Raw genomic sequence first — 459,820 nt, forward strand, 5'->3', positions numbered from 1 at the left:
ACTCGTCGGGCAGGTAAAATGCGGCGGTGGTTTGGTTTTGGGCGGCGTTTTCTTTGCTGGCGAGGATGGCTTGGTCGTCAATGTCCACGCCGGTTGCGCTGCCTGCGCCGAGCTTGAGGGCGGCAATGGCCAAAATGCCGGAGCCGCAGCCGTAATCCAAAACGGATTCACCACCTTGCAGATTGGTGTCCAGCCATTGCAGGCAAAGGCGGGTGGTGGGGTGGCTGCCGGTGCCGAATGCGAGACCGGGGTCGAGCTGGAGGTTGACGGCGCCGGCATCCGGTGCTGCGTGCCATGAGGGGGTAATCCACAGGCGGTCGGAAATTTTGATAGGGTCGAACTGGGATTGTGTGAGGCGCACCCAGTCTTGCTCGGGCAGCAGTTCGGATTCGTATGCGGGCGGCTCGATTTTTACGTCTTGTGCGGCGGCGGCGAGTATTTCCGATACCTTGTCTTGCTCTTGAAACAGGGCGATGATTTTGCTGCGTTGCCAGATTTGGCCGGTGGGCATGCCGGGTTCGCCGAAAATGGCTTCTTCCTGTTCGGTGTCTGCGTAGGCGTCTTCAATCGCGGTGGAAAGCGCGCCGTGTTCCATCAGGGCGTCGGAAAGGGTTTCGGCTATGCGCTCGTGTACGAAAATGGTGATTTGTCGGTATGCCATGAGATGTGTCCGGGGGTGTTTATGTTGCCTGTATTTTAACCTATATGGTTGTGAAACTTAATATCCCGAAGCGCCGGTCGTTAAACAATCTGATTCATAACTGTTTGCTGTGGTTTTGAGCCTGTGGTGTTTGCAGGCACCGGCTCCGGGTGGTTTTCAGACAGGCATTGGGTTATTTGCAGCGGTACCAGATGCGTTTTCTCCAAGTGGGCTTGGGGGTGTGGTCGAGAAATAGTTCGACCAGCTTGCCGTTTTTCAGCTCTAAGCTGATATTGCGGCGGAACACGCGTTCCGTATTGAGCAGGTCGCCGTTTTCGTCGGTGTCGAAACCGGATTGGGTGTAGCGCGCCGTGCCTTTGATGAGGGTGGGGGTGCGGCGGGTGTAGCTCAGGCGGTCGACTTCTTCGCCGGCTTCCCAATAGCCGTATGTCATGGTGTTTTTGCGGACGGTTAAGGTAACGGCGGTGTCGATGTCGGGCATCTTGCAATATTCGCGGGCTTTTTTGGCGGTGGGTTTGCCTTCCCAGTTGGTCACCCATTGGCCGCGGAGTGCGGCGGGAATATCTTGGGCATGGGCGGCGGCACCGGCCAGTGATAAGAATGTGCAGAAAAGTAATGTAAGTGAGCGGTTCATAGTGTGTTTCCGTGGTTTCAGACAGGCATATATTGTGATGGTTTTGGGTGCGGATGCCTGTCTGAAAAATATGAAGCCCGCCTAAGCGGGCTTAGGCGGGTTGGGTTTTTAGGATTTTTTGCCTTTGTGTTCGGCCATCCATTGCTCGAGGTAATGGATGCTGACGCCGCCTTTTTGGAAGCCTGCGTCCATAAACAGGTCTCGGTGCAGGGCGGTGTTGGTTTTGATGCCGGTGATGGCCAGTTCGTCCAATGCAACCAGCATTTTGGCGATGGCTTGCTCGCGGGTTTTACCCAACACGCAAACTTTACCGATCAGGCTGTCATAATTGGGCGGAATGCGGTAGCCCTGATAAATGTGGCTGTCGATGCGCACGCCCAAACCGCCGGGCAGGTGGCAGCTTTCAATCAGGCCGGGGCTGGGGATGAATGTGTACGGATCTTCCGCATTGATACGGCATTCAAAGGCATGGCCTTTGATTTGAACGTCTTTCTGCGTGTACTGCAAAGGCATGCCGGCGGCGATGCGCAGCTGCTCCTGCACGATGTCGATGCCGGTTACCAGCTCGGTTACAGGGTGCTCAACCTGCACGCGGGTATTCATTTCGATAAAGAAAAATTCGCCGTCTTCATATAGGAATTCAAACGTACCTGCGCCGCGGTAGCCGATGCGTTTACATGCGGCCACGCATGCCTCGCCGATTTTCTTGCGTTCTTTTTCGGTAATGCCGGGAGCAGGTGCTTCTTCAATCACTTTTTGGTGGCGGCGCTGCATGGAGCAGTCGCGCTCGCCCAAGTAAATGGCATTGCCGTGTTCGTCGGCCAAAACCTGAATTTCAACGTGGCGCGGTTTTTGCAGATAGCGCTCCATGTAAACCATGGGGTTGCCGAATGCTGCGCCGGCTTCGGTACGGGTCATTTCCACGGATTTGAGCAGGTCTTCTTTTTTCTCGACCACGCGCATACCGCGCCCGCCGCCGCCGCCAGAGGCTTTGATGATAACGGGGAAGCCCACTTTGTCGGCGATTTTCAGGATTTCCTGATCGTTATCCGGCAAGGCGCCGTCGGAGCCGGGCACGCAAGGCACGCCTGCTTCGATCATGGCGTGTTTGGCAGACACTTTGTCGCCCATCAAACGGATGGTTTCGGGGCGCGGGCCGATAAAGGTGAAGCCCGAGCGTTCCACTTGTTCGGCGAAACGGTCGTTTTCGGCCAAAAAGCCGTAACCCGGGTGGATGCCGTCGGCACCGGTTACTTCGGCCGCAGAAATCAGGGCGGGGATATTCAGATAGCTTTGAGGGGAAGGTGCGGGGCCGATGCAGACGGATTCGTCGGCCAGTTTGACATGCAGGCTGTCTTTATCGGCTTCGGAATGCACGGCTACGGTGGAGATGCCCAGTTCGCGGCAGGCGCGCAATACACGCAATGCGATTTCACCGCGGTTGGCAATCAATACTTTTTTCAGCATGAATAGTTCCTTCGGAAGATAGGTATTTGCACGGGCAAATAGATATGCTGTGAGAATGTTTCAGACAGGCATGATGCCTGTCTGAAAAGAATCTTATTCGATAATAAATAATGGTTCGCCATATTCTACGGGCTGGCCGTTTTCAACCAGAATGGCTTTGATTACGCCGGATTTTTCGGCTTCGATTTCGTTCATCAGCTTCATGGCTTCAATGATACAGAGTGTGTCGCCTTCTTTCACGCTTTGGCCCACTTCTACGAAAGCCGGGGAAGAAGGGCTGGGGGCGCGGTAGAACGTGCCGACCATAGGCGATTTTTGTGCGTTTGCGGCATTGGCGGCAGGAGCGGGTGCGGCGGCTGCCGGAGCTGCAGCGGGCGCAGGAGCGGCAGGCGCTGCGGCGGGAATATGGTGGACAGGCGCTGCGTAAACAGGTTGTGCAGCGGTAGAGCGGGTAATGCGAACTTTTTCTTCGCCTTCGGTTACTTCAATTTCGGCGATACCTGACTCTTCAACTAAATCAATTAGTTTTTTCAGTTTGCGTAAGTCCATTTTTTATCCTTAGATCGTAATAGATAGGGTTTGCTGTTGCTTGGAGAAAGCAGCAGTGAGAAATTTTGAACGGTAGGTTTTTGATATAACCGGTTGTTTGATTAAAAATCTATTTTCTATATTTTGCTGTTAAATGTCCAGCAAAATATAGAAAAAGCCATATATTTTCTGTGAAAAAGCATTTTCGTTGCAATTTTATTCATTTTTTGAAAGAGTGCGGAAAGCTGCTCAGATTGTTGTTAAACGGTATAGGCGCGTGGTTTCCAGGCTTCTGGCAAAAGCGAGCGGATCATGCTGGTTTTTCGCTTTATTGTGGCCGGGTTGGGTGCAGATTGTGCCGGCAATCTGCAAACCGGCATTGCCGATGATTTGAGCCAATTCATCCTGGCCGCGCAAACCCAAATGCTCGGCCAGGTCGGACATAATCAGCCAAGCTTCGCCCGATTCGTTTAGATGCTCTGCAACGCCGTTTAAAAAACCTTTCAGCATGGCGCTTTCGGAGTCGTAGAGGGCGGTTTCTACGGCGGATGTGGGTTTGGCCGGCAGCCAGGGCGGGTTGCATACGATTAAATCGGCTTTGCCGGGCGGGAATAAATCGGTTTGCTGTAAAACCACTTTTTCAGACAGGCCTAATCGTTTGAAGTTGGCATGTGCGCAAGCGATGGCGCGCGGGTTGGTGTCGGTGGCGGTAACGGCCGGAATGCCGCGTCGGGCGAGCAAAGCGGCAATCACGCCGCTGCCGGTGCCGATGTCGAAAGCGGTTCGGCAGTTTGGCGGCAGAGGGGCTTGGGCGATTAAGTCGAGATATTCGCCGCGGAGAGGGGAAAATACACCGAACGGAACGTGAATGTGCGCACCCAATGCGGCAATGTCCACACCTTTTTTATGCCATTCATGGGCGCCGATAAAGCCGAGCAATTGATTGAGCGGAAGCAGGAAAGGGCGGGTGTTTTCTTCGCCGTACACTTCCAAAAGTGCGGCGTGTATGTCGGGTGCGCGTGGCAGTTTGAGCGTGAAGCCGGGCTGGACCTCGACCGCCAGCATATTGATCAAGCGCGCCTGCTGCGCCTGCTGCATGCGGTGTGTGTGGAAGATTTCCGCCGGGTGCTTGGATTGGTTTGCGGCTTTGGCGGCGGGTTTGCGCAGGCGTTTTTTGATGGCGGCCAGCACTTGTTTGGCATTGTGGAAATCGCCCTGCCAAAGCGTGGCGGTGTTGGCATAAGCACGCTTTAATACGGCATCTGCGCTGCATTCTTGAACGCTGACAATGGCTTGCGGCGCTTTTTGCGTGCTTTCCGTGCGCCATTCGATAGCAGACGCTTGTGGATTGGGTGGGGTTGCGGGGTGTGGCATGGGGCGGCTCTGAAAAGAGATGGAAAGAGTATATCTCAATGAAGGCAGCATGCGAAAGAAAGTTGGCAGGTTTGTTGTTGTTTCATTGCGGTATGCCTGTTTGAAAAATATTGGACAATATGTATAAAAATTTTATCTGAAAACATGGAATTTTATAAAAATCAAACAAAGTGATTGCTGTTTTGTCTAATTTGCGTATAATCGGCAACAACAAACCAAGATGATATTAGACAGGTATAACCATGCAGCTGGACATCGACCGACTAATCGCCTATTTCGGCGGCGTGAACGCGCTGGCTGAGGCCTTAAAAAAACACGATCCCGACAATGCGGCCAGCACCGCCGCAATCTATAAATGGCGCACACGCGGTTCGATGCCGCTCAATCAGCTGCAAAAGCTGAGCGCGCTGGCCGAAGCACAAGGCCGACCGCTTGATTTGAATGCATTTATGAACCAACAAACCACACTGGAGAAACCCGCTATGCCAACCAATAACCGCATCATTATTTTCGATACCACACTGCGCGACGGCGAGCAGTCGCCCGGCGCTGCCATGACCAAAGAGGAAAAACTGCGTGTCGCGCGCCAACTTGAAAAATTGGGTGTGGACGTGATTGAGGCGGGTTTTGCGGCAGCCAGCCCTGGCGATTTTGAAGCCGTTAACGAAATCGCCAAAACGCTCACACGCGCGACCGTGTGTACGCTGGCGCGTGCGGTGGAGAACGATATCCGCAAAGCGGGCGAAGCCATCGCACCGGCGCAAAACCGCCGTATCCACACATTTATCGCCACCAGCCCGATCCATATGGAATACAAGCTGAAGATGAAGCCGCAAAAAGTGATTGAAGCTGCGGTAAAAGCCGTGAAAATCGCCAGAGAATACACGGATGACGTTGAATTTTCGTGCGAAGACGCATTGCGCTCAGAAATTGATTTTCTGGCAGAAATCTGCGGCGCGGTAATTGAGGCGGGTGCCACCACCATCAATATCCCCGACACCGTCGGCTATTCCGTGCCGCACAAAACCGAAGCCTTTTTCCGCGAATTGATTGCGAAAACACCGGGCGGCGACAAAGTGGTGTGGTCGGCACATTGTCATAATGATTTGGGCTTGGCCGTTGCCAACTCACTGGCAGCCGTATTGGGCGGTGCACGCCAAGTGGAATGTACCGTAAACGGTTTGGGCGAGCGCGCAGGCAATGCTTCGATTGAAGAAATCGTGATGGCACTGAAAACCCGCCATGATGTGTTCGGCTTTGAAACCGGTATCGACACCACTCAAATTGTGCCTGCATCGAAACTGGTTTCCACCATTACCGGTTACCCCGTGCAGCCGAATAAAGCGATTGTGGGCGCCAATGCTTTTGCTCATGAATCGGGCATCCACCAAGACGGCGTGTTGAAGCACCGCGAAACCTACGAAATTATGTCGGCCGAGTCCGTAGGCTGGGCAGCCAACCGTTTGAGCTTGGGCAAACTTTCCGGCCGCAATGCGTTTAAAACCAAGTTGGCCGATTTGGGTATCCAACTTGAAAGCGAAGAAGCTTTGAATGCTGCGTTTGCCCGCTTTAAAGAGCTGGCCGACAAAAAACGCGAAATTTTCGATGAAGATTTACACGCACTGGTGTCGGACGAATTGGCGGGCATGGCGGAAAGCTACAAATTCATTTCGCAACGCATCTCAACCGAAACCGGCGAAGAGCCGCGTGCCGAAATCACGTTTAGCGTAAAAGGCGAGGAAAAACATGCTTCCGCTACCGGTTCCGGCCCGGTTGACGCAATTTTCAAAGCGATTGAAAGCATCGTTCAAAGTGGCGCGAGTTTACAGCTTTATTCTGTGAATGCGGTAACGCAAGGCACGGAAAGCCAAGGCGAAACCGCCGTGCGCCTCGCACGCGGCACCCGCGTTGCCAACGGACAAGGCTCCGATACCGATGTGTTGGTGGCAACCGCCAAAGCGTATCTTTCCGCTTTGAGTAAACTGGAAAGTGCCGAACGGATTAAAGCGCAAGGTGTGATTTAAATTTTAAGTGTGTTGAGTAACAATGCCTGTCTGAAAAGTGTTCAGACAGGCATTGTTTATGTGGAGCGGGACTTTGTGTCGGTGGTTGTTTTTTACATTGAGAGTGTAAGTTAAAAAAATTTATTTTTGGGAAGAAGAAGGTTGCCTGGAATAATTTCAGGCAACCTTTCGTACGTTTAAAAATGCGTTTATCTTTATGATTTTTATATTAAATATTAGAAGAAGAATTATTAATACATTGATTTAAAAAATAACTGTTTTGTTAATTACTATTAAATTTATATCAATTGATTGTTTATTTTTGTAAAAAATGGTTTTAGAAAATAGCGTGTCAATCATCTGTGTTCTTGATAGTTTAAGCATTTGGAATTTTTTCTGTCTGAGGAATATTTGTTAATAAAAGTTACCTGTCTGAAAAAGGGAAACTTCCCTACTTGGAAACTGACTAATTAGTACAGAGCATAAAACATTAAGTAAAAATAAAATATGATAAAAATATAGCGTAATTTTTTCATACGTTAGATTATTAGAATTGTTTTGTTTTAATATTAATAAATGGTTCCAATGCAGATTAACAGCTGGGAGGCAGAAGTGAAAAGAGTTTATCTGTTGCTGTGTATGCTGGCGATACCGCTTACCGCTTCAGCTTTCGGTGTTGGCGGATTGAGTGATATTTTGACTGGGAAATCCAGAGCCAATATTGCAGTCGGTGTATTAGACAACAGTTCCATAGATGCAGAGGCGGAAGCTTCAAATGGTGGTAGTGCTTCGGCTGGTGGAGTAATCGCTGATCAGAATACTAAGAACAAAGCTGTCCGTACTAATGTGTCGGCAGGAATATTGAGAAATACTGATATTAAAGCCCGGGCAAAAGCCAATGGACGTAACAGTAAAGCTTTAGCCGGCGGCATTATAGCGGGAACCGAATAAAAGTTGTTTGTATTGTGGTTTTTGTTTTTTAAGAATTAAATGGTTCGGGACGAGCCCGGCTGTTTATAGCAGGCAATAGTAAACCCCCTTTAAGTTACTGTTGCATGTTCGTTAAAGCGGAAAACAACATGTTCCGTTAATCCTTGAATCTATATTAGGAGTTTAGTCATGAAAAAAGTTTCTGCATTGTTTTTGGCACTGATGGTTTCTGTAGGTGCTCAGGCTGATGGTCTTGGTGATGCAGTTAATGCGGTAAGCAAAGCTTTGGATAAAAATGTTTCTGTCAATGCCGGTGTGGGTGTTGTAAATGATAAAGCTGAAATTGATGCTGAAGCAGAAGCTAAAAGCGGAGGTTTGGCTAATGCCGGTGGTGTAGTAGCGAGCCAAAAAGTAGGTCAAGGCTTCGTTGCTGTGAACGCAGGTGTAGGCGTATTTAACGGCGGAAAAGTTAAAGCTAAAGCTACTTCAACAGGTAAGGGTAGTGTAGCCAATGCTGGTGGCGTGGTAGCTTCACAACACTAAATATTTAGGCTTTGCCTGAATTTTGATGATGGTAGGTTATGCCCTATACCATTGAAATGACAAGCGTGGGCATGAGCCCACGCTTCAGATATTTTCGGCTTATTTAATAAATCCATACAGGAGTGTGGCTGATGAATAATAGAGTAATGCTATTTGCATTTTGCTTGGCTGCCATGCATGCCGGTGCCAATCCTATAACTGACTTTATCGAAAATGAGTCGCTTAAATGGGTTAACAAGGTGGACGGTAATGTCGCTACAGGGAAATTGGATAACAGCAGTATTAATGCTACGGCTATTGCCGATGGAGACAATTCTTATGCAGTGGCAGGTGGTGTAATCAGCCATAACAGTAATAAAGGCATTAAAAACGGCAAAAAAAGAGCGGAAGTCAAGCTTGAAGGTGCTCGGATAAATGCTCATGCAGAGGCTTCAAACGGAAACAAGGCATTTGCCGGTGCTTATGTGAATAAATAAATATTCCAATAATGCTGAAAGGCAAAATTGTGTGCTTGAGTAAAGCGGAACAGTTTTCAACTTTAAAACAGGAGTTTTAAGACATGTCTAAACGTCAATTAGCGCTTGCTTTAAGCGGCGTATTTTTGGCAGCGTCTGTTTCCCATGCAGCGCCGAATTCCATTACTGATAAAGGTTCGGTTTCTGAAAGAAAGTCGGTTTCCGAAAATAAAGGAGCGTTGAAACAAGAGAAAATCGAGGTACGCAATTTGCAGGGTGGTAAGCTGATTCAAAGTGGTAATAAAGTGATTTTGCAGGGCGGCACCATTGTCGGTAAAGCTGGTGACAAAGAACCTTTGATTCAGATTGAAAACCCACTCAACAAGCAAGTTATCATCCGCGATACCCGTATTATTACTGATGGTATAACCCAATCGGCCAAAGGGGATAGTGCTGGAATTGTAGTGATTGAAAACGGAAATAAAAAAGGCAATTCGAAAGTAAAAATGCAGAATGTGCGTGTTACTTCGCGTAACAGCAATATTCAAGCTACTGCAATTGCCTCCAACGGTGGCAAAGCGTGTGCAGGTGTGGTATGTACCGGCTTTGACGATGACGACGAAAGCAACATTATTGTTGATGTTAAAGGACGCAATACATTCAAGGCGATTGCAAAATGATAACTTCAATAAAAACAAAAATGAAAATGGCTGCTTTGCTGTCAGCCACATTATTTGCAGGGGCGTGTTCGACACTTGATTTGAAATATACGCGTAATTACTACAATAGCGAAAGTAAACGTGCCAAAGTACAGGCTATTGCTGAACAGCGCTCCCAGCAGATTAGTGATCATCAAACTTTTTACGGTAAAAAGTTGGAATGTTTACGTGATATACATGCCAACTTTTTCGACACTGTCCGCCAAACTGCGCTTCAGTCCGGCGTAACGACTGGTAACGGCTATTTCCGCATGGCGGTGGCGCCGTTCAGGGATAAGACAGGTAAGGTTTTTGATGCCAATTCCACGGCCATTTCGGATATGGTTATGGATGCGGTATCACATTTCCGCCATTTTGATTTGGTGGAAACGCCATTGTTTCCCGATACCTTGGTAGAATCGCGTAATAATTTTCTGCACCCGAATTACATACTGCCTGATGGTATTGTGCAAAATTTTTCCTCTACCATGACTTCGTTGCAGCATGTACCGACGGGGGTAAACTTTCCTTCCAATTATTATATTGCCGGCGCATTAACTCAGTATGACGAAGAGGGGGTGTTACCTAACAATCATAATATCGGTATCGATATTCACCAATACCAGTATTCGCGCGATGTTCAGGCGATTACGGTAACGGTAAATATGCGCCTGATCGATTCTTGGACTGGTACGGTAATGCGTGTGAACGGTACCAACGAGTTGGCTACGGTAAGTTTGACCAACACGTTTTATGCTATGAAAAACACGCAAAACTTCTTCCGTTTGATAGGCCCAAAAGATTACGGTATAGATTATACGGCTAAGGTAGCCGATCCGAAAATGGCGGCCGTGAAAGAGATGGTTGATAAGGGTGTGTACCAATTGCTGGATAAATTCCTCAAACCCTATAAAACAAGTGACCAAAGTTGTTAGGGAGTCGGCTTATGTTTAACAAAATAAAAACAACCTCGTTGTTAATCGGCGTGCTATCTGTTGCTGCACCGGTATCCGCAGAAATTTTCATCGTTAATACCCCCAATCCCAATATCGGTGGGGCGGCAGCTCAGGGCAGCCAACAGCAGCAGGCAGGGCAGCTTCAAATGCCACAGGTGTCGCTGTCTAATGTTGATCCGAACAGAATCAAGCTGTTACAGAGCTATAAGTATGCCGAGCGCGCGCCTGTGGTAAACGGACATCAGCGGAACTTGCAAATGATGTCCATGCAAATTGCCGGATGGATGCAGCACGGCGCGGCAGAGCAAAGTGTAGCGAAGGCGCGTGAGCTTTTGAAGCAGACGGATTCTGAAATACAGCAATCTATGGCCGCTTTGGAACCCGGGCTTGAGCTGCCCGAATTGCAGCAGCTTTATAATGCCGAGCAACAAAATGCCCGTACTGTTCGGGACTTGAGTAAAAAATTGGAAAAAGTGCGCATTACTGCACGAATGGGCAGTTCTGTGCCCGGCAACTCTGCGCAGCCGGCGGTTTCTGTTCAGCAGGATATAGCAACCGAACCTGCCTCTGCACCCCAATCACAATAGAATTTTGCTTTGCTAAAATGCCTGTCTGAACAGTTTTCAGACAGGCATTGTCTGTTTTCAGTGCTTGGGAGGTTAGGTATGTTAAAATACCCGCCTCAAAATTTTTCGAAGTAAAAGGATTTTTATATGGCAGGCCACAGTAAATGGGCGAATATCCAGCATAAAAAAGCGCGCCAGGATGCGAAGCGCGGCAAGATTTTCACGCGATTGATTAAAGAAATTACCGTTGCCGCGCGCTTGGGCGGCGGCGATCCTGCTTCCAACCCGCGCCTGCGTTTGGCGATGGACAAGGCTTGGGATGCGAATATGCCGAAAGATAATGTGCAGCGTGCGATTGACAAGGGCACGGGCAATGTGGAAGGCGCGGATTATGTGGAACTGCGCTATGAAGGCTACGGCATCGGCGGTGCGGCTTTGATGGTGGATTGTCTGACCGATAATAAAACACGCACGGTGGCCGATGTGCGCCATGCGTTCAATAAAAACGGCGGCAATTTGGGCACTGACGGCTGCGTGGCGTTTCAATTCGAGCATCAGGGCTATTTGGTGTTTACCGATGCGGATGAAGATGCGCTGATGGAAGCGGCTTTGGAAGCGGGCGCGGAAGATGTGATTGTGGATGACGAAGGCGTGATCGAAGTGATTACGGCGCCGGCAGACTGGGCGCAAGTGAAAGCCACGTTGGAAGAAGCCGGTTTTAAATCGGAAGACGGCGATGTGACCATGCGCGCGCAAAACGATACAGTGCTCATGGGCGAAGATGCCGAGAAAATGCAGAAGCTGATTGATGCGCTGGAAGATTTGGACGACGTGCAAAACGTGTACACCTCCGCCGTGTTGCAGTTTGATGCGTAAAGATAATATCGGATAGTGTGAACGGCTGCGCTGTGAAGGCTTACTTAACCGGCGCGGCTGTTTCTTTTTCAGACAGGCATAATATGTCGGAACTCATTGATTTAATGAAGCATGAGGCGCCGGGCGTGGTGGGCGAAACGCTGGATTTTTTGCTGTATGAATGCAGCGTGGAAGATGCGCCCGCAGCGCAAGAGGTGGCGCAATGGCGCGATATTTTGCATGCGCGCGGCGGTAAATTTGTGCGGCTGGCGGGTATCTGCCAAACTTGGTTGGACGAAGAATGCTGAAAAACATACCTTTCAATAAATATACGGTGTTTGCGCTGGTGTGGTTTGCCGTGTGCTGGTTCGGCATTTTGAAGGAAAGCTCGGGCTCGGCGCCGCCGTTTCCCCATTTTGATAAAGCCGCCCACTGCGGCATGTTTTTTGCGCTCATTTGGCTGATGGCACGCAGCTTTTTGGAAGCGCGCCGCCGCCCGCCTTACGCGACGCTGTTGGTGTTTGCGCTGGTGTTTGCGCTAAGCAGCGAGCTGGCGCAGTTTTGGTTTACCCAAACCCGTTCGGCGGAATGGGCGGACGGTTTGGCCGATATGTTGGGTACGGGTTTGGCTTTGTCGCTGGCGCGCAATGTGGCGGCGATAAAAGGTGTCGGTTAAGGTTTTATTTATCCAAGTGAACATTATGCCTGTCTGAAAATGATTTTTCAGACAGGCATTCTTTATGGCGGCTGCTCTTGCCAGATTGGATTTGGGTGTGGGGAACATACTGTTTTAAGTGGTTTGGTTATATGCTGAAGATGTTTTCAGACAGGCATATGCCTGTCTGAAAACATCCGTGCGTATGCAGCCGCCCGCCATATGGGGCGGGCAAATGGGTTATAATCTGAATTGATTAAGGAAGTTATCTGAAATAGATACAGGTGTTGGATGCCTGTTTGAATAAACAGTCGAGGATTATTATGGAATACCCTCAGCAAGATCAAGCAGTAAGCGGCCGCGGCCGTTTGCGTCAGAACAGTATTTATCTGCTGCCCAATTCTTTTACCATTGCGGCTTTGTTTTCTGCTTTTTTTGCGATTACGCAGGCGATGCACGAGCATTATGAAACGGCGGCGATTGCGGTGTTTGTGTCTATGCTGCTCGACGGTATGGACGGTCGTGTGGCGCGGTGGACCAACAGCCAAAGCGCGTTTGGGGAGCAGCTCGACAGTTTGGCCGATATGGTGAGCTTCGGTGTGGCGCCGGCGCTGATTGCTTATAAGTGGCAGCTGTTTAATTTCGGCAAAGTCGGTTATTCGGTGGCGTTTATTTATTGTGCATGTGCTGCGCTGCGTTTGGCTTTGTTCAACACGATGATCGGTAAAGTGGATAAGCGCTGGTTTATCGGCATCCCCAGCCCGACGGCTGCTGCGCTGGTTATCGGCTTGGTTTGGGTTAATCATAATTATGGCGAAATCGGCGGTGTGGAATGGTTTGCGCTGCTGCTCACTTTGTTTGCCGGCTTGTCGATGGTGGTGCAGATTCCGTTTTGGAGCTTTAAAGAGCTGAATGTGCGCCGCAAGGTGCCGTTTGTGGCGATTATTGCGGCAATGCTGGTGCTGCCTTTGGTGGCGCTCGGGCCTTCGCTGGTGATTTTTCTGTTTTTCTTGGGATACAGTTTGTCGGGCTATGTGATGTATTTCTGGCGCAGAATCAAGAAAAAAAGAAAGCTGGTTTGATCATCGGATGGTTTTGAGGTTTGTGGCAAGATAAGGTTTCAGACAGGCATATGCCTGTCTGAAAAGCAAGAGAGGATGGCTGTGGAAATTATTGTGATGCTGGCTTTGGTCGGCTCGTTTGCGGGGTTTGTCGCCGGTTTGCTGGGCATCGGCGGCGGTATGATTATCGTGCCGGTGGTGCTTTGGGCGATGCAGATGCAGGGGGCGGGCGACACGGCGTACACGCAGCATATCGCTATCGGCACGTCGTTTGCCGTGATGGTGTTCACCTCGTTTTCCAGCATGATGTCGCAGCATAAAAAAGGCGGCGTGAATTGGGCGATATTCAGAAGCATGGCGCCGGGCATGATTGCCGGTGTGGTGGCGGGTTCGCTGTTGGCCAAATACTTGCCGAAAGAAGGTTTGCAGATTTTCTTTGTGGTGTTTGCCACGGTTCTTGCCGTGCGTGCTTTGATGAATGTGAAACCCAAGCCGAGCCGCCAGCTGCCGGGCAGGGGCAGTTTGTTTGGTATGGGCGGTGTGTTCGGCGTGTTTTCCAGCTGGATCGGTATCGGCGGCGGATCGCTTTCCGTGCCGTATATGGTGTTTTGCAATGTACCGATGCATCAGGCGGTCGGCACTTCGGCTGCGCTCGGCTGGCCGATTGCGCTGACCGGTGCGCTTACTTATCTGGCTGCCGGTTGGAATGTGGCCGGCCTGCCTTCCGGCGCAGTCGGTTTTGTGTATTGGCCTGCCGCGGTGGTGTTGGCGGCGGCTACCTTGATTTTTGCGCCTATCGGTGTGAAAGCCTCCCACAAACTGCCTGCCGAAAAGTTGAAAATGGCGTTCGGCGTATTACTTTTGGTGATTGCTGCGCGTATGCTGTGGCAAGTGATTAACTAGACAACGGAGAAAAATCGTGACTGCAACCCAACTCATTCAAAGGCTTACGGAAATTGTAGGCCAGCCGCACATCATTACCGACCCCGCCAAAACCGAGCCTTACCGGCAAGGTTACCGCTTTGGCGAAGGCAAAGCGTTGGCGGTGGTGCGTCCGGGCACATTGTTGGAGCAATGGCAAGTGCTGAAAGCTTGTGTGGAGGCAGACGTGATTGTGCTCACCCAAGCGGCAAACACCGGCTTGACCGGCGGCTCTACGCCCGACGGCAACGATTACGACCGCGATATTGTGATTGTAAACACCATGCGCATGAACATAATCCGGCCCATTAACCAAAACGAACAGGTTGTCTGCCTGCCCGGCGCCACTTTGAACCAGCTCGAATTGCTGCTGAAGCCTTTGGGCAGGGAGCCGCATTCGGTGATTGGTTCTTCATGTATCGGCGCATCTGTGTTGGGCGGGGTGTGCAACAATTCGGGCGGCGCACTGGTGCAGCGCGGCCCCGCTTATACCGAAATGGCATTGTTTGCCCAGTTGAACGAAGCGGGCGAGTTGCAATTAATCAACCATTTAGGCATTGATTTGGGCGAAACGCCCGAAGAAATACTCACCAATCTGCAAGGCCATCATTACCAGCAAAAAGACATCATCCGCGATGCCGGAAAAGGGCACGACCATGCTTATTGCAACCATGTCCGCCAAGTGGACGAACCGACTGCCGCCCGCTTCAACGCCGATCCTGCGCGGCATTACGAAGCTTCGGGCTGCGCAGGTAAGCTGATGGTGTTTGCCGTGAGGCTGGATACGTTCCCGTTGGAAAAACATACGGCTGTTTTCTATATAGGCACCAACGACATCAACGAATTAACCGATATCCGCCGCACCATTTTGGGCGGATTCAAAAGCCTGCCGGTGTCAGGCGAATACATTCACCGGGATGCTTTCGACATCGCAGCCGTGTACGGCAAAGACACGTTTTGGGTAATTAAAAAATTCGGCACCCATAATCTGCCCAAACTTTTTGATTACAAAGCAAAAGTTGACCGGTTCGGCAAAAAGCTGAGTTTTCTGCCCAAGCATTTTTCCGATAAGGCTTTGCAAGAAATCAGCAAATTTTTGCCGGAGCATCTGCCGCAATCTTTGCGCGACTACCGAAACCGCTTCGAACACCATTTGATTTTGAAAATGGGCGGCGAAGGCGTGGAAGAAGCACGCGTGTTTTTGAAAAACTATTTTGCCGAAAAATCGGGCGATTATTTCGAATGCAGCCCGGAAGAAACCCAAGCCGCCATGCTGCACCGATTTGCCGTTGCATCCGCTGCGGTGCGCTACCGTGCCGTGCATGATAAAGAAGTGGAAGATATTGTGGCGCTGGATATTGCTCTGCGGCGCGACGACCGCGATTGGTTCGAACGCCTGCCTGAAGAAATCAACAGTAAAATCAGCCACAAGCTTTATTACGGCCATTTTATGTGTCATGTGTTCCATCAAGACTATATCGTGAAAAAAGGCCACGATTGCATGGAGCTTGAGCATGAAATGCTGCACCTTTTGGATGAGCGTGGCGCGCAATATCCGGCCGAGCATAACGTCGGCCACCTTTATGAAGCCAAGCCGGCCTTAAAACAGTTTTACCGCAAACTTGACCCGACCAACAGTTTTAATCCGGGAATAGGCAAAACATCGAAAAAGAAACATTGGGCTTGATGCGCGTAGAAAAACGCAATGCCTGTCTGAAAAGTATTAAACAACCTAAGCTTTTCAGACAGGCATTCTTTTGGATAAAAAAAGCGTACTCATTTTGAGTACGCTTAAAATTGGGAGAGAGTGTACAAAAATTAAGAAATAAACCAACTGCTGTTGCAGTTTGTTTCATAAGCTCTCTGTTTAAGAGGTCTTATGAAACGCATCGAGAGGAATTGATGCGCAGGCAAATAAATTGCTTACTTTTTCAGGCCAAGCTGGATTTCGCCGCCTTTGCTGAATTTGATTTCTTTAACAACGCTGAATTCTTGCGCTTCGCCGTTTACGAAAGCAGGGCGGAGGGTTTGGCTGCCCATCCATGCGATTGCTTGGTTGTCGATGCTTGAGTTGCCGCTGGTGCGGGTAACGCGGACATCTTTTACGGAACCGTCTGTATTGATGGTGAGGCGCACAGCCAATTTGCCGTCAACTTTTGCTTGGGCAGCGTTCACTTCTTGGGCTTTTTGGAAGAATTGCAGGCTTTGTGCAGAAGCTGCTTGGGCAGTCAACAGAGCAGCAGAAATAGCAATAGAAGAAACGATGGTGCGGATAGACATGATAAAACTCCTAGCGTAATGTGTTAAATATATTTGTTGGCATAAAATGCCAAAATAAAGTTTAAAAAATTTTTGACCACTTGTTTGTTTGAGGTCTGTTTTGTTTTTCGATGAGTGAATTTTGCCAAATATAATTCTTTTTTTCAACAGAATTAAAATGTCAAAACAAATTTCCCTATTGAATAAATAAGCGGATAAAAGGTTATTTTAATCTTGAAGGGATATCAAAGTTGTCTTGATTGTGCCATGATGATTAAATATTAAGCTGATTTATTATTTTTTATCTATACAAATCAAATAGATATTTTATTAATTTGTTCTTATTTATTTGGTCTTTCATGTGAAAAATTATGATTTTTTCATAATTAAAATACCAAATATCTTTTTTATGTGCCGACTGTTTGAAAAAATTTTGTTGCGTTTATACAAATCTTAAGAAAGTAAGTCTGTTGTTTTACGTTAATATTGATTATTTTTTAAGCATTTCTTCTTATGAAAGCCGCAGGGTTGATCGGATTGTTTATCTTTCTTATGGTTACTGACTTTAAAATATTCATATAGAGTTAGTTTGGAATATAATTTCATTTTTGATTTGTTTGGGCAAAGTTGATAAAAGAAAGACAATGGTTTCTGTAATAAAACTAGATTTTGTTTGAGGATGTGTAATTAAATATTTTCAGACAGGCTATTTATTCTTAAGCTAATCAATGCTATTTTCTTTACGGTATGCATGTTTTCTTCGTGCACTTTACTTTAAATGAGAAAAACAATTCAGGAGAACAAAATGACCTATCAATACACTCAAGCAGCTGACTTGAAAGTTGACAATCATCTCTACCGTTTCATTGTTGAAGAAATCCTTCCCAAGCAAACCAAACACACGCCGGAAACGTTTTGGCAAGCGCTTTCCGGTTTGGTGCACAAATATGCGCCGAGAAACCGCGAGTTGTTGGCCAAGCGGGATGAAATACAGTTGAAGCTGGACGAATGGCACAAAGCCAACCCTGGCCCGGCTCGCGATGAGGCGGCCTATCAGGCGTTTTTGCGTGAAATCGGTTATCTGGTTGATGCGTCGGCTTCTTTTAAAATTGCCACTCAAAATGTTGACCGTGAAATTGCCGAGCAGGCCGGCCCGCAATTGGTGGTGCCGATTAATAATGCGCGCTATGCATTGAATGCTGCCAATGCACGCTGGGGCAGCCTGTATGATGCGCTTTACGGTACCAATGCGATTGATCAAACCGGCGATTTGGCGCCGGGCAAAGGCTACAATCCGAAGCGCGGTGATGCGGTTATTGCATTTGCGCGCAAGGTATTGGATGAAAGCCTGCCTTTGGCCAAAGGCAGCCATAAAGATGTGCTGGCTTACAGCGTAGACGGCGGACAACTGAAAGCGAAATTGAAAGACGGCAGCGAAAGCGGCTTGAAGCAGCCTGAATGGTTTAAAGGTTATAACGGCAATCCGCAAGCGCCTTCTTCTTTACTGTTTCTGCACAACGGCCTGCATATCGATATTCTGATTGATAAAGACAGCCCTATCGGCAGCCAAGATCCCGCCGGTATTAAAGATATTGTGATGGAAGCGGCTTTATCCACCATTATGGACTGCGAAGACTCGGTGGCAGCGGTTGACGGCGAAGATAAAACTTTGGTTTACCGCAACTGGCTGGGTTTGATGAACGGTACTTTGGTGGAAGAAGTTGAGAAAAACGGTAAAACCTTTACCCGCAAGCTCAACCCCGACCGCGAATATACTGCGCCCGACGGTTCTTCTTTTAAGCTGCCCGGCCGTTCTATGCTGTTTATCCGCAATGTGGGCCATTTGATGACGACACCTGCGGTGTTGGATAAAGACGGCAACGAGATTCCCGAAGGCATCCTTGACGGTGTGATGACGGCAATGATTGCGCCTTTCGATTTGAACCGCAGCGAAAACACCAACAGCCGCTCTGGCTCGGTGTATATCGTTAAACCGAAAATGCACGGGTCGGAAGAAGTGGCGTTTGCCAACGAATTGTTCGGCGCATTTGAAGATTTGGCCGGTTTGCCGCGCAATACTCTGAAAATGGGTGTGATGGACGAAGAGCGCCGCACTTCTGCCAATCTGGCAGCCTGTATCGAAGCGGCAAAAGAGCGCTTGGTGTTCATTAACACAGGCTTCCTCGACCGCACCGGTGATGAAATGCATACTTCCATGCATGCCGGCGCGATGGTTCGCAAAGGCGATATGAAGTCTACCGATTGGATTAAGGCTTACGAGCATAACAATGTTCAGCAAGGTTTGGCCTGCGGCCTGCCGGGCAAAGCGCAAATCGGTAAAGGCATGTGGGCGATGCCCGATTTGATGGCGGAAATGCTGGAACAGAAAATCGGCCATCCGAAATCTGGCGCAACGACTGCTTGGGTTCCGTCGCCGACAGCGGCCACGCTGCACGCGTTACACTATCATCAAGTGAACGTGTTTGATGTGCAGCGGGCTTTCCAAGCGCAAGACGATAAAAAAGTCCTGTCTGAAATCCTCACGATTCCGGTGGCTGAAAATACCGGCTGGTCGGCTGAAGAGAAACAGCAAGAGCTGGATAACAACTGCCAAGGTATCTTGGGCTATGTGGTTCGTTGGGTAGAGCAGGGCGTAGGTTGCTCGAAAGTACCCGATATCCATAACGTAGGCCTGATGGAAGACCGTGCGACTTTGCGCATTTCCAGCCAGCATATTGCCAACTGGTTGCTGCACGGCGTGGTAAGCAAAGAGCAAGTGCGCGAAACTTTGGAGCGCATGGCTGCCGTAGTGGATAAGCAAAACGAAGGCGATGCGGCATACACGCCGATGGTCGGCCGTTTCGACAGCTCGCCCGCTTTCTTGGCGGCCTGCGATCTGGTGTTTAAAGGCACGGAGCAGCCCAACGGTTATACCGAGCCGCTGCTGCACCACTGGCGCCGCGTGGCCAAAGGCAACTAGCCTTTAAGCCGCGAGCATGAGCCATGCCTGTCTGAAAAAGTTTTAACCCGGTTAAACCTGCTTTCAGACAGGCATTTCAGTTATAATCTACCGTAAACGGGGCATGTGCCCCGTATTTCCATTATAGATTGAGAAGATATGGCCACTTATTCCCTATTCATTACCTGCCCGCGGGGCTTGGAACCTGTATTGCAAACCGAGCTGGAAACACAAGGCTGCTCCGACATTCGGGCAACGGACGGGGGCGTGGCATGCAAAGGCGGCTTGGAACAAGTTTACCGCGTGAACCTGCACTCGCGCACCGCCAGCCGTGTGCTGCTGAGGCTGACCAAAGGCAGCTTCCGCAGCGAGCAGGATATTTACACTTTGGCGCGCAACATCCAATGGGATAACTGGTTTGATGTGCACAATACGTTTAAAGTCAAAGTGGAAGGCAAACGCGCACGGGTAAAAAGCCTGGATTTTACGGGGCTGAAAATCAAAGATGCTTTGTGCGACAGCTTCCGCGGGCAAACAGGCAGCAGACCCAGCGTGGATAAACACCGCCCGGATGTGCGCGTTCACGCATTCATTGATGAAAACAATATTCAGATTTTTATCGATACCAGCGGCGAAGCGCTGTTTAAACGCGGATACAGGCAAGATGCAGGCGATGCGCCGCTGCGGGAAAATCTGGCGGCCGGATTGCTGATGCTGGCGGGGTACGACGGTACGCAGCCTTTCCAAGACCCGTTTTGCGGCAGCGGAACGATTGCCGTGGAGGCTGCTTGGATTGCGATACACCGTGCGCCCGGTTTGATGCGCCGCTTTGGTTTTGAGCAATTTAAAAATTTCGACCGTGCTTTGTGGGTTCAAACCAAACAGGCGGCGCACGATGCAGAAATAGCGCACGCACCGGCACCTATCGGCGGCAGCGATAATGACCGCCACATGATACGCACGGCTCAAGCCAATGCGCGCGCGGCAGAAGTGGATGCTTTCATACAGTTTTCAGTGAGCGATGCGCAGGATGTGCGCCCCAACGGCGCTGCCGGCATGATGCTTTCCAACCCGCCTTACGGCGTGCGCCTGGCCGAAGTGGAAGCCTTGCATGCGCTTTATCCGCAGCTCGGCGCATGGTTGAAGCTGCATTATGCCGGCTGGCTTGTCGGCATGTTTACCGGCGACCGAGATATGCCCAAGCTGATGCGTTTGCAGCCCAAGCGTAAAATTCCGCTTTATAACGGCAACCTCGACTGCCGCCTGTTTCTTCTCGATATGGTTAAAGGCAGCAACCGCTGATGCCTGTCTGAAACGGATAATTTATGAATCAGAATCATCAGGAAATGATGCGCTTATCCAAGCGCATGGCAGAGCTGGGCTTGTGTTCGCGCCGCGAAGCGGACGGCTATATCGAGCAGGGTTGGGTGAAAGTGAACGGCCAAACCGCGGTGCTTGGGCAGAAAGTGAGTTTGTCCGACCGTATCGACCTGGATAAAAAAGCGCATGAAAGCCAGGCGGGCCGCGTAACGATTTTGTTGAACAAGCCGGTAGGTTATGTGAGCGCCCAAGCTGAAAAAGGCTATGCGTCTGCCGCTTCGTTGATTACGGAAGAAAACCGCTGGGAAGGCGATTCGAGCCGGATTGTGTTTAAAAAGAACCATTGCCGCAATTTGGCGCCGGCCGGCCGGTTGGATATTGATTCGGTGGGGCTGCTGGTGTTGACGCAAGACGGGCGGATTGCCAAACAGCTGATTGGCGGGCAGAGCGGCATAGAAAAAGAATATCTGGTGCGGGTTAAAGGCACGCTTTCCGACGAAGGGTTGCGCTTGCTCAACCACGGCTTGAGCCTTGACGGCGAAAAATTGCGCCCCGCACAGGTTTCCTGGCAAAACCAAGACCAACTGCGTTTTATTTTGAAACAAGGTAAAAAGCGCCAAATCCGCCGCATGTGCGAATTGGTCGGCCTGCGGGTTGTGGGTTTGAAACGCATCCGCATGGGTAAAGTCAAACTGGGTGCGCTGCCGCCGGGTAAGTGGCGCTATTTGGGTAAAAAAGAAAAATTTTGATGGTAATAGCCAAGCCATTGATGCGCTAACGGTTGGTTATGCTTGGTTTTGCCCGAGCACCTTGAGTTTCAAGAGATTTTGGGAATATTCGGGTTAAGCCGGAATATGCGGGCGTGCTGTTTTTAAATGTATTTGCGCTATCGCGTCAAATGCCTGTCTGAAAGCCAAGCTTTTTGCTTTCAGACAGGCATTTGTTCTATTAGAATCAGACGGTTAGTAACAATCGCGCCTAATCATGAGCAAATCAACTTAATTTGCTACGGCCTTGTACCTAACATATTGATTAAACCGGTTCTTTATAAAGCGCGGTCAAAATACAAGGGCACTTTTGCTGCTTTCGACATGTTGTTTACATAAGCCAGCAATTTTTCCGGTAACGCCAAACCGCGAACCATAGTCAGATTGCGCAAAACAGGGAAGATAATTATGTCTTCCATACTTAATTCTCCTGCCAACGCCTCGGTTGATACGACCAGCTTTTCCAGCTCCGCCAAATCTGTATGCAATTCAGCCAAATATTGCGGCGTATTGTTTAAATGCTCTTCAAATTTTCCGATAGTTGCTTCTTTTTTCTTCACAAAATAATCAATTGCCGATTGAGTGGGATAGTCGGGCAGTCCCAATTTGATATTACGCGGCCAAACCAGCTTGTTTTGATAAGCGTTTACCTTATCAAACCATGCTTGGATTTCAGGACGGATGGTTTGCGTTAACGTTTGGCCGGCATATTCGCTGACCCAGCGCACAATATCCAAACTCTCTCCCATAAACGAACCGTCGGGTTTTTGCAGAATGGGCACCTGTTTTGCACCGATCATGCCGATAGGCGTGTCTTCGTCGTCATTGGCTAAAATAATCTGTTCCGCATCAACATCAAACAGCCCGAAAGCCATGCGCGCGCGTACGCAAAAAGGGCAATGGTCATAAATATACAATTTCATCATGCGTCTCCTAAAAAATAATGGATTTTACAAAAATAATATAACTTAATTAAAAATTAATTTTGAAATATTTTAATTTGTAATTAAATGTATTGAAAATAAACTCAAAATAAATAAAATAAACATTTTTTTACAAACAGGATTTGCTGTTGCTTGTCTATATTGTTACCGTTTGTTTTTTCAACAGATTTTAAAGGGTTTAAATAAACGGCATTTTTATTGGATAAGCGGAAATATGCCAATCGGTTGCCATTGGGCGGAATTTGCTTAAATTTTAAGCAATTAAAATTTTACAACTTTCGTGTGCCGCCCTATACTTACAACATAGTATCAGAGCTACAAGCTTAATGCGTATAGATTTTTTCAGAGTAAAGCTTGCTCACGCCGGTTTAAAGCAGGAATGAAGCAATGCGGTTGATTCGATAAAAGGTTGTTTCAGGCTTGCAGCATCATTAAATGTGTTTTTTATAATATTTGAGTGGAGAATCCTATGAATTATGATAAAGCCGTATCAGAAATGTTGAACGTTGATGGTTCTATTGCTGCTGCTGTGGTTGATTATGCCAGCGGAATGCTTTTGGCAGGTGGCGGTTCGCCTTCCGTAGATTTGGAAATTGCGGCTGCCGGTAATACCGAGGTGGTTTCTTCTAAAATGAAAACCATGAAAATGTTGGGCATGGATGATGTTATCGAAGATATTCTGATCACTTTGGGCAAGCAATACCATTTGCTCCGCCCGTTGAAAAACCACGACGGTTTGTTCCTTTATTCCGTATTGGATAAATCCAAGTCCAATCTGGCGCTGGCCCGCCGCTCTTTGGTTGAAGTAGAGCGCAACTTAGGCTAACCAACCGGTATTTCCAATGACAAATCCGACCCTGTGCATCATGGTCGGATTTTTCCGTTTGTTGAAAGATGGTTTGTATGTAGTGCTGCCGGCTTGCCTGCGGCTGGATTTAGCGAATGCTTAACGCTACAATAATCTTCCTCAGAAACACTATCGGGAAAAAACCATGACAAGCATATCCAACGTAAGCAGTCTCGCTATGGATTTGGATAAATATCGCGAATGGTTTGATATTTATCTCAAAGGCCTGTCTGAAAACCATCAAAAGCTGTTGAAATCGGCGTTGGTTTTGGCCGAAGAATGCTATCCCGAAAATGCTGTAACGCATACCGGAGAATTACTGATCAGCAATTTATTGGGTGCGGCTCAAATGGTTTCTGAGATGGACTTGCTGCCGGATGCCGTGGCAGCCACCATCCTCACGGATATTTCCTCTTTTTGCGAAAACTGGCAGGAGAAAGTTACCGAAACGTGCGGTAAGCAAATATGTGATTTGGTGAAAGGTATCGATGAAATCCAAAAGCTGACGCATTTTGCCAAAGTCGATAACTTGGCTACACCTGAGGAGCGGGCGGAGCAGGCCGAAACAATGCGGAAAATGCTGTTGGCTATGGTGTCGGATATCCGGGTGGTGTTGATTAAGCTGGCGCTGCGCACCCGCACAATGCAATATTTATGCCGTTTGCCTGATAGTGAAAAAAAACGGGCGATAGCCAAAGAAACCTTGGATATTTTTGCCCCGCTGGCCAACCGTTTGGGCGTATGGCAGCTCAAATGGCAGCTGGAAGATTTGGGTTTCAGACATCAAAATCCTGAAAAATATAAAGAAATTGCCAATCTGTTGGATGAAAAGCGTACCGAGCGCTTGGAATATATTGAAAATTTTCTCAATATTTTGCGCGCCGAGCTGGACAAATACAATATCCATTACGATGTGGCCGGCCGCCCCAAGCATATCTATTCCATTTATAAAAAAATGGTTAAAAAGAAGATCGGTTTTGACGGTTTGTATGATATCCGGGCCGTGCGGATTTTGGTCGATACCGTGCCGGAGTGTTACACCACGCTCGGCATTGTGCACAGTTTGTGGCAGCCGATACCGGGTGAGTTCGACGACTACATTGCTTATCCGAAAGGCAACGGCTATAAAAGCCTGCATACCGTGATTGTGGGGCCGGAAGACAAAGGCGTGGAAGTGCAGATACGCACCTTTGAAATGCACCAGTTCAACGAATTCGGTGTGGCGGCGCACTGGCGTTATAAAGAGGGAGGGAAGGGCGATAACGCTTACGAGCAGAAAATCGCATGGTTGCGTCAGCTTTTGGATTGGCGTGAAAATATGGCCGAAAGCGATCAGGAAGATCTTGCCTCCGCTTTCCAGACCGAATTGTTCAACGACACGATTTATGTGCTGACGCCCCACGGAAAAGTGTTTTCGTTGCCGACAGGCGCAACGCCGATAGATTTTGCTTACGCATTGCACTCTGATTTGGGTAACCGCTGCCGGGGAGCGAAGGTAGACGGGCAGATTGTGCCGCTTTCCACACCGCTGGAAAACGGCCAGCGCGTGGAAATCATTGCCGCGAAAGAAGGCGCGCCGTCGGTAAACTGGCTTTATGAAGGCTGGGTAAAAAGCCCGCGGGCCATCAGCAAGATCCGTGCCTATATCCGCCAGCAGAATGCAGAGGCCGTGCGCGAGAACGGCAAAGCGCAGTTTGAAAAAGTATTGGCCAAAACTTCGCCCAAGCCTAATCAGCAAGAGTTGAGCGAGAAGCTCGGGTTCAAAAAAATCGACGATCTGTATACCGCCATCGGTCAGGGCGAAATCACGCCGCGCGCGATACAGAAAGCCTGCGGCATGTTGAACGAACCGCCGCCTGTGCAAGTGAGCGAAACCAGCATTGTCAAGCGTTCGAAAATTAAGTCGGACAATAAAAACGGTATTCTCATTGACGGTGAAGACGGCTTGTTTACCACCTTGGCCAAATGCTGCAAACCGGCACCGCCCGATGACATTATCGGCTTTGTTACGCGCGAACGCGGTATTTCGGTTCACCGCCCGAATTGCCCGTCTTTCCAGCATTTGGCCAAGCAATCTCCCGATAAAGTGCTGCCGGCTTCCTGGGCGCAGATACAAGACGGACAAGTGTTTGCGGTGGATATCGAGGTGCGTGCGCAAGACAGAAGCGGTTTATTGCGCGATGTGTCCGAAACGTTGATGCGTCATAAAATCAATGTTACCGCCGTTCAAACCCAATCCCGTGATTTGGAAGCCAGCATGCGGTTTACGCTGGAAGTGAAGCAGGTTAACGAATTGCCGCGTGTGTTGGCCAGCTTGAGTGAAGTTAAAGGTGTGCTGAGCGTAACGCGTTTGTGAGAAAATAAGTCGGTACGAGCTGTAACCGCTTAATGGAATATGCCTGTCTGAAAGCTTGTGATAAGCCAAGCTTTCAGACAGGCATTGTTATAGTCAAACCAATGATTAAGTTTTCGGGCTGCTTAAAATACATTCAGGTTTATACGGCAACCGGAGCCTTGATATGCGGATGCGGGTCATAGCCGCTCAATTCAAAATCTTCAAACTTAAATTCAAACAAATCTTTGACATTCGGGTTCAACATCATTTGAGGTAGGGAGCGGGGCTCTCGGCTTAATTGAAGTTCTGCCTGCTCGAAATGGTTGCTGTAAAGATGGGCATCGCCGAATGTATGGATAAATTCACCCGGTTGCAAACCGCAAACCTGCGCTACCATCATGGTCAACAAAGCATAGCTGGCAATGTTGAACGGCACACCCAAGAAAATATCGGCACTTCGTTGGTAAAGCTGACATGAAAGTTTGCCGTCGGCCACATAAAATTGAAACATGGTGTGGCAGGGCGGCAGAGCCATTTCATCCACCAGCGCGGGATTCCAAGCAGAAACAATCAGCCTGCGGCTGTCGGGATTGCTCTTGATTTGTTGGATCAGGTTGGAAATTTGATCGATATGTTTGCCGTTGGGCGCAGGCCAGCTTCGCCACTGGTAGCCGTAAACCGGTCCGAGGTCGCCGTTTTCATCCGCCCACTCATCCCAAATGGAAACATTATTGTCTTTCAGATATTTGATATTGGTATCGCCTTTTAAAAACCATAAAAGTTCGTGAATAATGGAGCGTAAGTGCAGCTTTTTGGTGGTCAACAGCGGAAAGCCTTCACTTAAATTAAAACGCATCTGATAGCCGAACACCGAGCGCGTGCCTGTGCCTGTGCGGTCGGCTTTGTCTGTGCCGTGGTCGAGTACATGGCGCATCAGATCTTGGTAGGCTTTCATAATATTCCTTTGGTGGTTTGAGGGAAGGGGTGGCAGATAAAGTGGTATTGTAACATTGCTATTAATTCGGTCAGTAAAATATAGATGTTTTATTACTTGGTTGGGGCCGGAGAAATTGTTTGATTGACCGGTTGCGTGGATTTTCCGAGTGCTTTTCTATGAGAATAATGGGCATTTAATTTATCTGTTTTAAGTCAAATTTATGTTGGTTTTTTTGAAAAAAAATTTCCGGATGTTTATTTGGATGAGTTTTTAAATTTAATTTTGAATAAATTTTAAAATAATCTATCAAATAGAAATTTTTTGGATTGTTAACTGCCAAAACCGGAAATGATGCAAATTTAAAATGTTGACAATTTTTCGTATTTTTTTCTTGGCAAAGCCATGTAACAGGTTTATATTTATAGGTACTGTAAATTTATTTCACAGCTTTGTTAACCTCTCTTTCATCTTAAGGAAAATACCATGTCGGTAAATCTAAATAATCTATTCGAACAAATCAAAAAACGCGACCCCAACCAATCTGTATTTCACCAAGCAGTTGAAGAAGTGTTTGGCAGTTTGGCTCCTTTCTTGGCGAAAAATCCTAAATATACCGCCCAGGGTTTATTGGAGCGTCTTGTAGAGCCTGAGCGGGTGATTATGTTCCGTGTTTCTTGGGTGGATGACCAAGGCAAAGTGCAGGTTAACCGCGGCTACCGCGTTCAAATGAACTCGGCTATCGGTCCTTATAAAGGCGGCTTGCGCTTCCACCCGACTGTAGACTTGGGTGTGTTGAAATTTTTGGCTTTCGAGCAAGTATTTAAAAATGCTTTGACCACTCTGCCTATGGGCGGCGGTAAAGGCGGCTCTGACTTTGACCCGAAAGGTAAGAGCGACGGAGAAGTGATGCGCTTCTGCCAAGCGTTTATGACTGAGCTTTACCGTCACGTCGGCGCCAATACTGATGTGCCTGCGGGCGATATCGGTGTAGGCGGGCGTGAAATCGGTTACTTATTCGGCCAATACAAGCGCATTGCCAACGAGTTCACTTCTGTGTTGACCGGTAAAGGCTTGGGCTACGGCGGCAGCTTGATCCGCCCTGAAGCAACAGGCTACGGCACGGTTTATTTTGCAGACAGCATGCTGAAAACCAAAGGCGACAGCATGGCCGGCAAGAAAGTGGTGGTTTCCGGTTCGGGTAATGTGGCGCAATATGCTGCCGAAAAAGCCATCCAATTGGGCGCAAAAGTGCTGACTGTTTCTGACTCCAACGGCTTTGTACTTTTTGGCGACCAGGGTATGACCGAAGCACAATTGGCCGCTTTGATCGAACTGAAAGAAGTCCGCCGCGAACGTTTGTCTGTTTATGCAAAAGAGCAAGGTTTGCAATATTTTGCCGACCAAAAACCGTGGGGAGTGGTGTGCGATGTTGCCCTGCCTTGCGCAACGCAAAACGAATTGGATGAAAGCAATGCTAAAACCTTGTTGTCTAACGGCTGCTTCTGCGTGGCGGAGGGTGCCAATATGCCTTCCACTTTAGGGGCGGTTGAAGCATTTGTGAATGCGAAAATCCTTTATGCGCCGGGTAAAGCCTCTAATGCAGGCGGTGTGGCCACTTCGGGTTTGGAGATGAGCCAAAACAATATCCGCTTGTCTTGGGAGCGAGGCAAAGTGGATCAACGCCTGTTCAACATTATGGAAAACATCCATGAAAATTGCCTGGCCAACGGCTCTGAAGGCGGCTATGTCAACTATGTGAATGGTGCGAACATCGCCGGCTTTAAGAAAGTAGCAGATGCTATGTTGGCACAAGGTATCGTGTAACAGCTAAACATCAATAGCGCCGGAAAGCGCGATTGCACTGTAAATGCCTGTCTGAATTGTTCAGACAGGCATTTTAAATTTACCTTTATATTGATCGGATTTATCACGTTAAAAATTTCTGAGTATCTTAAATTTCAGAAAAGTTTGGAGATATACGGGTCAAACATGAGCATGACGGGAAGGCGCCGGCTTTTTGATTTATGAGCATTGGTGCCGAATATCGAAATAATAGAAATGCCTGTCTGAAAATCGTTTTCAGACAGGCATCATGCTGCGTCGGTTGCGGGGCTGTGCCCTTTATACCACCGCTTCTTCTTTGGCCTTTTGAGGTTTTGCCAAGTTCTCACGGCTCAGGCCGAACATGATCAATAAGGGGCTGGCTACTAATACGGATGAGTAGATGCCGAATATGATGCCGATGGTCAGCGCCAAAGAAAAACCATGTAGCGCGCTGCCGCCAAAAATCAGCATGGCCAGCACCATGGCTTCGGTAGAGCCGTGTGTAATGGCCGTGCGGCCCATGGTGGCGGTGATGGCGTTGTCGATGATTTGGGGCACGCTTTTATTGCGCATACTGCCTTTTCGGAAGTTTTCACGGATGCGGTCGAATACCACAACCGATTCGTTAACCGAATAGCCTAAAACAGCGAGGATACCGGCCAATACGGTCAAAGAGAATTCCCATTGGAAGAATGCAAAAAAGCCTAAAATAATAATCACGTCGTGCATGTTGGCAATGATGGCAGATACGGCAAACCGCCATTCAAACCGTACCGAGAGGTACATGATGATGCCGATAATCACAATGGATAAGGCGATCAAACCGTTTTGTACCAATTCATCACCCACTTGCGGGCCGATAAATTCAACTTGGCGCAAGCTCACTTGAGGATCGTCTTTTTTCAGGATGTTCATTACCTGGTTGGAGAGGGTTGCGGAAGTTGCCCCTTCTTTATTCGGCAACCGTATCATCACATGGCGGTTGCTGCCCAAAGCTTGCACTTGCACTTCGCCAAGCTTGAGTACGTTTAAATCTTGCCGCACTTTGTTGATTTCCGCCGGCTTGCTGTACTGCACTTCCATTACCGTGCCGCCGGTAAATTCTACGGAAAAGTTCAGGCCTTTGGTAAACAGGAAAAAGACCGCAAGTACAAAGGTAAGCAAGGAAATAAATGTGGTGAGCTTACCGTATTTCATAAACGGAATGTCGCGTTTAAAGTGAAACAGTTCCATGAATTACTCCTTATTCTGTATCGGCAGCATCTACGTTTGCAGCTTTAACGGCAACCGGATTTTTAATACCGATAGCAATGGTCTTCAAGTTTCTGCGGTTTCCGTACCAAAGATTACACAGGGCGCGTGAAACCACTACCGAAGAATACATTGAGGTAAGAATACCGATACAGTGCACAACGGCAAAACCGCGAACCGGGCCCGAGCCGAAAATCAGTAAGGCGAGGCCGGCGATTAACGAGGTGATGTTTGAGTCGACAATGGTTGCCCAAGCGTGTTTGTAGCCTTCATTAATGGCAGTTTGCGCTTTTTTGCCTGCCCTTAATTCTTCGCGGATACGCTCGTTAATCAACACGTTAGAGTCGATGGCCATACCCAGCGTCAAGGCGATGGCCGCAATGCCGGGCAAGGTCAAAGTTGCTTGTAGGGCTGATAAAATAGCTATCAGAAACAATAGGTTTGCGCTGAGTGCAACCACTGAAAAAATACCGAATACGCGGTAATAAACCACCATAAACACGGCTACTACCAAAAAGCCCCATAAAGTTGAATTGAAGCCTTTTTCAATATTCTCTTTACCCATAGAAGGGCCGATGGTGCGTTCTTCCACGATTTCCATCGGAGCGGCCAGAGAGCCCGCGCGCAATAACAGAGAAATATCATGGGCTTCTGCGCTGGTCATGCTGCCGGAAATGATGGTGCGCCCACCGGTGATCGGTTCGTTAATGGTAGGCGCGGTAACCACTTCCGCTTTGCCCTGGTCAATCAATACCATGGCCATGCGTTTTTGCACATTTTGACGGGTCAGGTCTGCAAAAATCGCAGCGCCGGTGCTGTCGAAATTAATGCTCACGGCAGGTTGGTCGTTTTCATTGAAGCTGGGTTGGGCATCATTGATGTTGTCGCCGGTCAGCTCGACCTGGCGGTTGACCAATACGGGATGGGGTTGTTCGCCGCCGGTATACAGCAAATCATAACCGGCAGGCACATTGCCGGAAACCGCCTGCTGGAATAAAACAGGATCATCATTGACCATACGCACTTCCAGTGTGGCGGTGCGGCCGATAATGTCTTTGGCTTTCGCAGTATCTTGCACACCGGGCAGCTGCACCACAATACGGTCGGCACCTGCCTGCTGGATAACGGGTTCCGCCACGCCCAGCTCGTTGACGCGGTTGTGCAGGGTAGCAATGTTTTGTTTGACCGCATCGGAGCGGATTTGGTTAACCACTTCTTCAGACAGGGTGAGAATCAGCCGGTTGCCGTCGCTGGTCAGTGTGGTTTGGGGTAAGATTTTTTGCAGCTCTTTTTGAGCTTTGTTTAGATCGGCTTCGTTTTGGAAAGGAACGGCGATGTTGTTGTCGCTTTGAACGATATTGCCAGCACGGATTTTCTGACGGCGCAGTTCGCGTCGGATGTCGCCTGCGTAGCGTTCAAAGGTTTTCTGCATCGCGGCTTTCATATCCACTTGCATGGTGAAATGCACGCCGCCGCGCAAGTCCAAGCCCAAAAACATCGGATTGGCTTTGATTTTGGCCATCCAGTCGGGGCTGTTGGGAATCAGGTTTAGAGCTGTGATATAGCCGTCGCCCAATGTTTTTTCGATAACGTCGCGGGCCTTGATTTGCGTGTCGGTATCTTTAAACTTTACACGCAGCGAATTGTCTGCAATCAATATGCCGTCGGAAGGTATGTTGGCTTGTTGCAATGCCGCTTTGATGCGGTTTTCTGTTTGGCTGCTGATAACGATCGATTGCCGGTTGGTGGAAACTTGAACGGCCGGCGTTTCACCGAAAAAATTGGGTATAGTGTAGAGCAACCCCAAAATAATGGTGGTCAGAATCAGCAGGTATTTCCAAAGCGGATAACGGTTCATAAGTCAATCTTCATGGTTTATAAAGACAAACAGCCGCAAGGCCGGTATGCACCGGCTGCGGCCTGATAATAAAGATTAGGCTTCGAGCTTGCTGGCAACAGCGTTGCGCTCTACCTGAACCTCAACATTTCTGGCGATTTCAACGGTAAAAAATTTATCATCGGAGCGAACGATGCGGCCTACGAAACCGGAAGCCAACAATACGCGGTCGCCGCTTTTCAGTTCGGCCAACATGGCTTGATGGGCTTTAAATTTTTTCTGTTGGGGGCGCATAATCAGAAAATAGAAAACCACAAGAATCAGAATCAGCGGAGCAAACTGCATCAGCATGTTGGGTTGGGCGGCAGCATCTGCGGCGTAGGCAAATTCAATCATTTGTTATCCATATATTCAATTATCAATAAACAAGCTATCTATTGTCAGATAGCCGCACTTTGGTTCTTATTTTAAAGGGCAAGGCGCTTTTTTCCAAGAAATTTCCACATTTATTATCGTTCATTTACCAATGCCTGCCTGAAAAAGGCTTTCAGACAGGCATGATGCGGCGTGATAGAAAAAGCGCCTCTTGAAACCCGGGAAGGGAGCCTTATATAAGGTGCATCGTTTTATAGAGAACGCTATGAAATTTTCCTCTTTATTCCGTAAGGGACGAAACATGACAGAACAAACCCAATACCCAGAAGAAAATTCAGCCGAAAATGTGGAAAACGGCGTGGATAACGTTGAATCGGCAGAGCAGCAACCCGAACCGGCAGAAAACCAAGAACCGCCCACTTATGAAGAGCTGCAAGCCAAAGTAGCAGCGCTTGAAGAGCAGCTAAAAGAAGAGCAGCTGCGCGGCTTGGCAAGTGAGCAAAACCTGCGCCGCCGCCATCAAGAAGAAATTTTGGCTACCCATAAATTCGCAGGGCAAAAATTTGCGGCTGAAATGTTGCCGGTAAAAGATTATCTGGAAATGGCGCTGCTGGATCAGAGCGGCAACTTTGAAGCATTGAAAATGGGTGTGCAGATGACGCTAAATGAATTAAACAAAGCGTTTGATGCAACCCAAATTAAAGAAATCACCCCCCAACCGGGCGACAAGCTTGATCCGCACCACCACCAAGCCATGCAGATGGTAGAGAGCGATCAAGAGCCGAACACCGTCGTTAATGTTATGAAAAAAGGTTATACATTGGCCGACCGTGTATTGCGGCCTGCGATGGTAACCGTAGCCAAAGGTGGGGAAGCCTGATTAACTTCTGATTAAAGAGGTCATCAGGTAAAGCAGTAAATGTGTATAACTGCTTGGATTGATTAGTTATTAAATTTCATTAAAAAGTAGTTATCCACACTTGAAAAACAATCGGCAAGCCTTATTTAACACACCGAACAAGGCTGTAAGAGCCAAACAGTATTCTAAATTTTAAGGAGCTATAAATAATGGCAAAAGTAATCGGTATCGACTTAGGTACAACCAACTCATGTGTCGCTATCTCAGAAGGCGGCCAAACACGCGTAATTGAAAATGCCGAAGGTGCGCGTACCACACCTTCTGTTATTGCTTATTTAGACGGCAACGAAGTATTGGTGGGTGCGCCTGCCAAGCGCCAAGCCGTAACCAACCCGAAAAACACAATTTATGCCGCCAAACGCTTAATCGGCCATAAATTCGAAGACAAAGAAGTGCAAAAAGACATCGATTTGATGCCTTTCGAAATTATCAAAGCGCAAAACGGCGATGCTTGGGTGAAAGCGCAAGGCAAAGAATTGTCTCCGCCGCAGGTTTCTGCCGAAGTGTTGCGTAAAATGAAAGAGGCAGCCGAAGCTTATTTGGGCGAGAAAGTTACCGAAGCTGTGATTACCGTGCCTGCTTACTTTAACGACAGCCAGCGCCAAGCCACCAAAGATGCCGGCCGCATCGCAGGTTTGGACGTAAAACGCATCATCAACGAGCCGACCGCCGCCGCATTGGCTTTCGGTATGGACAAAGGCAATAAAGGCGACCGTAAAATTGCCGTTTACGACTTGGGCGGCGGCACATTCGATATTTCCATCATCGAAATCGCCGATGTGGACGGTGAAAAACAATTTGAAGTGCTGGCCACCAACGGCGACACCTTCTTGGGCGGTGAAGACTTCGACCAACGCTTGATCGACTACATCATTTCCGAATTCAAAAAAGAACAAGGCATTGATCTGAAACAAGACGTGATGGCACTGCAACGCCTGAAAGAAGCGGCCGAAAAAGCCAAAATCGAATTGTCCAGCGGCCAACAAACCGAAGTTAACCTGCCGTACATCACCATGGATGCCACCGGCCCGAAACACTTGGCAATGAAAATCACCCGCGCCAAATTCGAGAGCTTGGTTGAAGACCTGATCGAACGCTCTATCGAGCCTTGCCGCGTAGCCGTAAAAGATGCCGGCTTGAGCGTGGGCGACATTGATGACGTAATTCTGGTGGGCGGTCAAAGCCGTATGCCGAAAGTACAAGAAGCCGTTAAAGCTTTCTTCGGCAAAGAGCCACGCAAAGACGTGAACCCCGACGAAGCCGTGGCTTTGGGCGCAGCGATCCAAGGCGAAGTATTGGGCGGTGGCCGCAGCGACGTATTGCTGCTCGACGTAACCCCGCTGTCGCTCGGTATCGAAACCATGGGCGGTGTGATGACCAAACTCATCAACAAAAACACCACCATTCCGACCAAAGCGTCGCAAGTGTTCTCAACCGCCGAAGACAACCAAAGCGCGGTAACCATCCATGTGCTGCAAGGCGAACGCGAGCGCGCTTCTGCCAACAAATCGCTGGGTAACTTCAACTTGGGCGACATCGCACCTGCACCGCGCGGCATGCCGCAAATCGAAGTAACCTTCGATATTGATGCCAACGGTATTCTGCATGTGTCTGCCAAAGACAAAGGCACCGGCAAAGAAGCGAAAATTACCATCCAAGGTTCTTCAGGTTTGAGCGAGGAAGAAATCGAACGCATGGTAAAAGATGCCGAAGCCAATGCCGAAGAGGATAAAAAACTGACCGAACTCGTATCTTCACGCAACCAAGCCGAAGCTCTGATTCACTCAGTGAAAAAGTCATTGGACGAGCACGGCGATAAGTTGGACGCAGATGAAAAAGCCAAAATCGAAGATGCCGTGAAAGCCGCTGAAGAAGCAGTTAAAGGCGAAGACAAGGCTGAAATCGACGCTAAAGCTGAAGCTTTGGGTACTGCCAGTCAAAAACTGGGTGAGATTGTGTATGCTCAAGCGCAATCGGAAGCCCAAGGTGCTGCCGGTGCAGGTCAGGCGGATGACGCATCCGCTTCAGCTAAGAAAGCCGATGACGATGTGGTAGATGCCGACTTCACTGAAGTAAAAGACGACAAATAATTGTTGAATGCAAAAAGCGCTGCTTAAAAAGCAGCGCTTTTTTGTATCGGTTGATAGGGGTAGCCGGTTTTATCATGCCTGTCTGAAAAACTTTTTCAGACAGGCATGGATATTGTGCCGGTTCGTTTTCACTATAGTTAATCAACACATTTTTAATACAAGGCAGCAAGCCGCAGACAGTACAGTACGGCAAGGCGCGGCAACGGCGTAGCAAAAGTTAAGTTGATTCACTATAATCCTTAATCCTTTTTTATTTGCTGTTCGGTTATTATGACAACCACGGAAATCATCCATATTATCGGCACTGCTGCGTTTGCTTTATCCGGCTATCTGGTCGGCGTACGCAAACGTTTGGATATGCTGGGTGTGCTGATTCTTGCTTTGCTTACGGCGGTGGGCGGAGGGATTATGCGTGATGCCATTATCGGGCGCATTCCGCTGGTGTTTACCCAGAACACGGCATGGGTGGTTATCGGCATCACTTTGCTGCTGGCTTGGCTGTTTAAGTTGCAGAAAAGCAGGAAGCGGGAGCTGGCGGCCGTGTTTGTGTGGGCGGATTCTTTAGGCTTGGTGGCGTTTACGATTACCGGGGCGCAATTGGGTTTGTCGCTGGACTTGAATATTTTCGGCGTGGTAATGCTCGGATTTATCACGGCGGTGGGCGGCGGAATTGTACGCGATATGTTGGTGAACGATATTCCTATGATTTTGCGTAAGGATTTTTACGGTACGGTGGCGGTGATCATCAGCCTGGCAATGTATTTTCTGAATATGCTGGGCTGGATTAATCCGCTGGTGTTGAATGTGCTGCTGGTTGCCGGCTACGCTTTGCGTTTGTGGGCGCACAGGGTGGCTTGGACGCTGCCGCGTTTCTAAACAAACGGTTGCAACAACAATGCCTGTCTGAAAACAAGCAACGTAGGTTTTGCGCGGCGCAAGCTTTCAGACAGGCATTGTTTATGGATGCCTTATATCAGCACCACATCATATTGCTCTTGCGTGTAGCTGTTTTCCACCGCCAGCGAAATCGGTTTGCCGATAAAGTCGATCAGCAGCGCGAGCGATTGGGATTCTTCGTCTAAAAACAAATCAATCACTTCGGGCGAGGCGAGAATGCGGAACTGCTTCACATCGAAGCGGCGGCTTTCGCGCACGATTTCGCGCTGGATTTCGTAGCACACGGTTTGCGGCGTTTTCAGGCGGCCGCGCCCTTGGCAGGTGGGGCAGGGTTCGCACAGCACATGGTTCAGGCTTTCGCGCGTGCGTTTGCGGGTAAGCTCGACCAGGCCGAGGCTGGTGAAGCCGTTGAGCGTTACCCGTGTACGGTCAAAGCTCAAGGCTTTGGCCAACTCCTGTAACACGGCCTCGCGGTGGCTTTCCGACACCATATCGATAAAATCGATAATCACAATGCCGCCGATATTGCGCAAACGAAGCTCGCGTGCGATGGCATGGCAGGCTTCGAGGTTGGTTTTGAAAATGGTTTCGTCAAAATTACGCGCGCCGACAAAGCCGCCGGTGTTCACGTCGATGGTGGTCATCGCTTCGGTGGATTCGATAATCAGGTAGCTGCCGAAATTGAGCGAAACGCGCGGTTGCAGGGCGCGGTTGATTTCCTGCTCCACATTATGGGTTTCAAACAAAGGCCGTTCACCCGTGAACCATTCGATTTTCTCGGCCGCACCTTGCACATATTGGGCGGCGAATTCACACATTTTCTGGTGGTTTTCTTTGGAATCAACTAGGATTTTGACCGTATTGTCGCTGAACATGTCGCGCAACACGCGCAGCGACAAAGGCAGGTCTTGGTAAATCATCGTTTCCGCGGGCAGCGTTTTGGCTTGGTACTGGATATTCGCCCACACTTTGGTCAGATATTCGATATCGGCCTGCAGTTCGGCATCGGTGGCCGTTTCGGCGCTGGTACGGATGATGTAGCCGCCGTGGTTTTCTTTGGGCAGCAGGTTTTCCAAGCGCTGGCGGAGCTGGTTGCGCTCGTCTTCGTCTTCAATACGCTGGGAAATGCCGATGTGGTTGTCTTGCGGCAGATGCACGAGAAAACGGCCGGCCAGCGAAATTTGGGTGGAAAGCCGCGCGCCCTTGCTGTTGAGCGGGTCTTTAATTACTTGAACCAAAACGGTTTGCCCTTCAAACAGCATATGCTCGATGCGCTGGTCGGCATCCGGGTTCTGCCGCTGCTCCAATACATCGACAATATGCAGAAACGCAGCGCGCTCCAAACCAATGTCGATAAACGCGCTCTGCATGCCCGGTAATACGCGGCGCACAATGCCCAAATAAATATTGCCTACCAAGCTGTGGCCGCTGTTGCGCTCGATATGCAGCTCGCAAATATTGTTTTCCTCAACAATCGCCACACGGCTCTCTTGCGGGGTGATGTTGACCAAAATGGTTTCCGGAGGGCGCACAATATCCTTGTGCAAAGGGATGCTGGGTAACATAAATCACTTTCTGAATTCAAAAATTTTCTGCCGCAGATTCTTCGCACTAAAAAGCTGTGGCAGAACATTCTTGGTTTGGCGAAACGGCCACCCGTATTTTCAGACAGGCATGCCTATTATAAAAAAGAGCGGCGCGCTGGCAAAGCGGCATTTTTGTTTAATCTAAAGAGCATATGAAATTTGCTTTTACGCAACTGTTTTTACGGCGGCGCGGCAACCCAGCAGGCAAACTATTGCGAATAAGCAAAAAGCAGGCAGGCGCACGATGAAATGTTAAGTTTCGCCGCGCTACCGCTTTTCAGACAGGCATTCGGTATAATGCCTGTCTGAAAACCACACACATAAATTAAAAGGATATATTCATGGCAGCCCCACCCCAGGCCAAATACACAGAAGAAACCGTTCTGTCGGTTAAGCACCACACACCCAAGCTCATCACATTCGCCATCTCCCGCCCCGAAAGCTACCGCTTTTCCGCCGGCCAGTTTTCCCGCCTCGGATTCCGCGACGGCGAAGGCTTTATCTGGCGCGCCTACTCCGTTGTTTCCGCCGAATACGCCGACACACTCGAATATTTCGCCGTATTGATACAAGGCGGCCCCATGTCGGCCAAATTGGCGGGAATGAAAGAGGGCGACACCATTCTGCTCGACAAAAACGCCACAGGCTTCCTGCTGCCCGAACGTTTCCCCGACGGCAAAGACTTGGTGATGCTCTGCACTGGCTCGGGCATCGCACCGTTTTTATCCATTTTGGAGCAGCCCGAAATCTGGCAACGCTTCGACCGCCTGGCGCTTGCCCATTCGGTATCTTATGCCGATGAACTGATTTTCAACGACCGAATTGCCGCCCTTGCCGAGCATCCGCTGATTGAAGAACATTTCCACAAACTGCATTTCGTCCCCGTTGTTACCCGCGAAACCACCGAAGGCACACTCGGCAAACGCCTGCCCGAACTCTTGAAAAACGGCGAACTCGCCGCCGCATTCGGTATGCAGTTCACCCCTGCCGACACCCGTTTCATGATCTGCGGCAACCCCGCCATGGTGAAAGACACCTTCCAAGCCCTGCTCGACATGGGCTTCGCCATGCACCGCAACCGCGTGCCGGGGCAGATAATGATGGAAAACGGGTTTTAAACGCAAGGCTGCAAATATGGTTTTGTTTTTGGATTTTGATGGGGTGCTGCATCCGTGGCCGTTTAAGAAGAAGGCGGATTGTTTCAGCCAAGTGCCTGTGTTGGAAGCATTTTTGAGCAGGCCGGAGTATGCGGATATTGATGTTGTGGTGTCTTCGTCTTGGCGGGAAGGGCGCGGGTTGGCGGAATTGCAGGTGCTGTTTTCGCCCGGGTTCGGGCGGCGGATTGTCGGGGCGACGCCGGTGTTCCGTAAGCCGGTGTTCCGCAAAAAGACGGAAAAGGGTGTGCGGGAGCGTGAGATTCTGGCTTGGTTGGAACAGAACGGCAGGGAAGGGGAAAGCTGGCTGGCTTTGGATGATTTGGAAGGTTTTTTTGATCAGCATAAAGACAGGGTTTTTTTCTGCGACAACAGCACGGGGCTGACGGAAGATGATTTGCCTGCTTTGGCGTTGATGTTGAAGCGTGTTTGGGAATGCTGATGTTTCAGACAGGCATCGGGAATGCCTGTCTGAAAGCATGGATGGATTTGAAAGTATCTGTTTTTAATGTGTTAATGCCGTAAACCGATGACGCCTGAAACGAAAAAACTGCTGAAAATCACGGACACTGCTGCGCAGAAGCTGGAAAAGCTCGGCTTGCACAGCGCGTGGGACGTGGTGCTGCATTTGCCGCTGCGTTATGAAGATGAAACGCATATTACGCCGATTGCGGATGCGCCTTTGGGCGTGTCTTGCCAAGTTGAAGGCGTGGTAGTGCGGCAGGATGTTCAGTTTAAGCCGCGCAAGCAGCTGATTGTGCAGATTCGGGATGATGCGGGCAAAGTGTTGTTTTTGCGGTTTATTCATTTTTATGCCAGCACCCAGAAGCAGCTGGCGCAGGGGCGGCGGGTGCGTGCGGTGGGGGAAATCAAGCACGGTTTTTTCGGCAATGAGATGATTCACCCGAAAATCAGGGATGCGGAAAACACAGGCCTGTCTGAAAGCCTCACGCCGGTTTATCCCACGGTAAACGGCCTGAACCAGCCCACTTTGCGCCGCATCATTCAAACGGCGCTTGATGCGGTGTCGCTGCATGATACTTTGCCGGACGCTTTATTATCCGAATTGAAGCTGCCCGGCCTGGCCGAAAGCCTGCGCCTGTTGCATGCGCCGCCGCCGGAATACAGCATCACGCGCTTGGCCGACGGTGCTTTGCCCGCGTGGCAGCGGTTGAAGTTTGATGAATTGCTGGCGCAGCAGCTGTCCATGCGGTTTGCCCGTCAAAAGCGTATCAACGGGCAGGCGAAACCTTTGCACGGCGATGGCAGTCTGAGCGGTAAACTGTTGGCAAATCTGCCGTTTGGGTTGACCGGCGCGCAAAAGCGGATGCTGGACGAAATCCGCTCGGATATGCGGCAGCCGCACCCGATGCACCGCCTGCTGCAAGGCGATGTGGGCAGCGGGAAAACCATTGTGGCGGCTTTATCTGCGCTGACCGCGGTTGAAGCCGGCTTCCAAGTGGCGGTGATGGCGCCCACCGAAATTCTGGCCGAGCAGCATTATATGAAGTTCAAACAATGGTTTGGCGCTTTGGGTTTGGACGTGGCTTGGCTCACGGGCAGCGGGCGCAAGAAAATGAAAGAGCAAACCAAGGCTCTGCTGGAAAGCGGTGAAGTCAAGATAGCGGTCGGTACGCATGCTTTGTTTCAAGACGATGTGCAGTTTCAGAATTTGGGCTTGGTGATTGTAGACGAGCAACACCGTTTCGGCGTGGCGCAGCGCTTGGCCTTGAAAAACAAAGGGCAGGATGTGCACCAGCTGATGATGTCCGCCACGCCGATTCCGCGTACACTGGCCATGAGTTTTTTTGCCGACTTGGATGTGTCGGTGATTGACGAGCTGCCGCCGGGGCGCACGCCGGTAAAAACCCGTTTGGTCAACAGCTTGCGGCGCGCGGAAGTGGAGCAGTTTGTGCTCGGCACCTGTGAAAAAGGGCAACAGGCATATTGGGTGTGCCCCCTGATTGAGGAAAGCGAAACCCTGCAGCTGCAAACAGCGGTGGATACGCAGCTCGAGCTGCAACAGGCCTTGCCCATGCTGAATATAGGTTTGCTGCACGGAAAAATGAAAGCGGCGGAAAAAGCGGCCGTGATGGAAGATTTTTCCGCAGGCAAAATCCATGTGTTGGTGGCGACTACGGTTATCGAAGTGGGTGTGGACGTGCCGAATGCCAGCCTGATGGTAATTGAACATGCCGAACGCATGGGTTTGTCGCAGTTGCACCAGTTGCGCGGCAGAGTGGGGCGCGGCGCCGCGGCGAGCAGCTGCGTGCTCTTGTTTGCCGAGCCTTTGAGCGAGCTGGCCAAAGCGCGCCTGAAAGTGATTTACGAGCATACCGACGGCTTTGAAATCGCCCGTCAGGATTTGAATATCCGCGGGCCGGGCGAGTTTCTCGGCGCGCGGCAGAGCGGGGTGCCGATGCTGCGTTTTGCTGATTTGGAAGAAGACATGCGCCTGCTGGAATTGGCGCGCGATATTGCACCAAAACTGATTGCCGGGCAGCCGGACATTGTGGATGCGCATCTGGCTAGATGGCTGGGCAGCCGCGAAGGTTATTTGGGCGTGTAGTTTTGTTTTCAGACAGGCATTCATATGCCTGCCTGAAAACTTTTGCAGGCAAACGGCTTTTGCCGAATCTTTCGGCAACTCATTGTTTGACCTTAAGATTTAATCCGAACCTCAACACAATCTAATCTCTTTTCAGACAGGCATAATGAATGCCTGTCTGAAAACGCATTCAATCTTAACGGAGTTTCCCCATGAAACCGAAGCAGCTCACGCCGCAGCAGCAAAAAATCCAGCAACAGCTCAATAAAATTTCCGCCCGTTTTAAGGAATATTCGGCGGCGGGCGAGTTTCAACAGGCGATGAAAGAAGCTTTGAAAGCGCATAAATTAGCGCCGAACGCTACCGCGCCGTTGAGCGATGCGGCAACGATGGCGGTGAAAAGCGGTTTGTGGGATGAAGCGGTTAAGTATGCCAAGCAGGTGCTGAAGCGCGACCCGAAACACATCAATGCCCACGATGCTTTGTCACATGCTTATGATGGCAAGAAAGATTGGGCGGGTTGCGGCAAATACGGTTTGCGCGCGTTGGAGTTGAGAGACGAAATTTACGGCCGAACCTGCCCCGAGCTGCCGAAAATCGAACCGAAGACAGCGGGCAAAAAAATCATTTCGTTCTCGCTTTTCGGCACAAGTTCTGCGTATGGCGAACCGGCCGTGATGAATGCCGAACTGTGCCCGCTGGTTTATCCGGGTTGGGTATGCCGCTTTTATATTGACGGGAGCGTGCCGGAGCATGTTGCCCGCCGTTTGAAAGAGGCGGGTGCGGAAGTGGTGCGGGTGGATGAAACGCTGCAAAGCTGGCCGGGTACGCTTTGGCGTTTTCTGGCGGCGGACGATGCGGATGCGGCTTATGTGCTGTTTCGCGATGCGGATTCGGTGATTTCCCAGAGGGAAGCGAAAGCCGTGGCGGCATGGCTGGAAAGCGGCAAGCTGTTTCACACCATGCGCGACGCGGGTACGCACACCGAGCTGATTTTGGCGGGCTTGTGGGGCATGGTGGCAGGTGCGGTGCCGGATATGAGGGGCAAGATTGAGGCCTATCTGAAAAAGCCTTTGGAATCGCGCCATTTTGCCGATCAGTTTTTCCTGCGTGAAAACATTTGGCCTTATGTGCGCCAAAGCGTGTGCGCCCATGACCGCTTGTTTGGTTTTATGAATGCGGCGGACTTTCCCGAAACATGGGAAAACTTTGATCCCGACCGCCATCATGTCGGCTGCGATGAAGGCAACTCGCATATTTCCGCCACGCTTAACCTGCCTGAAGGCAGCCGTATCCTGTGGCGGCTGTTTACCCGCATTTCGCCTCAGTTTGGTGAAAATTATGAAGAAATCGTGAATGAGCGGGAGCGCTTGGTGTGTGCTTATGAAACAACGGTGCAAAACGGCGGATTGAGCGCTTATATCCCGCGCCGTTATTCCAAAGGAGTGGAAAGAGGGTTGACCAAAATTACTGTGGCGCCGCTATAATCAATCTACTTATGTAATAACTGTTTCATGAAAAATGCCTGTCTGAAAACTTTCAGACAGGCATTTGTTATTACAGGCGCTTATTATTTTTTGCCTTTTTTAGCAGGTTTTTTGCCTTTGGCAGGCGCTTCTGCTTTGTTTAATTTGGCAGTTGCCGCTTTATCCAATACACAGTATTTGGTTACGATCTGGGAAACGGGGGTTTGTTGGCCGTTTACCACTTCAACGCCTTCTTGGGTCAGCATGTTGCCGTCTACTTGGTCAACGGTTGCTGCATCGGCTTTACCGGCGCTCCAGCGGATGCCGTTGCCGAAGAAGCTGTTTTGGTCGTTGTCGTCAACGATGCGCAGCAGGTTGGGCGACAGTTTGTCTTGGTATTTTACTTGGGCAACAACAACGTCGTTACCTTTGAAACCGTACATTACGTTCAGCTTGTTTTGGCCTTTGTCGCCGCATTTGTAAGCCACTTCTTTTTTGCCGTCGATAGAGTCAACGGTAAGAGTTTTCGGCTGCTCGGGTGCGGCAGGTTGGGGTGCGGCGGCTTGGGTGGCAGGTGCGGGTTCTGCTTTCGGCTCATCTTTTTTGCCGAATGTAGAACATGCGCCCAAAGCGGTTACCATCAATACGGCAGGAACTAAGGTTTTCAGTTGTTTCATTGTGTACTCCGATAATTGTTATTTAAAAAAGAGTTTGCAAATTTAGTTAAGATAATAACGGAAAAGTTCCTTTTTGTATTCTGTTTGGCATGCTGTATGGTTAAAAAAATTATGAGATGTAAAAGGTAATAATATAGTAAGATGATTTTATTAGCGAATTTGATTGAAATGGAATCATTGGCCTACAGAGTAAAGTTTTGGTAACAGCCCGGTGTTGAGATTATATTAGCGGCTTGGCTGTAATGATTACAATATGATGATGCTTTCCGCTTTGCTGCCTGTGCCCGTATAATCAAAACCGTAAAACTTCCAATATTAAGGAGAAATGATGTTTCAACACGTTGAATTTTATCCCGGTGATCCGATTCTGAGCTTGGTGGAAACGTTTAATAACGATCCGCGCAGCGGGAAGGTGAATCTGAGTATCGGTATTTATTTTGATGAACACGGCAAGTTGCCGGTATTGGAATGTGTGAAGCAGGCGGAAGCCAAGCGGGCGGCTGTGCCGCAGCCGCGCCCCTATCTCCCGATGGAAGGCTTGGCCGCTTACCGCAGCGGAGTGCAGAAGCTGCTGTTTGGTGCGGATTGTGCGGCTTTGGGGGAAAACCGGGTTGCGACGATTCAGACTTTGGGCGGCTCGGGGGCTTTGAAAGTGGGTGCGGATTTTTTGCGCCGTTGGTTTCCTGATGCCAAAGTTTATGTGAGCGATCCGACTTGGGATAACCACCGCGGCATTTTTGAGGGTGCGGGTTTTGAGGTGGGTGTTTATCCTTATTATGATGCGGCCGACGGCGGTGTGAAATTTGAAGAATTGCTGACGTTTTTGTTAGGCCTGTCTGAAAACAGCATTGTGCTGCTGCATCCTTGCTGCCATAACCCGACCGGCGTGGATTTAACCCATGCACAATGGGATGCGCTGTTGGAAGTGGTGCAGATGCGCAAGCTGATTCCGTTTATGGATATTGCGTATCAGGGCTTCGGTGAAAATCTGGCGGACGATGCGTATGCCATCCGCCAAGCGGTGTCGATGGGCCTGCCTTTGTTTGTCAGCAATTCTTTTTCAAAAAATTTGTCGCTCTACGGCGAGCGCGTGGGCGGCTTGAGCGTGGTTTGCCCGAGTGAAGAAGAGGCGCAGCTGGTGTTCGGCCAGTTGAAATTTACCGTGCGCCGCATTTATTCCAGCCCGCCCGCGCATGGCGGCTATGTAACGGCGGATGTGATGAATTCGCCGGAGCTGTTTGCGCAATGGGAGGGCGAGGTTTATGCGATGCGCGACCGTATCCGCGCGATGCGGCAAAAGCTTTATGATGTGTTGGTGAGCAAGGTGCCGGACAAAAACTTTGATTATTTTATCAAGCAGCGCGGCATGTTCAGCTATACCGGTTTGTCGCCGGAGCAGGTGCAGCGTTTGCGCGATGAGTTTGCGGTGTACTTAGTGGCTTCGGGCCGTATGTGCGTGGCGGGCTTGAACGAATCGAATGTGGATTATGTGGCCAATGCGTTTGCAGAGGTGTTGAAATAAGCCTGCGGCATAAAGAAACATGCCTGTCTGAAAGCGTTCAGACAGGCATGTTTGCGGTTACTTGCTTTCTGCTTCTCCGTTATCTTCGCAGAAAAACGAGTAGAGCAGTTTGATGGTGTCGGTAACGCGCTTATCGGTAATGTAGTATAAGCGCTCGCGGTGGTTCACTTCGCAATCGACCAGCCCCGCTTCGCGCAACAGCGCCAATTGGTTCGACATGGCTGCCTGCGGCAGGCCGGTGAGGGCGGCCAGCTCGGTAACATTCAGCCGCTGTTCCTGCAGGTTGCACAATACCGCCAAGCGGTTGGTGTTGGCCATCAGCTTGAGAAAAGCGGTGGCTTCGGTGTATTTGGAGAACTTGTCTTCCATTTTGATTCTCTTGGTTCAACAGCAAAAAAGCGGATTGTATAGCGGAATGTGCGGCGGCTGGGAATATTTCTGCTCAACGGCGGTTCCACGGTATCAGCATCAGCAGCCTCGCCATGCCGCAAAAGCCGGTAAGGCCGGCGGTTAGCAAGCCCGCGCCGACAAATGCGCACAGCAGGTAAAACGCGGGCGATGCAAGCCAACCCAACACGGCGCCTGCCAATGCCAATGAGCCGGCGGCAATCTGAACCTGACGCATCAGTTCCAATGGTTGGGAGGCGTTGAACAGGGTTGGGAAACCGGCCGCTTTCCAGCCCTCCAGCCCGTTTTCTAAAATAAATGCTTCTTTGGCGCCGGCGGATTGCGCTAACGCATTTGCCGCATTTCGGGTGCGCATGCCTGATTTGCAGTGGAAAATCACGCAGGCTGCCTGTTGCGCTCCGGCGGGCAAGCCCTGCTGCTGCAATTGGGGGAATGGTTGCAGCAGGGCGTTTACGATGCGTTCGCGGCGGTATTCGTCTTCTCCGCGGATGTCGATTAATACGGCGCCGTTTTGCAGCTTATTTTGTGCGTCGGCGGCGGTGATGGTGGTAATAGGCATAATGTTTCCTTGTACTGCTTTTGTTGGACATAAATATCGCCATGAAGTTTGCTGTTCATGACGATTAAATGGATGGCGGGGTTATTGCTTATCGGTAGGGCAGGTGTTGATACCGAGCAGGGTGTAGAGCAGGCAGTTGGACATTAAACCGGTTGCCAGCGGGATAATGCCCAGCCAGCCCCACCAGCCGATGACATTGGTTGCCGCTAAAATGATTAAAGCTGTGCCTAAGATGATGCGGATGATTTTGTCGATGCCGCCTACGTTGCGTTTCATAACAATGCTCCGGGTTGTCGGGTTAAATATTTTTTAAAATTTATATAATAAAAATTATATATTAAATGACGGTTTTGTCAAGCTGCCGTGCATAGTGAATGCCTGTCTGAAAGTAGGTTTCAGACAGGCATTCGGTTATTTTCACAACTGATGCAGGCGATGAGCTTAAAAAGCTTCGCCCACTTTCACGCCGCCGGCGGTGTCTTTGGGGGAAGCCAGTTGTGCGGTGGCAGCTTGTGCGGCTTGAAAATCGGGGTTTGTCATCACAGCCTCGGCTTCGGCGGGCGTTAAGGTATTCGCCATGTATTGCCAGCGGTCGGCCAATGCGGGGTTGGACGGAATCTCGAAACCTTTGCGCAATTCGTCGACCAAATCGGGGCGGTTGCACACCAGCACGATGTCGCAGCCGGCATCAAACGATAATTTTGCCCGCTCTTTGATGCTGCCCGCTCCACATGCGCCTTCCATGGTGAGGTCGTCTGAAAAAATTACGCCGTTGAAACCGATGTCTTCACGCAGAATATCTTTCAGCCATTTGGCCGAAAAGCCAGCGGGTTGGCTATCGACTTGCGGGTAAACCACATGCGCGGGCATCACGGCCGCCATGCCTGCTGCGCTCATGCGGCGGAAAGGCACGATGTCGGCGGCTTCCAATTCGCTCAAACTGCGGTCGTCTTGCGGCAAAACGTGGTGGCTGTCGCCTTCGACGAAACCGTGGCCGGGAAAGTGTTTGCCGCACGATTTCATGCCGCCTTTGTTTAAGCCTTTCTGTAAAGCCAGTGCCAGCTCGGTAACGATTTCGGCGTTGCCGTGGAAACTGCGGTTGCCGATCACGGCGCATTGCCCCCAGTTCAAATCCAGCACGGGCGTAAACGACAAATCCACGCCGCACGCGCTCAATTCGGTTGCCAATACCCAACCCACTTGCTCGGCCTGCGCTTTGGCCGCTTCGGGGCTTTGCGTATCCCAAATTTCGCCGAGCACATTCATGGCGGGCAGGCGGGTAAAGCCGTCGATAAACCGCTGTACGCGGCCGCCTTCGTGGTCGACGGCGATAATCAGTTCGGGCGACCGCAAGGCTTTGATTTCTTTTACCAGCTCTTTAAGCTGCGCCACGTTTTCAAAATTGCGGCGGAACAAAATCACGCCGCCGACCGAAGGGTCGCACAGGCGTTGTTTTTCTTGCTCGGTAAGTTGGAAAGTGTTGACATCGGCCATCACGGGGCCGCGGGGGAGGAGGACGGGATACATGGGTATTCTTTAAAAATCAAGGTTGGATAATGCGTTTTCAGACAGGCATCGGTCAGCCAAATGCCTGTCTGAAAGAGATGGTCGGGCTTATTGCAGATTCAAAGCCAAAAACAGCGTGCTGCCTTTGCGTTCGACCAGCAGCGGGATATTTTTGCCCGAGCCGGAAACGGCGGTGCGGAAGCCGGCTTCGTCTTCCACTTTGCTTTGCGCGATAGACAGGATTTTGTCGCCGCGGCGGATGCCTGCGCGCTGCGCTACGCCGGTGGCATTTGTCACAACCAAATGTTTCTTGCCGTTATTGGAAATTTCGCGCAGGTTCATGCCCAATTCTTCAACGGCAAAGTCTTTGGCTTCGATATTTTGGGGCAATACGCTGCCGGCTTCTAGCTCGGCTTCGTCTTTATCGTCGGTGGCGGCGCCAAGCATCACTTTGAGTTCGCTTTCTTTGCCGTTGCGCCAGATACCCAGCGTGATTTCTTTACCGGGAACGAGGTTGCCGACCATTACAGGCAATTCGCTGGACGTGCGCACGGTTTCACTGTTTACGCTGCGTACAATGTCGCCGACCTGCAAACCTGCCTGTGCAGCCGGGCTGTTGGGCAGCACTTTGGCAATTAGGGCGCCGGTGGGTTTGTCGAGCTTGAATGATTTAGCCAAGTCGTAAGACACTTCCTGAATAATCACGCCCAATTGGCCGCGCTGCACTTTGCCGGTAGATTTGAGCTGCTCAACCACGTTCATGGCGATGTCGATCGGGATGGCGAACGAAATGCCCATAAAGCCGCCGCTCCGGCTGTATATCTGCGAGTTGACGCCGATAACCTGACCGTCGAGATTGAAGAGCGGGCCGCCAGAGTTTCCGGGGTTGATGGCTACGTCGGTTTGGATAAACGGCGTGTAGTTTTCATTCGGCAGGCTGCGGCCTTTGGCAGACACGATTCCGGAAGTGATGCTGTTGTCAAAGCCGAAAGGTGCGCCGATGGCGGCCACCCATTCGCCCGGCTTCAAATCGCGCGGATTACCGATTTTGACTACAGGCAAATCTTTGGTGTCGATTTTTAAAAGTGCCACATCGGTTTGAGGGTCGGAGCCGATCAGCTTGGCAATGAATTCGCGCTTGTCGTTGAGGGTTACTTTGATTCTGTCCAATCCGCTCACAACGTGGGTATTGGTCAGGATGTAGCCGTCGGGGCTGATAATGAAGCCTGAGCCGAAATATTGATCGCTGCTGCCGTCATCCTGCGGTACGTCGGGCGTGTTGGGTACCAAACGTTTGAAAAATTCGTAGAACGGGTCGTTGTCGGGGAAATGGTTTAAATCCATTTCATCGTCTTTGCGCGGCCTGGCCGCGGCAGCCGGGTCTTTGTAGGCCTGGATGTTGACCACGGTTGCACCTTCCTGCTCGACCAGTTTGGCAAAGTCCGGCAGCGAGGCCGGAGCCTTTCTTTCAACTTTGGTTTCCACGGGCTTAACCGTGCTGGCGGCGGGCGGCTCTTGATTTAAACCCAGCTTGTCGCAGCCGGTAAGTGCAAGGCCGGCAGACAAGAGCAGAGTGAGGTATTGGGGTGTTGTTTTCACGATATTTCTTTCTTGTGATTGTTATCAGTATTTTATATTGTGTAATGCGGGATTGTAACGAAAACAAGCAAAGCTGAAAACTTGATTTAACAAGGTTTTTCAGACAGGCATATGCAGTTTTCAGGATACGGGCAGGGTTTTTGCCGGATATTCGCACAAATCGTTGATCAGGCACCGTTCGCACAGCGGTTTTTGCGCTTTGCAGGTGTAGCGGCCGTGCAGAATCAGCCAGTGGTGCGCGTCGAGAATAAATTCTTTCGGCACGAATTTCATCAGCTTGTCTTCCACTTCGCGCACGTTTTTGCCGGGCGCGATTTTGGTTCGGTTCGAGACGCGGAAAATATGCGTGTCCACCGCCATCGCGGGCTGGCCGAATGCGGTGTTGAGCACCACGTTGGCGGTTTTCCTGCCTACGCCGGGCAGGGCTTCCAAGGCTTCGCGGGTTTGCGGCACTTCTCCGCCGTATTGCGCCAGCAGGATGCGGCAGGTTTCGATAATGTGTTTGGATTTGGTTTTATACAGGCCGATGGTTTTGGTGTATTCCATCACGCCTTCCAAACCCAAATCCAGCATGGCTTGCGGTGTGTTTGCAACAGGGAAAAGCTTGGCCGTGGCTTTGTTGACGCCCACATCCGTGGCCTGCGCGGAAAGCAGCACGGCAATCAGAAGCTCAAACGGGCTGTTGTAGTTCAATTCGGTGGTCGGGTGCGGGTTTGCCGCACGCAGCCGCTCGAAAATTTCTTGGCGGATTTGTTTGTTCATGTTCGGTTTGTGTGTTCAAACAGGCATGGGTGTGGCGGAAATGCTGCGGTATTTTTATTTTTGGTTTGCGGTTATTGCGCGTTTTGGCGCTGCTCGTGGCGGAATTCCCAAGGCGCTTGCGGTTTTTTTGCATGCCATAAGCCGCGGCGTTCGCTCCGTGCGCTGGATTCGGCGCTCCCGTAGGCTTGGTAGTCGGCCTTACGCTGCTTTTTGCGGGCTATGGAAACATAGTGCCATGCGTGGCCGTTTTCAAGCTGGATAAGGTTTACATCGCGCCCGTTGAGCTTCACTTGCGCCACTTCGCGCCGGTAGCGGTCGCGTTCGAATACCGCCACTTCCACGCTTTGCCCCTCCAGCAGGGCGGCGAGCGCTTTGCGGCTGGCTTCGCCGTGGGTTTGCTGCAATTCGGGTGCATCGATATAAGCCATTCGGATTTTGTGTTTTTGGCCGTGAAGGTCGGTTACGCGTATGGTGTCGCCGTCGCTCACGCCGACAACCGCCGCTTGATAAACGCTGTGTGCGACGGGGCGGCTTTGCTGCGTTTCCCAACCGGCTTGGGGTGTATGGTTTGCCGGGTCGATGCAGGCGGTGAGGGCGAGTAGGGCGGTAAGTGCGGCTGAACGGGTAAGCATGGCGGTATTAGGTTTGCGATAAAAGTATGATTGTACGCAGGATGCGGGCGGATACCAATGCCTGTCTGAAACCTTTTTTCAGACAGGCATTTGGTATAGTCAACCGACTTGATTTTTACTACGGCGTTGTTGCACCTTAGCTCAAAGAGATCGATTTTGTAAGCTGCTGAAGCAGTAACAAAATCAGTCCCGTACTATGCTGTACTGTCTTCGGCTTGCTGCCTTGTATTAAAAATCATGGGGCTGTTCTAGATAACTAGGGATATTCACTTGAATTAGAATTATCCTTATGAGAAAAAGCCGTTTAAGCTAGTATAAACAGAAGAACTTTCATTTTCCCTACTACGGTAGTTGTAAAATAAAAGTCATGCCTATTATTACAACTCATTGCTATTTCCTTTTTTGCAATGAAAGGGAGCCTAATATCATAATTGAGTAGTAAAACAAAACTATATAGATAAAAAAATTAATGTATGCTGATCTTTTGTATTCCATTATGAAACGCGTAGAATTTGAAGAATCCATATTCATGGATAAACAATATAAAAAAAATATTAAGTAAAATATAAATTTAATATGAGTGGGGTTTCCATTAAATTTGAAAAATTTATTTATATTGTTCAAAGTACTAGTTGTGTTTTTTTTGAAAAACATGAAGATATGAAAATTTATGAAGAGTAATATTGATGAAATATAAATAACGTCAAACAGCCATTTGTTTCTATATTCTGCCTCCATCATTGTTTGTGAACTTTTAGTTAACCCGACAAAGTTTTCAGGAACAAAGAACAAACTAATAAATATTAAAAAAGGCATTCCCATAGTCATAATTTTTGGGAAATACATAATATTTTCTAGATCTAACAATAGCTTAGGTAAAAAAGAATCTCGTGTTCTTTCCATGTCTAAAATCCTAGGGGTCTTAAATAAAGTTTTTGTATTCCTGTCCTACAGATAATATTACATGTATGGTTTTGGATAGATAAAAACTTGATAATCTTTAGGGCTGTTAACGGTAAAATAAAGTATCAAATTTCCATTTTAAAACAATTGGTTTTGATTCAATATATCGGAGAATCGGGATGACTGCGCAGTGCGGTTGTGCGGCTGCTGTTTGATTTGGGGACATGATTACAAATGCCTGTCTGAAAAAAGGTTTCAGACAGGCATTGGTTGAATAACGGGTTGCAGCTTTAAATAGCATTTAATTTATCAGCAGTGTTTGGTGCTTTTGCGCGAACGGGCCGTGTGTTGGCGGATGGCGCTTTGTTTGGCGAGGAAAGCGCGTTTGGCTGCTTGGAATATTATTTGTCTTCTACGGTGTTGCATAATCAATCCTTTCTTTATTATTGATATTTTGCTTTTTAGTATTCGTAATATGACAGGCTTTGCAAAATAAAGAAAGGTGTTTTACACCAAGCGGCATTATGTAAGGTTCTGCGGTTTCGGGTTAAGGCCACAGCCAAGCCCATACGCGGCGGCCTTCGCTTTGCAGGATCATAAAGGTGCGGCAGGCTGCCGGTGTGGTCATGGTTTCCAAACCTATGCCTTTTGCGGCGAGTTTGGCGGTGATTTTGGGGTGGAGGAAACTGTGTTTGCTGCCTGTGCCTACTAAAATAACTTCCGGCGGGGCGGTATGCTCAAGCCCAGACAGGAAAAATTGTTCGTCAACGGCTTGCAGTGGGGTTTCGCCTATGGGGATGATTTCTTTGTCGGTAACGCAAAGCGGCAGGCGGTGGCCGGTGCCGTTGATTTCTATTTCCTCTGCATTGCAGGCGGTGATGGACAGTGTGTCTTGCGGGCGGTTTTCTTCAATATGCATGGTGTTTCTTTCTTGGTTTTTCGGCCAAAATCGGTTAGGATTACTGGTTTATTTTGTAACAGTTTATACCAGCGCATCAGGGCTTAACAAGGAGATAGGATGAAGCCAGTCAATATCGGTATCTTGAGTTTGGGAACCGTGGGGAAAGGAACGGTTGAGGTGTTGAACCATAATGCCGAAGAAATCAGCCGCCGTTTGGGGCGTGATGTTAATGTGTTTATGGTTTCTACGCGCAATCTGGAAAACGCGCGCCGTATCTGCCCTGAGCAGACTTTAATCACAACCGACCCTTTCGAGGTGGTAAGGCATCCTGAAGTTGATGTGGTGGTTGAATTGTTCGGCGGTACGGAAATCGCCAAAGATTTGGTGCTGGAAGCGATTAATCAGGGCAAACATGTGGTTACCGCCAATAAAAAGCTTTTGGCCGAATACGGCAACGAGATTTTTGCCAAAGCCGAAGAAAAAAACGTGATGGTTCAGTTTGAAGCGGCGGTGGCCGGCGGCATTCCGATTATCAAGGCTTTGAGGGAAGGCTTGGCCGCCAACAATATCCGCAGCATTGCCGGAATTATCAACGGAACCAGCAATTTTATTTTGAGCGAGATGCGTGAAAAAGGCAGCACGTTTGCCGATGTGTTGAAGCAGGCTCAGGAGTTGGGCTATGCGGAAGCCGATCCTACTTTTGATATTGAAGGCCATGATGCCGGTCATAAAATTACCATTATGTCGGCTTTGGCTTTCGGAACGCCCGTGAATTTCAATGCATGTTATCTCGAAGGCATCAGCAAGCTAGACAGCCGCGACATCAAATATGCCGAAGAATTGGGTTACCGCATCAAATTATTGGGGATTACGCGCAAAACCGATAAAGGCATCGAATTGCGGGTGCATCCCACTCTGATTCCCGAGGTGCGGCTGATTGCAAATGTAAACGGCGTGATGAATGCTGTGCGTGTGGATGCGGATATGGTGGGGGAAACCCTGTATTACGGTGCGGGCGCAGGCTCGCTGCCTACTGCCAGCGCGGTGGTGGCTGATATTGTGGACATCAGCCGCTTGATTACTGCGGATACCGGCAACCGCGTGCCGCCTTTGGCGTTTCAGTCGAAAGAGGTTAAAGAGCAGCTCATCCTGCCGATGGATGAGATTGTCAGCAGCTATTATCTGCGGGTTCAGGTGGATGATGAGCCCGGCGTGATGGCGCAGATTACTAAATTGCTTGCAGATGAAAAAGTATCGATTGAAGCGTTGATTCAGAAAGGTGTGATTGACCAATCAACGGCGGAGATTGTGATTTTGACACACAGCACCATCGAAAAACGTGTGAAAGCGGTGATTGCCGGTATCGAGCAATTGCCTTGTGTGCGCGGCGGTGTAACGATGATCCGTATGGAGAGCTTGCATGGCAGAAACGGATAAGCAACCGGAATCGGCGCAAAGCGAAGAGCAGCTGTGTGCGGCGGAGTTGAAAAAGAGCAAAGCAAAAATCCGCACCATCCGCATTTGGCTGTGGGTGATTGCCGGTTTGTTTGCCGGGTTTTTCTTTCTCTCACAATGTGCGATGTCCAAGCCGAAAGCGAAATCGGCCATTATTGAATCGTGCATCAAGAATGTGCCGTTTACCGATAAATGGCAGGCGGATTTGAAGGCGCGGGGTTTGGAAGGCCAGTCTGAAAAACTGATTCGGGATTACTGCGTTTGTATGTGGGATGAGCCGCTGGAGAAGCTGACCGACAAGCAAATCCGTTCGATGAGTAAGATAGACGCAAAAGCACAGCTTGATTTGTTGGGTGGTGCCGATGCGTTTGAAAAACGCGATGAGCAATGCGTTGCACGGTTGAAATAAACGAAACCGCCTGATGATTCATCAGGCGGTTTCGTTATTAAGGAGCGGCAGAGATGCGTGAGTGGCAGATTTATTGTGCAGGTGGCGATGTGTTTTTACCGGAGCCGAAGCGCGGGCAGGTGTTTGATAATATGAAAAAGTTGGCTGAAGATTTTTCAGACAGGCATAGCAGCTTCCGGCTGTTGATTCCTTTGGATAACGAAATTGTTTTGCAGCAGGGCGGTTCGGCGGAGGTAAAACGCGCCAACGCGCTTACAATCCGTTTGGCTAACGAAGAGATGATACGCCGCTGCGATGCGGTGATTGCCAACCTGTCGCCGTTTCGCGGCGAAGAGCCCGATTGCGGAACGGCGTACGAATGCGGTTTTGCACGGGCTTTGGGTAAACCCGTATTGGTGTACACCGATAATCCGGCAGAGCAAACGGCCAAATATGCGGGGTTTGATTTTAACCGTGAAGCAGCGGACGGCAGGTTTGCTTATTCGGAAGTAGAGGACTTTGCGTTGCCGTTCAACCTGATGCTTTATGATGCAGACATGTCTGTGTTTGCAGGTTTTGAGGATGCTTTGCGGTTTTATGCGGATTGGAACGGTAAGGCATGATGAGTGAATATCGGATTTTGTCTGCCAAACCATTTAGAATCAAATGTTTAATAGGGAGGGGCAATGCCTGAAAACAAGCAGAAGGCAGAGCATTTTCGGCGGGTAAAAAAACAAAGCCAACCGTTTTGGCAGGCCGACAAGCCTTATCTGCACGAGCATCATATCAGCGATGCGCGCTTCCGTTTGCTGGGCTATGTGATGGCTTTTTTGGCGGGTGCGATTAATGCGGGCGGCTTTTTTGCAGTTGCCCGCTATACCTCGCATGTGACGGGGGAAATGTCTTTTGCTGCGGATATGATGTACACGCGCGAATGGCAGGCGGTGGCGGTGGCTATGCTGGGCGTTGTGAGTTTCATTATGGGTGCGGCGCATTCAAGCTGGGTGATTTTATGGACACAACGGCAGCGTTTCCGCGGCAGTTTCGGTTTGTCGATGTGGCTGGAAGGACTGTATTTGTTGTTTTTCGGCTTTCTGGGCTTAACCGAAGTGGAGTGGAGCGGCGGTGCCTGGCCTTCGATTGCGATGCTTTTGCTGTGTTTTATTATGGGCATGCACAATACGGTGATGACGATTTTGTCGGGCGGCGTTATCCGCTCTACGCATATGACGGGTACGGCTACGGATTTGGGCATTGAAATTTCCAAAGTGCTGTATTACAGCCGGGGAGACAATCCGAAGATACCCAATGTGAATGTGAATAAGCCGAAAATGAAACTGCTCTGCGGGCTGATGGCGGCGTTTGTTACGGGGGGATTTGTGGGTGCTTGGGGCTATCACACGGCAGGGCATCATTTTGCTTTGCCTGTGTCTCTGGTGTTGTTTATATTGGGCTTCGGTTCGGTGGGCTACGATGTGAGGCTGCGGATCAAGTGGTGGGTGATTGCCAGGTTGAAAAGCGGTAAGGATTGACGCAAGTGTCGGCAGATATGCAATGCCTGTCTGAAAAGGGGCTTTCAGACAGGCATTGTTGTATTCGGCATCAATTTATTGCGGTTACGGGGTACAACTAAAGTTAAAAAAAGATACGTTAGTCATAAGCAGGAATGCAGGCTTGCAACAAACATGTTTGTTTAATGAAGGCTGTCGTAAATTTTCTGGGCCAAAGCCAAGCTGATGCCTTCGGTTTGGGCAAGTTCTTCCACGCCTGCGGCCTGTACTCCGCGCAGGCCGCCAAAGCGGGTGAGCAATGCTTGGCGCCTTTTGCTGCCGATGCCGGGAATGTCGCTCAAAGATGAAGTAACCCTTGCCTTATCGCGTTTTTTGCGGTGGCCTGTGATGGCAAAGCGGTGAGATTCATCACGTACGGTTTGTAACAGATGCAAGGCAGGGCTGTTGTGCGGCAGCCTAAACACCTCTCCGGTAAAGGGTAGAATCAGCTCTTCCAAGCCGGCTTTGCGTTCGGGGCCTTTGGCAATGCCGATAATCGGAATGTTCAGCCCCAATTCCGCCCACACTTCCACGGCCATACCCACTTGCCCTTTGCCTCCGTCGATCAACACGGCATCAGGCCATTTTACCGGCTCGCCATTGGCTTCGGCCTCCGCCAGTTTGCCGTAGCGGCGCAGCAGCACTTCCCGCATTGCGGCATAATCATCGCCCGCTTTTGTCTGTTTGATGTTGTAACGCCGGTATTGTGAGGGCTGGATATTTTGTTCATCGTAAACCACGCAAGAGGCGATTGTCGCTTCACCCTGGGTGTGGCTGATGTCAAAGCATTCCAAACGGTTGAGTTCCTCAGGGTTGATATTTAGTAGCCGGGCCAGCTCGTCTAAACGGTGCTGCTGGTTGGTGTTTTGGGAAACGTGTTGGGTAATGGCTAAAGCGGCGTTGCGTTCGGCCATTTTCAGCCAAACTTTCCGCTCGCCTATGGTTTTGCTCACGAATTGGATTTGTTTGCCATGTTCGCTGTTTAAGGCATCTTGCAGGCCGGAGGGGAGGATAAAGTTGCTGATAATGATGTCCGGTTTGGATTTGCCTAAATAATGTTGTGAAACAAAGGCTTCTGCGTAATCCTGGATATCTGGGTTCGGGTCGTTGCGGGTGTCGGGGAAAAAGCTTTTGTCGCCTACATGCCGTCCGCCGCGGATGCTGACCCAATTCACGCACACTGCGCTATGTTCCGAAACCGCTGCCAAAATGTCTATGTCATTGGGATTGTTTGGATTTTTACTGTCGATAAATTGCTGGCTCTGCACCGTACCCAATGCTTGAATTTGGTCGCGATAGCGTGCCGCTTCTTCAAAGCGCAGCTGTTCTGCAGCCCGCTGCATTTTGTGGTGCAGCGTTTGGGTAAGTTCGTCCGTTTTGCCGCTTAAGAAGGTTACCGCTTCGCGTACGCTGTCTTGATAATCGGCATGGGAAATATGGCCGACGCAAGGCCCTGAGCAGCGTTTGATTTGAAAAAGCAGGCAGGCGCGGTTGCGGTGTTCGAACACACTGTCTTCACAGGTGCGGAGGCGGAATACTTTTTGCAGAATCTGTATGCTGTTTTGTACCGCATAGCCGTTGGGGTAAGGACCGAAATACTGGTTGGGCTTTTTAAGTGTGCCGCGGTAATAGGCCATTTGAGGAAAGTTATGCCCGCTGAGCATCAGATAAGGGTAGCTTTTGTCGTCACGGAAAAGGATATTGTATTTGGGCGATAAAGCTTTGATGAGATTGTTTTCTAAAATTAAAGCTTCTGCTTCGGAGCGGGTTACCGTGGTTTCTACCGAAGCGATTTGTTTGATCATCAAGCTGATGCGCGGGGAGTGGTCGCTTTTTTGGAAGTAGCTGGATACCCTGCGTTTTAAATTAACCGCTTTACCCACATACAAAACCTGCCCGTTTTTATCGAGCATACGATAAACACCGGGCAGATTGGGCAGGTTTTTTAAAAAAACGGAAAGATTAAAACCGTGCGGCACAATATCTCAAACAAAAACGATTAACTGGGTGATTTGGCGGCAGGTGCCGAAGGAGCAGGGCTGCCGGAACAGAATTTTTCAATATCCGCATCATAACGCGCCATTAAGGTATCACGGTTCGCGGTACGGGCAGATTCGGCGAATGCGCGGTTCATACGCGCGGTTTTACAGTTGGCTTCCTGGGTTTTGCGGTTTTCTTCTTCGATTTGTTTGTTTTTTTCTTCAACCTGCTTGTTATTGGCAGCCATTTTATCGTTGACCTGCTTTTGCTGTTCGGCCAAAGAAGCGGTTTCTGAACCGGATTTGGCTGCAGGCGGAGCGCTTACGGTTTGTGTACGTACATTAACGGTGTTGACGCCGTTGCTTTTCAAATTGCGGGGAACATCAGAATAAGTGTTGGTTCCGTTGGCATTTTTCCAGCTATACACCTCTTTAGCATGAAGGCTTGTGGAGGCGAGAATCAAACCGAGGGCGGTGAGTTTGGCAAATGAAGTAATGTGCATATTTATTCTTTCGGAATTTCGGTATTTATGTCTCGGTAAATAAAAGCTTATTGGTTGATTCTACCTCGTTCCTCAGATGCTGTCATGGAAACTTGTAAAAAAATGGGGTTTTTTGTTTGGCGCGGCTTACTAAAGCGCGGCGGATTTGCTACAATATCGTGCATCTTGCACAAACTGAAAGTTTCAAAGCATCATGCGTATCGTAGAAAAAGCCTATACTTTTGACGACGTTTTGCTGGTTCCCGCACATTCAACCGTGCTTCCGCGCGACGTTTCCCTCAAAACCCCCCTTACCCGTGAAATTTCTCTGAATCTTCCCCTTCTTTCTGCTGCAATGGATACGGTTACCGAAGCCAAGCTGGCCATTTCTATGGCGCAGGAAGGCGGTATCGGCATTATCCACAAAAACATGAGCGCCGAGCAGCAGGCGGCCGCCGTGGCTAAAGTCAAACGCCATGAGAGCGGCGTGGTCAAAGACCCTGTTACCATTGCGCCGGGTATGTTGATCCGCGATTTGATTGAGATGTTGTCGCAACGCAAACGCAAAATGTCCGGCCTGCCGGTTGTGGAAAACGGTAAAGTGGTGGGGCTGGTAACCAACCGTGATTTGCGTTTTGAAAAAAGGCTGGACCAGCCCGTTTCCGCCATCATGACGCCGCGTGAAAAATTGGTTACCGTGCCTGAGGGCATATCCATTGAGGATGCGCGCGATGTGATGCACGACCATAAAGTGGAGCGTGTTTTGGTGGTGAATGGGGATTGGGAACTTAAAGGCCTGATTACGGTTAAAGACATTTTAAAAACGACCGAATTTCCGAATGCCAACAAAGATGCCGACGGCCGTTTGCGCGTGGGCGCGGCCGTAGGCGTGGGTGCTGATACGGATGAGCGTGTGAAAGCGCTTGTAGAAGCCGGGGTGGATGTGATTGTGGTGGATACGGCCCACGGGCACAGTCAAGGCGTGCTTGACCGTGTAAAATGGGTAAAACAAAATTTTCCGCAAGTGCAGGTGATCGGCGGCAATATTGCCACTGCGCAGGCGGCGCGTGATTTGGTGGCAGCCGGTGCGGATGCGGTGAAAGTGGGTATCGGCCCGGGTTCGATTTGCACCACCCGTATTGTGGCCGGTGTGGGTGTGCCGCAATTAACGGCGATTCATAATGTGGCGGAAGCTTTGAAAGGCACGGGCGTGCCGCTGATTGCCGACGGCGGTATCCGTTTTTCGGGCGATTTGGCAAAAGCGCTCGCTGCCGGAGCGTCTTGCGTGATGTTGGGCGGTATGTTTGCCGGTACAGATGAGGCACCGGGCGAAATCGAACTTTATCAAGGACGTTCGTATAAATCTTACCGTGGCATGGGCTCTTTGGGTGCGATGAGCCAAGGTTCCAGCGACCGGTATTTCCAAGACAAACAGGAAAGTACGGATAAATATGTGCCGGAAGGTATTGAAGGCCGTGTGCCTTACAAAGGGCCGATTGTGCAGATTATCCACCAATTGGTCGGCGGGCTGCGCTCCAGCATGGGTTATTTGGGCTGCTCAAGCATTGCGCAAATGCACGAAAAAGCGGAATTTGTGGAAATTACTTCTGCCGGTATGAGCGAATCGCACGTTCACGACGTTCAAATTACCAAAGAAGCGCCGAATTACCACGTGCGCTGATATTTGTGATAAAACTGCCGGTTTGACGACTGGCAGTTTTTCTGAGCCGGCAATCTCTGTTACGGGCTTTTGACCGGGTAATGGATGCCGGTATAAACACGATATTTTCAGACAGGCATCCTCCTGTTTCAATGCCTGTCTGAAACTATTTTAAACCCCGATCTAACAAATGGAGAGTTCTGTAATGAGCGCTATTATTGATATTTTTGCTCGTGAAATTTTGGATTCGCGCGGCAATCCCACCGTTGAGTGTGATGTGCTGTTGGAATCCGGCGTGATGGGCCGTGCGGCCGTACCTTCCGGCGCGTCAACCGGTCAGAAAGAAGCTTTGGAATTGCGCGACGGCGACAAAGGCCGCTATTTGGGCAAAGGTGTGCTGCAAGCTGTAGAAAATGTGAATAACGAAATCGCTCAGGCACTTATCGGCGTGGATGCTTCCGAGCAAACTTATATCGATAAAATCATGCTTGATTTGGACGGTACCGACAACAAAGGCCGTTTGGGCGCCAATGCTACTTTGGCCGTTTCTTTGGCAGTTGCCCGAGCTGCTGCCGAAGATGCCGGCCTGCCGCTTTATCGCTATTTGGGCGGCGCAGGCCCGTTGGCTTTGCCGGTTCCGATGATGAACGTTATCAACGGTGGCGAACATGCCAACAACAGCTTGAACATTCAAGAGTTTATGATTATGCCTGTGGGCGCCGATACTTTCCGCGACGCGTTGCGTTGCGGCGCGGAAATTTTCCATGCTTTGAAAAAATTGTGCGACAGCAAAGGCTTCCCGACTACTGTCGGTGACGAAGGCGGTTTTGCGCCAAACCTAAACAGCCATGAAGAAGCTTTGCAGTTAATCGTTGAAGCCATTACCGCTGCCGGCTACAAATCGGGCGAAGATGTGTTGTTGGCATTAGACTGCGCGTCCAGCGAATTCTACAAAGACGGTAAATACCACTTGGAAGCCGAAGGCAAATCTTTGACCAGTGCCGAATTTGCCGAATATCTGGCAGGTTTGGTTGCCAAATACCCGATTGTTTCCATCGAAGACGGCATGGATGAAAACGACTGGGAAGGCTGGAAACTGTTGACCGAAAAATTGGGCGGTAAAGTCCAATTGGTGGGCGACGACTTGTTTGTGACCAACCCGAAAATTTTGGCAGAAGGCATTGAGGCCGGTGTGGCCAATGCTTTGTTGGTGAAAGTGAACCAAATCGGCACCTTGAGCGAAACCCTGAAAGCGGTAGAATTGGCTAAACGCAACTGCTACACCAGCGTGATGAGCCACCGCTCGGGCGAAACCGAAGACAGCACCATTGCCGACTTGGCCGTTGCCACCAACTGTATGCAAATCAAAACAGGCTCTCTCAGCCGCTCAGACCGCATGGCCAAATACAACCAGCTTCTGCGCATTGAAGAAGAGTTGGGCGAAGCCGCATACTACCCGGGCAAAGCCGCATTTTACCAATTGAAAAAATAAGGCGTTATCAGCATGAGATGGGTAACTGTTTTTCTGAGTATCTGCATCATCGGTTCGCAATACGACCTTTGGTTATCGAAAGGCGGCTGGCGCGACATGTGGCGCCTGCAAAACGAAGTAACCGTACAGGAAACGGAAAACAGTATGCTCACCTTGCGCAATAATGCCTTGGCGGCAGAGGTGGACGACTTGGCAAACGGTAAAGAAGCCATTGCGGAAATCGCCCGGGTGGATTTGGGCTACATCAGAGACGGCGAGATTTATTACCGTATGGTTGATCAAAGAAGCCGCTGAATGCGTGTGCTTTATCATCAATAAAGAATGCCTGTCTGAAAACTGTTCAGACAGGCATTTGGTTTGCGGCTCGGTTTTATGGTCGATTAACTTGAAAATAGTACATTCCTCATACTCGGGCTTGACCCGAGTATGACGGTATCGTTATTAAACTTAAGTGAATTGACTATAGCGAGAGGATGTCCCCGTGTGCTTAAGCACTTTTCAGACAGGCATTGCCTGTCTGAAAATATTTACGTCGGCTGATGATATAATAAACAGCAAACCATTCAATTGATTCAGTTTGAATCTCCATTCGGATGAATTCGGGCTGGCACAAGTAATAAAAATCACAGGAACATAAATAATGGACATGCAAGGCATTGAACGCGACAGCATGCAATATGATGTAGTAATTGTCGGCGCCGGCCCTGCCGGTTTGAGCGCGGCCATCCGCTTGAAACAGCTGGCGGAAAAAGCGGGCAGGGAAGTGAGCGTTTGCGTGGTGGAAAAAGGCTCGGAAGTCGGCGCCAATATTTTATCGGGCGCGGTGATTGACCCCGTGGCGCTGACCGAGCTGCTGCCCGACTGGCAGCAAAGCGGCGCACCGCTTACCCGCAGCGTTACCGAAGACAGGGTGCTGTTCCTTACAAAAGAAAAGGCCTATAAGCTGCCCACCGCGCCGAGCTTTAAAAATCACGGCAACTATATCATCAGCCTCGGGCAGCTTACCCGTTGGCTGGCCGAGCAAGCCGAAAACCTCGGTGTGGAAATCTACCCCGGCTTCGCCGCTACCGAAGTGCTCTACCATGTCGACGGTTCGGTTAAAGGTATTGCCACCGGCAATATGGGCGTAGGCAAAGACGGCGAAGCAACCGATATGTTCCAACCGGGCATGGAGCTTTGGGCGCAGCAAACCCTGTTTGCCGAGGGCTGTCGCGGCTCGTTGTCGAAACATTTGATTGAACGCTTCCGGCTTGACAAACACAGCCAGCCGCAAACTTACGGTATCGGCATTAAGGAAATTTGGGAAGTGGCCGAAGGCAAGTGCCAACCCGGTTTGGTGGTGCACAGCACAGGCTGGCCGCTGGACACCAAAACCTACGGCGGCTCGTTTATTTATCATTTCGATAATAACCAGGTTGCGGTGGGTTTCGTGGTGGGGCTGGATTATGAAAACCCTTATTTGTCGCCGTTTGAAGAGTTTCAGCGTTTCAAAACCCATCCTGAAATCCGCAAAACATTTGAAGGCGGCCGCCGCATTGCTTATGGCGCGCGCGCTTTGGTGGAAGGCGGTTGGCAGAGCCTGCCGCGCTTGAGCTTTCCGGGCGGCCTGTTGATCGGTGATGCGGCGGGTTTCTTAAACGTGCCGCGTATCAAAGGCATACACACGGCGATGAAATCGGCCATGCTGGCCGCAGAAGCCGTGTTTCCCCGTTTGGAAGAAAGCGGATTTGAGCCGGAGAGCGGCAAGGAAATCACAACTTTGCAGGGTCTGCTGGAAAGCAGCTGGCTGGGCAAGGAGCTGTATGCAGTGCGCAATATCCGGCCTTCGTTCAAATGGGGCATGTGGGCGGCATTTGCCTATACCGGCTTGGAGCAGTATGTGCTGAAAGGGCGCGGCCCGTGGACGCTCAAGCATCATGCGCCGGACTGCACAACATTGAAAAAAGCCGCCGACTGCCGCCCGATTGATTACCCGAAGCCGGATAATGTGCTTACATTCGACCGGCTCAGCAGCGTTTTTCTTGCCAACATCAGCCACGAGGAAAACCAGCCCGTCCATTTGGTTTTGCGTAATCCGGCAACCATGATTGATGTGAACCATAAAGAATACGCATCGCCGGAAACCCGCTATTGCCCGGCTGCGGTTTACGAAATTGTGGAAGAGGGCGGCCAGCCGCAGCTGCGGATTAACGCATCCAACTGTGTGCATTGCAAAACCTGCGATATAAAAGACCCTACCCAAAACATTAACTGGGTTTGCCCTGAGGGTGGCAGCGGCCCGAATTACGGGGCGATGTAGGTTGGTTATGTGCAATGCCTGTCTGAAAAATATTTTCAGACAGGCATTGCGTGTTTTTCAGAAAGAATAATCATGCGTCTGCACCATGTAGCATTGATTTGCTCCGATTACCAGCGTTCCAAACAGTTTTACACCGAAATCTTGGGGCTGACCGTATTGGCCGAACATTATCGAGAAGCGCGCCAATCATGGAAGCTGGATTTGGGCATCGGCGGGCATTATGTGCTCGAGCTTTTTTCTTTTCCCAATCCGCCCGAACGGCTTACCCGGCCGGAAGCTTGCGGTTTGAGGCATTTGGCTTTTTCCGTGGAAAACTTGGCGGAGAAACATATAGAGCTGAGTGAGAAAGGCGTAGTCTGCGAGGCGGTACGCATCGACGAATACACGGGTAAAGCCTTTTTCTTCATTTTCGATCCGGATAACCTGCCGGTTGAGTTTTATCAGGAATAACTTTTCAGACAGGCATTTCGCTTCCGGCTGTGTAAACCGTGTCTTGTCGATACATCAGGCAAATGGCAGCCATCAGATTTGCTGATGGCTGCCATTTAAATAAAAGATTGTACAAAGAGCCGGATTTTTGAGTACATTTCGGCGGCAACATGAGAATAATTCATGAGAATAATTAAGGAGAAACCATATGGCCAACGATCTGATTTTGGTATTAAACTGCGGCAGCTCTTCCCTCAAGGGCGCACTAATCGATAATAAAACCGGCGGGCTGATTCTCAGTTGTCTCGCCGAAAAACTGACCACGCCCGATGCCTATATCACGTTCAAATATTTTGATAATGCCGATATCAGACCGGCCGCACGCCGCTCATGGTTTGTAGAGCGCAAAGACGGCGACAAACACGAAGTCAGCCTGTCTGACCGCCATGACCACACCGGCGCAGTAGAAGCCCTGCTCGAAGAATTGCGTGCGCACGATTTGCAGGATATGGTGCGCGCTATCGGCCACCGAGTTGTGCACGGCGGCGAAAAATACAGCGGTTCGGTGGTGATTGACGACAAGGTAATGGCCGTGCTCGAAGAATGCATCCCGCTCGCGCCTCTGCACAATCCCGCCAACCTCACCGGCATCCGTGCCGCGCAAAGCATTTTCCCCGGCCTGATTAATGTGGGCGTTTTCGATACCGCGTTCCACCAAACCATGCCGGAGCACGCCTACACTTATGCCGTGCCGCAAGAGCTTTATCGGAAATACGGCTTCCGCCGCTATGGCTTCCACGGAACCAGCTTCCGCTATGTCGCGCCGGTGGCTGCGGAAATCATCGGTAAAGACATCAACGACTGCTCATTGGTTATCGCTCACTTGGGCAACGGCGCATCGGTATGCGCGGTGAAAAACGGTGAATCGCAAGACACCAGCATGGGCGTGACGCCGCTGGAAGGTTTGGTAATGGGTACGCGAAGCGGCGACCTCGACCCGAGCACCTGTTCGTTTTTGGCAGACAATGCCGGTATGGATGTAAAAGCCGTAACCGATATGCTCAACAAAAAATCCGGCCTGCTCGGCATTTCAGGTTTGTCGAATGACTGCCGTACCATTCAAGAAGCTGCCGCAGAAGGTCATGCGGGCGCGAAACTTGCTTTGGAAGTGATGACTTACCGCTTGGCCAAATACATCGCTGCTATGGCTGTGGCAACCAACGGCATCGACGCGCTGGTGTTTACCGGCGGTATCGGTGAAAACTCAGATGTGGTGCGCAGCAAAACGGTTAATTATCTCGGCTTCTTAGGATTGACCATTGATGAAGAAGCCAATAAGGCAACCCGCTTCGGTGCATCCGGCATCATCAGCCAAAAAGGCCGCGAGCCGGCTGTGGTTGTGGTGCCGACCAATGAAGAGCGCATGATTGCTATGGATACAGGCCGGTTGGCAGGTCTGTAAGTATTTAGGCTGATAACAAGAATGCCTGTCTGAAAATTTTCAGACAGGCATTCTTTCATTGTTCAGGTTTCCTAATATCGGCAATGCTTAAGACGGATCGGTTTTTTCGTATGTCCGCATATGCCGTTGAAATTCCGCCAAGCTGATATTCATGCTTTCCATGCACGGCTGCATGATATCGTCAACGGTTTTGGAAATAGGGTCGTTGCCGGAGATATGTTCAGGGCGGCGGTAAATAAAATGCTTGAACAGATCGTTGATAATGATGTGCTCCGCATTGGTTTTCAACACCCAACCGTGGTTGCCGTGAAAGGTGTAACCGTGGCGGGCAAGCTGATCCAAAAGGTCGCCCAGTTCATCGTAGCCCATATTGATATGTTGGCGGAATTGCTGAACTTTCATAGTCCGCCCGCGGTGTTGGGCATCATCCAACAGCAGCAACACTTTCAACACATCATCAAAGCGCCCACGGGTATCGAACTGTCGGCGGAATGCTTCGCCGCGCCAATACGAAAAAGAAGAAGTAAGCACGGCACCGCTGATAACGACCATCCACAAAGCATGCAGCCAAACCAAGAACACGGGAATGGCCGCAAATGCGCCGTAAATCAATTGATAGCTGTTAAACTGGCTGACATAAATACGGAAGCCCCAGCGCAAAATTTCAAGCAGGATTGCCGTAATGGCCGCACCGGCAAACGCATGTTTGTTGGGTACGAAACGGTTGGGAACCAAACGGTACAGCAGCCACAAAGCAATCGTGGTAAACAGGAATGATGTGAAAACGGCTAAAGCACGAGATAAAACCGGAAAAGTGGATTCCAGCCCGCTTTTACTCAGAAGCAGACCCCATACGGTCAAGCTTACACCGGCCACCAACGGGCCAAAAGTGAGCAGCGCCCAATAAACCAAAAACTGCATCCAAATAGAGCGCTGGTTTTTTACCTGCCAAATCCGGTTGAACGTTTGGTCGATGGTTTGAATCAAAAGCAGGGAGGTGACACCCAGCATGATGATACCGATAGCTGTCAGATTGCTGGCTTTCTGTTTGAATTCATTTAGATAATCAAACACCACATCAGCGCCTTCGGGCACAATGGTCATATTGATAAAACCGATGAATGCTTCAGATACATCACTGAACATCGGAAAAGCAGACACAATCACCAAAGCCACGGTCAGCACGGGCACCAGCGCCAAAAGCGAAGTAAATGTTAAGCTGGCCGCAATTTGGGGCACGCGCACTTCATTAAAGCGGTGGATAAGAAAGCGGGCGAAACCGAACCAACGCGATTTGCCCCAGCCTTGCAAAAGGGAGGATTTCAGCATAATCTGCATACTGCCGCCGAAGCGGCTCGGGTTGTTAAGGAACGCTATTTTAACGGAAATGAATACAATGAGCCAAAAAACCTTGAAAATACTCGTTTTATACTATTCTTTGCATGGAAGTACATTAAACCTGGCCCGCCAGATTGCGCGGGGCATAGAAAGTGTTGAAGGATGCGAAGCCGTGTTGCGCACGGTGCCGAAAGTATCGGCGGTATGTGAAGCCGTGGAATCTGACATTCCGCAAGAAGGCGCCCCTTATTGCACGGCGGAAGACCTGAAAAGCTGCGCCGCTTTGGCATTGGGCAGCCCCACACGTTTCGGTAACATGTCTGCGCCGATGAAGTATTTTCTGGACGGCACGATTGCACAATGGTTGTCGGGTGAATTGATCGGCAAGCCGGCAACCGTGTTTGCCAGCACTTCGAGTCAACACGGAGGGCAGGAAACAACTTTGTTAACCATGATGCTGCCCTTGCTGCATCACGGCATGATAATCAGCGGCATTCCTTATAGCGAAAGTGCGCTGTCCAGCACGCAAACAGGCGGAACGCCCTACGGCTCGACACATGTGGCTGGTGCCGAGGGCAAGCCGCAATTGAGCCAAGATGAGCAGCAGCTTGCTTTTGCCCAAGGTAAAAGATTGGCAGAGCTGGCCAAAAAATTGTCGGTTTGATATTTGGCAGCATGTGTTTTCAGACAGGCATTTGCCTGTCTTTGTTGTTTGGTTACGGAAAATTTTATATGGATATTAAGATGTAAGATTGTTAGCTGATTTTTAACAGGTTCTGAACGAGTGATTATGCAGGGGGTGGTATTGATAGAAGATATTATCTTATTTTTAAATGACTATTTTATATGAATTTCGAGCTGTGCTTTGTAATTTAAATTCTTTGTTTGGTTATAAATAGGTAAATTTGTAGTAATATAACACTAGCGCCATGCCGGAAATAGCAGTATGATTTCCTGTTGCTTAAAATTTGGCAAAATTTTACACTTAATGCTTTTTGAGTAAGTCTAAACCATATAATTATTTAAATTCAGAGATAGGATAAACATAATGTCTTCACAAGCCCCAAGCAATAATACGCCGGCTCTTGGCGTGTTAACGTCTCTCTTTTTTATGATGGGTGCAATCACTTCTCTAAATGATGTGTTGATTCCCCATTTGAAAAATGCGTTCAGCTTAAACTATACGCAAGCCATGTTGATTAACATGGTGTTTTTCGGTGCATATGCGCTGATGTCTATTCCGATGGGTAAAGTGGTAGAAAAACTGGGTTATAAAAACGGCGTTATCGGCGGCTTTCTGATTGCTGCTTTGGGCTGTTTGTTGTTTTATCCCGCTTCTACCAGCTTGTCTTACCCTGTTTTTCTGAGTGCTTTATTTATTTTGGCTTCCGGTATCACTTTATTGCAGGTTGCCGGTAATCCTTATGTGACTTTGCTGTCTAAACCGGGCAAGGAATCTGCAACTTTAACATTGGTGCAGGCTTTTAACTCGGTAGGCACCACGGTAGCGCCCCCATTGGGCGGTTTGCTCATCTTGGCAGAAGCCAGCCAGCATATGAATCCGCTGCAAGAAGCTCAGTCGGTGCAAATTCCTTACTTGGGTTTGGCAGGAGTGCTGATTCTGCTTGCTGTTTTTGTGAAGTTGATTCGATTGCCGGATGCGAAGGCGATTGCGGAAGCGGAAACCGAGCATAACCATGACGGCAAAACCAGCGTATGGCAGTATAAACATATGATTTTAGGTGCCGTCGCTATTTTCTGCTATGTAGGGGCTGAGGTTGCGATCGGTAGCTTGTTGATTAATGTGATGGAAGCGGCTGCCGGTGTAACGCATTTGCAAGGTTCTAAATTGATTGCCTTTTATTGGGGCGGCGCAATGGTTGGCCGCTTCTTGGGATCTGCTGTTATGAGCCGTTTCCAGCCCAGCAAATATTTGATGTTTAACTCAGTAATGGCGATGATTTTAATCGCCGTTGCCATTCTCTCCGGCGGCAAAGTGGCAATGTTTGCTTTGTTGGGTGTGGGTTTCTTTAATTCGATTATGTTCCCGACTATTTTCTCACTGGCTACCCGTGGTTTGGGTAAATTTACCGGTGCGGCTTCCGGTATTATTTGTACGGCTATTGTGGGCGGCGCGATTATCCCTTTTACACAAGGCATGCTGATTGACGGTTTAACGCCCAATATGGGCGCTACCGGTGCACTGATGGCTTCTTTTGTATTGCCTATTTTGTGCTATTTGTATATCGCATTCTTTGCGGCTAAAGGCCACAAAGTGGATTAAATAATTGAAGTAACCATGCCTGTCTGAAAGTTTCAGACAGGCATGGTTAATAAAAAACGGCTTTGACAATAATGTGTCAAAGCCGTTTTGATTGTTTGGTCGGAATGAGAGGATTCGAACCTCCGACCCCTTCGTCCCGAACGAAGTGCGCTACCAGACTGCGCTACATTCCGAAAGACGGATATTTTAGAGAGCAGCCTTTTTCTTGTCAAGGAAAAGCTCTGCAATGATTCAGGCTGCGTGCATCACAAAAATCGTCGGCCGCTTCTTGAGATCGGGCAGTTCGGTTAGCTTGTGCCAATCTGCGATGGTTTTGCTGATAATGGTTTGTGAGGGTAGTGTTAAATCACAGGCTGCGCAAAGGCGGGTATCCGGCCGGAGTGTGTTTAAAGCGTCGGCAAGCAAGGTATGGTTGCGGTAAGGGGTTTCAATAAAAATTTGGGTTTCTTGGTGTTGGTGCGAATGTTGCTCCAATGTTTTTAAAGCATGGATGCGTTCGCTTTTGTCGGTCGGCAGATAGCCCTTAAATGCAAAGTTCTGCCCGTTGGCGCCGGATGCCATCAGAGCCAGCAAAATGCTTGAGGGGCCAACCAGCGGGCGCACTTCGAAGCCTTGTGCATGAGCCAGCGCCACCAGATTTGCGCCGGGGTCTGCTATTGCGGGGCAGCCTGCTTCGCTCAAGATACCCATACTCCGGCCTTCTTTTAATGGATTAAGCAGTTCCGGCAGGGCTTCGGGCGGGGTATGCTCGTTCAGCGTTTGCAGATTGAGTTCGCGTATGGGGGTGTTGATACCTAAGTGCTTTAGATGGGCACGTGCGGTTTTTTCTGCTTCCACAACAAAATCAGTCAGATGGATAATAGATTGTTGCTCATGTGGCAGCAGGCAGGGGGTATCGGCGGTACCGAGCGGAGTAGGGATAAGATATAAAGCGGGTTGCATGGTTTTTCCTGATTTTAAGAATGCCTGTCTGAAAAATTTAAAACACATCAATACCTTCTTCGGCCAAAAAATCAAGCAGTTTGAAAATGGGCAGGCCGATCAGGGCATTCGGGTCGCTGCTGTCGATGCGCTGTAAAAGTGCAGCGCCCAAACCTTCGCTCTTGGCCGCTCCGGCACAATAAACCGCATCAGGTTCGCGCTCCAGATAACGAGTGATTTGCCGGGTAGTCAATTTGCGCATGGTTACTGTGGTTTTATCAACATGTGTGTGGAGTTTTCCGCTACCGGTGTTAAGCAGGCATACGGCGCTGAAAAATTCGATGCGTTTGCCGCTTAAGGCTGCAAGCATTTGTTGTGCTTTTGCCACGTTCATAGGCTTTCCCAATTGTTCATTATTGCACCAAGCAACTTGGTCTGCGCCGATGATCAGAGCTTGCGGAAATACAGAGGCAAGTGAACGGGCCTTGCCTACTGCTAAGCGCAGGGCGGTGGCTTCGGCGCTTTCACCTGTTTGCGGGGTTTCATCAAAATCAGGCTTTGCTGTTTGAAAAGAAAGACCTAGGCGCTTTAACTGCTCTTGGCGGAAAACCGAGCTTGAGCCTAAAATAAGCGGAAAATTTGAATTCATATGCGTAAAAACATTGACGTTAAACCGCTAAAATTATATCATGCCCCGTTTATGTTAGACCTTAATTTGATTGACCCTGAAGTTTTCGCCACCGAGAAGCAGGTACTGGAAGGTACTGTTAAGCTGGGTGAGTTGGATGAGCGTGTTTGGTCGCACGAATATTTGGCAGACAAAGATGCCGATGTGTCTTTTGTATTGAAAGGCGGGTCGGATAAATGGCAGCGTTTGTTTTTGGATCTCAGCCTGAAAGCGGAAATACCGCTGATTTGTCAGAGGTGTGTAAAACCGTTGTCGGTTGAGCTGGATGAAACAAGCCGGATTGTGTTGTTTGCCGATGAACAGAGCTTGGATGAAGCCATGCTTTCCGATGATGAATTGGAAGGAATGCTTTTGGAAAAAGAGCTGGATATTCTGGCTTTGATCGAAGACCAAATTTTAATGGCTATGCCTTATTCGCCCCGCCATGAAAACTGCCATAACATTGAGTTGGAAACAGTCAATCACGACAAACCGAATCCTTTTGCCGCTTTGGCAGGGCTGAAAAGCAGCCGCTAACCGGTTTACAGTTTTATTTTAATTATTAGGAGCTTGAAATGGCCGTTCAACAAAATAAAAAATCTCCCTCTAAACGCGGTATGCACCGTTCGCACGATGCTTTGACTGCGCCTGCTCTGTCTGTTGACAGCACTACCGGCGAAGTGCACCGCCCGCACCATATTTCTCCCAACGGTATGTACCGTGGCCGTAAAGTGGTAAAAGCCAAAGGCGAATAATTTTATTCTCTGCGGATTGTTTATGAAGTAAGCCAGAAGATTGTCCACCCGACAAATCGCTGGCTTCTTTGCGTTTTAAACGATGGGTATTCGGATGTGATTTTGGAAGCCGGGCCGGTTTGCGGGTGTCGGCAAATCGGGCGCATTCCATTTGATTTTCAAGTTCAGGCGTTAAGAATATGGCAAAAAAAGTTTGGTACACCTATGATGATATTCACCGCGTTTTAAAAAGTTTGGCAGAGAAAGTGCAGGCCGGCGGTATAAAATATGACGCAATGATTGCAATTGGCGGAGGTGGGTTTATTCCCGCCCGTATTTTGCGCTGTTTCCTGAATATTCCCATCTATGCTGTAACCACCGCTTATTACGATAGTGAGTATCAGGGAAAACATGCCGAGAGCGTGAAAAAAATCCAATGGCTGGATCCGCTGCCGGAGAGCTTGGTCGGCAAGAACGTGTTGGTGGTGGACGAAGTGGATGACAGCCGCGTTACCATGGAGTTTGTATTAAACGATTTATCCAAGCTTGATTTGGGCACCATCGGCATCGCCGTTTTACATGAAAAGCGGAAAGAGAAAAAAGGCAAGCTGCCGGAAGGCATTCCCTATTACAGCGGCATTGTTGTGGAAGATTGGTGGATCAATTATCCATGGGATGCCGAAGATATTGAAGTGCACAACAAGCTGGCCGAGCAATCAATCTGAGCCGGATTTGCCGCATATCGTATGATGTTCTGGCAAGCGGGAAATACGCCTGTCTGAAAAACATTCAAGCGCCTTGTTTTAAAAACAGATTTTTAGATTAAACCTTAAGCTTTTCAGACAGGCATCAGCATATGCCTGTCTGAAAAGGCAGGTATGGAGAAACCTTATGATTACCTTGGCCGTAGATGCTATGGGAGGAGATGCGGGGCTGGACGTAACCGTTCCCGGTGCAGTAGCCTTTTTGAAGCAGCGAGCGGATGTACGCCTGATTATGGTGGGAGACGGAGAACGCTTGTCTGCATTGCTTAAAGCTGCCGGCGCGCCAATGGATAAAGTGGAAATCAAGCATGCTTCGCAAATCGTAGGGATGGACGAGCAGCCGCAGCTGGCTTTAAAAAACAAAAAAGATTCATCCATGCGCGTGGCGATTAACCAAGTTAAAGAAGGTGCGGCACAAGCAGCCGTTTCGGCCGGTAACACAGGCGCATTAATGGCTACCGCACGTTTCGTGTTGAAAACCATTCCGGGCATCGAGAGGCCTGCCATCGCCAAGTTTCTCCCCTCGAAAGGAACGCACACAACCTTGATGCTCGATTTGGGTGCCAATGTGGACTGTACCGCCGAAAATCTGGTTCAGTTTGCCGTGGTCGGCAGCGAGCTTGTACAGGCGCTTTATCCGGAAAACGGGCGCCCGCGGGTGGGCTTGTTGAACGTCGGTTCGGAAGAAATCAAAGGTACAGCCACAGTCAAACAGGCGTTTAAACTTCTGAAATCGGCGGATTTGAATTTTATCGGCAATATAGAAGGCAATGAAATTTTTAGCGAGGAAGTAGATGTGGTTGTGGCAGACGGATTTGTCGGCAACATTATGCTGAAAACCATTGAAGGTATGGTGAAATTTATGGGCGGCGCAATCAAGCAGGAGTTTCAAGCCAATATTTTCACCAAAATGGGCGCTTTGGCCGCATTGCCCGCGCTGAAAGGTTTTAAAAGCAAATTCGATCCCCGGAAATTCAACGGTGCCATATTTTTGGGGTTGCGCGGTGTGGTAGTTAAAAGTCACGGCGGTACCGATGCGGAAGGCTTCCGATATGCTTTGGAAGAAGCATATCATGAAGCGAAGGCCGACAGTTTGCTCAGAATAGAGCAGGGCGTGGCTGCGCAGCTGGCGGTATTGGCTGAGAAGAAACAGGAAGCCGAAAGTGCGGCGATGGCGAACAACATCGAATAAGCCGGCTTGAATCGGCAAAATGGGTAAAAATTTTAAAATGCCTGTCTGAAAACTTTTTCAGACAGGCATTTTAAGACATTAAACAAGAAAATAAACAGGGCATAAAAATGCCTTATAAACCTTTAAATATCGGAATAACAGCCGGCAAATATATGAGCTTTATGCACTACAGCATCTCCGTTTAACGGGCTTACGATATTTTAACGCATCGAATTCAGCCATATTCAAGCGCTTTAAATTTTAAATAAGCAGCATTATATAAAGCGCTTAAACAAGGATAATGAACGCATTATGAACCAATCCGGCAACAAAACCTGGAGGCAGAAATTGCCCAAGCGGGAAGAAATATTTGCTTCCCGTTGGACAAAACCGTTTGCCCCCATGTTTGACAAACCCTATTTTTGGACCTTAAACCGCAGGCAGGCTGCCGTTTCCGTGGCCGTAGGCATGTTTTGCGGGTTGATGCCCGGCCCCACTCAAATGGTTAGCGCTTTGATAGTGGCTTACTTTTTACGCACCAATTTGCCTGTGGCCATGTTTTCGACGCTCTACACCAACCCGCTGACTTATATGCCGCTTTATTATCTGGCCTACCGCATCGGCAGCTTCCTGATGGGCATACAGCCTGAAGCGGCGTTAAACCTACCGGGTTTTGGCGAGCATTTTTTGAGTGAGCTGGGGCAGTGGCTTTTGGGGGCGGGCAAACCTTTATTACTTGGCGTTCCGGTTTTGGGTAGCGTTTTGGCGGTTATCGGATATTTTGCCGTATTGCTGTTTTGGCGCGGCCGAACGGCTTATCAATGGAAAAAACGTCAAGAAACAAGAAAATAAATCATGAAAACAGTGTTCCCGTTGAGGCCATGCCTGTCTGAAAATCTTTGGGAGGCACAGGGGGACTTGGATTCGAATTTCAAGTGCAACGCTCGGGTAGTAGAGGTTGAACCGGTTTAAGAATAAAACACGCAGAAATTGCCCTTTCAGGCTTTTACAGATTATCGACAGACAAATTAAGGAATATCCTCATGACCAAAATCGCCCTCGTTATCGGCAGTTTGAGCCAAAACTCCATCAACCGCGCCGTGGCTGAGCACATAGCCGCACAAGCCCCTGCCGGCGTCGGCACAGAAGAAGTGCACATTGGCGACCTGCCGCTCTACACCCAAGACCGCGACGGACAAAGCATTGCCGAATATGAGCGGGTGCGCGTCCAACTGCGCGAAGCCGATGCCGTGTTGATCGTCAGCCCCGAACACAACCGCAGTATGCCCGCCGCCGTGAAAAACCTGATCGATATCGGCTCGCGCCCCTTTGGGCAAAATGTTTGGCAGGGTAAAAAAACAGCCGTAGCCACCGCTTCCCCGGGCAGCTACGGCGGCATCAACGGCGGCCTGCACATCCGCCAAAGCCTGCAAGCTTTGGGCGCAGATGTGTTGATTGCGCCGGAAGTGTTTTTGAGCCGCGCCAACGCAGCTTTGGAAAACGGCAAAGTGACCGACGAACGCACTGCCGCGTTTTTAAACAAATTCGCCGCTGCGTTTTATGCTTGGGCTGCGGAGTAAACTGCCCGTCTGAAAAGCTGTTCGGAAGAGGGCATTCGTTACCGTATCGTGAAAACCTTTGTCCGTGCGTTTTCAGACAGGCATCGTAGAAGGGGGCAGGGATGAACCATTTTAAAGATCATTTTTCCGCGCTGGCCGAACGCTATGCTGCTTACCGCCCCGTTTATCCGAACGAGCTGGCCGCAACATTGGCGCAAGCCTCGCCGCAACAGCATCATGCATGGGATTGCGCCTGCGGCACCGGCCAGATGTCGGTTTTGTTGGCGGAGCATTTTTCCACCGTCAGCGCTACCGATGCCAGCGAAGCGCAAATCAAGCAGGTGCGGCAGCGGCACAATATCCGATACTCGGTTGCGGCCGCCGAACAATCCGGTCTGCCCGACAACAGCGCCGATCTGATTACCGTTGCCCAAGCCGCGCATTGGTTTGATTTGTCTGCGTTTTATCGTGAAGCAACCCGTGTTGCCCGTCCGAATGCGCTGATTGCGCTGATCAGCTATGCCACTTTAACACTGGATAACCACCCGGAAGCCGATGCGCTGGTGCAGCGTTTTTATCATCAAGACCTTGCCGCCCATTGGCCGCCCGAACGCCGCCATGTAGAAAACGCCTATGGCGATTTGCCGTTTCCATTCGAGCCTGTGATGCTGTCGCCGCCCGCCATGCGGGCGGATTGGCGGCTGCCTGAATTATTGGGCTATCTTTCCACTTGGTCGGCGGTGCGCCAAACCGTTCGGGCCACAGGGCAGAACCCGCTTGCCCGCCTTGCCGGAGAGCTGACGCAAATATGCAGCCCGGATACTGTGCTGAAAGTGTCGTGGCCGCTGAATATACGGGCGGGAAAGATTCAAAAATAAGATACATATAATGGAAGGACGGTTTGAAAACACAAGTTTTTCAGACAGGCATTTGGCTGCTTGCAGTCATTCAGTCATCCAAACGATAAGGACGACACAATGATCCAAAAACTGACCGCCCAAATCAAAGATGCAGGCGGCATTCCCGTTGCCCGCTTGATACCGCAGGCAGGCCGCCGCACTATAGGCGCGGTGTTTTCTCGACCATGCCGGCCCTGCCGAATTTAGCGGCTTTTCAAACGGCCTCCAAGTTGGTTTCGCACCCGCATACCAACCTGCAAACCTTCACTTGGATGCTTGAAGGCGAAGTCTGGTACCAAGACAGCTTAAGGCCACCGCCAGCTTATCCGCACCAGGCAAGTTAATTTGATGACGACTAGGATGGGGGACACGCGCAGCATCGCCCATACCGGTCGCGGTTGGTTGCAATTGTGTCGGCCAAATTGCGGATTTTGCGTGCTGTCTGTTGCCTGCTTTGTAATTCAGGCGGTTTGGGAAATTGTATCAATGAATATTGGGTCTATATGTGTTGTTCAATGAATGAAGCCAGCAGAGATTTTGAAAAGGGGTTTTAGATTGAATTAAAAGTTTTGTAAAACAGAATATATTTGACATGCTGTTTAAAACAAAACAGGCCGCAATTGCTTGCGGCCTATCTTGTTGATTTATTTGGCTCCCCGACCTGGGCTCGAACCAGGGACCTGCGGATTAACAGTCCGTCGCTCTACCGACTGAGCTATCGGGGAATTAAGCTGCGTATTATAATCTCCTCGGAAAACTTGTCAAGCAAATATCGGTGCAGGGTGATTATTTGTTTGAATTTAAAAACCAATTTTTTTAGCTGAATTGAGAGAATGTTTAGACTGCCTTGGTTGATGTATAAATGTTGGAAGAGCAAGCAGAAAAAGCTTGTCATCCGCGGGCTTACTGATAATGAAACCGCGCTTGCCCAAAGTGTGTATGGGAAGATGATTGATTACGACAAAGTTACCATCATCAATTGCCCTTACCTTCCTTGGCAGCCGCCGGGTACATTTATGGCGCCGAACGGTTGTATTTTTGTGAATCCGGAGCATTATAAAAGCGATTATGCGGCAGAGAATCTGGGCTATCAGGGAATTTTTATTCATGAGATGGCGCATGTGCTGCAACATCAGAGAGGGGTTAATGTGCTGGGTTTGGGGGCGGTTTTACAAACGGCTTATTATTTGAGTTTCAAGCGCTATAATCCTTATCGGTATGTGCTGCAAGAAGGTAAGTCTTTTTTTCAATACAATATCGAACAGCAGGGGGATATTGCGCGGGATATTTTTTTGAAGCGGATTCCGAATATTTTGTTGGAAGAATAGGAGCGTTTCAAAGCGCTTTAAATATTGATATGGCGCGCTCCGCATTTATTCGAATTCTGTCGTCGGAAACAATCATGCCTGTCTGAAAGTTTTCAGACAGGCATGATTGTTTTTGCTTAAAGAAAAATAAGCTTTCGAATTATTCGGAAGCTTATTTAATCAATTTGGTGCCGGCGGCAGGATTCGAACTCGCGACCCCCTGATTACAAGTCAGGTGCTCTACCAACTGAGCTACACCGGCATTTGAAAAATCAGGATTATACAGGCTCTTTGTTTTTTAGCAATAGTTTCGGCTGTGTTTTTTTATGGCTTGATCGGCATCATTTTGTTTTTTAATAAATAAAAATACAGTAAAGATGTGAGCCGAGTGTCTGCCGATTTGGCTGTCTGCTGAGAATTTTGTCGTACGCCGTTCGTGCTTGTTATAAAATGCTCTCTTTTTGATTGAAATTAGGTGGTTTTATGGCTCGCCATCCTTATCGCCGTGTTCGTGCACAGAGTTTGGAGCTGCCCGAAGTGGGTATCTCGGAAGAGGCAAATATCCGTTCGATGCACTTGGGCAGTGAAACGATTCAAAGCTCAATGAATTTGGATAATCCTTCGGAGCTGGTGCTTTCTTACAGCCGCGCGATGATGGCTTGGCTTTTGTTTGTGGATACGCCGGGGCACATTACACAAATCGGTTTGGGCGGAGGATCGTTTGCGCGCTGGATTGATGCGTTTCTGCCGGAAACGAAGCAGACTGTGGTGGAGATTAATCCGCAGGTGGTTAACGTGGCGCGCGGTTTGTTTGAGCTGCCGTTTGAAGATGAGGATTTTGAAATCTTAGTGGCGGATGGTGCGGAATATGTGAAAACTTTGCTGTGCGGCACGGATGTGCTTATGGTGGACGGTTTTGACGGCGAACAGATTGTTGATGCTTTGGTGAGCGAGGTGTTTTTTCAGGATTGCCGCCGTGCGCTGAGTAAAAATGGGGTATTTGTTACCAATTGGTGGAGCGGCGATAAGCGTTACGGGCGGTTTGTGGAGAGTTTGTTGGGGGTTTTTGAAGGGAGGGTGTTGGAGGTGCCGGCGGAAAGCCATGGGAATGTGGCGGTGATGGCGTTTCAAAGTCCGCCGAAAGAGCAGCGTTTGGATGGTTTGAAAAAGCGGGCGGAAAAGCTGAGCGAGGTTTACGGATTGGATTTCCGGCGTATGCTGAGTGATTTGAAAAGGGTTAATCAAAATAATGGTAAAACTTTTTATCTGTAATGCGCTATGTTTGTCTGAATGTGGTTTCAGGCAGGCATAGGGGGTGTTTATGGCTAACTTGGATGTAAGTTATGAATAGATTGAGGAAGATGTTGTGGTTTTGAAATACGATATGGTTTGGGTGGACGGCCCGGCGGGAAAACTGGAAACGATTTATCTGGAAGCGCAAGGTGAAGAGCGCGGTGTGGCGGTGATCAATCATCCGAATCCTTTGCAGGGCGGAACGAATACCAACAAAGTGATTCAAACGGCGGCTAAGGCGCTGTCGGCATTGGGTTTTCATTGTTATTTGCCGAATTTGCGCGGAGTGGGAAACAGTGAAGGCCAGCATGATTATGGTGCCGGCGAGGTGGATGATTGTACGGCTGTGGTGGATTTTGCGCGTGCGCGGCATCCGGATGCGGCCAAGCTGGTGATTTCAGGATTTTCTTTCGGCGGTTATGTGGCTGTGTTTACGGCGCATTTGCGCGAGCCGGATTTGCTTTTGCTGATGGGGCCTGCGTTGAACCATTACGAGCGGCGCGAACCGGCTGCGCCGGATGCTGCTAAAACTTTGGTGCTGCACGGTGCGGAAGATGAAGTTGTGGCTTTGCAAAAGTCGTTGGATTGGGCGGCGCCGCAAGATATTCCGGTGATTGTTTTTCCGAAAACATCCCATTTTTTCCACGGCAAACTGATTCCTCTGCGTGAAACCATATTGCGCTTTGCGCCGGTTGTTTTGGGTGTGTGATAAGAGCGTTTGAATGATTGTTAAGATGCCTGTCTGAAAAAAGGTTTCAGACAGGCATTGGCAACGGTTAATAGGATGCGAATGTGTTGCACTGGGCCGGGTCGCCGCTTTGCAGGCCGCGTTTAAACCAAGCGAGGCGCTGCTCGGATGTGCCGTGAGTAAAGCTGTCGGGCACAACGTAACCCTGGCTTTGTTTTTGCAGGCGGTCGTCGCCAACGGCTTCGGCTGCGTTAAAGGCTTCTTGTAAATCGTTTTCGTCGAACATGCCTTGCGCGGCAACGTAATTGCCCCAAATGCCGGCATAGCAGTCGGCCTGCAGTTCGAGTTTTACGGATAATTCGTTGGCTTTCGCCTTGCCGGCGCTTTGCTGCGCTTGGCTGACCTGCGGCAGAATGCCGGTAAGGTTTTGTATATGGTGGCCGACCTCGTGGGCAATCACATAGGCAAAAGCGGTGTCGCCTTCCGCACCGAGTTTGCGGCGCATGTCTTCATAAAAAGACAAATCCAGATAAACTTTTTTATCCGCAGGGCAGTAGAACGGGCCGGCAGCGGCCTGACCGTAGCCGCATGCCGTTTGCGTGCCGCCTGTGTACAGCCTCATCACGGTAGGTTCATAGCGGGCATTGTGTTTTTGAAAATAAGCGGCCCACACTTTTTCGGTGTCGCGCAATACAACGCCGGAAAGCTCTCTAAGCTGACTTTCGAGTTTACTGTCGATTTGGGTTTGCGGGCCGCTTTGCAATGCAGGGCCGCTGCCTACGCCGCCGACGATGCCCGACAAGTCTATGCCGTAATAGGCGCCGACCAATAAAACGATGATTCCGATAATGCCCGGCCCTTTGCCGCCGCCCATGCGTGGGCGCTGACCGCGTCTGTCTTCTATATTGGTGCTCTGTTCACGACCTTCCCAGCGCATAATCTTCCTTTATGTGTATGTTTAACAATGATGAGTGGCACATTATAAATTATTCTGCCTGCGGGAAAAGGCGCTTATCGGATAAATGGTCGGATGCCTGTCTGAAAAAATCTGGCAATCCGTTGATCGGATGCGGATAGGGTAAAAAAACGCTGTCTTTGTGGAGCAAAGACAGCGGTCAAGGATTGCATTATGAAAGGATTACAAAAATAGGAAAATACAGATACTGTTGGCATCCAGTACCAGATTTTATGCCGAAAGTGGTTTCATTCAATCGACATAAATGGAATGTACATGAATTTGTGATAGATGACAAGCTTTTTGTTTCTTTTGTAACTACCACTGCCTTTTTATTTTATCAAGTTGGCGCCTGTCGCGTTTGGTTGGCCGGCCGTCGGGATATGCGGCGGTAATCCGGCTGGTTTGGTCGAGCAGCTTTTGTTCTTCGCGCTGTTTGGCGGTTGCCGCATCTTCTTCGTAAAGCAGGCGTGCTTCGGGTGCGGGGCGGCGTTGGTGGTTGAGTGCCTGCACGGTAATCAGGTAGGGCAGGGAATTGAGGGTAAGGTGGATTTTGTCGCCAACACAGATGTTTTTACTGTTTTTCACTTTGTTGCCGTTCACGAGAATCCGCCCCAGCTCGATGTGTTTTTGCGCCAGGGCGCGGGTTTTGAAAAAGCGAGCCGCCCACAGCCATTTGTCGAGCCGCATGGTGTATTTGTCTTGGGATTCGGTCATTGTCGGTTGGCGTTGTTGATATTTTCAGACAGGCATTAGTGTAGCATATTTGTTTTGCGTCAAAGGCGGTGGATGCTGCATTTTTTACTTGCCCAACTGCCGTTTATCGCGTAAATTCGCTTTTTATTTATTATTGCATATTGCCATTTAAACACCTGATTCCGGCCGAGCAAAATAGGGCAATCGGGTTAAGGGAAAAGGCATCATTTTATGAAACCCGTTTTTCTAGATTTCGAGCAATCGATTGCCGAATTAAACAATAAAGTTGAAGAACTGCGCTTTGTGCAAGACGGTTCTGCCGTCGATATCAGCGAGGAAATAGACCGTTTGCAAAAGAAAAGCAGCGATTTGATTAAGTCTATTTACAGCAAGCTTACGCCTGCGCAAGTGTCCCAAGTTTCAAGACATCCCCAGCGTCCTTATACTTTAGATTATATCGCTGCTTTGTGTACCGATTTTCAAGAGCTTCATGGTGACCGGCACTATGCGGACGACCATGCTATCGTAGGCGGATTGGCGCGTTTTAACGACCAAAGCGTGGTGGTTATCGGCCACCAAAAAGGCCGCGATACGAAAGAGAAAATCCGTCGGAATTTCGGCATGCCGCGCCCGGAAGGTTATAGAAAAGCATTGCGCTTGATGCATTTGGCAGAAAAATTTCATCTGCCGGTGTTAACTTTCATCGATACGCCCGGTGCTTATCCGGGTATCGGTGCCGAAGAGCGCAACCAATCGGAAGCCATCGGTAAGAATCTCTATGAATTGACCAAGCTGCGTGTTCCGGTGATTTGTACGATTATCGGAGAAGGCGGCTCAGGCGGGGCTTTGGCCATTGCAGTGGGCGATTATGTGAATATGCTGCAATACTCAACTTATTCCGTTATTTCTCCTGAAGGCTGTGCATCTATTCTATGGAAAACGGCAGAAAAGGCCGCCGATGCCGCGCAGGCTTTAGGCATCACGGCAGACCGTCTGCTTAAATTGAATTTGATTGACAGAGTGGTGGAGGAGCCTTTGGGCGGTGCACATAGAGATCATAATGAAATTATGAGCCGTTTAAAGAATATTTTGACCGAGCAGCTGCGCGAAGCCCAGTCTCTGCCTATGTCGGATTTGTTGACCCGCCGCTTTGACCGGATTATGGCTTACGGCCAATATCTGGAAAAATAAATCTTTGGTAACTTATTGAATTGCAGATGATGGAAGGTAAGCTGTTGCTTGCCTTCTTTGTTTTTGGTGGGGCGGGTATGATAATGCCTGTCTGAAAAATGGATTGTGAAGCTATGCCGTCTGACTTGAGTAAACATTTGCTGGCCAAATTATCTGCATCGTTTGATCGTTGTGTTGCCGAAAGGGCCTCAATAGAGGTGGGATTGAGCGGCGGTTTGGATTCTGTCGTTCTGCTGCATTTGTTAAAGCGTTTGAGCAATGAGAAGCAATTTGAACTCAGTGCTGTGCATGTTCATCATGGCCTTCAGCAGGCGGCTGACGGTTGGCCGGAGTTTTGTAGTGAGGTTTGCCAAGATTTAAAGGTTCCTTTCCGTGTGGAATACGTTCAGGCCGACATTGGGAAGATAGGGGTGGAAGCCGGCGCCAGGAAGGCGCGCTATCAAGTGTTTATGGGGGGTACTGCGGATTTTGTGGCTTTGGCTCACCATCAGGATGACCAAGTGGAAACGTTTATGCTGTCTGCTTTGCGTGGCAGCGGTATCAGAGGGCTGTCGGCAATGCCCGAATTGCGCGCATTAGATGAGGTGCATTGGTTGTGGCGTCCTTTGTTGGGTGTAACCCGACGGGAATTAATGGCTTATGCGCAATTGCATGATTTAAAGTATGTTGATGACCCCAGCAATTCCGATGAATCTTTGTTGCGGAATTGGTTGAGGAACACAGGTTTGCCTGCGTGGCGCGAGCGGTTGCCTTTTTTAGACCACCATATTATGGCGAGCATTAAAACGCTGCAGGAAGAATTGGCTGTATTGGACGAAGTATCGGAGCAAGATAAGCGGGCAATTTATCATGCGGGTTTTTTTGATTGTTCTGTTTGGCGTAAATTAGCTGCGGCGCGTCAAAGCAGGCAGCTTTTATTTATGGTAAAAGAAAATAATATAGGTATTCCTACGCAAGCTTCTCTCAATGATTTCCGCAGGGTTTTAAATGAATGTGGAAGCGGATCCGCGGAATGGTGTTTGCCCGAAGGCAAAATCTATGCTTATCAAAACCGCTTGTTTTGTGTTGGAGATGACTGGTTGGATGATTGCTTCTGGTTAAACAAACAATGCCTGTCTGAAAATAAGGCGGGCAATTTGAGGGCGGTGTTGGAAGCGGCTAATTTTAAGCTGTGTAGACATTTGTATGGGCTTCGTGAAGATGTTTTAGGGCAGGTTGGCGGTGTTAGGGCCGTAAATACCGATGACGTAGTTGAATTGACCGTTGGGCATAAAAAAGTACGGAAATTATTGCAGGAATGCAAGATTCCCCCCTTTGTTAGACCATATTGGCCTGTCATTACCAATAAAGAAGACCGCTGTATCGCAGTGGCAAATTTGTGGATTAATCCCAGCTATGCCTGTCTGAACGGTGTTTTTCCGTATTTTGAAAAATTTAGTTGCTTTGTTTTGGAACCAAAGTAAAAGTAGAGTGTCTTAGCCTATAAGAATTAAAGACACTCGGCTTTCGCTTTGCCTGATGCATTTAAGGGTAAGTATGAAAGATCGTGAAGTCGATCAAGCTCTTGTCGAGCGTGCACAAAAAGGTGAACAGAAGGCTTTCGAGATGTTGGTATCAAAATACCAGCGTCGCCTTACGCGTTTGCTGTCACGTTTTATAAAAGACGAACACACAGTAAACGATGTTGCGCAAGAAGCGCTGATAAAAGCATACTGTGCGTTGCCTAATTTTCGTGGTGAAAGTGCTTTTTATACATGGCTGTACCGTATAGGCATCAATACTGCGAAAAACTACTTGGCAACCAACGGTAAGTTGAATGTCATCAGTGCGGATGTTGCAAACGAGGAGGGGGATGTTCTTGATTTGGTAGAACAAATCGCAGACGAGCATACCCCGGAAGCTGAATTAATGAATAGGGAAATTTTGCAGACTGTTGAAGCTGCAGTATCTAGACTGCCGGATGATTTGCGCCGTGCAATCACATTGCGTGAAATGGAAGGTTTGTCTTACGATGAAATTGCTCAGATAATGGATTGTCCAATCGGAACAGTACGCTCTCGGATTTTTAGGGCACGGGAAGTGATTGCAAGCGATTTAAGGCCGCTATTGGATACATCCGAAGACCAACGATGGTGATGAAATGGCTCAGGAAAAAAAATTTGAATTAGTGTCTGCAGCAATGGACGGTGAATTATCCGATGAGGAATTAGACCGCCTATTGCAAGATGGGGGTGTTCGGGAAAAATGGTATCAATACCATCTTATCCGGGACTGTATGCAATATAGTCAACAAGTTGTAGGTAAAGATATCGAATTTACCTCGCAAGAAAGCTTTTTGGCTAAACTCAATGCGATTACAGAAGAGCGGAAAGCTGCTTTGGCATCGGAAAAAAATACGCACAGTGAGCAGCCTGTTGTGAGGGAGGCTTCTAATCATAGCTTCCGCTGGTTCTCTATTGCTGCAAGCGTGTTGGCTGTTGCGGTAATCACATGGCAAATGCTGCCTGCTAACAATGAAAGCTCTGCTGGCGTTGTGGCGACGACGCAAAGTGTTGAGAAAGTACAGCCTGCAGATGTCGCAGTAGTACCTGTTGCGAATAAACCTTCTACTGTTTCAGGAAATAAAACTGATGATGTAGTTGTTCCGCAAGCGGCGCTTGAAAATCAAAACGGTGCGGAAATTAAATCGGCTGTTCAAACAGAGAAACAAGAAGCTGCTCAGAAGAGTCAGTCGGTAGAGGTGAAACCAATAGTGCAATAATATTTTGATAATTTTTAAAAACACGGACTCCGTTATCAAACGAAGCCCGTGTTTTTAATTTGCTACTCAAGATTTTTTAGTTGTCGTGCTGCTGTGAGCGCATAATAGGTCAGAATCCCATCGGCACCTGCTCGCTTAAAAGCCAATAAACTTTCCAAAATTACCTTGTCTTGGTCTAGCCATCCGTTTTGAATTGCTGCTGCCAGCATGGCGTATTCGCCTGATACTTGGTAAGCATATGTTGGTACGCCAAATTCATCTTTAACCCGTCGGATTACGTCCAAATAAGGCAGGCCGGGTTTGACCATCACCATATCCGCACCTTCTTGTATGTCTAAAGCAACTTCTTGCAATGCTTCATTGCTGTTGGCGGGATCCATTTGATAACTTTTTTTATCTGCTTTGCCGAGATTGGAAGAGCTTCCTACGGCGTCGCGAAATGGGCCGTAAAATGCAGAAGCATATTTGGCTGAATAAGCCATAATCCGAGTATAGATGTGGCCGGTAGTTTCCAAAGCTTTCCGAATGGCGCCAATCCTTCCGTCCATCATATCTGAAGGAGCTATGACTTGTGCGCCCGCATCTGCATGGCATAAGGCTTGGCGTACCAATACTTCAATTGTTTCGTCATTTAAAACATACCCTTCTTTATCAATAAGGCCATCTTGTCCGTGTATGGTATAAGGATCTAAAGCAATATCCGTCATAATCCCTAATTCGGGAAAGCGGGTGCGCAATTCTCTAACCGCGGTTGGTATAAGTCCTTCTGGATTGTATGCTTCTTCAGCATGCTCTGTTTTATTATGTTTTATCACAGGGAATAAAGCCATCATTGGTATGGAGAGCTTTAGCATTTCTTCTGCGGTAAAAAACAATTTATCAAGGCTTTGACGCTTGACTCCCGGCATGGATGCGATATTTTCTTCTTGATTTTGTCCTTCCAATAAAAATACAGGGTAAATTAGATCATCAGCAGTCAGCTTGTTTTCCTGCATTAAGCGTCGTGAGAAATCATCTTTGCGCATACGGCGCATACGGGAGTAGGGTATTGAACGTTGAATAAAAGCCATTGTGATTTAAGCCTTTCTGAACATGAAATTTTAAGTGTATAGAATAAGTTGAGAAATTTCCAAACTAAATATTGAGTTAAAACAGGGTATTGTTGTATTTGTCCGTATTTTGTTGTTTTGGGGTATTGACGTTGTGATTGTGTGGGCGTATAGTTCGGTTTCTTCGCTGCTTCGGCAGTGACTGACAGGCCGGTTATTATAGCATAGTGCTGTTTTGATTGGTTTAGCTCTTTAACAATACAGATTACCGATAAGTGTGGGTGCGGCGAGCCCCACACTGTTTGAAAGACAGACAAGAAATCTTGTCGGTTTCTTTGAAGCAGACCAGAAGTTAAAAAGTTAGAGATTGAACATAAGAGTTTGATCCTGGCTCAGATTGAACGCTGGCGGCATGCTTTACACATGCAAGTCGAACGGCAGCACGGAAGAGCTTGCTCTTTTGGTGGCGAGTGGCGAACGGGTGAGTAATGCATCGGAACGTACCGAGTAGTGGGGGATAACTGTCCGAAAGGATGGCTAATACCGCATACGCTTTGAGAAGGAAAGCAGGGGATCTTCGGACCTTGCGCTATTCGAGCGGCCGATGTCTGATTAGCTGGTTGGTGGGGTAAAGGCCTACCAAGGCGACGATCAGTAGCGGGTCTGAGAGGATGATCCGCCACACTGGGACTGAGACACGGCCCAGACTCCTACGGGAGGCAGCAGTGGGGAATTTTGGACAATGGGCGCAAGCCTGATCCAGCCATGCCGCGTGTCTGAAGAAGGCCTTCGGGTTGTAAAGGACTTTTGTCAGGGAAGAAAAGCTTTGGGTTAATACCCTGGAGTGATGACGGTACCTGAAGAATAAGCACCGGCTAACTACGTGCCAGCAGCCGCGGTAATACGTAGGGTGCGAGCGTTAATCGGAATTACTGGGCGTAAAGCGAGCGCAGACGGTTACTTAAGCAGGATGTGAAATCCCCGGGCTCAACCTGGGAACTGCGTTCTGAACTGGGTGGCTAGAGTATGTCAGAGGGGGGTAGAATTCCACGTGTAGCAGTGAAATGCGTAGAGATGTGGAGGAATACCGATGGCGAAGGCAGCCCCCTGGGATAATACTGACGTTCATGCTCGAAAGCGTGGGTAGCAAACAGGATTAGATACCCTGGTAGTCCACGCCCTAAACGATGTCAATTAGCTGTTGGGGCACTTGATGCCTTAGTAGCGTAGCTAACGCGTGAAATTGACCGCCTGGGGAGTACGGTCGCAAGATTAAAACTCAAAGGAATTGACGGGGACCCGCACAAGCGGTGGATGATGTGGATTAATTCGATGCAACGCGAAGAACCTTACCTGGTCTTGACATGTACGGAATCCTCCAGAGACGGAGGAGTGCCTTCGGGAGCCGTAACACAGGTGCTGCATGGCTGTCGTCAGCTCGTGTCGTGAGATGTTGGGTTAAGTCCCGCAACGAGCGCAACCCTTGTCATTAGTTGCCATCATTTGGTTGGGCACTCTAATGAGACTGCCGGTGACAAACCGGAGGAAGGTGGGGATGACGTCAAGTCCTCATGGCCCTTATGACCAGGGCTTCACACGTCATACAATGGTCGGTACAGAGGGTAGCCAAGCCGCGAGGTGGAGCCAATCCCACAAAACCGATCGTAGTCCGGATTGCACTCTGCAACTCGAGTGCATGAAGTCGGAATCGCTAGTAATCGCAGGTCAGCATACTGCGGTGAATACGTTCCCGGGTCTTGTACACACCGCCCGTCACACCATGGGAGTGGGGGATACCAGAAGTAGGTAGGGTAACCGCAAGGAGCCCGCTTACCACGGTATGCTTCATGACTGGGGTGAAGTCGTAACAAGGTAGCCGTAGGGGAACCTGCGGCTGGATCACCTCCTTTCTAGAGAAGAGCAGGTTTGTCGCATTCACACTTATCGGTAAACTGTATATTGAAGAAGCGGTATTATTGAAGAAGCGATTGTAAAGATTGCTTGATGAGACCTGGGTTTGTAGCTCAGCTGGTTAGAGCACACGCTTGATAAGCGTGGGGTCGGAGGTTCAAGTCCTCCCAGACCCACCAGACATTCTCAAAGCAAGAGTAAGCAGTATCGATACTTGAGTAAGAGTATGGGGGCATAGCTCAGTTGGTAGAGCACCTGCTTTGCAAGCAGGGGGTCATCGGTTCGATCCCGTTTGCCTCCACCAAAAACTTCAATAAAAGGACTTTACAAATTAAAGTTAGCTGCTACAATGCGCAGCTCATTTTAATTTGCGAAGTTTGAGACAAAAGTTTGTTTCATATAAACGCATTGATCTTTAACAAATTGGAAAGCCGAAATCAACAAACAAAGACAATGTCGGCTTACTGTAACAGGTAAGCCGCAGTATTTGGGTGATGATTGTATCGACTGAGCTGTGAAACACAAAAGGCACAGTTCAGTACACAACAAGCAGTAAGCTTTGTCAAAGTAAAGTCTTCAAGTTACGTAGGTAGTCAACGCCGAAACAACGAAGTCAGAGAGGTTCTTGAAATGATAGAGTCAAGTGAATAAGTGCATCAGGTGGATGCCTTGGCGATGATAGGCGACGAAGGACGTGTAAGCCTGCGAAAAGCATCGGGGAGCTGGCAATAAAGCTATGATCCGGTGATGTCCGAATGGGGAAACCCACCGTATTTTGTACGGTATCCTTATCTGAATACATAGGATAAGCGAAGCGAACCCGGAGAACTGAACCATCTAAGTACCCGGAGGAAAAGAAATCAACCGAGATTCCGTAAGTAGCGGCGAGCGAACGCGGAGGAGCCTGTATATGATAGCTGTTGAGATAGAAGAACAAGCTGGGAAGCTTGGCCATAGTGGGTGACAGCCCCGTATTCGAAATTTCATCAGTGGTACTAGGTATACGACAAGTAGGGCGGGACACGTGGAATCCTGTCTGAATATGGGGGGACCATCCTCCAAGGCTAAATACTCATCATCGACCGATAGTGAACCAGTACCGTGAGGGAAAGGCGAAAAGAACCCCGGGAGGGGAGTGAAATAGAACCTGAAACCTGATGCATACAAACAGTGGGAGCCTATTTATTGGGTGACTGCGTACCTTTTGTATAATGGGTCAACGACTTACATTCAGTAGCGAGCTTAACCGGATAGGGGAGGCGTAGGGAAACCGAGTCTTAATAGGGCGATGAGTTGCTGGGTGTAGACCCGAAACCGAGTGATCTATCCATGGCCAGGATGAAGGTGCCGTAACAGGTACTGGAGGTCCGAACCCACGCATGTTGCAAAATGCGGGGATGAGCTGTGGATAGGGGTGAAAGGCTAAACAAACTCGGAGATAGCTGGTTCTCCCCGAAAACTATTTAGGTAGTGCCTCATGTATCACTTCCGGGGGTAAAGCACTGTTATGGCTAGGGGGTCATTGCGACTTACCAACCCATGGCAAACTAAGAATACCGGAAAGTGCAATCATGGGAGACAGACAGCGGGTGCTAACGTCCGTTGTCGAGAGGGAAACAACCCAGACCGCCAGCTAAGGTCCCAAATGATAGATTAAGTGGTAAACGAAGTGGGAAGGCCCAGACAGCCAGGATGTTGGCTTAGAAGCAGCCATCATTTAAAGAAAGCGTAATAGCTCACTGGTCGAGTCGTCCTGCGCGGAAGATGTAACGGGGCTCAAATCTGTAACCGAAGCTGCGGATGCACTAAGTGCATGGTAGGGGAGCGTTCTGTAGGCCGAAGAAGGTGACTTGAGAAGGTTGCTGGAGGTATCAGAAGTGCGAATGTTGACATGAGTAGCGATAAAGCGGGTGAAAAGCCCGCTCGCCGAAAGCCCAAGGTTTCCTACGCAACGTTCATCGGCGTAGGGTGAGTCGGCCCCTAAGGCGAGGCAGAAATGCGTAGTCGATGGGAAACGGGTTAATATTCCCGTACTTGATTCAAATGCGATGTGGGGACGGAGAAGGTTAGGTTAGCAAGCTGTTGGAATAGCTTGTTTAAGCCGGTAGGTGGAAGACTTAGGCAAATCCGGGTCTTCTTAACACCGAGAAGTGAAGACGATTGTCTACGGACAAGAAGTAACCGATACCACGCTTCCAGGAAAAGCCACTAAGCTTCAGTTTGAATCGAACCGTACCGCAAACCGACACAGGTGGGCAGGATGAGAATTCTAAGGCGCTTGAGAGAACTCGGGAGAAGGAACTCGGCAAATTGATACCGTAACTTCGGGAGAAGGTATGCCCTTCGATGTGAAAGACTTGCTCTGTAAGCATTGGAGGGTCGCAGAGAATCGGTGGCTGCGACTGTTTATTAAAAACACAGCACTCTGCTAACACGAAAGTGGACGTATAGGGTGTGACGCCTGCCCGGTGCTGGAAGGTTAATTGAAGATGTGCAAGCATCGGATCGAAGCCCCAGTAAACGGCGGCCGTAACTATAACGGTCCTAAGGTAGCGAAATTCCTTGTCGGGTAAGTTCCGACCCGCACGAATGGCGTAACGATGGCCACACTGTCTCCTCCCGAGACTCAGCGAAGTTGAAATGGTTGTGAAGATGCAATCTCCCCGCTGCTAGACGGAAAGACCCCGTGAACCTTTACTGTAGCTTTGCATTGGACTTTGAAGTCACTTGTGTAGGATAGGTGGGAGGCTTAGAAGCAGAGACGCCAGTTTCTGTGGAGCCGTCCTTGAAATACCACCCTGGTGTCTTTGAGGTTCTAACCCAGGTCCGTGATCCGGATCGGGGACCGTGCATGGTAGGCAGTTTGACTGGGGCGGTCTCCTCCCAAAGAGTAACGGAGGAGTTCGAAGGTTACCTAGGTCCGGTCGGAAATCGGACTGATAGTGCAATGGCAAAAGGTAGCTTAACTGCGAGACCGACAAGTCGAGCAGGTGCGAAAGCAGGACATAGTGATCCGGTGGTTCTGAATGGAAGGGCCATCGCTCAACGGATAAAAGGTACTCCGGGGATAACAGGCTGATTCCGCCCAAGAGTTCATATCGACGGCGGAGTTTGGCACCTCGATGTCGGCTCATCACATCCTGGGGCTGTAGTCGGTCCCAAGGGTATGGCTGTTCGCCATTTAAAGTGGTACGTGAGCTGGGTTTAAAACGTCGTGAGACAGTTTGGTCCCTATCTGCAGTGGGCGTTGGAAGTTTGACGGGGGCTGCTCCTAGTACGAGAGGACCGGAGTGGACGAACCTCTGGTGTACCGGTTGTGACGCCAGTCGCATCGCCGGGTAGCTAAGTTCGGAAGAGATAAGCGCTGAAAGCATCTAAGCGCGAAACTCGCCTGAAGATGAGACTTCCCTGAGGGCTTGACCCTCCTAAAGAGTCGTTCGAGACCAGGACGTTGATAGGTCGGGTGTGGAAGCGCAGTAATGCGTGCAGCTAACCGATACTAATTGCTCGTGAGGCTTGACTCTATCATTTGAAGAACTTTGCATTCTGAAGGATGCGGTACTTTGAATATGAAAGCTTATATCAGTCTTGAAGACGATACACATCACAGTTGATTAAAGAATAAATAAGTGGAAGGACTCTTCCATAACGGCTTTCCCGATTTGTACAGTTTACGTCTGGCGGCCATAGCGAGTTGGTCCCACGCCTTCCCATCCCGAACAGGACCGTGAAACGACTCAGCGCCGATGATAGTGTGGATACCCATGTGAAAGTAGGTCACTGCCAGACACCCATTCAGAATCCCCGATATTGTATGATATCGGGGATTCGCTTTTGCTTTTGGCGGTATTGGGTGTATGGCGGTGCAGAGGGGTAAAAATTTAATAGTTGAACTGTTGTAAAACTGATAATAACGGGAAAAACGGCTTGTAAGGCCGGGAGGGTTTGGTTATGATGGCTGTTCATAAAGGGCGGAGGCTCGTTATGTACGGTATATTGACCAAACACATTCGGGAAACCGGCTGTATCATATTAAGGATGGAACATACATGAAAAAACTGATGTTGGGTGTGTTGGCGGCGTTGTCGTGTGCGTGGTCGCTGGCGGCGGTGAATATCAATACGGCGACGGCGGAGGAGTTGAAGGCGTTGCCGGGTATCGGCCCGGCGAAGGCGGCGGCGATAGTGGAATACCGTCAGGCCAACGGTGCCTTTAAAAGTGTGGAGGAGTTGAAGAAGGTGAAGGGTATCGGGGACGGTATCTTCAATAAGCTGAAGGAAGAGGCGACGGTGTCGGGTGCGGCGAAGGCCAAACCGGCCAAACCGGTGCAGCCCAAGGCCAAGTAGCCTTTAACTGGAAACGAAGCTGTTAACACCGATAGTGCAAAAGGCCCGTCAACGGGCCTTTGTTGCGGGCTGGCTGGAGGTGAACGCGTCAATAAGACGGAAGATGCAGACGCTGTTCGGACAGGCAGGGTTCGGGTTCATAAGTTGATAAGAAATTCGGCGTTGCCATTTCAATCATCCCGCTTTGAAAAGCCTCATACCCTAAAACCATCCCAAACAGTAAATAAACATATAAATCAGTGTATAAGTCTTACTTAAATATGCTCGTATAATATACCTATGTTTACTATTAGGGTCTGAAGTAGATTAGCCCCTAAACTTAAAAAAGCTGAGCCCTGTGGCCTACAGAACTTAGCTTGAAGAGGCTGTTTGAGAAACATTTTTAACTTGTCCAAGGATTGGGGGACAGTTCATACCCCGCATACCGGCCTTTTTCTGTTATGGAAAGTTGCGCTTCAAATCCGAATCAGTCCTTTTATAAATTCAGTCAATATAGATGTGAAGTACAAGCGGGGGTACTTCTATGAACTTTTTTATCTTGGATAGCCTCAAAATTCTTTATATGAATCTAACAAAATAGTAACAGGACCATCATTGCATAAAGTTACTTTCATATGGGTTTGGAATTGGCCGGTTTGTACCTCAATACCTTGTGAACGTAAGATATCTGCTACTTGCTCATAAAGTTTACATGCATGGTCGGGTTTTGCTGCGTTTGAGAAAGAAGGGCGTCTTCCTGTGCGTGCATCTGCGTATAAGGTGAATTGAGAAATCAGTAAAACGGAGCTGCCAGTATCTTTAAGAGAGAGATTGAGTTTGCCGTTAACATCTTCAAAAATACGTAGATGTGTTATTTTTTCCGCAATATAGTATGCATCAGCTTCCGTATCTTTATGTGTTATGCCAAGTAACACAACGAATCCTGATTGAATTTTTCCTGTGGTTATATCAGTGTCGTTTTCGATGACATCAACGTGTGCATGGCTGACCTTTTGAATAACGGCACGCATGTTAGCTACTCCTGTCTGAAACATTGCTGCATATGCGGCAAGTAGGATTTTGGCCGAAAGTGAAACGTTGCCATTCACTATTTAGCGCATTGTAAATCATTAGACTGCCATGTGATGGTGTACCTATATTAGTAAGAACTTTTAAAGCTTCTGCTGCTTGAGTGGTGCCGATTATGCCTACTAAGGGTCCGAATACGCCAAATACTGCACAAGCGCCATCGGATGCATTGTCTCCGTCAAAAAGACAAGCATAGCAAGGCGAATCAGGCAGATCCGGACGATAAACGGCAAGTTGCCCTTCAAATCGTACCGCTGCTCCGGATATTAAAGGTTTTTTTGCTGCTACACTGGCCCGGTTGACAGCCAAACGGGTGGCAAAATTATCGCAGCAATCTAAAATAATATCGACTTCATTTGCTAATTCCAGCAAACGTTTTTCAGACAGGCGCTCATGGAGTGCCCGTATATTTACGCGGCTGTTTATTGCTTCTAAACGTTTTTTTATGGTTTCAGCTTTGGAGAGGTTAATATCGGCTTCTGTGAAGCAAACCTGCCTTTGTAGATTGGTATCTGAAACCAGATCGTCATCAGCAATGATAAGTTGTCCTAAACCTGCTGCCGCCAGATAAGGCAAAGCGGCGGAACCAAGTCCGCCGCAGCCAATGACCAGTGCGGTTGCCGCTAAAAGCTTTTCCTGTCCTTCTATACCGATTTCGTCAAGTAGAAGATGGCGGCTGTAACGCAGTAAATCGCGGTCGTCCATTAAAAAGTTATGCCCTCGTAGCTCTGCTCGAAAGAAAAGTCGCCGCTTTTTCCACCTGTTTTGCTTTCGAGACGGATATGAGTCATGCTCATGCTTTTATCTACAGCTTTGAGCATGTCATAAATTGTTAATAATGCAACATTGACACCGGTAAGCGCTTCCATCTCTACGCCTGTGCTGCCGGTTGTGCTGGCGGTAACCGTTGCCTTAACACGGCTTACATCCAAATCGATTTCAAAATCAACGCGTACATGGGTAAGCGAAATCTGGTGACAAAGCGGTATCAGAAAGCTGGTTTGCTTTGCACCTTGAATGGCGGCTACCCTGGCAACGCCCAATACATCCCCTTTTTTGGCAGAGCCTTCTGCCAAAATACGAACTGCTTTCGGACTCATATTGATGTAGCCGCTGGCCACTGCAACTCGTTCGGTAGGCTCTTTATCGCCGATATTTACCATATGTGCTTCATCGTTTTCATTGAAATGGGTCAATTCGTCAAACATCGTAGTTTTCCTAAATTTTGAATGTCTTATAGATTTAAGTGAGTTGTAAACGTTTGGTGTGGATTTCCACCATGATATTTTAATAGATTTTTGAAATGGCGCCTATGCTGCTGCAACTAAAATAAAATGTTTATACCGCGATTTACGCAGCGCTTCCATATTGTTGGGATAATTGTTGCATTTTTAAAACTCAAATTCCCGTTAAGCCCTCGGGCTGACCGTTAATACAGGCTGTCTTTCCTTGGTTTTATCATTCTTGTAGCATGTTTTAGACAGTTTCTGAGGAGAAATTGTTTCTTATTACCCACAATAATTCAATAAATATCCCTGCTTACCAAGAAATAGTCTTAACTCAGTCCCAGCAAACCTAAAAGGCTGCTTTATAATAACGATTTTTTTAGTCATTGTGTCTTTAAATTTAAAGAATTAACTGAAATAACACTATGAAATCTATCAGAAAAACCACTATTTGCTTAGCTGTGGCTTTGGCCTGTGCCCCTTTGGGAGCCGTAGCTCGAGATATCAATGCCGAACGTGAACATTGGGCGCTGCATGCGCGCAAAGGTCAGGCGGAGTTGGCTGAGTCAATTGGCGCTTTGCGTAAACTTTATGCGCAAAGTAAAGACACAAAAGTTAGAGCCGATTTAATCGCGCTGCTTGTGCGTCAAGGCAAACCTGCGGAAGCGTTGGTCGTTTGCTCGGAATGCAAGCCTAACAACTATACTTCCGACGAATTGGAAAACTTAGCCAAAGCGGCGCGTGACAATAAACAATTTCAAGAATCTTCAGTGCTGTATGCGCAACTTCAGCGTGTCGATGCATACAAAAAAATAGGTTTTCTTGGAGGCGCTTTGGCCTCTTCGGAAGCAGGCAAACATGCTGCTGCACGCAACCAGATTATCGAATACCGTAAACGATTTGGCAATGATGCAGATATTACTGCGGCGGAAGAATATATTAACCAGCGTTCGCAGTCGCTTTCTGAGCGTTTGGAGACCCTGCAAAAAAAGTTGGCTCAAGACCCTCAAAATAAAGATTTAGTGTTGCAAACCTATCGTACTGCCGCACAACTTCAAGCATACCCTGTGCAGGATGAGTTGATTCAGCGTCATCCAAAATTGTTCAGTCAAACTGATTTATTGTGGTTGAAATTGAGTAAGGCGGTAACTCAATTAAGGTTGAGCCGTGAAACCAATGATGTCGTGCAATTGGAGGCTGCCTACAATAGTTTGAATGAAGTAGCCAACCAAGCCCCAGCTGGCAGTGATTTGCAAATCAATGCCATACGTGACCGCATGGCAGCGTCAATCGCTTTGGGTAAAGACAAACAGGCATTGGAAGACTACAACATGTTGCGCCGTATAGGTGAGCAGCCGCAATATGTGAAAGAGCAGTATGCGCAAGCTCTGTCAATGAATGGCAGCCCGATTACGGCTCGGAGTATTTATCAAGAAATCATGCAGCAGCAAAAAGCAGAATCTGGTGCGGTTTCTCCAAATCTGACAGGTAAACTGGTAGAGGCCGATGCGGATATGGGTTTCTATACCGATGCACAGGAGCGTGTCAAAAGCTGGAACCCAAAAAAAAACGTTCCAGACTTCACACACACCCGGGAAATAGATAATCCTTACTATGACCAGCAGTTTTTTTGGAACGCCCGGCTCGAAGCATGGAACGGAAACCATAAGAAAGCCGCCGCATTGATGGATGCGTGGCTTGCCGAGCATCCGGGCGACCCATGGGCTATGATTTTGCGTGGTGACTTGGCTTATTGGAATGGTAAAGGTGACGAGGCCATCAAATGGTATGAGCAGGCCAAAGATCATATTTCTCCTGAAAGCCAAATTTGGGTAAACAATCAAATTGCCAATGTTTGGATGAGCACCGGTAATTGGGGGGCAGTAAAAGAAATGGCATCAAAGCTGGATAGAAAAGATCCTGCCTACAAAGCTTTTTGGGAACAATATGACAAAGCCCGTGCAGCGCAGTTGAATATATCCGGCAGCGCCATGAAAACTACCTCGCCTAAGGACGGCACTGAATGGGGTCAGAATGTAACTTTGCATACCCCGCGTAGTGCGGGTGGACATCGGGCTTACATTACCGAGCAAACGGCTTATGTTCCGAATAATGGCGATCCTTTGCGCGCCGGCCGGGTTGGTATTGGTGCGGATATCAGCTTGCATCCTGTAACGGTAAACGTTGAGGCCGGTCATGGTACCGATCTGAATAAAAAAGTTTATGCAAACATAGGTGCAGATTACCGCATCAATGAACGCATTAGCGTGAATGCCAAAGCCGCACATAATAGCGCCAACACACCAACTAAAGCGCTTCAACAGGGGGTTTATGCCGATGAATATAATCTGGGCGCCTCTTATACTCATTCCGCCAATACCCGTGCGGGAGCTGGATTAGGAGTGATGACATTTGATGATGATAATGTCCGTAAGAGCGTTTACGGCTGGGTTTCCCAAATGTTGTACCAACGTAACCGCTGGAAGTTGGATGGTTCTTTATGGGCAGATTATAGCAACAATAAAGACACACCTTCTGCCTATTATTACAACCCGAAAAACAGCAAAACGGTAAGTGGCAGCCTCAGCCTTTCATATGCCATGCCGTTGAATAATGGTATCCGTTTGAACCAGAAATTAACGGGTGGTGTGGGTCGTTATTGGCAGGCAAACCATAGTCCTGAAAATACTTGGTTGTTGAAATACGGCCATGATTGGTCGCTTGGCAAGAAAACCAGCTTGGGCTATGAGTTGGGTCGTAAACAGGCTATTTATGACGGCGAACCGGAGTTTCAAAACTTTGGTAATGTTAATTTAAATGTGAAGTTCAAATAATTAAAAACATGGTTTTCAGACAGGCATATGCCTGTCTGAACAGAGCTTGTTACTATAATTTTGCAGCCACAACCATGTACTAGGATCAAGGGTTTGCCTTATGAAAAGTATCCGTTTTTTATCTGCGTTTGCATTGTTATTGGGTATGGTAGGTACAGCCTACCCAGCCAACCTGCAATATGGTGTAATGTGCTATCACGATGTGGTTGACGAAAGTGCGCCGCCAGAGGCAGACGGGCGTGATGAGTTTGATGACGAATTCCGACGCCAATATTATCCGCAAACCATCACGGTAAATAAGCTTATCAATCATTTTAACTGGTTGAAAAACAACGGCTACACACCGGTAAGCTGGCAACAGATTAAAGATGCGCGTGCCGGAAAAGGAAAACTGCCCGACAAGCCGGTTTTGCTTACCTTTGACGATGGCTACCTCAGTTTTTACAAAACAATTTTTCCTGTGTTGAAAGCCTATAATTACCCGGCAATGTATGCTTTGGTAACCAGTTGGATGGAAACGCCGGCTAATGGTTATATTGCCTACGGTAAGAAAAAATTGCCCCGAAAAGCCTTTATCACATGGGAGCAAGTACGTGAAATGCAGAAAAGTGGTTTGATAGAAATTGCTTCGCATACCCACGATTTGCACCGGAGTAATTTCGGTAACCCTTTCGGCTCTGAATTTGCCGCCGCATTGCCCGGAAAATATGAAAACGGCCGTTATGAAACGCCGGAAGAATACCGTAAACGGATTGCGCAGGATTTAAGGCTCTCTGCCGATATTATTGAAAAACACACCGGAAAAAGACCTAATGCTTTGGTATGGCCTTATGGGCAATACAACCAAGAAGCCACTGAAATTGCTCGAAAGGAAGGTTTCGATAGTGATTTCACTTTATTTGACCAAAAGTTAAACAAAGAAAATGATAGACATATAGGTAGGCTTCTTGTCGATCATGAAACCGGCTACGGCGTTATCAAATCTTATCTTGAAGGTAAGATGTTTGAGAAGAAAATCAAACGGGCTGTGTATGTGAATTTAGATGACTTATATAGCCCGGATAAAGCGCAATTCAATCGTAATTTCGATAAATTGGTCAGCAGAGTTTCCCAGCTTGGCGTTAGCGTTGTTTATCTTCAGGCATTTTCTGATGAAGACGGCAATGGCGTGGCAGAGTCGGTATATTTCCCCAACCGCCATTTGAAGGTTAAAGCAGACTTGTTCAGCCGCGTGGCATGGCAGTTAATGACCCGCTCAAATGTAAAAGTGTATGCCTGGATGCCGATGACCGCATTCAATTTGGGTTCAGGCTATGATTATGTCGCCAATAATGGCACGCGCCGTTTATCGTTTAGCAGCGGTAAGAATCAGCGTGCCGTAACAGAAGTTTATGAAGACTTATCATTCAGCAGCCGTTTTAATGGTTTGTTATTTCAAGATGATACGGTATTTGCAGATTTCAAAGGTAATTTAGCCGCCGGTGCGGGTAATAATCCGCAATATTGGCAGCAGGCGGAGCGTAATACTGACGGATTAATCAGTTATTCGAACCAGCTGAAAGCCGGTGCTATGAAATATAGCTTTAACGGGGCGGTCGAATTGAAAACGGTTCGCAATTTATATGCAGGTCCTACCTCAAATAGTGAAGCGCATCAGTGGTTTACAAGAAGCCTTGCTAAGTATGTCAATCATTACGACTATACTGCTGTAACCATTATGGTTTATGAAAAAGGAAAAAACGCCACGGCCAAAGAAGCAGATAAGTGGGTAAAAAATGTAGCACATAGTGTGAAAAAAACAGGCCTTCCTTTAGACAAAACCATTCTTGAGCTGCAAGCGAGAAATTGGCAAAGCGGGCAACCTGTTCCGGCGGAAGAGCTCGTTCAATGGATGGATGACCTGAAAAAAGAAGGCATTAAAAATATAGCCTACGCGCCTGACGATTTTGTGAACAACAGGCCGGAAATTAATATTGTGAAGCCGGCTTTTTCAATTGGAAAGTAAATATTATCTTAGCTCCAATTAAACTTGTCAGATGAAGCATTTCAGACAGGCATTAGATTGATGCCTGTCTGAAACTAGATGAATTTGCCAAATACAACCAACACCAAGATATATAAGAGCAAATAACAAATGAAATGGTACGATTATTTAGCGGTTTTTGTCATGATGTATCCCGGCGTGATGGCCGTGTACTGGACAATTTCCGGCGTGATTTACTACATATTCTGGGAACGTGAAATGACTGAACCTGATTTTCATAATCAGGAAGAAATCCCTATGGTCAGCGTGTTGATACCCTGCTACAACGAGGCAGACAATCTCAACAACTCCATCCCTCATCTTTTAAACCTTTCCTACCCGAACTATGAACTTGTTTTCATTAATGACGGCAGTAGCGACGATACCCTGAAAATCATCCGCAGCTGGGAAAAAATTTCCGATAAAGTAGTGGGGATTGATCAGGAAAACGGCGGTAAAGCTTCGGCAATGAATAATGGTATGCGGCATGCACGCGGCAAATATATTGTAGGTATTGATGGCGATGCCGTTCTGGATTACAACGCCATCGAATATATGGTGCAAAGCCTTGAAGAGGATCCGAGTTTAGGTGCAGTAACCGGCAATCCGCGAGTGAGAAACCGCAGCACGGTACTGGGCAAGCTGCAAGTGGCGGAGTTCAGCTCCATTATCGGCTTAATCAAACGTTCGCAAAGTATTTTAGGTACGCTGTTTACCGTATCCGGTGTCATTATGTGTATCCGCAAAGATGTAATCGAACGCATTGGCGGATGGAGTGACAATATGATTACCGATGACATTGATGTCAGCTGGAAAACCCAAGTTGCAGGCTATAATATTGCCTATGAACCGCGGGCGCTGTGTTGGGTATTGATGCCGGAAACGCTTAGAGGATTATATAAGCAACGTTTGCGCTGGGCGCAGGGCGGGGCGGAAGTGATTCTGAAATATTTCCCTCAGATTTGGCATGTTAAAAATTTCCGGCTGTGGCCATTGTATTTTGAATACTTTGTAACACTTGTTTGGGCGTATTGCTTGTTTGCTTTCATGATTTACGGATTTTTCCGTGTTTTGACCGGTCAAGCTGATTTTACATTAGTAGAAGTAAGCGGGTTAATTACCTTCTTAATGTTTATGTTGCAATTTTCTGTCAGTATGTTTATCGACAGTCGCTATGAAGGCAACCTTTTTCGCTATTTTGTAAGCTGTATCTGGTATCCTTACGTTTTTTGGCTTCTTAACAGCCTTACTTTGGTACACGGCTTCCCTAAAGCTATTCTGCGTGATAAACAGCGCAAGGCCACATGGGTAAGCCCTGATCGGGGTGTACAGTAATAAACGGGAGAAAACATTATGCCGCCGGAAAATAGAAAGAACCTGCGTGATCAAATGATCATTAAAAAAGCACGTAGTAAAAACCGCTCTATTAGCGCTAAAAGCCTTTTGATCTTCACAATCACATGGGCTTTGTGGCTTGCTGCCGTATATTTTGTTTTCAATGATCACAAAACATTGATTTTTGAACCTATTATCGGTACATGGAATCTGGTAGACTTGATCAAAGCCGTAGCCGTTGTTACGTTAACTCAATTGAATATCTTATTTTGCTGGTCAATTCTGGCCACTTCACGCGTTAGTGCGCTGCGTAATAAGCGCCGTACTGCCGCAAGGATTAAAACAGCAGTAGAAACCACAAGAGAATATAGAAAACTTGATGAGTTGCCGCCGAATCGGAATTTAAAGAAATAATAATAGCGTTTCAAATAAACAATGCCTGTCTGAAAAATAGTTTTCAGACAGGCATTGTTTATTTGAAATACCTGGTAAAAGCGTTTTCACAACTATGTTTATTTAGAAAGTTTCAGTGCAAACCATACCCAAACCAATACTGAGCCAAAAAACATAATACTCCATACCGGCAAAGGAATTCCCATCACATATTCCTGTATACCACAATCACCAAACCCGCGGACGACAGGTTCCCACACATCAAACAAAGGCCAGTTTTTCAAGCGGAAAGTCCAAGGTGCCCCGCACGAAGGGCGCTCCATAGCAGGCAGACTTTGCAGCCAAATTTGGTAGGCAGCCGTTCCGAATCCCCATAAAGCAGGAACACTAACCAAACCAGCCGCAACAATCCGTCCTTCTTTTCTATGTACAGGCAAAATAAGCACAATCAAAGACACTAATGTTACAGCAATCACAGCCACCCGTTGTAGGATGCATAAGGGGCAAGGATTCAGCTTCATTATATATTGTGCAAAAAAAGAAGTGCCGGAGCAGAGCAAACCGGCAATAAAAACAGCGGATAAGGCTTTACGATAATTCATCATCTACTTCCATAAAATTTCAGACAGGCAGACCCGTTCAATGGCGTTAAAGAAGTCTGTTCAACCATACTTGCAGTAAACTGGAGTATGACATAGTTTTGTCGTATAGAGAGGCATAATTGACTCTTTTATTCAGCAACAGTGTCGCATGCTTAACTTATCTTGGGCATTTATAAATCATACCGTTTTTTAGATGATTTGCTATGTGATATACCTGCTAATCCGGCAAAAAAATTACCAACAAGCCCTAAAGCTCAAGTAAATATAGATAGGGGGTGCCAAAAAACCACAAAAAAAAATAAATCTGTTGTAAACATACAAATCTGATTTTTCATTTTTTTATCTAATTGAAAAATATATAGAAAATCTATTTATGTGTAGTTAAACATACACAGACGGCAGAAAAAAGCGGCGGAAAAAGGCGATAAAGTTTGTTTTTTTCAAACGAAGCATTTATATTAGCAGTCATGGAATCGCCGTTCATGGCGGTGAATTCAAAACTTAGACAAAATGTTTTACTGTTTGAGTTTGTTTTTCTTAAACGATAGAAAAGGAATACAGCAATGAAAAAAACTCTGATTGCTCTGTCTTTGGTAGCTTTGTCTGGCGCCGCTTCTGCTGAAGTGATCCTGTATGGTCAAATTAAAGCAGGTGTAGAAGTTGCTCAAGTTAAACATCGTGTAAATGGTGTAAGCGAAAAAGATTACACTGAAACTAAGATTACTGATTTCGGTTCGCGCATTGGTTTTAAAGGTACCGAACACTTAGGCTCTGGCTTGAACGCTATTTGGCAACTTGAGCAAAATGCTTCTGTTGCGGGTACTGATAGTGGCTGGGGTACCCGTGATTCATTCATCGGTTTGGAAGGTGAAACTTGGGGTAAATTCCGCGCTGGTAAACTGAGCACCCAATTAAAAGATATGGATGCTTTGGATCCGTGGGAATATAAAAATCCTGCATTAGGTTTGGGTGTGTTTGAACGTACCGGTAAACGCGTAATCTCTGCACGTTATGACTCTCCAGTGTGGGCCGGTTTCTCTTTCAATGCTCAATTTACTCCTCGTGATAATCAAACTAATACTGGTCGTGATGATGATGTAGTAGGTAGACAATTAAGTGATACTTCAGCTTACTATGCTGGCTTGAACTATGAAAATGCCGGTTTCTTTGCTCAATATGGTGTTGGTTACAAGAAAGCTGCATATGTAGCGAATAATGATAGCAAATCTGCACAAGCTCATAAAGTGGAAGCGGGTTATGATGCTAATAATCTGTTTGTAGGTTTAGGCTACCAATACACCAATGGTTGGGATAGCGAAAATAGCTACAGAAATACCATTGCTGGTATTGAAACTGATGCAAATGTAACTGATACAAGTGGTCGCTTGAAAACTCATGAAGCTGCGCTTACCACTTCGTACACTTTCGGTAACGTAACTCCTCGTTTGAGCTACGCTCATGGCTTCAAAGCTAAATCAGGCGGTAACAAAGTAGATGGTACTAACTACAAACAAGTTGTATTGGGTGCTGACTACGACTTCTCTAAACGCACTACTGCTATGGTTTCTGCCGGTTGGTTGAAAGCTGGTAGCGGTGACAACAAAACCGAAAATACTGCTGGTTTAGTTGGTCTGCGTCACAAATTCTAATCTTGATGTAAAGATTAGCTAATAAAGAGCCTGCAAATGCAGGCTCTTTTGTTATCAGATTGTTATTCAAATGCAATGCTTGTCTGAAAAAGAGTTCAGGCAGGCATTTCATTTTAAATCTTATATAACAGTAAACTAAAAAACTACATGCTCACACATCCGGGCTTGCTCTGAGCATTTTGATTTTCAATAATGCAGGAGATGAGCCACATCTAAATATGATGGTAAATGTGATTTGGTAATTGTCTTTTAACCATATTCAATACTAAACGGCGGGGTAATATATCCACACTCTTCCAATAGCAAAGTAGTTTCATAAACAGGCAAACCCATCACACCGGTAAAGCTGCCTTGCAGATGCGTTATAAAAACGCCGCCCAAGCCTTGAATACCGTATGCGCCGGCCTTGTCGAGTGGTTCTTTAGAAGCGATATAGGCTGAGATTTCGGATGGATTTAAAGTTTTGAAAGTAACATGGCTGGTTTGTGTAGTGCATTGACGGGTGTCATTGAAATATACGCAAACTGAAGTAAGTACCTGATGTGTAGAGCCCGAAAGAGCTGAAAGCATTTCAGCAGCATGTTGTGCATTATCGGGTTTGCCGAGAATCTGATTATTGAGGGCAACAGTGGTGTCGGCTGTGAGCAATGGATATTCAGGCGTATGTATGTGTCGGGTGTGCCAAAGTGCTAGGGCTGCTGCATTTTTTTCGGCAGCCATTCGTGCAACGTATGCGGATGCGGTTTCACCCGGATACGGTGTTTCATTGATATCGGCAGGCAGGCGCAAAACTTGATAGCCTAAGTTTTCCAGAATTTCCTTGCGGCGCGGGCTGCCGGATGCAAGGTAAAGCGCCGGCTTCATTTGCCTTGGTCTTTCACGGCAGCGCGCTGCAGATTATCAAGTAGGGTGGTAGGCAGCAGGCGCTTCAGATACCAAAACACAACGGTAGGCACGGTAACCAGATAGCGCTCTTTTGGTTTTTTAGCCGTTAGTGCGCGCACGCACACTACGGCGCAGCTTGGGGAGCTTAGGGTAAATGGTGCTACCGACCCTTCGGCTTCCAGTCGGTTAAGTTGCCGGCGGTAGCTTTCGGCATGAAAGCTGCTTTCATAATCAATATGTTCGGCAAATTTTTTTAGGGCATTGGCTCTGAAACGGGTGGCAATCGGGCCGGGCTCTACTAGGCTTACATAAATATTGTTTCCGTGAAGCTCGTGCCGCAAGGTGTCGCACATGCCTTCCAAAGCGAATTTGCTGCTGTTATAGGCTCCGCGCCAAGGCATGGCGGCAAAGCCCAGAATGCTGCTGTTAACCAGAATACGCCCGTGATTTTGGCGTCGGAAAACTTTCATGGCCAATGTGATGCACTCCCATGCGCCGAACACATTGGTTTCAAACTGCTCGCGCAGAGCGTCGCGGGGAATATCTTCCACAGCGCCGACCTGCCCGTAGCCTGCGTTGCAAAACAAAGCATCCAGCTTGCCGCCCGTAGTTTGTAACACGGTATCGAAAGCAGAGCGTATGCTTTCGCTGTCAGCGGTATCCAGCTGCAGCGCATGTGTAAAGCCTTCTTGATGTAACCGTTCGACATCTTCTTGTTTGCGGCAGGTGGCGAAAACCTGCCAGCCCATTTGTTTTAAAAATTTGGCAGTGTCGTAGCCGATGCCGCTGGAGCAGCCGGTAATCAAAACGGATTGAGGCATGAATATTCCTTTGGTGTTAAATAGTAATAGAACTGAATCATAGCAGCTTTGTACGGCGGTTTGAGCTAAAATCGGCAAAATAGAGCAAGCGTGGGATGGTTTGATTAGGCAATGCCTGTCTGAAAATTCAAGCATTGCATTGAAGGCTTTCAATGGATTTATTTTGGCAATATGCTGCTTTGTTTTTCTCTGCATTTACTTCCGCCACAATTCTGCCCGGCACTTCGGAAGCTGCGTTGGCGGTGATGGTGCGTAATTATCCGCAAAGTGTGTGGCAGGCATTTGGGCTGGCGGCATGCGGTAACACTTTGGGCAGTATTGCTTCTTATGGCATGGGAAGATTGTTGCCCCGTAAATACACGCCGAACCGCAAAACGGAGGCCTGTCTGAAAAAATACGGCGTATGGGGGCTTTTGCTGGCGTGGGTGCCGTTTGTAGGTGATGCTTTGCCGATTGCGGCCGGTTGGCTGCGCCTGCCTTTCGGAATGAGCTGTTTGATGCTGGCAATTGGCAAATGTGCACGCTATGGCGTGTTGGTTGCCGGCCTTTCTGCTTTTTGATTTTATGTTGTGCATCAATGCCGTGCCGTGGATGGTAAAAATCCGTTACAATACGCGTTTGCATTTTTCTTAAAAGAAACCGTATGAAAGAGCATAAGGCCCGCAAGCGTTTCGGGCAGAATTTTTTGCAAGACACGCGCATTATTAATGATATTGTGAGTGCCGTGCGTCCGAAGCCTGGGGATACGGTTATCGAAATCGGCCCCGGTTTGGCTGCGATTACCGAGCCGTTGGCCAAAAAGCTGAATAAGCTGCACGTTATCGAAATCGACAGGGATATTATCAAGCGCCTGAAAATGCAGCCTTTTGCGGATAAATTGGTTATTCATGAAGGCGATGTGTTGCAGTTTGACTTTAACAGCGTGCCGGGCAGGAAAAAAATTGTAGGCAACCTGCCTTATAATATTTCTACGCCTTTGCTGTTTCGTTTGAGAGAAGTGGCGGACGATGTGGAAGATATGCATTTTATGCTGCAAAAAGAAGTGGTTGAGCGCATGGTGGCAGCGCCGAAAACCAACGATTACGGCCGCTTGGGCGTGATGCTGCAATATTTTTTTGATATGGAAATGCTGATAGAAGTGCCGCCCGAATCATTTGATCCGGCGCCGAAAGTTGATTCTGCCGTGGTGCGCATGATTCCGCAAAAAGGGCGCATCGGTGAAGCGGATGATTTTGAACATTTCAGCATGTTGGTTAAAGCCGCTTTTGCACAGCGCCGCAAAACCATACGCAACAACCTGAAAGAAATCGCCTCTGACGAGGATTTGTCCGCAGTAGGCATCAACCCACAGGACCGCGCGGAGCATATTGCGCCGGAGCTTTATGTGAAACTCAGTAATTATTTGGCAGAAAAAAGACTGTCTGAAGAAAGAAATCAATGATTAAATTTAAAAACGTACATAAACATTTCAAAGACCTGCATGTGATTAACGGCGTGAATCTGGAAATCAAACAAGGCGAGGTTGTGGTGGTGTGCGGGCCTTCAGGCAGCGGTAAATCCACGCTTATCCGTACCGTTAACCAGCTCGAACCGATTCAGCAGGGTGAAATTTGGGTGGACGGTGTGAATGTAGCCGATCCGAAAACCGATTTGAACAAAATCCGTGCCGAAGTGGGTTTCGTGTTTCAGCATTTTAATTTGTACCCGCATCTGACCGTGTTGGAAAACATTACTTTGTCGCCGATGAAGGTGAAAAAAGTAAGCCGCGCAGATGCTGAGAAAAAGGCGGTAGAGCTGCTGGAGCGTGTAGGGCTTGAACATAAAAAAGATGCCTTGCCAAGCGAACTGTCCGGCGGCCAACAGCAGCGTGTGGCGATTGCGCGGGGCTTGGCGATGGAGCCGCGGGTGATGTTGTTTGACGAACCGACTTCTGCGCTTGACCCTGAAATGGTGGGCGAAGTGCTGAAAGTGATGAAAGATTTGGCAAAAACCGGTATAACGATGATGTGTGTTACTCATGAAATGGGGTTTGCGCGCGAAGTGGCCGACCGTATTATTTTTGTCGACCACGGTCAAATTTTGGAAGAGTCGGATCCTGAAAGCTTTTTCTTGAATCCGAAAACAGAGCGTGCAAAGCAGTTTTTAGCACAAATAAAGCATTAATTTAAAAAAGGCAGTTTAAAAAACGCTTGAATTTTTTAGGCGTTTTTTCATTTTTCAGACAGGCATGCCAGCGGATATTGGAAGAAATGATGCAAAGCCTGATATGGATGTATCTTATGGAAAACGGATTGGTTATAATACGCAAGCCCGTACCGATAAGGAATTCGGATACGGGCTTAGTGTAAAGTCCTCTATTTGGTTGCCTTTTTCAACTTGGCGTTTGTTGAGAATGATTGTGCTTTTTTTAGCTGGGATTGTCAACAATTTTATTTAAGATTGTGAACGATTTTTTAAATATTTTGGATTTGGGCTGTGTTTATGGCAGACATGGAAAATATCGCGGAAGTTCAATCGACTGTAGCGTCTCCCGTAGCGGTAATCGAACGTCATGATACCGAGCTTACCCGCGTTTACCATGCGGTTTTGAATGCGATTATGGACGGCGTGTTACTGCCGGGTAAGAAGCTGACTGAATCGGATTTGTGCCGGCAGATGGTGTGCTCGCGCAATACGGTGCGGGGCGCGCTTTCTTTACTGGCTCACGACAAGATTGTGGATTTGCTGCCTAACCGCGGCGCGTTTGTGCATGTGCCGGATTTGCAGGAAATACGCGATGTGTTTGTGATGCGGATTGCTTTGGAAGAAATGACTTTGGGCAAGTTGGCAGAGTTGCCCAATGTGCGGGAAAAGCTGGAGCCGCTTTTCCGTTTGGTGGCGCAGCAGGCTGAGGCGCATGAGGCGGGCGACAGGGTGGGGCGCGACCGCTTGTCGAATGCGTTCCACATTGAGCTGGCGCGTGTTTTAAATAATCAAGTGTTGGTTGATATGATGGCTTCGTTGTGCGCACGTTCTTCTTTAATGGTGGCGCTGACAGGCAAGGCTGTGAAGCATGATAGCCACAATAATCACGAGCATACGGAGATGTTGGCGTTGCTGGAGGCTGGAAAATACAAAAGGGCGGCCAAGAAGATGCGCAAGCATTTGGAGGCGGTGTTGGTGCGCTTGGAGGAGCAGTTTGAGGAGGAAGCTGACGAAGCTTATCGGATGCCTGTCTGAAAGCTTGTTGCTGATGCTTTACAGGATTGCGATTCGGGTTATAGGAAAATGCTTGCTGACTGTTTGACTTAACTATCAATCGAAAATATTAATGCCTGTCTGAAAACTTTCAGACAGGCATTGTGTTTTTAATAGAAATTAACGGCGGCCTTGGATATTGTATTTTTTCTCAAGCGAGGCAAACAGCCAGCTTAGGCACATGGTCATCGCGAGATAAATCAGGGCAATGGTATAGAGAGGTTCTTCATAGATAGAATAGCGGCCGGAAATGGTTTTTTGAACATAGGCCAGCTCGGCAACGGCGATAACCGAAGTCAGCGAGCTGTCTTTCAGCAACGTAATAAACTCACTGGCAAGAGGCGGCAGCATGCGGCGGGTTGCCTGCGGCAGGATGACATAACGCATGGCTTGCGGATAACTCAAGCCCAAAGAGCGGGCTGCTTCCATTTGGCCTTTGTCGATGGATTGGATGCCGGCGCGGAAAATTTCGGTGATATACGCACCTGCGTTTACGGTAAGCGCCAACACACCGGCAATCAGCGCGCCGTAGTTTCGGCGGATTTCATTGGCTTCCGCACCGCTAATCAAAATGCCGCCGTCGTAGCTTACCAAAATGGGGAACCAGACAAAGTGCCAAATAATGATTTGTACAAACAAAGGTGTGCCGCGAAACAGGGTTACATATACGGTTGTAATGCTGCGCAGCAGGCTTACCAAAAGTTTCAGCGGCCAACCGCCTTTTTCTACGCGCACAATCCGCGCCAAAGCTCCGAACAGGCCGAGTATGGTGCCGCCGAAAGTGGCCGCTACGGTTAATCCCAGGGTGGTGAGCGCTCCGTAAAGAAACATCCAACGGTATTCGTAGATGATGTCGAATCTGAAATCCATAATTTTTTCTTTAGAAAAACTGCAGTTAGAAAGCGCGTTCAGGCGCTGAAACAAAAGTAAACCCAGTATTTTACAAGAAAATACAAATTAAAGGTTTTTTAATTTTATGTTTTACATAAATTCTTTCAGACAGGCATATGGGCCAGCCCGGATGGCGGAACCGGATTGTCGTAAAGCGGGCATACCGTTTAAAATAACTGGTTTTGATTAATACTGCTTAGAAAAATCACATGGAAATTTGGTTCGGTTTAAACCGAAAACCTGTTTTTGCGCAAGGGGTTGCCGCAACCATCGGTAATTTCGACGGGGTTCACTCGGGGCATCTGCACATTTTGCGCCGCTTGAAAGAAGAGGCGCAAAAGCGCGGCTTGCCGGCTGTGGCGATTGTGTTCGAGCCGCAACCTCCTGAATTTTTTGCGCGCAAGTTCGATAAACCGCTGCCTTACCGGCTCAGCCCGCTGCGCGACAAATTGATGCTGTTGGAAGCAACCGGCTGCTTGGATGCCGTTTGGGTGCTGCGTTTTAACCAAAGCTTTGCCGATATTCCGGCACAAACTTTTATCGACCGCCTGTTGCGCCAAAATCTGGATACGCGCTATCTTTTGGTGGGCGACGATTTCCGTTTCGGAGCGGGGCGGGATGGGGATTTTACCTTGCTGCAGAGCCAGGAAGGAATGTTTACCGAGCGCACGCCTTCGGTATTGATTGAGAATATGAGGGTCAGCAGCACGGCTGTGCGTCAGGCTTTGGCGGGCGGCTTGCTGGATTGCGCGCGCAGCCTGCTTGGTCATGAGTATGTGCTCAGCGGGCGGGTTAAACACGGCGCCAAGTTGGGCAGGACGATTGGTTGCCCTACGGCCAATGTTCATTTGCCCAGCCATCATTATGCTTTGAGCGGTGTATTTGTAGTTGAGGCGGAAGGCAGCTTTGGCAGAAAGCGCGGCGTGGCCAGCTTCGGAGTCAACCCCACGGTTTCCCGAACCAGTAGTCAGAAACTGGAAGTTCATATATTTGATTTTGAAGGAAATATTTACGGAGAACGTTTGAATGTCCACTTCCTGCACAAGTTAAGGGATGAAGAAAAGTTTCCCGATATAGAAAGCATGATGGCGCAGATTCGGGCGGATATGGCCGAAGCGAAACGCTGGCAGCCTATGCCTGTCTGAAAGCCCTTATAAAATCAAGGCAATTCCGTTACAATAGTTTTATTTTCTTTACTTTAAAATATCGGGTCGGCAGTTTAATCTGAGCCGGGCCGAACAACACAGCGACAGAGAACCAAAATGACCGACTACAGCAAAACCGTGAACCTGCTAGAAAGCCCGTTTCCTATGCGCGGCAATTTGGCCAAGCGTGAACCTGCATGGCTGAAAAGCTGGTATGAGCAGAAACGTTATCAAAAATTGCGTGAAAAAGCGCAAGGCCGCCCGAAGTTTGTGCTGCACGACGGCCCGCCTTATGCCAACGGTGATATCCATATCGGTCATGCCGCCAATAAAATTCTGAAAGACATCATCGTGCGCAGCAAAACGCTGGCAGGATTCGATGCGCCCTATGTGCCGGGTTGGGACTGCCACGGTCTGCCCATCGAGCTGATGGTGGAAAAACTGCACGGTAAATCTATTCCCGCATCCAAGTTCCGCGAATTGTGCCGCGAATACGCTGCCGAGCAAATCGCCCGCCAGAAGAAAGACTTTATCCGTTTGGGTGTGATGGGTGATTGGGACAATCCTTACCTTACCATGAACTATCAAACCGAAGCCGATACGGTGCGTGCGCTGGGGGAGATTTATAAAGCGGGTTATCTCTATCGAGGCGAGAAGCCGGTTCAGTTCTGCTTGGATTGTGGCTCGTCGCTGGCGGAAGCGGAAGTGGAATATAAGGATAAAGTTTCCCATGCCATTGATGTGGCCTATCTGTTTCAAGACAATACCGCTTTAGCCAAGGCTTTCGGCCTGTCTGAAATCAGCGGGGAAGCTTATGCCGTTATCTGGACGACCACGCCGTGGACGCTGCCGGCCAGCCAAGCGATAGCGGCAGGTGCGGATGTGGTTTACCAACTGATTGGCACACCCAAAGGTAAACTGGTGCTGGCAAAAGACTTGGCCGAAGATGCGCTCAAACGTTATGGATTTGAAGGCCAGACGCAAGTTTTGGCGGAAGCCGGCGGCAGCAAGCTCGAGCATTTGCATTTGAATCATCCGTTTTTAGAACGCGACATTATGGTGCTCAACGGTGAGCATGTTACCACCGATGCGGGTACCGGCTTGGTACACAGTGCACCGGCGCACGGTTTGGAAGATTATTTCGTCTGCTTGAAATACGGCATCCAGCTTTACAATCCGGTAAACAGCGAAGGCCGTTACATTGACGAAATGCCGCGCGTGGCGGGAATGACCGTGTGGGAGGCCAATCCGGTTATTATCGAATGGCTGGAAGAAGAAAATAAGCTGTTGGCCAATAATAAAATCGAACACAGCTATGCACATTGTTGGCGGCATAAAACCCCTCTGATTTACCGCGCCACCGGCCAATGGTTTATCGGTATGGACAAAACCGGTGCCGACGGTAAAACTTTGCGCGACAAAGCTATGAAAGCGGTGGACAACACTGAATTTTTCCCTGCCTGGGGCCGCGCCCGCTTGGAAGCCATGATTGAAGGGCGCCCGGATTGGGTGGTTTCCCGTCAACGGAACTGGGGCACGCCCATGACTTTCTTCATTCACAAGGAGACAGGAGAGCTTCATCCGCGTTCTGCCGAATTGTTGGAAGAAGTGGCCAAGCGTATCGAACAAAAAGGCATTGAAGCATGGTTTGTTTTGGATAAACGCGAGTTGCTTGGCGACGAAGCCGAGCAATACGACAAACTTTCCGATACGATGGACGTGTGGTTTGATTCCGGCAGCACACATTTTTCCGTGCTGAAACAGCGGGAAGAGCTGGTGTGGCCGGCGGATTTATATCTTGAAGGAAGCGACCAACACCGCGGGTGGTTTCAGTCTTCCATGCTAACGGGCTGTTCCGCAGTGGGCCGTGCGCCTTATAAACAATTGTTAACCCACGGCTTTGTGGTGGATCAAAACGGCCGTAAGATGTCCAAATCGTTGGGTAACGTAGTGGCGCCTCAAGAGGTGTACAACGAATTCGGTGCCGATATTCTCCGCCTTTGGACGGCTTCTACCGATTATTCCGGTGAGCTGGCGATTTCCAAGGAAATTCTCAAGCGTGTAACGGAAAGTTACCGCCGCATCCGTAATACGCTGAGCTTCCTGTTTGCCAATCTGAGCGACTTCCGCCCGATTGATAATGCGGTTCCGCAAGACCAAATGGTTGAAATCGACCGTTATGCCATGGTGTTGGCGCGTCGTTTGCAGGAGCGTTTGGCCGGTGATTATTATCCGCGTTACGCCTTTCACTTTGCCGTGAAAGACATCGTGGCATTCTGTTCTGAAGATTTGGGTGCATTCTATCTTGATATTTTGAAAGACCGTTTGTACACCACCAAAGCCGACAGCCATGCGCGCCGCAGTGCGCAAACCGCGCTTTACCACATCACGCGCAGCTTGGTATTGCTGATTTCGCCGATTCTCTGTTTTACAGCCGAAGAAGCTTGGGACATTATCGGCGGAGGAGAGGAAGACAGCGTATTGTTCCACACTCTGCACGAATTCCCTGCTATGAACGAGAAAAGCGAAGCCGAGCTGGTGCGGAAATGGGAAGCGGTGCGTCAAGTAAGGGAGGCTGTAACCGCAGCCATCGAGCCTTTGCGTGTCGATAAAACCGTTGGTTCTTCTTTGCAGGCGGAAGTGGAGATTACCGCGCCTGAAGATTTGGCCGGATATTTGAAAGCATTGGGCGACGAGCTGCGTTTTGTGTTGCTGGTGTCTAAAGCAACGGTAAACAAAGGAAGCGAGCTTGCCGTAACCGCCAAAGTCAGCGGAGGTGAAAAATGCGAACGCTGCTGGCATTACACCGATGATATCGGCAGTGTGGACGGGCATCCGACCATCTGCAAGCGCTGTGCCGATAATATCGACGGAGCAGGCGAACATCGCGATTATGCGTAAAGCCATGATTGCATGATTTGCTGCAATGCCTGTCTGAAAAGCTTTCAGACAGGCATTTTTATTAATGAGCTTACTGCTGGCATAAGGCTGCGATATCGTTCAGAAATAAAGTTTGCTCGCTGAATATGATTGATGAATGGTTTGAAAGCCCGCGTATGGTGCCGTATGAACCGTTCGGTTTGTTCAAGCATAATTGTTTGTAGCAATGTGTTATAAACTGTACACAAAGATGAATATGCTTATATCTTAATTTGATATATAGCATTCTGAATCGTTGAAATGTTTTCGGTTTGCTAAAGAAAAACATGATGAGGTTAATTACACTTGACTACATTTTTGCTATAATGCGCGCGGTCGCTGCATGAGGCAGATAGTTAAGCCACTTTGAGCAGTAACAGCGTTGGCGTATCTGATGATCACTTTGCTCTGTTTTTAGTAGACTGATTAAATTTGTACAAACCAACAAAATCAAAAAGGAAATACACGATGGGCATTAAAGTTGCCATTAATGGATACGGCCGTATCGGCCGCCAAGTATTGCGCGCTATCTATGATTACAAATTGGAAGATCAATTGGAAGTGGTGGCTGTAAATGCCAGCGGTTCTTTGGAAACCAACGCCCACTTAACCATGTTTGATACTGTGCACGGCCGCTTTAATGCGGATGTGAAGCATGATGGTAACAACCTGATTATCAATGGTAAAACCATTGCATTCTTTTCTACCCGCAATCCTTTGGAGTTGCCTTGGAAAGATTTGGGTGTGGATTTGGTGATGGAATGTACCGGTGCATTTACCAGCAAAGCCAAAGCACAGGCGCATTTGGAAGCGGGTGCCAAAAAAGTATTGATTTCTGCTCCCGGCGAATCCGACGTGGACGCAACCGTAGTATATGGTGTGAATCACGATGTGATTACACCTGAAATGACTGTGGTATCCAATGCTTCTTGTACCACCAACTGCCTGTCTCCGGTGGCTAAAGCTTTGAACGACGGTTTGGGTATCGAAAAAGGTGTGGTAACCACGATTCACTCTGTCACCAATGACCAAAATGTTACCGACGTGCGCCATAAAGACTTGCGCCGTGCGCGCAGCGGCGTGGTAAACCTGATTCCTACCAAAACCGGTGCGGCTAAAGCCGTGGGCTTGGTATTGCCTTCGTTGAAAGGCAAGTTGGATGGTTTGGCCATCCGCGTGCCGACTATCAACGTGTCTTTGGTAGACCTTTCATTCACCGCAGCACGCGATACTTCTGTCGAAGAAGTTAACCAAATCGTGAAAGAGGCTTCGGAAGGCTACCTGAAAGGCGTTTTAGGCTACAACACCTTGCCTTTGGTGTCTATGGATTTCAACCACACTACTGAAGCCAGCATTTTTGACGCTACCTTGACCAAAGTGGTTGCCGGCAATTCTGTTAAAGTATTCGCATGGTATGACAACGAGTGGGGCTTTAGCTGCCAGATGTTGAACACCGCACGCGCGATGTTTGGCTTGGAAGTGCGCCCTTTTAATGGATAACACGGAATAAAAACCGTTACGGCAAATAACTTATTTTTGATAGAAGGCAGCACGTCTCTGAGCAAATGGTATAAGGTTGGTGGTTGCTGCTTTGTCGTCTTACATACAAGTGTTCTTTTTAAGCTGGAGCACAGCAAGACTGTAACAAGTTAAGTTTATTTGCTTTGGCAACAACAATGCCTGTCTGAAAATTTTCAGACAGGCATTGTTTGTTTATTGCGGCATGGGGGTTATTTTCTCAAAGCTTTCGGCAACACAAACACAATACTTTCTTCCACACCGGCTCCTTCTTCCACCGTTTGATGCCCCCAATCTTGGATGGTGCGGATCACTTCCTGAACCAATACTTCCGGCGCGGATGCACCGGCGGTAATGCCGACTTTGTTTTTGTCTTTAAACCACTCTTGTTTCAGGTAAGAAGCGTTGTCCACCATATAAGCATCCACGCCGCGCAATTTGGCTACTTCGCGCAAACGGTTGCTGTTGGAAGAGTTGGGCGAACCGACAACGATAATAATGTCACATTCATCCGCCAAATTTTTCACAGCTTCTTGGCGGTTGGTTGTGGCATAGCAAATGTCTTCTTTATGAGGGCTGCGTATGTTGGGAAAACGTGCCTTCAGCGCTGCGATAATATCTTTGGTTTCGTCTACCGAAAGCGTGGTCTGGCTAACATGCGAAAGCTTTTCCGGATCGGCTACTTGCAGCTTGGCGACATCGTCTACGGTCTCAACCAGCAGCATGGCTCCTTCGGGGAGTTGCCCCATCGTTCCTTCCACCTCAGGATGACCTGCGTGGCCTATCATAATAATCTGATAGCCTTGGGCATCTAAACGGGCTACTTCTTTATGCACTTTGGTAACCAAAGGGCAGGTCGCATCAAAAACCTGAAAACCGCGCGCTTCCGCTTCCTCTTGTACCGCTTTTGATACACCGTGAGCCGAATAAATGAGTGTGGCTCCTTCCGGAACATCGGCTAAGTCTTCGATAAAAACTGCGCCTTTTTCACGAAGGTTGTCGACCACAAATTTATTGTGCACCACTTCGTGCCGCACATAAATCGGGGCACCGAATTCTTCAAGGGCGCGCTCTACAATGCTGATTGCACGGTCAACGCCTGCGCAAAAGCCGCGCGGGTTGGCCAACATAATGGTTTTGTCTGCCATGATTAAATATTTTGAAGGTGTGTTAATGGGTAACGTGTTGCTCTTGAGCAGTTTTTTTGTTGCTGTTTTTAAAACCGTCCACAACCAATAATGCGGCACCGACCACAATAAAGCTATCGGCTACATTAAAAGCGGGGTAATGCCAGCTTTGCCAATAAAATAGAAAATAATCAATTACATGGCCATGCTGAAAGCGGTCGATAACATTGCCTATCGCCCCGCCGATAATCATAGATGCACCGATTTTCCCAAGTTTGCCGAACTGGTTTCTGGTAATTTCCCATGCCAGATAGCCGCAGATGGCGATGGCCAAGCCGATAAAGAAGAATTTCTGCCATCCTCCTGCATCGGCCAGAAAGCTGAAAGCGGCGCCGGTATTGTGAGCCCTTGTCAGATCAAAAAAGTTTGGAATAATATTGACCCGTTCGTATTCTTGAAAGTTTTTGATAATTACTTGTTTGCTGATTTGATCAAGCACAATGGCAAAGATAGCAAGCATCCAGTAGCCGATATAGGATTGTTTTGTGTTATTCATATGTTTCAGTGGTGATTCGATTAGGGCTGCCATTTTACCTGATTCGTTTTGATGCTGGGGTTAATTTATGAAATCAAAAACTTATTTTAAGGCGGTTGGAAAAGAGGGAATGCCTGTCTGAAACAAGCGTGGGGAAAACAGACAAAAAAAACGCCATCTAAATCAAGGGATATGAAATAGATGGCCAAACACATTACGGGGAAAACGTCTTACTCACTTACTTGCGGTTAGCAAGTAACGTCTATCAGACAGGGCGAATAATAAATTAGTTCCCGGCTAATCGGGAAAAAAAAGCTTAAAGGTATAAATAATTGACAAGCGGTTATTTAGTTTGGTTTAAATGACACAGATCAAAGTTTAAAGCGGTTTAATTTGCTTGCATAGACTAATATGGTTTTTCGGATAAAAAAAACCATCTATACCAAGGGGAAAGTATAGATGGCCAAACACATTACGGGGAAAACGTCTTACTCACTTACTTACTCTATGAAAAGTAAGTGCTTGTATGACTGGCAGTTGCATGAATAGTTCCAAAAATAATATGTTAAACAATGTAAATAGAATATTTTGAATTATAACGCTATGAAATATAAGCGATTAAATTAATAAATTATTTAAGTTTTTCATCCGGTTTGATAAAACACCATTCTCCGGGTGCCAGCTTGTCTGCTTCCCAGCTGCCGAAACGCAAGCGATGTAGTTTCTCCACGCGGTTGCCTGCTGCCGCAACCATGCGCTTTACTTGATGGTATTTGCCTTGGGTAATGGAGAGCAGCAGTGTGGTCGGGGTACTTAGTTCCGCAGCGGCCGCGGCTACGGTTTCATTTTCGTCATGCAGCAGAACACCTTCTTGCAATAATGCGCATAAAGTTTGGTCTGCGGGGTGCTTGAGGGTCACTTGGTAGAGCTTGGTCACTTTTTGTCTGGGGGATGTCATGTTGTGATTGAATTTGCCGTCATTGGTAATCAGCAACACGCCGGTGGTGTCGGCATCCAAACGGCCGACTGCCTGCATGCCGATTTGTCTCATGTGTTCGGGGAACAGGCTGAATACGCTGGGGTAGTCCCGCGGTTTGTGTGAGGTTTCGTAGTGCTCCGGTTTGTTGAGCAGGATATAAAAATAAGGTTGGGGGATAACAGTAAAAGGTTTCCCGTTGACCGAAAGGCTTGTAACATCATCCGGATTGATGATGCTTTTGGGTTGGTTGGCGGTTATTCCATTGATTTCGATACAGTCGTTTTCAATCAGCCATTGGCAGGTTTTCCGGCTGCCGAGGCCTTGGGCTTGGATGTATTTTAAAAGCTGCATAGTTAGGTGTAGGTGATGTTTGAAACAGTGTTTATTGTAAAAATGCCTGTCTGAAAAGGAAAGTGTGAATTTCAGACAGGCATTGTGATAAACGCTCTTCAGTGATGTTGATGCCGGATTATAGATTGATCATGCCGTTTTCATCAGGCACTTGGGCTGATGCTTGGTAGATGTCGATGAGCGATTTGAAAAACATTACCGGCAGGCCGATAAGGGTTAGGGAAAGGATCAGATGCACGGTTGCGGAGGCGCGGTCGCCTACCAATAAATGGTGTAAACCGAATATGCCGCCGAAAAAGCCGCTGATGATGTAGGTAGATTTATGGACGGTGCGCATCCGTTTGCGTTGTTTCTCTGAAGGTGAGAGCGGATGCTCGTCAACAAAGATTAAGTAGTCGTTATGGTTATCGTTGGAAACGGTTTCTTCTTCAGCAGGCTCGGTGTCAACGGGAGGGTGCGCCAATGTTTCTCTAAGATCGGGATGAGTTTGGAATAGCTTTACGTCATACTCGGCTTTCGCAATCGGGGTGGATAATGTATCCCGGATTTCGCGCAATTGCTGCAACGATAACAGCTCTTGCTCTGCTGCGCGTAAAACGGCTTTGCTGACTTGTTGTGAGTCGGCGCCGGCGGGAAGGTTGAGTAAGCTGTAAAGATTTTTCATGAGTGATACATTTCTGAATATTGAATATTTATTTTTTATGTATAACTTAGGTTATTTTAATTTAAGTAAAAAATCAAATAGAAAATTATTTATAAAAGTTATAAATATGGGATAAGCGGGTGTTGGTGCTTTATTTTTATGCGGATGGTGTAAAATATCGGGCTATTTTGTTGTATTGTTAGCACAAGGAATAAGGAATATGTTGACCCTATATTATTTGCCCGGAGCATGTTCGTTGGTGCCTCAGGTTGCTTTGGAATGGGCCGGTGCCGATTATCAGGCGGTAGAAGTGCCGCGCGATAAAATCAAATCACCGGAATTTTTGGCTTTGAATCCGATGGGAAGTGTGCCTGTTTTGCAAGAAGGTGACCGGGCCTTGTCGCAAAATATTGCGATTTTGGAATATGTCCACGAACTTTACCCGAAAGCTTTGATATTGGGCGGTGGTGATGCGAAGCATAGGGCTGAAGCGCGGAAGTGGCTGGCATTTGCGAATGCCGACCTGCATCCGGCATTTTCGCTTTTGTTTGCGCCACAGCGTTTTGTGGATGGGGAGGAAGAGCAGGCGAAGTTGCGTGCGGTGGCGGCGGGTCGGGTGACTATGCTGTATAACTATCCGCACGAGGTGCTGAGTAAGCAGCCTTATTTGGCCGGGGAGAAAACCATTGCGGATGTGTATCTTTATGTAACCTTGCGCTGGGCTAAGGGGCTTGGCTTGGATTTGAGCATTTATCCTGCGTTTACGGATTTTTATCTGCGCATGGAGTCTGACGAAGGGGTGCAGCAGGCTTTAAGCAAGCAAGGGTTGCTGTAGTTTTAAAAGGTTTGATATGTAACAATGCCTGTCTGAAAACTGTTTTTCAGACAGGCATTGTTACGTGTTGATTCAAACTAGGCAAACCAGCCGCGTATAGCTTCCAAACCATGGTGGTTGATGCAGGCGTCTGCATGGGCTTGGGCTTTGGGTTTTGCGCGATAGGCTATGCCGATGCCCGCTGCTTCAAGCATGGGGATATCGTTGGCGCCGTCACCTACGGCCACTACCTGCCAAGCTTCCAATCCTAATGCATTGCGGTGCTCGGTAAGTAAATCTGCTTTGGCTTTGGCATCGATGATTCGTCCGTTGAGTTGGCCGTTTAAGATGCTGTTTTCGCTGCTGAGTTGATTGGCATAAGCATAGTCCAAACCAAGCCGTTTTTTGAGGCGGTCGGTAAAAAAGGTAAAGCCGCCGGAGACGAGCATAAACTTTACATCGTGTTTTTTGCATTCGGCCAGTAGGTATTCGGCTCCGGGAGAGAGCTGTAACACTTGGTCGTAAACTTCTTGCAAGACATGTTCTTGCAAGCCTTTGAGTAAGCCTACACGCTCGCGCAGGGATTGTTCGAAATCCAGCTCGCCGCGCATGGAGCGCTCCGTGATGGCGGCAACTTGGTTTTTCAAACCCACGCCCGCCGCTATTTCGTCGATGCACTCAATCGTAATCAGCGTAGAGTCCATATCGCTCACAATCAGCCCGAGTTCTTCGAATTTCATATCGGGCAATACGGCATAATCGATTTTTTGCTCATTTAAATGCTGTGCAATGTCATCGGGCAAGGAAAAGCCGGCGGTAACGGGGATACGTATGCTGGTTGGGAGATGTGCCGTCGGTATGGAAATGTGGCGTGCAAGCCGGCTTAAATCGCAGGATGCGATAGTGGGATGTTGAAGAACGAGAACGTGGGGCTTCATAATCAATGAGTTCGGAAAAATAAGGCCGATTATAGCCTAATGCCTGTCTGAAAAGTATGAGGAAACAAACGTTGGCGGGACGGACATTGATTTTTCTAGGTAAAACAAAATCCCTGAACATTTGTTCAGGGATTTCAATATTTGGCACGCCCACGGGGAATCGAACCCCGGTTACCGCCGTGAAAGGGCGATGTCCTAACCGCTAGACGATGGGCGCGGATAGATTTTTGGCGCACCCGGAGCGATTCGAACGCCCGACCCTCTGGTTCGTAGCCAGATACTCTATCCAACTGAGCTACGGGTGCGAGAAAGATTGCTATTTTATGGATTGGGGGAAATCTTGTCAACTATTTTATCGCGGAAAGTGTGCAGAAAAGGTAGAATATAAAATTATTGTTTGAATTTCATGGAAATTTAGTTATGTCGGATGTGAAGTGCAGATGGCCTTTGCTGGCTGCTGCATTTGCCCGTTTGGGGCGGCCGGTGGTGATTGTGGATTTGGAAACCACCGGCGGTAATATGTTGGCAGACCGCATCACGGAAGTGGCTATGCTTCGTTTTGAGCAGGGCAGGGTGATGCAGCGTGAATGGCTCGTCAATCCGCAAATGCCGATTCCGCCGTTTATTACCGGTTTAACGGGTATTGACGACGGGATGGTAAAAAATGCGCCTGTTTTTGCTGAATTGGCAAAAGAACTGTTGCCGTTTTTGCAGGGCGCCGTGGTGGTGGCGCACAACAGCAGGTTCGACTATACGTTTCTGCGGCATGAGTTTCAGCGTGCCGGTATGGATTTTGCGGCTCCGGCTTTGTGTACGGTGCAGCTTTCACGCAAACTTTATCCGCAGTTCCACAAACATAATTTAGACAGCATCATCGAGCGCTGCGGTATCGAAATGCAGCAGCGCCACCGTGCGATGGCTGATGTGCTGGCCTTAGCCGAATTTTTGGAGAAAGCCCTGTCTGAACGTGGGGTGCAAGAGTTTGAAGCGCGCAGCAGGGCATTGATGAATCCGAAAATGTTGCCTGCTTGGCTGTCTCCTGATTTGACCGACCAGCTCTACGCACTGCCGGATCGGCACGGTGTGTTGGTTTGGTTGGATAAGGGCGGGCAGGCGCTGCATATGGGTGAGCATGAACACGTTTTCTCTGCGGTGGCATCTCATTTGCATGTAAAGAGGCCGGATTATGCGGAGCGGGCTGCAAGAGTGCGTTTTATTCCCGCAGTAGGCGGTTTGCATGCGCTTTGGCTGAAAGCGCAATTGGCCAATGAATACGGTTTGAAGCACGAACAGGGGATGAAAACTTATTTGACGGTGCGTTTCCGCCCGGATGAAGCCGGCGCGTTGCAGGCAAAAATCGAGCCTTTGTATTTCGGCAAACATCATCAGAAGCCTTTTGGTTTGTTTTTGCATAAAAAGTCTGCCAAAAGAGCGTTAACGGTGTGGGCGGCGGAAATGGGTTTGTGCCCTTCCGCTTTGGATATTTTGCCGCAAACTTATATATGCGGCGTGCCGTGTCCGATGGAAGTTGCGGGAAAATGCAGGGGTGGTTGCGCTTCGGAGGGCGGCAACCCGCTGCATAACGAACGGGTGTTGGCAAGCGCCGGATTGCTGCCCGTGGCGGACTGGGGGAAGATGCATGAGGTTGAAATCACGGAAACGGACGGCTTAAGCGGGCAGTGCTTTACATTTCATTGCGCAGGCGGTGCATTGTCGCTGCCGGACGGCAGTTGGTATTTTGACGAAAGCTTGCCGGCCGTGTTGAAAACGAAGTTTAAGATGGGCAGCCGTGTCGTGAAGATGTTGGGTTAATGCCGGTTTGCGATATTGAAAATGCCTGTCTGAAAATGTTCAGACAGGCATTGGTGATTTAGAGCGGTTTACATATTTTGCAATCGTGCGATGCGGTTATCCAAGCTCGGGTGGGTGCTCAAGAGCGAATCTTTGGCTTCGCTGGCAATGCCCATAGCCGTCATGTCCTGCGGCAAGTCGCTCGGGTTGCCTTTAAGGCGCTGCAATGCGGCAATCATTTTGGGCGTGCCGACCAGTTTGGCTGCGCCGGCATCCGCGCGGTATTCGCGCTGGCGGCTGAACCACATGACGATGATGCTGGCCAAAAAGCCGAATAAAACCTGCAAAATCATGCTGACGACAAAGTAAATGCCACCATTGGTTTCACCGCGGTCATTGGTGGCGACCATATTGGAAATGATGCGTGAAAGGAAAATCACAAAAGTATTCACCACGCCTTGAATCAGGGTAAGCGTAACCATATCGCCGTTGCCGACGTGTGCCATTTCGTGTGCCAAAACCGCTTCAACCTCATCGCGGGTCATGTTGTTCAGCAAGCCGGTGCTTACAGCAACCAGAGAATTGTTTTTGCTCGGGCCTGTGGCAAAAGCATTGGGTTCGGGGGAATCGTAAATGGCAACTTCGGGTGTTTGCAGGTTCCATTGGCGCGCTTGGGCTTCTACGGTATTCAGCAACCATGCTTCCAATTCGTTTTGCGGTTGGGTAATCACCTCGGCACCTACGGCGCGTTTCGCTGCCATTTTGGAAGTAAGCAGCGAAATAATCGAGCCGGTAAAACCGATGACGGCGGAAAAGCCAAGTAAGCCGGCCATGTTGTTGGGATCGCCGTTTAACCCTAATATGCTTAAAATGATGCTGATAACCACCAAAACGGCGATATTGGTCAGCAGAAATAAGAAAATGCGTTTCACAAGTTTCCCTTCTTGAATGTATGTGTGTTGCTTTATCTCAAAACAGTGGGGGTATTTTCGCAAAAACAGTGGATAAGAAACAGCACGCTTTGGGAAAAGGTATGCAAATTTGCACGGGTTTTGTTGTTTGTTGTGTATAACTTTGAAACGGAATCTTTATCTGAGCAGATAAAATTTATTTGTGCCGCGTTTATAGAATCAATGCCTGTCTGAACAGTTTCAGACAGGCATTGTTGACGGCTTTAATCATATTGCGGGCGGATGTTCATTCCACCGCATGCGAGCAACCGGAAACCATCTGCTTTAATGCTTCGGGATTCAGCAGCTTGATATGTTTGTGCTCAACTTGCACCAGGCCTTCCTGATGGAATTTGGATAATGTCCGGCTTACCGTTTCCAGTTTTAAGCCGAGATAGCTGCCTATTTCTTCGCGCGACATGCGCAGGATAAAATCATTGGCTGCAAAACCGCGTATTTGCAGGCGCTGGGAAAGGTTCAATAAAAATGCCGCAATCCGTTCTTCCGCGCGCATATTGCCTAAAAGCAGCATAACGCCTTGGTCTTTCACGATTTCCCGGCTCATCAGGCGGAGGAAATGGGTTTGGAGGGTAGGAATTTTTTTGCCCAATTCCTCCATGTGTGAAAAAGGCAGCTCGCACACTTCGCTGTCTTCCAATGCGACCGCATCGCAACTGTGCACATGCGAGCAAATACCGTCCATTCCGATTAATTCGCCCGACATGGAAAAACCGGTTACTTGGTCGCGCCCGTCTTGGCTGGCCACCATTGTTTTGAAAAAGCCTGTGCGGATGGCATAAAGCGAAGTGAAGGCCTCGCCGGTACGAAACAGATATTCGCCTTTTTTCAAGCGGCGGCTTTGTTTGATGACTGAGTCCAGCTGCTCGAATTCGGAAGGAACCAAACCTATCGGCATGCACAGTTCGCGCAGCGAGCAAGAAGAACATAACGTCTTAATTGCAGGAGTGTGTGTAGTCATAAATGCATATCCGGTTTACGGTTTAAATCATCCTTATTTCTTATTGTTTTGTTTATGCGTTTTTGACGCATATCAAGGCTTTTTGTTCATAATGTACGCATTCTATCAAACGGGTTTCCGTTTGACTATGGAAAACGCCCGTCAACCGTCAAAAACATTCAAAGCCTATAAAATTAAAGCAGTTTCTTATGAAAACCATCGCAATACACAATCAAGCCCTGCCTGAATTCGACCGCCGTTTGATAGCCAGCCTTCCGGCCAGCGGCCCGCGCTATACGTCTTATCCCACTGCAGACCGTTTTGATTCCAGCTGCGGCGAAGCAGAATATCTCTCGGCGCTGGCCGGAAGGCAGAATAAGGCTGCCGACCCAGCCTTATCGCTTTATATCCACATTCCTTTCTGTAATACCATTTGTTATTACTGCGGCTGCAATAAAATCATCACTAAAGACACAAGCAGAGCCGATGCTTATATAGGCTATCTGGAGCGTGAAATGGCGCTTTTGTCGCCGCATTTGAAAGGCAGCCGCAAGCTCGCCCAACTCCACTTTGGCGGCGGCACGCCCACTTTTCTGAGCGACGGCCAAATTGAGCGCGTATTTTCTATGATACGTAAATATTTTACCCTGATGCCTGCCGGCGAGTATTCAATCGAAATCGATCCGAGAAAGGTCAGCCGGGATACGGTGCGCCACTTAGGCAGGCTCGGTTTTAACCGCATGAGTGTGGGCATTCAGGATTTCGACCCTAAAGTGCAGCAAGCGGTTAACCGCGTTCAAACGGAAGCAGAAACCCGGGAGGTTATTGAGGCTGCGCGTGAAGCCGGGTTTAAATCCGTGAGCGTTGATTTGATTTACGGTCTTCCCTATCAGTCGCCCGACAGCATAAAGTCTACTTTGGAAACCGTGTTGTCGCTTGATCCCGACCGCTTGGCGCTGTATCACTATGCCCATCTGCCGCATATTTTCAAGCCCCAGCGCCGCATCGATACCGCCAGTGTGCCGAGCAGCGAAGAGAAGCTCGATATTCTCCAATACGCCGTGCAAACCCTCACTTCGCGCGGCTACGAGTTTATTGGCATGGATCACTTTGCCAAGCCCTCCGACGAATTGACCATTGCCTTGCACGAAGGCCGCCTGCAACGCAATTTCCAAGGCTATTCAACCCATGCCGATTGTGATCTGGTTGCCATCGGTGTGTCCAGTATCGGCAAAATCGGCAATATGTATGCGCAAAACGAAAAAGACATCGAAGCTTATTATGCCGCTCTTGATGCAGGCCGCCTGCCTGTTATGCGCGGCTACCGGCTCAATCAGGACGATATATTGCGACGCCGGATTATCCAAGATTTAATGTGCCGCTTTTCACTTGAGTTTTCCGATTATGAAGGCCAGTTTGGTATCCGTTTTGGCGAGTATTTCCAACAAGAGCTTCAGGATTTAGAGCAAATGGCGCAACTGGGGCTGCTTGATTTTGATGCACACAGCCTTACCGTCAGCCCCAAAGGCCGCTTCCTTATCCGCAATATCGCCATGATATTCGATTACCATTTGCGGCATAGGGAAACCAAAGTGAAATACTCGCAAACCGTATAAACCGCCTTAAAACGAAAATGCCTGTCTGAAAACTTTTTCAGACAGGCATTGTTTGCCAGCATACATTCCCGGCTTGCAAATCAGACAGATTTCTATAATATTGATGCAAAACCAATCACAGAAAACAGAAAATAGAGGCATCCATGCAAAATATACAAGAATATGTCCGCGCCAAAGCACAGGCTGCCAAAGAAGCTTATTACCGGCTTGCCGCAGCGACTACCGCGCAAAAAAATGCAGCGTTGCTACATATGGCGGAGCTGATTAAACAACACGAAGCCGAAATCATTGCCGCCAATGCGGAAGACTTGAAAGCCGCCGAAGCAAAAGGGTTGGATGCCGCATTGCTCGATCGGCTGAAGCTCACAGGCAGCACCATCGACAGTATGTGTGAAGGCTTGCGCCAGATTGCCGCGCTGCCCGACCCCGTTGGCGAGATGGACGAATTCCGCACCCGTCCCAACGGGTTGCAAATCGGCAAAATGCGCGTTCCGCTCGGTGTGATCGGCATTATTTACGAATCACGCCCGAATGTTACTGTTGATGCGGCTGCTTTGTGTTTGAAGTCAGGCAACGCCTGTATCTTGCGCGGCGGCAGCGAAGCGTTTCACAGCAACTCGGCCATCGCCAAGTTCATTACCCAAGCATTGAAAGCCAACAGTCTGCCGCCGGATGCGGTGGGATTTATTGAGCATACCGACAGGGCTGGCGTGGGCGCCATGCTGCAAAGCCCCGATTTAATAGATGTCATCATCCCGCGCGGCGGTAAAAATCTGGTTGCCCGCATATCTGCGGAAGCGCGCGTACCTGTGATTAAGCATCTTGACGGCATATGCCACGTTTATATCGATAAAGCCGCGGATCAAGCTAAAGCGGTTGACATCGCATTTAACGCGAAAACTTCCCGCTACGGCACATGCAACACTATGGAAACCCTGTTGGTTCATCAGGAGCGAGCGGAAGAAATATTGCCTGTTTTGGCAGAAAAGTATGCAGAAAAAAACGTGGAGCTGCGGGGGTGTACGCGCACATTGTCGATATTGAAAAATATCAAAGCGGCAACCGCCGAAGATTGGGATACCGAATATCTCGCCCCGGTATTGGCAGTTAAAATCGTGAGCGATATGGCTGAAGCCATTTCCCATATCAACAGACACGGCAGCCATCATACTGACAGCATCGTTACCGAGTCTTATACCGATGCCCAAACATTTCTGCGTCTGGTGGACAGCGCCAGCGTAATGATTAATGCTTCCACCCGTTTTGCAGACGGTTTTGAGTACGGTTTGGGCGCGGAAATCGGCATTTCCACCGATAAAATCCACGTTCGCGGCCCTGTGGGTCTGCAAGGTTTAACCAGCCAAAAGTGGGTTGTGTTAGGTAACGGACAGATTCGCCGGTAGCAATTGTTTTCCAAGCTGACAATGCCTGTCTGAAAAGGTTTTCAGACAGGCATTTGTGTGTGGCAGATAACGAACGTTGGGTTAGATAGAAAAATCTTCTTCAATCGGTTCATAAAGCAATTTATCAATTTTTTCTCTGGTCAGCCCGGGAGAGAACATATTGATAAATTCGTATGTATAACCGCGCAGATAAGAATCAGGCCGAAGCGTAACAGCCGTGTAGGAAGGTTCGAAAAGATGGGAAGCATCTATCAGCTGCAAGCCGTGATCCGTATCCGGCTCAAAAGCCATCTGGGCCATGATGCCTATGCCCAAGCCGAGTTTGACGTAAGTTTTGAGTACGTCGGTATCCGATGCAGCCAAAACAACATTGGGATGCTCAATCTTTGCTTTTCTGAAGGCGTGTGAAATGCTTGAGTTGCTGTTGAATGCAAATTCATAAGTAATCAGCGGATACGCCGCCACATCTTGAAGCAGCATCGTTTCAACTGCACTAAGCAGCGGATGCCCGTCGGGAACCACAATGCCGTGAGACCATTTAGAGCAAGCTATGCTGCGTAATTCTTCAAAATTATCAATGGGTTCTGTAGTGATTGCAAAATCAGCTTCACCGGATAAAACCATTTGAGCCAGTGCCGCGGGGCTGCCTTGTTTGATTGAAATCTGCACTTTGGGATACTTTTCCACAAATTCGGCAATCACGGAAGGCAGCACATAGCGGGCTTGCGTATGCGTGGTGGCAATCGTCAATACGCCGCTGTTATGGTCGGTAAATTCCTTACCGATATTTTTAATGTTGTGTACATCATGCAAAACACGCTCCGCCATTGCCAATACTGCTTTGCCGGGAGGGGAAACGGACATAATGCGTTTACCGTTGCGGATAAAAATTTGAACGCCGAGTTCTTCCTCCAATAACCGTATCTGTTTGGAAACGCCCGGCTGTGAAGTAAAAAGCGCATCGGCAGCAGCAGAAACATTTAAATTATGGCGGTAAACTTCCAGCACATAACGCAATTGTTGTAATTTCATGACTTTGAGGGTCTAAGCTTTATTAAGTAAAGAGGGAAAGGAATGTATCACAGTTGCCGTAAGATTGCTGGGCATGCTCAAAGACAGGCTGATAAAGAGTTTGTTTTTACTCAAATTATCGAATCATCTAAAACACAATAGAAAGAAAAAACAGCGATACCGATGTTGCTTTTGTACAACTGCAATAAAGAATGTAGGTTGTTTTGCTTCCAAATAAATGACACGAAGTTGATTTTTCGGCATAGTTCATAACTAGGAAGCGGGCTTTTAGGCAGCCGTATAAAACATTTCGCTATTGACAGTTTGTGCTCGGCTTCTTTATAGTGCAAACTTGAAATATCCGAATTGCTGCGGCTGAGTGCTGTAGCCTGTATATTGTGATGTATAGCAGAAGCCGATTAGGGGTTACTGTTGTACGGCAATCTTTAGATGAGGGAATAATAATGACCAAACAGCTTAAATTAGGTGCTTTGATCGTTGCCGCTATCGCTTCTGGCAACGCTATGGCAAGCGAACCGCACGGTAAAGACGGCTATGTAATCAGCCGCGAGTCTCACGAAGTTGTACGCAACAACTACGGCGAGTGCTGGCGTGACGGTTATTTCGATAAAGACGCCCAAGGCCGTGTAGAATGTGGTGACGCTGTTGCCGCAGCGCCTGTTGCGCCTCAGTATGAAGAAGAAACTGTAGCTTTGTCTGCTAAGTTCTTGTTTGACTTCGATAAATACAAACTGCGTGCAGAAGCTACCGAAACTCTGAACAACTTGGCAACCCGCTTGTCTGACGCCCGCGTTGAAGGTGTGCGCGTTGAAGGTCATACCGACTTCATGGGTTCTGACGAATACAACCAAAATCTGTCTCAAGAGCGTGCTAACGTAGTGGCTAACTACCTGGTTAACCGCGGTGTAGCTGCTTCTAAAGTAAGCGCTGTTGGTTTGGGTGAGTCTCAAGCGCGTATGACTGCTACTTGTGAAGCTGAAGTAGCTAAACTGGGCAAAAAAGTATCTAAAGCTAAACGTCGCGCTGCTTTGATCGCATGTATCGAACCTGACCGTCGCGTAGATGTTAAGATCCGCACTTTGGTAACCAAACAAGTTTCTGAAGGTCAAGCTGCTCAAGGTGAGCGCTCTGATGTAGACAGCGGCTGGCATCCGACTCCTCCGGAAAATAAATATCACGGCTTTACCCGTCCGTAATATTTAATAGATAGTTTTAGAGCCCTGCATATTTTGCAGGGCTTTTTGATGCCTGTCTGAAAAGTATTTGCAAGAAGGTGAGCTGTGTTGGCTTTAAGAGTTAACTATGCGAACCATTTAAATGAGAAAGAGTGTAATACTGTAACAATGTGATAATATTGTTGTATAACTAAAAAATAAATATAACGGCTATCAATTGAAAATAGTGAAATTGGCGTTTTAAAGTAAGAATAGCTGAGCTTTTTACCCGGTAGGGTTTGGATTGTTATCTTGTTAATGTTTTTGATGCTTGATTATAATCATCAACTGTTTTCAGACAGGCATTGAAGCGGTAAGGGATTAAAAGTGATACAAAATAAGAAGTGTTAATTTGAAAATGGCCAATCATGACGGAATTCGAGTTTATTTATAATTTTTTAGCCAAGCAGCAAGATAGTGATGTGTTGCTGGGAATCGGAGATGATGCGGCCATAGTGCGTCCTCATGCCGGATATGATTTGTGTTTCAGCAGCGATATGCTGATTTCAGACAGGCATTTTTTTGCAGATGCTGCGCCTGCGGATATTGCGCATAAGGTTTTGGCTGTTAATGTGTCGGATATGGCTGCGATGGGCGCTATGCCGCGTTGGGTTTTATTGAGTGCTGCTTTTCCTGAGCTGAATGAGGTTTGGTTGAGTGAGTTTTGCGGCACTTTATTTGAGCAATTGAGTCAATATGGTATCACCTTAATCGGTGGAGACACGACTAGAGGTAATTTAACTTTCAATATCACGATTGTTGGTGAAGTGGCTAAAGGGCAAGGTTTGAGGCGTTCTTCGGCGAGGGTGGGTGATGATATTTGGGTGTCCGGTTGGTTGGGTATGGCGGCGGCGGCTTTAGATGGTTTTTGGGGTAAGGCGGTTTTTCCGGAGAATGTGTGGCGCTCTTGCAGGGAGAAGTTGTTAAGGCCTGTTCCGCGGGTGGCTTTGGGGTGTGAATTGTTAATGTTGGCACATGCTGCTCAAGATGTTTCTGATGGACTGGTGCAGGATTTGGGGCATATTTTGAAGGCTTCAAAAGTGGGTGCGGAACTTTGGGCGGATTGTGTACCCGTGCTTCCTGCATTGCGCGAATGTTCAACGGTTGAGCAGCTCCGTGTTTGGCCATTAAGCGGTGGGGATGATTATGAATTATTGTTTACCGCTCCCAAAGCTGCGCGTGAGCAGATTTTGGCGGCCGGAGAGGCTTCGAATACCCCGGTTGCCCGTATCGGCAAGATTGTTGAAGGAACACACTTGCAGATTTTAGACCATGCCGGTAACGAAATTCATTTGAATAAAACGGGATTTGATCATTTTGGCTGAGTTTAAACCAAGCTTGCGTTGGCTTTTGCAACGACCGGTATGCTTTGTAGGATTCGGTTTCGGCACGGGTTTGGCGCCGTTTATGCCGGGCACATTCGGCACATTGCCTGCGTTACCTATGGCCTATCTGCTGATGGCGTTGGGCTGGTCTGCCATTGGATTGTCGTTGCTGTGTTTGCTATTGTTTGTGCTGGGGATTTGGATTTGTAATGTAACCGAACGGGCGTTGGGCATACAGGATTACGGCGGTATCGTGTGGGATGAGATAGTGGCGATGATGCTGGTGTTGGCATGGGTGCCGAGCAGTTGGGGCTGGTGGTTGGCTGCGTTTGTGGTGTTCAGATTGTTTGATATGTTGAAGCCGTGGCCGATTAAATGGTTTGACCGTAGGGTGCACGGCGGTTTCGGCATTATGTTGGATGATGTGATTGCGGCAATGTTTGCAATATTGGTGTTGCAGATAGCCCGAATGATGATGCCTGTCTGAAAAATAGGGAGAATGACTGATGGAAAATTCTATAGAGGTGATTGTGGAGCCGCGCTATTTGGCAGACCAGAGTAATTTAGTTAAAGACCGTTATATATTTGCTTATCACATCAAAATACGCAATCACGGCGGTGATATCGTAACTTTGAAAAACCGTTTTTGGGAAATTACCGATGCGCACGGTGATGTGGAGAAAGTATCCGGTAAAGGTGTTGTGGGCGAGCAGCCTACGCTTTATCCGGGAGATGATTTTGAATACAGCAGCGGTGCTCATCTCTCCACTCCGTGGGGCAGTATGAAAGGGTATTATGAATTTGAAGACGATATGGGCGGCCGGTTTTTGGTGCAGATTCCGGAATTTGATTTGAAAGCCAATATTATGCTTCAGTAAGGTATTGTTTTATCACTTATATATGGCATATTGGTTGGTTGAAAGGGCTGTCTGAAAATGTTCGGGCAGCCTTTTGCTATCCATGCTCTGTAACTAAAAGTAAATTTAAGCTTGCATTAGTTAATTCCTTGTGCTGAAATGATGCGCATCTGTGTTTGAAGCGCAGGAATATGATGAACCTTGATAAAGTTGTTTGTTGAAAGGTTAGTGCGTTTTGAATGGTTGGGGGTAGTCCGGCGCCATTGTTAGATTACTGTAAAGCAGCGTGGGTTTGCCGCTTAATGCTGTTTTAAATTGATTTGGCAATTACATCCGGATGCCGGAAGTAGTAACACATAACCAAGAACTTAGAATTTCAGGAGGAAAGATGGAAGGCCTGAAGAATTTTTTTGATATGGTAGGCGGCTGGGTTTGGGGGCCGGTAATGTTGGCCTTGCTGGTCGGCACAGGTGTTTTGCTGACCATCCGCCTTGTCGGCTTGCAGTTTTCTATGCTGCCTTATGCTTTGAAACTGGCTTTTTTTCCGCATCCGAAAAAAGAAGACGGCTCGGACCATGAAGGCGATATTTCGCATTTCGGTGCTTTGATGACTGCGCTTTCGGCAACCATCGGTACCGGTAATATCGCCGGTGTGGCTACTGCGGTTATTTTAGGCGGGCCGGGTGCGGTGTTTTGGATGTGGGTTACCGCTATTTTCGGTATGGCCACCAAATACGGCGAAGGTGTGTTGGCGGTAAAATACCGCATTACCAATGTCAAAGGCGAAATGTCGGGCGGGCCGATGTATTACATTGAATACGGCCTTAAGCAAAAATGGTTGGCCATGCTGTTTGCTTTGTTTGGTACGATTGCTTCGTTCGGTATCGGCAGCTCGGTTCAGTCGAATTCCGTTGCACAGGCAGTGCATTCGAGCTTCGGCGTGGATCAGGTTTATACCGGCGTGGTGCTGACTGTGTTAACCGCGATTGTGGTGCTCGGCGGTATCCGCAGTATTGCAACGGCTTCATCGTTCATCGTGCCAGTGATGGCCGTGCTTTATGTGGCAGGCGGTTTGGTAATTATCGCTTTGAATTTGGATAAAGTGGGCTCTGCCATCAGCATGATTATGAGCGATGCGTTTTCGGGTACGGCGATTGCCGGCGGTGCAATCGGTACGGTTATCCGCTACGGCGTGGCGCGCGGTGTGTTTTCGAATGAGGCAGGTATGGGTTCTGCGCCGATTGCGGCCGCTGCCGCCAAAACAGACCATTCTGTGCGTCAGGCTTTGGTATCAATGACGGGTACGTTTTTAGATACTATTGTGGTGTGTTCGATTACCGGTATTGTGTTGGTGATGGGTTTGACCCACGGCACTGAGTTTACCCCTCTGTTGGGCGAAGACGGCAAGGCCGTTACCGGAGCGGTATTGACAGGTAAGGTGTTTGACCAGCTTTTACCCGGCCCGGGCGGTTGGATTGTAACCATCGGTTTGATTTTCTTTGCATATTCAACTATTTTGGGCTGGTGTTATTATGGCGAGAAATGTGCGGCCTATGTGTTCGGCGACCGTTCTGCCAATCTTTACCGCGTGATCTATGTGGCCAGCGTGATGGTGGGTACAATAGCCAGCTTGGATTTGGTATGGGCGGCTGCGGATACCTTCAACGGCTTGATGGCGGTGCCGAATCTGATTGCGCTGGTGTTGCTCTCCGGCGTGATTGTTAAGGAAACCAAAGATTTCAAAGCCAAACGTGCAAGTGGTGAATTGCCTTAATTTGCATGGAGCCGGATCAATGCCTGTCTGAAACTTTTCAGACAGGCTTAGATTCGAATTTCAAGTGCAACACTCAGGCAGTAGAGGTTGGAACAGATTCAAGAATAAAACACTTGGCGTTTCATAGCCAAGTGTTTTTCTTGGCCTATGGTTCAGCTCATCTTGAACCCTGCGTATTTCCCGCTCACTAATGTTGCGGAAATCGGTTTGTTTGGGGAAATATTGGCGGATGAGTCCGTTGGTATTTTCATTCAGTCCTTTTTCCCAAGAACGGTAGGGGCGGCAAAAATAGGTTTCCGCCTCCAATGCTTGGGCTATTCGGATGTGTCGGTAGAATTCTTTGCCGTTATCCATGGTAATGGTATGTACCCTGTTTTTATGCGCCTTCAATACCTTGATGACGGCGTTGGCAGTGTCTTTGGCTTTGAAGTTCTTTAACTTGCAGATGATGGTGTAGCGGGTAACCCGCTCGACCAAGGTCAGTAATGCGCTTTTCTGATCTTTGCCGACGACGGTGTCGGCTTCCCAATCGCCGATGCGGGATTTTTGGTCGACGATGGCGGGTCGGTTTTCAATGCCGACGCGGTCGGGTACTTTGCCTCTGCTCCATGTACTGCCGTAGCGTTTACGGTAGGATTTGCCGGCTATTCTGAGATGCTGCCGCAAAGTGCCGCCGTTGCTTTTGTCTTGACGCAGATAGCGGTAAATGGTGCTGTGGTGGAGTGTGATTTGGTGGTGTTTGTGCAAATAGGCGCACACTTGTTCGGGACTGAGTTTGAGTCGGATGAGGGTGTCGATGTGTTGAATCAGCCGGGAATGGAGCTTATAGGGTTTTCGCTTACGCTGTTTGGTAAGCCGGCTTTGCTGTTGGGCTTTTTCGGCACTGTATTGCTGCCCTTGTGGGCAGTGCCGTTTGATTTCGCGGCTGATGGTGCTTTTGTGGCGGTTAAGCAGTTTGGCGATTTCGCTGATGCTGTGGTGGCGGGACAGGTATTGGATGTGGTATCGTTCGTCTTGGGTCAGTTGTGTGTAGCTCATGGCAATCTTTCTTGCAGGAAAGGCCGTATGCTACCGCATACCGGCCTTTTTCTGTTATGGAAGTTGCACTTCAAATCCGAATCCGCCATGCAGATCGTCGATTTCAAGCGCTTTTGTTGCGCGGCGGAATGTGACGTCTAGTGATTTTACGTTTAAGCCGAACGTGTGATCGAAATTTAGGGGTATCAGCTTTTGCAGTATTTCCAGCGCCCGGCGGTTTTGGGGGACGTCGCGGCTGCTGCCGTTTTTTGTGATGCTTAGGTGGACGTATCTTTCATGTAGGTGGATGTTGTGGGGCTGAATGCTGCATATTTCGCCCGCGCGCATGCCGGTTTCCATTGCGTATAGGAATGCCAGTGCTACGCGCTGCTTGGCTAGCTTCGGCGGGGTGTTTTCGTCGTATTCAAGGTAGGCGCATATTCTGCGGGTTTCTTCTTCCGTTGGTCTGCGAGTGCGGGGTTGGTTTTTTTTGGGGCGTGATATTTGTAGAATAGGATTGTCTTTGGCATATTGCCATTCTTTTACGGCGTAGGTGAGCGCGGCGGAGATTGTTGATAGCTCGCGGTTTACGCTGTTGCCTTGTATTTGTGTTAGCCTTTCGTCGCGCCATTCTGCGAAGTGGTGGGGCTGAAGGTCTGTTGCGGGAATATTGCAGATTTTGTGCTTTAGAAATCTTTCTAGCCTGATTATTTCGCTGCGGGCGCTGCGGTTGCTTGGGGTTACTTCATCCTTGTAGCGGGTAATGATGTCTCCTAGTGTGATGTGTTTGGGTACGATACCTAGTGCGCGGTTGTTCGCGTCGGTTTCGGTTGCGCCGCCCACGCCTTTGCTTCGGCTGATGTGCGAAAGGTTTTGGAGGTGTCTATATTTTTTGTGCGCACGCGGGCAAGGTATTTGCCGTTACGTTTAACGATTGTTGCCATGATTTTTTAGGGGATGTTGTGGTGATGGGAGTTGTAAGGTACAACACAATAAAGATAAAGACACTTGTTTGTCACAAGTGTCTTTTAAGCTTTTGATTTATAAGTGAATGTTGGTGCGGACGGAGAGACTCGAACTCTCACACCTCTCGGCGCCAGAACCTAAATCTGGTGCGTCTACCAATTTCGCCACGTCCGCTAAAAGTGAAATGCAGATTATACGCATAAGTTGGTTAAATGGAAATGCCTGTTTGAAAAATATTTCAGACAGGCATTGAAAAAGTTATAATCAGGGCTAATTTATTGAAGAAGTATTGCCGTCTGTACTGATGCGGGCGGCTTTTTTGATGGCAAGTGGCGTGTGTCTTGGGATTTATATTACTGAAATGCTGGATTGGTTAATAGATCCAACTGGTCGGCTTGCTTTGGAAGGAATGTTATGTCTGATTTATCGGTTCGGGATTATTTGCAAACACAGGGCTTAAAGCTTGTTGAAGATGAAGTGCGGGTTGCACAAGTAGCGGCGCAGGCGGTTATGGCTTCGGGCAATGCAGCAGTTGAGCGAGATATTTTGTGGTATGCAAATGATGATGTAATACTTGCGGAGCATATTTCAGAAAACGAGCCGAATGAAATGGCTTTGAAACAGGTTTTTATGGCTTTGGATTCTGCCTTTGAACGCACGCCAGTAAAAAGTGTATCGGTTTATGCTTTGATAGCAGAAGAAGCGGCTTATCTCGTACGTTTAGCGCAGCAGGGTGAGGTAATTGAGCAGAAAATGCGGGTAGATGAGGCAAACGGCAGATTTTATCTGGCCGCACGTTCAGCGCAGACAGGATGGTTGAATCTTGTGGATGATGTCGAGCGTTGGCTGGCGCAGGAGGAATTGGACGGTGTACATAATATACGTGCAGCAGGCCAGATGTCTCTGCCGGTCTGTCTGCCGAGCGGGCGTGTGTTAGGTGTGCTGCATGTGGAAGCCGAACGGAAATCTGCGTTTGATGATGAGGCTCAGGCCGGATGGGTGGGGCTTGCTTTGGCTTTGGTTGAACCTTTGAGCGTTTTGCTGCATGTGGATGATGATAAACAAGATGATGGAAACGTGTTATGACGAGCTTGAAATTTGTAGCTTCCTGCCGCCTGCCTACTGAGTGGGGTGTATTTATGATGTACGGCTTTGAAGAGGCTAGTGGGCAAGAGCATGTGGCTTTGGTCATGGGGGACTTGGACGATGGAGAGGCGGTGTTGTCAAGAGTACATTCTGAATGTTTGACCGGAGATGCGCTGTTTTCCCAAAAATGTGATTGCGGGCCGCAGCTTCAGGCGGCTATGCAGGCCGTGCAGCGGGAAGGCCGGGGTGTAATTGTGTATTTGAGGCAAGAGGGACGGGGAATTGGCCTGATTAACAAAATCCGTGCCTACCAGCTGCAAGATAAAGGAATGGATACGGTTGAGGCAAATGTGGCTTTGGGCTTGCCTGTGGATGCGAGAGATTTTACTTTGGCTAAAGATATATTCCGGCATTTGGGTGTGAAAAGTATCCGTTTATTGACGAATAATCCGCAGAAAGTTGCCGTGTTGGAGGATGCGGGTATTAGAGTTGTTGAACGTGTACCGCTACGTGTGGGTGAAAATGCGGAAAATGAACTTTATTTAAGTACAAAAGCAGATAAACTGGGGCATTTTTTATAACGGCAAAGTCAATCAACTTAAATATGCCCTCTGTGCTCGAGAATGGTAAAACATGATTAAGAATAAGTTTATTCACTATGTGGCTGAGATATAAGAATGCCTGTCTGAAAAAACCGTTTTCAGACAGGCATTGTTTTTGAGTGACTTTTATTGCTGCTGGTCAAGCCAGCGTTCTGCATCCAATGCGGCCTGGCAGCCGGAGGCGGCGCTGGTAATGGCTTGGCGGTAGGTGTGGTCTTTCACGTCACCGGCAGCCCAAACGCCTTCGATGTTGGTTAGGCCTACGTTATCGGCCGAGCCGCCTTTGGTTTTCAGGTAGCCTGTTGCATCCATATCGAGCTGGCCTTTGAAAATGGCGGTGTTGGGTTGGTGGCCGATGGCGATGAACACGCCTTTTATGGTGATGTCTTCGGTGTTGCCGTCGGTATATTTCAGGCGGGCGCCGGTTACGCCGCTGTCGTCGCCCAATACTTCGTCAAGGTTGGCGTTGAGCTTGAGGATTACTTTGCCTTCTTCGACGCGTTTCATCAATTTATCAACCATGATTTTTTCTGCACGGAAGGTGTCGCGGCGGTGGATGAGGGTAACGGTTTTGGCAATATTGGCCAGATACAGCGCTTCTTCTACGGCGGTGTTGCCGCCGCCGACCACGGCCACGTCTTCACCTTTATAGAAGAAGCCGTCGCAGGTGGCGCAAGCGGAAACGCCGCGGCCTGCAAAGGCTTCTTCGCTGGGCAGGCCGAGGTATTTGGCTGAAGCGCCGGTAGCGATAATCAGAGCGTCGCATGTGTAGCTGCCCATATCGCCTTGTAGGGTAAACGGGCGGTTTTGCAGATCGGCTGTGTGGATTTGGTCGAAAATCATTTCTGTGCCGAAGCGTTCGGCATGGGCTTGGAAACGGGCCATCAGTTCGGGGCCTTGCACGCCTTGTGCGTCTGCCGGCCAGTTGTCGACATCGGTGGTGGTCATCAATTGGCCGCCTTGTTCGATGCCGGTGATGATAACGGGCTGCAGGTTGGCGCGGGCGGCATAGATGGCGGCGGTGTAGCCGGCGGGGCCTGAGCCTAAGATGATGAGTTTGTGGTGTTTGGTTTCGCTCATGATAAATCCTGTGGGGTTTGGGAAGATGTTTTCAGACAGGCATGGCACTATGCCTGTCTGAAAATATGTTGCGGGTTAACGGCGGCGGCCGAAACCGCGTTTGCCGCCCATGCTGCGCTGTTGGCGCGGTTGTTGGTAATTGTTTTGCACGTTATTGCTTTGACGGTAGGCGGATTGGTTGGCCTGTTGTGCGGCTTTTTGGCGCGGAGTCAGTTTGTTGGGTGCTTGGGCGGTTTTGCCGCGGTATTGTTGGGCGTATTGGGTACGCACTTGTTGGGCGGCCGGGCTGTTGGCGGGGGCTTTGGTGAATTTGTTTGCCAAAGCGCTGCCGATAAAGGCACCCGCCGCGGCACCGATCAGGCTTTGCAGCAGCCAGCTGCCGGTTGAAGGGTCATACATATATTGCTGGCCGTCGGTACCGGTAACCACTTCGCCGTTTTTGCCTTTTTCCTGCTCGGCGGGAGGAATGGTTTCGTTAACTGCGCTTGCAGCCAGCTGGTAAACAGTGGTGTCTTGTTGCGCCTGCAATTGGGCGATTTGCTCCTGCTGGGCTTTTACTTGGGCTTCCAGCTCGGCTTGTTTGTTGTCGCCGCAGGCGGTAAGCGCAAGGGCGGAAAGGCTGATAAGGGCAAGGTATTTCTTCATAGGTATTCCGATTGTATCTTGTGGGTTGCAAACAGTTTTTAATATATAGCCAGATAATCGAATATTCAATAAACGGATTTGGCGGCGGCTGTTTAATGGTTACAAGGGGAGATGATAAAAACAGCAATGCCTGTCTGAAAGCTTTTCAGACAGGCATTGTTTGCTTTACTCGGGTTTTTTGAAGTGTTTGCGGCGTTCGTGCTCTTGCAGGTAACGCTTGCGCAAGCGGATGGATTGCGGCGTGATTTCTACCAGTTCGTCGTCGTCGATAAACTCGACCGCGCTTTCCAAAGTCAGCTTGACCGGCGTGGTCAGGCGCACGGCTTCGTCGGTGCCGCTGGCGCGTACGTTGGTGAGTTTTTTACCTTTTAAGGGGTTAACCACCAAATCGTTGTCGCGGCTGTGGATACCGATAATCATGCCTTCGTAGAGTTTTTCGCCGGGCGATACGAACATACGGCCGCGGTCTTCCAAGTTCCACAATGCGTAAGCCACCGCTTCGCCTTGCTCTTGGGAAATCAACACGCCGTTGTGGCGGCCGGGCATATCGGGTTTCACCGGTGCGTAATCGTCGAAAACGTGGCTCATCAAGCCGACACCGCGGGTTAAGGTCATAAACTCGCCTTGGAAACCGATCAGGCCGCGGGCGGGGATGTGGTATTCCAAGCGGGTGCGGCCGTTGCCGTCGCTTTCCATATTGGTAAGCTCGCCGCGGCGGCGGCCAAGCTCTTCCATTACCGCGCCTTGGTTGTCGTCGGGTACGTCAACTGTGAGGTTTTCATACGGCTCGCATTTTTGGCCGTCGATTTCACGGTAAACCACGCGCGGTTTGCCGACGGCCAATTCGTAACCTTCGCGGCGCATGTTTTCCAACAGAATGGTTAAGTGCAGTTCGCCTCGGCCGGATACGCGGAAGATGTCGGCATCTTCGGTATCTTCCACGCGCAGGGCGACGTTGGTCAGCAATTCTTTTTGCAGACGGTCGCGGATTTGGCGCGAGGTAACGAATTTGCCTTCGGTGCCGGCCAGCGGAGAGGTGTTCACCATAAAGTCCATGGTTAAGGTCGGTTCGTCCACGCTCAACATGGGCAGGCCTTTAGGATTATCTTTGTCGGTGATGGTTACGCCGATGCCGATGTCTTCAATACCGGAAATAATCACGATATCGCCGGATTCCGCTTCTTCCAGCGGCACGCGCTCCAAGCCTTTGAAGCCTAAAAGTTGGTTGATGCGGCCTTGTGCGACCTGTTTTTCGTGATTCATTACGGCAACCACTTGGCCGGGTTTGATGCGGCCGTTCAAGATGCGGCCGATGCCTAAGCGGCCGGTGTAGTTGTCGTAGTCGAGTTGGGAAATTTGCAGTTGCAGGGTTTCGTCTGCGCTGCCGCTGGGGGGCGGGGTGTGTTTGAGGATGGTGTCGAACAACGGGCGCATGTCTTGGCTTTCGTCGTCTTCTTCCAGCTTGGCAAAACCGCTCAAGCCCGAAGCGTAAACGATGGGGAAGTCCAATTGTTCGTCGGTGGCACCGAGGCTGTCGAACAGCTCGAAGGTTTGGTCAATCACCCAGCTCGGGCGCGCGCTCGGTTTGTCGATTTTGTTGATCACCACAATCGGGCGCAGGCCTAATGCCAAGGCTTTTTTGGTAACGAAACGGGTTTGCGGCATCGGGCCTTCTTGAGCGTCCACCAGCAAAACCACGCAATCGACCATGCCCAATACGCGTTCCACTTCGCCGCCGAAGTCGGCGTGTCCGGGCGTATCGACGATATTGATGTGGTAGCCTTCGTATTCGATGGCGGTATTTTTGGCAAGAATGGTAATGCCGCGTTCTTTTTCGATGTCGTTGCTGTCCATTACGCGTTCGTCAACCTGCTGATTGGCGCGGAAGGTGCCGGATTGGCGCAAGAGCTGGTCTACCAGCGTGGTTTTGCCGTGGTCGACGTGGGCGATAATCGCAATATTGCGGATTTGTTTCATGTTTGTGCTTTAGCTAGAATTTGAAAAACTGTGAATTATAACATGCTTTTACCGGCTGAATGTTGGCAATAAAAAACAGGCGGTAAAGTTAATTAATGTAAAATGTAAATCTAATTGATAGAGCTTATCAAAATCGTATCCAATAAAACATCATTAAAAACAATATGCTGATATTTTCTTTGGGTAAAAAAAGCGCTATTTATTGTTGATAATTGTTTGTATTTTAAATAGAAAATTTGAAATATCCGGAATAGTTGATAAAATTTGAATCATAGAGAGCTGTGCAAAAGAAACACATACCGCATCAAGACAATAAACAATCATGGAATCATGAAAGGAATAACCATGCAAGGCAATCAGGCTGTAATTGATTATATGAACGAATTGTTGGCAGGCGAATTGGCTGCCCGTGATCAATATTTTATCCACTCGCGTATGTATGCCGAATGGGGCTACAACAAATTGTTTGAGCGCATTGGTCATGAAATGGAAGATGAAACCGCTCATGCGGAAGCTTTTATCCGCCGTATCCTGATGCTGGGCGGTACGCCGAAAATGGTGCCTGCGGCGATTAATGTGGGTACTGATGTGGTTTCCATGCTTAAGGCTGATTTGAATACCGAATTGGAAGTGCGTGCAACCTTGAAAAAAGGCATCAAGCTTTGCGAAGAGCAGCAGGATTATGTTACACGCGAATTGCTGGTTGAACAGCTGAAAGATACTGAAGAAGACCATGCACATTGGCTTGAGCAGCAGCTGCGCCTGATTGATATGGTCGGCATGCAAAACTACCTGCAAAGCCAAGTTTAACATTCCGAACTTTGAAAGGAGTCGACGATGCAAGGCGAACGTTCGGTAATCCGCGAGTTGAATAAAAATCTGGGTTTGCTTTTGGTAACCATTAACCAATATTTCTTACATGCCCGCATTTTGAAAAACTGGGGTTTTGAAGAATTGGGCGAGCATTTCTACAAACAATCCATTGTGGAAATGAAAGCAGCCGATGACCTTATTGAGCGTATTTTGCTGCTGGAAGGGCTGCCTAATCTGCAAGACTTGGGCAAGCTGCTAATTGGTGAAAATCCGGAAGAAATCATCCGCTGTGATTTGACCAAAGAGCAGGAGAAACATGAGGCTTTGGTGGCTGCGATTGCCGAGTGCGAGGCTCAGCAGGATTATGTAAGCCGCGCTCTGTTAACCGGTTTGAAAGACACCAACGAAGAGCACATTGATTGGTTGGAAACCCGGCAAGAGTTGATCGGCAATATGGGTTTGCACAACTTTTTACAATCTGCTGCGCAAGAGGACTAAGCCTGGCTGCCCGCTTAGTAACAAACACTACCAAATCACAACAGCTTTTGCGCAAGCTGTGGCAACAGCCCGTCATACTTGATGGGCTGTTTTATTATGTATGCCTGTCTGAAAAGTGTACGGCCGGTTTCAGACAGGCATTGTTTCAAACAGATGGCTTATGCTATAAATAAAACATTTTTAAAAATATCCAAATACAGAAAGCGAACCATAATGATGGATGCATTGGCGCTATTAACCACACGCCGTTCAAGCAAGAAGCTTAACGCGCCCGGACCGAGCAGGGCTCAAATTGAAACGATGTTGCAAGCGGCAACCCAAGTGCCTGACCACGGCAATATGCGGCCGGTTAAGTTTACCGTTATCGAAAGCGAAGAAGGTTTGAACCGTTTTCGCGAGCTGCTTAAGCAAACCGTGATTGAGTTAAATTTTGGTGAAGAGAGCCTGCAAAAAGCCGAGAGAGTAGGGCGTATGGCACCTTTGGTGGTGGGAGTAACGTTCAGCCCAAATCGTGAGGTGCCGAAACCCAAGCCCGAATGGGAACAAATGTTGAGCGCTGCTTGTTCTGCTTACGCTTTTCAGCTGGCTGCCAAAGCACAAGGTTTTGATAATGTGTGGATTACCGGGCTATGGACGAACAGCCCTTTACTGCGTGAAGCTTTCGGCTGCGCCGAGAAAGATAAAATTATCGCCTTGCTGATGGTAGGCACGGGCGAGGAAAACAGCGACGGTGCGAAAAACACCGATTTATCAGAATCCGTAACTTATTGGTAAACGTTAGAGCCGGTTGTCGGATATGATACCCGGCTTTTCAGACAGGCATTCGGTTAAGTGTGATTTTGCTATTGATAAATAATCTCAAGTAGCGCTATAATGTTATGTTATAACACTAGGAGGAAGTTATGAAACCCGATATCCATCCGCAAAACTACCGTACAGTTTTGTTTTACGACAGCGGCGCCGACGAAGGCTGGTTGATCCGCTCTTGCGCGCCCACTTCTAAAACCATGCAGTGGCGCGACGGTCAGGAGTATCCCGTATTTATGCTGGATACATCATCCGCAAGCCATCCTGTGTACACAGGCAAACAGCGCGAACATAACCGCGAAGGCCGCGCGAGCCAGTTTAACCAACGCTATGCGGGCATGATGAACGCACTTAAGAAAGGATAAGCTCATGCAGGTTTTATCATCTTTAAAAGCCGCCAAGCAACGCCACAGAGATTGCCAAGTGGTGCGCCGCCACGGAAAAGTTTATGTGATTTGCAAAAGCAACCCGCGTTTTAAAGCGCGCCAGCGTTAAAAGCAGATATTCCCTTTATCTATCGAAACTAAGCTGCCTTTGGGCAGCTTTTTTATATTTTTGACCCTGGATTTTCAGACAGGCATTGAGATAAATCAAAATCATACTAATCATCTGCTGTCAAATTAAATTAATAAAATTTAACTATTGAAATACATCTTCATAACCCAATATCGCATTTATCCAACAAATTAAGCTATCAAACAAGGAGCTCTAGAAATATGAGATTCGATAAATTAACCGCAAAATTCCAACAAGCTCTGGCCGATGCCCAGAGCTTGGCTTTGGCTGCCGACAACAGCTATCTCGAAGCAGGCCATGTATTGAAAGCCTTGCTCGACGATGCCGAAGGCGGCACCGCGGCTCTGCTTTCACACGCCGGTGTAAACGTACCGCAAGTAAAACAACAACTTACCCAAACCTTAAACAGCTTACCCAAAGTATCCGGCACAGGCGGCGAAATCCTGCCCAGCCGCGAATTGCAGGCCGTTTTAAACCTGATGGACAAAGCCGCCGTCAAGCGCGGCGATGCCTATATCGCCAGCGAACTGTTCCCGCTTGCTTTGGTACAGCAAAACGACAACACCGGCCGTATCCTGAAAAATGCCGGAGCCACCGAACAAAACATCAACGCCGCCATTGACGCGGTACGAGGAGGAGCCTCTGTGGATAACCCCAACGCGGAAGACCAACGCGAGGCCCTGAAAAAATACACCACCGACTTAACCCAGCGTGCCCGCGAAGGCAAACTCGACCCCGTGATCGGACGTGATGACGAAATCCGCCGCGCCATCCAAGTCTTGCAACGCCGCACCAAAAACAACCCCGTGTTAATCGGCGAACCCGGCGTGGGTAAAACCGCCATTGTGGAAGGCTTGGCGCAACGTATCGTGGACGGCGAAGTGCCCGATTCCCTACGCAACAAACGCCTGCTGGTGCTTGATTTGGCCGCATTGATTGCCGGTGCCAAATACCGCGGCGAGTTTGAAGAACGCCTGAAGGCCGTCTTAAACGATTTGGCTAAAGACGACGGCAACACTTTGATTTTCATTGATGAAATCCACACGCTTGTCGGCGCGGGCAAGGCAGATGGCGCAATGGATGCAGGCAATATGCTCAAACCCGCTTTGGCACGCGGCGAGTTGCACTGTATCGGTGCCACCACTTTGGACGAATACCGCCAATACATCGAAAAAGATGCCGCGCTGGAGCGCCGCTTCCAAAAAGTATTGGTGGGCGAGCCGAGCGTGGAAGACACCATCGCCATTCTGCGCGGCTTGCAGGAGCGTTACGAAATCCACCACGGCATCGACATCACCGACCCGGCCATCGTTGCCGCCGCAGAGTTGAGCAACCGCTACATTACCGACCGTTTCCTGCCCGATAAAGCCATTGACTTGATTGACGAAGCCGCCAGCCGCATCAAAATGGAATTGGATTCCAAACCCGAGCAGATGGACAAACTCGACCGCCGCATCATCCAACTCAAAATGGAAAAAATGCACGTTGAGAAAGAAAGCGACGATGCCAGCAAAAAACGCTTGGAACTGATCGACGAAGAAATTACCGGCCTGCAAAAAGAATACGCCGATTTGGACGAAATCTGGAAAGCCGAAAAAGCCGCTTCCGCCGGCACTGCCGACATCAAAAAACAAATCGACGACATCAAAGTCAAAATCGAGCAGGCCAAACGCCAAGGCGATTTTGCCCGCGCCTCGGAACTCGAATACGGCGAACTGCCCAAACTTGCGCGCCAACTGGAATCGCTGGAAAGCAATCCCGAAGAAAAACAGGCCAACAAACTTTTCCGCACCAAAGTGGGCGCGGACGAAGTGGCCGAAATCGTATCGCGCATGACCGGCATTCCCGTGAGCAAAATGATGGAAGGCGAACGCGAAAAACTGCTGAAAATGGAAGACGTGCTGCATAACCGCGTTGTCGGCCAAAACGAAGCCGTGCGCGCCGTGTCCGATGCCATCCGCCGCTCGCGCTCCGGCTTGGCCGACCCCAACAAACCTTACGGCAGCTTCCTCTTCTTAGGCCCGACCGGTGTCGGCAAAACCGAATTGTGCAAAGCATTGGCGAGCTTCCTGTTTGACAGCGAAGACCATCTAATCCGCATCGATATGTCGGAATACATGGAAAAACACGCCGTTGCCCGCTTAATCGGCGCGCCTCCCGGCTACGTCGGCTACGAAGAAGGCGGCTACCTAACCGAACAAGTCCGCCGCAAACCTTACAGCGTGATCCTGCTCGACGAAGTGGAGAAAGCCCACCCCGACGTGTTCAACATCCTGCTGCAAGTGCTGGACGACGGCCGCTTGACTGACGGCCAAGGCCGCACGGTAGACTTTAAAAACACCGTGATCGTGATGACTTCCAACATCGGCAGCCAGCACATCCAACAAATGGGCGTAGCCGACTACGATGCGGTGAAAGAAGTGGTGATGGAAGACGTGAAAGAACACTTCCGCCCCGAAATGATCAACCGTATCGACGAAGTGGTCGTGTTCCACGGCTTGGATCAGGCCAATATCCGCAGCATCGCCAAAATCCAGCTCAAAGGCTTGGAAAAACGCCTTGCCGCGCAAAACCTGCATCTCGAAGTCGACGATGCCGCGCTGGACATCATCGCCAAAGCAGGCTTCGACCCCGTGTACGGCGCACGCCCGCTCAAACGCGCCATCCAAGCGGAAATCGAAAACCCGCTGGCACTGGCTCTGCTCGAAGGCAAATATAAGCCTGAAAGCGCGATTCATGTGAAAGTGGATGGAGAGCAATTGGTGTTCTCGTGATGCTGTTGGAAATGCCTGCCTGAAATTTTTCAGACAGGCATTTTATTTGGGTATTTTCTTTATACTCGGGTTTGTGTGAGTGTCTTATTGTCATTAATTAAGTGTTGTAACCAGAGAATCAACCGCTATTCAGTTCGTCTAACTTTTCCACCTCACGATATTCCAGATCCTGCACGCCAGCGAAATATTTTTCAGCATACTCGATTTTCAAACGTTCAGAGTAACGCAGTTGGTCTTTATCCACGCCCGCTTGTATACCTTTAGCTGTGCCTTTGGTTTCTGCAACGAAAAACGCTTGTTTCCCGGTTTCGGCAACTACCGCCCAGTCGGGATTGTAGTTGCCTAAAGGCGTGGGAATCTTGAACCATTTGGGCAGTTTGAAATAGAAAGGGATTTTGCCTAAGGTATCGTCGTCGTAGTTTTCGCAATCGCGGGCGAAATTTTGTTCGACGGCGGAATCGAGCGGGATATAGTTTTCGCTGATGGTTTTCTCTTGCCTGCCGACTTCAAACGTGTATCCGTTTTCATAAAACTCGGTACCGTTGGCTTCCATATCGCGCCATTTTTCCATAAGGCTTTGGCGGTAGCGTTCGTCTTCGCTGATGTCGTAGCGTATGCCTTTTACCATCAGGTTTTGCAGAGCAACGTTGATTTTGTCGGCGGCAAGGTCGATAAAACGTTGCGGATTGCCCGGTAGGTCGGGCAGGCGGTCGGAGTGCACGAGGATTTCATACACGGTGCGCCGCGTCAGCCCCGTTTTTTTCTGAATGGCACCCAATACGTCGGGAATTGCCCATTCCGCTTCCACAGTCAAGCTGCGGCCGGCGGTTTCTTCTGCCCAAACACCGTCGGTTTGCGATTGCCTGATTCGGGCTTTGTGCATTTGGATTTTCGGTTTTTGGATTTCAGGCATACGGCGCACGGTTTCGGCGGCGGATTCAATCAGTGCGGCCGTGTCGAAATTCACGCGGTAGCGCGGTTTGCGGCTGAGTTTCTGCCAAACGGCCTGAAACGCGGGGTCGAGCGTAAAATCTTTACGGTAGCGCACGGTTTTTTTACGGGCGGCGTTTTTGATATTGTCCGATGCAAACGTGATGCCGCATTCGTCTTGGTATTCCTGTTGCAGTGTGGCGGCAAAATGCTCGTAGCTTTCATTGGGAATAACCGTGAGTACGTTCACTTTTTCATCGCGCACCCGCACGCCGCTTTGGTTGACAGCCAAACGCAGGCCGCGCCCGATTTCTTGGCGCTTTTTAATCGGCGAGTTGCTTTCGTTGAGTGTGCAGATTTGGAACACGTTCGGGTTATCCCAGCCTTCTTTCAGGGCGGAATGCGAAAAGATAAAGCGCAAGGGGCTGTCGAACGAAAGCAGCGTTTCTTTGTCGCGCATAATCAGATGGTAAGTGTCGTTGTCGGCCTGCGTTGTGCCGTTGGTGTTTTTCAGACGGCCTTGTTTGTCTTGTGAAAAATAGCCGTTGTGTACGCCTTCCGGGTTCTCTCCGCCCGAAAGTTTGGTGTAAATCTCTTCAAACCACAAAGCAAACTTGCCTGCTTCACCCGCCGCCGTGCGGTAGTTTTCCACCTTGTCGATAAAAAACAGCGACAGCACCTTGATGCCGTAGGCTTTCAGGCGTTTTTCCTTTTTCAGGTGTTCGGCAACGGTATGGTGAATCTGCATTTTAATGATTTCGTCGCGCATCACCCCGCCGCTGCCGCGCTCGATTGTGCGGCCGTCTGAAAGATCGATTTCCTGAAGGTCGAATTTTATCTCGTTAATCCTAAATCCATCTCGGTAGGCTTCGTTACCGCCCGATATTTCAAACAAATCATCGCCGCTTTTTACGCTCACGGTTTTCTTTTTCGTTTGTTTTTTATCTTGGTAGTGAATTTCTAATTTTGCTTTTGGCTTCTTAGTATTCGGCGGGTAAAAAACTTCCAGTAACTTTATGTATGCACCGTTCACATCGTTTTGCGCCGTAACCGAAAACACTTCGATCTGCTTAACCAGCTTCAGGTTATAAGCCTGCACCGGGTTCAGGCTGTAAATCTTGTGGCGGCTTGCTTTGTGGGTGGCCGAATAACGCAATGTAAACAGCGGGTTGAGCGATTCAATCGCTTTCAGACGGCCTTCCGTTTCCATATTCTGCGGTTCGTCGATAATCACAATCGGACGCGTTTGGCTGATTTGCGTAATGGGCGCATCGCCGCTTTCGTTGACCTGATTGATCACATTCAAGTCTTTTTCAAACGACTGGATATTGATGACCAAAATTTCAATATTGTCGTTAACGGCAAAAGAGCGCAACGCCGACAAACGGCTGCTGCTGTATTCTGCATAATTCATCACGGGCTTGTCGAACAGGTCGGCAAAGTGCGTGCGCGTGCTGCGCAGGGTTTGCAATACCCCCTCGCGGATGGCCACGCTCGGCACCACAATCACGAATTTTGTCCAGCCGTATTGCCGGTTAAGCTCGAAAATCGTGCGCAGGTAAACATAGGTTTTGCCTGTGCCGGTTTCCATTTCCACCGAAAAGTTTAAGCCGTGTTCGCCGATGTCGGTTTCAGACAGGCCTTTTTCTGCCTGTATCGTATTCAGGTTGCGTCCTATACTTTCCCAATCCAAAGCCAACTCATTTGCCACAAAGCGGCCGGCCGAACCGCTTTGCAATTCAAAATCCTGTTTGCGGTTCGGCTCACCTTCAAACAGGCGCAAAACCGCATTGACCGCATCAAGCTGGTAATCCAGTTGTTCAAATTTCAGTTCCATATCGTTTTCTTTTCAAATCATCTGTTGCGCTGTACGGAGCCGGTAGGTCGGATACTTGTATCCGACGATCTGATAGGCAGGTATTGTCGGATTCGAGAATCCGACCTACACACATTCAAAAATAATGCCCGCGTCGCGCATCTGCAAAACAGTATTGCTTTTTAGCGAGTCATTGCCGTCAAACAAACGGTCGAGTGCCACGACTTTGGCGGGATTTTCGGCAATCACAGCATCTATCAAATGCTCGTCGGCACAGGTAAGCAGCAGGGCGGTGCGTTTGCCCGTGTCTTCGTCTTCCACCCAATACACGCCGTCCGAAATATGCAACGGGCAGGTGAGTTTCAAACCCAAGCGCAGCATCAGTTCGTAAGCCATATTCAGTGGTTCGGCATGTTCGGCAACAGGATCGATAAACATGGCCAGTTGCGCCTCGAGGCCGTCTGAACCGTTTTCAGACGGCCTCCACGGTTTGAAATGGCTTTCGGCCAGTTTGAATACCTTAAAGCCGGTATCAACGGTTTTTTCGGGATGTTGTTCGCGGATTTGCCTGCCCGCACGGCGGATGCGTTCTTTGGCGATGTCGGCGATGGTGTCGAAACCGGCTTTGCGCGCTTCGGATTTTTCGTCGGTTTCTTCGGGCAGTTGCACGCAGATATAGCGGCGGTTGCCGCCGTCTTCGGCGTTAAGCTGCATTACGGCATGGGCGGTGGTGCCGGAGCCGGAGAAGAAGTCTAGGATTAGGTCGTTAGGGTTTGAGCCGATTTGGAACATTTGTTTTAATAACGTCGTCGGCTTCGGTGTGTCGAATGGTGCTTTTGAATTAAAAAGATTTTGTAATTCTTTGTTTGCTGCATCATTGTGCCCAACTTCTTCAAATGGCCACCATGTTGTAGGAACTCGGCCTTGTTGTACTTCGTTTAAATATCGCTTTAATTGGGGTGCGCCCTGACCGTCTTTGCCAAAGAAAATACGATTTTCCTGTAGCCATATTTGCATAGTTGCTTTACTTGCCCGCCAAGAACTTCCTTGTGGAGGAAAATATTCAATACCAGTATTGGGATTTCTTATGGGATAGACAGCGGACTCTGAAAATGATTTAACCAGCAAATTATCACTCCTCCACAAGCCCCTTCCGTCATTGTCATCATTTTTATAAGGCTTGTTTTGTGTTTCTGTTCTGGGTAACAAATTCCTTTCAAAACGGAGACTTTTTTGGTAAACCAAAATATAGTCATGAAGAGTTGAAAACCCTTTTGCATCATTTGTTGCAGCATATTTTTTCTGCCAAATTACATTCCCCAAAAAATTCTCCGCCCCAAACACTTCATCGCACAGCAGCTTCAATTGCGCTTGTTCGTTATCGTCAATCGAGATAAAAATCACACCGTCGTCGCGCAGCAGGGTTTTGGCCAGATGCAGGCGCGGCAGTATCATGGAGAGCCAGTTGCTGTGGTAATGGCCGCTTTCTTTGCTGTTTTTGCGCCAAGCGCCTTGGAATACGCCGTCGCGTTTCAGGTAGCCTTTGTCGTCTTTGTCGCCGACGCGGCGGGCGTATTCTTCTCGGGTTTCGCTGAATTTGTCTGGATAGATAAAGGAATCGCTGCCGGTGTTGTAAGGCGGGTCGATATAGATCATCTTCACGCTGCCGGCATAGGCTTTTTGCAGGATTTTTAGTGCTTCGAGGTTTTCGGCTTCGATAAATAGATTATTCGTGCCGTCGAAATCCACCGATTCGGCTTGGCAGGGAATCAGTGTGTTGGATGTGGGTGCTTGCAGCGTGCGGTAGGCTTCGCTTTTGCCTGCCCAGTTGAGCTGGTAGCGTTCGTTGTGATGGGCGAGGTTCTCTTCGCCGAGAATAAGTTTGAGTTTTTCCCAGTCGATTTGGTCTTCGCAAAAGGCTTCGGGAAAGAGGGATTTTAGTTTTAATATGTTGATTTTATTGTAATTTTCGTTTATAATTTGGTTGCTGGTTGCTGGTTGCTGGTTGCTGGTTGCTGGTTGCTGGTTGCTGGTTGCTGGTTGCCATAATATCGCTCTTTGAATCAATAATGGGCGTAATCATATCAGTTTGTTGGTTTTTTTATAATGCCTGTCTGAAACTTGTTTTTCAGACAGGCATTATTTGTTTAGAATGGTTTTGCTTTTCGGACAAGTGAAATGTGATTAAAAGAGAGGAAACGATATGCAACAACGACCATTAGGCCGCAGTGGTATCCGGGTGAGTAAAATCTGTTTGGGTACGATGACTTGGGGCGAGCAGAATACTGAGGCCGAGGCGCATGAGCAGCTGGATTATGCGCTGGCAAACGGTGTGAATTTTATCGATACGGCGGAGATGTATCCCGTGCCGCCGCGTAAGGAAACGTATACGCGCACGGAGCAGTTTATCGGTAATTGGATTAAGGCGCGCGGCCGGCGTGATGATTTTGTGTTGGCGAGTAAGATTGCGGGGCCGACGAGGGCGAACGGTTTGGAGCGCTATATCCGCGGCGGCAATGATTTTTCGCGCGCACAGATTTTTGAGGCGTGTGATGCCAGTTTGAAAAGGTTGAACACGGATTATCTGGATGTGTATCAGCTGCATTGGCCGGAGCGGAAGACGAATTTTTTCGGCCGTTTGGGTGTGCAGGCAATCGGGGAGGAGGAGCGGTTTACGCCGTTTGACGAGATTGTGGATGTGCTGGGCGAGCTGGTGAAGCAGGGCAAAATCCGGGCTTATGGTGTGTCGAATGAAACGCCGTGGGGCACGATGCGGTTTTTAAACGAACATGAGCGTAATCCGGCTTTGCCGCGTGTGGCTTCGGTGCAGAATCCTTATAATCTGCTGAACCGCAGTTATGAAGTGGGCATGAGCGAGGTTTCGTTGCGCGAGGATGTGCCGCTTTTGGCTTATTCGCCGATGGCGTTTGGCGTGTTAAGCGGCAAATACCGCCACGGTGCGATGCCGGAAAACAGCCGGCTGGCTTTGTTTCAGCGTTTTCAGCGTTATACGAAGCCGCAGGGTTTTGCGGCGGTGGAGCGTTATGCCAAGATTGCGGACGATGCGGGTATGAGCCTGGCGGTGATGTCGCTGGCGTTTGTGACGCAGCAGGCTTTTGTGGCGAGCAATATTATCGGTGCGACGACGATGGCGCAGTTGCGCGAGAATATCGGCAGCGCGGATGTGGTGCTTTCTGGCGATGTGTTGGATGCGATTAATGCGGTGCACGCGGAAATCAGTAATCCTTGCCCTTAGCGGGATGCCTGTCTGAAACGCTTATAGTTAATCAACTTAACTTTTACTACGGCGTTGCTGCGCCTTGCCGTACTATTTGTACTGTCTGCGGCTTGCTGCCTTGTATTAAAAATGTGTTGATTAACTATATTTGCCATAAGCGTTTCAGACAGGCATATTTATTTTGCTTTTTCAATCAGGTAATCCACCAGCGGCGGCACGCCTTCGGCAGCTTTTTTCGGTACGATTTCGATATGCGCGCCGGATGCTTGGGGATTCGGGTCAATCAGATAAATATCGGCATGCGGAGGGGCGTAGTGCAGCAGCGAGGCGGCGGGGTAAACTTGCAGCGAAGTGCCGATAATCAACACGACGTCTGCTTCGTGCATCATGGCCACGGCTTTGGGAAACAGCGGCACGTCTTCGCCGAACCAAACGATATGCGGGCGCAGCGGGTGGCCTTTGCTGTTGGTGTCGGAAAGGGTTTGGTCGCCTGTCCATTCGATGATGTCGGTTTCGTCTAAGGTGCTGTGCAGTTTGCTGAGTTCGCCGTGCAGATGCAGCACATGGCTGCTGCCTGCGCGCTCGTGCAGGTTGTCGACATTTTGCGTGATGATCTGTACTTGATAATGCTGCTCCAGCTCGGCCAGTGCAAAATGGGCAGCGTTGGGCGCGGCTTGTTCGGCCTGTTTGCGCCGCTGGTTGTAAAAATCGAGTACCAGCTGCGGGTTGCGTGCGAATGCTTCGGGGGTGCACACTTCTTCCACGCGGTAGCCTTCCCACAAGCCGCCTGCGTCGCGGAATGTTTTCAGGCCGCTGTCGGCGCTGATGCCGGCGCCGGTTAGGATAATGCATTTTTTCATGATGGTTTGCCGTTTGGAATAAACAGGGTTCACTATATCAAACAATGCCTGTCTGAAAAACCTTCCGGCAGGCGGGAAAAAAGAGCGCGGAGTGCGGATTCTGCTATATTTGCTGCGGGTAAACTGATTGCTTTAGCAACAAGGGGTTAAGTAATGAGTGTGAACAAAGTTTGGTTTTATATCGCGCTGCTCAGCATCATTGTGGCCGGTGTGTGGCTCTCGGCGCCCGATGAGGCGGCGCAGCAGCGGATGAAGGAAGCAGTGGCGCAAAAGAAAGCGGCGCAAAAGCAGAAACGGCAAGCGGTATCGGCGGTGCAGGAAGAGGGCGGCAAATGAAGTGGCTGAAACGGATTGCGGCGATTTTGGCGGCAGCGGCTCTGGCATTGGCCGCCCTATGGTTTTGGCTGCCGCAGGATGCGGGTTTGAAACCGCGCCAGAAAATGCTGCTTGGGCAGAAGCCTTTGCCTGAACACGCGGTGGTGGCGCGTTTGGTGGTGCGCAAAGGCGCGCGTGAAATGGACGCTTATGATGAGGCGGGAAGGCTTTTGAAAACCTATCCCGTATCGCTCGGTTTTAACCCGAAAGGGCACAAGCAGTTTGAAGGCGACGGCAAAACGCCTGAAGGCAGCTATATCATTAATGATAGAAACCCAAACAGCGGCTACCACAAAAATCTCGGGGTGTCTTATCCGAACGGGCGGGACAAAGCGTTTGCCGAATCGCAAGGCAAAAGCCCGGGCGGCGACATCAAAATCCACGGCCTGCCCAACGGCTCGGGCGGCATCGGCGCTCGGCATTTGCTGCGCGACTGGACAAACGGCTGCATCGCCGTTACCGATGACGAAGTGGATGAGCTTTACCAGCATGTAAAATACAGGGCCGCAATAGACATCCTGCCTTAACCGGCCGAGTGTCGGAACAAGCTTGATGCCTGTCTGAAAAAGCGTTCAGACAGGCATCGTGTTACAATCACAGCCCCGCAATCCAGAGAAAATCATGCGCAAACCCAACCCGAAAATCATTTTTTTCGACATAGACGACACGCTCTATATCACACATGAGCACCGCGTTGCCGAGAGCACGCGCTCAGCTTTAAAAGCACTTAACCGCAAAGGCATCATCACCGCCATCGCCACCGGCCGCGCGCCCTGCCTGCTGCCCGAAGTGATTCGGGAACTGATTGAAGAAACCGGCATCGACATGTTGGTGAGCATCAACGGGCAATATGTGCGGCACCGGGGCAAAACTTTGGCCGAATTCCCTTTGCAACAGGCCAGCGTGCGTGAAATCACCGCTTTTCTAAACCGCGCCGACATTGCCTACGGGCTGGTGTCTGCCGAGCAATTCAGCGTATCACGCGAAACAGAAGCCCTGCTCGCAGCCGCCGGTTCGCTCAAGCTGCCCTACCGGATTGCTCCGGATGCCTATCTGCATGATCCGGTTTACCAGATTATCGGTTTTTACGACGAAGCCGCCGGAGAGTCGCTTAACGGCAATCTGCCGGCAGGCATCAAAACCGTGCGCTGGCATCCTTACGGTGTGGATTTGCTTGACGAGGGCGGTTCCAAGGCGCGCGGTATCCAAGCCGCGTTGGACAAACTCGGCCTGACGATGGCGGATGCGATGGCTTTCGGCGACGGGCCGAACGATATTGAAATGGTGAAAGCCGTAGGCTTCGGTGTGGTTATGGGCAACGGCCACCCTGATACAAAAGCCGTGGCCGATTTTGTGTGCCCGCCCGTAACGGAAGACGGCGTATACCGCGGTTTGCTCAGTTTGGGTTTGATTGAAGAAATGCCTGTCTGAAATATTTCAGACAGGCATTTCTTCATTGCCCGGGTTGGTAAACGATTTGATCTTAAGTTAATCAATTTAAAAAAATAATACGCTCGCTATCCTCGGGCTTGAACCGAGTATCTCCTAAAGTTAGCGGAGCTCAGATACTCGGGTTGAGCCCGAGTATGACGGAAATGCTACTAAAATTAAGTGTTTTAACTATACCTGTACTGTCTTCGGCTTGCCGCCTTGTATTAAAAATATGTTGGTTAACTATAGGAGATATTCGGTTCAAGCCAGGATATGACGCGCACTCTTTTTCAGTTCGCCAATTATTCCATTAACTGGTTTTGCTTTAAAGGAGCGTTTACCAAGCTACCGGCCGGAGTTGAAATTGATTTGATAAAGCTTGCGAAACAATGCCTGTCTGAAAAAGGCTTCACAGTCTTTTCAGACAGGCATTTCGGTTTATCGCGTGTTAACCGTAACGGCGCTGGAACTCGGTCATAAAGTCGATCAAAGCCGCCACGCCTTCGAGCGGCATGGCATTGTAGATGCTGGCGCGCATCCCCCCCACGCTTTTGTAGCCGCTCAGAAATTCCAAGCCCCGGAAAGATGCTTCGAGGGCAAAGCGTTTATCCAAATCGGCATTGCCGGTCGAAAACACCACATTCATTTTCGAGCGCGCATCCGGGTGAATATTATTGGTGTAGAAACCGCCGCTGTTATCGATGGCGGAGTAAAGGGTTTCGGCTTTCAAATCATTTAAAGCCTCCATCTTTTTCAGGCCGCCTTGTGTTTGCAGCCAGCGGAATGTCAAACCGGCAATGTAGATCGGATAAGTGGCGGGCGTGTTATACATGCCCTGTTTGTTGATATGGGTTTTGTAGTTCCACACATTGGGCACACGGTCGGAGCAACGTTCCAATAAATCTTCGCGGATGATCACCACTGTTACGCCCGCCGGGCCGATGTTTTTTTGCGCACCCGCGTAAATCACGCCGAAATCGGCCACATTGATTTTGCGCGAAAGAATCTCGCTCGACATGTCGCACACCAAAGGCGGCATTCCTTCGGGCAGCGTGGGCATGGTGCGGTATTGCAGGCCGTTGGCGGTTTCATTGCTCACAAAGTGCACAAAAGCCGAGCCGGCATCAATATCCCATTCTCCAACGCCCGGTAAAGCCGTGTAGCCGGACGGCTTGCCGTCTGCCGCCAGATGAATGTCTACATCAGAAAGTTTGCCCATTTGGGAATGGGCGGTAGCCGACCAATTACCCGTTACCACCGAATCCACGCGCTTGAAGCCATTGGCAAAGTTCATGACTACCATATTGAATTGCGCATTGGCGCCGCCTTGCAGAAACAGTACTTTATAGTTGTCGGGAATCGCAAGCAGCCCGCGCAAATCCTGTTCCGCATGATGCAGGATGCTCATAAACATGTCGGAACGGTGGCTCATCGTCATCACCGACATGCCTGTGCCGTTATAATCCAGCATCTCGTGCTGGGCAGTGCGCAAAACGGCTTCGGGCAGCGTGCCGGGGCCGGAAGAGAAATTGTAGACTGGGTGGTTGGTCATAATGAAAACCTTATCTTGTTGGTATTTATAATAAAATTTAAAAATCGAGCTGCTAATTCTAGCCCCGGCCCATGCTTTTCGCAAGGGTAACGGCAGGCCTGTCTGAAAGTCGGAAAAGCGATTGAAACAAACACTTTTCTTTTATGAATAAAAGGTTTATAATTCGCAAAATTTTTCAGTTATATGAAGAATGGCCACAGGGCCATTTTTTGTTTTTTACGGAGCGGAATTTGGATATTCAAAGCATTCTTGAAAAAACCCTGCCGGGTTTAGGCTATGAAGTGGTGGACTTCGAGCTGACCGCCCAAGGCACTTTGCGCGTATTTATCGATAAAGAAGGCGGTATCACCGTGGAAGACTGCGCAACCGTGAGCAATCATTTGAGCCGCGTGTTTATGGTGGAAGATATCGACTATAAAAATCTGGAAATTTCCAGTCCGGGCCTTGACCGCCCGCTGAAAAAAGCGGCCGATTTCGAACGCTTTGCCGGAGAGCAGGCGAAAATCAAAACCCGCCTGCCGGTTGACGGCCAGAAAAACTTTATCGGGCGCATCGAAGGCTGCAAGGATGATACCGTACGCATTTCTTTCGACGGCAAAACCGTCGAACTGGCTCTATCCAATATCGACAATGCCCGTCTGAAACCCGAATTCAAATTTTAAAATCAAATCAATCAGGAGTTTGACCATGAGTCGCGAAATGTTGCAATTGGCCGAAGCACTTGCCAGCGAGAAAAACGTAGATCCGGATGTGGTGTTTGACGCATTGGAGTTTGCGCTGGGTACTGCTGCCAAGAAAAAATCCGAGCGCGAACATATGGATGTGCGCGTAGAAATCAACCGCGATACCGGAGAATATTCAACTTACCGCCGCTGGCTGATCGTGGCGGATGAAGATTACACTTATCCCGATACCGAAAAAACCATTGAAGAAATCCAGGAAGAAATTCCGGGCACAACCATTCAGATCGGCGAATATTACGAAGAAAAACTGCCGAACGAAGCTTTCGGCCGCCAAGCCGCGCAAACAGCCAAACAAATTATTCTGCAACGCATCCGTGATGCGGAACGCGAGAAAATTCTAAATGAATTTTTGGAGCGGAAAGAGGACATCGTGATGGGCACGGTGAAGCGTGTCGAGCGCCACGGTATTATTGTGGAAATCGGCAAACTTGATGCCCTGATTCCGCGCGACCAAATGATTCCGCGCGAAAACTACCGCAACGGCGACCGCATCCGCGCGCTTTTTTTGCGGGTGGACGAACAAGGTTCGCGCAAACAAGTGATTTTGAGCCGAACCTCGCGCGAGTTTCTGGTTAAGCTGTTTGAGCAGGAAGTGCCCGAAATTGCCGACGGTTTGTTGGAAATCAAAGAAGCCGCCCGCGATCCGGGTCAGCGTGCGAAAATCGCAGTGAAATCCAACGACCAACGTATCGACCCGCAAGGCACCTGTATCGGTGTGCGCGGCTCGCGCATCAATGCGGTCAGCAATGAAATCAGCGGCGAGCGCATCGATGTGGTGTTGTGGTCGCCTGAAACTGCGCAATTTGTAATCAACGCGCTTTCTCCGGCTGAAGTAACCCGCATCCTGATTGATGAAGACAAACATGCGGTTGATGTGGTGGTGGCGGAAGACCAATTGGCGCTTGCCATCGGCCGCGGCGGTCAAAACGTGCGTCTTGCCGCCGATTTGACCAACTGGCAGCTGAACATCATGACGGTTCAAGAAGCGGAAGAGCGCCATGCAGCCGAAGATGCCGCCATCCGCAGCCTGTTTGTACAACATCTGAATGTAGATGAAGAAACTGCCGACGCGTTGGTTCAAGAAGGCTTTTCAACTTTGGAAGAAGTGGCCTATGTGCCGGGGGAAGAGTTAGTGGAAATCGGCTTTGATGAAGCCACGGTTGACACTTTGCGCAATCGTGCCCGCGATGCCATCCTCACGCTGGCCATTGCTTCCGAGGAAAAATTGGAAGAAATCGCAGAAGATCTGAAAACGCTGGAAGGTGTGGATCAAGATATGCTGCGTGATTTGGCTCAAGCCGGCATTATCGACCGCGACGGTTTGGCAGAATTGGCTATTGACGAATTAATCGAAATTACCGGCGTCAGCAAAGAAGAAGCTGAAAAAGTGATTATGGCTGCCCGCGCCCACTGGTTCGAAGAAGAAAATAAATGAGAGGTAAGGCATGAGTAACAGTACTGTAGAACAATTTGCAGCAGATCTGAAAAAACCGGTGGAAGAGCTGCTGAAACAACTGAAAAGTGCCGGTGTTGCCAAATCATCAGGCAGCGATGAAATTACTGCCGATGATAAAGCTTTATTGCTTGCTTATCTGAAGCAAAGCCATGATACGCAAAGCAGCACAATCAGTATTGCCCGCAAAAAAACCGAACGCAGCACTATTGACGGTGTACAGGTAGAAACGCGCCGCCGCAGCCGCAAAGTTGTTGTGCCTTCGCCTGAAGAGTTGGTGGTTCAGGCCAAAGCCCAGCAGCAAAAAGCCGCGGAAGAGGCGGCAGCAGCCGAGCAGCAAGCCCGAGCGGAAGCGGAGGCCGAAGCAGAGGCGGAAGCAGAAGAAAAAGCCAAAGCAGAAGCAGAGGCTAAAAAACTTGCAGAAGAAGCCAAACAAAAGGCTGAAGAGCAGGTAAAAGCCGAAGCAGCAAAAGAGCAACAGGCCGCTCCGGTTGAGGAAGCGGCACAGAAATCCGAAAAACCGGCGAAAAAAGGAAAAGACAAAAAAAACGCCCCTCTGCCTAAGCCTGTAGAAGTAGTTAGTGCTGCGGAGCAGGCTGCGCGGGATGAAGAAGCCCGCCGTGCGGCTGCCCTGCGCGCGCATCAAGAGGCGCTTTTGCGTGAAAAACAAGAGCGTCAAGAGCGTCAGCAGCGCCGTGAAGAAGCGAAAAAGCAGGCTCAGGAAGAGGCGCGTGCCGCACAAAAAGCGCGTGCCGACGAGCAACGTTCTGCCAAACCGTCGGAGAAAAAGCCGTTGGCCGTTTCAGGCAGCACTTCGGCTAAGGCCAAAGACCGCGGAGCGGAAGATGTGAATCCGAGCAGCGGCAGCCGCAAGAAAGAAGACCGCCGCAACCGTGATGATGGTGACATGCAGTCACGCGGCGCGAAAGGCAAAGGCAAGGGCAAAGACCGCAATGCGGCGCACAGCAATGAAGAGCGCGTGCGCGGCGGCGGTAAAAAAGGCAAGAAACTCAAGCTTGAGCCGAACCAACACGCCTTTACCGCGCCTACCGAGCCGGTGGTGCATGAGGTTTTGGTGCCTGAAACCATTACCGTAGCCGATTTGGCGCACAAAATGGCTGTAAAAGGCGTGGAAGTGGTTAAAGCCCTGATGAAAATGGGTATGATGGTAACCATCAACCAATCGCTTGACCAAGAAACCGCGCTGATTGTGGTAGAAGAAATGGGCCACATCGGCAAACCTGCCGCTGCGGATGATCCGGAAGCTTTCTTGGAAGAAGGTGCGGAGCTTGTTGAAGCCGAAAAATTACCGCGTCCGCCCGTGGTTACCGTGATGGGTCACGTCGACCACGGTAAAACCTCGCTGCTTGACTATATCCGCCGCGCCAAAGTGGTGCAGGGTGAGGCCGGCGGGATTACCCAACATATCGGTGCCTACCATGTGGAAACACCGCGCGGTGTGATTACTTTCTTGGATACTCCGGGTCACGAAGCGTTTACCGCAATGCGCGCGCGCGGTGCACAGGCAACCGACATTGTGATTCTGGTTGTGGCTGCCGACGACGGTGTGATGCCGCAAACCATTGAGGCGATTGCCCATGCAAAAGCAGCGGGTGTGCCGATTGTGGTGGCCGTGAACAAAATCGATAAAGACACTGCGAACCCGGAGCGTATCCGTCAGGAATTGACCAACTATGAAGTTATTCCCGATTCTTGGGGCGGCACGACCCAATTTGTGGACGTATCTGCCAAACAAGGCATCAATATTGATGCGCTGTTGGAAGCGGTGTTGCTGGAAGCGGAAGTATTGGAGCTGCAAGCTCCGGTTGACGCTCCTGCCAAAGGTATTATTGTGGAGGCACGTTTGGACAAAGGCCGCGGTGCGGTAGCCACCTTGCTGGTACAAAGCGGTACTTTGAGAAAAGGCGATATGCTGTTGGCCGGTACGGCTTTCGGTAAAGTGCGCGCCATGATTGACGAGAACGGAAAGCCGATCGAAGAAGCAGGGCCTTCCATTCCGGTGGAAATTCTCGGTTTGTCGGACGTGCCGAATGCAGGCGAAGACGCGATGGTGCTTGCCGACGAGAAAAAAGCCCGCGAAATCGCACTGTTCCGCCAAGGCAAATACCGCGACGTGCGTTTGGCCAAACAGCAAGCCGCCAAGTTGGAAAATATGTTCAACAACATGGGCGAAGGCCAGGCACAAAACCTTTCTGTGATTATCAAGGCCGACGTGCAAGGTTCTTACGAGGCGCTTACGGGCAGCTTGCAGAAACTTTCCACCGACGAGGTGAAAGTGAACGTATTGCACAGCGGTGTGGGCGGCATTACCGAAAGCGATGTGAACTTGGCGATTGCTTCCGGCGCATTTGTTATCGGATTTAACGTGCGTGCCGATGCCTCTGCCCGCAAGTTGGCTGAAACCGAAGATGTGGAAATCCGTTACTACAACATCATTTATGATGCCATTGATGATGTCAAAGCGGCCATGAGCGGCATGTTGGCTCCGGAAGAGAAAGAACAGGTAACGGGCACGGTGGAAATCCGCCAGGTGATTTCGGTATCGAAAGTGGGCAATATTGCCGGCTGTATGGTAACCGACGGCGTGGTAAAACGCGATTCGCATGTCCGCCTGATCCGCAACAATGTGGTTATCCATACCGGCGAGTTGGCATCTTTGAAACGCTTCAAAGACGATGTGAAAGAAGTGCGCATGGGCTTTGAATGCGGCTTGATGCTGAAAAACTATAATGACATCATGGAAGGCGACCAGCTGGAAGTGTTTGACATTGTAGAAGTGGCGCGCACTCTGTAACGCCTCGAGTATCTTGGAATGCCTGTCTGAAAAAGTTTCAGACAGGCATTTTTATTGTTTTGAACGGGTGTTTCCAATTGTTTGCTGTAGAAGAGCCGCGGGTAATTTTGCTGTAAAATGTGCACACGGTATTGCGGCAAGCGGAGGGTAAAACGGGTTGAGTGGTATCTAAACGTAATATCTTGTTAAAGAAACTTTGAGAAAAGTATTTTGTCGGATAATAAAAACAGTAATGTATGTAAATTTGTTCACATCCCTTCTGAAAGGAAATCGTAAAATGAACATGATGAAAACTTTAACTGTGTTAGCGGCAGCTTCCGCTATGGCTTTGACCGGTTGTGTTACGGATCCTACCACCGGCCAGCAAAAGGTAAGCAAAACCGCCATGTATGGTTTGGGCGGCGCGGCTGCGTGCGGTGCGATCGGTGCGATTACCCACGGCGGCAAAGGCGCGCGCAATGCGGCTTTGGCGTGTGGTGCAGTGGGTGCCGGTGTGGGCGGCTATATGGACTACCAGGAAGCCAAATTGCGCGAGAGCCTGAAAAACAGCGAGGTACAGGTTTCCCGCGAAGGCAACCAAATCAAGCTGACTATGCCGAGCGCAGTAACGTTTGATACCAACAGCGCGACTTTGAGCGGTGCGGCTATGGATTCTTTGAACAAAGCGTCCGAAACCTTGGTGCAATATCCCGAAACCACGATTACCGTGGCAGGCCATACAGACAGTAGCGGTAATGATGCGATTAACCAACCTCTGTCTGAACGCCGTGCGCGTTCTGTGGCAGACTATTTGGTGCAGCGCGGTGTTGCAGGTTCCCGCTTGAGCACGGTCGGCTACGGTTCGCGCCAGCCTGTTGCCGGCAACGACACGGCTGCGGGTAAAGCGCAAAACCGCCGTGTGGAGATTCTGATTAATCCTACTGCCAATGCCGGTAAATAATGTTGTTTAAATAAGCAAAATGCCTGTCTGAATATTCAGACAGGCATTGTTTTATCTTTCTTCTTTTTTACTGATGGTTAAGCCGCTGAAGCCGAACAACAGGGTTAACAGCAGGCAGAGGTAGCAAAAGAAAGAATAGGGCAGATAGTCGATTACGGGCACGCCGAGCGCGTGGCTGATGAATACGCCGCACACGCTCCAGGGAACCAGCGGGTTGATAACGGTACCCGCGTCTTCCAACGTGCGCGACAGATTGCGCGGATGCAGTTGCAGCTTGTCGTAAACCGGTTTGAATGTTTCACCGGCCAGCATCAGGCTGAGATATTGCTCGCCAATCAATACGTTCACACCTAAAGCGGTGGAGGCCACGGATAAAGTGGCGCGGCCGGTGGTGGTGAGCAGGTGGCGGATGCCTTCGAGCAGTGCAGGTAAAATGCCGAGAGCATGCAGTAGGCCGCCCAAACTTAGAGCGAGAATCACAATGGTTTGGGTGAAAAACATGCTTTGGAGGCCGCCACGCGAAAGCAGGCTGCCGGTTTGCCCCAAATCTGCGGCAGGCTTGTAACCGGCGAAGAACCAGCCGCCTATGTCTTTAATCGAGGGCGAGCTGTGGATATAGGTAATCACGAGGGCGGTGGCAACGGTGGCGATAATCGTGTAAATGGCGTTGATTTTGCGCAGAGCCAGTATCAGCAATACGGCAAACGGAATAAGCGTGTAACCGTGTATCAGCCCGCTGGACAACAGTTGCGTTTTCATGGCGGCAATGCTGTCGAGATTGGCAGTGGAGGCATCGGCAAACAACACGAACAAGGCCGCGGTTAAGACGAATGCGGGCACGGTGGTGTACATCATATTGCGGATATGTTCAAACAGATCAATGCCCACAATGGAAGCCGCAATGCCCGTGGTATCGGAAAGCGGCGACATTTTATCGCCGAAAAATGCACCGGACACAATGGCGCCGGCGGTAATTGCGGGGTTGGCGTGAAACGCTTGGGTCATGCCGATAAAAGCCACGCCTATGGTGGCGCAGGTGGTGAGGCTGCTGCCGATGGCAATGCCGGTAACGGCGGTAAGCAGGAAAGCGGAAAGGTAGAAATAATCCGCCGAAATCAGCCCGAAGCCGTAATACATCAGCGTGGGAATCGCACCCGACATCATCAGCGCTGACACCAAAAGGCCGATAAAAAAGAACAGATAAATCGCGCCTATGCCCGACATCACGCCCTCGGCCATCTGTTTCTGCATGGCTTTGAAACACACGCGGCGGGCCAAGCCGAACATCATCAGGCCGCATAAAACTAGGATAATGGCCAAATGCGGTACCCATTCAAAGCCGATGATGGTTACGCCCATGGTGGCAATTATGATGGCGGCAATCAGCAACGCTTCTTTCGGGCGGGTATGGATTAATGTTTTTTTCATGATGATTTGATTCGATAATGATTAAGGGTAGAACCGGCGCAATGCCTGTCTGAATGTTTCAGACAGGCATTTGTATGATGCGTTTAGGAAAGCAGCAGTTCCAAATCATCCGCTATTTCGGAAGGCTTGACGCTTGGTGCAAAACGCCCGACCACTTCGCCGTTACGGTTGACGAGGAATTTGGTGAAATTCCATTTAATGTCGCTGCCTTCGCGCTTCTCGCCGATTGAAGCGAGCTTGAGCAGCAGCTCTTTAAAGCTGCCGCCGCCCTTATCATTTGGCTGTTGCGCTTTCAGATAGGCATACAGCGGGCTTTCATTCGGGCCGTTTACATCGACTTTGTCGAAAATCGTGAATTGCGTGCCGAATTTGGTTTGGCAGATTTGCGCGATTTCGCTGCCCGATTCCGGCGCTTGGGCGCGAAACTGGTTGCAGGGGAAATCCAAAATTTCCAGCCCCATAGGGTGGAACCGGGCGTAAAGCTGTTGCAGCTCTTCATATTGCGGCGTTAATCCGCAGCGGGTGGCGGTGTTCACAATCAGCAGCACTTTGCCTGCATATTCAGACAGGCTTACTGCTTCGCCCGCCGCATTGCGCACGGTGAAATCATAAATTGAAGCCATTGGGTTTCCTTTGTTCCGATTTAAAGGCTGCCGACGGTGGCAGGGCGCTTTTCCAAAGCTGCGGGGTCGGTTTTGCGCACAAAATCAAGCTCTTCGAATCGGGCAACTGCCTGCGCGGTATCGCTGCGCACATGTTGGTTGAACAGGTCGGGGCAGCGCAGCTTCACGGTAAGCAAAACAATGCCGAGCATCACTTGCGGCCATTCCCGGCTTTGTGGATCGAGTTCGGGCGCTTGGGGCAGGGCGCGCCGAACGGCATCCAAGCAGCGTGCCACCAGGGGATGATCGGTACTGTTTTCGGCTTTGAAACGCACGAGCTTGAGTGCCTGAATGCTTATTTCCAGCAGGCTGGCGGCATAAGCGGTAACGGCCAAATCTTGCGGTGAAAAGGCATCATGGTGCAGGTATTGGCAGATGAGGTGTGTATTGTAAATGGTTACACCGTCGTCGGTTTCCAGCACGGGAATTTGGCCGAACGGATTTTTCCCGGCCAAGTCGGCAGGGTTGTCCCACGGGTTGGTGAAATGCAGGCGTAAATCGTTTTGCTGCAACAAGAGCGCGCGCACCAAGCATAATCGGGCAAACGGGGAAGTGTGGCTGAGATAAAGCTGCATGGCTTGTTCCTTTCAGACAGGCATCAAAGATTTTATCGGCTGCTATAGTCAATCAACTTAACTTTTACTACGGCGTTGCTGCGCGCCTTTGTGTTGATTGACTATATTCACATGGCGGCTGCAAAAGCGCAGGGCGGCTTCGTAGCCGTAGGTGCCCAACCCCACAATCACGCCGACGGCTTTATCGGAAAGATAAGAATGGTGGCGGAAGGCTTCGCGGCTGTGTACGTTGGAAATGTGGACTTCGATAAAGGGAATGCCTACGCCGCCGAGTGCGTCGCGGATGGCAATGCTGGTATGGGTGTAGGCGCCGGCGTTGATAATAATCATATCCGTGTTGCCGCGCGCTTCTTGGATGCGGCTGACGATGCCGCCTTCGCTGTTGCTTTGGAAATGGACAATGCCGAGGCCGAGTTCGGCGGCAACGCAGTCGAGATGTTTGCTGATGTCGGCTAAGGTTTCCGAGCCGTAAATGTGCGGCTCGCGGGTGCCGAGCAGATTGAGGTTGGGGCCGTTGATAACCAGAATGCGCGCCATAATGCTGCCTTTGTATGTTTAAAATATATGCGGGTATTGTAACTGATGGCTCGGGGCTTGGGAAAGGGCGGGTGCGGGCGGCCGAGTGCGTGATATGTTAGGCCGATTTGCAGCGCAAGCTTTCAGACAGGCATTGTTTAGGTTTCAGCTTGCCGGTTTGGGGCAGGCAATAAAAATGCCGCTTGTAAAACAGGCGGCATTTTCATGAATCAGATTTCGATTATTTACGCAGACCCAAACGGCCGATCAGCTCGCGGTAAGTGTCGGGCTTGGTGCGGCGCAGGTAAGACAACAGGCGGCGGCGTGCGCTCACCATTTTCAACAGGCCGCGGCGGCTGTGGTGGTCTTTAGGATTGGCTTTGAAGTGGGGTGTCAAGTCGTTGATGCGGAAAGTCAGCAATGCAACTTGCACTTCAGAAGAACCGGTATCGCCTTCTTTGCGTTGGAAATCTTTAACGATTTGTGCTTTTTGTTCGATGGACAGTGCCATGATAAAACTCCAAAAATGAATATGAACCTTGCGGTTCGGACAAGTTTGCCAAGCCGAAACCTGTGCAAACTCCTGAATCTGCCTGCGCCGATTATTGGGCGGACAGAGCGGTAATTATGTCATAAGTAACGGATTTTGCCAAGTTCGGCTATGCCTGTCTGAAAAGAAAACGGGCTTTCAGACAGGCATTCGGTCAGGCGTTGAGAAATTCGAGCAAATGCTGCCCGCCGACTTTCAGGGCTTCCAGAAATACGCCGACTTCCTGCTGTTGGTTTTCGGTGTGGCTCACGGTAAACAGCCAGCCTTCGGGCGTGATGGTGTAGTTGACGCCCAAGCCGCCCGGCGAGGTGGGGGCAAAGGCAAAGTTAACCACCGTGCTGTCGTCGCCTACGGTTGAGGTGGAGAGGAAATCGGTGGTGAAGGTTTGGTAGCCTTCGTCTTTAAAAAATACGGGGCTGCGGCTGCTTGCTTTGGGCGCCATCAGTTGCAGGCCGAGCAGGTGGCGGTTGGGGCCTTGGCCGAGTTTGCTTGCTTTGATGCGGGCTTTGTGCTCGGCCAGTGCGGCATCCAGCGCTTCGCGGGAGGGTTTCTCCTGCAATAGGGTGCCGACAAATGCCAGTGATTCTTCGGAAACGGGGCGCACGCATTCGGTGCGGCCGTTTCGGAAGTGGCTCACATCAACGGCTTCGTAAGTGTTGCGGATGCTGCCGTAGGTGGTGAGCTGGGCGTATTGCAGGAGAAACTGCATCAGCGCGTCTTGGCTCACGCCTTTGGGAACGGTTAGGCCGTTGAACGGCACGCAGGCGCTGGTTACGCGCATCGGTTCGGCCTGCTTGGCATAGTTTTGCTGCCATTTTTGCCAGTTTTTCTGCAAGGCGGCATCCAGCTGCCATTCGTAGCGGTGGACGGCGGGGCGGTTTTTTTTGCCGCCGGGTGCGGCCAGTTTGGCGGTGGCGAGGGTAACGATGCCTTTAAGCGCGCCGCCGTCGGACCAAGTGTGTTCGCAATGCAGAAACAGGCGGTTGGTGCTTGTGTTGTAGCAATAGGTGGTGGGTTTGTAGCACCAAACGTTTTGCCCGGGTTGGAAGGTGGTTTGGGCGAGATCGCTGTCGGCATCGAGGTTTTCGCTGCTGATGCTGATATGGAACAGGTCTTGTTCGATGTGTTCCAGCAGGCGGGTGTTGTCTTCCTGCTGTTGCAGGGTTTGGTATACGCGGGCGGTTTCGTTGCCGCCCAGATAGCAGGGCACGGCTACCGGATAGCGGTTTTGAGGGGTATCGGAAAGGATTTGTTCGAATGCCTGTCTGAACGTATCGGGGTGGTAGGCTTCGAATTGTTCGTCGAGCGCGGCAAAGCGGTAGTAGAAACCGTTGTGCAACACGCCGATATGGCGGTTGCCTTTGGGTGAAAAGTGAAAACTGTCGACTTCTTTTTGCGGCACACGCGAAGCGCCCTGCAAAATCGCCCATTGCGTCATGCACACGGGGGTGCCTTGCGGGGTGTGCGGCACGGGAATGCGCTGATGGTAATAATCGGCGCACACCGCTGCCAATGCGGATGCCCATTCCGCCAAATCCCTGCCTTGGGTTTGGATGCTGAAGCCTACGTTGCTGGTTAAAGGCAGCGGCGTGCGGACGCTCAGATAGCTTTCGAGCCAGGCGTCAATCAGCCAGCTGGTTTCGGCTTTTGCTGCAAATTGCTGCAGGGCGGCCTGCAATTCTTTGCCTTTGCGCGATTTGAAATAGCGGGTGGTTGCTGCGGTTTTCTCAAAAGCTTCGTCGCTCAGCAGCGGGCGCACCTGTTTCAAATAGCGTTCGCAGGTTTCGGCCAAATCGGGCACGGGGAGGCGGGGTGTTTGGGACATCGTGTTCTCCTGGTAATAATTGGGCGCAGGCGGCAATGCCTGTCTGAAAATGTTTAATCGTCTTTTTCAAAGAAGGCCAATTTGACGACATAGTATAAAAAGGCGATAACCAAAACCATCATCACGGTTTCGAGGATGTTGTCGTGAACGCTTTGGTTCCAATACAGAATTTCTTTTTTCACGGTTTACTCCTTGTCTTTTACCGGAGCGGGCGGTAAGCGGGGCGCATCGCGGTTGAGCTGGCGCCACAGCGCGGCAAACCACAAATACATAATGAACACAAACGGAAAGCCGGAAAAAGAGCCTACTGCTTTAATGCCTTCCATTTTGCCGGTGAAAATAACCGCGTAGCTGATCAGCGTCATCAATACGGCCCATACCACGGCGCGGAATTTGTTTTCGCGGCGGCCGTCACTGCTGGTCATAATGCCCAGCGAAATGGCCGCGCTGGTTACGGTGGTTACCACAAAGCCGAGGAACAGCACCACAGTCAGCGGCTTGGTCGCGAAAGACAAAGGCAGCATGTTGAGCAGGTAATAAAACGTGCCTTCATAGTCGCCCTTATTGGCAATTTCCGCCAAGCGCCCCGTGCCTTCCACCGTGTCGAGCAGGCTGAAACCGGAAAACACCGAAAACCAGATAACAATAAAGCCTGCCGGCACCATCACCGAGGCAAACACAAATTCGCGCAAAGTGCGGCCTTTGGAAATTTTAGCCAGGAACACGCCCACAAACGGCGCCCAAGTAACCCACCACACCCAATAAGCCATCGGATACCACACCACCCAATCGCGGTTGTGGAACACATAAAGCTCGAAGGAATGATGGATGGTTTTGGTGAGGATGTTGCCGATGGCAACAATCAGAGTGCTGATAAAATAGTGCGTCGGGCCGGTAAGGAACACAAACACAAGCAGCAATATCGACAACACAACCGTAATATCGCCCAGCCATTTCATGCCTTTGTCAATCGGCAGCACCGCACCTGCGGTATAGAGTGCGGCAATGGTAACAAGCACCACGGTTTTCCAACCTATGGTGTCGAATGCCATGCCCGTGATGATTTTCAGGCCGGAAGAAATCTGCACCGAAGCCATGGCAATCGAAGAGGAAACCGACATGGCAATCGACAAAATCGCCAAGCCCGTTACGATAATGCCCAAAGGCTTGGCCCATTTTTTATGTTTGAACGCATATTGCAGCGGCGCGGCAGGGGTACACTCGGTTTTATGCTGATACATAAAATAAGCCATCACCAGTCCGGCAATCGTATAAAGCGACCATGCCGGAATGCCCCACACATGCAGCGCAAGGCTCATTGCATTTTCAACCTTCTGATACTCCGGCAGATTCTCGGCCTTGATGCCGATGGGCGAATGATAATAGTGCCACAGCGCCTCAATCGGGCCGAAAAACACAATGCCCACACCGATGCCGGCGGTAAACAGCATATTCATCCATGAAAAAAACGAATACTCAGGCTGGGCATCCCGGCCGCCGAGCCGGATTTTGCCGAAACGCGGCGACAAAGCAACGGAAAGCCCCACGGCACAAGCCAGAAGGGGCAGCCACATAATCAGCCAGTCGAATTTAAGATAGAAAAATTTGCTCACGCCGGCAATGCTGTCGGTAAGCAGAGTGGGGTTTATCACGGCGGTTGCCGCCATAAAGCCCACCAGAAGGGCAGTCCATAAAAAATAATAGGGACGTTTGGACGGGGTTTCTTCTTGTGTAGACATACGCAGCCTTTTTGTTATTCGTGTATCGTTTTGTGGAAACGGGTAAGACGCTGGCGTAATCGGATGTATTTTTTATCGGATTGTACAATGCCTGTCTGAAAGCACAAAGGTTTTCAGACAGGCATTGTTTTTTAAAGAACAGCGGTCAATCTTCGACCGGTTTTTCCGAAGCCGCTTGGTCAATCAGATGCGAAATGCTCATGCCCCGCTCAATCGACTCGTCATATTCAAAATGCAGCTCGGGAATGCGGAAAAGCTTGATGCGCTTGGAAAGCTCGCTGCGCAGAAACCCCTTGGCATGCTCCAAAGCCTCGGCGGTGATTTCACGGGTGGAATCATCCAGCACCGTATAGTAAATGGTGGCGTGGCTGTAATCGCGGGTTACTTCAACCTCATTGATGGTGATAAACCCCGCGCGCGGGTCTTTCAGCCCGGTACGCACCAGCTCGGCCATCTCGCGCATGATTTGCTCTTTCACGCGGTCGACACGCGCATAACCTCTGTTTGATTTTTTCATGATCGTTATTCCTGTGTTGATGCCTGTCTGAAAATATGGTTCAGACAGGCATTGGATGATGTGCTTATTATACTGTATTTGGAGCGGGCTTGCGGCAGCAAGCTGCGGTAGTGCGCAATGCCTGTCTGAAAGTCTGGTTCAGACAGGCATATCGGTTTTGGAAAGGTTTTAATTTTTCAGGTAAACGATTTTGCCTGTTTCAGTGATATTGAATTTGTTTTGGCTGATTAAAACTTGAATCAGTTTTTCTATTTGGGCATCTTTCAATTTCAATGTTGATTTAAATGAATTTCCCAAAGCTTTTTTACTGGCCGGTTTGTTTTTGGTGCATTTTGTAAAAAACTGATTAACTTTTTGCATAATGCTTACATCTTCTTCCGCATTGATAATAATGGGTTGTGCCAATTGCTTTGGTTTAGGCATTGCAGTAGAGGCGGGAAAAGGAGCATATTCGATTTTTTGGTCGGTTTGCTTTAAGATATTCTGTTTTTTCAAATAGCAAACCAATTGGCTGATATCGTTATCGCCCAAGTCATGATAACAGGCGGCAGCTTTGGAGCGGATCACATTTTCCAATCCGGTTAATGTCTTGGCTTTTGAGGATTTAACTTGAGTTATTAATATCTCTAATAGCTCTTCAGAACTTATAAAATGATAGGAGAGCAAACCGTTAAGAGGATCAGCTTTCAACATCCCTTTGGTTGATAGCTTGTTCACAATAGATTCGGCAATATTTTTTCTGATTTCGATATCGAATTCTTCCAACTCGTCTTTTAAAACCAATTTATGAATGATGGAAATAAGATTGTTGCGGCCTTTAAGTTGGAAACGGTCATTTTCCATTAATGCCTGCGCTACTTTGCGTGAGCATGTATTGATAAATTGCGTGTCTTCGTATTTGTTCGGAATGCTTTCCGGTGCACATTGTGTCGGTAAAGATTCAATTGGTATTGTGGCCGACAATAATTGGGCAGATAAGGAATGGTTGACTTTGTTGACTTCATCTAAATTTTCCAGCCTAACGATACCACTGCAAAGCTGATTGTCTTTCAAATGTTCAACTAAAACATCAAAGCCACCATCGCGGGACAGTATGCAAATGACGGCGTTTTTGTCGGTTTCAGTAATCTTGCCTAAATAATAAGCAAGATAAAAATCCAATGCGTTTTTTCCGGTTTTGGCTACTTTGACGAAATGCACATTTTTACCAAATCGGCATAATGCTTCGCATAATTCAACAGATAATGTTTTTTGTTGTAATTTACCTAAAAAGAGCCAGATATGGCAGTTTTCGTTTTCGAGTGAATAAAGCTGGCCCGGTTCAGGTTGTACATTTTCAAAATCGATTAAAACATGCTTCATTTTTCTTTTCCCCCAAAGTTATTATTGAAGCTGAATGATAATAACAAAACATAGTAATAGTAATTTTTGTTATTTGTTTTCTCAAGCCCTATGTTATAGCTGAGGGGAAAAGTTGCCTGTTATGTGTCTTTATAAAAACAGTTAAGAATAATCAAACAAATCCGGCTGCTTATGCTCGCTGGTAACGCGCACGTCGGTTTCGCCGTCGGCAAACATAATGTGCAGTTTTTGACCCTGCTTCAAAGCATGGGCGCTGCGGATAACCTGCCCGCGGCTGTTTTTAACCACGCTGAAGCCGCGTTCCAAAATGTGCTGCGGCGACACGGCTTCGAGCAGGGCGGCCTGTTTTTCAAGACGCTGGCGGTACAGCGCAAACAAAGACAAACGGCTTTGCTGTAAGGCCGTCTGAAAACGTGCCACGTCGCGTTGTGCCGCAGATATATCGGGGCGCAGATGAATCATGCTTTGTTGCCGGCGGGCAAGCTGCTGGACGTTGAAACGGTGGTTGTTGTGCATGGAAAAGCGCAGCGACTGTTGCAAGGCGGCAAGTTGGTTGCGTTGTTCGTTCAGCTTTTGCTGCGGATGGCGGATTTGGCGGGCGAACCAATCGACGCGCTGGCTGGCATCGTAATAACGCTGTTCCAATGCCGTTTTCAGACGGCCTTGTGCCTGCGCGAGCTTGTGCAGCGATTCCAAGCGGTTGGGGCTGACCAGTTCCGCTGCACCCGTGGGTGTAGGCGCGCGTACGTCGGCGACAAAATCCGCCAGCGTGAAATCGGTTTCATGCCCCACGCCGCTGACTACGGGGATTTCGCACGCTTCAATCGCCCGCACCACAGGCTCTTCGTTAAACGCCCACAAATCTTCGATGCTGCCCCCACCGCGGCACACAATTAACACATCGGCTTCGGCACGCGCAGAGGCCGCTTGAATCGCTTGGGCGATCTGCAAGTCGCTGCCCGCGCCTTGTACGGCGGTCGGATACACAATCACGGGTATTTCCGGTGCGCGGCGTTTTAGTGTGCTGACCACGTCGCGCAAGGCTGCTGCGGCAAGGCTGGTAACGATGCCGATGGTGCGCGGGTGGGCGGGCAGCGGTTTTTTGCGTTCGGCAGCAAACACGCCCTCGGCCTGCAATTGGGCTTTCAGCTTTTCGTAGGCTTCGTAAAGCTGCCCCAAACCTTTCAGGCGCACTTCGTTCACGGTGATTTGAAATTCGCCGCGCGCTTCGTAAATGCTGATTTTGCCGGTCAGCTCGATGTGGTCGCCTTCTTTCAGCGGTGCAGCCAGTTTGGCCGCCGTGCCTTTAAACATGGCGCAGCGCACTTGGGCGCGGCTGTCTTTGAGCGAAAAATAGTAATGCCCGCTGGCGGCGCGGGTAAGGTTGGACACTTCGCCCGCCACCCACAGCCCGAACAGGTTGTCTTCCAGCAGGCTTCTGGCTAAGGCGTTGAGTTCGGAAACGGAAATGGCGGCGGGGGCGAAGAGTTCGGACATGGTAGGAAAACCGGTTAAAAAAGCGGATTATAAAGGGATGTCGGCGAATAAAGAATGAAGTGTATTAGGGCTGTGTCGTTTGAATGATTTTGAAACAGCCTTGAATGCCTGTCTGAATCTTTTTCAGACAGGCATTCAAGATTTCAGCATATCAACGGCGGCGCTTGCTGCCGGGCAGGCGCATATCTGCCCATTTCATCACGCCGGCCACTTCGGCCGGATTCAGCTCGTAAAACTGGCCGCGTTTCAAGCGGTTCGGCAAACCGATGGGGCCGAAGCCTACGCGCACGAGACGGCTCACGGTTAAGCCGAAATGCTCGAAAATGCGGCGCACTTCGCGGTTGCGGCCTTCTTTAATAATCACGTTGTACCACTTGTTTGCCCCTTCGCCGCCTTGCTCGTAGATGCGTTCAACTTTGGCCAAGCCGTCTTCCAGCATCACGCCTTCTTCGGTAAGCGTTTTCATTTGTTCGGTGTCCAGCCCGCCCAACACGCGCACGGCGTATTCGCGCTCGACTTCAAAGCTGGGGTGGGCGAAGCGGTTGACCAGTTCGCCCGATGTGGTAAGGATCAACAGGCCGCTGGTGTTGATGTCCAAACGGCCGATGGCCACCCAACGGCTGCTGGCGGCTTGGGGCAGGCGGTCGAAAATGCTCACGCGGCCTTGCGGGTCGTCGCGCGAGACGATTTCGCCTTCTTGCTTGTAATAGAGAATAATGCGCGGCAGGCGGTCGGGCCATTTGAGCTTGATTACGTTGCCTTTCACGGTAACTTGGTCGTCGGGCGAAACTTTGTCGCCAAGCTGGGCGGTTTTGCCGTTAACGGTAACCAAGCCCTGCGTAATCCAGTCTTCCATTTCACGGCGCGAACCCACGCCCGATGCGGCAAGGGCTTTTTGCAGGCGCACCGGCTCGAAGCTGTCTAAATCGACCCGTTTTTCTTTCAAATCGCGGGCGCGTTCCATGATTTTTTGATTGGGATTGCGCACCACCAGTTTTTTGGCGCGGGAAGCCTGCGTTTTCGGCGCAGAGGGTTTGCCTGCGGCTTCTTTTACGCCTGTTTTATTCTTAAGGCCGTCTGAAAACTTGCCTGTGTTTTTGCGGGCAGCCTTTTTCTTGGCCGGTGCGCCGTCGCGCAATTCACGTTTGCTTGAGATTTTTTTGGTGTTCACTAAAAGCTCCTAACGCATTTTCCTGAAAGGAAAACGGTTCTTCTGCGGCTTGTGCGGCAGGATGGGTTGTTAAAAAATAGATAAGATGGGTTTTCAGACGGCCTTTTGTAGGGTGGGGGCCGTCTGAAATTAATTCAACCGTAGGTCGGATACTTGTATCCGACAAACGATGGTATTCGGCGATTTTGTCGGATTCGAGAATCCGACCTACTGCTTCTTCTGCAAAAGTATCGTCATACTCGGGCTTGACCCGAGTATCTTTTAGCTTACGAAGATGCGGGATACTCGGGTCAAGCCCGAGTATGACGGGCATATCGTTTTCTTCGAATAAGGCCGTCTGAAATTAATTCAGCCGTAGGTCGGATACTTGTATCCGACAAGCAATGGTATTTGGTGATTTTGTCGGATTCGAGAATCCGACCTACCCGTTAATTTAATACGGGCGGCTCGGAATGCGGCTCGGTTTGCCCGGCTTCTGTTTCTTCCTCTCCGCTTTCGGCAGGCTCGATTAAATCGGGCAATACCAGCTCGCCCAATTCGGTAAGCGGCGGCAGTTCTTCCAAACTTTCCAACTGCAAATCGCTTAAAAACACATTTGTTGTCGCCCATAAAGCAGGGCGGCCGATGGAATCGCGGTGGCCGATCACTTCAATCCAACCGCGGTCTTGCAGCGTCTGCATCACGTTTTGCGATACCGCCACGCCGCGTATGCCTTCGATATCGCCGCGCGTAACCGGCTGCTGGTAGGCGATAATCGCCAGCGTTTCCATCACCGCACGCGAATAGCGCGGCGCACGCTGCTCCTGCAAGCTGCCCAACCGCTCGAATGCGGCTTGGGCAATCTGAAAACGCCAGCCCTCATGGGTATGCACCAACTGCAAAGCGCGGTTTTGCCAGCGGGTTTTCAAGTTCGCCAGCACATCGATCAGCTTGTCGGGCGACAGCGGCGGCACACACAGCTCGCGCATGGTCTTTTCGCTGAGCGGTTCGGTTTGGGTAAGCAGCGCGGCTTCGATCAGCGCGTCGGGGGGGAGTTTGTCGGTCATGGTGCGGTGTATGGTAGTTTTCAGACGGCCTGATATAGCGTTAAAAGTATGGTTTAGTGTGGTTGGTTTAGGCTTATTTTTTACGATAGGTTTCATCTAAAGTTAAACCACGTTCCGTACGCCAATATTGCCAACCGTTACGATTGTTGCCCAGCACCAATGCTGCGGCCATACTCGGGCTGGCGCATAATTGTGCCGACTGCAAAACATAATAATCGGGATCTTTACTGTCTGCCAAAAAGTTACTTGCGAGCCATTGTTGGTAAACTTCTTTCCAGCCGGGAGGAAATGTTTCAGAAATCTTTCGATAAATCATCGTGCCTTCAAGCAACAAAATTTGCTTTGTTTCTACATTAAACAGACCCTTCCCGCGTAAGATTTTATCTCTACTTCGGCAGAATACCGTAACAGTCCTGTCTGTCCATGTATTAGGGATTGAATATTCGTTTATATTGTCTTTAGACGGTTTCTCTTGCACAGGCGAAATTTCAAGTTGGGCTGTTGCTTTAAGTAGTGCCTCTACTTCACTGCTATACTCTTGTTTTTCAGTAAAAAAATCCTGATTCAATACCGCCAGTAATGTGTCGATTTCATCAAAAATATTTTCGCAGTCTGAACGAATGGAATCATGTAAATGACGGTGGGTGTTACCGACCGTACCATTTTCTAACGAAAATCTGCCTGCGGCTTGAGCATGTTCGATAGCCGTTTTTTCCAAGCAATATAAATGATCGAGGGTTCGAAAATCATTGTTTAATATGACAATAAAAGCACGCTGCCAAAACTCTTTAGTTTTGTCATGTTGTTTAATACGGGTACTTAAATCCATCGTTTGACCGACATAAAGCTGATTACCTCCAACTAGAAAATAAATACCCATATCCCCCGCTTCTTTCATCTCGTAAAAAAGATGTAAGTCGGTACGAGGGATTTCAATCAGGCGAATATTACTGTTACTGGTGCGTTCAACTTTACGGATTCCGCACGGGTTTCCTGAAGGCAGAAAAATCCTAATGGTTTGGGAACGTGGTTTAGACATGATAGGCAGTTTAATATTTTCGTCAAATAAACAGATTATTTTTCAGACAGGCCGTCTGAAAGCTGAAATAAAATAATTAGTCTTTCTCCTGCAATACCTTAAACCCGCGTTTTTCAGCTTTACTTCTGTCTTTTGCATCAATCGTGTAAACATTGACGCTGCCGGTTACGCCGACGCATACGGCGGGAAACATCACGCCTGTCAATACGTGTTTGCCTGCGGCATATATGCGGATGCCTTGCAGTTCGTCTGCCATTTTTTCAGGGCTTATGCCTCTGACTGCGTAGCATTGTTGCGATCCGTCGTGTTTATAGACTTGGATATATCGGCTGTTTGCTCCGTCGGCATGGTTGGGGTGGGCGCAGGCGGTCAGCGATAAAATGCCGGTCAATAAGGCGGTGAGGGAAATGGTTTTCATAAGGCACTCCTTCGGTAAGTCGGATTGCGGTCGGGCTGTGTAGGGCGGGTATCCTTGCCCGCCGTCGGTTTCCATTTTAATGCAAGGCAAACATTGATCGGAAGCGGCGGGCAGGGATGCCCGCCCTACTGTTTCAATCTTTTTCAGACGGCCTTTGTCCTTTACGCTCCGCTTTTCTGGCTTCGCGGGCGGCTTTCAATTCGGCTTCTTTCTGTTTGGCTGTTTTGAGCCATGCTTCCCATTGGTTCGGCGTTTCGAGTGTGATTCTGCCTATGTGGCCGTCGCGGAAATCGGTAAGGATGTTTTCGGCGGCTTTTTGGTAGTTGATGCGTCCGCCGCTTAATACGGCTCCGCGTTTTTTGGCGATCCATTCGAGCCATTCGGTGTCGTTCCAATGGCTGCTGGGGTCTTTGTCGGCTTGGTAACGTGCCTGCAACAGGGGCAGGTAGTGGCGGCGCAGGTAGTCGAGCAGTTCGAGGGCGACTTCTTCTTCGTCGAGTGCGTTGCGGCCTACGGCTCCGCTGGCGGCGAGGTTGTAGCCGCTTTCTTCTACGATGATTTTCGGCCACAACATGCCGGGGGTGTCGTAGAGCCAGAAGTCGTCGGCGAGAAACAGGCGCTGTTCGGCTTTGGTGATGCCGGGTTCGTTGCCGGTTTTGGCGGATTTTTTGCCGATCATGCCGTTTATCAGGGTGGATTTGCCGACGTTGGGGATGCCGCAGATGAGTACGCGCAGGGGTTTGTCGATGCCGCCGCGGTTGGGCATCATGTTGCGGCAGGCGCGGGTGATTTTGGCGGTGGCACCTTGCTCGGAAGAGTCGAGGGCGATGGCTTGGGTGTCGGGCTTGTTGTTGTAGTAATCGAGCCAAACGGCGGTGCGCTCGGGGTCGGCAAGGTCTTGTTTGTTGAGGATTTTGAGTTTGGGTTTGCCTTTGGAAAGCTGTGCTAGCAGGGGGTTTTCGCTGGAGGCAGGCAGGCGGGCATCGAGCATTTCGATCACCATATCAATGCTTTTGATGCGCTCGGCGATGGCTTTTTTCGCCTTGTTCATGTGTCCGGGAAACCATTGGATTGCCATTGTCTGAGTCTTTCTGCGGTGGGTTTCAGACAGGCATAGGGAAGGGATGCCTGTCTGAAAAATAGGGGAGATGGTTGTGAAATCGGTATGTGGTGTTTTGCTTGTTTGTTTGCGGTTAATCGGTTTAAAAGTATGGGGCTGTGGAAATGGTTTCTACCGCTCCGGTTTATGCAGTTCAGGCAGCCTGTTTGGGGGCTGCCTGATTGTGGATGCGGATTATAGCATATTGTTTTATTGTGGTCTTTCAGACAGGCATTGCGGGTATGCCTGTCTGAAATATACCTGTCAGCGGTCAGCCAAATTCTGAGCCTGGCGGTGGCGGATTAAGACTTCGTATTGCTCTTTCAGGAGTTTGGAAAGTTGTTCCACTACATATACGGAGCGGTGCTGGCCGCCGGTGCAGCCTATGCCGATGGTAACGTAACTGCGGCTTTCTATCTGCATGCGCGGCAGCCAGCGCGTGAGGAATTGGTGGATGTCGCCGATCATTTCTTGGGCAAGCGGCTGCTTGCCGAGGTAATCTTGGATGGGCTTGTCCATGCCGGTAAAGGGTCTGAGCTCGGGGTCGTAATAAGGGTTGGGCAGGCTGCGCATGTCGAACAGAAAGTCGGCATTGTTGGGCACGCCGTATTTGAAACCGAATGATTCAAGGATAACCAACAGGCCTTCGCGTTCGATTTTCAGCCATTGTTGCACGGAATAGCGCAATTGTTGCGCATTCATTTTGGATGTGTCGATGCAGTAGGCCATTTCGCGCAAGGGGTAGAGGATTTCGCGTTCCTGGCGGATGCTTTCCAATACTGTGAATTTCTGCCGTGCCAAAGGGTGGCTTCTGCGGGTTTCGGAAAAGCGGCGGATAAGGATTTCATCCGATGCTTCGAGAAAGAGGATTTCCACCTGATGGCCTTCCTTGCGAAGCCGTGCGATTTGGCGTGAGGCTTCAGGGGTGTTTAGGTGGGAACGGATGTCTACGCTGATGCCGAGGTTTTCGGTGATGCCGCGTTTGAGGTGGTGGGCCATCAGTTGCGGCAGCATTTCCAAAGGCATGTTATCGACGCAGTTGTAGCCGACATCTTCCAGCACTTTGAGTGCAACGGATTTGCCGGAGCCGGACAAGCCGCTAATCAGAACTATCTTCATGATGGAGTGCATCTTCCTTCAGCATGGTTTGGTGCCGCTCCAAAAATTCTTTGGTGCTGTTTTTGCCGCGCAGGTTGAGGATATAGTTGCGCACGGCCGCTTCTACCAATACGGCCAGGTTGCGGCCGACCGCAACGGGCAGGGTAACGGAGCGGATGGTTACGTTCAAAATGGATTCGGTTTCCGTGCGGATGCTCAGGCGGTCGAGTTGTTTCATGTAGTCATCATCGGCGGCAACCAGGTTGATGATGAGCTTGAGGTTTTTATTCGGGCGGATGGATGTTTCGCCAAAGATGTGGCGGATATTGAGCACGCCCAAACCGCGCACTTCTAAAAAGTCGCGCAGCATCGGCGGGCAGCGGCCTTCCAGCGTTTCGGGGCCGGTGCGGTGCAGCTCGACCGCATCGTCGGCAATCAGGCTGTGGCCGCGGGAAATCAATTCAAGCGCCAACTCGCTTTTACCTAAACCGGAATGCCCCGTAATCAATACGCCGATTTCAAACACATCTAGAAATACGCCGTGTTTGATGGTGGATACGGCCAGCGCACGTTGCAGATAGATGCGCAAAACGTCCATCAGATAAGGGCTTTCCAGCTTGGTGGTGAGGAGGGGGACGTTATTGGTGTGGCAGTAATCGCGCAGCATGGCCGGCACGCTCAGGCCGTTGGCAACAATAAAGAGTGAAACGTTTAAATCGAAAATCTGCTGGAAGCCGGCAGGCGGAGGATTGGTTTCGCCGCTGCCGAGTTTTTCCAGATATTCGACTTCGGCCACGCCCAATACCTGAACCTGATTGGGATGGATAAAATTCAAGTGGCCGACAAGCGCCAATATAGGTTTGTCGGCATCTATGCTGATACGGTTGTCGGCACCGGCCGTGCCCGCCGACCAAACCAGTTGCAGCTTGTGTTGGTTGTCTTGATAGAGCCTGCGTACGGAGATGCTGGGCATATTGATTTATTCTGCGGTAAAGATGGCCAAAACTTCTTCGGGCGTTTGCGCCGACATTAAGGCTTCGCGTACGGATTTGGAGGAAAATTTTCCTGCCAGTTTGGACAATACTTCGAGATGTTCGCTGGTGGCGTTTTCAGGAACCAAGAGGGAAAATACCAGAGAAACGGGTTTGCCGTCTGCCGCATCGAAGGCTACCGGCTCTTTGCAGCGGATAAAGGCGCCGACTGCTTTTTCTACGGAGGCATGGCGGCCGTGGGGGATGGCCACGCCTTGACCTAAGCCGGTGCTGCCTAATTTTTCCCGTTGGAACAGGCATTCGAATACATGTGCGCCGGACAAGCCTGATTCTTTTTCGAGCAAAGCCCCGATTTCTTCAAAAAGACGCTTCTTGCTGCTGATTTCTACGTCTAATTCGATATGCTGCAGGGGCAGGATTTCGGCAATTAAGCTCATAAATTTCTCTTCGTTGAACAAAGCAAAACAGTGGCGATTGTACCGAGTGTTAATCGGAATCTCAATCTCTGAAAGTGTTTTTACACTCAATATTTGGCTAGGATTTGTAAAATTATTTTTTAAAACATTATGTTGACTTAGGTCGTTTGCCCGAAAATCAATCCGTTTGTCAGATGGGCCGGAAGAGGTGTTTTCAGACAGGCATTGCTGCTTTTGCACGGAAGGAAACGAATGTTTTGTAAAGCGAAAACACAAGATCAAACGATTTCTGAAAGGTTTTAACCAAACTGTCGAAAACTGGTGTCAATTTTGCTTTTCCGTTACAATCGGGGCTTAATCAAAGTTCTGTTTGTAAATTTTCAATTAAATCATTTGGTTGTGCTGCAATCTAAATGGCTTGGCGGATATTTGCATATTTGGGGCTGTTGATGCGGGCTTAAAAATCCGAATCGGGTTCGGCGGCAGGTTGCTTGCCGGGCAATTTTAAAAATAAATCTCAGGAAGCACAATGAACCTTAAAAGAACTGCTTTTCTTCCTTTTTTGCTTTTGCCGATGATGGCTCAGGCGGCTGATTTGAACGGAGCCGACTTGAGCCTGATGTGGGGTATTCCGTTTGCTCTGATTTTATTATCTATTGCGACAGGCCCGCTGCTCGCTCCTAATTTCTGGCACCATCATTTCGGCAAAGTAACGGCGCTGTGGACGGTTGCGTTTTTGGTGCCTTTTATCGCCATTTTCGGATTCAGTGCAGGTCTGCACACCGTGGTGCACGCTTTGGTGGGGGAATATATCCCTTTTATTTTGCTGCTGCTGGCGCTTTATACGATTTCCGGCGGGATTTTGGTGTGGGGCAACCTGCACGGCAGCCCGAAATTGAACACCACTATTTTGGCTATCGGCACGGTTTTGGCGTCGATTATGGGTACGACAGGCGCGGCCATGCTGCTTATCCGCCCGCTGTTGAAGGCCAACGATAACCGCAAGCACCGCGTGCATGTGGTGGTATTCTTTATTTTCCTGGTAGCCAATATCGGCGGCGGTTTGACACCTTTGGGTGATCCGCCTCTGTTCTTGGGCTTCTTGAAAGGTGTGGACTTTATGTGGACGGTAAAACACATGGCCATGCCGGTAATCATCAGCTCGGTTGTTTTGCTGGTTTTATTCTATTTCTTAGACAGCTATTTCTTCTCCAAGGAAGATGAAACCGCTATGGCCGACCCTTCGCCCGACAGCCCTTTGCAGATTTACGGCAAGTTTAATTTCCTGCTGCTCGGCGGTGTGGTGGCTGCGGTATTGATGTCGGGCATTTGGAAGCCGGGTGTGGAAATTGATGTGTATGGCACGCCTTATGCGCTGCAAAACTTGGTGCGCGACATTATTCTGCTGGTTTTGGCCGGAGTGTCTTTGAAAATGACGCCTAAGCAGGTTCGTGCCGGTAATGAGTTTAACTGGGATCCGATTTTGGAAGTGGGCAAACTCTTTTTGGGCATCTTTATCACTATTTCCCCTGTGATTGCGATTCTTCAAGCCGGTGAGGCGGGCGCTTTTGCCGGGCTGATTAAGATGGTGCACAACCAGGCGGGCGAGCCGATTAATACCATGTATTTCTGGATGACCGGTATTCTGTCTGCATTCTTGGATAATGCGCCGACTTATTTGGTGTTTTTCAATATGGCTGGCGGTGAAGCCCAGCCTTTGATGAGCGGCCCGCTTTTCCATACTTTGCTGGCTATTTCTATGGGTTCTGTGTTTATGGGTGCGTTGAGCTATATCGGTAATGCGCCGAACTTTATGGTAAAAGCGATTGCCGAGCAGCGTAAAGTGAAGATGCCGAGCTTCTTTGGCTATATGGTGTGGTCATTCGGTATTTTGGTACCGCTGTTTATCCTGCATACCTTTATTTTCTTCGTTTGGGAATTGTTTTAAGGTATCGGGCTTGATTTGAAGCAATGCCTGTCTGAAATCTTTTTCAGACAGGCATTTTGTTTGTGCTTATTCCGCAATGACGCATTTGCAACCGGCATCTGCCAGCTTTTCGGTGAACTGCGGGCTGAGCGTTTTGTCGGTGAAAACGGTGTCGAATTCCGTGATGTCGGCCATGCGCACCAGAGCGCTTTTGCCGAATTTGCTGTGGTCTGCGGCGAGGTAACGGATGCGTGCGTTTTCCATCATGGCCTGCATCACGCTCACTTCTTTGTAGTCCGAATCAAAAAGCGCACCGTCTTCTTCAATGGCCGAGGCGCTTAAAACGGCGTAATCCACCTTAAACTGTTTGATAAAGTCCATAGTCGCTACGCCGGTAACACCGCCGTCGAGCGGGCGTACAACGCCGGAAGTGATGAGCACGGAGTAGTCGCTGCGGCCGGATGCCGTTGCCGCAACGTGGATATTGTTGGTGATGATGCAGAGGTTTTTGCGTGTTTTAACCAGAGCATCGGTAACGGCTTCTATGGTGGTGCCTATGCTTAAAAACAGGGTGGCGCCGTCGGGAATGTGGGCGGCAAGGGTTTCGCTGATGCGCATTTTTTCGGCTTTCATCCTGTTTTTCTTGGAGAGAAAATCGGGATGCTCTTCTTCGCTGCCGACGGCTGCTCCGCCGTGATAACGCCGCAAAACTTTTTCTTCGCTCAGAATATTGATGTCGCGGCGGATGGTTTGCGGGGTAACTTCCAGCTTTTTCGCCAATTCTTCAATCGGCATAAAGCCGTGTTCTTTCACGAGGCGGATGATTTTTTCGTGTCGTTGGTGCTTCGCCATATGAGGCATTCCATTATAAGTTTGAGAAAACCAGCATTAAAAAAGGAGCGGCAAGATTGGCGATGAAGCCGAAGCTCACAGCCAAAGGAATCACGGCCATGCCGCCGGAGCTTTGGATAACCGGCAGGGTAAAGTCGAGGCTGGTCGCGCCGCCTATGCCAACGGCGGCGCCGGGGTGGCGGCGCATGATGACGGGGATAAACAAGAGCGCAAAAAATTCCCGGGTTAAATCGTTTAGCAGGGCAATGCTGCCCCAAATCGGGCCGTAGGCCTCTGTAATCACGATGCCTGAGAGCGAATACCAGCCGAAGCCCGAGGCAAGTGCCAAAGCCTGCGTGAAAGCGATTTCAGGGGCGAAAAGAAAGAATAGGGCGCCGCCGAGCAAAGAGGAAAACATCATTAAAACACTGATTTCTACACCGCGCTTGTTGATGAACACTTGGCGCAACGTGATGCTGCTGCCGCCGAGCTGGATACCGACCAGCAAAATCAGGAGCATCAGTGCATAGGTTCCGGTTGGTTCGGGCGGCAGCCAAATGTTTTCCATTATATTGCCGAAAAGCAGGCCGAGCAGCATGCAGATAATTTGTTTGATGCTGCCAGCAATGCTGATACGCGGTTTTTTTCCGCTTTCTTGGATGCGGTTTTGCCACGGATGTTTGCGGTCAAACCACATTAAAACAAGAAGGTTCATGCCCAGCGTGCATACGGCCAATACGGCGGCCATGCCGGCGATAAAATCAAGCCGGCTGCCGAGATTGCTCACTTGCGAGAGCGAAATGCCGATCAGTGCCAATATAATGTATACCAAGATATTCAACAGCTTATCTACAATCACCATATAAGGCTTGGGCACGCAGATAAAATAGCCGATAAAAAGCGGCGCTAAAATCATCGCCAGAGTAATCAGGTTTTGCATGGGCTTTTTACTTTGCGGAACGAAAAACAGGCAGCGGGACGCCACCTGTTGGATACATGATTTAACCGGGGTAATTCAACCGCTTATTGGTTTATTGGTCGACGAAAGCGCGTTCGATCAGATAGTCGCCGCGCTGCCCCATTTTGGGCGATACGGTCAGGCCGAACTCGTTTAAAACGGTGCTGGTGTCTTTCAGCATGGCGGGGCTGCCGCAAATCATGGCGCGGTCGTCTTGCGGGTTGATGGGCGGCAGGCCGATGTCTTCAAACATTTTGCCCGAACGCATCAGATCGGTAATATGGCCGCGGTGCGGATATTCTTCGCGGGAAACCACCGGATAGTAAATCAGTTTTTCTTTTACCATTTCGCCCAGATATTCGTGCTCCGGCAGTTCTTTGGTAAAGCGGTCGTAATAGGCCAAGTCGTTTTTGTAGCGCACGCCGTGAACCAAAATCACTTTTTCAAATTGTTCGTACACGTCGGGGTCTTTGGTTACGCTCAAAAACGGTGCGATGCCGGTACCGGTGGATAAGAGATAAAGGTGTTTGCCCGGATTTAAGTCGCCTAAAATCAGTGTGCCGGTGGGCTTTTTGCTGATTAACACTTCATCGCCCACTTTCAAATGCTGCAAACGGCTGGTCAAAGGGCCGTCTTGCACCTTGATGCTGAAAAATTCCAAATGCTCTTCCCAGTTGGCACTTGCCACGCTGTATGCGCGCATCAGCGGTTTGCCGTCTACCATCAGGCCGACCATCACAAACTGGCCGTTTTCAAAGCGCAGGCTTTCGTCGCGGGTGCAGGTGAAGGTGAAGTAGGCATCGGTCCAGTGGTGGACGGATAAAACGGTTTGGGTGTTGAATGCTGCCATTGTTTTCTATCCTGAGATGTAAAGAATGTCTTAATCGTTTGTAGGGATGCCTGTCTGAAAATTTGCCCAAAGGTTTTTCAGACAGGCATTGTATTCTGTTTATCCGCTATGAAACTGAAGGTCGTGCAAACCGGCATACCGCCCGTTGACGGCGGGAAGCGGTGCGGATTGCAATGTTGGCGGCGCCTTGCATCGTTTTTTATATTGCTATGCCGCCGGTGTTTCACTAAAACAGACGCATCGGGATTGGCGGGCATTTGTCAGCGGACGGGTTGGACAAATGGTCGGAAAAAACCATCCGCAAGGGTCAAATCAAGCGGAATTGTAAGGGAAAATCCGCCAAACAACAATGTTTCGGGCCGTCGGCGCGCTTTCAGACAGGCATGGGCGGGTTAGACTGTTTTCAGCCAATCCAAGCCTTTGAGCGAAGCCACTTGCGTGATGCTGCGGTTGGCCAAGTTAACCGCGGTCAGATGGCCGCCCCATAAGGCGCCGGTGTCCAGCGCAATCACATGTTTGGTGTCGATATAGCCCAGTGTAGACCAATGGCCGAACAAAATGGTGCGGTCGGTGTTGAGGCGGCCGGGTGCCTCAAACCAGGCGCGCAGGCCGTTGGGCATATCTGCCGGGCCGCCCTTGAAATCGTAGTCCAGTTCGTTATTGAAAGTGAGGGCGCGCATGCGGGTGAATACGTTGGTGATGAAGCGCAGCCGCTCGTAGCCGGACAGCTCGGCAGACCAGGCTTTCGGCGCGTTGCCGTACATATTGGCAAAATAATCCCGGGCATGGTTTCCGGCCAGCTCTTGCGCCACTTCGTCCGCCAGCTGTTGCGCGGTTGGGATGGTCCATTGGGGCAGCAGGCCGGCGTGTGTCAGAACGTAATGTTCGGATTGCCGCATCAAGGGCTGGGCGCGCAGCCAGTCGCGCATTGTTTGGCTGTCGGCGTGATTCAAAATTTCCGCTAGGGTGTCGCTGCGTTTGAGCTTGCCGTAGCCGTACATCAGTGCCAGCAAGTGCAGGTCGTGGTTGCCGAGTACCATCTGGACGCTGCTTTCGTGCCGCATGCAGAATTGCAGCACTTTGAGCGATTGGGGGCCGCGGTTGACAATGTCGCCCACCAGCCAGAGTGTGTCGGTGCCGTGGTTAAAGTTGATTTTTTGGAGCAGAAGCTGCAATTCTTGATAACAGCCTTGAATGTCGCCGATTGCGTAGTGTGCCATGGTATGAATAAGTGGGTCGGATGAATGTGATGCCTGTCTGAAAGACGGTTTCAGACAGGCGTTGATTATATAACGGATTGATTGTTTTCTGACAGGGCGGTATGTTTTCAGACAGGCATGGTGTGATGCAGGCTGTATTGTAAGCGCTATGCCGTTTGCGTTTCGGAGGCAGACGGTTCGGCGGCCATTTCCAACAGTTCGGCCGCATGGCTGCGGGTGGTGTCGGTGATGGTTTCGCCGCCGAGCATACGGGCGATTTCTTCAACGCGGTTTTTATAGTCCAACACATGGATTTCGCTTACGGTTTGTACGCCGTCACTGTGTTTGGCCACTTTCCAGTGGTTTTCTCCGCAGGCGGCAACTTGGGGCAGGTGGGTTACGGCCAGAACTTGGTGTTTGCTTCCGAGTTTGCGCAAGGCGCGGCCTACGGTTTCGGCCACGCCGCCGCCTATGCCGGTATCGACTTCGTCGAAAATCAAAGTGGGCAATTGGGTGTATTGGCTGGTAACGACTTGCAGCGCAAGGCTGATGCGGGCAAGTTCGCCACCGGATGCCACTTTGTTGAGCGGGCGCAGCGGGCTGCCTTTGTTGGTGGCGACTTGATATTGCACTTGCTCCAGGCCGTGGGCGGATGGTGCGCTTTCCAGCAATTCGATATGGAAGTCGGCGCCTTTCATTGCCAAATGCTGCATATGCTGCGTGGTTTCGTTGCCGAGCCTGGCGGCGGCTTCGGCGCGTGCGGCAGACAGTTTTTCCGCCAGCGTCATATAGGCTGCTTGGTTGGCGGCCACGTTTTGCTCAAGGCTTTCCAAATCGGCGGCGGCATTCAGGGCGGATAGGGCGGTTTCGATTTCCGCCTGTTTGGCGGGCATTTCTTCAGGCTCGACCCGGTATTTCCGCGCCATGCTCATCAATTCGCTCATGCGGGCTTCCTGTTCGGCCAATTCGTTGGGGTTGATTTCGACTTTGGACGCTACGCTGCGCATATTGGCGGAAATTTCGCTTAATTCTGCTTCCACGCTGGCGAGCATATCGAGGCTTTCGGCAAATAAAGGTTCGATATTGCTCAGTTGCTCCAATGTTTTGCGGCATTGGTAGAGGCGGCGCAGGATGCCGTTATCTCCGTCAACGGCGGTTTCGGTTTCTTCTGCGGCCTGTATCAGTTCGGCTGCGTGGGCGAGGCTGTCGTGGCTTTGGCTCAGGGTTTCCCATTCGCCGCTTTGCAGATTGAGTTTGGCCAATTCGCCGGCCTGCCATTCAAGCCTTTCGCGTTCGATGGCGATGTTTTCGGCTTGGGTTTGCGCTTCGTGCAGGGCTTTTTGGGCAGACTGCCATTGGTGATAGGCGGTTTTCACTTCTGCGGCCAAGCCGGTGCTGCCGGCGAATGCGTCGAGCAGGCTGCGTTGGGCAGATTCTTGGTTGAGGGAGTGGTGGGCGTTTTGGCCGTGGATGTCGATCAGGCGGCTGCCTATATGTTTGAGTTGGGCGAGTGTGGCGGCCTGGTTGTTGATGAAGCTGCGGCTTTTGCCTTTGGCGTCGATGATGCGGCGGATGGAAAGCTCGGCGGTGTCTTCGTCCGACAACCCTTGTTCGTGCAATTCGGCTTGCAGGGTTTCCAGCCCGGAAATGTCGAAGAGGGCGGAGAGGCGGGCTTCTTCGGTGCCGGTGCGGACTTGGCCGTAGTCTGCCTTGTCGCCGAGCAGCAGGCCGAGTGCGTCCAGCGTGATGGATTTGCCCGCGCCGGTTTCGCCGGTAAGCACGGTGAAGCCTGTTTGAAAGTTGAGGTTGAGCTGTTCGACGGTTACGAAGTTGCTGAGGGAAAGCGCCAAAAGCATGTTGTGTCCTTGCTTGAATAGAGTGCTAAGTTTTTTCTTATTATAACTAATTTTTTGTGTAGTTGAATAAGATTTTGTTGATTTTGTGTGGGTAAACGATGCCTGTCTGAAAACAGGGCGTTCAGACAGGCATCGTTGTCGGGTGTTAGATTAACTGTTCGCCCCAGTGCAGTTTCTGGCGCAGCGTGCGGTAATATTGGTAGTCGTTGGGGTGCAGCACGCGCAGGCTGTGTTTGTAGCGGCGGATGACAATTTTATCCATGCTTTGGATATCGACATAGGATTGGCCGTCGAAATGCACGCGGGCATCGCCGGCTTTGGTGATTAAAATATTGATTTCACAAGTATCTGCGATGGCAATCGGGCGGTTGGTCATGGATTGGGGGCAGATGGGCACAAGGGTAAACGCGCGAAGGCTGGCTTGGAGGATGGGGCCGCCGGCGGCGAGGGCATAGGCGGTGGAGCCGGTGGGTGAGGAGACAATCAGGCCGTCGCTGCGCTGGGTGTAAACAAATTCTTTGTTGATAAACACTTCAAATTCAATCATTTGCCCTGCACCGCCGCGGGAGAGAACCACGTCGTTCAGCGCCAGCGAGCGGTTGATGGTTTCGCCGTTGCGCACCACTGTGGCTTCGAGCAGGATGCGTTCTTCAGCATGGTATTTGCCGGTAAGCATGCTTTCGACTTCCTGAACCATGTTTTCGCGCGACACTTGCGTGAGAAAGCCCAAATGGCCTTGATTGACGCCCAACAGTGGGATTCTGTGGGCGGCCACTTTGCGGGCGGCGGAGAGGAATGTGCCGTCGCCGCCGAGCACGATAACCAAATCGCATTTTCTGCCCATTTCGTCTTTGCTGATCAGGCTGCATTTGGGCAGGTTGGCTTCGCAGAGCAGGTTTTCGCTGATGCTGTCTTCATCAAGATAGATATTCAGCTTTTTTGCGTATAGAAGCTCGACGAGGCGGTTGAGGCATTCTTCTATTTTGGGCGTGTTCGGGCGGGTTACGATGCCGATTTGCTTGAATTGGCTGCTCATGGGAATGTGTGTTGTTTGTGGGACGGTCAAATTATATAGCAATCCGCAACACTCGGGCTACACGGGGTTACAAGCGGTAGGGCGGGGCGGTTTGTTCAGACAGGCATTGTGGTCAGCCGCGTTTGTTTTGAAAGAAGCGCTGCAAAATGCCGCTGCATTCATCGGCCAAAATGCCGCCTTTGACTGCGGTGTGTTTGTTTAAAGCGGTGAGGTTGAAAAGGTTGGTTATGCTGCCTGCGGCACCGGTTTTCGGCTCGGCTGCGCCGTAAACCACGCGGCGGACGCGGGCTTGGATGAGGGCGCTGGCGCACATGCTGCACGGTTCGAGCGTGATGTAAACGTCGCAGCCGTCGAGGCGGTAGTTTTGCAGGGCGGCGCCGGCTTTTGCCAATGCGCGGATTTCGGCGTGTTGGCTGATGTTGCAGCTGCTGATGCAGGTATTGTGTGCGGCGGCTATCAGGTTTCCGTTGAGGGCGACTACGGCGCCGACGGGGATTTCGCCGAGCGCGGCGGATTGTTCGGCCTGTTGCAGCGCCAGCCGCATGAAATGCTCCATTTCGTTTTGCGGCGGGAATACGTCGACCGGCGGATGGTTGCGCACGGCTTCCAGCAGCTGGGTTTTTTCAGACAGGCATAATGCTTGCGGTGTGGTGTTGTGCAGCAGCGCGGCAAGCTGCCATAAAGTGCTGCGGGTTATGGTGAGGCCTGCGGCTTTCAGCAACAAAAAGGCTGATGGTGCGCCGGTTTGGCGCAAATCTTCCAGGGTGTGGATGCCGAGCGAGTTGAGGGTATGTAGGGTTTTGGGTGCTATCGGCGGGGTGGTGAGCTGCATGGTGATGCCTGTCTGAAAAGGTGTGGAGATGATATATAGTGGATCAACTTAAAAATAGTACGTTCGTCATACTCGGGCTTGATCCGAGTATCTCCTGAAGTTAGCGGAATTCAAGAGACTCGGGTCAAGCCCGAGTATGACGGTATCGTTATTAAACTTAAGTAAACTGACTATAGTAAAAATCCGATGGGGCGCCGAGTTGCCTGTTTCAGACAGGCATGGTGTAGGTTGCCGCTCTTGCTTGGAAATGCCGCTAGATATCCGGGTTTGGCAACAGTGTAATGGCGGATAACCCAAATTTAATCGGTTTGACTATCCTTACCGTCTGCCTCATTCGTCTCCTGAATAAAGGTATCGAGAGGATAAATGATCAATGCCTGTCTGAAAACGGCAACGCGGGTTTCTGCGAAGCGAATGGTTTTCAGACAGGCATTGTCAGATTCGGCTTAAACCGGCGTTACGACAATTTGCCGTGGCATTGCTTGTATTTCAAACCGCTGCCGCAGGGGCAGGGTTCGTTGCGGTGGACAATCACGCCGCGCGCTGCCAATGCTTCGGGGCTGTAATCGGTTGAGTCGTTGGGGTTGAACGCATCATTAACCAGATCGGATTTGGATTCGCTCAAAATGCTTTGCATTTCCGGCGCATCGGCATGGATTTGGCGCATGTCTGCCATTTCCGGCGCATGCAGCCCGGTTTCGGCTACGATGTCTTCATTTTGCTCGACTTGTACCGAAATCAGCAGGGTAGCGACGCTTTGTTTGATCGAACCCCACAAGCTTTGGAACATATGGAATGCTTCGCGCTTGTATTCCTGCTTGGGGTTTTTCTGGGCGTAGCCCCGCAAATGGATGCCTTGGCGCAGGTAATCCATGGCGGCAAGATGGTCGCGCCATTGGTTGTCGATCACTTGCAGCAACACGTTGCGCTCGAAGCCGTGCATATTCTGTTCGCCCACCATCTCGGCTTTTTCGGCGTATTCTTTTTCAATCTGCTTAATCAAGCGTTCTTTAACGTCTTCATTTTCCAGCGTATTATCCGCTTTCAGCCAGCCTGTGATGTCGGCATGTACGCGGAACTCGGTGGCAAGCTGGTTTTCCAGCGCGGGAATGTCCCACTGCTCTTCCATGCTGTTGGGCGGCATGTGCATGTCAACCAAGCCTTCGATAACTTCTTGGCGGATATCTTTAGCCATTTCGCCCAATTCGGAGCTGGTCAGGATTTCATTGCGCTGCTTGTAGATGACTTTGCGCTGTTCGTTGGCAACGTCGTCGTATTCGAGAATCTGCTTACGCATGTCGAAGTTGCGTCCTTCGACTTTGCGCTGCGCACCTTCGATTTGACGGGTAAGCAGGCCGTGCTCGATGGCAACGCCGCGCTCGGGCGCGAGACGGTTGAGGATGGCTGCGGCGCGGTCTAAGGCAAACAGGCGCAGCAGCGGGTCTTCAAACGAAAGGTAAAAACGGCTGGAACCCGGGTCGCCCTGACGGCCGGAGCGGCCGCGTAATTGGTTGTCGATGCGGCGGCTCTCGTGGCGTTCCGTGCCGATGATGTGCAGGCCGCCGGCATCCAATACCCGTTGGTTGTCGGCTTCCCAGCCTTCTTCAAGCGCGCGGATTTGTGCATCTTTTTCTTCTTCAGAAAGCGTTTCGTCGGTACGGATGGCGTTGCTCTGATGCTTGACGTTGCCGCCCAACACAATATCCGTACCGCGGCCGGCCATATTGGTGGCTACGGTAATCATGCCCGGTTTGCCCGCTTGGGCAACAATCAGGGCTTCGCGTTGGTGTTCTTTGGCATTCAATACGTTGTGCGGCAAGCCCACTTGGGTGAGCAGGTGCGAAACCAATTCGGAGTTCTCGATGGTAGTGGTGCCCACCAATACGGGCTGGCCTCTTTCGTGGCATGCTTGGATGTCTTTGATAACGGCTTCGTATTTTTCTTCTGCGCTGTGGAAAATCTGGTCGTTATAATCTTTGCGCTGGATGGGGCGGTTGGTCGGAATGATGACGGTTTCCAAGCCGTAGATGCTTTGGAATTCGTAGGCTTCGGTATCGGCCGTGCCGGTCATGCCCGAAAGCTTTTCGTATAGGCGGAAGTAGTTTTGGAACGTGATTGAGGCGAGTGTTTGGTTTTCGCGCTTGATTTCCACGCCTTCTTTGGCTTCAACGGCCTGATGCAGGCCGTCGGACCAGCGGCGGCCGTCCATCAGGCGGCCGGTGTGTTCGTCGACAATCACGATTTCGCCGTCTTTAATGACATAGTGCTGGTCAAGGTGAAACAGGCTGTGCGCGCGCAAAGCGGCCATCAGGTGGTGCATCAAGGCGATGCTGGAAGGCGAATAGAGTGAAGTGCCTTCTTTGAGTAAGCCCATTTCGCCGAGAATATGCTCGGCTTTTTCGTGGCCGCTTTCGCTTAACAGAACAGTATGGGCTTTTTCATCCACCCAGTAATCGCCCGCGCCTTCTTCCGTTTCCTGGCGGTCGAGCAGGGGCGGCACTTGGTTCATGATTTGGTAAAGCTGTACGTTGTCGTCGGCTTGGCCGGAGATAATCAGCGGCGTACGGGCTTCGTCGATCAAAATGGAATCCACTTCATCGACCACGGCGAAGTTCAGCTCGCGCTGCACTTTATCGTATTGGTCGACAACCATATTGTCGCGCAGGTAGTCGAAGCCGAATTCGTTGTTGGTGCCGTAAGTGATGTCGGCACCATAAGCGCTTTGGCGGTAAAACTGCTCCAGATTGCTGACAATCACGCCGACGGTAAGGCCTAAGAAGTTATACAGCGGCTCCATCGTTGCCGCATCACGGCTGGCAAGGTAATCGTTTACTGTAACCACATGCACGCCCTTGCCGGAGAGTGCATTGAGATATACAGGCAGCGTGCCCACCAGAGTTTTGCCTTCGCCGGTACGCATTTCGGCGATTTTGCCGTAGTGCAGAACCATGCCGCCGATAAGCTGTACGTCGAAATGGCGCATGCCCAAAATGCGGCGGCTGGCCTCGCGGCACACGGCAAACGCTTCTACAAGAATGTCGTCGAGCGTGGCGCCTTCAGACAGGCGTTTTTTGAATTCAGGGGTTTTGGCTTGAAGCTCGGCATCGGAAAGGGCTTGCATTTCCGGCTCGAGCGCATTGATTTTGGCAACGGTTTTGCGGTATTGTTTCAACAGGCGGTCGTTGCGGCTGCCAAATACTTTTTTTGCTAAGTTAGTGAGCATAATGGTTAATTCCTGAGCCTTTCTAAAAGAAGAAAGCCGTGTTAAAGGGCGGCTGCGTTGCGTTTGTTGGACTTTTGGCAAGGGCAGGCGCCGTGTGCGGCTTCTTCGGCAATAACGGAGTATTTTAACACACGCTATATCGTTAAAGTTACAATGCTTGGCGAAATGGCGTTAGATTTAGACAATTTCAAGTATTTTAACCAACATGGATCTCTACCAACTCGGCAAAGGCGATAAACGGCTGGCCGGCCTGCTTGCCCAAGCGCAGCAATGGCGGCGGCTCGACCGTGAAATCAAAAAGCTTCTGCCGCCCAATTTGCACGGATATGCCCAGGTGGCCTGCATTGATGCGGAAGGCTGCCTGATTATTCTGGCGGCGAACAATATGGCTTTGAGCCGTTTGCGGATGATTGCGCCGGGTTTGTTGGCAAAGATGCAGCAAGCAGACAGCCGAATTGCCGGCGTGCGCGTTAAGGCGGCGCCAAAGCCCGGGCGTGCGGCTAAAGAAAACAGGCTTAAATTGAGCCGGAACGCGCTGGATGCGCTTGACGATTCTGCCGAACGCTTGGCGCATCATCCCGAGTTGGCCGCGGCTTTGCGCAAGTTGACCGATAAACACCGGTAAGCGTGTTTGCTGCTGGAAAGTTTGATTTAACGCAAAGTAAAAAGCAGGTTAAATCTGCATACTCGTTTTTGATTAAACATTCATTTTTTATTCTACTAATAACTGAGTGAGGAAAGTTATATGAAAGCTTATTTAGCATTGATTTCTGCCGTTGCATTGGCTTTGAGCGCCTGTTCGCAAGAAGCTGCCAAGCCTGCCGAACAGGCTTCCGCACCGGCGGCTTCCGCTCCTGCCGCCGAAGGCGCTTCCGCAGCGGTTGCCGCGGAAAAAGTCGATCCGGCAAGCGTGCCTGCCGAGTGTAGTGTTGTGGTGGAAACCGGCGATCAGATGAAATACAGCACCAACGAGATTTCCGTGAAGAAATCATGCGAAACATTCAAAGTAACGCTGAAGCATACCGGCTCTATGCCGGTAACCAGTATGGGCCACAACATTGTGATTACCAAAGCGGATGATGCTTCTGCCGTGGCCAGCGAAGGTTCCGGTGCAGGGCCTGATTCGGGTTATTTGAAAGCCGACAATCCGGCTATTGTAGCCCACACCGATATGATCGGCGGCGGTCAGGAAGCCAGTGTGGCATTTAAAACCAGCCGGCTTGATCCTAACGCCGGTTATAAATTTTTCTGCACTTTCCCGGCGCATTTCTCTGTGATGCAGGGTGATGTGAAGCTGGTTGATTAAGCTTTAATCACAGTAGCAATGCCTGTCTGAAACTTTTTCAGATAGGCATTTTTTATGTTTTCCGTATGCAGCGCTTATTTAGCCGATGCGGCAGATGCGGCCGGCGTTTCGCCCGGGGTTAGGGCTTCGGTGAAGTTGGTACTGGAGCCGCCTTGGGTGAGTTTGGCGGAGGAGCCGTCTGTTTCCCAAGTGGTGCTGCCGTTGCTGTAAACCGCGCCTTGAGGCAGGGCATCGGTTTGTTTTAACACGGTTTCGGGCTGGCTGCCGACGGTCAGGCGGACAACGGGCATCTCGCCAGAGTTGTCGTATACTGCGGTGGCGGCGCCTTTGTCGGAGCGGTAGCTTACCGTGCGGTTGCCGTCGGCGGGAATCAGGTTGTCGTAGTCTTGCGGTGCTTCGCCTGAAGCGTAATCATCGGGCAGCATATCGGGCGGCGGTGCTTCGGAGGCATCTGCATAGGCACCGCTGGCACTCTCGATGTGTGCCTGCTCTTCGGAGGAGGAAAGCTCGTTATCGGGCTGGCCTGAGCCGCATGCGGATAAGGCGAATGCGAGTAGTAGAGGCGTTACAAAATGTTTGTATTTCATTACGGTCAATCTCCTTTGGGCGTTTGACTGTTTGAACGGTGTTAGGTTCAATCGCGTATGCTTTGGATAAACGGTAAAATTCGGCGATATAAGTTGGTGGTGGCTTATGGTTTTGAATTTAATCGGTATTCGGAATAATGTAAAAATGCCTGTCTGAAAGATGTTTCAGACAGGCATTGGTTTAGAGGTTGTCTTTTTGTGCCAGTATTTTTCGTGCGCCGCTTGAATCGGCTTCGGAAAGCACGCCGGCTTCTTCCAGCGCTTGAACCAGATTGGCGGCGCGGTTGTAGCCGATTCGCAGATGGCGTTGCAGCGAGGAAATCGAGGTTTTGCGCGATTCCAGCACAAACGCCACAGCCTGATCAAACAATTCGTCGCTGTTGGCATTGGGGTTGACCACATTGGTGGTTTCCAGCGCGGCCTCGCCGGTAAGCAGGCCTTCGATATAGTTGGCCGGTGCTTGGCGTTTGATATGCGACACCACTTCATGCACTTCGTGGTCGGACACAAACGCGCCCTGCAAACGGGTCGGTTCGGCGTTGCCCGGTTGGAGGACCAGCAAGTCGCCGTATTTGAGCAAATCTTCCGCGCCCATTTGGTCGAGAATGGTGCGGCTGTCGATTTTGCTTTGTACGGTAAAGGCCATGCGGGTTGGGATATTGGCTTTAATGAGGCCGGTAATCACGTCCACACTCGGGCGTTGGGTGGCGACAATCATGTGGATGCCGGCTGCGCGCGCTTTTTGCGCCAGGCGGGCGATTTGCTGCTCAACGGCTTTGCGTTCGGTCATCATCAAATCGGCCAATTCGTCAATCACCACCACAATCAGCGGCAGTTTTTCCAGCGGCTCGGGATCGTCGGGGTTGAGGCTGAAGGGGTTGGGAATCGGTTTGCCTGCCGCTTTGGCTTCTTCGATTTTCTTATTGAAACCTTCTAAATTGCGCACGCCCGCATGGGAAAGCAGACGGTAGCGTTTTTCCATTTCGGTAACGCACCAGTTGAGCGCCTGACCGGCTTCGCGCATGTCGGTTACCACGGGGCAGAGCAGGTGCGGAATACCGTCGTACACGCTCAATTCGAGCATTTTCGGGTCGATCATGATGAAGCGTACTTCGTCGGGTGTGGCCTTGAACAGCATGGACATAATCATGGCGTTCACACCCACCGACTTGCCCGAACCGGTCATGCCGCCGACCAGCAGGTGCGGCATTTTGGCCAAGTCGCCCACTACCGGCACGCCGGCAATGTCTTTACCCAAAGCAACGGTAAGCTTGGATTTGGCATCGTTAAATACGGAAGAAGAAAAGATTTCCTGCAGCAACACTTCTTGGCGGCGCTCGTTGGGAATTTCGATGCCCATAGTGTTTTTGCCGGGGATGGTTTCCACCACGCGCACCGACTGCATGGAAAGCGAACGCGCCAAGTCTTTGGAAAGGTTCACAATCTGGCTGCCTTTCACACCTTGCGCCGGCTCGATTTCAAAACGGGTAATCACGGGGCCGGCGGTAGCGCTGACCACCTGCACTTCAATACCGAATTCCAATAGTTTGGCTTCGATGCGTTCGGCGGTTTGCTGTAACACTTCGGGATTCGGCGGAGGCACATCGTTTTTCGGGGTGCTGAGCAAATGCAGGCTGGGTTTGGCATATTCGCCGGGCGGCAGCGGCTCGGCGGCTTTGCCTTTATCGTCGAAGAGCGTGGTTTGTATGGGAACCGGCGGTGCTACGGAAACGGGCACGGCTTTGCGGTTGCTGCTGCTGTTTTCCAACATAGGCGCAGGTTCTGCGGTAATTTGTTTGGCTTCGCGCACCATGCGGCGGGTGGTTTTTGAGTCGGGCATTTCGGCGATATAGCCGCTTTTCCTACGCTGGAATTTCGTCCATGCCCATTCCATTTTCTGGCCGGTTTTTTCCATCATGTCTAACCAGGAAACCTGAATCAGTAAAGACAGCGCCAACAGCAGAATCACCAGCATAATCAACAGGCTGCCGGTGTTGCCGAGCAGCCAGCTCATGCCTGATGCGATATACGAACCGAACAGCCCGCCCGCGCCCACGGGCAATTCGCCTGCCAACTCGTCCTTTAAAATAAACACTTCCAAAACAGGGCTGCACAGCAGCAACACTATCAGGGCGGCCAGCGCAATGCCGGTGTTGTAAGGTTTTTGCTCGGGCTTTTGCAGCGGGCGGAAATTTTTTATCAGAAAAACCAGTCCGGCAATCAGAAACCACCAAAATGAAAGGCCGAACAGATAATAGCTGATGTCGGAAAAATAAGCGCCGAAAAGCCCGCCCATGTTGCGCACGTCATCTGCGGCCGGCACGCTGCGCGACCAGGCCGGGTCGGTCATGGAAAAGCTCAAAAGCGATACGGCAATATAAATCACGGCCACCAAACCGAGCAGCCAAAGTGTGTCGCCCACAAGGTTGGCAATGTGTTCGTTGCGTTTGTTTTTTTCTTGATTGCTCACAACGCCTTTGGGCCGTTTGGGCGGCTTGATGTCGACTTTGGTTTTCGGCAAGGGTTTTTCGGCTTGCGGTTTGGGCGTGACAAGTGATTTGCGTGTTGTTCTGCCGTGGGGTGATTTGGGTTTTTGAGGTGATGTGTTTGCCATAAGGTTAAGCTGATGCCTGTCTGAATGATGTGAAGCGGAACATTCTGTTTGTTTGAATAGCGTTATGCGGGGACGAATAGTGCGGATTATACAGTATCCGTTGGAAAGTAAGAAAGCCGATGCCTGTCTGAAAACAGGGTTTCAGACAGGCATCAAAGAGACCGGCGCCCCGTCAAGCATAGTATCCGGCACCCAAAATACAGGGCTTGCGGGCGCCTGTGGCGTGGTGCGGATTGCTGGGTATGCGGTTAATCCAACAGGCGGCAAGCCAGCCGAATGCGGCCGCTTCCAACCATTGCGGATCAAGGTTTAATTCGGCAGTGCTGTGTAGTGTGATGTTGTGCGGCTGTAAACGGGTTTGAAGCGTATCAACCAGCAAGCTGTTGCGTATGCCGCCTCCGCCGATATACACCTGCCGTGCGTCGGGAGCGGATTGCGCAATGGCTTTTGCGGCGCTGCGGGCCGTATATTCAAGCAGGGTGCGCAAAACGTCGTGGGGATTTTCCCGGCCGCTTAAGAATGTGCGCAACCAATTTAATGAAAACAGCTCGCGTCCCGTGCTTTTGGGCGGCGGGAGCCGGAAATAAGGATGGGCGAGCAGCTCGGCCAGCAGATCGGGCAAGATGGTACCTTGCGCTGCTTTTTCACCGTTTGCGTCGTATGCCTGTTGCCAAATTGAGTTAACCCACGCATCCATCAACATATTGCCGGGGCCGGTATCGAAACCAAATGCGTGTGAATCGGCCGGTAACACGCTGATGTTGGCAATGCCGCCCAGATTAAGCACGACACGGGTTTCCTTGTCGGACTTGAACACCGCTTCGTGAAACGCAGGCACTAAGGGCGCTCCCTGGCCGCCTGCCGCTAAATCGCGGCTGCGGAAATCGCCCACGGTGAAAATGCCGGTTTGTTCTGCAAGCTGTGAAAGGTTGACCAGCTGTATGCTGTATGAGGATTCGGGTGCATGGCGTATGGTCTGGCCGTGGCAGCCGATGGCGGTAATTTCCTGCGGGCCTATGCCGGTTTTCTCAAGAAGGGTATGAACCGTTTCGGCATAGAGCGAACTGAGCTCTTGGGCGAGTGTCATGCTTTTATGCAGCTCGTTTTCGCCGATGTCTTGCAAGTCGAGCAAAGACTGTTTTAATTGGTTGGAATAGGGTATGAACGCATGAGCTTCGGCCGCCTGCCATTGCGTGCCGTTCATGCGGATGAACACTGCGTCGGCACCATCCATGCTGGTGCCGGACATAATGCCGATGTAAAGTTGTTGGGAGTTGTTCATACTGCCTCGGTTTCTCTTAAGCAATGCCTGTCTGAAACCTTTTTTCAGACAGGCATTGTGCTGCTGATTTTAAACGGTATTGTGGAATGATCCGATTGAATAATCGGGTATCGGGAATTGCCCCGGCTTTATATACTGCAATACCCTTCATAATAAAAAGCGGTTTAACAGGTTGATTTGCCATCGTATATTCCGACATATAAATTTAAGCAAAAAGGCGTACCCGACTGGGTACGCTTTTTATTAAAAACAGCTAAATTATTTTTTCGCGCTGGCTTGTGCAGGAGAAGCAGATGATGCGGCAGCTGCCGGAGCCGCTCCTGAAGCAGCAGCATCAGAAGCTGCCGAAGCAGGCACTGCAGGCGCTTCGAATTTACCACCTGATTGGTTTGTCATGTATGCGATGGCGCGTTTCAATTCATCATCAGTCAAATCGCTTGCGCCGCCTTTGGCAGGCATATTGTTAAAACCGTTTAAAGCGTGGCTGAACAAAGTATCGAAACCTTTGGCAATACGCGGAGCCCAGTCGGCATTATTGGTAATGCGCGGTGCGCCGGCTACAGTGCTGTCGGTAGCGTGGCATTGGACACATACTTTTTGGAAAATTCTGTCGCCTTGGCGCAAGCCGACGGGCACGCCGTCACCCATAGTTACATTGCCGATGGGCATAATGCGAGTCTCAACGGCATCGGCAGTCATTTCATCAACATTGCTGAAATAGCCGCTGGTTGCCAAGCGCACTAAGAAAAACAAAGTTGCCAGAAGAATAACAATGCCGCTGACCAAGGTAAACGCAGTAGATCCGCGAACATTTTGTTTGGTTGTATGGTTCATGTGTTTTGGCCTCGCCGATAGATATCGTTTGGGACTGAATTTTATTGATTTGTTAAATTGCATTAACAATAATTTGCTGGATTATACTGAATTCGGGCGTGTTTTCCAATCATTTAAGTTTGGCTTATCTCAAAAAAAGGCTAAAAACTGATTTTATCACGATCAAACGCATAATTGTGACGGCGTATAAGCCGGAGCCGCACTGTGTAAAAAACACGAAACAACACAATAAAATTTTGCCAAAGCGCCATTTTTCGGGTATCTTATCGCTCGCCTGTACCCGTAGCTCAGTTGGAAGAGCGTCAGTTTCCGAAGCTGAAGGTCGCTGGTTCGATCCCAGTCGGGTGCGCCAAATATTCTGAAAGTTTTTAAAGCAGTCCAAGTTAATGTGAAATGCGGCTGCTTTTTAGATTCCTAAAATTTAAACCGTGTTTGGTTGCGGTTAATGTGTTTAACCGTTATCCCTAATCCTTATCCTTACCTCAAGCCTGCCGGTTTATTTTGAAATAGGCTGTAATTTCGCTTGATTTCACCGATAATTTGCGCTACCTTACGCAAACTTTATTCTTTTTTAACTTTTAATAAACCTCAAGCAGCTATCTCAATTGATTGGAGCGCTTGGTTGTCGCCGGATGGTTCCGTATCGCGTACCCTAAATCGTTGTTCGGAAAACAAGCATTACAGATGCTGTGGCGAAGCTGATGCTTCCTATTGGTTTACCTGCAGAATATAAAGAGGCAATCATGCAATTATCAGGTGCACAAATACTCGTGCAGAGTCTTAAAGCCGAAGGCGTGGATTACGTTTTTGGTTATCCCGGCGGCGCAGTTCTCGAAATTTATGATGCGCTTTTTCAATTAAACAAATTCAAGCATATTTTGGTTCGCCATGAGCAGGCAGCGGTGCATGCGGCAGATGCTTATGCCCGCACCAGCGGCAAGGTGGGTGTGGCTTTGGTCACTTCCGGCCCGGGTGTAACCAATGCGGTAACAGGTATTGCTACGGCATATTCTGATTCCGTTCCAATCGTGGTGATTTCGGGGCAGGTAGGTACGCCCGCAATCGGCAGCGATGCGTTTCAGGAAGTGGATACTGTGGGTATTACCCGCCCATGCGTAAAACACAATTTTCTGGTTACCGACATCAATGATTTGGCAACCACGATTAAAAAAGCGTTTCAAATTGCCGCCAGCGGCCGCCCCGGCCCCGTGGTTGTGGATATTCCTAAAGATGTTACCCAGGCGATGGCGAAATTCAGCTATCCGCAAGAAGATATCTTTATCCGTTCATACCAGCCGGTTACGCAAGGCCATACAGGGCAAATTAAAAAAGCGGTGCAAATGTTTGCTTCTGCCAAACGGCCTATCGTTTATTTTGGCGGCGGTATTGTTTTAGGCAACGCCCATCAGGAATTGATTGACTTTGTCAAACTTACTGGCGCGCCGTGTACCGGAACGCTGATGGGGCTTGGCGCCTACCCTTCAAGCGACCGCCAATTTGTGGGTATGCTGGGTATGCACGGTACTTATGAAGCGAATCTGGCCATGCAAAATGCCGATGTGGTATTGGCCGTCGGTGCGCGTTTTGACGACCGTGTGGTTTCCGTGCCTTCAAAATTCTTTGAAAAGGCCAAGAAAATCATTCATGTCGATATCGACCCTTCAAGCATTGCCAAACGTGTCAAAGTGGATGTGCCGATTGTAGGCGATGTGAAAAACGTTTTGGCCGAAATGATCGGTTTGTGGAAAAAACAAGAGCTTCATCTTAATGAAACCGCACTTGAAAAATGGTGGCAGACAGTTGAAAACTGGCGCAGCCGCGATTGCTTGTGGTTTGAAGACGATGGAGAGCTTATCAAGCCCCAATATGTGGTTCAGAAGCTGGCAGAGGTAACCAATAATTCCGCGATTATTACGTCGGATGTGGGGCAGCACCAAATGTTTGCCGCGCAATATTATCCGTTTGAACGCCCGCGCCAATGGCTGAATTCCGGCGGTTTGGGTACGATGGGTGTGGGCATACCTTATGCAATGGGTGCCAAACTGGCGGCGCCTGATCAGGATGTGTTCTGTATTACGGGCGAAGGTTCTGTTCAGATGAACATCCAAGAGCTCTCAACCTGCTTCCAATACAAACTGCCGATTAATATCGTTACGCTGAATAACGGTTATTTGGGCATGGTCCGCCAATGGCAGGAGCTTTATTACAGTAACCGTGAATCGGAAACTTATTTTGATTCCCTGCCGGATTTCGTCAAATTGGCCGAAGCTTATGGCCATGTAGGTATCCGTGTACACAATAAATCCGATGTCGAGGGCGCGCTGCTTGAAGCGTTGAAACAGAAAGACCGTTTGGTGTTTTTGGATTTCATCACGGACAAGAAGCAGAATGTGTTCCCAATGGTGGGCAACGGTAAAGGCTTGGATGAAATGGTGTTGCCGCTCCATATGCGCCAAACCCCCCAAGATTCCGATGTGAATGATGTAACAGACCGCGATTACGATACAAGGAGCGTGCCATAATGCGACATATATTATCTATCCTGATGGAAAACGAATCAGGCGCGATGAGCCGCGTGGTAGGTTTGTTTTCGGCCCGCGATTACAACATTGACTCGCTTTCGGTTGCCGCTACCGAGGATAAAACGCTTTCCCGTATGACTATCGTAACCAATGGCGACGAAACCGTTATCGAGCAGATTACCAAGCAGCTGAACAAGCTGGTTGAAGTGATTAAAGTGGTGGATCTTAATGAAAGCCGCTTTGTGGAACGGGAGCTGATGTTGGTGAAACTGCGCGCCGTCGGCAAAGACCGCGATGAGTTTTTACGGCTCACCGAGATCTACCGCGGCAGCGTTGTGGATGTTACAGACAAAACCTACACTGTTGAAATCACAGGCTCTTCCGATAAACTCGATTCATTTTTGGAAACCGTTGGAAAAGCGCAGATTCTTGAAACCGTGCGTACCGGCGCAGCCGGTATCGGTCGCGGCGAGCGGATTTTGAGAATTTAGATTTATCCTGTGTTCATTTAGCCGTTTGGTTTCAGACAGGCATGTAAATATTGGATGCCTGTCTGAAAAATAAAAATTCAGAAATTAAAGCATTTGTGCCGACACCATTTCAGTATCGTAAGTTGTAGAGGAAGAAAAGGGATGAGCAAGGTTAAGATTACCGCTGTTATCACGACGAAGCCCGAGCACCGCAGCGAGCTTTTGGAAGTATTGAGGAATTTGGTTGCCGCCAGCCGAAAGGAAGCGGGCAATATCCGGTATGACTCGCATCAAGATACTGAAAATGAGAACAGATTTGTATTTTTTGAAAACTGGCAAAACGCCGAAGCGGTTGACCGGCACAACGCTTCGGAACATTTTCAAAGCTTTTTGCAGGCGATAGAAAATAAAGTTGAAGACGTGGAAGTGATGCTGCTGAAGGATGTTTCTGAAAATATTGATTAACCCCCGATTTGCTACCTGCTTATTGTTTACTTAAGGAAATTTCACATGCAAGTTTTTTATGATAAAGATGCTGATTTGTCATTGATCAAAGGTAAAACCGTTGCCATTATCGGCTATGGTTCTCAAGGACATGCCCATGCTGCAAACCTGAAAGACTCAGGTGTAAACGTGGTAATCGGTCTGCGCCGAGGCGGTTCGTGGAAAAAAGCCGAGGCTGCCGGCCATGATGTACGCAGCGTTGCGGATGCAACCAAAGCGGCCGATGTGGTAATGATTCTGCTGCCTGATGAAAACCAGCCTGTCGTATATAAAAACGAAATTGAGCCCAACCTGAAAGAAGGTGCCGTATTGGCATTTGCCCACGGTTTCAACGTTCACTACAACCAAATCGTTCCGCGCAAAGATTTGGACGTAATCATGGTTGCGCCCAAAGGCCCGGGTCACACCGTGCGCAGCGAATACTTGAAAGGCGGCGGTGTGCCGACCCTGATTGCGATTTACCAAGACCAATCCGGTAAAGCCCGTGATATTGCGATGTCTTACGCAGCGGCCAACGGCGGTACCAAAGGCGGTGTGATTGAAACCAACTTCCGTGAAGAAACCGAAACCGATTTGTTCGGCGAACAAGCCGTATTGTGCGGCGGCGCCGTAGAGTTGGTGAAATGCGGTTTCGAAACATTGGTGGAAGCCGGTTATGCGCCGGAAATGGCTTACTTCGAATGCTTGCATGAGTTGAAACTGATTGTAGATTTGATGTATGAAGGCGGCATTGCCAATATGAACTACTCGATTTCCAATAATGCGGAATTCGGTGAATATGTAACCGGTCCCGAAGTGATTACGCCGGCAACCAAAGAAGCGATGAAAAAAGCGCTTTACCGCATCCAATCAGGCGAATATGCCAAAATGTTCATTCAAGAAGGCGCAACCAACTACGCCAGCATGACCGCACGCCGCCGCTTGAATGCGGATCATGAGATTGAAAAAGTAGGCGCACAGTTACGCGGCATGATGCCGTGGATTGCCAAAAACAAATTGGTTGATTTGGATAAAAACTAATCAGCGGATTATTTGGAAGTATGTGAAAATGCCTGTCTGAAAAAAGCTTCAGACAGGCATTGTTTTGTGTTGATTGGATGAAAGAGGTAGCCTTATTGGCCAAGCCCTGCGTCACCGCTGTCTATTGACCAGGGCGTGCCGAAGCGGTCGGTAACGATACCGAAGCCTCGGGAAAAGAAAGTTGCTTCAAACGGCATTTCGATTGTACCGCCTTCTGCCAGGGCATCGAAAATGCGCCGGCCCTCTGAAGGGGTATCAACGCTGATGTTGATTTGCATACCTTGAGGTTTCTGATAGCCGCTGCCTGTGGCGCATAGCTCGGAGACAATGTCGGATGCCATTAAGGTTTGCGAACCGATTGTTAACTGGGCATACATGATTTTTTGTTTATCGGATTCGGATAAGGGCGGCATATCGGGTTCAGGCGGCATATCGTTGTATGTATAACGATCGGTTATTTTACCGCTGAAAAGTTGCGCGTAGAATTCAATGGCTTCGGCGCAATCGCCGTTGAAGTAAAGATATGGAATGAATTTCATGGTGTTCTCCTTGTGTGGTTTGATTGGGAGAAGCCCGTTTGTTTTCAGACAGGCCTTGCGGCAATAGTAAGGTATTTAAAGAACAGCTATTTATCACGGATTGCGCTGGGCTTTGATAAATTCAAACAGCAGCTTGGGCAGATTGACGGTAATCGGCGGATCGCTGGATTGGAAGGGACGCATGTTTAAGCTTACTTTAAGCGGAGCGGCCAAAGGAAAGCAAATGGGTTCGGGGTGGATGCCGCGCAGGCAGTGGTCGAGGCGGAAATAGTGCAAAGGGTTGAGGCTGGGTTCGATTTCGCAACCGAGCAGGTAATAAATACCGTTGGGCACATTGCGGATTGAGAAACTTCTGGTATGGAATAAGGCATTGCCGACTATGGGTACTCCGCGGGGGATAGGCTCGGGAAACAGGCCGGCAAATACTACGCTGTGCGGATTTGCGCCTGAAATGGAGATGCTGAGAGGATGCGGTTGCAGGTGTTTTTCAGGCTCGAAGCTGTAATGGGGAAGGGCGCGGGAGGTGTGATCGGAAACCTGTTCGTTAAAAATGCGGCTTACGGCTGCTGCCTGGTTGCGGTAGTCGCGCGGGGTTTGGCCTGTGTGCAAATGGAAGCGCCGGCTGTATGTGCCTGCACTGGCATGGCCGGCTTCCAGTTGCGATTCGATAATGCTTTTGCCTTCAACTAAGGGCTCGATGCCTTGTTCGATTTTGAGGGCGGCAATGTAGTCGCGCATGGAAATGCCTGTCTGAAAATGAAACCAGCGGCTGAGATAGAAGCGGCTGTAGCCGAAGTGTGCGGCAATATCGGCAGGTGTGGGATTGTCTTTCAGACAGGCTCTGATATGGGCGGTTACCTCTTCTAGCGAAAGCATAAAATTAGCCCTCATCAGGCTCTGTAAAGCCGACAGTGGTGGTTAAGGTAAAAGGTGTGTCAACATAATCTTCCAAACCTTCGCATTCAAAACGATAAACGCCCTTGATGGTAACGGAAACGCTGCCGTCAGCATTGGCTTGGAAAGTTAAGGATTCGATATCAATCGGATGGTGCACATTATCCAGATAAATGGATCCGTCGATATAGGGCGTGGTTCGGGTGGCTGCTGCATCATTAAGGGGAAATCGGAAGGTTCGGCCGATTAAATCCTCCGGTTGGAGCGAAGGCAGCCTGATGCTGTCGAGACGGATTTCGGTTTCTTCTTCGTCATAGTCTTCGTGCCATTTGAATGGGTGCAGCGGTATGGTTAAGGAAGCATTATCAGGTAAGCCAAGCAAAACGGCGTAGTGTGGGCGTAAAAGATGTGTAGGAAATTTCATAGCAGGCATCCTGTGAATTATCGGCGGGCAAAAAAGCCGTTTGAAAGGTTTCAAACGGCTTGGATATATTGCGGCTTTATTGTGGAATACGCAGTTTTTGACCCGGGTAGATTTTGTTCGGGTCGCTCAACATGGGTTTGTTGGCTTCAAAAATCTTCATGTATTGGTTGGCATCACCATAGTATTTTTTAGCAATCGCGGATAAGGTGTCGCCGCTGACTACGTCATGATACTGGGCTTCGGCAGCAGCAGGATATGAAAGCTTGTTTTCAACATCGGATACACCGGTTACGTTGCCCGCAGCCAAAACCGCTTTTTCTGCCGCTTCCTGAGAAGGTGCAGACCCGCTTAGAGTTACCTTGCCGCTGGCTCCATCGAAAGCAACGCTTAATCCGCTCAGGCCGAGATTCTGTTTTTCGATATAGGTTTGGATGGCAGTCGCAGCTTTTTGGTTTAATTCTGCCATATTGGCAGCGGCAGCGGCGGCCACTTCTTTTTCGTCTTTACCAAACAGTTTTTCACCTGCGTTTTTGATGAAGCTAAACAAGCCCATTTTTGACTCCTTAAATATATTGTTTGAAAAATCCGGCGCACCGGGTTTGTGCATGATTATATGCTCAATTAAGTTTGGCAAGCATTACAACGGGGTATTACTTTGTTTTACATAAAATAAACTATTCGAAAGCGCGGGCAAAAATGCCTGTCTGAAAAAATTCAGACAGGCATTTTTTAAAGTAAAAAAGGGAAGTATCTGCTTTGACCAGAAAGCTATACAGATAAACCGATATTTTTCAGCATTTATCCATTGTTTGTTACCAGGCTGTGACAATGGCTTGTGTTTGCTTTACAAAGGTTTGGGAAATTGTATGTTTATTGGTAACAATTGTTAATATTTTGTTAAGTTATTATATTTTGAATTTTTAGATAAAATATTTAGTGTGATCTTAATGTTTCTTGATTAAATATGATATTTGTATACTAAATATCATATTTATTATAGATTGGTTGGTTGATATTATTAAAAATAATAACAAAAGTTATTATTTTTAATCTTTTTAAAGGTTTTATTTTGTTAAAAATTTATTTTTAATGTTTGTTTTTTTTAACAATTGCAAAAAAATGTTGATTTTTAGGTTGACAATACAAATTCCGATATTGGATAATTCATTCATCTAAGAACAGTTATCTTGGATTCTACCAATTGTATATATGATGTTTGATTTTTAATATATATAATTCATTCTTTAAATATGATATTTAATAATCTAAGGGAGATGTCGTATGAATAAAACATTAAAAACTCTATGTTTGGCTTCTATTTTTGCTGTTTCTATGCCGGTTTTTGCTGATAATACTGAGCATAGTGTTGAAATTCATGGTGATAAAGAGGCAGTTGCTCCAAGTGTTAGTGCTCCTGTTTCAAAAATTGAAAGTAGTGGAAAAACTCAAGGCATGATTAATTTTAGCGGTCTTGTTTACGCTAGTTCATGCTATATTGAAACAAATTCAGTAAAGCGTAACGTTGAGCTTCCAAGAGTAGAAAGCAATCTTTTGAAGAAAGAAGGCCAAGTTGCCGGTCAAACAAAATTTACTTTGCAGTTAACAAACTGCCCTGTTGTGGCTGATAAAGAAGGTGATCGTAAGACAGGCGTAAAAATCTACTTTTTGAATGACCATCATGCCATTAATCAGAATACTGGTAATTTGGTTGATAACTCCTCAGCTGCCAATAAAGCTAAAAATGTGGAAGTTCAGCTTTTGAATGCAAGCGGTAATAAGATTGACCTCCGTAAATCGGCAAATGAACAGGAAGTTGAAATTAAACAATTGGCTGCTTCTTCAGATCCGGTTTTTGATTTTACTGCGCAATATTATGCTAACGGTACAGTAGAGCCTGGTGTTGTATTTACAACTGTTCCGTTTGGTTTCGATTACCAATAAACATAAACAATAGTAAAATATTCGCTACTCTCCCTACCAAAGCGAAGTAGGGAGAGTATTTTTTAAAACACACGGTGAAAAATGATTATGAGAAAAATATTAATAGGCTTTGTTATGGGATTGGCTGCATTGTCTGCGCAGGCAAATGTGGTAATCGGCACAACCAGAGTTGTTTTTAATGCAGATAAACCGATAACAACGGTTCAGTTGCAAAACACTGGAACAGCGCCGTCTTTAATCCAATCGTGGCTGGATTTTTCGGAATTCAATGCTGTTGAAACGGGCAAAAAAGCACCATTCATCATTACGCCTCCTGTGACAAGGATTGAGGCAGATACGCGACAAACATTACGCATCCGTTATACCGGTGAACCTCTCGCACAGGATAGGGAAACTTTGTTTTATTTGAATATTTTGGATGTTCCGCCCAAACCGAAAAAAGAACAGTTAGCCGAAAGCGGCAATTATATACAGTTTGCTGTAAGAAGCCGTTTGAAGTTTTTCTTTAGGCCTGCCAATCTGCCATATAGCGTTAATAATGCATATGAAAAAGTAACTTGGCATATTATTGATAAAAAGCTGGTTGCTAAAAATCCTACACCTTATTTCATTACTTATTCGGGGTTGAGTTTATTAGCTAAAAATGCCGCACAGCAGGATTTGGAGGAAGGAGGCATGGTAGCCCCTTTTTCTGAACACTCATTCCAATTGCCAAAACAGCCTTTGCAGGCCGATTCAGTAGAATGGCATTTGATTAATGATTATGGAGGCTCTCAGAAAGGCCGTAGCGCTTTACAATACTAAAATTAAACTACTTTATTATAAATAAAGGCAATGAAATTTTCTGAAAGGGGAAAAATGAAAAGAAATCATTGCTTAACGATTTTAAGTTCAACTATTTCATTGGCTTTATCTTCATTCGCTTATGCAGCAGACGAGGTTGAGGCTGAATTTGATACATCTTTTTTTAAAACCAGTATAAATCAAGCTCCGGTTGATACAAATCGTTTTAAATACGGCACGCCGATTGCGGCAGGGGAATATTATTCTGATATTTATGTTAATGGAAAGTTTCGCGGAAACTCATTAATTAAATTTGTCGAAAATGATAAAGCGCCTATATCAGGGCTGTGTTGGTCCCAAAACTTGCGCAATCTGTTGGAGCTTAAACCAGAAGCTGTGGTTTTAGAGCCCGATGCTGATGCTTGTGTGAGCGCGGTTAAAGCTTTGCCCGGTATTAAATTAAAATTTAATATATCTGAGCAGCGATTAAATGTGGAAATACCTCAAGCCTTAATGGTGGCTCATCCAGTCGATTATATTCCACCTTCCCGTTGGCAAAACGGCATTACGGCCGCGTTTGTTCGCTATGATTTTCGTGGATATCAATACAATTCAGAAAACAGTCAGAGTAACCGGCAGCAATATTTGGGTATTAGATCCGGTATAAACGCTGGAGGCTGGTCTTTAAGGCAGCAGGGTGCGCAATCTTGGATGAGTGGTAAAGGTGCGGAATATCAACACCATGAACTGTATGCGCAACATGATCTGGATGCTTTGAAAGGCCGTTTTTTAGTTGGGGATTTTTTCTCTAGAAGCGATGTGATGGACGGCTTTGGTCTTCGTGGTGTTGCTTTGGTTTCGGATGACCGTATGTTGCCCGATTCGCTACGAAGCTATGCGCCGGAGATTCAAGGAGTTGCCAATAGTAATGCACAGGTCAGGGTCTCTCATAATAACCAAGTTGTTTATGAAACAACAGTTGCTCCCGGTCCGTTTGTGATTAATGATTTAAACTTAGGCTCTTATTCTGGAGAGCTTCAAGTGGAAGTTATTGAGTCCGACGGAATGCGCCGTTTGTTTACTGTTCCGTTTGCCAGCACACACCGTATGCTGCGTCCGGGAAGAAGCCGCTATACATTGACAGCGGGGAAGTACCGGGAAAATAAAAAGGTTTATGATTCAGCGGTTGTGCAAGGTTCTCTTCAATATGGTTTGAATAATCATCTCACCTTACAAAGCGGTGTTACAGCTACCAACAATTATGTATCTAGTTTGTTCGGAACAGTGTGGGGCGGCAAAATAGGTTCGCTTTCAACAGATTTTATTGTTTCTAGGTTAACGGATGCCGACAAACGGAGTAGAAACAGTCCGCATCTCCGAGTTTCTTATAATAAGACAATTCCCACAACCGATACATTACTGCAAATCGGTATGAAGCAGTATTTCTCCAAACATTCTGATGATTTGCAAAATGCTGTGTATTTGAATGAGCAAAACGCGGGATTTGGTGATGTTTATCATGATGCTTTGAAAAGTCAGTATCAAGTTTCTGTAAGCCAATATTTAGGAAGCGGGCTTGGAAGCTTGTATGTAAGCGGTATTTCGAAAAAATATTGGCATAGAAGCGGATATCAGCATGAATATCAGTTGGGATACGGTAATTCATACCGCAGTATGCAATATCACTTGGGTTTTTCTCAAAAACAAAATCTAGATACCGGTAAGCAAGATAAACAGGCATTTCTCACTTTATCTATTCCGTTTGATGTTGGCACGACGCGCAATGTTTGGTTGAGTTCTTCGCATAGCAGAACCAATCGTGACCAAGCGTACTCACGGATTGCTTTAAATGGTCATGCGGGCTCACATAATCAGTTCAATTACGGAATATCTCTCGGTAAGCCAAACATGGGAGAAGCGCAATATAGTGCTCATGCTAATTATCGTTTTCCGTTTGTAGAAACAGGAGTAGGTATAAGTGGCAACAGAGATAACAGTCAAATTTCCTACAATTTGACAGGCGCTGTGGTCATTCATCCCTATGGACTCACATTAAATCATGATTTAAGTGACACTTTTGCGCTGGTTCGGGCAAAAGGTGCTTCAGGTGTACCGATAAAAAACGGAAATGGCAGTAAGTTGGATAGGTGGGGTTATGGCGTAGTCGCGTCTTTAACTCCTTACCGTTCTAATTTTATTGGTGTTGATGCGGAATATTTGCCTGATGATATTGAACTTTCTGCTACGGAAAAAGCAATAATACCCCGGGCCAATACTGTAGGTTTTATCGATATGGCCGCAAAGAAAGATAAGATTGTTTATTTCGATACTCAACTGGAGGACGGATCTTTTCCGCCGATGGCCGCAGAGGTGTTAGATGAGCAAGGTGAAGTTGTTGGCTATAGTGTGCAAGATGGTCGCTTATTTGTGAAAAATATTCGGCCGTCAGGAAAACTCACGGTCACTTGGGGCGAACATAAGAAAGACAAATGCACACTTTCATACAATTTGAATCAGCTTAAACCCAAATATAATATTTATTCTGAAAAATGCGTGTTTTAGCTCATAAGGCTATGTGGAATAAGGAAGAATAATGAAAAAACACTTTACGGTTTTTCCTGCTGTTTTCGCTTCGGCATTATTTTCTACTTCTTGTTGGGCGGAAGAACCCATTACCTTATCTGTGGGAAAGTGTGAAATAGAATATAGAGAGGAAGATTCAGTTGGAGAGTTGTGCGGCACCAATCAGCAGATTATATTGTCGGATAAAAGTGAAGAAAAAACCGCTATCTATGCCCGTATCCCTGAGACAGCAATGGTTTTGCCGGTAGGAGGCGCTGATAACCAACTTTATAAAGTTATCGGCATGGATAACAGTATCGGTGTCGATTTCAAACTCAATCAGCAAAGTTTGAACTGGGGTGAGTGGGTTAAAATTGGCGAGACCAATCCGGCAAACCATCAAAATCCAGTTGATATCCAATTGAAATACCGAGTGTTAGGACGTCCGAACGCAGGCGTTTATCAGGTATCAAACGGTACTTCACCGATTGCCCAGATCAAGATAGGCAATCAAATCAAGAATATTGTGGTGAGCCCTGTTAAGGCAACAATAAAATTAAAAACTTGCAGGGTGGACGCTGCCGACTTGAATCAAATTATTGGTTTGCAGAGTATCAGTCTTAGTCAAATCAGCTTTTTAGGAAGAGAAGCTAAAGGAGGGGAAGTAAAAATCCGTTTGAACTGCGATGATGGAGTGGAGGCTGTTGCTGCGCTTACTGATATGAACAATCTTTTGAATACAAGTGATATTTTAAGTATTGAACCCTCAAAAGGAAGTGCCAAAGGTGTTGGGATTAAATTATACAGAAAGCATCAGCCGGGAAATGCTTTGAAATACGGACCGGTCAGAGATGTTAAGTTTGCAGGGCATAGGTGGGCGCTGAATATGCAAGAAAAGAAAGACAGTCTTGAATTGGTGGCCAATTATATCAATAAAGATGGGAAAATTTCTTCTGGGAAAGTTAATGCTGCTGTAATGATATCGTTGACTTATTATTAGGTTGAACAAGAGCATAATTTGCATATGGGATATTATGTGATTGCTCTTTAAAAAAATAGGGGCTGCATAGGAAATGCCTGTCTGAAAACTTTTCAGACAGGCATTTCCTATGCAGAAAGTGAAAGAAACAAAACTTTACATATTGAAAAAAGCAGAGATGAAAGCTTTGTAAAATGGGATTTTTGCAGGAAATGCCAGATAAAATATATAATAAAATCAATATCAATAGCAGTGTAATATTTATGGAACAACATGATTGAACTTGAAACAAGTTTTAAAAAAGACTAAGCTGTTTTCAGCACCCTGAATTTATCTGAGCAAGGGCGGCTGCATTTTGACAAAACCATTACAAAATTGAAGGAGAATTATTATGGCAAAAAACTTGAATGTATTTGATAAAGAATACGGCCTTCTGATTAACGGTGAATGGACTAAAGGCACCAAAGGCGAGTTGATGGCTTCGTACAATCCGGCTAACAATGAAGAGTTGGCAAAATTTGTGGATGCCAGCAACGAAGATGTAGATGCCGCAGTAGCAGCAGCGCAAGAGGCGTTCAAGACTTGGAAAAAAACCACTGCTACCGAGCGTGCTTTGATTTTAAACCAAATAGCTGATGTGATTGATGAAAACGCCGAGTTATTTGCTTTGCAGGAAACGCTGGATAACGGTAAACCGATCCGCGAAACACGTGCCGCCGATATTCCTTTGGCATCTGATCATTTCCGTTACTTTGCCAGCGTAATCCGCGGTGAAGAGGGTACTTGCAATCAGTTGGACGAAGAAGATTTATCAATTGTTTTGCGTGAACCGATCGGCGTAGTTGGCCAGATTATTCCATGGAATTTCCCGTTCTTGATGGCCGCCTGGAAAATCGCTCCGGCTCTGGCGGCAGGTTGTACTATTGTGATTCACCCCTCTAGCAGTACTTCACTGAGCCTGTTGTCGTTCGCACAGAAAGTGAATCATTTGTTGCCTAAAGGTGTATTAAACATTATTACCGGCAAAGGTTCTAAATCCGGCGAATATATGCTGCATCACAAAGGTTTCAATAAACTGGCGTTTACCGGTTCAACTGCCGTAGGTCGTCGCGTAGGTATTGCGGCTGCCGAAATGCTGGTTCCCGCCACTTTGGAATTGGGTGGTAAGTCTGCCAATATCTTCTTTGACGATATGCCTTTCGATAAAGCTTTAGAAGGGGCTCAAAAAGGTATTTTGTTTAACCAAGGCCAAGTGTGTTGCGCAGGCTCTCGTATCTTCGTTCAAGAAGGTATTTACGATAAATTTGTGAATGCTTTGGCAGAAGAGTTCAAGAAAGTGAAAGTTGGCTTGCCATGGGAAGATGACACTCAAATGGGCGCACAAGTGAACGCCGGTCAATTGGACACTATTCTGAAATATGTGAAGATTGGAGAACAGGAAGGTGCCCGCATTATTACTGGCGGAAAGAAAATTGAAAGTGGCGAATTAGGTAAAGGCGAATTCGTTGAGCCAACCCTGATTGCTTCTGACAGTAATGATGACCGTATTTCGCAAGAAGAGATTTTTGGTCCGGTAGCAACAGTAATTAAGTTCAAGACCGAAGAAGAAGTGATCAAAATGGCCAACGATTCCGAGTACGGTTTGGGTGGTGCAGTTTGGAGTAAAGATATCAACCGCTGCCTCCGCGTTTCCCGTGCATTGGAAACAGGTAGGGTTTGGGTAAACTGCTATAACCGCTTGCCGGCAGGTGCTCCGTTTGGTGGTTACAAAACATCTGGTATCGGTCGTGAAACCCATAAAATGATGCTTGCTGCATATACACAGGTGAAAAACATCTATATCAGCACACGCGAAGAGCGCGAAGGCATGTATTGATTGGGTGAGACAGGCATAATGTGATATGCCTGTCTGAAAAAAGCTGTCTGCCAACTATGTTGCAGACAGCTTTTTTGTAGGTATTTAAGTTGAATTAATTTTCTTAAAGATAAAAAACAAGCATTTGAAAAAAATTCAAATGCTTGTTTAAAGTGGTGCCCGGAGCCGGAATCGAACCGGCACAGCCGTATTAGGGCCGACGGATTTTAAGTCCGTTGTGTCTACCAATTTCACCACCCGGGCGATTACTTATTTATTAAGGCTGCTTATGGCAGCCTTAATAAAGGTGTGGAGGCGGGGGCGCGGATTTAAACCGGCCTATATGAAGGTTGCACCCCTCACAGCATAAACACTCTGCCACCCCGCCGTAAGCTGGATGTATAAACAAATTTTGGAGGCGGGGGCGCGGATTTTAACCGGCCTATATGAAGGTTGCACCCCTCACAGCATAAACACTCTGCCACCCCGCCGTAAACCGGATGTATAAACAAATTTTGGAGGCGAGAGTCGGAATCGAACCGGCGTCCACGGCTTTGCAGGCCGCTGCATAACCACTCTGCCATCTCGCCATATTCAAAAACAGCTTTAATAAAATTAAGCTGTTTGGAATTTGGAGCGGGAAACGAGTCTCGAACTCGCGACCTCAACCTTGGCAAGGTTGCGCTCTACCAACTGAGCTATTCCCGCTTTGGGCATATTCGATAATTATGGAATGTTTGGAGCGGGAAACGAGTCTCGAACTCGCGACCTCAACCTTGGCAAGGTTGCGCTCTACCAACTGAGCTATTCCCGCTTTGGGCATATTCGATAATTATGGAATGTTTGGAGCGGGAAACGAGTCTCGAACTCGCGACCTCAACCTTGGCAAGGTTGCGCTCTACCAACTGAGCTATTCCCGCTTTGTTCGTAATGCAGAAGCAAGGCTGTCTGCAAAAGAAGACGCCATTATAAATATTTTAAAATTTGTGTCAAGAGATTGGTTTAATTTTTTTAACGGATTTCCTGCCAAGCCATTTTTAAGTAATAAAACATTGACCAGATGGTTAATACGGATGCAATAAACATCAGGATGTTGCCTATGATTAAGAGGTTTAAGCCATAGAAATTGTCTAAGCCTATCAGTAAACACAGAATGGCTGCCATTTGGGCTGTTGTTTTAAATTTGCCTATGGTTGCTACTGCTACGCTGCCTCGTTTACCCATTTGCGCCATCCATTCGCGTAATGCTGAAATGGTAATTTCTCTTCCGATGATGATCATGGCGAAAAGGGCAAGTGTGCGGTCTAGCTTGACTAGTAGAATCAGCGCAACAGCTACCATCAATTTGTCGGCTACCGGGTCTAAGAAAGCGCCGAAATCTGATGTCTGCTTCCATCTGCGGGCTAAAAAACCATCGAACCAGTCGGTAACCGCGGCGGCTGTGAAAATGAAGGCAGCAGACCAATTGATGGTTTGAGGGCTAATCCAATTGTGAGGAAGGTAAAATAAGGCTGTAAAAACAGGGATGAGCAGTATGCGCATCCAAGTTAGAAATATAGGTATGTTCCATGGCATGATTAATGTTCTCTAGCTAGGTCACTTTCAGACAGGCATATTTTGATAAATGCCTGTCTGAATAATTTTATGTATTATAACGGATTAGATGGTGTTTGTTGGAAAGTGGGAATTTTTCGAAAAAAATCTGAATGTGTGTTTGACTTGACAGATAAATGTTAGTGTTTATTTCCGCCTGCGGTGATGTTCAAAATAAGTTATAATATAAAAGTTCCAATTTACTATATTTGTGTTGCTTTCTTGCACGCAGATGCCATATAAACCACTTTTAGATTCAAAGAATTATTTATTATGACCGACCAGCAACGAGAAGAATACGGCGCGGAAAGCATTCAGGTTTTAGAAGGCTTGGAAGCGGTGCGGAAACGCCCCGGTATGTATATTGGTGATACGCAAGACGGCTCAGGTTTGCACCATATGGTGTTTGAGGTGCTGGATAATGCGATTGACGAGGCGCTCGCAGGGCATTGCGATAAAATCAATGTCATTATTCATGCTGATAATTCTATCAGTGTGGAAGACAATGGCCGAGGCATGCCTACCGGAATTCATCCGAAAGAGGGGCGCTCGGCTGCAGAGGTAATTATGACGGTGCTTCACGCGGGTGGTAAATTTGATAATAACAGCTATAAAATTTCCGGCGGTTTACATGGCGTGGGTGTGTCTGTTGTCAATGCGCTTTCTGATTGGGTTACTCTGACTATACATAGGGACGGTAAAGAGCATTTCGTTAAGTTTGTGAACGGAGTGGCGGAAGAGCCTTTGAGAGAAGTCGGCCCTTCAGACAAAAAAGGCACTACGGTGTGTTTTTTAGCGAGTGAAGAAACATTTGGTCATGTTGAATATAGTTTTGATATCCTGGCTAAACGTATCCGGGAATTGTCTTTTTTGAATAACGGTGTAGACATCGAGCTGTTTGACCAACGGGACGGAAAACACGAAAACTTCGCTTTCTCTGGCGGTGTAGCCGGGTTTGTGCAATATATGAACCGTAAAAAGACACCTTTGCATGAGAAAATATTTTTCGCCTCCGGAGAGAAAGACGGTATGGGCGTAGAAGTGGCCATGCAGTGGAACGACAGCTATCAGGAATCGGTGCAGTGTTTTACCAATAATATTCCACAGCGTGATGGCGGCACACATCTCACAGCTTTGCGTCAAGTCATGACCCGCACTATCAATAATTATATTGAAACCAACGAAATTGCTAAGAAGGCAAAAGTGGATACAGCAGGTGATGATATGCGAGAAGGTTTGACCTGCGTGTTGTCAGTAAAGCTGCCGGATCCGAAATTTTCATCCCAAACCAAAGATAAATTAGTGTCCAGCGAAATAGGCCCTGTGGTTAATGAAGTGATTAGCCAGGCTTTGACAGAGTTTTTGGAAGAAAATCCCAATGAAGCAAAAATTATCTGCGGCAAAATCATTGATGCTGCCAGGGCTCGCGAAGCTGCCCGTAAGGCGCGTGAAATTACCCGCAGAAAAGGCGTGATGGATGGTTTGGGTTTGCCTGGTAAGTTGGCTGATTGTCAAGAAAAAGATCCCGCATTATCAGAGCTTTATTTGGTGGAGGGTGATTCTGCCGGTGGTTCTGCAAAACAGGGGCGTGACCGTAAATTTCAGGCGATTTTGCCGCTTAAAGGTAAGATTCTGAATGTTGAAAAAGCACGCTTTGAAAAAATGTTGGCCAGTCAGGAAGTAGCAACATTGATTACTGCGCTGGGTGCAGGTATCGGCAAAGAAGAATTCAACCCTGAAAAATTGCGCTATCACCGTATTATCATCATGACTGATGCTGATGTGGATGGTGCGCATATCCGAACTTTGCTGCTGACTTTTTTCTACCGCCAAATGCCGGAGCTTGTGGAACGCGGTTATGTGTATATCGCTCAGCCGCCGCTTTATAAAGCAAAACACGGGAAGCATGAGCGTTATTTGAAAGATGAGGCTGAGAAGGATCAATTTCTGCTCGGTTTGGCTGTCGATAAAGCGAAAATTGTTTCGGATGGCCGTGTGGTAGAAGGTGAAGAGCTTGAGAAGGCAGCCAAACAATTTTTGCAGGCTAAGTCGGTGATTACTCAGGAAAGCAGGGTAATTGATGATTTGGTTTTGCATGCAATGCTTTTTGCAGAGCCGATAGATTTGTCGTCGCCGCAGGCGGCTGATAAGGCTGTTGAACAATTGACGCCGCTGTTGGATGAAAAAGAAATTGTGTTGGAGCGTATTATCGGCTCAGAAGGCAATGTATTTATTAAAATTACACGCAAGCTGCACGGTAATGTTGTAATCAGTTATATTGAACCTAAGTTTTTGAACAGTAAGGCTTATCAAACACTCAGCCAAACCTCGGAGTTGTTGAAAGGCTTGGTGTCTGAAAATGCCAAGCTGTATAAAGGTGATAACGAGTATGACATTGACAGCTTTGAGGATGCTTTGGAAATTCTTTTGCAAATTGCACAGAAAGGCATGTCTATCCAGCGCTATAAAGGCTTGGGAGAGATGAATCCCGAGCAGCTTTGGGAAACGACTATGGATCCGGCAGTGCGCCGTTTGCTGAAGGTTCGTATTGAAGATGCTATTGCGGCAGACGAAGTATTCGTGACTCTAATGGGCGATGAGGTTGAGCCGCGTCGTGCATTTATTGAAAATAACGCATTAATTGCGCAAAATATTGATGTGTAGAGTGTAAATGCCGAGTCAATAAATCGATACATTTGATGCCTGGCGGATTCGGATTTGAAGTGCAACTTTCCATAACAGAAAAAGGCCGGTATGCGGTAGCATACGGCCTTTCCTGCAAGAAAGATTGCCATGAGCTACACACAACTGACCCAAGACGAACGATACCACATCCAATACCTATCCCGCCACCACACTGTCACCGAAATCGCCAAACAGCTTAACCGCCACAAAAGCACCATCAGCCGCGAAATCAGACGGCACAGTACACAGGAAAAGCCATACAACGCCGAAAAAGCCCAACAGCAAAGCCGGCTTACCAAACAGCGTAAGCGAAAACCCTATAAGCTCCATTCCCGGCTGATTCAACACATCGATACCCTCATCCGACTCAAACTCAGTCCCGAACAAGTGTGCGCCTATCTGTACAAGCACCACCAAATCACTCCACCACAGCACCGTCTATAACTACCTGCGCGACGACAAAAGCAACGGCGGCACTTGGTGGCAGCATCTCAGAATAGCCGGCAAATCCTACCGTAAACGCTACGGCAGTACATGGAGCAGAGGCAAAGTACCCGACCGCGTCGGCATTGAAAACCGACCCGCCATCGTCGACCAAAAATCCCGCATCGGCGACTGGGAAGCCGACACCGTCGTAGGCAAAGATCAGAAAAGCGCATTACTGACCTTGGTCGAGCGGGTTACCCGCTACACCATCATCTGCAAGTTGAAGAACTTCAAAGCCTAAAGACACTGCCAACGCCGTCATCAAGGTATTGAAGGCGCATAAAGCCAGAGTCCATACCATTACCATGGATAACGGCAAAGAATTCTACCGACACATCCGAATAGCCCGGGCATTGGAGGCAGAAACCTATTTTTGCCGCCCCTACCATTCTTGGGAGAAAGGACTGAATGAAAATACCAACGGACTCATCCGCCAATATTTCCCCAAACAAACCGATTTCCGCAACATCAGCCATCGGGAGATACGCAGGGTTCAAGATGAACTGAACCATAGGCCAAGAAAAACACTTGGCTATGAAACGCCAAGTGTTTTATTCTTAAACCGGTTCCAACCTCTACTGTCTGAGTGTTGCACTTGAAATTCGAATCTAAGTTTGTCTAAAACCTGCTTATTTATCCAATCCTTCTTGCACCATTTGGGCAGCGCGTAATACTGCGCGGGCTTTGTTTTGCGTTTCCTGCCACTCGGCTTCTTCGTCCGAATCGGCCACGATGCCGCCGCCGCTTTGGATATATAGGGTTTGGTTTTTGATTACGGCGGTACGGATGGCGATGGCTAAATCCATGTCGTTGTTGAAACTCCAATAGCCTACTGCACCTCCGTAAATGCAGCGTTTTGTCGGTTCCAATTCTTCGATAATTTCTAATGCGCGTATTTTGGGGGCGCCTGATAAAGTGCCTGCAGGAAAGGTGGCTGCTAAAATCTGCATATTGGTAATGCCTGTCTGAAGCGTGCCTTCTACGTTGGAGACGATGTGCATTACATGCGAGTAACGTTCGATAACCATTTTGTCGGTAACGGCAACTTGGCCGGTTTGGCTTACGCGCCCTACATCGTTGCGGCCTAAATCGATCAGCATCACATGTTCGGCAATTTCTTTTGCATCATTCAATAAATCTTGTTCGTTGGCTAAATCTTCGGCGGGTGTCTTGCCGCGAAGACGGGTTCCGGCAATCGGGCGGACGATAATATTGTCGCCTTCGCGGCGTACGAGAATTTCGGGGGACGAGCCGACTACATGGAAATCGCCGAAATGGTAGTAAAACATATAAGGCGAAGGGTTTAAGGTGCGTAATGCACGGTAGAGCGAAAGCGGATTGTCGGTAAATTTCAGTTTCATCCGCTGGCTGGGAACAACCTGCATGCAGTCGCCGTTTAAGATGTATTCGCGTATGCGGCGCACATATTCTTTGTAACGTGCTGCTCCGGTTTCGTGTTCGGGTTCGGTTTTAAGGCTGCCAAGCGAAAGGGGAATGGCGCAGCTTTGGCGAAGCTGGGTGCGCAAATCTTCCAGCCTTTTACGGGCTTTTTCGTAGCTGTCGGGTTCTGTGGGGTCGGCATAAACAATAAGGTAGATTTTGCCGCTGAGGTTGTCGATTACGGCCAATTCTTGCGAAAGCATAAGCAAGATGTCGGGCGTGCCGATGGTATTGGGTTTGTCCTGATTTTGAAAGCGGTGGGCAAAATGTTCGAAATGGTAAATGGTTTCATAGCCGAAATAGCCGACCAAGCCGCCGGTGAATCTTGGCAGATTGGGAATTTCGGGGGTGTTGAAGCGGCTGTGAAAGGATTCTATAAAGGTTAAAGGATTGCCTTCGTATTCTTCAACGACTTCGCCGTTATTGTAGACTTTAATTTGATTACCAGATGCTTTCAGGTAAGTTTGACAAGGCAGACCGATAAACGAATAGCGGCCAAACCGCTCTCCGCCGACTACGGATTCGAGTAAATAGGTGAAAGGCCGGTTGGCCAGCTTAAGGTATAGGGAAAGCGGGGTATCCAGGTCGGCCAGTAATTCTTGAACCAAAGGTATCCGGTTATAGCCTTGATTTGCCTGTTCTTGAAATTGTTGTAGGGTGATCATGGGGTGGACTGTGATAAAAAGTGAATACTTGGCGAGTATAGCAGATTCGTATTAGGCAGTTTGCTTCTTTTCAGACAGGCATTTGGTAAACGGGCATGAGAAAACGCCGTATCTTTAAAGAGCAGATGCGGCGTTTGATGTTTGAATTATTTGGTGCTGTTCAGCATGGCCTGATCCACGCGCTCGCGCAATTCCTTGCCCGGTTTGAAGTGCGGAACATATTTTTCCGGCACTTCAACTTTTTCTCCGGTTTTAGGATTGCGGCCGATGCGGGCCGGACGGTGGTTCAGGTCAAAACTGCCGAATCCGCGGATTTCGATGCGTTGGCCTTTGGCCAGTGAGCGTGTCAGCGTGTCAACTAAAACTTTTACGCTGTACTCAACATCTTTGGCTTGCAGTTGATTGCCGTTTTTTGCGGCAAACACTTCAGCCAAACGAATCATCAATTCGGATTTTGTCATGATGCACCTAAATTATTCTTGATCGCCAGACAACTTAGCTTTCAGCAAATCACCCAAGCTGGTTGTGCCCGCGCTGGCTGTGGCAGCTGCATTAACCGAATTCAGAGCATCACGGCTTTCTTTGGCGTCTTTTGCTTTAACAGACAGCTTGATGCTGCGGTTTTTGCGGTCAACGGTAACGATTACGGCTTCAACTTCATCGCCTTCTTTCAGCTTGGTGGTCAGGTCTTCAACACGGTCGGCAGCGAATTCGGAAGCAGGCAGGTAAGCTTCCACTTCGTCACCCAAAGCGATCACGGCGCCTTTGGCTTCAACTGATTTTACAGTGCCTTTAACCAAAGAACCTTTGTCGTTCACGCTGATGAAGTTGCCGAAGGGGTCGCCTTCCAGCTGTTTGATGCCCAAAGAGATGCGTTCTTTTTCAACATCGATGGCCAATACAACAGCTTCAACTTCTTCGCCTTTTTTGTATTTGCGCACGGCTTCTTCGCCTGATTCGCTCCAAGACAAGTCAGAGAGGTGAACCAGGCCGTCGATATTGCCGGGCAGGCCGACGAATACGCCGAAGTCGGTGATGGATTTAACCGCACCTTTGATTTTGTCGCCTTTGTTGTGGTTGGCGGCGAAATCTTCCCACGGGTTGGCTTGGCATTGTTTCATGCCCAAGCTGATGCGGCGGCGGTCTTCGTCGATTTCCAAAATCATCACTTCTACTTCGTCACCCAATTGAACCACTTTGCTCGGGTGTACGTTTTTGTTGGTCCAGTCCATTTCGGAAACGTGTACCAAACCTTCGATGCCTTGTTCGATTTCAACGAATGCGCCGTAGTCGGTCAGGTTGGATACTTTACCGAACAGACGGGTGTTTTGCGGATAGCGACGGGCCAAACCGCTCCACGGATCTTCGCCCAATTGTTTCATGCCCAGAGAAACGCGTTGTTTGTCTTGGTCGAATTTCAATACTTTGGCTTCTACTTCTTGACCTACTTCCAGAACTTCGCTCGGGTGCTTCACGCGGCGCCAAGCCAAGTCGGTGATGTGCAGCAAGCCGTCGATGCCGCCCAAGTCAACGAATGCACCGTAGTCGGTGATGTTTTTAACGATACCTTTAACCACTGAACCTTCTTGCAGGTTTTCCAGCAAGGCTTTGCGCTCTTCGCCCAAAGTGGCTTCCAGAACGGCGCGGCGTGATACCACAACGTTGTTGCGCTTTTTGTCCAGCTTGATTACTTTGAATTCAACTTCTTTGCCTTCAAAGTGAGAAGTGTCTTTGATGGGGCGAACGTCAACCAAAGAACCCGGCAGGAATGCGCGGATGCTGTTGATCATAACGGTCAGGCCGCCTTTTACTTTGCCGTTGATTACGCCTGAAAGAATGTCGCCGTTTTCCATGGCTTCTTCCAAAGTGATCCAGTCGGCAGCGCGCTTGGCTTTTTCGCGAGACAGTTTGGTTTCGCCGAAACCGTTTTCTACTGATTCGATGGTTACGGTTACGAAATCGCCTACGTTTACTTCAACTTCGCCTTGGGCGTTTTTGAATTCGTTGATGTCGATCAGGGATTCTGATTTCAAACCGGCGTTTACGATAACGAATTTGTCTTCGATGGCAACCACTTCGGCGGTGATGACTTCACCTTGGTTCATTTCTTGTACGGCTGAGTATTCTTCCAATAACTGGGCAAAATTTTCCATGTTATATCAGTCTTTCGATACACGGCTAAGGCGTGCGGGGTGTAGGTGGATAAAAACTTGTTTTCCTTAGCAAAACAAGTAAGGTAAATACAATATTGGCGGGCAGCTTTCATGCTGCCCGCATCAGGAGTTGCGCATTATACAGCGTTTTTAAATTTTTTCATACCAATCAAGTACTTTTTTTACGGACTCTTCTATTGTGAGATGGGATGTGTCGAGCAGCTCGGCATCGGGAAGCCGGAGCAGGGGGGCTGTTTTGCGGCGGCGGTCGGTTTCGTCTCGGGCTTCGATATCGGAAAGGATGCGGTCGTATTCTATGCCTTGACAGGGCAGGCCGAGTTGTTTGGCGCGGCGTTGGGCGCGTGTTTCGGCTGAGGCGGTTAGGAATATTTTCAGACAGGCATCGGGGAAGACCACTGATCCCATGTCTCTGCCGTCTGCGACCAAGCCTTTTTCTGTGAGGAAATCGTGTTGGCGTTGGAGCAGGGCTTGTCTGACTGCGGGCAGGGCGGCTATGGCGGACGCGCCCATGCCTATGGCTTCTGTGCGGATGTCGGATGAGACGTCCTGTCCGTTGAGCAATATGCGCTCCGCTTCGAAAGTGGCGGGTAATTTGGCAGCCAAAGCGGCAACGCCGGGTTCGTTATGCCATTCGGTGTTGTTTTGTCGGGCATAAAGGGCGGTTAGGCGGTAGAGTGCGCCGGAATCGAGATAATCCCAACCTAAAGCGGCGGCCACGCGCGAGGCAACCGTGCCTTTGCCTGATGCACTCGGGCCGTCGATGGCGATAACTTTTTGGCTTGTTTTCATGGGGTTCTCCGCATGGTTTGAATGGTTTGGCATGATACTGGGAAAGCGGTTGTGTTGGGAAGTGTTGTGTGGGTTGGTGGGAATGCCTGTCTGAAAAGGGGATGTTTTCAGACAGGCATTTTCAGACAGGTCTGTCGGCTTGGTTAGGCCAATACGCCGAGAATGACGTCGCTGGCTTTAAACAGGGCGGTGGCGCGCTGGCCGGCGGTTAAATTGAGCTGTTCGGTGCTTTTTAGGGTAATGCCTGCGCTCAGGGTGGTGCCGTCGCCCAAATTGATTTCGATTATGGAATTGACCGTACCGCGGTTAATGTCGCTGATGACGCCGCTTAACTGATTGCGTGCGGAGAGTTTGATGTGGTCGAGATCGGTAGCGATGATGACATTGGTTGATTTGATTAAGGCGATAACGGGGTTGCCGATTTTGAGTGCCAATTGTTGGCAGCTTTCGCAGGTAATGATGGCGGCCAACTCTTGACCTCCGGAAAGGGAGATAATTATTTCATCGTTTACGCTGCCTTTTTTGATGTTTTTGATAATGCCTGTCAATTGGTTGCGAGCACTGGTTTTCATGCCGGAAATTCCTTTGTTTTGATATGTTTGATTGAGTGAATGAAAGTTATCTTACTATGTTAGTAAAAAAATATTAAAGCAATTTATTAAAATTATGATTTTAATGGTTATTTAGGAATGTAAAAAATAATCAAAATTCATAAATGTTGAAAATTTATATGGTTAGGTTTATTGTTAAGGAGGCACTGGAGAGTGTTGTTTATTTTTTAATCATAATTTTAATATTTTTAGTAAGTAAAGGAGCCTGTATGAACTGGGACCAAATAGAAGGTAAATGGGAACAACTTATCGGTAAAGCTAAGGAAAAATGGGGCAGTTTGACCGATGACGACTGGAAAGTGGCCGAAGGTAAACGCGACCAGTTGGCAGGCAGAATTCAAGAACGTTATGGTTATAGCAGGGAAAAAGCTGAAAAAGAGTTGGACGATTGGCTTAATGATAATTAAAACGCTTCCAACCGGATAATCAACAACCCGCGATATGCGGGTTTTGTGTTTTATCGGCCTTGTGTAAGGCATATGGGGCGGCAGTAATGAAGAGGCTGCCTACTTCAAAAGGATTATGTTTCGATAGGCTGAAAGAATGCTTTGCCTTATCACTCTGAAGCCCGTTTAAACCCTTTCGGCGCATATTTTCCTGCAGGTGGCTGGATTATATTTTAAGGCGTAAAAAAATTATTTTCAGACAGGCATTTCCTGCCGGACATAAGCATAAGGAACCCGCCATGAGCCACTTTTTAGACCGCCTGAAATTTTTCAGCCAAAAACACGAACCCTTTGCCGACGGGCACGGTGTGCTCACCGAAGAAGACCGCAAATGGGAAGATGCCTACCGCAGCCGCTGGCAGCACGATAAAGTGGTGCGCTCCACCCACGGTGTGAACTGTACCGGTTCGTGCAGTTGGAAAGTTTATGTGAAAAACGGCCTGATTACTTGGGAAACCCAGCAGACCGACTATCCGCGTACCCGCCCCGATTTGCCCAACCACGAGCCGCGGGGCTGTCCGCGCGGTGCTTCTTACAGCTGGTATGTGTATTCCGCCCAACGTGTGAAATACCCGATGATGCGCGGGGTGTTGGCGGAAATGTGGCGTGAAGCGCGCAAAACCATGTCGCCGATTGAAGCTTGGGCATGGATTGTAGAAGACGAAAACCGTGCCAAATCGTATAAAACCCAACGCGGCTTGGGTGGCTTCGTGCGTACGTCTTGGGACGAAGCCAATGAAATGGTGGCTGCGGCCAATGCTTACACTATTAAAAACTACGGCCCCGACCGCGTGTTCGGTTTCTCGCCGATTCCCGCTATGTCGATGGTAAGCTACGCTGCCGGTGCGCGTTATTTGGGCTTAATCGGCGGTGTACCGCTGTCGTTTTACGACTGGTATTGCGACTTGCCGCCTGCCAGCCCGCAAATTTGGGGCGAGCAAACCGACGTGGCCGAGTCTGCCGACTGGTATAACGCCAACTATCTGATGGTGTGGGGTTCCAACGTGCCGATGACGCGTACGCCCGATGCCCATTTCTACACCGAAGTACGCTACAAAGGCACCAAAACCGTGGCCGTATCTTCCGACTTCGGCGAAATGGCGAAGTTCGGCGATATTTGGCTGGCGCCGAAACAAGGTACCGACGCAGCTTTGGCGATGGCGATGGGTCATGTGATTCTGAAAGAGTTCCACATCGACAATCCTTCTCCTTATTTCACCGATTATGTGCGCCGCTTAACCGATATGCCCGTATTGGTGCGCTTGGATGCCGACGGTAAAGGCTATGCGCCTAAATATTTCCTGCGTGCGTCCGAATTGGCCGCATTCGGCGAAGAACAAAATGCCGATTGGAAAACTTTGGTATGGGACGAGCTTTCAGACGGCCTCTGCCTGCCCAACGGTTCTATCGGTTTCCGCTGGGACGGCAGTCAAAAATGGAACTTGGAAACCCGCGCACAAGATAAAGAAGTTCATGCCGCCCTGTCGCTGAAAGAGCGCGCCGATGAAGTGGTAAACGTAGGCTTTACCTACTTTGGTGGCGAGTGCGACGACATGATTTACCGTAAAGTGCCTGCCAAACGCATTCCACTGACCAACGGCGAAACCGCGTTGGTAGCGACCGTGTTCGACCTAATGGTGGCCAACTACGGCGTGGACAACGGTTTGGGCTGCGAAAATGTTGCCAAAGATTATTTCGACGACAAGCCTTACACGCCGGCATGGCAGGAGAAACACACCGGCGTGAAACCGGAGCTGGTGATTCAGGTAGCCCGCGAGTTCGCCCAAAACGCCCACGACACCGAAGGCCGCAGCATGGTAATTGTCGGTGCCGGTCTGAACCACTGGTATCACATGGACATGGCGTATCGCGGCATCATCAATATGCTGATGATGTGCGGCTCTATCGGTAAATCCGGCGGCGGCTGGTGCCACTATGTAGGCCAAGAAAAACTGCGCCCGCAAAGCGGTTGGATTCCGTTGACGTTTGCCACCGACTGGCACCGTCCGCCGCGCCAAATGAACAGCACCTCGTTCTTCTACGCCCATACCAGCCAATGGCGGCATGAAAAAGTGCATGTAGATGAAATTCTTGCGCCGGATGCCGACAGCGATATGAGCAAGCTCTCCATGATCGATTACAACGCCAAAGCCGAACGCATGGGCTGGCTGCCGAGCGCGCCGCAATTGGGTGCAAACCCCTTGGATATTGCCGACCAAGCCGATGCCGCAGGAGTGGATACGGCTCAATATGTGGCAGGCCGTCTGAAAGACGGTTCGCTGGATTTGGCGTGTAACGACCCCGACAACCCGCAAAACTTCCCGCGCAACCTATTTGTGTGGCGTTCCAACCTGCTCGGTTCTTCGGGCAAAGGCCATGAGTATTTCCTGAAATACCTGCTGGGCACGCAAAACGCCGTGTTGAGCGACGAAAACGACGAAGAGTGCATCAAGCCGTCTGAAATTACCGTGCGCCCCGCCGCAGAAGGCAAACTCGACCTGCTGACCGTACTCGATTTCCGCATGTCTACCACCTGCCTGTACGGCGACATCGTGTTGCCGACTGCTACATGGTACGAAAAAGACGACCTCAACACTTCCGACATGCATCCGTTTATCCATCCGCTCACCGAGGCCGTACAACCGCTGTGGCAAAGCAAAACCGACTGGGAAATCTACAAAGGCTTTGCCAAAAAATTCAGCGAAATCGCCAAAGACTATATCGGCGTGCGCAAAGACATCGTGCTCACCCCACTGATGCACGACAGCCCGCAGGAACTCGGCCAGCCGTTTGACCCGAAAGACTGGAAACACGGCGAATGCGACCCGATTCCCGGCAAAACCATGCCTGCAATTACCGTCGTCGAGCGTGATTACGGCGCGATTTACGAAAAATTCACTTCGGTTGGCCCGTTGCTGGAAAAAATCAACAACAACGGCAAAGGTATGGCTTGGGACACCAAACACGAAGTTGAATTCCTGCGCAAACTCAACGGCGTACAATCAACCGGCGCGGGCAAAGGCCAGCCGAAAATCGAAACCGCCATTGATGCCTGCGAAATGGTGTTGACCCTCGCACCCGAAACCAACGGCCACGTTGCCAAAAAAGCATGGCAAGCCTTGGGTAAAGCCACCGGCCGCGATCATACCCATTTGATTAACGCCAGCGAGCACACCGCCATCCGCTTCCGCGACATTGTCGCCCAGCCGCGCAAAATCGTAACCTCACCGATTTGGTCGGGCGTGGAAAGCGAAGAAGTGTGCTACAACGCCGGCTATACCAACGTGCACGAACTCATCCCGTGGCGCACCATCACCGGCCGCCAGCAGTTCTACCAAGACCACAAATGGATGCGTGATTTCGGCGAACACTTGTGCGTGTACAAGCCCGCCGTCGATTTCAAAACCACCAAAAAACTGCTCGGCAAATACCCCAACGGCAACAAGGAAATTACGCTTAACTTCCTCACGCCGCACCAAAAATGGGGCATTCACAGCACCTATTCGGAAAACCTGCGCATGCTTACCCTGTTCCGCGGCGGCCCGCACGTGTGGATTTCCGAAATCGATGCCAAGAAAGCCGGCATTGTCGATAACGACTGGGTGGAAGTGTTCAACGCCAACGGCACCATCGCCTGCCGCGCCGTGGTAAGCCAACGCATCCCCGAAACCATGATTCTGATGTACCACGCACAGGAAAAAATCGTCCACACACCCGCGGGCGAGGTTTCGCAAAAACGCGGCGGCATCCACAATTCCGTGACCCGCGCCATCTTGAAACCCACCCACATGATCGGCGGCTACGCCCAGCTCGCCTACGGTTTCAACTACTACGGCACGGTAGGTTCCAACCGCGACGAATGGGTGATTGTGCGTAAAATGAACAAAGTGGATTGGATGGATGAACCGGCAAGGTAATGCCGTCTGAAAAGCTTGGTATGTAAAAAAATGCCTGTCTGAAAGGGAGCTTTCAGGCAGGCATTGTTTAAAATAAAAGCCAAAAAAATGGTATATTAAATTGGTATATCAAATTATGATTTGTCTTGCTCGGGTTTGACACGAGCAACTTCTAAAGCTTACCGGATCTCAATATATTCGATCCAAACCCGAGCAAGAGGAGATCTGCTATCTTTGAGTTTATTTGTTGTATAGTTAATCAACTTAAAAATAGTACGTTCGTCATACTCGGGCTTGACCCGAGTATCTCCTAAATTCAGCGGAACTCAAGATACTCGGGTCAAGCCTGAGTATGACGGAAATGCTACTAAAATTAAGTGTTTTAACTATACCTTAACTTAAAGAGAACCATTTTGTAAGCTGCTGAAGCAGCAACAAAATCAGTCCCATACTACCTATACTGTTTTCGGCTTGCTGCCTTGTATTAAAAATGTGTTGATTAACTATAGTAAATTAATTTGTTCTTTAGTACTACACGATGTTACTGTGCTTTGCCATATTACCTCGTCTCCAGTTTATCGTCTTATTGTAATATTTTCTAGCAGTCAAACTATCAAAAAATGCCTGTCTGAATATGTTTCAGACAGGCATTTTATTTGATGGATTTTATTTACCAGTATAAGCCTGATATTGGTAATAGTTGCGTGCAGTGCGTTCTACACCGTTAAATATTACACCTTCAACCTTAATACCGGCATTGTTCAGGCGGCTCATGCTGTCTTCCAATTCGTCATGAGAAGTTTTTCTATAACGGGCAATCAGAAGCGTTAAATCAGCAAGTCGGCCGATCACGGAGCTATCGGTTACAGCCAATACTGGCGGGGTATCGATAATGACATAATCGTATTTATCTTTGGCTGTAGCAATAAATTCTTTAAATTTATCGCTCATCAACATTTCAGACGGGCTTTGCGGTGAATGGCCACGTGAAATGAAGTCCAAACCCGGTACATCGGTTTGTTTGATGCTGGCATCGAAATTTGAAGAACCGTCTAAAATTTCGGCCAAACCATTTTCTTCGGTTAAACCGAAAGAATGGTGCAGCATGCCGCGGCGTAAGTCGGCGTCAACCAACAATACTTTCGAACCCGCTTGAGCGGTAACCGTAGCCAAGTTGGAAGATACAAATGATTTACCCACACCAGGCGTTGTGCCGGCAATCATAATCATGCTGCTCTTATTATTAATGGTAGCGAAATGCAAGTTGGTGCGTAGCGCTCGAATCGTTTCTACTGCCACATCATTGGTATGGATATTGGCAAGTAGGTATTGTGGGCGCTTGCTCTTGCTTGTGCTCAAACGATTATAGCGCTTGTCGGCTTTTATCTGAGTGTTGGAAGACGGAATAGTTGAAATCAGATTGTAGCCCATAGCACGAATATCGTCGGATACCTTGATAGTCGGGCGTGCAATTGCGCGTAGTACGAAGAGTGAAGAGGCAAGTAAGCCTGCGGCAATAGCGGATAGCAAAGTGATCATCGCACGGCGCGGCTTAAATGGTTTTTCTTCGGCAACCGCAGGATCGATAACGCGAATATTACCCTGTGAGCTGGCTTTTAAAATATTCAATTCTTGTTGGCGGTTTAATAATTGAACATAAGTTGCTTGGTTAATTTCCACATCACGGTTCAAACGGATAACTTGCTGTTCGGTTTGCGGCAGGGTAGAAATTTGGCGGTTGATACGATCTCTTGCTTCTTCCAATACTTTCAAGCGGTCACGAACAGATTTATAAGACGGATGTTCTGGAGTATAGAGCTCAGACATTCCGGCTTCTTCTGCGCGCAGAGTGGTTATTTGGGTTTCGATATCGGTTAAGCTGCGGAGTGCGCCTTGTGCTTCTGATGGAATATCAACAGAACCTGTATTGGTTCGGTATTGATTCAATCTGGTTTCAGCATCTTGTAAAGACTGTTTTAAACGGGGCAATTCTTCGCTGATGAATGCCAAACCACTTGTAGCCATTTGTACATCGCGGTTTTTGTTTTGGCTTACATAGTTATCGATAATGTGGTTTAGGACAGTTTCGATTTTTTTTCTGTCTGTGCCGGTGTAGCCTAAGGTAATCAAGGGACTACCGTCACCTTGTGCGCTTACAGACAGGTTGTCGCTGATGCCATTGATCGCACGCAAACGGGAAAGTTTGGTAATTGAAAAAGATTGCCCTGTTTCTGCGAGAATTTGGTTGATAAAAAATTCACCGCCATTGGCAAACTTAAGTGGCTTGCCCACTTTACCTTCCAAGGATTCTCCATCAGGAGTGGTAAAAATATAAGTGTTAGGGCTTTCAACTTTTAGTGTAAAGGTTTTGTTTTCAAAGTCTTCCGGTGCTGTAAAACGTTCAACTTTGATTGCAGGTTGGCCAGCATTGCTGAATTTAGCTAATGTGGAGCCAATTATAGGAGTGTAAACAGGCTCAATTTCTAAATCAAGTTGGAGATTATCGACCGTTTGACCAATAACCGAGCGGGATTTGATTAAATCAATTTCCGCATCTGCACCAGAACCCATGCCCCTTTGCGGTATGGCTCCATTATTGAGTTGAGGTAAAATTTGGTTGTTTTGCGCTTCTACTGATAATAGAGCATCTGCACGGTACACAGGTTGAGCAGACATACTGTAAAGGCCGCCAACAATGAAACCTGCTGCAATAGCAGTTCCGATAGGCAGCTTATGGCGGTATAAAATAGTCAGTAGTTGACGTAAGTCAATCGAGCTTTCAAATGCTTGAGTAGATTTAGTTGCCATTTATTTGTTCTCTATAAATTTGAGCGGGTTATATTTTATAAACCAATATTTCAAGATAGAGTTATGTGTTTAATGTAAGTTTCATTAGGTAATAATAAAATCAGTTATTTCAGCTTTTCGGCCCATGCTTTACAGGCATGCTCAATTTGCCGATAAATTTGATCAAATGTATCCTGACTTTTTTTGTAAGGATCTTGGATAAACAGAGGGGTTATCCATTGACCTAATAACATGGTTTTGCTGCGGGACTGAGGGCTGATTAATGCTATATCGTCAATGTGCGACTCTTCCATCACTAAAATTAAATCAGAAAAATCACACATCTGAGGAGTTAATTGTCGTGCAATATGCGACGATATATCTATGCCGTTTTTGCGTGCCGATAATATAGCTTCAGGTTCCGCAGCTCGGTTTGGTGTTACGTTAATTCCTGCTGAAACAATAAATAAATCTGGCAATAGTTGTTTTAAGATATATTCCGCCGTAGGAGAGCGGCAAATATTGCCAGTACACACAATTAATATCTTTTCATATTTCATGAAAGTTAGTATTAAAATGAACTGTTTACTGAAGAAATGGTATTTGCTAAGCCGACAGCTTGAGAAACAACGCGATCCCAACGTGTAACAGGAGCTGCGGTAATATAAACCACATCATTGGTTTGCAGTTTAAAGCGGTTGCCAAGCGCGTAAGCAGTAGCATCTCTAAGATTCAATTGGTACACATGGATGGGTTTTTCAATATCTGATGGTACATTTCGGATAACGAAAACACCGCTCGCATTCGCGTGTATTTGATCCATACCGCCGGCTTCACTCATTGCTTCAGTTAGAGTTATGCCTTTAGGAGGCATACGCAAGGAGCTTTGACGGGTAACTTCTCCCAAAACAAAAACTTTACTATTTTCATTAGACGGAACGTAGATAATGTCGCCGTTACTTAGTAAGTGATTTTGCGTGGCATCACCATTTGCACGCAGATCTTCAATAGAAATTGTATGATCTACGCCATTATGCGTCCATTTTACATTTTGTGGATCTGCTTGATCTGTAATTCCTCCCGCCAAATCAATAGCATCAAGCAATGTCATAGGAACATTGGTTATTGGCAATTGACCTGCTTGGCGAACAGAACCCGAAATACTTACGCGTTGAGAGCGGAATTCTGCAACGTTAACTTCGACTTGCGGGTTTTTGATGTATTTTCTTAGGCGCGATGATAACTCGGATTGAACTTGATTAATGGTTTTACCGGTAACAGTAATTTCCCCGACAAGCGGGAAGAAAATACGACCGTGATCATTAACCCAGATACCGTTATTGCTTTGTTGGTTTTGTACAGTTGTAGCAAGTGCGCCTGCATTGGAGGAGGGGACGCCAATAGTAGCAGGAGTGTTTAAGTCGGGATGATACCAAACACGAATATTGAGAACATCACCCTTACCTAAGGTATATCTATAGGCTGCTCTTTTTCTTTCCAATTCGTGGTTTGGCCGGTTAATTTTGGGATGAGCTTCAATACTTTGTAATAGGTTCAGAGTAATAGGATAGATATTAACTCGACTATCCAATTGTACTTTTTCGTTTTCAGTATCGTTTTCATGGTGCACAATTGTTTTGTTACCTGTTGGTAAACCGGAACCTGGAACAACTGTACAACCAGAAGCTGCAAGAATGACTGATAGGCTAATAAGAGTTAATTTTTTCATATTTGTTAAAATTCCTTACTTAGGTAAGCCCGTTTTTCAAACGGTGTAATCATTATTTTGTCTATTGTTTTTATAAGCGGGTATTCGCCTCATAGAGTAGTGAAAATTATTGAGCAGTTTGTTTCGCTATCCACACCAAATCACATATATCGTCTTTGGGTTTGAAACCTGTAGGGGCTTCAAGCAATAATTCACGAACAGTTAATTGATCACCTAGTGAGCAAGCTTCATCCATTTTTTCCAATATATCAGAAAGATCCTTCCACGGAAGCATTATTTCATTAGCGGTCATAATGCGTGGGTGAGTGGTTTTCTCAACTGCATCACCGATAAGCAGTTCTTCATAAAGTTTTTCTCCTGGGCGGAGTCCTGTAACTTTGATTTCAATGTCGCCTGAAGGGTTGTCGGCATCTTTTACTTCCAAACCGCTCAGACGAATCATTTGGCGGGCTAAATCGTAGATTTTTACAGATTCGCCCATATCTAGTACGAATACATCTCCCCCTTTACCCATAGCACCTGCTTGGATGACCAATTGAGCGGCCTCGGGGATGGTCATAAAGTAACGCGTAATATCTTTATGAGTTAAGGTAACTGGCCCGCCTGATGAAATTTGTTTTTCAAATACGGGAACTACGGAACCTGACGAACCAAGAACATTTCCGAAGCGTACCATAGCAAAGCGTGTATTGTGGTTTTTTTCAGCCGCTAATGCTTGAAGAACCAATTCCGACATGCGTTTGGAAGCGCCCATTGTATTGGTTGGGCGAACAGCTTTATCAGTAGAAATTAAAACAAATGTTTCAACTTTTGCGTCAATTGCAGCTAAAGCACAGAACATAGTACCGTAAACATTGTTGTGTACACCTTCTAATGTATTGAACTCCACAATAGGTACATGCTTGTAGGCTGCTGCGTGATAAATGGTTTGTACGCCGAATGCTGTCATGACATTGAATAAGCGTTTTCTGTGTTGTACGGAACCTAGAAGCGGAATAATATCAAGTTGCATTTGGTTAGCTTCTATGTATTCACGTAATTCTTTATCGATACTATACAAAGAAAACTCGGATAGTTCGAATAAGATTAATTTGGTTGGTTTGTTTTGTACGATTTGTCGACACAGCTCCGAACCAATCGAACCGCCTGCACCCGTTACCATAACAACTTTTCCGTGAATATCGGCACTCATTAACTCGGGTTTGGGCTCAACGGGGTCTCGTCCCAATAAGTCGAATACAGAAATTTTGCGTAACGAGCTAACACTGACCTTGCCGTCAACTAGCTCTTTCATACCCGGCATGGTTAATACTTCACATGGGTATGGTTCCAAAGAGTGGATGATTTTTTTGCGCTGCTCTTGGGATGCGCTTGGAATTGCCAAAAGGATTTTTTCTACATGATACCGTTCAATTAATTCAGGTATGTTGGCCGGATGATGTACAGTTATATTGTTGATGATACTTTTTTGTAATGCCGGGTTATCATCCACAAAAGCAACGGCATTATATTCATTTACCTGTTTTACGGCTTCTAACAGTTGGCGACCGGACTGGCCTGCTCCGTAAATAATAACGGGCATCATTATTTTGGTGTTTCTACGACCGTTCAAAATTGCACGTAAAACAAAGCGTGAACCGCACGTTAGAACCATCATTAATAGAAAATAGACAAAAGAGGGTAGCCAATCTATGTGTTGATGGGATATAGCCAAGCATATGCTCATGATGACGGTTGATAAAAGGCTGCCCAAAACCGCAGTTGTAATGACTTTGGTGCCCATAAAGCGAGTTACCGCTCTGTATAGGCCGAGTTTGACAAAGAAAGTGATTGTCAAGAATGCTGTTATGATAAATACGACCCAATTGCTAACCGCCAACCATTCTTGCGAATAGTCTGATTTCAAGCTCAAACTAAACCAAAAAGTGAGGAAAATAATTAATGTGTCATGTATAACGAAGAAAACTTTTTTAATACTTCGCGGTAATGAGAGTAAATAGGCTAAATTCATAATATTTAACAATTTATGGGGTTAGTAGGTATTGCCGAACTTGGATTGGGAATTTTTTAAGACACCTTTCGTTTAAGCAAATTTAACTTTTATTTGCTTAATTTTAATTCTTGTTAAATGAAAGGATACTTCATTTGAACGGAACAGAAACAGTTGTTGGATGAGTGGTTTATTTTAGGAATAAAACGTTAAATTGATTTAAATTTCTGACACCCGCCTACTCATTAAGCAGGCGGGTGTGTTTTGATATTAAGAGCCGGCTTTGGTAAGTACATCTTTTAAGTGTTTGCAACAAAAGTCTATTTGCTCTTCAGTTATGGTTGGGTGAACCAAGAACATTAAACTGGTTTCTCCTAATTCAACAGCATTTTTTAAGCGTTCTTTAGGGCGCCAAGGAGTGTTGTCGAAAGCTTTTTCTAAATACACTTCCGAGCAGCTTCCTTGATAACAAGGAACGCCTGCTGCATTCAATTCGTCAACTATACGGTCGCGTGTCCAGCCTTCTGCCAGCTTTTCAGGTTTTACGAAAGCATAATACTTATATTGAGCATGCTGAATGTAATCAGGTACTTCAACAGTTCGTATGCAGTCAAACTGCTTGAGAACTGCTTCCAAACGTGCGGCATTTGCTTGGCGTTTTGCAGTCCAATCTGCCATGCGTTTGAGTTGGATTCTGCCGATAACTGCCTGCATTTCTGTCATCCGCCAGTTGGTGCCGAAGCTTTCGTGCAGCCAACGGAAGCCGGGAGGGTGTTGACGGTTGTAAACGGCATCATAGCTTTTTCCATGATCTTTGTAAGACCACATTTTTGACCATAACTCTTTGTCGTTCGTGGTAACCATGCCGCCTTCGCCACCGGTAGTCATGATTTTATCTTGGCAGAAAGACCAAGCGCCGATATGTCCGATAGAGCCGACAGATTTACCTTTGTAGCGGGTTCCGTGTGCTTGAGCGCAGTCTTCGATAACCCACAGTTTATGCTCTTGGGCTAATGCCATGATGTCGTCCATTTCTGCGGGCATGCCCGCCAAATGAACAACGATAATGGCTTTGGTGTTGGGAGTGAGCACTGCTTTTATGGTATCTGCCGTGATATTTTGGCTGTTCAGATCGATGTCGGCAAATACGGGGTTGGCTCCGGCAGTAACAATAGAGGAGGCTGAAGCAAGGAAAGTGCGGGAAGTAACGATAACGTCGTCTCCGGCGCCTATACCCATGGCTTTCAGAGCCACATCCAAGGCTAAAGTACCATTGCCTAGAGCAACGGCGTATTCTGTGCCTGCCCATTGTGCGAATTCTTTTTCGAATTCGCGGCATTCCGTTCCTGTCCAATAGTTGACTTTATTCGATAGTAATACGCGGGAAACGGCATCAGCTTCTTCTTGTGTAAAGCAAGGCCATGGTGCCAAAGGGGTGTTCAGCATTGTTTTGTCCTTAATAATTAATTCTTAGTGGAAAAGTTGCAAGGGTTTAAACCGTTTGCAGTATCTTAATTTATTGTTTTCACTGTGAAGTTCGGTATTTATTGGTCTTCTTTTTTTGTGCCGGTAAATTTATTCATCGTGGCTTCACCTTCTGCTTCGATACCTTCTTTGATGAATACTTTTTTTACGGTTAAAAATAAAATTTTCAAATCAAGCCAGAATGAGCGGTTGTCTACATACCACACATCCAGTTTGAATTTATCTTCCCATGAGATTGCATTGCGGCCGTTTACTTGTGCCCATCCGGTTATCCCCGGCCGCACATCGTTTCGCCGGCGTTGTTCGTCATCGTAATGTTCCAGATATTCCATCAGCAAAGGACGGGGCCCGACCAAGCTCATATCGCCTTTCAATACATTCCATAATTCCGGTAGTTCGTCCAAGCTGGTGGCACGAAGAGCTTTACCGAAAGGGGTTAAGCGTTCTCCGTCTGGTAAGGGGTTGCCGTCTTTATCTACGGCATCGCGCATGGAGCGGAACTTAACCATTTCAAAGGGTCTGCCATCTTTGCCCGGCCTGATTTGACGGAAGAGAACCGGAGAACCTAGGTTTTTGCGAACGAAAAAAGCGACGATTAGCAATACCGGAGACAAAAACAGAAGGCCGAAGAAAGCGCAAATAATGTCGAAAAGGCGCTTGATAATGTCTGACATGATGATCCTATTTTTAGTATCTATGCCTGTCTGAAATATTTTCAGACAGGCATTGTTGTTATAGAAGGGGTCTGAAACAATCAGATATTCATATTTTGCAGCATAAAATCGTTGATGATGTTTACATCGTATTTGGTTTTAACAATTTCCAAAGAGGCTTGCCGCATGCTTTCGATTAAATCGGGTTGGGTAATGAAGCGCTCCATTGCTTCTGCCAATTTTTCCGAAGACTGTACCGGAACGAGGAAACCATTATAGCCCTCGTCAACAGTTTGGCGGCAGCCGGGCGCATCAGTGGTAATAATTGCGCGACCAGTGGCCATGGCTTCCAATACTGTGCGGGGGGTGCCTTCCCTATAAGAGGGTAAAACGAAAATATGGCAAGCATTGAGAGCAGGGCGTACATCGCTTAATTTACCCCAAAATTTTACTGTGCCTTCACTAACCCATTGATCCAACTCGGCTTGCGTAATGGCACTGGGGTTTATGTCGATGAAGCCCACCATGTTGAACACGGCATGAGGATATTTTTGCTTAACTTTTCTTGCTGCTTCAACATATTCCCGAACACCTTTGTCTTTAAGCAAGCGGCCAATTAGCAGGAAATGGATTTCTTCGCCTTCAGGCAGGGGTTGGGGGGAGAATTTTTCGGTGTTGACGCCTGAACCGTTTACAACGATCGTACGCTGGCCGGGTGAGGTAATGCCTAAATCTGAGAATAGTTTTTGATCGTCGTCATTTTGGAAAAAGGTAACTTCTGTTGCTGCCAAAGCTTGTTTGTATAAGCCTCGTGTAATTCTGCGGATCCAGTTTTTGGCAGTGCTGCTATCGCTATCTTGGAAAGCATATCCTAAGCCGGTAATCAAGGCGATGCGGTGAGGTACACCTGCTGATTTTGCGGCGAGCATGCCGTAAATAACCGGTTTAATGGTGTAAGCCAAAACATAATCAGGCTTTATTTGCTGCATCAATTGGCGCAAAGCAAGCAGGGTTTTGAAATCTTCTACCGGATTGGTGCCTGTGCGCTGCATGGGCACATTGTGCAAAATAAAGCCTTGCGCCTGAAGTTTTTCACGTGTTGGTGCGTCTTGTAAAATTTCAGGTGCGGCAATATGCACTTCCAAGCCTTTTGCTTGTACTGCGCAAATCAAATCCCAGCGGAAATTGACAACGGATTCGGCAAAGCCGGCAATCATTAGAAATTTTTTCATGGTATTTCCCTAATTGTTTATCGTTGTTGTGTGATAACTTGAATGCCTGTCTGAAAAAGCCGGATCAACTGGTGGCTGCTTTGCGGAGCAGCTCAGATAAGCGCGGAGCGGTTTTTTGAATGCAGAATAAATTTTCGGCATCTTGGCGGCCACGGGCGCCATAGCGTTGCCGCATTTCAGGGTTTTGCAGTAAAGTTTTGAGGGCTTCCAACCAGCCGGAGTCAGTGCTTACCAGAAAGCCGTTGGCATCAGGTTCTACAATATTTTTATTCGCGCCGACATCTGATCCGACTACCGGTAGGCCGCAAGCCATGTATTGGATAAGTTTGTAGCCGCATTTTCCATTGGTCCAAGGAGTGTCGGGTAAAGGCATAATGCCTACATCGCATTCTGCAACCAAGGGAACTTCTGTATTTTCCGCCCAATCAAGGCATTCGGTATCTACGCCCGGTATGTTCAATTTTGCGCCGATTATGCGCAACTTATAAGGAATTTCTTTCGCCAAATCAGACAAAGGGCGGGCAATATCGTTAACGTATTGTGCGGTTGAAGGAGAACCAATCCATACGATAGTCGGTATCTGATTAACTTTTTCGTTATTGGTAAAATAGCGGTCGATGTCAATTACTGTTGGAATGATTTCCATCCACTTTGCTCCGGCCTGTTGCGCCCTGTCGGCCAAATATTGATTGCCGCATACAACAAGTTTGGCCGAAGCCATTAAGGTGTCCAAGCGTTTGCCGAACAATTTGCGCACGATTGGTAGGCGGTGCATATCGTAATTGTGAAAGAGTGCATCGTCATAATCCAATACATAAGGCACGCCGGATAATAAAAGTTTTTCCAGCCATGCAGGTGTCCAAGGGAGCGCTTCTTTTTCAATCCAAATCAAATCGTATTGGTCTTTAGCTGCCAGCAATAAACGGATACGGTTCCAATAAGTTTGAAACATTTCATTGTTGCTGTATGACTGCTTGCTGTATTTGGCGGTTAAGGCTTCATCGCTGATCAACGGAAAAACATCACATTGAATGCCGCTTTGCTCCAGCCACGGCACATACTGCATGGTACGCAAGCGGGAAGATGCGCCTTTGGGGCCATATTTGGTAAGCATCAGGATTCTCATCGGGTTTGACCTTTCAATACCGCAGGTAAGGCTTTCCATAGCATGCCGTAACCGATCCATGTGTTTTTAACATCGGCAGCCGAACCTTTCAGCAGAGCCAAAGCGGAACGTGAGAAAGGCTCTATGAATAATGTAACGGCAGTAATGCCGACAGCTTTGATAAAAGACATATGGGTAAAGCTATAAATCAAGCGGCTGCGTAAAGAATAAAACAAGCGTGTGGCTTTTACCTGGCTTGAGGTACCACCGCCGGCATGAAAAGCCTGCGCATCAGCCAAATACATGCTTTTATAACCGGCTTGTTTGGTGCGGTAAGCCAAATCCAAATCCTCGAAATAGACAAAAAAACGTTCGTCGAAGCCTTTGAGTTGTTCAAAGATAGAGCGGCGCATGAAATAAAAAGCCCCAATCACTTGATCGACTTCCCTGGTTGTCATGTGATCCCAATCACCCATGTGCATATGCAGGGATTTAAAAAACTTGAAAGGAAGTTTGTTTAAACCCAAAGCATTCACTGTGAAGGTGGTAAAAGAAGGGAAACGAGTGCAACTGCGCGCAACATGATTGTTCTCTTCCAATAATTGAATACCGCAAATGCCGACATCTTGATTTTCCGGCCTTTCCATATATTCATATGGCACTCTGAGCGAATCTTCAAACAGCTGTGCATCCGGATTTAAAAACAGAATATATTTGCTGTTGCAAATAGCAGCACCTTGGTTACAGGCCGCACCAAAGCCGTTATTAGTTTGGTTTTTAATGATTTCCAATTTAAAAGGGAAATCCGTACCCAATTGCTCAACCAGCTCGATTGAGTTATCGGAAGAGTGATTGTCTATAATTGCTACAGTACCTACCAAGTTGTTATGGTATTTAATGATGCTGGCAACCGCATCGCGCAACAGGCTGCCGGCATTCCAGTTAACAAAAACAATATCTATCATAGTGATGTAGGTTCCAAAATATTTAATTGGTTACAAGTCTGCCTTGATGAATGACGGGAGCAGCTTGTTCTGATTTTTGTGCTTCAAGTCTTTGCAATTGGTTGAAAAAAGCAATAGCAAATAAAGTAATCGGTGTCATTCTCCAGTAAATCAGGTTGGAGAAGCCTATTTCAAAAATCAGATAAATCAGAATCAAAAAGTAGGCATATTTACTGTCTATATTGCGCAATATGAATCTGCAAAAAGCAAAGACGATTGCAATCGGACCTAGAATTGAGTTACGCAAAGAATATTCTAGATAACCGGAGTCGCCGTACATATATTCGGTGGTGTAGCCAAAGCCAATGCCTTGCAGAGGGTTGTTAAAAATGTATTCCAAGTTATTGGCTAAGTTGCCGCCTTCTGCATACCTTCCGCCTAGGCCATTGTTCTCAGAGAACATTTTATCAATGGCAGAGTCGATGAGATCGCTGGCAAAGGGTAATATGACAACGAGCGCAAGTAATTCCAAACCATATATGACATAAGCAAAGTGCTTGTTGTATCTGTATAACTCGGATTGCAAAATAATCAATGAAAAGAGCAGTAATGCCAAAGATGTTGACGACTGCAGGAAAAATAGATATATCAAAAACAGAAAAGTAGCCAATAAGAATCTTTTTTGGTGTGTATATTTAAAGGCCATTATGTTTAATAAAACAAATATGAAATTATAGAAGCCTGCAACCGAGTGTGTGCCAAAAATTGTGACAGGTTTTAACTGAAACAACATATTGGGAATCAGATCATCATAAAAGGATGCGTAATATTCGCGTATGATTTCAGTAATGGCCGGAATCTCTAAAATAATACCGATTGACAATACTGAGAAGAAAATATTACCGATTGTAAGGGCTGACAAATATCCTTTTAAATTTAACGGATTATGATTGGTGTTGATTAGAGTAAGGAAAAAGAAAACAATAAAATATAAGCCGTTTCCGTATTTGTAAGTATAGTATTTGGAAAGGAATGTGAAAGCAGCAATTGCAACACCAAACCCTAATCCCACAAATATATTGACCAGATCTATTCTTTTTTGCCGAAATAACAAAATGAATAAAAATATCAGGCTGGTAAAAGACAAGACTACCCCGGAGGTGGAAGAAATCACACCACCTATTGAAGCCGGTGCCATAATTCCTATTAGGAATAGGGTAAAAATCAAATAATTATTCATAACTGAAGTGTTCTATCTGTAGAGGACTTGCTGCTTGATTTTTTGCAAGCCATCATTAATAGGCTTAAATCCAAAGCCATTCGGGCTGACCAAGCTATTGCAGCACCTATGATGCCGAATTTCAGTAGCGCAAAGTATAGAAATGCAAAATAGATTGGGAACTCTATCATATGAAACTTAGCTGTTACTGAGGCTTTGCCTAATGCGTGAAGTTGGGAATAAAACAGGGCAGACAATGAATTGAGGAATACACCCACACACAAGATTTGCCCAACCAAAACAGACTCGGGATGGAATTCGTCTTTTAGCCAGAATTTTAATACATATGGCATTAAAAATGCTAAGACGGAAGACATAGTCAGCATTAAAGCGCCTACACGGAACAACCATGTATTGAAATACTTTTGCCAATTGTCGGGCTGTTCCTGCATCAGACGGGACAGAGAGGGAAAAATAACGGAGTTAATGGCAGTAACCAAAATCAAGCTTTGAGCAACCAATTCAAAAGGCACCACATATATGGTTACCGCAGCTGCAGAGAGCAATGCCGCTATCATAAAACGATCCAGTTGAACCATCATGGGGCTCAAAATGCTGCTCACGGTAACCCATCCGCCAAAAGAAAACAGTGTTTTAGCCGTTTCGGATGAATAAACCAATTGGCCGGGATGGTAATCGGGTTCGTTTTTTTTCATGCATGAAAATGCTAAGTGGCGGAAAAGCAATAGTGATACGACGCGGCTGATAACCAAGCTGGCGATAATCCATGCCAAATCTGTGGTGAAATAAGAAATCACTAATGGGCCGGCAAAGTTAATGGTGCCGAGCAAAACGCGCAGAATGCTGATGCCTTTGAAATTCATATAGGCTTCGTTCATGCCGCGGTAGGTTGCGCTCATGGCTTGGGTTGGCAAGGCAATTGCCAAAAGCAGAACAGCGTTTCGGATTTCAGATTGAGGAATGTGTTCGGTTTTGATTAATCCGCTACAGCCGAATAGTGCAAAAAGTACAATGCCTACGCTGCCTATCAAGCCGGCAGTCATAGTTATGCGGGAAGCGGTTGCCAGCACCACAGGGACTTGATCGGTTTTTTTTTGCCCGCGCAACTTTGAAACCATTTGAGTTAATGCACGACCGATGCCTAAGTCGAGAACGCCGGCATAAGTCATCATTGCCCATGCTAATGCTAATAAACCGAAACGTTCGTTGCCGATATTAGCAATCAATTTGGGAATGGAGATCAGGGCGATAAGCAAAGGAAGTGCCAAACCGGCCATGTTCCAGCTGATATGTGACAGTTTCAAAGTGTACTCTCTTTTAATTAAATCAGGCTGTTATGTTATAGATGATGTAATGCCAGCCTGATTTCGGACGTTACTGTATTTGGTAAACGGAAAGCTGAATCAAATGTGTAGGTGATTAGCTGGGTTTTATTTTTATCTGTTTATCTAGAAATAGTGTTTCACGCAGTAGAGATAGAATGTATAACTGCAAACCGGTTGCTGTTCAGTAGACATTAAGTTTTAAACCTTTATTTTCAGACAGGCATCAATGCCTGTCTGAAAATACTTTTAAGGCTTGTTTTGGTTATTTTAAAAAGCCTTTGTACCAAGGCATGGCTTTCTTGATACCTTGTTCGATGGTGAATTGCGGCTCATAACCAAGCAGATTTTGCGCTTTGCCGATATCGGCTTGTGAATGGCGTACATCACCTGCGCGGAAATCGCGGTAGATGGCATCTTTTGTATATTGGATGTCGTTGTCGGCCAAGCTGCTTCGGATGTAGTTAAACAGTTGGTTCAACGTCGTGCGGCCACCGACAGCCACGTTATACACTTGGTTGCGGGCATCTGCATTATCGGTAGTAGCCGCCAAAATATTGGCTTGTACCGTATTTTCGATGAAACAGAAGTCGCGACTGGTCTCGCCATCGCCATTGATAAACAGATCTTCGTTTTTAATCATTGCCGAAGTCCATTTGGGAATCACCGCAGCATAAGCACCATTCGGATCTTGGCGTTTACCGAACACGTTGAAATAACGCAAACCGATACATGTGAAACCGTAAGCACGGGCAAACACATCAGCATACAGTTCGTTTACATATTTGGTTACGGCGTATGGAGATAAAGGTTTGCCAATCGTGTGTTCCACTTTGGGCAAACCGGGATGGTCGCCGTAAGTGGAGCTGCTGGCTGCGTACACAAAGCTTTTTACTTCGGCGTCGCGTGCGGCAACCAGCATATTGAGAAAACCGTCGATATTGGCGCTGTTTGACGTAATCGGATCGTTAATTGATCGCGGAACCGAACCTAAAGCGGCTTGATGCAATACATAATCAATGCCTTTGCAAACTTGGTGGCAGGTTTCCAAGTCGCGGATGTCGCCCTTAATAAAGGTGAAGCGTGCCCATTGCTCAGGCGTAACGGTACGTTGCACTTCATCTAAATTATGTTGGTGGCCGGTAGCAAAATTATCCAAACCCACCACGGTTTGATCGAGTGTTAACAGGGTTTCGAGCAGATTGGAACCGATAAAGCCGGCCACTCCTGTGACCAGCCATTTTTTCGGCGATTGCTTAAGCTCCTGTTGGATTTGTTCATACTTATTCATTATGCGGATATTCCGTATGTGTAGAGATTAAAGACGCAAGTCGGTTTCTTCTGCGGTAAACAGGTATTTCAAATCATAAATAACATGTTCTTTTTTAGCCAGTTTGCGGATGGCTTCAATACCCATTTCTTTAAACTGTTTGTGCGCCACGGCTAAAATAATGCCGTCATACTGACCTTCTTCCAAGCTGGAAATCGGCGTGAGGCCGTATTCGTGTTGTGCTTCGGCATGGTCAATCCACGGATCGTAAACATCAACGGTAATGTTGTATTCTTTAAGCTCTTTGATGATGTCCACGACTTTGGTATTGCGCAAATCCGGGCAGTTTTCTTTGAAGGTTAAGCCCATAAGTAAGATTTTAGCGCCTTCGACCTGTACGCGTTTTTTCAGCAGGGCTTTAACCAATTGGGAAGCAACATAGCCTGCCATGTTGTCGTTCAGGCGGCGGCCGGCCAAAATGATTTCGGGATGGTATCCGATGCTTTGCGCTTTATGGGTGAGGTAGTAAGGGTCAACACCGATGCAGTGACCGCCGACCAAACCGGGACGGAAGGGCAGGAAATTCCATTTTGTGCCGGCAGCTTTCAATACGGCTTCTGTGTCAATGCCCATTTTGTTGAAAATCACGGCCAATTCGTTGATCAACGCGATATTCAGGTCACGTTGGGTGTTTTCAATCACTTTGGCTGCTTCGGCTACTTTGATGCTAGTGGCTTTGTGGGTGCCGACAACGATGATTTCGTTGTACAGAGCATCAACAACATCGGCAACTTCAGGGGTTGAGCCGGAAGTAATTTTTTTGATGGTGCTGACGCGGTGTTCTTTGTCGCCCGGATTAATGCGCTCGGGGCTGTAACCTGCGTAAAAATCTTGATTGAATTTCAAGCCAGAGAATTTTTCCAATACAGGCACACAGTCTTCTTCGGTTGCACCGGGATAAACGGTGGATTCGTAAATAACGATGTCGCCTTTTTTCAATACTTTGCCAATGGTTTCAGAGGCTTTAACCAGAGGTGTGAGATCGGGTTGGTTGTGTTCGTCAATTGGTGTGGGCACGGTTACGATAAACACATTGCATTTTTTCAAGTCTTCCAAATCGGCCGAATAGCTCAGGTGTTTGGCGCTTGCGAGTTCATCATCATCCACTTCCAATGTGGCATCGTGCCCTTGTTTTAAGGCTTCAATACGGGCATGGTTGATATCGAACCCTACTACCGGACGTTTTTTACCAAATTCTACGGCAAGGGGCAGGCCTACATAACCCAAGCCGATAATGGCCAAATTGATTTGCTCTGGAGTCATCATAATTTTGTATCTCTAAAAGTTGTAATAATGAAATTTTTCGTGATGCTTTAATTTTTTAGTTTTCAGACAGGCATCAGGCTTGAAGTATGGTGCGGGGCTGTTATTTGTATAATTCACGCAACTCTTGCAAAGATTTGCCTTGTTGGTCTTTGGCTGATAAAAGCGGATTGTTAATCGGCCATTCGATGCCTACCGTCGGGTCATTCCACATCAAGCTGGCTTCGGCTTGCGGGTTGTAATAATCGGTGCATTTGTATTCGAAATCGGCAATATCGCTTAACACAACGAATCCATGAGCCAAGCCCGGCGGAACCCAAAACTGGGTTTTGTTGTCCTCGTTTAAAATCACACCTTCCCATTGGCCGTAGGTGGGTGAATCCGGGCGGATATCCACGGCAACATCAAATACTTCGCCGCGCACGCAGCGAACCAGTTTGCCTTGAGGGTTAACGGTTTGGAAATGCAGGCCGCGTAAAACGCCTTTTTGCGAACGTGAGTGGTTGTCTTGTACAAAATCTAAATCGATGCCGAGCATTTCGCGATAACGGTTTTTTTCGAAAGTTTCCAAGAAAAATCCGCGCTCGTCGCCGAACACTTTGGGCTGAATGATTTTGACGTCTTTAATTTTTGTATCGATAACTTGCATTGTCTATTCCATGTTTTCAGACAGGCATTAGCCATATATCTGCTTGCGATGCCTGTCTGAAAAAGTTTTATTTAGAAGTTTCCAGCAGGCGTTGCAGGTATTGGCCGTAGCCTGTTTTGGCAAGAGGTTTGATTTTCTCTGCCAGCTCATCTTTGTTTAACCAGCCTTTATTGAAAGCAATTTCTTCCAAACAGGCCACTTTCAAGCCTTGGCGGCTTTCGATGGTTTGAACGAAGTGGCCGGCTTCCATTAAGCTGTCGTGCGTGCCTGTGTCCAACCAAGCGAAGCCGCGACCAAGCAGCTCAACATTCAATGTGCCTTCTTCCAGATACATTTGGTTGATGCTGGTGATCTCTAATTCGCCGCGGGCAGACGGTTTGACACGCTTCGCTTTTTCAACAACGCTGTTGTCATAGAAGTACAGGCCGGTAACGGCATAGTTGGATTTCGGTTTTTCAGGTTTTTCCACGATAGACAACACTTTGTTGTCTTTATCGAACTCCACCACGCCGAAGCGTTCGGGGTCGGCTACCTGATAACCGAACACTGTGGCGCCTTTGGGGCGGGAAGCAGCCAATTCCAGTTTGCGGCCGAAGCTTTCGCCGAAATAGATGTTGTCGCCCAAAATCAGACAGGCGCTGTCGTCGCCGATGAATTCGTCACCAATCAGGAATGCCTGTGCCAAGCCGTCGGGGCTGGGTTGGATGGCATAGCTGATATTGATGCCGAAGTCGGATCCGTCACCCAAAAGGCGTTGGTAGCCCGACATATCTTCGGGGGTTGAAATAATCAATATATCGCGAATTCCGGCCAGCATCAGCACGGAAATCGGGTAATATACCATTGGTTTGTCATAAATTGGCAGTAATTGTTTTGAAACGCCGCGAGTGATTGGGTAAAGACGGGTTCCAGAGCCACCGGCTAAAACGATGCCTTTCATAAATTTCTCCAGTTATTTTAGTTTTTTAAACCCAAGCGTTCACCTTGGTAGTTGCCGTCTAATACGGCTTGCCACCATGCCTGATTATTCAAATACCATTCAACGGTTTTGCGGATGCCGGTTTCGAAAGTCTCTTGAGGCTTCCAGCCCAAATCACGGCCGATTTTCGCCGCATCAATGGCGTAGCGGTGGTCGTGACCCGGACGGTCGGTAACGTGGGTGATGAGTTCTTGATATGATGTGATGTTGGGTGTGTTCGGGTTTTGTGCGGTTGGGCGCAATTCATCCAAGATGCTGCAAATGGTTTTGACAACATCAATGTTTTTACGCTCGTTGTGTCCGCCGATATTATAGGTTTCTGCGTCGGCTGCTTCAGTAAATACTTTCCACAGGGCGCGCGCGTGATCTTCTACAAACAGCCAATCGCGGATTTGGTTGCCTTCGCCGTAAACGGGCAATGGTTTGCCGGCCAGGCAGTTGAGGATCATCAAGGGAATCAGTTTTTCCGGAAAGTGGAACGGGCCGTAGTTGTTTGAACAGTTTGTCAGCACAACAGGCAGGCCGTAGGTTCGGTTCCACGCGCGTACCAAATGGTCGCTGGATGCTTTACTGGCAGAATAGGGGCTGCTGGGGGCATAAGGCGTGGTTTCTGTGAACAAGTCGTCTGTGCCGTGCAGGTCGCCGTATACTTCATCGGTAGATATATGGTGGAAACGGAAAACGGCTTTGTTTTCTTGGGAGAGCGTGTTCCAATATTGGCGTGCGGCTTCAAGCAGGGTGTAAGTGCCGACGATATTGGTTTCGATAAAAGCAGCCGGGCCGTCGATAGAGCGGTCTACATGGCTTTCTGCAGCCAAGTGCATAATCCCGCGAGGCTGGTATTGCGCAAATAGTTTGTCGATTGCTTCGCGGTCGCAAATATCGGTTTGGGAAAAGATATAACGGGGATTGTCGGCAATGCTTTCCAGTGAGTGAAGGTTGCCGGCATAAGTGAGTTTGTCGATGTTTACCACCGTTGCGTCGGTGTTGTTGATTAAATGGCGGATTACGGCGGAGCCGATAAAACCTGCGCCGCCAGTGACGAATACGGTGTTTTTCTGCATGATTTTTTAACCTGAATTTGAAAATAAAATTAGGGGTAATGAATTATTCGTCATTTAAAATTAATAACAGAATAATTTTATCTCGGAGTGATTGTAGGCCGTTTGGATTAATTTTTGTTAAAAGAATCGCAAAACAGCATGAATTATGATAAGCGATATAGTCGATTGTTTTTAAGGGAACTTTTTGTTATGTAGGGTTATTTTTATGTCATTTCCCAGTATCTCTGCCGACACGGGGAAAAAGTCGGGCATTTGGTTTAAGGCTTGGTTGTTTTCCGGCAACATAAACAGCCCTTTTGCATTGTTGCCTAATATTTTGGCGGATTGATAGAGCACTATTTCATCCACCAAACCGGTTTCTATGAATGCGGCATTCAGCTTGGCGCCTGCTTCCACCAAAACTTCCCCGATTCCTTGTTGGGCTAACTGCCGCATCATTTCATGCAAATCCACATGGCCGTTTTTTTCAGACAGGCATAACACGGAAATGTTCCGATGACGGAGATACGGTGTATGCTTTTGGGTATTGGAAACTGTAGTGCAGATAATGGTTCGGCTGCCGCAATCCCGGACAACCGAAGAATCGGATGGGGTTTGCAGCTTGCTGTCGAGAATGATGCGCGTGGGTTGGCGCAAAGTGGGGAAGGCGCGAACGTTTAAACGAGGATTGTCGGCCAAAACGGTCCCGATACCGGTGAGCACGGCACAACTTTCTGCACGCAAAATCTGTACGTCTGCCCGTGCGGCTTCTCCGGTTATCCATTGACTCAAACCGTTGCTCAAAGCCGTTTTGCCGTCTAGGCTGGCGGCGCATTTCAGGCGGATGAAGGGTTTGCCGCGTTCGATGCGGGATAGGAAGCCGCGGTTGAGTGCGCGTGCTTCTTGCTCCAGCAAGCCGCTTTGTGTTTCGATACCGGCTTGAGCCAGCAGAGACAAGCCTTTTCCTGCAACCAGCGGATTGGGGTCGGTCATGGCGGCCACTACCCGTTTGACGCCGGCTTTTATCAGGGCTTCTGCGCACGGAGGAGTGCGACCGTAATGGCTGCACGGCTCCAGGGTAACGTAGGCAGTAGCGTCTCGGGCGAGCGGGCCGGCTTGGTTGAGGGCGTGTACTTCGGCGTGCGGGCCGCCTGCCTGAATGTGAAAGCCTTGTCCGACGATTTGGTCGCCATGCGCGATGACGCAGCCGACGCGCGGATTGGGGCTGGTGGAAAACCGGCCTTCCCAGGCAAGGGTTAATGCGGACTGCATCATGCGGATATCGGTGTTGCTGAACATGTGGAATAAATATTAAGAACAAAGGCGTATTGTAAAATACGCCTTTGGTTTGTGTGTAATTATTTTTCAGATTTTCAGGCAGGCATTGTCCGAATAGCTGGTTAATGCTTGAGTTTGATGTTTTTCAAAACGCTGTCTAGCTGCTGCGAAGTTGCACTCGGGCTGTATGCGCAAATATTGTAGAGGCCTTCTGTAGAATAAACGGATACGCAGGTCTCGTTTAGTGTTTCATCGCCGCTGGTTTGGGAATAGTGGTAATCCATGCGGTTTTCGGTGGAAACGCCGATTTTCACGTCTTTAAGGCTTTTATCCGCTTCAATGTGCTTTTTCAGGTTGGCAAAATATTCGTTTGCCGGCTTCTGCGGTTTGCCGAGATTGGTGGCGTATAAGGTGATGTTTTGTGCATCATCATGCTGCATGAGGGTTAAGTCGGCAGTGTTTACTCCGGGCGGAAGCTGGCGGGCTTCTTTGGAAATGTCTGCAAAGCTGCTGTTTTCGATAATGATGCTGAGTTTACCGTCTTTGCTGGTTAATGTCTGCACGGCGCTTTGGGGTACGGAGGCGGCGTCGTTGATGGCAGAAGCGGCAGAAGAGGCGGCTTCGGGAGAAACGGATGTTTCAGATTGCCCGTTGCAGGCACTTAACAATAGGATAGAGGCTGCTAAGCCTAGAAAAGCTGTTTTCTTCATGTTTTTATCCGTTATGTTTATGTTGGAAATAATTTTGATGGTTTGAAGTATAGCAAAACTCAGAATGGCTGAAAATTTACCGGCCATTACAATGAATGCCGATAGGTTTCGGGAATTGTGTTTCAGACAGGCATTAATGTGTGGGGAGGCTTGGTTTTGCTATGTTTCCATTGATATTGCTGCACACGGGCGCGTGTCGGGCAATGTGTGCATTTATGCGACAACACCTGCTGCGCGGGCAATGGCCAAACCTTCTTCTTGGGAAAGGTAGCGCGGTTTTTCGGGCTTGTTGCGTAAGGCGATATCGCCTTGCTGGAATACGATTAATTCGTCGCAAGCAAACTGTTGCCAAGTTTCGTTTTGCGTGAGCGGTAAGGTGGCGATAACGGCAACTTTGTCGTTTGGCGTGGTAACGGATGCGAAATCGACGGCCACATCGTCGTCCAGCAAACGGGCCTCGCCGAAAGGGGCTTTGCGGATGATGTAGTAGAGCAGGGTGCTGGCGTGGGCAAACATGATGTCGCCGTTTGACATGATGAAGTTGAACAGGCCGTGGGTGCGGATGCGTGCGGCCAGCTCCTGTACCGCGTCGGCTAAGGTTTTGAGGTCGGGTTTTTTATCGAAACGCCGGCGTAATTCTTCCAAGATATAGCAGAAAGCGGCTTCTGAATCGGTTGTGCCGACGGGGCGGTAGTATTGGCCTTGTGAGGGTTTGAAATTCATCAGGTTGCCGTTATGGGCAAACAGCCAGTATTCGCCCCACATTTCGCGTACAAACGGATGTGTGTTGGCCAGCGATGTTTTGCCTTGTGTGGCTTTGCGGATGTGGGCGATAACGTTTTCGGATTTGATTTGGTAGGTGTTGACCAAGTCGGCAACGGGCGAATCGGCGCTGGGTTTGTCGTCGTGAAACAGCCGGATGCCTTTCTGCTCGAAAAAGCCGATGCCGAAGCCGTCTGCATGGTGGTCGGTCAGGCCACCGCGCAAACGGAAGCCTTCAAAAGAAAAAATGATGTCGGTAGGAGTGTTGCAATTCATGCCCAAGAGCTGGCACATGGTTTTATCCTTTGCGGTTGCGGGTAGTATTTTCAATGTGTTGTAACCAATAAACTTATTTTTGATACCAATCGGCAGGGTTTTTGCAGTCGTTTTTTGACATTAAAGCTAAGGTTCGGCAGGCCATGGCAAGTTAGGTTTATCAGCTGTATAAGTCTATCACTAACGGCGGGGCTTGTAGAGCGGCGTATGCCTGTCTGAAAACGTTCAGACAGGCATTAGGCGGGCTTGATTTTAACATTTCTGTATCCATATTGCGGTTAATGAATTTGATGCGGAAAGAATGTTATGACTTCTAATAATTTAACTACCGTGTTGCAGGATAACAGCCGCAACCGCTTTATTTTTGACAATATGCCGGTGCGCGGTTTGCATGTGCGTTTACAGGAAGTTTGGCAGCATATTGTCGGACGCAAAACCTACCCCGAAGCCATCCGCCGAGCATTAGGCGAACTGCTGGCGGCAGGGGTGCTGCTTTCTGCCGACTTGAAAACAGCCGGTACGCTGATTTTGCAAGTACAGGGACAGGGCAGATTGAAAATGCTGGTGGTGGAGGCGACTTCAGACCAAACCTGCCGCGCAACCGCTCGCTGGGACGAGTCGTCCGAAATCGGAGAAGAGGAAACTTTGAGCGGTTTGTTGGGAGAGCAGGGTGTGTTTGTGATTACCCTGCAGCCGAAAGACGGAGAGCCCTGGCAAGGCGTGGTGCCTTTGGAAGGCGGCAGTGTTGCGGAAATGCTTATGGCTTATATGCGCCGTTCCGAACAGCTGGAAACGCACATCACGCTTGCCGCAAACGAAGAGAGTGTGGGCGGTTTATTGCTCCAGCGTTTGCCGGAGCAAGAGCAGGATGAAGATGCCTGGGCACATTTGACCACGATTGCCGATACGGTTACGCCGCAGGAGCTGGTGGATTTGGATGCCCAACATGTGCTTTACCGTTTGTTTCACGAAACGCCGCCGCGCATGTTTGAGCCGGACGCGCTTGAATTTGCCTGCACATGTTCGCGCGGCAAGGTAAGCGACATGTTGCTGTTGCTCGGCGGGCAGGAGGTGGGGCAGATTGTGGCCGAGCAGGGCAGCGTGGAAATCGATTGCGACTTCTGCAATGAGAAATATGTGTTTGATGAAGCAGATATTAATTTATTGTTTGATGCGGATGTGGTTGCTGCTGTGCAGGAAGAGCAGCAGCTTTTGCAGTAAGCGTGTTTGGATAACACAATGCCTGTCTGAAAAATTTTCAGACAGGCATTTGATTATTTGAATGCCGGATAGGCATTATTTTTTCAAAGAGTCGCGGATTTCGCGCAACAACAACACTTCTTCGGAAGGTGCGGCAGGCGCTTCTTCTTCAACAGGTGCTTGTTTTTGCAGTTTGCTCAGGGCGCGGATAACCATGAAAATGGCCGCAGAGATAATCAGGAAGCTGATAACGGTGTTCAGGAATGTGCCGACGTTAAGGGTAACGGCACCGGCGGCTTGTGCTGCAGCCAAAGAAGCATAGCCTTCGGCAGGGGCGTTTGCGCCGTCTTTCAACGTGATAAACAGGTCTGAAAAGTCAACGCCGCCGATCAATAAACCGATAGGCGGCATAATCACATCATCTACCAATGATTTAACGATACCGCTGAATGCGGTACCCACAACCATACCCACGGCCAAATCGACCACATTACCACGCATGATAAACGCTTTAAAATCTTGTGCTAAAGACATTTCTAATTCCTTTAAAGTTAAGTAAAGATTCAAACAGTTTAAGAGGGTTCACATAAAGAAAAGCGATACATCTTAAATACCGGATATAAAATGAGGGCGGCATTTTATGATAAAGATAAGAAATGCGGCCGTTTATTAAATGCATGGTTTGATTTTCCGTTAAGCGGTTCGCTTTACTTAATATAAGAAAGATAAAATCACTTTAAGTTCAGATAAATTTACGGCCCATGTCGATAAACATCGGCCGTTCTCTATTAAATGCTTATGTAATAAGCCATAATGGGTTGATTATACTTCACTTAAAGCATTGATACTGTAGCCGCCGTCAACATAAGTGATTTCGCCGGTAATGCCCGAAGCAAGGTCAGAAAGCAGGAAAGCTGCAGCATTGCCTACTTCTTCAATGGTTACATTGCGGCCAAGCGGGTTTTGTTCGGCAACATGGTTCAGCAGTTTGCCGAAATCGGCAATGCCGGAAGCAGCCAAAGTTTTGATAGGGCCTGCCGAAATGCCGTTACAGCGGATGCCGTCGCGGCCCACGGATGACGCGGTGAAGCGGATGGCTGCTTCCAAGCTGGCTTTGGCCAAGCCCATTACGTTGTAATTCGGGATGGCGCGTACGGCGCCCAAGTAAGAGAGTGCAACCACGGCGGCATTGCGGCCTTTCATCATCGGGCGCGCTGCTTTTACCAGTGCGGGCAGGCTGTATGCAGATACATCGTGTGCCACGTTAAATGCCTCGCGGCTGATGCTTTCCAGAAAATCGCCGTTGAGCGACTCGCGCGGCGCGAAGGCAATGGCGTGTACCAAACCGTCCAAGCCGTCCCATGATTTACCTAAATCAGCAAAAAGCTGTTCGATTTCGGTATCGCTTTGCACGTCGCAACGGAACACCAGCTCTGAGCCCAGTTCGGCAGCCATTTTGCGCACACGGTCTTCCAATTTGTCTACCACATAAGTAAACGCCAGCTCGGCACCTTGGTCGCGGCAGGCTTTGGCGATGCCGTACGCAATCGAGCGCTCGGAAATCATACCGGTGATGAGAATTTTTTTACCTTGTAAGAAACCCATGTTTTTTCCTTAGTTTGTTTCACAGTCGCGATTAAGGGGCATTATAGCGGACTTTGGAAAAACCCTGCAAAGATATATGCTTTATCGATAGCGGCGGTTTCAGGTTACAATGCCTGTTATGGAAACCCCGGTGTTTTGATATGAAGAAACTCTTTGCCGCCGCTTTATGCCTGCTTTCTCCCGCGCTTTATGCCGCACACGGTTTCAGCTTGGGTGCGCCTTTGCTTTATCCGCCCGATTTCAAACATTTCAGTTATGTGAATCCCGATGCACCCAAGGGCGGAACATTGGTGCTGCCTGCATTGGGCGGCTTCGACACATTGAATCCGTTTACGCTGAAGGGTGAAGCGGCATCCGGTATCGGCATATTGACCGTTGACCAACTGATGGTGCAGGGGCAGGACGAGCCTTTTGCGATGTACGGCCTTTTGGCCGAATCGGCGGAGCTTGCGCCGGACGGGCTTTCCGTTATATTCAAACTCAACCCGAAAGCGCGTTTCCATAACGGCGATCCGGTGTTGGCAAAAGATGTGAAAACCTCTTTCGAGCTGCTGACCAAAGACGAAGCGGCGCAACCGATGTACCGCTTATACTGGCCGGACGTTGCAGGAGTGGACGAATTGGATGCGCGCACCGTACGCTTCCGGCTCAAGCAGCGCAATGCCGAGTTGCACCTCACGCTCGGCCAATTGCCCGTGTTTTCCCACAAAAGCTATCCGAAAGGTTTGGCTGCTGCAACAAACACGCCGCCCATCGGTTCCGGCCCTTACAGGCTGGGCAAAAGCGAGAGCGGGCGCAGCATTGAGTTCAAACGCGATAAAGGATATTGGGCGCAGAATCTGCCGGCACGCAAAGGGATGTTCAACTTTGATACCGTGCGTTTTCTCTATTACCGCGACAATGCTGTACGCATAGAGGGCATCAAGGGCGGACGCTATGATTTTACGGAAGAATATACGGCGAGAAACTGGGCGAGAGCCTATCCCGATACGATATTGCAAAAACGTGCTTTGGAAAAACGCGAATGGCCGCACAGCAACACCGCAGGTATGCAGGCTTTTGTGATGAACCAGCGGCGCGGTTTTTTCAAAGACATCCGCGTGCGGCGCGCGCTGGTGTTGAGTTTTGATTTCGAAAGCATTAATCAGCGCCTGTTTTACGGCACTTATACCCGCAGCAACAGCTTTTTTACCAACAGCGAAATGGCGGCAACCGGCAAACCCGAAGGCGCGGAGCTGGAAATTCTGAAACCTTTGAGCGGCAAACTGCCCGAAGCGGTGTTTAAACACGATGTGCCGCAGCCTCCGAAAACCGATATTCAGACAGGTATCCGCCCGAATTTGCTGCAGGCGAGGGCTTTACTGCTGGCTGCCGGCTACCGTTACCGGGACGGTTTGCTGGTCGGCAAAGACGGCAAGCCGGTGCAGATAGAATATCTGGCCAGCCATAAATCATTTGAAAAAACCGCAGTGAAATGGCAGCGGGATTTAGCCAAAATCGGCATTTCGCTGAATATCCGCTTGGCGGATACGGCGCTTTACCAGCGCAGGATCAAAAATTTTGATTACGACATTATCATGACCACCTATGCCAACAGTGAAAGCCCGGGCAACGAGCAGTTTTCATATCACAGCTGCCAAGCCGCGAAAACACCGGGAGAGCGCAACTATGCCGGTTTGTGCGACGAAGCGGTAGAAGCGCTGCTCAAACGCTTCAGCAGCTTCACAAGCCGAGCGGATTTGGTGGCGAGCGCCCGTGCGCTCGACCGGGTGTTGCGCTGGCAATATTTGGTGGTGCCCAACTGGTATTCGGCTAAAAAACGTGTGATCTACCGCAACACGCTCGCCATGCCGGAGCGGCTGCCCAAATATTACGATGCGACCACATGGGCTTTGGAAACTTGGTGGGTTAAAAAATAACCGGTTTAATCAAAATATTATAGTGGATTAGCTTAAAAATAGTACGCTCGTCATACTCGGGTCAAGCCAGGGTATGACGGTATCGTTATTATGTAAGTAGATTGACTATAAGTTTGAAAATGCCTGTCTGAAAACAAGCGATGCAAGCTTTCAGACAGGCATTTGTGTGTTTGGCGGCTAGTGAAATTCTGCAAGCACCGGCGCGTGGTCGCTCGGGCGTTCCCAACCGCGGGCTTCCGTATCCACCGAAACCGCATGCAGGGCATCACGCATTGCAGCGCTGACGAGAATATGGTCGATGCGCAAGCCCTGCTTGCGGCGGAACATGGCGCCGCGGTAATCCCACCAAGTGTACATCACCGCATCGGGGTGGATATGGCGCAGGCTGTCGTGCAAACCTAAATCCAGCAAAGCTTGGAACCAAGTGCGTTCGGCGCTGGAGCAATGGATTTTTTCATGCCATTTTTCAGGGTCATAACAATCCAAATCTGCCGGCGCGATATTGAAATCGCCCAGCAACACCAGCTTTTTATGGCAGGCAAGTTCTTCTTTTACAAAGGTATTTAAAGCGGCAAACCATTCGCGCTTATATTCGAATTTCGGGCTGTCGAGCGCTTCGCCGTTAACGCAGTACACATCAATGATGCGGACGCCGTTAACCGTGGCTGCAATGACGCGTTTTTGCGGATCATCCGGCAGCAAAGGCAGGCAGGTGCTTACTTCAGTGATTTCGTGTTTGCTGATGATGGCCACGCCGTTATAGGTTTTCTGCCCGCTCCAAGCAACATGATAGCCCTGCATCTGAAAAACAGCGGCGGGAAATTGGTCGTGGTCGAGCTTGAGTTCCTGCAAAACCAATATGTCGGGCTGGTGCTGCTGAAGCCATTCCTGCACTTGCGGCAGGCGGACTTTGAGGGAGTTGACGTTCCAAGTGGCGATTTTCATAGCAAACGGATCGGGTTGGTAGGAAAAGTGGGATTGTAGCAAAAAACTAAACCGCCGAACCCATTACCTGGCCGGTTTAACGCAGCAAAGTAACGGTTCGGCGCCGGAAACGGCTTATTGCTTGGCTTCGTGATCCGTTGTGCAATAAACCCGGCACATCGCTTCGAGCAGGTTGAAGATTTCCGGCGAGGTGATGCGGTATTGCAGAATCCGGTGGTAGCGGGTGTAATCGACCACACCTTTTGCACGCAGTTTTGCCAGATGGTTGGATACGGCGGTTTGGTTGATGCCGACCACATTAACGATTTCCGTAACATTGCGTTCGCTCTGCGCCAGCAGACACAAAATCATCAATCTGTGGGGATGGGAAATCAGCTTTAGCAAAGAGGACGCACGCTCGGCATGCTCCATCATTTCGTTAGCGGTTTGTGATGTTATTGTCTTCATGGAAAGTATTTTAGATAGTTATGTAAAGAGCTGCAAGTGCTTTGATATTTAAGGATTTATATCAATATTATGAATATGAATGAAGTTAATTCTTGTTTATAGGTTTATGGAGTTATTCATATTGATTTAACTTTTCTACCAAGGAGTCTTTATAAGAAAAAGCCGGCGGTTAGTGCTTTAAAAAACAAATGCCTGTCTGAAAAATATTTTCAGACAGGCATTTGTTTGGTTGCCGGCTCAATCAGGCTTTCAATGCTTCTTGCAGTTCGCCCGCTTCATACATTTCCATCATGATGTCGGAGCCGCCCAGAAATTCGCCGTTTACATAAAGCTGCGGGATGGTCGGCCAGTTGCTGTATTCTTTGATGCCTTGACGCACTTCGTCGTTTTCCAACACGTTTACCGTTACAAAATCGTTGCAGCCGGCGGCTTGCAGCAATTGCACGGCGCGGGAAGAAAAGCCGCATTGCGGAAATTGTTTGGTGCCTTTCATAAACAGCACAACTCGGTGTGTGGTAACCACTTCTTTAATTTGGTCTTGAATACTCATCTTGATGGATTCCTAAAACAGTTGGTTAATTTCGTTCCAACACGGCGGCGAAAAAGCCGTCGGTTTGGTGTTGTTCCGTGTTCAGGCGCAAGTATACACCTGTATCGAGCGGAATTTTATAGTTACTTAGCAGGCCGGCGCAATCAACCGTATGCCATCCGGGATGGTTATCCAAAAAATGCCGCACCTGCATTTCGTTTTCTTCGGGCAAGATGCTGCAAGTGGCATAAACCAAGCGGCCTTTTGCGCTGACCAGTTTGGCGGCTTCGGCCAAAATAGTGGCTTGCTGCGTTTGCAGCGAAGCTAAAGTTTCGGGCGATTGGCGGTATTTCAAGTCGGGATTGCGGCGCAGAGTGCCCAAGCCGGAGCAGGGGGCATCAACCAATACACGGTCGGCTTTGCCGTAAAGGCGTGCGATACGCGTATCTGCTTCGCTGCTGATGCGCTCGGCATGGATATTGGCAACACCTGCGCGCGTCGAGCGGGGTTTGAGGTTGGCCAGGCGTTTTTCTGCGATGTCGAAAGCGTAGATGCGGCCTTGGTTGGCCATCATGGCGGCGATGGCCAACGTTTTGCCGCCCGCACCGGCGCAGAAGTCCGCCACGATTTCCCCGCGCTTGGCGCCGAGCAACAAAGCCAGCAGCTGGCTGCCTTCGTCCTGGATTTCCAGCGTGCCGTCAAGAAACAGCGGATGCCGGTTCAGCGAGGGTTTGTCTTGAAAGCGGATGCCCCAGGGTGAGAAAGGCGTGGCTTCGGCGGCAAAGCCTTCAGCTTGCAGTTGCGCCAAAACTTTATCCCGCTTGCCTTTTAAGGTGTTCACTCGGATGTCCAGCGGGGCAGGCCGGTTGACGCTGCGTCCGAATTGCAGAATGTCTCCTTCGCTGTAATGTTTCTGCGCGATTTCAACCAACCATTCAGGCAGTTCGGCGGCTGCGTGTAACGCGGTAAAGTGTTCTTTCGAGCCGGTAAACAGGGCTTTCAGGCTCTCGGCTTCTTCCGGCTTTGCCAAGCTTTGAATGAAAGCTGCATCGGCTCCCCGTCCGAATATCAAAGCGGCCAAAGCTGCTTGGCGCGGTTTGTTGCGCGGCTTGGACATGACGGTTTGGATTTTTTGATAGTGGCGCAATGTTGCAAACACCGTTTCGGCGATTTCATGGCGGTCTTGCCTGCCGAGTTTTCTGTGCTCGCGGAAATAAGCTGCGAGTACGGAATCGGCGGGTTGTTTAAATGCTAATATGTCGCTTAAAACGGCGGCTGTGTGGTCGAGTTGTGCAGGTGTCATTGCGGATAATAGGTAATCATGGTTGGGATGTGCGGATTATAGCGGAATAATCCGTGTGATGATTCGGGCGCTTATGATGCCTGTCTGAAAAGCGTGGAATGATAAGTCATACACATTTTATGTGGATAAGTGTGCGGATAAGGCGTGAATAAGCTGAAAAAGGCTTGCCGGGGCAAGCATTGTTTCATTTCTGATTAAAAAGTGTGCAAAATAATTCTTTTTAAATCATGTGGTTATTTATTCGTATTTGATTTGAAAAGACTTTCTGAAAATTAGTCTCAAATAGATGTTTCAGACAGGCATCGGTTGTTTTATGCGGTTTGCAACACCGGAAGGAATGAATGTTTTTAGGATACACGATAGCGCCCTGTTTGCGGTACAATCTCGTGTCTTGAGTAACTTCCAACCATGAAACCGAGCCATGAAAGCCAGCCAATTTTTCATTTCCACATTAAAAGAAGCCCCTGCCGAAGCCGCACTTGCCAGCCACAAATTAATGCTGCGCGCCGGTTTGATCAAAGCCAACGCTTCGGGTTTGTACACATGGATGCCTATGGGTTTGCGCGTGTTGCGCAAAGTTGAAAACATCGTGCGCGAAGAAATGAACCGCGCCGGTGCGGTGGAGTTACTGATGCCTGTGGTGCAGCCTGCCGAGCTGTGGGAAGAAAGCGGCCGTTGGGAATTTTACGGCAAAGAATTGCTGCGCCTGAAAGACCGCCACGAGCGCGATTTCTGCTTGGGCCCCACTTGTGAAGAGGTGATTACCGATATTGTTCGCAAAGAAATCACCAGCTATAAGCAGCTTCCGAAAAATTTCTACCACATCAACACCAAATTCCGCGACGAAGTGCGCCCCCGTTTCGGTGTGATGCGTGCGCGTGAATTTGTGATGAAAGATGCGTATTCTTTCCATGCCGATTACGAATCGCTGGTGCGCGACGGCTACCAGCCGATGTATGACGCTTATTGCCGCATTTTCAACCGTTTGGGCTTGAACTACCGCCCCGTAGCCGCAGATACGGGCAGCATCGGCGGCACCGGCTCGCACGAATTCCAAGTGTTGGCCGAAAGCGGAGAAGACGTGATTGCGTATAGCGACACATCCGATTTCGCTGCCAACGTAGAGCTGGCGCCGACCCTGCGGCAACAGGGCGAACGTGCCCCCGCAACCGAAACGCTCACTAAAGTACACACTCCGGATGTGAAAACCATTGCCGACTTGGTGGCGTTTTTGAGTGTGCCGGTTGAAAAAACGCTCAAATCCATTGTGGTGGAAGGCGAAGAAGAAGGCGAATTGGTGTTGCTGCTGTTGCGCGGCGATCACGAATTCAACGACATCAAAGCCGAAAAACTCACCGGTGTTAAATCTCCTTTAACCATGGCAACGCCCGCAGCGATTCAGACAGGCTTCGGCGCCAACGGCGGCTCGCTCGGACCTGTCGGCTTCAAAGGCAAAGTGTATGCCGATTTTGCGGTTGAAAAACTGGCCGACATCGTAATCGGTGCCAATGAAGACGGCTACCACTACACCGGCTTCAACTTCGGTCGCGACTGCCCCGAACCTGAGTTTGTCGATTTACGCAATGTGGTTGAAGGCGACCCCAGTCCCGACGGAAAAGGCTGCCTGAAGCTGGCGCGCGGTATCGAAGTGGGGCATGTGTTCCAGCTGCGCGACAAATATTCGCAAGCCATGAATGCCGGCTTCCTCGATAACAACGGTAAATCGCAAATTATGGAAATGGGTTGCTACGGTATCGGCGTAACCCGCATTGTTGCCGCTGCCATCGAACAAAACAACGACGAGCGCGGCATCATCTGGACGGATGCGATGGCGCCGTTTGAAGTGGTGGTTGTGCCGATGAATTACAAAAAATCCGATGCCGTGCGCGAAGTTGCCGACAAACTCTATGCCGAGTTGTTGGCAAAAGGCGTGGATGTGCTGTTGGACGACCGCGACGAGCGCGCCGGCGTGCTGCTGAACGATTCCGAGCTTTTGGGCATTCCGCACCGCATTGTCATCGGCGACCGGGGTTTGAAAAAAGGCGTGGTCGAATACGCCAAACGCACCGACAGCGAAGCGCAGAGCGTGGCGGTGGATGCGGTGGTGGAAAAGGTTGCCGCCGGGCTGCAAAAATAAAGCGTAGAAACCGTTTGGACTTGGTTCAAACGGTTTTATTATTGATAGGAGAACACTGTGATTGAAGTGAAAATGGAGCAAAAAGCTGCCGCTGTAAACAATATTTACTGCATCGGCCGCAATTATGTCGACCATATTGCCGAATTGAAAAACGAAACGCCCACTGAACCGGTGGTGTTTATGAAACCGAACAACAGCATTCTGCACAACGGCGGCACCATATGCCTGCCTGAATACAGCGGCTCGGTGCATTATGAATGCGAATTGGTTCTGCTGATCGGCAGAGATTCGGATGGCGTGCAGGGTGATTTAAGCGGCATGGTTGCGGGCTATGGTGTGGGATTGGATTTGACGGCGCGCGACGTGCAAAGCCGTTTAAAAGAAAAGGGGCTGCCGTGGACCAAAGCTAAAGGCTTCCGCGGCGCGGCTTGTGTGTCGGATTTTATCGCGGCGGAAAAGCTGCCGGATGCGCAAGATTGTGTGTTTACTTTCAAAGTGAACGGCGAAACGCGCCAGCGCGGCCAAACTTCGCATATGATTTACCCGATTGCCGCTATTTTGCGGGAATTGGCCGACAGCTACGGCCTGAAAGCGGGCGATGTGGTGTTTACCGGCACGCCTGCTGGCGTAGGCGAGCTGCATTCGGGCGATAAATTGGCATTGGATTTGGCCGGTGTGGTGCAGGCCGAATTTGATGTGGCTTGAGCGGGGTGTCGGCAATGCCTGTCTGAAAAGGTTTCAGATAGGTGTTTTGATGCACGCGTTACGGCAAAAAATTTAAAAATTAGCACGCCCGTCATACTCGGGCTTGACCCGAGTATCTCTATCAGGTTACTCAAAACTCAAGATACTCGGCTCAAGCCCGAGTATGACGAAGATATGACCATGGCCAAAACAAAGTTATTTGCAATATCTTGATAAACAATGCCTGTCTGAAAAAATTTTCAGACAGGCATTTTGCTGATTGGTGCGGATTATGCTTTATCCAGCTCAAATGCTTTGTGCAACACGCGGGTGGCAAGTTCCATGTATTTTTCATCGAGCAACACGGAAACTTTGATTTCGGAAGTGGAGATCATTTGGATGTTGATGCCTTCTTCGGCCAGAGTGCGGAACATTTTTGCCGCTACACCTGCGTGTGAGCGCATGCCTAAGCCGACGATGGAAACTTTGCACACGCCGTCGTCGCCGTCGATTTCGGCAGCGCCCAAGCTTTCTTTCAAGCCGTTCATAAGCTCCAAAGTGGGTTTGTAGTCGCCGCGCGGCACGGTGAACGAGAAATCGGTGGTGCCTTCGTCGCCAACATTCTGAATAATCATGTCGACTTCGATATTGGCATCGGCCACGGTGCCGAGGATTTGGTAGGCAATGCCGGGTTTGTCGGGTACGCCGCGCACGTTGATGCGGGCTTGGTTTTTATCGAATGCAATGCCTTGTACGGCGGCTTTTTCCATGTTTTCGTCCTCTTCAAAGGTGATTAAAGTGCCTTCGCCTCCGTCTTGCAGGCTGCTTAATACGCGCAGGCGTACTTTGTATTTGCCGGCGAATTCCACTGAGCGGATTTGTAGAACTTTCGAGCCCAAGCTTGCAAGCTCCAGCATTTCTTCGAAGGAAATGGTGCTCATGCGGCGCGCTTCGGGCACTACGCGCGGGTCGGTGGTGTATACGCCGTCTACGTCGGTGTAGATTTGGCATTCGTCGGCTTTCAAGGCTGCGGCTAAGGCCACGGCTGAAGTGTCGGAGCCGCCGCGGCCTAAAGTTGAGATGTCGCCGTCGGCGGTTACGCCTTGGAAGCCGGCCACGATAACGACTTTGCCTTGTTTTAGGTCGGCGCAGATGTTTTCGTCATCGATATGGTCGATACGGGCTTTGGTGTGTGCGGAATCGGTTTTCACGGCAACCTGCCAGCCGGTGTAGCTTCTGGCTTCCACGCCGATGTTTTTCAGCGCCATAGCCAAAAGGCCGATGGTTACTTGCTCGCCGGTGGCCAGAATCACATCCAATTCGCGGGGATCGGGAAATTCCTGCATTTCGTGGGCAAGTGCAACCAAGCGGTTGGTTTCGCCGCTCATTGCGGAAACGACAACGACAACATCATGCCCTTCTGCGCGGGCTTTGGCCACGCGCTTTGCTACGTTTTTGATACGGTCGGTAGAGCCCACTGAGGTGCCGCCGTATTTTTGTACGATTAACGCCATTTTGCTGCTTTCTTGATCGGATTTTTTACATGCAACAATTCAGATTATTGCGGTTGGGAAACAACGAAATATTATTACTATTTTTACTTGGAAATTCAAGGTTTACGGCTGATAAATTATTTCGTGTGCGGCAGAGCCGGCAATGCCTGTCTGAAAAGCGCATTGCCGGTTTCAGACAGGCATTCGGAAAAGTTTATCCGGCAACGGATTCCAACGCTTTTTGCTGGTGCGCCAGCAGCTCGGAAATGCCTTTCTGGCCGAGCGCGATGAGCCGGTTGAGCTCTTCGGGGCTGAAAGGCGCGCCTTCAGCCGTGCCCTGGATTTCGATGATTTTGCCTGATGCGGTCATCACGATATTGACATCGCTGTCGCAGCCGGAGTCTTCGGGATAGTCCAAATCCAGCAGCGGCACGCCGCCGACCACACCCACGGAAACGGCGGCTACGGCTTCGCGGATCGGGTTCTGTATCAACATGCCTGAATCCAGCAGCTTGTTGACTGCCAGCTGCAATGCGACAAATGCACCGGTAATCGAAGCGGTTCGCGTGCCGCCGTCGGCCTGAATCACGTCGCAGTCAATCAGAATTTGGCGTTCGCCCAGCTTTTCCAACTCGACAACGGCGCGCAGCGAGCGGCCGATCAAACGTTGGATTTCCTGAGTGCGCCCGCTTTGCTTGCCAGCAGCGGCTTCGCGGCGCATACGGGTGGCGGTGGAGGCGGGCAGCATGCCGTATTCTGCCGTTACCCAGCCTTGGTCTTGGCCGCGCAGAAAAGGCGGCAGGCTTTCGTCGATCGAGGCGGTGCAGATCACTTTGGTGTTGCCGAATTCAATCAGGCAGGAGCCGTCCGCATGGGGGAGGAAGTGGGGCGTGACGGTGATGTTGCGCAGGGCATCGGCAGGGCGGGCGGTGCGGGTATAGTTGGCTGACATGGATTTTCCTTAAAATTTATTCGCGGTGGATTATATCATGCGGGCTTATGGTATATTGGAAAGCGATTTCACTCACTATATTTAATCTCGGATTTAATCTCGGAGTAAAACACCATGACGATTCACAGTATGACCGGCTTTGCCAATGCGGTGGGCGAGTGCGGCGGCAAACGCATCAATTTGGAAATCCGCGCGGTAAACCACAGGTATTTGGATGTGCAGTTTAAAATGCCTGACGATTTGCGCTATCTGGAAAGCACTTTGCGCGAAAAAGTGGCGCAATATGCAGTGCGCGGCAAAGTGGAATGCCGCATCCAGGTGCAGCCTTTGGAAAACGGGGAAGTCGAGCTGAATGTGAATGAAGCGCTGGTTGGCGAATTGGCCGCTTTAAACGAAAAGTGGCGCAAAAAATATGAAGGTTTGGGCAAGCTCACGGTGGCCGATATTTTGAAATTTCAGGGCGTGCTGGTGAGCCAGGCGGCGGATGAGGAAGCGTTTGCCAAAATCGTGCAGGATTTGCTGGTGCAGGCGCTGGAGGAGTTTTCGGAAACGCGCCGCCGCGAAGGCGTGAAGCTGCAAGAGCATATTGTTACCAGGCTGGAGGGCATGGCTGAAATTGTGGACGCTTTGGCAGAATTGTTCCCGCATTTGTTGCAGGCTTATATGGAAAAAATCCGTGCGCGGTTGGCTGAGGCGGTGGAAAATATCGATGAAGACCGCCTCAAGCAGGAATTTACGCTTTATCTGCAAAAGGCCGACGTAGATGAAGAATTCAGCCGCCTGCGTACGCATATCGCCGAAGTCAAACGCATTGTTACTACCCAGAAAGGCAGCGTCGGCAAGCGTTTGGATTTTCTCATGCAGGAACTGAACCGGGAAGCCAACACGTTGGGCAGCAAAGCGATTTCGGCAGAATGCACGCAGGCCTCGGTTGAGTTGAAAGTGTTGATTGAGCAGATGCGAGAACAGGTTCAGAATATTGAATAGACGGCATTTCAGACAGGCATTTAATAACCTGTGCCTGTCTGAAATGTATGCAGCCGGTATAGCGCTGTAACCGCAAGCAAAGGAGGCAGTTATGTATAAATGGGATGAGCACTACGATACGGAAGAATTTGTGTTCGGAACCGAACCGAATGATTTTATTCTGGAAATTCTGCACCACTTGCCCAAACAGGGTAGGGCGCTTGACTTGGCTACGGGAGAGGGGCGCAACGGTGTGTTTCTTGCGCAGCACGGCTTGGAAGTGCTCGGGGTGGATTTGTCGGAAGTCGGGCTGAGAAAAGCACAAAAATTGGCTGAATCAAAAGGCGTCCGTTTTGCCACGCAGCAAGCCGATTTGGCCGAATTTGATTTTCCGCAGGAGCATTACGCTGTTATCACCAATATTTTCTGCCATTTTGCCGAACCGAAGCGGAGCGAAGTGTACCGCCGGGTGATTGATGCGCTTGAACCCGGTGGTTTGTTTGCCGGTGTGTTTTATCATCCTGAGCAGATTATGTTCGGCACGGGAGGTCCTGGTGATCCGGCCATGCTGGGCACGTTGCGCGATATGGTGGACGTGTTCGGCGGGCTGGAATGGATTGTAGCGGAGCATGTGCGCAGGGAAGTGTTTGAAGGATCGCGCCATACGGGGCAAAGCTCGCTAATCCGGCTTTTGGGCAGAAAGCCGCTTTGAAAAACGGCGTATGCCTGTCTGAAAACACGGTTATTGATAAGATGAGAAAGCTTGTGTTAAGATGCTGCGCATGAATACGCAAAACTTCTTTTGGCGCAATTGGCAACTGCATTTCGGTGCGGCGCATGATTGCGCGGTTTGCTGAAGCAAATCCGGCGTACGAATCTGAAACCGCTCCGTCTATACCGGGCGGTTTTTTTGTATCTAAAATTTATCAACTTAAGTTCATATTGAATACAGGAGAAAATCATGGCGCACGAACAGCTCAATCCGCTGGTTTTGCCCGATGCAGACGGCAATTTCGGCAAACACGGCGGCAAAATCGGCCATCCGAAGCTCGCAGCGGCTTTGGCGGAAATCGAAGCCGGCTTCCGCAGCATCATCGGCGACGCGGCGTTTGTTGAAGAAATGAAACGCCTGCAAGCTACTTATATCGGCCGCCCCAGCCCGATTTACCATGCGCAAACCCTATCCAAACGCGGCGCGCAGATTTATCTGAAGCGCGAAGATTTAAACCACACCGGTGCCCACAAAATCAACCACTGCATAGGCGAAGTTTTGCTGGCGAAAAAGCTGGGCAAAAAGAAAGTGATTGCTGAAACCGGTGCTGGGCAGCACGGTGTGGCGTTGGCAACGGCAGCGGCTTTGCTCGGTTTGGAATGTGAAATCCATATGGGTGTGGTGGACATTCAAAAAGAGCATCCGAATGTGTCGCGCATGAAAATCCTCGGGGCGAAACTCGTGCCGGTGTCGGCAGGTGCGGGCACTTTGAAAGAAGCGGTTGACAGTGCATTTGAAGCCTATATGAGCCAATTCGACGGCAGCATGTTTGCGATTGGTTCTGTTGTCGGCCCGGCGCCTTATCCTGAAATGGTGTCTTATTTTCAAAGCATTATCGGCCATGAAGCACGCGAGCAGTTCCAAAGCCAATATGGCGGTTTGCCGGATGAAGTGGTTGCCTGCGTGGGCGGCGGTTCAAACGCATTGGGTTTGTTTAATGCATTCATTAATGACGAATCAGTAGATTTGGTCGGCGTGGAGCCTGCCGGGGAAGGTTTGGATAAGCCGGGGCGGCACGCTGCAACCATGACTTTAGGCAAGTTCGGCAATATCCAAGGCTTTAATTGCTATTACCTGCAAGAGGCAGACGGCACGCCGGCAGCCGTGCACTCGATTGCATCGGGGCTTGACTACCCGGGCATAGGCCCCCAGCACTGCCATTTGAAAGACCTTGGACGGGGAAGATATGAAACGGTTACCGATAAAGAAGCGCTGGATGCGTTTTTGGCTTTGTCGCGTGAAGAAGGCATTATTCCGGCGCTGGAATCTTCCCATGCTGTTGCGTATGCTTTGCGCCGAGCTAAAGAATTGGATGGCAATAGGCGCCTGTTGGTAAATCTGTCGGGCAGAGGTGATAAAGACATTGACTATGTATTGAGCAAGATTGATGTTTAACGGTTGACGGCTGTAGAAAGGCAAATGCCTGTCTGAAAAAGTTTTCAGACAGGCATTTTGTCGTGAATTATTTAAAATCTGATTAATCTTCCGTATTTTCACGCCACAAAACCAGCAGTTTGCCGATATGCTGAACAAGTTGGGCATCTACTGCCCCGCATAAAGCTTCGCAAATGGCGATGCGTTCCTGACGGTCGTCGCCCAAAACGCGTACTTTGATTAATTCGTGTGCTTTCAATGCAGCATCGGTTTCTTTGATAACCGATTCGGTTAAGCCGTGTTGGCCGATCATCACAACGGGGTTTAATGAGTGGGCGCGGGCTTTGAGCTCCGCAATTTCGCGGGGAGTGAGTTTTTCTGACATGGAACCAAATGAAATATATACAGATAAATTCGCTATTCTACGCCAGTTCCGCTAAAAAATCACATATAATACGCGGTTGGTTTTCCGCAAAGAAAGTAATCGGATGGCAGTGCGCTCCAAATCCTCCAAAGCCTGGTTGAACGAGCATGTAAACGATCATTATGTGCATAAAGCGCAGAAAGACGGTTACCGCGCGCGCGCGGCTTACAAGCTTTTGGAAATCAATGAAAAAGACAAGCTGATTAAACAGGGCACGGTTTTGGCCGATTTGGGCAGCGCTCCGGGAAGCTGGTCGCAAGTGGCTGCCAAGCTGGCGGGTTCGGGCGGTGCGGTTTTTGCGCTGGACATATTGCCGATGGAGCCCGTGGAAGGCGTGTCTTTCATTCAGGGCGACTTCCGTGAGGAGGGTGTGCTGCAAGAGTTTGAATCTTTGCTGGGCGGACGGCCCTTAGACCTTGTAATTTGCGATATGGCACCCAATATGAGCGGCAATTCGGTAACGGATCAGGCACGCAGCTATTATCTTTGCGAACTGGCTTTGGATTTTGCCCGAAACCACTTGAAAACAGGAGGTTGTTTCTTGGTAAAGGTGTTTCAGGGTGCGGGCTACCAAGAGTTTACGGCACAAATGAGAGAGGTGTTTCAAAGTGTGCAGGTACGCAAGCCCGATGCTTCACGCAATCGCTCCAGTGAGATTTATCTATTAGGGAAAAATAAACGCTGACAATAGAGTGTGTCTGAATTACAATCCGTTTTTATTTAATTTTTTATGTATGGGAGCCTGTTTCCGTGGGAAGCACCATGAAAAGCCTGTTAGTCTGGATAGCATTGGCAGTCGGCTTGATGATTGCCTTTAATGCTGTGGTAGGCAAACAGGAAGAAAAAAAAGAAATTACATATTCGCAGTTTATCGAGCAGGTAAATAAGGGTGAGGTGGCCAGCGTCAATTTTGAAGGTTCCGTTTTTTCAGGCTATCTGATTAAAGGCGAAAGAAGCGATAAAACCACATTCTTAACCAACGCCCCTTTGGATGACAATCTGGTAAAAACGCTGCTAGATAAAAAAGTGGCGTTGAAAGTAACACCGGAAGAAAAACCCAGTATTTTTACCAGTTTGCTGCTGAATATGCTGCCGATTCTGCTGCTGATCGGCGTGTGGATTTATTTCATGCGTATGCAGGCCGGGGGCGGCGGTAAAGGCGGTGCTTTTTCTTTCGGCAAAAGCCGTGCCAAACTTTTGGATAAAGATTCCAACAAAGTAACTTTTGCCGACGTTGCGGGCTGTGACGAAGCCAAAGAAGAAGTTCAGGAAATCGTAGATTATCTGAAAGCGCCTAACCGCTACCAAAGCTTGGGCGGCCGTGTGCCACGCGGTATTTTGCTGGCGGGCAGCCCGGGTACCGGTAAAACTTTGCTGGCGAAAGCCATTGCCGGCGAAGCAGGCGTGCCGTTTTTCAGCATTTCGGGTTCCGATTTTGTGGAAATGTTCGTCGGCGTAGGTGCCAGCCGCGTCCGCGATATGTTTGAACAAGCCAAGAAAAACGCGCCATGTATTATCTTTATTGACGAGATCGATGCGGTCGGCCGCCAGCGCGGTGCCGGTTTGGGCGGCGGCAACGATGAGCGCGAGCAGACTTTAAACCAATTGTTGGTGGAAATGGATGGTTTTGAAAGCAATCAAACCGTGATTGTGATTGCTGCCACCAACCGCCCCGATGTGCTTGACCCTGCTTTGCAACGCCCAGGTCGTTTCGACCGTCAGGTTGTGGTTCCGCTGCCGGATATTCGCGGCCGGGAGCAGATTTTGAAAGTGCATGCCAAAAAAGTACCTTTGGATGCTTCGGTTGACTTGGTTTCGTTGGCGCGCGGTACACCCGGTTTTTCCGGTGCGGATCTTGCCAACTTGGTCAACGAAGCGGCGCTATTTGCCGGCCGTCGCAATAAAACCAAAGTGGATCAAAGCGACTTTGAAGATGCCAAAGATAAAATCTACATGGGTCCGGAACGTCGCAGCATGGTAATGCACGAAGACGAAAAACGTGCAACCGCATACCATGAGTCCGGTCATGCGATTGTAGCGGAAAGCCTGCCCTTTACCGACCCCGTGCATAAAGTGACCATCATGCCCCGAGGCCGTGCATTAGGTTTGACTTGGCAGCTGCCGGAGCGCGACCGTATCAGCATGTATAAAGATCAGATGCTGAGCCAGATTTCGATTCTGTATGGCGGCCGTATCGCGGAAGATATTTTTGTCGGCCGTATTTCTACCGGTGCTTCCAATGACTTTGAGCGTGCAACACAAATTGCCCGTGAAATGGTAACCCGCTTTGGCATGAGCGAGAAAATGGGTGCGATGGTTTATGCGGAAAACGAAGGCGAAGTGTTCTTGGGACGAAGCATTACCCGTTCGCAACATATTTCTGAAAAAACCCAACAGGAAGTAGATGCCGAAGTACGCCGCATTTTGGATGAGCAGTATGCAGTGGCTTACAAAATTCTGGATGAAAACCGGGATAAGATGGAAACCATGTGTAAGGCTTTGATGGAATGGGAAACCATCGACCGTGATCAGGTTGTGGAAATTATGGAAGGCAAACAACCCAGTCCGCCAAAAGATTACAGTCACAATATCCGCAAAGATGACGAGCAGCCTGTTTTTGCTAAAGATGTTAAAGAACAGCAGGAAAGCGCCCAATCCAATCAGGCGGATGCTGAGAAAAAAGCAGATCATGATGTTGCTTATTCTGATGTGATTAAAAACGATGAGCAGAATCATAACGACAAAGCTTAACATGGGTTTGTTATCAACAATGCCTGTCTGAAAAATGCTTTCAGACAGGCATTTGTTTTAGTCATGTGTTGTGAATCGGCTATAATCCGTTTTTTCAAATGGGGCGACAAATATGACACAGTACATTTGGCAGGCAGGTCGTTTTCAGATTGATTTGTCTAAGCCGACAGTGATGGGCATCATCAATTTAACCCCGGATTCTTTTTCCGATGGCGGAAAATATTCCAAAAGCGTGGCTGATGCGCTGGCACATGCAGAGAAGCTTTTGTCGGAAGGTGCGCATATTTTGGATGTTGGCGGCGAATCTACCCGCCCCGGCTCTGCTTATATTTCGCCGGAGGAAGAATGGTCGAGAGTTGAACTTGTTTTGGAGAAACTTGCAAGTTGGAATGTTCCGCTTAGTTTGGATACCCGCCGTGCAGAAATCATGCGTAAAGCGCTTGCAGCAGGCTATGCGGATATAATTAATGATGTTCAAGCTTTAGAAGACGAAGGAGCGGCGGATGTTCTTGCCCAATATCCTCATATCGGCATTTGTTTGATGCATATGCAGGGCATGCCGGAAACCATGCAGGATGATCCGCGTTATCAAGATGTGGTGGCGGAGGTAACGGATTATTTAAGGGCGAGGGTGGCTGCTTGTGTCCAAGCGGGTATTAACGAGAGCAGGATTGTGCTTGATCCGGGTTTTGGATTCGGAAAAACGCTGAAACATAATCTATTGCTGATGCAGCACTTAGATAAATTGGCTGAATCGTTAGGGCTGCCGTTATTGGTCGGGGTGTCGCGTAAGCGCATGATAGGCGAGTTGACCGGTGAACAGGAGCCGGATCGAAGAATTTATGGCAGCGTAGCAGCCGCATTGGCAGCTGTGTCGCGGGGCGCGAGAATTATTCGTGTGCATGATGTGAAGGCAACTGTGGATGCTTTGAATGTGTGGCGCGAATTAGGTGTGTTTCCGGCAAATTAACGGGCAACCGTTTGTAAGCAATAATTGCCTGTGAGCCTGTCTGAAAGATTCAGACAGGCATGTGTAAGATAATGATCAACTTGAATTTAAAAACAGCGGTAAGGCTGTAATAAAACAAACTCATTTATTCAATCTGGAGTGTCTTTTAAGATGGCTAAAAAATATTTCGGCACGGACGGTGTGCGCGGTGAAGTAGGTCAATTTCCGATTACCCCTGAATTCGTTTTGAAGCTCGGTTATGCTGCCGGTCAGGTTTTGGTACAGCACGACAGCGAACAAAAGCCCACAGTCATCATCGGTAAAGACACGCGAATTTCAGGCTATATGCTGGAAGCTGCTTTGGTGGCGGGCTTTACCGCGGCCGGTGTAAACGTGATTCAGACAGGCCCTCTTCCCACGCCCGGAATTGCTTATTTAACCCGCGCCTTGCGCCTGTCGGCCGGTGTGATGATTTCCGCTTCGCATAATGTGTATTCCGATAACGGCATCAAATTTTTTGCCGAAGGCGGTGTGAAGCTGAGTGATGAAATCGAGCTGGAAATCGAAGCCAAACTGGATCAGGAAATGGTAACCATGCCTTCCGACCGTTTGGGCAGGGCGCGCCGCATTAATGGCGCGGATGACCGCTACATTGAGTTCTGCAAATCCACCTTCCCCAACCATTTGGATTTGCGCGGTCTGAAATTGGTGGTGGATACCGCCAACGGAGCGGGCTATCACGTTGCGCCGAAAGTGTTTCACGAATTGGGCGCAAAAGTGGTTACCATCGGTGACGAACCGAATGGCTACAATATCAACGAAAAATGCGGTGCGACCCACACTAAAGCTCTGCAGGCGGCTGTGTTGCAAAATGATGCAGATTACGGCATCGCGCTGGACGGCGACGGCGACCGCCTGATGATGGTGGACAAAAACGGCAAAGTTTACGACGGTGACAGCTTGATTTATGTCGTGGCCAAAGCGCGTGCAAAAGAAGGCGTGAAGATCGGCGGCGTGGTCGGAACGGTGATGACCAATATGGCAATGGAATTGGCTTTGCAGGAAAAAGGCGTTGCCTTTGCGCGGGCGAAAGTGGGTGACCGCTATGTGTTGGAGCAGCTGCACCAGCGCGGTTGGCTGATCGGCGGCGAAGCTTCCGGCCACATCCTCTGCATGGATAAACACAATACCGGCGACGGCATTATTTCTGCTTTACAGGTATTGGCGGCCATCCGTACGCTGAATCAGGATTTGGCAATCGCCTTAGACTGGCGCCCTTATCCGCAAACTATGATTAACGTGCGTATCGAAAAAGGGCAGGATTGGCAGAGCGCATCTGCCGAGGTATTGGCTGAAGTGGAAAAAGAGCTGGAAGGCAAAGGCCGTGTTGTGTTGCGTGCGTCAGGCACCGAACCTGTGGTGCGCGTGATGGTGGAGGCCAAGCAATCCGATTGGGCGGAAGATAGTGCCAAGCGTATTGCCGCAGCCATTCAAAACCCGCCTGTAAAAGCGGGAAAATAATCACGCTGCCGACGGAAAAATAAGCCCCCGTCTGTTAGAATGGCAGGCGGGGGCTTGAACGTAAGTTTCACAGCAATTTCAATCACGAATACAAACAAAGGAAGCAGGGCTATGATTTCTTTTGCCCTCTTAGAATCTTTTTTTACCCAATATGGCTATGCCGCTGTTTTTTTGGTGTTGATTGCCTGCGGCTTTGGTGTGCCGATTCCGGAAGATGTTACTCTGGTAACAGGAGGGATTATCTCCGGTTTGGGTTATGCTAATGTGCATATCATGTTTTTGGTCGGTATGGCGGGCGTGTTGGTGGGTGATGGTTTGATGTTTATGGCCGGCAGAACTTACGGCGATAAAATATTGGGGTTCAAACCGGTCGCGCGCGTAATGACACCCAAGCGCTACGCACAGGTGCAAGAAAAGTTCGATAAATATGGCAATTGGGTGCTGTTTGTCGCCCGTTTTTTACCGGGCTTGCGTACGCCGATATTTATTACCGCAGGTATCAGCGGCAAAGTTTCATTTTCACGCTTTTTGATGATGGACGGCTTGGCGGCATTGATTTCGGTGCCGGTTTGGGTGTATTTGGGCGATTATGGTGCTTCCAACCGTGATTGGCTGATGGATAAAGTGCATCAGTTCCAATACGGCTTGTTTGTTTTAATCGGAATCGGTGCGGTGGTGTTGGGCTATTTCTGGTGGAAGAAGCGCCAACGTATACGTTTTTATCACCGGAAATTGCGCGAGCTGCGCCAACAGCGACAAGCATTAAGGGCGGCGAAAAAAGTAGAAAAGCAAAGCCGAAAAGAAGTGTAAACCGCATAAGGTTTTCAGATGCCTGTCTGAAAGCCTTATTTCTATTTTCAGACAGGCATAGCCGTATTGCTTAGAGAACCGTAATCAAAATACCGATATACCATTAATCGGCGGTTGCCTGTGGCACAATATTTCCCGTTTCAAAGACATGTTAATACTATGACTGAAAAAATCTATGGCGACGGCGCGTTCCGTCGCGAAGGGCTGACAGGCTCGACTATCGAAAACACTTATGCCGGTGCATTGTCATTTATGCGGCGGAACTATACGCGTAATTTGGAAGGCGTCGACGTGGTGGTATCGGGCGTGCCTTTGGATTTGGCCACCACTTTCCGCCCGGGTGCACGTTTGGGGCCGGCGGCCATCCGTGCGGCAAGCGTGCAGCTCGCAGAGCTGAATCTTTTCCCGTGGGGTTTTGATCCGTTTGACGATTTGGCGGTAATCGATTACGGAGACTGCTGGTTTGATGCGCACCAACCGTGGACAATACGGGAAACCATTGTTCAGCATGCGCGAGACATCATTCAAAACTCAAACGCCAAAATGCTTACTTTGGGCGGAGACCACTACATCACTTATCCGTTGCTGCAAGCACATGCCGAAAAATATGGCAAACCTTTGAGTTTGCTGCATTTTGATGCGCACTGTGATACTTGGCCCGACGATGCTGAAGACTCCTTAAATCACGGTACCATGTTTTATAAAGCTGTGAAAAACGGCTTAATCGACCCGAAAACTTCCGCGCAAGTCGGCATCCGCACTTGGAACAGTGATTTTATGGGCATGAATATGCTGTTTGCACCGTGGGTAAATGAAAACGGCATAGATGCTACCGTGCAGCGCATTTATGAAATTATCGGCAACCATCCCGTTTATTTAACTTTCGATATTGATTGTTTGGATCCGGCTTTTGCTCCGGGCACCGGAACGCCCGTGCCGGGCGGTTTGAATTCGCATACGGCTTTGGGCATCATCCGCAAACTCGGAGAACTGAATATTGTGGGGATGGACGTGGTGGAAGTGGCACCTTCCTACGATAATGCCGAAATCACGGCCATTGCCGCTGCACATGTGGCTGCCGATATGCTTTGCCTGATGCGCAATAAAAAAGTAGCGGGGCAACGATAATGCCTGTCTGAAAAAGTTGTGGTAGTAAATTGATGAAGAAACATATTTTTGTGCTTTACACCGGCGGCACCATAGGCATGAGCGCCGGCAGCAAAGGGTTGGTTCCCGATGCGGCTTTAGCCGGCAAAGCGCTTGCACCGTTTGCCGCCCGTTGCGATTTTGATTGGCATATCTGCAATTCGTTGATTGATTCTTCCGCCGTTACCCTGAAAAACTGGCAGGATTGGTTGACTGTTTTGCAGGACAAAATTCCCCAGTATGACGGTGTGTTGGTGTTGCACGGCACGGATACCTTGGCTTATACCGCCAATATCTTTGCTTTGGCCTTAAAAGGCTTAAACAAGCCGGTTGTGCTCACCGGCTCCCAATGGCCTTATGACAGCGAACACAGCGATGCGCCGCTTAACTTGGCCACGGCGGTGGCAGCATTGGAGCTGCCGGATATGAAAGACGTGGTGTTGGCGTTTAACGGCAAACTGTTTCCGGCTGTAGGCAGCAGCAAAATCAGCACCGAATCGGCTGACGGGTTTGATAATGCGCATTTCGGCGTATTGGGCGTGTGGCATGAAGAAGCGGGATGGGGGCGCCTATGCCTGTCTGAAAAAACGGCAGAGCCTTTTGTTGTGCAGGCAATCGATGTGCAAGCCAATGTTGAATGTTATACATTGATTCCGGGCGTGATGGCCGATACCGCCGCACGCAATATTGCCGGCAATGCTGCCGATGCGGTGATACTGCAAACTTACGGGCACGGTAATGTGCCGGATAACCGAGCACTGATTGAGGCCGTGCGTCATGTTACGCAACAAGGTAAATTGGTTTTGAATATCAGCCAAGTGCCCCAAGGATGCGCTGCGGCGGTGTATGCTCAAGGCAGCGCATTGCGGGAAGCAGGAGCGGTAAGCGGCGGCAAATGTAATCTGGAAACAGCGGTTGCGCTGCTCACTTTAGCCGCGGGTAAGCGCGCCGATATTCAATGGCTTGAGTCTGAATTGCAGCGTTTGGGTTTGCGCTGAGTTTTCAAAACTCACGGGTTTAAAAGAATTTTATCTAGGCGAGCAGATGGCTAAATTCAATCAAGTGCTTATGATGAGTATGAGCGATGGCTGTTTATTTTATTGATTTTGTCTGTAGCAAGTTAAGTTTCTTTTCTAGAAAGTGGAATAGAACATGCCTGTCTGAATTTGGTTCAGACAGGCATTGTTTATGGGTTAATACTTTGCGCTGATCAGTTTGCCGTTTTGGTAAGTTTGCTGGTACATGATATTGCCATTGTAGGCGTAAATGGTTAATGTGCCGTCGAGAGGATGTGCGTTGAAGTCCAGCAATTGTTTGCGGGTTAACACCATAGGATCGCTGCGCTTTTTGGCATGGCCTTCGTAGAAATCCTGAACAATGTATTCATTGTCGTTGCGTTTGCTGATAAGTTGGCGGTAAAAGCCTCCTTTTACTGCAGCATCGCTGGTGTTACCTTTTGCATCAAAATGGGCAATGATTTGTTCTTCAATCACATTAATGCCGGAATCGGATTTTTTACCGGGAATGCCCACCGGAATGTTGACTGACGTTCCCAAGCCGACATGGGAACCGATGCGGCTTCCGATACCGAGATTAACAGACATGCCGGATGGCCCCGAGCTGCATGCGGCTAAGAAGGGAAGCAGTAAGAATGGAATGTATGCTTTCATTGTTTATCTCTGTTTAATTAATGGTTTAAGTGAAAGTATAGCGGGATTTTGCATCTTCTGCGGCCTGAATATGTAAAAAATCCGACAGAGCGGGATAGTGTGCTTTGTCGGATTAATGAGGGTTGGCTGTTAGTAGCCGTATTTAATTTCTTTAATGGTGCTGAATGCACGCGCTTCGCCATTTTGTGAAACGGGCCGAAGCTGTTGGCGGGACATCCATTCTACCGCGGCTTCATCGATTTTTTTCGAACCGCTGCTGCGTGCAACTTTGATATTTTCAGTATAGCCATCTGCTTTGATGGTTAAACGAAGAGCCAATTTGCCTTTAATCGGAGATTTGGCTTGACTGGCTTTTTCGTAGAATTTTACATCGCTAACGGCAGCTTGGGCAGTTCCAAACAACATGAAGCCTGTAAGCAGAGTAAAAAGGGCTTTTTTCATATGGGTATCTCTCTCTTGGTTTGAAGAAATTGTTATTGATTTATAACGGCTATATTATAGATAGATAAAATCATTGCAGGTTAAAAAAAAACAAACGGTCAATATTTGGAATGAATATTAACCGTTGTGTTTGATTCAGAATGAAGAATTTATTTGCTCATGCCCAATGTGGAGGCATTTTGCAGAGTTTGGCTCAACACTTCGCTGCTTGGGATGTTGATGGGATTGCTGTGGGTGGCCAATGATTGGGGATCCCCCATCAGGATAAGTGCCAATACGGCAATTTGCAGCAACAAACCGATAATCAGCGGCAAATAGGCTTCAATATGTTTCTTCATAACGTTTTCCTTGAGTTTCGTAATGTTATTCGTAATGTAGTTTTATGTAATCTGGCTAAGCGGTTTTGATGCCGGTTAGCCAAAGTTTTTATGTTTTGTTGGATGTATTTTGTCTGGTTTTCGACTGAATAGCAATAGCGGTTTTGTCAAAATTTTTTTGATAAACGGTATCTTGCATGGAAATTCTCGATTGCTGGAAGCATGATGCTTGCCGCTAATGGTCAATAGGTGACAAATTCTGTCGCTTGTATTTGTCATTAAATAAATTGTTTTAAATAATTGTATATTAAACAATGTATTATTTTATATTTTGAATAGATGTTTTAGGAGATTGGATGACGTTTTTTGTATGCCGGAAATAAAAAAATCCTTCAAAAAAAGTACCGATTATTTTAAATAATAGCCGTTTATTTTGTATTGTTTTTGCAACATGATTGGGAAAATCATATTCAAAATTTATATAGATTGATCGGCTAATCATATGTGCAGCGCTTAGGTACCGAGAAAGTTCTTGTAGTATTCTAGTTGTATATTTGTAGAGCATCTGCATGGCATTGCAGGACATATCAAAATATGTTTCAAATTAAGCGGGTGTACTATATAAAGAATTATTAAGCTCGGTTGTAGAAGAAGGTTAGGGCTTATGTTATAAAGAGAGTTTAAGCAGCAATTTTTGTGCTGTATTTGGTTTGAAGAGAATTTATGGCTATGAAAACGCTGAAATTTACGAAAATGCACGGCTTGGGGAATGATTTTATGGTGGTTGACGGTATCAACCAGCAATTCGATCCTGCACAAGCGCCTTTAACGCAATGGGCAAACCGACATACGGGGGTAGGTTTTGACCAGTTGCTATTGGTTGAAAAGCCGCATACTGATAAGGTGGATTTCCGTTACCGTATTTTTAATGCAGACGGTAGCGAAGTAGAGCAGTGCGGTAATGGTGCGCGCTGTTTTGTTCGTTTTGTTACGGATAAAAAATTAACCGATAAACATGAAATCGTTGTGGAGACTGCACGCGGAATCATTTTGCCGAAATTGATGGACAACGGATTGGTTACGGTGAATATGGGCAGACCCCGTTTTTTGCCGGAAGAGATTCCGTTTCTGCCGCCGGCACAGGAAGATGAAAATACGCTCACATACAGAATTATGGTGGGTTTGGAGTCTGTGCCGGTAAGCTGTGTGAGCATGGGAAATCCGCATGCGGTGATTCTTGTCGAAGATGTTGAAGCGGCGCCTGTTCAGCAATGGGGTGCTGAAATTGAATCGCATGAATGTTTTCCCAGCCGTGTGAATGTGGGTTTTATGCAGATTATGGATAAAACGCATATCAGACTGAGGGTTTTTGAACGGGGTACGGGCGAAACGCAAGCGTGCGGTACGGGTGCATGCGCTGCCGTAGTGGCCGGAATCCGCTTGGGATTGCTTACGGCCGGTGAATCTATACAGGTGGGTTTGCCGGGAGGAGATTTATTTATTGTTTGGCAGCCGGATGAGGATGTTTTGATGACTGGGCCTGCAGAAACAGTATATGAAGGTGAGTTGCAATATTAATGTTTGATTTGCATACTGCTTTTGACTGTTTGCGAGGAAAATATGCCGGGTGATTTGGGTTTGTGGTGCCTGCTGCTTTATATCGCGGTGTTTTTGTACACTTCGTTTAAAGAAGGCATGTTTCAATGGCTTTGGGCAAGTGTGTTGCTTTGGTTGGGAATAAGCGTCCTGCTTGGGAAAGTGCTGCCCGGTGTGGCGGGGCTTACACATGTAACGGCTTTTTATGTGCCGCATTTTTATATTACTGTGGCCAGCTTGTTTTTTTTCGTACATAAGTGGTTCCGTGTTCCGGAAAAAAATGTGTGGATTACCGATTCAGGTGTGTTTATCAGCCTGTTTGCCGTAACCGGAGCCTTGATGCAGGTTGCTTTTTGGTGTTTGTGCGGTTTGGTTTGGTTGAATTATCCGCATGGTATTTCGGTATATATTTTGCCCGCTTTATTACAGATGTATGTGCTTGAACCGGAATATTGGATTGGAATGCAGATTTTGCTGATATTGTTGTTTTATCTGCACCGTGTTGTGGTGGAAAAGCAGCCGGGAAACGTGTTCAGCTTGGGGCAGTTGCAAAGCGGGTTTCTTTTGTCTTTGCTGTTTCAGGTTGTGTGGGTGGCTGCTTCGATGCCGCATTTCCGACATTAGGCAACAATAAAAAACAATAAAACCGGAAGCGGAGTAAGCGGCTTGTGAGGCTTGCCAATTGCATATAACTTTTGGTTGTAAGCATGTGCCAATAAATTATTTGGCTTTCAGACAGGCATTACTTACTATAGCTTGGTTGGTAAATTAAGGAGCATTTTGAAATGAATATTGCAAATAGTATTACAGATTTGATCGGCAATACCCCGTTGATCGAGCTGAACCGTTTAAGTAAGGATCTGCCGGGGCGTGTTGTGGCCAAATTGGAGTTTTTCAATCCGGGCAGCAGCGTGAAAGACCGCATTGCTGCGGCCATGATTGATGCTGCTGAAAAATCAGGCAAGATTAATGCAAATACAATTATTGTTGAGCCGACCAGCGGCAATACCGGTATCGGCTTGGCGATGGTGTGTGCGGCGCGCGGCTATAAACTTGTGATTACTATGCCGGAGAGCATGAGTAAAGAGCGTCGTATGTTGTTGCGTGCATTTGGTGCAGAGCTGGTGCTGACTCCCGCTGCAGAAGGTATGGGCGGTGCGATTGCGAAGGCGCAGGAGCTGGTAGACAGCAATCCTGATGTTTATTTTATGCCGCAGCAATTTGAAAATGCAGCTAATCCTGAAGTACACCGTAAAACGACTGCCGAAGAAATTTGGCGCGATACCGACGGGCAGGTTGATATTTTTGTGGCGGGTGTGGGTACGGGCGGCACGGTAACCGGTGTGGGCGAGGTGCTGAAAGAGCGTAAACCGTCGGTTGAAGTATATGCGGTGGAGCCTGAAGCATCGCCTGTGTTGAGCGGCGGTCAAAAAGGGCCGCACCCGATTCAAGGTATCGGCGCGGGCTTTGTGCCGGGAATTTTAAATACCGGTGTTTACAACGGTGTGATTCAAGTGCCGAATGATGCTGCGTTTACTACTGCGCGTGCGGTTGCCGAGAAAGAAGGCATTTTAGTGGGTATTTCTTCCGGTGCCGCGGTGTGGAGCGCATTGCAGTTGGCGGCTAAGCCCGAAAACAAAGACAAGCTGATTGTGGTGTTGATTCCTTCTTATGGTGAACGCTATCTTTCCACTCCTCTATTCGCGGATTTGGTGTAAGTGTTGAGAAAAATTCAGACAGGCATTAATTGCCTGTCTGAATTTTTATGGATGTTGGGTATGTAAACCAATTATTTTGATGGCGGTTTCGTCATGCTTAGGTCAAGCTTGGGTATGACGAACGCACTATTTTTCAGGTTTGTTTAGCTGTGTTCGGTGGGAAAGTTGATATTTAATAAGGCCTTAACGCAATATGGTTTGACAGGTTAAATGATACCGTTGCTGCCTTGAAAGAATACGTTTGGCAGAGAATGATAGTTCTTTTGCAGTTCTTGTTTTATACTTACGCAAATTGTGTTACGGGTGCATGTGTGCCTGCTTTATTATCGACAATGCAGTGCGTTCGGCAGGGAAGTATTTCGAGATAATGGCTTAACAGGCTGTTTCAGCTGCCAAGATACTGTTTAATTATATTGAAAGTGATTATAATAGCTGCCATGAAAAAATATCTTTTACCTATAATCTTGGTAGGGGCGCTGACCGGTTGTGAATCAATTTACCTGCCGGTTTTGAAAGAAGTGCCCGTTCATCCGACCAACCCGAAACGTCCAACACCCGCCCAGCAGGGTCAGTTTGCTTTGGCTTCTACGCACTGGACTGATGTTTCTAAAATCAGGGACGAGGCAACGCGGTTGAGTTATCAAGTCAGCAAAGGGCAGCTCACCAAAGTTCAGGCCGCTCAATATCTTAACCGCTTCCGTATCAAGCAGGTCGGCCGCAATACTATTGACGACAGTATGTATGAAGTGTATCTGCGCTCTGCCGTCGAAAGCCAGCGCGGTGCGATAAATACGGATCAGTCGAAGCTTTATATCCGCAATGCTTTGCAAGGTTGGCAGCAGCGTTGGCCGAGTATGGAAAACAAACCGAGCAATCCGGCCTTTACGAACTTCCTGATGGAAGTGATGGATATGAAACCTTTGCAGTAATTTTTGCAAACCATGATTGATGCCTGTCTGAAAGTGTTCAGACAGGCATTGTTTTTAGATTTGGGATTGCGGAATGAAGGCGACAAACTTGCCGTTGAACACGGCAACCAGTTCGTTTTGGGAAAACATCTCTATTGTCAGGGAAATTTTTCCTTTGCCTGTGGCTTGGAGTTTTTCGCGCATAGCTTGCCATTCTTCCGGTGCGGCCGGTCGGGTTTTTAAGGTAAGGCCGTCTAATGCGGGGCGAAGATAGCGGGTATCTCCGTTTTGAATCACGATGCTGCCTTGTGCTTCCGGGCAGTTTACATGCACTGCCGACCAGCCGCAGAGGGTGGCGCCTAAAGCGATACTGCCGCCGAAAACCGTATTTTTGTGGTTCCGGTTGATATGGTGCGGCATGTATAACTCTATGGATTCGGGAGTACACGTTACGATGCGGATATCCAAAACACGCGAGGCGGGAATGTTCCGGTGGAGGAAGGTTTGCAATTCTTCGGCAGTCATAACGATAGTCGGAGGCTGTTAGGTAACGGGCTGATTATAGCCGTGACGATTCGTTTCGCACAAGGAAGCGGGTTGCTTATATATCCGTGAATTCATTGCCGGTAACGATGCCTGTCTGAAACTATTTTTCAGACAGGCATTGTTTAATGTTTCGGATCAATCAGCAGGATGCGCGCGTTCGGCTCAGACCATAATAGTTTGGCGGTTTGGCGGAGGCGGGTTTGAATAATGCTGTATTTCAATTCCGGCAGGGCGCGGATATAGCGCACGTCTCCGTATTTCTGATGGCTTAGCGCCAGTCTTTCCAGCCATACTTCTGGATTTTTCTGACGTAAGGCTTCTTGTTCGATAAACAGTTGTTGCAGGTTGGCCGCTTCATTGCGGCTGATGTCTTCCGGCATGCTTTGCAAAATGCGCTGCGCAGCCTGCCACAATTCTTGTGCGCGTTGCGGCTCCGCATTGAAGTAAAGCTGGTTTTCTACAAGGTTGTGCTCGGGATCGGGTTTGGTGGTGAATTTGAGGCTGTATGTGCCTTGCAGCCGCCCGCGTAGCTCGTTTTTCAAACGGGCGTTGGCCAGATTGGCGAGCAAGGGGATTTGTTCGGAGGTTTCGGGTGTCCAGTTATAAAAAGGCAGCCAAGACCATGCGCTTACATCCGTGTGTTTGCTGTCGCCGATGGGCATGCGCTGGACGGTGCTGCCGGTTGTGGGGTGCAGGCGGGTATTGAGGGCGGGTGTGCGGGGGATGCCGGCGAGCTGGCGTTCAATCAGGGTTTTGATTTTTTGAGGCGATTCGTTGCTGACTATGTAATAGGCAACGGGCGTCCGGTTGAGCAGGCGCCATTGTTGCAGCAGTTGGTCGCCGCCCAGTGCGGCGATTTGGTTTCCGGAAGGTTCGTCGTATTCGCTTCGGCCGTAGCGCAGGTTGAATTCGGCCGATTCTTGTTTGCCGGGAACGGAGTTGCGGAACACCGGGCGGCGGGCGGCTTCGGTTTTCAAATGGCTTTGCCATTTTTCGTTAACGGCAGCGGGATTTTGGTAGGCGCGGTAAAGCCGGAGCAGGTTTTCAAAAGAAGTGTTGGGTGCGTTGCCGTTAAAAACCTGGTGGTACGGCATGATTTCGTAGTTCAGCTTGATTTGGTGTTTGCTTTTCCAGTTGGAAAATTGGGTTTCAGACAGGCCTTGAGGCGGGGTTTTCCATATGATTTCCCCTGCAAGGTGGGCTTGCCACGGCACAACGTTGTTTTGCAGGTAGCCGGTTTGGGAGATGATTTTGAGGTAGGTTTTATTGCCGGCAGACGGATTTTGCAGAACCACGGCGGTGTCGCCGTTACTCAAGCTGATGATTTCGGTTTTTGCTGCGGCGTCATATTGCCCGCCTGTGATTTTGCCTGCCGGAGCTGCTATGGCAAATGGGTTGTCGGAAGCGGTTTGGACGGATGGGGAGGCCGTGGCAGGCGCCTGCATTTTTTTTGCAGGCGTGCGTGTTTTGGCTGGTTTCGGGGTGCCGGCGTTTAGCTGGGCTGACGGGTTTTCTGCCAGCATGGGAAGTTTGGCAATGTCGGGCAAGTCGATGCTGCCCATGCCGGGCGCTTGAGCCTGGATGAGTTTGTCGTCGGCTGACAGCAGTTGCCGGATACGCTGGTTAACCTGTTTGCTGTTGATTTTATAGAGGGCGGGACGTACGGCGGCGGTGTGTTCTGCCGGTGTGCGCAAGGGTTTGTTGTCGAAGATGGTTTCTTGGGTTTGGGTAAGCAGCTCGTCGGGCTTGCCGGAGAGGTTGGGTTTGTTTTGGTTGAGACGCAGCAGGTTGCTGACTTGGCGGCGGTAGACGGCGGTTTCTTCATCTGTGGCAGGCTCTGCCAAAATGTTTTGGCGGATATGCAGTAGTGTGCGCAAGGCTTCGTTATGGCCGTCGGGTGTGGTTTGGCTGAAAAAGCCGAGAAAGCCCGTGCTTTGGCCGAGATTGCCACTGCGCAGCACAAGCTTTTGCATTGAGGGCGGCAGGGTTTGTTTTTGTAGGCGCTGATTGATAACGAATGCGGCAAAATTGTCGAGCAAGCGCTCGTATTCGCCCTGCGGTGTGTAGGCCTGAGCCGTTTCATTTGGAAAACGGAAAATCAGGTTGAGTTCGCTTTCCGTGTTGTCTTGATCTTGCAAACGGTCTATATGCCAGCCGTGGCGGAGTTTCGGCTCATAGTCTTCTTTTCGGCGGTTTGGGAGGTTGCGGGAAGGAAGGTCACCGAAATGCTTTTCGATTTTTTCTTGAACCTGTTTGGGGGCGAGGCTGCTGATAATGACGAGGTCGGCATTGTTTGGTGCATACCATTTTTTGTGGAAAGCGCTGAGCGTGCCGACTTGCATGGTATTGATGGCGTGCTCGTCGCCTATCGGGCGGTAACGCGCTTCGCGTGAGCCGTTTTTCAGGCTGGCGGTACGCTGCTGGGCCATCCTTTCTTGCAGGTTTTGCAGGGTGCGGATTTCTCCTTGGATGATTTTTTGCTCGTGCTGCCAATCGGCTGCTTGAAATTGGCGCTGCTGTACGAATTGGCGCATCACGATTAGCGCTTCGTCAATTTGATTTCGACCCCGGGGCGGCGTAAGCATATAGCGGGTGTAGCGGTGGGAGGTTTGGGCATTGAAGTGGCGGCCCATCTGCCAACCTTTTTTGCTCAGCGTTTCGGCAATCCCGTTGGGAAATTGGGGGCTGCTTTTAAATGCCAGATGTTCGAGCATATGGGCGGCACCTTTCTCTCCTTCAACTTCATCATTGGCTCCGGCTTGAACTTGCAGACGCAATTCCAACCGCTTGCCGGCTTCCGGTGCCTGGAGGATGTGGTAGTTCAAACCGTTGGGCAGTTTGCCTCGGAGATAAGCGGTTTCTGCTGCGAAAGCGGGTAAGGATATGACGATGGCGGCAATAGGCGCCAGAGAAAGGATTGGATTCATGATGGATGTAATGTGTTTCAGGCTGTCGGGTTTGGTTAAGGTTTTCCGATGTTTAGCCAACCAAACTACTGCATCGTTTGTTGCTTTGTCTTGATGTTTGGCCGGCTGTGGTCAGGCCTGTCTGAAAATTTGTGTCTTTGAGATGGATGTTTTTATACAGACGGCTGTCGGCGGGCATCGGTAGTTCTTAACTAAGTAATTTTTGTGGTTTGTTTAACCGGCAATTTTAATCGGTTTTGGTGTTAACTGGAGAAAATATTGCAAATAAATACTGTAAAAATAGTTTTAGTTTGAATTGGCGTGTGATGAAAAATAAAGTAATTTGTATTTTGAAAGCATTAAACTATATTGATTTATGTCATTTTCTTTAACCTTTTAATAAGTAAGGTAAACCGCTTATCGCTTCTTGTATCCAGATAACATATTTTTGAGTGATGTAGTGTAAAGCAGAGTATGCTGTGAGTATAAAAGGGAGACGCTTGCTTGGTTAATGTGGTACTGACTAAATAACTCAATTTGGGAGACTATATCATGACTTATGGTATTAAAATCGGTAAGCAAAATAATTATTACGAAAATGCAATAAATAGTGCTTCTTGGTATTATGACGACAAATATTCGAAAAAAGGCGGTAAAGAGAAGTACGGTAAGAAAAAAGATAAAGATTGGGATGATGATTGGGATGATAAGTATGAGAAAAAGGGGAAAGACAAAGATTGGGATGATGACGATAAACACGATAAGAAAGGCAAAGATAAAGACTGGGATGACGATGATTACGGTTACAATGTAATCACCGGAGATGATTGCGACAACGAGCTTTGCGGCACCGAATGTGACGATAAAATTTCCGGCAAAGACGGTAACGACACCATTTACGGTAATGGCGGCAACGACTTGCTTTACGGCGGCGACGGCTGTGATTACATTGACGGCGGTGAAGGCTGCGATACGCTTTACGGCGGTGACGGAGACGATATCCTGATCGGCGGCGGCGGTAACGACACGCTCTACGGTGGTAACGGCAATGATAAATTGTACGGCAGCAACGAAGCGGACTGCCTGTATGGTGAAGACGGCTGCGATTTGCTGGACGGCGGCTACGGCGATGATTATCTGAACGGCGGTTCCGGTGCGGATACTTATGTATTCGGTGCATGCTATGGTGACGATGTGATTGAGGATTGCGGCGATCCTTGCGAAACCGATGTGGTGGAATTCAAATCAGATATTAACCTGAGCGATGTATGCTTTACTGCTTGCGGTTGTGATTTGCTGGTTACGGCCGGCCAAGATGATTCCATCACAATCAAAAACTGGTTTGCCGGCAACCAAAATCAGATTGAGGAGTTTAAGTTCACAGAGGGCACCATCACTAATGCACAAATCAATGATGCTTTAGCATGTTACGATACCGTGTGCGCACCTTCGTTGATTCCACAGTGTCCAGAAGATCAGGTAACGCCGAATTTAATCGGCTGATAATGTGTTGATTTGGGAAAACTTCTGAAACAGATAAAGAGCCGGTTATCCGGCTCTTTTTTAGAATTGAAAAATGCCTGTCTGAAAAAGTTTCAGACAGGCATTTGCATTTTTTATCCGATGATTAAGGCTTGACGGCTTTGCCGTTGATGGTGGCGGAAGTGAGCTTCAGGTTGTAGGTTTTGCCGTCGTCGGTGTAGGTGATTTGTGCCGGGATATTGTTAACCGCTGTGGCAAACGAATAGTTGACGGTGCTGTCGCCGCGGTTGACGCGGTATTTGTCGACTTGGGTTTTGCCGCCCGCGAAGCTGAACTGCTCGCTGCCGGTTTTACTCATGCCGCCTACGGAATACAGTTTTTTACCGTTGGTGATTTTCAAGCCGGCGGGTAGGCGGGCGTCGTTGGCGGCAAGTTGCCAGGCCAATGTGAACAAGTCCATTGCGGGGCCGGATACGGTTTCGGTTTTCTGTTCGCCTGTTTTGCCGTAAGTCACGCGGTTGCCGCTGAAGCGGGCTTCGGCATAGGTTTTGCTGCCGCGTACATCGCGGTAATAACTGGGCCTGAGTGTGTTGCCGGAAATGGTGCCGCCGCTTTCGAAGCGGATACTGTACATCGGCACTTTGATATTCGATACGATGGTGTAACTGTCGCCTTTGCGGGTGAAAGTCATGGTGGCGGGAATGCCGTAAGAGCCGCTGTATTTCAATACTGCGCTTTGCGGCAGCTCGGCGGCAAGTGCGGGGAGGGCGGCAGCGGATGCGCCGATCAGAGCGATGGAACGGATTAAGTTTTTCATAGTTGTCCTTTATGGAAAGTCAGGCAAGCAACTGGGTGTGCGGATCAGGCTGGAGGCTGCCCAGCACGCGGTTTTGCCGGATGCTCAGTTTTCCTGCTGCAAAATCGGCCACCGCTTGCGGCAGCAGCTTGTGTTCTGCTGTTAATACACGGGCGGCGAGTGTTTGGGGTGTGTCTTCATCCGACACGGGCACAACGCCTTGCGAAATAATCGGGCCGCAATCCAATTCGGCGGTTACAAAATGTACGGTACAGCCGGCGACGCGGCAGCCGGCTTCCAGTGCGCGTTGGTGGGTGTTGAGGCCGGTAAACGAAGGCAACAGCGACGGATGGATGTTGATGAGGCGGCCTGCATAATGGGTGCAGAATTCGGGCGTGAGAATACGCATGAAGCCTGCCAATACCACCAGATCCGGCTGGTAGCTGTCGATAAGTGTCATCATGGCGGTGTCGAAAGCGAGGCGGTTGGTAAACGCTTTGTGGTCAAGCGCGCCGGTGGCAAGGCCGCGCTCTTTAGCCCAAGCCAAACCTGCTGCGGCTTCGTCGTTGCTTAATACGGCCGCGATTCGGACATTGGGAATATCCGCGTTGACGATGGCCTGCATGTTGCTGCCGCGGCCGGAAATGAGGATGACGATGTTTTTCATGTTATCGGAATATAAAAAAGTTAGGGGCAAAATAAGGCTTGCGGTGTGTGGCGGCAAGCGGTTTAGCTTAATTTAACGGGATTTTAAACGGCAGTGTGCAAAATGCAAACAATGCCTGTCTGAAAAAATTTGAACGCGAACCGGCTTACGGATTTCGGTTAGGAAGCATGGCGACTGCATAAGTGGTTTGACTACGGCCGCACGGCAATCTACATACTCGTTTTCAGACAGGCATGGCAGGGCCGGTATTGATCAAAGCAGAATGGCCGCTGCCTGTTTCAATAAACCGAATGCCAAATAAAGCATCATCAGGGCGATCAGGCTGTCGAGTATCTGCCAAGTGTGCTCCCGTCGGAACAGCGGCAGCAGCAGGCGTGCGCCGTAGCCGATGGCGGTAAACCAAATGCCCGAAGCGCTGAGGGCACCTGCCAGAAAATGCCATTTGCCGGTTGGCGGCAGCGGCGCGGCGGCGCCGCCGATGAGCATTACGGTGTCGATGTAAACGTGCGGGTTGAGCAAAGTTAGGGCGAGGGTTGCCGCCGCGGTTTTGAAAGGGCTGGGCGCGGTAGGCGCGGTGTCGGGGGTGAGAATGCCGTTGCCCTGCCAAGCGGATTTTGCGCTCCGCCACGCATAGGCGAGCAGAAACAGGCCGCCGGCCAGCGCCATCAGCGCGGTTGCCTTCGGGCTGTCGGCGAGCAGCGCGCTTACGCCGAACACGCCGGTGGAAATCAGGGCAAAGTCGCACAGCCAGCAAATCCATACAACCACTCCGACATGTTGCTTGAGCAGGCCTTGCTTGAGCACAAACGCATTTTGTGCGCCGATAGCGGCAATCAGGCTGGCGGTAATCATGAAACCGGAAAAGAAAGCAGACATATCGGATGTGGGGGCGGGATGTTGATGAATAAGTTTGCGCGCCGCTTTTGCGCGCGACGGTGGAATTATATAGTGAATCGGGTGTGAGCAATACACATACATATCCGGTTCATACCCGAGATGCGATGCAGTTGCCGGAAAATGCCTGTTTGAAACGTTTTCAGACAGGCATTGGCATATTGATTCAGTGCCGGCAATGGGCGTGTTTCACAGGCTCCCAGAAGATGCCTTCAACCGTGTTGCTTTTTTTATTGAACACAATTTTATACTGACATTGCTGCATTTTGCCGCTAAAAGCGTAGCGGTAGAGATAGTTCCATTCTGTTAGGTAAGAGCTGCCGTGGTGCCAGGGCTTGCCGAGCAGCTGCTGCACGGTCGCGGCGTTCATGCCCGGGCGGATTTGGTTGAGTTTGTCCCAGTCCGGCTTGATGCCGAGGTTGGGGTCGTTAACCGTGCGCCATTTGAGGATATGGTTCACTTTGTAAGCCTTTTGCTTGTAGGTAACTTCGTATTTTTTGCCGGATGTGTGAACAGGTAAAGTGTGCACCGTCGGTTGCGGTTGGGGCTTTTGGGCGCAGGCACTTAATAAGAGTGCAGACGTTAGGATAAGGTAATGTTTCATGATTATTTATTGAGATTGAGTAGGATAAATAAGTTTAGCAGAATGGCATATAAACAAAACAATGCCTGTCTGAAAGGTTTCAGACAGGCATTTTGTGGTGTTCGGTCTTGTAGTTAGAACGGGGCGTCGAGCAAAGCGGCCAAGCGGCGGGAATTGGCGATTAAGCCTTCGTCTTGCTGTTCGTCAAGCTCCAGAGCCGTTTTCATCATCAGAAGATTGGCCGGCCGGCCTGAATGCAGACTCATTTGGATGCGCGCCGGAGTGAAATCGAGGCCGTGTTTGCGGGCGAACGCTTGGGCGCGGCGGTTGGCGGTTTCGAGCATAAACATCAGGCTGATATCGAGATGGAAGACGCGAGCCTGCAAAACTAAGATACGCGCGGCAAACCAGTCGGCTTCGTCGGTAATGATGCTCGGTGTATTTTTGCCTTCCACCAAACGTTCGGCGGCAATCATCAGGGCAACCGTGCGCACTTGCGGCAGCATGGCTTCGCAGAACATGGCGCCTGGGCGTTGCGGTAAATCGGCCAATAGCAGGTCAACGCGGTGGGCGTTGCCGTCAACCACCAAATTGCAGCAGCTGAGGATTTCGGGCTGTTGTTGTAAGATGCAGGCTGCTTGGGTTTGCATGATAGTCTTCCTTATCTTGAGAGGGTTTTTTAGCAGGCGGCCCGGAAATTTCAGGTAAAACAAAAACCGCCTGTGGATTTTACGGGCGGTTTCTTGTTTGGTGTTCAATTGCTGCTTTCAGACACGCACAAACAGATACCGCGCATTGCTGCGGTACCAATAAAAATAAGTGTTTGTGCGGATGGTGTTCATAATCAAAAGCTTTCGTGGGCTTAAAAATAAGTTAGCTGGACGAAGATTAAAACAGTTTGTCCAGAATTGTCAATATCCATTTGACAAAAGCTGCAATCATGCCGACAAATTCGCGCAATCCTTCCATTTATTCTCCCCATTTTGGCATAAGTGTGTGCTCTATGCGCAATTGATCGAGAATTCTGGCAACAACGAAGTCGATTGAGTCGTTTAATGTCTTCGGATGGTGGTAAAAGCCGGGAGACGGAGGCAGGATAACGGCACCCAATTGTGAAAGTTTGAGCAGGTTTTCCAAGTGCAGCGACGATAAAGGGGTTTCGCGCGGCACGATAATCAGCGGGCGGCGCTCTTTGATGGCCACGTCGGCGGCGCGTTCGATGAGGTGGTCGGACGTTCCGTGCGCCACCGCGGCCACCACGCCCATGCTGGCCGGGCAGATAATCATCGCATCGGCCGGATTGGTGCCGGATGCGGGCGGGGCGAACCATTCGTCTTTACCGAACACGCGCAGCTGCTCGGGGCTGGTTTGAAATTTTCTGCACAAGATTTCGCGGCACGCTGCGGTGTTGGCGGGCAAGGTAAGCCCCATTTCCTGCTGGGCCACCACTTGTGCGGCTTGCGAATAGAGCAGCCACACGGTTTTACCGGCTTTGAGCAGGCATTCGAGCAGGCGTATGCCGTAGGGCATGCCGGAGGCGCCGGTGAAGGCGAGTGTAACGGTTTGTATGGGGCCGTGGGCTGTCATTGGGGCCAATCGTTGCGGAAAAACGCTGATTATACAGAAATTTAAAACAGGCCGAAATAATGGCAGATGTAGCCGGTGAGGATGACCGGAGGCAGGAAAAGCCAGCCGAATTGCCGTTTGGCTTGCGGCTGGCCTTTGAGGTGCGCAGCCAGAAATTTGAATAAAACGTATTTAAATAAAAACACGCATTCGCAGGCCAGAATAATGCCGTAAGTGAGGTGTTTGGCCGGCGTTTGCGCCGGGTTGAATGTGAAATAAGCGATGGTAGCCAATGGAATCAGGCATATAACCAGCCAATGGAAGAGCATTTTGTTTTCGGAAGCGGCATTCATAAAAGGTGAATCTGAAGTAAAAGCAGGGTTTGATTTTAACGGATAAACAAATGCCTGTCTGAAAAACCGGTTTCAGACAGGCATTGCCGGACCGGTTTACATAAGGAAGAAATACGCCCAAACAGCAACCAGAATGATGCACAAAACGTTGAGCAGCATGCCCACCCGCATCATATCTTTCTGCGTTACCAAGCCTGTACCGAACACGATGGCATTGGGCGGGGTGGCAACCGGCAGCATAAATGCACAGGAAGCGCCGATGCCGATAACCATAACCAACACTTCTTTAGGCAAGCCCATTTGTGTGGCAACGCTGCCGAAAATCGGCACGAGCAGGGCTGCGGAGGCGGTGTTGCTGGTAAACTCGGTTAGGAAAATGATGAATGCGGCTACCGCCAAGACGACGATAAACGGATGTGCCAAAACGAAGGTGGTTGCCATCTCCTGACCGAGTACGGCGGATGCGCCGGAATGTTTTAACAAATTGCTCAGGGCGATGCCGCCGCCAAACAGCATCAACACGCCCCAGTCGGTGTTGCGCGCCACTTCGCGCCAACGTACCGTGCCGAACACGACTACTGCGGCAGCGGCACACAAAGCAATGAATGAATCAGGGTTAAGAATGCCGAATTTTTCTTTTAACGTGCCGCTCATAATCCATGCTGCTGCCGTTACGATGAAAATAATGATGGTAATGATGCGGTGTAACGTCCACGGGATGTGCTCTTCTTTTACCTGAACGCGTTTGGAAAAATCCGGTTTTAAAACAACGTATAAAGAAACCAGCATCAAAGGCAGAATCAGTATCATCATGGGCAGGGCAACTTTCATCCAGCCGGCGAAGTCCAAATCAAGTGCTTTGGCTGCGATATTGTTGGGCGGTGAGCCAACAACTGTGCCCAAGCCGCCGATGCTGGCGCAATAAGCAATGCCCAGTAAAACGAACACAAAGGTTTTGCGGTCTTTTTCTTTATCCAGATGATCCATCAAGCCCAAAGCCAAAGGCAGCATCATTGCTGCGGTGGCGGTGTTGCTGATCCACATGGATAAAAACGCGGTGGCGGCAAATATCAGCAAAACGGCCACCAGCATGTTGCCGCGTGAAAGGGAAATCAGCCAAACCGCGATTTTGCGGTCGATGCGCTGCATATGCAGCGCGGTAGCCAGCGCGAAGCCGCCGAAAAACACATAGATAATCGGGTCGGCAAAGCTCGCCAGCGCCTGCTTGGTATTCATTTCGGGAATGTGGAATAAAACGGCCAAAATCGGCACCATCAAAGCGGTTACCGTGATGTGCACGGCTTCGGTAAACCACATGATTGCCACAAAGCATAAGATGGACAAGCCTTTGTTGACGGTGTCTTCATAAGGCAGAATCATATACACAATCGCGCTGATAACGGCTGCGATGACGGTAATCAGCAATCCTCTGAAATTGGTGATCGGCGCTTGCGCGCTGAGTAATTCGGTGTTTTCGGGGAGGCTTTGTTTGGGGCTCTCGCTCATTTATTGTTCCTTGTTAATTATTGTGAAGGTTTTTATATTCGGTTCCGACTTATTTTGCTTGAAATTTAATCAGGCAATCTTGGGAAAATTACAAAAATTGAGGGTTTGTAATTGTATGTAGTATAAGGTTAACTTCATGGAAAAAGCAAATTGTTTTATTTTTGCGCAATAAAATGCCTGTCTGAATAAATCTTTCAGACAGGCATTTGAGTTGTCGGAATGGATTTTACGCAGCTGTGAGCTGGATGCTTTCACGTTCGGCAGCGCATGCGGCGATTAATAACAGCTTTGTGCAAACCCTTTTGCATCATGTTGGCAGAAACGGCCTTCGTACGGATTCCAGCGGTAGCCTGCGCCTTCTCCATTGGCAATTTTCTTAGGTTTGGGTGCTTTCGGGGTTTTGGCGGAATGGTTGTTGCTTTTGGCTGATTTTATGGATTTTTTGGCATGAAAGCGTTTGAGTTCGTCACACGAGGGCGTGCCGTTACGGTCTTTTAACAAAGAGCCTTGCTCAATCCGGCAGGCACGTTCCAGCCTTTCTTGCTCGAAAGCGTGGGCGTTGAGAGAAATGAGCAGAAATAATAAAGGAATAGCGGATTTGGGCATGGCGTTTCCTGTGAGTCCGTTAATGTATTTATCATTTTGATGGGTTGAGATAATAACATAAAAAATAGTTACGTGATTTCTTGTGGGCTGTGTCAGCAGCCGTGAACATATAAGTTTTAACCGCGCGGGTGGTGTTCTTCAACAATATTTTTCAAGCGCTCGTTGGCAACATGGGTGTAAATCTGGGTGGTGCTGATGTCGGCATGTCCGAGCAGCAGTTGGACAACACGCAAATCGGCGCCGTGATTGACCAAATGGGTGGCAAAAGCATGCCGCAGGCCGTGGGGGCTGAGATGGCTGATGCCTGCGGCTTGGGCATATTTTTCTACAATCATCCAGGCGAGCTGGCGGCTGATGCCGCCCCGTTTTTGGCTGACAAACAATTCGTCGCATGCCTTGTTTTTCAATAAAAGCGGGCGGGCTTCGGCGATATAGCGTTCTATCCAGTAAGATGCTTCTTCTCCTAAAGGAACGATGCGCTGTTTGTTGCCTTTGCCTATGGTGTTAATCATGCCTTTTTGCAGGTCGGCTTCGCCGATTTTGAGGTTGACGGCCTCGCTTACGCGCAGCCCTGTCGCATATATCAGCTCCAATAAGGCTTTGTCGCGCAGGCCGTGTGGGGTTGCTGTGTCGGGTGCGTTGAGCAGGGCGTCGATTTGGGGTTCGGTAATCAGCTTGGGCAGGGTTTGCGTCTGTTTCGGTGCGGTTAGGTGTTGGGTGGGATTGTCGTGGCGCTGCTCGGTTTCAAGCAGCCAGCTATAGAGCCGCTTGCAGGCGGAAAGGGCGCGGGCTTGCGAGCGGGTTTTTTCGTCGGAATGGTATACCGCCGCGGCAAGATCGGTGGTTTGTGCGGTTTGCCAGTTGAGGTGGTGTTCAGCCAGGCGGGCGGCGATTTTCTCCAAATCCCGGCGGTATGCTTCCAGCGTATTTCTGCTCAGGCGGTCGTTAAGCCAAAGATGTTCGAGCAGTCGGTCGATCGGTTCGTTCATAATCGGTGTTTTTCAGACAGGCATGGTTGGCAAGGTGTTAAATGTCGATGCCTTCATGCCGCAGCAGCCAGCGTTTGATGGCTAACGCATCCCCTTCGCCGCTGGAAAAACCGCCCAAGCCCTGTTTGGCTACAACGCGGTGGCAAGGCACCACTAAAGCCAACGGGTTTTTGCCGCAAGCGCCTCCGACTGCGCGCGGATGGCTGCCGATTTTCCGGGCAATGTCTTGGTAAGTGAGCACTTGTCCGGCGGGTATTTCGGCAATCGCCTGCCATACTTGCTGCTGGAAAGCGGTGCCTTTCTTGGAGATGGGGTGGTTGAAGTTTTTCAGCCGGCCCGCAAAGTAATCGTCAAGCTTTTGCTGCCACACGTCGGGCAGGGGATAAGGCGCGTATTCGGGCTTGCCGTGTAAATTCAGTTCGACAAGGTTGTGTTCCGCATCGAACACTAAGGTGATGTTGCCGAATGGTGCGGCGTAAAGGCAGGGATAGTTCATGGCAGCTAAAGGTGGGGTGAGGTGTTGCGGCCTATTTTAGCGTATTTGGTTTTAAGACTTCTATTTATTGCGGCGGTGCCCTTATTGAGCAATCGGTTTGACCATCAGCCACATGCCTGTCTGAAAGTTTTCAGACAGGCATGTGTAAACGGCAAAGCTATTTCAGGGATACTTCGAAAACGCCTCGTAAAGCGTTGCTCAATAATATTTTTTCTGCACGCAATATGTCTTTTCGGGTCAGGCGGCTTTCTACCGGCGTTATGCCACCCAAGTAATCATTGGGGCGGTCGAAAACGGCTTGCCGCATAACGCCGTTGAGAATATCCAGCCCGACCGGCGGAGTGTGGTATGCGCCGTCGATGAGCAGGAACACGTTGCTGCGGCCACCTTCGAGCAGAAAACCGCTGCGGTTGAAAAACAGGCTGTCGAATGCGCCTTGGGCTTGAGCCGTTTGCCAGCCCTGATCGTAAATATGCCGGTGGCTGGTTTTGAAACGGCGCAGGAAATCGGCATCAGGCAAATCGGTTTGGGAAAGCGTTACATACTGCGGTGTTGCAAAATGCGTGAGCGGCGCAGTTTCGTGTTGCAGCCTGCCGTTTGGCTTGAGCGTAATTTTGAGGCGGTGGGCATGTTGGGGCAGAGCGGCTGCTATATTTTGGATATAGTTTGCGGCTGCAGTTTCATCGTAGGGGATGTTTAACATGCGTGCGCTGTGTGTCAGCCGCTTTAAATGATAGGGCAGCAGCGGAATTTGCCGGTTTTCGACACGGATGGTTTCTATCAGGTCGAATTCGGGGGCAAGTTGTGTGATAAAGCGGGATTTCCAACGGCATTCTTCATATTCGGCATGGCTGTCGCTGTCCCAAACGATGCCTGAGCCCACACCGTATATGGCTTTGTAGCAGTCTTTGTTTTCAGCAGGGGCAAGTTGCAGGGTGCGGATAACGACGTTGAGCGTGCCGTGAAAGCCTAAGCCGCCGACGCACGGAGCCAGATGGCCGATGCTGCCGGTGTAGAGTGAGCGTGGTTCGGTTTCCAATTGTTGAATCAAGTGCATACTCATGCGTTTGGGTGCGCCGGTGATGGAGCCGCACGGAAAAGTCGCTTTGAAAATGTCGGCGGCGCTTGTGCCGGGCTTGGCTTGGGCGTAAATGGCACTGGTCATTTGCCAAACCGAGCCGAAGCGCGATACCTTAAACGGCTCTGGCACGCGCACGCTGCCGGTTTCGGCGATTTTGCCCAAGTCGTTGCGCAAAAGGTCGACGATCATGATGTTTTCGGCGCGGTTTTTGGGATCGACTTGCAGCTCTGCGGCGCGGACGGCATCTTGCCCGTCATTTAACACGGGAGCCGTGCCTTTCATCGGCTCGGTTAGCATTTCGCCGCTTTCCGATATTTTGAGAAAGAGTTCGGGGGAGAAGCAGAGTGTCCATTTGTGTTGCTGCTGCCCGTCGGGCAGGCAGGTTAAAGCGGCATAGGGAACCGGCTGGCGCAGGCGGGTGTAGAGCTTTACCGGGTCGCCGTAGGCTCGGACATGGAGGCGCGTGGTGTAGTTGATTTGGTAAGTATCGCCGCGGGCGATGGCCGCTTTAATCCGGTTGACGGCTTCGGTATAGGCGGCTTGGTTTACTGAATTGCGGGTGCAAGTGAGGCCGGCGGGTTTGCTGCCGCTTTGTTCAGACAGCCATTGTTGCGGATTGTCGAGCAGGTTTTTTTCTGCAAACCAGTGCAAAGCAAGAAAACCCTGTTCGGCAGGCAAGGTTTGCAACGGCAGGCCGAATTCGTAGTCGGCAAAAATGACTACATGCAGGTTTTCCGCCCAGCCTTTTTTCAGACAGGCATCCAGTTTGCCGATTTCGTCGGGCGGCAAAAACTCGCTGCGCATGTGGTTTTGAAACAGCTGCGCATGGTTGGCAGCAGCATCGTCGAGCAGGGCGAAATAGGGCATCTTTCGAATCGGCGGTATGGAGTTCGGATTTATTTTCAGACAGGCATCTGCATTGCGGGAACAGGCGCAATAAAAAAGCGCAAATCGGATTTGCGCTTTATTTTCAGACAGGCCTTATTGTTTGCCTTCTTCGCTATCCAGGAAGCTCTTCAAGCGGTCGCTTCGGGTCGGATGGCGGAGTTTGCGGAGCGCTTTCGCTTCAATCTGACGGATGCGCTCGCGGGTTACGTCAAATTGTTTGCCTACTTCTTCAAGCGTGTGGTCGGTGTTCATGTCGATACCGAAACGCATACGCAACACTTTCGCTTCGCGCGGGGTAAGGCTTTCCAACACATCTTTGGTTACTTCGCGCAGGCTCGAATACATGGCTGCATCGGAAGGTGCCACGTTATTGATGTCTTCAATAAAATCGCCCAAGTGTGAATCGTCGTCATCGCCGATCGGGGTTTCCATAGAAATCGGCTCTTTGGCGATTTTCATGATTTTGCGGATTTTATCTTCCGGCATTTCCATCAGCTCGGCCAGTTTTGCAGAATCGGGTTCTTCACCGTTATCTTGCAGGTATTGGCGGGCAATCCGGTTCATTTTGTTGATGGTTTCAATCATATGAACGGGAATACGGATGGTGCGGGCCTGGTCTGCAATCGAGCGGGTAATGGCCTGACGGATCCACCATGTTGCGTAAGTGGAAAATTTATAGCCGCGGCGGTATTCGAATTTATCCACCGCTTTCATCAAGCCGATATTGCCTTCTTGAATCAAATCAAGGAATTGCAGGCCACGGTTGGTGTATTTTTTGGCAATAGAAATCACCAGGCGCAAGTTGGCCTGAATCATTTCCTGTTTGGCGGCAGCGGTTTCTTTTTCGCTAACCACCATGTTTTTGTTGATTTCTTTTAATTCGTCAATTGAAATGCGCGCCTGCTTTTCCATTTGGGCCATTTCGGTTTGTTTTTCCAAAATGGCATGTTGGAAACGGCTTAATGCATCGCTCCATACGCGGTTTTTGGCGATTTCTTCGCCCACCCAGTCCAAATTGGTGGTGTTGGGTAAGAAAGATGCGATGAAATAATCGCGGTCCATATGTACGCGGTCTAGGCAGATGTCGCGGATTTCGCGCTCAAGTTTGCGGATTTGTTCGACATTGTTGCGCAGGTTGCTGCTGAGGTTTTCGATTTGGCGCGTAGAAAAACGCACTTCCAGCAGTTTGCCGGCGATGGCGTCGCGGTGCTCCAGATATTTCGGGTGTTTGCTGTCGTATTTGTCGAGCGCGGCAATCATTTTTTCGTAGCTTCCGTTGATGCCGTCGAAATGCTCCAAAACTTTTTGCTTCAATTCTTCCAGATTGGTGTTTTCAAGTGTGCTGCCGCTGTCTTCTTCATCTTCTTCGTCTTCGGAATCGTCTTCGGTGTCTTCGTCGCTGTTGTCGTTTCCGGCATCTGCAGAAGTGGTTTCCAAATGGCCGAGCCCCAATTCGTTGAGCAAAACTTCGTTCGGATCGATGATGGCTTCAACGGCTTCGTCGACTTTGATTTCATCGTTGCGCACTTGCTCGATCAGCGCCAGGATTTCGGCAATGGAACCGGGGCAGGCTGAGATGGCCTGAATCATGTTTTTCAGTGCGTTTTCGATTTTTTTGGCGATGATGATTTCGTCTTCGCGGGTAAGCAGGTCGACTTGTCCCATTTCGCGCATATACATGCGCACGGGGTCGGTGGTGCGGCCGAATTCGGAATCGGCGCTCGAGAGGGCGGCTTCGGCTTCTTCTACGGCGTCGTCGTCGGTAATGCCTGTGCTGTTGTCGTTCATCAGCAGGGTGTCGGCATCGGGGGCTTCTTCGGTAACTTGAATGCCCAAGCCTTGAATCATGTTGACGATGTTGTCGATTTGTTCGGCGTCGGACATGTCGTCGGGCAGGGCGTCGTTGATTTCCGCGTAGGTGATATAGCCGCGGTCTTTACCCATGATAATGAGCTGGCGCAGGCGGGCGCGCTGCTCTTCCGGCGTGAGCGGACGGTTGTCGTCGCGTTCTTCGTTTTCGGAGTCTTGGATGTTGTGTTGGTTGGTCATTATCAGTCTCGGTATGTTCGGTCGGCATCCGCCCGTGGCAATGGGTATTCTGCGTTGGTGTGAGCAGCCGGAATGGGTTGGCGGATTTTTGATAATTGTGTTTTGCCTGCGATAGCATGGCTGCTTTCAGGCTGTGAAGTCTGTCGTTCCGCTTTTAAATGGGGGTGCTTGCCGAGATTGCAAGCGTGGGGCGGAAAAAAGCCAGTATTATATAAAAATCTTGTTGTTCCAACAAGATAAATACCTGTCTGAAAAATGGTTGTTGGGGTTGCTGCGCTCGGCGGAATGGGTTGTTATGCTTGGTGGGTTTCAGACAGGCATCGGATGATTGTTTTATATTTTGTGTTGTTTTTGTGTTAATAAGTTCAACAAAAGTTTTTTTTCGGAATCGCTGAGGCCGCCTGCGCTGTTTTTGGCTTTGAGTGCGTCGATTTGGTCGGAGCAAAAGGTTTTAAGAAGCTGTACCATGCCTTGTTTGAATTCTTGCCGGCTTTCTTCGCTTGCGGTGTCGGGGTCTGCGGTGTTTTCGCTGTTGCGGTAGATATCGGTGAGAACGGATTCATAGCGGCTGCCGCGCATGTGCTCGAAAATGTGGGCGCTGTTGGTGATGTGCGGGTTGCTTTTAATGGTTTCGGCTACGTTGGCCAGACAGGCCAAATCGCCTGTAAGCGGCAGATAATCGGGCAAGTGGATGTATTCGGCCCATGCGGGGTTGGCAAGCAGGGCGCGGATTTGTTTTTGCGCCAGGGTAATCATTTGCGGCTGGCGGGCGGTGCCGGCAGGGAGCTTGTAATTTTTTTGCTGAACATGGCGCTTGGGTGCTTCTTGTCCGAGGAGTTGGGCTAGATTGGCCGGATCGATGCCGACTAAATCGCTGAGTTTCTGCTTGAGCAGAAAGCTTAATGCGGGGGCGTTGATTTGGGTGAGCAGGGGAGCGCTGGTTTTGATAAGTTCGGCTTTGCCTTCCTGTGTGCGCAAATCAAGAGTTTCTGTGAGGGCATCCCAAATATATTCAGACAGGGGTTTGCTTTGGTGGAGCAGGGCGTCTTCGAATTGGGCTTTGCCGAATTGGCGTACATAGCTGTCGGGGTCGTGTTCTTCGGGCAGGAACAGAAAGTGCAGCGATTTGTCGTCTTTCAGTTGGGGAAGGGCGTTTTCCAGTGCGCGCCATGCGGCTTTTCGGCCTGCTGCGTCGCCGTCGAAACAGAAATAGATGCTGTCGGTTTGACGCATCAGCAGTTTTACATGCTCGGAAGTGGTGGATGTACCCAGCGAGGCAACGCCGTAACCGATGCCGAATTGTGCGAGGGCGACCACATCCATGTAGCCTTCCACAACCAAAATGCGGCCGGCGTCTTTGATGGCGGCGCGGCCTTCGTAAAGGCCGTACAGGTTTTTGCCTTTGTCGAATAAAGGGGTGTCGGGCGAATTAAGGTATTTGGGTTTGGAATCATCCAGCACGCGGCCGCCGAAGCCGATGATTTGCCCGCGTGTGTCGCGTATGGGAAACATGATCCGCTGGCGGAAGCGGTCGTAATGTTTGCCTTCGTTTTCGATAACCATGCCGCTGTCGATCAGGGCGGTGTTCGGGTAGGGCTGAAAAACTTGGGCCAGCGGCTGCCAGCCTTCCGGCGCGTAGCCTAAGCTGTAATGCTCGATAATTTCGGGGTTTAGGCCGCGCTGTTGGAGATAGGATTGTGCTGCGGGGTAAAGCTTGAGTTGTGCGCGGTAGAAATCTGCACAGGCTTGGGTGGTTTCTTCCAGGGTTTGCTGCTTTTTTTTGCGTTCGGCACGTTTTTCGGGGTTGTCGGCCTGGCCTTTGGTGCGCGGTACGGTCATGCCGACGCGGTCGGCTAGGAATTGCACTGCTTCCGTAAAGCTCAAACCCTGGTATTCCATGACAAAGCCGATAGCCGAACCGTGTGCGCCGCAGCCGAAACAGTGGTAAAACTGTTTGGAAGGGCTCACGGAAAATGAGGGTGACTTTTCTTTGTGAAACGGGCAGCAGGCCATATAGTTAGCCCCGCCTTTTTTTAGCGGAACGTGTTCGTCGATGATGTCAACAATGTCAACTTTGGCCAGCAGCTCATCAATAAAGTCGGATGGAATCATGGTACCGTGCGTGTATTTCAGACAGGCAAAGGGTATAACTGATGCCTGTCTGAAAAAGATTAATCAGCTTAAACGGGCTTTGAGGATTTTGTTGACCTCGCCCATATCGGCTTTGCCGGCAAGCGAGGTTTTCAATAATCCCATTACTTTTCCCATGTCGGCCATGCTTGCCGCTCCGGTTTGCGCTATGGCGGCTTCAACTGCGGCCTGAATATCTTTTGTGCTCATCATTTCCGGCAGATAGCGGTTTAATACGTTGATTTCGGCGGTTTCTTTGTCGGCCAAATCGCTGCGCCCTGCGTCTGCGTAGATTTTGGCTGAATCTTTGCGCTGCTTAATCATTTTGCTCAGGATGGCGGTGATTTTTGTATCGTCTGCCTCGGTGCGCTCATCTACTTCGAATTGTTTGATGGCGGCATTGATTAAGCGGATGGTTGATAAAGACACTTGGTCTTTGGCGCGCATGGCCGTTTTCATGTCTTCGGAAAGGCGGGCTTTTAAAGTCATCGTTCGGGCTTTCGTTAAGTATTTTCAGACAGGCATTCTAAATGCTAAAAACACCGAAAAACAAGTTCCCGGTGTTTTTATTTTTTGATGTATTAAACTCGGATTAATACATTTTAAGAGGAAGCTGCTGGCTGCGCAGACGTTTTTGCAGGCGTTTAACTGCCGCTGCTTTTTTGCGTTTGCGCTCGGTGGTCGGTTTTTCGTAAGCTTCGCGGGCGCGCAGCTCGGTCAGCAAGCCAGTTTTTTCTACAGCACGTTTGAAACGGCGCATAGCAACTTCAAAAGGTTCGTTTTCTTTTACACGAATAGCAGGCATTTTATTTCCTAGTATTAATTTAAATTGTTTGGATAACTGCGCCGGAAAATAGACGGGCAGTTTGGATAATGGATGTGTATCTCGGTTTCGCAGTTAGCGGGGCGGAATACGCGCCGTGATGTAAACATCACCTCCTAACAGGCCTGCCGCTTTTGCCGCAGGCGGAAAATAATCAGCCTGTGTAATACAGGCTGGAAAATCATGTGATTATCTTAAAAAATGTGCGGCATGTCAATCGTGTTTACACGCGGGTAACTCGGCGGACTTGCGGGATATGGTGCAGGGCATGGATGATGCGGTTGAGCTGGGCCAAATCTTTGGTTTTTATCCGGAATTTAAATTCGATAAATCCTTCGATACCTGCCTGGCTTTGCGACGGGGTTTCAACGGCTTCGATATCCGCACCTTCACCGGAAAGCGCTTGCGCCATAGCGGCCAATAAGCCGTGTGTATCTTCGGATGCAACCAAAATATTGGTGCGGTAAGTACGGTCTTGGATGGCACCCCAATCGGCATCAAGCTGTTGATCGGGATCGGCTTTTAAGATATTGGGGCAGGTATCCCGATGGATAATCATACCTTGGTCTTTGATGATTACCGCCTTGATGGCATCGCCGGGAATCGGGTTGCAGCATTGGCCCAAATGCACACGGCCGGTTTCGTTGCCGCTGATTTTGATCGGGCTGAGTTTGACTTCATCGCCAAAATGCTTGCCAGCCAGCTCTGCTATGTGCATGGCTACGGAGGCGGGTAATGTGTGCCCCATGCCGACGTTATATAAAACGTCTTCAAAAGTGGTTTGCTGATTGTTCAAATCGGCAAGATATTTTTCTTTCAGCTCTTCAGACAGGAGTACGTTTTGCGGCAGCAGGCTGGAAAGTGCTTTTTGCAGCAGGTTTTCGCCAAGAAGGATGGCATCTTGGCGGTTCATATTTTTAATGTAGTTGCGGATGGCGCTGCGTGCACGGCTGGATACGGCAAAGTTGAGCCAAGTTGCGCTTGGCCGGGCTTGCTCGGAGGTAATGATTTCTACCGTATCGCCGGTTTTCAGCTCGGTACGCAACGGCATGGCTACTTTGTTGATGCGCGCGGCAATACAACGGTGGCCGACATCGGTGTGAACGGTGTAGGCAAAGTCAATCGGTGTGGCTCCTTTGGGCAATACAACAATCTTGCCTTTGGGTGTGAAGATGTATACTTCGTTGGGGAAAAGATCGACTTTTACATGCTCTAAAAACTCAGTTGCACTGGCGCTGCGGGATTGCAGATCCAGAATGTTTTGCAGCCATGTGTTGGTGTTTATGGTGGCTTGATCGAGCTTGTCATCGCCTGACTTGTAAGCCCAATGGCTGGCCACGCCGCCTTCGGCTACGGCTTCCATTTCGCGTGTGCGGATTTGCACTTCAATGGGCAGGCCGTAGGGGCCGGTTAGGGTTGTGTGCAGGCTTTGGTAGCCGTTGCTTTTTGGGATGGCGATGTAGTCTTTTATCTTGCCCGGCTTGGGTTTGTAGAGTTGGTGGAGCGCACCCAAGGCGGCATAACAGGCGGGAATGTTGTTCACGATTACGCGGAAGCCGTAAATATCCATAACTTCATCAAAGCCTATGTTTTTATTGCGCATTTTTTGATAAATGCTGTATAGGTTTTTTTCGCGGCCTTTGATTTGGGCTTCGATGTTGGCGCTCACAAGGCGTTGGCTGAATGCGCTCAACACTTTGCCGACCACGTCATGATGGTCGCGTCTGAATGCACTCATGGCTTTGCGGAGCGCTTCGTAGCGGTTGGGGTAGATATTTTGGAAAGATAAATCCTGAAGCTCGCGGTAAGCGTTATTCAGGCCGATTCTATTGGCTATAGGCGCATGTATTTCGAGGGTTTCATTGGCGATTCGCCGGCGTTTATCAGGGCGCATGGAACCGAGTGTCCGCATATTGTGCAGACGGTCGGATAGTTTGACAATGATGACGCGGATGTCTTTGGTCATTGCAAGAATCAGCTTGCGGAAACTTTCTGCCTGATGCTCGGCTGCGCTGCCGTATTCGAGCTTTTCCAATTTGGATAGGCCGTCTACCATGTCTGCAATGGTGTCGCCGAACTCTTCTGCAAGTTCGGCTTTGGTGGTGCCGGTATCTTCCAACACGTCATGCATCAAACCCGCGCACAAGGTTTGTAAATCCATATGCCATTTGGCCAGTTCGGTAGCTACGGCAATAGGATGGGTAATATAGGGTTCTCCGCTTTTACGGGTTTGCCCGTCGTGGGCGTGGAAAGCATAGGCGCAAGCTTTTTCCAGCTGAACCAACTCGTCTTTGCCCAAGTAGGCAGCGGTGCGGAACAGCAAGGTGCGCGCTTCGGCGGTTAACTTGTCGTAAGGTGCGGTGGGTTTGGGCGCGGACATGGCGGTTGCCTGTTATTTGTTACGCTTTAGAATGTCGACGGTAATTTGGCCTGCGGCGATTTCGCGTAGGGCGGTAACGGTGGCTTTGTTGTTGCGGATGTCTTCAACCAAAGGAGAAGTGCCGTTTTCCAACTGACGGGCGCGGCGGGCGGCAGCAAGGGTTAAGTCGAAATGATTGGGAATTTTGCCGATGCAGTCTTCTACGGTAATACGAGCCATTTTGTTTCTTTCTTGGAATGGTTAATCAATAGAAATGTGGAAATTCAATGAGTGAATATTGTCGCTAAAATTTAAGAATTTTCCAATAGGTTTTCAATAAATTGTTTTTGATTTGATTGCTTTAATCTATTGGATTTGATGATATGCAGCAGATTGTTTTCTGCTGCATCCAAATCGTCGTTGACAACTAGATAGTCGAAAAGCAATGATTGTTCGATTTCATTGCGGGCTTCAGACAGGCGTTTTTTGATCTCTTCTTCGCTGTCGGTGTTTCTTCCGCGCAGGCGGTTGCTGAGGTCTTGAAATGAAGGCGGAAGGATAAAAATACTGATGGAATCAGGCAGGGCTTGGCGGATTTGTTCGGCGCCTTGTATATCTATTTCCAGTATAACGTCATAACCTTGGTTTTGCAGCTGTTCAACACTTTCGTGGCTTGTGCCGTAATAGTTTCCGAATACATTTGCATATTCAAGAAAGGCTGCTTGGCCGATTAAATCCTCAAATTGCGCTACATTGACAAAATGATAATGTGTGCCGTTGATTTCACCTTCGCGGGGTTGGCGGGTGGTGTGTGAAACGGAAACTCGGATATCTTTGTTGCGGCTGAGCAGGCGCGAAACCAGGGTGGTTTTGCCTGTGCCGGAGGCGGCGGAAATGATAAAAATATTGCCTTTTTTCGGGGTTTGCATAGTGAAGTGTGGAGTGGTTTTTATAATGGATTGATTATACCGCAGGCATTTGAATTCAGACAGTAAAACATAAAATTTGCTACAATGTTTTATTTTCGTTGGTTGAACTGGGACTGTATTTATGATGTTGACGCATACCGATGCGATGGGTGTCCGCGAATTGGCGGATAAAATCAGAAAAATTCCGAATTGGCCGCAAAAAGGCATTCTTTTTCATGATATTACACCTGTTCTGCAAAGCCCTCAGTATTTCAGGCTGCTGGTTGATCTTCTGGTTTACCGTTATATGGATCAGAAAATCGACATGGTGGCCGGGTTGGACGCACGGGGGTTTATCATTGGCGCGGCGCTGGCGTATCAGCTGAATGTGGGTTTTGTGCCGATTCGTAAAAAGGGCAAGCTTCCTTTTGAAACGGTTTCTCAAAGCTATTCTTTGGAATATGGCGAGGCTATTGTTGAGATGCACACGGATGCCGTGCAACCGGGTTCGCGTGTTTTGTTGGTAGATGACTTGGTAGCTACCGGCGGCACCATGTTGGCAGGCGTGCAGCTGATTCGTAAATTAGGGGCGGAAGTGGTTGAGGCGTCGGCGATCTTGGAGTTTACAGATTTGCCGGGCGGTAAAAAAATCCGCGATGCCGGTGTGTCGTTGTTTACGCTTTGCCAAAATGAAGGATGTATGTAAATCGTTTGGGATGAATTTTAAAACCAATGCCTGTCTGAAAATTTTTTCAGACAGGCATTGGTTTTTAACAAGCGTTTTAAGACGGACGCTGGTTCATCCAAGATTCGATGCGGCGGGCATCGTTTACGCGGGTTGCAGATGATGGTGAGTTCAACAAAATGATGGTTACAGGTTGCTTCTGTACATTGGCTTTTACCACCATAGAGCGGCCGGATTCGCGGATGTAGCCCGTTTTTTGCAATTCGATATTCCAAGAACCGTCGCGTACTAGGGCGTTGGAGTTTTTGTAATTTTGTTGGCCGGAGGCGGTATAGACTGAGCTGTGGTTGGATGTGCTCAATTGGCGGATTTTTGAATAGCGGCTGGCTGCGGAAACCAGTTTGCTCAAATCGCTTGCGGTAGATACGTTGCGGTAATCCAAACCGGTGGGTTCGTAAAAGCGGCTGTTGGTCATGCCCAAGGCTTGCGCTTTTTTATTCATATCTGCCACAAATGCGCCCATGCCTCCCGGGTAGGTGCGGCCTAAAGCATGTGTGGCGCGGTTTTCACTGGACATCAGGCTCAAATGCAGCAGTTGGCCGCGGGTAAGTGTGGTGCCGATTGACAAGCGGCTGCCCGTGCCTTTTCTGCGGTCGATTTCGTCAGATGTGATGGTAATTTCTTCGTTCAGATTTTGACCGCCGTCCAACACCACCATTGCCGACATCAGCTTGGAGATGGATGCGATGGGCATAACGCGGTTCATGTTTTTTTGATAGAGAATTTCCCCGGTTTTGTTGTTCATAATCAGAGCCGACTGGGACGAGAGCAGAGGGCCTGCCATTGCTGCCTGCATTTCGATTTGTTGCGCAGGATTTTCTGCAATGAAATTGCCGATCGGGTCGCTTTCTGTGGGAAAGTTTTGTTCGAGAAATTGACCGAGCACGTCCAGGTCGTTTGCTGCGGCAGGCAGGGAAATCGCGGTTAAACCGATACCGAGCAGCATGGCCGAGAGGGTGTTTAGAGTACGTTTCATCAACATAAGAAAAATCGCTTTCTGATGTTTAAAATGGGGATTTGTAGACAGCGGATGTAAGTAATTCCGCAAACGATATAATAAGTTACAATGTTTTCCGTAAGTTTTCGGATTTACGGCAGTATTTTTTTATTGTCGGTCAGATTGCTTGTTTTTGTAAAGTATAGTTTGCGTAACTTGGCATTTATTTGACAAGGCTTTGCGTTGCTGTGTTGCATGCCTGTCTGAAAAAGCCGGGGTTGTTTGAAAAAGTGGCGGATAATTATTATACTTTATGTTTTTTCGGGCGCTTTGTGCTTGAACCATTTATCACATCACAGACTGGATCATTATGACCACGGAAAATGAAAATCGAACTTGCTCGTTTTGCGGTAAAGCAGAGCATGAGGTAAAGAATTTAATTGAAGGCGAACATGCTTTTATCTGCAATGAATGCGTGGAGGCGTGTGGTGTGATGCTGGGCGGCAGCGAGGTGCCGGAAGGTGCGAAAGCAGGGCAAGATAAAGATTCCGGATTGTCGAACAAACTGCCCACGCCTGCCGAAATTGTGGCCAATCTGAATGACCATGTGATAGGTCAGGATCAAGCGAAAAAAGCATTAGCCGTGGCGGTCTATAATCACTACAAGCGCCTGCGCCACCCTAAAGAAAACAACAACGTAGAGCTTTCTAAGAGTAATATTTTGCTGATCGGCCCCACAGGCTCGGGCAAAACCCTGCTGGCTCAGTCTTTGGCGAGAAAACTGGATGTGCCTTTTGTAATGGCTGATGCTACCACGCTGACCGAAGCGGGCTATGTGGGCGAGGATGTCGAACAGATTATTACCAAGTTGTTGGGAAAATGTGATTTCGACGTGGAAAAAGCCCAGCGCGGTATTGTGTATATTGACGAAATCGACAAAATTTCACGCAAAAGCGACAATCCTTCCATTACGCGCGATGTGTCGGGCGAAGGTGTGCAGCAGGCTTTGTTGAAATTGATTGAAGGCACGGTTGCCAGTGTGCCGCCGCAGGGTGGGCGCAAACATCCGAATCAGGAGTTTATTCAGGTAGATACCACCAATATCCTGTTTATTTGCGGCGGTGCATTTGCCGGCTTGGAGAAGGTGATCCGCCAGCGTACGGAGAAAGGCGGGATCGGCTTCGGAGCGGCAGTGCACAGTAAAGACGATGATTCCAAAATTACCGAGCTTTTCCAAACAGTTGAGCCGGAGGATTTGATTAAGTTCGGTTTGATTCCCGAGCTAATCGGCCGTCTGCCGGTGATTGCAGCATTGGCGGAGTTGGATGAAGATGCGCTGATCAATATTTTGACGGAGCCTAAAAACGCATTGGTGAAGCAGTATCAGGCGTTGTTTGAAATGGAGGGCGCAGAGCTTGAAATAGAAGAAGCAGCGCTGCGCAGTATCGCCAAGCTGGCTTTGGAGCGCAAAACCGGTGCGCGGGGCTTGCGCTCGATTTTGGAAAAATCCCTGCTGGATACCATGTATTTGCTGCCGGATTTGAAAGATGTAAAACGGGTGTTGATTACGGCCGACGTGGTTGAAAAAGGGGAAGAACCTAAGCTGTTTTTGGAAAACGGTAAAGAATACGAGAGAAAAGCCGGTTAAGCTTTTGCTCAAACAAATGCCTGTCTGAATATTATTCAGACAGGCATCTGTTTTTCAGACAGGCATGTTTAAGTTTAGTGAACGATTTTGCATTGTTTGTCGGTGCTGTTGGTGCCCGGAAAGAAACCGCCTTTGTCGCTGCATGTGCTTGTGCTGGATTCGCAAATGATAATTTGCTGGGCTTCGTTGATTTTAATCACGCGGGGTTCTGCGTCTTTATTGAAAGCCACCGCTTTTAAAGTGAAGCGGTCGGTATTTGCACCGCGGGCATTGCCCTGGGGTTTGATGCAGAAATGGCTGTTGGCAGCGATGGGTAGTGTAGGCCAAGTGGTAGAGTTTTGTTTAAACGAGCGGCGCTGAAGATAAAAGCTTTCCATAAAGCGGGCGTTTTCGATTAAAGCGCCCTGTACTTCGGCGATTCTGGTATCGCGGACATAATTGCTGTAAGAAGGGTAGGCAATTAAGGCGAGTATGCTGAATACGGTGATGGCAATCAGCATCTCGGCAAGCGTAAATCCGCTGTTGAGTGAGTAATTGTTCTGCATAATTTAACCCTAATGTGAAACTAAATAAGATAATAATTATGCAGGTTAGTATGATAAATTAACGCGGATTTGTCAAAATTATTGCTGGATTTGGCAGCCGGTATCAGAGGGAACACCTGCAGCTGAAATATCATTGGCGGAATTGCAGATAACCAATATGTTGCTGTCATTCAGTTGCAGTACACGCTGCTCGTTGGCATTGGTATCCGCGATAGGGCTTGCCTGCAAGGTAAAGCCGTCGCCAGAAGGGGAGCCGTCGGCAAACCGGATGGAAAAGAAACGGTTGTCGTTTTTCAAATTATTGAAACCGATAAACGTGCGGTTTTGAATATAGTAACGTTCAAGCTGTTGGGCGTTGTAGATTAAATCGGCGCGCGCGTTTTCAACTCGGGTGTCGCGGACGAATCTTTCATAAGATGGATAGGCGATTGTGGCCAGAATGGCCAAGATTAACACGACTATCAGCATCTCGGCGAGCGTGAAGCCGTTTTGATGGTTTTGGATATTCATAGTATTTTTATATTTCAGTAAAACTGAGTTTTAGTTTCGTAGAAACTTGCTCCGGCCGGAAACTGAGTTTCTTCAATCATGAAAAAAGTTTTTCATGATTCCCGTATTTTCTTGTATTGAAAAATATCTCAAATTATAGCTTTATTCTTGTTCCAATAGAAACGAAATCAGCCGGAGATATGAAAATATTTGTTTCACTGTGTTAGAAGCGTTGCAAACTTTTTGATGCTGTGTAAAACATGTTTCGGATTGTTTTTATAAAACAAAATATTGATGGGATTGAAAAAATTTAAACTTTGCCGAGTGTGGCGGCATGCAGTAAACTTTGTTGTGGTTGAAACATACATTAGAGTGTTAATAATGAAGAAAGCCGTCAAATGGGTTGGAGGCGCGTTGGTGTTGGCTGCAGTTGCCTACGCGGGTTGGCAATATATCAAACCGGAACACAAGCCCGTTTATATTACGGAAACGGTTAAGCGCGGTGCGCTCAGTCAAACCGTGTCGGCTACAGGCGAATTGTCTTCTTCCCATTTGGTTGAGGTAGGTGCGCAGGCGACTGGTCAAATTAAAAAGCTTTATGTCAAACTCGGGCAACAAATCAGAAAAGGCGACTTGATTGCTGAAATCGATTCAACATCGCAGCGCAACGAACTCAACACCCTCAAAGCCAAGCTGGAAACGCATAAAGCGCAGCTGGCGTCGGCTAAAATTTCTTTAAGCTCCGCCGAGAAAAAATATAAACGGGAAAAAGCGCTTTGGGCGGAAAATGCCACATCAAAAGAAGAACTTGAAAATGCGGGAGACGCGCTGGCTGAGTCTAAAGCCAAAATCACCGAGCTTCAATCCACTATCAAGCAAACACAAATTTCCATTAATACTGCTGAAGCCGATTTGGGCTATACGCGTATTGTCGCGCCGATGGATGGAACGGTTGTTGCGCTGCCGGTTGAAGAGGGGCAAACCATTAATGCCGCGCAAAGTTCGCCGACCATTATCCAGCTTGCCGATTTAGGCACTATGCTCAACAAGATGCAGATTGCCGAAGGCGACATCACTAAAGTGAAAAGCGGGCAGAAGATAAAGTTTACCATTCTTTCCGAGCCGGATTCGCCGATTGAAGCCACGCTTGAAAGCATAGACCCGGCCTTAACCACCATGTCGAACAGTACCGGCAATACCGGCATCAATACCGACAACAGCAGCTCCGCCATTTATTATTACGCACGTGCTTTGGTGCCCAATCCTGAAGGCAGGCTTTCCATCGGCATGACCACACAGAATACGGTATTTGTAACCAGCCGCGACAATGTTTTGACTGTTCCGGCTCTAACCGTGAAAAGGCGCGACGGTAAGTCTTACGTTCAAGTTGTGGATGCGGAAGGTTATGCCCGCGAAAAAGAAATTCAGACAGGCCTTAGAAACAGCTCGTCGGTAGAAGTAACTTCAGGCTTGAAAGAGGGCGATAAAGTGGTGGTGTCCGAAGCCGACGGCAGTGAGCAGGATGATGAAGGCAATAAACGCCGCCGCGGCCCCGGCGGGCCGATGTAAGGCGGGCGGAGAAGCCAGATGAGTTTGATTGAATGTAAAAACATCAACCGCTATTTCGGTTCGGACGCCAACCGCGTGCATGTGTTGAAAGACATCAACCTGCAAATCGAAAAAGGCGATTTTGTGGCGATTATCGGCCAATCCGGTTCGGGTAAATCCACTTTAATGAACATTTTGGGCTGCTTGGATACGCCCAGTTCAGGTTCATACATGGTGGACGGTGTTGAAACCGCCAAAATGGAAGCCGACGAGTTGGCCGGGCTGCGCCGCAAGCGCTTCGGTTTTATTTTCCAACGCTACAATCTTTTGAATGCCTTAAGCGCCCGTGATAATGTGGCGTTGCCGGCGGTTTACGCGGGCATGCCGCACAAAGAGCGCAACAAGCGGGCGGATGCACTGCTAAGCCGGTTGGGTTTGGACGGAAAAGAAGACAACAAACCCAGCGAACTTTCCGGCGGCCAGCAGCAGCGGGTGAGCATCGCGCGGGCTTTGATGAACGGCGGCGAGATTTTGCTGGCCGATGAGCCGACCGGCGCGCTGGACTCCAAAAGCGGCGAAAATGTGATGGAGATCATCCGTCAGCTGCACGGCGAAGGCCATACCATTATTATGGTTACGCACGACCCGAATATCGCCGCACTGGCCAATCGTGTGATTGAAATTAAAGACGGCTACATTATCTCCGATGTGAGCAAAAGCAGCGAAATCGCGCCCAGCCCGATAGAAACCCTGCCTGAAAGCCGCTCATGGCTGTTTCGCAAAGACCAACTGCTTGAATCGTTCAGGATGTCGGTGCAGGCGATTATGTCGCACAAAATGCGTTCGTTGTTGACCATGCTCGGTATTATCATCGGCATTGCCTCGGTAGTGTCTGTGGTGGCTTTGGGCAGGGGTACACAAACGAAAATTTTGGGAGATATTGCGGCAATCGGCACCAATACCATCAGCATTTATCCGGGTAAAGGATTTGGTGACCGCTTCAGCGGCAAGATTAAAACCCTCACGGTGGATGATGCCGAAGTTATCGGCAGGCAGAGCTATGTGTCGAATGTAACCCCGATGACTGCTTCCGGCGGCACGCTTACCTACCGCAACCATGATTTGAGCAGCCAGCTTTACGGAGTGGGCAACCAATATTTTGATGTGCGCGGCTATAAGCTGGATCAAGGGCGTTTGTTTGACGAGCAAGATGTAAAAGACAATGCTCAGGTTGTGGTTATCGACCAGAATACTTTAAAAAAATTATTTCCTGACAACGAAAATCCGCTGGGCAAAGTGATTTTGTTTAAAAAACGGCCGCTTGCCATCATCGGCACGGTGGAGGAAGAAAAAAACGCATTCGGAGGCGATTCAGACAGCCTTCAGCTTTGGTCGCCCTATACCACGGTGATGAACCAGATTACAGGCGAGCGGCATATCAGCTCGCTCATCGTGAAAGTGGGCGACAATGCCAGCTCGCAGGCCGCTGAAAACGGCTTAACCGAGCTTTTGATTTCGCGCCACGGTACGGAAGACTTTTTCATGCGCAACAGCGACAGCATCAAGCAAACCGTAGAAAGCGCCACCGGCACGATGACCCTGCTGATTTCCAGCATTGCCCTGATTTCGCTGATTGTGGGCGGTATCGGCGTGATGAACATCATGCTGGTGTCAGTAACCGAGCGTACCAAAGAAATCGGCGTGCGTATGGCGATTGGGGCGCGGCAGAACAATATTTTGCAGCAGTTTTTGATTGAAGCCGTATTAATCTGCCTGATCGGCGGGATGACCGGTATTGCGTTTTCGGCGTTTATCGGCATAGTGTTTAACCATTTCGTTACCGACTTTGCCATGACGTTTTCCACCATGTCGGTTATCGGCGCCGTAGCCTGTTCTACCTTTATCGGAATGGTGTTCGGCTATATTCCCGCCAACAGGGCATCCAAGCTTAACCCGATTGATGCATTGGCACATGATTGATGCAGTTTCAGACAGGCATAGCGATTGCCGTGCAAGTAACCATGCCTGTCTGAAAGTTTATGGATATAAATGAATGAAGCAAGCCCCTTTTTTTCAGACAGGCATCCGCCTTGCCGCAGTATTGGTTATCAGCGCCTGCGCCGCCGGCCCGAAAACCGATTCCGGCCTCACGGTCGAATCTTCCGGCAGCATCATCTCCGCCGAAGAAGCCGCCAAGCGCTACCGGATCGACACCCAATGGTGGGCGGCCTACAACAATGCCGGCCTAAATGCGCTGATTCAGCAGGCTCTGGCCAATAATGCAGACTTGAAAAAAGCCGCCATCAATGTGAACAAAGCGCTTTATCAGGCCAAGATTTCAGGTGCGGGCCGCCTGCCGACTTTAGACGGCTCTTTAAGTGCAAGCACACGCGAAAACCTGAAAACCGGAGACGGCAGCCAAACCTTTGGCAGCCAAGTCGGTTTGAGTTATGAAATCGACTTATGGCGCAAGCTGCAGGCACAAACCGATGCCAGAGCGAGCGAATATCAAGCAACGCGCTATGACTTGGAATCGGCCAAGCTGGCCTTGATCAACAATGTGGCCGATACCTATTTCAATATTGCCTATCTGAATGAAGCCATCAGCCTGAGCGAGCAAACCCTGAAGCGTTATCAGGAAATCAACCGCATTGCCGCTGCGCGGTACAGGGAAGGGAAAGTTTCCTCGGCAGATCCGCGCCAAAGCGAACAAACCCTCTTGGCAACCCAAAATAACCTGATCAACCTCAAACGCACACGCGATACGCAGCAGCAAACTTTGCGCAATTTATTGAATTTAAAACCGAACGAACCGATAGGCATCGCAGAGGCAGACTATAAACTGAGCAATCCGATTGATGTGGATTTGAATGTGCCGGTTGCCACATTGGCCAACCGCCCCGATTTGCGCGCAGCAGAAGCCCGCCTGCAAGCCGCCGTAAGCCAAGTGGAAGCGCAAAAACGCAGCTGGTATCCCAGCGTTACTTTGGGCGCAACCTTGAGTACGGCTTCCGACAAAGCCAAAACCATGTTTAACGTGCCGTTTTTAGGTGGCAACGTGAGCGTAAACCTGCCGTTTTTAAACTGGAAAACACTTAAATGGGAAGATAAGGCCGCACAGGCTGATTTTGACAGCGCCGCCGTGGATTTTGAAACCGCGCTGACTACCGCGCTGAACGAAGTGAACACTTATTATCTGGCCTACGGTAAAGCCCGCCAAACTTTAGTCAATGTGCAGCAAAAATACGAGCTGGACAAAAAAAACAGCCGCTATTACCAGCTACGCTACCAACACGGCAAAAACAGCCTGAAAGATTGGCTGGAAGCACTTAACACGGAATACGGCTCGGCACAGGATGCTTTGAACCAGCGCTATGAAGTGTTGCGCTATGAAAATTTAATTTTTAAAGCGATGGCAGGGCGTTATCGTGAAGTTAATCAGAAGCAGTAAAGCAAATAAACTTAAAACTCAGCTTATCCGTCATACTCGGGTCAAGCCCGAGTATGACGGTTGTTGTTATTAAAATTAATTTGATTGACTATAATTTGGATAATTTCAATTATCGTAGGTGTTGTTTCATCAAAAGAATGGATAAAAAACAGCCGCTGTTTGTGTGAAAATCCGTCTGAAAATTTTCAGACGGGATTGTTCATAGCGAAAGCAGGTTGTTTAAAATCCACGTGCTTTTTTGTAATCAGTCAAAATTTTGTCCATTTCAGGACGGAACATTTCGATGTAAGCATGTGATAAACCGCGGCTGGCACTGGGGTGCGGCAGGCAGACAATTTGGCAATGTTCGAACCGTTGGAAACCTACTTTAAATCGGGTTCCTGCAAAAGGTTTTTGCTCGAACCGCGCACGTTCGACTTCTTCGCCCATCAGCTCTTTGAATTTAACTAAAACTTTCGGATTGTTCAAGTAATCCAGCAGGCGGCTGCCCATGAATAAGCTCACTTTCGGGCGCAAGGATTTGAGATGAAACAGAAAGTTGTCAACCTGGCTGTCTGAAAGAAATTTATCATAATCGCTAATGCTATTGTCTTGCGAGTTTGCCCAATTGGTTTGAACGACAGACCGTTCAAACGCACCTCCCAAACCATTTGAATCTAAAGGATGCCCCCATAATTCAAACCATGCTTTGATTGCATTGTCGTATCGCCAAGTATTGGCTTGTTCACCATAATACAAAGCTTTATTAGAAAAAGTATGTAGTATTTCTTCTTCGGGTAGTGTGCATTCCCCTTTTTCATAAGCAGCTTCATCTGCTTTACTCCAACCCCATTCATACCCGCAAATCATCAAACCGTTTTGGTCATTGAAGCCGGGGAAAAGGGAATTGCCTAAGTTTAGTTTGTCCATAATGAGTCAATTTAAAAAATGTGTATATAAATCAAATCGCTGATTAAATATGAGGTAATGATATGTTATTTAACAAGCGGTTTAACCGCATAAAGAGTGATAGCGATAAAATGCCTGTCTGAAAGTTTTCAGACAGGCATTTGTTAATGTCGGGTTAAGCGCGTTTGCGGAATTCGCCGGTGCGGGTGTCGATTTCCACTTTGTCGCCGTTTTCAACGTAAGACATCACTTGGATTTCGGTGCCGCCGACCAAACGTGCGGTTTTCATCACTTTGCCCGAAGTGTCGCCTTTAACGGCAGGCTCGGTGTATTCTACTTCGCGTACGATGATGGTGGGCAATTCCACGGAAATCGGGCTGCCTTCGTAGAAGGTTACTTCGCATACGTCTTCCATGCCGTCAACGATGAATTTGAGGTTGTCGCCGATGTTTTCGGCTTCAACTTCGTATTGGTTGAATTCTTCGTCCATGAATACGTACATGGGGTCGGCAAAGTAGCTGTATGTGCAGTTTTTGCGTGCCAAAACCACTACGTCGAATTTGTCGTCGGCTTTGTAGATGGTTTCGGTTGCGGCGCCGGTGAGCAGGTTTTTCAGCTTCATGCTCACTTTGGCAGAGGAGCGGCCGCCTTTGATGTATTCGGTTTTTTGCACAACCATCGGGTCGTTACCTACCATAAATACGTTGCCGGCGCGCAGTTCTTGAGCGGTTTTCATCAGATGATTCTCACTTAAAATGTTGAAACAAAATAACGCGGCATTTTAGCTTATTTTTTTAGGGTTTGGCAATTTATTGCCTGTTGTTTTAATCCCTTATGCTGTGTTGCGGTGGAAAAATATCTACGTTGGAACTGCTTTTGATAAACGCTGCCAATTTTTCTGCGGCGCTGCTTTGTGCAAACAGATAGCCTCGCCAGTTTTCCGATTGTGCCTGCCAAAGAGGAAAATGTTGCATCAGGGTTTGCCATGCGGCCAGACGTGTTGCTGCGTTGAGGGTGGTTGCGCCGTTGAGTTCGTTTGAAAGGTTTTGGTGGGCTTGTTTTAAATGCTCCGGCCAGCCGGCGGTTGCTTTCTGCCAAAAGGCGTGCAGTTTGCCGATGCGGACGTTTTCTTCTTGCGGATAGATAAACCAGAAAAAAGGCTTGGCGGCAAATTGGGCACGGATAAAGCTGTCTTCGCCGCGCACGATTGCGCCGTCGCATAAGTGCAGCAGTTTGTCGAAATCGCTTTGCGGTATAAAGGGTATGCGCACCAGTTTGACCATGCCTGTCTGAAAAGTGTCGCCGCTGTGTTGCAGCGCGTCTGCGGGCAGGGCGCCGGAGCGTTTGAGGCTTTGAATCACCTGATTGCCGGCCAGCAGCAGTGTTATCGGTTGGCTGCTTTGCCGCCAGGTTTCCAGCCATTGCAGCCAAACAGGGCTTTCATAGCCGAACAGCAGCCATTCGGGCGCGGTTTTTTCAGACAGGCATAAGGACAGCCTGAAATCTTCTATCGGGTATTGAACGAGTTCAGCATAGTTTTTTTCCCGCAGCAATCCGCCGCTTTGTTCGGTAAACCCCATCAGCCAAAAGTATTTTTGTTGGCCGTCGGCTTGCGGAGAGGGCTTGCCGTGCATGGCTTCGGCCCATTCTTCGGCGCTCAGGTATTCCCAATTGAGCCAAAGTGCTTGGTGTGTGCGGATGGCATTTAATACGTTTTCCGGCAAATCGCAGGCGAATGTTTCGATAACCAGATCAGGCGCAGGCGCTTCATTTAAATATTCTGCGCTTTTTCCCGGCTGCCACGGGTAAAGGTAAATGTTTTGGTAGCGGCAGGGCAGGCCGGCGGGCAGATCGGGACAAAGGGTGCGCAGCGCGTCGGCATCGTCCAGCCAGAGGTGTACGGCGATGCCGTATTCACGGCTTAAAATCTGCGCCAAACGCCAGCTCACGCCGATGTCGCCGAAGTTGTCGATTACTGTGCAAAACAGCCAGCACACGGGGGAATTTTTTTCGATTTGCATGGTGGTAATAGGTTAGCCTTTGTGGGATAAGGTTTTACGCTGCTTTGGGTGTTTGTCAAGCGTTAAATTTAAAATTTTTTTTGCTTATCCACATTGACAAAACAGTTTTACGAAACACTAAGAAAAAATTTAATTTTTGCCCTTGACAAGCTAATAATCATCTTAAGTTTTTGAAAAATATAGATTTTATTGAATTGATTATTTTTTAATCAGGCTTGGTGCAACTCCTGATTTATCGGGGAAAATGTAAGAATCCCACAAGTAGTCCACAAAATTATCCACAGCTTTTGTGGGTAAGATTTGAAACCCGCGATACATCGGTTTTTACCGTTTCCGAATAAAAGTCCGCAGGCCGAAATGCCTGTCTGAAAGCAGGGCTGCCAAGAAGATTTTATTCTCGGTTTGTGCTAAAATCCTGCTAATTTTTCTCTATATAAAAGTCAGACTTACCATGACCGACGCAACCACACGCAACGACCATCATTTTGCCAAAGAAACCATCCCCATCAGCCTAGAAGACGAAATGCGCCGCAGCTACCTCGATTACGCGATGAGCGTGATTGTGGGGCGTGCGCTGCCCGATGTGCGTGACGGCCTGAAGCCTGTTCACCGCCGCGTGCTGTATGCCATGCACGAGTTGAAAAACAGTTGGAACAGCGCTTATAAGAAGTCTGCCCGTATCGTCGGCGACGTGATCGGTAAATACCATCCGCACGGCGACAGCGCGGTGTACGACACTATTGTGCGTATGGCTCAAGATTTCTCGATGCGCTATGTGTTGGTCGACGGTCAGGGCAACTTCGGTTCGGTAGACGGCGACGGTGCGGCGGCCATGCGTTATACCGAAATCCGCATGGCGAAAATCGCCCATGAAATGATGGCGGATATCGAAGAAGAAACCGTTAATTTCGGCCCCAACTACGACGGCAGCGAGAGCGAACCTTTGGTTTTGCCCACCCGTTTTCCCGCTTTGCTGGTTAACGGTTCTTCGGGCATTGCCGTCGGTATGGCCACCAATATTCCGCCACACAATCTGCCCGACACCATTGATGCCTGCCTGCAATTGCTGGCTCACCCCGAAACCGGTATCGACGAGTTAATCAATATCATCAAAGCCCCCGATTTCCCTACCGGTGCGACCATTTACGGTTTGGGCGGTGTGCGCGAAGGCTATAAAACCGGCCGTGGCCGCGTGGTGATGCGCGGTAAAACGCATATCGAACCCATCGGCAAAAACGGCGAGCGCGAAGCCATCATCATTGACGAAATTCCCTATCAGGTAAATAAAGCCAAACTGGTGGAAAAAATCGGCGAGCTGGTGCGCGACAAAGTGCTGGAAGGCATTTCCGATCTGCGCGACGAATCCGACAAATCGGGTATGCGCGTGGTTATCGAACTCAAGCGCAACGAAAATGCCGAAGTGGTGTTGAACCAGCTTTACAAGCTCACCCAGCTGCAAGACAGCTTCGGTATCAATATGGTGGCATTGGTCGACGGCCAACCGCGCCTGCTGAACCTGAAACAGATTTTGAGCGAGTTTCTGCGCCACCGCCGCGAAGTGGTTACCCGCCGTACCTTGTTCCGCCTGAAAAAAGCGCGTCACGAAGGCCATATCGCAGAAGGTAAAGCCGTCGCTTTATCGAATATCGACGAAATGATTCAGCTGATTAAAGAATCTGCCGATGCGCCCGAAGCCAAAGAAAAGCTGCTCGCGCGTCCGTGGCAGTCGGGCTTGGTTGGAGAAATGTTGTCCCGCACCGATTTGGATATGCAGATGGCCCGCCCGGAAGGTTTGCCTGCCGGATTGGGTTTGCAAAGCGGCGGTTATTTCCTGAGCGAAATCCAAGCCGATGCCATTTTGCGCATGAGCCTGCGTAACCTGACCGGTCTCGACCAAGATACGATTGTCAACGACTACAAAAACATCATGGCGCAGATTATCGACTTCTTGGATATTTTGGCCAAACCCGAGCGGATTACCCAAATTATTCACGAAGAATTGGAAGAAATCAAAACCCATTTCGGCGACGAACGCCGCAGCGAAATCAATCCGTTCGGCGGCGATATTGCCGATGAAGACCTGATTCCGCCGCGCGAAATGGTGGTAACGCTGACGCACGGCGGTTATATCAAAACCCAGCCGACTACCGATTATCAAGCGCAACGTCGCGGCGGGCGCGGCAAACAGGCGGCAGCCACTAAAGATGAAGACTTTATCGAAACCCTGTTTGTTGCCAACACGCATGATTACCTGATGTGCTTTACCAATTTCGGCAAATGCCATTGGATCAAAGTGTACAAACTGCCCGAAGGCGGCCGCAACAGCCGAGGCCGTCCGATTAACAATGTGATCCAATTGGACGAAGGCGAAAAAGTCAGCGCCATTTTGGCGGTGCAGGAATTTCCGGAAGACGAATATGTGTTTTTTGCCACCGCACAAGGCATGGTGAAAAAAGTGCAGCTATCCGCTTTCAAAAACGTGCGTGCGCAAGGCATTAAAGCCATCGCGCTCAAAGAAGACGATTATTTGGTGGGCGCCGCCAAAACCTCGGGCAGCGACGATATTATGTTGTTTTCCAATCTCGGCAAAGCCATCCGTTTCAATGAATACTATGAACGCATAGGCAGCGACGAGAGCGAGGACGACATTGAAAGCGACAGCGAAACCGATGTTGCAGACGGTGCGGACGAAGAAAACGGCGACAATACGGCTTTGAGCGGCAAACACGGCGTCCGCCCAAGCGGTCGCGGCAGCGGCGGTTTGCGTGGTATGCGCCTGCCTGCCGGCGGACGCATTGTGAGCCTGATTACCTTTGCGCCAGAATCCGAACAGGATGAAACGCTGCAAGTGTTAACCGCCACCGAAAACGGCTATGGCAAACGTACGCCGATTGGCGATTACAGCCGTAAAAACAAAGGCGGTCAGGGCAATATCGCCATTAACACCGGTGAGCGCAACGGCGAGCTGGTGGCCGCAACATTGGTGAATGAAACCGATGATTTGATGCTGATTACCAGCGGCGGCGTCTTAATCAGAACCAAAGTCGACCAAATCCGCGAAACCGGCCGTGCCGCAGCGGGTGTGAAACTGATTAATTTGGATGAAGGCGAAACATTGGTCAGCTTGGAGCGTGTGGCGGAAGAACCTGAAGAAGAAAGCGGTTTGGAAGGCGAAACGGTTGGAGATATGGAAAACGAAGCATCTCAAGCAGCCGGTGATGAGGCAGAGTAGTATGCCTGCCTGAAAGGGGTTGTGAGGGGTAGGGTCAGGTTTTTGGCGGGTAACTTATGGCCTAACCGCTTAATTTCATATAACTTTCGTATAAAACCAGCTTAAAAAATCGCAACCTGTCCTACTTGGCTTGAATTGAGTATCTGCCGACACTGCAAGCCGAGAATGGCAGCAAGTGCTTTGAATAATTGAAGAATGCCTGTCTGAAAACCATTTTCAGACAGGCATTGTTTTATTTGCCGTGTTCAGAATTATTTTTCCTGAAGCAGGCGCTGGCGGATGTTGAAATCTTCCAAGCTTTCCAAGTTTCTCAGGAAGCGGGAAAGTTCGCTTAATGCGCCCTGATAAACATCTCTTTTGAAATCAATCACTTCTTCTATCGGCGCCCAGTATTCGTGCCACCGCCAGCCGTCGAATTCGGGATGGCTGGTTGCACGCAAGTGCACATCGCTTTCGCGGCCGATCAGTTTCAACAAATACCAGATTTGTTTTTGCCCGCGGTAGGAGCCGCGCCATTCGCGGCGCACCCAATGGGTAGGCACATCGTAGCGCAGCCAGTCCCGCGTGCGGCCTAAAATTTTGACGTGGTGCGGCAAAAGCCCTACCTCTTCCAAGAGCTCGCGGTACATGGCGGTTTCCGGACTTTCGCCGGGCTTGATGCCGCCTTGGGGGAATTGCCAGGAATGTTCGCGAACCCGTTTTCCCCAGAATACTTCGTTGCGGTCGTTGATCAAGATGATGCCGACATTGGGGCGATATCCTTCTCTGTCCAACATAGTGTCGCCCTTATCTAAATAAAATAACCCTGCGATTTTCCCATATATATGCCTGTCTGAAAAGGCTTGGGCGGAATCGGATGGCTTGGGAATTGTGAATGACAATTGAATAGAATATTTTCCTGCTTTTTATGCGACAAGCGTTAAAAAATGTTGATATTTGTGCTGTTTTTGCTTGCATTGACAAAGGTTTTGCCGTTTAATTGCCTGCAACCGCCGTGTAGTCGAATTCATGTTTGCGTATTGATCAAACTAGCGGCCGGCCACTCTTGTTGTATGCGCCCTTAAACGCGGAAGCGATATAAGGCGATGCACTTTTGGGAATGTTTTTTTGTTTATTTCGATGAAGGACAAACTAATGAAAAAAACTCTGTTGGTTTCTGCTTTTGCAGGCTTGTTTTTGGCGGCGTGCGGTGGCTCCGGCAACACGCAAGACGGCCAAAAAGCAAGCGGCTCAGAAAACCGGGCAGCAAGTACCGAACAACAAGCGGCGGCACCTTCCGCTACGGGCAAGCTGAATATTTACAACTGGTCGGATTATGTTGATCCGGAAACTGTGGCTGAGTTTGAAAAGGCCAACGGTGTGAAAGTGCGCTACGATGTGTACGACAGTAATGAAACACTGGAAGCGAAAGTGCTTACCGGCAAATCAGGCTACGATTTGGTGGCGCCTTCGATTGCCAATGTGGGCCGTCAGATTAAAGCCGGTGCTTATCAGCCGGTAGATAAGAGCTTGATTTCCAACTACAACAATATCGATCCAGAATTGTTGACCATGATGGCGAAAGTCGATCCGGGCAATAAATACGCTGTGCCTTATTTTTGGGGCATCAATACGCTGGCAATCAATAAAGATAAAGTTGCCAAAGCGTTGGGAACAGACAAACTGCCTGAAAACGAATGGGATTTGGTGTTTAATCCCGAATATACCGCCAAGCTGAAATCTTGCGGCATCAACTTTCTCGACAGCCCGACCGAGCAATATCCGCTGGCTTTGAATTATTTGGGTAAAGACCCGAATAGTGAAAAAGAAGAGGATTTGAAAGCGGCTACCGAGATGATGAAGAAAGTGCGCGGCGACATCAAACGCTTCAGCTCTTCCGGTTACATCAACGATATGGCGGGCGGCGATTTGTGTGTGGCCATCGGCTACGGCGGCGATTTGAACATTGCCAAAAACCGCGCCAAAGAGGCGGGCAACGGTGTGAATCTGGAAGTGTTGGCGCCTAAAACGGGTGTGGGGATTTGGATTGATTCGTTTATGATTCCGAAAGGTGCGGAAAATGTAGCGAATGCCCACAAATACATCAATTACACGCTTGATCCGAAAGTGGCGGCGAAAAACGGCAATTTCGTAACTTACGCTCCTGCCAGCAAACCTGCGCGCGCGTTGATGGATAAGCAATTTGCCGAAGACAATTCGATTTTCCCGAACGATCAGGTTAAAGCGAAAAGCTTTGTGGTGTTGCCGAAATCCGCACAAGGCGTGAAGCTGCAAACCCGTTTGTGGCAGCAGCTTAAAGCGAATAAATAAATCGTATGCCTGTCTGAAAAAGCCCCGCGTCAAGAATGCGGGGCTTTTTTCAGACAGGCATTTTAGATGGTTTTTTACCATCCGCGCCACGCACATGTTTTCCACGAATACGCTTTTCACCAAAATAAGGTTCGTCCGATGCTACGATACCGCAGAAAGGTGTCTGCCGCTTACATTCTCTAGCTAAGCGCCACCGCAGTTTCAGGTAGAGACCATTGCTGCTTCTGACACTGAATTGCTGTCGGTTTGGTGTTGTCGGAAGCGGTTAGATCCAAGGCGTAAGCTCCATGAATAAATTTACAAAAAAAAACATAAATATGCGGAACACAATATAAATATGCCACTCTCATATTGTGAGCTGCTTGATTTAGGCACAAACTATTTTCAGGAAGCTCACAAATGTCATATCTATTAATTTAATATCTAAATTAAGGAGTTTATTATGCAAGAGTTGAAAATGAATGAATTGGAACAGGTTTCTGGTGGGGTAGGTCCTTTGGCAGCCGTGGTAATAGGAGCTTCATTAGCTTTTGCGGGAGCCGCCTTTCTGCAGGGATTAGGACATGGTCGTGAAGATGCAAGAAGCTGACCGGTTCTTTAAACTGAATTGTATAGAAATTGGAGGAAAATTTTATGAATACTAAAATGACTGCAACTATGCACGAATTAGATTTGCATCATTTGGCGCAAGTGGCCGGTGGTGGAGAATATAACTGGAAAGTCTGGATTGCTGGACCAGTTTATGGTTTAGGTTATACCCTAGGTTATTGGATGAATAGCTAAATGCTTTCAGTTGAATGAAAGTCTAAATAAAGATGCGTGCAAACACGCATCTTTTTATTTAGTGGCTTAGGAAGCAAAATCACCAAATGATAAACTTCTGAAATGGAATTAAAAAAGAAATTACCAGACCCAAATTCCGCCACATCCTGCTTGGGTCTGACTGCTTCCGATTATCGCTAAATTGATAGCAATTCAGTGTTTACCTAGTGATTTGTACAAAGTGTTGCTGAGAATGTTTAGGAATGAATTTTGCTTACTAAGTCCCTTCTTATATATAAGTTCAGGGAAAGCAATGCCTGCCTGAAAAGTGCTTTTTCAGACAGGCATACGTTATACCGGCTTAGAAGCGCACCACGATACGCTTAATCAGCCGTTAATAGATTCAGGGCTTCCTGATATTTTTCCACGGTTTTCCGAATCACGTCTGCGGGTACTTTGGGCGCCGGTGCCTGTTTGTTCCAGCCGCTTTGTTCCAACCAATCGCGTACAAACTGTTTGTCGAAAGAGGGCGGGTTGGTGCCCACTTGGTATTGGTCTGCCGGCCAGAAACGGCTGGAGTCGGGTGTGAGCACTTCGTCCATCAGCGTCAGCGTGCCGTTTTCATCGAGGCCGAATTCGAATTTGGTGTCGCAAATGATGATGCCGCGGGTTTTGGCATACTCGGCTGCTTCGGTGTATAGGCGGATGGCTTTGTTGCGCACTTCTTGCGCCAGTTCTTTTCCGATGATTTTTTCACATTCTTCAAAGCTGATGTTCTCATCGTGGTCGCCCACCGCCGCTTTGGTTGAGGGCGTGAAAATCACTTCCGGCAGCTGCTGCGCTTCCTGCATGCCTTCGGGCAGCTTGATGCCGCATACCGAGCCGGTTTTTTGATAATCTTTCCAGCCGCTGCCTGCCAAATAGCCGCGCACGATGGCTTCCACTTTAACGGGAGTAAGTTTTTTGGCAACCACGGCCCGCTTTTCCAGCTTGCGCGCTTCGGTTTCGGGCAGAACATCGTAAACCGTGTCGCCGGTAAAGTGGTTGGGCATAATGTGGGCAAGTTTGTCAAACCAGAAATTGGAGATTTGGGTGAGGATTTCGCCTTTGCCCGGAATAGGGTCGTCGAGAATCACGTCAAAAGCGGATAGGCGGTCGGAAGCGACCATGAGCATGCGTTTATCGTCGATCTCGTAAAGATCGCGGACTTTTCCTGAGTAAATCTTTTTTAAGCTGATATCGCTCATGGTGCTGTTTTCCTATGTTGATTGTTGAAAACGATATTTTAGCAGGATTCTAAACCTGTAAAACGAAAAACACCCGCAGTTTTGCTGCGGGTGTGGCGGGATGGGGAGGATTATAAACCTGAACCTGCCGCTTGTGCCTGCTGTTGGATATCGTCAAGCTGGCTGTTGGCGGATACAGTGGTGTAAAGAGCCTGGGTGGCTTCCTGAATTTGCTCGTAGCTCCACGCATCGCCGTTGTTGAACAGGAATTCTTCAATTTGGTAATCGGCATTGTCAAACCATTGGCTGATGGTCAGCGAATCGTCAGAATCTTTTAAACCGATCACCAAATCGCCGCCGGAACGTGAGAGTTCCAAATCGTCTGCCGAGATGCCTCTGCCGAAAGAGATGCGGTCGTTGCTGATTTCGCTTTGGTCATAGTCAACGATGGTATCGTTGCCGTAGCCGCGTCCGAACAGGTAGGTGTCGAAACCGCTGCCGCCGTTGAGCAAATCATTGCCTGTGCCGCCATCCAGAATGTCGTTGCCGTCGTGGGCGAAAATCTGGTCGCAGCCGTCGCCGCCCAGCAAGATGTTGTTGCCGTCGTTGCCGTGCAACAGGTTGTTCAACTCATTGCCGGTCAGATTCAGATCATCATCGCCCAGCAGGGTAAGGTTTTCCACATGATCGCCGGCGGTATAGCTGATGGAGGTTAATACGGTATCCATGCCTTCATCTGCACACTCAACCACGGTATCACCGGCTTGGTCGACATAATAAATGTCGTTGCCTTCGCCGCCTACCATGAAGTCGGCGCCGGATTCGCCGTCCAGAATGTCATCGCCCGCGTGGCCGTACAGATTGTCGTTACCGGCGCCGCCGCTGAGGTCGTTTTTACCGTCGTTGCCGTGCAGCACATTGTCCAACTCGTTGCCGACGGCGTTTAAGTCGTCATCGGTCATCAGATGCACGTTTTCTACGTTTTCAGGCAGGGTGTAGCTGATGCTGCTGAACACATGGTCGTTGCCTTGATTGACAAACTCGATAACTTTATCACCCTCTGAATCGACATAATAAACGTCATCGCCGTGACAGCCATACATGGCATCGTTGCCTGCTTCGCCGTCCAATACGTCGTCGCCGGGGCCGGAATAAAGTTTGTCGTCGCCCGCGCGGCCTGAAATGTCTTCGGCGAGCGCCGTGCCGTGGATAACATCGTCTTGATCGGTGCCGGTAATGATTACTTTCTCGCCGGTGCCGTTGTTATCCACCCATTTTTTATCGCAAGGGTGGTCGCCGCAGCTGTTATCGGCAGCGGGTTTGTTTTCCACGCCGTCTTCCGCTGATGAAGGAGTGTTTTGATCCGGGGTGTTTTGGTCGTCGACCGGTGCGGAAATATTGATGGTGTTAACATCATCTTGGGCAGGGTCGTTTGTTGCATTGTCCGGTGTAGCCGTGTTTGGCACGTTTGCCGGCTCTTGGTCGGCAGGATTTTGTGTGCCGTTATTATCGCCGGCGGGAACGTCGCTTGATGTTTGCGGGTCAACCGGTGCGGACGCTGTCGGGTTTTGCACATCATCGTTTGCAGGCACGTCTGTTACTGCCGGTGCATCTACTGCCGGTGCGTCGGCTACCGGTTTTTCGGCATCGCTGTTATCGTCTGCAACGGGGTAGACAGGTGCATCGGGTGTTGCGGATGTGTCGTCGGGATGATTGGGCGCAGTAGGTTGGGTGTCATCGGCAGGCGTCTGAGGATTGTCAGAAACCGGCACATTTACAGGAATTTGCGTATCCACAGCATCGGGTTGGCTGTCGCTCGGCATGTCTTGCGCCGGATTGTTGTTTGTAAAAGGATTTTCTTGCCCGGTGGCAGCATCTTCTACAACCAACTGATCTTCTGGAAGGACGTCTAATACCTTATTATCCATATGTATACCTCATGATTAGGGGGAAATGGCAGAACTATGCCGAATTAAATTTGTCTGAATTAATTCAGATGGATATTTGATTGTAATAATTCGATTGTAATAAATAGTGGGTTGATATTCAATATGCTTGGTATTTTTCCATGTGAATATTAGGAATGTGTATGATTTTTGTATATTTGCTATAAGATTCAATTATAGTTGGTAAAATATCAAGGATAGGCGGCTGTATAGATAAATGCCTGTCTGAAAAAGCTTTTATGCAGGTTCAATCAACTTTTCTATGTTCGGGGAAAGGCATGATGAAATTGATAAAAACAACGGGTTTGACATTATTTTTTGTCGGTTTTTCTGTGTCTGTTTTTGCAAAAGAAGTGCCTGTTGTGCCGACCAATACACGTATCATTTATGAAGGCGGCCAAGCGGTGGGTAAAGGGTCGGTTAGGGAATATTCCGAGCGCACCGGCTCTTCCGGCAGCTTTAGTCTCAATGCCGGCAGCGGCAAGGCTTATAACACACGCATTGAAATCGGCACGGTTTATCCGGATTCTTATTATTACGATTATGACTACCGCTACCCGAGGCGGCATCATGTTGATGATTATTTCCGCTGGAAAAACCGCATGCGCTTGGAAGCTCGGCGCAAAGAGGCGCAAAACCTATCGCCTAAAACGAATAACCGGCTGTATAACGAAGTGGTAACGCAGCAGAGGTTGAAAGAGCGGCGGCGCGATCCCGATGCGCAGTTCGGGCACCCGCCTTATGATTACCGGCAGGGCGAGCGAATCAGGATAGAATGGCGCCGTTAAACTTAAATAGCTAGAATGCCTGTCTGAAGCTTTTCAGACAGGCATTCGGTTTTTTAGCCTGCAATTATTTTAGAATGCCTGCACGTTAAACATCACGTCAATTTTGCGCCATTGTTCCGTTTCGTAAATCAACGAATCGGCAATCAGCAGGTTTTCATCCAGCCAGTTTTGGTTGATGCGCAGCGTGAAATGCCGTTTTTCGGGATCGAAGCGCAATTGGGTGTAAGGCGGTAGTGTGAAAGAGAGGCGGGAGCGGTGGAAGAGTACGGCCAGGCGCAAAGCTGTGATGGCAAACCACATCATGCGGTTGCCGTTTACCAGGTCGACCATTTTGCGCAGGTCGCCGCGCTGGCCGAGGGTAAGCATGGAAAGAATATGCTGCTCTTTGCGCGAAAAGCCCGGCATGTCGGCATTTTCAAGGATATAAGCGCTGTGTTTGTGGTAGGCCGTGTGGGCGATTTCGATGCCGATTTCATGCACTTGTGCGGCCCAGTTGACATATTGCTGCCAATAAGCCAATTCCTGCACGGAAGCTGTTTGGGCAAGGCTTTCCATGAAAATTTTGGCTGTGGCGGCCACTCTTGCCGCTTGGCTGGGCGAAACATGGTAGCGTTGCTGGAATTGCGTGATGGTTTGATCGCGCATATCGGCGTTGAGCTGGCGGCCGATTAAGTCGTAAAACACACCGTCGCGCAGCGCCGCTTCGGTAACCATCATTTTTTGGATGTCCAATTCTTCAAATGCCGCCATCATCACGGCCAAGCCGCCGGCAAACACTTCCACACGCTCCGGTTTCAAACCTTCGAAACGCGCTTTTTTCACGCTGCCGGCTTGGCAGATGCGCTCGACCAGCTTCTGCATGCCGGCATAGGTGATGTCGTCGCCCATTTCCAAATCGGTGGCTATCACGTCGCGGATGGATTTGGCCGAGCCGGAAGTGCCTACGCTGAAATCCCAGCCCGTGCGTTTGTAGGATTTGCTGATGCGCTGGATTTCGGCGCGTGCGGCGTTGATGGCGGTTTTGAAGTCTTTTTCGGTGATTTTGTTTTGAAAAAAGCGCAGGCTGTAGGTAACGCAACCCAGCGGCAAGCTTTCGGTGTTGGTGGGTTCGAGCGACGAGCCGATCACAAATTCGGTGGAACCGCCGCCGATATCGACCACCAACATGCGTTCGCCGTTGGGCGGCAGAGTGTGCACCACACCGGTGTAAATCAAACGCGCTTCTTCGCGGCCGGCGATGATTTCGATGGGAAAGCCCAGGGCGGCTTCGGCGCGGGGCAGGAAATCGCCGATGTTTTTGGCAACGCGGAAGGTGTTGGTTGCCACGGCGCGCACTTGCTCGGGCGAGAAGCTGCGCAGGCGTTCGCCGAATTTGGTCAGGCAGTTGAGCGCGCGTTCTTGCGAGGCTTGGTCGAGGTTTTTGTGTTCGTCCAACCCTCCGGCAAAGCGCACCATTTCTTTGATGGAATCGAGCACTTTGAGCTGGCCGTTGTGGTTTTCGCAGATTTGCAGGCGGAAGCTGTTGGAGCCGAGATCGACTGAAGCGAGCATTTGTGGTGTGTTCATGATACTTCGGGGGTGTTTTCTGTCGGGTTTTCAGACAGGCATTCGAGTCGATATGCCTGTCTGAAAGCTGTATGGTTAAATGTGGATTATGATGAAACTCTAATTATGGTAAAAGCCGCTTTTTCAAGCATGCGTATGTTACTGTTTGAAGGGTGGTTTGTCATCATTTTCTTGATGTTTTCCGCTCAATCCGGCGCTCTTTTCAGGCTGGCCGCCTATACCGCCGCAAACCGTCCCGCTATATAATGCGGCTTTTCTAAACCTACACCCGAAGCGATATGACACAAAAACTGCCGCCCCGCCGCCTGTCTGTGGCGCCCATGCTCGACTGGACTGACCGCCACTACCGTTATATGGCGCGGCAGATTACGCGCCATACTTGGCTTTACAGCGAGATGATTAATGCCGGTGCGGTTATTTTCGGCGACAAAGACCGCTTCCTCCTGCGCAATGAGTGTGAAAATCCGGTGGCATTGCAACTGGGCGGCAGCGAGCCGGCCGATTTGGCAAAAGCTGCGAAAGCTGCGGAGCAATATGGTTATGATGAGGTGAACCTGAATTGCGGCTGCCCCAGCCCGCGGGTGCAGAAGGGTGCGTTCGGCGCATGCCTGATGAATGAAGTCGGTTTGGTCGCCGATTGTTTGAATGCAATGCAGGATGCGGTGCAGATAGATGTGACTGTGAAACACCGCATCGGCGTCGACAGGCAAACCGAATATCAGAGCGTGGCTGATTTCGTGGGCACGCTCGCGGCCAAAACGGCCTGCAAAACCTATATCGTACATGCCCGCAATGCTTGGTTGGACGGCCTTTCTCCGAAAGAAAACCGCGATGTGCCGCCGTTGAAATACGATTATGTTTACCGTTTGAAGCAAGAGTTTCCCGATTTGGAAATCATCATCAACGGCGGTGTCAACACCAATGAGCAGATTGCCGCGCATTTGGCGCATGTCGACGGTGTGATGGTGGGGCGCGAGTGTTATCACAATCCGATGATTATGCGGCAGTGGGACAGTCTGTTTTACGGCGATAACCGCGAGCCGGTGGTTTATGAAACGCTGGTTGCCAAACTTCAGGCTTATGCTCAAGAGCAGATTGCGGCAGGGCGGGGCACGATTCTGCGCCATATGGCGCGCCATTATCTGGGTTTGATGCACGGCTTGAAAGGTGCGCGCACTTGGCGGCGTATGCTTTCGGATGCCGCATTGCTGAAGCCTTCCGATCCTAAGCTGATTAAAGACGCTTGGGCCGAAGTGGCCAAAGCCAATGGCTTTCAGACAGGCATTTAAGTATGGCAAATAAACTTTATTTGTATCATGATTTCGTCATGCTCGGGCTTGACCGGAGGGAGCATTTCTTAAAGTTACCGGAACTCAAGATACCGGGGTTAAGCCGAGTATGGCGGATATGCTGATTTTTAAGTTTATTTGCTGTAGCTGGCTAACTTAAATGCGGTATTTTGAAAATTGACAATGCCTGTCTGAAAAACTTTTTCAGACAGGCATTGTTTTATGCCGCATGATCGGATGTGTTCCGACACATCATTATTACCGTTTCTCCTGTTTGCGGATAAGGTAAATTGCCCATGTGGCGAAAATGGCGGTGGGCAGCATGGCGGCAAGGAAAGGGGGGACGCCGTAGAGTTCGCTGGTAAAACCGAACAGCCGGCCGGCGAAGTGGAATGCCAAGCCTAAGCAGATGCCGCCGAAGAGCTTCAAGCCCATATTGCTGTTGCGGGTGGATTGCGGGGTGAACGCATAGGCAACCAGCGCCATAACGGCCGCCGCAATCGGATACATCAGCTTGCGCCACCATTCAATCCGGTAAGTTTGAACCTGTTGGTTGTTGGCGCTTAAGTGGTTGATGTAGGTCGTAAGCGAAGTAAGCGACATTTTGGCCGGGTCAACCAAAAGCACATCCAGCAGGCTGTTTTTCAGGCCGGTTTGCCATTGTTCTTCGGCAACTTTGGCGGTTTGCACGCGGTTTTCCCCGATGATGCTGCGTTCGATGTTGCGCAGAGTCCAAGTGCCGTCGGCGGCGATTTGAGCCGATTCGGCAAACAGGCTTTCGCTCAGGCGGAAATCGGAGTTGTGGCGGTAGATTTTGATGCGGCGCAGGCTGCGGTCGGGCAGCATTTCGCCTACATTGACGATGTCGTTGTTTTCCTTAATCCACAAGCCTTGCGAGCCGGAGCTGATGCGGCCGCTGGTGGCGGTGGCTTTCATGTTTTCAGCGTATTGGCTGGCCGCGGGGGCGGCGAACTCACCCAATAATACGGTGCCGACGGCAAAAATCAGGCCGAATTGCAGCAGGATGGTGATGATGTTCCGCGTGCTCATGCCGCTGGTTTTAATCACGGTCAGCTCGCTGTTGGCGGCAAGCTGGCTGAGTGCAATCAGGCCGCCGATCAATACGGCCAGCGGCATCAGCTCGTAGGCATGCGCGGGCACCTGCATCACCACATACTGCATCACTTTCATGCCGTTGTAGCTGCCTTTGCCCATGTCGCCGACCTCGTTGATGATGTCGAAAAAGCTGTATAAAGCCAACAGGGCAAGCAGCGAATAAGCCGACATAACGGTAAGCTGCTTAATCAGGTAGCGGCTGATCAGTTTCATTTGACACCGCCTTTCAATGCTGTTTTCAAGGCTTGCGGAAAGGGCTGGGCAGGCATGGAGCGTATGCGCAGCAGGATGACGGCGGAGCCAAAAATAATCAGGTGCATGGGCAGCAGGCCGAGCCAGAAATTGAGTTTGCCGTCTTCCACCGCGTTGCGCAGAAAGGTCAGCCCGTTTTGATAAATCAGGAAAAAGCCGATGGCAAACAGGATGTTGTAGGTGTGGCCGGTGCGCGGGTTGAAATAAGACAGCGGCACAGCCAGCATGCTCAGAAGCAGCACGGAAATCGGCAGGCTCAGCCGCCACATGAGTTCGGCCTGATATTGCGGGTTGTCGCTGCCGAACAGTTTCATAGTGGGAATGGTGCGGCGGTGGTCGATGGGGTTGATGATTTTCGGCGTGGTGTTAATGATGAGGCTCAGATGCTGAAAAGACACTTCATTCCAATCGGCTTTGCCTGCGCTGCCGTTGTAGCGGTAGCCGTTGCTCAGCTCCAAAGTGCGCTTGTTGTCTTTGAGTGAAAACGTGCCTTCTTTGGCAAATACGATGCTTTCGCGCCCTTTGTCGTCGTGCTCGCGCAAAAACAGGTTTTTCATAATGCCGGATTCGGTGTCGAACTGCTCAACGAAATAAATGCGCCCGTTGCTTTTGCCCAAAGCACGGAACACGCCTTGCTCTACCAGCGACAGCTCCTGCTTCTGCTTTAAAATCTCGGCAAATTCGCGGCTGCGCAATTCCGCCCACGGCAACACGGTAAGCTGCATCACGGCCACCAACACGGCAAACGGCAGGGCAAACCGCATCACCGGTTTCAACCATTGCTTCAGCGACAAACCGCACGAAAGCCAAACCGACATTTCACTGTCGCGCCAGTAACGGGTGAGGACGGTCAGTGTGCTGATATAGGCGGTGAGCACCAGCAAAAGCGGGGTCATGCCCAAAGTCCAGAAGCCGATAAGGGCGGCCACCGCATCCACCGCAACGCGCCCGTCGGCCGCGCGGCCGAGCAGGTTGATGGCTTGGGTGGATACCAAAATAGCCAGCAGCACCAGAAAAATGCCGACGGCGGTGAGCGTGAGCTCTTTAATGAAATTGCGCTGATAAATCATGTTGGGGTTTCAGACAGGCCTGAATGGAGTACAATCAGACATTTCTGTTTCATATAGGTTCAAACAGGTTTCTCAAAGATGCCTGTCTGAAAAAAGATTAGGAGACAAACGTGGAATTTAGCACAAAAGCCGAAAAATTGCAGCCGAACCAAAGCGCTGCCGTCCTGTATATTTGCACCGAGGCGCAGCCCTGCTGCCAAAACGGCGTGGAACAAACCGCCGCTTTACTGTGTGATTCGCTGGAGGAAGGCGAAAGCTTTGCTTCGGCTCAAACCGTGGAAAACGGCAAATTGCGTGCGGTGGCGGTGGTGCGTTTGAAAGATTTGGAACGCAAAACGTTGGAAAAAGCGGCTGCCGAGGCTGCGGCATGGGCGCAAAAGCAGGAAAACCTGGCTATCTGCATCGCACCGTTTTGCATCGAAAACGCGCCGCGCGTGGCCGAAGTGTTCACGGTTGCGCTGGGGCAGGCGGTGTACCGTTTCGACCGCTTCAAAAAAGAGGCCAAGCCGGCCAAATTGCAGCAGGCCGCTTTTTACCATCCCGAGCAGGCCGACAGCGTTCAGGCGGCCGTAACGGCTGCCGAAGCGCTGGTGTACGGCATGAATGTGTGCAAAGACTTGGGCAACACCGCGCCGAATGTGTGCACGCCTAAATATCTGGCCGACACCGCCAAAGCAGAAGCCGAAAAATTCGGCGCTTCGGCCAAAATTCTGGATCAATCCTATATCGAAAAAAACATGGGTTCGTTTTGGTCGGTGGCCAAAGGCAGCGCGCAGGCACCTTACCTGATTGAGCTGAGCTGGTTCGGCGCCGCCGACAAAAACGCAGCGCCCGTGGTGCTGGTGGGCAAAGGCATTACCTTCGACACCGGCGGCATCTCGCTCAAGCCCGGCGAAGCCATGGACGAAATGAAATACGATATGTGCGGCGCGGCCAGCGTAATCGGCACATTTGTTGCCGCCGTCAAAGCCAAGCTGCCGGTTAACCTGATTGCCGTGGTGCCCACTTGCGAAAACATGCCGGATGCCGCCGCCAGCAAACCCGGCGACATCGTAACCGCCATGAACGGCACCACCATCGAAATCCTCAACACCGATGCCGAAGGCCGCCTGATTCTGTGCGACGCTTTGAGCTATGCCGAGCAGTTCAAGCCCAAAGCCGTGGTGGACGTGGCCACGCTTACCGGTGCCTGCATCATCGCATTGGGCCACATTGCCAGCGGCGTGATGGGCAATAATCAGGATTTGGTCGACCAGCTGCTGGCAGCAGGTAAAGAAACCAACGATAAAGCTTGGCAGTTGCCTTTGTTTGAAGAATATAAAGAGCAGCTCAAATCCAATTTCGCCGATCTGCAAAATATCGGCGGCCGCCCCGCCGGCACGATTACCGCCGCCATGTTCTTGTCGAACTTCACCGAAAACTACCCGTGGGCGCACTTGGATATCGCCGGCACCGCGTGGAAATCCGGCAAAGAAAAAGGCGCCACCGGCCGCCCCGTGCCGCTCTTGCTGCAATTTTTGAAAAACAGCATCCGGTAAGGCAGCGGCCTTTTCAGACAGGCATAGGCGCGCAGACTGCAATGCCTGTCTGAAAAAATCACTCAGCAGGAAACGTTATGCGCATCAACCAAAACATCATCCTCAGCCTCGCAATACTCGGCCTAGCCGCCTGCCAGCCGCAAAACCATGTGCTCTCGCCGCAGGCCGGTGTGGCGGTTAAGACGGAGCAAACGGCACAAGGCACAGTAAGCCCCGAGCAGAAGCTGAAAGAATATCAAACACTTCTGGCTTGGGAGGCGCAAGCGGGCAGGCAGATTGGGGCTTGGATGGAAGAATGGCGCCAACGCCGCGCTTCGCATAAAAACGGCAGGCTCTCGGATGAAGAAAACCGCGAATTGGCCAAGCAGGCCGATGAGATTTACAGCAGCCTCAACCGGCTGGCCATTCAAGACGCCGAAGTGAAAGCCTTGCAGCAAAACCTGCAAACAAGCCACCGGCTTTACCGCGATATGGGCGACTTTATCTATACCCGGCCTCAAGCGCGCACAGCCGAAATGCAGCAGGCATTTGCAGACATTGCCTTGCTCACGCAGCAAGCCGAGCGGCTGAAAAACAAGTTGAACCAAGAGTTCGGCATCAAACCTTAGTATTTGTAAACCTATGCCGCAAGCCACTTTTTATACACACGTTGCCGATATTGCCGATTTTATCTGCCGCCTCAGCATGCGGGCGGTAGAGAAAGGCGCGCGCGTCTTGGTGTGGGCGGAAACTGAAGAAGAAATCGAGCGGATCGATCTCGACTTGTGGCGCAATCCGCCCGAAAGCTTTCTGCCGCATAGCGTTTGGCAAACCGATGCGGCCTATCCGCAAGACGTACCGCTGGCTTTGGCCTGCGGCAGCACGTTGCCGCATATTGACAGCGGAATTGTGGTGTTGAATATTTCCGAGCACTTTTGGTGCGACGCGCCGGCTGCGCCCGAGCGCGTACTGGAAATCGTGGGCGAAAGTTTGGAAGATTTGGCAGCGGCGCGGGAGCGTTTCCGGGCTTACCGGCAGCAGGGCTTTACCATCGAACATCACAATATGCAGGGAAAAGCCTGATTTTGCTTGCTGCGGGATCGGGCACTCTTTAAAATGATGATTTAATAAAAAATCATTTGGTTAACTATCATGAACCAGCCCGACTTCTTCGAGATTCCCAGCCCGTGCATCGGCGTGTGCCGCATGAACGGCAAGGGCTATTGCAAAGGCTGCTTCCGCAGCCGAGAAGAGCGGCTTTATTGGCTTCACATGACCGATGAGCAAAAGCACCAAGTGATGCGCCTGATTGCCATGCGGCGCAAAAAAGTGCAGCACGCGGCATGGGAAAAAATGCAGCCGCACGAAGAAGCGCCTGAGCAGGAAGATTTGGGGTTTTAGGGTCGCCCCCATTTGCCTGCGGAAACGGGTTTTCAGACAGGCCTTGTCTAATCCGTTACAATAATGCCTGTCTGAAACTTTTCAGACAGGCATTTCTACCTAATAACCAAGCAATACAGAATGAAACTCGACCGATTTAAAACCGCTGCGCTCGACCATATCGAACGCGGCTTGGGCTACACTTTCCGCGACCGCACCCTGCTTGTGCGTGCGCTTACCCACCGCAGCTATTCCGCCAACAATAACGAGCGGTTTGAATTCGTGGGCGACGCGATTCTCAACTACACCGTTGCCAAAATGCTTTACGACGTGTTTGCCAAGCTTTCCGAAGGCGAGCTTTCCCGCCTGCGCGCCAATCTGGTGAATCAGGATATGCTGGCCGAAATAGCGGTGGGGCTGAAAGTGGGCGACGGGCTGTTTCTCGGGCCGGGCGAATTGAAAAGCGGCGGTTTCAACCGCCCGTCTATTTTGGCCGACGCGATGGAGGCCATGTTTGCCGCCGTCAGCTTTGATGCGGATTTCCACACCGCCGAACAAACCGTGCGCCGCCTGTTTGCCGACAAGATACGCACGATCGATTTTAAAAACCAGGGCAAAGACCCGAAAACTTTGTTGCAGGAAGCCTTACAGGCGCGGCGTTTTGCTTTGCCGAAATACCGCATAGAAGCGCAAACCGGAGAGGGCAGCGATGCCGTGTTCGATATCGCCTGCGACTTGGGCGAGCTAGGCTTTATTTCCTATGCGCAAGCTTCGAGCCGCCGCGCCGCCGAGCAGGCCGCCGCCAAAGAAGCGTTCGGCTGGCTCGAGCGTGAGCATCCTTTGAAAACCAAATCCAAATAACGAAACAATGCCTGTCTGAAAGGCTTTCAGACAGGCATTCAAGAAAGCCAAACTGATGAACAACACCATGAATATCGAAGAATTTCTCGCCGAGTCGCCGCAAAAGCAGGGCTACCGATGCGGGTTTATCGCCATCGTGGGGCGCCCGAATGTGGGCAAATCCACTTTGATGAACCATTTAATCGGCCAGAAAGTGAGCATCACCAGCAAAAAAGCGCAAACCACGCGCCATAAAGTAACCGGCATCTACACCGACGACACGGCGCAGTTTATTTTTGTGGACACCCCCGGCTTCCAAACCGAGCACCGCAATGCGCTCAACGAACGCCTGAATCTGAACGTAACCGAAACCATGGGCGGAGTGGACGCAATCGTGTTTGTGATTGAAGCCATGCGTTTCACCGAGGCCGACCGCAGGGTGATGCGCCTGCTGCCCAAGCATCTTCCCGTGCTTTTGGTAATCAACAAAATCGACCAGGCCAAAGCGCAAAATAAAGCCGCGTTGGACGAGTTTGTCGGCCAAGTGCGCGCCGAGTTTGAATTTGCGGGCGTGGAAGTGGTGAGCGCGAAACACGGGCTGGGCATCGCCAATCTGCTGCATGCGCTCAAACCTTTCCTGCCCGAAAGCGCGCCGCTGTATCCCGAAGACATGGTTACCGATAAATCCAGCCGTTTTCTGGCCACGGAAATCGTGCGCGAGAAACTGTTCCGCTATTTGGGCGAAGAGCTGCCTTATGCCATGAACGTGGAAATGGAGCAGTTTAAAGAAGAAAACGGCATGTACCGCATCTACATTGCCGTGTTGGTGGAGCGGGAAAACCAGAAGCCGATTGTGATCGGCAAGGGCGGCGAAAAGCTGAAGAAAATTTCCACCGAAGCGCGGTTGGATATGGAAAAGCTGTTTAACTGCAAAGTGTTTCTGAAAGTGTGGGTGAAAGTGAAATCCGGCTGGGCGGACGACGTGCGCTTTTTGCGCGAGCTGGGTTTGTAAGGCTTATCATGAATTTATTGCCGGTATTGCGGTTTGCCCATGCGCTTGTCAATGCCTGTCTGAAAAGCGGCGATTGCGCTTTAGACGGCACCGCCGGCAACGGGCACGACACTTTATGCCTGGCGCGCTGCGTGGGCAAAACAGGCAAGGTGTGGGCGTTTGACGTGCAATCGCAGGCTTTGGTCAACACTGCCGCGCGTTTGGAAGAAGCAGGCGAACGCAGTCAAGTGGAATTGGTTCAGACAGGCCATGAAACGCTGGCGGATTATATAAACCGGCCTTTGGCTGCCGCCGTGTTTAATTTCGGCTGGCTGCCCGGCGGCGATAAAAGCCTCACCACGCAGATGCACACCAGTATCCAGGCTTTGTCGGCTGCGCTGGCGCTGTTGAAACCGGGCGGGTTGCTGTTGGCCGTGCTCTATCCCGGCCATGAGGTGGGCAGCGAGGAAGCGGATGCGGTGGAGCAATGGGCGGCGGCTTTGCCGCAAAACGAATACTCGGTTTTGAAATACGGCTTTATCAACCAGATAAACCGCCCGCCGTATCTTCTGTCTGTGGAAAAAAAGCATACCGCCGCTGAATGAGTTTAAAAAAAGCGCGGCCGTCCTCCCCTGATTTGGCGCTGCCGCTACGAAACACACGGTTTATGATTCAGCCTGTTTCAAACAGCGCCGCACGCTCTTGGGTTACAATAATGCCTGTCTGAAAACTGATTAAAGAAAGCGGATGATGCCTTTTCTCGCTATCAAACATGCACACCTTACTTTTGTGGTGATAACTGTTGTTTTGTTTAATTTGCGCTATTTTCTGCGCGTAGCCAAGCCGGAGAGGCCGTTGCCGGCCGTGCTGAAAATCGTGCCGCATATTAATGATACTTTGTTGTTGATTACCGGCTTGTGGGCGATGGGCGCGGCCAAATGGGTGCCGTTCGGCAATGCCGATTGGCTGGGCGTGAAGCTGGTCCTGGTGGTGGCATATATCATGGCCGGCTCGATTGCCATGCGTGCCGCGCCGCGTACGTTGAAGTCTTCCGCCGGCTATCTTGCCGGCTTGGCCTGTATGGCGGCGGTTGTGTATTTGGCGTATTACAAACCGTTTTAAACGTTTCGAATTGGGAATTTAAATGAACATTTTATTTATTGCCGACCCGATGGGCAGCTTTAAAACCTACAAAGACACCACTTACGCCATGATGCGCGAAGCCGCCGCACGCGGCCACAAGCTTTTCCATACATTGGCGTCCGAGCTGTCGGTAAAAAACGGTAAGGTGTATGCCCAAGCCGCGCCGTTTGAATTTATCGGCGCAAAAAACGACCACGACCACAACTGGTTTTCCGCCGGAGGGGCAGAGGCGGCGGCGTTAACGGATTTTGATGCCGTAATCATGCGCACCGACCCGCCGTTTGACATGCAGTATCTTTATTCGACGCAGCTGCTCACATTGGCCGAAGCGCGAGGAGCCAAAGTGTTCAACAGCGGGCAGGCCATGCGCGATTTTAATGAAAAACTGGCGATTCTGAATTTCAGCCGGTTTATCTCCCCCACATTGGTTACCACCCGCGCAAAAGATGTGCGCGCATTTTTGGCCGAGCACGGCGACATTATCGTCAAACCCCTCGACGGCATGGGCGGTATGGGCATTTTCCGGCTCACGCAGCAAGACCCGAATATCGGCAGCATTTTGGAAACCTTGATGCAGATGGAAACGCGCACCATCATGGCGCAGCGCTATATCCCCGAAATCGTGCAGGGCGACAAACGCGTGCTGGTGATTAACGGCGAAGTGGTGCCTTTTGCGCTGGCGCGTATTCCGCAACAAGGCGAAACGCGGGGCAACCTTGCCGCAGGCGGGCGCGGTGTGGCGCAGGAATTGAGCGCGCGCGACCGGGAAATCGCCGAAACCCTTGCGCCCGAGTTGAAGCGCAGGGGCATTTTGCTGGCGGGTTTGGATGTGATCGGCGATTGCCTGACCGAAGTGAATGTAACCAGTCCCACCGGTTTTCAAGAAATTATGAAGCAGAAAAACTGGGATGTTGCCGCGGCATTCATCAATGCCGTTGAGGAGCAAGCGGCGCGCTGAAGCGGAATGCCTGTCTGAAACAGGTTTTCAGACAGGCATTGATTTATCGGGAATACAAAAATGGAACCAAGCGAAAAACCATCTTATGCCGGATCGGTCAAAGGTAAAACAGGCATCAGGCGCATCATCAATGCCATGCGCTATTCTGCCGAAGGTTTTGCCGCCGCCATGAGCGAGCAGGGCTTCAGGCAGTTGGTTTATCTGAATATTGCGCTTACCGCCTTGAGTCTGTTTCTGCCTTTCGGCCCTGCCACACGCATGATGCTCTTTATGGCTTCCTGCATCACATTGATAGTAGAATTGCTCAACACAGGCTTGGAAGCCGCAGTCGACCATACTTCGATGGCTCGCCATCCTTTGGCCAAGCGTGCGAAAGACGTGGGTTCCGCCGCGCAAAGCGTTGCTTTGTTGCTGCTTGCGGTGTTGTGGTTAATGGCATTGTGGCGCGAATACGGCTTCAACCTTTTCTAAACTGGGAGGATGCAAAATGAAAAAAGCACTTTTGGGTTTGTTGGCGGTGGGATTGAGCCAAACCGTATCGGCGGCAGATGCCGTTAAAATCGAGCAGCCGTGGGCACGGCCCACCGTGGAAGGCATGCGTAACGGCGGCGCGTTTATGATGCTGGAAAACCAAAGCGGCAAAGATGATGTATTGGTGGGCGCAAGCACGCCGGTTGCCAAATATACCGAAATCCACGAGCATGTGCTTCAAGGCGATGTAATGCGCATGCGCGAAGTGAAGGGCGGCCTGCCGCTTAAAGCCAACGAAAGCGTGGCTTTGAAGCCGGGCGGCTATCATGTGATGCTGATGGGTTTGAAGCAGCCCCTGCAAACCGGCAGCAAATTCCCGCTTACCCTCAAATTCAAACATGCCAAGCCGCAAACTGTAGAGGTGGAAGTGAAAAAAGCCATGCACGTGCCCGAGCACGGCCACCATCATGAACATTAAACAGTCCGTGCAGCCGACAACCTGATTATTGACACCATGCAGCCGATTGAATATTGCCAGCAGAAAGCCGCCGAAAGCGGCTCCAGCTTTTTGGCCGGATTCCGCTTCCTGCCGCAAAACCAGCGCGACGCCATGACCGCTTTATATGCCTTTTGCCGCGAAGTGGACGATGCGGTGGACGACTGCTCCGACCCCGGCGTGGCGCAAACCACGCTGAACTGGTGGCGCGGCGACTTGGCTGCCGTGTTTTCAGACAGGCTTCCCGAGCATCCTGTGAATCAGGCTTTGCAGGGCATTGCGCGCGAATTCGGCTTGCCGCATGAAGAATTTGAAGAAATCATCAACGGCATGCAGATGGATTTGGAACAATCGCGTTATACCGACTTTGAATCGCTCAAACTTTACTGCCACCGTGTGGCCGGCGTGGTGGGCAGGCTGATTGCCCGCATTTTAGGCTTCGACAATCCGAAAACGTTGGAATACGCCGATAAAACAGGCTTGGCGCTTCAGTTGACCAATATCATCCGCGATGTGGGCGAAGATGCGAGGCGCAGCCGTATTTATCTGCCGATAGACGAATTGCAGCGCTTCAACGTGCCGGCGCATACCGTTATGCAGGGCAAAGACACACCGGAATTCAAAGCCCTGATGGCGTTCCAAGTGGAGCGCGCCCGCCGGATTTACCGTGAGGCTGCGGCGGCATTACCGCCGGAAGACAGAAAAAAACAAAAAGCAGGTTTGGTGATGGCGGCGATCTATTACGCATTGCTCAATGAAATCGAGCGCGACGGCGTGCAAAATGTGTTGAAATACAAAATCGCCATTCCCGGCCCGCGCAAAAAACGCATTGCCTTGAAAACCTGGCTGTTCGGATTCAAACCATGAAGATAAACCGCAAACCGAAAATCGCCGTGATCGGCGCAGGCTGGAGCGGCTTGGCTGCCGCAGTCAGCCTTTGCCGCAAGGCAGACATAACCGTGTTTGAAGCCGGTAAAGCCGCAGGCGGCCGCGCCCGTACGCTTAATGCCGACAAAGGCGGCTTCGCTTTTTTAGACAACGGCCAGCATATCCTGATCGGCGCTTACCACGGCGTGCGTACCTTGCTGGAACACATAGACGTGAAGCCGGATAGCGTGTTTTTGCGCCAGCCGCTGCAATGGCATATGGCAGACGGTATGAAGTTTCAGACAGGCATTCTGCCCGCACCGCTGCATATCCTAACAGCGGTATTGGGTGCGAAAGATATCGGGCTGGCCGACAAATTCGGCCTGCTTTGGCAAATGTCGGTGCTGCAAAAGCGTCGGCCTAACGAGCCGGACGAAGCTGTTGCCCAGTGGTTGAGGGCGCAGCGGGCATCGCGCAGGCAGCTTGCCGAATTTTGGACGCCGCTGGTATTGGGCGCACTGAACACGCCGCTGGAACAAGCCAGCCTGAACACGCTTTGCCATGTGCTGCGCGACGGCGTGTGGGCGGAAAAAAACGCAGGCGATTTCTGGCTGCCCAAGTGCGGCCTCGGCGAATTGCTGCCCGAGCCTGCCATTGCCTGTCTGAAAAAACACCATGCCCAAGTGCGCTTGGGCGAGCGCGTTGCCGCTTTGGAATGCCTGCCTTACGGCAAAGTGGGCGTCAACGGGCAGGCTTTTGATGCCGCGATTCCCGCCGTGGCGCCTTATCATATGGCAGCTTTGCTGCCGGAAACCACGCCCGAGGCTTTCAGACTGGCATTGGATACTTACCGCTATCATGCGGTTACCACGGTTTATCTGCGCTATCGTGAAGAAATCAACCTGCCCGCCGCGATGACCGGCTTGGCATCGGGTACCGCACAATGGCTGCTCGACCGCGGCCGTTTGGGCGTGGACAGGCATGAGGCAGCCGCGGTAATCAGCGTGTCGGAAACGCTGGGTTTGAGCAACGAAGCCTTGGCAGCGCAAGTGCACGCTGATGTGGCGCGGGTTTGCCCCAACATCGGCCGCCCTCAGCAAGTGCGTGTGATTACCGAAAAACGCGCCACCGTGGCATCCACCGTGAACCGCGTGCGCCCCGACTGCGCATGGCTGCACCACAAAAATATTTATCCTGCAGGCGATTACCTGCACCCGCATTACCCCGCCACGCTCGAAGCCGCCGTGCAAAGCGGCCAGCAGGCAGCCGCGCTGGCGGCAAACCGGTTCAATCTTTAAAACAAAAGGAAATGGTTATGGGCGACAAGCTTCAAAATAGAAATATTCTGATTACCGGCGCATCGCAAGGCATCGGTGCGCAAGTGGCCAAAGCATTTGCAGCCGAAGGCGCAACCGTGATTTTGGTGGCGCGCCACCAGAAAAAAATGGAAAAAGTGTATGACGAAATCGTAGCGGCCGGCCATTGCGAACCTTATGCTGTGTGTTTCGATTTAATGGCGGCGGAAGAGAAAGAATTCGATAATCTGGCCAAAACCATTGCCGACGCCACAGGGGGCAAGCTCGACGGCATCGTACATTGCGCCAGCTATTTTTACGCACTTTCCCCGCTGGATTTCCAAACCGTAGCAGAGTGGGTAAACCAATACCGCATCAATACCGTAGCCCCTATGGGTCTGACCCGTGCTTTTCTGCCGCTGTTGAAACAATCGCCCGACGCTTCCGTGATTTTCGTAGGCGAAAGCCACGGCGAAAAACCGCAAGCCTATTGGGGCGGCTTCGGCGCATCCAAAGCCGCGCTCAACTATTTGTGCAAAGTGGCTGCCGACGAGTGGGAGCGCTTCGACAACCTGCGCGCCAACGTGCTGGTGCCCGGTGCAGTCAACTCACCGCAGCGCATCAAAACCCACCCGGGCGAATCCGCCGTAGAGCGCAAAGAAATCGGCGACATCATGCCCGATTTCGTGTATTGGGCAAGCGGGGAAAGCAGAGGGCGGACGGGCGAAATCGTATATCTGTAACTCCTGTCTGAAAAATGCCTGTCTGAAAGGTTTCAGACAGGCATTTACCTTTGTAACGACTCATGTAAGTGGATTAACTATAACCAATCCACTTACATAATAACGATACTGTCATACTCGAGCTTGACACGAGTATCTCAAACTTCAGTAAATTGAGAAGATACTCGGATCAAGCCCGAGTATGACGAGTGTGCTGTTTTTAAGTTGATTCACTATATAACAAGTGTGCGGTTTTATCGGCAAAGGGCAGCCTGCTAAAGCTGCCCTTTAAGCGTTTTAACCCAAAGCCTTGCGCGCGCCGGCGAACATTCTGTACCAGCCGGAAAGTTCGCTGTTTTGCCAATCGTCGGGATGCCAGCTCATTTGGGCGGTGCGGTAAACGCGTTCGGGGTGCGGCATCATGATGGTGACGCGGCCGTCGGCGTTGGTTACGCCTGCGATGCCTTGCGGCGAGCCGTTGGGGTTGAGCGGGTAGGTTTGGGTAACTGCGCCCAAGCCGTCCACATATTGCAGGGCGATATTGAGGCCGTCTGAAATTTTGCCGCCGATATGGGAGAAATCGGCGCGGCCTTCGCCGTGGCTCACGACTACGGGGAGATGGCTGCCTTGCATTTCGGCCAGAATCAGCGAGGGCGATTTGGGCACGTTGACCATGCTCAGGCGGGCTTCAAACTGCTCGCTTCGGTTGCGTTTGAACTTCGGCCAGCCTTGCGTGCCGGGGATGATTTCCGCCAAGTTGCTCACCATTTGGCAGCCGTTGCACACGCCCAAAGTGAGCGTGTCGCCGCGCTCGAAGAAGGCGCTGAACTGGTCGCGCAATTCGGGATGGAACAGGATGGATTTCGCCCAGCCTTCGCCTGCGCCCAATACGTCGCCGTAGCTGAAACCGCCGCACGCGGCGAGCATGTGGAAGTTAGCCAGTTTCACGCGGCCTGCCATCAAATCGCTCATGTGTACGTCGTAAGCGTCGAAGCCCGCACGGGTAAAGGCGGCGGCCATTTCCACCTGACCGTTCACGCCTTGTTCGCGCAACACGGCGATTTTCGGTTTGACACCGCTCGCGATAAACGGAGCGGCGATGTCTTCTTTAAGGTCGAATTTCAGGTCGGCAAACAGCGCGCTGCGTTGCTTGTCTTCCAGCAGGGCAAATTCGCTGTCGGCGCATTCGGGATTGTCGCGCAGGCGTTGGATTTGGTGGCCGGTTTCTTGCCATGCTTGCTGTAATTTCAGACGGCTTTCGTCGAAAATCACTTCGCTACCGCTGGAGATGTGCAGGATGTCGGTATTGTTGGGCACGGCGATTTCGGACACCGCGTCCAGCAAATCTGCGGTGGAAAAGGCTTGCTGTATTGCTTCGACATCGGCTCGGCGCACTTGCAGCACTGCGCCTAATTCCTCGTTAAACAGCACGGAGAGTGCGTCTGCGTTTTCAGGTAGCCGTACATCCAAGCCGCAACGCCCGGCAAACGCCATTTCCGCCAACGTCGCAAACAGGCCGCCGTCGCTGCGGTCGTGATAAGCCAGCAGTTTATTTTCAGCTACAAGCTGCTGAATCACTTGGTAAAACGCTTTCAGACGGCCTGCTTCGATATCCGGCGCTTCGCCTGCCATATCGTTATACACTTGGCTTAAGGCCGAGCCGCCCATGCGCGCTTTACCGAAGCCCAAATCTACGGCCAGCAATACGCTGTCGGCCGTGTTTTTCAATTCGGGCGTAACGGTTTTGCGCACGTCCTGCACCGGTGCGAAACCGGTAATAATCAGGCTCAACGGCGAAGTTACCGATTTTTGCGCGCCGTTGTCTTTCCACACGGTTTTCATCGACAGCGAATCTTTGCCCACGGGAATGCTGATGCCCAGTTCCTGACAGGCTTGCGACACGGCTTCGACGGTGCGGTAGAGTTTTTCGTCTTCGCCGGCGTTGCCGCAGGCGGCCATCCAGTTGGCGGAAAGTTTGATGTTGCCGATGTCGCCGATATTCACGCCGGCGAGGTTGGTCAGCGTTTCGCCGATGGCCATGCGGCCGGAAGCGGGCGCGTCAAAGAGGGCGACGGTCGGTTTTTCGCCCATGGCCATGGTTTCGCCTTTGTGGGTGTTGAAGCCCATCATGGTGACGGCGGCGTCGGCCACGGGGGTTTGGTAACGCCCCACCATTTGGTCGCGGTGGGTCATGCCGCCGACGCTGCGGTCGCCGATGGTAATCAGGAAGTTTTTGGCGGCCACGGTGGGCAGGCGCAATACGCGGTAGGCGGCTTCTTTCAGGTCGATATGCCCGCCTGAAAACGGTTTTTTCCCACAGGGACTTCCGTCGGTCGCAGACGGCCTTACGGTGTTGTCGCTGCGGGTGGTTTTGGGCGGTTTGCCGAGCAAAACGTTCAGCGGCAAATCAACGGGATGGTTGCCGTACAAATCGTCGCGCACTTGCAGATGGCCGTCGTCGGTGGCGGTGCCGACCACGGCAAACGGGCAGCGTTCGCGCTCGCAGATTTGGCGGAACAAGTCTAAGTGTTCGGGCAAAATCGACAACACATAACGCTCTTGCGCTTCATTACACCAAATCTGCATCGGGCTTAGGCCGTGTTCTTCCAACGGCACGTCGCGCAGCTTAAATATTGCGCCTCGGCCTGCGTCGTTGACCAATTCGGGAAAGGCGTTCGACAAGCCGCCTGCACCGACATCGTGAATGGCAATAATCGGATTGCCTGCGCCCAACTGCCAGCAGCGGTCAATCACTTCCTGTGCGCGGCGTTCGATTTCGGGGTTGCCGCGCTGTACCGAGTTGAAGTCCAAATCGGTGGCGTTGCTGCCGGTATCCATAGACGAAGCCGCGCCGCCCCCGAGCCCGATCAGCATGCCGGGGCCGCCGAGTTGCACCAATAATGCGCCTTCGGGGATTTGGTCTTTATGGGTTTGGCCTGCCTGAATGTTGCCCAAGCCGCCGGCAATCATGATGGGCTTGTGGTAGCCGCGCATTTGGCCTTCGAACTCTTCTTCAAAGGTGCGGAAATAGCCCAAGAGATTGGGACGGCCGAATTCGTTGTTGAACGCCGCGCCGCCGATGGGGCCTTCGATCATGATGTCGAGCGGGCTGCTGATGTGGTCGGGCTTGCCGTAGCCGCCTTCCCACGGTTGTTTGAAATCGGGAATGTTGAGGTTGGACACGGTAAAGCCGGTCAAACCCGCTTTCGGGCGTGCGCCTTTGCCGGTGGCACCTTCGTCGCGGATTTCGCCGCCCGCACCGGTGGCCGCACCCGCGAAAGGTGCGATAGCAGTGGGATGGTTGTGGGTTTCCACTTTCATCAAAATGTGCGTTTCTTCTTCGCTGAAGCGGTAGCCTTGCTGCTCGTCCGCACGCGGGTAGAAACGCTCGATTTTCGCGCCTTCGATGATGGAGGCGTTGTCTTTATAGGCCACAATCGTGCCTTCGGGGTGGGCGTTGTGGGTGTCGCGGATCATGCCGAACAGCGATTTGGGCTGCTTTTCGCCGTTTAAGATGAAGTCGGCATTGAAGATTTTGTGGCGGCAGTGTTCGGAATTGGCCTGCGCGAACATCATCAGTTCGACATCGCTGGGGTTGCGCTGCAAGGCTTGGTAGTTTTCCAGCAGATAGTCGATTTCGTCGGGCGACAATGCCAAGCCCAGTTCGCCGTTGGCTTGTATCAAAGCGTCTTTGCCTTTGCCTAAAACATCAACGGTGGCAAAAGTTTGCGCTTCGGGGTGGGCGAAGAGCTGTGAGGCCGTCTGAAAATCGGGCAGCACGCTTTCGGTCATGCGGTCGTGCAAGAGAGCAGCCCATTGCTGTTTTTGCTCGGCGTTCAGTTCGCCTTTCACCCACACCGCCATGCCGCGCTCGATGCGTTCGATTTCGCCCAAACCGCAGTTGTGCGCGATGTCGGTGGCTTTCGATGCCCACGGCGAAATGGTGCCGATGCGCGGGGTGATTAAAAACAAATGCAGGCTGTTTTCGGCTTCGGGTGTTTTTTCGACACGTTCAGCTTCCAACAAAGCCTGCAATTTCGTTGCGGTTTCGTGGTTCAGCGCGGATTCGCTGCTCACAAAATACCAAAATTCGCTGCTTAATTCTGCTTTCGGCAGGCCGGCGGCCGCAGCTTTTTGCAGGAGTTTTTCGACACGGAAATCAGACAGGGCGGTAACGCCGCGCAAAGGCAATACGACAGACATGTGGCTTTCTCTTAAAATCAGTTCGGAGGTAGGGTAGATTCAGAAAAATGAAGCTGAATTATACGTTGAAAACGCGTTCTCCGCTCGGGAAATTATGCTTTTCCGATGCTGTGGGAATACGGGAAAACAGATTGGATTTGATAGAAAAGCAGGCTGTGTCATAATGCCTGTCTGAAAAACGGAATCCATTATTGGGAAAGGTTGCGGAACTTTGAACGTCAATATGTGGCTGGTTCGGCGCAAGTATAAAATTGTGCGGGTTATGCTGTGGGTGCTTCTCTTGAGTTGGCTGATGTTGGGTGTGAGCATGTATCAAACCGGCAAGGTCGATTGGCAGAGCGCAAAGCTTTATTCGGAGCAGGGCATGGCGGTGTCGCTGGATGAAGAGGGCAAGGAGTTTACTGCTGAAAAAGACGGGCAGACGTTTACGTTTTTCTGCGGTAAGCATTATCCTTTCTGCCAAGCTTTAAGCCGGTATGAAAACCGGCACAACGTGGCGGCCAATCCGCAGCAAAGGCTGCTGGCAGATTTGAAATATTTGGGCGTTAGCGAAGGCAATGTGTTGCTTTCCGCTTCGTTTACCGATGAATTGACGCAGGAGCGCGTTGAACAGGTTTACCCGAAAGCTTTGGTAGACGGGCAGGTGGAGCTGCTGGAAAAGCGGGCGGCCGGTTGGGCGAACGTGTTTTTATACTTGCGCCACATATTGTTTACAGTCTTTTTTCTATTGCTGTTTATCCGGCTTTATATTGCGGTTTTCGAGCGGAAGATTTTGCGTAGAGTGGAAAAAGAGCAAGATTAGCACGGCATTAGCACGGCTGTTTTCAGACAGGCATTTATGATGATTTGAGAAATTTGAGGACACTTATGAAAAAAATCGAAGCCATTATCAAACCTTTTAAATTAGACGATGTGCGTGAAGCGCTGACCGAAGCGGGCATTGCGGGTATGACGGTGAGTGAAGTGAAAGGCTTCGGCCGCCAGAAAGGGCACACGGAAATCTACCGCGGTGCGGAATATGCGGTAGATTTTCTGCCGAAAGTGAAGCTGGAAATCGTGCTGGGCGACGATATGGTGGAACGTGCGGTCGAGGTAATTGTGGAAGCGGCCCGCTCGGGCAAAATCGGCGACGGTAAGATTTTTATTCTGCCTGTTGAAGAAGCCATCCGCATTAGAACCGGTGAAACTTCCGATGCGGCGATTTGACGGTTTTATAGTCAATCCACTTACATGAATAACGATACCGCCATACTCGGGTTAAGCCGTCGTATGACGGAAGTACTGTTTTAAAGTTGATTCACTATATAGCAGTTTGAAGATGAAGAATGCCTGTCTGAAAAGTTTTTCAGACAGGCATTTTAAATTCCGGCGGCGTTTTATTGGGCTTGCTTGATTTTCAAACAAACAAAAAAAGAAGCGCTTTCAAAACGAGGAAAGCGCCTAAACAGAGAGAATACACAATGATAACAACAAAAGAACTTTATACCTGGTTCCAAAGGTTGGGGTTGCCCCCGAAAGCTTTACTTCATACCGAGCTGCATACCGGTATTTGAGAATTGGATTTCTTTAACCACGCTGAATGCTTGGTGTTCGCCGTTAATGGAAACGGGGCGCATGGTTTGTGTTTGCATCCAAGCCACGGCTTGACTGTCGATTGCCTGATTGCCGCTGCTGCGGGTAATGCGGATGTCTTTCAAAGAACCGTCTGTTTGGATGGTCATGCGCACTGCCAGCTTTCCATTGATTTGTGCGTTGGCGGCGGTGATTTCAGAATGTTTTTTGAAAAACTGGATTTCGGCGGCAGAAGCGCTTTGTGTACCAAATAATGCAGCGGCTACTAAAACAGTAGATAAAAATTTGCGGATAGACATGATTTAAAACCCCGTAATTAATAATGTAATGTAAATAAGATTAAATTTATTAAAACCATTGTTCGCTTAGTGAACTTTTGGTTTTTTGTTTTGGTAGGTGTATTGTGCCTATAAATTTGAAATTTTGCAATTGGAAAAAAGTCAAAGAAATTTTACGGGGGCGGTGTGAAACGCGATAAACGGTATGTTGGATGTGGCGCAGATTGGCAGTAGGTGACAATTAATGTCATGTTGGTGTTTTTATTTAAAATAAAATTTAAATAATTTCATTAAAATCATATGATTAAAAATATATTATTATTTCTTGGTGTAAGGAAAAACAGGTGTGTGACAGTTTTTGACACTTTTAAAGTGTCCGAATATCCTAAAATAATACCGAATATTTTTTAATTTAGTGTTGTTTTTATGATTAAAAGTGTGGTTTTTTTGTGAATAAAAAATTTGTATTGGGAAAAATACAGAATATTTTTTGAAGAGGAAGCATAAAAATGCCTGTCTGAACAGTTTCAGACAGGCATTTTACATTGTAAAAATAGTTTGCTCTAAGCAACGATGTTTACGAGCCGGCCAGGAACCACAATCACCTTTTTAGGCGTTTTGCCTTCGGTAAATTTCTGTGCGCCCGGGCTGGCTAAAGCGGCAGCTTCTATTGTTTCTTTAGAAGCATCTGCGGCCACGGTAATTTTATCGCGCAGTTTGCCGTTTACCTGAACCATGATTTCGATTTCCGATTTAACCAACGCGGCTTGGTCGGCTTGCGGCCAGCCGGTTTCCCATAATGACGAACCGGGGCGCAGTTCGCTCCACAAGGCTTCGCAGATGTGCGGCACAATCGGCCACAGCAGGCGGACAACGGCTTCCAACACTTCTTGCGCCACTGCGCGGCCTTGTTCGGACGTGCAATCGGTTTTGTCGTATTGGTTGAGCAATTCCATCACGGCGGCGATGGCGGTGTTGAATTGCAGGCGGCGGCCGTAGTCGTCGCTGACTTTGGCGATGGTGGCGTGCAGTTTGTGGCGCAGGTCTTTCAGCTCTTTGCTTAGGCTGTCGTGGCCGTCTGAAAAGGCGTTGACTGTGCCGCCCCGGTTGATGTATTCAAACACGGTGCGCCACAGGCGGCGCAGGAAGCGGTGTGCGCCTTCTACGCCGGCATCGCTCCATTCGAGCGATTGTTCGGGCGGCGAGGCGAACATCATAAACAAGCGGGCGGTGTCGGCACCGTAGGCTTCGATCAACTCTTGCGGGTCGACGCCGTTGTTTTTCGATTTCGACATTTTTTCCACGCCGCCGATCACAACGGGCAGGCCGTCTGAACGCAATACGGCGGATACGGGGCGGCCTTTGTCGTCGGTTTGCACTTCCACTTCGGCGGGGTTAAACCATTGTTTTTTGCCGCTTTCGGTTTCGCGGTAGTAAGTGGCTTGTAGCACCATGCCTTGCGTGAGCAGGCTGGCGAAGGGTTCTTTCACCGGTACGATGCCTTCTTCGTTCATCAGTTTGGTGAAGAAGCGGGCGTATAAGAGGTGCAGGATGGCGTGTTCGATGCCGCCGATGTATTGGTCGGCCTGCTGCCAGTATCGGGCGGCTTCGGGGGCAACCATGCCGTCTGAAAACTGGGGCGACATGTAACGGAACTGATACCAGCTCGATTCCATAAAGGTATCCATGGTATCGGTTTCGCGTTTGGCCGGACTGCCGCAGTGCGGGCAGGTGGTTTCGTAGAACTCGGGCATTTTGGCCAAGGGCGAACCGCTGCCGTCGGGTACAACGTCTTCGGGCAGCACCACGGGCAACTGGTCGGCCGGCACGGGCACGTCGCCGCAGCTTTCGCAATGGATAATCGGAATCGGGCAGCCCCAGTAGCGTTGGCGCGAAATGCCCCAGTCGCGCAGGCGGTATTGGGTTTTCGGCGCGCCGGCGTTTAGGGATTGCAGTTTGGCGGAAGTGGCATCAAAGGCCGTCTGAAAATCCATGCCGTCGAATTCACCGCTGTTGATCAGACGGGTGTTTTCTTTGTCGCCGTACCAATCCTGCCATTCGTTCGGATTGTAGGCAGGTTGTTCCAAAGTGGATTCGACAACTTGTTTAATCGGCAGCTGGTATTTGTTGGCGAACTCGAAATCGCGCTCGTCGTGGCCGGGCACGGCCATTACCGCGCCGTCGCCGTAGCCCCACAATACATAGTTGGCAATCCACACTTCCAGCTTGTCGCCGCCCAGCGGATTAATCACATAGCGGCCTGTCGGCACGCCTTTTTTCTCCATCGTCGCCATGTCGGCCTCGGCCACGCTGCCTGATTTGCATTCGGCGATAAACGCTTGAAGTTCGGGCTTGTCGGCTGCGGCGGCGGTGGCCAGCGGATGCTCGGCGGCCACGGCAACGTAGGTTACGCCCAGCAAGGTGTCGGGGCGGGTAGTGTACACCTGCAAGTATTCGGCGTAGTCGCCTTCCAAACCTTGTTTGCTGCCGCTGTCCAACGCAAAACGCACTTGTACGCCGCGCGATTTGCCGATCCAGTTGCGCTGCATGGTTTTGACTTGTTCCGGCCAGTTGAGGCCGTCCAAATCACTCAAAAGCTGCTCGGCGTAATCGGTGATTTTGAAGTAATACATGGGGATTTCGCGTTTTTCGATTAACGCGCCCGAACGCCAACCGCGACCGTCGATCACTTGCTCGTTGGCCAATACGGTTTGATCGACCGGATCCCAGTTTACCGTGCCGTTTTTGCGGTAAATCACGCCTTTTTCAAACAGTTTGGTAAACAGAAGCTGCTCCCAGCGGTAGTATTCGGGGGTGCAGGTAGCCAGTTCGCGCTCCCAATCAAACGCAAAACCCAAGCTTTTCAGCTGCTTGCGCATGTAGGCAATGTTTTCGTAAGTCCATTTGGCGGGGGCGACTTGGCGGTCGATGGCGGCGTTTTCGGCGGGCATGCCGAAAGCGTCCCAGCCCATCGGTTGCAGCACGTTGAAGCCGTTGAGCAGTTTGTAGCGGCTTAACACGTCGCCGATGGTGTAGTTGCGTACATGCCCCATGTGCAGTCTGCCGCTGGGGTAGGGGAACATGGAAAGGCAGTAGTATTTGGGTTTGGAAGCGTCTTCGGACGCGTTGAAAATGCGTGCGTTTTCCCATTTGCTTTGGGAAGCGGGTTCGATTTGGGAGGGGTTGTAATGTTCTTGCATGACTTTATTCAGAGGCGGATAAAAATAACCCTTAATTATACTCTGTTATTGAATGGTGTTGGGAAAAGCCATGCCTGTCTGAAAATGAATATTGAGTTTTCTCAATTAATAATAATTATTAATTATATATTAATAATATAAAGAGTATACTTAAACTCAATTCGTGAGAATTGTTCAAGCGGTTGATTGAATGGTGCAAAATCGGTTTGATGCTGTTTGAAGCAATAATAAAACTTGATGGTTGTCGTATTTTTACATAAGAGAGGATAGGTTTATGTCTGTTGTGGCTTTGTCGAACCTGGCTAAAGGCAGCCGGGTGCAGATTGATTCTATTGTGCCCAATAAGGCTTTCGGGGAGTTGGATCCTTTGGTTAGCCGCCGTTTGGCCGATTTGGGGTTTTCTTCCGGTATGGCGTTGGAAGTGATTGCCGTCGGCGGGTGGGGCAAAGGGCCTTATGCCGTGCGTTTGGGTAATCAGTCGCAATTTTCCTTGCGTAAGGCTGAAGCCAATAAAATTCTCTGTCGCGCTATATAACCAATAATATTTTCAGACAGGCATTCTTTATATTAAAGAATGTTGAAATGAGAGGAATACACAAATGGATTTAAGTTATTTTGCATTGGTCGGTGCGCCCAATTGCGGTAAAACCGTTTTGTTTAACGGTTTGACAGGCTCAAACGCTAAAGTGGCCAATTATCCGGGGGTAACGGTTGACAGGCGCGAAGGTGTGTTTGTGGATGACCAAACCATCCATATTATTGATTTGCCGGGCACTTACAGCCTGCGGACAACCAGTTTGGACGAAGCGGTGGCGCGCGATATGGTGTTGGGTAAGCTCGGCCAGAAAATGGACGGGATTATTGCGGTTGCCGATGCGACCAATTTGCGCATGACTTTGCGCATGATTTTGGAGTTGAAAACCTTAGGGTTGCCTATGGCGGTGTCGTTGAATATGAGCGACGTGGCGCGTGCGAGGGGCTTGAAAATCAATGCGGCTAAGTTGGGCGAGCTGCTGGGTGTGCCAGTGTTGGAAACGGTGGCGGTCAGCAGGGAAGGGATACGCGGTGTGCGCGAAGCCGTCCGCAAGCTGCCCCATTACGGCAAGCAGCTGGATGCCGATGCGGCATTGAAAGCGCTGGAAGCTTTAGACAGTAATCAATTATATGCCGAAGTGGAAAATATTCTCGAGCAGGTGGTGGAAACGAAAATGACCCTGCCTTCGTGGCACCGGAGTTTGGATAATCTGGTGCTGCATCCTGTTTGGGGCGTGATTCTGCTTTTGGTTATTTTATTGTTGGTGTTCCAAGCTGTTTATTCTTGGTCTGCGCCGATTATGGATTCGATTGAAGGTGCGTTCGGGGCGCTGGGGGAATGGGTGGCAACGGTGATGCCTGCCGGAGTGTTGCAGGATTTGCTGGTTAACGGTGTGATTGCCGGTGTGGGCAGCGTGTTGGTGTTTTTGCCGCAGATTACGATTTTGTTTGCCTTTATTCTGCTTTTGGAAGATTCGGGTTATCTGCCGCGCGCCGCTTTTTTGCTGGATAACATGTTGGCGAAAACGGGCTTGTCGGGCAGGGCGTTTATTCCTCTGCTTTCGAGCTTTGCGTGTGCGGTGCCTGCCGTGATGTCGGCAAGAACGATTCAAGACCCGCGCGAGCGTTTGGTAACGATTGCCATCGCGCCTATGCTTACTTGCTCTGCGCGTTTGCCCGTGTATGCGCTGATTATTGCGGCATTGATTCCCGAAAAAACCGTGTGGAGTGTGTTTAACCTGCAAGGTTTGACCTTGTTCGGGCTGTATGTGGCCGGTATCGCGTCGGCGGGGTTGACTGCGTTTGTGATGAAATGGTTGGCACGCCGCAAAGGCGGTGTGCAGCAGTTTCCTTTGTTGATGGAGCTGCCGACCTACCGTATGCCTAATTTCAAGCACATTATGGTCAGTCTGTGGGACAGGGTGTGGGCGTTCTTAAAACGCGCCGGTACGATTATTTTCGCTTTGAGCGTGGTTTTGTGGGTTTTGGTAAGTTTTCCCGCGCCGCCGGAAGGTGCGACCGGTGCGCCGATCGATTACAGCTTTGCCGGCACCATCGGCCATTGGATCCAACCGATTTTTGCACCTTTGGGTTTTACTTGGCAGATGTGTATCGCCATGATTCCGGGTATTGCCGCGCGTGAAGTGGTGGTGGCCGCTTTGGGTACGGTTTATGCCGTGGAAGCAAATGCATCAGAAGATGCTGTACAAAACGCCTTGATTCCGATTGTGAACGAAAGCTGGGGCTTGCCGACTGCATTTGCTTTCTTGGCTTGGTATGTTTATGCGCCGATGTGTATGGCTACTTTGGCCGTGATTAAGCGCGAAACCAAATCGGCGAAACAAACTTGGATGATTACGGCCTATCTGTTTGTCCTAGCTTATGTGTTTGCTTTTATTGTGTATCAAATCAGCTCGAGGATGATGTGATGGAACAATATATTATTGTTGGCTTGATTGTCGGCGCATGCGCGGTGTATCTGTTGCGCAAGTTTGTATTTAAACCGAAGTCCGCCAAAAGCGCTGCGTGCGGCGGTTGCGACCGTTGCGGAGGCAAACAGGGCGGTTGCCATTAGCAGTTTGGAAGGGCCGGCGGAAAGCGGTAGGGAACGCATTTTCCGCCGCCCCAAGCAAGCGTTTTTATGGCATAATCCGCATGTATCGTTATGGAACCCGACTTCATATCCAGCATGAAATTTCGGTTTCACAACTGTATTTTTCAGACAGGCATTTGTTTTGAATGCCTGTCTGAAAATGTGTCCAACCCATGCCGCATGCCTGTCTGAAACCCTAACCATATGTTTTGCAATCCAGTATATATGGTTAGTGTTTTAGCGGCGGCGGCTTTAAGCAAATAAGGAAACCCTATGTTTAACAAGCATGTTAAATCGTTTCAATACGGTAACCAAACCGTTACTTTGGAAACCGGCGAAGTAGCGCGCCAGGCCGCCGCCGCAGTAAAAGTGTCTATGGGCGATACTGTGGTGCTGGTAGCGGTAACAACCAATAAAGACGTTAAAGAAGGTCAAGACTTCTTTCCGCTGACCGTCGATTATTTAGAGCGCACTTATGCTGCCGGCAAAATTCCGGGCGGTTTTTTCAAACGCGAAGGCAAGCAAAGCGAGAAAGAAATTCTCACCAGCCGCTTGATCGACCGCCCGATCCGCCCGCTGTTCCCGGAAGGCTTTTACCACGACATCCAAATCGTAGCGATGGTGGTGTCTATCGACCCTGAAATCGATTCCGACATTCCCGCCATGATCGGCGCGTCTGCTGCGCTGGTGTTGAGCGGCGTACCGTTTGCCGGCCCGATTGGCGCGGCGCGAGTGGGCTATGCCGGCGGCCAATATCTGCTGAACCCGACCAAAACCGAGCTGGAAACTTCCCAAATGGATTTGGTGGTGGCCGGTACGGCCAAAGCCGTTTTGATGGTGGAATCAGAAGCGCAAGTACTGCCTGAAGACGTGATGTTGGGCGCAGTGGTTTACGGCCATGAGCAAATGCAGGTGGTGATTGATGCCATCAACGAATTTGCCGATGAAGTGAACCCCGAAGTGTGGGATTGGAAAGCGCCGGAAACCGATACCGAGCTGGTTGCCAAAATCCGCGGTATTGCCGGCGGCACCATCGGCGAGGCCTTCAAAATCCGTCAAAAACAAGCGCGCACGGCGAAGCTGGACGAAGCGTGGAGCGCGGTAAAAGAGTCTTTGATTACCGAAGAAACCGACACGCTCACCGCCAACCAAATCAAAGGCATTTTCAAACAATTGGAAGCCGATGTGGTGCGCGGCCAGATTTTGGACGGCCAACCGCGTATCGACGGCCGCGACACCCGCACCGTGCGCCCGATTAATATTCAGACAGGCGTATTGCCGCGCACGCACGGTTCCGCCCTGTTTACCCGCGGCGAAACCCAAGCGCTTGCCGTGGCCACTTTAGGCACCTCGCGCGACGAGCAAATCATCGACGCTTTGAGCGGCGAATACACCGACCGCTTTATGCTGCACTACAACTTCCCGCCATACTCTACCGGCGAAGTGGGTCGCATGGGCGCACCTAAACGCCGCGAAATCGGCCATGGCCGCTTGGCTAAGCGCGCTTTGGTTGCCGTGTTGCCTGAGCCTGAAGAGTTCAGCTACACCATGCGCGTGGTATCGGAGATTACCGAATCCAACGGTTCGTCTTCCATGGCTTCCGTGTGCGGCGGCTGTTTGAGCCTGCTGTCTGCCGGCGTGCCGCTGAAAGCACACGTTGCCGGCATCGCCATGGGCTTGATTTTGGAAAATAATAAATTCGCCGTATTGACCGATATTCTGGGCGACGAAGACCACTTGGGCGATATGGACTTCAAAGTGGCCGGTACCACCGAGGGCGTAACCGCGCTGCAAATGGACATTAAGATTCAAGGCATTACCAAAGAAATCATGCAGATTGCCTTAGAGCAGGCCAAAGAAGCGCGTCTGCACATCTTGGCGCAAATGAAAGAAGCCGTAGACGGCCCGCAAGAGCTGTCGCAACACGCGCCGCGCCTGTTCACCATGAAAATCAACCCCGATAAAATCCGCGATGTTATCGGCAAAGGCGGCGAAACCATCCGCGCCATCACGGCCGAAACCGGCACCGAAATCAATATCGACGACGACGGCACCGTAACCATCGCAGCAGTTGCAGGCGAAGCGGGCGAAGCCGCCAAGCGCCGCATCGAAGAAATTACTGCGGAAGTGGAAGTGGGCAAAGTGTATGAAGGCACCGTGTTGAAAATTTTGGAAAACAACGTCGGCGCCATCGTATCCGTAATGCCGGGCAAAGACGGCTTGGTGCATGTGAGCCAAATCGCACACGAGCGCGTGAACAATGTGGCCGATTATCTGAAAGTGGGCCAAACCGTGAATGTGAAAGCGCTGGAAGTGGACGACCGCGGCCGCGTACGCTTGTCGATCAAAGCGTTATTGGAAGCACCTGCCCGCGAACCGCGCGAGCAGCAACCGAAAGACTAACCGGCTTTTAAGGGTTAGAGTTAATCAATTTAAAATAGCATGCCCGAGTATAACGGTATCGTTATTATGTAAGAGGATTGACTTAAATAAATGCCTGTCTCAAACGTTTCAGACAGGCATTTTTTGCAGCCGGGTTTTTGCAATGTTCGGGTGAATCACAAGTATGCGGTGGCGTTGGTTTCGCTCCTATTCATGCTTTTCTTTTGGTTATGCTGATAATTTGTTAAAATTTCCCTTTTCTTTAGTTAACTAAATTACATTCGCACAAGGCGCGGTAACGCACAGTAAAATTTGGTCGATTGACTGCATTGTTGCAAACAGCCGGTATGTTTTAGGGAAAATGTATGAAAAAAATTGCAGTATTGGTCTTGGCCGCATTAGTTTTAGCCGCGTGTAACGGCGAGAAAAAACCGCCTGCGGCACCGAAAAGCGATGCGGTCGGCAAGCCGGTGAAGCACGTGGCGAAAGACAGGCCGTTTTTCAACGAAACAACGCACAGCCCTGAGGTAGTGGGGTTTAACGCGAATGCGAATGTGCAGAAATTCATTGAATACGAAGCGGCCAAGCAGCGTTTGAGCAGGGAAGAGTTGCAGGACTTTTTCAATGCTGTTGTGCATCGCGGCAACATCATCAATATCATGAACAGGCCGGGTACGTCGCGCCCGTGGTATGAATTTAAACAGAGTAATTCCGGCGCTGCGAAAGTCAGCGGCGGGCAGCAGTTTTATGCGGCAAACCGCAGCGTAATCGATAAAATCGCGAGTGAATACGGCGTGCCTGCCGAGTTGATTGTGGCGATTGTGGGTATTGAAACCAATTATGGCGCCAACAAGGGCAGTATCCGCGTGGCGGATGCTTTGGCAACCTTGGCGTTCGATTATCCGCGCCGCGGCGAGTTTTTTCAGCAAGAGCTGGCCGAATTTCTGGTGATGGCCAAAGAAGAGCAGCGTGATCCGTTGAGCTTTACCGGCAGCTTTGCCGGAGCGATGGGAATGCCGCAGTTTATGCCTTCCAGCTTCCGCAAATGGGCGGTGGATTATGATAAAGACGGTCGCCGCGATATTTGGTATAACGTGGCGGATGTGGCGGCATCGGTTGCCAATTATATGAAAGTACACGGCTGGAAGAGCGGCGGCAGAATGGTGGTGCCGGTTTCGCTGGAGATTAATCCGCAACTGCAAGCTGTGATTGACGAGAAAACGTCGCTGAAATATACCGTGGGCGAGCTGAAGAAAATGGGGGTAACGCCGTTGGAGCCTGTGGCCGATTCGGAAAAAGCGGTGCTCTACCGTTTGGAAATTTCGCCGGGTGTGTTTGATTATTATATCGGCTTAAACAATTTTTATGCGGTTTGGCAATATAACCACAGCCGAATGTATGTAACTTCCGTGCGCGATATTGCAAACGGATTGGGTGCCGGCGGTTTGTAAGCAAGGTTTATTATGAGAATGCCTGTCTGAAAAATAGCTTTTCAGACAGGCATTCGTTTTTTCAGCTTTGGGGCTACTGCTATGCGGTTTCAGCAGGTTGGCCGTGCTTGATGGGCAGGCGGATTTTTACCAGCAAACCGCTGGGGTTGATGGTGGAATGGTGCAGGCTGATGTTGCCTCCTTGGCGTTCGACCAATGTTTTGGCGATGGATAAGCCGAGGCCGGAGCCTTCCGTGTCGCTGCCGAGAATGCGGTAAAACGGGTCGAATACGCGATTGCGTTCGTCGGGGGAAATGCCGGGGCCGCTGTCTTCCACTTCAAAAATACATTCCTGATTTTTCGCCCGTATGCGCAAATCCGCGCGGCCTCCGGGCGGAGTGTAGTTGATGGCGTTGTCGGCAAAGGTTTTCAGCAGGGTGTAAAGTTCGGTTTCGTTGCAGGCAAGCATCACGTCTTGTTCGCCGTCGATACCGAAATCAATATCGCGCGCTTCGGCAAGCGGATAGAGGTCCTGCACGATACGTTCGCAGATTTTGCGGGCGGACAGGGTTTTGTTGAGTGCTTTGTGGTCGTCTTGCTGCGCTCTGGCCATGGCGAGCAGCTGCTCGAGCAAATGGCGGTTGCGGCGGATGCCTTCGCGCAGCGTGTTGATCTGCTCGACGGTTTCGGGAGGTAAGTCGCGCTGGGACAACCTTTCGGCCTGAAGTGAAAGCGCGGTCATGGGTGAGCGCAGTTCGTGTGCGGCATCGGCGATAAACCTTTGCTGCCGCTGGATGTTTTCTTTGGTTCGGTCAAACAGGCGGTTGATGGCCTTGATAAAACCGGTAATTTCAATCGGAATGTTTTGATCGGGCAGGGGAGAGAGATCGTTATCGTTTCGCCAGGCAAGGCTTTCAGACAGGCTTTTAACCGGTTTCAGGCTGCTGCGAACGGCAATAAAAGTGAGCAGGGCCAAGATAGGAATCAGCAGCAGAATCGGCCAAATCACCAGGCTGGCGCTGGTAAGGGCGGTGTCTTTACGCAAATCGTCTTCCTGTAAAAGAGCCAGCCGTTGGCCGTTTTTGTGTTGGTGGATGTAAACGCGGTATTGCTCTTTGCGGTATTCGATATTATGGAAACCATCGCCCAAACCGCCAGGCATGGGGATGTCGCCTATGCGGGGCCGGTCTATGTTTTGGATGATGATTCTTACGTCGTCATCGATATGGTTGTTGATGGGGTAGTCGGATACGGCGGCAAAGGCGGCTGTTTGCTCCAGCAATTCGTCTTGCAGGTCGCCTGCTTCGTAATAGACGGCAATAAATGCGGTAATGCCAGCTGCAACGGCAGCCAGCACTACTGTGGCGGTAAGCCAGAAAATCAGGCGCAGTTGCAGGGACGGGAATTGTTTCATGTTTGCGGAATGAAAGCGGGTTTAGGGTTGTGCCGCTTTAACGGCTTTGAGCAGAGTTTGCCCTTGGGCATTGCGGATTTCGAGCTGCTGTCCGTTGATTCGGTAGGATGCGGCGCCTTCGACAACGGCAGACAGACTACGGTCTAACGTCATCAGGGATTGTTCGCAGGCTTTCAAAGTCATCATCGGATCTGTAAACTGGATTTTGCCGTTATGTTCCCGGTATCGGCCGGAAATATTGTTGCAGCCGCCTTCGGTGTGAAATCTGTGTTCTCTTTGGTTGAACTCTATTGTAGTAGGGTATTCGGGGCGGATCTCTTCGACTTGTTGAATTTGCCAAACACCTGTTAGGGAGCTTTTCTGCATGGGTGTGGCGCAGGCTGTGGTCAGGCAGATTGCGGTAAGGACTGCAAAGACTTTGTTCATTTTTTTCCTCGATTTAAATTGGCGGGTTTCAGACAGGCATGGAATAGGGCGTCAAGTGGGCGGTTTCGGCACCAGCCAACCTACGCCGCGCACGTTTTTGATGCTGTCGGCACCCAGTTTCTTGCGCAGCGCGTGAATCAGGTAATCAATGGCGTTGCTTTCCACCTCTTCGCCCCAGCCGTAGATTTTATCTTCCAGGCTGGTGCGCGACAATATCATGCCGGGATGTTGCATCAGTGCATAGAAAATAGCGAATTCACGGTTGCTGAGGATAACGGTTTCTCCGCTTCCGAGATGGCGGGCCTGATAAGTGGCCGGATTGAGCGACCAAATACCGTTGTCAAGCTCAGTGCTGGCCGATCCGCTCTGCCGCCGCAGCACCGCACGCATCCGGGCGAGAAGCTCGCTCATGTCGAAAGGTTTGATAACATAGTCGTCAGCACCGCCGTCTAGGCCGCGTAAGCGGCTGTCGATGTCGTCGCGGGCAGTCAGAATGATAACCGGCACTTGGTTGTCGGAAGCACGCAGTTCGGCCAATACATCCAGGCCGTCTTTTTTGGGCAGACCCAAATCCAGCAGCACCAAATCGTATTTTTGGGCATTGAGCGAGCTTAATGCCAGTATGCCGTTTTTTGCCCAATCTACCGTATAGCGTGCATCTTTCAGGCTGCCCGACACCGCTTCTCCGATCATGGTATCGTCTTCAACCAACAGGATGCGCATATTAGAAGCCCGCTTGTTTTTCCAAGTGTTCAACCAAGCCTTCATCGAGATTTAATGCTTGTGAAAGCTGGGAAAGAAACACGATTTCTTTGCGTGCCAAATCGCCGCACACCATACGGGCGGCCAAGTAGGCTTCGGCAGCCAGAGCCGGGTTGGTGCCGATGTCGCGTGCAATATCGGCGGGGCTGGCGGGGCGGGTAACTTCGCTGGCAATCCATTGTTGGGTTTCGGCATCATCGCCTACTTCACTGTGAATCAGTTGGCGCTCTGCATCGTCGATTAGGCCGTCGGCGGCGGCGGCGGCAATCATGGTGCGCAAAATCACGCGGCTTGCATTTTCGGCGGCGATGCCGGCGGGCGCGAATTCGGTTTGCTCTAAGGCTGGTGCGGCGGCGCTTTGCGTGTTTTGATTGTTTTGCCAGCTTTGGTAGGCATGATAGGCCAAAGCGCCCAGTGCAGCCATCGAACCGGCCTGTACGAGGGTTTTGGTGTTTTTCTTTTTTAATAATGAGGAAACTAAGCCGAGTGCGGCGGCGCTGCCTCCGATTTTGGCCAATGTTCCTTTGTTTCCTGAAAGGATATTGCCTGCCTGACCGGCGTTTTTTTGTACGGAACCTAAAACTTGATTGAGCAGATTGTTGAAATTCATCGTGTTTCCTTTTTGAAATTGGGCCAAATGTAGCTTGAATAATATAATGCCGATTGTTTGAATCACAATACTTTATATAACGGTTTGGCAGGCTGCCGAAGAATAGACAAAGATGCCAAAAATTATAAAGGTGCAAAATTAGGGGTAACTTAGGAAAGCTTGGCCGTTGTTGTCGGTATGTAAACAATGCCTGTCTGAATGGTTTTCAGACAGGCATTGTTTAAAGGGCTTGTGTGCGCTCAAGCAGCCATGCTTTCGCTTCGCCTTCGGTTAGCGGCTCGAGCTTCTCGCGCACGGTTGCGTGGTAGCGGTTTAGCCAGTCGGTTTCTTCGGTGGTGAGCAGGCCGGTGTCGATTAAGCGGGTGTCTATCGGGCACAGGGTTACGGTTTCAAAGCAGAGGAAGGTGCCGAACTCGGTTTCCTGCGGTTGGACAACGGGGCGGTTGACGATTAAGTTTTCGATGCGGATGCCCCATTTGCCCGGCCGGTACAGCCCCGGTTCGTTGGATGTGATCATGCCGGACTTCATGGCGGTTTCGGGCTGCGGCATGGCGCGGTAGGAAATCATCTGCGGGCCTTCGTGTACATTGAGAAAATAGCCGACGCCGTGGCCGGTGCCGTGGCCGAACTCGCATTGCGCCTGCCACAAAGGCATACGGCACACCGCATCAAGCAGGGGCGCGGGCAGGTTTTCGGGGAACACGGCACGGGCAAGGGCGATATGGGCTTTGAGCACTTGCGTGTAATCGCGTTTTTGCCGGCTGCTCGGCTTGCCGACGGGAACGACGCGGGTAATATCGGTGGTGCCGCCTTCATATTGTGCGCCCGAATCAATCAGCAAAAGGCCGTTGCCGCTGATTTGGCTGTGTGCTTCGGGCGTGGCGCTGTAATGCGGCAGGGCGCCGTTGGCGTTGAAGCCGGCAATGGTGCCGAAGCTGGGTGAAATATAGCCGGGGCGGAGGCTGCGGTGGGCGGTCAGTATATCGCTGATGTCCAGTTCGTTCACAGGTTCGCCGTTTGCCAGCTTGCGCTCGAACTCGGCAAAAAAGCCGCATAAGGCCGCACCGTCTTCTATCATGGCTTGGCGGATGTGTTCGATCTCGCTGTCGGATTTAACGGATTTGAATAAAGTGCTCGGGTTGGTGTGTTCAATCAGCTCCACGTTTTCAGACAGGCATGTCAAGCTGCTCACGGCTACTTTGGCCGGACTCAGCAGAAGGCTGCCTGAAAGTTGGGTTATGGTTTGCGGCAGATGATGATAATCGGCGGTGCGGATGCCTGCGGCTGCAAGGTGGGCGCGTTCGGGTTGGCCGAGTTTGGTTTCGTCAACAAACAATACGGCCTGCTGCGCGTCAATCAGCAGGTGGGCGAGAAACACGGGGTTGTAGGAAACGTCGTTGCCGCGCAGGTTGGTCAGCCAGGCGATGTCGTCTAAAGCGGAAATCAGATGGTGGCTGGCGCCTTTTTCCTGCATAAACGCCCGTACGCGTGCCAGCTTTTCTCGGGCGGTTTCTGCCGTGTAGCGGGCTTGATGGATGTAGATTTTTTCACGGGGCAGGGCAGGCCTGTCTGAATAGAAACTGTTGATGATGTCTTGCCCGTCGCGCAATGTGATGTTTTTTTTGGCAAAAGCCGCTTGCATGCGGCGCTTTTCCGCCAGCGAGAGCATATCGGCTGCAATGCCGACGGTAGCGTCGGCAGGCAGCTTTTCGGCCAGCCAGTTGATGTGGTTGCCGTTTAACCCGAGCTTCTCAAGATGAATCCCGCTGCCGGCAAGCTGTGTTTCGGCTTGTTCCCAATAGCGGCTGTCGGCCCACAGCGCGGCATCATCGGCGGTAACGGCCAGCGTGCCGGCGGAGCCGGTGAAGCCGGAAAGCCAGGCGCGGGTTTGCCAGTGTTCGGGCAGGTATTCGGAAAGGTGCGGATCGGCGGTGGGGATAATCCAGGCATCAAAACCATTTTGTTTCATAGCGTTACGCAGTTGGGCCAAACGGCGGGCGGGAGTGGTCATAGAGTTTCCTTGTGTGAGGCAAGCGGTAATGTCTGTCTGAAAAGTGTTCAGACAGGCATTATATTTAATTGAACCGGAAATCCTAATGGTTTTTTTCGATCGGTGCGCCGCTTTCTTTCCAAGCGCCGAAACCGCCTTCGATATGGGCGACATTGGTCATGCCCATGTCTTGCAGGGTTTTGGTTGCCAGCGCGCTGCGCCAGCCTGCGCCGCAAAACAGGATGAACTCGGTATTTTCGTTGGCAAAGATTGGTTTGTGGTAGGGCGAGTCGGGGTCGACCCAAAATTCGAGCATGCCGCGCGGGGCATGGAAAGCGCCGGGTACGCGGCCGCCTTGTTCAAGCTCGCGGATGTCGCGGATGTCGATTAAGGTGGCTTTGCCTGCCTCTGCGCGGTGGCGCGCTTCGTCAACGCTGTGGGTGGTGATTTGGCTCATGGCTTCTTCTACCAGCGCTTTGAATCCTTTGGTGATGGGCATGGTTTTCTCCTTTGTTTTGATATGAATAAGGCTGTCTGAAAAGCTCAGACAGCCTTATTTAAACAAATGCCGCTTTAAGATTCAACCGGAATTATGCCGATTTTAATCTGCCATTGCTTCGGCGCGATAGCGTGCACGGATTGGCCGCTGCTGTCCACCGCCACAGTTACGGGCATGTCTTTCACTTCAAACTCGTAAATCGCTTCCATGCCCAAGTCTTCAAAGGCCACCACTTTGGCTTGCTTAATCGCTTTAGCCACCAAGTAGGCCGAACCGCCTACCGCCATCAGGTAAACCGCTTTGTTGTCGGCGATGGCTTCGCAGGCCGCTGCGCCGCGTTCGGACTTGCCGATCATGCCGAGCAGGCCGGTTTGCTCCAGCATTTGGCGGGTGAATTTGTCCATGCGGGTGGCGGTGGTGGGGCCGGCGGGGCCGACTACTTCGTCGCGCACGGGGTCAACCGGGCCGACATAGTAAATCAGTTTGTTGGTGAAATCGACCGGCAGTTTTTCACCTTTGTTGAGCATATCGACCATGCGTTTGTGGGCGGCATCGCGGCCGGTGTAGATTTTACCGTTCAAAAGCAACACATCACCCATTTTCCAAGTGGCCACTTCTTCTTTGGTGATATTGTTCACATCTACGCGCTTGCCGTTGTCGGGGCTGTATGTGATGTCCGGCCAATCATCGAGCGAAGGCGGGGTCAGCACGGCGGGGCCGGAGCCGTCCAATTCAAATTCCACATGGCGGGTGGCAGCACAGTTGGGAATCATGGCTACGGGTTTGGACGCAGCGTGGGTCGGGTAATCCAAGATTTTTACGTCGAGAACGGTAGTCAGGCCGCCCAAGCCTTGCGCGCCGATGCCCAACGCGTTCACTTTTTCAAACAACTCCAAACGCAGGGATTCGGTGGTGGAGAGTTCCGCGCCTGAAGCGGCTTTTTCCTGCAATTCGTGAATATCGACGTGGCTCATCAGCGATTCTTTGGCCAGCAAAGTAGCCTTTTCGGGTGTACCGCCGATGCCGATACCCAGGATGCCGGGCGGACACCAGCCCGCGCCCATGGTGGGGATGGTTTTCAGCACCCAATCGACAATCGAATCGGAAGGGTTAAGCATGGCGAGCTTGGATTTGTTTTCCGAACCGCCGCCTTTGGCGGCGCAGGTTACTTCCACTTTATCGCCCGCTACGATTTCCATGTGGATCACCGCCGGGGTGTTGTCTTTGGTGTTTTGGCGTTTGCCCGCAGGGTCGGCCAAAACCGAGGCGCGTAAAGTGTTGTCGGGGTGGGTGTAGGCGCGGCGCACGCCTTCGTTAACCATATCGGCCACGCTCATTTGCGCATCCCATTGCACGTTCATGCCGATTTTCAGGAATACGGTAGCAATGCCGGTATCTTGGCAGATGGGGCGGTGGCCTTCGGCACACATGCGGCTGTTGACCAGAATCTGCGTCATCGCGTCTTTAGCGGCGGGGTTTTCCTCTCTTTGCCACGCTTTATATAAGGCTTGAATGTAATCGACGGGGTGATAATAGCTGATGAATTGGAAAGCATCGGCAATGCTTTGAATGAAGTCTTCTTGTTTGATAACGGTCATTGATTGTGTCCTTTGCGGTGGTTATTTGTTATTGCGGTTTCATGTTTCAGACAGGCATTGCTTGGTGCGGCAAAGCATGTTCGGTAGAGCGTTATATTACATCATATTTCAGGTGTTTGATAAGCCGATGCCTGTCTGAAAAGGATTAATATTTCATATCGGGGCATTGTTTGTTTGCTATGGTATTTCCGTTTTGGTTTACAATAACGCTATTCGAGTAAACCAAAATAATCAAACGTGAAAATTCTGATTCTCGGCAGCGGACAAGTCGGTTCGACCATCGCCACCAATCTGGCTCAAGACAATGATGTAACCATCATTGATGTGGACGAGCAGGCTCTGAAAAAGATAGGCAGCAAGCTGGATGTGCAAACCATTGTGGGCAACGGCGCTTCGCCGGTGGTGCTGGAAACGGCGGGTGCGGCAGATGCGGATTTGCTGCTGGCGGTAACGCGCAGCGATGAAACCAATCTTTTGGCCTGCAAAATCGCGGCGGATGTGTTCAATATCCCCGACCGGATTGCCCGCGTGCGCCAAAGCGATTATATGGAATACGCTTTGGATAAAGACGGTTTGGAAAACAGCCTGCAGATTTTCGGTGTAACCGATTCTATCCACCCGGAGGAGCTGGTAACCGAGCGGCTGGTTGCTTTGCTCAGTTATAACAATGCGCTGCAGGTGCTCACGTTTGCCGACGAGCGGGCGAAGATGGTGGTGGTGGAAGCGCATAACGGCGGTTTGCTGGTCAACAAGGAGATTTGTGAGATCAACAGCCACCTGCCGGAAGGCGTGGATTGCCAAATTTGCGCGATTTACCGTAACAAACGCCTAATCGTGCCTTCGGCCAAAACCATTATTATCGAGGGAGATGAGGTGTGTTTTGTGGCGGACAGCCGCTATGTGAAAACCATTTTGCGCGAATTGCGGCCGCTGGCGCAGCCCACGAAAAGGGTGATGATTGCCGGAGGCGGCAATATCGGCTACCGGTTGGCCAAGCACGTGGAAAATATTTACGACATCAAAATCATTGAAAACAGGGCAAAGCGCGCTGAATGGCTGGCTGAAAATCTGGATAACGCTTTGGTGCTGTCGGGTTCGGCTACTGATGAAAACCTGTTGGCGCACGAATATATCGACGAAATTGATGTGTTTTGCGCGTTAACCAACGATGATGAAAACAATATTATGTCCAGCCTTTTGGCCAAAGATTTGGGCGCGAGAAGGGTGCTGACCATCATCAACCGCTCGCGCTATGTGGATTTGCTCGAAGGCAACCAAATCGATACCGTGGTGTCGCCGAATCTGATTACCATCGGCCATATTTTGGCGCATATCCGCCGCGGCGACGTGGTGGCGGTGTATCCTTTGCGGCGTGGTTCGGCCGAAGCGATTGAAGTGGTGGTGCACGGTACGCCGGAAACTTCGGCGCTGGTCGGCAGGCGCGTTTCCGAAGTGAAATGGCCCAACGGCTGCCACTTTGCTGCTTTGGTGCGCGGCGACGAAGTTACCATGGGACATAAAGAAGACGCGGTAATGGCAGATGGCGACCACATTATTTTCTTCGTATCCCGCCGCCGCGTGTTGCGCGAGCTGGAGAAGCTGATTCAGGTGAAAGTAGGCTTCTTCGGCTGATGTGTCCGCGTTTTCAGGCAGGCATTGCACTCACATTATTCTTTCAGACAGGCATTTAAAGCTATGCCTGTCTGAACACACCAACCACCATGCAAAACCGTAAAATTCTACCCATTATCCATGTGTTGTCGAAACTCGGCGTGTTTTACTCGCTGATTTTGATGATACCTACGCTGTTTTCCTATTTTTATGTGGACGGCACTTTCTCCGCTTTCGCCAAAACCGCATTCGTTACGCTTATCGGTTCGGTGCTTGCCTGGATGGCAACGTTGAATTTCCAGCGTGAAATGCGCCCGCGCGACGGCTTCACATTGGTGGTGATGCTTTGGCTCGGATTTGCCGCCATTTCCGCCATTCCTTTTTATCTTTACCTGCCGGGCATGAGTTATAACGAAGCTTTTTTCGAAGCCATGTCCGGCCTCACCACCACCGGCGCAACCGTTATTTCCAGCTTGGATACGCTGGCGCCCACTTTGAATTTCTGGCGCCATATGCTCAATTGGCTGGGCGGGATGGGGATTATCGTGTTGGCCGTGGCGGTATTACCTATGTTGGGCTTGGGGGGAACGCAGCTTTTTAAGGCCGAGATTCCGGGTATTGATAAAGACAATAAAATGGCGCCGCGTATTTCGCAAGTGGCGAAAAAATTGTGGATTTCCTATTCGGTGATTACCGTTTCCGCTTTTTTTGCATTGCGCTGGGCAGGTATGAGCTGGTTTGACGCGTTGTGCCATGCATTGTCTGCCACGTCGTTGGGCGGGTTTTCCACTCACGACAACAGCATCGGCTATTTTAATTCGGTCGCTATCGAAACCGTGTTGATCGTGGTAACGATTTTAGGCGGCATTAATTTCGCCTGCCATTTTGCCATGGTGCGCGAGCGTTCGCTCAAGAGTTATTGGAATAACCAAGAAAGCCGCGTTATGTTGGTGTTGTTGGCAGGAAGCATCGTCGCATCAAGCTTTTATTTGTGGTACAAAAATTATTATACGAGCTTTGAAGAAGCATTCCGTTTCGTTAGTTTTAACTTTGTTTCCATCGGCTTGGCCAACGGTTATGCCAATTATGATTTTGCCAAATGGCCGCTGATTGTATCGCTTTGGATGTTTTTCCTATCCAATATTCTGGCCAACACCGGCTCTATGGGCGGCGGCGTGAAGATGGCGCGCGTGGTTGCCTTGGCGAAATTCAGCCTGCGTGAAATGCTGCTGCTGCTGCATCCGAACGCCGTGCGCACGGTAAAAGTGAACAAACGCCTGATTTCCGAGCGAACGGCGCTGGCGGTGATGGCGTTTATCTTTGTTTATTTTATGACGGTGATTTTTTTCACGTTTGCGCAAATGATTGCCGGATTGGACTTTATCACTGCTTTTACTGCAACCATTGCCTGCATTACCAACGCCGGCCCGGGTTTGGGCAGCGTGGGCCCCGCGCATAATTATGCGGATTTAACCGTGTTGCAGAAATGGCTGTGCTGTATTGTGATGCTGCTCGGGCGCTTGGAAATTTTTACCGTATTTATTCTGTTTACACCGGCTTACTGGAAAAAATAAATCAATATAATTATAACAATAAAAGTATTAAATGAAAATTTAGTTTCTAAAGTTACTCTTACTTTTGTAATATATGAAAATGTATTACAAAGTTAGTTCGAAACTAGGAGAAAATTATGAAGAAGTTTTTATTAGCAACTTTAGCTTTGGGTTGTTTTACAAGTGCTTTAGCCAATTCTTCTTTAGGATTTGGGTTTGAACAAATTGATGTTCTAACTCAGACAAATCTATCGGGTATCAACACATTCTTGGGAGGACTTTGGGATTTTATCCGCGATCTTTTCCGAAGCACTTGTCATTTGACTGATACTTGCGGAAGTATTTAAGGAAAAATTTGTTCTCTTTGTTTATATATAATAACTTTTTAAGTTATTTGATTTATAGATAATCTGACTGCAGTAGAGGCCTGTCTGAAATTTTCAGACAGGCCTCTACTGCATGTCTTGTGATACATGTAAATAAAGATTTTTTCGAATCCTAAATCTTATCCGGCAAGTTGGGGAAACAAGCCTTTCAAGCCTGCCACCACAATTTCCACAGACACAGCGGCCAGCAGCATGCCCATGATGCGGTTGAGGATGGTCAAACCGGTTTCTCCCAGCAGATTGCTGATTTTGCTGGCGGCCAGCAGGGTAATGAAACAGATGCTGCTGATAATCGCGCCGGCCGCAACAATAAACAAGGTATCGTTCAGGCTTTTTGCTGCCGAAGCGTAAATAACCACGGTAGAGATGCCGCCGGGGCCGATCATCATGGGGATGGCCAGCGGCACCACGGCAACCGAGGCGGCGCTTTGGGTAGGATGCTTGGGTTTAACGGTAATTTCATTACTTTCTTCTACACCGATTTCCGGTTTCGCCGGATTGCTGCCGGCGCTCATCATAGATATGGCGATTAAAAAAACCAAAAGCCCGCCGCCCACTTGGAAGGCTCCTGTACTGATGCCGAAAAGACGCAGAATCCAGTTGCCTGAAAAAGCGAACACCGCAATCACGATAAACACGCTCAGTGAGGCAATTTGCGCCACTTTTTTCCGTTCGCGCGTGTTGTTGTTGCGGGTGAGGTCGAGAAAAATCGCCAGTGCGCTGAACGGGTTAATCAAAACCATAAAGGCGAGTATGAGTTTGCCGATTTCCATGCCCATTTTTAATGTTTCCTAAATAAATCCTTGTTGGGTTCTGTTTGGGTTTGAGCCTGATCTTTGCGTTCTTTTGAAATGCCCATCAGAATCGCAAGGATCACCATAACGGAGAGTGTGGCGGTGCCGCCGTAGCTTACCAGCGGCAAGGGTACGCCCACTACGGGCAGAATGCCGCTGACCATGCCCATGTTGACAAAGGCATAGCAGAAAAAAGTCATGGTTAATGCGGCTGCCAGGGTGCGGCTGTAAAGCGAATCTGCCTGCGCGGCAATATACAGCCCGCGGCCGAGTATCAAAAGATAAACCAAAAGCAGCAGCAGATTGCCTATCAGGCCGAATTCTTCACCGTAGGCGGCGAAAATAAAGTCGGTGGTGGCTTCGGGGATATAGTCCAAATGGGTTTGCGAACCGTTGAGCCAGCCTTTGCCCCAAATGCCGCCTGAGCCTATGGCAATCATAGACTGCAAAATGTGGTAGCCAGCACCGAGCGGATCTTTGGTGGGATCGAGCAGCGTGAGGATGCGGGTTCGCTGGTAATCGTGCAAGCCGTAATTCCAGATAAGGGGCAAGGAGGCGGCGAAGCCGATTATGGCGATTAAGATGATTTTCCACGGCAGGCCGGCAAAGAAAATCACAAACAGCCCCGATGCCATGATTAATACGGCGGTGCCTAAGTCCGGCTGTTTGAGAATCAGCACAACGGGCACGGCGGTGATTACGGTAGCTATCACATAATGAAACCATTGCAGTTTGTTTTCATAGCGCTGTAAAAACCATGCAATAGTCATAGGTAGGCCGATTTTCATGATTTCCGAGGGCTGTATGCGGGTAAAACCTAAATCCAGCCAACGGGTGGAGCCGTTTACGGTTACGCCGAACAATTCTACTCCGACCAACATCAACACCCCCGCTATATAAACCGGCAAAGCGAGCTTAGACAGGGTTTTGGGTTGCTGCCAGGCAATGAACCAAAGCAGAATAAACCCGATTACGGTATGCAATGTTTTGTTTTCAAGCTGGCCGAAAGTTTGCCCGTCAGCAGAATAAAGCAAAAACATGCTCATAATATAAATGGCCAACATGGCATAGAGCAGCCAGCTGTCGAGCGGCTGCCAAACGATGTGTAAAACTTTTTGCAGCTTGGTTTGCCATTTTTCGGGAGGATGGGTTTTGTTCGGTGTGTTCATGGTAACGGTGCTCCCGAATGGTTTCGCGGCGGAATGCCTGTCTGAAAGCCGGGCAGGGGGGCGAGTGGTGCGGTTGCTGTTCGGCCGTTTGGTGCCGATGCGGTTATTGCCGGCGGCGGAGTTTGATTTGCCGCTGCCTGACCGGTTGGGTTGCCCAGCCCGTTGAGGTTCAACAGGTAATAATCCATTATCTGGCGCACCAACGGTGCGGCGTATGCGCCCCAGCCGCCGTTTTCCAGAATCAGAGCGACAGCGATTTTTGGGTCGTCCACCGGTGCAAACCCGATAAACCAAGCATGGTCGCGGTGTTGTTCGCGCAAGGCCGCCGCATTGTAGCGCGCCCCTTGTTTGATCTGTACAACTTGCGCCGTACCGGTTTTACCTGCGAGCGGATAAGGCGCGCCGCCGATACGCCAAGCCGTGCCGCCCGGGCGTGTTACTTTTTGCATGGCGTGTTTTACATATTCGAAATTTTCCTGCTTAAACGGAATTTCCCTGCTGGCTTCAGGCTCGATCACAATTTTTTCTTTTTTGCCGTAATCCAGAATTTCTTTAACCAAATGGGGGCGGAATACTTTGCCTTTGTTCGCTAAAGAGGCGGTTGCGTGCGCCAATTGCAGCGGCGTGTACGCGTTGTAGCCTTGTCCGATGCTGACCGACACCATTTCTCCGGGCTTCCATTTGCGCTCGGCGGCAGGCAGCTTGGCAAAGCGTTTTTCTTTCCATTCGGGAGAGGGGAGGATGCCGCGGTATTCGTTTGGGATGTCGATGCCGGTTTGCTGGCCGAAACCGAATTCTGCCAAGTATTTGCCTAATTTTTCAATGCCCGCTTCATAACCCAGTCGGTAGAAAAAAGTGTCGGATGAAACTTGGATGGCCTTGCTTAGATTGGCAGAACCATGCCCTCTGCGCACGGAATCGCGGAACACATGGCGGCTGCCCGGAATACTCCACGCTCCGGGCGCGGGGATGACGGTTGTTTGCGTGATTTTTCCGCTTTCAAGCAAAGCCATGCCCATAAAGGGCTTGAAGGTCGAACCCGGGGGATAGAGGCCTTGTGTAACCCGGTTTAGCAGCGGGCGTTGCCAGTCTTCATTCAATGCTTTCCATGTGGTTGAATCGATGCCGTCGATAAACAGGTTGGGATCGAAAGAAGGTTTGGATACGAAAGCCAACACGCCGCCGGTTTGCGGGTCGATGGCAACGGCAGCGCCACGCCTGTCTGAAAAAATGCGGTCAACTTCTTGCTGCAAGCGGATATCCATGGCCAGTTTGAGGGTGAGGCCGTTTTTAGGTTCCTCATTGTTTAAAACGCGCATGATATTGCCGTGGGCATCTTTTTCTACACGTTGGTAACCGGGCGCACCGTGAAGCTGGTTTTCATAATAATTTTCCAGGCCTGTTTTGCCGATGTGCGTGCTGCCTCGATAAAGTGCGCGGCGGTTGTTTTCATTGAGCTTTTCCTGGTCGCGGTCGCTGATGCGGCCGATGTAGCCCAAGAAATGGGCGGTGAGCGCGCCGTAAGGATATTCGCGGAATGTACGGGTATTGATTTCCACTCCTTGAAACTGTGAAAGGTGTGGGGCCAGGCGCGAAGCTTCATCTACGGATAATCTAAGCTTGAGCGGCACTTTTTCATACGAACGGAATTCGGAGCGGAATTTCTTGAAGCGGGTTAAATCGGCTTCGGTAATATCAACATAGGATTTCAGCGCTTCGATAGTGGCATCAATGTGTTTGTTGCCAATGGTTTTGGGACTGAGTTCCAGAGAAAATACAGGATAATTGCGTGCCAAAACCACACCGTTGGCATCGACGATTTCGCCGCGTACGGGCGGTGTGGGAATCAGGGAAATACGGTTTGAAGCCGCTTGAACGGAATATTCCGCATATTTGAATACCTGAAGGTAAACGAAATTGGCCGCCAGTATGCAAAATGAAAGAACAATAACGCAGAAAGCAACCACCAGGCGGCGGTTGAAATCTTTGTTGGGCGCGCGTGTTTCAGCCGCTTTTGAAGTATCTGTTTCTTTCATTTCATGAAGCGGTTAAAGAAATATTTCAAAACTTTGTCTATTAAAGGCCAAAGCAGCATGCCGCTCAATGGCGCAAGCATGCTTTCAAGATGAACCAATTGCCGCTGGCCCACCGCGTGGATAAACAATAATACGGCTTGGATAAGCAGCAAAATGACCAACACGCCGATAAGCTGGCGTGCCGGTGTTTTGAGCCTGCTTATAAAGCCGGGCAGTTGAAGCAAAAAAATGCCTGTAACATAAGCCAGAGCGTGTTGTCCCAATGGTGTTGCGGTGCCCGCATCAACGGCCAGCCCTACCAAAAAGGCGGTAATTAATCCGAATGTTTGGGGGCGGTAAAAAGCAAGAAAAATCAACACTAAAGCGCTGAATTTCGGCAACCAGAAAAAAGTATCGGCCGGAAGCGGTATGAAATCCAGCAGTAATGCGCCTGCAAGTGCTACGGCAACAGGGATTGCGGGCAGGTGGGAGGGAGACTGGCTGAAATTTTTCATGGCTGGTCGGTTACGGCGGAAGAAGCGGCAGCAGATGTCGGTTTTTGGGATAACACCAAAAGATATTTGCTGGATTGCAAAGCAGAAGATGTTTCGAGCTTGGTTTGGTAGTAAGGCGTCCCGGAAGCTTTGGACGCTTCTTTTACACGGGCTACCGGAATGCCGCCCGGATAAACGCTGTCGATGCCCGAAGTGAGTAAAACATCGCCAACCTGTAAATCGGCATCGGTAGGAAAATAGCGCAGCGATACATGGTTGCCGTTGCCAAAAGTCAGACTGCGAACACCTGTGCGCGCCACAGCTACCGGTACAATCAGTTCATTCGCGGATATCAAACGTAAATCTGCGCTGTAACGGCGCGCTTGCGTGATTTGCCCAACCAAACCGTTGCGGTCTATCACGGCATCGCCTACGCGGATGCCGCTTTCGCTGCCTTTGTCGATGACCAGTAAATCGGAAAACGGATTGCTGCCGTTTGACACTACTTCGGCAGCAACCGAGTCGGTAAAATTCAGCTGCTTCAAATGTAAAACGTTTTTTAATTCGTTTAATTCTTTTTCTAAGGCCTGATTTTTGTGGGAAGCTGCCTGCAATTTGATATTTTCTGTTTGCAAAGCCTGATTTTGGCTTTTTAATTCGGTTTGGGAGCGGGCAAGAAGGCTGATGTGTTCATATAGTTCAACCGGTTTGGCGGCAATCCATTGTAAAGGGAAAGTGAAAGATGCGGCAATGCTGCGCACATGCTGCACTGCTTCAAACTTTTGATCCAGCATTAAAAGCGCGATGCTGGTCAGGCAGAGCGTGAAAAACTTGCCTATGGGCACGCGCTTGGGGCGGTCGAAGCTGAAAGACGGTTTAACCATGATATACAGCAGAGTTGGAATCAAAAATTTTTATTAATTCGTTTGCGACAAAATCGGGTGTTGGGTTCCGATTAAATCCAATGCGTAGCCGGTTCCCCGTGCCACGCAGCATAAGGGGTTTTCCGCAATAATTACCGGCAGGCCGGTGGCTTCCGACAATAAACGGTCCATATTGCCTAAAAGTGCGCCGCCGCCGGCCAGCACCAACCCGCGGCCGATAATATCCGACGCAAGTTCCGGCGGGGTAAGCTCCAAAGAGGTAATAATGGCTTGAATGATTCTGTTGAGCGGATCTTTGAGCGCTTCAAATACTTCATTGGAATTGATTGAAAATGTGCGTGGCGTGCCTTTGGAAATGCTGCGCCCGGTAATAATCATGCTTTCCACATTTTCAACAGGATAGGCGGTTCCGATGGTTTGTTTGATGTTTTCCGCAGTGGCATCGCCGATAATGACTCCGAATTCGCGGCGGGCATAGAGAATGATGGCTTCGTCAAAAGCGTTGCCGGCAGTACGGATTGAATTGGCGTAAACCACTTCGTTCATAGCCAAAATGCCGATTTCGGTTGTGCCGCCGCCGATATCGACAATCATGCAGCCGGCTGCTTCGTTTACAGGCAGGCCTGCGCCCAAAGCAGCGGCCATTGGTTCTTCAATCAGGAAAACATCCGATGCGCCGGCGGCTTTGGCTGACTCGGCGATGGTTTTGCGTTCTACTTGTGTGGCTCCGTAAGGTACGCAAATGATAACGCGGGAAGGGCGGCCTTCCGTGGCTTTGCGGATGAAGTGTTTAAGCATTTTGCCGGTAAGCTCGAAGTCGGCAATCACGCCGTCTTTCATCGGGCGTACCACGCGGATAGAAGCGGGCGTGCGGCCCAGCATTTTCTTTGCTTCGGTGCCGATGGCAATAGTAGATTCTTGGTGATGCTCGTCTTCCTGAACCGCGATAATGGAAGGTTCGTTGAGTATCACACCTTTGTTTTTGGCGTAGATAAGCGTATTGGCCGTACCCAGATCGATAGCCAGGTCATGGGACAAAAAACGGTTGAAAAAGCCAAACATGAAAAGCCTTTTTACTGTCTTGGTTATATGTTGGTAACATGATAAGGCATGGCGTTTTTGCAGGTTTTATCGTGTAATGCCTGTCTGAAAAACACCATGCCGGGCAACTGGTTTTCGTTTATAATTTGCAATTCGCGCGCCTGACTGATTCAGAACACCGCGGTTAAGCGTATTATTTATGCTGAATAATACCTTACTGAAGATAATTTTGCTAATTATTATTTTTAAGGATTTACTTTAAATGGCCTTGACATTAGCTGATGTGGAAAAAATAGCCAAACTTTCACGCCTAAGCCTCACAGAAGAAGAAAAAGCGCAAAATCTGCAAGAATTAAACGATATTTTTGCCATGGTTGAAAAAATGCAAACTGTTGACACTGAAGGCGTAGAACCAATGGCTCATCCTCACGAAGTGGCTTTGCGCCTGCGCGAAGATGCGGTTACCGAAACTGATCACGCAGCAGAGTATCAGGCCGTTGCCCCGGAAGTGCGCAACCGCTTGTATATCGTGCCGCAAGTGATTGAAGAATAAAACGGATTCAATATTTTTCAGACAGGCATATTCTATTTAAGAATGCCTGTCTGAAAAGATTAAGCAACATCTGACACAAGACAAGCAGATACCCATGACCCAATACACCTTAAAACAAGCCAGCGAATTGCTGCAAACCAAAAAAATTTCCGCCACCGAGCTGGCGCAAGAATACCTCAACGCCATCGACGCCCGAAACCCCGCCATCAACGGCTACACCACCCTGAATAAAGAATTAACGCTTGCCGAAGCCAAGGCCGCCGACGAACGCTTGGCCGCCGGAAACGCAGGCATCCTCACCGGCGTACCCATTGCCTTTAAAGACATCTTCTGCCAACAAGGTTGGAGAAGCGCGTGTTCCAGCAAAATGCTCGACAACTTTGTTTCCCCCTACACCTCCACCGTCGTGCAAAACCTGCTCAACGAAGGCATGGTAACGCTCGGCCGCACCAATATGGACGAATTCGCGATGGGTTCGACCAACGAAACCTCGTTTGACGGCGCCACTAAAAATCCGTGGAATTTAGAAAACGTACCCGGCGGCTCTTCCGGCGGTTCCGCAGCCGTTATCGCCGCCCGTTTGGCACCGGCGGCATTAGGCTCCGACACCGGCGGCTCCATCCGCCAACCCGCTTCGCATTGCGGCATTACCGGCATCAAACCAACCTACGGCATCGTATCCCGTTTCGGCATGGTGGCTTACGCATCCAGCTTCGACCAAGCCGGCCCGATGGCGCAAACCGCCGAAGACTGCGCCATTCTGCTGAATGCCATGGCAAGCTTCGACGAACGCGATTCCACCAGCTTGGAACGCGCCAAAGAAGACTACACCCGCAACTTAAACCAACCCCTCAAAGGCTTGAAAGTCGGCCTGCCCAAAGAATACTTCGGCGAAGGCATGAGCGCAGACGTACAAAAAGCCATTCAAGCGGCCATCGACCTGCTTAAAGTACAAGGCGCAGAAATGGTAGAAGTGAGCCTGCCGCAAACCGAGCTTTCCATCCCCGCATATTATGTTTTGACCTCGGCCGAAGCCAGCACCAACCTATCCCGCTACGACGGCGTACGCTACGGCCACCGCGCCGCCCGATTCGGCGACTTGGAAGAAATGTACAGCAACACCCGCGCCGAAGGCTTCGGCAGCGAAGTCAAACGCCGCATCATGATCGGCACCTACGTTTTGAGCCACGGCTATTACGACGCCTACTACCTCAAAGCCCAAAAACTGCGCCGTTTGGTAACCAACGATTTTCAGACGGCCTTACAGCAATGCGACATCATCCTCGCACCTACCGCACCCACCGCCGCGCCCAAACTGAACAGCAACATTAACGACCCCGTGCAGATGTACCTTTCCGACATCTACACCATCGCCGTCAACCTCGCCGGCCTTCCCGCCATGACCCTGCCCGCAGGCTTCTCTTCAGACGGCCTGCCGATTGGCGTACAGTTGATTGGCAATTATTTCGCCGAAGCGAAATTGCTGGGCGTGGCGCATCAGATGCAGTTGGAAAGTGATTGGCACAATAAAATGCCTGCCGGTGTTTAAAAAGGGCTACCTGAATAATTAAGGCCGTCTGAAAAATGAATTTGCGATTCAATACCCGGTTAGCAGAAGGTTACAAAAGTGCATCTCAAATTGCCCGTGTGTTGACGGAAAATTGGATGGCTGAAAATATTTATTGTCCGAATTGTGGCTGCAAACCAATTAAAAAGGTAAGAAATAACCGACCTGTACAGGATTTTCTTTGCCATCAATGCGAAGAACAATTTGAACTGAAAAGCAAGAACGGTAAATCAGTAGGTAAAAAAATCAATGATGGCGCATACAAAACCATGATTGAGCGTATTCAGGCTGATGACAATCCGAACTTCTTTTTTCTGTCGTATAGAAAATCAGATTATTCCGTACAGCAATTAATGCTTATTCCCAAGCATTTTATTACTGCCGATATGATTATCCGCCGCAAACCTTTACCTGAAACTGCCAAACGAGCAGGATGGGTAGGTTGCACAATTGATATCGGCAAACTACCTGAAAGCGGCAAGATACTGTTGATTCACAAGCAGCAAATCATTGAGCCTGAAAAAGTACACGAGCAATGGCAGGCTAATTTGTTTTTAAGGCAGCATCAATCTAAAAGTAAGGGCTGGCTCTTGGCAATAATGAGATGTATTGAAAACCTGCCTGAGCAATTTGAGTTAAAACAGGTGTATGCGTTTGAGCAGCAATTGTCTATTCAATTTCCTGAAAACAACCACATTAAAGACAAAATCCGCCAGCAGCTGCAAATTTTGCGTGATCAAAATGTGATTGAATTTTCTGCCCGAGGACGGTATAGGAAAGTAATGTCAAATAATCCTGATTGGTAATAAAAAGGAGTTTCTAATGACTAAGCGCGAAGAACTTTTAGAAAAACAACGCCAGCTTCATGTTGTGTTCAACGCATGGATGTCAGATAAAAAACAGCGTGAAGTTGTCGTGTATCGGCGTGAGAATGGCGATCTCATCCGTCATTACCCTGACGGCAAAGAAAAAGTTATTAAATATGCCGTCAAATAATTTAGCTGTTTTCTACTGTGGCACGAATGGAGCCGGTAAATCCACATTGCGTTCGTTTAATCAGGATGCTGTTCAAATCATCATTGATTCGGATCATATTGCAGCACAAATTCATCCAGTCGCACCCCGTTCAGTAGATTTTGAAGCGGGAAAAGAAGCACTCAAACTGTTTAAATTTGCTTTAGAGAAGCGTATTTCTTTTTCAATGGAATCCACTTTATCGGGGTATTCCATTGTACAGCGAATTAAAAAAGCCAAACAATGCGGGTTTTATGTGCGGCTAAATTATGTAGGTGTAGCAGATGTGGAGTTGAATGTAGAGCGTGTAGCAGCCCGTGTAGCGGCAGGCGGGCACTTTATTGACGAACAAACAATACGGCATCGTTATAAAATCAGTCGGACAAATCTGCCTTTAGTTTTGCCGTTTTGTGACGAGGTCTTCATTTACGATAATTCGGATGACAAGCCTAAAATTATTTTTTGGTTACACAATAAAAATCTGATGCAAATGGAAACCAAACTGCCTAAGTGGTGCGCAATGTTGAAACAAGAATTACTGGATATGGGTTTCATACCCGACCAATCTACCTAAATTTTAAAATATTCCTTGATTTTGAAAGATTTTTTATGACCTGGGAAACCGTAATCGGACTGGAAATCCACGTCCAATTAAATACCAAATCCAAAATTTTCAGCGGTGCTTCCACCGCTTTCGGTGCCGAGCCGAATGCACATGCCAGCGTGGTGGAATGTGCTTTGCCGGGCGTGTTGCCGGTGATGAACCGCGAGGTGGTGGAAAAGGCTATCAAGCTCGGTTTGGCTTTGGATGCGAAAATCAACCAAAAAAACGTGTTCGACCGTAAAAACTACTTCTACCCCGATTTGCCGAAAGGCTATCAAATCAGCCAATTGGATTTGCCGATTGTGGAACACGGCAAGTTGGAGATTGTGGTGGGCGACGAAGTCAAAACCATCAATGTTACGCGTGCGCACATGGAAGAAGATGCGGGCAAATCGGTGCATGAAGGCTTGAGCGGTGCAACGGGCATCGACCTCAACCGCGCCGGTACGCCTCTGCTGGAAGTGGTTTCCGAACCGGAAATGCGTTCCGCCGCCGAGGCTGTGGCTTATGCTAAAGCTTTGCACGGCTTGGTAACGTGGCTGGATATTTGCGACGGCAATATGGCGGAAGGCTCGTTCCGTATCGATGCCAACGTATCGGTGCGCCCGAAAGGCCAGCAGGAATTCGGTACTCGTCGTGAAATCAAAAACTTAAACTCTTTCCGCTTCTTGGAACAGGCGATTAATTATGAAGTGGAAAGCCAAATTGAGATTTTGGAAGACGGCGGCAAAGTGCAGCAAGCGACAATGCTGTTTGACCCCGATAAAGGCGAAACCCGCGTGATGCGCCTGAAAGAAGACGCGCACGACTACCGCTATTTCCCCGACCCCGATTTATTGCCGGTGATGATTTCAGACGGCCAGTTACAAAAAGCGAAAGACGAAATGCCTGAGCTGCCGTCTGAAATGGCACAGCGTTTCGTAGCCGATTTCGGCGTGAGCGACTACGATGCCCGTTTGTTAACCGCCAGCCGCTCTCAAGCCGCTTTCTTTGAAACCGCCGCCCAAGCCAGCGGACAAGGTAAATTGGTAGCGAACTGGATGAACGGCGAATTGGCCGCTACATTGAACAAAGAAGGTTTGAGCCTGTCTGAAAGCCCGATTCAGGCCGACCGCCTGGCCGGATTGGTGGCGAAAATCGCCGATGGCACATTAAGTAACAAACTCGGCAAACAGGTGTTTGAAGCGATGTGGGGCAGCGATTTGGATGCCGAAGCCATCATCGAACGCGACGGTTTGAAACAGATGACCGACACCGGCGCGATTGAAAAAATTATCGACGAAGTGTTGGCAAATAACGCCAAATCGGTGGAAGAATTCAAAGCCGGTAAGGAAAAAGCCTTCAATGCGCTGGTGGGCCAAGTGATGAAAGCCAGCAAAGGCAAAGCCAATCCGCAGCAGGTGCAGGAATTGCTGAAAGCGAAACTGGCTTGATAATGCCGCTTGCTAGCACAATGCCTGTCTAAAAACTTTTTTCAGACAGGCATTGTGTTATTTCTTTCTTGTATTGTTTTCAACAACATGGTTATCATCAACACTTAAACAAGTTAACAGCAGGCTGTTTGAAATGATGAAACGAGCGTTTATTCTGAGTGATTGCGAACCACCCGAGTGCGAGGAAAAGCCTTATGCCTTACTTACGGCCAATGTTACCAAAGGGCATCATTTGTAAGAAATCCTCGCGTTGTTTACACAACAGATTGAGAAAAATAAGCCTGTAAAACCTCAAAAGGCGTATCGCCCTTCAAGCCCTTATGCGGCTTAACCGTATTATAAAAATTCACAAAACGGCACAATTCCTTCTGCCTGTGTTCCGAATCCATAAACGGAACTTTGTCATGCCACATTTCCATCAGGGTGCGGATTACCCGTTCTGCCTTACCGTTGGTCTGCGGTCGGGCAATACGGGTAAACTTCTGGTTGATGTTGTTCTGCACACAGGCAACCGCAAACGGATGCGACGCATTGCCACGGTATTCCATGCCGTTGTCCGAATAGGCGCATTCGATGGTATAAGGACAACAGTCAATCACATCACGCAAAAGGAACTTGGCCGCACTAGCCGCTGTACGGTCGGGCAAAATGGCCGCATACAGTTCGCGGGAATAGTCGTCAATGGCGACAAACAGGTAATCTCTTGAGGCGGTTGCTTTTTGGTTTTGCAACAAAGGCAGTCGTTTGGTGTCGAAATGCACCATTTCGCCGGGATAGGATTTGTTGTAGCGTTTGGCCTGTTTCTTGAGCTTTTCTTCGATGTGTTTTTCCACTTTTGCCAAACGCTTCATTCCGTATTTGGCCTGTTTGAAACGGTTGTTGGTGCTGTTTTGTGGTGCGAGCAGCTGCAGCCGTGCGGCCTTTAGGATGCGGTAAATGGTAACCCTGCTGACTTGGTATTGCCGGGCCAGTGAGGTAACGGTGATTTTATCCTGCGTATAGGCGCGCCAAACGGCTTGGCGTTGGTGCGGGGTAAGGCGGGTGTTTTTATGGATGTTCATGGCAGTATTGTCTTTCAAATACTGTAAACAACGCTAGAGTTTCTTACACAATTTGGAAGTAAACAATTTATATACATTGTCGTTCGTGGGCGGCAGCGGAGGCAGCCAATACAATTTGGAAAGCTGGTTCAGCCGCCATGAAAGCGGCTATGAAGAAGCATGCCATGCTTTGCGGTTGGTGAGCAGCGGCAGACAAAAAGTGCCGAAGGCTTTATGGCGCATTTTGCAGCTGAAACTGCTCGGCATTTTTAGAAATCCCAATAATCACAATATTTTATTTGTACACAGCTTGCATCAGGCCGTGTTGTCGCAGCTGCCTGAAGTGAGCGCGGAGTTTGTAAAGCTGATTGAGCAAAGGCCGCAGCCGCGTTTGGCACGCATCTTGAATACCTTTGCCTTTTCTCCCGAAGGCTATACGCGTTGGCTGGCTAATCTTTACGGCATGCTTAGCGACGGGGTAATGCAGCCTTCTTTGTTTGAACGCATGTTTGCAGGCTTGTTTGCCGAGCCGGATGCGGTAAAAATCGAAGTGTTCCGCTATACGGACGAATCTGACTGCTGCCTTTTTGCCGACACCGGCTTTTGTTTGCAGGCATCTCAGCAACAATTGAGCGTGGGCGTGAGCATTTCCGCCGATATGTTTGCCATAGTGCATCTCCGGCGCGAGCGGTGGGAAAACTTGAAAAACCATTTTGCCGAACAAGTGCCGCATCCGCCTAATATGGATATGAAAGTGTTTGATAACAACCACCAGCAACGCGCCACTTACAACCGCCTGTGTATCAGAGAGGCGAGAGAAGCGGTATTCGGCAGAAGCAGGCGGCGGGAAGATTATTTTTGATTTGGCTATAACGCAGTATTTTCAGGTTTAAACGAGCGAACATGCCTGTCTGAAAAGTTTTTCAGACAGGCATTGTGACTAGTAGGGCGGGCAGGGATGGCCGCCCTACGGTTTAATCGTTATATAAATTTTGAATTTCAGACGGCATGCTGCTGCCCCAAACCGCATTGAATAAACCCGAAGCCACATCCTGATGAAACGAAGAATAGGGCCAATCACACACTTGCTCGGCATGGCCGTGCTTAACGGGATTGTAATAAATGTAATGAATATGGTTTTCCAAATCCCGCTCGTTTCGGATGGCATGTTCCCAGAAACGGCTTTGCCAAATGCCGCTTTCCCGCTTATTGGATTGGGTCGTATTGGGTGAGCGGATTCCTTCGGGCAACCGTTTGCTGAAGTTGATTTTCAGATTTTGAATGCGCCGTGAAAAATCACGGTCATGTTCGGGCAAGCGCATAATGCAATGGAAGTGGTCGGGCAAAATGCAGATGGCCACGGTTTCAAACGGCAAATGCCACAGCGTTTCACGGTAGGCCACCCGAAATTCGCCGATATAGCGGGTGAGGTAATTCTTTGAACAGTTGTTCAGATTTGCCGTGAAAAATACATACCGCCCGGCACATAATGGCAGCGGAAATTGGGCATGACGTTTTTCTTTTTTTGTGTTTTATCCGCAGATCTCAAAACCATCAATTGTAGGGCGGGCATTCTTGCCCGCTTAGTTATCGTCATCAATTAATTTTAGATTATGAGCATGATTTAATATGGTGCAAGCCATATGAATAGGTTCAAAGCTAATGCCAATAGTCGAACCAGACGGTACTTTTAATGTAGGGGCATCTTTTTGAGATACTGAAGTTATTGCTCTTTTCGTTAAGATACCTATTATTTCTCCATCTTTATTCATAATAGGTCCTCCGCTTGCTCAAGAATGCATAGATGTGTCTATCATAAAAACATTAAATGATAATTCTATATTATATTGAGGTTTATCTATAAGGATAGATCCTGAAGATTGTATTTGTCTTATATTAGAAATATATCCACGTTTAATGATGGGACCTGTCATATCAGATAGATAACCAAATTTCATTGCATCATAGAATAAATCTACATTTTCTATATTTGGTTTTAAATTCTTTTCAATTTGAAAAGGAATTTCTAATTCATCTGAATATCCTGCACACAAAACCTCTTCTCCTAGTTTTATTTCACCATATATGGTTTTCAGTATTGGATAATCAAAATCCAGAGTGTTAATAGGTTTTATGATAGCTTGATCAATTTGAATAAGATTTTTAAAGGCTGGAAATAATATATGAACCCCACAGATTAATATACGGCACTCTAATAAGGACTTACCAGGAAACTTGGCAAAAATTTTGATAGCTGAATCATTATAATCTTCATGCTTTAATGGCATCCTTCCTGTTATCACATGACCAGCAGTCATAATTTGGCCATCCTGAGTAAAGGCAAATCCGGTTCCCTCACTAATTAATTCATCATTCAAAAATACAGTAATGTAACAACACGCTTGTGAAATTTGATTATAAAATTCTTGATTCATCATTTATAAAACCTAAATTTATAAATACAGATAGCGGGCAGGGATGTCCGACCTACGGTTATGCCTGTCTGAAAAGTTTTTCAGACAGGCATTGTTCACTTCTCCCCCAATTTCTTCAAAACCGCTTTCACCGTCTGAATCCGTGTTTCCACATCTTCCATCACTGCGCTTACGCCTAATTTGTCCGCACCGGCCATGCGGTAGTTTTTGTTGCTTTGCATCAGCAGGATAATCTGCGCGGGGTCGATGTTGTGGTGTTTGCCGAAGGTGAGGGTAACGGCGTCGCTGGTGGCATCGATCGCGTCTATGCCCATTTCTTTGGCAATCAGGCGGATGCGGTGGCTTTCGATTAGGGTTTTCACAGGTTGTTCGGGCAGGCCGAAGCGGTCGACGAGTTCTTCGTGCACGCTGTTGATTTGGCCTTCGGTTTCGCAGGTGGCGAGGCGTTTATAGAGCACGAGCCGTTCGTGGATGTCGGGGCAATAGCTTTCGGGCAAAAGCGCGGGGCTGTGCAGTTTGATTTCGGTGGTTACGCCCAGCGGTGCGTCGAGGTCGGGTTGGCGGCCTTTTTTGAGGTCGCGCACGGCTTGTTTGAGCATTTCGGTGTAGAGGGTGAAGCCGACCTGCATCATTTCGCCGCTTTGCCCTTCGCCGAGGATTTCGCCGGCACCGCGGATTTCCAAATCCTGCATGGCAAGGGTAAAACCTGCGCCGAGTTCGTCGGCGGCGGAAATGGCATCGAGGCGTTTTTCGGCATCTTTGGTGATGTATTCGGGTGTGAGCAGGTAGGCGTAGGCTTGGTGGTGGCTGCGGCCGACGCGCCCGCGCAGTTGGTGCAGTTGGGCAAGGCCGAATTTGTCGGCGCGGTTGATGATGATGGTGTTGGCGTTGGGGATGTCGATGCCGGTTTCGATGATGGTGGAACACAGCAGCAGGTTGAACCGCTGTTGCAGGAAGTCGCGCATCACTTGTTCGAGTTCGCGCTCGCGCAATTGACCGTGGGCAACGCCGATGCGTGCTTCGGGCAGCAACTCTTGCAGGCGTTCGCGCATGTTTTCGATGGTTTCGACTTCGTTGTGTAAAAAGAATACTTGCCCGCCGCGTTTGAGTTCGCGCAACACGGCTTCGCGCACGCTGGCTTCGCTGAAAGGTTTGACGAAGGTTTTAACGGCCAAACGGCGGCTGGGCGCGGTGGTGATGAGCGAGAAATCGCGCAAGCCTTCGAGCGCCATGCTGAGGGTGCGCGGAATGGGGGTGGCGGTAAGGGTGAGGATATCGACGTTGGCGCGCAGGCGTTTGAGCTGCTCTTTTTGGCGCACGCCGAAGCGGTGTTCTTCGTCGATAATCACCAAACCCAAGTTTTTGAATCGGATGTCGTCTTGCACAAGTTTGTGCGTACCGATAACGATATCGACTGTGCCGTCGGCCATGCCGGCGAGCGTGGCTTTGGTTTCTTTGCTGCTGTTGAAGCGGGAAAGCTGGGCGACTTTAACGGGAAAATCGGCGAAGCGGTCGCTGAAATTTTGTGCGTGTTGTTCCACCAGCAGCGTGGTGGGGGCGAGCACGGCCACTTGTTTGCCGCCCATTACGGCCACGAAGGCGGCGCGCAGGGCGACTTCGGTTTTGCCGAAGCCGACATCGCCGCACACGAGCCTGTCCATCGGTTTGCCTTGGGTGAGGTCTTTGAGTACGGCGGCGATGGCGGCGGCTTGGTCTTCGGTTTCTTCGTAGCCGAAGCCGTCTGAAAAGGCTTGGTAGTCCAATTCGTTAAACTGGAATTTAAAGCCTTCTTGTGCGGCACGTTGGGCGTAGAGATTGAGTAGTTCGGCGGCGGTGTCGCGGGCTTTTTCGGCGGCTTTGCGTTTGGCTTTGTTCCACGCAGCAGTGCCCAAACGGTGCAGTTGCACGTTTTCATAGGCATGGCCGGAATAGCGGCTGATCAGGTGCAGCTGCGACACGGGCACATAAAGCTGGGCTTCGTTGGCGTATTCGAGCAGCATCATTTCGGTGCTGCCTTCGCCCAAATCCATGCTGACCAAGCCCATATAGCGGCCTATGCCGTGCTCTTCGTGTACCACGGGATCGCCGATGTTGATTTCGGCCAAATCGCGCAAAAGGCCGTCTGAAACTTGGGCGTGTTTCTTACGGCGTGCGGTGCGGCTGCGGGCGACGTATTGGTAGAGGTCGGATTCGGTGATAACGGCGAGGCCGTCTGAAAAATAGGGCAAGTCTGTGCTGTCGGCCTGTTCAGACGGCAACTGAAACCCATAAGCCAACTGCGTTACGGTAATGCACAACGGCGCATCGCTGTCTAAAAACGACTGCCAGCCATCCACACTTTGCGCTTTCAAGCCGTGCTGCTGCATAAAGCCGAGCATGGTTTCGCGGCGGCCTGCACTTTCGGCACACAGCAACACTTTACCGTTAAAGGCCGTCTGAAAACTTTGCAGTGCGGCGAGCGGGGTTTCGGATTGGCGGTTCACGGCCACATCGGGCAGCGCGTGTTGTTTGCCGTGGAAGTCGGGCAGGATTTGCCCGTAAGGTTTCAGACGGCCTGCAAACTGGTCTTCGCTGAGATACAAATGCTGTGGATGCAAAGGCGGGTAAGCATCATCGCCCTGCGCCATCGCATAACGGGTTTTCACGTCCGCCCAAAAGCGCGCAGCTTCGGCGTGTACGTCGCCGAGGCACACGACAACGGCTTCTTCGCCGATATAGTCGAACAATGTGGCGCATTCGTTTTCAAAAAACAGCGGCAGATAATATTCCACGCCCGCACCGAAATGGCCGTTGCTCACGGCTTTGTACACGGCGGCGGCGTTATAGTCGCCCTCGATTTCTTCGCGGAAACGGCTGCGGAAGATTTTTTGCGCGTCGTCATCGGTGGGGAACTCGTGCGCGGGCAGCAGGCGGATTTCGCTTACCGGAGCAAGCGTGCGCTGGGTGTCGGGGTCGAAAGTTTTGATGCTGTCGATTTCATCGTCGAACATATCGAGGCGGTACGGCAACTCCGCGCCCATCGGAAAAATATCCAAAATACCGCCGCGCACTGCAAATTCGCCGGCGGCAATCACGTTGGAAACATGGCTGTAACCCGCTTCAATCAAGTTTTCCCGCAGCGCGTCGATATCCAAAGTCTGGCCGGTTTTCAGCCAAAACGTGCGCCCGAGCAGAAACGACACCGGAGCGAGCTTCTGCATAGCGGTGGCCACCGGCACCACCAACACGTCGGCCTGCCCGTTTTTCAGCTGCCACAAGGCAGAAAGCCGCTCCGAAACCAAATCCTGATGCGGCGAAAAACGTTCGTAGGGCAGCGTTTCCCAATCGGGCAGAAACACCGCATTATCCTGCGGGCGGAAAAACTGCCACGCGGTTTGCAGCCGCAAAGCCTGCTCCACATCTTGCGTGAGAATGATTTTTACAGGTTGTTCAGGCAGGCATTCGGTAAGCATCAAAGGCAGGCTGCCGCGCGAAAGGCCGAGCCAGCGGGATTTTTGGGCGGGGGCGGGGATGGGATAATTCATGATGTATAAATGGTTTTAGCTGCCGGAAAAGTTCAGGCAGCTTGGGTTGTCGGAATAGGGCGTTATTTTAGCAGCAAAAGGGATTTGATAAGCTGTTGTTAAGTTGATTAACTATATATTTAAGATGCTCGGGTCAAGCCCGAGCATGACGGGTATTTTGGTTGTTCGGTTATATACCGCAATGCCTGTCTGAAACACTTTCAGACAGGCATTGTGATGTGCCGGTGTTTTAGGGTTGGCTGAATAGGTTGAATTGTTCGCGCAAGGTGTCGGCGAGGGCTTTTTGTTTTTCTTGGGGGGTGTTCAGGCCGCGGGTCAGGCCGCTGTAATTGAGGGTTACGGAAGGGTTGTCGACCGGGCCGCTGATGTTGAGCGGGATTTGCGCGGCTTCGCCGTTGGTGGTGCTGATGAGCATGTTTTCATTCATCAGCAGTTTGCTTAAGTCGAGGCTGCCGCTGCTGAGGATGTAGAAGCGGTCAGTGACCAGCTCGGCGTTTTGGTGGCTGCCGACGCCGTTTTGTATCAGGCTGTTGAGGGTGAAGCTGTTGAAAGGCGTGCTTTTGTTTTCGCTTTCGGTTTGGTCGAACGCGGCTTGTTTGAGGATGTTGTTGATGTCGATGCCGATCCAAGCGCCTTTTTGCAGCTTGAGGTTGAGCTTGCCGTTGAGATTTTGGGTAAGCTCGCGGCGGTTTTTGCCTTTGGTGGTGAAGTCGAACGATACGTCGCCGGTGCCTGCCAGGCTGTTGTAGCGCAATAGGTCGCGCATCAGCGGCAGCACTTGGATGCCTTTGGTTTGCTGTTGGAGATGGTAGGACAGGGTGTCTTTGTTTTCGATATGGAGGCTGCCCGTGGTGGTGCCGCCGTAAAGCTCTGCGCTGAAATCGGATAAGGTGATATTGCTGTTGTCGGCCTGCAGGCGCGTTTTGATGCGGTTCACTTCCAAATTGGGCAGCTGAAGGTTATCCAGCAGCAGCAGGGCGTTGATCTGTATGCGGTCGGAGCCGGTGAGAAACCGCGGGTAGCTGAAGCGGCTTTCGTTTTGCAGCTCTTTGAGATAGGGGGCGAAAGCCAGTTTGTTGAGGCCGGCTTCTGCTTGCAGTGTGCGGTTTTCCCGGGTGTAGGCGGCTTTCAGGCTGGCGCGTTGCCGGTCGAACAGGCCGCTCAGGAAAAGTTGCCAGTTGCCTTCGGGGCTGCCGCTCAGGTTGCCGGAAAGTGTGCTGATAAACCGCGGCCCGCCGTCGGTTTGGGCTTGGTCTTGGCGGGTGGTGATTTTTAAATCGGGCAGTTGCCAGCCTTGTGCGGCTTGCCATGAAACGGGCGAACTGATGTTGAGGGTGGCGGTTTTGCCGTGGGTGGTGCCGCCTGCGCTTAAGGTGGCCCGGCCTGCGTCGATTTGCGAAGGCGAGAGTTGTAAATTGTTGATGTTGAATGCGCCGCTCCACTCGGTTTCGTAGCGGCGGGCGTTGATGATGCTGTCGATGGCGCCGGCATGAAAGAGACCGTTTTTCCACTCGGCGGCGGGTATGGATGCGCTGATGTGGGTTTGGTAAAGCGGGCTGTGCAGATTGGCGGTGATTTTGTTGAGGCTGAGGGCGCGGTCGTGCCATTGTGCGCCTCCTGCGGCGGTGAGATTGACGGGGTTACCGCGGTATTCGGCAAAGGCAGCAATGCGCAAATCAGGCAGCCGCCAACCGTTCGGCGCGGCAAGGGCGGTGCCGCTGCCTTCCCAGCGGAGGTTTTTCAGATGGGCATTGTCGGCTTTGCCATTGATGGTAAAGCTGTGGCTTTGGCTGCCGTTGCTGGTGAACTTGAGATTGATTTCAGAGAGGTGGTGCTGTCTGGCCGGGGTAAGGATGTGCAGGCGCGCGTTTTCGACAATCAGGCGGTTGACACTAATCCCGGATTTTTTCCGGTTTTGCCAAAGCTCTTGCAGATTCCATTTGCCTTCGCTGTTTTGCTCCAATGTGATGTCGGCGCCGTTGATAACCCATTTTTCGATGCTGGGGTTGCCCAGCAGTGAAGACCAGGCCAGCCCGATGCGCATTTGGCCCAAGTGTACGTTTTGTGTGTGGCCGGTGCCGGAAAGGGTAACGTTGTTGAGGGTAACGGTGGGGCGGGGAAACCAGGTGCGGCCGATGTTTTTGTCGAAGCGCAGGGTTCTGCCGGTGCCGGCCAATGCGCTTGCTCCCGCTTGATGCAAACGCTCGGGGCTGAATACCGCTTGATGGAGCGCGATATACAGACCTGCCACGGTGACGGATAAGGCCATGCTGCCGAATGCGAGCAGTTTGAGCCAGAATTTGCCTGATTTTAGGCGGGAAACCATTGAATTTAGGATGAGGTGACGAAGCGGTAAGTATATAACAAATGCCTGTCTGAAAAATGGCGGATTATTTAAAAAATTGCTAACATGCGGCCAAGTGCTTTCGGAGAAGATTTATGATTATTGTGATGCAGAAACATGCTTTGCCGCAATCGGTGGCGGAAGTGGTGGCGTTTATCCGCTCGCGCGGGCTGGCGGAGCATGTGTCGGAAGGCGAGGAGCGCACGATTATTGGTGCGGTGGGAGACGAGCGGGTGTTTCAGCCGAACGAATTGGAGCGGTTGCCGCAGGTGGAACGTGCCATCAGGGTGCTGAACGACTGGCGCATCATCAGCCGTGAAACGCAGGCGCAAGACAGCGTGATTTCGGTGCGCGGCGTGGCGTTCGGCGCGGAGAAAGTGCTCAATATCACAACGGAACCCAATGCGCGCCCAACTGCGGATGCCGCGTATATCGACCCGTTTTCCGTGCCCGACACGCCGTATGCGGATACCGTTCGGTTTAATGAAAAAGAGCAGATTGCACAAATGCGCGAAGCGCTGCAAAGCTGCCACGGCAGGGGGCAGCCCGTGTTGGTGCGTATCCGTGATGTGCGCCAGATTGAGGCGGCTTTGGTGCATGAGGCCGATATTCTTTATCTGGGCGGCGAGCTGATGGCCAACCGCATGTTGCAGGATGAAGTGGGCAGGCTGAACACGCCTTTGGTGCTCTGCAAAGACAAACACCATCTTTACAATGAATGGCTGGTTGCCGCCGAACGGGTGGCGCTGAAGGGCAACCACCAGATTATTTTGGGCGAAGCGGGCACACTTAGTTTTGAGCCGGATTATCCGCACCGCTTGGATGTGGATGCGGTGGCGCGCGTGCGCGGTTTGAGCCACCTGCCTGTGTTGGCCAATATCTCGGGGCTGTGGCACAACGGCATGCCGCAGGAGGTTTTATACCGGCTGGCGGTGGCGGCCGGGGCGAATGCGGTAATCAGTTCGCTTTGATTTGGAAAAGTGAAATGCCTGTCTGAAAAAGTTTTCAGACAGGCATTGTTTTATGCGGGGGGTTGTGATTCCGCTTTAGGGCGGAAACTCGGTTTCAGCCGGATATACAGGGTGCGTTTGGCGATGGCAACGGTGTCGCCGTTTTTATCGAAAATGCGCACTTCATACTCAGGCAGATATTTTTCACCGTTTTTGGTGTGTTCGTACACATCGGCCAGCATTTCATCGGTTATGGTGCAGTCGATATACACTTCGCCGCGGCCGGGTTTGATGAAATCAATGTGCGCGGATTTGTCCCACACAAAATATTTGTTGCCGATCAGCCCGTTGAACATTACGGCATACACGGCATCGGTGAGCGCAAACAGGCTGCCGCCGAACTGTGCGCCGTGCAGGTTGCGCGTGCTCGGCCAATCACGCAGGCGGCTTTTGATGTGGCGGAAATCTTCCGACAATTCAGTGATGTGGATGCCGCTGAACAAAAGCGGCGGCCACAAATTGAGGATTTTCCGCGTAGTGGCGGCAGATTTGAACCGCCTTCTTATCTGTATCATAGTATGTTTTTAACAGGATTTGATGTCGGGTTTAATCTGTTGCCGCTTCAAAAAACTGGCGGGTTTGCTGTAAAACATTGTTGGCGGCATCAACCAGCGTTTTGCCCGCCGCACTGTGTTTGATAACGGCCAGATTCAGGCTGCCTTGCCCGGTTTTCGCAGTGTTGATGATGATGCCCGCATCTTCGCCTTCCAGCAGCACACCGATGCCGGCGGTTTCCTGTACGTCGGCTGCTAAAACGGCCAAACCGCGCTTCACTTGGCCGCGGTATTGCGCGCGTGCAATGATTTCCTGACCCGGATAACAGCCTTTTTTGAAGTGGACGCCGCCGATAATGTGCTGGTTGAGCATTTGCGCCACACAGGTTTCGGTGGTGGCTTCGCTGATCCACGGGTAGCCGCTTTGAATTTCATGCAGATTCCAAGCGTTTTCGGCTGCCGCATCGTAAACGGGCAATAAATCTGCTTGGCCGACCAACATCGCGCCGCCGTGCGGCAGGTTGATGCGGCTGATGCCGTTTTCGGCAGGCGCGGCAAAGGTAAGCTGCGGTTCCGAAGCGGGCTGTGGTGTGCTGTCGGCAAGTTCGGCAGCCACGGCAAAATCGGGCAGGGTTTCAAACACGACTTTGGCGCGCAACACAAACATCCGCAGGCGCTTGACGGTTTTTTCTACCAGATCGGCAGCCATCAGCAATAAGATGTCTTCACCGCGGTTGACAACCAGCATATTGGCAATCACGCGGCCTTTGGGCGTGTTGTAGGTGGCATAACAGGCTTGGTTTTCAGACAGGCCTTCAATATGGTTGGAGAGCTGGTTGTGAAGGAAAACGGCGCGGTCTTCACCGCTGACGCGGACAACGCCGAAAAAAGGGAGTGTACTTTGCATGAGGATTCCTTATTGATGCAGGGTATGTATTGTAGCGCTATATATTGTTGCTGCAACACTTAAAATCCAGAGATTTTATGAATAATTATGCCTGTCTGAAAAAGCTTTCAGACAGGCATTGTTTGATCCGTTTTGCCAGGCATGTTTCGATTTTGTTACCTGTTACTTCCGGTTCTGCGATTTCTCTGTCAGCATTGCACGCAAACCGGCCAGATTGCTCTTGCCTTCCTCTTTACTCACAATCGGTTCGCCGCCTTTTCTGCCGAGGATTTTCAAATCTTCCTGCGGCATTTCGTCGATAAAGCGGCTGGGGTCGGGAAACTGCCATGTGCCTTGCCGTTTGCGCTTCACACAGTGGGTGAGCGTGAGCTGGCGTTTGGCACGGGTGATGCCTACATACATCAAGCGCCGCTCTTCCTCGACGTTGCTCTCTTCGATACTGTCGGCGTGGGGCAGCATCCCTTCTTCGCAGCCTACGAGAAACACATACGGATATTCCAGACCTTTGGAGGCGTGCAGGGTGGAAAGTTTGACCGCATCTGTTTCTTCTTCGTTTTTGCCTTCGAGCAAAGTCATCAGGGCGATGGTTTGGGCGATTTCGATGATGTTTTTGCCGTCTTGCCCGCCTTTGCGCGCCAGCCAGTCGGTGAGGTCGGTAACGTTGCGCCATTTGATTTCGCCGGCTTTGCCTTCTTCGCTGCCGAGCAGATGGGCTTCGTAGGCGATGTCGGCCAGCAGGTTGTTGATGAGTTCGCCCGCGTCGTCGTGTTCGGCACGGGCGCGGTAATCTTCCATCAAGGCCATGAATTGTTGCAGGTGCTCGCGGTTTTGTGCGTTTAAGACGGCCTGTGCTTCGGGGTTTAACGCCGCTTCATACAGGCTGCATTCATGGCTGTGGGCATAGGCGTTGAGTTTGCCGAGCGTGGCTTCGCCGATGCCGCGTTTGGGCGTGGTAACGGCGCGTAAAAAGGCGGGGTCGTCGTTGGGGTTGGCGAGCAGGCGGATGTAGGACAATACGTCTTTGATTTCGGCCTTATCAAAAAAACTCTGGCCGCCTGAAAGCTGGTAAGGCACGCGTGCGCTGCGCAAGGCTTCTTCAAACACCCGCGCCTGATGGTTGCCGCGGTAGAGGACGGCGAAATCAGCGTATCGGGTTTTGTCGCCGCCCACCAGTTTTTGTTTCACGATTTGGCTCACCACCCATTCGGCTTCGTGCTGCTCGTGCTGGCAGGCGACGATTTTGATGTGTTCGCCCATGCCGAACTGCGACCACAGGGTTTTTTTAAACAGCTTGGGGTTGTTTTCAATCACCTTATTGGCCACTTTTAATATCCGCGCGGTGGAGCGGTAGTTTTGCTCCAGCTTGATTACCTTCATTTGCGGATAATCTTCCTGCATTTGGCGCAGGTTTTCCATGTTCGCGCCGCGCCATGCGTAGATGGATTGGTCGTCGTCGCCCACGGCAGTAAACATGCCTTCCGCGCCGGTGAGCAGCTTCATCAAGGTGTATTGGCAGGCGTTGGTGTCTTGGCATTCGTCTACCAGCAAATAGCGCAGGCGGTTTTGCCATTTGTGGCGCACTTCGCTGTTTTGCTGCAACAGCACGGCGGGCAGGCGGATTAAGTCGTCGAAATCGACGGCCTGATAGCTTTCCAGCGTGGCCTGATAGCCGGCATACACTTTCGCCATTTGGCTTTCCCACTCGTTGGAGGCCGTCTGAAGAATCTCTTCGGGCGTTTTCAAATCGTTTTTCCACAGGGAAATTTGGTGCTGGGCTTTAAACACCGCCTCTTTGCCGGTGCTGCCGAGCAGCTCGTTGATGATTTTGGCACTGTCGGTGCCGTCGAGAATGGAAAAGTTTTTCTTGTAGCCGATGTTGGCGGCTTCTTCACGCAAAATGCGCATACCGAGCGAGTGGAAAGTACAGATGGTCAGGCCGCGCGTTTGGCTTTTCGGCAGCATTTTGCCCACACGCTCCTGCATTTCTTTGGCGGCTTTGTTGGTAAACGTGATGGCGGCGATGTGGTGGGCGGGATAATTTACTTGGATAATCAGGTATTTGATTTTCTGGGTAATCACACCGGTTTTACCGCTGCCTGCACCTGCCAAAACGAGCAGCGGGCCGCCGAGATATTGCACGGCTTGTTGTTGCTGGGGGTTGAGTTTCATAGAGCGGTCATCAGGAAGAAATGCGGCGGAAATTATATCATTGTGCATTCATGCCTGTCTGAAATGCGGTTTCAGACAGGCATTTTATTGATTACAATATCCAGATATCCGTTTGAAAAAAGAAAGCGTCCAATTATGCAGAAAATCACTTTGGTTGCAGCCTGCGCCGAAAACGGCTGCATCGGTATCGACAACACCATGCCGTGGCACATTCCCGAAGACTTTGCTTTTTTTAAAGCCTACACTTCGGGCAAACCTGTGGTTATGGGGCGGAAAACTTGGGAGTCGCTGCCGAAAAAACCGCTGCCCGACCGCCGCAATATCGTGATTACGCGGCAGACGGATTATGCCGCCGAAGGTGCGGAAACAGCCGCTTCTTTGCAGGAAGCGCTTACAGCCTGCGCCGGTACGGAAGAAATCATCATTATGGGCGGCGCGCAGATTTATGCCGAATCCATGCCGCTTGCCACCGATTTGCGCATTACCGAAGTGAAGCTCAATGTGGCGGGCGACGCGTTTTTTCCGCCGATTGATCAAACCGTTTGGCAGGAAGCTGCGCGGGAAGAGCATGAAAGCAGCAAAGGCATAGCCTATGCTTTCGTGCACTACCGCCGAGCATGAATGCCTGTCTGAAAAATTGTTTACATTATGCAAAAGGATTTTAGGATGACACAACGATTCTTGTGCGCCGCCTTATTGGCCGCATCGCTCGCCGCTTGCAACGCAACCCAAAACAAAGAAGACGCGCAAACCCTGCACGCCCGGCTTGCCGAAGCAGAAACCGCCGCGCGGCTTTCCGCAGAAAATACCAAGCGTGTCGAAGGCATGTATTCCGATATTTACTTTGAACTCAACAGCTTGACCGTTGAAAATTTCGAAGCCAAAGTAAAGCGAGGCGACACGTTTTATGCCTATATCGGCCGCCCCAACTGCGGCGACTGCAACGCTTTCGAGCCGCTGCTCAAACGCTATGTCAGGCAGCATAAGCTGCAAAACAAGCTTTATTTTGTCAACGTGTACCGGCTGCACCAAGACAAAACCGCATGGGCTGCGTTTAAGCAGACTTACGGTTTGAGCGGCACGCCCGTGCTGGCGAAATACAGCAAAGGCAGGCAGGTGAACAAACTGGACTACGAAGACAACGGCGGCATTTCGGGCGACAACCTAGCGTCATGGCTCAAGCAGAACAAGCTCTAATCAGAAATGCCTGTCTGAAAAGGTTTCAGACAGGCATCAACCATCAAACCAAACAACTCATAAGGAGAAACCATGAGCGTTATCTTACAGTTCGATTTCGAACTGCCGCCCGAAGTGCTGGGCGACGCACTCACGGCCAGCGCGCAGGATTTGGCAAAATCCATCACGCAGGAGCCGGGTTTTATCGCAAAAATCTGGACGGAAAACCTGCAAACCGGCGATGCCGGCGGCCTGTATTTGTTTGAAGACGAAGCCAGCGCCTTAAAATATGCCGAAATGCACAGCGTCCGTGCCGTGCAGATGGGCGGCGTTAACCCGCGTTTTAAAATTTATACGGTCAACAAAACGCTCAGCGGCATCACTTCGGGCGACAAGTTTACCCGTATTTTGGCGGAATAACGGACAGGGTTGCCCATTGTTTATTATGAGCCTGCTGCTTATTGATTTGTTTTAAGTAATTGATTTAAAAAATAACAAATGTCTGTCTGAAAACTCTTTCAGACAGACATTTGTTGGCTTTACTGTGGCAAAAAATTATTTCTTATTATGGTTTCATCATGCCAGGTCTGGCTCCGGGGTCTCCTCACAAGTAACCGGAATTCGAGTTATTCCAATCAATCCCTATGTATAGTTAAAAAACTTAATTTTAGTAGCATTTCCGTCATACTCGGGCTTGACCCGAGTATCTCCTAAAGTTAGCGGAACTCAAGATACTCGGGTCAAGCCCGAGTATGACGAACGTACTATTTTTAAGTTGATCCACTATAGCGCAATGTTGTTTCAATTTTATTGGTTGCGGATGTTTTTGAGCATCAAGACCGATTTTAAAAATGATAATAGTTTTTGTAAAAACGAAAAATTATGTTAGTATTGATATAAATCAATAATGATTTTTAATACTATATAAATTAAAAAATATAGTAAGAAATTGTAAGTTAGATTCATAGCTCAAATTCTGTAATTTTTATTTGATAATCAATCCGAATGGAGACAAATATGAAATTCAAGCAACTGCCTTTAGTTGCGGCAGTGTTAGGTGCTCTATATCCTGCGTCGGCATTGGCTGACACTGTTCAAGCCCAAGAAGCCCCTGAAGTTGAGGTAAACAGCGTACAGGTTACCGGCGACCGTCAAGGTGCGAAAGTGAAAACCAATGTGGTTACTACCCGTTCGAAAGACGAAAGCACGGAAACCGATTTGCGCGGCCTGTTTAAAGACGAGCCTGCTATCGGTATCGGCGGGGGCAACGGTACTTCGCAATATCTGTATATCCGCAATATGGGTCAAAATTCGGTGGATGTAAAAGTCGACAATGCCTATTCCGACAGCCAAATCCACTACCACCAAGGCCGGCATATGCTTGATCCTGCTTTGGTAAAAATCGTATCCGTGCAAAAAGGTGCGGGCAGCGCATCGGCCGGTATCGGCCAAACCAACGGTGCGGTGATTGCGAAAACCTTAGACGCTCAAGATTTGCTGAAAAACAGTACAAACCCTAATTTCGGCTTCAAAGTAAACAGCGGTTACAACACCAACGACGGACACAACTACGGCCTGACGCTGTTCGGCAAACCCGGAGCGGTCGATTTCGTGCTTTCCGGTAACCGTGTTAAAGAAAGCAACTACAAAGGCGGTTCGGGTTACCGCAACGGCTTGGACGGCGGCAAGCGTGTGCCGTTTAGCGCATTGGACAAAACCGGCTATTTGGCCAAAATCGGTATCGATGCAGGCGAAGACCACCGTTTTGTATTGAGCCATCTGAACAACGAGCATAAAGGTGACCGTGTAGTACGTGAAGAATTTGCCATAGGCGGAGAAAGGCTCACATTGGCACGCCAAGCGCCTGCCAAACGTAAAATGAGCATCAACCAAACCAACCTCGAGTGGATGGGCAAAAATATGGGTTTTGCCCAATCGGCATCTGCCAATATCTACCGCTTGGAAAAAGGCCGCTGGTCTGTTGACGACAGCAGGAACGGTTATGCTGGCGGCGACAGTAACACGGAACCCACCAAAACCAAAATCGAAACGGTTGGCGGTAATGTTAATTTCGATTCGCATCTCAATGACCGCATTCTGCTGAAATACGGTGTCAATTACCGCACCCAGGAAGTGAAACCCGACCAGATTTTCCGTGCGGGCGTAACCAGGCAGAAGAAACAGGATGTCGGCGTTTATGCTGAAATGATTACCGATGTTGTTGAAGATTTAACGCTAACCACCGGTCTGCGCTACGACCACTTTAATTTCAAAGCGATGGACGGCAAAAAAGTCAGTGATGGCTCTGTCAGCCCGAGTTTGGGTGTGATATGGCAGGTTATCCCTGATTTGAGCCTCAGCGCGAGCCACAACTATGCCACCCGCAGCCCGCGTATGCACGACGGCATTATGGCGCACGGCAAACGCGGTGTGGTTTCCATTGCCGACAACACTAAAGCGGAGAGAGCCAGAAATACCGAAATCGGCTTCAACTACGACAACGGCACATTCGGCGCGGACGGCAGCTATTTTTGGCAAAATATCGGCAACGCATTGGGTACGAGCACAGGCCGCAACAACCACTTGTGCGATGCGCCGACACCGCGAAATCCTAACGAATGCTATTCTGAAATCATTAATGCCGGCAAAGTTAAAAACTCCGGTTATGAGTTGGGTGCATCGTTCCGCAAAGGGGGCTGGACGGCACGCTTGGGCGTGGCCTACAGTAAGCCGAAATTCTACGGCGAGCGTTTGAGTGCAAATCCCGAATACGCCATGCGTATAGGCCGCACTTGGACAGGTTCGCTTGCCTACCGTTTCGACAACCCCGACTTGGAAATCGGCGTACACCACCGCCAAGTTGAAGGTGTGAAGAAAGAAGACAACTATATCTTGGTCAATCGAGAGGTTACACCTGCCGACACCGGCAAAAAAGCTTACGGCGTAACCGATATTTCCGCCAACTGGAAACCGCTCAAAAACGACAAGATGAATGTAAACTTCGCCGTGAACAATGTCTTCAACAAAAATTATATTCCGCACGCCCAACGAAGCGATTTGCCCGGTGCAGGGCGCGAATACCGCGTAGGTTTGAATTACACCTTCTGATGAGTTTGCCAAACCGTCAAGAAACATTGGATTTGGCATATGGAGAAGCAACTTAAAATAGCACATTTGTCATACTCGGGCCTGCACCAAGTAGCTTGAGTTACAGTAACTTTAGAAGATATTCGGGTCAGACCGGAGCATGACGGTGTTGTTATTATTTTAAGTCGATTCATTATAGAGGCTGCTCGAAAAACATTTTCAGGCGGCCTCTTCATATTATTTGTGATAAAAAATGCCTGTCTGAAAACGGTTTCAGACAGGCATTTCGACAATCCATTACGCTATTGGGTGTGTTTGCCTTCGGCCTTATCGCGTAACACACGGCGCAGGATTTTGCCCACGTTGGACTTGGGCAGCTCTTCCCAAAATTCAATATCGCGCGGCACTTTGTAGGGCGTGAGCAGGCTGCGGCAATAGGCGATAAGCTCTTCTTTATTCAGCGATTCGTCTTTTTTCACCACAAACAGCTTCAATGCCTCGCCCGTTTTCTCGCTGCTCACGCCGATGCAGGCGGCTTCGGTTACTTTCGGATGGCCGGTTACCACATCTTCCACTTCGTTCGGGTACACATTAAATCCCGACACCACAATCAAATCTTTTTTGCGGTCTACGATTTTCAGCCAGCCTTTTTCATCCATCACGGCAATGTCGCCGGTTTCCAGAAAACCGCGCGTATCAATCACTTTGGCGGTTTCTTCGGGGCTGTTCCAATAGCCTTGCATAACTTGCGGCCCGCGTATCCATAATTCTCCGGCTTCGCCTTGGGCCACTTCGCTGCCGTCGGCGGCGCGCAATTCAACTTCCGTGCTGGGCAAAGGCAGCCCGATGGTGCCGGTGTATTCTTTGATATTCAAAGGGTTGCAACACACGCCCGGGCTGGCTTCGGTGAGGCCGTAGGCTTCGACAATCGGCGTGCCGGTGATGTTTTTCCATTTTTCGGCCACGGGTTTTTGGGTGGCCATGCCGCCGGCGAGAGTGAGCTTGAGGGCGGAAAAGTCGATTTCGGCCAGTTCGGGGCGGTTGACCATGGCGTTAAACAAGGTGTTTACGCCGATGAATACGCTGATTTTTTCTTTTTTCAATTCGCCCATGAAGCCTTTCATGTCGCGCGGATTGGTAATCAGCAGGATTTTGGCACCGGCTTGGGTGAAGATCATCAAATTAATGGTTAAGGCCAAGATGTGATACAGCGGCAGCGCGGCAATCACGATTTCTTTGCCGGGTTCCAACAGGTTTTTAATCCACTCGGCGGCCTGCTGCATATTGGCGCAGATGTTGCCGTGGGTGAGGATGGCACCTTTGGCCACGCCGGTGGTGCCGCCGGTGTATTGCAGAAAGGCGGTGTCGTCGCGGGTAAGGGTAATCGGCGTGAACGGATGCGCCGCGCCTTGTTTTAAGGCCGTCTGAAAAGGAATGATGTTGGCGATGCGGTATTCGGGCACCATTTTTTTGACTTTGCGTACCACAAAGTTCATCAATTTGCCTTTCAGCCCGAACATGTCGCCGACGGTGGCGACAATCACGTTTTTCACTTTGGTGCGCGGCAAAACCAGTTCCAGCGTGTTGGCGAAATTTTCCAGCACCACGATGGTGGTCGCGCCGCTGTCGTTGAGTTGGTGTTCAAGCTCGCGCGGGGTGTAAAGCGGATTGGTGTTGACCACAATCATGCCTGCTTTCAAGGCACCGAAAAGGGCGATGGGGTATTGCAGCAGGTTGGGCATCATGATGGCAACGCGTTCGCCGCGCGGCAGTTTGAGGGTGTTTTGCAGAAACGAAGCAAAATCGGTAATCAGCTTGGACGTTTCGCCGTAAGTGAGGGTTTTGCCCATGTTTTGAAAAGCGGGCAGATGGCTGTGTTTGCCGGCGCTTTCTTGAAACACTTCGATAATCGAGTTGTAGCGTTCGATGTCGATTTCGGCATGGATGCCTTGTTCGTAACTTTGGAGCCAGATCTTTTCCATAAAGTGAGTTTCCTTGTTGTGAGGCCGTCTGAAAATCAGGTTGGCTTTTCAGACGGCCCTGTAAAATTATTTCTATTCGGCAGCATTTTTCAGCAATGTCCAGCCCATGATACCCAGCAGTACACCAGCCGCTTTATCCACATAAAAGGCCAGCTTGGCAAACCATTGGCGTACGTTTTGTTGCGAGAGTACAAAAATAATCATGGCATCCCAAGCAAACACGAGAACGGTCATCCATACGCCCAAGCCGAGTTTCAAGGCCGTACTGGTTTCAGGGGTAAGTACCACGGAAAACAGGCTGAGATAAAAGACGATGTTTTTAGGGTTAGATAAACCTGAAGCCATGCCGAGCAGAAATTCTTTGAAAAAAGAAGGAGTATTTTTGTCTGAGCCGGCTTGTTGTCCGGGACGATTGAGAAAAGCATAATCGCTGCGACGGGCTTTTAAGGCGTGAAAGGCAATATACATCAGAAACAGGCCGCCGATGACTTTCAGCGTGGTCATCAGCCACAAAGAGTGGGCCAGCATGGAGGCGACACCGATAATGCACAAAGTAATATACAGCCCGTTGGCAAGAGCAATGCCTAATGCTACGCCAAGTGCGCGACGGCGGCTGTTGCGGAATGCGCTGCGGACCACCAATAGAAAATCAGGGCCGGGGCTGATTAAAGCCAAAAAGTGAGCGACAACAACCGTTAAGATAGTGGGTATCAGAGTCTCCATAACCGTTTCTCCTTTAAATAAACACCTTGCAAAGTGTGAGGCCGTCTGAAAATCAGGTTGGCTTTTCAGACGGCCTGACTGTTATTGTGTAATGATAACGGGTTTGTCGGTAGCCGTAATGATGCCGCCGCCCAAGCATACGTCGCCGTCGTAGAGTACGGCGGATTGGCCGGGGGTAACGGCCCATTGCGGTTCGTCGAACAGCAGCTCGGCCGTTTCGTTGTCGATGTAGCGCAGTTCGCACGGCGCATCGGCCATGCGGTAGCGGGTTTTGCAGGTATACCTGCCGGGTTTGGGGCGCTCGGGCAGAGTGAAGCTCAAATCGTTCATCGTCAGGCTTTGGGTGTAGAGCAGGGGATGGTCATGGCCTTGCACCACGATTAATTCGTTGCTGGTCAAATCTTTGCCGGCCACAAACCACGGCTCGCCCGCGCCGCCGATGCCCAAGCCTTTGCGCTGGCCTATGGTGTAAAACATCAGGCCGACGTGTTCGCCCACTTTTTTGCCTTCGGGCGTAACCATGTTGCCGTTATTGGTGGGCAGGTATTTTTGCAGAAACTCGCGAAACGGGCGCTCGCCGATAAAGCAGATGCCTGTGCTGTCTTTTTTGGCGGCGGTCGGCAGCTTGGCTTCGGCAGCCAAGCGGCGAACTTCGGGCTTTTCCAAATCGCCCAGCGGGAAAATGGCGCGTGCCAGCTGGTGCGGTTGCAGGCGGTAGAGGAAATAGCTTTGGTCTTTGTTGACATCTAATCCTTTGAGCAGGTAATGCACGCCGTTGCGCACTTCTTTGCGCGCATAATGGCCGGTGGCAATCACGTCTGCGCCTTGTTTGATGGCGTAGTCGAGAAAGCATTTGAATTTGATTTCGGCATTGCACAATACATCAGGGTTCGGCGTGCGGCCTGCTTGGTATTCCTGCAGGAAATAGGCGAATACTTTGTCTTTGTATTGGGCGGCGAAATTCACGATGTCGATGTCGATGCCCACGATGTCGGCCACGGCGATGGCGTCGAACGAATCCTGCTTGATGCTGCAATATTCGTCGCTGTCGTCGTCTTCCCAGTTTTGCATAAACACGCCGCGCACCTGATGACCCTGCTGCTTGAGCAGGTAGGCGGTTACGGAAGAATCAACGCCGCCGGATAAACCGACGATGATATTTTGCGGAGCGTGGGAAATGTTCATTGTGAAAATATGGGGAATCATGCTGAATTGGAAAGAGGCGTAACTTTAACATATTTTTCAGACAGGCATGGCCGGATAAAAAACCGGCGTTTTGCTTAAGCCAACGCCGGTTCGTTTTAAGAAGCTTCCGCCCGAATCTGTTTTAAAAAGCGGCGGGTGCGCTCGTGTTGCGGGTGCTCGAACAAATCTTTCGGTTTGCCTTGTTCGACAATCACGCCGCCGTCCATTACCACCACGATGTCGGCCACTTCCATAGCAAACTTGATTTCGTGTGTAACCACCACCATCGTCCAGCCTTCGCGCGCCAGCTCTTTCATGGTGTTTAACACTTCCTGAACAAGCTCGGGGTCAAGTGCGGAGGTCGGCTCGTCAAACAGCATTAATTCGGGGCGGATGGCCAAAGCGCGGGCAATGCCTACGCGCTGCTGCTGGCCGCCGGAAAGCTGGAAAGGATAAAGCTCGGTTTTGTCGCCCAAGCCCACTTTTTCCAAAAGCTTCACTGCTTCCCCGCGCGCTTGGTCTGCCGATTTGCCTTGCACGGCCACCGGCCCTTCCATCACATTTTCCAGCGCGGTTTTGTGGGGGAAAAGATTGTATTGCTGAAACACCATGCCGGATTTCCGGCGCAGCGCGAGGATGTCTTTTTTGCCCGGTTTTTTGCCGAAATCGATATTGAGCGGTGTTTCATTATCGAATTTCACCGTGCCGGCTTCCGGCATTTCCAGCGCATTGAGGCAGCGCAGAAATGTGGTTTTCCCGGAGCCGGAAGGCCCGAGAATCACCACAACTTGGCCTTTGGCAATGTTTAAATCAATGCCGCGCAAAATGGTGTTTTGGCCGAATGTTTTTTGAATATTGCGGATTTCTATCATAGCGGCTCCTTATTTCGCCACATAGCGGTCGAGGCGTTTTTCCATTTTGCCCTGCATGTGCGTGAGCACGGTGCAGATTACCCAATAAATCAAACCGGCTTCGGTGTAGATCAGGATGAATTCGTAATTGCGCGCCACAATTACTTGCGAGGCTTTCATCAATTCGGGAATCAGCACCAGTGAAGCCAGCGAGGTTTCTTTTACCAAGCCGACAAAGGTGTTCGACAAAGGCGGCACGGCCACGCGCAAAGCCTGCGGCAGCACGATGCGGCGGAAGGTCTGCATATAGGTCATGCCGATGGAAAAACCGGCTTCCCATTGCCCTTTGGGAATCGACAAAATGGCAGAGCGCACGGTTTCGGAAGCATAGGCGCCGATATTGAGCGAAAACGCGATAATGGCTGTGGGCACGGGATCGAGCTTGAGGCCGATTTCAGGCAGGCCGTAGAAAATGATAAAAAGCTGAAGCAGCAGCGGCGTGCCGCGGATAACCGACACATAAAAACGGGCCACACCGTAGAAAAACCTGTGCACCATGCCTTCCTGCGGCACCACACGGATCAGCGCCACAGCCAATGCAATCAGCAAACCTATGATAAATGAAACGATAGAAAGCGGAATGGTATAAACCAAAGCCGCTTTCAATAAAGGCCAAAATGCGTTGATAACGATTTGGGCCTTCGCCTCATTCATAAACGGCAGAGCCGCCAGAATATTATTTAACACTTATGTCTTCACCAAAAAATTGTTCGCTCAGCTTTTTCAACGTGCCGTCTTTTTGCAGCTCAACCATCGCTTCGTTCACTTTGGCTACCGCAGCATCTTCGCCTTTGCGGAAAATCAGGCCGGAACCGCGCAATTCTCCGGCATCGGCAACCAGTTTGATTTCCAAGCCGCTGTCGGTATGTTTTTTCAGATAGTCTAACATGGCCAGATGGTCGTTTAAGGTTAAATCGACGCGTTTTTGTTTGACCAGCTCAATCGCTTGCGCCATGCCGTCTACACCGGTGATTTTTGCACCGTATTTCTCGGCCATTTCGCGGTAGTTGCTGGTTAACGATTGGGCGGCATCCAAGCCTTTGATGTCGGCCCACGATTTAACGCGCGCATCGTCTTTACGCGCCAATGCGGCCGGGCCGCTCCAGCTGTACGGCTCGGATTTGTCGTATTTGGCCTGACGCTCGGGGGTGGTAAGGCTCACTTGGTTGGCGACTATATCGAAACGTTTGGCATCCAAACCGGCCAGCATGGCATCCCATTGGGTTTCTTTGAAATCCACTTTTACACCCAGTTTTTCGGCCACCGCGCGGGTAACTTCCACATCGTAGCCGGTGAGCTTGCCGCTTTCATCGTGGTAGGTAAAAGGTGCGTAAGTGCCTTCGGTGCCCACAGTGATGGTGCCTTTGCCGTTGATGCGGTCGATTAAAGGCGCATCCGCGCCCACTTGGGTGCCTGAAGCGGCCCGGTTGGTGTCGCTTTTACCGCAGGCGCCCAATGCCAAGGCAACAGTTGCTGCCAGTGCGAATTGTTTTAACATGTGTATTCTCCAGTTTCGGTAAGACGGTTTCGTCGATAAACGTAATTTTACGCTAAGCGGTTTGCGGCTACAAAGCACGCTTGGTTCTATGGCATAGAACCATTAATTCTAATGCCTGTCTGAAAATGTTTTGCGGATTTTCAGACAGGCATTGGCATATTCAAACAAACGGCAGATTATTTGCGCTTTTTTAACGTTTTGATGCGCAATCAATATTCAACGCGCCATTCCACTTCGCCGCCCGCGCGCATGGGCACAAGTTCGCCGTCACCGAAAGGAACGCTTTCGGGCACACGGCCAGGCTGTTTGACCAGGGTAATCGTGCGCGGATTTTCAGACAGGCCGTAGAAACGGGCGCCGTTTTTCGAAGCAAAGGCTTCCAGCTTGTCGAGTGCGCCGGCTTTTTCAAACACTTCCGCATAAAACTCAATCGCATTGATGGCGCTGAACATGCCTGCGCAGCCGCAAGCGTTTTCTTTGGCGTGTTTCGGATGCGGCGCGGAATCGGTGCCGAGGAAAAATTTGTGCGATTGGTCGCCGGTAACGGCGGCAACCAAAGCGGCGCGGTGGGTTTCGCGTTTCAATACCGGCAGGCAGTAATGGTGCGGGCGCACGCCGCCCACCAATAAATCGTTGCGGTTGAGCAGTAAATGCTGCGGCGTAACGGTGGCGGCCACGTTGTCGCCCGCTTCGCACACCAACTTGGCCGCATCGGCGGTGGTGATGTGTTCAAACACTACCTTCAGCCCCGGCACTTTCGCCAACACGGGCTTCATCACGCGCTCGATAAACACCGCTTCGCGGTCGAAAATGTCGATATCGGGATCGGTTACTTCGCCGTGTACCAAAAACAGGATGCCTTCTTCCGCCATTGCTTCCAACACGGGAATCAGCTTGAATAAATCGGTTACGCCGGAATCGGAGTTGGTGGTTGCGCCGGCAGGGTAGAGTTTGAACGCCACAATGCCTGCCGCTTTGGCTTCGCGCACGGTTTCCGGTGTGGTGTTGTCGGTGAGGTAAAGCGACATTAGAGGCTCGAACGGCAAACCTTCCGGCACGGCATCGAGAATCTGCTGTTTGTAGGCCAGCGCCTGCGCCACGGTGGTAACCGGCGGCTTGAGGTTGGGCATAATCAGCGCACGCCCCATTTGGCGGGCGGTGTAGGGCACTACGGATTTCAACGCGGCGCCGTCGCGCACATGCAGGTGGAAATCGTCGGGCTGGATAATGGTGAGGGTTTGCATGGTGTTCCTTTGCTTGAATGGAGGTTTCAGACAGGCATATGCCTGTCTGAAAAAGTTATTTGTGTTTCAAAACCAGCTTGAACACGCCGCCGTCTAAGGTTTCAGAGGCCAAAAGCGTGTGGCCGGTTTGTTTGCAGAAGGCAGCAAAATCATCGGGTGCGCCGGCATCGGTGGCCAATATAGTGAGTTCGTCGCCTGTTTCCAAAGCCGCCAGCGCTTTTTTGGCTCTCAAAATCGGCAGCGGGCATTTCATGCCGGTTACGTCCAGGGTTTGTTGGGTCATGGTAAGCTTCCTTTTCTCTTATCCTGACATTATAGCTTGTTTCGCCGCGGCGTTTAAGAATGCTACAATGCCGCTTTCTGTTTGATTTCCCGCAAGGAAAACGATATGCAACGCTGGATTCTTTTGTTGGCTTTGGCCGCACCCGCTGTTTTTGCACAGTCGCGTACCGAAAAAGATACGCTGGTTAACACGCGCTATGTCGAGCGCAATCCGCACGAAGCCGACACGCAGTTTCAGGAAGCGGAGCTGGCATTGCCGCCCATGCCGGGCAAAGACGCGCAATGGTTTGATCTTTATATCAAGCCCGATTTTCCGCAGCAGCCGCAAATCGATTTAAACAGCATCATGCTGGCGCCGGATAATACCGTGCGCTATGTGTTGAATATCCGTTCGGCGCGCGGGCATGATAATTTGAGCGCAGAAGCGCTTTATTGCTCCGAGTCTGCTTTCAGTGCCAAGAAAAAATCGTCTTATAAAGTGTACGGCTACGGCGATCCGGTGAATAACCGCTGGATACGGCCGCGCAATGCCCAATGGAAGGAAATCGGTGCCATTCTCAACACTGCCGATCCGATACGCGGTGTGTTGTACCGCGCTTTCTGTGAAGACGGCCTGCCGGGCAGCAAAGAAAAACTGGTACAGCGCCTGAAAGAACGCTCGGGTACGCAATCCAAATTCCATTGGACCAAATAAACCCTGCTTTTGATGGACGCCCATTTTCTTTTTCTGCTGCTTATCGGCTTTTTGGCCGGTTTGATGGATGCGGCGGTAGGCGGCGGCGGGCTGCTTCAGATTCCCGCGCTGTTTAACACGTTTCCAGCCGCCGCTCCGGCTTCGGTTTTGGGCGTGAACAAATTTGCTTCCGTTTGCGGCACGTTCACCGCAGGTGTGCAATTCGTTCGCAAAATCCGCGTTCCGTGGCAAATGCTGTTGCCGGCCGCTTTGCTGGCTTATATTTTTTCCTATATCGGGGCAGGGTTGACCAGCCATATTCCCGTGCATTATATGAAGCCCGCCATGCTGGTGGTGATGGCGGTAATGTTTGTGTACACATTTTTCAAAAAAAGCCTGGGGCAGGTTGTGCGCAGCAGCTCTCTTACCCGAAAAGAATATGCACTCGGCCTGTTTTTCGGTGCGCTTATCGGTTTTTACGACGGTATTTTCGGCCCCGGCACGGGCAGCTTGTTGGCTTTTGTATTTGTGCGCTTTTTCTCGTTCGACTTCATCACGGCCACCGCTTCTTCCAAAGTTATCAACATCACCACCAATCTTGCAGCGCTGAGTTTTTTTATTCCGAACGGCCACATGGTTTGGGCATGGGCGCTGCCGTTGGCCATGGCTAATTTGTGCGGCAGTATTTTCGGAACACACTTGGCTATTAAAGGCGGAACACGGTTTTTACGTTATGGTTTTATGATGTTACTGTTGCTTTTAATTGGAAAGTTCGGTTGGGATGTAATGAGGGTTTATCTGACTGTGGTATAAGGAAAGCCTGTCTGAAATCATTTCAGACAGGCCTCAATCTTTATTAACGCTTCATAATTAATTCCTGTAAAAAATTTGCTTATGTAGTAAATCAGCTTAAAAACTTAAAAAAGTAGTACGCTTTTCATACTCGGGCTTGATCTGATTATCTTGGTTTCCTGTATCTTTAAAAAGATAATATTGTTTTTGATTTGATGTCTTACATCGATGTAATTTTATTAATTATTATGTTGCATTTTTTTGTATTGATTTCCTAATCTTTCGTTTTATTATTTACTATAGGTTGATAATCAATTTATCATCCGTGTCTTTTTCCCGACAAAATTTATCCCTATAATTCACTCCATCGCAAATCGTTATATTAACAATAGTAATTAATTTAAAGGAAAGATAAAATGCAAACTGTATACCATCCGGCTAATTCACGCGGCTTTGCCAATCACGGTTGGCTGAAAAGCGCACACACTTTCAGCTTCGCCAACTATTACGACCCTGAGCGCATGGGCTTCGGTGTGCTGCGTGTGATTAATGATGATTTTGTAGAAGGCGGCCAAGGCTTCGGCACCCACCCGCACCGCGACATGGAAATCATTTCCGTGCCTTTAAGCGGCGACTTGGCTCATCGCGACAGCATGGGTAACGGCAGCATCATCAAAAACGGTGATGTACAGGTTATGTCGGCCGGCACCGGTGTTACCCACAGCGAAATGAACGCCAACCGAGACCAAGCTGTGAAATTCCTGCAAATTTGGGTGTTGCCCCGCAAAAACAACGTAGCGCCCCGCTATCAGCAAATCACAATCGCCAATGAAGCCAAACCCAACGACTTCCAGCAAATCCTGTCTCCCAATGCTGATGACGCAGGCGTGTGGATTCACCAAAACGCTTGGTTCTCGCTGGCACGTTTTTCAGACGGCACCCAAAAACGTTACGACGTAAAACGCGAAGGCAACGGCGTGTATGTGTTTGTGATTAAAGGTAAAGCCAAAGTAGGCGGTATCGAATTGGGCGAGCGCGACGGCTTGGGCTTGTGGGAAACCGACGGCTTTGACGTAGAGGCTTTGGGCGATGCGGAAATCCTGTTGATGGACGTACCGATGGACGTAGAAGCCAATATCAACCAGTTACACTAACGGAAATCGGAGTAAAATGTTATCCAAACTTTTTAGCTGCCTGAAAAATCTCGGGCAGCCATCTAGCCAACCTGAAATAAAGGAAACCACAATGTCTGTTGTACAAACTTTGCAGCAAGCTGCTGAGAACCGCCGTTCTGTTTACGCGCTGAACAAAAATCTGCCCGTAAACAAAGAAGAAGTAGTAAAAATCGTTGAGCACGCTGTAAAACACACACCGTCTGCGTTCAACTCGCAATCAACCCGTTTCGTTGTACTGTTCGGTGCCGAGCATGAAAAACTGTGGGACATCACCATTGCCGAACTGCGCAAAATTGTTCCTGCCGAAAACTTCCAAGCTACCGAAGACAAACTGAACATGTTCAAAGCGGCTGCCGGCAGCGTGTTGTTCTTTGAAGATGAAAATGTTGTTAAAGGCCTGCAAGAGCAGTTCCCTGCTTATGCCGCCGGTTTCCCGGTATGGGCAGGTCACAGCGATGCCATGAGCCAATACGCTATTTGGACTGCCCTGGCTGCGGTAAACGTAGGTGCCAACCTGCAACACTACACCCCGATCATTGATGCCGAGGTGGCTAAAACTTGGAATCTGCCGGCCAACTGGAAAATGAGCGCCCAGCTCGTATTCGGCGGCATCACCGAGCCTGCAGGCGATAAATCTTTTGCTCCCGTAGAAGACCGCCTGAAAGTTTACGGCCTGTAATTATTTTCAGGCTGAACCACAGCCTGAATACACCGTGCAATAACGCGGCAAATTCAGATAGGCCCCAAGCCTGGAATCTGCCGCTTTTTTATTGCCTGAAAATCCTATTAACGATACATGGAGAATCGTCATGTCAAACAAATTTTTAGACTTGTTAACCCCTGAAAACAGCCAGCTGATTTTCATCGACCACCAGCCGCAAATGGCCTTCGGCGTACAATCTATCGACCGCCAAACCCTGAAAAACAATGTGGTTGCATTGGCCAAATCAGCCAAAGTATTCAACATTCCTACCATCATCACCACTGTTGAAACCGAAGGTTTTTCCGGCCACACTTACCCTGAATTGTTGAGTGTATTCCCCGAGAACAAAATTCTCGAACGCACTTCAATGAACTCTTGGGACGATCAAAACGTGCGTGATGCTTTGGCTGCAAACGGCCGTAAAAAAGTTATCGTAGCAGGCTTGTGGACAGAAGTATGTAACTTAGGCTTTGCTCTGGCTGCCGCTGCCGAAGGAAACTATGATATCTACATGGTGGCAGATGCATCAGGCGGCACAACGGTAGAAGCGCACGAATACGCTATGCAACGCATGATTCAAGCGGGCATTATTCCGGTAACTTGGCAACAAGTTTTGCTCGAATGGCAACGTGACTGGGCCCGTAAAGAAACCTACGATGCCGTATTGGATATCGTAAAAGAACATTCCGGCGCCTACGGCATGGGTGTGGATTACGCCTACACTATGGTTCACAAAGCGCCCGAGCGCGTGCAACACGGCGAACGCATCGGCCCTAACCCTGCCAAGTAAACCCTGATTTACTGTTGTTAATGCGAAGGTGTGGTTTGCATCAAAATCACACCTTTGCTGTTTAATCTGCCCATTAAGAGATATTTATGAAGTTGTATGTGTTTTCTTTCGGAGCCGGAATATTGGTTGGTGTGGTTTACTACCTGCTTAATGTACGCTCTCCCGCGCCGCCCGTAGTGGCCTTGCTGGGGCTTTTGGGCATGTTGCTGGGCGAACAAATGATTCCGCTCTCCAAACAATTTTTTTCTCCGCAAACATCTATCTCCCAAACCGCACACTCACAAGACCAGAATGACAATAAGGAGTAAATGATGACGACACAAATCGACACAATTTTCTATAACGGCGAATTTACGACTTTAGACCGCTCCAAGCCGGTTGCCCAAGCCGTTGCCGTTGCCGACGGAAAATTTGCCGCAGTCGGCAGCAACAGCGAAATTTTAGCGATGGCGGGCGAAAATACCCGCCGCATCGACCTGCAAGGCCGCAGCGTTTTACCCGGCCTTTTCGACAACCACACCCATATCATCCGCGGCGGCCTCAATTACAACATGGAACTGCGTTGGGACGGCGTGCGTTCGCTGGCCGATGCCATGGCCATGCTCAAAGCACAAGTCGATATTACGCCTGCGCCGCAATGGGTTCGCGTGGTCGGCGGTTTTACCGAGCACCAATTCATCGAAAAACGCCTGCCCACCATTGAAGAAATCAATGCGGTTGCACCCGATACGCCGGTGTTCATCCTGCACTTATACGACCGCGCTTTGCTCAATGCAGCCGCATTACGCGCCGTCGGCTACACCAAAGACACCCCCGAGCCGCCCGGAGGCGAAATCAAACGCGATTCGAAAGGCAACCCTACCGGCCTGTTGCTGGCCAAACCGAATGCCATGATTCTGTATTCGACTTTGGCAAAAGGCCCCAAACTGCCGTTTGATTACCAAGTCAACTCCACCCGCCATTTCATGCGCGAGCTGAACCGTTTGGGCGTAACCGGTGTGATTGATGCCGGCGGCGGTTTCCAAAATTATCCCGACGATTACGAAGTCATCCGCAAGCTGGCCGAAGAAAACCAGCTCACCGTACGCATCGCCTATAACCTCTTCACGCAAAAACCGAAAGAGGAAAAAGAAGACTTCCTCAAATGGACTTCTTCGGTTACCTATAAACAGGGCGACGATTATTTCCGCCACAATGGTGCCGGCGAGATGTTGGTGTTTTCTGCCGCCGACTTTGAAGATTTCCGCCAGCCCCGCCCCGAGATGCCGCCTGAAATGGAAGGCGAATTGGAAGAAGTGGTACGCATTTTGGCGCAAAACAAATGGCCGTGGCGTATGCACGCGACTTATGACGAAACCATTACCCGCGCCTTGGATGTATTTGAAAAGGTTAACCGCGATATTCCGCTGGAAGGCATCAACTGGTTCTTCGACCATGCCGAAACCGTGTCGCAAAAATCCATCGACCGCATTGCCGAGCTGGGCGGCGGTATCGCCGTGCAGCACCGCATGGCCTATCAAGGCGAATACTTTGCCGAACGCTACGGCACGGCTGCCGCGGCCAACACGCCTCCGGTGAAACGCATTCTCGAAAGCGGCGTGAAAGTATCGGCCGGTACCGATGCCACCCGTGTGGCCTCCTACAACCCGTGGGTATCCTTGTCCTGGCTGATCAGCGGCAAAACCGTCGGCGGTATGAAACTCTATCCGCAAGCCAATTTGCTCGACCGCGAAACCGCTTTGCGCATGTGGACGGAAAACGTGGCATGGTTCTCCAACGAAGTCGGCAAGCGCGGCCGCATCGAAGTGGGCCATTTGGCCGACATGATGGTGCCGAGCAAAGACTTTTTCAGCGTGCCGGAAGACGAAATTCCGTTCCTGACCTCGGATCTGACCGTGGTGGGCGGTCGTGTCGTTTACGGCGCAGGCAGCTTCGCTGATTTGGACACCCCGCCGCCGCCCGCCATGCCCGATTGGTCGCCGGTACACAAATACCGCGGCTACGGCGCATGGGGCGACCCCGAAGGTGCCGGTAAAAACTCGCTCGCACCGCTGCGCCAACAAGCCATCGCTTCATGCAGTTGCGCCAGCGCGTGCGGTCTGCATGGCCACGATCATGCCCGCGCATGGGCATCGTCGGCGCCCGTTTCAGACCTGCAAGGTTTCTTCGGCGCACTCGGCTGCTCGTGCTGGGCCGTCTGAAAACGCCCGAACGGATACGGATGACTTTCCGTATCCGTAACCGCATTTGGTAAACGGCTTATCACCAATCCTTGCTTGAACGTTGCGCCCTGCAGCACGATAGTCGGTTGGTTATAAGCTGTCGTGCCAACCGGACAAAAACACACAAAGGAACCCTGATATGAACACAGAAAAACTTCCTGCCAAAATCAAAGATGTCGGCGGTATTCCTGTTGCACGCCTGTTGCCGCAAGGCAAACGCCGTACCATCGGCGCATGGTGCTTTCTCGACCATGCCGGCCCCGCCGAATTCGGTGCGGGCGAAGACGGTATGCAGGTCGGCGCTCACCCCCACACCAATCTGCAAACCTTCACTTGGATGCTGGAAGGCGAAGTGTGGCACCAAGACAGCCTCGGCTACCGCCAACTGATCCGCCCCAAGCAGGTCAACTTGATGACTGCCGGCACGGGCGACACGCGCGGCATCAGCCATACCGAGCAAACCCCTGAAGGCATCAACACCCTGCATGCCGTTCAATTGTGGATTGCCTTGCCGACCCATCAGGAAATCGAACCTGATTTCCAACACTATCCCGAACTGCCCGAATGGCACGAAAACGGTGTCGATTACATCTTAACCACCGGCAGCTACGGCGGCCATACTGCGCCGACCAAACAATTCAGCCCGCTGGTCGGCGTGGATATCCGTTTTCAGACGGCCCGTACTTTGGAAATACCCGCCCACTCAGGCTGGGAATACGGCATCCTCGTACTCGCCGGCAGCGTAGAAGCCGACGGCTTACGCGCGACCGCAGATGAAATGATGGTATTCACCGACCGTAATGCAGACGGCGTTATCCGCATTCAGGCAGAAGCAGGAACACACATCATGCTGCTTGGCGGTGAACCTTTGCCGCACCCGACCCTGTTTTGGTGGAACTTTGTAGCCGACAACCCCGATTCGCTCCGCCGTGCCGTTGCCGATTGGAACAGCGGCCACCCGCGTTTCGGCGATATCGATTTATCCGGCAGCAAACTCAGCCGTCTGCCTTCTCCGGAAGCGCCCGACCATTTGCGCTAACCGGCAAAACCGCCACGGCAGCCTGCTGCCGGACACCGCAGGATTCAGGTACAACATCCCGCTTCATAAACCGAAGCGGGCCGGTTTGTGCTTTTATCCTTGCACCGCACAAAGCCGTACAGACGTGCACACCTAATGTTTGTTTTTTCAGACGGCCTCATGCTATCCAAGCGGATTGTGCCGAAAAACACTGCCGCTATGGAACTGATAAGCAGCCTTAATGTAGCGCCTACCTATCTTTTATTTGTAGTCCATCTATTTAAAGTAGTTTAACGATATAAACAGCAAGCCGGCAAAGGTCTCAGGCCGTCTGAACAGCTTTTCCACATTACGGAACCAAAGGAACAACATATATGACCCAACACCGCTCGTCTGCCGCCGAAACTTCCGGCAGCAGCTTCGCCCCGTTGCGGCAAACTTTGTTTGTCGTGTTATGGATAGCCACCATTTTAGGCAACACCGGCAGCTTTATCCGCGATGTTGCCAGCTCGTGGCTGATGACCGATTTATCGCCTTCGCCTGCCGCCGTTGCCATGGTGCAAGCCGCCGCCACCCTGCCGGTGTTTCTGCTTGCCATTCCCGCAGGCGTGCTTTCCGATATTCTCGACCGCCGCAAATTCTTAATCGGCATTCAGATTCTGCTTGCCGGTGTCAGCGCCGGACTGATGCTGCTTTCAGCAAGCGGTATGCAGTCGGTTGCCTCGCTGATTGCGCTGACCTTCCTCGGCGGTATCGGTGCCGCACTGATGGGGCCGACTTGGCAGGCCATCGTACCGGAACTGGTCGATAAAAAAGATTTGAAAAACGCCGTAGCTTTGAACTCTCTCGGCGTAAACATTGCCCGCGCCATCGGCCCCGCACTCGGCGGTTTGATTTTGGCCGGAGCGGGCGCGGCTTTCGCCTACGGTGCCGACGTATTGAGCTATGTGTTTGTGATCAGCGCATTACTGTGGTGGAAACGCCCTAAAACCCAACGCGACGAGCTTTCCGAACAATTCGGCGGGGCGTTCCGTGCCGGATTGCGCTATGTGCGCGCCAGCCGCGAGCTGCACATCGTTTTGCTGCGCGCCTTTGTCTTCTTCGCCATCGCCAGCTCGGTTTGGGCTTTGCTGCCTTTGGTGGCACGGCAACTTCTCAACGGTAGCGCGGGCTTTTACGGCATCTTGCTGGGTGCGGTAGGCGCAGGCGCGATTCTCGGTGCCGTGATTATGCCGCGCTTGCGCAGCCGTTTGAGTGCCGACGGCTTACTGCTTTTGGCCGCAGGCGTAACCGCTGCCGTGATGGCCGTTTTGGCTGCCGCCCCGCCCAAATGGCTGGCCATTGCCGTCTTGCTGCTGCTCGGCGCGGCGTGGATTACCGCGCTGACCACCCTCAACGGCGTGGCGCAAAGCATTCTGCCCAACTGGGTGCGCGGCCGCTCATTGGCCGTTTACCTCACCGTATTCAACGGCGCCATGACTGCCGGCAGCTTGTTATGGGGCAGCGTGGCCAGCCTTATCGGCATCCCCTTGACCTTGCTTGCAGGTGCGGCGGCATTGGTGGTTTCCGCATTGGTAGCGCACCGCATCAAACTGCCGCAAGGCGAAAACGACTTAAGCCCGTCTAACCATTGGCCCGAACCGCTCACCGTATCCCGCCCTGCCAACGACCGCGGGCCGGTGCTGATTCAAATCGAATACCGCATCCGCCCCGAAGACCGCGAAGCGTTTATCCGCGCCATTACCGCGCTTTCGGCCGAACGCCGCCGCGACGGAGCCTACCAATGGGGCGTGAGCGAAGACACGGCCGATCCTTCCATTATGCTCGAATGGTTCTTGGTCGAATCGTGGGCCGAGCATCTGCGCCAGCACAAACGCGTTTCCAAAACCGACGCCGACCTGCAAAACGCAGTAAAACGCTTCCACCAAGGCGAAGCACCGCCGCAAGTGCGCCACTTCGTTTCTTGCGGTAAATAATCGAACCCTACTATCTATTCATTTTTCAGACGGCCTTAAAAGCAACAAAAGGCTTTTGAGGCCGTCTGAAAGCTACATTTGGCAACACGGTAAAGTTTATATCTTGTACCAGAATGTTGTTTGATTACGGATATAAATATTAAAAAAAAGAATGCCTGCAACACGTTGCAGGCATTCTTTTTTCGGAATGATTAACCGTTATTTCTTGCCGGCTTCGATTTGGATGGTCAGTGCGACCTGCTTGGTCATACCGGCATCAACCAGATAATTGATGCCCCATTTGGTGCGATCGATGGTGGTGGTGAAATCGCCGCCGCAAACTTGGGTTTTGAGAATCGGGCTGTCGTAGCAGTTGAATTTTTGTGCTTTGAGCTTAACCGGATGGGTTTTGCCCAGCATAGTGAGCTTGCCGTCAACCGACAACAGTTTTTTGCCGTTGAAATTAAACTTGGTTGAGGTAAAGCGGATTTCGGGATATTTGGCCGCATTGAATAAGTCGGCCGATTTCAGGTGATTGGTAAACTCTTGACTGCCGGTTTGAATGGAGTTCACAGGAATGCTCAAGTCTATCGAACCGGTGCGTTTGGCGGGATCGAACTCCAGAGTACCGCCCAAATTGTAGAAACCGCCGACGTTGGTACTGGTATTGAAGTGGTCGATACTGAAACGGGCATTGGTGTGATGGCCGTCAATCTGATAAGTCGCCGCACCGGCAGTCGTAGCCAATGCACTTAAAAACACAGCGGAAATGATTTTTTTCATAATTTTGCTCCGATTTATTTGATATTGGAAAGGAATTCCATTTTAACCAAACCTAGGGATGAAGCAAACCATAGCCAATTAAATTTTTCTCAATATTATAAAGTATTGCGGGAATGAATAAATCCTTTCTTTTGAGCATGAACATTGAATATTGTAGAAATTGTCGATGCTATATAACCTAACCAGTCGTTACAAAAAAGGGTTGGATTGCCCTAGTTTACCGCCAATGAAATCAATAAAGCTGCGTACCTTCGCGCTCAGGTATTGGCGGTCGGCATAAGCTGCATAAAGCGGGTGGGAAGGCATCGAATAATCGGGCAGCAGCCGAACCAGCCTGCCTTTGGCCAAATCGTCGCAAATCAAGCAGTCGGGCCCGTAACCGATGCCGCAGCCTGCCAAAATCATTTGGTAAACCATTACGCTGTTGTTGCTGGTAAATACCGGCTTGAGGCGCAACTCTTCATTTTTGCCGTTATTAAGATGCCGGAGCGTACGCACCCGCATATCGACATATCCCGGCAAAACTGCAGGGCAGGCCGCGGCTTGTTCCGGGGTTTCGGGCAGGCCGTAATGTTCGATAAAATTTGCCGAAGCACAGAGCAGCATATTGACTTTGCCGAGCTTGCGTACAATCAGCGACGGTGCAGGTTCGTCAGATGCACGCAGGGCAAGGTCGAAGCCTTCGCTTACCAAATCTTTGTGGCGGTTGTCTAAAACCACTTCCAGAGTAATATCGGGATACTGCTCGGAATATTCGGTCAGCCATTGTGCGAATTGCGAGGAAGCGAACCATACCGGTGCCGTCAGCCGTAATAGACCTTGTGCCTGTTCCACACCAGAAGCAGCTTTTTGTGCCGCTTGATCCAATGTATCCAAAGCATAAGCGCATTGTCGGTAATACTCGGCTCCTGCTTCCGTTAAGCTCAAACTGCGGGTATTGCGCAGCAGCAGTTTAGCCCCGATGCTGCTTTCCAAATGGCGCACATGTTTGCTGACCATCGCCGGAGACAAATCCATACGCTCCGCTGCTTTGGTAAAGCTCCCGTTTTCAACAACTTGGCGAAAAACTTTCATACTTAAAAATGTATCCAAAACTGTTCCTTAAAGTAAAGCGGCAAGTATAGGGATTATACAAGGTTCTGTTTCCGCTACAGTTTGACTGTCGACGGTATTTTGGTTAAAGCTCTGTTTAATCCGAATCTTAATAGTTATTGTCTATAGCAAATAAACTTATTTTTGATAAAAGTCAGCAAGCCGCAGACAGTACAAGTAATACGGCAAGGAGCAGCAACGCCGTAGCAGGAATAAAGTTTATTTGCTATATATTGTATAATCCCGCTTTTAGCAATGAAATAAAGCACATGAGCAATCACAACGAACAGCAGACACCGGATATTCCCGAAGAACACAAGCGCAGCATCCGCAGCTTTGTTTTGCGCCAAGGCCATATGACGGCGGCACAGCAGCGTGCGATTGATACCATGTGGCCGCAATTCGGCATCGACTATCAAAACGGTGCGTTTGATCTGAACGGAGCATTCGGCCGCGGCAATCCCAAAGTGCTGGAAATCGGCTTCGGTATGGGCGTGGCGACGGTGGAAATTGCCAAGCGCCTGCCTGAAAAAGACTTTTTGGCGATTGATGTGCACGGTCCGGGCGTGGGCAATATTTTGAAGCTGATTGAAGAAGAAAAAGTATCCAATATCAGAGTGATGCGCCATGATGCGGTGGAGGTGGTGGAGCATATGCTGGCCGACGGCAACTTGGACGGCATCCATATTTTCTTTCCCGACCCCTGGCACAAGAAACGCCACCACAAACGCCGCCTGATTCAAGCGCCTTTTGTGGCGAAATTGTTGCCCAAGCTGAAGCAGGGCGGCTATATCCATTTGGCAACCGATTGGGAAGAATATGCGGTGCAGATGCTGGAAGTGTTGGGCGGCTTTGATGAGTTGGAAAACACGACGCAGGATTACGCCCCCACGCCGGACTACCGGCCTGAAACCAAATTCGAAGCCCGCGGCAAACGGTTGGGGCACGGGGTGTGGGATTTGGTATTTAAGCGGATAAAATAAGCGGCTTTCAAGCTTTACCGTTAACCGCTCATCCTGTTACCGACATGTAATGCCTGTCTGAAACCGTTTTTTCAGACAGGCATTTTGTTTATTGCAAAGAAGTTTATTTTTCCATGGTTTCGTCATACTTAGAGGCAAGTCCGAGCACGACGGATGTGCTGATTTTAAGTTTATCTGTTATCGGTTATGTCATTACAGTAAACGCTCAATCGGCATCACGGAAAATATTTTGGAAATCAGCCGCTTCCACAATTTCGCTTCCGGCTCGTGTTTGCTGACCTGATTATCCTGCGGGTCTTGCCATTGCAGCCGGTTGTTCGGGCCGAGTGTCACTTTGTAGGCAATGCGCGGGGCGTTTTGTTGGAGCGATTGCTGCATCAGCTCGGCCAGCCTCGGGTCTTCAATTACTACGCCCATTTCTGTGTTCAGGCGGGCGGAACGGGGGTCGAAGTTGAAAGAGCCGATGAAGATGCGTTTGCGGTCGACGATAAAGATTTTGGCGTGCAGGCTGGAGGAAGAGCTGCCGACCAAGCCTTTGTCTGTGATTTTGGGCACGGAATGGATGGCCTTCAGCTCATAAAGTTCGATGCCTGCCTGAAGCAGCTTTTTGCGGTAGCGGGCGTAGCCGGAATGTACGGCGGCAACGTCGGTGGCTTGAAGCGAATTGGTGAAAACGGTGATGGCAACTTTGTTGCGACTCAATTCTGCAAGGGCTTCCGTGCCTTGTTTGGTGGGGACGAAATAGGGCGAAACGATGTAGATTTCCTGCTCGGGCGGGCCTAGGGCTTCGTCGATTTTTTCGGTAATCAGGGGTTTGTTTCTGCTTCTGTCCAAGCCTTTGGCCGGGTCGTCGCTGATGTATTTGGTGGGGGCGTAAATCCAGGGGATGCCGCTTTCTGTGACGGCGCGGTTCAGCGGGGATGATTGCAGCCTGCTTTGATAAAGTGTTCGTAATTCTTTGTCTTTTTCGCTGACATAATCCAATTCCGCCCTGCCTTTTTCAAGGTCGGCATGTTTGGCGATGTCTGCAATCGGATAGCTGGATTCGCTGGCCCAATAGCGGTCGAAATCGCCGGAAACCTGCCCCACTACGCTGCCGGTAGCCAGAATGTCGAGGTCGGCAAAGCCTACGTCGTTGGAAATATTGAAGTATTCGTCGCCTATATTGCGGCCGCCGAGTATGGTGGCTTTGTTGTCGGCGGTGAAGGTTTTGTTGTGCATGCGGCGGTTGAGGCGGGGGAAATCGTGCAGATAGCCCAGGCTGCGCATGCTTCTGCTGGCGAAAGGGTTGAATACGCGGATTTCGATATTGGGGTGTTCGTCGAGCGCGGTGAGGACGTTGTCCATGCCGCGCGTGTTGTTGTCGTCGAGCAGGATGCGCACGCGCACGCCGCGTTTGGCGGCCGCTTCCACCATTTGCATCAGCAGCTTGCCGGATACGTCGTTATGCCAGATGTAGTATTGGATGTCGAGCGCTTCTTCGGCCGATGCGATGAGGGTCGCGCGGGCGATAAATGCGTCGTGCGGGTCGCTGAGCAGGTAGATGCCGGATATGTCTGCTTTGAGGGTTTGCGCGGGATTGCTGTTGTGCAGCACTTTGTGTACGCGCGTGGCGTTGGGCGCTTTGATGTAGCGGCTGCTGCTGCGCTTTTCCAGCGGCGGCAGCGTTTGGCAGCCGGCAAGCAGAAGAATAAGTAAAAAAGCGGGGGTGTGTTTCATTACATCTGGTTTGTTTCAGACAGGCATGGGTATGGAAGAATGCCTGTCTGAAAAGGAGTTTCAGACAGGCATTGTGGTTACAGTACGGTATGCGGCGGCTCGTAGCGGATGATGTCGCGGATTTGGTTGCGCTCGTCGAGCAAAACCACTTTGGGTGCGTGCGCGGAAATTTCCGGCTCGGAAAGCATCACATACGACATGATAATCACGATATCGCCTTTCTGCACCAGCCGGGCGGCGGCGCCGTTCAGGCAGACCACGCCGCTGCCGCGTTCGCCGGGGATGGTGTAGGTTTCAAAACGCTCGCCGTTGTTGTTGTTGACGATTTGTACTTTTTCGTTAACGCAGATGCCGGCTGCATCGAGCAGGTCTTGGTCAACGGTAATGCTGCCGACGTAGTTTAAGTCGGCTTCGGTTACGACGGCGCGGTGAATCTTGCCGCCGAGCATGGTGCGGAACATATTGGTTGGCTTTCTTGGGATGTGTGTTTGGAAGAGGCAGGATGATGCCTGTCTGAAAAATGCAAAGGCGGGATTGTACACGCTTGGCCGGAATATTTCCCGGGTTTGTTTCAGACAGGCATTGCGGTGTTCAGCAGCCTGTGTGTTCCTTAAACCATTTCATATAAGGGCGGTGGCCGCGGTGTATCGGCAGCATTAAGATTTGCGGGCATTCGTAGCTGTGGTTTTGCAGAATGATTTTTTCGACCGCACCGAAATGGCAGCGGGCGGTTTTGATGGTGATGCGGATTTCATCATCGCTGCATATTTTACCTTCCCACATATACCGGCTTCTGATGTTTTCGTATTGGACGCAGGCCGCAAGGCGGTTTTCCAGCAGCAGGCTGCCGATGCGCTCCGCTTCTGCGGGTTCGGCAACCGTTGTGGTGATGATAACGGGTTTGAACTGGGGCATTTTAAGCAGCCTTAAAACAAGATTTCTAAATAAAAAATTTTAAAAATACCTACTAGTAACCGGCAAAAAATATACCAAGAAATAGAAAAGATAAAAAGAATCCAACTTGCAACACTACAAAAAAACTTTGTCTATTTATATTTTTTATAATGAGCAAATACTCAATATATGGATTATTTTTATTTTTTTCAAAAAAGCGGTTTGTGTGCCATTTGTACAAGCGAGGCATCGGTTCTAAAAATTTTTCTCTAATTCGATCTATATCCAAATTTGTCTGTATGTTTATATCTGATGATTCTGAGCATTTTTCAATTTCAGAACACTCATGATTATATTTTTCTAGAATATTTATAATTTCTGCTTCTTTTACAGAGTTGCTAACCTCTAAACTAATTTTCGAATTCAATCCAAAATATTTTGCAAGAACACCGCAAATACATGAAATACATAAAAATAGGCCACACCAAAAGAAACCATTTTTTTGAAGGATAGGAATGATTTTGTCGGCATTGCTAATAAAAAATGATGCAATAGCCGCAGTCGCAACCAATAACCATGTACAAAATGCATTTAAAGGCTCACTTGCTTTAGAAAATGCTTTGAACATTGAAGAAACCATAGCATTTTCAGTATTTTCAATGTTCAATCGATTCCTTTGCGATAGTTGCGATAATAGTGGTTCAAGATCTTTTTCTTCCATCTCTATTCTCTAAAATTTTTTCAGATAATAACCTTATCTAAAATTCAACACGGGCCAGCCTTTTTCTGCGGCTTCTTGCTGCAAGGTTTCATCGGGATTGACGGCCACGGGGTCGCTCACTAGGCGAAGCAGCGGCAGGTCGTTTTTCGAATCGCTGTAAAAATAGCTTTTGCCGTAGCTTTGCAGGGTTTCGCCGCGGGCTGCGAGCCATTCGTTCAGGCGGGTGATTTTGCCTTCTTTCAGGCTGGGGGTGCCGGTGTAGTTGCCGGTGTAGCGGCCGTCGGCGTCGGTTTCAAGCTGTGTGCCGATGATGTTGGTAATGCCGAAAAGGTGGCAGATGGGGGTGATGATGAATTCGTTGGTAGAGGAAATCACCAAAAGCTCGTCGCCCGCGTCGCGATGGCTTTGAACCAGCATTTTGGCCATCATGGAAATATGCGGGGCGATAAATTCGGCTACGAATTCTTGGTGCATTTTTGCCAGCTCTTCTTTGCTGAAGCGGCTTAGGGGCTCAAGGTGGAATTTGAGGAATTCGTCGATGTTCAGACAGCCGTTTTGGTAATCCTGATAAAACTTGTCGTTTTGCTTTTGCGTGTGTTCGATATCGACCAAGCCTTTTTTCATCAGGTATTGCGGCCAGGAATGGTCGGAATCGGTGTTGATTAAGGTGTTGTCTAAGTCGAAAATGGCAAGGTTTTTCATTCTGCTTCCTGTTGTTTCAGAAGTTGGCGTAAAAGCGGCAGGGTGATGCGCTTTTTCATGGTGAGGGAATAATTGTCTAAGGCATCGAGCATATTCATCAGGCTGCCCAAATCGCGCCGCCAATGCAGCAGCAGATAATTGAAAACGGCGGGATCGACGGGAATGCGCCGTGTGCGGGCGAGGCTGGAGAGGGCTTGGATTTTTTCTTCGTCGGTAAGCGGCTTGATTTCGTAAACCAGGCAATAAGCCATGCGGGTGCGCAAATCTTCGCGCAGGCACAGATGCTGCGGTTTCACGTCGGCACTCAAAAGCAGGGAACCGCGGCCGCTGTTGCGGTAGCGGTTGAACACGGCAAACAGTAGGGATTGCTCTTCGGCGTCTAAGCGCTCCACTTGGTCAACCGCCAGATAATCCGCTTCGCAGGCTTCTTCGGTGAGCGGCTCGGTGTGCGCATCTATATAGCGGGCGCGTTTGCCGCTTTGCCGGGCTTTGTCGGCCCAGGCGCGCAAAAGGTGGCTTTTGCCGGAGCCTTCTTCGCCCCAAACGTAGAGAAACTGGTTATCCTGCTCTTTTAAAACGTGTACCAGCTCGCTGTTGGCATTGCCAAGAAATTCGTCGAAGCCCGGATATTCATGGCTGGCAAAATCGAAAATAAGCTGGTTCACGGGCTGGCTCGGGTTGGAAAGGATGGGGAATTGTACGTTGTTTTAACGAATAGCCGCAAGCGTGTGCGTTTATCTGAATCAATTTGGCAAGCGGAGGGTTTGGCTTTAAAATGCGCCGATTTTTGCAAGATTTTAAACACCTTACATCATAGAGAATATATTGTGATTGCCACTGTTATTGATTTTATTCTGCATATCGACCAGCATCTGCAAGCTTTGTCTGCCGATTACGGCCCGTGGATTTACGCGATTTTGTTTTTGATTGTTTTCTGCGAAACCGGCTTGGTGGTTACGCCGTTTTTGCCCGGCGATTCTTTGTTGTTTGCGGCGGGCGGTATCGCGGCTGTGGGCGGTATGAATATTCATTTGATGGTTGTGCTGCTGCTGGTTGCTGCGGTGGTGGGCGATGCGGTTAACTTTATGATTGGTAAATATTTCGGTGCCAAACTGTTTGCCAACCCCGATTCCAAAATTTTCAAACGCAGCTATCTCGATAAAACCCATCAGTTCTATCAAAAATACGGCGGTAAAACCATCATCATTGCACGCTTTGTGCCGATTGTGCGCACGTTTGCACCGTTTGTGGCCGGTATGGCGCACATGAATTACGCCAGATTCATCCGCTACAATATTATCGGCGCGGTTTTGTGGGTGGTGCTGTTTTCGTATGCCGGCTATTTCTTTGCCAACCTTCCTGTGGTTAAAAACAATTTGGGCTTGGTGCTGGGTGCGATTATTGTGGTGTCTGTTCTGCCTGCGGTAGTTGAAGTGGTGCGCGCCAGAATGGCGGCTAAGAAAAGCTGAGCAGTGTCGAATAAATGACAATGCCTGTCTGAAAATCTTGTTGCAGAGCAGGGTGGTTTTCAGACAGGCATTCTGTTATCCGCTATAATCCCGCTCTTTCTGTTTAAGTATTTCAAAAGATGAATGTTTCTTTGGTTGAGAGCATCGAATCGGTTTTGCCGCAAACGCAATGCCGCGAGTGCGGTTATGAAGGCTGTAAGCCTTATGCGCAGGCACTGGCGCAGGGAAAGGCTGAGATAAACCTGTGCGCGCCCGGCGGCGGTGAAGTGGTGCAGGATATCGCTGCTTTGTTGGAGCGCCCCGTGCTTGCTCCGGCTAAAATCCAAGAAAAAGCCTTGGCGTGGATTGACGAAGCGGTGTGCATAGGCTGCACGGCCTGCATCCGTGCCTGCCCGGTAGATGCGATTATGGGCGCGTCCAAGCTGATGCACACGGTGATTGCGTCTGAATGCACGGGTTGCGGCTTGTGCGTGGCGCCTTGCCCGGTCGACTGTATTTATATGCAGCCGGTTGAGGCTGATTATCTGCCGCTTGCCAGAGAGTTGGTATCAAATGCGGAGCCGCGTTTTGCCGCCGCTTCGCATGCCAAAGCCCGCTATGAATGGCATGAGGCGCGTAAAACCCGCGATGCTGCCGAGCGCAAGGCTTATTTGGCTGAAAAAGAAGCGACTGCCAAAGCGCGTATGCAGCAATCCGTTGAGCAAGAGCAGCAGAAAGCTGCGTTTAATCCTGCCGACTTGATTGCGCAAGCCATGGCGCGCGCGCAAGCGCAGCAGGAGCGGCGTATTGTGCCTGCCAACAGAGAAACATTTAAAGAACAGCAAATCAGAGAAGCCAAAGAGCGCGCAAGTTACCGCCGTGCGCTGCGGGATGTGAAATACGGCAGCGAAGCGGAAAAAGCCGCCGCCATCGAATATTTGCGTGAATACAAAGCGGCGCAGGAAGCCAAAATGCAAGACAAAATTTGAAATGCTGCTTGAGATATATGCCTGTCTGAAAAATAAGATTGAAGGAAAAATATGCTCCCTTTTGATTCGGCAGCCCGAAGCCAACTGGCTGCTTTGCTTGACCCGAAAGCTGCAAGCGGCAATACGATGCGGTTGGATGAAGTGCAGGCATTTATGCTTGCCATGTTGAGCGGCCCCGATAAAACCGAGCCGCACGTCTGGCTGCCCGAGGTTTTGGGCGGCGAGGATGTGTTTGACCGGAACGAAACCGAAGAAATCCAAATGCTGGTGTTGCGTTTGGCTTTCGATTTGAAAAAGAAGCTGGAAGCAGGGCGGCTGCCCGACTTGCTGCTTTACGACGATGAAAACGGTCAAAGCGATTTTTACACTTGGTGCAATGCTTATCTGTATGCTTTGGATGTGGTAAAAACCGATTGGTTTGAAACCGCAGGCGACGATGATTTTGAAGACTTGTTTTATCCGGTAATGGCGCTCGGCGGCATGTACGACGAATACCGCAACGACAATGCCTTGCTCACTTTTACAGAAGCGGAAACCGCAAAAATGGAGCAAGACCTGCCTTATGCTTTAATGGAAATCTATAATTATTGGCACAAAAAAGCATAGGCCGCACCAGCACAATGCCTGTCTGAAAGCTTAAAAACAGCTTTCAGACAGGCATTCTTGAAATATCCTGCGCCAAAATCCGTCAATTCAAGCGGGCTGCCGCTTTCACGGTTTCAGCAGCTTTCTAACTTCAGATTAAATCCACTATAATGCCGACATTATAAGGAAATTGACTACCTCTATGACACAGCAAAACGAACGTTTTATTGCGCCGGATTACGCAAATCACAGCCCGCTTACCTGGTATCAGGCAGCATCGACCAGACCGGGCTTTATCCGTGATGATGCACAGAAAAAAGCCATCGAGCACCTCGACCGTTTATGGACGGAATTGATGATGTTCAAACGCAAGCGTAACCGTTTTCTCGGCCGAAGCCTGCGTTCCCCGCAATTGCCGAAAGGGCTTTATTTTTATGGCGGCGTAGGTCGAGGCAAAAGCTTTTTGATGGATGTGTTTTACGGCTGTCTGCCTTACCGCCGAAAGCGCCGTGTGCACTTTCACGCCTTTATGGCGGAAATCCACCAGCGCCTGAGGGGCTTGAAAAGCGAAGCCAATCCTTTAAAAGCAGTTGCTTCGGAAATCGCCCGGGAAACACGGGTATTGTGTTTTGACGAATTTCATGTGAGCGACATTGCCGATGCCATGATTCTCGGCCGTTTGCTGGAAAACCTGTTCAACGAAGGCGTGGTACTGGTTGCCACTTCCAACTATGCGCCGTCGGAGCTTTATCCCCAAGGGCAAAACCGCAGCAGTTTTCTGCCTACCATCGCTTTACTGGAAGATAAACTGACGATTTTGAACGTGGACGGCGGTGAAGACTACCGTTTGCGCACTTTGAGCCCGGCAGAAGTGTTTTATGTACCAGCCGATGCAGAAAGCGAACAAAAACTGGGCGCGCTGTTTGCCCAAGTTACCGCTTCGCAAAAGCAGCTCGATAAAAAAATTACCATCCACGGCCGGGAGCTGGAATGCAAAGGGCGCACTGAACGGGTGATTTGGTTTGATTTCAGAACCTTATGTTTCGGCCCACGCTCACAAGCCGATTATCTGTATCTGGCCGAGCATTACCAAATGGTGTTTATTTCTGGATTGGAAAAGTTGACGCCGGCCGAACGATCGGAAGCACGCCGCTTAACTTGGTTGATAGACGTATTTTATGATTACCGCGTAAAAGTGTGCGCCACCAGCGAAGTGCCTGCCGAGGAAATTTATATAGAAGGCGATTTTGCCAATGAATTTGTGCGTACGGTAAGCCGCATGGTGGAAATGCAGTCGGAAGAATATCTCGCCCTGCCGCACTTAACCCTCAAATAACTTAACCTGTAGGCATAAATTTACAAAAAATATTACAGAATGCATCTGCAATCTTGTACAATACCGCACTTTGCTTTTTTACCAAGTCATTCAATATTAAGGAGCATTACATGACTATCCAACGTACTTTCTCCATCGTTAAACCCGATGCAGTAGGTAAAAACAATATCGGCGCCATTTACAACCGTTTCGAAGAAAACGGCTTGCGTATCGTTGCTGCCAAAATGAAGCAATTGAGCAAAAAAGAGGCGGAAGATTTTTACGCTATCCACAAAGAGCGTCCTTTCTTTCAAGAGTTGGTAGAATTCATGACCAGTGGCCCTGTAATGCTGCAAGTTTTGGAAGGTGAAAATGCCGTAGCCAAAAACCGTGAAATCATGGGCGCCACCAATCCTGCCGAAGCTGCTGCCGGCACCATCCGCGCAGATTTCGCTGCCTCTGTCGGCGAGAACGCCGTACACGGTTCGGACAGCCTTGAAAACGCAGCAATCGAAATTGCCTACTTCTTCAGCCAAAGCGAAATTTGCTCACGCTGATCAGCGCATTGAAATGCCGAAGGCTGCCTGAATGGTTCGGGCAGCCTAAAGGTTTTTGAAATATATGAAAGCCAATTTATTAAATTATGATTTAAGCGGTTTAACCCAACATTTTGCTGAAATGGGTGAAAAACCGTTCCGTGCCAAACAGGTTATGCGTTGGATGCACCAAGCGGGCGCGTCTGACTTTGATGAAATGACCGATTTGGCAAAATCCTTGCGTGCAAAATTGCAGGACAAGGCAGAAGTCGGCGTGCCGGCATTGATGGCTGCGCAAGAATCAAAAGACGGCACCCGCAAGTGGCTGTTGGATGTGAGTACCGGCAACGGTGTAGAAACCGTGTTTATACCTGAAGCTGAACGCGGCACTTTATGCATCTCTTCACAAGTGGGTTGCGCGCTAGAATGCACATTCTGCTCAACCGGCCGGCAAGGTTTTAACCGTAATCTGAGCGCGGCGGAAATCATCGGCCAACTTTGGTGGGCGAATAAGGCTATGGGCGTGACGCCGAAAAACGAGCGGGTCATTTCCAATGTGGTGATGATGGGTATGGGTGAGCCTTTAGCCAATTTTGACAATGTGGTTACGGCTTTGAGCATCATGCTGGATGATCACGGCTATGGTTTGTCGCGCCGCCGCGTTACCGTTTCTACCTCCGGCATGGTGCCGCAGATGGATCGTTTGAAAGAAGCAATGCCGGTAGCGTTGGCTGTGTCGTTACATGCTTCAAATGATGCGGTGCGTGACGAGATTGTGCCTTTGAATAAGAAATACCCCTTGAAAGAATTGATGGCGGCTTGCCAGCGCTATTTGGTTAAAGCGCCGAGGGATTTTGTAACATTCGAATATGTTATGCTCGACGGTATCAACGATAAGCCGCAACACGCGAAAGAATTGATTGAGTTGGTCAAAGAGGTGCCGTGTAAATTTAACCTGATACCGTTTAATCCGTTTCCGAATTCGGGATATGGCCGTTCGAGTAACGATACTATCCGGGTATTTAAAGAGATTCTGCAGGAAGCGGGTTTTGTGGTTACGGTGCGCAAAACCAGAGGTGATGATATTGATGCTGCGTGCGGCCAATTGGCAGGGCAGGTGCAAGATAAAACCCGCAGGCAGCAGAAGTGGCAGCAATTGCTGGTGCAGCAGTAAATTTCGATGATAAGGTGGGTGTGTGATGAAGCAATTATGGGTTCCGGTTTTATTGGCTGTGATGCTGGGTGCATGTTCAAGTAAAGGTTTTAAAAAACCAACTGCTAAAGAGCGGGCGGTAGAAGTGTCGCAAATTCAAACCCAGTTGGCGGTGGAATACATGCGCGCCAAAGATTACCGTTTGGCAACGGCCAGTATCGAAGAAGCATTAAAAGCCAACAGTAAAAACGAAATGGCTTGGCTGATCCGCGCGCAGATTTATCAATTTTTGAAAGTACCCGAGCGTGCGGAAGAAAGCTTTTTGCAAGGGTTGTCGATTAAACCGGACAGCGCTGAAATCAATAATAACTACGGCTGGTTTTTATGTAGTGTAAAAAACAATCCCAATGCGGCGCTGCCTTATTTCGATAGGGCTTTGGCAGATCCAACTTATCCAAGCCCTTTTATTGCCTATCTGAATAAAGGGGTGTGCAGTGCGAAAATGGGCCAATATTCTTTGGCACAAGCTTATTTGGAACGCTCGATTGCCGCAGCGCCTAATTTTGTTCCGGCTGTTAAAGAATTAGCGCGCACCAAATTGCTGGCAGGTGAATTAAACGAAGCCGATGTGTATTTCCGGCAATATCAAAGCAGAGTTGAAATGCTTTCTGCCGATGATTTACTGCTCGGATGGAAATTGGCCAAAGCCTTAGGTAACGGTCAGGCTGCATATGAATATGAGGCACAGCTGCGTGCCTTGTATCCCTATTCGGATGAGTTGCAGTCGATTGCCGGTGGCGGAACACAGTGAGAGAAGCATAAATGAACATTAATCCGGATGCTCAAGAATTGGGCAAAATGTTGGCTGCTCTAAGAGAGCAAAAAGGCATGACTCTGGCCGAAGTGGCCGAACGTTTGAAATTGTCGGTAGATAAAGTGGCTGCTTTGGAAATGGGCGATTACCGCCAGCTGCCGGATATGGTGTTTGTGCGGGGGTTTCTCCGTGCATACGGGCGTTTGATTCAAGCAGATGAGGCTGCATTAAACGGGCTTTTGGATAAAGCGGCTCCTGTTTCTGAAAAAAATATTTTCAGCGACTATAAAAAGAGCAACAAAGAGCGTTATGCCTATCTGGAGGAGAAAAAAAGTTTTCCGGGTTGGATTATTGCCTTGTGTGCTGCTGCGGTTGCGGTTGGCGGAGTGTTTATTTGGCAAAATAAATCCGCTACGCAAAAGGCGGAGAACGACAAACAGGCACAATCTTCTACCGAGCAGGTAATGAAACAGGCTACCGAGCTTAAGGAGAAAAATGTAACCGTTGTCCCAATGGATGAGAACAATGCCGCTTCGGCACCAGCTGCTTCTGCTTCGGCCGCTTCGTCGGCTTCTGTACTTGTTCAGACAGGGGAAGCGCCTTTGGTTGTGGCAGCCGACGAGCTGTACATAAAAGTGCGCTACCGTACCAAGCTGGTGGTAAAAGACAAAACAGGTGCCGAATTGGTTAACCAGATTGTACCGGCTGCCAGCGAACACCGCTTTAAAGGCGGCGCGCCTTATGATGTGCGCATCGGGGTGGTGCACGGAAGCGTTGTCAATTTTGGCGGGCAGGAAATTAACTGGGCACCTTATCTGGTAGGACGCACAACAGCAGCATTTAAAGCAGGTCAATAAACATGAGCCAAAACATAATAAAACGCCGCACAACACACCAAGTTCAAATTGATCATCTTACTGTCGGTTCTGACGCGCCGGTGGTTGTGCAATCCATGACCAACACCGATACGGCGGATGCACAAGCTACAGCTTTACAGGTAAAAGAGCTTTCCGATGCAGGCTCAGAGATGGTGCGCATCACGGTGAACAGCCCTGAGGCAGCGTCGAAAGTGGCCGAAATCCGCCAACGTTTGGATGATATGGGGTGCAACACGCCTTTGGTTGGCGATTTTCATTTCAACGGCGAGCGTTTGCTGGCCGAGTTTCCGGATTGTGCCAAGGCTTTGTCAAAATACCGGATTAATCCCGGTAATGTGGGCAAGGGCGCAAAAGGTGATGAAAAATTCGCTTATATGATCCGTACTGCGGCGGAATATGATAAGGCGGTGCGCATCGGCGTTAACTGGGGCTCGCTTGATCAAAGTTTGGCCAAGCGGATGATGGATGAAAATATCGCTGCAGGTTTGCCGAAAACGCCTGATGAGGTAATGAAAGAAGCATTAATCGTTTCTGCTTTGGAATCTGCTCAGAAAGCCGTGGATTTAGGCCTGTCTGAAAATAAAATCATTCTTTCCTGCAAGGTAAGCGCCGTGCAGGATTTGATTCAGGTTTACCGTGATTTGGGCAGCCGTTGCCGATATCCGCTGCATCTGGGTTTAACTGAAGCGGGTATGGGCAGCAAGGGTATCGTCGCTTCCACGGCAGCGCTGGCCGCATTGCTGCAAGAAGGCATAGGCGATACCATCCGCATTTCTTTAACGCCGGAACCGGGCAGCTCGAGAACGCAGGAAGTCGTGGTGGCTCAGGAGATTCTGCAAACCATGGGTTTGCGTTCGTTTACGCCTATGGTTACTGCTTGCCCGGGCTGCGGCAGGACAACCAGTACCGTGTTTCAAGAGTTGGCGCAAGATATTCAACGCTATCTGCGGGAGCAAATGGCGGTTTGGCGTTTTCAATATCCCGGAGTTGAAAACCTCAATGTGGCGGTTATGGGCTGTGTGGTTAACGGCCCGGGCGAGAGCAAGCTGGCCGACATCGGTATCAGCTTGCCGGGCACGGGTGAAACGCCGGTTGCGCCGGTGTATGTCGACGGCGAGCGGAAAGTTACCTTGAAAGGGGACAATATGGCCGTTGAGTTCCTCGAGATTGTGAAAGAATATGTGGAAACCAATTATGGCGAAAACGGTAAAAAACGTTCTGTAAACCGCATTATTCCGATTCGGGCAGCCCGGTAAACCTGTTGAAGGGTTCGCAGATAGAGTGATGCCTGTCTGAAAACATTCAGACAGGCATTTAAAAACAAGTTTTATCAAAAAAGAAATAAAATGGGTAACAAAATTCAAGCCGTAAAAGGTATGAACGATTTATTGCCGGTAGAGCAAAAAGATTTCAAGCTCACTTCGGCATTCTGGCAGGCATTTGAAGATGTTGTGGTTTGCTGGACTAAGCGTTTCGGTTACCAGCAGATACGCACGCCTGTTTTAGAGCAAACCGGTTTGTTTGTCCGCTCGATTGGGGAAGAAACCGATGTGGTCGGCAAGGAAATGTACACTTTTTCCGACTCCAATGATTCCATCAGCTTGAGTTTGCGGCCGGAGGGCACGGCTTCGTGCTTACGTGCCGTAGTGGAGCATAATCTGTTATATAACAGCCCGCAGAAACTTTGGTATATGGGCCCGATGTTCCGTCGGGAGCGCCCGCAAAAAGGCCGTTACCGCCAGTTCCACCAAGTGGGTGTTGAAGCGTTGGGCTTTGAAGGGCCGGACGTTGACGCTGAAATGATAGCCATGTGCGCCGATTTGTGGAAAGAATTGGGTATCAGTCAGTATTTGACACTTGAACTGAACAATTTGGGCAACCGTGAAGAACGCGCAGCACACCGCAGTGCTTTGGTTGATTATTTGAGCAGGTATGAAAATCAATTGGATGAAGACAGCAAACGCCGTTTGCATACCAATCCTTTGCGCGTGTTAGACAGTAAAAATCCCGACTTGCAGGAAATCTGCAATGCCGCTCCGCGGCTTGTTGATTATTTGGGTGAAGCCTCTTTGGCCCATTACAATGGTTTGAGAACCATGCTTGACGGTTTGGGCATCCGATATGTGGAGAACCCGCGCTTGGTTCGCGGTTTGGATTATTATAATCAAACGGTTTTTGAATGGACTACCGATAAACTCGGTGCCCAGGCAACCGTTTGCGGCGGCGGCCGTTATGATGGTTTGATAGAAGAATTGGGCGGTAAGGCTACTCCTTCTATCGGCTTTGCCATGGGCATTGAGCGGCTCTTACTGTTGGTACATGAATACGGTTGCTTGGAAAGCGAGTCTGCGCCTGATGTTTACAGCATGCATCAAGGAGAGGGAGCCGCTTTGAAATCCATGCAATATTCGCATTTATTACGCCAAAACGGATTTTCCGTGTTGCAGCATTCAGGTAGCCAAAGTTTGAAAGCGCAAATGAAAAAAGCCGATGCCAGCGGCTCACGTTTTGCGTTAATCGTAGCGCAAAGCGAATTGGAAAGCGGTTCGGTTACCTTAAAAGATATGCAGGGAGATTTAGGCCAGCAAACGATAAATGCCGAGCAATTATTGACAACTTTACAAGAATGGAAGAATACATAACATGGCAGCGCATCTTGAAGAGCAACAAGAATTAGAAAATTTCAAACATTTCTGGAAAGGCTGGGGGCGTTGGATTTTTGCCTTGTTGGTGGTATGCAGTTTGGCCTACTTAGGCCTTGTACTGTATAAAAGCTACCAAGCCGGGAAAAATGAAGAAGCGGCGGAAATTTTGTCGCAGATGGCTTCTAAGGCAGAGACCAGCAAAGACCCTAAAGTATTGCACGTTGATTTACTGAATTTGCAGCAGAATTACCCGAAAACCATTGCCGCCGCTCAAGCGACTTTCATGGCTGCCGCTGCTGAGTTCGACAAGGGTAATTATGATGCGGCAACCAAACATTTGAATTGGGTGTTAAACAATCAAAAAGCTTCATTGGTGCAAGCGCTTGCTGCGCAACGTTTGGCCACCGTGCAATTGCAGCAGCAAAAATTCGATGAAGCATTGGCTACGTTGAATACACCGGTTGATGAAGCGTTTCAGCCGATTTTGTTGGAAGTTAAAGGTGATGTGCTAGCCGCACAAGGTAAGAATAAAGAAGCCGTTGCCGCTTATGAAGATGCGTTTAACAAATTACCTAAAGAAGCAGCCGAGCGCGAATTGCTCCAGCTTAAGCTTGACCAGCTGAAATAAACATTCAAAGGCTTGCACTAACCCTGCAAGCCCTTGATTATTCAATGCCTGTCTGAAAAATTAAGGCTGACGGCTATGCCCGAAGGTAGAGCCGCGGCCAGTAGAGAATATATCTAGATGAAACCCACAATCGCACTTGTCGGCCGGCCTAATGTCGGTAAATCCACTTTATTCAACCGGCTAACCCGTACCAAAGACGCATTGGTTGCAGATATGCCCGGGCTTACCCGCGACCGCCATTACGGTCACGGAAAGGTCGGCAGCAAACCTTATTTGGTTGTCGATACCGGCGGTTTCGAACCGGTGGTGGACAGCGGCATTCTGCATGAAATGGCCAAACATACATTACAGGCGATTGATGAGGCCGATGCCGTTGTTTTTTTGGTGGATGGCCGTACAGGTTTAACCCCGCAAGACAAAATCATCGCCGACCGTTTGCGCCGCAGCCCGCGTCCGGTATTTTTGGCAGTCAACAAAGGCGAAGGGGCAAACCGGAATGTATTGGCGGCAGAGTTTTATGAATTGGCATTGGGTGAGCCTTATGTGGTATCCGGCGCACATGGCGACGGCGTATACGGCTTGATTGAAGATGTGTTGGAAAAATTTCCAGATGCTGAAGAAGCCGAAGAAGCGGCCAAACATCCCGTATTTGCAGTGATAGGCAGGCCGAATGTCGGAAAATCCACTTTGGTTAACGCTATTTTGGGAGAAGAGCGAGTCATCGCTTTCGATATGGCAGGCACCACGCGCGATAGTATTCATATCGATTTTGAGCGGGACGGTAAACCTTTCACCATTATCGATACGGCAGGTGTGCGCAGGCGCGGAAAAGTTGAAGAAGCGGTTGAAAAGTTTTCGGTAATCAAAGCAATGCAGGCTGTGGAAGCGTCCAATGTGGCCGTGTTGGTGCTGGATGCACAGCAGGATATTGCCGACCAAGATGCTACGATTGCAGGCTTTGCACTGGAAGCAGGCCGCGCTTTGGTGGTTGCGGTTAACAAATGGGATGATATTGACGAAGACAGAAAAACCCAAATCAAACGGGATATTGCACGCAAACTTTATTTTTTGGATTTTGCCAAATTCCACTATATTTCGGCATTAAAAGAAAAAGGTATCGACGGCTTATTTGCCAGTATCCAGGCGGCTTACGATGCCGCAATGATAAAAATGCCCACGCCGAAAATCACCCGCGTGCTGCAAAGCGCAATCGAGCGCCAAGCACCGCCGAGAGCAGGGTTGGTTAGGCCTAAAATGCGTTATGCGCATCAGGGAGGCATGAACCCCCCTGTTATCGTGATACATGGCAATGCATTGCAGAATATCTCCGAAGCTTATACCCGTTATCTGACGCAGACTTTCAGAAAAGCTTTTAATCTGCAAGGCACACCTTTGCGCATCCAATATAACGTGTCGGACAATCCTTATGAAAATGCAGATGAAAAGCCTAAAAACAAACCGTTGCGGCGTATGCAGTTAAGCAATAGGATTGAAAAAAGGGAAGGTAAAAAAGTGGAAAAAGACCGCTTAAAGAAAAAGCGACAAGTGAGTATCAAGAAAAAACAAAGTACCAAATAAAACTTTCAGACAGGCATTTTAATGCCTGCCTGAAAAAGGGATTTATCCGCCGGATTTGCTCGTTTTCACCTGTTATCGGATAAAATGTTTGCACATTCTTACCGAAAAAAGTTGGTAAAAATAAGCATTCAAGGCTACAATTCCAACGTAGTACCAATTATTACAATCAAAAATCATAAAAACGGAGTATTAAATATGACAGCTAAAGGACAGATGCTACAAGATCCTTTCTTGAACGCACTTCGCAAGGAACATGTTCCTGTATCTATTTATTTGGTAAACGGCATCAAATTGCAAGGTCAAGTTGAGTCTTTTGACCAATATGTGGTGTTATTGCGTAACACTTCTGTAACTCAAATGGTTTACAAACATGCAATCTCAACCATTGTTCCTGCACGTGCAGTAAGCTTGCAACATGAAAACAAGCAGGCAGCGCAACAGCAAGCAGCCGCTCCGGCAGAAACTCAAGCCTCTGAATAAGCAGAGAATGCAGTAACCAACGGCATAAAAACCTTGTCAAACGGCAAGGTTTTTATGTTTTGATACCGATTTGCTATTTTCAAAAATTAACAATATTGCTTTCATTAAAGCAAACTTAACTATTGTCGGGCTTTGCCAAAGTAATGCTTCTGTAGCGTAATTCAAAGTGAAGTCGCAGGAGTTTGTCAAGTCTGTTTTAACAAGTGAAAATGCTATATATTGTCGAAAAAAATTGTATCTATCGAAAATGAAATCTAAAGTGATCTAGGATGAACTGATGAATGCAGCAAGGAACCTGAAAGTAACTAAGCGCGATGGCCGCTTAGAAGAACTGAATTTAGACAAAATCCACCGTGTGATTACATGGGCGGCCGAAGGTTTGGATAATGTTTCTGTCTCTCAGGTTGAATTGAAATCGCATATCCAGTTCTATAATGGAATACGCACCGACGATATTCATGAAACCATTATCAAAGCAGCAGCGGATTTGATTTCGGAAGAATCTCCCGACTATCAATATTTGGCTGCACGTTTGGCAATTTTCCATTTGCGGAAAATTGCTTACGGTCAATATGAGCCGCCGCATCTTTTTACCCATGTTTCAAAATTAGTGTCAGAAGGCAAATACGATAAACATCTTCTGGAAGATTACACGGAAGCAGAGTTTAACGAGCTGGAAGACTATATAGATCATGAGCGGGATATGACTTTCTCATACGCCGCAGTGAAGCAGCTTGAAGGCAAATATCTCGTACAAAACAGGGTAACGCGGGAAATCTATGAAACGCCCCAATTCCTGTATATTTTGGTGGCGATGTGTCTATTTGCCAAATATCCTAAAGAAAGCCGCTTGGGTTATGTTAAGCGCTTTTATGATGCCACCAGCCAGTTTAAAATTTCTTTACCAACACCGATTATGAGTGGCGTGCGCACGCCGACACGCCAATTCAGCTCGTGTGTGTTGATTGAATGTGACGACAGTTTGGACAGCATTAATGCCACCACCAGCTCAATTGTTAAATATGTTTCCCAACGTGCAGGCATCGGCATTAATGCCGGCCGTATCCGTGGCTTGGGCAGCGCGATTCGTGGCGGTGAGGCTCAGCATACAGGCTGTATTCCGTTCTTTAAAATGTTTCAGGCTGCCGTAAAGTCGTGTTCGCAAGGCGGTGTGCGCGGCGGAGCGGCGACGCTGTTTTACCCGCTTTGGCATATTGAAGTAGAAAGTCTGTTGGTTTTAAAGAATAACCGCGGCGTAGAAGATAACCGCGTGCGCCATCTTGATTATGGGGTTCAGATTAACCGTTTGCTTTATACGCGGTTAATTAAGGGTGGAAATATTGCTTTATTTTCGCCACATGAAGTTCCTGGGCTGTATGACGCTTTCTTTGAAGATCAAGATGAATTCGAGCGGCTTTATACGCAATACGAGCAAGATGAAAGCATCCGCAAACGCATTATTCCTGCAACCGATTTGTTCTCTCTGCTGATGCAGGAGCGCGCGAGCACCGGCCGTATTTATATTCAAAACGTCGACCATTGCAATACGCACAGCCCGTTCGACCCTAAAGTAGCACCCGTCCGCCAGTCTAACTTGTGCTTGGAAATCGCATTGCCGACCAAACCGTTGAACGATATCAACGATGAAAACGGCGAAATTGCTTTGTGCACATTGTCTGCATTTAATTTAGGCGCTTTGGAAAGCTTGGATGAGTTGGAAAGCTTGGCCGATTTGGCCGTGCGTGCCTTAGATGCTTTGCTTGATTATCAGGATTATCCGGTGAAAGCTGCTTACAATGCGACAATGAACCGCCGTACTTTGGGTATAGGGGTAATCAATTATGCGTATTACTTGGCTAAAAACGGTGTGAGATACAGCGATGATTCTGCGATTGGCCTGACACATAAGACATTTGAAGCAATCCAGTATTATTTGTTGAAAGCCTCGGTAGCTTTGGCTAAGGAATACGGCGCATGTCCGTTGTTTAAAGAAACGACTTACGCTCAAGGCAAGCTGCCGATTGACACCTATAAAAAAGACTTGGATGCTATTTGCCAAGAACCTTTGCATTTAGACTGGGAGGCGCTGCGTTCTGAAATTATGCAATATGGTTTGCGAAATTCTACCCTAACTGCATTAATGCCGTCGGAAACTTCCAGCCAAATAGCAAATGCAACCAACGGTATCGAGCCTCCGCGGGGACTGGTTTCGATAAAAGCTTCTAAAGATGGCATTTTGAAACAGGTTGTGCCTGAATTTCAGCGTTTAAAAAATGACTATGAATTGTTGTGGCAGATGAAAAATAATGACGGCTATATCAAGCTCGTGGGAATTATGCAGAAATTTGTCGACCAAGCTATTTCCGCCAATACCAGCTATGATCCGCAGCGTTTCGAAGGCGGGCGTGTGCCGATGAAACAAATGCTCAAAGACTTGTTAACAGCCTATAAATACGGTTTAAAAACATTGTATTATCATAATACCCGTGATGGTGCAGATGACACGCAAGTGGATTTGCAAGATGATGGTTGTGCAGGTGGAGCTTGTAAGATTTAATCCGAAGTGGTTGTGATAAATAGGGTAGGTTCCCGTCTGCCCCGTTATTTAAGCCGGCACAATATAAATGCCTGTCTGAATATTTTTCAGACAGGCATTTTCAGCTTTGAAGCTGCTGTTTTCAATTTGACTTAGAGTGATAAATTTAAAGATTCTCACCATTTATATCTGTTTCGTTGTCGGCTTCGGCTGCTTCACTATATTTCACATACCACAATAAAACCAATAAATAGCCGATTAATAACCCGAGCAAAATCAATAATAAATATGCGCCGTCGGTGAACGGTGTGCCGACTTGGTTAAAGCGCACCGAAGCTTGGATGCCGGATGTACTTGGAATCAGCCAACGCAGCCATTGCAGGGGCAGCGGTAGTGATTCGGCGGGCCAAGCGTAGCCGCTGAGGAAAAACATGGGGATCGAGGTAAACATCAGGAGCTGTAAAGAGCGCTCGCGCTTTTGGAACCATAAGCCGAACAAGCAGCCGAGTGTGGCAACGGTGGGTGCGAAGAGCAGGGTAAAAGCCAGCATCCCGCCGATATTTTGACCGCGCGCATAATCTTGAATATAAAACACCCAACCGAAATAAAACAGCGACATCAGCCAGCCCATCACCGAAAGCGCGAAAATCCTGCCCGCCCATGCGCGCATGGTGGCGTATTGGCGTTTTTGTTCGCGCCAAGTACCCACCAGCAAGGCGGAGCCCATCATCAAAAGCTGCTGCACAATCAAAACTGCCACTCCGGGCACAACATAATTGCCGTAACCCTGAGTGGGGTTATATTGAACCTGCATCACAAACGGTATCGGGTTTTGTGCGGCATAGGCTTGTTTGGAAGTCATGCCGCCGGCTTGCAGGCGTTTGATTTGGATGCCTGCGGAAACCGTGCCGATTACTTCGGCAAAGCCTGTCTGAATTTCTTTGCTGACCAAAAGGTAGCTGCCGTTTGCCAGCACGCTGGTGCGAGCAGGGCGCTGCATCATCACGTCGTTTTTCAAACCGGAGGGCAGCACCATATAGCCGCCGATTTTGCCTTTCCACAAAGCCATTTTTGCATCATGTTCGCTGGGCAGCATTTGAATCTGCAAGCGGGGGCTGGCTTCGGCCATGCGGATAATGCGTTGTGAAAGGGTGCTTTTGTCGTAATCAACGATTGCTGCGGGAATCCGGCGGGCCGCCTGTGTGCTGTATGGCCACGGATAGAAAAAACCATAAAGCACAGGCGCAATTACCAGCATCAGCAACACACCTTTATCGGAAAAGATGTTGCGGATGGTGTCGATAAATGCGTTGGTAAAGGTTTTTTGTTGCATAAGCAGCTGCAGTTTTTAGAGCTTGATCCAGCCGAGTGTGTTGGCAAACACCAGCAAAATCGCCAGCGGAGCGAGATAGCGTAATGCGGCATGCCAAACCGAGCCTATGAAAGGTGGCATGGAAGAGCCTTGCTGCATATGTTGCAGCACATGGTTGCGGTTTTGCACCCAAGCGGTAAACAAGGCGATGCACAAAGCGCCTATCGGCATCATCCATGAGGTGATCAAATAATCCCACAAATCAAAAACGGTTTTGCCGAACACGGTATATTTCGACAGTATTCCGAACGACAAAGCAGAGGGAATGCCCACAATCATAATGGCAAGGCCGAGCAACCATGCGGTTTTCCGGCGTTTGTGTTCACGATTGTGGGTGGTTGCGGCCAACACGGTTTCAAGCATGGCGAATGCCGATGTCAGGGTGGCAAAGGATACCAGCAGCATAAAGACGGCGAATAAAATGCTGCCGAACGGAATTTGCTGGAACACGGCAGGCAACACGATAAAAATCAGCCCAGGCCCCGCATCGGGCTTGAAGCCGAAAGCGAACACGGCCGGGAAAATCACCAAGCCGGCAAGCAAAGAAACCAACATGTTCAGCCACATCACGCTGTTTGACGAGCGGAACAAATCCTGATTGTCGTCAAGATAGGCGGCATAAGTAATCATGGCCGACACGCCTAAGCTCAAAGCAAAAAACGCCTGCCCCAGTGCGGTAAGCACGGATGAAGCATTAACCGCACCGAAATCGGGCTTCAGAAAAAACGATACTCCGGCCATCGCACCCGGCAAGGTCAGCGATCGGGCAGCCAGCAGCAGAAACATAATAAACAAAATCGGCATCAGCCAACGGTTGGCTTTTTCGATGCCTTGTGCAATGCCGCCTTTTACCACGGAAACCGTGAGCAACATGAACAAAGCCTGATAGCCGATGGCGGAGAAAGGGTCGCTGATGGTATGTTGGAAGAGCGCTTCAAAGTCGGTTTGCGCAGTAATGGCGCCGCGAAATGCGTGCACCACATAAGCCAGCACCCAGCCGCCCACTACGCTGTAAAACGACAATAATATGAAACAAGCCAACACGCCCATGCGGCCGACCCAATGCCAGGGCGTACCGGGTGCTAATGTTTTGAACGCATCAATGGCATTTTTACCCGATTTTCTGCCGATATAAAATTCGGCTAGTAAAATCGGCAGGCCGATTAAAATGGTAAACACCAAAAACAGCACAAAAAATACCGCGCCGCCGTTGGTGCCTGCGGTGTAAGGAAATTTCCAAATGGCGCCCAGCCCGATTGCGGAGCCTGCGGCGGAGAGGATAAAGCCGATTTTGGATGACCAATGTGTTGATTTAGACATAGTTTGAAAAAGTTATTTCAGTTTAAAAACAAACATTCACCTTGCCGTGAGGGCGGGATTGTAGCACCGTTTGCCGCCGCTCCGGCAATGCCTGTCTGAAAAATATTCATGCAGGCCGATGTTTCAGACAGGCATCAATAAAAGCCGCCGCGCAATATGCATTACCTTGCGCCCCAGCGCTCCGGCAAACGGTAGGCGCGCTGCGCCAGCTTGGAGGCTGCCAGCATCAGAAGCGAGGCAGCCAGCGCCGACCACAATAAAGGCTGTGCCGCCCATTGCCACGGCACGCCCATTTCCAATAATCCTTGCTGCAATTCTAAATAATGCGTGAGCGGCAGCAAGTCCGACCAATTCTGCGCCCACTGCGGCATGGCGATTCGGGGGAACGCAATGCCCGAAAACGCAAAAGCCGGCGCGGTGATAAAGCCCGTGCTCGACAAGCCCATGCGGAGCGACATCGGCAGAGCCGTAACAATCACGCCCAGCCACAGCGACACCAGCATCATCAAACACAACCCCAGATAAGTGGCCAGCCATGAAAGCGGCACCACATCGTGCGTTTGCGCCAGCAGCCACAGCAACATTCCGTTCCACACGGTAAAAGCCAGCGTCGGCCACAACAGCTTGCCGCACAAAGCCGACAAAGCATCACCAAACCGCACACGTTGGCGTTTCAGGCGGCAGCCGGCTTTGTTCAGCCAGTCATGCAGGCTTTTATCGCGTATTTCCCGCCCGAAAGCCACCGCACCCGCCGTCATCGCCAAAATATGCAGCAGCCCCGGAATCAGCGTGGTTGCCAAAAACTGCTGGTAGTCGGTGGAAATATTAAAGAGCGCGGAAGTGCTCGTGCGTATCGGGCTGAACGTGTTTTCCGCCTGCTGCGGCGACGCACCGCGCTTATTGAGCGCTTTCATTTCCACCCCTGCCGAGAGCGTGCCCGCCACGGCCTGCACATCGCGCACCAACACACCGGAAAACGAACCGAACTGCCCGTTAAGCTGCAAAATCAGCGGCGAGGCCTTGCCCTGCTTGATTTGACGCGAAAAATCATCCGGAATCACCACCACGCCGTACACATCTATTTTGTCCAAGCCCTGTTGCGCAGCGCGTTCGTCGGTATAGGTTTGGGCCACTTTCAAAGCAGGCGCGCTGTCGAGATAGCGCACCACTTGGCGCGACAGGGCGCTATGGTCTTTGTCCAATACACCGATAGGCAGACCGGTAATGGTGGCGCTGCCGAATATCCACCAAACCAGCAACACGCTGGCCAGCGGCAGCCACAGCAGCAAAGCAAGCTCCCAGCCTTCGCGGCTGAGATAGCGCCACTCCAAACGCGCGCTCTGCCAAAAAATTTCAATCAGTTTATTCATATGGTTTTGCTTTTTCAGACAGGCATACATGCCTGTCTGAAAATATTCAATTCAATTTCAATTCAATATAGAAGCGGCCATGATGGAGAATCAATTTAATTGTGAATATATCCATCGGTTGAAAGCTTCCCAGATTAGACGCAAAGATACACCGTATGGATTTTAAATTGATAAGCTGCAATTATATTGCAGAAAATCAAAGATAAGCAGTTCGATTTTATGCAATATGTTTCAGACAGGCATTTGCATATGCCTGTCTGAAAAAAGATAGCCAGTTTACTGGTTTTATTCATTATAGCTGTTTTGATTTCCTTTTAGTTTTATGCAGCCCAGCCGCCGAAGGAGGATTGATGACATACTACGCCGGACTCAAACACATTCAAGATGCCGCCACCCGCCACCGCACCATCGAAGGCCTGCAACTCCGAGCGCATGGCCTATCTTTATGACCGTCGCAAAGTCAGCTTCACTGGCTTGGCCGCCGAACTCGTACTGCCCAAAGACAAAAACGCCGAACAGGAGCCTTTACAACTCGCCCGTTCACCCTATGTGGCAGGTTTCAAAGCAGGCTGGGCCTACCTCACCCTCGCCACCGTACACATCTACTACGGCAAAGGCGTGGCCGTCGATCCGCGCCGATTCGACGAAATCAAATCATTCAGCCGAACCATCGCCAAGCACGCCGCCAAACTCTCCGGCGCACCGCAATACCGGCCCGGCACAGAAGTAAAACCCGACAACCTCATCATGCTCGGCGACTTCAACATCTTCAACCGCAGCGACGTTACCATGCAGGCGATTACCGAAGCCGGATTCGTCGTTCCCGAAGAACTCAAAACCATCCCCGGCTCCAACGTCGCCAAAAACCGCCACTACGACCAAATCGCCTACTACAAACAGCTTGCCAAACTCAAGCCCACCGGACGAGCAGGCGTATTCGACTTCTTCGAACACGTTTACCGCCTGGAAGACGAAGCCGTCTATGCCAAAGAGCGTGAAACCAAACCCGGCCGCAGCTTCAAAGACTGGCGCACCTACCGCATGAGCGATCACCTGCCGATGTGGATTGAGTTGGGGATTGATGATAGCGATGCTTATTTGGATAGGTTGAAATAGTTTAAAACAAGCTGAAAGTTAAGAGGGCTGTCTGAAAGTTTCAGACAGCCCTCTTGCTGCATCAGTTATTTAAACGGATTGTTTGATACATAAACCTTAGGTTTATCCTCCAATTTGAAATTATCTTGAATCACTTTTTCAATATACACTTTGCTATCAACTGCTTTGATGCCTAAATAAATTTCCTGCAATTCATCTACAATATTTTCCATTTCGACGAAAACATGTTCTTTATCTTCTTCTACTTGAACGACTTCGGCATTCAATGGCGAAACGTAAAAACAGCGGCACTCCTGCTCTTCTTTAAAAGCATAGTGTTTGATTAAAAACGATAAAGGCAAAATAATATCGTCCACTACTTTCAGTATTTTTATTTTTTCTTCACTATTTGCGCCCACAGGTTTTAATGATTTCATCAACTTACCATAACAAGCAGACAGGTCTTCAAAATATTGAGTGATATTTGCTGTGATTGTATTAATCTCTTTTAAATAATTTTGATATTCAACTGAAGTTTTTCCAGTTCCCAACATAAAACTGGATTGATCTGTATGGGCAACACCGATAATCCATTTTTTAGTGTCTTTTTCACATAACGATTCAGGCTCTAAATAAATACATCGATAAAGCGGCAGTTTCCCAAGCTTTGGTTTTGTTTGTTCATTTTCGATACCTTCAGAATGTCGAGATTCTAACAATTCACTTTCTTCTTTTTTCTCTCCCATACTTTTAGCATCAACATCCTTAGATTCAGGCTGGCTTATCAATGCTTCAGAGAATCTGTAATTTTCTACCTGTTTAAGGAAATAATCTTGCTTAAAAACCAAGCTTAAGCCGCTGGCTTCAATATTGTCACTTTTTCCATACAAACGGAATTGGTTTAGTGAATTGAAATTAAAAGAAAAACTTTTAATAAAACAAAAATCCTCTTGTTCTCTATACCCGGCATTAGTAATAGCAGCACGGTTATTTAAAATTTCAGTCAACAGTTTGCCTTCGGTGGGGTCGTTCATAAATTGCAAAGGAATCAAACGCAAAGCCTGCTTACCTTTCAATAAAGTGAGTGCCCAATTTTTATTAATATAATGAGCTACTTTTTGTTCATCACCATCCGAGGAAAATTTAATATGTAAAGTATCGATAATTTGATATATAAGACCCCATAGAGCAATTATATTGGTCTTAATGTTAGTCTGTTGCCCATCTTTAATAACCGCATATATATCTAAAATCTGCTTCAATATGAATTTTGAAGGAACATTAAGTTTATTAATAATATCCTGATATTTTTCTGCAATAATTATGAATTTATTCAATTGGTTACTTGTGGGAGATTGAAGAAGCATAGTTATATCTTTACGTATCATCAATTCAAAAGCATTATTTACTGAAGTATTATTTTGTTCTGCTGCTTTTCTATACCACTCCGCTGCCTTGCTGTCACTCTGCTCTACACCTAAACCTTGGTGATAGTACACACCTAAATTGAATTGGGCTTTTACATCACCTTGTTCCGCCGCCTTTTCGTACCACTCCGTTGCCTTGCTGTCACTCTGCTCAACACCTAAACCTTTGCGATAGCACGTGCCTAAATTGAATTGGGCTTTTGCATGACCTTGTTCCGCCGCTTTTCCGTACCACTCCGCTGCCTTGCTGTCACTCTGCTCTACACCTAAACCTTGGTGATAGTACACACCTAAATTGAATTGGGCTTGTGCATCATCTTGTTCCGCAGCTTTTCCGTACCACTCCGCTGCCTTGCTGTCATTCTGCTCTACACCTAAACCTTGGTCGTAGCACACACCTAAATTGAATTGGGCTTGTGCATCATCTTGTTCCGCCGCCTTTCCGTACCACTCCGCTGCCTTGCTGTCGCTCTGCTCTACACCTAAACCTTGGTGATAGAGCCCACCTAAATTGAATTGGGCTTCTACATGACCTTGTTCCGCCGCCTTTCCGTACCACTCCGCTGCCTTGTTGTCGCTCTGCTCTACACCTAAACCTTTGCGATAGCACGTGCCTAAATTGAATTGGGCTTCTACATCACCTTGCTCTGCAAGTTGTTTTAATTGATTGATTTCATTTTCAGTCATTATTAGTTTTCCGCTTAGTAGAAAATGTTTAAAGGTAAAACTATAACATTATATTTGGAAAAATCATGGTTAGGATTTCTCAATGAATATGTAATAAAAAGCCCTGAACACTCAGGGCTTTTTATTATCTGAAATAATCTAAACAATTATTCCCACTCAATCGTGGCAGGCGGTTTGCCGCTCACGTCGTACACCACGCGGTTGATGCCGCGCACTTCGTTGATGATGCGGTTGGACACTTTGCCCAGCAGCGAATAAGGCAGTTCGGCCCAATGTGCGGTCATGAAGTCGCTGGTTACGACAGCGCGCAACGCAACCACATATTCGTAAGTGCGGCCGTCACCCATGACGCCGACAGATTTTACCGGCAGGAACACGGCAAAGGCTTGGCTGGTGAGGTCATACCATGAAGTGCCGTTTTCATCGAAGGTATTGCGCAGCTCTTGGATGAAAATATCGTCGGCACGGCGCAGGAGGTCGGCGTATTCTTTTTTCACTTCGCCGAGAATGCGCACGCCCAAGCCGGGGCCGGGGAAGGGGTGGCGATACACCATTTCGCGCGGCAGGCCGAGGGCTACGCCGAGTTCGCGCACTTCGTCTTTAAACAGGTCGCGCAGCGGTTCGAGCAGCTTCAGGTTGAGGGTTTCGGGCAGGCCGCCGACGTTGTGGTGGCTCTTGATAGCATGGGCTTTTTTGGTTTTGGCACCGGCACTTTCGATCACGTCGGGGTAAATCGTGCCTTGTGCCAGCCATTTGGCGTTTTGGCGCTTGCCGGCTTCGGTTTGGAACACTTCTACGAATTCGGCGCCGATGATTTTGCGTTTCTGTTCGGGGTCGGTAATGCCGGCGAGTTTGCCCATGAAGTCGTCGGTGGCATCAACGTGAATCACGTTGACGCCCAAGTTGCGGGCGAACATGTCCATCACCATTTGGCCTTCGTTCAGTCGCAGGAGGCCGTGGTCAACGAACACGCAGGTGAGTTGGTCGCCGATGGCGCGGTGGATCAACGCGGCGGCTACGGAAGAATCTACACCGCCGGATAAGCCGAGAATCACTTCGTCGCTGCCTACTTGCTCGCGGATTTTGGCCACGGCTTCATCGATGTAGTTGGGCATCGTCCAGCTGGGTTGTGCGCGGCAGATGTCGAGCACGAAACGGTTGAGCAAGGCGCGGCCTTGTTTGGTGTGGGTCACTTCGGGGTGGAATTGGATGCCGTAGAATTGTTTTTCGGCGTGCTCCATCATGGCAACGGGGCAGCTGGGGGTATCGCCGATGATGCAGAAGCCTTCGGGCAGTTTGGATACTTTGTCGCCGTGGCTCATCCACACGTCGAGCGTGTTGGGCTGGCCGTCTGAAAGGCCGCGGGTCAGTTCGCTGTCGATGGTTTTGACTTGGGCGTAACCGAATTCGCGTTGGTCGCCGGGGGAAACTTCGCCGCCGAGATGATGCGCCATAAACTGCATGCCGTAGCAGATACCGAGTACAGGAATGCCCAGCTCGAAGATGCCGGTGTCGGCCTGATAGTCGGAGTTGTAAACGGAATTGGGGCCGCCTGAAAGAATAATGCCTTTGGGATTGAAGGCTTTAATGTCTTCCAAAGGCATATCGTAAGAGTGCAGTTCGCAATAAACATGGGCTTCGCGCACGCGGCGGGCGATGAGCTGGGTAACTTGGGAGCCGAAATCGAGTATGAGGATTTTGTCTTGGGTCATGATGGATTGTTTGTAAAATTTAAGGAGGATTTGGGGCTGGATTTTAGCATAGAAAATGCCTGTCTGAACGGTTTCAGACAGGCATTTGATGGGCGGAAATATTAGTCCAGCCTTTGCAGGCGCTCGTGTTTGTAAGGAATGATGTTGCTGCGTGAAAGCAGCAACAAGCAGCCTAAAATAATCATGCCTAAGGCGATAAGCGGGGCGTAATCCAAAAAATATTGGCTTTTGACGTAAACCGCGGCGCCGATATAAATCAAGATGGGGCCGGCGACGATGGACTGCTTGTTGATGCCGTCCATAACCAGCACTGCTACACCGGCCACGGCTAAGGCGGCGGAAATCAGCGTTGCGGTGGCCGGCAAAATGTCGGTGGTTTTTAAAAACCAAACGGCTCCTGTAATAATCAGAAACAGCGGCAAAAAGAGGGAACGGCGGGGCATGTCGTAGCTCCTTGCTAAACGTAGGGATTCGGATAGGCGCATTATTGGGGCGTAAGGCCTGTCTGAAAAGACCGGATAAAATGCTCTTGCGTGTTTTTACGGTTTGCTGCCAAATTGCATATCTAATATGCAACACAATTGGAACAGGCTTATGGAATAAACGAATGCCGCCGGATTCGGCGGCTTGGTTTTACCGTTTGGATTTAACGTTCGTTTTTCATCAGGCGTTGTTTTTCGCGCTTCCAGTCGGCTTCTTTCATGCTTTGGCGTTTGTCGTGTTGCTTTTTACCTTTCGCCAAACCGATATCCATTTTGATATAGCCGCGGTGATAATGCAGGTTTAAAGGAACAATCGTGTAGCCGGCGCGCTCGGTTTTGCCGATTAGCTTGTTGATTTCCGATTGCTTGAGCAGCAGTTTGCGCTGGCGTACGGGGTCGGGCTTTACATGGGTGGATGCGGTAGGCAGGGCGGTGATGTGGCAGCCTACCAAATAAAACGCATCTTTTTTCCAATGGATATAGCTTTCTTTCAATTGTACGCGGCCGGCCCGTATGGCCTTGACTTCCCAGCCGTCCAACACCAAACCGGCTTGGATTTGGTCTTCGATAAAATAATCGTGAAACGCTTTTCTGTTGTTGGCAATACTCATGGCATAAGCTTTAAAATACATTCAGACAGGCATTGTAGCATATGCCTGTCTGAAAAATCAGGTTGCTTGGATTAATGTAAAACGGCTGACGGTATGGCCTTGATGCTCGACTTTTTCGGTAAACATGGCAGCAGGGCGAACCCAAAGGCCGTATTCTCCGTAAAGAGCGCGGTAAACCACCAGCCATTCTTCTGTTTCCGAATGCCGCGCCAGCGCCTGCACTTCGTAGAGGTTGCCTTTATAATGGCGGTAGATGCCGGCAGGAATATCAGGCTTGTCGGGTAACGTGTTTTGCATGATATGCGGCGATTTTGTCGATGGTGGCTTGGTCGTTGGGTGAGAGAACACGCTTGAGCGTTTTAAAGCGCAATGCCTGAGAATCCTGCTCTTCAGCTTCCGAACAATAGGCAGACTGGTTGCTTCTAAGGTGGGCAATGATTTCGTCAAGTTGTTTGAGCGCGGTTTCGTAAGTGTTCATGATTATCCGGTCTTATGGGCAGTAAGTTAAAAATGATAAATTAATGGCAGGTTTAAAAAAAACCTGCCATATCTGTTTGATTGGAATCCATCCAACCCAATATTAATTAAGCGGCTTGAATATTAGCAGCTTGTTTACCTTTGGGGCCTGAAGTTACATCGAAAGAAACTTTTTGACCTTCTTTCAAAGTCTTGAAGCCTTCCATGTTGATGGCTGAGAAATGCGCAAACAAATCTTCGCCGCCCTCATCGGGAGTGATGAAACCAAAACCTTTAGCGTCGTTAAACCATTTAACAGTACCGGTTGCCATGTAATACTACTTCCTATAACAAAAAAATTAACAAATGAAAGCAAAATCAGGCAACGCTGTAAAACTAAAAGCCATCGATCTCTCCAAAAGCTATTATTTTTATTGATGCCGAGCTCTGCTTGATGTCTTTTTACCTGTGTAAAGCATGTGCGTCAAGTAATGTTTTGGAAAAAGATAAAAATTTATTAAAATGGGAAAAAATACAACAGAAAACGGGATATTATGAGTCAAAAAAACCGTAATGATGCAGATAGTGCCACGCTGGGTAATCAGGCACGAACACGGCCGCCGAAAAAATATGGAGTGTACCTTCTGAACGACGATTACACCACAATGGACTTTGTGGTAGAGGTTTTACGCGAAGTATTCGCACTGACGCACGAACGTGCAGTAGCGGTGATGTTGTTGGTACATCACGAAGGTAAAGGTTTGTGTGGTATTTATACGCGTGATATTGCGGAAACCAAGCAATATCAGGTAACGGAGCGGGCAAAGCAGGAAGGTTGCCCGCTAAAATGCAGCGTAGAGGAGATATAAGTGATTTCAGCCGAATTAGAACGTATTTTGCAATACATCTATGCCGATGCCAGAGCGCGCGGCTATGAGCTTATCAGTTTGGAACATCTGTTGCTGATTTTAATCGAGCAATCGGATGATGTGCATAACCTGCTAAAAGCCCTCGGTGCGGATTTGCAGATTTTGAGCAGCCAGCTGATGAATTCCGTGGTGGAAAATACACCGATGCTGCCCCAAGATGCTATAGGACAGATAGAAACCCAGCCCACTATCGGTTTCCAACGTGTTTTACAGCGCGCCATCATACATGCCCAATCCGCAGATAAGCATGAGGTGTTGCCTATGGACATATTGGTGGCTTTGATGGGTGAAAAGGAGTGTCCGGCTGTATATTTTCTAAGCCTGCAATCAATCGGCCGCTACGAAATCCTCAACTATCTTGCACATGGCGAAAGCCATACAGACGGAGCGGATTACCGCTCTGTGGGCGAAAATACAGATTCAGATGAAAAAGGTAAAGATGCTTTGGGCAGCTATACGGTCAATTTAAATGCTGAAGTGCGTGCAGGAAGGATAGACCCTTTAATCGGTAGAAAACATGAAATGGAGCGCCTGGTGCAGGTTTTGTGTCGGCGTAGAAAAAACAATCCGTTGTTGGTGGGCGAAGCCGGAGTGGGCAAAACAGCGTTGGCGGAAGGTTTGGCACACCAGATTGTGAACCATCACATTCCTGAAACTTTGAAGGATGCTGTGGTTTTTACTTTGGATATGGGCGCGCTGCTGGCCGGTACGAAATACCGTGGCGACTTTGAGGCCCGGGTGAAAGCAGTGTTGAAAGCGTTGGCTGATATTCCGAATGCAATATTGTTTATTGATGAAATCCATACCATTATCGGAGCAGGCAGCACATCGGGCGGAACGATGGATGCTTCAAATCTGCTCAAGCCAGCTTTGGCTAAAGGGCAGCTACGCTGTATCGGTGCCACCACTTACGATGAATATCGGACAATTTTCGATAAAGATCATGCTTTAAGCCGACGTTTTCAAAAAATTGACGTAGTGGAACCGTCGGTTGAAGAAACCGTGCAGATTCTGCGTGGGTTAAAGCCTATGTTTGAAGATTTCCACCAAGTTCGGTACACGCACGGGGCATTGGAGGCTGCTGCCGAATTATCTGCCCGTTATATCAACGAACGTTTTTTACCTGACAAGGCAATCGATGTGGTTGATGAGGCCGGTGCCGCACAACGGATCTTGCCTAAATCCAAGCAGAAAAAAGTCATTGGAAAAGCCCAAATCGAAGCTGTGATTGCCAAAGTTGCACGAATTCCTGAAAAAACAGTTTCTCATGATGACAAACAGGTGCTGCAATATTTGGCGCGTGATTTGAAAAATATGGTGTTCGGCCAGGAAAAAGCCATTGATGCCTTGGTGGCCGCAGTAAAAATGTCCCGCTCGGGCTTGGGACAACCCGACAAACCCATCGGCAGTTTTTTATTTTCAGGGCCGACAGGAGTCGGGAAAACAGAAGTTGCCAAGCAATTGGCATTTTCGCTTGGTGTGCCGCTGCAACGGTTTGATATGTCGGAATATATGGAACGGCACGCTGTATCACGTCTGATTGGTTCTCCGCCCGGATATGTAGGCTTCGAGCAGGGCGGTTTGCTTACAGAAGCTGTGAACAAACAGCCTTATTGTGTTTTGCTGCTCGATGAAATTGAAAAAGCACATCCTGATATATTCAATGTGCTGCTCCAGGTGATGGATTACGGTAAATTAACCGATAATAATGGAAAAAGCGCCGATTTCCGTAATGTGATTATTATCATGACCACCAATGCGGGTGCGGAAAGCCTTAGACGTCCTACTTTGGGCTTTACCAATCAACGGGAACGCGGTGACGAGATGGTGGCCATCAATAAGACGTTTACGCCGGAATTCCGCAACCGTATTGATGCAGTGATTCCTTTTGCGCCGTTGAGCGAGCCGATTATTGCAAAAGTGGTAGATAAATTTCTGCTGCAATTGGAAAAACAGCTGCTTGATAAAAAAGTGGAGGCAGAATTCACGCAAGGTTTACGCAACTATCTGGCAGAGAAAGGTTTTGATCCGCAAATGGGCGCACGGCCTATGCACCGGTTGATTCAAGACAAAATCCGTAAAGTGTTGGCTGATGAATTGTTGTTCGGTAAGCTGGCCGACGGTGGTTTCGTGAGAATAGATTGGAATAATAAAAAAGAAGCAGTTATGTTGAAGTTTGACAAGGTCGGGCAGAAACAAACAGCGACGGCTGATGTTTAGTGTTTGACTGAATAAGCCAACCATCTTAAATTTGCGTTAGGTTTGTGTATGATGAAATCAGGATAAAAATAAGTTGATTTGTTAATAAATGCCTGTCTGAAAACTTTCAGACAGGCTTAGATTCGAATTTCAAGTGCAACACTCAGGCAGTAGAGGTTGGAACAGATTCAAGAATAAAACACTTGGCGTTTCATAGCCAAGTGTTTTTCTTGGCCTATGGTTCAGTTCATCTTGAACCCTGCGTATCTCCCGATGGCTGATGTTGCGGAAATCGGTTTGTTTGGGGAAATATTGGCGGATGAGTCCGTTGGTATTTTCATTCAGCCCTTTCTCCCAAGAACGGTAGGGGCGGCAAAAATAGGTTTCTGCCTCCAATGCTTGGGCTATTCGGATGTGTCGGTAGAATTCTTTGCCGTTATCCATGGTCAGGGTGTGTACCCTGTTTTTATGCGCCTTCAATACCCTGATGACTGCGCGGGCGGTGTCTTTGGCTTTGAAGTTCTTCAATTTGCAGATGATGGTGTAGCGGGTAACCCGCTCGACCAAGGTCAGTAATGCGCTTTTCTGATCTTTGCCGACGACGGTGTCGGCTTCCCAGTCGCCTATACGGGATTTTTGGTCGACGATGGCGGGTCGGTTTTCAATGCCGACGCGGTCGGGTACTTTGCCTCTGCTCCATGTACTGCCGTAGCGTTTACGGTAGGATTTGCAGGCTATTCTGAGATGCTGCCACCAAGTGCCGCCGTTGCTTTTGTCTTGACGCAGATAGCGGTAAACGGTGCTGTGGTGGAGCGTGATTTGGTGGTGCTTGTACAGATAGGCGCACACTTGTTCGGGACTGAGTTTGAGTCGGATGAGGGTGTCGATGTGTTGAATCAGCCGGGAATGGAGCTTATAGGGTTTTCGCTTACGCTGTTTGGTAAGCCGGCTTTGCTGTTGGGCTTTTTCGGCGTTGTATGGCTTTTTCTGTGTACTGTGCCGTCTGATTTCGCGGCTTATGGTGCTTTTGTGGCGGTTAAGCAGTTTGGCGATTTCGGTGACGGTGTGGTGGCGGGATAGGTATCGGATGCGGTATCGTTCGTCTTGGGTCAGTTGTGTGTAGTTTATATGCAATCTTTCTTGCAGGAAAGGCCGTATGCTACCGCATACCGGCCTTTTTCTGTTATGGAAAGTTGCACTTCAAATCCGAATCCGCCAGGCATTGTTTATGAGTTAATGCGGTTATCAGCAATCATGATAGGAGCTGTTAACAGCATTAACCTTTGGAATTTCTATAATAAGGAAAGGCGTGCTGCGTATTGAGGAAAACGCAATGAAATTGACCGGAAAATTTTCCTTTATTCTTGAAGTAATGCGAGCGGTGTTTTAAATTCAATATAGCTAGAACCACTGTGGTTTTGCTGTAATATTAGCCAATATAAATTAGTTTCTGAAAAAATCAGGCGGGTATGTACCGTATGTACCTGCCTGATTGATGTTACTTTAACTGATATTACAGCGCATCTTTCAAAGCTTTGCCTGCACGGAATTTCGGGGTTTTCGCTGCAGCAATAGTCAAAGGCTCACCAGTTTTGGGGTTGCGGCCTTGACGTTCAGCGCGTTCGCCAACGTAGAAAGTACCAAAACCTACCAAAGTTACAGTATCGCCTTTTTTCAATGCATTGGTTACAGCATTCATCATACCGTCCAAAGCTTTGGTTGCGGCGGCTTTAGAAATATCAGCTTCTTGAGCAATTGCTTCGATCAATTCAGACTTGTTCACAGTTAAGTCCCTTTCTATCGTTGTAAATTTATGAAACCCTCAAGCGGTTGGTTATCTGCTGAGAATGTAGCGCGTTAATGAAAGATACGGTTTTCTTGCATTTGCGCCTTTATAGCAAGTATAAAAAGCAGGTGTCAAGCAAAAAGGTACGAATGGTAAGGCTTGTCGGCGGTTTTAACCGTTTACATCAGACCTTTACAACACATTTTACTTTTTTTAATGTTGCGTCGCTTTCGTGCTTGACTTGGTGCGGCGCCTTGTTTTAGATAAAGCAGGCGCTTCAATCGGTTCAACGGGGGAAGTAACACCACTTTCAGGCTGGCGTTCCAAGCCCAGAGCCAATACTTCGTCTATCCATTTTACCGGATGGATTTTCAAACCCTCTTTCACATTTTGCGGGATTTCTTCCAAGTCTTTAACGTTTCCGTGAGGAATCAAGACATGTTGGATACCGCCGCGCAAGGCTGCCAGAAGTTTTTCTTTCAAGCCGCCAATCGGCAACACTTCGCCGCGCAAGGTAATTTCACCTGTCATGGCAACGTCGGCACGCACAGGAATGCCGGTAAAAGCCGACACTATCGCCAAAGTCATGGCAATACCTGCACTCGGTCCGTCCTTTGGTGTGGCACCTTCGGGAACGTGAACATGCACATCGTTTTTCTCGTAGAAATCAGGCGCAATGCCAAGTGCTTCAGCGCGTGAGCGAACTACCGTCCAAGCAGCGGAAATGGATTCTTGCATCACATCGCCGAGTTTGCCGGTACGTACGATATTGCCTTTACCTTTCATCACAGCGGCTTCGATGGTCAGCAATTCGCCGCCTACTTCCGTCCAGGCCAAACCTGTTACTTGTCCGATGCGGTTTTCACTTTCCGCCACGCCGTAATCGAAGCGGCGCACACCTAAATAATCATGCAGGTTTTTATTGCTGACTACGATGGTTTTAGGCTTGATTTTACGTGTTTTGGTTTTTTGGGCGTCTTCTTTCAACTGCACGCTCATAACCACTTTGCGGCAGATTTTGGCAATCTCGCGGTCAAGCGAGCGCACACCTGCTTCGCGCGTATAGTAGCGGACAATATCGCGCACGGCACTGTCTTTGATTTCCACTTCGCCTTCTTTAACACCGTTACGTTTCATCTGTTTAGGAATCAGATACTGCATGGCAATATTGATTTTTTCATCTTCGGTATAGCCGGAGAGACGGATGATTTCCATACGGTCGAGCAGGGCAGGCGGAATGTTCAGGCTGTTGGAAGTGGCAATGAACATCACGTCGCTTAAGTCGAAATCCACTTCAACGAAGTGATCGGCAAATGAATTGTTTTGTTCCGGATCAAGCACTTCCAATAAAGCACTGGCCGGATCGCCACGGAAATCATTACCGAGCTTGTCGATTTCATCCAGTAGGAAAAGCGGATTTTTAACTTCTGCTTTAATCATATTTTGAATGATTTTGCCGGGCATTGAGCCGATATAGGTGCGACGGTGGCCGCGGATTTCGCTTTCATCGCGCACGCCGCCCAAAGCCATACGCACATATTTACGGCCGGTAGCTTTAGCAATCGATTCGCCAAGCGAGGTTTTACCGACCCCGGGAGGGCCTACCAAACACAAAATAGGGCCTTTGAGCTTGTCGGTACGTTTTTGCACGGCCAGATATTCAAGAATCCGTTCTTTCACTTTTTCCAAGCCGTAGTGGTCTTCGTTTAAAACCGAATCGGCTTTGGCAATATCTTTGATAACACGTGTTTTCTTCTTCCACGGCAATTCGAGAAGGGTGTCGATATAGTTGCGGACTACCGTTGATTCGGCCGACATCGGCGGCATCATTTTGAGTTTTTTGAGTTCAGACAGGCATTTGTCTTCTGCTTCTTTGCTCATTCCGGCGGCTTTGATTTTGTTTTGCAAAGCTTCCAGTTCGCCGCGCTCGTCTTCTTCGCCCAACTCTTTTTGAATTGCTTTCACTTGCTCATTGAGGTAATACTCGCGTTGGGATTTTTCCATCTGGCGTTTTACACGGCCGCGAATACGTTTTTCAACCTGCAAAATATCCAATTCGGCTTCAAGTTGGCCAAGTAAAAACTCCATGCGCTCGATAACGTCTGCTTTTTCCAAAATCATTTGGCGCAATTCCAGCTTCAGTTGAAGATGTGAAGCAATGGTGTCAACCAAGCGGCCGTTGTCTTCAATGCTGTGAATGGTGCCGACAATTTCAGCCGGAATTTTTTTATTGGATTTTGTAAATTGGTCGAATTGCGACAATATTGCCCGGCGCAGTGCTTCTGCGTCCGCAGCTGCGGTTTCTGTTTCGTCGATATGCTCGACTTGGGCGGAAAAATAATCCTCTCCGCTCTCGATGGAAACGGCACGGGCACGGCGGATGCCTTCTACCAAAACTTTAACGGTTCCGTCCGGCAGTTTGAGCACTTGCAATACATTGGCCAGCGTGCCGATTTGGTAGAGATTGCCAACAGAAGGATCTTCATCGTTCGGATCGCGCTGCGCAAGCAGAAAAACAGGAGAATCCTTTTTCATTGCGGCTTCCAGCGCGGCGATGGACTTTTGCCTGCCTACGAAAAGCGGCAGCACCATGTGCGGATAAATCACTACGTCACGCAGCGGTAGGAGCGGCAGAGTGCCGTAATCCTCAAGTTGTTTGTTTGCCATAATTGAATTCTGCTTTCTTTAAAACTGATTTGAATGAGCGTGAAGTTGGGTCGGTAAATTTGTTTTTCAAGGGATCGGGCTGTATTGTTTCAATAGAGATTTGGGTATTGAGGCGCATGGATTGAAAAAGGCTTTTGCGTTAAAATACAGGCTTCCGTTTTCAGACAGGCATTCAGTATAGCTTAGAAAGTAAAATGTGGTGAGTTTAATTTGAATAATGGTAAATCAGACTCTATATAATGCCTGTCTGAAAAAATAAATTTAGGAAAGTAGATATGTCTGAAGAACAAAAAACGCTGATTGAGTTCCCTTGTAAATTCCCTTTAAAAATTATGGGTGCCAAACACCCTGATTTTCCGGCAGAAGTTATCAAAGCCGTAAATGAACATGCGCCGGATGCTCGTGAGGAGCATTTGCAGTACCGTGAAAGCTCAAGCGGAAATTATACGGGGCTGACTCTGCCTGTGTTGGTGGAAAATCAAGAGCAGCTGGATAATATTTACCGCGCACTAACTTCACATCCTATGGTAAAAGTGGTTTTGTAAATATGAAAATCGTGCACTTAGGGCAGGCTGAATATTTGCCTACTTTTGAGGCAATGAAGAAATTTAATGATTCACGCACCGAAAGCACGCAAGACGAGCTGTGGATAGTGGAACATCCGCCCGTGTTCACGCAAGGTTTGGCCGGGAAACCCGAGCATTTGTTAATCCAAGATGATATTCCCGTTGTGCAAATCGACAGAGGCGGGCAGGTTACTTATCACGGCCCCGGGCAATTGGTTGTTTATACCATGATCGATTTCAAACGCCGTAAAACAAGCGTGCGCCGAATTGTTACCGCTTTGGAAAACAGCATTATTGATACTTTATCGTCTTACGGAATATCAGCTTATGCCGAACCCAAAAGGCCGGGGGTGTATGTTGAAAGTAAAAAAATTGCTTCTCTGGGTTTGAGAATTAAAAACGGTTCGGTTTATCACGGATTGGCATTGAACGTAAATATGGATTTGAAACCTTTTACCCATATCAACCCTTGCGGTTACGCAGGATTGGAAATGACGCAAATAGCCGATTTTGTAAAGCCTTGTCCTCCTCTGACTGAGGTGGCTGAGAAGCTGACAATTAATTTGCAAGAAAAGCTGGCGATTTAAAGCGGCGCCTTATGTTTTACCCTAAGAAAATTTAATGTCACAAATATTTAAAGATATAAATTGAAATTTAATAATTAAAGCCTCAAGAGAATTGCGAAAGAATACTTGAAATGAATAATGAAATACCTGCCAAACTTGATAATGCCCAAGGTGTAAAGCATAAAGGCGCAGCCAAAACAGCCCGTATCCCGATTAAAGTTGTACCTTTGGAACAAAAGCTCAAAAAGCCTGAATGGATTCGGGCTAAATTGCCAAATAATAAAAAATTTTTCGAAATTAAAAATATTCTTCGCGACCAAAAAATGCACACAGTATGTGAGGAAGCAAGTTGCCCCAATATCGGCGAATGTTTCAGTAAAGGTACGGCCACTTTTATGATTATGGGCGACATCTGTACGCGCCGCTGCCCGTTTTGCGATGTGGGACACGGCCGCCCAAATCCTCTGGATACAGATGAACCGAAAAATCTGGCCGAATCAGTTGCAGCAATGAATTTGCGCTATGTTGTCATCACTTCCGTAGATAGAGACGATTTGCGTGATGGCGGAGCACAGCATTTTGCCGATTGCATCCAAGCCATCCGCGAGCGTAGTCCGAATACCAAAATTGAAATTCTAGTACCCGATTTTCGCGGGCGATTGGATATAGCACTGCAAATTCTCGCACAAACACCCCCGGATGTGATGAACCACAATTTGGAAACCCATCCACGATTGTATAAACAGGCGCGTCCGGGATCCGACTATAAACATTCTCTTGAATTGCTGCGCCGCTATAAAGAAATGATGCCGCATATTCCTACGAAATCAGGCATTATGGTCGGTTTGGGAGAAACGGATGAAGAAGTGCGTGAAATCATGCGTGATATGAGGGCGCACAATATCGAAATGATTACCGTAGGCCAATACCTGCAACCGAGCGACGGCCACTTGCCTGTGCTGCGTTATGTAACTCCCCAGCAGTTTA

The 459,820-nt window shown here is 49.5% G+C and carries 417 protein-coding genes, 14 tRNA genes, 3 rRNA genes and 3 pseudogenes (2 of these 437 cut by a window edge); 211 read left to right on the top strand and 226 right to left on the bottom strand.

Features of this window, described 5'->3' with window-relative positions; genetic code table 11:
• The 5 genes from prmA to EL143_RS05950 all read right to left on the bottom strand — a co-directional run.
• Positions 1-661, bottom strand: the 5' portion of a protein-coding gene (gene prmA, locus EL143_RS05930) for a 50S ribosomal protein L11 methyltransferase (protein WP_085415654.1). Its footprint begins 227 nt before the window's first position; 661 of the gene's 888 nt are visible here — the first part of the coding sequence; it begins with the start codon at positions 659-661; its stop codon lies off the left edge, out of view.
• A 172-nt stretch (positions 662-833) separates the two neighbouring features.
• On the bottom strand, positions 834-1,295 hold the full coding sequence (locus tag EL143_RS05935) for an invasion associated locus B family protein (RefSeq protein WP_085415653.1): 462 nt from the start codon (positions 1,293-1,295) through the stop codon (positions 834-836).
• Between the two features lie 108 nt (positions 1,296-1,403).
• Positions 1,404-2,762: an acetyl-CoA carboxylase biotin carboxylase subunit gene (accC, locus tag EL143_RS05940; RefSeq protein WP_085415652.1), complete on the bottom strand. Its 1,359-nt coding sequence runs from the start codon at positions 2,760-2,762 to the stop codon at positions 1,404-1,406.
• Positions 2,763-2,855: 93 nt separating this feature from the next.
• Positions 2,856-3,311 carry an acetyl-CoA carboxylase biotin carboxyl carrier protein gene (gene accB / locus EL143_RS05945; RefSeq protein ID WP_085415651.1) on the bottom strand — a complete coding sequence of 152 codons (456 nt, stop codon included), beginning with the start codon at positions 3,309-3,311 and terminating at the stop codon, positions 2,856-2,858.
• Positions 3,312-3,539: 228 nt separating this feature from the next.
• On the bottom strand, positions 3,540-4,664 hold the full coding sequence (locus EL143_RS05950; RefSeq protein ID WP_085415650.1) for a methyltransferase: 1,125 nt from the start codon (positions 4,662-4,664) through the stop codon (positions 3,540-3,542).
• 242 nt (positions 4,665-4,906) lie between these two features.
• On the opposite strand from EL143_RS05950, the gene EL143_RS05955 reads away from it, so the two are divergent.
• The 13 genes from EL143_RS05955 (at position 4,907) to dld (ending at position 15,994) form a co-directional block, all read left to right on the top strand.
• Positions 4,907-6,688: a 2-isopropylmalate synthase gene (locus tag EL143_RS05955; RefSeq protein ID WP_085415649.1), complete on the top strand. Its 1,782-nt coding sequence runs from the start codon at positions 4,907-4,909 to the stop codon at positions 6,686-6,688.
• A 564-nt stretch (positions 6,689-7,252) separates the two neighbouring features.
• A complete protein-coding gene (locus EL143_RS05960; RefSeq protein WP_085417457.1) occupies positions 7,253-7,618 on the top strand; it encodes a hypothetical protein in 366 nt (121 codons plus the stop codon).
• A gap of 168 nt (positions 7,619-7,786) precedes the next feature.
• On the top strand, positions 7,787-8,140 hold the full coding sequence (locus EL143_RS05965) for a hypothetical protein (RefSeq protein WP_085417456.1): 354 nt from the start codon (positions 7,787-7,789) through the stop codon (positions 8,138-8,140).
• A 131-nt stretch (positions 8,141-8,271) separates the two neighbouring features.
• Positions 8,272-8,616, top strand: coding sequence for a hypothetical protein (locus tag EL143_RS05970; RefSeq protein ID WP_085417455.1), 345 nt, complete (start codon positions 8,272-8,274; stop codon positions 8,614-8,616).
• A gap of 83 nt (positions 8,617-8,699) precedes the next feature.
• Positions 8,700-9,275: a hypothetical protein gene (locus EL143_RS05975; protein WP_085417454.1), complete on the top strand. Its 576-nt coding sequence runs from the start codon at positions 8,700-8,702 to the stop codon at positions 9,273-9,275.
• A 26-nt stretch (positions 9,276-9,301) separates the two neighbouring features.
• Complete coding sequence (locus tag EL143_RS05980) at positions 9,302-10,228, top strand: CsgG/HfaB family protein (RefSeq protein WP_232001360.1); 927 nt, start codon at positions 9,302-9,304, stop codon at positions 10,226-10,228.
• An 11-nt stretch (positions 10,229-10,239) separates the two neighbouring features.
• Positions 10,240-10,836: a hypothetical protein gene (locus EL143_RS05985; protein WP_085417452.1), complete on the top strand. Its 597-nt coding sequence runs from the start codon at positions 10,240-10,242 to the stop codon at positions 10,834-10,836.
• A 126-nt stretch (positions 10,837-10,962) separates the two neighbouring features.
• Positions 10,963-11,691, top strand: a complete 729-nt coding sequence (locus EL143_RS05990) for a YebC/PmpR family DNA-binding transcriptional regulator (protein ID WP_085417451.1) — start codon at positions 10,963-10,965, stop codon at positions 11,689-11,691.
• An 83-nt stretch (positions 11,692-11,774) separates the two neighbouring features.
• Positions 11,775-11,978, top strand: coding sequence for a dioxygenase (locus tag EL143_RS05995; RefSeq protein ID WP_085417450.1), 204 nt, complete (start codon positions 11,775-11,777; stop codon positions 11,976-11,978).
• Entirely contained in the window at positions 11,972-12,346 is a 375-nt protein-coding gene (locus EL143_RS06000; protein WP_085417449.1) for a VanZ family protein, read from the top strand. Before EL143_RS05995 ends, EL143_RS06000 begins: the two co-directional genes overlap by 7 nt.
• A 302-nt stretch (positions 12,347-12,648) precedes the next feature.
• Complete coding sequence (gene pssA, locus EL143_RS06005) at positions 12,649-13,407, top strand: CDP-diacylglycerol--serine O-phosphatidyltransferase (protein WP_009117321.1); 759 nt, start codon at positions 12,649-12,651, stop codon at positions 13,405-13,407.
• Between the two features lie 75 nt (positions 13,408-13,482).
• Entirely contained in the window at positions 13,483-14,289 is an 807-nt protein-coding gene (locus EL143_RS06010) for a sulfite exporter TauE/SafE family protein (protein ID WP_085417448.1), read from the top strand.
• A gap of 16 nt (positions 14,290-14,305) precedes the next feature.
• Positions 14,306-15,994 carry a D-lactate dehydrogenase gene (gene dld / locus EL143_RS06015; protein WP_085417447.1) on the top strand — a complete coding sequence of 563 codons (1,689 nt, stop codon included), beginning with the start codon at positions 14,306-14,308 and terminating at the stop codon, positions 15,992-15,994.
• 236 nt (positions 15,995-16,230) lie between these two features.
• On the opposite strand, the gene EL143_RS06020 is transcribed toward dld, so the two are convergent.
• Positions 16,231-16,587 carry an energy transducer TonB gene (locus tag EL143_RS06020; RefSeq protein ID WP_085417446.1) on the bottom strand — a complete coding sequence of 119 codons (357 nt, stop codon included), beginning with the start codon at positions 16,585-16,587 and terminating at the stop codon, positions 16,231-16,233.
• 784 nt (positions 16,588-17,371) lie between these two features.
• Between EL143_RS06020 and EL143_RS06025 the strand changes: the two genes are divergently transcribed.
• From EL143_RS06025 to EL143_RS06035, 3 genes are all read left to right on the top strand, one after another.
• Positions 17,372-19,546 (top strand): malate synthase G, encoded by a 2,175-nt coding sequence (locus EL143_RS06025; protein WP_126326653.1) that lies wholly within the window; start codon positions 17,372-17,374, stop codon positions 19,544-19,546.
• A gap of 138 nt (positions 19,547-19,684) precedes the next feature.
• A complete protein-coding gene (locus EL143_RS06030; protein ID WP_085417444.1) occupies positions 19,685-20,827 on the top strand; it encodes a THUMP domain-containing class I SAM-dependent RNA methyltransferase in 1,143 nt (380 codons plus the stop codon).
• Positions 20,828-20,850: 23 nt separating this feature from the next.
• Positions 20,851-21,594, top strand: coding sequence for a pseudouridine synthase (locus tag EL143_RS06035; RefSeq protein WP_085417443.1), 744 nt, complete (start codon positions 20,851-20,853; stop codon positions 21,592-21,594).
• Between the two features lie 296 nt (positions 21,595-21,890).
• Here the strand turns inward: EL143_RS06035 and grxB are convergent, their stop codons facing one another.
• Positions 21,891-22,535: a glutaredoxin 2 gene (gene grxB, locus EL143_RS06040; RefSeq protein WP_085417442.1), complete on the bottom strand. Its 645-nt coding sequence runs from the start codon at positions 22,533-22,535 to the stop codon at positions 21,891-21,893.
• Positions 22,536-23,025: 490 nt separating this feature from the next.
• On the opposite strand from grxB, the gene EL143_RS06045 reads away from it, so the two are divergent.
• The gene (locus EL143_RS06045; protein ID WP_085416596.1) at positions 23,026-23,382 is read left to right on the top strand and encodes a hypothetical protein; all 357 of its coding nucleotides are present in this window, start codon (positions 23,026-23,028) and stop codon (positions 23,380-23,382) included.
• A 166-nt stretch (positions 23,383-23,548) separates the two neighbouring features.
• Complete coding sequence (locus EL143_RS06050) at positions 23,549-25,759, top strand: RelA/SpoT family protein (RefSeq protein WP_085416597.1); 2,211 nt, start codon at positions 23,549-23,551, stop codon at positions 25,757-25,759.
• 139 nt (positions 25,760-25,898) lie between these two features.
• Here the strand turns inward: EL143_RS06050 and EL143_RS06055 are convergent, their stop codons facing one another.
• Complete coding sequence (locus EL143_RS06055; protein WP_085416598.1) at positions 25,899-26,693, bottom strand: thymidylate synthase; 795 nt, start codon at positions 26,691-26,693, stop codon at positions 25,899-25,901.
• A 465-nt stretch (positions 26,694-27,158) separates the two neighbouring features.
• On the opposite strand from EL143_RS06055, the gene gdhA reads away from it, so the two are divergent.
• Positions 27,159-28,499 carry an NADP-specific glutamate dehydrogenase gene (gene gdhA / locus EL143_RS06060; protein ID WP_085416599.1) on the top strand — a complete coding sequence of 447 codons (1,341 nt, stop codon included), beginning with the start codon at positions 27,159-27,161 and terminating at the stop codon, positions 28,497-28,499.
• 297 nt (positions 28,500-28,796) lie between these two features.
• Here gdhA and secF read toward each other — a convergent pair whose 3' ends face one another.
• The 3 genes from secF to yajC form a co-directional block, all read right to left on the bottom strand.
• Positions 28,797-29,732: a protein translocase subunit SecF gene (gene secF, locus EL143_RS06065; RefSeq protein WP_085416600.1), complete on the bottom strand. Its 936-nt coding sequence runs from the start codon at positions 29,730-29,732 to the stop codon at positions 28,797-28,799.
• A gap of 10 nt (positions 29,733-29,742) precedes the next feature.
• On the bottom strand, positions 29,743-31,608 hold the full coding sequence (secD, locus tag EL143_RS06070) for a protein translocase subunit SecD (protein WP_085416601.1): 1,866 nt from the start codon (positions 31,606-31,608) through the stop codon (positions 29,743-29,745).
• A 75-nt stretch (positions 31,609-31,683) separates the two neighbouring features.
• Positions 31,684-31,983, bottom strand: a complete 300-nt coding sequence (gene yajC / locus EL143_RS06075) for a preprotein translocase subunit YajC (protein ID WP_009116025.1) — start codon at positions 31,981-31,983, stop codon at positions 31,684-31,686.
• 280 nt (positions 31,984-32,263) lie between these two features.
• On the opposite strand from yajC, the gene grpE reads away from it, so the two are divergent.
• The 3 genes from grpE to EL143_RS06090 all read left to right on the top strand — a co-directional run bounded on the left by grpE (position 32,264) and on the right by EL143_RS06090 (position 35,847).
• A complete protein-coding gene (gene grpE / locus EL143_RS06080; RefSeq protein ID WP_085416602.1) occupies positions 32,264-32,842 on the top strand; it encodes a nucleotide exchange factor GrpE in 579 nt (192 codons plus the stop codon).
• 188 nt (positions 32,843-33,030) lie between these two features.
• The gene (gene dnaK, locus EL143_RS06085) at positions 33,031-34,971 is read left to right on the top strand and encodes a molecular chaperone DnaK (protein WP_085416603.1); all 1,941 of its coding nucleotides are present in this window, start codon (positions 33,031-33,033) and stop codon (positions 34,969-34,971) included.
• Positions 34,972-35,241: 270 nt separating this feature from the next.
• A complete protein-coding gene (locus EL143_RS06090; protein ID WP_009116029.1) occupies positions 35,242-35,847 on the top strand; it encodes a trimeric intracellular cation channel family protein in 606 nt (201 codons plus the stop codon).
• A gap of 92 nt (positions 35,848-35,939) precedes the next feature.
• On the opposite strand, the gene rng is transcribed toward EL143_RS06090, so the two are convergent.
• Complete coding sequence (gene rng, locus EL143_RS06095; protein WP_085416604.1) at positions 35,940-37,433, bottom strand: ribonuclease G; 1,494 nt, start codon at positions 37,431-37,433, stop codon at positions 35,940-35,942.
• A gap of 362 nt (positions 37,434-37,795) precedes the next feature.
• Between rng and EL143_RS06100 the strand changes: the two genes are divergently transcribed.
• From EL143_RS06100 to EL143_RS06115, 4 genes are all read left to right on the top strand, one after another.
• A complete protein-coding gene (locus EL143_RS06100) occupies positions 37,796-38,572 on the top strand; it encodes a ferredoxin--NADP reductase (RefSeq protein WP_085416605.1) in 777 nt (258 codons plus the stop codon).
• 16 nt (positions 38,573-38,588) lie between these two features.
• Positions 38,589-39,050: an HAD domain-containing protein gene (locus tag EL143_RS06105; RefSeq protein ID WP_085416606.1), complete on the top strand. Its 462-nt coding sequence runs from the start codon at positions 38,589-38,591 to the stop codon at positions 39,048-39,050.
• Positions 39,051-39,137: 87 nt separating this feature from the next.
• The gene (recG, locus tag EL143_RS06110; RefSeq protein WP_085416607.1) at positions 39,138-41,177 is read left to right on the top strand and encodes an ATP-dependent DNA helicase RecG; all 2,040 of its coding nucleotides are present in this window, start codon (positions 39,138-39,140) and stop codon (positions 41,175-41,177) included.
• Positions 41,178-41,368: 191 nt separating this feature from the next.
• Positions 41,369-42,643, top strand: coding sequence for a tetratricopeptide repeat protein (locus tag EL143_RS06115; RefSeq protein ID WP_085416608.1), 1,275 nt, complete (start codon positions 41,369-41,371; stop codon positions 42,641-42,643).
• Positions 42,644-42,726: 83 nt separating this feature from the next.
• On the opposite strand, the gene EL143_RS06120 is transcribed toward EL143_RS06115, so the two are convergent.
• Positions 42,727-43,299: a hypothetical protein gene (locus tag EL143_RS06120; RefSeq protein ID WP_085416609.1), complete on the bottom strand. Its 573-nt coding sequence runs from the start codon at positions 43,297-43,299 to the stop codon at positions 42,727-42,729.
• A 328-nt stretch (positions 43,300-43,627) separates the two neighbouring features.
• Between EL143_RS06120 and EL143_RS06125 the strand changes: the two genes are divergently transcribed.
• Entirely contained in the window at positions 43,628-44,821 is a 1,194-nt protein-coding gene (locus tag EL143_RS06125) for an amino acid aminotransferase (RefSeq protein WP_085416610.1), read from the top strand.
• 57 nt (positions 44,822-44,878) lie between these two features.
• Here EL143_RS06125 and EL143_RS06130 read toward each other — a convergent pair whose 3' ends face one another.
• The 8 genes from EL143_RS06130 to EL143_RS06165 all read right to left on the bottom strand — a co-directional run bounded on the left by EL143_RS06130 (position 44,879) and on the right by EL143_RS06165 (position 52,109).
• Positions 44,879-45,190 (bottom strand): ArsR/SmtB family transcription factor, encoded by a 312-nt coding sequence (locus EL143_RS06130; RefSeq protein ID WP_085416611.1) that lies wholly within the window; start codon positions 45,188-45,190, stop codon positions 44,879-44,881.
• Positions 45,191-45,263: 73 nt separating this feature from the next.
• The gene (locus tag EL143_RS06135; RefSeq protein ID WP_085416612.1) at positions 45,264-45,788 is read right to left on the bottom strand and encodes a rhodanese-like domain-containing protein; all 525 of its coding nucleotides are present in this window, start codon (positions 45,786-45,788) and stop codon (positions 45,264-45,266) included.
• Between the two features lie 81 nt (positions 45,789-45,869).
• A complete protein-coding gene (locus tag EL143_RS06140) occupies positions 45,870-46,064 on the bottom strand; it encodes a YgaP family membrane protein (protein ID WP_085416613.1) in 195 nt (64 codons plus the stop codon).
• 165 nt (positions 46,065-46,229) lie between these two features.
• Complete coding sequence (gene nagZ, locus EL143_RS06145; RefSeq protein WP_085416614.1) at positions 46,230-47,315, bottom strand: beta-N-acetylhexosaminidase; 1,086 nt, start codon at positions 47,313-47,315, stop codon at positions 46,230-46,232.
• An 87-nt stretch (positions 47,316-47,402) separates the two neighbouring features.
• Positions 47,403-48,893 (bottom strand): DegQ family serine endoprotease, encoded by a 1,491-nt coding sequence (locus EL143_RS06150; protein ID WP_085416615.1) that lies wholly within the window; start codon positions 48,891-48,893, stop codon positions 47,403-47,405.
• A gap of 120 nt (positions 48,894-49,013) precedes the next feature.
• The gene (gene nth, locus EL143_RS06155) at positions 49,014-49,655 is read right to left on the bottom strand and encodes an endonuclease III (RefSeq protein WP_085416616.1); all 642 of its coding nucleotides are present in this window, start codon (positions 49,653-49,655) and stop codon (positions 49,014-49,016) included.
• Positions 49,656-49,726: 71 nt separating this feature from the next.
• Complete coding sequence (locus EL143_RS06160) at positions 49,727-50,287, bottom strand: thermonuclease family protein (protein ID WP_085416617.1); 561 nt, start codon at positions 50,285-50,287, stop codon at positions 49,727-49,729.
• Between the two features lie 1,450 nt (positions 50,288-51,737).
• Positions 51,738-52,109, bottom strand: coding sequence for an Mth938-like domain-containing protein (locus EL143_RS06165; protein ID WP_085416619.1), 372 nt, complete (start codon positions 52,107-52,109; stop codon positions 51,738-51,740).
• A 99-nt stretch (positions 52,110-52,208) separates the two neighbouring features.
• Between EL143_RS06165 and EL143_RS06170 the strand changes: the two genes are divergently transcribed.
• From EL143_RS06170 to EL143_RS06185, 4 genes are all read left to right on the top strand, one after another.
• The gene (locus tag EL143_RS06170; RefSeq protein WP_126326655.1) at positions 52,209-53,528 is read left to right on the top strand and encodes a homoserine dehydrogenase; all 1,320 of its coding nucleotides are present in this window, start codon (positions 52,209-52,211) and stop codon (positions 53,526-53,528) included.
• Positions 53,512-53,955: a hypothetical protein gene (locus EL143_RS06175; protein ID WP_085416621.1), complete on the top strand. Its 444-nt coding sequence runs from the start codon at positions 53,512-53,514 to the stop codon at positions 53,953-53,955. Before EL143_RS06170 ends, EL143_RS06175 begins: the two co-directional genes overlap by 17 nt.
• A 53-nt stretch (positions 53,956-54,008) precedes the next feature.
• Entirely contained in the window at positions 54,009-54,557 is a 549-nt protein-coding gene (locus EL143_RS06180) for a nucleoside 2-deoxyribosyltransferase (RefSeq protein WP_085416622.1), read from the top strand.
• 63 nt (positions 54,558-54,620) lie between these two features.
• Complete coding sequence (locus EL143_RS06185; RefSeq protein ID WP_085416623.1) at positions 54,621-55,466, top strand: YoaK family protein; 846 nt, start codon at positions 54,621-54,623, stop codon at positions 55,464-55,466.
• Between the two features lie 161 nt (positions 55,467-55,627).
• Here the strand turns inward: EL143_RS06185 and uvrC are convergent, their stop codons facing one another.
• Together uvrC and EL143_RS06195 are read right to left on the bottom strand one after the other, a co-directional pair.
• Positions 55,628-57,466 (bottom strand): excinuclease ABC subunit UvrC, encoded by a 1,839-nt coding sequence (gene uvrC / locus EL143_RS06190; RefSeq protein ID WP_085416624.1) that lies wholly within the window; start codon positions 57,464-57,466, stop codon positions 55,628-55,630.
• Between the two features lie 17 nt (positions 57,467-57,483).
• The gene (locus tag EL143_RS06195) at positions 57,484-57,966 is read right to left on the bottom strand and encodes a DUF4124 domain-containing protein (protein ID WP_085416625.1); all 483 of its coding nucleotides are present in this window, start codon (positions 57,964-57,966) and stop codon (positions 57,484-57,486) included.
• A 193-nt stretch (positions 57,967-58,159) separates the two neighbouring features.
• Here EL143_RS06195 and guaB point away from each other — a divergent pair, with 193 nt between their 5' ends.
• From guaB to EL143_RS06225, 6 genes are all read left to right on the top strand, one after another.
• Positions 58,160-59,626 (top strand): IMP dehydrogenase, encoded by a 1,467-nt coding sequence (gene guaB / locus EL143_RS06200; protein WP_085416626.1) that lies wholly within the window; start codon positions 58,160-58,162, stop codon positions 59,624-59,626.
• A 184-nt stretch (positions 59,627-59,810) separates the two neighbouring features.
• A complete protein-coding gene (eno, locus tag EL143_RS06205) occupies positions 59,811-61,097 on the top strand; it encodes a phosphopyruvate hydratase (protein WP_085416627.1) in 1,287 nt (428 codons plus the stop codon).
• 12 nt (positions 61,098-61,109) lie between these two features.
• Positions 61,110-61,391, top strand: coding sequence for a cell division protein FtsB (gene ftsB, locus EL143_RS06210; RefSeq protein ID WP_085416628.1), 282 nt, complete (start codon positions 61,110-61,112; stop codon positions 61,389-61,391).
• A gap of 346 nt (positions 61,392-61,737) precedes the next feature.
• Positions 61,738-63,396, top strand: coding sequence for an electron transfer flavoprotein-ubiquinone oxidoreductase (locus EL143_RS06215; RefSeq protein WP_085416629.1), 1,659 nt, complete (start codon positions 61,738-61,740; stop codon positions 63,394-63,396).
• Between the two features lie 72 nt (positions 63,397-63,468).
• Entirely contained in the window at positions 63,469-63,846 is a 378-nt protein-coding gene (gene gloA2 / locus EL143_RS06220; RefSeq protein WP_085416630.1) for an SMU1112c/YaeR family gloxylase I-like metalloprotein, read from the top strand.
• A 187-nt stretch (positions 63,847-64,033) separates the two neighbouring features.
• Complete coding sequence (locus EL143_RS06225; protein WP_085416631.1) at positions 64,034-65,287, top strand: acetate kinase; 1,254 nt, start codon at positions 64,034-64,036, stop codon at positions 65,285-65,287.
• Positions 65,288-65,374: 87 nt separating this feature from the next.
• On the opposite strand, the gene EL143_RS06230 is transcribed toward EL143_RS06225, so the two are convergent.
• Positions 65,375-66,616: a YihY family inner membrane protein gene (locus EL143_RS06230; protein ID WP_085416650.1), complete on the bottom strand. Its 1,242-nt coding sequence runs from the start codon at positions 66,614-66,616 to the stop codon at positions 65,375-65,377.
• A gap of 67 nt (positions 66,617-66,683) precedes the next feature.
• On the opposite strand from EL143_RS06230, the gene wrbA reads away from it, so the two are divergent.
• Together wrbA and EL143_RS06240 are read left to right on the top strand one after the other, a co-directional pair.
• On the top strand, positions 66,684-67,289 hold the full coding sequence (gene wrbA / locus EL143_RS06235) for an NAD(P)H:quinone oxidoreductase (protein ID WP_085416632.1): 606 nt from the start codon (positions 66,684-66,686) through the stop codon (positions 67,287-67,289).
• Positions 67,290-67,673: 384 nt separating this feature from the next.
• Positions 67,674-68,909: a sugar MFS transporter gene (locus tag EL143_RS06240; protein ID WP_085416633.1), complete on the top strand. Its 1,236-nt coding sequence runs from the start codon at positions 67,674-67,676 to the stop codon at positions 68,907-68,909.
• Between the two features lie 96 nt (positions 68,910-69,005).
• Here the strand turns inward: EL143_RS06240 and EL143_RS06245 are convergent.
• From EL143_RS06245 to EL143_RS06255, 3 genes are all read right to left on the bottom strand, one after another.
• Positions 69,006-69,082: transfer RNA gene (locus EL143_RS06245), tRNA-Pro, on the bottom strand.
• A gap of 58 nt (positions 69,083-69,140) precedes the next feature.
• Positions 69,141-69,851, bottom strand: a complete 711-nt coding sequence (locus EL143_RS06250) for an SAM-dependent methyltransferase (RefSeq protein ID WP_085416634.1) — start codon at positions 69,849-69,851, stop codon at positions 69,141-69,143.
• Positions 69,852-69,888: 37 nt separating this feature from the next.
• Positions 69,889-70,479, bottom strand: a complete 591-nt coding sequence (locus EL143_RS06255) for a Maf family protein (protein WP_085416635.1) — start codon at positions 70,477-70,479, stop codon at positions 69,889-69,891.
• 51 nt (positions 70,480-70,530) lie between these two features.
• On the opposite strand from EL143_RS06255, the gene EL143_RS06260 reads away from it, so the two are divergent.
• From EL143_RS06260 to EL143_RS12720, 9 genes are all read left to right on the top strand, one after another.
• A complete protein-coding gene (locus EL143_RS06260; RefSeq protein ID WP_085416651.1) occupies positions 70,531-71,034 on the top strand; it encodes a YceD family protein in 504 nt (167 codons plus the stop codon).
• A gap of 38 nt (positions 71,035-71,072) precedes the next feature.
• The gene (gene rpmF / locus EL143_RS06265; RefSeq protein WP_002214744.1) at positions 71,073-71,252 is read left to right on the top strand and encodes a 50S ribosomal protein L32; all 180 of its coding nucleotides are present in this window, start codon (positions 71,073-71,075) and stop codon (positions 71,250-71,252) included.
• 179 nt (positions 71,253-71,431) lie between these two features.
• Positions 71,432-71,956 carry a phosphoribosyltransferase gene (locus tag EL143_RS06270; RefSeq protein ID WP_085416636.1) on the top strand — a complete coding sequence of 175 codons (525 nt, stop codon included), beginning with the start codon at positions 71,432-71,434 and terminating at the stop codon, positions 71,954-71,956.
• 166 nt (positions 71,957-72,122) lie between these two features.
• Positions 72,123-73,187, top strand: a complete 1,065-nt coding sequence (gene plsX / locus EL143_RS06275; protein WP_085416637.1) for a phosphate acyltransferase PlsX — start codon at positions 72,123-72,125, stop codon at positions 73,185-73,187.
• A gap of 291 nt (positions 73,188-73,478) precedes the next feature.
• Positions 73,479-74,018 carry a DUF2062 domain-containing protein gene (locus tag EL143_RS06280; protein WP_085416638.1) on the top strand — a complete coding sequence of 180 codons (540 nt, stop codon included), beginning with the start codon at positions 73,479-73,481 and terminating at the stop codon, positions 74,016-74,018.
• A 191-nt stretch (positions 74,019-74,209) separates the two neighbouring features.
• On the top strand, positions 74,210-74,746 hold the full coding sequence (locus EL143_RS06285; protein ID WP_085416639.1) for an NADPH-dependent FMN reductase: 537 nt from the start codon (positions 74,210-74,212) through the stop codon (positions 74,744-74,746).
• 101 nt (positions 74,747-74,847) lie between these two features.
• Entirely contained in the window at positions 74,848-75,603 is a 756-nt protein-coding gene (locus tag EL143_RS06290) for a class I SAM-dependent methyltransferase (RefSeq protein ID WP_085416640.1), read from the top strand.
• Between the two features lie 99 nt (positions 75,604-75,702).
• Positions 75,703-75,831: a hypothetical protein gene (locus tag EL143_RS12840; RefSeq protein WP_269471226.1), complete on the top strand. Its 129-nt coding sequence runs from the start codon at positions 75,703-75,705 to the stop codon at positions 75,829-75,831.
• Complete coding sequence (locus EL143_RS12720) at positions 75,810-75,968, top strand: pirin family protein (protein WP_232001255.1); 159 nt, start codon at positions 75,810-75,812, stop codon at positions 75,966-75,968. The genes EL143_RS12840 and EL143_RS12720 overlap by 22 nt, the downstream gene beginning before the upstream one ends.
• A gap of 305 nt (positions 75,969-76,273) precedes the next feature.
• Here EL143_RS12720 and EL143_RS06300 read toward each other — a convergent pair.
• Positions 76,274-76,349, bottom strand: a tRNA-Asn gene (locus EL143_RS06300).
• Between the two features lie 129 nt (positions 76,350-76,478).
• On the opposite strand from EL143_RS06300, the gene EL143_RS06305 reads away from it, so the two are divergent.
• Positions 76,479-76,952 (top strand): hypothetical protein, encoded by a 474-nt coding sequence (locus EL143_RS06305; RefSeq protein WP_169709821.1) that lies wholly within the window; start codon positions 76,479-76,481, stop codon positions 76,950-76,952.
• A 165-nt stretch (positions 76,953-77,117) separates the two neighbouring features.
• Here EL143_RS06305 and EL143_RS06310 read toward each other — a convergent pair.
• Positions 77,118-77,193: transfer RNA gene (locus EL143_RS06310), tRNA-Thr, on the bottom strand.
• 221 nt (positions 77,194-77,414) lie between these two features.
• Between EL143_RS06310 and EL143_RS06315 the strand changes: the two genes are divergently transcribed.
• Together EL143_RS06315 and EL143_RS06320 are read left to right on the top strand one after the other, a co-directional pair.
• Positions 77,415-78,203 (top strand): polyamine aminopropyltransferase, encoded by a 789-nt coding sequence (locus tag EL143_RS06315; RefSeq protein WP_085416642.1) that lies wholly within the window; start codon positions 77,415-77,417, stop codon positions 78,201-78,203.
• 112 nt (positions 78,204-78,315) lie between these two features.
• On the top strand, positions 78,316-78,933 hold the full coding sequence (locus EL143_RS06320) for an alpha/beta hydrolase (protein WP_085416652.1): 618 nt from the start codon (positions 78,316-78,318) through the stop codon (positions 78,931-78,933).
• Positions 78,934-79,000: 67 nt separating this feature from the next.
• Here EL143_RS06320 and ypfJ read toward each other — a convergent pair whose 3' ends face one another.
• Positions 79,001-79,849 carry a KPN_02809 family neutral zinc metallopeptidase gene (ypfJ, locus tag EL143_RS06325; protein ID WP_085416643.1) on the bottom strand — a complete coding sequence of 283 codons (849 nt, stop codon included), beginning with the start codon at positions 79,847-79,849 and terminating at the stop codon, positions 79,001-79,003.
• A 336-nt stretch (positions 79,850-80,185) separates the two neighbouring features.
• Positions 80,186-80,584 carry an RNA-binding S4 domain-containing protein gene (locus tag EL143_RS06330; protein ID WP_085416644.1) on the bottom strand — a complete coding sequence of 133 codons (399 nt, stop codon included), beginning with the start codon at positions 80,582-80,584 and terminating at the stop codon, positions 80,186-80,188.
• 210 nt (positions 80,585-80,794) lie between these two features.
• Here EL143_RS06330 and EL143_RS06335 point away from each other — a divergent pair, with 210 nt between their 5' ends.
• The 4 genes from EL143_RS06335 (at position 80,795) to EL143_RS06350 (ending at position 84,515) form a co-directional block, all read left to right on the top strand.
• The gene (locus EL143_RS06335) at positions 80,795-81,754 is read left to right on the top strand and encodes an acetyl-CoA carboxylase carboxyltransferase subunit alpha (protein ID WP_085416645.1); all 960 of its coding nucleotides are present in this window, start codon (positions 80,795-80,797) and stop codon (positions 81,752-81,754) included.
• Between the two features lie 125 nt (positions 81,755-81,879).
• A complete protein-coding gene (gene tilS / locus EL143_RS06340; RefSeq protein WP_158087838.1) occupies positions 81,880-83,217 on the top strand; it encodes a tRNA lysidine(34) synthetase TilS in 1,338 nt (445 codons plus the stop codon).
• Between the two features lie 73 nt (positions 83,218-83,290).
• Positions 83,291-83,890: an RNA polymerase sigma factor RpoE gene (gene rpoE, locus EL143_RS06345; protein WP_085416647.1), complete on the top strand. Its 600-nt coding sequence runs from the start codon at positions 83,291-83,293 to the stop codon at positions 83,888-83,890.
• A gap of 4 nt (positions 83,891-83,894) precedes the next feature.
• Positions 83,895-84,515 (top strand): sigma-E factor negative regulatory protein, encoded by a 621-nt coding sequence (locus tag EL143_RS06350; RefSeq protein WP_085416648.1) that lies wholly within the window; start codon positions 83,895-83,897, stop codon positions 84,513-84,515.
• A 62-nt stretch (positions 84,516-84,577) separates the two neighbouring features.
• On the opposite strand, the gene hemB is transcribed toward EL143_RS06350, so the two are convergent.
• Positions 84,578-85,585 carry a porphobilinogen synthase gene (gene hemB, locus EL143_RS06355; protein ID WP_085416649.1) on the bottom strand — a complete coding sequence of 336 codons (1,008 nt, stop codon included), beginning with the start codon at positions 85,583-85,585 and terminating at the stop codon, positions 84,578-84,580.
• Between the two features lie 348 nt (positions 85,586-85,933).
• Here hemB and EL143_RS06360 point away from each other — a divergent pair.
• The 6 genes from EL143_RS06360 (at position 85,934) to EL143_RS06385 (ending at position 91,821) form a co-directional block, all read left to right on the top strand.
• Positions 85,934-87,474, top strand: a 16S ribosomal RNA gene (locus EL143_RS06360).
• 103 nt (positions 87,475-87,577) lie between these two features.
• A tRNA-Ile gene (locus tag EL143_RS06365) sits at positions 87,578-87,654 on the top strand.
• A gap of 49 nt (positions 87,655-87,703) precedes the next feature.
• Positions 87,704-87,779: transfer RNA gene (locus EL143_RS06370), tRNA-Ala, on the top strand.
• Positions 87,780-88,112: 333 nt separating this feature from the next.
• Positions 88,113-90,999: ribosomal RNA gene (locus EL143_RS06375) — 23S ribosomal RNA — on the top strand.
• Positions 91,000-91,151: 152 nt separating this feature from the next.
• Positions 91,152-91,264 (top strand): 5S ribosomal RNA (rrf, locus tag EL143_RS06380).
• The 16S, 23S and 5S rRNA genes sit together here with 2 tRNA genes alongside, the layout of an rRNA operon.
• A 260-nt stretch (positions 91,265-91,524) precedes the next feature.
• Positions 91,525-91,821 carry a ComEA family DNA-binding protein gene (locus EL143_RS06385; protein WP_085417575.1) on the top strand — a complete coding sequence of 99 codons (297 nt, stop codon included), beginning with the start codon at positions 91,525-91,527 and terminating at the stop codon, positions 91,819-91,821.
• A gap of 548 nt (positions 91,822-92,369) precedes the next feature.
• Here the strand turns inward: EL143_RS06385 and dtd are convergent.
• Genes dtd through moaC form a run of 3 tightly spaced genes read right to left on the bottom strand, consistent with a single transcriptional unit; the run spans position 92,370 to position 94,097 of the window.
• Positions 92,370-92,831, bottom strand: a complete 462-nt coding sequence (gene dtd / locus EL143_RS06390; protein ID WP_085417074.1) for a D-aminoacyl-tRNA deacylase — start codon at positions 92,829-92,831, stop codon at positions 92,370-92,372.
• A 1-nt stretch (position 92,832) separates the two neighbouring features.
• On the bottom strand, positions 92,833-93,594 hold the full coding sequence (locus tag EL143_RS06395; protein WP_085417075.1) for a HesA/MoeB/ThiF family protein: 762 nt from the start codon (positions 93,592-93,594) through the stop codon (positions 92,833-92,835).
• Positions 93,594-94,097, bottom strand: coding sequence for a cyclic pyranopterin monophosphate synthase MoaC (gene moaC, locus EL143_RS06400; protein ID WP_085417076.1), 504 nt, complete (start codon positions 94,095-94,097; stop codon positions 93,594-93,596). The genes EL143_RS06395 and moaC overlap by 1 nt, the downstream gene beginning before the upstream one ends.
• Before the next feature lie 443 nt (positions 94,098-94,540).
• On the opposite strand from moaC, the gene pgaA reads away from it, so the two are divergent.
• The 4 genes from pgaA (at position 94,541) to EL143_RS06420 (ending at position 100,721) form a co-directional block, all read left to right on the top strand.
• A complete protein-coding gene (gene pgaA / locus EL143_RS06405) occupies positions 94,541-96,949 on the top strand; it encodes a poly-beta-1,6 N-acetyl-D-glucosamine export porin PgaA (RefSeq protein ID WP_085417077.1) in 2,409 nt (802 codons plus the stop codon).
• A 145-nt stretch (positions 96,950-97,094) separates the two neighbouring features.
• The gene (pgaB, locus tag EL143_RS06410; protein ID WP_232001371.1) at positions 97,095-98,954 is read left to right on the top strand and encodes a poly-beta-1,6-N-acetyl-D-glucosamine N-deacetylase PgaB; all 1,860 of its coding nucleotides are present in this window, start codon (positions 97,095-97,097) and stop codon (positions 98,952-98,954) included.
• A 129-nt stretch (positions 98,955-99,083) separates the two neighbouring features.
• The gene (pgaC, locus tag EL143_RS06415) at positions 99,084-100,307 is read left to right on the top strand and encodes a poly-beta-1,6-N-acetyl-D-glucosamine synthase (RefSeq protein WP_085417079.1); all 1,224 of its coding nucleotides are present in this window, start codon (positions 99,084-99,086) and stop codon (positions 100,305-100,307) included.
• A gap of 18 nt (positions 100,308-100,325) precedes the next feature.
• On the top strand, positions 100,326-100,721 hold the full coding sequence (locus EL143_RS06420; protein ID WP_126326663.1) for a hypothetical protein: 396 nt from the start codon (positions 100,326-100,328) through the stop codon (positions 100,719-100,721).
• A 98-nt stretch (positions 100,722-100,819) separates the two neighbouring features.
• On the opposite strand, the gene EL143_RS06425 is transcribed toward EL143_RS06420, so the two are convergent.
• Positions 100,820-101,305, bottom strand: a complete 486-nt coding sequence (locus tag EL143_RS06425) for a disulfide bond formation protein B (RefSeq protein ID WP_085417081.1) — start codon at positions 101,303-101,305, stop codon at positions 100,820-100,822.
• 560 nt (positions 101,306-101,865) lie between these two features.
• Here EL143_RS06425 and porB point away from each other — a divergent pair.
• A complete protein-coding gene (gene porB, locus EL143_RS06430; RefSeq protein WP_085417082.1) occupies positions 101,866-102,951 on the top strand; it encodes a trimeric porin PorB in 1,086 nt (361 codons plus the stop codon).
• A 249-nt stretch (positions 102,952-103,200) separates the two neighbouring features.
• Here porB and EL143_RS06435 read toward each other — a convergent pair whose 3' ends face one another.
• Positions 103,201-103,815, bottom strand: coding sequence for a Maf family protein (locus tag EL143_RS06435; RefSeq protein ID WP_085417083.1), 615 nt, complete (start codon positions 103,813-103,815; stop codon positions 103,201-103,203).
• The gene (locus EL143_RS06440; protein WP_085417084.1) at positions 103,812-104,657 is read right to left on the bottom strand and encodes an SDR family NAD(P)-dependent oxidoreductase; all 846 of its coding nucleotides are present in this window, start codon (positions 104,655-104,657) and stop codon (positions 103,812-103,814) included. Before EL143_RS06440 ends, EL143_RS06435 begins: the two co-directional genes overlap by 4 nt.
• Positions 104,658-104,809: 152 nt before the next feature.
• Between EL143_RS06440 and EL143_RS06445 the strand changes: the two genes are divergently transcribed.
• The 4 genes from EL143_RS06445 to EL143_RS06460 all read left to right on the top strand — a co-directional run bounded on the left by EL143_RS06445 (position 104,810) and on the right by EL143_RS06460 (position 107,876).
• Positions 104,810-105,217: a YqaA family protein gene (locus EL143_RS06445; RefSeq protein ID WP_085417085.1), complete on the top strand. Its 408-nt coding sequence runs from the start codon at positions 104,810-104,812 to the stop codon at positions 105,215-105,217.
• An 83-nt stretch (positions 105,218-105,300) separates the two neighbouring features.
• Entirely contained in the window at positions 105,301-106,098 is a 798-nt protein-coding gene (gene rsmA, locus EL143_RS06450) for a 16S rRNA (adenine(1518)-N(6)/adenine(1519)-N(6))-dimethyltransferase RsmA (protein ID WP_085417086.1), read from the top strand.
• Complete coding sequence (locus EL143_RS06455) at positions 106,095-106,820, top strand: amino acid ABC transporter ATP-binding protein (RefSeq protein ID WP_085417087.1); 726 nt, start codon at positions 106,095-106,097, stop codon at positions 106,818-106,820. Before rsmA ends, EL143_RS06455 begins: the two co-directional genes overlap by 4 nt.
• 318 nt (positions 106,821-107,138) lie before the next feature.
• On the top strand, positions 107,139-107,876 hold the full coding sequence (locus EL143_RS06460; protein ID WP_085417088.1) for a GntR family transcriptional regulator: 738 nt from the start codon (positions 107,139-107,141) through the stop codon (positions 107,874-107,876).
• A gap of 138 nt (positions 107,877-108,014) precedes the next feature.
• On the opposite strand, the gene EL143_RS06465 is transcribed toward EL143_RS06460, so the two are convergent.
• Positions 108,015-108,764 (bottom strand): amino acid ABC transporter permease, encoded by a 750-nt coding sequence (locus EL143_RS06465; RefSeq protein WP_085417089.1) that lies wholly within the window; start codon positions 108,762-108,764, stop codon positions 108,015-108,017.
• Positions 108,765-108,994: 230 nt separating this feature from the next.
• On the opposite strand from EL143_RS06465, the gene ribF reads away from it, so the two are divergent.
• The 3 genes from ribF to gap all read left to right on the top strand — a co-directional run bounded on the left by ribF (position 108,995) and on the right by gap (position 114,349).
• Positions 108,995-109,930 carry a bifunctional riboflavin kinase/FAD synthetase gene (gene ribF / locus EL143_RS06470; RefSeq protein WP_085417090.1) on the top strand — a complete coding sequence of 312 codons (936 nt, stop codon included), beginning with the start codon at positions 108,995-108,997 and terminating at the stop codon, positions 109,928-109,930.
• Positions 109,931-110,047: 117 nt separating this feature from the next.
• Positions 110,048-112,831 carry an isoleucine--tRNA ligase gene (gene ileS / locus EL143_RS06475; protein ID WP_085417091.1) on the top strand — a complete coding sequence of 928 codons (2,784 nt, stop codon included), beginning with the start codon at positions 110,048-110,050 and terminating at the stop codon, positions 112,829-112,831.
• Between the two features lie 486 nt (positions 112,832-113,317).
• The gene (gene gap, locus EL143_RS06480; protein WP_085417092.1) at positions 113,318-114,349 is read left to right on the top strand and encodes a type I glyceraldehyde-3-phosphate dehydrogenase; all 1,032 of its coding nucleotides are present in this window, start codon (positions 113,318-113,320) and stop codon (positions 114,347-114,349) included.
• 230 nt (positions 114,350-114,579) lie between these two features.
• Here gap and ispH read toward each other — a convergent pair whose 3' ends face one another.
• The 4 genes from ispH to EL143_RS06500 form a co-directional block, all read right to left on the bottom strand.
• Entirely contained in the window at positions 114,580-115,515 is a 936-nt protein-coding gene (gene ispH, locus EL143_RS06485) for a 4-hydroxy-3-methylbut-2-enyl diphosphate reductase (RefSeq protein WP_085417093.1), read from the bottom strand.
• Between the two features lie 22 nt (positions 115,516-115,537).
• Entirely contained in the window at positions 115,538-116,050 is a 513-nt protein-coding gene (lspA, locus tag EL143_RS06490) for a signal peptidase II (RefSeq protein WP_085417094.1), read from the bottom strand.
• A 610-nt stretch (positions 116,051-116,660) separates the two neighbouring features.
• On the bottom strand, positions 116,661-117,359 hold the full coding sequence (locus tag EL143_RS06495) for a 16S rRNA pseudouridine(516) synthase (protein ID WP_085417095.1): 699 nt from the start codon (positions 117,357-117,359) through the stop codon (positions 116,661-116,663).
• A gap of 118 nt (positions 117,360-117,477) precedes the next feature.
• Entirely contained in the window at positions 117,478-118,023 is a 546-nt protein-coding gene (locus EL143_RS06500) for a TM2 domain-containing protein (protein WP_085417096.1), read from the bottom strand.
• 199 nt (positions 118,024-118,222) lie between these two features.
• Between EL143_RS06500 and EL143_RS06505 the strand changes: the two genes are divergently transcribed.
• Positions 118,223-118,837: a glutathione S-transferase family protein gene (locus EL143_RS06505; RefSeq protein WP_085417097.1), complete on the top strand. Its 615-nt coding sequence runs from the start codon at positions 118,223-118,225 to the stop codon at positions 118,835-118,837.
• A 77-nt stretch (positions 118,838-118,914) separates the two neighbouring features.
• Here the strand turns inward: EL143_RS06505 and serB are convergent, their stop codons facing one another.
• The 3 genes from serB to EL143_RS06520 form a co-directional block, all read right to left on the bottom strand.
• Positions 118,915-119,754, bottom strand: coding sequence for a phosphoserine phosphatase SerB (serB, locus tag EL143_RS06510; protein WP_085417098.1), 840 nt, complete (start codon positions 119,752-119,754; stop codon positions 118,915-118,917).
• A 142-nt stretch (positions 119,755-119,896) separates the two neighbouring features.
• Positions 119,897-119,971: transfer RNA gene (locus EL143_RS06515), tRNA-Glu, on the bottom strand.
• 11 nt (positions 119,972-119,982) lie between these two features.
• Positions 119,983-120,059, bottom strand: a tRNA-Arg gene (locus tag EL143_RS06520).
• A 115-nt stretch (positions 120,060-120,174) separates the two neighbouring features.
• Between EL143_RS06520 and EL143_RS06525 the strand changes: the two genes are divergently transcribed.
• The gene (locus EL143_RS06525; RefSeq protein WP_085417099.1) at positions 120,175-121,566 is read left to right on the top strand and encodes a 3'-5' exonuclease; all 1,392 of its coding nucleotides are present in this window, start codon (positions 120,175-120,177) and stop codon (positions 121,564-121,566) included.
• Positions 121,567-121,634: 68 nt separating this feature from the next.
• Here the strand turns inward: EL143_RS06525 and htpX are convergent, their stop codons facing one another.
• On the bottom strand, positions 121,635-122,477 hold the full coding sequence (gene htpX, locus EL143_RS06530; protein WP_085417100.1) for a protease HtpX: 843 nt from the start codon (positions 122,475-122,477) through the stop codon (positions 121,635-121,637).
• Positions 122,478-122,742: 265 nt separating this feature from the next.
• Positions 122,743-123,474: a fumarate/nitrate reduction transcriptional regulator Fnr gene (fnr, locus tag EL143_RS06535; RefSeq protein WP_085417101.1), complete on the bottom strand. Its 732-nt coding sequence runs from the start codon at positions 123,472-123,474 to the stop codon at positions 122,743-122,745.
• Between the two features lie 188 nt (positions 123,475-123,662).
• On the opposite strand from fnr, the gene hemN reads away from it, so the two are divergent.
• Positions 123,663-125,069 (top strand): oxygen-independent coproporphyrinogen III oxidase, encoded by a 1,407-nt coding sequence (gene hemN / locus EL143_RS06540; protein WP_085417102.1) that lies wholly within the window; start codon positions 123,663-123,665, stop codon positions 125,067-125,069.
• A gap of 143 nt (positions 125,070-125,212) precedes the next feature.
• Positions 125,213-126,472 carry a glutamate-5-semialdehyde dehydrogenase gene (locus tag EL143_RS06545; protein ID WP_085417103.1) on the top strand — a complete coding sequence of 420 codons (1,260 nt, stop codon included), beginning with the start codon at positions 125,213-125,215 and terminating at the stop codon, positions 126,470-126,472.
• Between the two features lie 81 nt (positions 126,473-126,553).
• Here EL143_RS06545 and EL143_RS06550 read toward each other — a convergent pair whose 3' ends face one another.
• Positions 126,554-127,504, bottom strand: coding sequence for a CysB family HTH-type transcriptional regulator (locus EL143_RS06550; protein ID WP_085417104.1), 951 nt, complete (start codon positions 127,502-127,504; stop codon positions 126,554-126,556).
• Positions 127,505-127,947: 443 nt separating this feature from the next.
• Between EL143_RS06550 and EL143_RS06555 the strand changes: the two genes are divergently transcribed.
• From EL143_RS06555 to EL143_RS06575, 5 genes are all read left to right on the top strand, one after another.
• A complete protein-coding gene (locus EL143_RS06555) occupies positions 127,948-128,700 on the top strand; it encodes an OmpA family protein (RefSeq protein ID WP_085417105.1) in 753 nt (250 codons plus the stop codon).
• A 386-nt stretch (positions 128,701-129,086) separates the two neighbouring features.
• The gene (thiL, locus tag EL143_RS06560; protein ID WP_085417106.1) at positions 129,087-130,043 is read left to right on the top strand and encodes a thiamine-phosphate kinase; all 957 of its coding nucleotides are present in this window, start codon (positions 129,087-129,089) and stop codon (positions 130,041-130,043) included.
• Positions 130,036-130,530, top strand: a complete 495-nt coding sequence (locus tag EL143_RS06565) for a phosphatidylglycerophosphatase A family protein (protein ID WP_085417109.1) — start codon at positions 130,036-130,038, stop codon at positions 130,528-130,530. The genes thiL and EL143_RS06565 overlap by 8 nt, the downstream gene beginning before the upstream one ends.
• A 19-nt stretch (positions 130,531-130,549) precedes the next feature.
• On the top strand, positions 130,550-130,921 hold the full coding sequence (gene apaG / locus EL143_RS06570; protein WP_085417107.1) for a Co2+/Mg2+ efflux protein ApaG: 372 nt from the start codon (positions 130,550-130,552) through the stop codon (positions 130,919-130,921).
• A gap of 367 nt (positions 130,922-131,288) precedes the next feature.
• Positions 131,289-132,674 (top strand): alanine/glycine:cation symporter family protein, encoded by a 1,386-nt coding sequence (locus tag EL143_RS06575; protein WP_085417108.1) that lies wholly within the window; start codon positions 131,289-131,291, stop codon positions 132,672-132,674.
• 60 nt (positions 132,675-132,734) lie between these two features.
• Here EL143_RS06575 and EL143_RS06580 read toward each other — a convergent pair whose 3' ends face one another.
• The 3 genes from EL143_RS06580 to EL143_RS06590 form a co-directional block, all read right to left on the bottom strand.
• Entirely contained in the window at positions 132,735-133,712 is a 978-nt protein-coding gene (locus EL143_RS06580) for an IS30 family transposase (protein WP_126326548.1), read from the bottom strand.
• A gap of 54 nt (positions 133,713-133,766) precedes the next feature.
• Positions 133,767-134,534, bottom strand: coding sequence for a tyrosine-type recombinase/integrase (locus tag EL143_RS06585; RefSeq protein ID WP_170162409.1), 768 nt, complete (start codon positions 134,532-134,534; stop codon positions 133,767-133,769).
• Positions 134,535-134,746: 212 nt separating this feature from the next.
• A tRNA-Leu gene (locus tag EL143_RS06590) sits at positions 134,747-134,831 on the bottom strand.
• Between the two features lie 240 nt (positions 134,832-135,071).
• On the opposite strand from EL143_RS06590, the gene EL143_RS06595 reads away from it, so the two are divergent.
• Entirely contained in the window at positions 135,072-135,743 is a 672-nt protein-coding gene (locus tag EL143_RS06595; protein WP_085416421.1) for a hypothetical protein, read from the top strand.
• Positions 135,740-136,324, top strand: coding sequence for a GTP cyclohydrolase II (gene ribA / locus EL143_RS06600; RefSeq protein WP_085416422.1), 585 nt, complete (start codon positions 135,740-135,742; stop codon positions 136,322-136,324). The genes EL143_RS06595 and ribA overlap by 4 nt, the downstream gene beginning before the upstream one ends.
• A 147-nt stretch (positions 136,325-136,471) precedes the next feature.
• Here ribA and trxB read toward each other — a convergent pair whose 3' ends face one another.
• The 3 genes from trxB to typA all read right to left on the bottom strand — a co-directional run bounded on the left by trxB (position 136,472) and on the right by typA (position 140,047).
• On the bottom strand, positions 136,472-137,425 hold the full coding sequence (trxB, locus tag EL143_RS06605) for a thioredoxin-disulfide reductase (RefSeq protein WP_085416423.1): 954 nt from the start codon (positions 137,423-137,425) through the stop codon (positions 136,472-136,474).
• Between the two features lie 75 nt (positions 137,426-137,500).
• Positions 137,501-138,070, bottom strand: a complete 570-nt coding sequence (locus EL143_RS06610) for a hypothetical protein (protein ID WP_085416424.1) — start codon at positions 138,068-138,070, stop codon at positions 137,501-137,503.
• A gap of 165 nt (positions 138,071-138,235) precedes the next feature.
• Positions 138,236-140,047 carry a translational GTPase TypA gene (gene typA, locus EL143_RS06615; RefSeq protein WP_085416425.1) on the bottom strand — a complete coding sequence of 604 codons (1,812 nt, stop codon included), beginning with the start codon at positions 140,045-140,047 and terminating at the stop codon, positions 138,236-138,238.
• Between the two features lie 345 nt (positions 140,048-140,392).
• Here typA and bfr (EL143_RS06620) point away from each other — a divergent pair, with 345 nt between their 5' ends.
• The 6 genes from bfr (EL143_RS06620) (at position 140,393) to clpB (ending at position 145,455) form a co-directional block, all read left to right on the top strand.
• The gene (gene bfr, locus EL143_RS06620) at positions 140,393-140,857 is read left to right on the top strand and encodes a bacterioferritin (protein ID WP_085416426.1); all 465 of its coding nucleotides are present in this window, start codon (positions 140,393-140,395) and stop codon (positions 140,855-140,857) included.
• A 27-nt stretch (positions 140,858-140,884) separates the two neighbouring features.
• The gene (gene bfr / locus EL143_RS06625; RefSeq protein ID WP_085416427.1) at positions 140,885-141,358 is read left to right on the top strand and encodes a bacterioferritin; all 474 of its coding nucleotides are present in this window, start codon (positions 140,885-140,887) and stop codon (positions 141,356-141,358) included.
• A 216-nt stretch (positions 141,359-141,574) separates the two neighbouring features.
• The gene (locus EL143_RS06630; RefSeq protein ID WP_085416479.1) at positions 141,575-142,132 is read left to right on the top strand and encodes a nitroreductase family protein; all 558 of its coding nucleotides are present in this window, start codon (positions 141,575-141,577) and stop codon (positions 142,130-142,132) included.
• Between the two features lie 128 nt (positions 142,133-142,260).
• A complete protein-coding gene (locus EL143_RS06635; protein ID WP_085416428.1) occupies positions 142,261-142,530 on the top strand; it encodes a type B 50S ribosomal protein L31 in 270 nt (89 codons plus the stop codon).
• Positions 142,531-142,534: 4 nt separating this feature from the next.
• The gene (ykgO, locus tag EL143_RS06640) at positions 142,535-142,660 is read left to right on the top strand and encodes a type B 50S ribosomal protein L36 (protein WP_085416429.1); all 126 of its coding nucleotides are present in this window, start codon (positions 142,535-142,537) and stop codon (positions 142,658-142,660) included.
• Positions 142,661-142,881: 221 nt separating this feature from the next.
• Positions 142,882-145,455, top strand: coding sequence for an ATP-dependent chaperone ClpB (gene clpB, locus EL143_RS06645; RefSeq protein ID WP_085416430.1), 2,574 nt, complete (start codon positions 142,882-142,884; stop codon positions 145,453-145,455).
• Between the two features lie 118 nt (positions 145,456-145,573).
• Here clpB and EL143_RS06650 read toward each other — a convergent pair whose 3' ends face one another.
• Positions 145,574-148,222 (bottom strand): restriction endonuclease, encoded by a 2,649-nt coding sequence (locus EL143_RS06650; RefSeq protein ID WP_085416431.1) that lies wholly within the window; start codon positions 148,220-148,222, stop codon positions 145,574-145,576.
• Positions 148,223-148,327: 105 nt separating this feature from the next.
• Complete coding sequence (locus tag EL143_RS06655; RefSeq protein WP_232001373.1) at positions 148,328-149,950, bottom strand: site-specific DNA-methyltransferase; 1,623 nt, start codon at positions 149,948-149,950, stop codon at positions 148,328-148,330.
• Between the two features lie 454 nt (positions 149,951-150,404).
• On the opposite strand from EL143_RS06655, the gene EL143_RS06660 reads away from it, so the two are divergent.
• Complete coding sequence (locus EL143_RS06660) at positions 150,405-151,457, top strand: NADP(H)-dependent aldo-keto reductase (RefSeq protein WP_085416432.1); 1,053 nt, start codon at positions 150,405-150,407, stop codon at positions 151,455-151,457.
• A 158-nt stretch (positions 151,458-151,615) separates the two neighbouring features.
• On the opposite strand, the gene EL143_RS06665 is transcribed toward EL143_RS06660, so the two are convergent.
• The gene (locus tag EL143_RS06665) at positions 151,616-152,299 is read right to left on the bottom strand and encodes an SIR2 family NAD-dependent protein deacylase (RefSeq protein ID WP_085416433.1); all 684 of its coding nucleotides are present in this window, start codon (positions 152,297-152,299) and stop codon (positions 151,616-151,618) included.
• A 153-nt stretch (positions 152,300-152,452) separates the two neighbouring features.
• Here EL143_RS06665 and EL143_RS06670 point away from each other — a divergent pair, with 153 nt between their 5' ends.
• The 3 genes from EL143_RS06670 (at position 152,453) to EL143_RS06680 (ending at position 154,105) form a co-directional block, all read left to right on the top strand.
• On the top strand, positions 152,453-152,635 hold the full coding sequence (locus EL143_RS06670) for an MFS transporter (protein WP_085416434.1): 183 nt from the start codon (positions 152,453-152,455) through the stop codon (positions 152,633-152,635).
• A complete protein-coding gene (locus EL143_RS06675; protein ID WP_085416435.1) occupies positions 152,632-153,201 on the top strand; it encodes a L,D-transpeptidase family protein in 570 nt (189 codons plus the stop codon). Before EL143_RS06670 ends, EL143_RS06675 begins: the two co-directional genes overlap by 4 nt.
• Positions 153,202-153,295: 94 nt before the next feature.
• Positions 153,296-154,105 (top strand): Cof-type HAD-IIB family hydrolase, encoded by an 810-nt coding sequence (locus EL143_RS06680; RefSeq protein WP_085416436.1) that lies wholly within the window; start codon positions 153,296-153,298, stop codon positions 154,103-154,105.
• A gap of 448 nt (positions 154,106-154,553) precedes the next feature.
• On the opposite strand, the gene serC is transcribed toward EL143_RS06680, so the two are convergent.
• Entirely contained in the window at positions 154,554-155,657 is a 1,104-nt protein-coding gene (serC, locus tag EL143_RS06685; protein ID WP_085416437.1) for a 3-phosphoserine/phosphohydroxythreonine transaminase, read from the bottom strand.
• 230 nt (positions 155,658-155,887) lie between these two features.
• Between serC and rimP the strand changes: the two genes are divergently transcribed.
• The 4 genes from rimP (at position 155,888) to EL143_RS06705 (ending at position 161,608) form a co-directional block, all read left to right on the top strand.
• Complete coding sequence (gene rimP, locus EL143_RS06690) at positions 155,888-156,319, top strand: ribosome maturation factor RimP (protein WP_085416481.1); 432 nt, start codon at positions 155,888-155,890, stop codon at positions 156,317-156,319.
• A 25-nt stretch (positions 156,320-156,344) separates the two neighbouring features.
• Positions 156,345-157,835 carry a transcription termination factor NusA gene (gene nusA, locus EL143_RS06695; RefSeq protein WP_085416438.1) on the top strand — a complete coding sequence of 497 codons (1,491 nt, stop codon included), beginning with the start codon at positions 156,345-156,347 and terminating at the stop codon, positions 157,833-157,835.
• A gap of 10 nt (positions 157,836-157,845) precedes the next feature.
• Positions 157,846-160,668, top strand: a complete 2,823-nt coding sequence (infB, locus tag EL143_RS06700) for a translation initiation factor IF-2 (protein ID WP_085416439.1) — start codon at positions 157,846-157,848, stop codon at positions 160,666-160,668.
• A gap of 277 nt (positions 160,669-160,945) precedes the next feature.
• A complete protein-coding gene (locus EL143_RS06705; protein WP_085416440.1) occupies positions 160,946-161,608 on the top strand; it encodes an OmpA family protein in 663 nt (220 codons plus the stop codon).
• Between the two features lie 51 nt (positions 161,609-161,659).
• Here the strand turns inward: EL143_RS06705 and nhaC are convergent, their stop codons facing one another.
• The 20 genes from nhaC to ptsN form a co-directional block, all read right to left on the bottom strand.
• Positions 161,660-163,036 carry a Na+/H+ antiporter NhaC gene (nhaC, locus tag EL143_RS06710; protein WP_085416441.1) on the bottom strand — a complete coding sequence of 459 codons (1,377 nt, stop codon included), beginning with the start codon at positions 163,034-163,036 and terminating at the stop codon, positions 161,660-161,662.
• Positions 163,037-163,119: 83 nt separating this feature from the next.
• Positions 163,120-163,659: a glutathione peroxidase gene (locus tag EL143_RS06715; protein ID WP_085416442.1), complete on the bottom strand. Its 540-nt coding sequence runs from the start codon at positions 163,657-163,659 to the stop codon at positions 163,120-163,122.
• 20 nt (positions 163,660-163,679) lie between these two features.
• Positions 163,680-164,273 (bottom strand): glutathione S-transferase N-terminal domain-containing protein, encoded by a 594-nt coding sequence (locus EL143_RS06720; RefSeq protein ID WP_085416443.1) that lies wholly within the window; start codon positions 164,271-164,273, stop codon positions 163,680-163,682.
• 57 nt (positions 164,274-164,330) lie between these two features.
• Complete coding sequence (gene aroQ / locus EL143_RS06725) at positions 164,331-164,810, bottom strand: type II 3-dehydroquinate dehydratase (protein WP_085416444.1); 480 nt, start codon at positions 164,808-164,810, stop codon at positions 164,331-164,333.
• A 220-nt stretch (positions 164,811-165,030) separates the two neighbouring features.
• Positions 165,031-165,300 (bottom strand): 30S ribosomal protein S15, encoded by a 270-nt coding sequence (gene rpsO, locus EL143_RS06730; RefSeq protein ID WP_040666955.1) that lies wholly within the window; start codon positions 165,298-165,300, stop codon positions 165,031-165,033.
• A 193-nt stretch (positions 165,301-165,493) separates the two neighbouring features.
• Positions 165,494-167,164, bottom strand: coding sequence for a choline/carnitine O-acyltransferase (locus EL143_RS06735; RefSeq protein ID WP_085416445.1), 1,671 nt, complete (start codon positions 167,162-167,164; stop codon positions 165,494-165,496).
• 53 nt (positions 167,165-167,217) lie between these two features.
• Positions 167,218-167,346, bottom strand: a complete 129-nt coding sequence (locus EL143_RS12845; protein ID WP_269471227.1) for a hypothetical protein — start codon at positions 167,344-167,346, stop codon at positions 167,218-167,220.
• A gap of 3 nt (positions 167,347-167,349) precedes the next feature.
• Positions 167,350-168,903: a BCCT family transporter gene (locus EL143_RS06740; protein ID WP_085416446.1), complete on the bottom strand. Its 1,554-nt coding sequence runs from the start codon at positions 168,901-168,903 to the stop codon at positions 167,350-167,352.
• Positions 168,904-169,048: 145 nt separating this feature from the next.
• Positions 169,049-169,420, bottom strand: coding sequence for a 30S ribosome-binding factor RbfA (gene rbfA / locus EL143_RS06745; RefSeq protein WP_085416447.1), 372 nt, complete (start codon positions 169,418-169,420; stop codon positions 169,049-169,051).
• A gap of 168 nt (positions 169,421-169,588) precedes the next feature.
• Positions 169,589-170,782 carry a PIN domain-containing protein gene (locus tag EL143_RS06750; RefSeq protein ID WP_085416448.1) on the bottom strand — a complete coding sequence of 398 codons (1,194 nt, stop codon included), beginning with the start codon at positions 170,780-170,782 and terminating at the stop codon, positions 169,589-169,591.
• Positions 170,783-170,923: 141 nt separating this feature from the next.
• Complete coding sequence (gene xseA, locus EL143_RS06755; RefSeq protein WP_085416449.1) at positions 170,924-172,279, bottom strand: exodeoxyribonuclease VII large subunit; 1,356 nt, start codon at positions 172,277-172,279, stop codon at positions 170,924-170,926.
• 151 nt (positions 172,280-172,430) lie between these two features.
• Entirely contained in the window at positions 172,431-173,450 is a 1,020-nt protein-coding gene (locus EL143_RS06760; protein WP_085416450.1) for a pseudouridine synthase, read from the bottom strand.
• The gene (locus EL143_RS06765) at positions 173,419-173,763 is read right to left on the bottom strand and encodes a hypothetical protein (RefSeq protein ID WP_085416451.1); all 345 of its coding nucleotides are present in this window, start codon (positions 173,761-173,763) and stop codon (positions 173,419-173,421) included. The genes EL143_RS06760 and EL143_RS06765 overlap by 32 nt, the downstream gene beginning before the upstream one ends.
• Before the next feature lie 115 nt (positions 173,764-173,878).
• Positions 173,879-174,496: an SMC-Scp complex subunit ScpB gene (gene scpB, locus EL143_RS06770; protein ID WP_085416452.1), complete on the bottom strand. Its 618-nt coding sequence runs from the start codon at positions 174,494-174,496 to the stop codon at positions 173,879-173,881.
• 73 nt (positions 174,497-174,569) lie between these two features.
• Positions 174,570-175,535: a GIY-YIG nuclease family protein gene (locus EL143_RS06775; protein WP_085416453.1), complete on the bottom strand. Its 966-nt coding sequence runs from the start codon at positions 175,533-175,535 to the stop codon at positions 174,570-174,572.
• Between the two features lie 76 nt (positions 175,536-175,611).
• Positions 175,612-175,953 (bottom strand): hypothetical protein, encoded by a 342-nt coding sequence (locus tag EL143_RS06780; protein WP_169709819.1) that lies wholly within the window; start codon positions 175,951-175,953, stop codon positions 175,612-175,614.
• A 133-nt stretch (positions 175,954-176,086) separates the two neighbouring features.
• Positions 176,087-177,031, bottom strand: coding sequence for a ribosome biogenesis GTPase YlqF (ylqF, locus tag EL143_RS06785; RefSeq protein ID WP_085416454.1), 945 nt, complete (start codon positions 177,029-177,031; stop codon positions 176,087-176,089).
• A gap of 285 nt (positions 177,032-177,316) precedes the next feature.
• Positions 177,317-178,171 (bottom strand): RNase adapter RapZ, encoded by an 855-nt coding sequence (gene rapZ / locus EL143_RS06790; protein ID WP_085416455.1) that lies wholly within the window; start codon positions 178,169-178,171, stop codon positions 177,317-177,319.
• Positions 178,152-179,123 carry an HPr(Ser) kinase/phosphatase gene (gene hprK / locus EL143_RS06795; RefSeq protein WP_085416456.1) on the bottom strand — a complete coding sequence of 324 codons (972 nt, stop codon included), beginning with the start codon at positions 179,121-179,123 and terminating at the stop codon, positions 178,152-178,154. The genes rapZ and hprK overlap by 20 nt, the downstream gene beginning before the upstream one ends.
• 6 nt (positions 179,124-179,129) lie before the next feature.
• A complete protein-coding gene (gene ptsN, locus EL143_RS06800; protein ID WP_085416457.1) occupies positions 179,130-179,579 on the bottom strand; it encodes a PTS IIA-like nitrogen regulatory protein PtsN in 450 nt (149 codons plus the stop codon).
• Between the two features lie 508 nt (positions 179,580-180,087).
• Here ptsN and EL143_RS06805 point away from each other — a divergent pair.
• Positions 180,088-181,506 carry a sodium:proton antiporter gene (locus EL143_RS06805; protein WP_085416458.1) on the top strand — a complete coding sequence of 473 codons (1,419 nt, stop codon included), beginning with the start codon at positions 180,088-180,090 and terminating at the stop codon, positions 181,504-181,506.
• Between the two features lie 66 nt (positions 181,507-181,572).
• Here EL143_RS06805 and EL143_RS06810 read toward each other — a convergent pair whose 3' ends face one another.
• The 8 genes from EL143_RS06810 to secA form a co-directional block, all read right to left on the bottom strand.
• Positions 181,573-182,337, bottom strand: coding sequence for a DeoR/GlpR family DNA-binding transcription regulator (locus EL143_RS06810; RefSeq protein ID WP_085416459.1), 765 nt, complete (start codon positions 182,335-182,337; stop codon positions 181,573-181,575).
• 13 nt (positions 182,338-182,350) lie between these two features.
• On the bottom strand, positions 182,351-183,256 hold the full coding sequence (locus tag EL143_RS06815) for a lysine exporter LysO family protein (RefSeq protein WP_085416460.1): 906 nt from the start codon (positions 183,254-183,256) through the stop codon (positions 182,351-182,353).
• Positions 183,257-183,347: 91 nt separating this feature from the next.
• Positions 183,348-184,124 (bottom strand): ferredoxin--NADP reductase, encoded by a 777-nt coding sequence (locus tag EL143_RS06820; RefSeq protein ID WP_009116377.1) that lies wholly within the window; start codon positions 184,122-184,124, stop codon positions 183,348-183,350.
• A gap of 392 nt (positions 184,125-184,516) precedes the next feature.
• Positions 184,517-185,344 carry a symmetrical bis(5'-nucleosyl)-tetraphosphatase gene (locus EL143_RS06825; protein WP_085416461.1) on the bottom strand — a complete coding sequence of 276 codons (828 nt, stop codon included), beginning with the start codon at positions 185,342-185,344 and terminating at the stop codon, positions 184,517-184,519.
• 146 nt (positions 185,345-185,490) lie between these two features.
• Positions 185,491-187,179, bottom strand: coding sequence for a DNA repair protein RecN (gene recN, locus EL143_RS06830; protein ID WP_085416462.1), 1,689 nt, complete (start codon positions 187,177-187,179; stop codon positions 185,491-185,493).
• A gap of 145 nt (positions 187,180-187,324) precedes the next feature.
• On the bottom strand, positions 187,325-188,215 hold the full coding sequence (locus tag EL143_RS06835; RefSeq protein ID WP_085416463.1) for an NAD(+) kinase: 891 nt from the start codon (positions 188,213-188,215) through the stop codon (positions 187,325-187,327).
• Positions 188,216-188,327: 112 nt separating this feature from the next.
• Positions 188,328-189,047 carry a tRNA adenosine(34) deaminase TadA gene (gene tadA, locus EL143_RS06840; RefSeq protein WP_085416464.1) on the bottom strand — a complete coding sequence of 240 codons (720 nt, stop codon included), beginning with the start codon at positions 189,045-189,047 and terminating at the stop codon, positions 188,328-188,330.
• Between the two features lie 457 nt (positions 189,048-189,504).
• Positions 189,505-192,270, bottom strand: a complete 2,766-nt coding sequence (gene secA, locus EL143_RS06845; RefSeq protein ID WP_085416465.1) for a preprotein translocase subunit SecA — start codon at positions 192,268-192,270, stop codon at positions 189,505-189,507.
• A 205-nt stretch (positions 192,271-192,475) separates the two neighbouring features.
• Here secA and EL143_RS06850 point away from each other — a divergent pair, with 205 nt between their 5' ends.
• Positions 192,476-192,895, top strand: a complete 420-nt coding sequence (locus tag EL143_RS06850; protein WP_085416466.1) for a DciA family protein — start codon at positions 192,476-192,478, stop codon at positions 192,893-192,895.
• Positions 192,896-193,015: 120 nt separating this feature from the next.
• Positions 193,016-193,576 (top strand): azurin, encoded by a 561-nt coding sequence (azu, locus tag EL143_RS06855; RefSeq protein WP_085416467.1) that lies wholly within the window; start codon positions 193,016-193,018, stop codon positions 193,574-193,576.
• 74 nt (positions 193,577-193,650) lie between these two features.
• On the opposite strand, the gene EL143_RS06860 is transcribed toward azu, so the two are convergent.
• The 5 genes and pseudogenes from EL143_RS06860 to EL143_RS06875 all read right to left on the bottom strand — a co-directional run.
• Entirely contained in the window at positions 193,651-194,163 is a 513-nt protein-coding gene (locus EL143_RS06860) for a hypothetical protein (RefSeq protein ID WP_085416468.1), read from the bottom strand.
• Between the two features lie 181 nt (positions 194,164-194,344).
• Positions 194,345-196,777, bottom strand: coding sequence for a DNA translocase FtsK (locus EL143_RS06865; protein ID WP_085416469.1), 2,433 nt, complete (start codon positions 196,775-196,777; stop codon positions 194,345-194,347).
• A 172-nt stretch (positions 196,778-196,949) separates the two neighbouring features.
• The gene (locus EL143_RS06870) at positions 196,950-198,059 is read right to left on the bottom strand and encodes an anhydro-N-acetylmuramic acid kinase (protein WP_085416470.1); all 1,110 of its coding nucleotides are present in this window, start codon (positions 198,057-198,059) and stop codon (positions 196,950-196,952) included.
• A gap of 16 nt (positions 198,060-198,075) precedes the next feature.
• Positions 198,076-198,243 carry a hypothetical protein gene (locus EL143_RS12370; RefSeq protein ID WP_158087831.1) on the bottom strand — a complete coding sequence of 56 codons (168 nt, stop codon included), beginning with the start codon at positions 198,241-198,243 and terminating at the stop codon, positions 198,076-198,078.
• Positions 198,244-198,323: 80 nt separating this feature from the next.
• A pseudogene (locus EL143_RS06875) lies at positions 198,324-198,893 on the bottom strand (c-type cytochrome); the annotation flags it as partial.
• A 276-nt stretch (positions 198,894-199,169) separates the two neighbouring features.
• Here EL143_RS06875 and EL143_RS06880 point away from each other — a divergent pair.
• The 5 genes from EL143_RS06880 (at position 199,170) to ilvC (ending at position 203,409) form a co-directional block, all read left to right on the top strand.
• Positions 199,170-199,245 (top strand) — tRNA-Arg (locus EL143_RS06880).
• 391 nt (positions 199,246-199,636) lie between these two features.
• Positions 199,637-201,415 carry a biosynthetic-type acetolactate synthase large subunit gene (gene ilvB, locus EL143_RS06885; RefSeq protein ID WP_085416472.1) on the top strand — a complete coding sequence of 593 codons (1,779 nt, stop codon included), beginning with the start codon at positions 199,637-199,639 and terminating at the stop codon, positions 201,413-201,415.
• Entirely contained in the window at positions 201,415-201,906 is a 492-nt protein-coding gene (gene ilvN, locus EL143_RS06890; protein ID WP_085416473.1) for an acetolactate synthase small subunit, read from the top strand. Before ilvB ends, ilvN begins: the two co-directional genes overlap by 1 nt.
• A gap of 141 nt (positions 201,907-202,047) precedes the next feature.
• Positions 202,048-202,350 carry a putative quinol monooxygenase gene (locus EL143_RS06895; RefSeq protein WP_085416474.1) on the top strand — a complete coding sequence of 101 codons (303 nt, stop codon included), beginning with the start codon at positions 202,048-202,050 and terminating at the stop codon, positions 202,348-202,350.
• Between the two features lie 45 nt (positions 202,351-202,395).
• Positions 202,396-203,409, top strand: a complete 1,014-nt coding sequence (gene ilvC / locus EL143_RS06900) for a ketol-acid reductoisomerase (protein WP_085416475.1) — start codon at positions 202,396-202,398, stop codon at positions 203,407-203,409.
• Positions 203,410-203,501: 92 nt separating this feature from the next.
• Here the strand turns inward: ilvC and EL143_RS06905 are convergent, their stop codons facing one another.
• The 4 genes from EL143_RS06905 to lysM all read right to left on the bottom strand — a co-directional run bounded on the left by EL143_RS06905 (position 203,502) and on the right by lysM (position 205,819).
• On the bottom strand, positions 203,502-203,948 hold the full coding sequence (locus EL143_RS06905; protein ID WP_085416476.1) for a VOC family protein: 447 nt from the start codon (positions 203,946-203,948) through the stop codon (positions 203,502-203,504).
• Positions 203,949-204,041: 93 nt separating this feature from the next.
• Positions 204,042-204,824 (bottom strand): helix-turn-helix transcriptional regulator, encoded by a 783-nt coding sequence (locus EL143_RS06910; protein ID WP_085416483.1) that lies wholly within the window; start codon positions 204,822-204,824, stop codon positions 204,042-204,044.
• 4 nt (positions 204,825-204,828) lie between these two features.
• On the bottom strand, positions 204,829-205,266 hold the full coding sequence (locus tag EL143_RS06915; protein ID WP_085416477.1) for a protein kinase family protein: 438 nt from the start codon (positions 205,264-205,266) through the stop codon (positions 204,829-204,831).
• 76 nt (positions 205,267-205,342) lie between these two features.
• Positions 205,343-205,819 carry a peptidoglycan-binding protein LysM gene (lysM, locus tag EL143_RS06920; RefSeq protein ID WP_085416478.1) on the bottom strand — a complete coding sequence of 159 codons (477 nt, stop codon included), beginning with the start codon at positions 205,817-205,819 and terminating at the stop codon, positions 205,343-205,345.
• A gap of 728 nt (positions 205,820-206,547) precedes the next feature.
• Here lysM and EL143_RS06925 point away from each other — a divergent pair.
• The 5 genes from EL143_RS06925 to EL143_RS06945 all read left to right on the top strand — a co-directional run bounded on the left by EL143_RS06925 (position 206,548) and on the right by EL143_RS06945 (position 213,407).
• Complete coding sequence (locus EL143_RS06925) at positions 206,548-207,207, top strand: fimbrial protein (RefSeq protein ID WP_085417514.1); 660 nt, start codon at positions 206,548-206,550, stop codon at positions 207,205-207,207.
• Between the two features lie 87 nt (positions 207,208-207,294).
• Positions 207,295-208,011 carry a fimbrial biogenesis chaperone gene (locus tag EL143_RS06930; RefSeq protein WP_085417516.1) on the top strand — a complete coding sequence of 239 codons (717 nt, stop codon included), beginning with the start codon at positions 207,295-207,297 and terminating at the stop codon, positions 208,009-208,011.
• 30 nt (positions 208,012-208,041) lie between these two features.
• On the top strand, positions 208,042-210,552 hold the full coding sequence (locus EL143_RS06935; RefSeq protein WP_232001256.1) for a fimbria/pilus outer membrane usher protein: 2,511 nt from the start codon (positions 208,042-208,044) through the stop codon (positions 210,550-210,552).
• Between the two features lie 31 nt (positions 210,553-210,583).
• Positions 210,584-211,552, top strand: a complete 969-nt coding sequence (locus EL143_RS06940; protein ID WP_085417513.1) for a fimbrial protein — start codon at positions 210,584-210,586, stop codon at positions 211,550-211,552.
• A 370-nt stretch (positions 211,553-211,922) separates the two neighbouring features.
• Positions 211,923-213,407: an aldehyde dehydrogenase family protein gene (locus tag EL143_RS06945; protein ID WP_085417512.1), complete on the top strand. Its 1,485-nt coding sequence runs from the start codon at positions 211,923-211,925 to the stop codon at positions 213,405-213,407.
• A 153-nt stretch (positions 213,408-213,560) separates the two neighbouring features.
• On the opposite strand, the gene EL143_RS06950 is transcribed toward EL143_RS06945, so the two are convergent.
• The 6 genes from EL143_RS06950 to pgsA form a co-directional block, all read right to left on the bottom strand.
• A tRNA-Leu gene (locus tag EL143_RS06950) sits at positions 213,561-213,650 on the bottom strand.
• 252 nt (positions 213,651-213,902) lie between these two features.
• A tRNA-Cys gene (locus EL143_RS06955) sits at positions 213,903-213,976 on the bottom strand.
• A 42-nt stretch (positions 213,977-214,018) separates the two neighbouring features.
• Positions 214,019-214,094: transfer RNA gene (locus tag EL143_RS06960), tRNA-Gly, on the bottom strand.
• A 30-nt stretch (positions 214,095-214,124) separates the two neighbouring features.
• Positions 214,125-214,200 (bottom strand) — tRNA-Gly (locus EL143_RS06965).
• Positions 214,201-214,230: 30 nt separating this feature from the next.
• Positions 214,231-214,306 (bottom strand) — tRNA-Gly (locus EL143_RS06970).
• A gap of 91 nt (positions 214,307-214,397) precedes the next feature.
• The gene (gene pgsA, locus EL143_RS06975; RefSeq protein WP_085417511.1) at positions 214,398-214,961 is read right to left on the bottom strand and encodes a CDP-diacylglycerol--glycerol-3-phosphate 3-phosphatidyltransferase; all 564 of its coding nucleotides are present in this window, start codon (positions 214,959-214,961) and stop codon (positions 214,398-214,400) included.
• A 291-nt stretch (positions 214,962-215,252) separates the two neighbouring features.
• On the opposite strand from pgsA, the gene gyrB reads away from it, so the two are divergent.
• Together gyrB and EL143_RS06985 are read left to right on the top strand one after the other, a co-directional pair.
• Positions 215,253-217,643, top strand: a complete 2,391-nt coding sequence (gyrB, locus tag EL143_RS06980; RefSeq protein ID WP_085417510.1) for a DNA topoisomerase (ATP-hydrolyzing) subunit B — start codon at positions 215,253-215,255, stop codon at positions 217,641-217,643.
• A 129-nt stretch (positions 217,644-217,772) separates the two neighbouring features.
• Positions 217,773-218,749 (top strand): annotated as a pseudogene (locus EL143_RS06985) (IS30 family transposase).
• A gap of 30 nt (positions 218,750-218,779) precedes the next feature.
• Here EL143_RS06985 and trpE read toward each other — a convergent pair.
• The 5 genes from trpE to EL143_RS07010 all read right to left on the bottom strand — a co-directional run bounded on the left by trpE (position 218,780) and on the right by EL143_RS07010 (position 223,790).
• Positions 218,780-220,255: an anthranilate synthase component I gene (gene trpE, locus EL143_RS06990; protein WP_085415639.1), complete on the bottom strand. Its 1,476-nt coding sequence runs from the start codon at positions 220,253-220,255 to the stop codon at positions 218,780-218,782.
• Between the two features lie 146 nt (positions 220,256-220,401).
• Positions 220,402-220,716, bottom strand: a complete 315-nt coding sequence (locus EL143_RS06995) for an integration host factor subunit beta (protein ID WP_085415638.1) — start codon at positions 220,714-220,716, stop codon at positions 220,402-220,404.
• Between the two features lie 12 nt (positions 220,717-220,728).
• Positions 220,729-222,408, bottom strand: a complete 1,680-nt coding sequence (rpsA, locus tag EL143_RS07000; RefSeq protein ID WP_085415637.1) for a 30S ribosomal protein S1 — start codon at positions 222,406-222,408, stop codon at positions 220,729-220,731.
• Positions 222,409-222,558: 150 nt separating this feature from the next.
• Positions 222,559-223,218: a (d)CMP kinase gene (gene cmk, locus EL143_RS07005; protein ID WP_085415636.1), complete on the bottom strand. Its 660-nt coding sequence runs from the start codon at positions 223,216-223,218 to the stop codon at positions 222,559-222,561.
• A gap of 143 nt (positions 223,219-223,361) precedes the next feature.
• Complete coding sequence (locus EL143_RS07010; RefSeq protein ID WP_085415635.1) at positions 223,362-223,790, bottom strand: TOBE domain-containing protein; 429 nt, start codon at positions 223,788-223,790, stop codon at positions 223,362-223,364.
• Between the two features lie 248 nt (positions 223,791-224,038).
• Here EL143_RS07010 and EL143_RS07015 point away from each other — a divergent pair, with 248 nt between their 5' ends.
• The gene (locus EL143_RS07015) at positions 224,039-224,236 is read left to right on the top strand and encodes a CsbD family protein (protein ID WP_085415634.1); all 198 of its coding nucleotides are present in this window, start codon (positions 224,039-224,041) and stop codon (positions 224,234-224,236) included.
• Positions 224,237-224,514: 278 nt separating this feature from the next.
• Positions 224,515-228,192 (top strand): nitrate reductase subunit alpha, encoded by a 3,678-nt coding sequence (locus tag EL143_RS07020; RefSeq protein ID WP_085415633.1) that lies wholly within the window; start codon positions 224,515-224,517, stop codon positions 228,190-228,192.
• A gap of 645 nt (positions 228,193-228,837) precedes the next feature.
• Here EL143_RS07020 and EL143_RS07025 read toward each other — a convergent pair.
• From EL143_RS07025 to EL143_RS07115, 19 genes are all read right to left on the bottom strand, one after another.
• A complete protein-coding gene (locus EL143_RS07025; protein WP_085415632.1) occupies positions 228,838-230,979 on the bottom strand; it encodes a polysaccharide biosynthesis tyrosine autokinase in 2,142 nt (713 codons plus the stop codon).
• 104 nt (positions 230,980-231,083) lie between these two features.
• A complete protein-coding gene (locus tag EL143_RS07030; RefSeq protein WP_085415631.1) occupies positions 231,084-231,518 on the bottom strand; it encodes a low molecular weight protein-tyrosine-phosphatase in 435 nt (144 codons plus the stop codon).
• A gap of 11 nt (positions 231,519-231,529) precedes the next feature.
• Positions 231,530-232,687 (bottom strand): polysaccharide export protein, encoded by a 1,158-nt coding sequence (locus EL143_RS07035; protein ID WP_085415630.1) that lies wholly within the window; start codon positions 232,685-232,687, stop codon positions 231,530-231,532.
• A gap of 106 nt (positions 232,688-232,793) precedes the next feature.
• Positions 232,794-234,698: a polysaccharide biosynthesis protein gene (locus EL143_RS07040; protein ID WP_126326671.1), complete on the bottom strand. Its 1,905-nt coding sequence runs from the start codon at positions 234,696-234,698 to the stop codon at positions 232,794-232,796.
• A gap of 249 nt (positions 234,699-234,947) precedes the next feature.
• On the bottom strand, positions 234,948-236,123 hold the full coding sequence (locus tag EL143_RS07045; RefSeq protein ID WP_085415629.1) for a DegT/DnrJ/EryC1/StrS family aminotransferase: 1,176 nt from the start codon (positions 236,121-236,123) through the stop codon (positions 234,948-234,950).
• A 98-nt stretch (positions 236,124-236,221) separates the two neighbouring features.
• Positions 236,222-236,836, bottom strand: a complete 615-nt coding sequence (locus EL143_RS07050; RefSeq protein ID WP_085415628.1) for a sugar transferase — start codon at positions 236,834-236,836, stop codon at positions 236,222-236,224.
• Between the two features lie 80 nt (positions 236,837-236,916).
• Entirely contained in the window at positions 236,917-238,047 is a 1,131-nt protein-coding gene (locus EL143_RS07055) for a glycosyltransferase family 4 protein (RefSeq protein ID WP_085415627.1), read from the bottom strand.
• Positions 238,048-238,111: 64 nt separating this feature from the next.
• Positions 238,112-239,173: a glycosyltransferase family 4 protein gene (locus tag EL143_RS07060; RefSeq protein WP_085415626.1), complete on the bottom strand. Its 1,062-nt coding sequence runs from the start codon at positions 239,171-239,173 to the stop codon at positions 238,112-238,114.
• Positions 239,170-240,117: a glycosyltransferase family 2 protein gene (locus EL143_RS07065; RefSeq protein ID WP_085415625.1), complete on the bottom strand. Its 948-nt coding sequence runs from the start codon at positions 240,115-240,117 to the stop codon at positions 239,170-239,172. The genes EL143_RS07060 and EL143_RS07065 overlap by 4 nt, the downstream gene beginning before the upstream one ends.
• A 22-nt stretch (positions 240,118-240,139) precedes the next feature.
• Positions 240,140-241,336, bottom strand: coding sequence for a hypothetical protein (locus tag EL143_RS07070; protein ID WP_085415624.1), 1,197 nt, complete (start codon positions 241,334-241,336; stop codon positions 240,140-240,142).
• Positions 241,333-242,640 (bottom strand): flippase, encoded by a 1,308-nt coding sequence (locus EL143_RS07075; RefSeq protein WP_126326672.1) that lies wholly within the window; start codon positions 242,638-242,640, stop codon positions 241,333-241,335. The genes EL143_RS07070 and EL143_RS07075 overlap by 4 nt, the downstream gene beginning before the upstream one ends.
• 283 nt (positions 242,641-242,923) lie before the next feature.
• A complete protein-coding gene (locus EL143_RS07080) occupies positions 242,924-243,949 on the bottom strand; it encodes an NAD-dependent epimerase/dehydratase family protein (RefSeq protein ID WP_085415623.1) in 1,026 nt (341 codons plus the stop codon).
• A gap of 27 nt (positions 243,950-243,976) precedes the next feature.
• A complete protein-coding gene (gene tviB / locus EL143_RS07085) occupies positions 243,977-245,254 on the bottom strand; it encodes a Vi polysaccharide biosynthesis UDP-N-acetylglucosamine C-6 dehydrogenase TviB (RefSeq protein WP_126326674.1) in 1,278 nt (425 codons plus the stop codon).
• Between the two features lie 100 nt (positions 245,255-245,354).
• Positions 245,355-245,900, bottom strand: coding sequence for a dTDP-4-dehydrorhamnose 3,5-epimerase (gene rfbC, locus EL143_RS07090; RefSeq protein WP_085415621.1), 546 nt, complete (start codon positions 245,898-245,900; stop codon positions 245,355-245,357).
• Between the two features lie 67 nt (positions 245,901-245,967).
• Positions 245,968-246,840 (bottom strand): glucose-1-phosphate thymidylyltransferase RfbA, encoded by an 873-nt coding sequence (gene rfbA, locus EL143_RS07095; protein WP_085415620.1) that lies wholly within the window; start codon positions 246,838-246,840, stop codon positions 245,968-245,970.
• A 17-nt stretch (positions 246,841-246,857) separates the two neighbouring features.
• A complete protein-coding gene (rfbB, locus tag EL143_RS07100) occupies positions 246,858-247,943 on the bottom strand; it encodes a dTDP-glucose 4,6-dehydratase (RefSeq protein WP_085415619.1) in 1,086 nt (361 codons plus the stop codon).
• Between the two features lie 171 nt (positions 247,944-248,114).
• On the bottom strand, positions 248,115-249,221 hold the full coding sequence (ribD, locus tag EL143_RS07105) for a bifunctional diaminohydroxyphosphoribosylaminopyrimidine deaminase/5-amino-6-(5-phosphoribosylamino)uracil reductase RibD (RefSeq protein WP_085415618.1): 1,107 nt from the start codon (positions 249,219-249,221) through the stop codon (positions 248,115-248,117).
• Between the two features lie 101 nt (positions 249,222-249,322).
• Positions 249,323-249,910, bottom strand: a complete 588-nt coding sequence (locus tag EL143_RS07110; RefSeq protein WP_126326676.1) for a cytochrome C — start codon at positions 249,908-249,910, stop codon at positions 249,323-249,325.
• Positions 249,911-250,123: 213 nt separating this feature from the next.
• Entirely contained in the window at positions 250,124-250,966 is an 843-nt protein-coding gene (locus EL143_RS07115) for a class II glutamine amidotransferase (protein ID WP_085415616.1), read from the bottom strand.
• Positions 250,967-251,254: 288 nt separating this feature from the next.
• Here EL143_RS07115 and hslO point away from each other — a divergent pair, with 288 nt between their 5' ends.
• Positions 251,255-252,169, top strand: coding sequence for an Hsp33 family molecular chaperone HslO (gene hslO / locus EL143_RS07120; protein ID WP_085415615.1), 915 nt, complete (start codon positions 251,255-251,257; stop codon positions 252,167-252,169).
• Positions 252,170-252,244: 75 nt separating this feature from the next.
• Here hslO and mscL read toward each other — a convergent pair whose 3' ends face one another.
• The gene (gene mscL / locus EL143_RS07125; protein WP_085415614.1) at positions 252,245-252,682 is read right to left on the bottom strand and encodes a large-conductance mechanosensitive channel protein MscL; all 438 of its coding nucleotides are present in this window, start codon (positions 252,680-252,682) and stop codon (positions 252,245-252,247) included.
• A gap of 288 nt (positions 252,683-252,970) precedes the next feature.
• On the bottom strand, positions 252,971-253,753 hold the full coding sequence (fabI, locus tag EL143_RS07130) for an enoyl-ACP reductase FabI (protein ID WP_085415613.1): 783 nt from the start codon (positions 253,751-253,753) through the stop codon (positions 252,971-252,973).
• A 140-nt stretch (positions 253,754-253,893) separates the two neighbouring features.
• On the opposite strand from fabI, the gene EL143_RS07135 reads away from it, so the two are divergent.
• The gene (locus EL143_RS07135; RefSeq protein ID WP_085415612.1) at positions 253,894-255,672 is read left to right on the top strand and encodes an extracellular solute-binding protein; all 1,779 of its coding nucleotides are present in this window, start codon (positions 253,894-253,896) and stop codon (positions 255,670-255,672) included.
• Positions 255,673-255,849: 177 nt separating this feature from the next.
• On the opposite strand, the gene xth is transcribed toward EL143_RS07135, so the two are convergent.
• From xth to EL143_RS07155, 4 genes are all read right to left on the bottom strand, one after another.
• The gene (gene xth / locus EL143_RS07140) at positions 255,850-256,617 is read right to left on the bottom strand and encodes an exodeoxyribonuclease III (protein WP_085415611.1); all 768 of its coding nucleotides are present in this window, start codon (positions 256,615-256,617) and stop codon (positions 255,850-255,852) included.
• 114 nt (positions 256,618-256,731) lie between these two features.
• The gene (locus tag EL143_RS07145) at positions 256,732-257,064 is read right to left on the bottom strand and encodes an ArsR/SmtB family transcription factor (protein WP_308021712.1); all 333 of its coding nucleotides are present in this window, start codon (positions 257,062-257,064) and stop codon (positions 256,732-256,734) included.
• Between the two features lie 241 nt (positions 257,065-257,305).
• On the bottom strand, positions 257,306-257,614 hold the full coding sequence (grxD, locus tag EL143_RS07150) for a Grx4 family monothiol glutaredoxin (RefSeq protein ID WP_085415610.1): 309 nt from the start codon (positions 257,612-257,614) through the stop codon (positions 257,306-257,308).
• A gap of 25 nt (positions 257,615-257,639) precedes the next feature.
• Positions 257,640-258,896: an RsmB/NOP family class I SAM-dependent RNA methyltransferase gene (locus EL143_RS07155; protein WP_085415609.1), complete on the bottom strand. Its 1,257-nt coding sequence runs from the start codon at positions 258,894-258,896 to the stop codon at positions 257,640-257,642.
• 421 nt (positions 258,897-259,317) lie between these two features.
• On the opposite strand from EL143_RS07155, the gene EL143_RS07160 reads away from it, so the two are divergent.
• Positions 259,318-261,033, top strand: coding sequence for a proline--tRNA ligase (locus tag EL143_RS07160; protein ID WP_085415608.1), 1,716 nt, complete (start codon positions 259,318-259,320; stop codon positions 261,031-261,033).
• Positions 261,034-261,090: 57 nt separating this feature from the next.
• Positions 261,091-261,738: a fumarylacetoacetate hydrolase family protein gene (locus EL143_RS07165; protein WP_085415607.1), complete on the top strand. Its 648-nt coding sequence runs from the start codon at positions 261,091-261,093 to the stop codon at positions 261,736-261,738.
• 269 nt (positions 261,739-262,007) lie between these two features.
• Here EL143_RS07165 and EL143_RS07170 read toward each other — a convergent pair whose 3' ends face one another.
• Positions 262,008-263,231 carry an aspartate kinase gene (locus tag EL143_RS07170; protein ID WP_085415606.1) on the bottom strand — a complete coding sequence of 408 codons (1,224 nt, stop codon included), beginning with the start codon at positions 263,229-263,231 and terminating at the stop codon, positions 262,008-262,010.
• Positions 263,232-263,424: 193 nt separating this feature from the next.
• Entirely contained in the window at positions 263,425-264,162 is a 738-nt protein-coding gene (gene rph / locus EL143_RS07175) for a ribonuclease PH (protein WP_085415605.1), read from the bottom strand.
• Positions 264,163-264,276: 114 nt separating this feature from the next.
• On the opposite strand from rph, the gene EL143_RS07180 reads away from it, so the two are divergent.
• From EL143_RS07180 to trpB, 3 genes are all read left to right on the top strand, one after another.
• Positions 264,277-265,149 carry a YicC/YloC family endoribonuclease gene (locus EL143_RS07180; RefSeq protein WP_085415604.1) on the top strand — a complete coding sequence of 291 codons (873 nt, stop codon included), beginning with the start codon at positions 264,277-264,279 and terminating at the stop codon, positions 265,147-265,149.
• A 91-nt stretch (positions 265,150-265,240) separates the two neighbouring features.
• Complete coding sequence (locus EL143_RS07185) at positions 265,241-265,840, top strand: class I SAM-dependent methyltransferase (RefSeq protein WP_085415603.1); 600 nt, start codon at positions 265,241-265,243, stop codon at positions 265,838-265,840.
• A gap of 249 nt (positions 265,841-266,089) precedes the next feature.
• Positions 266,090-267,295, top strand: coding sequence for a tryptophan synthase subunit beta (gene trpB, locus EL143_RS07190; protein WP_085415602.1), 1,206 nt, complete (start codon positions 266,090-266,092; stop codon positions 267,293-267,295).
• Between the two features lie 82 nt (positions 267,296-267,377).
• Here the strand turns inward: trpB and yhbY are convergent, their stop codons facing one another.
• Positions 267,378-267,659 carry a ribosome assembly RNA-binding protein YhbY gene (gene yhbY, locus EL143_RS07195; protein ID WP_009116217.1) on the bottom strand — a complete coding sequence of 94 codons (282 nt, stop codon included), beginning with the start codon at positions 267,657-267,659 and terminating at the stop codon, positions 267,378-267,380.
• A 103-nt stretch (positions 267,660-267,762) separates the two neighbouring features.
• Between yhbY and EL143_RS07200 the strand changes: the two genes are divergently transcribed.
• The 7 genes from EL143_RS07200 to EL143_RS07230 all read left to right on the top strand — a co-directional run bounded on the left by EL143_RS07200 (position 267,763) and on the right by EL143_RS07230 (position 275,873).
• Positions 267,763-268,383 carry an RlmE family RNA methyltransferase gene (locus EL143_RS07200; protein WP_085415601.1) on the top strand — a complete coding sequence of 207 codons (621 nt, stop codon included), beginning with the start codon at positions 267,763-267,765 and terminating at the stop codon, positions 268,381-268,383.
• 65 nt (positions 268,384-268,448) lie between these two features.
• On the top strand, positions 268,449-270,449 hold the full coding sequence (gene ftsH / locus EL143_RS07205) for an ATP-dependent zinc metalloprotease FtsH (protein WP_085415600.1): 2,001 nt from the start codon (positions 268,449-268,451) through the stop codon (positions 270,447-270,449).
• A gap of 112 nt (positions 270,450-270,561) precedes the next feature.
• Positions 270,562-271,419: a dihydropteroate synthase gene (gene folP / locus EL143_RS07210; protein ID WP_085415599.1), complete on the top strand. Its 858-nt coding sequence runs from the start codon at positions 270,562-270,564 to the stop codon at positions 271,417-271,419.
• A gap of 150 nt (positions 271,420-271,569) precedes the next feature.
• Positions 271,570-272,919 carry a phosphoglucosamine mutase gene (gene glmM / locus EL143_RS07215; RefSeq protein ID WP_085415598.1) on the top strand — a complete coding sequence of 450 codons (1,350 nt, stop codon included), beginning with the start codon at positions 271,570-271,572 and terminating at the stop codon, positions 272,917-272,919.
• A 111-nt stretch (positions 272,920-273,030) separates the two neighbouring features.
• The gene (locus EL143_RS07220; RefSeq protein WP_085415597.1) at positions 273,031-273,729 is read left to right on the top strand and encodes a DedA family protein; all 699 of its coding nucleotides are present in this window, start codon (positions 273,031-273,033) and stop codon (positions 273,727-273,729) included.
• A gap of 159 nt (positions 273,730-273,888) precedes the next feature.
• Entirely contained in the window at positions 273,889-274,857 is a 969-nt protein-coding gene (gene speB / locus EL143_RS07225; RefSeq protein ID WP_085415596.1) for an agmatinase, read from the top strand.
• A 32-nt stretch (positions 274,858-274,889) separates the two neighbouring features.
• The gene (locus EL143_RS07230; RefSeq protein WP_085415595.1) at positions 274,890-275,873 is read left to right on the top strand and encodes an asparaginase; all 984 of its coding nucleotides are present in this window, start codon (positions 274,890-274,892) and stop codon (positions 275,871-275,873) included.
• Positions 275,874-276,068: 195 nt separating this feature from the next.
• Here EL143_RS07230 and EL143_RS07235 read toward each other — a convergent pair whose 3' ends face one another.
• The 3 genes from EL143_RS07235 to EL143_RS07245 form a co-directional block, all read right to left on the bottom strand.
• Entirely contained in the window at positions 276,069-276,545 is a 477-nt protein-coding gene (locus EL143_RS07235; protein WP_085415594.1) for a NemA protein, read from the bottom strand.
• 129 nt (positions 276,546-276,674) lie between these two features.
• The gene (locus tag EL143_RS07240) at positions 276,675-276,986 is read right to left on the bottom strand and encodes an energy transducer TonB (RefSeq protein WP_085415593.1); all 312 of its coding nucleotides are present in this window, start codon (positions 276,984-276,986) and stop codon (positions 276,675-276,677) included.
• A 149-nt stretch (positions 276,987-277,135) separates the two neighbouring features.
• On the bottom strand, positions 277,136-277,324 hold the full coding sequence (locus EL143_RS07245; RefSeq protein ID WP_085415592.1) for a hypothetical protein: 189 nt from the start codon (positions 277,322-277,324) through the stop codon (positions 277,136-277,138).
• A 708-nt stretch (positions 277,325-278,032) separates the two neighbouring features.
• Here EL143_RS07245 and dapF point away from each other — a divergent pair.
• From dapF to EL143_RS07265, 4 genes are all read left to right on the top strand, one after another.
• Positions 278,033-278,881, top strand: coding sequence for a diaminopimelate epimerase (gene dapF, locus EL143_RS07250; protein ID WP_085415646.1), 849 nt, complete (start codon positions 278,033-278,035; stop codon positions 278,879-278,881).
• 21 nt (positions 278,882-278,902) lie between these two features.
• Complete coding sequence (locus EL143_RS07255; RefSeq protein WP_126326680.1) at positions 278,903-279,523, top strand: hypothetical protein; 621 nt, start codon at positions 278,903-278,905, stop codon at positions 279,521-279,523.
• Positions 279,524-279,684: 161 nt separating this feature from the next.
• A complete protein-coding gene (gene cysK / locus EL143_RS07260) occupies positions 279,685-280,617 on the top strand; it encodes a cysteine synthase A (protein ID WP_085415590.1) in 933 nt (310 codons plus the stop codon).
• Between the two features lie 437 nt (positions 280,618-281,054).
• The gene (locus EL143_RS07265) at positions 281,055-281,546 is read left to right on the top strand and encodes a prokaryotic membrane lipolipid attachment site family protein (RefSeq protein WP_085415645.1); all 492 of its coding nucleotides are present in this window, start codon (positions 281,055-281,057) and stop codon (positions 281,544-281,546) included.
• 54 nt (positions 281,547-281,600) lie between these two features.
• On the opposite strand, the gene EL143_RS07270 is transcribed toward EL143_RS07265, so the two are convergent.
• Together EL143_RS07270 and EL143_RS07275 are read right to left on the bottom strand one after the other, a co-directional pair.
• Complete coding sequence (locus EL143_RS07270; protein ID WP_085415589.1) at positions 281,601-282,050, bottom strand: YiiD C-terminal domain-containing protein; 450 nt, start codon at positions 282,048-282,050, stop codon at positions 281,601-281,603.
• 143 nt (positions 282,051-282,193) lie between these two features.
• Complete coding sequence (locus EL143_RS07275) at positions 282,194-285,058, bottom strand: M16 family metallopeptidase (RefSeq protein ID WP_085415588.1); 2,865 nt, start codon at positions 285,056-285,058, stop codon at positions 282,194-282,196.
• A gap of 471 nt (positions 285,059-285,529) precedes the next feature.
• On the opposite strand from EL143_RS07275, the gene EL143_RS07280 reads away from it, so the two are divergent.
• Complete coding sequence (locus tag EL143_RS07280) at positions 285,530-286,480, top strand: calcium-binding protein (RefSeq protein ID WP_085415587.1); 951 nt, start codon at positions 285,530-285,532, stop codon at positions 286,478-286,480.
• A 124-nt stretch (positions 286,481-286,604) separates the two neighbouring features.
• On the opposite strand, the gene EL143_RS07285 is transcribed toward EL143_RS07280, so the two are convergent.
• The 19 genes from EL143_RS07285 to gmk form a co-directional block, all read right to left on the bottom strand.
• The gene (locus EL143_RS07285) at positions 286,605-287,276 is read right to left on the bottom strand and encodes a DUF3108 domain-containing protein (RefSeq protein ID WP_085415586.1); all 672 of its coding nucleotides are present in this window, start codon (positions 287,274-287,276) and stop codon (positions 286,605-286,607) included.
• Between the two features lie 19 nt (positions 287,277-287,295).
• Positions 287,296-287,922 carry a phosphoribosylglycinamide formyltransferase gene (purN, locus tag EL143_RS07290; protein ID WP_085415585.1) on the bottom strand — a complete coding sequence of 209 codons (627 nt, stop codon included), beginning with the start codon at positions 287,920-287,922 and terminating at the stop codon, positions 287,296-287,298.
• A gap of 252 nt (positions 287,923-288,174) precedes the next feature.
• Positions 288,175-288,798 carry a LysE/ArgO family amino acid transporter gene (locus EL143_RS07295; RefSeq protein WP_085415644.1) on the bottom strand — a complete coding sequence of 208 codons (624 nt, stop codon included), beginning with the start codon at positions 288,796-288,798 and terminating at the stop codon, positions 288,175-288,177.
• A 184-nt stretch (positions 288,799-288,982) separates the two neighbouring features.
• A complete protein-coding gene (bamE, locus tag EL143_RS07300; protein WP_085415584.1) occupies positions 288,983-289,420 on the bottom strand; it encodes an outer membrane protein assembly factor BamE domain-containing protein in 438 nt (145 codons plus the stop codon).
• A gap of 113 nt (positions 289,421-289,533) precedes the next feature.
• On the bottom strand, positions 289,534-290,049 hold the full coding sequence (locus EL143_RS07305; protein ID WP_169709809.1) for a hypothetical protein: 516 nt from the start codon (positions 290,047-290,049) through the stop codon (positions 289,534-289,536).
• 319 nt (positions 290,050-290,368) lie between these two features.
• Positions 290,369-290,986, bottom strand: a complete 618-nt coding sequence (locus EL143_RS07310; RefSeq protein WP_085415582.1) for a flavin prenyltransferase UbiX — start codon at positions 290,984-290,986, stop codon at positions 290,369-290,371.
• Positions 290,987-291,027: 41 nt separating this feature from the next.
• On the bottom strand, positions 291,028-291,318 hold the full coding sequence (locus EL143_RS07315) for a hypothetical protein (protein WP_085415581.1): 291 nt from the start codon (positions 291,316-291,318) through the stop codon (positions 291,028-291,030).
• Positions 291,319-291,414: 96 nt separating this feature from the next.
• Positions 291,415-292,824: an SLC13 family permease gene (locus EL143_RS07320; protein ID WP_085415580.1), complete on the bottom strand. Its 1,410-nt coding sequence runs from the start codon at positions 292,822-292,824 to the stop codon at positions 291,415-291,417.
• A 276-nt stretch (positions 292,825-293,100) separates the two neighbouring features.
• Positions 293,101-293,430, bottom strand: coding sequence for a hypothetical protein (locus EL143_RS07325; RefSeq protein WP_085415579.1), 330 nt, complete (start codon positions 293,428-293,430; stop codon positions 293,101-293,103).
• A 116-nt stretch (positions 293,431-293,546) separates the two neighbouring features.
• Positions 293,547-294,419, bottom strand: coding sequence for a site-specific tyrosine recombinase XerD (gene xerD / locus EL143_RS07330; RefSeq protein ID WP_197719584.1), 873 nt, complete (start codon positions 294,417-294,419; stop codon positions 293,547-293,549).
• Positions 294,420-294,456: 37 nt separating this feature from the next.
• On the bottom strand, positions 294,457-294,915 hold the full coding sequence (locus EL143_RS07335) for a methylated-DNA--[protein]-cysteine S-methyltransferase (protein WP_085415577.1): 459 nt from the start codon (positions 294,913-294,915) through the stop codon (positions 294,457-294,459).
• 157 nt (positions 294,916-295,072) lie between these two features.
• On the bottom strand, positions 295,073-296,863 hold the full coding sequence (locus EL143_RS07340; RefSeq protein ID WP_085415576.1) for a bifunctional chorismate-binding protein/class IV aminotransferase: 1,791 nt from the start codon (positions 296,861-296,863) through the stop codon (positions 295,073-295,075).
• A gap of 114 nt (positions 296,864-296,977) precedes the next feature.
• Positions 296,978-298,933 (bottom strand): RNA polymerase sigma factor RpoD, encoded by a 1,956-nt coding sequence (gene rpoD, locus EL143_RS07345; protein ID WP_085415575.1) that lies wholly within the window; start codon positions 298,931-298,933, stop codon positions 296,978-296,980.
• Between the two features lie 333 nt (positions 298,934-299,266).
• Positions 299,267-301,045: a DNA primase gene (gene dnaG / locus EL143_RS07350; protein WP_085415574.1), complete on the bottom strand. Its 1,779-nt coding sequence runs from the start codon at positions 301,043-301,045 to the stop codon at positions 299,267-299,269.
• A gap of 63 nt (positions 301,046-301,108) precedes the next feature.
• Positions 301,109-301,552: a GatB/YqeY domain-containing protein gene (locus tag EL143_RS07355; RefSeq protein ID WP_085415573.1), complete on the bottom strand. Its 444-nt coding sequence runs from the start codon at positions 301,550-301,552 to the stop codon at positions 301,109-301,111.
• Positions 301,553-301,655: 103 nt separating this feature from the next.
• Positions 301,656-301,868, bottom strand: a complete 213-nt coding sequence (rpsU, locus tag EL143_RS07360) for a 30S ribosomal protein S21 (protein WP_085415572.1) — start codon at positions 301,866-301,868, stop codon at positions 301,656-301,658.
• Positions 301,869-302,109: 241 nt separating this feature from the next.
• A complete protein-coding gene (locus EL143_RS07365) occupies positions 302,110-304,266 on the bottom strand; it encodes a RelA/SpoT family protein (RefSeq protein WP_126326682.1) in 2,157 nt (718 codons plus the stop codon).
• A gap of 12 nt (positions 304,267-304,278) precedes the next feature.
• Positions 304,279-304,485, bottom strand: coding sequence for a DNA-directed RNA polymerase subunit omega (rpoZ, locus tag EL143_RS07370; protein ID WP_085415570.1), 207 nt, complete (start codon positions 304,483-304,485; stop codon positions 304,279-304,281).
• Between the two features lie 71 nt (positions 304,486-304,556).
• Positions 304,557-305,174, bottom strand: coding sequence for a guanylate kinase (gmk, locus tag EL143_RS07375; protein WP_085415569.1), 618 nt, complete (start codon positions 305,172-305,174; stop codon positions 304,557-304,559).
• A 124-nt stretch (positions 305,175-305,298) separates the two neighbouring features.
• Between gmk and EL143_RS07380 the strand changes: the two genes are divergently transcribed.
• On the top strand, positions 305,299-305,859 hold the full coding sequence (locus EL143_RS07380; protein ID WP_085415643.1) for an adenine phosphoribosyltransferase: 561 nt from the start codon (positions 305,299-305,301) through the stop codon (positions 305,857-305,859).
• Positions 305,860-305,935: 76 nt separating this feature from the next.
• Here the strand turns inward: EL143_RS07380 and EL143_RS07385 are convergent, their stop codons facing one another.
• Positions 305,936-306,874 (bottom strand): serine hydrolase, encoded by a 939-nt coding sequence (locus tag EL143_RS07385; RefSeq protein ID WP_232001376.1) that lies wholly within the window; start codon positions 306,872-306,874, stop codon positions 305,936-305,938.
• 331 nt (positions 306,875-307,205) lie between these two features.
• Here EL143_RS07385 and clpX point away from each other — a divergent pair, with 331 nt between their 5' ends.
• Positions 307,206-308,483 (top strand): ATP-dependent Clp protease ATP-binding subunit ClpX, encoded by a 1,278-nt coding sequence (gene clpX / locus EL143_RS07390; protein ID WP_085415567.1) that lies wholly within the window; start codon positions 307,206-307,208, stop codon positions 308,481-308,483.
• A 74-nt stretch (positions 308,484-308,557) separates the two neighbouring features.
• On the opposite strand, the gene EL143_RS07395 is transcribed toward clpX, so the two are convergent.
• A complete protein-coding gene (locus tag EL143_RS07395; protein ID WP_085415566.1) occupies positions 308,558-309,028 on the bottom strand; it encodes a type IV pilin protein in 471 nt (156 codons plus the stop codon).
• A 78-nt stretch (positions 309,029-309,106) separates the two neighbouring features.
• Positions 309,107-309,538, bottom strand: a complete 432-nt coding sequence (locus EL143_RS07400) for a type IV pilin protein (protein WP_085415565.1) — start codon at positions 309,536-309,538, stop codon at positions 309,107-309,109.
• Positions 309,539-309,898: 360 nt separating this feature from the next.
• Here EL143_RS07400 and EL143_RS07405 point away from each other — a divergent pair, with 360 nt between their 5' ends.
• From EL143_RS07405 to EL143_RS07415, 3 genes are all read left to right on the top strand, one after another.
• The gene (locus EL143_RS07405) at positions 309,899-311,086 is read left to right on the top strand and encodes an efflux RND transporter periplasmic adaptor subunit (protein ID WP_085415642.1); all 1,188 of its coding nucleotides are present in this window, start codon (positions 309,899-309,901) and stop codon (positions 311,084-311,086) included.
• Between the two features lie 18 nt (positions 311,087-311,104).
• Positions 311,105-313,045 (top strand): MacB family efflux pump subunit, encoded by a 1,941-nt coding sequence (locus EL143_RS07410; RefSeq protein ID WP_085415564.1) that lies wholly within the window; start codon positions 311,105-311,107, stop codon positions 313,043-313,045.
• Positions 313,046-313,118: 73 nt separating this feature from the next.
• On the top strand, positions 313,119-314,516 hold the full coding sequence (locus tag EL143_RS07415; RefSeq protein ID WP_085415563.1) for a TolC family protein: 1,398 nt from the start codon (positions 313,119-313,121) through the stop codon (positions 314,514-314,516).
• 219 nt (positions 314,517-314,735) lie between these two features.
• Here EL143_RS07415 and EL143_RS07420 read toward each other — a convergent pair whose 3' ends face one another.
• The 3 genes from EL143_RS07420 to earP form a co-directional block, all read right to left on the bottom strand.
• Positions 314,736-315,428, bottom strand: coding sequence for a hypothetical protein (locus EL143_RS07420; protein ID WP_126326684.1), 693 nt, complete (start codon positions 315,426-315,428; stop codon positions 314,736-314,738).
• Positions 315,429-315,579: 151 nt separating this feature from the next.
• Complete coding sequence (efp, locus tag EL143_RS07425; protein WP_009116903.1) at positions 315,580-316,140, bottom strand: elongation factor P; 561 nt, start codon at positions 316,138-316,140, stop codon at positions 315,580-315,582.
• Between the two features lie 88 nt (positions 316,141-316,228).
• Positions 316,229-317,425, bottom strand: coding sequence for an elongation factor P maturation arginine rhamnosyltransferase EarP (gene earP, locus EL143_RS07430; protein WP_085415561.1), 1,197 nt, complete (start codon positions 317,423-317,425; stop codon positions 316,229-316,231).
• A gap of 451 nt (positions 317,426-317,876) precedes the next feature.
• Between earP and gyrA the strand changes: the two genes are divergently transcribed.
• Positions 317,877-320,657, top strand: coding sequence for a DNA gyrase subunit A (gyrA, locus tag EL143_RS07435; protein ID WP_085415560.1), 2,781 nt, complete (start codon positions 317,877-317,879; stop codon positions 320,655-320,657).
• Positions 320,658-320,908: 251 nt separating this feature from the next.
• Here gyrA and EL143_RS07440 read toward each other — a convergent pair whose 3' ends face one another.
• The gene (locus EL143_RS07440; protein ID WP_085415559.1) at positions 320,909-321,433 is read right to left on the bottom strand and encodes an RNA pyrophosphohydrolase; all 525 of its coding nucleotides are present in this window, start codon (positions 321,431-321,433) and stop codon (positions 320,909-320,911) included.
• A 358-nt stretch (positions 321,434-321,791) separates the two neighbouring features.
• Here EL143_RS07440 and EL143_RS07445 point away from each other — a divergent pair, with 358 nt between their 5' ends.
• Positions 321,792-322,967 (top strand): polyamine ABC transporter substrate-binding protein, encoded by a 1,176-nt coding sequence (locus EL143_RS07445; RefSeq protein WP_085415558.1) that lies wholly within the window; start codon positions 321,792-321,794, stop codon positions 322,965-322,967.
• A 73-nt stretch (positions 322,968-323,040) separates the two neighbouring features.
• Here EL143_RS07445 and EL143_RS12725 read toward each other — a convergent pair.
• Positions 323,041-323,248, bottom strand: a pseudogene (locus EL143_RS12725) (IS1595 family transposase); the annotation flags it as partial.
• A gap of 161 nt (positions 323,249-323,409) precedes the next feature.
• Here EL143_RS12725 and EL143_RS07450 point away from each other — a divergent pair.
• Both EL143_RS07450 and EL143_RS12375 read left to right on the top strand, forming a co-directional pair.
• The gene (locus EL143_RS07450; protein ID WP_085415557.1) at positions 323,410-323,556 is read left to right on the top strand and encodes a class IIb bacteriocin, lactobin A/cerein 7B family; all 147 of its coding nucleotides are present in this window, start codon (positions 323,410-323,412) and stop codon (positions 323,554-323,556) included.
• Positions 323,557-323,600: 44 nt separating this feature from the next.
• Entirely contained in the window at positions 323,601-323,750 is a 150-nt protein-coding gene (locus tag EL143_RS12375) for a hypothetical protein (protein ID WP_158087808.1), read from the top strand.
• 362 nt (positions 323,751-324,112) lie between these two features.
• On the opposite strand, the gene EL143_RS07455 is transcribed toward EL143_RS12375, so the two are convergent.
• Both EL143_RS07455 and EL143_RS07460 read right to left on the bottom strand, forming a co-directional pair.
• Entirely contained in the window at positions 324,113-324,976 is an 864-nt protein-coding gene (locus EL143_RS07455) for a phosphoribosylaminoimidazolesuccinocarboxamide synthase (protein WP_085415556.1), read from the bottom strand.
• A 110-nt stretch (positions 324,977-325,086) separates the two neighbouring features.
• Complete coding sequence (locus EL143_RS07460; protein WP_085415555.1) at positions 325,087-326,883, bottom strand: calcium-binding protein; 1,797 nt, start codon at positions 326,881-326,883, stop codon at positions 325,087-325,089.
• Positions 326,884-327,233: 350 nt separating this feature from the next.
• On the opposite strand from EL143_RS07460, the gene EL143_RS07465 reads away from it, so the two are divergent.
• On the top strand, positions 327,234-327,689 hold the full coding sequence (locus EL143_RS07465; RefSeq protein WP_126326686.1) for a hypothetical protein: 456 nt from the start codon (positions 327,234-327,236) through the stop codon (positions 327,687-327,689).
• 69 nt (positions 327,690-327,758) lie between these two features.
• Here the strand turns inward: EL143_RS07465 and ppx are convergent, their stop codons facing one another.
• Positions 327,759-329,255 (bottom strand): exopolyphosphatase, encoded by a 1,497-nt coding sequence (gene ppx, locus EL143_RS07470; RefSeq protein WP_085415553.1) that lies wholly within the window; start codon positions 329,253-329,255, stop codon positions 327,759-327,761.
• A 278-nt stretch (positions 329,256-329,533) separates the two neighbouring features.
• Here ppx and dusA point away from each other — a divergent pair, with 278 nt between their 5' ends.
• Entirely contained in the window at positions 329,534-330,544 is a 1,011-nt protein-coding gene (gene dusA, locus EL143_RS07475; RefSeq protein WP_085415552.1) for a tRNA dihydrouridine(20/20a) synthase DusA, read from the top strand.
• 258 nt (positions 330,545-330,802) lie between these two features.
• On the opposite strand, the gene lptG is transcribed toward dusA, so the two are convergent.
• On the bottom strand, positions 330,803-331,873 hold the full coding sequence (gene lptG, locus EL143_RS07480) for an LPS export ABC transporter permease LptG (protein ID WP_085415551.1): 1,071 nt from the start codon (positions 331,871-331,873) through the stop codon (positions 330,803-330,805).
• Positions 331,870-332,982 (bottom strand): LPS export ABC transporter permease LptF, encoded by a 1,113-nt coding sequence (gene lptF, locus EL143_RS07485; protein WP_085415550.1) that lies wholly within the window; start codon positions 332,980-332,982, stop codon positions 331,870-331,872. The genes lptG and lptF overlap by 4 nt, the downstream gene beginning before the upstream one ends.
• Positions 332,983-333,092: 110 nt before the next feature.
• Here lptF and EL143_RS07490 point away from each other — a divergent pair, with 110 nt between their 5' ends.
• The 14 genes from EL143_RS07490 to EL143_RS07555 all read left to right on the top strand — a co-directional run bounded on the left by EL143_RS07490 (position 333,093) and on the right by EL143_RS07555 (position 343,683).
• Complete coding sequence (locus tag EL143_RS07490; protein ID WP_085415549.1) at positions 333,093-334,520, top strand: leucyl aminopeptidase; 1,428 nt, start codon at positions 333,093-333,095, stop codon at positions 334,518-334,520.
• A 77-nt stretch (positions 334,521-334,597) separates the two neighbouring features.
• Positions 334,598-335,128, top strand: a complete 531-nt coding sequence (locus EL143_RS07495) for a hypothetical protein (RefSeq protein WP_085415548.1) — start codon at positions 334,598-334,600, stop codon at positions 335,126-335,128.
• A gap of 13 nt (positions 335,129-335,141) precedes the next feature.
• On the top strand, positions 335,142-335,582 hold the full coding sequence (locus EL143_RS07500; protein ID WP_085415547.1) for a DNA polymerase III subunit chi: 441 nt from the start codon (positions 335,142-335,144) through the stop codon (positions 335,580-335,582).
• A gap of 69 nt (positions 335,583-335,651) precedes the next feature.
• A complete protein-coding gene (locus EL143_RS07505) occupies positions 335,652-335,900 on the top strand; it encodes a DUF1289 domain-containing protein (RefSeq protein ID WP_085415546.1) in 249 nt (82 codons plus the stop codon).
• Positions 335,901-336,020: 120 nt separating this feature from the next.
• Positions 336,021-336,740 carry a ribonuclease III gene (rnc, locus tag EL143_RS07510; protein ID WP_085415545.1) on the top strand — a complete coding sequence of 240 codons (720 nt, stop codon included), beginning with the start codon at positions 336,021-336,023 and terminating at the stop codon, positions 336,738-336,740.
• A gap of 67 nt (positions 336,741-336,807) precedes the next feature.
• On the top strand, positions 336,808-337,731 hold the full coding sequence (gene era, locus EL143_RS07515) for a GTPase Era (RefSeq protein WP_085415641.1): 924 nt from the start codon (positions 336,808-336,810) through the stop codon (positions 337,729-337,731).
• An 8-nt stretch (positions 337,732-337,739) separates the two neighbouring features.
• Positions 337,740-338,315, top strand: a complete 576-nt coding sequence (locus EL143_RS07520) for a class I SAM-dependent methyltransferase (RefSeq protein WP_085415544.1) — start codon at positions 337,740-337,742, stop codon at positions 338,313-338,315.
• Positions 338,316-338,460: 145 nt separating this feature from the next.
• Positions 338,461-338,832, top strand: coding sequence for a SirB2 family protein (locus EL143_RS07525; RefSeq protein WP_085415640.1), 372 nt, complete (start codon positions 338,461-338,463; stop codon positions 338,830-338,832).
• Between the two features lie 22 nt (positions 338,833-338,854).
• Positions 338,855-339,811 (top strand): glutathione synthase, encoded by a 957-nt coding sequence (gene gshB, locus EL143_RS07530; RefSeq protein WP_085415543.1) that lies wholly within the window; start codon positions 338,855-338,857, stop codon positions 339,809-339,811.
• 60 nt (positions 339,812-339,871) lie between these two features.
• Positions 339,872-340,282, top strand: a complete 411-nt coding sequence (locus tag EL143_RS07535) for a diacylglycerol kinase (RefSeq protein ID WP_085415542.1) — start codon at positions 339,872-339,874, stop codon at positions 340,280-340,282.
• 16 nt (positions 340,283-340,298) lie between these two features.
• Positions 340,299-340,760: a copper chaperone PCu(A)C gene (locus EL143_RS07540; RefSeq protein ID WP_085415541.1), complete on the top strand. Its 462-nt coding sequence runs from the start codon at positions 340,299-340,301 to the stop codon at positions 340,758-340,760.
• Between the two features lie 36 nt (positions 340,761-340,796).
• Positions 340,797-341,645, top strand: coding sequence for a presqualene diphosphate synthase HpnD (gene hpnD, locus EL143_RS07545; RefSeq protein ID WP_085415540.1), 849 nt, complete (start codon positions 340,797-340,799; stop codon positions 341,643-341,645).
• A complete protein-coding gene (gene hpnE, locus EL143_RS07550) occupies positions 341,642-342,943 on the top strand; it encodes a hydroxysqualene dehydroxylase HpnE (RefSeq protein WP_085415539.1) in 1,302 nt (433 codons plus the stop codon). Before hpnD ends, hpnE begins: the two co-directional genes overlap by 4 nt.
• Positions 342,944-342,954: 11 nt before the next feature.
• Complete coding sequence (locus tag EL143_RS07555) at positions 342,955-343,683, top strand: SDR family oxidoreductase (protein WP_372338548.1); 729 nt, start codon at positions 342,955-342,957, stop codon at positions 343,681-343,683.
• A 276-nt stretch (positions 343,684-343,959) separates the two neighbouring features.
• On the opposite strand, the gene purL is transcribed toward EL143_RS07555, so the two are convergent.
• Positions 343,960-347,865: a phosphoribosylformylglycinamidine synthase gene (purL, locus tag EL143_RS07560; RefSeq protein WP_085415537.1), complete on the bottom strand. Its 3,906-nt coding sequence runs from the start codon at positions 347,863-347,865 to the stop codon at positions 343,960-343,962.
• A 280-nt stretch (positions 347,866-348,145) separates the two neighbouring features.
• Here purL and EL143_RS07565 point away from each other — a divergent pair, with 280 nt between their 5' ends.
• Both EL143_RS07565 and EL143_RS07570 read left to right on the top strand, forming a co-directional pair.
• Positions 348,146-348,667: a hypothetical protein gene (locus EL143_RS07565; protein ID WP_126326690.1), complete on the top strand. Its 522-nt coding sequence runs from the start codon at positions 348,146-348,148 to the stop codon at positions 348,665-348,667.
• Positions 348,668-348,732: 65 nt separating this feature from the next.
• On the top strand, positions 348,733-349,071 hold the full coding sequence (locus EL143_RS07570) for a P-II family nitrogen regulator (RefSeq protein ID WP_009117157.1): 339 nt from the start codon (positions 348,733-348,735) through the stop codon (positions 349,069-349,071).
• Between the two features lie 314 nt (positions 349,072-349,385).
• Here EL143_RS07570 and EL143_RS07575 read toward each other — a convergent pair whose 3' ends face one another.
• Both EL143_RS07575 and leuS read right to left on the bottom strand, forming a co-directional pair.
• Positions 349,386-349,736 carry an energy transducer TonB gene (locus EL143_RS07575; RefSeq protein WP_085415535.1) on the bottom strand — a complete coding sequence of 117 codons (351 nt, stop codon included), beginning with the start codon at positions 349,734-349,736 and terminating at the stop codon, positions 349,386-349,388.
• A gap of 542 nt (positions 349,737-350,278) precedes the next feature.
• Entirely contained in the window at positions 350,279-352,915 is a 2,637-nt protein-coding gene (gene leuS, locus EL143_RS07580) for a leucine--tRNA ligase (RefSeq protein ID WP_085415534.1), read from the bottom strand.
• Positions 352,916-353,189: 274 nt separating this feature from the next.
• On the opposite strand from leuS, the gene EL143_RS07585 reads away from it, so the two are divergent.
• From EL143_RS07585 to mltB, 5 genes are all read left to right on the top strand, one after another.
• Positions 353,190-353,450 carry a FeoA family protein gene (locus EL143_RS07585; RefSeq protein ID WP_085415533.1) on the top strand — a complete coding sequence of 87 codons (261 nt, stop codon included), beginning with the start codon at positions 353,190-353,192 and terminating at the stop codon, positions 353,448-353,450.
• A 64-nt stretch (positions 353,451-353,514) separates the two neighbouring features.
• The gene (feoB, locus tag EL143_RS07590; RefSeq protein ID WP_085415532.1) at positions 353,515-355,377 is read left to right on the top strand and encodes a ferrous iron transporter B; all 1,863 of its coding nucleotides are present in this window, start codon (positions 353,515-353,517) and stop codon (positions 355,375-355,377) included.
• The gene (locus tag EL143_RS07595; RefSeq protein ID WP_085415531.1) at positions 355,377-355,523 is read left to right on the top strand and encodes a FeoB-associated Cys-rich membrane protein; all 147 of its coding nucleotides are present in this window, start codon (positions 355,377-355,379) and stop codon (positions 355,521-355,523) included. Before feoB ends, EL143_RS07595 begins: the two co-directional genes overlap by 1 nt.
• Positions 355,524-355,814: 291 nt before the next feature.
• Positions 355,815-357,944 (top strand): polyribonucleotide nucleotidyltransferase, encoded by a 2,130-nt coding sequence (pnp, locus tag EL143_RS07600; protein ID WP_085415530.1) that lies wholly within the window; start codon positions 355,815-355,817, stop codon positions 357,942-357,944.
• 344 nt (positions 357,945-358,288) lie between these two features.
• Positions 358,289-359,374, top strand: a complete 1,086-nt coding sequence (mltB, locus tag EL143_RS07605; protein WP_085415529.1) for a lytic murein transglycosylase B — start codon at positions 358,289-358,291, stop codon at positions 359,372-359,374.
• Between the two features lie 79 nt (positions 359,375-359,453).
• Here mltB and EL143_RS07610 read toward each other — a convergent pair whose 3' ends face one another.
• The 7 genes from EL143_RS07610 to EL143_RS07640 form a co-directional block, all read right to left on the bottom strand.
• Positions 359,454-360,767: a sensor histidine kinase gene (locus tag EL143_RS07610; RefSeq protein ID WP_085415528.1), complete on the bottom strand. Its 1,314-nt coding sequence runs from the start codon at positions 360,765-360,767 to the stop codon at positions 359,454-359,456.
• 21 nt (positions 360,768-360,788) lie between these two features.
• Positions 360,789-361,193: an META domain-containing protein gene (locus EL143_RS07615; RefSeq protein WP_085415527.1), complete on the bottom strand. Its 405-nt coding sequence runs from the start codon at positions 361,191-361,193 to the stop codon at positions 360,789-360,791.
• 51 nt (positions 361,194-361,244) lie between these two features.
• A complete protein-coding gene (locus EL143_RS07620) occupies positions 361,245-361,916 on the bottom strand; it encodes a response regulator transcription factor (protein WP_085415526.1) in 672 nt (223 codons plus the stop codon).
• Between the two features lies 1 nt (position 361,917).
• Positions 361,918-362,565, bottom strand: coding sequence for a tellurite resistance TerB family protein (locus tag EL143_RS07625; protein ID WP_085415525.1), 648 nt, complete (start codon positions 362,563-362,565; stop codon positions 361,918-361,920).
• A gap of 220 nt (positions 362,566-362,785) precedes the next feature.
• Positions 362,786-364,576 carry an aminopeptidase P family protein gene (locus tag EL143_RS07630; RefSeq protein ID WP_085415524.1) on the bottom strand — a complete coding sequence of 597 codons (1,791 nt, stop codon included), beginning with the start codon at positions 364,574-364,576 and terminating at the stop codon, positions 362,786-362,788.
• Between the two features lie 82 nt (positions 364,577-364,658).
• Positions 364,659-365,054, bottom strand: coding sequence for a rhodanese-like domain-containing protein (locus EL143_RS07635; RefSeq protein ID WP_085415523.1), 396 nt, complete (start codon positions 365,052-365,054; stop codon positions 364,659-364,661).
• Positions 365,055-365,128: 74 nt separating this feature from the next.
• Entirely contained in the window at positions 365,129-366,652 is a 1,524-nt protein-coding gene (locus EL143_RS07640) for a fumarate hydratase (protein WP_085415522.1), read from the bottom strand.
• 237 nt (positions 366,653-366,889) lie between these two features.
• Between EL143_RS07640 and trkA the strand changes: the two genes are divergently transcribed.
• The 3 genes from trkA (at position 366,890) to EL143_RS07655 (ending at position 370,163) form a co-directional block, all read left to right on the top strand.
• On the top strand, positions 366,890-368,284 hold the full coding sequence (gene trkA, locus EL143_RS07645) for a Trk system potassium transporter TrkA (RefSeq protein ID WP_085415521.1): 1,395 nt from the start codon (positions 366,890-366,892) through the stop codon (positions 368,282-368,284).
• An 89-nt stretch (positions 368,285-368,373) separates the two neighbouring features.
• Positions 368,374-369,837: a TrkH family potassium uptake protein gene (locus EL143_RS07650; RefSeq protein ID WP_085415520.1), complete on the top strand. Its 1,464-nt coding sequence runs from the start codon at positions 368,374-368,376 to the stop codon at positions 369,835-369,837.
• A 116-nt stretch (positions 369,838-369,953) separates the two neighbouring features.
• Positions 369,954-370,163, top strand: a complete 210-nt coding sequence (locus EL143_RS07655) for a hypothetical protein (RefSeq protein WP_126326692.1) — start codon at positions 369,954-369,956, stop codon at positions 370,161-370,163.
• A 158-nt stretch (positions 370,164-370,321) separates the two neighbouring features.
• On the opposite strand, the gene EL143_RS07660 is transcribed toward EL143_RS07655, so the two are convergent.
• The 6 genes from EL143_RS07660 to EL143_RS07685 are packed head-to-tail and all read right to left on the bottom strand — an operon-like array spanning position 370,322 to position 376,620.
• The gene (locus tag EL143_RS07660) at positions 370,322-370,981 is read right to left on the bottom strand and encodes a MarC family protein (protein WP_085417501.1); all 660 of its coding nucleotides are present in this window, start codon (positions 370,979-370,981) and stop codon (positions 370,322-370,324) included.
• A gap of 2 nt (positions 370,982-370,983) precedes the next feature.
• Positions 370,984-372,165, bottom strand: coding sequence for a rod shape-determining protein RodA (gene rodA / locus EL143_RS07665; RefSeq protein WP_085417502.1), 1,182 nt, complete (start codon positions 372,163-372,165; stop codon positions 370,984-370,986).
• Positions 372,162-374,201, bottom strand: a complete 2,040-nt coding sequence (gene mrdA / locus EL143_RS07670; protein WP_085417503.1) for a penicillin-binding protein 2 — start codon at positions 374,199-374,201, stop codon at positions 372,162-372,164. Before mrdA ends, rodA begins: the two co-directional genes overlap by 4 nt.
• A complete protein-coding gene (mreD, locus tag EL143_RS07675; RefSeq protein WP_085417504.1) occupies positions 374,198-374,695 on the bottom strand; it encodes a rod shape-determining protein MreD in 498 nt (165 codons plus the stop codon). The genes mrdA and mreD overlap by 4 nt, the downstream gene beginning before the upstream one ends.
• On the bottom strand, positions 374,692-375,558 hold the full coding sequence (mreC, locus tag EL143_RS07680) for a rod shape-determining protein MreC (RefSeq protein ID WP_085417505.1): 867 nt from the start codon (positions 375,556-375,558) through the stop codon (positions 374,692-374,694). The genes mreD and mreC overlap by 4 nt, the downstream gene beginning before the upstream one ends.
• 33 nt (positions 375,559-375,591) lie before the next feature.
• Positions 375,592-376,620, bottom strand: coding sequence for a rod shape-determining protein (locus tag EL143_RS07685; RefSeq protein WP_085417506.1), 1,029 nt, complete (start codon positions 376,618-376,620; stop codon positions 375,592-375,594).
• Positions 376,621-376,861: 241 nt separating this feature from the next.
• Here EL143_RS07685 and gatC point away from each other — a divergent pair, with 241 nt between their 5' ends.
• From gatC to gatB, 6 genes are all read left to right on the top strand, one after another.
• Positions 376,862-377,152 carry an Asp-tRNA(Asn)/Glu-tRNA(Gln) amidotransferase subunit GatC gene (gene gatC / locus EL143_RS07690; RefSeq protein ID WP_054618858.1) on the top strand — a complete coding sequence of 97 codons (291 nt, stop codon included), beginning with the start codon at positions 376,862-376,864 and terminating at the stop codon, positions 377,150-377,152.
• Positions 377,153-377,246: 94 nt separating this feature from the next.
• Entirely contained in the window at positions 377,247-378,701 is a 1,455-nt protein-coding gene (gene gatA, locus EL143_RS07695) for an Asp-tRNA(Asn)/Glu-tRNA(Gln) amidotransferase subunit GatA (RefSeq protein WP_085417507.1), read from the top strand.
• A 35-nt stretch (positions 378,702-378,736) separates the two neighbouring features.
• Positions 378,737-379,525: a DpnI domain-containing protein gene (locus EL143_RS07700; protein ID WP_085417508.1), complete on the top strand. Its 789-nt coding sequence runs from the start codon at positions 378,737-378,739 to the stop codon at positions 379,523-379,525.
• A 16-nt stretch (positions 379,526-379,541) separates the two neighbouring features.
• Positions 379,542-379,715, top strand: a complete 174-nt coding sequence (locus EL143_RS12380) for a hypothetical protein (protein ID WP_004285333.1) — start codon at positions 379,542-379,544, stop codon at positions 379,713-379,715.
• Positions 379,651-380,307: a zeta toxin family protein gene (locus EL143_RS07705; RefSeq protein ID WP_232001258.1), complete on the top strand. Its 657-nt coding sequence runs from the start codon at positions 379,651-379,653 to the stop codon at positions 380,305-380,307. Before EL143_RS12380 ends, EL143_RS07705 begins: the two co-directional genes overlap by 65 nt.
• 35 nt (positions 380,308-380,342) lie before the next feature.
• Entirely contained in the window at positions 380,343-381,770 is a 1,428-nt protein-coding gene (gene gatB, locus EL143_RS07710) for an Asp-tRNA(Asn)/Glu-tRNA(Gln) amidotransferase subunit GatB (protein WP_085417509.1), read from the top strand.
• A gap of 254 nt (positions 381,771-382,024) precedes the next feature.
• Here the strand turns inward: gatB and EL143_RS07715 are convergent, their stop codons facing one another.
• Complete coding sequence (locus EL143_RS07715; RefSeq protein ID WP_126326518.1) at positions 382,025-382,831, bottom strand: integrase core domain-containing protein; 807 nt, start codon at positions 382,829-382,831, stop codon at positions 382,025-382,027.
• 52 nt (positions 382,832-382,883) lie between these two features.
• Between EL143_RS07715 and EL143_RS07720 the strand changes: the two genes are divergently transcribed.
• Positions 382,884-383,672, top strand: coding sequence for a hypothetical protein (locus tag EL143_RS07720; RefSeq protein WP_211276030.1), 789 nt, complete (start codon positions 382,884-382,886; stop codon positions 383,670-383,672).
• A gap of 112 nt (positions 383,673-383,784) precedes the next feature.
• Here the strand turns inward: EL143_RS07720 and EL143_RS07725 are convergent, their stop codons facing one another.
• From EL143_RS07725 to EL143_RS07745, 5 genes are all read right to left on the bottom strand, one after another.
• The gene (locus tag EL143_RS07725) at positions 383,785-384,306 is read right to left on the bottom strand and encodes an REP-associated tyrosine transposase (RefSeq protein WP_126326694.1); all 522 of its coding nucleotides are present in this window, start codon (positions 384,304-384,306) and stop codon (positions 383,785-383,787) included.
• A gap of 87 nt (positions 384,307-384,393) precedes the next feature.
• Positions 384,394-384,582 (bottom strand): hypothetical protein, encoded by a 189-nt coding sequence (locus EL143_RS07730; protein WP_126326696.1) that lies wholly within the window; start codon positions 384,580-384,582, stop codon positions 384,394-384,396.
• An 18-nt stretch (positions 384,583-384,600) separates the two neighbouring features.
• Positions 384,601-385,248, bottom strand: coding sequence for a hypothetical protein (locus EL143_RS07735; RefSeq protein ID WP_085415995.1), 648 nt, complete (start codon positions 385,246-385,248; stop codon positions 384,601-384,603).
• Positions 385,249-385,340: 92 nt separating this feature from the next.
• The gene (mfd, locus tag EL143_RS07740) at positions 385,341-388,769 is read right to left on the bottom strand and encodes a transcription-repair coupling factor (RefSeq protein ID WP_126326698.1); all 3,429 of its coding nucleotides are present in this window, start codon (positions 388,767-388,769) and stop codon (positions 385,341-385,343) included.
• A 229-nt stretch (positions 388,770-388,998) separates the two neighbouring features.
• Entirely contained in the window at positions 388,999-391,095 is a 2,097-nt protein-coding gene (locus tag EL143_RS07745; protein WP_085415992.1) for an AsmA family protein, read from the bottom strand.
• Positions 391,096-391,208: 113 nt separating this feature from the next.
• Between EL143_RS07745 and EL143_RS07750 the strand changes: the two genes are divergently transcribed.
• On the top strand, positions 391,209-392,084 hold the full coding sequence (locus tag EL143_RS07750; RefSeq protein ID WP_085415990.1) for a chorismate mutase: 876 nt from the start codon (positions 391,209-391,211) through the stop codon (positions 392,082-392,084).
• Positions 392,085-392,134: 50 nt separating this feature from the next.
• Here EL143_RS07750 and EL143_RS07755 read toward each other — a convergent pair whose 3' ends face one another.
• From EL143_RS07755 to rep, 3 genes are all read right to left on the bottom strand, one after another.
• The gene (locus tag EL143_RS07755; protein ID WP_085415988.1) at positions 392,135-392,638 is read right to left on the bottom strand and encodes a PaaI family thioesterase; all 504 of its coding nucleotides are present in this window, start codon (positions 392,636-392,638) and stop codon (positions 392,135-392,137) included.
• A 31-nt stretch (positions 392,639-392,669) separates the two neighbouring features.
• Positions 392,670-393,524 (bottom strand): CAF17-like 4Fe-4S cluster assembly/insertion protein YgfZ, encoded by an 855-nt coding sequence (gene ygfZ, locus EL143_RS07760; protein ID WP_085415986.1) that lies wholly within the window; start codon positions 393,522-393,524, stop codon positions 392,670-392,672.
• 162 nt (positions 393,525-393,686) lie between these two features.
• Entirely contained in the window at positions 393,687-395,693 is a 2,007-nt protein-coding gene (gene rep, locus EL143_RS07765; protein ID WP_085416006.1) for a DNA helicase Rep, read from the bottom strand.
• 135 nt (positions 395,694-395,828) lie between these two features.
• On the opposite strand from rep, the gene EL143_RS07770 reads away from it, so the two are divergent.
• From EL143_RS07770 to EL143_RS07785, 4 genes are all read left to right on the top strand, one after another.
• Positions 395,829-396,314, top strand: coding sequence for a dihydrofolate reductase (locus EL143_RS07770; protein ID WP_085415984.1), 486 nt, complete (start codon positions 395,829-395,831; stop codon positions 396,312-396,314).
• A gap of 45 nt (positions 396,315-396,359) precedes the next feature.
• Positions 396,360-396,890 (top strand): thioredoxin family protein, encoded by a 531-nt coding sequence (locus EL143_RS07775; protein WP_169709810.1) that lies wholly within the window; start codon positions 396,360-396,362, stop codon positions 396,888-396,890.
• 72 nt (positions 396,891-396,962) lie between these two features.
• Positions 396,963-397,289, top strand: a complete 327-nt coding sequence (locus tag EL143_RS07780) for a YdhR family protein (protein ID WP_085415980.1) — start codon at positions 396,963-396,965, stop codon at positions 397,287-397,289.
• A gap of 597 nt (positions 397,290-397,886) precedes the next feature.
• On the top strand, positions 397,887-399,977 hold the full coding sequence (locus tag EL143_RS07785) for a TonB-dependent receptor domain-containing protein (protein ID WP_085415978.1): 2,091 nt from the start codon (positions 397,887-397,889) through the stop codon (positions 399,975-399,977).
• A 281-nt stretch (positions 399,978-400,258) separates the two neighbouring features.
• Here EL143_RS07785 and EL143_RS07790 read toward each other — a convergent pair whose 3' ends face one another.
• The 8 genes from EL143_RS07790 to EL143_RS07825 form a co-directional block, all read right to left on the bottom strand.
• Entirely contained in the window at positions 400,259-401,938 is a 1,680-nt protein-coding gene (locus EL143_RS07790) for an AMP-binding protein (RefSeq protein ID WP_085415976.1), read from the bottom strand.
• Between the two features lie 72 nt (positions 401,939-402,010).
• Complete coding sequence (locus EL143_RS07795) at positions 402,011-402,661, bottom strand: LysE family translocator (protein ID WP_085415974.1); 651 nt, start codon at positions 402,659-402,661, stop codon at positions 402,011-402,013.
• Between the two features lie 81 nt (positions 402,662-402,742).
• Positions 402,743-403,846: a tRNA 2-thiouridine(34) synthase MnmA gene (mnmA, locus tag EL143_RS07800; RefSeq protein ID WP_085415972.1), complete on the bottom strand. Its 1,104-nt coding sequence runs from the start codon at positions 403,844-403,846 to the stop codon at positions 402,743-402,745.
• Between the two features lie 116 nt (positions 403,847-403,962).
• Positions 403,963-404,718 carry an amino acid ABC transporter ATP-binding protein gene (locus EL143_RS07805; RefSeq protein ID WP_009116432.1) on the bottom strand — a complete coding sequence of 252 codons (756 nt, stop codon included), beginning with the start codon at positions 404,716-404,718 and terminating at the stop codon, positions 403,963-403,965.
• A gap of 9 nt (positions 404,719-404,727) precedes the next feature.
• Positions 404,728-405,444, bottom strand: coding sequence for an amino acid ABC transporter permease (locus EL143_RS07810; protein ID WP_197719586.1), 717 nt, complete (start codon positions 405,442-405,444; stop codon positions 404,728-404,730).
• Complete coding sequence (locus EL143_RS07815; protein WP_085415971.1) at positions 405,434-406,255, bottom strand: amino acid ABC transporter substrate-binding protein; 822 nt, start codon at positions 406,253-406,255, stop codon at positions 405,434-405,436. The genes EL143_RS07810 and EL143_RS07815 overlap by 11 nt, the downstream gene beginning before the upstream one ends.
• A gap of 209 nt (positions 406,256-406,464) precedes the next feature.
• Positions 406,465-407,499 (bottom strand): dihydroorotase, encoded by a 1,035-nt coding sequence (gene pyrC / locus EL143_RS07820; protein WP_085415969.1) that lies wholly within the window; start codon positions 407,497-407,499, stop codon positions 406,465-406,467.
• A gap of 55 nt (positions 407,500-407,554) precedes the next feature.
• Complete coding sequence (locus EL143_RS07825; protein ID WP_085415967.1) at positions 407,555-407,782, bottom strand: sulfurtransferase TusA family protein; 228 nt, start codon at positions 407,780-407,782, stop codon at positions 407,555-407,557.
• A gap of 105 nt (positions 407,783-407,887) precedes the next feature.
• Here EL143_RS07825 and EL143_RS07830 point away from each other — a divergent pair, with 105 nt between their 5' ends.
• From EL143_RS07830 to EL143_RS07870, 9 genes are all read left to right on the top strand, one after another.
• Complete coding sequence (locus EL143_RS07830) at positions 407,888-408,475, top strand: CNP1-like family protein (RefSeq protein WP_085415965.1); 588 nt, start codon at positions 407,888-407,890, stop codon at positions 408,473-408,475.
• Positions 408,476-408,487: 12 nt separating this feature from the next.
• Positions 408,488-409,267, top strand: a complete 780-nt coding sequence (locus EL143_RS07835) for a sulfite exporter TauE/SafE family protein (protein WP_085415963.1) — start codon at positions 408,488-408,490, stop codon at positions 409,265-409,267.
• Between the two features lie 395 nt (positions 409,268-409,662).
• Positions 409,663-410,400 carry a pirin family protein gene (locus EL143_RS07840; RefSeq protein ID WP_004284756.1) on the top strand — a complete coding sequence of 246 codons (738 nt, stop codon included), beginning with the start codon at positions 409,663-409,665 and terminating at the stop codon, positions 410,398-410,400.
• A 91-nt stretch (positions 410,401-410,491) separates the two neighbouring features.
• Positions 410,492-411,100, top strand: a complete 609-nt coding sequence (locus tag EL143_RS07845) for a nitroreductase family protein (RefSeq protein WP_004284755.1) — start codon at positions 410,492-410,494, stop codon at positions 411,098-411,100.
• Positions 411,101-411,230: 130 nt separating this feature from the next.
• Positions 411,231-411,914 (top strand): hydrolase, encoded by a 684-nt coding sequence (locus tag EL143_RS07850; protein ID WP_004284753.1) that lies wholly within the window; start codon positions 411,231-411,233, stop codon positions 411,912-411,914.
• An 86-nt stretch (positions 411,915-412,000) separates the two neighbouring features.
• Positions 412,001-412,222 (top strand): DUF1427 family protein, encoded by a 222-nt coding sequence (locus EL143_RS07855; protein WP_085415961.1) that lies wholly within the window; start codon positions 412,001-412,003, stop codon positions 412,220-412,222.
• On the top strand, positions 412,223-414,115 hold the full coding sequence (locus EL143_RS07860) for an amidohydrolase (protein WP_004285367.1): 1,893 nt from the start codon (positions 412,223-412,225) through the stop codon (positions 414,113-414,115).
• 160 nt (positions 414,116-414,275) lie between these two features.
• On the top strand, positions 414,276-415,175 hold the full coding sequence (locus EL143_RS07865; RefSeq protein WP_085415959.1) for a pirin family protein: 900 nt from the start codon (positions 414,276-414,278) through the stop codon (positions 415,173-415,175).
• A 353-nt stretch (positions 415,176-415,528) separates the two neighbouring features.
• On the top strand, positions 415,529-417,130 hold the full coding sequence (locus EL143_RS07870) for an MFS transporter (protein ID WP_085415958.1): 1,602 nt from the start codon (positions 415,529-415,531) through the stop codon (positions 417,128-417,130).
• A 198-nt stretch (positions 417,131-417,328) separates the two neighbouring features.
• Here the strand turns inward: EL143_RS07870 and EL143_RS07875 are convergent, their stop codons facing one another.
• Together EL143_RS07875 and EL143_RS07880 are read right to left on the bottom strand one after the other, a co-directional pair.
• Positions 417,329-417,892 (bottom strand): YceI family protein, encoded by a 564-nt coding sequence (locus EL143_RS07875; protein ID WP_085415957.1) that lies wholly within the window; start codon positions 417,890-417,892, stop codon positions 417,329-417,331.
• A gap of 189 nt (positions 417,893-418,081) precedes the next feature.
• Entirely contained in the window at positions 418,082-418,984 is a 903-nt protein-coding gene (locus tag EL143_RS07880) for a LysR family transcriptional regulator (RefSeq protein ID WP_036494230.1), read from the bottom strand.
• A gap of 269 nt (positions 418,985-419,253) precedes the next feature.
• Here EL143_RS07880 and trmB point away from each other — a divergent pair, with 269 nt between their 5' ends.
• Positions 419,254-419,967: a tRNA (guanosine(46)-N7)-methyltransferase TrmB gene (trmB, locus tag EL143_RS07885; protein WP_085415956.1), complete on the top strand. Its 714-nt coding sequence runs from the start codon at positions 419,254-419,256 to the stop codon at positions 419,965-419,967.
• A gap of 192 nt (positions 419,968-420,159) precedes the next feature.
• Here the strand turns inward: trmB and EL143_RS07890 are convergent, their stop codons facing one another.
• The 6 genes from EL143_RS07890 to hda form a co-directional block, all read right to left on the bottom strand.
• On the bottom strand, positions 420,160-421,686 hold the full coding sequence (locus EL143_RS07890) for a phospholipase D family protein (protein WP_085415954.1): 1,527 nt from the start codon (positions 421,684-421,686) through the stop codon (positions 420,160-420,162).
• 77 nt (positions 421,687-421,763) lie between these two features.
• Positions 421,764-422,147, bottom strand: coding sequence for an aspartate 1-decarboxylase (gene panD, locus EL143_RS07895; RefSeq protein WP_085415952.1), 384 nt, complete (start codon positions 422,145-422,147; stop codon positions 421,764-421,766).
• 130 nt (positions 422,148-422,277) lie between these two features.
• On the bottom strand, positions 422,278-422,601 hold the full coding sequence (cutA, locus tag EL143_RS07900; RefSeq protein WP_085415951.1) for a divalent-cation tolerance protein CutA: 324 nt from the start codon (positions 422,599-422,601) through the stop codon (positions 422,278-422,280).
• A gap of 52 nt (positions 422,602-422,653) precedes the next feature.
• Positions 422,654-423,301, bottom strand: a complete 648-nt coding sequence (locus EL143_RS07905) for a hypothetical protein (protein ID WP_126326700.1) — start codon at positions 423,299-423,301, stop codon at positions 422,654-422,656.
• A 33-nt stretch (positions 423,302-423,334) separates the two neighbouring features.
• Positions 423,335-424,003 (bottom strand): histidinol-phosphatase, encoded by a 669-nt coding sequence (locus tag EL143_RS07910; RefSeq protein WP_085415949.1) that lies wholly within the window; start codon positions 424,001-424,003, stop codon positions 423,335-423,337.
• On the bottom strand, positions 424,000-424,668 hold the full coding sequence (hda, locus tag EL143_RS07915; RefSeq protein WP_009116444.1) for a DnaA regulatory inactivator Hda: 669 nt from the start codon (positions 424,666-424,668) through the stop codon (positions 424,000-424,002). The genes EL143_RS07910 and hda overlap by 4 nt, the downstream gene beginning before the upstream one ends.
• A 162-nt stretch (positions 424,669-424,830) precedes the next feature.
• Between hda and EL143_RS07920 the strand changes: the two genes are divergently transcribed.
• The 14 genes from EL143_RS07920 (at position 424,831) to nrdA (ending at position 439,609) form a co-directional block, all read left to right on the top strand.
• Positions 424,831-425,472 (top strand): DedA family protein, encoded by a 642-nt coding sequence (locus tag EL143_RS07920; RefSeq protein ID WP_085416004.1) that lies wholly within the window; start codon positions 424,831-424,833, stop codon positions 425,470-425,472.
• A gap of 119 nt (positions 425,473-425,591) precedes the next feature.
• Positions 425,592-426,440 (top strand): RnfABCDGE type electron transport complex subunit B, encoded by an 849-nt coding sequence (locus EL143_RS07925; RefSeq protein ID WP_085415948.1) that lies wholly within the window; start codon positions 425,592-425,594, stop codon positions 426,438-426,440.
• 51 nt (positions 426,441-426,491) lie between these two features.
• Positions 426,492-427,046, top strand: a complete 555-nt coding sequence (locus EL143_RS07930; RefSeq protein ID WP_085415947.1) for a UPF0149 family protein — start codon at positions 426,492-426,494, stop codon at positions 427,044-427,046.
• Between the two features lie 181 nt (positions 427,047-427,227).
• Complete coding sequence (gene zapE / locus EL143_RS07935) at positions 427,228-428,361, top strand: cell division protein ZapE (protein ID WP_085415946.1); 1,134 nt, start codon at positions 427,228-427,230, stop codon at positions 428,359-428,361.
• Positions 428,362-428,471: 110 nt separating this feature from the next.
• Entirely contained in the window at positions 428,472-428,897 is a 426-nt protein-coding gene (gene ndk / locus EL143_RS07940) for a nucleoside-diphosphate kinase (RefSeq protein ID WP_054618372.1), read from the top strand.
• Between the two features lie 64 nt (positions 428,898-428,961).
• Complete coding sequence (gene rlmN, locus EL143_RS07945; protein ID WP_085415945.1) at positions 428,962-430,050, top strand: 23S rRNA (adenine(2503)-C(2))-methyltransferase RlmN; 1,089 nt, start codon at positions 428,962-428,964, stop codon at positions 430,048-430,050.
• Between the two features lie 25 nt (positions 430,051-430,075).
• Positions 430,076-430,840 (top strand): type IV pilus biogenesis/stability protein PilW, encoded by a 765-nt coding sequence (pilW, locus tag EL143_RS07950; RefSeq protein ID WP_085415944.1) that lies wholly within the window; start codon positions 430,076-430,078, stop codon positions 430,838-430,840.
• Positions 430,841-430,851: 11 nt separating this feature from the next.
• Positions 430,852-431,700, top strand: coding sequence for a RodZ domain-containing protein (locus EL143_RS07955; RefSeq protein WP_085415943.1), 849 nt, complete (start codon positions 430,852-430,854; stop codon positions 431,698-431,700).
• Between the two features lie 2 nt (positions 431,701-431,702).
• Positions 431,703-432,977: a flavodoxin-dependent (E)-4-hydroxy-3-methylbut-2-enyl-diphosphate synthase gene (ispG, locus tag EL143_RS07960; RefSeq protein ID WP_085415942.1), complete on the top strand. Its 1,275-nt coding sequence runs from the start codon at positions 431,703-431,705 to the stop codon at positions 432,975-432,977.
• Between the two features lie 90 nt (positions 432,978-433,067).
• A complete protein-coding gene (hisS, locus tag EL143_RS07965) occupies positions 433,068-434,363 on the top strand; it encodes a histidine--tRNA ligase (RefSeq protein ID WP_085415941.1) in 1,296 nt (431 codons plus the stop codon).
• A gap of 1 nt (position 434,364) precedes the next feature.
• A complete protein-coding gene (locus tag EL143_RS07970) occupies positions 434,365-434,994 on the top strand; it encodes a YfgM family protein (RefSeq protein WP_085415940.1) in 630 nt (209 codons plus the stop codon).
• A gap of 117 nt (positions 434,995-435,111) precedes the next feature.
• On the top strand, positions 435,112-436,572 hold the full coding sequence (der, locus tag EL143_RS07975) for a ribosome biogenesis GTPase Der (RefSeq protein WP_085415939.1): 1,461 nt from the start codon (positions 435,112-435,114) through the stop codon (positions 436,570-436,572).
• Positions 436,573-436,767: 195 nt separating this feature from the next.
• Positions 436,768-437,052, top strand: coding sequence for an RNA chaperone Hfq (gene hfq, locus EL143_RS07980; protein WP_085416003.1), 285 nt, complete (start codon positions 436,768-436,770; stop codon positions 437,050-437,052).
• 277 nt (positions 437,053-437,329) lie between these two features.
• On the top strand, positions 437,330-439,609 hold the full coding sequence (gene nrdA / locus EL143_RS07985) for a class 1a ribonucleoside-diphosphate reductase subunit alpha (RefSeq protein ID WP_085415938.1): 2,280 nt from the start codon (positions 437,330-437,332) through the stop codon (positions 439,607-439,609).
• Between the two features lie 145 nt (positions 439,610-439,754).
• Here nrdA and EL143_RS07990 read toward each other — a convergent pair whose 3' ends face one another.
• The 3 genes from EL143_RS07990 to EL143_RS08000 form a co-directional block, all read right to left on the bottom strand.
• A complete protein-coding gene (locus EL143_RS07990) occupies positions 439,755-440,921 on the bottom strand; it encodes an ABC transporter permease (RefSeq protein WP_085415937.1) in 1,167 nt (388 codons plus the stop codon).
• A gap of 15 nt (positions 440,922-440,936) precedes the next feature.
• On the bottom strand, positions 440,937-442,280 hold the full coding sequence (locus EL143_RS07995; protein ID WP_085415936.1) for a sodium-dependent transporter: 1,344 nt from the start codon (positions 442,278-442,280) through the stop codon (positions 440,937-440,939).
• A gap of 161 nt (positions 442,281-442,441) precedes the next feature.
• The gene (locus tag EL143_RS08000; RefSeq protein ID WP_085415935.1) at positions 442,442-443,650 is read right to left on the bottom strand and encodes an ABC transporter permease; all 1,209 of its coding nucleotides are present in this window, start codon (positions 443,648-443,650) and stop codon (positions 442,442-442,444) included.
• Positions 443,651-444,082: 432 nt separating this feature from the next.
• Here EL143_RS08000 and EL143_RS08005 point away from each other — a divergent pair, with 432 nt between their 5' ends.
• Positions 444,083-444,766: an exonuclease/endonuclease/phosphatase family protein gene (locus EL143_RS08005; RefSeq protein WP_232001262.1), complete on the top strand. Its 684-nt coding sequence runs from the start codon at positions 444,083-444,085 to the stop codon at positions 444,764-444,766.
• A 65-nt stretch (positions 444,767-444,831) separates the two neighbouring features.
• On the opposite strand, the gene EL143_RS08010 is transcribed toward EL143_RS08005, so the two are convergent.
• The 7 genes from EL143_RS08010 to EL143_RS08040 all read right to left on the bottom strand — a co-directional run bounded on the left by EL143_RS08010 (position 444,832) and on the right by EL143_RS08040 (position 450,452).
• Positions 444,832-446,859 carry a tetratricopeptide repeat protein gene (locus EL143_RS08010; RefSeq protein ID WP_085415934.1) on the bottom strand — a complete coding sequence of 676 codons (2,028 nt, stop codon included), beginning with the start codon at positions 446,857-446,859 and terminating at the stop codon, positions 444,832-444,834.
• Between the two features lie 146 nt (positions 446,860-447,005).
• Entirely contained in the window at positions 447,006-448,571 is a 1,566-nt protein-coding gene (guaA, locus tag EL143_RS08015; RefSeq protein ID WP_085415933.1) for a glutamine-hydrolyzing GMP synthase, read from the bottom strand.
• Between the two features lie 101 nt (positions 448,572-448,672).
• A complete protein-coding gene (locus EL143_RS08020; RefSeq protein ID WP_085415932.1) occupies positions 448,673-449,014 on the bottom strand; it encodes a LiaF transmembrane domain-containing protein in 342 nt (113 codons plus the stop codon).
• 203 nt (positions 449,015-449,217) lie between these two features.
• Entirely contained in the window at positions 449,218-449,664 is a 447-nt protein-coding gene (gene smpB, locus EL143_RS08025) for an SsrA-binding protein SmpB (protein WP_085416002.1), read from the bottom strand.
• 57 nt (positions 449,665-449,721) lie between these two features.
• Positions 449,722-449,961, bottom strand: a complete 240-nt coding sequence (locus tag EL143_RS08030) for a DUF1653 domain-containing protein (RefSeq protein ID WP_085415931.1) — start codon at positions 449,959-449,961, stop codon at positions 449,722-449,724.
• Positions 449,933-450,142, bottom strand: a complete 210-nt coding sequence (locus EL143_RS08035) for a hypothetical protein (RefSeq protein ID WP_085415930.1) — start codon at positions 450,140-450,142, stop codon at positions 449,933-449,935. Before EL143_RS08035 ends, EL143_RS08030 begins: the two co-directional genes overlap by 29 nt.
• A 106-nt stretch (positions 450,143-450,248) precedes the next feature.
• Positions 450,249-450,452: a cold-shock protein gene (locus EL143_RS08040; RefSeq protein WP_054618482.1), complete on the bottom strand. Its 204-nt coding sequence runs from the start codon at positions 450,450-450,452 to the stop codon at positions 450,249-450,251.
• Between the two features lie 222 nt (positions 450,453-450,674).
• On the opposite strand from EL143_RS08040, the gene clpS reads away from it, so the two are divergent.
• Complete coding sequence (gene clpS / locus EL143_RS08045; protein ID WP_085415929.1) at positions 450,675-450,989, top strand: ATP-dependent Clp protease adapter ClpS; 315 nt, start codon at positions 450,675-450,677, stop codon at positions 450,987-450,989.
• On the top strand, positions 450,990-453,269 hold the full coding sequence (clpA, locus tag EL143_RS08050) for an ATP-dependent Clp protease ATP-binding subunit ClpA (protein WP_085415928.1): 2,280 nt from the start codon (positions 450,990-450,992) through the stop codon (positions 453,267-453,269).
• A 129-nt stretch (positions 453,270-453,398) separates the two neighbouring features.
• On the opposite strand, the gene EL143_RS08055 is transcribed toward clpA, so the two are convergent.
• The 3 genes from EL143_RS08055 to lon form a co-directional block, all read right to left on the bottom strand.
• A complete protein-coding gene (locus EL143_RS08055) occupies positions 453,399-454,376 on the bottom strand; it encodes an IS30 family transposase (RefSeq protein ID WP_085415927.1) in 978 nt (325 codons plus the stop codon).
• Between the two features lie 385 nt (positions 454,377-454,761).
• The gene (locus EL143_RS08060; RefSeq protein WP_009116825.1) at positions 454,762-455,031 is read right to left on the bottom strand and encodes an HU family DNA-binding protein; all 270 of its coding nucleotides are present in this window, start codon (positions 455,029-455,031) and stop codon (positions 454,762-454,764) included.
• 216 nt (positions 455,032-455,247) lie between these two features.
• A complete protein-coding gene (gene lon / locus EL143_RS08065; protein ID WP_085415926.1) occupies positions 455,248-457,701 on the bottom strand; it encodes an endopeptidase La in 2,454 nt (817 codons plus the stop codon).
• A 275-nt stretch (positions 457,702-457,976) separates the two neighbouring features.
• Between lon and EL143_RS08070 the strand changes: the two genes are divergently transcribed.
• The 3 genes from EL143_RS08070 to lipA all read left to right on the top strand — a co-directional run.
• The gene (locus EL143_RS08070; protein ID WP_085415925.1) at positions 457,977-458,246 is read left to right on the top strand and encodes an HP0495 family protein; all 270 of its coding nucleotides are present in this window, start codon (positions 457,977-457,979) and stop codon (positions 458,244-458,246) included.
• Positions 458,247-458,248: 2 nt separating this feature from the next.
• Positions 458,249-458,854 (top strand): lipoyl(octanoyl) transferase LipB, encoded by a 606-nt coding sequence (gene lipB / locus EL143_RS08075; RefSeq protein WP_085415924.1) that lies wholly within the window; start codon positions 458,249-458,251, stop codon positions 458,852-458,854.
• Positions 458,855-458,964: 110 nt separating this feature from the next.
• Positions 458,965-459,820: the 5' portion of a lipoyl synthase gene (lipA, locus tag EL143_RS08080; RefSeq protein WP_085415923.1), read on the top strand. 119 nt of this gene lie beyond the right edge of the window; 856 of the gene's 975 nt are visible here — the first part of the coding sequence; the start codon lies at positions 458,965-458,967; the stop codon falls past the right edge of the window.

It is taken from the genome of Neisseria canis, assembly GCF_900636765.1.
GTDB classification, from domain to species: domain Bacteria; phylum Pseudomonadota; class Gammaproteobacteria; order Burkholderiales; family Neisseriaceae; genus Neisseria; species Neisseria canis.

What these genes read in the sequence shown, in the direction of transcription:
- EL143_RS07315 (WP_085415581.1), bottom strand. Translation starts at nt 291,318, where the DNA reads ATGAATGCCGCTTCCGAAAACAAAATGCTCTTCCATTGGCTGGTTATA.
- EL143_RS07925 (WP_085415948.1), top strand. Translation starts at nt 425,592, where the DNA reads ATGAATGTTTCTTTGGTTGAGAGCATCGAATCGGTTTTGCCGCAAACG.
- gyrA (WP_085415560.1), top strand. Translation starts at nt 317,877, where the DNA reads ATGACCGACGCAACCACACGCAACGACCATCATTTTGCCAAAGAAACC.
- aroQ (WP_085416444.1), bottom strand. Translation starts at nt 164,810, where the DNA reads ATGGCGCGCATTCTGGTTATCAACGGCCCCAACCTCAATCTGCTCGGC.
- EL143_RS05995 (WP_085417450.1), top strand. Translation starts at nt 11,775, where the DNA reads ATGTCGGAACTCATTGATTTAATGAAGCATGAGGCGCCGGGCGTGGTG.
- EL143_RS06280 (WP_085416638.1), top strand. Translation starts at nt 73,479, where the DNA reads ATGAACCAATCCGGCAACAAAACCTGGAGGCAGAAATTGCCCAAGCGG.
- ykgO (WP_085416429.1), top strand. Translation starts at nt 142,535, where the DNA reads ATGCAGGTTTTATCATCTTTAAAAGCCGCCAAGCAACGCCACAGAGAT.
- EL143_RS07495 (WP_085415548.1), top strand. Translation starts at nt 334,598, where the DNA reads ATGCGCATCAACCAAAACATCATCCTCAGCCTCGCAATACTCGGCCTA.
- EL143_RS07770 (WP_085415984.1), top strand. Translation starts at nt 395,829, where the DNA reads ATGCAGAAAATCACTTTGGTTGCAGCCTGCGCCGAAAACGGCTGCATC.
- EL143_RS07230 (WP_085415595.1), top strand. Translation starts at nt 274,890, where the DNA reads ATGAAGAAACATATTTTTGTGCTTTACACCGGCGGCACCATAGGCATG.
- EL143_RS07455 (WP_085415556.1), bottom strand. Translation starts at nt 324,976, where the DNA reads ATGAGCGATATCAGCTTAAAAAAGATTTACTCAGGAAAAGTCCGCGAT.
- EL143_RS12840 (WP_269471226.1), top strand. Translation starts at nt 75,703, where the DNA reads ATGATCCAAAAACTGACCGCCCAAATCAAAGATGCAGGCGGCATTCCC.
- dnaG (WP_085415574.1), bottom strand. Translation starts at nt 301,045, where the DNA reads ATGATTCCATCCGACTTTATTGATGAGCTGCTGGCCAAAGTTGACATT.
- EL143_RS06930 (WP_085417516.1), top strand. Translation starts at nt 207,295, where the DNA reads ATGAGAAAAATATTAATAGGCTTTGTTATGGGATTGGCTGCATTGTCT.
- EL143_RS06045 (WP_085416596.1), top strand. Translation starts at nt 23,026, where the DNA reads ATGAATTATGATAAAGCCGTATCAGAAATGTTGAACGTTGATGGTTCT.
- EL143_RS06715 (WP_085416442.1), bottom strand. Translation starts at nt 163,659, where the DNA reads ATGGCTTCAATTTATGATTTCACCGTGCGCAATGCGGCGGGCGAAGCA.
- gdhA (WP_085416599.1), top strand. Translation starts at nt 27,159, where the DNA reads ATGTCGGTAAATCTAAATAATCTATTCGAACAAATCAAAAAACGCGAC.
- EL143_RS07705 (WP_232001258.1), top strand. Translation starts at nt 379,651, where the DNA reads ATGGCGATCTCATCCGTCATTACCCTGACGGCAAAGAAAAAGTTATTA.
- EL143_RS07730 (WP_126326696.1), bottom strand. Translation starts at nt 384,582, where the DNA reads ATGAATAAAGATGGAGAAATAATAGGTATCTTAACGAAAAGAGCAATA.
- eno (WP_085416627.1), top strand. Translation starts at nt 59,811, where the DNA reads ATGAGCGCTATTATTGATATTTTTGCTCGTGAAATTTTGGATTCGCGC.
- grxD (WP_085415610.1), bottom strand. Translation starts at nt 257,614, where the DNA reads ATGAGTATTCAAGACCAAATTAAAGAAGTGGTTACCACACACCGAGTT.
- hemN (WP_085417102.1), top strand. Translation starts at nt 123,663, where the DNA reads ATGAAAACCATCGCAATACACAATCAAGCCCTGCCTGAATTCGACCGC.
- gatB (WP_085417509.1), top strand. Translation starts at nt 380,343, where the DNA reads ATGACCTGGGAAACCGTAATCGGACTGGAAATCCACGTCCAATTAAAT.
- EL143_RS06170 (WP_126326655.1), top strand. Translation starts at nt 52,209, where the DNA reads ATGAAGCCAGTCAATATCGGTATCTTGAGTTTGGGAACCGTGGGGAAA.
- fabI (WP_085415613.1), bottom strand. Translation starts at nt 253,753, where the DNA reads ATGGGTTTCTTACAAGGTAAAAAAATTCTCATCACCGGTATGATTTCC.
- EL143_RS06935 (WP_232001256.1), top strand. Translation starts at nt 208,042, where the DNA reads ATGAAATTTTCTGAAAGGGGAAAAATGAAAAGAAATCATTGCTTAACG.
- EL143_RS07555 (WP_372338548.1), top strand. Translation starts at nt 342,955, where the DNA reads ATGGTTATGGGCGACAAGCTTCAAAATAGAAATATTCTGATTACCGGC.
- EL143_RS07340 (WP_085415576.1), bottom strand. Translation starts at nt 296,863, where the DNA reads ATGCCCTATTTCGCCCTGCTCGACGATGCTGCTGCCAACCATGCGCAG.
- rsmA (WP_085417086.1), top strand. Translation starts at nt 105,301, where the DNA reads ATGAAAGAGCATAAGGCCCGCAAGCGTTTCGGGCAGAATTTTTTGCAA.
- EL143_RS07520 (WP_085415544.1), top strand. Translation starts at nt 337,740, where the DNA reads ATGAATTTATTGCCGGTATTGCGGTTTGCCCATGCGCTTGTCAATGCC.
- ilvC (WP_085416475.1), top strand. Translation starts at nt 202,396, where the DNA reads ATGCAAGTTTTTTATGATAAAGATGCTGATTTGTCATTGATCAAAGGT.
- EL143_RS06610 (WP_085416424.1), bottom strand. Translation starts at nt 138,070, where the DNA reads ATGAAGAAATACCTTGCCCTTATCAGCCTTTCCGCCCTTGCGCTTACC.
- EL143_RS07265 (WP_085415645.1), top strand. Translation starts at nt 281,055, where the DNA reads ATGAAAAAATATCTTTTACCTATAATCTTGGTAGGGGCGCTGACCGGT.
- EL143_RS05985 (WP_085417452.1), top strand. Translation starts at nt 10,240, where the DNA reads ATGTTTAACAAAATAAAAACAACCTCGTTGTTAATCGGCGTGCTATCT.
- EL143_RS07155 (WP_085415609.1), bottom strand. Translation starts at nt 258,896, where the DNA reads ATGACACCTGCACAACTCGACCACACAGCCGCCGTTTTAAGCGACATA.
- EL143_RS06775 (WP_085416453.1), bottom strand. Translation starts at nt 175,535, where the DNA reads ATGTCTAAACCACGTTCCCAAACCATTAGGATTTTTCTGCCTTCAGGA.
- EL143_RS06175 (WP_085416621.1), top strand. Translation starts at nt 53,512, where the DNA reads ATGGCAGAAACGGATAAGCAACCGGAATCGGCGCAAAGCGAAGAGCAG.
- EL143_RS05975 (WP_085417454.1), top strand. Translation starts at nt 8,700, where the DNA reads ATGTCTAAACGTCAATTAGCGCTTGCTTTAAGCGGCGTATTTTTGGCA.
- EL143_RS07700 (WP_085417508.1), top strand. Translation starts at nt 378,737, where the DNA reads ATGAATTTGCGATTCAATACCCGGTTAGCAGAAGGTTACAAAAGTGCA.
- EL143_RS07575 (WP_085415535.1), bottom strand. Translation starts at nt 349,736, where the DNA reads ATGTCTATCCGCAAATTTTTATCTACTGTTTTAGTAGCCGCTGCATTA.
- EL143_RS06330 (WP_085416644.1), bottom strand. Translation starts at nt 80,584, where the DNA reads ATGACCGAATCCCAAGACAAATACACCATGCGGCTCGACAAATGGCTG.
- xseA (WP_085416449.1), bottom strand. Translation starts at nt 172,279, where the DNA reads ATGTCCGAACTCTTCGCCCCCGCCGCCATTTCCGTTTCCGAACTCAAC.
- bamE (WP_085415584.1), bottom strand. Translation starts at nt 289,420, where the DNA reads ATGAAACATTACCTTATCCTAACGTCTGCACTCTTATTAAGTGCCTGC.
- EL143_RS06750 (WP_085416448.1), bottom strand. Translation starts at nt 170,782, where the DNA reads ATGAAGCATGTTTTAATCGATTTTGAAAATGTACAACCTGAACCGGGC.
- EL143_RS07460 (WP_085415555.1), bottom strand. Translation starts at nt 326,883, where the DNA reads ATGGATAATAAGGTATTAGACGTCCTTCCAGAAGATCAGTTGGTTGTA.
- ribD (WP_085415618.1), bottom strand. Translation starts at nt 249,221, where the DNA reads ATGTTCAGCAACACCGATATCCGCATGATGCAGTCCGCATTAACCCTT.
- EL143_RS06905 (WP_085416476.1), bottom strand. Translation starts at nt 203,948, where the DNA reads ATGAAATTCATTCCATATCTTTACTTCAACGGCGATTGCGCCGAAGCC.
- ispG (WP_085415942.1), top strand. Translation starts at nt 431,703, where the DNA reads ATGAGCCAAAACATAATAAAACGCCGCACAACACACCAAGTTCAAATT.
- EL143_RS06575 (WP_085417108.1), top strand. Translation starts at nt 131,289, where the DNA reads ATGGAAGGCCTGAAGAATTTTTTTGATATGGTAGGCGGCTGGGTTTGG.
- ypfJ (WP_085416643.1), bottom strand. Translation starts at nt 79,849, where the DNA reads ATGCGCTGGGAAGGTCGTGAACAGAGCACCAATATAGAAGACAGACGC.
- EL143_RS07030 (WP_085415631.1), bottom strand. Translation starts at nt 231,518, where the DNA reads ATGAAATATGAAAAGATATTAATTGTGTGTACTGGCAATATTTGCCGC.
- dnaK (WP_085416603.1), top strand. Translation starts at nt 33,031, where the DNA reads ATGGCAAAAGTAATCGGTATCGACTTAGGTACAACCAACTCATGTGTC.
- EL143_RS07930 (WP_085415947.1), top strand. Translation starts at nt 426,492, where the DNA reads ATGCTCCCTTTTGATTCGGCAGCCCGAAGCCAACTGGCTGCTTTGCTT.
- wrbA (WP_085416632.1), top strand. Translation starts at nt 66,684, where the DNA reads ATGAGCCAAAAAACCTTGAAAATACTCGTTTTATACTATTCTTTGCAT.
- ileS (WP_085417091.1), top strand. Translation starts at nt 110,048, where the DNA reads ATGACCGACTACAGCAAAACCGTGAACCTGCTAGAAAGCCCGTTTCCT.
- EL143_RS06735 (WP_085416445.1), bottom strand. Translation starts at nt 167,164, where the DNA reads ATGTCCCAAACACCCCGCCTCCCCGTGCCCGATTTGGCCGAAACCTGC.
- EL143_RS06825 (WP_085416461.1), bottom strand. Translation starts at nt 185,344, where the DNA reads ATGGCACACTACGCAATCGGCGACATTCAAGGCTGTTATCAAGAATTG.
- EL143_RS07805 (WP_009116432.1), bottom strand. Translation starts at nt 404,718, where the DNA reads ATGATAGAAATCCGCAATATTCAAAAAACATTCGGCCAAAACACCATT.
- nrdA (WP_085415938.1), top strand. Translation starts at nt 437,330, where the DNA reads ATGAATGCAGCAAGGAACCTGAAAGTAACTAAGCGCGATGGCCGCTTA.
- rpoD (WP_085415575.1), bottom strand. Translation starts at nt 298,933, where the DNA reads ATGACCAACCAACACAACATCCAAGACTCCGAAAACGAAGAACGCGAC.
- secF (WP_085416600.1), bottom strand. Translation starts at nt 29,732, where the DNA reads ATGGAACTGTTTCACTTTAAACGCGACATTCCGTTTATGAAATACGGT.
- mscL (WP_085415614.1), bottom strand. Translation starts at nt 252,682, where the DNA reads ATGTCTTTAGCACAAGATTTTAAAGCGTTTATCATGCGTGGTAATGTG.
- ispH (WP_085417093.1), bottom strand. Translation starts at nt 115,515, where the DNA reads ATGGCAGACAAAACCATTATGTTGGCCAACCCGCGCGGCTTTTGCGCA.
- grpE (WP_085416602.1), top strand. Translation starts at nt 32,264, where the DNA reads ATGACAGAACAAACCCAATACCCAGAAGAAAATTCAGCCGAAAATGTG.
- recN (WP_085416462.1), bottom strand. Translation starts at nt 187,179, where the DNA reads ATGCTTTTGGCGCTTTCCCTCAGCAACTTCGTAACCGTCGAACAGCTC.
- EL143_RS07450 (WP_085415557.1), top strand. Translation starts at nt 323,410, where the DNA reads ATGCAAGAGTTGAAAATGAATGAATTGGAACAGGTTTCTGGTGGGGTA.
- EL143_RS07310 (WP_085415582.1), bottom strand. Translation starts at nt 290,986, where the DNA reads ATGACAGCCCACGGCCCCATACAAACCGTTACACTCGCCTTCACCGGC.
- rpoE (WP_085416647.1), top strand. Translation starts at nt 83,291, where the DNA reads ATGAAAGATCGTGAAGTCGATCAAGCTCTTGTCGAGCGTGCACAAAAA.
- EL143_RS07280 (WP_085415587.1), top strand. Translation starts at nt 285,530, where the DNA reads ATGACTTATGGTATTAAAATCGGTAAGCAAAATAATTATTACGAAAAT.
- smpB (WP_085416002.1), bottom strand. Translation starts at nt 449,664, where the DNA reads ATGAGTATTGCCAACAACAGAAAAGCGTTTCACGATTATTTTATCGAA.
- EL143_RS08000 (WP_085415935.1), bottom strand. Translation starts at nt 443,650, where the DNA reads ATGAATAAACTGATTGAAATTTTTTGGCAGAGCGCGCGTTTGGAGTGG.
- EL143_RS06385 (WP_085417575.1), top strand. Translation starts at nt 91,525, where the DNA reads ATGAAAAAACTGATGTTGGGTGTGTTGGCGGCGTTGTCGTGTGCGTGG.
- EL143_RS07500 (WP_085415547.1), top strand. Translation starts at nt 335,142, where the DNA reads ATGCCGCAAGCCACTTTTTATACACACGTTGCCGATATTGCCGATTTT.
- purN (WP_085415585.1), bottom strand. Translation starts at nt 287,922, where the DNA reads ATGAAAAACATCGTCATCCTCATTTCCGGCCGCGGCAGCAACATGCAG.
- gatC (WP_054618858.1), top strand. Translation starts at nt 376,862, where the DNA reads ATGGCCTTGACATTAGCTGATGTGGAAAAAATAGCCAAACTTTCACGC.
- secD (WP_085416601.1), bottom strand. Translation starts at nt 31,608, where the DNA reads ATGAACCGTTATCCGCTTTGGAAATACCTGCTGATTCTGACCACCATT.
- accC (WP_085415652.1), bottom strand. Translation starts at nt 2,762, where the DNA reads ATGCTGAAAAAAGTATTGATTGCCAACCGCGGTGAAATCGCATTGCGT.
- EL143_RS07595 (WP_085415531.1), top strand. Translation starts at nt 355,377, where the DNA reads ATGGAACAATATATTATTGTTGGCTTGATTGTCGGCGCATGCGCGGTG.
- EL143_RS06000 (WP_085417449.1), top strand. Translation starts at nt 11,972, where the DNA reads ATGCTGAAAAACATACCTTTCAATAAATATACGGTGTTTGCGCTGGTG.
- mltB (WP_085415529.1), top strand. Translation starts at nt 358,289, where the DNA reads ATGAAAAAAATTGCAGTATTGGTCTTGGCCGCATTAGTTTTAGCCGCG.
- bfr (WP_085416426.1), top strand. Translation starts at nt 140,393, where the DNA reads ATGCAAGGCAATCAGGCTGTAATTGATTATATGAACGAATTGTTGGCA.
- hslO (WP_085415615.1), top strand. Translation starts at nt 251,255, where the DNA reads ATGACTTCTAATAATTTAACTACCGTGTTGCAGGATAACAGCCGCAAC.
- EL143_RS06445 (WP_085417085.1), top strand. Translation starts at nt 104,810, where the DNA reads ATGGATTTATTTTGGCAATATGCTGCTTTGTTTTTCTCTGCATTTACT.
- EL143_RS06215 (WP_085416629.1), top strand. Translation starts at nt 61,738, where the DNA reads ATGGACATGCAAGGCATTGAACGCGACAGCATGCAATATGATGTAGTA.
- EL143_RS06260 (WP_085416651.1), top strand. Translation starts at nt 70,531, where the DNA reads ATGTTAGACCTTAATTTGATTGACCCTGAAGTTTTCGCCACCGAGAAG.
- EL143_RS07160 (WP_085415608.1), top strand. Translation starts at nt 259,318, where the DNA reads ATGAAAGCCAGCCAATTTTTCATTTCCACATTAAAAGAAGCCCCTGCC.
- EL143_RS05955 (WP_085415649.1), top strand. Translation starts at nt 4,907, where the DNA reads ATGCAGCTGGACATCGACCGACTAATCGCCTATTTCGGCGGCGTGAAC.
- EL143_RS07245 (WP_085415592.1), bottom strand. Translation starts at nt 277,324, where the DNA reads ATGAAGAAACATATTGAAGCCTATTTGCCGCTGATTATCGGTTTGTTG.
- rpsA (WP_085415637.1), bottom strand. Translation starts at nt 222,408, where the DNA reads ATGGAAAATTTTGCCCAGTTATTGGAAGAATACTCAGCCGTACAAGAA.
- EL143_RS07365 (WP_126326682.1), bottom strand. Translation starts at nt 304,266, where the DNA reads ATGTCCGCGCCCAAACCCACCGCACCTTACGACAAGTTAACCGCCGAA.
- pgsA (WP_085417511.1), bottom strand. Translation starts at nt 214,961, where the DNA reads ATGCCATGGAACATACCTATATTTCTAACTTGGATGCGCATACTGCTC.
- EL143_RS06125 (WP_085416610.1), top strand. Translation starts at nt 43,628, where the DNA reads ATGTTTCAACACGTTGAATTTTATCCCGGTGATCCGATTCTGAGCTTG.
- EL143_RS07385 (WP_232001376.1), bottom strand. Translation starts at nt 306,874, where the DNA reads ATGAAACGTACTCTAAACACCCTCTCGGCCATGCTGCTCGGTATCGGT.
- apaG (WP_085417107.1), top strand. Translation starts at nt 130,550, where the DNA reads ATGGAAAATTCTATAGAGGTGATTGTGGAGCCGCGCTATTTGGCAGAC.
- EL143_RS08040 (WP_054618482.1), bottom strand. Translation starts at nt 450,452, where the DNA reads ATGGCAACCGGTACTGTTAAATGGTTTAACGACGCTAAAGGTTTTGGT.
- EL143_RS07750 (WP_085415990.1), top strand. Translation starts at nt 391,209, where the DNA reads ATGATTATTGTGATGCAGAAACATGCTTTGCCGCAATCGGTGGCGGAA.
- EL143_RS06665 (WP_085416433.1), bottom strand. Translation starts at nt 152,299, where the DNA reads ATGAAAAAATGCATTATCCTAACCGGCGCCGGCATCAGCGCCGACAGC.
- EL143_RS07525 (WP_085415640.1), top strand. Translation starts at nt 338,461, where the DNA reads ATGCCTTTTCTCGCTATCAAACATGCACACCTTACTTTTGTGGTGATA.
- EL143_RS07910 (WP_085415949.1), bottom strand. Translation starts at nt 424,003, where the DNA reads ATGAAAAACCTTGCCATTTTCGACTTAGACAACACCTTAATCAACACC.
- scpB (WP_085416452.1), bottom strand. Translation starts at nt 174,496, where the DNA reads ATGACCGACAAACTCCCCCCCGACGCGCTGATCGAAGCCGCGCTGCTT.
- EL143_RS07715 (WP_126326518.1), bottom strand. Translation starts at nt 382,831, where the DNA reads ATGAACATCCATAAAAACACCCGCCTTACCCCGCACCAACGCCAAGCC.
- EL143_RS07825 (WP_085415967.1), bottom strand. Translation starts at nt 407,782, where the DNA reads ATGACCCAACAAACCCTGGACGTAACCGGCATGAAATGCCCGCTGCCG.
- EL143_RS07845 (WP_004284755.1), top strand. Translation starts at nt 410,492, where the DNA reads ATGTCTGTTGTACAAACTTTGCAGCAAGCTGCTGAGAACCGCCGTTCT.
- EL143_RS06100 (WP_085416605.1), top strand. Translation starts at nt 37,796, where the DNA reads ATGGCAGCCCCACCCCAGGCCAAATACACAGAAGAAACCGTTCTGTCG.
- EL143_RS07115 (WP_085415616.1), bottom strand. Translation starts at nt 250,966, where the DNA reads ATGTGCCAGCTCTTGGGCATGAATTGCAACACTCCTACCGACATCATT.
- hpnE (WP_085415539.1), top strand. Translation starts at nt 341,642, where the DNA reads ATGAAGATAAACCGCAAACCGAAAATCGCCGTGATCGGCGCAGGCTGG.
- EL143_RS07285 (WP_085415586.1), bottom strand. Translation starts at nt 287,276, where the DNA reads ATGAAAAACTTAATCCGTTCCATCGCTCTGATCGGCGCATCCGCTGCC.
- dusA (WP_085415552.1), top strand. Translation starts at nt 329,534, where the DNA reads ATGACACAAAAACTGCCGCCCCGCCGCCTGTCTGTGGCGCCCATGCTC.
- cmk (WP_085415636.1), bottom strand. Translation starts at nt 223,218, where the DNA reads ATGAAAACAAGCCAAAAAGTTATCGCCATCGACGGCCCGAGTGCATCA.
- rfbC (WP_085415621.1), bottom strand. Translation starts at nt 245,900, where the DNA reads ATGCAAGTTATCGATACAAAAATTAAAGACGTCAAAATCATTCAGCCC.
- rodA (WP_085417502.1), bottom strand. Translation starts at nt 372,165, where the DNA reads ATGAACACACCGAACAAAACCCATCCTCCCGAAAAATGGCAAACCAAG.
- EL143_RS07045 (WP_085415629.1), bottom strand. Translation starts at nt 236,123, where the DNA reads ATGCTGAACACCCCTTTGGCACCATGGCCTTGCTTTACACAAGAAGAA.
- mrdA (WP_085417503.1), bottom strand. Translation starts at nt 374,201, where the DNA reads ATGAAAGAAACAGATACTTCAAAAGCGGCTGAAACACGCGCGCCCAAC.
- EL143_RS06270 (WP_085416636.1), top strand. Translation starts at nt 71,432, where the DNA reads ATGGCAAAAAAAGTTTGGTACACCTATGATGATATTCACCGCGTTTTA.
- EL143_RS06870 (WP_085416470.1), bottom strand. Translation starts at nt 198,059, where the DNA reads ATGAACAACTCCCAACAACTTTACATCGGCATTATGTCCGGCACCAGC.
- EL143_RS06465 (WP_085417089.1), bottom strand. Translation starts at nt 108,764, where the DNA reads ATGGATTTCAGATTCGACATCATCTACGAATACCGTTGGATGTTTCTT.
- EL143_RS12720 (WP_232001255.1), top strand. Translation starts at nt 75,810, where the DNA reads ATGCCGGCCCTGCCGAATTTAGCGGCTTTTCAAACGGCCTCCAAGTTG.
- rph (WP_085415605.1), bottom strand. Translation starts at nt 264,162, where the DNA reads ATGTCAGCCAACTATACCCGCACCGCCCGCCCTGCCGATGCCCTGCGC.
- rpsO (WP_040666955.1), bottom strand. Translation starts at nt 165,300, where the DNA reads ATGGCACTGTCCATCGAACAAAAAGCACAAATCGTTAAAGATTTCCAA.
- rfbA (WP_085415620.1), bottom strand. Translation starts at nt 246,840, where the DNA reads ATGAAAGGCATCGTTTTAGCCGGTGGCTCTGGAACCCGTCTTTACCCA.
- EL143_RS06865 (WP_085416469.1), bottom strand. Translation starts at nt 196,777, where the DNA reads ATGGCAAACACATCACCTCAAAAACCCAAATCACCCCACGGCAGAACA.
- glmM (WP_085415598.1), top strand. Translation starts at nt 271,570, where the DNA reads ATGGCTAAAAAATATTTCGGCACGGACGGTGTGCGCGGTGAAGTAGGT.
- EL143_RS07400 (WP_085415565.1), bottom strand. Translation starts at nt 309,538, where the DNA reads ATGAATATCCAAAACCATCAAAACGGCTTCACGCTCGCCGAGATGCTG.
- EL143_RS06185 (WP_085416623.1), top strand. Translation starts at nt 54,621, where the DNA reads ATGCCTGAAAACAAGCAGAAGGCAGAGCATTTTCGGCGGGTAAAAAAA.
- rfbB (WP_085415619.1), bottom strand. Translation starts at nt 247,943, where the DNA reads ATGCAGAAAAACACCGTATTCGTCACTGGCGGCGCAGGTTTTATCGGC.
- ilvN (WP_085416473.1), top strand. Translation starts at nt 201,415, where the DNA reads ATGCGACATATATTATCTATCCTGATGGAAAACGAATCAGGCGCGATG.
- rpmF (WP_002214744.1), top strand. Translation starts at nt 71,073, where the DNA reads ATGGCCGTTCAACAAAATAAAAAATCTCCCTCTAAACGCGGTATGCAC.
- EL143_RS06595 (WP_085416421.1), top strand. Translation starts at nt 135,072, where the DNA reads ATGTCTGATTTATCGGTTCGGGATTATTTGCAAACACAGGGCTTAAAG.
- recG (WP_085416607.1), top strand. Translation starts at nt 39,138, where the DNA reads ATGACGCCTGAAACGAAAAAACTGCTGAAAATCACGGACACTGCTGCG.
- EL143_RS06315 (WP_085416642.1), top strand. Translation starts at nt 77,415, where the DNA reads ATGGCTCGCCATCCTTATCGCCGTGTTCGTGCACAGAGTTTGGAGCTG.
- tadA (WP_085416464.1), bottom strand. Translation starts at nt 189,047, where the DNA reads ATGCAGCTCACCACCCCGCCGATAGCACCCAAAACCCTACATACCCTC.
- EL143_RS07635 (WP_085415523.1), bottom strand. Translation starts at nt 365,054, where the DNA reads ATGCCCATCACCAAAGGATTCAAAGCGCTGGTAGAAGAAGCCATGAGC.
- EL143_RS05960 (WP_085417457.1), top strand. Translation starts at nt 7,253, where the DNA reads ATGCAGATTAACAGCTGGGAGGCAGAAGTGAAAAGAGTTTATCTGTTG.
- EL143_RS06160 (WP_085416617.1), bottom strand. Translation starts at nt 50,287, where the DNA reads ATGCTTACCCGTTCAGCCGCACTTACCGCCCTACTCGCCCTCACCGCC.
- EL143_RS07640 (WP_085415522.1), bottom strand. Translation starts at nt 366,652, where the DNA reads ATGACCGTTATCAAACAAGAAGACTTCATTCAAAGCATTGCCGATGCT.
- ribA (WP_085416422.1), top strand. Translation starts at nt 135,740, where the DNA reads ATGACGAGCTTGAAATTTGTAGCTTCCTGCCGCCTGCCTACTGAGTGG.
- EL143_RS07505 (WP_085415546.1), top strand. Translation starts at nt 335,652, where the DNA reads ATGAACCAGCCCGACTTCTTCGAGATTCCCAGCCCGTGCATCGGCGTG.
- EL143_RS06425 (WP_085417081.1), bottom strand. Translation starts at nt 101,305, where the DNA reads ATGATGAATTATCGTAAAGCCTTATCCGCTGTTTTTATTGCCGGTTTG.
- EL143_RS06555 (WP_085417105.1), top strand. Translation starts at nt 127,948, where the DNA reads ATGACCAAACAGCTTAAATTAGGTGCTTTGATCGTTGCCGCTATCGCT.
- EL143_RS07395 (WP_085415566.1), bottom strand. Translation starts at nt 309,028, where the DNA reads ATGCAGAACAATTACTCACTCAACAGCGGATTTACGCTTGCCGAGATG.
- EL143_RS07855 (WP_085415961.1), top strand. Translation starts at nt 412,001, where the DNA reads ATGAAGTTGTATGTGTTTTCTTTCGGAGCCGGAATATTGGTTGGTGTG.
- pgaC (WP_085417079.1), top strand. Translation starts at nt 99,084, where the DNA reads ATGAAATGGTACGATTATTTAGCGGTTTTTGTCATGATGTATCCCGGC.
- EL143_RS07585 (WP_085415533.1), top strand. Translation starts at nt 353,190, where the DNA reads ATGTCTGTTGTGGCTTTGTCGAACCTGGCTAAAGGCAGCCGGGTGCAG.
- EL143_RS06285 (WP_085416639.1), top strand. Translation starts at nt 74,210, where the DNA reads ATGACCAAAATCGCCCTCGTTATCGGCAGTTTGAGCCAAAACTCCATC.
- EL143_RS06050 (WP_085416597.1), top strand. Translation starts at nt 23,549, where the DNA reads ATGACAAGCATATCCAACGTAAGCAGTCTCGCTATGGATTTGGATAAA.
- EL143_RS06305 (WP_169709821.1), top strand. Translation starts at nt 76,479, where the DNA reads ATGTATAAATGTTGGAAGAGCAAGCAGAAAAAGCTTGTCATCCGCGGG.
- EL143_RS07795 (WP_085415974.1), bottom strand. Translation starts at nt 402,661, where the DNA reads ATGGAGACTCTGATACCCACTATCTTAACGGTTGTTGTCGCTCACTTT.
- EL143_RS07860 (WP_004285367.1), top strand. Translation starts at nt 412,223, where the DNA reads ATGATGACGACACAAATCGACACAATTTTCTATAACGGCGAATTTACG.
- EL143_RS06820 (WP_009116377.1), bottom strand. Translation starts at nt 184,124, where the DNA reads ATGGCAGCATTCAACACCCAAACCGTTTTATCCGTCCACCACTGGACC.
- EL143_RS07775 (WP_169709810.1), top strand. Translation starts at nt 396,360, where the DNA reads ATGACACAACGATTCTTGTGCGCCGCCTTATTGGCCGCATCGCTCGCC.
- EL143_RS07015 (WP_085415634.1), top strand. Translation starts at nt 224,039, where the DNA reads ATGAACTGGGACCAAATAGAAGGTAAATGGGAACAACTTATCGGTAAA.
- moaC (WP_085417076.1), bottom strand. Translation starts at nt 94,097, where the DNA reads ATGTTTGACGAATTGACCCATTTCAATGAAAACGATGAAGCACATATG.
- EL143_RS07815 (WP_085415971.1), bottom strand. Translation starts at nt 406,255, where the DNA reads ATGTTAAAACAATTCGCACTGGCAGCAACTGTTGCCTTGGCATTGGGC.
- EL143_RS06680 (WP_085416436.1), top strand. Translation starts at nt 153,296, where the DNA reads ATGCGCAAACCCAACCCGAAAATCATTTTTTTCGACATAGACGACACG.
- EL143_RS06250 (WP_085416634.1), bottom strand. Translation starts at nt 69,851, where the DNA reads ATGCAACCCGCTTTATATCTTATCCCTACTCCGCTCGGTACCGCCGAT.
- EL143_RS06525 (WP_085417099.1), top strand. Translation starts at nt 120,175, where the DNA reads ATGTCGGATGTGAAGTGCAGATGGCCTTTGCTGGCTGCTGCATTTGCC.
- EL143_RS07990 (WP_085415937.1), bottom strand. Translation starts at nt 440,921, where the DNA reads ATGCAACAAAAAACCTTTACCAACGCATTTATCGACACCATCCGCAAC.
- gmk (WP_085415569.1), bottom strand. Translation starts at nt 305,174, where the DNA reads ATGCAAACCCCGAAAAAAGGCAATATTTTTATCATTTCCGCCGCCTCC.
- nagZ (WP_085416614.1), bottom strand. Translation starts at nt 47,315, where the DNA reads ATGTATCCCGTCCTCCTCCCCCGCGGCCCCGTGATGGCCGATGTCAAC.
- ygfZ (WP_085415986.1), bottom strand. Translation starts at nt 393,524, where the DNA reads ATGCAAAGTACACTCCCTTTTTTCGGCGTTGTCCGCGTCAGCGGTGAA.
- hisS (WP_085415941.1), top strand. Translation starts at nt 433,068, where the DNA reads ATGGGTAACAAAATTCAAGCCGTAAAAGGTATGAACGATTTATTGCCG.
- EL143_RS07065 (WP_085415625.1), bottom strand. Translation starts at nt 240,117, where the DNA reads ATGATAGATATTGTTTTTGTTAACTGGAATGCCGGCAGCCTGTTGCGC.
- EL143_RS07630 (WP_085415524.1), bottom strand. Translation starts at nt 364,576, where the DNA reads ATGACCACTCCCGCCCGCCGTTTGGCCCAACTGCGTAACGCTATGAAA.
- EL143_RS06035 (WP_085417443.1), top strand. Translation starts at nt 20,851, where the DNA reads ATGAATCAGAATCATCAGGAAATGATGCGCTTATCCAAGCGCATGGCA.
- rep (WP_085416006.1), bottom strand. Translation starts at nt 395,693, where the DNA reads ATGAAACTCAACCCCCAGCAACAACAAGCCGTGCAATATCTCGGCGGC.
- EL143_RS07410 (WP_085415564.1), top strand. Translation starts at nt 311,105, where the DNA reads ATGAGTTTGATTGAATGTAAAAACATCAACCGCTATTTCGGTTCGGAC.
- accB (WP_085415651.1), bottom strand. Translation starts at nt 3,311, where the DNA reads ATGGACTTACGCAAACTGAAAAAACTAATTGATTTAGTTGAAGAGTCA.
- mnmA (WP_085415972.1), bottom strand. Translation starts at nt 403,846, where the DNA reads ATGAACATTTCCCACGCTCCGCAAAATATCATCGTCGGTTTATCCGGC.
- purL (WP_085415537.1), bottom strand. Translation starts at nt 347,865, where the DNA reads ATGTCTGTCGTATTGCCTTTGCGCGGCGTTACCGCCCTGTCTGATTTC.
- earP (WP_085415561.1), bottom strand. Translation starts at nt 317,425, where the DNA reads ATGCAAATCGAAAAAAATTCCCCCGTGTGCTGGCTGTTTTGCACAGTA.
- EL143_RS07270 (WP_085415589.1), bottom strand. Translation starts at nt 282,050, where the DNA reads ATGACTGCCGAAGAATTGCAAACCTTCCTCCACCGGAACATTCCCGCC.
- EL143_RS07735 (WP_085415995.1), bottom strand. Translation starts at nt 385,248, where the DNA reads ATGATGAATCAAGAATTTTATAATCAAATTTCACAAGCGTGTTGTTAC.
- EL143_RS06025 (WP_126326653.1), top strand. Translation starts at nt 17,372, where the DNA reads ATGACCTATCAATACACTCAAGCAGCTGACTTGAAAGTTGACAATCAT.
- EL143_RS07955 (WP_085415943.1), top strand. Translation starts at nt 430,852, where the DNA reads ATGAACATTAATCCGGATGCTCAAGAATTGGGCAAAATGTTGGCTGCT.
- lysM (WP_085416478.1), bottom strand. Translation starts at nt 205,819, where the DNA reads ATGGGCTTGTTTAGCTTCATCAAAAACGCAGGTGAAAAACTGTTTGGT.
- rnc (WP_085415545.1), top strand. Translation starts at nt 336,021, where the DNA reads ATGAAACTCGACCGATTTAAAACCGCTGCGCTCGACCATATCGAACGC.
- EL143_RS07170 (WP_085415606.1), bottom strand. Translation starts at nt 263,231, where the DNA reads ATGGCGTTAATCGTACAAAAATACGGCGGCACCTCAGTGGGCTCTACC.
- clpS (WP_085415929.1), top strand. Translation starts at nt 450,675, where the DNA reads ATGAGTCAAAAAAACCGTAATGATGCAGATAGTGCCACGCTGGGTAAT.
- folP (WP_085415599.1), top strand. Translation starts at nt 270,562, where the DNA reads ATGACACAGTACATTTGGCAGGCAGGTCGTTTTCAGATTGATTTGTCT.
- trpB (WP_085415602.1), top strand. Translation starts at nt 266,090, where the DNA reads ATGGCGCACGAACAGCTCAATCCGCTGGTTTTGCCCGATGCAGACGGC.
- rpsU (WP_085415572.1), bottom strand. Translation starts at nt 301,868, where the DNA reads ATGCCTGCTATTCGTGTAAAAGAAAACGAACCTTTTGAAGTTGCTATG.
- xerD (WP_197719584.1), bottom strand. Translation starts at nt 294,419, where the DNA reads ATGAACGAACCGATCGACCGACTGCTCGAACATCTTTGGCTTAACGAC.
- EL143_RS07660 (WP_085417501.1), bottom strand. Translation starts at nt 370,981, where the DNA reads ATGGGCATGGAAATCGGCAAACTCATACTCGCCTTTATGGTTTTGATT.
- serB (WP_085417098.1), bottom strand. Translation starts at nt 119,754, where the DNA reads ATGAAGCCCCACGTTCTCGTTCTTCAACATCCCACTATCGCATCCTGC.
- cutA (WP_085415951.1), bottom strand. Translation starts at nt 422,601, where the DNA reads ATGCCCCAGTTCAAACCCGTTATCATCACCACAACGGTTGCCGAACCC.
- cysK (WP_085415590.1), top strand. Translation starts at nt 279,685, where the DNA reads ATGAATATTGCAAATAGTATTACAGATTTGATCGGCAATACCCCGTTG.
- EL143_RS06030 (WP_085417444.1), top strand. Translation starts at nt 19,685, where the DNA reads ATGGCCACTTATTCCCTATTCATTACCTGCCCGCGGGGCTTGGAACCT.
- EL143_RS06720 (WP_085416443.1), bottom strand. Translation starts at nt 164,273, where the DNA reads ATGCAGCTTTATCTCAGCCACACTTCCCCGTTTGCCCGATTATGCTTG.
- ribF (WP_085417090.1), top strand. Translation starts at nt 108,995, where the DNA reads ATGGAAATTTGGTTCGGTTTAAACCGAAAACCTGTTTTTGCGCAAGGG.
- EL143_RS07145 (WP_308021712.1), bottom strand. Translation starts at nt 257,064, where the DNA reads ATGAAGACAATAACATCACAAACCGCTAACGAAATGATGGAGCATGCC.
- EL143_RS07610 (WP_085415528.1), bottom strand. Translation starts at nt 360,767, where the DNA reads ATGAAACAATTCCCGTCCCTGCAACTGCGCCTGATTTTCTGGCTTACC.
- EL143_RS06140 (WP_085416613.1), bottom strand. Translation starts at nt 46,064, where the DNA reads ATGAAACGCAACGTAGGCGGCATCGACAAAATCATCCGCATCATCTTA.
- EL143_RS06815 (WP_085416460.1), bottom strand. Translation starts at nt 183,256, where the DNA reads ATGCAAAACCTGATTACTCTGGCGATGATTTTAGCGCCGCTTTTTATC.
- hemB (WP_085416649.1), bottom strand. Translation starts at nt 85,585, where the DNA reads ATGGCTTTTATTCAACGTTCAATACCCTACTCCCGTATGCGCCGTATG.
- EL143_RS07200 (WP_085415601.1), top strand. Translation starts at nt 267,763, where the DNA reads ATGGCAGTGCGCTCCAAATCCTCCAAAGCCTGGTTGAACGAGCATGTA.
- fnr (WP_085417101.1), bottom strand. Translation starts at nt 123,474, where the DNA reads ATGACTACACACACTCCTGCAATTAAGACGTTATGTTCTTCTTGCTCG.
- lptG (WP_085415551.1), bottom strand. Translation starts at nt 331,873, where the DNA reads ATGAAACTGATCAGCCGCTACCTGATTAAGCAGCTTACCGTTATGTCG.
- EL143_RS06460 (WP_085417088.1), top strand. Translation starts at nt 107,139, where the DNA reads ATGGCAGACATGGAAAATATCGCGGAAGTTCAATCGACTGTAGCGTCT.
- EL143_RS07380 (WP_085415643.1), top strand. Translation starts at nt 305,299, where the DNA reads ATGTTGACGCATACCGATGCGATGGGTGTCCGCGAATTGGCGGATAAA.
- EL143_RS07050 (WP_085415628.1), bottom strand. Translation starts at nt 236,836, where the DNA reads ATGTCAGACATTATCAAGCGCCTTTTCGACATTATTTGCGCTTTCTTC.
- EL143_RS05970 (WP_085417455.1), top strand. Translation starts at nt 8,272, where the DNA reads ATGAATAATAGAGTAATGCTATTTGCATTTTGCTTGGCTGCCATGCAT.
- EL143_RS12380 (WP_004285333.1), top strand. Translation starts at nt 379,542, where the DNA reads ATGACTAAGCGCGAAGAACTTTTAGAAAAACAACGCCAGCTTCATGTT.
- EL143_RS07905 (WP_126326700.1), bottom strand. Translation starts at nt 423,301, where the DNA reads ATGGAAGAAAAAGATCTTGAACCACTATTATCGCAACTATCGCAAAGG.
- EL143_RS06055 (WP_085416598.1), bottom strand. Translation starts at nt 26,693, where the DNA reads ATGAAAGCCTACCAAGATCTGATGCGCCATGTACTCGACCACGGCACA.
- ppx (WP_085415553.1), bottom strand. Translation starts at nt 329,255, where the DNA reads ATGAACACACCACAAATGCTCGCTTCAGTCGATCTCGGCTCCAACAGC.
- EL143_RS07625 (WP_085415525.1), bottom strand. Translation starts at nt 362,565, where the DNA reads ATGAATTTCAACAATCTGCTCAATCAAGTTTTAGGTTCCGTACAAAAA.
- speB (WP_085415596.1), top strand. Translation starts at nt 273,889, where the DNA reads ATGACTGAAAAAATCTATGGCGACGGCGCGTTCCGTCGCGAAGGGCTG.
- EL143_RS12375 (WP_158087808.1), top strand. Translation starts at nt 323,601, where the DNA reads ATGAATACTAAAATGACTGCAACTATGCACGAATTAGATTTGCATCAT.
- yajC (WP_009116025.1), bottom strand. Translation starts at nt 31,983, where the DNA reads ATGATTGAATTTGCCTACGCCGCAGATGCTGCCGCCCAACCCAACATG.
- zapE (WP_085415946.1), top strand. Translation starts at nt 427,228, where the DNA reads ATGACACAGCAAAACGAACGTTTTATTGCGCCGGATTACGCAAATCAC.
- azu (WP_085416467.1), top strand. Translation starts at nt 193,016, where the DNA reads ATGAAAGCTTATTTAGCATTGATTTCTGCCGTTGCATTGGCTTTGAGC.
- ftsB (WP_085416628.1), top strand. Translation starts at nt 61,110, where the DNA reads ATGAGATGGGTAACTGTTTTTCTGAGTATCTGCATCATCGGTTCGCAA.
- feoB (WP_085415532.1), top strand. Translation starts at nt 353,515, where the DNA reads ATGGATTTAAGTTATTTTGCATTGGTCGGTGCGCCCAATTGCGGTAAA.
- EL143_RS06090 (WP_009116029.1), top strand. Translation starts at nt 35,242, where the DNA reads ATGACAACCACGGAAATCATCCATATTATCGGCACTGCTGCGTTTGCT.
- rbfA (WP_085416447.1), bottom strand. Translation starts at nt 169,420, where the DNA reads ATGAAAAAATCAAACAGAGGTTATGCGCGTGTCGACCGCGTGAAAGAG.
- EL143_RS06630 (WP_085416479.1), top strand. Translation starts at nt 141,575, where the DNA reads ATGGATGCATTGGCGCTATTAACCACACGCCGTTCAAGCAAGAAGCTT.
- EL143_RS06805 (WP_085416458.1), top strand. Translation starts at nt 180,088, where the DNA reads ATGAACCTTAAAAGAACTGCTTTTCTTCCTTTTTTGCTTTTGCCGATG.
- EL143_RS06135 (WP_085416612.1), bottom strand. Translation starts at nt 45,788, where the DNA reads ATGCCTATTACCACCATCACCGCCGCCGACGCACAAAATAAGCTGCAA.
- EL143_RS07840 (WP_004284756.1), top strand. Translation starts at nt 409,663, where the DNA reads ATGCAAACTGTATACCATCCGGCTAATTCACGCGGCTTTGCCAATCAC.
- EL143_RS07235 (WP_085415594.1), bottom strand. Translation starts at nt 276,545, where the DNA reads ATGAAAGCATACATTCCATTCTTACTGCTTCCCTTCTTAGCCGCATGC.
- EL143_RS05935 (WP_085415653.1), bottom strand. Translation starts at nt 1,295, where the DNA reads ATGAACCGCTCACTTACATTACTTTTCTGCACATTCTTATCACTGGCC.
- EL143_RS06915 (WP_085416477.1), bottom strand. Translation starts at nt 205,266, where the DNA reads ATGAAATTTCCTACACATCTTTTACGCCCACACTACGCCGTTTTGCTT.
- EL143_RS06420 (WP_126326663.1), top strand. Translation starts at nt 100,326, where the DNA reads ATGCCGCCGGAAAATAGAAAGAACCTGCGTGATCAAATGATCATTAAA.
- trxB (WP_085416423.1), bottom strand. Translation starts at nt 137,425, where the DNA reads ATGAGCGAAACCAAACACCACAAACTCATCATCTTAGGCTCAGGCCCC.
- dapF (WP_085415646.1), top strand. Translation starts at nt 278,033, where the DNA reads ATGAAAACGCTGAAATTTACGAAAATGCACGGCTTGGGGAATGATTTT.
- EL143_RS07570 (WP_009117157.1), top strand. Translation starts at nt 348,733, where the DNA reads ATGAAAAAAATCGAAGCCATTATCAAACCTTTTAAATTAGACGATGTG.
- lptF (WP_085415550.1), bottom strand. Translation starts at nt 332,982, where the DNA reads ATGATTTATCAGCGCAATTTCATTAAAGAGCTCACGCTCACCGCCGTC.
- EL143_RS07010 (WP_085415635.1), bottom strand. Translation starts at nt 223,790, where the DNA reads ATGAAAACCAGTGCTCGCAACCAATTGACAGGCATTATCAAAAACATC.
- porB (WP_085417082.1), top strand. Translation starts at nt 101,866, where the DNA reads ATGAAAAAAACTCTGATTGCTCTGTCTTTGGTAGCTTTGTCTGGCGCC.
- EL143_RS07040 (WP_126326671.1), bottom strand. Translation starts at nt 234,698, where the DNA reads ATGAATTTAGCCTATTTACTCTCATTACCGCGAAGTATTAAAAAAGTT.
- EL143_RS06705 (WP_085416440.1), top strand. Translation starts at nt 160,946, where the DNA reads ATGAACATGATGAAAACTTTAACTGTGTTAGCGGCAGCTTCCGCTATG.
- EL143_RS07890 (WP_085415954.1), bottom strand. Translation starts at nt 421,686, where the DNA reads ATGAAACACACCCCCGCTTTTTTACTTATTCTTCTGCTTGCCGGCTGC.
- era (WP_085415641.1), top strand. Translation starts at nt 336,808, where the DNA reads ATGAATATCGAAGAATTTCTCGCCGAGTCGCCGCAAAAGCAGGGCTAC.
- guaB (WP_085416626.1), top strand. Translation starts at nt 58,160, where the DNA reads ATGCGTATCGTAGAAAAAGCCTATACTTTTGACGACGTTTTGCTGGTT.
- EL143_RS08030 (WP_085415931.1), bottom strand. Translation starts at nt 449,961, where the DNA reads ATGCAAAACACGTTACCCGACAAGCCTGATATTCCTGCCGGCATCTAC.
- lon (WP_085415926.1), bottom strand. Translation starts at nt 457,701, where the DNA reads ATGGCAAACAAACAACTTGAGGATTACGGCACTCTGCCGCTCCTACCG.
- EL143_RS06395 (WP_085417075.1), bottom strand. Translation starts at nt 93,594, where the DNA reads ATGGACGACCGCGATTTACTGCGTTACAGCCGCCATCTTCTACTTGAC.
- EL143_RS06020 (WP_085417446.1), bottom strand. Translation starts at nt 16,587, where the DNA reads ATGTCTATCCGCACCATCGTTTCTTCTATTGCTATTTCTGCTGCTCTG.
- EL143_RS06860 (WP_085416468.1), bottom strand. Translation starts at nt 194,163, where the DNA reads ATGAAATACAAACATTTTGTAACGCCTCTACTACTCGCATTCGCCTTA.
- EL143_RS06660 (WP_085416432.1), top strand. Translation starts at nt 150,405, where the DNA reads ATGCAACAACGACCATTAGGCCGCAGTGGTATCCGGGTGAGTAAAATC.
- EL143_RS06550 (WP_085417104.1), bottom strand. Translation starts at nt 127,504, where the DNA reads ATGAAATTACAACAATTGCGTTATGTGCTGGAAGTTTACCGCCATAAT.
- EL143_RS07020 (WP_085415633.1), top strand. Translation starts at nt 224,515, where the DNA reads ATGAGCCACTTTTTAGACCGCCTGAAATTTTTCAGCCAAAAACACGAA.
- EL143_RS06435 (WP_085417083.1), bottom strand. Translation starts at nt 103,815, where the DNA reads ATGAAGCCGGCGCTTTACCTTGCATCCGGCAGCCCGCGCCGCAAGGAA.
- EL143_RS07615 (WP_085415527.1), bottom strand. Translation starts at nt 361,193, where the DNA reads ATGAACAAAGTCTTTGCAGTCCTTACCGCAATCTGCCTGACCACAGCC.
- EL143_RS07110 (WP_126326676.1), bottom strand. Translation starts at nt 249,910, where the DNA reads ATGAAGAAAACAGCTTTTCTAGGCTTAGCAGCCTCTATCCTATTGTTA.
- mreD (WP_085417504.1), bottom strand. Translation starts at nt 374,695, where the DNA reads ATGAAAAATTTCAGCCAGTCTCCCTCCCACCTGCCCGCAATCCCTGTT.
- EL143_RS07445 (WP_085415558.1), top strand. Translation starts at nt 321,792, where the DNA reads ATGAAAAAAACTCTGTTGGTTTCTGCTTTTGCAGGCTTGTTTTTGGCG.
- hpnD (WP_085415540.1), top strand. Translation starts at nt 340,797, where the DNA reads ATGCAGCCGATTGAATATTGCCAGCAGAAAGCCGCCGAAAGCGGCTCC.
- ptsN (WP_085416457.1), bottom strand. Translation starts at nt 179,579, where the DNA reads ATGAGCTTAATTGCCGAAATCCTGCCCCTGCAGCATATCGAATTAGAC.
- EL143_RS07970 (WP_085415940.1), top strand. Translation starts at nt 434,365, where the DNA reads ATGGCAGCGCATCTTGAAGAGCAACAAGAATTAGAAAATTTCAAACAT.
- pssA (WP_009117321.1), top strand. Translation starts at nt 12,649, where the DNA reads ATGGAATACCCTCAGCAAGATCAAGCAGTAAGCGGCCGCGGCCGTTTG.
- EL143_RS07540 (WP_085415541.1), top strand. Translation starts at nt 340,299, where the DNA reads ATGAAAAAAGCACTTTTGGGTTTGTTGGCGGTGGGATTGAGCCAAACC.
- mreC (WP_085417505.1), bottom strand. Translation starts at nt 375,558, where the DNA reads ATGGTTAAACCGTCTTTCAGCTTCGACCGCCCCAAGCGCGTGCCCATA.
- EL143_RS06835 (WP_085416463.1), bottom strand. Translation starts at nt 188,215, where the DNA reads ATGAGCAGCCAATTCAAGCAAATCGGCATCGTAACCCGCCCGAACACG.
- EL143_RS06545 (WP_085417103.1), top strand. Translation starts at nt 125,213, where the DNA reads ATGCAAAATATACAAGAATATGTCCGCGCCAAAGCACAGGCTGCCAAA.
- rapZ (WP_085416455.1), bottom strand. Translation starts at nt 178,171, where the DNA reads ATGAAGATAGTTCTGATTAGCGGCTTGTCCGGCTCCGGCAAATCCGTT.
- EL143_RS07655 (WP_126326692.1), top strand. Translation starts at nt 369,954, where the DNA reads ATGAAGAAGTTTTTATTAGCAACTTTAGCTTTGGGTTGTTTTACAAGT.
- EL143_RS07835 (WP_085415963.1), top strand. Translation starts at nt 408,488, where the DNA reads ATGGACGCCCATTTTCTTTTTCTGCTGCTTATCGGCTTTTTGGCCGGT.
- EL143_RS06995 (WP_085415638.1), bottom strand. Translation starts at nt 220,716, where the DNA reads ATGACAAAATCCGAATTGATGATTCGTTTGGCTGAAGTGTTTGCCGCA.
- EL143_RS07240 (WP_085415593.1), bottom strand. Translation starts at nt 276,986, where the DNA reads ATGAAAAAAGCCCTTTTTACTCTGCTTACAGGCTTCATGTTGTTTGGA.
- bfr (WP_085416427.1), top strand. Translation starts at nt 140,885, where the DNA reads ATGCAAGGCGAACGTTCGGTAATCCGCGAGTTGAATAAAAATCTGGGT.
- EL143_RS07055 (WP_085415627.1), bottom strand. Translation starts at nt 238,047, where the DNA reads ATGAAAAAATTTCTAATGATTGCCGGCTTTGCCGAATCCGTTGTCAAT.
- EL143_RS06675 (WP_085416435.1), top strand. Translation starts at nt 152,632, where the DNA reads ATGAAGTGGCTGAAACGGATTGCGGCGATTTTGGCGGCAGCGGCTCTG.
- EL143_RS06780 (WP_169709819.1), bottom strand. Translation starts at nt 175,953, where the DNA reads ATGAAAACCATTTCCCTCACCGCCTTATTGACCGGCATTTTATCGCTG.
- EL143_RS06810 (WP_085416459.1), bottom strand. Translation starts at nt 182,337, where the DNA reads ATGGCGAAGCACCAACGACACGAAAAAATCATCCGCCTCGTGAAAGAA.
- rpoZ (WP_085415570.1), bottom strand. Translation starts at nt 304,485, where the DNA reads ATGGCTCGTATTACCGTAGAAGACTGCATCGGCAAAATTCCCAATCAT.
- EL143_RS08020 (WP_085415932.1), bottom strand. Translation starts at nt 449,014, where the DNA reads ATGCCCCGCCGTTCCCTCTTTTTGCCGCTGTTTCTGATTATTACAGGA.
- EL143_RS06765 (WP_085416451.1), bottom strand. Translation starts at nt 173,763, where the DNA reads ATGCCCGTCATACTCGGGCTTGACCCGAGTATCCCGCATCTTCGTAAG.
- nth (WP_085416616.1), bottom strand. Translation starts at nt 49,655, where the DNA reads ATGAACAAACAAATCCGCCAAGAAATTTTCGAGCGGCTGCGTGCGGCA.
- serC (WP_085416437.1), bottom strand. Translation starts at nt 155,657, where the DNA reads ATGACCAACCACCCAGTCTACAATTTCTCTTCCGGCCCCGGCACGCTG.
- nhaC (WP_085416441.1), bottom strand. Translation starts at nt 163,036, where the DNA reads ATGAAAAAAACATTAATCCATACCCGCCCGAAAGAAGCGTTGCTGATT.
- EL143_RS06335 (WP_085416645.1), top strand. Translation starts at nt 80,795, where the DNA reads ATGAAACCCGTTTTTCTAGATTTCGAGCAATCGATTGCCGAATTAAAC.
- EL143_RS06165 (WP_085416619.1), bottom strand. Translation starts at nt 52,109, where the DNA reads ATGCATATTGAAGAAAACCGCCCGCAAGACACACTGTCCATCACCGCC.
- ylqF (WP_085416454.1), bottom strand. Translation starts at nt 177,031, where the DNA reads ATGGCAATCCAATGGTTTCCCGGACACATGAACAAGGCGAAAAAAGCC.
- dtd (WP_085417074.1), bottom strand. Translation starts at nt 92,831, where the DNA reads ATGCGTGCCGTTATTCAAAAGGTCAGCCATGCACACGTTGATGTCATC.
- gloA2 (WP_085416630.1), top strand. Translation starts at nt 63,469, where the DNA reads ATGCGTCTGCACCATGTAGCATTGATTTGCTCCGATTACCAGCGTTCC.
- EL143_RS07790 (WP_085415976.1), bottom strand. Translation starts at nt 401,938, where the DNA reads ATGGAAAAGATCTGGCTCCAAAGTTACGAACAAGGCATCCATGCCGAA.
- EL143_RS07355 (WP_085415573.1), bottom strand. Translation starts at nt 301,552, where the DNA reads ATGACTTTAAAAGCCCGCCTTTCCGAAGACATGAAAACGGCCATGCGC.
- EL143_RS06580 (WP_126326548.1), bottom strand. Translation starts at nt 133,712, where the DNA reads ATGAGCTACACACAACTGACCCAAGACGAACGATACCACATCCAATAC.
- EL143_RS08010 (WP_085415934.1), bottom strand. Translation starts at nt 446,859, where the DNA reads ATGACTGAAAATGAAATCAATCAATTAAAACAACTTGCAGAGCAAGGT.
- gap (WP_085417092.1), top strand. Translation starts at nt 113,318, where the DNA reads ATGGGCATTAAAGTTGCCATTAATGGATACGGCCGTATCGGCCGCCAA.
- EL143_RS08035 (WP_085415930.1), bottom strand. Translation starts at nt 450,142, where the DNA reads ATGAACACTTACGAAACCGCGCTCAAACAACTTGACGAAATCATTGCC.
- gshB (WP_085415543.1), top strand. Translation starts at nt 338,855, where the DNA reads ATGAACATTTTATTTATTGCCGACCCGATGGGCAGCTTTAAAACCTAC.
- EL143_RS06105 (WP_085416606.1), top strand. Translation starts at nt 38,589, where the DNA reads ATGGTTTTGTTTTTGGATTTTGATGGGGTGCTGCATCCGTGGCCGTTT.
- EL143_RS05965 (WP_085417456.1), top strand. Translation starts at nt 7,787, where the DNA reads ATGAAAAAAGTTTCTGCATTGTTTTTGGCACTGATGGTTTCTGTAGGT.
- EL143_RS07875 (WP_085415957.1), bottom strand. Translation starts at nt 417,892, where the DNA reads ATGAAAAAAATCATTTCCGCTGTGTTTTTAAGTGCATTGGCTACGACT.
- gyrB (WP_085417510.1), top strand. Translation starts at nt 215,253, where the DNA reads ATGACCGACCAGCAACGAGAAGAATACGGCGCGGAAAGCATTCAGGTT.
- grxB (WP_085417442.1), bottom strand. Translation starts at nt 22,535, where the DNA reads ATGAAATTGTATATTTATGACCATTGCCCTTTTTGCGTACGCGCGCGC.
- EL143_RS06440 (WP_085417084.1), bottom strand. Translation starts at nt 104,657, where the DNA reads ATGCCTCAATCCGTTTTGATTACCGGCTGCTCCAGCGGCATCGGCTAC.
- EL143_RS07685 (WP_085417506.1), bottom strand. Translation starts at nt 376,620, where the DNA reads ATGTTTGGCTTTTTCAACCGTTTTTTGTCCCATGACCTGGCTATCGAT.
- lspA (WP_085417094.1), bottom strand. Translation starts at nt 116,050, where the DNA reads ATGAATAACACAAAACAATCCTATATCGGCTACTGGATGCTTGCTATC.
- EL143_RS06320 (WP_085416652.1), top strand. Translation starts at nt 78,316, where the DNA reads ATGGTTTGGGTGGACGGCCCGGCGGGAAAACTGGAAACGATTTATCTG.
- xth (WP_085415611.1), bottom strand. Translation starts at nt 256,617, where the DNA reads ATGAAAATCGCCACTTGGAACGTCAACTCCCTCAAAGTCCGCCTGCCG.
- panD (WP_085415952.1), bottom strand. Translation starts at nt 422,147, where the DNA reads ATGTTCCGCACCATGCTCGGCGGCAAGATTCACCGCGCCGTCGTAACC.
- EL143_RS06240 (WP_085416633.1), top strand. Translation starts at nt 67,674, where the DNA reads ATGTCTTCACAAGCCCCAAGCAATAATACGCCGGCTCTTGGCGTGTTA.
- EL143_RS07220 (WP_085415597.1), top strand. Translation starts at nt 273,031, where the DNA reads ATGATTTCTTTTGCCCTCTTAGAATCTTTTTTTACCCAATATGGCTAT.
- lipB (WP_085415924.1), top strand. Translation starts at nt 458,249, where the DNA reads ATGAAAATCGTGCACTTAGGGCAGGCTGAATATTTGCCTACTTTTGAG.
- typA (WP_085416425.1), bottom strand. Translation starts at nt 140,047, where the DNA reads ATGAAACAAATCCGCAATATTGCGATTATCGCCCACGTCGACCACGGC.
- EL143_RS07295 (WP_085415644.1), bottom strand. Translation starts at nt 288,798, where the DNA reads ATGTCTGCTTTCTTTTCCGGTTTCATGATTACCGCCAGCCTGATTGCC.
- EL143_RS06120 (WP_085416609.1), bottom strand. Translation starts at nt 43,299, where the DNA reads ATGAAACAACTGAAAACCTTAGTTCCTGCCGTATTGATGGTAACCGCT.
- EL143_RS07755 (WP_085415988.1), bottom strand. Translation starts at nt 392,638, where the DNA reads ATGATACAGATAAGAAGGCGGTTCAAATCTGCCGCCACTACGCGGAAA.
- ndk (WP_054618372.1), top strand. Translation starts at nt 428,472, where the DNA reads ATGACTATCCAACGTACTTTCTCCATCGTTAAACCCGATGCAGTAGGT.
- plsX (WP_085416637.1), top strand. Translation starts at nt 72,123, where the DNA reads ATGATTACCTTGGCCGTAGATGCTATGGGAGGAGATGCGGGGCTGGAC.
- rlmN (WP_085415945.1), top strand. Translation starts at nt 428,962, where the DNA reads ATGAAAGCCAATTTATTAAATTATGATTTAAGCGGTTTAACCCAACAT.
- EL143_RS07995 (WP_085415936.1), bottom strand. Translation starts at nt 442,280, where the DNA reads ATGTCTAAATCAACACATTGGTCATCCAAAATCGGCTTTATCCTCTCC.
- EL143_RS06290 (WP_085416640.1), top strand. Translation starts at nt 74,848, where the DNA reads ATGAACCATTTTAAAGATCATTTTTCCGCGCTGGCCGAACGCTATGCT.
- EL143_RS08005 (WP_232001262.1), top strand. Translation starts at nt 444,083, where the DNA reads ATGGCCTATCTTTATGACCGTCGCAAAGTCAGCTTCACTGGCTTGGCC.
- mfd (WP_126326698.1), bottom strand. Translation starts at nt 388,769, where the DNA reads ATGAATTATCCCATCCCCGCCCCCGCCCAAAAATCCCGCTGGCTCGGC.
- EL143_RS07415 (WP_085415563.1), top strand. Translation starts at nt 313,119, where the DNA reads ATGAAGCAAGCCCCTTTTTTTCAGACAGGCATCCGCCTTGCCGCAGTA.
- EL143_RS07850 (WP_004284753.1), top strand. Translation starts at nt 411,231, where the DNA reads ATGTCAAACAAATTTTTAGACTTGTTAACCCCTGAAAACAGCCAGCTG.
- EL143_RS06130 (WP_085416611.1), bottom strand. Translation starts at nt 45,190, where the DNA reads ATGGAAGACAAGTTCTCCAAATACACCGAAGCCACCGCTTTTCTCAAG.
- hfq (WP_085416003.1), top strand. Translation starts at nt 436,768, where the DNA reads ATGACAGCTAAAGGACAGATGCTACAAGATCCTTTCTTGAACGCACTT.
- EL143_RS07185 (WP_085415603.1), top strand. Translation starts at nt 265,241, where the DNA reads ATGTATAAATGGGATGAGCACTACGATACGGAAGAATTTGTGTTCGGA.
- pgaB (WP_232001371.1), top strand. Translation starts at nt 97,095, where the DNA reads ATGGTAGGTACAGCCTACCCAGCCAACCTGCAATATGGTGTAATGTGC.
- EL143_RS06505 (WP_085417097.1), top strand. Translation starts at nt 118,223, where the DNA reads ATGTTGACCCTATATTATTTGCCCGGAGCATGTTCGTTGGTGCCTCAG.
- EL143_RS07035 (WP_085415630.1), bottom strand. Translation starts at nt 232,687, where the DNA reads ATGAAAAAATTAACTCTTATTAGCCTATCAGTCATTCTTGCAGCTTCT.
- EL143_RS06740 (WP_085416446.1), bottom strand. Translation starts at nt 168,903, where the DNA reads ATGTCTACACAAGAAGAAACCCCGTCCAAACGTCCCTATTATTTTTTA.
- yhbY (WP_009116217.1), bottom strand. Translation starts at nt 267,659, where the DNA reads ATGTCAGAAAAACTCACTCCCCGCGAAATTGCGGAGCTCAAAGCCCGC.
- clpX (WP_085415567.1), top strand. Translation starts at nt 307,206, where the DNA reads ATGACCACGGAAAATGAAAATCGAACTTGCTCGTTTTGCGGTAAAGCA.
- EL143_RS07025 (WP_085415632.1), bottom strand. Translation starts at nt 230,979, where the DNA reads ATGGCAACTAAATCTACTCAAGCATTTGAAAGCTCGATTGACTTACGT.
- EL143_RS07070 (WP_085415624.1), bottom strand. Translation starts at nt 241,336, where the DNA reads ATGAATAATTATTTGATTTTTACCCTATTCCTAATAGGAATTATGGCA.
- EL143_RS06945 (WP_085417512.1), top strand. Translation starts at nt 211,923, where the DNA reads ATGGCAAAAAACTTGAATGTATTTGATAAAGAATACGGCCTTCTGATT.
- EL143_RS06495 (WP_085417095.1), bottom strand. Translation starts at nt 117,359, where the DNA reads ATGCAGCTTTTAAAATACATCCAAGCCCAAGGCCTCGGCAGCCGGAAA.
- EL143_RS06180 (WP_085416622.1), top strand. Translation starts at nt 54,009, where the DNA reads ATGCGTGAGTGGCAGATTTATTGTGCAGGTGGCGATGTGTTTTTACCG.
- EL143_RS06230 (WP_085416650.1), bottom strand. Translation starts at nt 66,616, where the DNA reads ATGCTGAAATCCTCCCTTTTGCAAGGCTGGGGCAAATCGCGTTGGTTC.
- EL143_RS05950 (WP_085415650.1), bottom strand. Translation starts at nt 4,664, where the DNA reads ATGCCACACCCCGCAACCCCACCCAATCCACAAGCGTCTGCTATCGAA.
- EL143_RS07405 (WP_085415642.1), top strand. Translation starts at nt 309,899, where the DNA reads ATGAAGAAAGCCGTCAAATGGGTTGGAGGCGCGTTGGTGTTGGCTGCA.
- tviB (WP_126326674.1), bottom strand. Translation starts at nt 245,254, where the DNA reads ATGATGACTCCAGAGCAAATCAATTTGGCCATTATCGGCTTGGGTTAT.
- EL143_RS07320 (WP_085415580.1), bottom strand. Translation starts at nt 292,824, where the DNA reads ATGAGCGAGAGCCCCAAACAAAGCCTCCCCGAAAACACCGAATTACTC.
- EL143_RS06225 (WP_085416631.1), top strand. Translation starts at nt 64,034, where the DNA reads ATGGCCAACGATCTGATTTTGGTATTAAACTGCGGCAGCTCTTCCCTC.
- trmB (WP_085415956.1), top strand. Translation starts at nt 419,254, where the DNA reads ATGAGCAATCACAACGAACAGCAGACACCGGATATTCCCGAAGAACAC.
- rng (WP_085416604.1), bottom strand. Translation starts at nt 37,433, where the DNA reads ATGTTACCCAGCATCCCTTTGCACAAGGATATTGTGCGCCCTCCGGAA.
- EL143_RS06455 (WP_085417087.1), top strand. Translation starts at nt 106,095, where the DNA reads ATGATTAAATTTAAAAACGTACATAAACATTTCAAAGACCTGCATGTG.
- EL143_RS06940 (WP_085417513.1), top strand. Translation starts at nt 210,584, where the DNA reads ATGAAAAAACACTTTACGGTTTTTCCTGCTGTTTTCGCTTCGGCATTA.
- EL143_RS06010 (WP_085417448.1), top strand. Translation starts at nt 13,483, where the DNA reads ATGGCTGTGGAAATTATTGTGATGCTGGCTTTGGTCGGCTCGTTTGCG.
- EL143_RS07060 (WP_085415626.1), bottom strand. Translation starts at nt 239,173, where the DNA reads ATGAGAATCCTGATGCTTACCAAATATGGCCCCAAAGGCGCATCTTCC.
- trpE (WP_085415639.1), bottom strand. Translation starts at nt 220,255, where the DNA reads ATGATCACCCTACAACAATTTCAAGAACAGGCAAATCAAGGCTATAAC.
- EL143_RS07780 (WP_085415980.1), top strand. Translation starts at nt 396,963, where the DNA reads ATGAGCGTTATCTTACAGTTCGATTTCGAACTGCCGCCCGAAGTGCTG.
- pyrC (WP_085415969.1), bottom strand. Translation starts at nt 407,499, where the DNA reads ATGCAAACCCTCACCATTATCCAGCCCGACGATTTCCACCTGCATGTG.
- EL143_RS07785 (WP_085415978.1), top strand. Translation starts at nt 397,887, where the DNA reads ATGAAATTCAAGCAACTGCCTTTAGTTGCGGCAGTGTTAGGTGCTCTA.
- EL143_RS06350 (WP_085416648.1), top strand. Translation starts at nt 83,895, where the DNA reads ATGGCTCAGGAAAAAAAATTTGAATTAGTGTCTGCAGCAATGGACGGT.
- EL143_RS07080 (WP_085415623.1), bottom strand. Translation starts at nt 243,949, where the DNA reads ATGAATAAGTATGAACAAATCCAACAGGAGCTTAAGCAATCGCCGAAA.
- nusA (WP_085416438.1), top strand. Translation starts at nt 156,345, where the DNA reads ATGAGTCGCGAAATGTTGCAATTGGCCGAAGCACTTGCCAGCGAGAAA.
- EL143_RS07865 (WP_085415959.1), top strand. Translation starts at nt 414,276, where the DNA reads ATGAACACAGAAAAACTTCCTGCCAAAATCAAAGATGTCGGCGGTATT.
- EL143_RS06255 (WP_085416635.1), bottom strand. Translation starts at nt 70,479, where the DNA reads ATGAATTCAAATTTTCCGCTTATTTTAGGCTCAAGCTCGGTTTTCCGC.
- EL143_RS07440 (WP_085415559.1), bottom strand. Translation starts at nt 321,433, where the DNA reads ATGTTGGACAGAGAAGGATATCGCCCCAATGTCGGCATCATCTTGATC.
- EL143_RS07870 (WP_085415958.1), top strand. Translation starts at nt 415,529, where the DNA reads ATGACCCAACACCGCTCGTCTGCCGCCGAAACTTCCGGCAGCAGCTTC.
- EL143_RS06500 (WP_085417096.1), bottom strand. Translation starts at nt 118,023, where the DNA reads ATGAAAAATCTTTACAGCTTACTCAACCTTCCCGCCGGCGCCGACTCA.
- efp (WP_009116903.1), bottom strand. Translation starts at nt 316,140, where the DNA reads ATGAAAACCGCTCAAGAACTGCGCGCCGGCAACGTATTTATGGTAGGT.
- EL143_RS05990 (WP_085417451.1), top strand. Translation starts at nt 10,963, where the DNA reads ATGGCAGGCCACAGTAAATGGGCGAATATCCAGCATAAAAAAGCGCGC.
- EL143_RS08070 (WP_085415925.1), top strand. Translation starts at nt 457,977, where the DNA reads ATGTCTGAAGAACAAAAAACGCTGATTGAGTTCCCTTGTAAATTCCCT.
- EL143_RS06670 (WP_085416434.1), top strand. Translation starts at nt 152,453, where the DNA reads ATGAGTGTGAACAAAGTTTGGTTTTATATCGCGCTGCTCAGCATCATT.
- clpB (WP_085416430.1), top strand. Translation starts at nt 142,882, where the DNA reads ATGAGATTCGATAAATTAACCGCAAAATTCCAACAAGCTCTGGCCGAT.
- EL143_RS07620 (WP_085415526.1), bottom strand. Translation starts at nt 361,916, where the DNA reads ATGCGCATCCTGTTGGTTGAAGACGATACCATGATCGGAGAAGCGGTG.
- EL143_RS06895 (WP_085416474.1), top strand. Translation starts at nt 202,048, where the DNA reads ATGAGCAAGGTTAAGATTACCGCTGTTATCACGACGAAGCCCGAGCAC.
- EL143_RS06115 (WP_085416608.1), top strand. Translation starts at nt 41,369, where the DNA reads ATGAAACCGAAGCAGCTCACGCCGCAGCAGCAAAAAATCCAGCAACAG.
- EL143_RS07335 (WP_085415577.1), bottom strand. Translation starts at nt 294,915, where the DNA reads ATGAACTATCCCTGCCTTTACGCCGCACCATTCGGCAACATCACCTTA.
- EL143_RS07305 (WP_169709809.1), bottom strand. Translation starts at nt 290,049, where the DNA reads ATGCAAACCCAAGCAGCCTGCATCTTACAACAACAGCCCGAAATCCTC.
- EL143_RS12370 (WP_158087831.1), bottom strand. Translation starts at nt 198,243, where the DNA reads ATGGCAAATCAACCTGTTAAACCGCTTTTTATTATGAAGGGTATTGCA.
- pilW (WP_085415944.1), top strand. Translation starts at nt 430,076, where the DNA reads ATGAAGCAATTATGGGTTCCGGTTTTATTGGCTGTGATGCTGGGTGCA.
- leuS (WP_085415534.1), bottom strand. Translation starts at nt 352,915, where the DNA reads ATGCAAGAACATTACAACCCCTCCCAAATCGAACCCGCTTCCCAAAGC.
- hprK (WP_085416456.1), bottom strand. Translation starts at nt 179,123, where the DNA reads ATGCCCAGCATCTCCGTACGCAGGCTCTATCAAGACAACCAACACAAG.
- EL143_RS06195 (WP_085416625.1), bottom strand. Translation starts at nt 57,966, where the DNA reads ATGCACATTACTTCATTTGCCAAACTCACCGCCCTCGGTTTGATTCTC.
- EL143_RS06925 (WP_085417514.1), top strand. Translation starts at nt 206,548, where the DNA reads ATGAATAAAACATTAAAAACTCTATGTTTGGCTTCTATTTTTGCTGTT.
- secA (WP_085416465.1), bottom strand. Translation starts at nt 192,270, where the DNA reads ATGCTCACTAACTTAGCAAAAAAAGTATTTGGCAGCCGCAACGACCGC.
- EL143_RS07535 (WP_085415542.1), top strand. Translation starts at nt 339,872, where the DNA reads ATGGAACCAAGCGAAAAACCATCTTATGCCGGATCGGTCAAAGGTAAA.
- EL143_RS06910 (WP_085416483.1), bottom strand. Translation starts at nt 204,824, where the DNA reads ATGCTTTCGCTAGAAGAGGTAACCGCCCATATCAGAGCCTGTCTGAAA.
- EL143_RS06635 (WP_085416428.1), top strand. Translation starts at nt 142,261, where the DNA reads ATGAAACCCGATATCCATCCGCAAAACTACCGTACAGTTTTGTTTTAC.
- gatA (WP_085417507.1), top strand. Translation starts at nt 377,247, where the DNA reads ATGACCCAATACACCTTAAAACAAGCCAGCGAATTGCTGCAAACCAAA.
- ilvB (WP_085416472.1), top strand. Translation starts at nt 199,637, where the DNA reads ATGCAATTATCAGGTGCACAAATACTCGTGCAGAGTCTTAAAGCCGAA.
- EL143_RS07135 (WP_085415612.1), top strand. Translation starts at nt 253,894, where the DNA reads ATGAAGAAACTCTTTGCCGCCGCTTTATGCCTGCTTTCTCCCGCGCTT.
- EL143_RS07745 (WP_085415992.1), bottom strand. Translation starts at nt 391,095, where the DNA reads ATGGTTTCCCGCCTAAAATCAGGCAAATTCTGGCTCAAACTGCTCGCA.
- guaA (WP_085415933.1), bottom strand. Translation starts at nt 448,571, where the DNA reads ATGACCCAAGACAAAATCCTCATACTCGATTTCGGCTCCCAAGTTACC.
- EL143_RS06650 (WP_085416431.1), bottom strand. Translation starts at nt 148,222, where the DNA reads ATGGAACTGAAATTTGAACAACTGGATTACCAGCTTGATGCGGTCAAT.
- EL143_RS07830 (WP_085415965.1), top strand. Translation starts at nt 407,888, where the DNA reads ATGCAACGCTGGATTCTTTTGTTGGCTTTGGCCGCACCCGCTGTTTTT.
- EL143_RS05980 (WP_232001360.1), top strand. Translation starts at nt 9,302, where the DNA reads ATGGCTGCTTTGCTGTCAGCCACATTATTTGCAGGGGCGTGTTCGACA.
- der (WP_085415939.1), top strand. Translation starts at nt 435,112, where the DNA reads ATGAAACCCACAATCGCACTTGTCGGCCGGCCTAATGTCGGTAAATCC.
- thiL (WP_085417106.1), top strand. Translation starts at nt 129,087, where the DNA reads ATGACGGAATTCGAGTTTATTTATAATTTTTTAGCCAAGCAGCAAGAT.
- pgaA (WP_085417077.1), top strand. Translation starts at nt 94,541, where the DNA reads ATGAAATCTATCAGAAAAACCACTATTTGCTTAGCTGTGGCTTTGGCC.
- infB (WP_085416439.1), top strand. Translation starts at nt 157,846, where the DNA reads ATGAGTAACAGTACTGTAGAACAATTTGCAGCAGATCTGAAAAAACCG.
- EL143_RS06850 (WP_085416466.1), top strand. Translation starts at nt 192,476, where the DNA reads ATGGATCTCTACCAACTCGGCAAAGGCGATAAACGGCTGGCCGGCCTG.
- EL143_RS07325 (WP_085415579.1), bottom strand. Translation starts at nt 293,430, where the DNA reads ATGCCCAAATCCGCTATTCCTTTATTATTTCTGCTCATTTCTCTCAAC.
- pnp (WP_085415530.1), top strand. Translation starts at nt 355,815, where the DNA reads ATGTTTAACAAGCATGTTAAATCGTTTCAATACGGTAACCAAACCGTT.
- EL143_RS07650 (WP_085415520.1), top strand. Translation starts at nt 368,374, where the DNA reads ATGCAAAACCGTAAAATTCTACCCATTATCCATGTGTTGTCGAAACTC.
- EL143_RS07180 (WP_085415604.1), top strand. Translation starts at nt 264,277, where the DNA reads ATGACGATTCACAGTATGACCGGCTTTGCCAATGCGGTGGGCGAGTGC.